423 protein-coding genes, 14 tRNA genes, 1 other RNA gene, 1 pseudogene and 1 riboswitch (1 of these 440 only partly in view) are annotated in these 461373 nt (G+C 52.9%); of the genes and pseudogenes, 204 read left to right on the top strand and 235 right to left on the bottom strand.

Annotated features, from left to right (window positions below; all coding sequences use genetic code 11):
* A protein-coding gene (locus QNN86_RS06150; protein ID WP_279277043.1) for a YcbX family protein crosses the window boundary here: on the top strand, positions 1-611 show its 3' portion. 499 nt of this gene lie to the left of the window's left edge; only the last 611 of its 1110 coding nucleotides appear in the window; its start codon lies off the left edge, out of view; its stop codon occupies positions 609-611.
* Here the strand turns inward: QNN86_RS06150 and zapC are convergent.
* Positions 608-1150 (bottom strand): cell division protein ZapC, encoded by a 543-nt coding sequence (gene zapC, locus QNN86_RS06145; RefSeq protein ID WP_181619026.1) that lies wholly within the window; start codon positions 1148-1150, stop codon positions 608-610. The genes QNN86_RS06150 and zapC overlap by 4 nt on opposite strands.
* Before the next feature lie 165 nt (positions 1151-1315).
* Entirely contained in the window at positions 1316-2326 is a 1011-nt protein-coding gene (gene pyrD, locus QNN86_RS06140) for a quinone-dependent dihydroorotate dehydrogenase (protein ID WP_181619025.1), read from the bottom strand.
* A gap of 243 nt (positions 2327-2569) precedes the next feature.
* Here pyrD and ssuE point away from each other — a divergent pair, with 243 nt between their 5' ends.
* The 5 genes from ssuE to ssuB are packed head-to-tail and all read left to right on the top strand — an operon-like array spanning position 2570 to position 6821.
* Positions 2570-3145 carry an NADPH-dependent FMN reductase gene (gene ssuE, locus QNN86_RS06135; RefSeq protein WP_096757652.1) on the top strand — a complete coding sequence of 192 codons (576 nt, stop codon included), beginning with the start codon at positions 2570-2572 and terminating at the stop codon, positions 3143-3145.
* Positions 3138-4112 carry a sulfonate ABC transporter substrate-binding protein gene (locus QNN86_RS06130; RefSeq protein ID WP_181619023.1) on the top strand — a complete coding sequence of 325 codons (975 nt, stop codon included), beginning with the start codon at positions 3138-3140 and terminating at the stop codon, positions 4110-4112. Before ssuE ends, QNN86_RS06130 begins: the two co-directional genes overlap by 8 nt.
* On the top strand, positions 4109-5254 hold the full coding sequence (ssuD, locus tag QNN86_RS06125) for an FMNH2-dependent alkanesulfonate monooxygenase (protein WP_279277046.1): 1146 nt from the start codon (positions 4109-4111) through the stop codon (positions 5252-5254). The genes QNN86_RS06130 and ssuD overlap by 4 nt, the downstream gene beginning before the upstream one ends.
* Before the next feature lie 11 nt (positions 5255-5265).
* Positions 5266-6057, top strand: a complete 792-nt coding sequence (ssuC, locus tag QNN86_RS06120) for an aliphatic sulfonate ABC transporter permease SsuC (RefSeq protein WP_182270093.1) — start codon at positions 5266-5268, stop codon at positions 6055-6057.
* Positions 6054-6821, top strand: coding sequence for an aliphatic sulfonates ABC transporter ATP-binding protein (gene ssuB, locus QNN86_RS06115; RefSeq protein WP_181619020.1), 768 nt, complete (start codon positions 6054-6056; stop codon positions 6819-6821). The genes ssuC and ssuB overlap by 4 nt, the downstream gene beginning before the upstream one ends.
* Before the next feature lie 104 nt (positions 6822-6925).
* Here the strand turns inward: ssuB and pepN are convergent, their stop codons facing one another.
* Positions 6926-9538: an aminopeptidase N gene (pepN, locus tag QNN86_RS06110; RefSeq protein ID WP_182270094.1), complete on the bottom strand. Its 2613-nt coding sequence runs from the start codon at positions 9536-9538 to the stop codon at positions 6926-6928.
* A 265-nt stretch (positions 9539-9803) separates the two neighbouring features.
* On the opposite strand from pepN, the gene pncB reads away from it, so the two are divergent.
* The 4 genes from pncB to aspC all read left to right on the top strand — a co-directional run bounded on the left by pncB (position 9804) and on the right by aspC (position 15640).
* Complete coding sequence (gene pncB, locus QNN86_RS06105) at positions 9804-11006, top strand: nicotinate phosphoribosyltransferase (protein ID WP_182270095.1); 1203 nt, start codon at positions 9804-9806, stop codon at positions 11004-11006.
* Between the two features lie 167 nt (positions 11007-11173).
* On the top strand, positions 11174-12574 hold the full coding sequence (asnS, locus tag QNN86_RS06100; protein WP_181619018.1) for an asparagine--tRNA ligase: 1401 nt from the start codon (positions 11174-11176) through the stop codon (positions 12572-12574).
* Between the two features lie 615 nt (positions 12575-13189).
* On the top strand, positions 13190-14266 hold the full coding sequence (gene ompF / locus QNN86_RS06095; RefSeq protein WP_414210776.1) for a porin OmpF: 1077 nt from the start codon (positions 13190-13192) through the stop codon (positions 14264-14266).
* A 183-nt stretch (positions 14267-14449) separates the two neighbouring features.
* Positions 14450-15640 carry an aspartate transaminase gene (aspC, locus tag QNN86_RS06090; protein WP_135912320.1) on the top strand — a complete coding sequence of 397 codons (1191 nt, stop codon included), beginning with the start codon at positions 14450-14452 and terminating at the stop codon, positions 15638-15640.
* 78 nt (positions 15641-15718) lie between these two features.
* Here aspC and QNN86_RS06085 read toward each other — a convergent pair whose 3' ends face one another.
* The 7 genes from QNN86_RS06085 to cmoM all read right to left on the bottom strand — a co-directional run bounded on the left by QNN86_RS06085 (position 15719) and on the right by cmoM (position 26381).
* Positions 15719-16366, bottom strand: coding sequence for an MBL fold metallo-hydrolase (locus QNN86_RS06085; RefSeq protein WP_182270096.1), 648 nt, complete (start codon positions 16364-16366; stop codon positions 15719-15721).
* A gap of 27 nt (positions 16367-16393) precedes the next feature.
* On the bottom strand, positions 16394-16942 hold the full coding sequence (locus QNN86_RS06080; RefSeq protein ID WP_096757664.1) for a YcbK family protein: 549 nt from the start codon (positions 16940-16942) through the stop codon (positions 16394-16396).
* 177 nt (positions 16943-17119) lie between these two features.
* Positions 17120-18871, bottom strand: a complete 1752-nt coding sequence (gene ldtD, locus QNN86_RS06075; protein ID WP_181619016.1) for a L,D-transpeptidase — start codon at positions 18869-18871, stop codon at positions 17120-17122.
* Positions 18872-19130: 259 nt separating this feature from the next.
* Positions 19131-23591, bottom strand: a complete 4461-nt coding sequence (gene mukB / locus QNN86_RS06070; protein WP_181619015.1) for a chromosome partition protein MukB — start codon at positions 23589-23591, stop codon at positions 19131-19133.
* Positions 23591-24295, bottom strand: coding sequence for a chromosome partition protein MukE (mukE, locus tag QNN86_RS06065; RefSeq protein WP_096757667.1), 705 nt, complete (start codon positions 24293-24295; stop codon positions 23591-23593). The genes mukB and mukE overlap by 1 nt, the downstream gene beginning before the upstream one ends.
* Positions 24276-25598 carry a chromosome partition protein MukF gene (gene mukF, locus QNN86_RS06060; protein ID WP_096757668.1) on the bottom strand — a complete coding sequence of 441 codons (1323 nt, stop codon included), beginning with the start codon at positions 25596-25598 and terminating at the stop codon, positions 24276-24278. The genes mukE and mukF overlap by 20 nt, the downstream gene beginning before the upstream one ends.
* Positions 25599-25601: 3 nt before the next feature.
* Entirely contained in the window at positions 25602-26381 is a 780-nt protein-coding gene (cmoM, locus tag QNN86_RS06055; RefSeq protein ID WP_096757669.1) for a tRNA uridine 5-oxyacetic acid(34) methyltransferase CmoM, read from the bottom strand.
* Positions 26382-26516: 135 nt separating this feature from the next.
* Here cmoM and elyC point away from each other — a divergent pair, with 135 nt between their 5' ends.
* Positions 26517-27281, top strand: coding sequence for an envelope biogenesis factor ElyC (gene elyC / locus QNN86_RS06050; RefSeq protein WP_182270098.1), 765 nt, complete (start codon positions 26517-26519; stop codon positions 27279-27281).
* Between the two features lie 93 nt (positions 27282-27374).
* Here the strand turns inward: elyC and QNN86_RS06045 are convergent, their stop codons facing one another.
* The 14 genes from QNN86_RS06045 to QNN86_RS05980 all read right to left on the bottom strand — a co-directional run bounded on the left by QNN86_RS06045 (position 27375) and on the right by QNN86_RS05980 (position 43387).
* The gene (locus tag QNN86_RS06045) at positions 27375-28268 is read right to left on the bottom strand and encodes a YcbJ family phosphotransferase (RefSeq protein ID WP_181619013.1); all 894 of its coding nucleotides are present in this window, start codon (positions 28266-28268) and stop codon (positions 27375-27377) included.
* Between the two features lie 177 nt (positions 28269-28445).
* Positions 28446-29192 (bottom strand): 3-deoxy-manno-octulosonate cytidylyltransferase, encoded by a 747-nt coding sequence (gene kdsB / locus QNN86_RS06040; protein WP_117341716.1) that lies wholly within the window; start codon positions 29190-29192, stop codon positions 28446-28448.
* Positions 29189-29371 carry a protein YcaR gene (gene ycaR, locus QNN86_RS06035; protein ID WP_096757674.1) on the bottom strand — a complete coding sequence of 61 codons (183 nt, stop codon included), beginning with the start codon at positions 29369-29371 and terminating at the stop codon, positions 29189-29191. The genes kdsB and ycaR overlap by 4 nt, the downstream gene beginning before the upstream one ends.
* 38 nt (positions 29372-29409) lie before the next feature.
* Positions 29410-30654 carry a DNA glycosylase AlkZ-like family protein gene (locus tag QNN86_RS06030; protein WP_182270099.1) on the bottom strand — a complete coding sequence of 415 codons (1245 nt, stop codon included), beginning with the start codon at positions 30652-30654 and terminating at the stop codon, positions 29410-29412.
* Between the two features lie 41 nt (positions 30655-30695).
* Entirely contained in the window at positions 30696-31673 is a 978-nt protein-coding gene (gene lpxK / locus QNN86_RS06025; protein ID WP_182270100.1) for a tetraacyldisaccharide 4'-kinase, read from the bottom strand.
* On the bottom strand, positions 31670-33418 hold the full coding sequence (msbA, locus tag QNN86_RS06020) for a lipid A ABC transporter ATP-binding protein/permease MsbA (RefSeq protein ID WP_181619010.1): 1749 nt from the start codon (positions 33416-33418) through the stop codon (positions 31670-31672). Before msbA ends, lpxK begins: the two co-directional genes overlap by 4 nt.
* Positions 33419-33454: 36 nt before the next feature.
* Positions 33455-35719 (bottom strand): ComEC family protein, encoded by a 2265-nt coding sequence (locus tag QNN86_RS06015; RefSeq protein WP_279277054.1) that lies wholly within the window; start codon positions 35717-35719, stop codon positions 33455-33457.
* A 206-nt stretch (positions 35720-35925) separates the two neighbouring features.
* The gene (ihfB, locus tag QNN86_RS06010) at positions 35926-36210 is read right to left on the bottom strand and encodes an integration host factor subunit beta (RefSeq protein ID WP_003035780.1); all 285 of its coding nucleotides are present in this window, start codon (positions 36208-36210) and stop codon (positions 35926-35928) included.
* A 283-nt stretch (positions 36211-36493) separates the two neighbouring features.
* On the bottom strand, positions 36494-38167 hold the full coding sequence (rpsA, locus tag QNN86_RS06005; RefSeq protein ID WP_045441262.1) for a 30S ribosomal protein S1: 1674 nt from the start codon (positions 38165-38167) through the stop codon (positions 36494-36496).
* A gap of 113 nt (positions 38168-38280) precedes the next feature.
* Positions 38281-38964 carry a (d)CMP kinase gene (cmk, locus tag QNN86_RS06000; RefSeq protein ID WP_045441261.1) on the bottom strand — a complete coding sequence of 228 codons (684 nt, stop codon included), beginning with the start codon at positions 38962-38964 and terminating at the stop codon, positions 38281-38283.
* A gap of 171 nt (positions 38965-39135) precedes the next feature.
* Complete coding sequence (locus tag QNN86_RS05995; RefSeq protein WP_182270102.1) at positions 39136-39897, bottom strand: M48 family metalloprotease; 762 nt, start codon at positions 39895-39897, stop codon at positions 39136-39138.
* Between the two features lie 140 nt (positions 39898-40037).
* Complete coding sequence (gene aroA / locus QNN86_RS05990; RefSeq protein WP_146717105.1) at positions 40038-41321, bottom strand: 3-phosphoshikimate 1-carboxyvinyltransferase; 1284 nt, start codon at positions 41319-41321, stop codon at positions 40038-40040.
* A gap of 70 nt (positions 41322-41391) precedes the next feature.
* The gene (gene serC / locus QNN86_RS05985) at positions 41392-42480 is read right to left on the bottom strand and encodes a 3-phosphoserine/phosphohydroxythreonine transaminase (protein WP_096757681.1); all 1089 of its coding nucleotides are present in this window, start codon (positions 42478-42480) and stop codon (positions 41392-41394) included.
* Between the two features lie 214 nt (positions 42481-42694).
* On the bottom strand, positions 42695-43387 hold the full coding sequence (locus tag QNN86_RS05980; RefSeq protein ID WP_117341710.1) for a DUF421 domain-containing protein: 693 nt from the start codon (positions 43385-43387) through the stop codon (positions 42695-42697).
* 135 nt (positions 43388-43522) lie between these two features.
* Here QNN86_RS05980 and ycaO point away from each other — a divergent pair, with 135 nt between their 5' ends.
* From ycaO to QNN86_RS05955, 5 genes are all read left to right on the top strand, one after another.
* Positions 43523-45283, top strand: a complete 1761-nt coding sequence (ycaO, locus tag QNN86_RS05975) for a 30S ribosomal protein S12 methylthiotransferase accessory factor YcaO (RefSeq protein ID WP_096757683.1) — start codon at positions 43523-43525, stop codon at positions 45281-45283.
* 405 nt (positions 45284-45688) lie between these two features.
* A complete protein-coding gene (focA, locus tag QNN86_RS05970) occupies positions 45689-46546 on the top strand; it encodes a formate transporter FocA (protein ID WP_181619008.1) in 858 nt (285 codons plus the stop codon).
* A 59-nt stretch (positions 46547-46605) separates the two neighbouring features.
* A complete protein-coding gene (gene pflB, locus QNN86_RS05965) occupies positions 46606-48888 on the top strand; it encodes a formate C-acetyltransferase (protein WP_181619007.1) in 2283 nt (760 codons plus the stop codon).
* 190 nt (positions 48889-49078) lie between these two features.
* Positions 49079-49819: a pyruvate formate lyase 1-activating protein gene (gene pflA, locus QNN86_RS05960; protein WP_096757686.1), complete on the top strand. Its 741-nt coding sequence runs from the start codon at positions 49079-49081 to the stop codon at positions 49817-49819.
* A 97-nt stretch (positions 49820-49916) separates the two neighbouring features.
* Positions 49917-50708 (top strand): hypothetical protein, encoded by a 792-nt coding sequence (locus QNN86_RS05955; RefSeq protein WP_414210775.1) that lies wholly within the window; start codon positions 49917-49919, stop codon positions 50706-50708.
* A gap of 48 nt (positions 50709-50756) precedes the next feature.
* On the opposite strand, the gene QNN86_RS05950 is transcribed toward QNN86_RS05955, so the two are convergent.
* From QNN86_RS05950 to lrp, 10 genes are all read right to left on the bottom strand, one after another.
* Positions 50757-52178, bottom strand: a complete 1422-nt coding sequence (locus QNN86_RS05950) for an APC family permease (RefSeq protein WP_181619006.1) — start codon at positions 52176-52178, stop codon at positions 50757-50759.
* Between the two features lie 214 nt (positions 52179-52392).
* Positions 52393-53541 carry an MFS transporter gene (locus tag QNN86_RS05945; protein WP_414210774.1) on the bottom strand — a complete coding sequence of 383 codons (1149 nt, stop codon included), beginning with the start codon at positions 53539-53541 and terminating at the stop codon, positions 52393-52395.
* A 280-nt stretch (positions 53542-53821) separates the two neighbouring features.
* Positions 53822-54685 (bottom strand): dimethyl sulfoxide reductase anchor subunit family protein, encoded by an 864-nt coding sequence (locus QNN86_RS05940; protein WP_096757689.1) that lies wholly within the window; start codon positions 54683-54685, stop codon positions 53822-53824.
* A gap of 1 nt (position 54686) precedes the next feature.
* On the bottom strand, positions 54687-55304 hold the full coding sequence (gene dmsB, locus QNN86_RS05935; RefSeq protein WP_096757690.1) for a dimethylsulfoxide reductase iron-sulfur subunit DmsB: 618 nt from the start codon (positions 55302-55304) through the stop codon (positions 54687-54689).
* A gap of 10 nt (positions 55305-55314) precedes the next feature.
* Positions 55315-57759: a dimethylsulfoxide reductase subunit A gene (dmsA, locus tag QNN86_RS05930; protein ID WP_414210773.1), complete on the bottom strand. Its 2445-nt coding sequence runs from the start codon at positions 57757-57759 to the stop codon at positions 55315-55317.
* Between the two features lie 235 nt (positions 57760-57994).
* Positions 57995-59287, bottom strand: a complete 1293-nt coding sequence (serS, locus tag QNN86_RS05925) for a serine--tRNA ligase (RefSeq protein ID WP_096757692.1) — start codon at positions 59285-59287, stop codon at positions 57995-57997.
* Positions 59288-59379: 92 nt separating this feature from the next.
* Entirely contained in the window at positions 59380-60723 is a 1344-nt protein-coding gene (gene rarA / locus QNN86_RS05920) for a replication-associated recombination protein RarA (RefSeq protein WP_096757693.1), read from the bottom strand.
* Between the two features lie 10 nt (positions 60724-60733).
* Positions 60734-61345 carry an outer membrane lipoprotein chaperone LolA gene (gene lolA, locus QNN86_RS05915; protein WP_096757694.1) on the bottom strand — a complete coding sequence of 204 codons (612 nt, stop codon included), beginning with the start codon at positions 61343-61345 and terminating at the stop codon, positions 60734-60736.
* A gap of 111 nt (positions 61346-61456) precedes the next feature.
* Positions 61457-65386, bottom strand: a complete 3930-nt coding sequence (locus QNN86_RS05910) for a DNA translocase FtsK (RefSeq protein ID WP_414210772.1) — start codon at positions 65384-65386, stop codon at positions 61457-61459.
* 134 nt (positions 65387-65520) lie between these two features.
* Complete coding sequence (gene lrp / locus QNN86_RS05905) at positions 65521-66015, bottom strand: leucine-responsive transcriptional regulator Lrp (protein WP_000228473.1); 495 nt, start codon at positions 66013-66015, stop codon at positions 65521-65523.
* A gap of 584 nt (positions 66016-66599) precedes the next feature.
* On the opposite strand from lrp, the gene trxB reads away from it, so the two are divergent.
* From trxB to infA, 5 genes are all read left to right on the top strand, one after another.
* Positions 66600-67568: a thioredoxin-disulfide reductase gene (gene trxB, locus QNN86_RS05900; protein ID WP_096757696.1), complete on the top strand. Its 969-nt coding sequence runs from the start codon at positions 66600-66602 to the stop codon at positions 67566-67568.
* 114 nt (positions 67569-67682) lie between these two features.
* Entirely contained in the window at positions 67683-69449 is a 1767-nt protein-coding gene (gene cydD, locus QNN86_RS05895) for a heme ABC transporter permease/ATP-binding protein CydD (RefSeq protein ID WP_414210771.1), read from the top strand.
* On the top strand, positions 69450-71171 hold the full coding sequence (gene cydC / locus QNN86_RS05890; protein WP_414210770.1) for a heme ABC transporter ATP-binding protein/permease CydC: 1722 nt from the start codon (positions 69450-69452) through the stop codon (positions 71169-71171).
* Positions 71172-71214: 43 nt separating this feature from the next.
* Positions 71215-71919 (top strand): leucyl/phenylalanyl-tRNA--protein transferase, encoded by a 705-nt coding sequence (gene aat / locus QNN86_RS05885; protein WP_414210769.1) that lies wholly within the window; start codon positions 71215-71217, stop codon positions 71917-71919.
* Between the two features lie 285 nt (positions 71920-72204).
* Positions 72205-72423 carry a translation initiation factor IF-1 gene (gene infA, locus QNN86_RS05880; RefSeq protein ID WP_002211347.1) on the top strand — a complete coding sequence of 73 codons (219 nt, stop codon included), beginning with the start codon at positions 72205-72207 and terminating at the stop codon, positions 72421-72423.
* Positions 72424-72501: 78 nt separating this feature from the next.
* On the opposite strand, the gene QNN86_RS05875 is transcribed toward infA, so the two are convergent.
* Positions 72502-73413: a LysR family transcriptional regulator gene (locus QNN86_RS05875; RefSeq protein ID WP_117341703.1), complete on the bottom strand. Its 912-nt coding sequence runs from the start codon at positions 73411-73413 to the stop codon at positions 72502-72504.
* Between the two features lie 108 nt (positions 73414-73521).
* Between QNN86_RS05875 and QNN86_RS05870 the strand changes: the two genes are divergently transcribed.
* The 3 genes from QNN86_RS05870 to QNN86_RS05860 all read left to right on the top strand — a co-directional run bounded on the left by QNN86_RS05870 (position 73522) and on the right by QNN86_RS05860 (position 75312).
* The gene (locus QNN86_RS05870) at positions 73522-74382 is read left to right on the top strand and encodes a pirin family protein (RefSeq protein ID WP_414210768.1); all 861 of its coding nucleotides are present in this window, start codon (positions 73522-73524) and stop codon (positions 74380-74382) included.
* Positions 74383-74398: 16 nt separating this feature from the next.
* Positions 74399-75076 carry an isochorismatase family protein gene (locus tag QNN86_RS05865; RefSeq protein WP_137362364.1) on the top strand — a complete coding sequence of 226 codons (678 nt, stop codon included), beginning with the start codon at positions 74399-74401 and terminating at the stop codon, positions 75074-75076.
* A 148-nt stretch (positions 75077-75224) separates the two neighbouring features.
* A tRNA-Ser gene (locus QNN86_RS05860) sits at positions 75225-75312 on the top strand.
* 139 nt (positions 75313-75451) lie between these two features.
* Here the strand turns inward: QNN86_RS05860 and rlmC are convergent.
* The 10 genes from rlmC to QNN86_RS05810 all read right to left on the bottom strand — a co-directional run bounded on the left by rlmC (position 75452) and on the right by QNN86_RS05810 (position 84311).
* Positions 75452-76579, bottom strand: coding sequence for a 23S rRNA (uracil(747)-C(5))-methyltransferase RlmC (gene rlmC / locus QNN86_RS05855; protein ID WP_414210767.1), 1128 nt, complete (start codon positions 76577-76579; stop codon positions 75452-75454).
* 40 nt (positions 76580-76619) lie between these two features.
* Positions 76620-77129, bottom strand: coding sequence for a YbjO family protein (locus QNN86_RS05850; RefSeq protein ID WP_181618999.1), 510 nt, complete (start codon positions 77127-77129; stop codon positions 76620-76622).
* Positions 77130-77165: 36 nt separating this feature from the next.
* The gene (gene potI, locus QNN86_RS05845) at positions 77166-78011 is read right to left on the bottom strand and encodes a putrescine ABC transporter permease PotI (protein WP_137362362.1); all 846 of its coding nucleotides are present in this window, start codon (positions 78009-78011) and stop codon (positions 77166-77168) included.
* Positions 78008-78961 (bottom strand): putrescine ABC transporter permease PotH, encoded by a 954-nt coding sequence (potH, locus tag QNN86_RS05840; RefSeq protein ID WP_096757706.1) that lies wholly within the window; start codon positions 78959-78961, stop codon positions 78008-78010. Before potH ends, potI begins: the two co-directional genes overlap by 4 nt.
* A 9-nt stretch (positions 78962-78970) precedes the next feature.
* Complete coding sequence (gene potG / locus QNN86_RS05835) at positions 78971-80104, bottom strand: putrescine ABC transporter ATP-binding subunit PotG (RefSeq protein ID WP_135912335.1); 1134 nt, start codon at positions 80102-80104, stop codon at positions 78971-78973.
* A 137-nt stretch (positions 80105-80241) separates the two neighbouring features.
* Positions 80242-81354, bottom strand: coding sequence for a spermidine/putrescine ABC transporter substrate-binding protein PotF (gene potF / locus QNN86_RS05830; protein WP_096757708.1), 1113 nt, complete (start codon positions 81352-81354; stop codon positions 80242-80244).
* Between the two features lie 431 nt (positions 81355-81785).
* Positions 81786-82262, bottom strand: coding sequence for a YbjN domain-containing protein (locus tag QNN86_RS05825; protein WP_096757709.1), 477 nt, complete (start codon positions 82260-82262; stop codon positions 81786-81788).
* Positions 82263-82352: 90 nt separating this feature from the next.
* The gene (rimK, locus tag QNN86_RS05820; protein ID WP_096757710.1) at positions 82353-83255 is read right to left on the bottom strand and encodes a 30S ribosomal protein S6--L-glutamate ligase; all 903 of its coding nucleotides are present in this window, start codon (positions 83253-83255) and stop codon (positions 82353-82355) included.
* Between the two features lie 59 nt (positions 83256-83314).
* Entirely contained in the window at positions 83315-84037 is a 723-nt protein-coding gene (nfsA, locus tag QNN86_RS05815; RefSeq protein WP_115258961.1) for a nitroreductase NfsA, read from the bottom strand.
* Positions 84021-84311, bottom strand: a complete 291-nt coding sequence (locus tag QNN86_RS05810; protein ID WP_096757712.1) for a DUF1418 family protein — start codon at positions 84309-84311, stop codon at positions 84021-84023. The genes nfsA and QNN86_RS05810 overlap by 17 nt, the downstream gene beginning before the upstream one ends.
* 172 nt (positions 84312-84483) lie before the next feature.
* Here QNN86_RS05810 and QNN86_RS05805 point away from each other — a divergent pair, with 172 nt between their 5' ends.
* Positions 84484-84747 carry a GrxA family glutaredoxin gene (locus QNN86_RS05805; RefSeq protein ID WP_096757713.1) on the top strand — a complete coding sequence of 88 codons (264 nt, stop codon included), beginning with the start codon at positions 84484-84486 and terminating at the stop codon, positions 84745-84747.
* A 34-nt stretch (positions 84748-84781) separates the two neighbouring features.
* Here the strand turns inward: QNN86_RS05805 and QNN86_RS05800 are convergent, their stop codons facing one another.
* Positions 84782-85162, bottom strand: a complete 381-nt coding sequence (locus QNN86_RS05800; RefSeq protein WP_096759440.1) for an inner membrane protein YbjM — start codon at positions 85160-85162, stop codon at positions 84782-84784.
* A 267-nt stretch (positions 85163-85429) separates the two neighbouring features.
* Between QNN86_RS05800 and QNN86_RS05795 the strand changes: the two genes are divergently transcribed.
* Positions 85430-87115, top strand: a complete 1686-nt coding sequence (locus QNN86_RS05795) for an aspartate:alanine antiporter (RefSeq protein ID WP_096757714.1) — start codon at positions 85430-85432, stop codon at positions 87113-87115.
* 441 nt (positions 87116-87556) lie between these two features.
* Positions 87557-87919: a hypothetical protein gene (locus QNN86_RS05790; RefSeq protein ID WP_414210766.1), complete on the top strand. Its 363-nt coding sequence runs from the start codon at positions 87557-87559 to the stop codon at positions 87917-87919.
* An 83-nt stretch (positions 87920-88002) separates the two neighbouring features.
* Here the strand turns inward: QNN86_RS05790 and QNN86_RS05785 are convergent, their stop codons facing one another.
* The 9 genes from QNN86_RS05785 to QNN86_RS05745 form a co-directional block, all read right to left on the bottom strand.
* Positions 88003-88218 (bottom strand): ogr/Delta-like zinc finger family protein, encoded by a 216-nt coding sequence (locus QNN86_RS05785; RefSeq protein WP_414210765.1) that lies wholly within the window; start codon positions 88216-88218, stop codon positions 88003-88005.
* Between the two features lie 67 nt (positions 88219-88285).
* On the bottom strand, positions 88286-89383 hold the full coding sequence (locus tag QNN86_RS05780; protein ID WP_414210764.1) for a phage late control D family protein: 1098 nt from the start codon (positions 89381-89383) through the stop codon (positions 88286-88288).
* Positions 89380-89865 (bottom strand): phage tail protein, encoded by a 486-nt coding sequence (locus QNN86_RS05775; RefSeq protein ID WP_040234055.1) that lies wholly within the window; start codon positions 89863-89865, stop codon positions 89380-89382. The genes QNN86_RS05780 and QNN86_RS05775 overlap by 4 nt, the downstream gene beginning before the upstream one ends.
* Positions 89862-92657 (bottom strand): phage tail tape measure protein, encoded by a 2796-nt coding sequence (locus tag QNN86_RS05770; protein ID WP_414210763.1) that lies wholly within the window; start codon positions 92655-92657, stop codon positions 89862-89864. Before QNN86_RS05770 ends, QNN86_RS05775 begins: the two co-directional genes overlap by 4 nt.
* A complete protein-coding gene (locus QNN86_RS05765) occupies positions 92650-92769 on the bottom strand; it encodes a GpE family phage tail protein (protein ID WP_071842818.1) in 120 nt (39 codons plus the stop codon). The genes QNN86_RS05770 and QNN86_RS05765 overlap by 8 nt, the downstream gene beginning before the upstream one ends.
* A 14-nt stretch (positions 92770-92783) precedes the next feature.
* On the bottom strand, positions 92784-93086 hold the full coding sequence (locus QNN86_RS05760; protein ID WP_048213289.1) for a phage tail assembly protein: 303 nt from the start codon (positions 93084-93086) through the stop codon (positions 92784-92786).
* A gap of 54 nt (positions 93087-93140) precedes the next feature.
* Positions 93141-93656, bottom strand: coding sequence for a phage major tail tube protein (locus QNN86_RS05755; protein WP_048213290.1), 516 nt, complete (start codon positions 93654-93656; stop codon positions 93141-93143).
* 9 nt (positions 93657-93665) lie between these two features.
* Positions 93666-94838, bottom strand: a complete 1173-nt coding sequence (locus QNN86_RS05750; protein ID WP_101742451.1) for a phage tail sheath protein — start codon at positions 94836-94838, stop codon at positions 93666-93668.
* Positions 94839-94917: 79 nt separating this feature from the next.
* Complete coding sequence (locus tag QNN86_RS05745; RefSeq protein WP_414210762.1) at positions 94918-95493, bottom strand: recombinase family protein; 576 nt, start codon at positions 95491-95493, stop codon at positions 94918-94920.
* 52 nt (positions 95494-95545) lie between these two features.
* On the opposite strand from QNN86_RS05745, the gene QNN86_RS05740 reads away from it, so the two are divergent.
* Together QNN86_RS05740 and QNN86_RS05735 are read left to right on the top strand one after the other, a co-directional pair.
* Positions 95546-96637 carry a putative phage abortive infection protein gene (locus tag QNN86_RS05740; RefSeq protein WP_414210761.1) on the top strand — a complete coding sequence of 364 codons (1092 nt, stop codon included), beginning with the start codon at positions 95546-95548 and terminating at the stop codon, positions 96635-96637.
* 315 nt (positions 96638-96952) lie between these two features.
* Positions 96953-97354, top strand: a complete 402-nt coding sequence (locus QNN86_RS05735; protein ID WP_279278289.1) for a tail fiber assembly protein — start codon at positions 96953-96955, stop codon at positions 97352-97354.
* Here QNN86_RS05735 and QNN86_RS05730 read toward each other — a convergent pair.
* The 6 genes from QNN86_RS05730 to QNN86_RS05705 are packed head-to-tail and all read right to left on the bottom strand — an operon-like array spanning position 97326 to position 101461.
* Positions 97326-97745, bottom strand: a complete 420-nt coding sequence (locus QNN86_RS05730) for a tail fiber assembly protein (RefSeq protein ID WP_323574963.1) — start codon at positions 97743-97745, stop codon at positions 97326-97328. The genes QNN86_RS05735 and QNN86_RS05730 overlap by 29 nt on opposite strands.
* Positions 97746-97747: 2 nt before the next feature.
* Positions 97748-99037 carry a phage tail protein gene (locus QNN86_RS05725; protein WP_414210760.1) on the bottom strand — a complete coding sequence of 430 codons (1290 nt, stop codon included), beginning with the start codon at positions 99035-99037 and terminating at the stop codon, positions 97748-97750.
* Positions 99034-99639: a phage tail protein I gene (locus tag QNN86_RS05720; RefSeq protein ID WP_414210759.1), complete on the bottom strand. Its 606-nt coding sequence runs from the start codon at positions 99637-99639 to the stop codon at positions 99034-99036. Before QNN86_RS05720 ends, QNN86_RS05725 begins: the two co-directional genes overlap by 4 nt.
* Positions 99632-100540: a baseplate assembly protein gene (locus tag QNN86_RS05715; RefSeq protein WP_048213296.1), complete on the bottom strand. Its 909-nt coding sequence runs from the start codon at positions 100538-100540 to the stop codon at positions 99632-99634. Before QNN86_RS05715 ends, QNN86_RS05720 begins: the two co-directional genes overlap by 8 nt.
* Positions 100527-100886, bottom strand: a complete 360-nt coding sequence (locus QNN86_RS05710) for a GPW/gp25 family protein (protein ID WP_048213297.1) — start codon at positions 100884-100886, stop codon at positions 100527-100529. Before QNN86_RS05710 ends, QNN86_RS05715 begins: the two co-directional genes overlap by 14 nt.
* Positions 100883-101461: a phage baseplate assembly protein V gene (locus QNN86_RS05705; RefSeq protein WP_048213502.1), complete on the bottom strand. Its 579-nt coding sequence runs from the start codon at positions 101459-101461 to the stop codon at positions 100883-100885. Before QNN86_RS05705 ends, QNN86_RS05710 begins: the two co-directional genes overlap by 4 nt.
* Before the next feature lie 95 nt (positions 101462-101556).
* Here QNN86_RS05705 and QNN86_RS05700 point away from each other — a divergent pair, with 95 nt between their 5' ends.
* Positions 101557-102087: a hypothetical protein gene (locus tag QNN86_RS05700; RefSeq protein ID WP_048213298.1), complete on the top strand. Its 531-nt coding sequence runs from the start codon at positions 101557-101559 to the stop codon at positions 102085-102087.
* 11 nt (positions 102088-102098) lie between these two features.
* On the opposite strand, the gene QNN86_RS05695 is transcribed toward QNN86_RS05700, so the two are convergent.
* From QNN86_RS05695 to QNN86_RS05640, 12 genes are all read right to left on the bottom strand, one after another.
* The gene (locus tag QNN86_RS05695; RefSeq protein ID WP_048213299.1) at positions 102099-102545 is read right to left on the bottom strand and encodes a phage virion morphogenesis protein; all 447 of its coding nucleotides are present in this window, start codon (positions 102543-102545) and stop codon (positions 102099-102101) included.
* Positions 102538-102969 carry a phage tail protein gene (locus QNN86_RS05690; protein WP_414210758.1) on the bottom strand — a complete coding sequence of 144 codons (432 nt, stop codon included), beginning with the start codon at positions 102967-102969 and terminating at the stop codon, positions 102538-102540. Before QNN86_RS05690 ends, QNN86_RS05695 begins: the two co-directional genes overlap by 8 nt.
* Positions 102932-103180 carry an Rz1-like lysis system protein LysC gene (lysC, locus tag QNN86_RS05685; protein ID WP_231591587.1) on the bottom strand — a complete coding sequence of 83 codons (249 nt, stop codon included), beginning with the start codon at positions 103178-103180 and terminating at the stop codon, positions 102932-102934. Before lysC ends, QNN86_RS05690 begins: the two co-directional genes overlap by 38 nt.
* Positions 103065-103493: an Rz-like lysis system protein LysB gene (lysB, locus tag QNN86_RS05680; protein ID WP_197081320.1), complete on the bottom strand. Its 429-nt coding sequence runs from the start codon at positions 103491-103493 to the stop codon at positions 103065-103067. The genes lysC and lysB overlap by 116 nt, the downstream gene beginning before the upstream one ends.
* Entirely contained in the window at positions 103490-103867 is a 378-nt protein-coding gene (locus QNN86_RS05675; protein ID WP_048213302.1) for a DNZ54_00345 family protein, read from the bottom strand. The genes lysB and QNN86_RS05675 overlap by 4 nt, the downstream gene beginning before the upstream one ends.
* Before the next feature lie 4 nt (positions 103868-103871).
* Complete coding sequence (locus tag QNN86_RS05670; protein WP_414210757.1) at positions 103872-104381, bottom strand: lysozyme; 510 nt, start codon at positions 104379-104381, stop codon at positions 103872-103874.
* A complete protein-coding gene (locus QNN86_RS05665) occupies positions 104362-104577 on the bottom strand; it encodes an HP1 family phage holin (RefSeq protein WP_001397650.1) in 216 nt (71 codons plus the stop codon). The genes QNN86_RS05670 and QNN86_RS05665 overlap by 20 nt, the downstream gene beginning before the upstream one ends.
* A gap of 3 nt (positions 104578-104580) precedes the next feature.
* On the bottom strand, positions 104581-104784 hold the full coding sequence (locus tag QNN86_RS05660; protein ID WP_000868184.1) for a tail protein X: 204 nt from the start codon (positions 104782-104784) through the stop codon (positions 104581-104583).
* Entirely contained in the window at positions 104784-105248 is a 465-nt protein-coding gene (locus tag QNN86_RS05655) for a head completion/stabilization protein (RefSeq protein ID WP_048213305.1), read from the bottom strand. The genes QNN86_RS05660 and QNN86_RS05655 overlap by 1 nt, the downstream gene beginning before the upstream one ends.
* Before the next feature lie 93 nt (positions 105249-105341).
* Positions 105342-105992 (bottom strand): phage terminase small subunit, encoded by a 651-nt coding sequence (gene gpM, locus QNN86_RS05650; protein WP_048213306.1) that lies wholly within the window; start codon positions 105990-105992, stop codon positions 105342-105344.
* Between the two features lie 3 nt (positions 105993-105995).
* Positions 105996-107060 carry a phage major capsid protein, P2 family gene (locus QNN86_RS05645; protein ID WP_414210756.1) on the bottom strand — a complete coding sequence of 355 codons (1065 nt, stop codon included), beginning with the start codon at positions 107058-107060 and terminating at the stop codon, positions 105996-105998.
* A 16-nt stretch (positions 107061-107076) separates the two neighbouring features.
* The gene (locus tag QNN86_RS05640) at positions 107077-107910 is read right to left on the bottom strand and encodes a GPO family capsid scaffolding protein (RefSeq protein ID WP_414210755.1); all 834 of its coding nucleotides are present in this window, start codon (positions 107908-107910) and stop codon (positions 107077-107079) included.
* A 142-nt stretch (positions 107911-108052) separates the two neighbouring features.
* Between QNN86_RS05640 and QNN86_RS05635 the strand changes: the two genes are divergently transcribed.
* Both QNN86_RS05635 and QNN86_RS05630 read left to right on the top strand, forming a co-directional pair.
* Positions 108053-109819 carry a terminase ATPase subunit family protein gene (locus tag QNN86_RS05635; protein WP_414210754.1) on the top strand — a complete coding sequence of 589 codons (1767 nt, stop codon included), beginning with the start codon at positions 108053-108055 and terminating at the stop codon, positions 109817-109819.
* Complete coding sequence (locus tag QNN86_RS05630) at positions 109819-110853, top strand: phage portal protein (protein ID WP_414210753.1); 1035 nt, start codon at positions 109819-109821, stop codon at positions 110851-110853. The genes QNN86_RS05635 and QNN86_RS05630 overlap by 1 nt, the downstream gene beginning before the upstream one ends.
* A 46-nt stretch (positions 110854-110899) precedes the next feature.
* On the opposite strand, the gene QNN86_RS05625 is transcribed toward QNN86_RS05630, so the two are convergent.
* From QNN86_RS05625 to QNN86_RS05595, 7 genes are all read right to left on the bottom strand, one after another.
* Complete coding sequence (locus QNN86_RS05625; RefSeq protein WP_023242840.1) at positions 110900-111805, bottom strand: NotI family restriction endonuclease; 906 nt, start codon at positions 111803-111805, stop codon at positions 110900-110902.
* The gene (locus tag QNN86_RS05620; protein WP_350410150.1) at positions 111780-112982 is read right to left on the bottom strand and encodes a DNA cytosine methyltransferase; all 1203 of its coding nucleotides are present in this window, start codon (positions 112980-112982) and stop codon (positions 111780-111782) included. The genes QNN86_RS05625 and QNN86_RS05620 overlap by 26 nt, the downstream gene beginning before the upstream one ends.
* A gap of 604 nt (positions 112983-113586) precedes the next feature.
* On the bottom strand, positions 113587-115929 hold the full coding sequence (locus tag QNN86_RS05615) for a replication endonuclease (RefSeq protein WP_414210798.1): 2343 nt from the start codon (positions 115927-115929) through the stop codon (positions 113587-113589).
* A 74-nt stretch (positions 115930-116003) separates the two neighbouring features.
* Positions 116004-117014 carry a phosphoadenosine phosphosulfate reductase family protein gene (locus tag QNN86_RS05610; protein WP_414210752.1) on the bottom strand — a complete coding sequence of 337 codons (1011 nt, stop codon included), beginning with the start codon at positions 117012-117014 and terminating at the stop codon, positions 116004-116006.
* Positions 117011-117238, bottom strand: coding sequence for a TraR/DksA family transcriptional regulator (locus QNN86_RS05605; protein WP_414210751.1), 228 nt, complete (start codon positions 117236-117238; stop codon positions 117011-117013). Before QNN86_RS05605 ends, QNN86_RS05610 begins: the two co-directional genes overlap by 4 nt.
* Entirely contained in the window at positions 117238-117474 is a 237-nt protein-coding gene (locus QNN86_RS05600; protein ID WP_414210750.1) for a DUF2732 family protein, read from the bottom strand. Before QNN86_RS05600 ends, QNN86_RS05605 begins: the two co-directional genes overlap by 1 nt.
* A gap of 67 nt (positions 117475-117541) precedes the next feature.
* On the bottom strand, positions 117542-117883 hold the full coding sequence (locus tag QNN86_RS05595) for a DUF5347 domain-containing protein (protein ID WP_414210749.1): 342 nt from the start codon (positions 117881-117883) through the stop codon (positions 117542-117544).
* A gap of 220 nt (positions 117884-118103) precedes the next feature.
* Here QNN86_RS05595 and QNN86_RS05590 point away from each other — a divergent pair, with 220 nt between their 5' ends.
* Complete coding sequence (locus QNN86_RS05590) at positions 118104-118562, top strand: hypothetical protein (protein WP_414210748.1); 459 nt, start codon at positions 118104-118106, stop codon at positions 118560-118562.
* On the opposite strand, the gene QNN86_RS05585 is transcribed toward QNN86_RS05590, so the two are convergent.
* The 3 genes from QNN86_RS05585 to QNN86_RS05575 are packed head-to-tail and all read right to left on the bottom strand — an operon-like array spanning position 118510 to position 119514.
* Positions 118510-118743 carry a phage filamentation protein Fil family protein gene (locus tag QNN86_RS05585; RefSeq protein ID WP_414210747.1) on the bottom strand — a complete coding sequence of 78 codons (234 nt, stop codon included), beginning with the start codon at positions 118741-118743 and terminating at the stop codon, positions 118510-118512. The genes QNN86_RS05590 and QNN86_RS05585 overlap by 53 nt on opposite strands.
* Positions 118744-118750: 7 nt before the next feature.
* Positions 118751-119260, bottom strand: coding sequence for a phage regulatory CII family protein (locus tag QNN86_RS05580; RefSeq protein WP_414210746.1), 510 nt, complete (start codon positions 119258-119260; stop codon positions 118751-118753).
* A 32-nt stretch (positions 119261-119292) separates the two neighbouring features.
* Positions 119293-119514 (bottom strand): regulator, encoded by a 222-nt coding sequence (locus QNN86_RS05575; protein ID WP_414210745.1) that lies wholly within the window; start codon positions 119512-119514, stop codon positions 119293-119295.
* 123 nt (positions 119515-119637) lie between these two features.
* On the opposite strand from QNN86_RS05575, the gene QNN86_RS05570 reads away from it, so the two are divergent.
* The 3 genes from QNN86_RS05570 (at position 119638) to QNN86_RS05560 (ending at position 122843) form a co-directional block, all read left to right on the top strand.
* Entirely contained in the window at positions 119638-120210 is a 573-nt protein-coding gene (locus QNN86_RS05570) for a phage repressor protein CI (protein ID WP_414210744.1), read from the top strand.
* Positions 120211-120226: 16 nt separating this feature from the next.
* Positions 120227-121693 (top strand): hypothetical protein, encoded by a 1467-nt coding sequence (locus QNN86_RS05565; protein WP_414210743.1) that lies wholly within the window; start codon positions 120227-120229, stop codon positions 121691-121693.
* A gap of 85 nt (positions 121694-121778) precedes the next feature.
* Positions 121779-122843 carry a tyrosine-type recombinase/integrase gene (locus tag QNN86_RS05560; RefSeq protein WP_414210742.1) on the top strand — a complete coding sequence of 355 codons (1065 nt, stop codon included), beginning with the start codon at positions 121779-121781 and terminating at the stop codon, positions 122841-122843.
* Here the strand turns inward: QNN86_RS05560 and QNN86_RS05555 are convergent.
* Entirely contained in the window at positions 122797-123204 is a 408-nt protein-coding gene (locus tag QNN86_RS05555) for a hypothetical protein (RefSeq protein WP_414210741.1), read from the bottom strand. The genes QNN86_RS05560 and QNN86_RS05555 overlap by 47 nt on opposite strands.
* Positions 123205-123509: 305 nt before the next feature.
* On the opposite strand from QNN86_RS05555, the gene QNN86_RS05550 reads away from it, so the two are divergent.
* Positions 123510-124307, top strand: coding sequence for an SDR family NAD(P)-dependent oxidoreductase (locus QNN86_RS05550; protein ID WP_182270111.1), 798 nt, complete (start codon positions 123510-123512; stop codon positions 124305-124307).
* A 15-nt stretch (positions 124308-124322) separates the two neighbouring features.
* Here QNN86_RS05550 and QNN86_RS05545 read toward each other — a convergent pair whose 3' ends face one another.
* Positions 124323-124865, bottom strand: a complete 543-nt coding sequence (locus QNN86_RS05545; protein WP_279277064.1) for a TetR/AcrR family transcriptional regulator — start codon at positions 124863-124865, stop codon at positions 124323-124325.
* Between the two features lie 85 nt (positions 124866-124950).
* On the opposite strand from QNN86_RS05545, the gene QNN86_RS05540 reads away from it, so the two are divergent.
* The 3 genes from QNN86_RS05540 (at position 124951) to QNN86_RS05530 (ending at position 127364) form a co-directional block, all read left to right on the top strand.
* Complete coding sequence (locus QNN86_RS05540) at positions 124951-126159, top strand: MFS transporter (RefSeq protein ID WP_279277065.1); 1209 nt, start codon at positions 124951-124953, stop codon at positions 126157-126159.
* Entirely contained in the window at positions 126159-126974 is an 816-nt protein-coding gene (locus QNN86_RS05535; protein ID WP_279277066.1) for a Cof-type HAD-IIB family hydrolase, read from the top strand. The genes QNN86_RS05540 and QNN86_RS05535 overlap by 1 nt, the downstream gene beginning before the upstream one ends.
* A gap of 108 nt (positions 126975-127082) precedes the next feature.
* Complete coding sequence (locus tag QNN86_RS05530) at positions 127083-127364, top strand: hypothetical protein (RefSeq protein ID WP_414210797.1); 282 nt, start codon at positions 127083-127085, stop codon at positions 127362-127364.
* A gap of 28 nt (positions 127365-127392) precedes the next feature.
* On the opposite strand, the gene QNN86_RS05525 is transcribed toward QNN86_RS05530, so the two are convergent.
* A complete protein-coding gene (locus tag QNN86_RS05525; protein ID WP_181618994.1) occupies positions 127393-128625 on the bottom strand; it encodes an MFS transporter in 1233 nt (410 codons plus the stop codon).
* A gap of 298 nt (positions 128626-128923) precedes the next feature.
* Between QNN86_RS05525 and ybjG the strand changes: the two genes are divergently transcribed.
* Positions 128924-129532 (top strand): undecaprenyl-diphosphate phosphatase, encoded by a 609-nt coding sequence (gene ybjG / locus QNN86_RS05520; protein ID WP_181618993.1) that lies wholly within the window; start codon positions 128924-128926, stop codon positions 129530-129532.
* Between the two features lie 66 nt (positions 129533-129598).
* Positions 129599-130357, top strand: coding sequence for a DNA-binding transcriptional repressor DeoR (deoR, locus tag QNN86_RS05515; protein ID WP_181618992.1), 759 nt, complete (start codon positions 129599-129601; stop codon positions 130355-130357).
* Between the two features lie 45 nt (positions 130358-130402).
* On the opposite strand, the gene dacC is transcribed toward deoR, so the two are convergent.
* Complete coding sequence (dacC, locus tag QNN86_RS05510) at positions 130403-131605, bottom strand: serine-type D-Ala-D-Ala carboxypeptidase (RefSeq protein ID WP_115259972.1); 1203 nt, start codon at positions 131603-131605, stop codon at positions 130403-130405.
* A gap of 318 nt (positions 131606-131923) precedes the next feature.
* On the opposite strand from dacC, the gene QNN86_RS05505 reads away from it, so the two are divergent.
* Positions 131924-132550, top strand: coding sequence for a glutathione S-transferase family protein (locus tag QNN86_RS05505; protein WP_117341693.1), 627 nt, complete (start codon positions 131924-131926; stop codon positions 132548-132550).
* Positions 132551-132566: 16 nt separating this feature from the next.
* Here the strand turns inward: QNN86_RS05505 and QNN86_RS05500 are convergent, their stop codons facing one another.
* Both QNN86_RS05500 and bssR read right to left on the bottom strand, forming a co-directional pair.
* On the bottom strand, positions 132567-133679 hold the full coding sequence (locus QNN86_RS05500; RefSeq protein ID WP_414210740.1) for a PQQ-dependent sugar dehydrogenase: 1113 nt from the start codon (positions 133677-133679) through the stop codon (positions 132567-132569).
* A gap of 102 nt (positions 133680-133781) precedes the next feature.
* Positions 133782-134168, bottom strand: a complete 387-nt coding sequence (gene bssR, locus QNN86_RS05495; RefSeq protein WP_096757726.1) for a biofilm formation regulator BssR — start codon at positions 134166-134168, stop codon at positions 133782-133784.
* Positions 134169-134375: 207 nt separating this feature from the next.
* On the opposite strand from bssR, the gene QNN86_RS05490 reads away from it, so the two are divergent.
* Positions 134376-135302, top strand: coding sequence for a LysR family transcriptional regulator (locus QNN86_RS05490; RefSeq protein ID WP_182270117.1), 927 nt, complete (start codon positions 134376-134378; stop codon positions 135300-135302).
* Between the two features lie 32 nt (positions 135303-135334).
* On the opposite strand, the gene glgP is transcribed toward QNN86_RS05490, so the two are convergent.
* Positions 135335-137785, bottom strand: a complete 2451-nt coding sequence (gene glgP, locus QNN86_RS05485; protein ID WP_414210739.1) for a glycogen phosphorylase — start codon at positions 137783-137785, stop codon at positions 135335-135337.
* 460 nt (positions 137786-138245) lie between these two features.
* Here glgP and rimO point away from each other — a divergent pair, with 460 nt between their 5' ends.
* On the top strand, positions 138246-139553 hold the full coding sequence (rimO, locus tag QNN86_RS05480; RefSeq protein ID WP_115258973.1) for a 30S ribosomal protein S12 methylthiotransferase RimO: 1308 nt from the start codon (positions 138246-138248) through the stop codon (positions 139551-139553).
* Positions 139554-139612: 59 nt separating this feature from the next.
* On the opposite strand, the gene gsiD is transcribed toward rimO, so the two are convergent.
* Genes gsiD through iaaA form a run of 5 tightly spaced genes read right to left on the bottom strand, consistent with a single transcriptional unit; the run spans position 139613 to position 145880 of the window.
* Positions 139613-140524 (bottom strand): glutathione ABC transporter permease GsiD, encoded by a 912-nt coding sequence (gene gsiD / locus QNN86_RS05475; protein ID WP_096757731.1) that lies wholly within the window; start codon positions 140522-140524, stop codon positions 139613-139615.
* 2 nt (positions 140525-140526) lie between these two features.
* Positions 140527-141447, bottom strand: a complete 921-nt coding sequence (gene gsiC, locus QNN86_RS05470; RefSeq protein ID WP_196208245.1) for a glutathione ABC transporter permease GsiC — start codon at positions 141445-141447, stop codon at positions 140527-140529.
* 47 nt (positions 141448-141494) lie between these two features.
* Positions 141495-143033, bottom strand: coding sequence for a glutathione ABC transporter substrate-binding protein GsiB (gene gsiB / locus QNN86_RS05465; protein ID WP_414210738.1), 1539 nt, complete (start codon positions 143031-143033; stop codon positions 141495-141497).
* Between the two features lie 23 nt (positions 143034-143056).
* Positions 143057-144928, bottom strand: coding sequence for a glutathione ABC transporter ATP-binding protein GsiA (gene gsiA / locus QNN86_RS05460; protein WP_414210737.1), 1872 nt, complete (start codon positions 144926-144928; stop codon positions 143057-143059).
* Positions 144915-145880, bottom strand: coding sequence for a beta-aspartyl-peptidase (gene iaaA / locus QNN86_RS05455; protein ID WP_096757735.1), 966 nt, complete (start codon positions 145878-145880; stop codon positions 144915-144917). The genes gsiA and iaaA overlap by 14 nt, the downstream gene beginning before the upstream one ends.
* Before the next feature lie 201 nt (positions 145881-146081).
* Here iaaA and moeA point away from each other — a divergent pair, with 201 nt between their 5' ends.
* Both moeA and moeB read left to right on the top strand, forming a co-directional pair.
* Positions 146082-147317 carry a molybdopterin molybdotransferase MoeA gene (moeA, locus tag QNN86_RS05450; RefSeq protein ID WP_181694872.1) on the top strand — a complete coding sequence of 412 codons (1236 nt, stop codon included), beginning with the start codon at positions 146082-146084 and terminating at the stop codon, positions 147315-147317.
* A complete protein-coding gene (moeB, locus tag QNN86_RS05445; RefSeq protein ID WP_096757738.1) occupies positions 147317-148066 on the top strand; it encodes a molybdopterin-synthase adenylyltransferase MoeB in 750 nt (249 codons plus the stop codon). The genes moeA and moeB overlap by 1 nt, the downstream gene beginning before the upstream one ends.
* Before the next feature lie 86 nt (positions 148067-148152).
* Here the strand turns inward: moeB and fsa are convergent, their stop codons facing one another.
* Positions 148153-148815: a fructose-6-phosphate aldolase gene (fsa, locus tag QNN86_RS05440; protein ID WP_117341685.1), complete on the bottom strand. Its 663-nt coding sequence runs from the start codon at positions 148813-148815 to the stop codon at positions 148153-148155.
* Positions 148816-148948: 133 nt separating this feature from the next.
* Here fsa and QNN86_RS05435 point away from each other — a divergent pair, with 133 nt between their 5' ends.
* The 3 genes from QNN86_RS05435 (at position 148949) to QNN86_RS05425 (ending at position 153302) form a co-directional block, all read left to right on the top strand.
* Positions 148949-149848: a glycyl-radical enzyme activating protein gene (locus tag QNN86_RS05435; RefSeq protein ID WP_414210736.1), complete on the top strand. Its 900-nt coding sequence runs from the start codon at positions 148949-148951 to the stop codon at positions 149846-149848.
* A 5-nt stretch (positions 149849-149853) separates the two neighbouring features.
* Positions 149854-152286 carry a formate C-acetyltransferase/glycerol dehydratase family glycyl radical enzyme gene (locus tag QNN86_RS05430; protein ID WP_414210735.1) on the top strand — a complete coding sequence of 811 codons (2433 nt, stop codon included), beginning with the start codon at positions 149854-149856 and terminating at the stop codon, positions 152284-152286.
* Positions 152287-152486: 200 nt separating this feature from the next.
* Positions 152487-153302 carry a Cof-type HAD-IIB family hydrolase gene (locus QNN86_RS05425; RefSeq protein ID WP_414210734.1) on the top strand — a complete coding sequence of 272 codons (816 nt, stop codon included), beginning with the start codon at positions 152487-152489 and terminating at the stop codon, positions 153300-153302.
* 48 nt (positions 153303-153350) lie between these two features.
* Here the strand turns inward: QNN86_RS05425 and QNN86_RS05420 are convergent, their stop codons facing one another.
* Positions 153351-155282: a M48 family metalloprotease gene (locus tag QNN86_RS05420; protein WP_414210733.1), complete on the bottom strand. Its 1932-nt coding sequence runs from the start codon at positions 155280-155282 to the stop codon at positions 153351-153353.
* A gap of 273 nt (positions 155283-155555) precedes the next feature.
* On the opposite strand from QNN86_RS05420, the gene QNN86_RS05415 reads away from it, so the two are divergent.
* Positions 155556-156818: a DUF1479 domain-containing protein gene (locus tag QNN86_RS05415; RefSeq protein ID WP_414210732.1), complete on the top strand. Its 1263-nt coding sequence runs from the start codon at positions 155556-155558 to the stop codon at positions 156816-156818.
* A gap of 83 nt (positions 156819-156901) precedes the next feature.
* On the opposite strand, the gene QNN86_RS05410 is transcribed toward QNN86_RS05415, so the two are convergent.
* Entirely contained in the window at positions 156902-158494 is a 1593-nt protein-coding gene (locus tag QNN86_RS05410; RefSeq protein ID WP_414210731.1) for an ABC-F family ATPase, read from the bottom strand.
* A 225-nt stretch (positions 158495-158719) separates the two neighbouring features.
* Between QNN86_RS05410 and ldtB the strand changes: the two genes are divergently transcribed.
* Positions 158720-159640, top strand: coding sequence for a L,D-transpeptidase (gene ldtB, locus QNN86_RS05405; RefSeq protein WP_181618980.1), 921 nt, complete (start codon positions 158720-158722; stop codon positions 159638-159640).
* A 90-nt stretch (positions 159641-159730) separates the two neighbouring features.
* On the opposite strand, the gene QNN86_RS05400 is transcribed toward ldtB, so the two are convergent.
* A complete protein-coding gene (locus QNN86_RS05400) occupies positions 159731-160840 on the bottom strand; it encodes an anion transporter (protein ID WP_181517388.1) in 1110 nt (369 codons plus the stop codon).
* Entirely contained in the window at positions 160837-161310 is a 474-nt protein-coding gene (gene mntR, locus QNN86_RS05395) for a manganese-binding transcriptional regulator MntR (RefSeq protein ID WP_096757747.1), read from the bottom strand. The genes QNN86_RS05400 and mntR overlap by 4 nt, the downstream gene beginning before the upstream one ends.
* A gap of 186 nt (positions 161311-161496) precedes the next feature.
* Between mntR and mntS the strand changes: the two genes are divergently transcribed.
* Entirely contained in the window at positions 161497-161625 is a 129-nt protein-coding gene (mntS, locus tag QNN86_RS05390; RefSeq protein WP_096757748.1) for a manganase accumulation protein MntS, read from the top strand.
* Between the two features lie 277 nt (positions 161626-161902).
* Positions 161903-163489: a phosphoethanolamine transferase gene (locus tag QNN86_RS05385; protein WP_115258987.1), complete on the top strand. Its 1587-nt coding sequence runs from the start codon at positions 161903-161905 to the stop codon at positions 163487-163489.
* A gap of 64 nt (positions 163490-163553) precedes the next feature.
* Here the strand turns inward: QNN86_RS05385 and ompX are convergent, their stop codons facing one another.
* Positions 163554-164069, bottom strand: coding sequence for an outer membrane protein OmpX (ompX, locus tag QNN86_RS05380; protein ID WP_096757749.1), 516 nt, complete (start codon positions 164067-164069; stop codon positions 163554-163556).
* A 343-nt stretch (positions 164070-164412) separates the two neighbouring features.
* On the opposite strand from ompX, the gene rhtA reads away from it, so the two are divergent.
* The 6 genes from rhtA (at position 164413) to ybiO (ending at position 171088) form a co-directional block, all read left to right on the top strand.
* Positions 164413-165300, top strand: a complete 888-nt coding sequence (gene rhtA / locus QNN86_RS05375) for a threonine/homoserine exporter RhtA (protein WP_135912349.1) — start codon at positions 164413-164415, stop codon at positions 165298-165300.
* Positions 165301-165604: 304 nt separating this feature from the next.
* Entirely contained in the window at positions 165605-166108 is a 504-nt protein-coding gene (gene dps / locus QNN86_RS05370) for a DNA starvation/stationary phase protection protein Dps (RefSeq protein ID WP_096757751.1), read from the top strand.
* A gap of 365 nt (positions 166109-166473) precedes the next feature.
* Positions 166474-167220, top strand: coding sequence for a glutamine ABC transporter substrate-binding protein GlnH (glnH, locus tag QNN86_RS05365; RefSeq protein WP_096757752.1), 747 nt, complete (start codon positions 166474-166476; stop codon positions 167218-167220).
* Positions 167221-167357: 137 nt separating this feature from the next.
* On the top strand, positions 167358-168017 hold the full coding sequence (gene glnP / locus QNN86_RS05360; RefSeq protein WP_096757753.1) for a glutamine ABC transporter permease GlnP: 660 nt from the start codon (positions 167358-167360) through the stop codon (positions 168015-168017).
* On the top strand, positions 168014-168736 hold the full coding sequence (glnQ, locus tag QNN86_RS05355; protein WP_115258988.1) for a glutamine ABC transporter ATP-binding protein GlnQ: 723 nt from the start codon (positions 168014-168016) through the stop codon (positions 168734-168736). Before glnP ends, glnQ begins: the two co-directional genes overlap by 4 nt.
* Positions 168737-168853: 117 nt before the next feature.
* Positions 168854-171088: a mechanosensitive channel protein gene (gene ybiO / locus QNN86_RS05350; RefSeq protein ID WP_414210730.1), complete on the top strand. Its 2235-nt coding sequence runs from the start codon at positions 168854-168856 to the stop codon at positions 171086-171088.
* Here the strand turns inward: ybiO and rlmF are convergent.
* Positions 171085-172011, bottom strand: a complete 927-nt coding sequence (gene rlmF / locus QNN86_RS05345; RefSeq protein ID WP_096757756.1) for a 23S rRNA (adenine(1618)-N(6))-methyltransferase RlmF — start codon at positions 172009-172011, stop codon at positions 171085-171087. The two genes, ybiO and rlmF, sit on opposite strands and share 4 nt — an antisense overlap.
* A 211-nt stretch (positions 172012-172222) precedes the next feature.
* Here rlmF and mcbA point away from each other — a divergent pair, with 211 nt between their 5' ends.
* The 5 genes from mcbA (at position 172223) to ybiJ (ending at position 176682) form a co-directional block, all read left to right on the top strand.
* Entirely contained in the window at positions 172223-172483 is a 261-nt protein-coding gene (mcbA, locus tag QNN86_RS05340) for a DUF1471 family periplasmic protein McbA (RefSeq protein ID WP_182270132.1), read from the top strand.
* Between the two features lie 288 nt (positions 172484-172771).
* Positions 172772-175057 (top strand): catecholate siderophore receptor Fiu, encoded by a 2286-nt coding sequence (locus tag QNN86_RS05335; protein ID WP_414210729.1) that lies wholly within the window; start codon positions 172772-172774, stop codon positions 175055-175057.
* Positions 175058-175099: 42 nt separating this feature from the next.
* Positions 175100-175777, top strand: coding sequence for a PKHD-type hydroxylase YbiX (gene ybiX / locus QNN86_RS05330; protein ID WP_182270134.1), 678 nt, complete (start codon positions 175100-175102; stop codon positions 175775-175777).
* A 77-nt stretch (positions 175778-175854) separates the two neighbouring features.
* A complete protein-coding gene (locus QNN86_RS05325; protein WP_182270135.1) occupies positions 175855-176121 on the top strand; it encodes a DksA/TraR family C4-type zinc finger protein in 267 nt (88 codons plus the stop codon).
* A gap of 300 nt (positions 176122-176421) precedes the next feature.
* Positions 176422-176682 (top strand): DUF1471 family protein YbiJ, encoded by a 261-nt coding sequence (ybiJ, locus tag QNN86_RS05320; RefSeq protein WP_181618969.1) that lies wholly within the window; start codon positions 176422-176424, stop codon positions 176680-176682.
* A 94-nt stretch (positions 176683-176776) separates the two neighbouring features.
* On the opposite strand, the gene QNN86_RS05315 is transcribed toward ybiJ, so the two are convergent.
* The 4 genes from QNN86_RS05315 to rhlE form a co-directional block, all read right to left on the bottom strand.
* The gene (locus QNN86_RS05315) at positions 176777-177862 is read right to left on the bottom strand and encodes a malate/lactate/ureidoglycolate dehydrogenase (protein ID WP_414210728.1); all 1086 of its coding nucleotides are present in this window, start codon (positions 177860-177862) and stop codon (positions 176777-176779) included.
* A 182-nt stretch (positions 177863-178044) separates the two neighbouring features.
* The gene (ybiB, locus tag QNN86_RS05310; protein WP_414210727.1) at positions 178045-179013 is read right to left on the bottom strand and encodes a DNA-binding protein YbiB; all 969 of its coding nucleotides are present in this window, start codon (positions 179011-179013) and stop codon (positions 178045-178047) included.
* A 29-nt stretch (positions 179014-179042) separates the two neighbouring features.
* Positions 179043-181193: an ATP-dependent DNA helicase DinG gene (dinG, locus tag QNN86_RS05305; protein ID WP_414210726.1), complete on the bottom strand. Its 2151-nt coding sequence runs from the start codon at positions 181191-181193 to the stop codon at positions 179043-179045.
* Between the two features lie 95 nt (positions 181194-181288).
* Entirely contained in the window at positions 181289-182635 is a 1347-nt protein-coding gene (rhlE, locus tag QNN86_RS05300) for an ATP-dependent RNA helicase RhlE (RefSeq protein ID WP_096757764.1), read from the bottom strand.
* 229 nt (positions 182636-182864) lie between these two features.
* Between rhlE and cecR the strand changes: the two genes are divergently transcribed.
* Genes cecR through QNN86_RS05275 form a run of 5 tightly spaced genes read left to right on the top strand, consistent with a single transcriptional unit; the run spans position 182865 to position 188506 of the window.
* A complete protein-coding gene (gene cecR / locus QNN86_RS05295) occupies positions 182865-183542 on the top strand; it encodes a transcriptional regulator CecR (protein WP_096757765.1) in 678 nt (225 codons plus the stop codon).
* Positions 183539-184534: a secretion protein HlyD gene (hlyD, locus tag QNN86_RS05290; protein ID WP_096757766.1), complete on the top strand. Its 996-nt coding sequence runs from the start codon at positions 183539-183541 to the stop codon at positions 184532-184534. Before cecR ends, hlyD begins: the two co-directional genes overlap by 4 nt.
* Positions 184527-186263 carry an ATP-binding cassette domain-containing protein gene (locus QNN86_RS05285; RefSeq protein ID WP_414210725.1) on the top strand — a complete coding sequence of 579 codons (1737 nt, stop codon included), beginning with the start codon at positions 184527-184529 and terminating at the stop codon, positions 186261-186263. The genes hlyD and QNN86_RS05285 overlap by 8 nt, the downstream gene beginning before the upstream one ends.
* Positions 186256-187389 carry an ABC transporter permease gene (locus QNN86_RS05280; protein WP_115258998.1) on the top strand — a complete coding sequence of 378 codons (1134 nt, stop codon included), beginning with the start codon at positions 186256-186258 and terminating at the stop codon, positions 187387-187389. Before QNN86_RS05285 ends, QNN86_RS05280 begins: the two co-directional genes overlap by 8 nt.
* 10 nt (positions 187390-187399) lie before the next feature.
* Positions 187400-188506, top strand: coding sequence for an ABC transporter permease (locus QNN86_RS05275; RefSeq protein WP_096757769.1), 1107 nt, complete (start codon positions 187400-187402; stop codon positions 188504-188506).
* On the opposite strand, the gene QNN86_RS05270 is transcribed toward QNN86_RS05275, so the two are convergent.
* Positions 188468-188878: a YbhQ family protein gene (locus tag QNN86_RS05270; RefSeq protein WP_115258999.1), complete on the bottom strand. Its 411-nt coding sequence runs from the start codon at positions 188876-188878 to the stop codon at positions 188468-188470. The two genes, QNN86_RS05275 and QNN86_RS05270, sit on opposite strands and share 39 nt — an antisense overlap.
* A 130-nt stretch (positions 188879-189008) precedes the next feature.
* Between QNN86_RS05270 and QNN86_RS05265 the strand changes: the two genes are divergently transcribed.
* Genes QNN86_RS05265 through QNN86_RS05255 form a run of 3 tightly spaced genes read left to right on the top strand, consistent with a single transcriptional unit; the run spans position 189009 to position 191970 of the window.
* A complete protein-coding gene (locus tag QNN86_RS05265; RefSeq protein WP_182037842.1) occupies positions 189009-189770 on the top strand; it encodes an endonuclease/exonuclease/phosphatase family protein in 762 nt (253 codons plus the stop codon).
* Positions 189767-191008 (top strand): cardiolipin synthase ClsB, encoded by a 1242-nt coding sequence (gene clsB / locus QNN86_RS05260; RefSeq protein WP_414210724.1) that lies wholly within the window; start codon positions 189767-189769, stop codon positions 191006-191008. The genes QNN86_RS05265 and clsB overlap by 4 nt, the downstream gene beginning before the upstream one ends.
* Positions 191008-191970 carry a lysylphosphatidylglycerol synthase domain-containing protein gene (locus tag QNN86_RS05255; protein ID WP_414210723.1) on the top strand — a complete coding sequence of 321 codons (963 nt, stop codon included), beginning with the start codon at positions 191008-191010 and terminating at the stop codon, positions 191968-191970. Before clsB ends, QNN86_RS05255 begins: the two co-directional genes overlap by 1 nt.
* Before the next feature lie 100 nt (positions 191971-192070).
* On the opposite strand, the gene QNN86_RS05250 is transcribed toward QNN86_RS05255, so the two are convergent.
* From QNN86_RS05250 to moaA, 6 genes are all read right to left on the bottom strand, one after another.
* Positions 192071-192775 carry a Bax inhibitor-1 family protein gene (locus QNN86_RS05250; protein WP_137400328.1) on the bottom strand — a complete coding sequence of 235 codons (705 nt, stop codon included), beginning with the start codon at positions 192773-192775 and terminating at the stop codon, positions 192071-192073.
* A gap of 40 nt (positions 192776-192815) precedes the next feature.
* Positions 192816-193268: a molybdopterin synthase catalytic subunit MoaE gene (moaE, locus tag QNN86_RS05245; protein ID WP_279277085.1), complete on the bottom strand. Its 453-nt coding sequence runs from the start codon at positions 193266-193268 to the stop codon at positions 192816-192818.
* A 1-nt stretch (position 193269) separates the two neighbouring features.
* Entirely contained in the window at positions 193270-193515 is a 246-nt protein-coding gene (moaD, locus tag QNN86_RS05240; protein ID WP_181618960.1) for a molybdopterin synthase sulfur carrier subunit, read from the bottom strand.
* Positions 193508-193993 carry a cyclic pyranopterin monophosphate synthase MoaC gene (gene moaC / locus QNN86_RS05235; protein ID WP_096757777.1) on the bottom strand — a complete coding sequence of 162 codons (486 nt, stop codon included), beginning with the start codon at positions 193991-193993 and terminating at the stop codon, positions 193508-193510. The genes moaD and moaC overlap by 8 nt, the downstream gene beginning before the upstream one ends.
* Before the next feature lie 2 nt (positions 193994-193995).
* Positions 193996-194508, bottom strand: a complete 513-nt coding sequence (moaB, locus tag QNN86_RS05230; RefSeq protein ID WP_096757778.1) for a molybdenum cofactor biosynthesis protein B — start codon at positions 194506-194508, stop codon at positions 193996-193998.
* 19 nt (positions 194509-194527) lie between these two features.
* Positions 194528-195517: a GTP 3',8-cyclase MoaA gene (gene moaA, locus QNN86_RS05225; RefSeq protein ID WP_414210722.1), complete on the bottom strand. Its 990-nt coding sequence runs from the start codon at positions 195515-195517 to the stop codon at positions 194528-194530.
* Positions 195505-195650, bottom strand: a riboswitch (molybdenum cofactor riboswitch). It overlaps the preceding gene by 13 nt.
* Before the next feature lie 288 nt (positions 195651-195938).
* Between moaA and yvcK the strand changes: the two genes are divergently transcribed.
* Positions 195939-196847, top strand: a complete 909-nt coding sequence (gene yvcK, locus QNN86_RS05220) for a uridine diphosphate-N-acetylglucosamine-binding protein YvcK (RefSeq protein ID WP_414210721.1) — start codon at positions 195939-195941, stop codon at positions 196845-196847.
* Positions 196848-197006: 159 nt separating this feature from the next.
* Here yvcK and uvrB read toward each other — a convergent pair whose 3' ends face one another.
* The 5 genes from uvrB to bioB form a co-directional block, all read right to left on the bottom strand.
* Positions 197007-199028: an excinuclease ABC subunit UvrB gene (gene uvrB / locus QNN86_RS05215; RefSeq protein ID WP_414210720.1), complete on the bottom strand. Its 2022-nt coding sequence runs from the start codon at positions 199026-199028 to the stop codon at positions 197007-197009.
* A gap of 632 nt (positions 199029-199660) precedes the next feature.
* Positions 199661-200341 carry a dethiobiotin synthase gene (bioD, locus tag QNN86_RS05210; protein WP_115259006.1) on the bottom strand — a complete coding sequence of 227 codons (681 nt, stop codon included), beginning with the start codon at positions 200339-200341 and terminating at the stop codon, positions 199661-199663.
* Positions 200334-201089 (bottom strand): malonyl-ACP O-methyltransferase BioC, encoded by a 756-nt coding sequence (bioC, locus tag QNN86_RS05205; RefSeq protein WP_414210719.1) that lies wholly within the window; start codon positions 201087-201089, stop codon positions 200334-200336. The genes bioD and bioC overlap by 8 nt, the downstream gene beginning before the upstream one ends.
* Entirely contained in the window at positions 201076-202230 is a 1155-nt protein-coding gene (gene bioF, locus QNN86_RS05200; RefSeq protein ID WP_182270141.1) for an 8-amino-7-oxononanoate synthase, read from the bottom strand. The genes bioC and bioF overlap by 14 nt, the downstream gene beginning before the upstream one ends.
* Positions 202227-203267: a biotin synthase BioB gene (gene bioB, locus QNN86_RS05195; RefSeq protein WP_096757785.1), complete on the bottom strand. Its 1041-nt coding sequence runs from the start codon at positions 203265-203267 to the stop codon at positions 202227-202229. The genes bioF and bioB overlap by 4 nt, the downstream gene beginning before the upstream one ends.
* Positions 203268-203343: 76 nt before the next feature.
* Between bioB and bioA the strand changes: the two genes are divergently transcribed.
* Both bioA and QNN86_RS05185 read left to right on the top strand, forming a co-directional pair.
* Positions 203344-204633 (top strand): adenosylmethionine--8-amino-7-oxononanoate transaminase, encoded by a 1290-nt coding sequence (bioA, locus tag QNN86_RS05190; RefSeq protein WP_153880144.1) that lies wholly within the window; start codon positions 203344-203346, stop codon positions 204631-204633.
* A gap of 57 nt (positions 204634-204690) precedes the next feature.
* Complete coding sequence (locus QNN86_RS05185) at positions 204691-205167, top strand: kinase inhibitor (protein ID WP_414210718.1); 477 nt, start codon at positions 204691-204693, stop codon at positions 205165-205167.
* Between the two features lie 92 nt (positions 205168-205259).
* Here QNN86_RS05185 and hutH read toward each other — a convergent pair whose 3' ends face one another.
* The 5 genes from hutH to hutI form a co-directional block, all read right to left on the bottom strand.
* Entirely contained in the window at positions 205260-206780 is a 1521-nt protein-coding gene (gene hutH / locus QNN86_RS05180) for a histidine ammonia-lyase (protein ID WP_414210717.1), read from the bottom strand.
* 1 nt (position 206781) lies between these two features.
* Positions 206782-208467 (bottom strand): urocanate hydratase, encoded by a 1686-nt coding sequence (gene hutU, locus QNN86_RS05175; RefSeq protein ID WP_414210716.1) that lies wholly within the window; start codon positions 208465-208467, stop codon positions 206782-206784.
* 135 nt (positions 208468-208602) lie between these two features.
* A complete protein-coding gene (locus QNN86_RS05170; RefSeq protein WP_096757790.1) occupies positions 208603-209328 on the bottom strand; it encodes a histidine utilization repressor in 726 nt (241 codons plus the stop codon).
* Positions 209329-209393: 65 nt separating this feature from the next.
* Entirely contained in the window at positions 209394-210335 is a 942-nt protein-coding gene (gene hutG / locus QNN86_RS05165; RefSeq protein WP_414210715.1) for a formimidoylglutamase, read from the bottom strand.
* Complete coding sequence (gene hutI / locus QNN86_RS05160; protein WP_414210714.1) at positions 210332-211555, bottom strand: imidazolonepropionase; 1224 nt, start codon at positions 211553-211555, stop codon at positions 210332-210334. The genes hutG and hutI overlap by 4 nt, the downstream gene beginning before the upstream one ends.
* Positions 211556-211778: 223 nt before the next feature.
* Here hutI and QNN86_RS05155 point away from each other — a divergent pair, with 223 nt between their 5' ends.
* Entirely contained in the window at positions 211779-213062 is a 1284-nt protein-coding gene (locus QNN86_RS05155) for a putative acyl-CoA thioester hydrolase (protein WP_414210713.1), read from the top strand.
* A 93-nt stretch (positions 213063-213155) separates the two neighbouring features.
* On the opposite strand, the gene QNN86_RS05150 is transcribed toward QNN86_RS05155, so the two are convergent.
* The 3 genes from QNN86_RS05150 to QNN86_RS05140 form a co-directional block, all read right to left on the bottom strand.
* Positions 213156-215420: a hydratase gene (locus QNN86_RS05150; RefSeq protein ID WP_414210712.1), complete on the bottom strand. Its 2265-nt coding sequence runs from the start codon at positions 215418-215420 to the stop codon at positions 213156-213158.
* Between the two features lie 91 nt (positions 215421-215511).
* A complete protein-coding gene (locus tag QNN86_RS05145; protein WP_117341659.1) occupies positions 215512-216945 on the bottom strand; it encodes an anion permease in 1434 nt (477 codons plus the stop codon).
* An 80-nt stretch (positions 216946-217025) separates the two neighbouring features.
* Positions 217026-218081, bottom strand: a complete 1056-nt coding sequence (locus tag QNN86_RS05140) for a 4-oxalomesaconate tautomerase (protein ID WP_115259016.1) — start codon at positions 218079-218081, stop codon at positions 217026-217028.
* Positions 218082-218260: 179 nt separating this feature from the next.
* Between QNN86_RS05140 and QNN86_RS05135 the strand changes: the two genes are divergently transcribed.
* A complete protein-coding gene (locus tag QNN86_RS05135) occupies positions 218261-219205 on the top strand; it encodes a LysR family transcriptional regulator (RefSeq protein WP_115259017.1) in 945 nt (314 codons plus the stop codon).
* 65 nt (positions 219206-219270) lie between these two features.
* On the opposite strand, the gene pgl is transcribed toward QNN86_RS05135, so the two are convergent.
* Positions 219271-220266, bottom strand: a complete 996-nt coding sequence (gene pgl, locus QNN86_RS05130) for a 6-phosphogluconolactonase (RefSeq protein ID WP_414210711.1) — start codon at positions 220264-220266, stop codon at positions 219271-219273.
* Between the two features lie 166 nt (positions 220267-220432).
* Here pgl and QNN86_RS05125 point away from each other — a divergent pair, with 166 nt between their 5' ends.
* The gene (locus tag QNN86_RS05125) at positions 220433-221251 is read left to right on the top strand and encodes a pyridoxal phosphatase (RefSeq protein WP_279277095.1); all 819 of its coding nucleotides are present in this window, start codon (positions 220433-220435) and stop codon (positions 221249-221251) included.
* Here the strand turns inward: QNN86_RS05125 and modC are convergent, their stop codons facing one another.
* The 4 genes from modC to QNN86_RS05105 all read right to left on the bottom strand — a co-directional run bounded on the left by modC (position 221252) and on the right by QNN86_RS05105 (position 224124).
* A complete protein-coding gene (gene modC / locus QNN86_RS05120) occupies positions 221252-222310 on the bottom strand; it encodes a molybdenum ABC transporter ATP-binding protein ModC (RefSeq protein WP_414210710.1) in 1059 nt (352 codons plus the stop codon).
* A 2-nt stretch (positions 222311-222312) separates the two neighbouring features.
* Complete coding sequence (modB, locus tag QNN86_RS05115; protein ID WP_117341655.1) at positions 222313-223002, bottom strand: molybdate ABC transporter permease subunit; 690 nt, start codon at positions 223000-223002, stop codon at positions 222313-222315.
* Positions 223002-223775 (bottom strand): molybdate ABC transporter substrate-binding protein, encoded by a 774-nt coding sequence (gene modA / locus QNN86_RS05110; RefSeq protein WP_414210709.1) that lies wholly within the window; start codon positions 223773-223775, stop codon positions 223002-223004. The genes modB and modA overlap by 1 nt, the downstream gene beginning before the upstream one ends.
* A 199-nt stretch (positions 223776-223974) precedes the next feature.
* A complete protein-coding gene (locus tag QNN86_RS05105) occupies positions 223975-224124 on the bottom strand; it encodes an AcrZ family multidrug efflux pump-associated protein (protein ID WP_085047482.1) in 150 nt (49 codons plus the stop codon).
* A gap of 129 nt (positions 224125-224253) precedes the next feature.
* On the opposite strand from QNN86_RS05105, the gene modE reads away from it, so the two are divergent.
* The 7 genes from modE to gpmA all read left to right on the top strand — a co-directional run bounded on the left by modE (position 224254) and on the right by gpmA (position 232031).
* Positions 224254-225042: a molybdenum-dependent transcriptional regulator gene (gene modE / locus QNN86_RS05100; RefSeq protein WP_182270153.1), complete on the top strand. Its 789-nt coding sequence runs from the start codon at positions 224254-224256 to the stop codon at positions 225040-225042.
* 67 nt (positions 225043-225109) lie between these two features.
* Complete coding sequence (modF, locus tag QNN86_RS05095) at positions 225110-226582, top strand: molybdate ABC transporter ATP-binding protein ModF (protein WP_182270154.1); 1473 nt, start codon at positions 225110-225112, stop codon at positions 226580-226582.
* A gap of 216 nt (positions 226583-226798) precedes the next feature.
* The gene (gene galE / locus QNN86_RS05090) at positions 226799-227815 is read left to right on the top strand and encodes a UDP-glucose 4-epimerase GalE (RefSeq protein ID WP_181618947.1); all 1017 of its coding nucleotides are present in this window, start codon (positions 226799-226801) and stop codon (positions 227813-227815) included.
* 9 nt (positions 227816-227824) lie between these two features.
* A complete protein-coding gene (gene galT, locus QNN86_RS05085; RefSeq protein ID WP_181618946.1) occupies positions 227825-228871 on the top strand; it encodes a galactose-1-phosphate uridylyltransferase in 1047 nt (348 codons plus the stop codon).
* A 2-nt stretch (positions 228872-228873) separates the two neighbouring features.
* Positions 228874-230022, top strand: coding sequence for a galactokinase (gene galK, locus QNN86_RS05080; protein WP_414210708.1), 1149 nt, complete (start codon positions 228874-228876; stop codon positions 230020-230022).
* On the top strand, positions 230016-231056 hold the full coding sequence (gene galM / locus QNN86_RS05075; RefSeq protein ID WP_182270157.1) for a galactose-1-epimerase: 1041 nt from the start codon (positions 230016-230018) through the stop codon (positions 231054-231056). The genes galK and galM overlap by 7 nt, the downstream gene beginning before the upstream one ends.
* Positions 231057-231278: 222 nt before the next feature.
* A complete protein-coding gene (gpmA, locus tag QNN86_RS05070; RefSeq protein WP_096757810.1) occupies positions 231279-232031 on the top strand; it encodes a 2,3-diphosphoglycerate-dependent phosphoglycerate mutase in 753 nt (250 codons plus the stop codon).
* A gap of 109 nt (positions 232032-232140) precedes the next feature.
* Here the strand turns inward: gpmA and aroG are convergent, their stop codons facing one another.
* Positions 232141-233193 (bottom strand): 3-deoxy-7-phosphoheptulonate synthase AroG, encoded by a 1053-nt coding sequence (gene aroG / locus QNN86_RS05065; RefSeq protein WP_096757811.1) that lies wholly within the window; start codon positions 233191-233193, stop codon positions 232141-232143.
* A gap of 317 nt (positions 233194-233510) precedes the next feature.
* On the opposite strand from aroG, the gene QNN86_RS05060 reads away from it, so the two are divergent.
* Together QNN86_RS05060 and zitB are read left to right on the top strand one after the other, a co-directional pair.
* The gene (locus QNN86_RS05060) at positions 233511-233885 is read left to right on the top strand and encodes a YbgS-like family protein (RefSeq protein WP_181499129.1); all 375 of its coding nucleotides are present in this window, start codon (positions 233511-233513) and stop codon (positions 233883-233885) included.
* 113 nt (positions 233886-233998) lie between these two features.
* Positions 233999-234940: a CDF family zinc transporter ZitB gene (gene zitB / locus QNN86_RS05055; RefSeq protein ID WP_115259031.1), complete on the top strand. Its 942-nt coding sequence runs from the start codon at positions 233999-234001 to the stop codon at positions 234938-234940.
* Here the strand turns inward: zitB and pnuC are convergent.
* From pnuC to cydA, 19 genes are all read right to left on the bottom strand, one after another.
* Positions 234937-235656 (bottom strand): nicotinamide riboside transporter PnuC, encoded by a 720-nt coding sequence (gene pnuC, locus QNN86_RS05050; protein ID WP_096757814.1) that lies wholly within the window; start codon positions 235654-235656, stop codon positions 234937-234939. The two genes, zitB and pnuC, sit on opposite strands and share 4 nt — an antisense overlap.
* A 25-nt stretch (positions 235657-235681) precedes the next feature.
* Positions 235682-236725 (bottom strand): quinolinate synthase NadA, encoded by a 1044-nt coding sequence (gene nadA / locus QNN86_RS05045; RefSeq protein WP_181499451.1) that lies wholly within the window; start codon positions 236723-236725, stop codon positions 235682-235684.
* 290 nt (positions 236726-237015) lie between these two features.
* Positions 237016-237149, bottom strand: a non-coding RNA gene (locus QNN86_RS05040) — RtT sRNA.
* A 22-nt stretch (positions 237150-237171) separates the two neighbouring features.
* Positions 237172-237247 (bottom strand) — tRNA-Lys (locus QNN86_RS05035).
* Positions 237248-237294: 47 nt separating this feature from the next.
* Positions 237295-237370 (bottom strand) — tRNA-Lys (locus QNN86_RS05030).
* A gap of 49 nt (positions 237371-237419) precedes the next feature.
* Positions 237420-237495, bottom strand: a tRNA-Lys gene (locus QNN86_RS05025).
* A gap of 3 nt (positions 237496-237498) precedes the next feature.
* Positions 237499-237574 (bottom strand) — tRNA-Val (locus QNN86_RS05020).
* 35 nt (positions 237575-237609) lie between these two features.
* Positions 237610-237685 (bottom strand) — tRNA-Lys (locus tag QNN86_RS05015).
* A gap of 165 nt (positions 237686-237850) precedes the next feature.
* Positions 237851-238639, bottom strand: a complete 789-nt coding sequence (gene cpoB / locus QNN86_RS05010) for a cell division protein CpoB (RefSeq protein WP_096757816.1) — start codon at positions 238637-238639, stop codon at positions 237851-237853.
* A gap of 9 nt (positions 238640-238648) precedes the next feature.
* The gene (pal, locus tag QNN86_RS05005) at positions 238649-239167 is read right to left on the bottom strand and encodes a peptidoglycan-associated lipoprotein Pal (protein WP_006685431.1); all 519 of its coding nucleotides are present in this window, start codon (positions 239165-239167) and stop codon (positions 238649-238651) included.
* Between the two features lie 34 nt (positions 239168-239201).
* A complete protein-coding gene (tolB, locus tag QNN86_RS05000) occupies positions 239202-240494 on the bottom strand; it encodes a Tol-Pal system beta propeller repeat protein TolB (protein WP_096757817.1) in 1293 nt (430 codons plus the stop codon).
* Positions 240495-240624: 130 nt separating this feature from the next.
* Positions 240625-241893 (bottom strand): cell envelope integrity protein TolA, encoded by a 1269-nt coding sequence (gene tolA / locus QNN86_RS04995; protein ID WP_414210707.1) that lies wholly within the window; start codon positions 241891-241893, stop codon positions 240625-240627.
* Positions 241894-241957: 64 nt separating this feature from the next.
* Entirely contained in the window at positions 241958-242386 is a 429-nt protein-coding gene (gene tolR, locus QNN86_RS04990; RefSeq protein ID WP_005125437.1) for a colicin uptake protein TolR, read from the bottom strand.
* A 3-nt stretch (positions 242387-242389) separates the two neighbouring features.
* A complete protein-coding gene (gene tolQ / locus QNN86_RS04985) occupies positions 242390-243082 on the bottom strand; it encodes a Tol-Pal system protein TolQ (protein WP_096757819.1) in 693 nt (230 codons plus the stop codon).
* Positions 243079-243483, bottom strand: coding sequence for a tol-pal system-associated acyl-CoA thioesterase (gene ybgC, locus QNN86_RS04980; RefSeq protein ID WP_045441116.1), 405 nt, complete (start codon positions 243481-243483; stop codon positions 243079-243081). Before ybgC ends, tolQ begins: the two co-directional genes overlap by 4 nt.
* Positions 243484-243758: 275 nt before the next feature.
* Positions 243759-244052 (bottom strand): cyd operon protein YbgE, encoded by a 294-nt coding sequence (ybgE, locus tag QNN86_RS04975; protein WP_096757820.1) that lies wholly within the window; start codon positions 244050-244052, stop codon positions 243759-243761.
* Complete coding sequence (cydX, locus tag QNN86_RS04970; RefSeq protein ID WP_096757821.1) at positions 244052-244165, bottom strand: cytochrome bd-I oxidase subunit CydX; 114 nt, start codon at positions 244163-244165, stop codon at positions 244052-244054. The genes ybgE and cydX overlap by 1 nt, the downstream gene beginning before the upstream one ends.
* Positions 244166-244179: 14 nt before the next feature.
* Positions 244180-245319 (bottom strand): cytochrome d ubiquinol oxidase subunit II, encoded by a 1140-nt coding sequence (gene cydB, locus QNN86_RS04965; protein ID WP_181618939.1) that lies wholly within the window; start codon positions 245317-245319, stop codon positions 244180-244182.
* 15 nt (positions 245320-245334) lie between these two features.
* Positions 245335-246903 carry a cytochrome ubiquinol oxidase subunit I gene (gene cydA / locus QNN86_RS04960; RefSeq protein WP_096757823.1) on the bottom strand — a complete coding sequence of 523 codons (1569 nt, stop codon included), beginning with the start codon at positions 246901-246903 and terminating at the stop codon, positions 245335-245337.
* A 1225-nt stretch (positions 246904-248128) separates the two neighbouring features.
* Here cydA and glmS point away from each other — a divergent pair.
* The 10 genes from glmS (at position 248129) to cobO (ending at position 259361) form a co-directional block, all read left to right on the top strand.
* The gene (gene glmS, locus QNN86_RS04955) at positions 248129-248578 is read left to right on the top strand and encodes a methylaspartate mutase subunit S (RefSeq protein ID WP_096757824.1); all 450 of its coding nucleotides are present in this window, start codon (positions 248129-248131) and stop codon (positions 248576-248578) included.
* Entirely contained in the window at positions 248578-249966 is a 1389-nt protein-coding gene (gene glmL / locus QNN86_RS04950; protein WP_181618938.1) for a methylaspartate mutase accessory protein GlmL, read from the top strand. The genes glmS and glmL overlap by 1 nt, the downstream gene beginning before the upstream one ends.
* 18 nt (positions 249967-249984) lie before the next feature.
* Positions 249985-251430 (top strand): methylaspartate mutase subunit E, encoded by a 1446-nt coding sequence (locus QNN86_RS04945; protein WP_182270160.1) that lies wholly within the window; start codon positions 249985-249987, stop codon positions 251428-251430.
* Positions 251430-252671: a methylaspartate ammonia-lyase gene (locus QNN86_RS04940; RefSeq protein WP_279277106.1), complete on the top strand. Its 1242-nt coding sequence runs from the start codon at positions 251430-251432 to the stop codon at positions 252669-252671. The genes QNN86_RS04945 and QNN86_RS04940 overlap by 1 nt, the downstream gene beginning before the upstream one ends.
* A 3-nt stretch (positions 252672-252674) precedes the next feature.
* On the top strand, positions 252675-254045 hold the full coding sequence (locus QNN86_RS04935) for an acyclic terpene utilization AtuA family protein (RefSeq protein WP_135322621.1): 1371 nt from the start codon (positions 252675-252677) through the stop codon (positions 254043-254045).
* Positions 254042-254359 (top strand): DUF4387 domain-containing protein, encoded by a 318-nt coding sequence (locus QNN86_RS04930; RefSeq protein ID WP_096757829.1) that lies wholly within the window; start codon positions 254042-254044, stop codon positions 254357-254359. The genes QNN86_RS04935 and QNN86_RS04930 overlap by 4 nt, the downstream gene beginning before the upstream one ends.
* A gap of 168 nt (positions 254360-254527) precedes the next feature.
* The gene (locus tag QNN86_RS04925; RefSeq protein WP_181618935.1) at positions 254528-255832 is read left to right on the top strand and encodes a dicarboxylate/amino acid:cation symporter; all 1305 of its coding nucleotides are present in this window, start codon (positions 254528-254530) and stop codon (positions 255830-255832) included.
* A 153-nt stretch (positions 255833-255985) separates the two neighbouring features.
* Positions 255986-256987 carry a glutaminase A gene (gene glsA, locus QNN86_RS04920; protein ID WP_181618934.1) on the top strand — a complete coding sequence of 334 codons (1002 nt, stop codon included), beginning with the start codon at positions 255986-255988 and terminating at the stop codon, positions 256985-256987.
* A gap of 109 nt (positions 256988-257096) precedes the next feature.
* Entirely contained in the window at positions 257097-258749 is a 1653-nt protein-coding gene (locus tag QNN86_RS04915) for a class I fumarate hydratase (protein WP_181618933.1), read from the top strand.
* A 9-nt stretch (positions 258750-258758) separates the two neighbouring features.
* The gene (cobO, locus tag QNN86_RS04910) at positions 258759-259361 is read left to right on the top strand and encodes a cob(I)yrinic acid a,c-diamide adenosyltransferase (RefSeq protein WP_181618932.1); all 603 of its coding nucleotides are present in this window, start codon (positions 258759-258761) and stop codon (positions 259359-259361) included.
* Between the two features lie 82 nt (positions 259362-259443).
* Here the strand turns inward: cobO and QNN86_RS04905 are convergent, their stop codons facing one another.
* Complete coding sequence (locus QNN86_RS04905; protein WP_115259042.1) at positions 259444-260346, bottom strand: LysR substrate-binding domain-containing protein; 903 nt, start codon at positions 260344-260346, stop codon at positions 259444-259446.
* Between the two features lie 405 nt (positions 260347-260751).
* Between QNN86_RS04905 and cobA the strand changes: the two genes are divergently transcribed.
* Positions 260752-261540 (top strand): uroporphyrinogen-III C-methyltransferase, encoded by a 789-nt coding sequence (cobA, locus tag QNN86_RS04900; protein ID WP_181618931.1) that lies wholly within the window; start codon positions 260752-260754, stop codon positions 261538-261540.
* On the opposite strand, the gene QNN86_RS04895 is transcribed toward cobA, so the two are convergent.
* From QNN86_RS04895 to sdhC, 9 genes are all read right to left on the bottom strand, one after another.
* Complete coding sequence (locus QNN86_RS04895; RefSeq protein ID WP_182270161.1) at positions 261519-262412, bottom strand: PocR ligand-binding domain-containing protein; 894 nt, start codon at positions 262410-262412, stop codon at positions 261519-261521. The genes cobA and QNN86_RS04895 overlap by 22 nt on opposite strands.
* A gap of 226 nt (positions 262413-262638) precedes the next feature.
* Positions 262639-263508, bottom strand: a complete 870-nt coding sequence (sucD, locus tag QNN86_RS04890) for a succinate--CoA ligase subunit alpha (RefSeq protein WP_115259045.1) — start codon at positions 263506-263508, stop codon at positions 262639-262641.
* Positions 263508-264674, bottom strand: a complete 1167-nt coding sequence (gene sucC, locus QNN86_RS04885; RefSeq protein ID WP_096757838.1) for an ADP-forming succinate--CoA ligase subunit beta — start codon at positions 264672-264674, stop codon at positions 263508-263510. The genes sucD and sucC overlap by 1 nt, the downstream gene beginning before the upstream one ends.
* 91 nt (positions 264675-264765) lie before the next feature.
* Entirely contained in the window at positions 264766-265989 is a 1224-nt protein-coding gene (gene odhB, locus QNN86_RS04880) for a 2-oxoglutarate dehydrogenase complex dihydrolipoyllysine-residue succinyltransferase (RefSeq protein ID WP_117342254.1), read from the bottom strand.
* 14 nt (positions 265990-266003) lie between these two features.
* Positions 266004-268805 (bottom strand): 2-oxoglutarate dehydrogenase E1 component, encoded by a 2802-nt coding sequence (sucA, locus tag QNN86_RS04875; protein ID WP_181618929.1) that lies wholly within the window; start codon positions 268803-268805, stop codon positions 266004-266006.
* Between the two features lie 388 nt (positions 268806-269193).
* On the bottom strand, positions 269194-269910 hold the full coding sequence (gene sdhB, locus QNN86_RS04870; protein ID WP_115259048.1) for a succinate dehydrogenase iron-sulfur subunit SdhB: 717 nt from the start codon (positions 269908-269910) through the stop codon (positions 269194-269196).
* Positions 269911-269925: 15 nt separating this feature from the next.
* Entirely contained in the window at positions 269926-271692 is a 1767-nt protein-coding gene (gene sdhA, locus QNN86_RS04865; protein WP_181618928.1) for a succinate dehydrogenase flavoprotein subunit, read from the bottom strand.
* On the bottom strand, positions 271692-272039 hold the full coding sequence (sdhD, locus tag QNN86_RS04860; protein WP_115259050.1) for a succinate dehydrogenase membrane anchor subunit: 348 nt from the start codon (positions 272037-272039) through the stop codon (positions 271692-271694). Before sdhD ends, sdhA begins: the two co-directional genes overlap by 1 nt.
* Positions 272033-272437 carry a succinate dehydrogenase cytochrome b556 subunit gene (gene sdhC, locus QNN86_RS04855; protein ID WP_170975189.1) on the bottom strand — a complete coding sequence of 135 codons (405 nt, stop codon included), beginning with the start codon at positions 272435-272437 and terminating at the stop codon, positions 272033-272035. Before sdhC ends, sdhD begins: the two co-directional genes overlap by 7 nt.
* Before the next feature lie 695 nt (positions 272438-273132).
* Here sdhC and QNN86_RS04850 point away from each other — a divergent pair.
* Together QNN86_RS04850 and QNN86_RS04845 are read left to right on the top strand one after the other, a co-directional pair.
* Positions 273133-274416 carry a citrate synthase gene (locus tag QNN86_RS04850; protein ID WP_115259051.1) on the top strand — a complete coding sequence of 428 codons (1284 nt, stop codon included), beginning with the start codon at positions 273133-273135 and terminating at the stop codon, positions 274414-274416.
* 175 nt (positions 274417-274591) lie between these two features.
* Entirely contained in the window at positions 274592-275641 is a 1050-nt protein-coding gene (locus QNN86_RS04845) for an AbrB family transcriptional regulator (RefSeq protein ID WP_279277110.1), read from the top strand.
* A gap of 9 nt (positions 275642-275650) precedes the next feature.
* On the opposite strand, the gene QNN86_RS04840 is transcribed toward QNN86_RS04845, so the two are convergent.
* The 9 genes from QNN86_RS04840 to ybgI all read right to left on the bottom strand — a co-directional run bounded on the left by QNN86_RS04840 (position 275651) and on the right by ybgI (position 282461).
* Complete coding sequence (locus QNN86_RS04840) at positions 275651-276067, bottom strand: hypothetical protein (RefSeq protein WP_279277111.1); 417 nt, start codon at positions 276065-276067, stop codon at positions 275651-275653.
* Between the two features lie 86 nt (positions 276068-276153).
* The gene (gene nei / locus QNN86_RS04835) at positions 276154-276945 is read right to left on the bottom strand and encodes an endonuclease VIII (RefSeq protein WP_279277112.1); all 792 of its coding nucleotides are present in this window, start codon (positions 276943-276945) and stop codon (positions 276154-276156) included.
* Between the two features lie 14 nt (positions 276946-276959).
* Complete coding sequence (gene pcp, locus QNN86_RS04830) at positions 276960-277604, bottom strand: pyroglutamyl-peptidase I (RefSeq protein ID WP_279277113.1); 645 nt, start codon at positions 277602-277604, stop codon at positions 276960-276962.
* Positions 277605-277613: 9 nt separating this feature from the next.
* Positions 277614-278609, bottom strand: coding sequence for a DUF979 domain-containing protein (locus QNN86_RS04825; protein WP_096757849.1), 996 nt, complete (start codon positions 278607-278609; stop codon positions 277614-277616).
* Complete coding sequence (locus QNN86_RS04820; protein ID WP_279277114.1) at positions 278606-279328, bottom strand: DUF969 domain-containing protein; 723 nt, start codon at positions 279326-279328, stop codon at positions 278606-278608. Before QNN86_RS04820 ends, QNN86_RS04825 begins: the two co-directional genes overlap by 4 nt.
* A 53-nt stretch (positions 279329-279381) precedes the next feature.
* Complete coding sequence (pxpA, locus tag QNN86_RS04815; protein ID WP_182270166.1) at positions 279382-280116, bottom strand: 5-oxoprolinase subunit PxpA; 735 nt, start codon at positions 280114-280116, stop codon at positions 279382-279384.
* On the bottom strand, positions 280106-281038 hold the full coding sequence (gene pxpC / locus QNN86_RS04810; protein WP_182270167.1) for a 5-oxoprolinase subunit PxpC: 933 nt from the start codon (positions 281036-281038) through the stop codon (positions 280106-280108). Before pxpC ends, pxpA begins: the two co-directional genes overlap by 11 nt.
* The gene (pxpB, locus tag QNN86_RS04805) at positions 281032-281688 is read right to left on the bottom strand and encodes a 5-oxoprolinase subunit PxpB (protein ID WP_414210706.1); all 657 of its coding nucleotides are present in this window, start codon (positions 281686-281688) and stop codon (positions 281032-281034) included. The genes pxpC and pxpB overlap by 7 nt, the downstream gene beginning before the upstream one ends.
* Positions 281689-281717: 29 nt before the next feature.
* Positions 281718-282461 carry a radiation resistance protein YbgI gene (ybgI, locus tag QNN86_RS04800; protein WP_096759449.1) on the bottom strand — a complete coding sequence of 248 codons (744 nt, stop codon included), beginning with the start codon at positions 282459-282461 and terminating at the stop codon, positions 281718-281720.
* Positions 282462-282749: 288 nt separating this feature from the next.
* Between ybgI and dtpD the strand changes: the two genes are divergently transcribed.
* Positions 282750-284231 (top strand): dipeptide permease DtpD, encoded by a 1482-nt coding sequence (gene dtpD / locus QNN86_RS04795; protein WP_182270168.1) that lies wholly within the window; start codon positions 282750-282752, stop codon positions 284229-284231.
* Between the two features lie 52 nt (positions 284232-284283).
* On the opposite strand, the pseudogene QNN86_RS04790 reads toward dtpD, so the two are convergent.
* The 4 genes and pseudogenes from QNN86_RS04790 to QNN86_RS04775 form a co-directional block, all read right to left on the bottom strand.
* Positions 284284-284718, bottom strand: a pseudogene (locus QNN86_RS04790) (Rpn family recombination-promoting nuclease/putative transposase); the annotation flags it as partial.
* 40 nt (positions 284719-284758) lie between these two features.
* Entirely contained in the window at positions 284759-286177 is a 1419-nt protein-coding gene (gene phrB, locus QNN86_RS04785) for a deoxyribodipyrimidine photo-lyase (RefSeq protein WP_414210705.1), read from the bottom strand.
* 18 nt (positions 286178-286195) lie between these two features.
* Complete coding sequence (locus tag QNN86_RS04780) at positions 286196-286750, bottom strand: DUF1722 domain-containing protein (protein ID WP_414210704.1); 555 nt, start codon at positions 286748-286750, stop codon at positions 286196-286198.
* Positions 286751-286846: 96 nt separating this feature from the next.
* Complete coding sequence (locus QNN86_RS04775; protein WP_162382539.1) at positions 286847-287053, bottom strand: YbfA family protein; 207 nt, start codon at positions 287051-287053, stop codon at positions 286847-286849.
* Between the two features lie 307 nt (positions 287054-287360).
* On the opposite strand from QNN86_RS04775, the gene kdpF reads away from it, so the two are divergent.
* From kdpF to kdpE, 6 genes are read left to right on the top strand one after another with little or no spacing between them, the layout of a single operon-like run.
* Positions 287361-287450, top strand: a complete 90-nt coding sequence (kdpF, locus tag QNN86_RS04770; protein ID WP_008456132.1) for a K(+)-transporting ATPase subunit F — start codon at positions 287361-287363, stop codon at positions 287448-287450.
* Positions 287450-289129 carry a potassium-transporting ATPase subunit KdpA gene (gene kdpA / locus QNN86_RS04765; protein ID WP_414210703.1) on the top strand — a complete coding sequence of 560 codons (1680 nt, stop codon included), beginning with the start codon at positions 287450-287452 and terminating at the stop codon, positions 289127-289129. The genes kdpF and kdpA overlap by 1 nt, the downstream gene beginning before the upstream one ends.
* A 20-nt stretch (positions 289130-289149) precedes the next feature.
* Entirely contained in the window at positions 289150-291198 is a 2049-nt protein-coding gene (gene kdpB, locus QNN86_RS04760; protein WP_414210702.1) for a potassium-transporting ATPase subunit KdpB, read from the top strand.
* A gap of 8 nt (positions 291199-291206) precedes the next feature.
* Complete coding sequence (gene kdpC, locus QNN86_RS04755; protein WP_181618912.1) at positions 291207-291773, top strand: potassium-transporting ATPase subunit KdpC; 567 nt, start codon at positions 291207-291209, stop codon at positions 291771-291773.
* Between the two features lie 10 nt (positions 291774-291783).
* Positions 291784-294468 (top strand): two-component system sensor histidine kinase KdpD, encoded by a 2685-nt coding sequence (gene kdpD, locus QNN86_RS04750; protein ID WP_414210701.1) that lies wholly within the window; start codon positions 291784-291786, stop codon positions 294466-294468.
* Positions 294465-295142, top strand: coding sequence for a two-component system response regulator KdpE (gene kdpE, locus QNN86_RS04745; RefSeq protein WP_182270176.1), 678 nt, complete (start codon positions 294465-294467; stop codon positions 295140-295142). The genes kdpD and kdpE overlap by 4 nt, the downstream gene beginning before the upstream one ends.
* Positions 295143-295240: 98 nt before the next feature.
* Here the strand turns inward: kdpE and pgm are convergent, their stop codons facing one another.
* Positions 295241-296881 (bottom strand): phosphoglucomutase (alpha-D-glucose-1,6-bisphosphate-dependent), encoded by a 1641-nt coding sequence (gene pgm, locus QNN86_RS04740; RefSeq protein WP_115259072.1) that lies wholly within the window; start codon positions 296879-296881, stop codon positions 295241-295243.
* Between the two features lie 24 nt (positions 296882-296905).
* Positions 296906-297448: a replication initiation negative regulator SeqA gene (gene seqA, locus QNN86_RS04735; protein ID WP_096757864.1), complete on the bottom strand. Its 543-nt coding sequence runs from the start codon at positions 297446-297448 to the stop codon at positions 296906-296908.
* A 195-nt stretch (positions 297449-297643) separates the two neighbouring features.
* Between seqA and ybfF the strand changes: the two genes are divergently transcribed.
* From ybfF to QNN86_RS04680, 11 genes are all read left to right on the top strand, one after another.
* On the top strand, positions 297644-298417 hold the full coding sequence (gene ybfF / locus QNN86_RS04730) for an esterase (RefSeq protein WP_181618909.1): 774 nt from the start codon (positions 297644-297646) through the stop codon (positions 298415-298417).
* A 128-nt stretch (positions 298418-298545) separates the two neighbouring features.
* Positions 298546-298833, top strand: coding sequence for a LexA regulated protein (gene ybfE / locus QNN86_RS04725; protein ID WP_096757867.1), 288 nt, complete (start codon positions 298546-298548; stop codon positions 298831-298833).
* Between the two features lie 280 nt (positions 298834-299113).
* Positions 299114-299644 carry a flavodoxin FldA gene (fldA, locus tag QNN86_RS04720; RefSeq protein ID WP_167456047.1) on the top strand — a complete coding sequence of 177 codons (531 nt, stop codon included), beginning with the start codon at positions 299114-299116 and terminating at the stop codon, positions 299642-299644.
* Positions 299645-299854: 210 nt separating this feature from the next.
* Complete coding sequence (locus tag QNN86_RS04715) at positions 299855-299941, top strand: ryhB-regulated fur leader peptide (protein WP_117342237.1); 87 nt, start codon at positions 299855-299857, stop codon at positions 299939-299941.
* Positions 299934-300386 carry a ferric iron uptake transcriptional regulator gene (gene fur, locus QNN86_RS04710; RefSeq protein ID WP_117342236.1) on the top strand — a complete coding sequence of 151 codons (453 nt, stop codon included), beginning with the start codon at positions 299934-299936 and terminating at the stop codon, positions 300384-300386. Before QNN86_RS04715 ends, fur begins: the two co-directional genes overlap by 8 nt.
* A gap of 275 nt (positions 300387-300661) precedes the next feature.
* Positions 300662-303388, top strand: a complete 2727-nt coding sequence (locus tag QNN86_RS04705; protein ID WP_414210700.1) for a sigma 54-interacting transcriptional regulator — start codon at positions 300662-300664, stop codon at positions 303386-303388.
* Between the two features lie 150 nt (positions 303389-303538).
* Positions 303539-303961, top strand: coding sequence for a PTS sugar transporter subunit IIA (locus QNN86_RS04700; RefSeq protein ID WP_137400293.1), 423 nt, complete (start codon positions 303539-303541; stop codon positions 303959-303961).
* Between the two features lie 14 nt (positions 303962-303975).
* Positions 303976-304707: a BtpA/SgcQ family protein gene (locus QNN86_RS04695; RefSeq protein ID WP_414210699.1), complete on the top strand. Its 732-nt coding sequence runs from the start codon at positions 303976-303978 to the stop codon at positions 304705-304707.
* A complete protein-coding gene (locus tag QNN86_RS04690) occupies positions 304700-305173 on the top strand; it encodes a PTS sugar transporter subunit IIB (RefSeq protein ID WP_414210698.1) in 474 nt (157 codons plus the stop codon). Before QNN86_RS04695 ends, QNN86_RS04690 begins: the two co-directional genes overlap by 8 nt.
* A 10-nt stretch (positions 305174-305183) precedes the next feature.
* The gene (locus tag QNN86_RS04685) at positions 305184-305945 is read left to right on the top strand and encodes a PTS mannose/fructose/sorbose/N-acetylgalactosamine transporter subunit IIC (protein WP_115259084.1); all 762 of its coding nucleotides are present in this window, start codon (positions 305184-305186) and stop codon (positions 305943-305945) included.
* Complete coding sequence (locus QNN86_RS04680) at positions 305929-306747, top strand: PTS system mannose/fructose/sorbose family transporter subunit IID (protein WP_115259085.1); 819 nt, start codon at positions 305929-305931, stop codon at positions 306745-306747. The genes QNN86_RS04685 and QNN86_RS04680 overlap by 17 nt, the downstream gene beginning before the upstream one ends.
* 49 nt (positions 306748-306796) lie before the next feature.
* Here QNN86_RS04680 and chiQ read toward each other — a convergent pair whose 3' ends face one another.
* The 4 genes from chiQ to nagE form a co-directional block, all read right to left on the bottom strand.
* Positions 306797-307129: a ChiQ/YbfN family lipoprotein gene (chiQ, locus tag QNN86_RS04675; protein WP_096757871.1), complete on the bottom strand. Its 333-nt coding sequence runs from the start codon at positions 307127-307129 to the stop codon at positions 306797-306799.
* A gap of 49 nt (positions 307130-307178) precedes the next feature.
* Positions 307179-308585 (bottom strand): chitoporin ChiP, encoded by a 1407-nt coding sequence (gene chiP / locus QNN86_RS04670; protein WP_182270177.1) that lies wholly within the window; start codon positions 308583-308585, stop codon positions 307179-307181.
* A gap of 441 nt (positions 308586-309026) precedes the next feature.
* The gene (gene glnS, locus QNN86_RS04665; RefSeq protein WP_414210697.1) at positions 309027-310694 is read right to left on the bottom strand and encodes a glutamine--tRNA ligase; all 1668 of its coding nucleotides are present in this window, start codon (positions 310692-310694) and stop codon (positions 309027-309029) included.
* A 212-nt stretch (positions 310695-310906) separates the two neighbouring features.
* The gene (nagE, locus tag QNN86_RS04660; RefSeq protein ID WP_182270179.1) at positions 310907-312853 is read right to left on the bottom strand and encodes a PTS N-acetyl glucosamine transporter subunit IIABC; all 1947 of its coding nucleotides are present in this window, start codon (positions 312851-312853) and stop codon (positions 310907-310909) included.
* Between the two features lie 344 nt (positions 312854-313197).
* On the opposite strand from nagE, the gene nagB reads away from it, so the two are divergent.
* From nagB to QNN86_RS04600, 12 genes are all read left to right on the top strand, one after another.
* Positions 313198-313998 carry a glucosamine-6-phosphate deaminase gene (gene nagB / locus QNN86_RS04655; protein ID WP_003022803.1) on the top strand — a complete coding sequence of 267 codons (801 nt, stop codon included), beginning with the start codon at positions 313198-313200 and terminating at the stop codon, positions 313996-313998.
* Positions 313999-314059: 61 nt separating this feature from the next.
* A complete protein-coding gene (nagA, locus tag QNN86_RS04650; protein ID WP_181618906.1) occupies positions 314060-315208 on the top strand; it encodes an N-acetylglucosamine-6-phosphate deacetylase in 1149 nt (382 codons plus the stop codon).
* A gap of 8 nt (positions 315209-315216) precedes the next feature.
* The gene (gene nagC / locus QNN86_RS04645; RefSeq protein ID WP_181618905.1) at positions 315217-316437 is read left to right on the top strand and encodes a DNA-binding transcriptional regulator NagC; all 1221 of its coding nucleotides are present in this window, start codon (positions 315217-315219) and stop codon (positions 316435-316437) included.
* Positions 316438-316540: 103 nt separating this feature from the next.
* Positions 316541-317293, top strand: a complete 753-nt coding sequence (gene nagD / locus QNN86_RS04640; protein ID WP_135322675.1) for a ribonucleotide monophosphatase NagD — start codon at positions 316541-316543, stop codon at positions 317291-317293.
* 253 nt (positions 317294-317546) lie between these two features.
* Positions 317547-319211: an asparagine synthase B gene (gene asnB, locus QNN86_RS04635; RefSeq protein ID WP_096757878.1), complete on the top strand. Its 1665-nt coding sequence runs from the start codon at positions 317547-317549 to the stop codon at positions 319209-319211.
* A gap of 223 nt (positions 319212-319434) precedes the next feature.
* A tRNA-Met gene (locus QNN86_RS04630) sits at positions 319435-319511 on the top strand.
* Positions 319512-319520: 9 nt separating this feature from the next.
* Positions 319521-319605, top strand: a tRNA-Leu gene (locus tag QNN86_RS04625).
* A gap of 23 nt (positions 319606-319628) precedes the next feature.
* A tRNA-Gln gene (locus QNN86_RS04620) sits at positions 319629-319703 on the top strand.
* Between the two features lie 36 nt (positions 319704-319739).
* A tRNA-Gln gene (locus QNN86_RS04615) sits at positions 319740-319814 on the top strand.
* A gap of 21 nt (positions 319815-319835) precedes the next feature.
* Positions 319836-319912: transfer RNA gene (locus QNN86_RS04610), tRNA-Met, on the top strand.
* Positions 319913-319957: 45 nt separating this feature from the next.
* Positions 319958-320032: transfer RNA gene (locus QNN86_RS04605), tRNA-Gln, on the top strand.
* A 36-nt stretch (positions 320033-320068) separates the two neighbouring features.
* A tRNA-Gln gene (locus QNN86_RS04600) sits at positions 320069-320143 on the top strand.
* Positions 320144-320263: 120 nt separating this feature from the next.
* Here QNN86_RS04600 and ubiF read toward each other — a convergent pair.
* Positions 320264-321439, bottom strand: coding sequence for a 3-demethoxyubiquinol 3-hydroxylase (gene ubiF, locus QNN86_RS04595; RefSeq protein ID WP_182270180.1), 1176 nt, complete (start codon positions 321437-321439; stop codon positions 320264-320266).
* A gap of 145 nt (positions 321440-321584) precedes the next feature.
* Here ubiF and miaB point away from each other — a divergent pair, with 145 nt between their 5' ends.
* The 10 genes from miaB to rihA all read left to right on the top strand — a co-directional run bounded on the left by miaB (position 321585) and on the right by rihA (position 331894).
* Positions 321585-323015, top strand: coding sequence for a tRNA (N6-isopentenyl adenosine(37)-C2)-methylthiotransferase MiaB (gene miaB, locus QNN86_RS04590; protein ID WP_096757880.1), 1431 nt, complete (start codon positions 321585-321587; stop codon positions 323013-323015).
* A gap of 154 nt (positions 323016-323169) precedes the next feature.
* On the top strand, positions 323170-324216 hold the full coding sequence (locus QNN86_RS04585; protein ID WP_167456046.1) for a PhoH family protein: 1047 nt from the start codon (positions 323170-323172) through the stop codon (positions 324214-324216).
* Positions 324213-324680, top strand: coding sequence for an rRNA maturation RNase YbeY (ybeY, locus tag QNN86_RS04580; RefSeq protein ID WP_181618903.1), 468 nt, complete (start codon positions 324213-324215; stop codon positions 324678-324680). Before QNN86_RS04585 ends, ybeY begins: the two co-directional genes overlap by 4 nt.
* A 98-nt stretch (positions 324681-324778) precedes the next feature.
* Entirely contained in the window at positions 324779-325657 is an 879-nt protein-coding gene (corC, locus tag QNN86_RS04575; RefSeq protein ID WP_181618902.1) for a CNNM family magnesium/cobalt transport protein CorC, read from the top strand.
* Between the two features lie 24 nt (positions 325658-325681).
* Positions 325682-327220: an apolipoprotein N-acyltransferase gene (gene lnt, locus QNN86_RS04570; RefSeq protein WP_414210696.1), complete on the top strand. Its 1539-nt coding sequence runs from the start codon at positions 325682-325684 to the stop codon at positions 327218-327220.
* A gap of 412 nt (positions 327221-327632) precedes the next feature.
* Positions 327633-328541, top strand: a complete 909-nt coding sequence (gene gltI / locus QNN86_RS04565; protein WP_181618900.1) for a glutamate/aspartate ABC transporter substrate-binding protein GltI — start codon at positions 327633-327635, stop codon at positions 328539-328541.
* 161 nt (positions 328542-328702) lie between these two features.
* A complete protein-coding gene (gene gltJ, locus QNN86_RS04560) occupies positions 328703-329443 on the top strand; it encodes a glutamate/aspartate ABC transporter permease GltJ (protein WP_414210695.1) in 741 nt (246 codons plus the stop codon).
* Positions 329443-330117, top strand: a complete 675-nt coding sequence (gltK, locus tag QNN86_RS04555) for a glutamate/aspartate ABC transporter permease GltK (RefSeq protein WP_096757889.1) — start codon at positions 329443-329445, stop codon at positions 330115-330117. Before gltJ ends, gltK begins: the two co-directional genes overlap by 1 nt.
* The gene (gene gltL, locus QNN86_RS04550; RefSeq protein WP_096757890.1) at positions 330117-330842 is read left to right on the top strand and encodes a glutamate/aspartate ABC transporter ATP-binding protein GltL; all 726 of its coding nucleotides are present in this window, start codon (positions 330117-330119) and stop codon (positions 330840-330842) included. Before gltK ends, gltL begins: the two co-directional genes overlap by 1 nt.
* A gap of 116 nt (positions 330843-330958) precedes the next feature.
* Positions 330959-331894, top strand: a complete 936-nt coding sequence (gene rihA, locus QNN86_RS04545) for a pyrimidine-specific ribonucleoside hydrolase RihA (RefSeq protein ID WP_181618897.1) — start codon at positions 330959-330961, stop codon at positions 331892-331894.
* Between the two features lie 45 nt (positions 331895-331939).
* Here rihA and QNN86_RS04540 read toward each other — a convergent pair whose 3' ends face one another.
* Positions 331940-332422: a zinc ribbon-containing protein gene (locus tag QNN86_RS04540; protein WP_096757892.1), complete on the bottom strand. Its 483-nt coding sequence runs from the start codon at positions 332420-332422 to the stop codon at positions 331940-331942.
* A 235-nt stretch (positions 332423-332657) separates the two neighbouring features.
* On the opposite strand from QNN86_RS04540, the gene leuS reads away from it, so the two are divergent.
* The 4 genes from leuS to nadD are packed head-to-tail and all read left to right on the top strand — an operon-like array spanning position 332658 to position 337522.
* Positions 332658-335240 carry a leucine--tRNA ligase gene (gene leuS, locus QNN86_RS04535; RefSeq protein WP_414210694.1) on the top strand — a complete coding sequence of 861 codons (2583 nt, stop codon included), beginning with the start codon at positions 332658-332660 and terminating at the stop codon, positions 335238-335240.
* A gap of 14 nt (positions 335241-335254) precedes the next feature.
* The gene (gene lptE / locus QNN86_RS04530) at positions 335255-335848 is read left to right on the top strand and encodes an LPS assembly lipoprotein LptE (protein WP_181618895.1); all 594 of its coding nucleotides are present in this window, start codon (positions 335255-335257) and stop codon (positions 335846-335848) included.
* Positions 335848-336879 carry a DNA polymerase III subunit delta gene (gene holA, locus QNN86_RS04525; RefSeq protein ID WP_181618894.1) on the top strand — a complete coding sequence of 344 codons (1032 nt, stop codon included), beginning with the start codon at positions 335848-335850 and terminating at the stop codon, positions 336877-336879. Before lptE ends, holA begins: the two co-directional genes overlap by 1 nt.
* A gap of 1 nt (position 336880) precedes the next feature.
* Positions 336881-337522 (top strand): nicotinate-nucleotide adenylyltransferase, encoded by a 642-nt coding sequence (gene nadD, locus QNN86_RS04520; protein ID WP_115259978.1) that lies wholly within the window; start codon positions 336881-336883, stop codon positions 337520-337522.
* On the opposite strand, the gene cobD is transcribed toward nadD, so the two are convergent.
* The gene (gene cobD / locus QNN86_RS04515; RefSeq protein ID WP_414210693.1) at positions 337497-338591 is read right to left on the bottom strand and encodes a threonine-phosphate decarboxylase CobD; all 1095 of its coding nucleotides are present in this window, start codon (positions 338589-338591) and stop codon (positions 337497-337499) included. The two genes, nadD and cobD, sit on opposite strands and share 26 nt — an antisense overlap.
* A gap of 96 nt (positions 338592-338687) precedes the next feature.
* On the opposite strand from cobD, the gene QNN86_RS04510 reads away from it, so the two are divergent.
* The 10 genes from QNN86_RS04510 (at position 338688) to lipA (ending at position 348145) form a co-directional block, all read left to right on the top strand.
* Positions 338688-339299 carry an adenosylcobalamin/alpha-ribazole phosphatase gene (locus QNN86_RS04510; RefSeq protein WP_414210692.1) on the top strand — a complete coding sequence of 204 codons (612 nt, stop codon included), beginning with the start codon at positions 338688-338690 and terminating at the stop codon, positions 339297-339299.
* Between the two features lie 254 nt (positions 339300-339553).
* On the top strand, positions 339554-339871 hold the full coding sequence (gene rsfS, locus QNN86_RS04505; RefSeq protein ID WP_096757898.1) for a ribosome silencing factor: 318 nt from the start codon (positions 339554-339556) through the stop codon (positions 339869-339871).
* A gap of 3 nt (positions 339872-339874) precedes the next feature.
* A complete protein-coding gene (gene rlmH / locus QNN86_RS04500) occupies positions 339875-340342 on the top strand; it encodes a 23S rRNA (pseudouridine(1915)-N(3))-methyltransferase RlmH (protein ID WP_003022725.1) in 468 nt (155 codons plus the stop codon).
* A 30-nt stretch (positions 340343-340372) separates the two neighbouring features.
* Positions 340373-342274, top strand: a complete 1902-nt coding sequence (gene mrdA / locus QNN86_RS04495; protein ID WP_135912397.1) for a peptidoglycan DD-transpeptidase MrdA — start codon at positions 340373-340375, stop codon at positions 342272-342274.
* A gap of 2 nt (positions 342275-342276) precedes the next feature.
* Positions 342277-343389: a peptidoglycan glycosyltransferase MrdB gene (mrdB, locus tag QNN86_RS04490; protein ID WP_181618891.1), complete on the top strand. Its 1113-nt coding sequence runs from the start codon at positions 342277-342279 to the stop codon at positions 343387-343389.
* 10 nt (positions 343390-343399) lie between these two features.
* Complete coding sequence (rlpA, locus tag QNN86_RS04485) at positions 343400-344491, top strand: endolytic peptidoglycan transglycosylase RlpA (RefSeq protein WP_181618890.1); 1092 nt, start codon at positions 343400-343402, stop codon at positions 344489-344491.
* A 142-nt stretch (positions 344492-344633) separates the two neighbouring features.
* The gene (gene dacA / locus QNN86_RS04480) at positions 344634-345845 is read left to right on the top strand and encodes a D-alanyl-D-alanine carboxypeptidase DacA (RefSeq protein WP_181618889.1); all 1212 of its coding nucleotides are present in this window, start codon (positions 344634-344636) and stop codon (positions 345843-345845) included.
* Positions 345846-345951: 106 nt separating this feature from the next.
* Positions 345952-346215: a DUF493 family protein YbeD gene (gene ybeD, locus QNN86_RS04475; RefSeq protein WP_003022706.1), complete on the top strand. Its 264-nt coding sequence runs from the start codon at positions 345952-345954 to the stop codon at positions 346213-346215.
* Positions 346216-346331: 116 nt separating this feature from the next.
* Entirely contained in the window at positions 346332-346973 is a 642-nt protein-coding gene (gene lipB / locus QNN86_RS04470; protein WP_181618888.1) for a lipoyl(octanoyl) transferase LipB, read from the top strand.
* 206 nt (positions 346974-347179) lie between these two features.
* On the top strand, positions 347180-348145 hold the full coding sequence (lipA, locus tag QNN86_RS04465) for a lipoyl synthase (protein ID WP_049269752.1): 966 nt from the start codon (positions 347180-347182) through the stop codon (positions 348143-348145).
* A gap of 97 nt (positions 348146-348242) precedes the next feature.
* Here the strand turns inward: lipA and tatE are convergent, their stop codons facing one another.
* Positions 348243-348446, bottom strand: a complete 204-nt coding sequence (gene tatE / locus QNN86_RS04460; RefSeq protein ID WP_045441030.1) for a twin-arginine translocase subunit TatE — start codon at positions 348444-348446, stop codon at positions 348243-348245.
* 128 nt (positions 348447-348574) lie between these two features.
* Positions 348575-349363 carry a deaminated glutathione amidase gene (locus QNN86_RS04455; RefSeq protein ID WP_117342217.1) on the bottom strand — a complete coding sequence of 263 codons (789 nt, stop codon included), beginning with the start codon at positions 349361-349363 and terminating at the stop codon, positions 348575-348577.
* A 90-nt stretch (positions 349364-349453) separates the two neighbouring features.
* Between QNN86_RS04455 and crcB the strand changes: the two genes are divergently transcribed.
* Positions 349454-349837, top strand: coding sequence for a fluoride efflux transporter CrcB (crcB, locus tag QNN86_RS04450; RefSeq protein WP_096757905.1), 384 nt, complete (start codon positions 349454-349456; stop codon positions 349835-349837).
* Between the two features lie 52 nt (positions 349838-349889).
* Here crcB and cspE read toward each other — a convergent pair whose 3' ends face one another.
* Complete coding sequence (gene cspE / locus QNN86_RS04445) at positions 349890-350099, bottom strand: transcription antiterminator/RNA stability regulator CspE (protein ID WP_000034826.1); 210 nt, start codon at positions 350097-350099, stop codon at positions 349890-349892.
* Positions 350100-350287: 188 nt separating this feature from the next.
* Complete coding sequence (gene pagP, locus QNN86_RS04440) at positions 350288-350851, bottom strand: lipid IV(A) palmitoyltransferase PagP (protein ID WP_181618887.1); 564 nt, start codon at positions 350849-350851, stop codon at positions 350288-350290.
* Positions 350852-351312: 461 nt separating this feature from the next.
* Between pagP and dcuC the strand changes: the two genes are divergently transcribed.
* Positions 351313-352695, top strand: a complete 1383-nt coding sequence (dcuC, locus tag QNN86_RS04435) for an anaerobic C4-dicarboxylate transporter DcuC (protein WP_137362434.1) — start codon at positions 351313-351315, stop codon at positions 352693-352695.
* 148 nt (positions 352696-352843) lie between these two features.
* Here dcuC and dpiA read toward each other — a convergent pair whose 3' ends face one another.
* Positions 352844-353524, bottom strand: coding sequence for a two-component response regulator DpiA (dpiA, locus tag QNN86_RS04430; protein ID WP_096757908.1), 681 nt, complete (start codon positions 353522-353524; stop codon positions 352844-352846).
* Positions 353493-355154, bottom strand: a complete 1662-nt coding sequence (gene dpiB / locus QNN86_RS04425) for a sensor histidine kinase DpiB (protein WP_115259107.1) — start codon at positions 355152-355154, stop codon at positions 353493-353495. The genes dpiA and dpiB overlap by 32 nt, the downstream gene beginning before the upstream one ends.
* A 386-nt stretch (positions 355155-355540) precedes the next feature.
* Between dpiB and citC the strand changes: the two genes are divergently transcribed.
* The 10 genes from citC to uspG all read left to right on the top strand — a co-directional run bounded on the left by citC (position 355541) and on the right by uspG (position 364377).
* A complete protein-coding gene (citC, locus tag QNN86_RS04420; RefSeq protein WP_182270186.1) occupies positions 355541-356617 on the top strand; it encodes a [citrate (pro-3S)-lyase] ligase in 1077 nt (358 codons plus the stop codon).
* A complete protein-coding gene (citD, locus tag QNN86_RS04415) occupies positions 356614-356910 on the top strand; it encodes a citrate lyase acyl carrier protein (protein ID WP_096757911.1) in 297 nt (98 codons plus the stop codon). Before citC ends, citD begins: the two co-directional genes overlap by 4 nt.
* Positions 356907-357815 (top strand): aldolase/citrate lyase family protein, encoded by a 909-nt coding sequence (locus tag QNN86_RS04410; RefSeq protein WP_414210691.1) that lies wholly within the window; start codon positions 356907-356909, stop codon positions 357813-357815. Before citD ends, QNN86_RS04410 begins: the two co-directional genes overlap by 4 nt.
* Positions 357816-357824: 9 nt before the next feature.
* Positions 357825-359357 (top strand): citrate lyase subunit alpha, encoded by a 1533-nt coding sequence (citF, locus tag QNN86_RS04405; protein ID WP_181618885.1) that lies wholly within the window; start codon positions 357825-357827, stop codon positions 359355-359357.
* A 3-nt stretch (positions 359358-359360) separates the two neighbouring features.
* Complete coding sequence (gene citX / locus QNN86_RS04400; RefSeq protein WP_414210690.1) at positions 359361-359912, top strand: citrate lyase holo-[acyl-carrier protein] synthase; 552 nt, start codon at positions 359361-359363, stop codon at positions 359910-359912.
* A complete protein-coding gene (gene citG, locus QNN86_RS04395; protein ID WP_181618883.1) occupies positions 359884-360789 on the top strand; it encodes a triphosphoribosyl-dephospho-CoA synthase CitG in 906 nt (301 codons plus the stop codon). The genes citX and citG overlap by 29 nt, the downstream gene beginning before the upstream one ends.
* Positions 360790-360812: 23 nt before the next feature.
* The gene (citT, locus tag QNN86_RS04390) at positions 360813-362276 is read left to right on the top strand and encodes a citrate/succinate antiporter CitT (protein ID WP_181618882.1); all 1464 of its coding nucleotides are present in this window, start codon (positions 360813-360815) and stop codon (positions 362274-362276) included.
* A gap of 110 nt (positions 362277-362386) precedes the next feature.
* A complete protein-coding gene (rna, locus tag QNN86_RS04385) occupies positions 362387-363193 on the top strand; it encodes a ribonuclease I (RefSeq protein ID WP_181618881.1) in 807 nt (268 codons plus the stop codon).
* 146 nt (positions 363194-363339) lie between these two features.
* Positions 363340-363750 (top strand): nucleoside diphosphate kinase regulator, encoded by a 411-nt coding sequence (gene rnk, locus QNN86_RS04380; protein WP_003022104.1) that lies wholly within the window; start codon positions 363340-363342, stop codon positions 363748-363750.
* Between the two features lie 198 nt (positions 363751-363948).
* A complete protein-coding gene (gene uspG / locus QNN86_RS04375) occupies positions 363949-364377 on the top strand; it encodes a universal stress protein UspG (RefSeq protein WP_181618880.1) in 429 nt (142 codons plus the stop codon).
* Between the two features lie 126 nt (positions 364378-364503).
* Here the strand turns inward: uspG and ahpF are convergent, their stop codons facing one another.
* Positions 364504-366069: an alkyl hydroperoxide reductase subunit F gene (gene ahpF, locus QNN86_RS04370; RefSeq protein WP_181618879.1), complete on the bottom strand. Its 1566-nt coding sequence runs from the start codon at positions 366067-366069 to the stop codon at positions 364504-364506.
* Between the two features lie 239 nt (positions 366070-366308).
* Positions 366309-366872, bottom strand: a complete 564-nt coding sequence (gene ahpC / locus QNN86_RS04365; protein WP_115259117.1) for an alkyl hydroperoxide reductase subunit C — start codon at positions 366870-366872, stop codon at positions 366309-366311.
* Positions 366873-367243: 371 nt separating this feature from the next.
* Here ahpC and dsbG point away from each other — a divergent pair, with 371 nt between their 5' ends.
* The 4 genes from dsbG to QNN86_RS04345 all read left to right on the top strand — a co-directional run bounded on the left by dsbG (position 367244) and on the right by QNN86_RS04345 (position 371093).
* Positions 367244-367990, top strand: a complete 747-nt coding sequence (gene dsbG, locus QNN86_RS04360; RefSeq protein ID WP_414210689.1) for a thiol:disulfide interchange protein DsbG — start codon at positions 367244-367246, stop codon at positions 367988-367990.
* Positions 367991-368194: 204 nt separating this feature from the next.
* Positions 368195-369100 (top strand): DNA-binding transcriptional repressor CitR, encoded by a 906-nt coding sequence (citR, locus tag QNN86_RS04355; RefSeq protein WP_181618877.1) that lies wholly within the window; start codon positions 368195-368197, stop codon positions 369098-369100.
* 167 nt (positions 369101-369267) lie between these two features.
* Positions 369268-370491, top strand: coding sequence for a phosphoadenosine phosphosulfate reductase (locus tag QNN86_RS04350; RefSeq protein ID WP_414210688.1), 1224 nt, complete (start codon positions 369268-369270; stop codon positions 370489-370491).
* Entirely contained in the window at positions 370476-371093 is a 618-nt protein-coding gene (locus tag QNN86_RS04345; protein WP_181618875.1) for an IbrB-like domain-containing protein, read from the top strand. Before QNN86_RS04350 ends, QNN86_RS04345 begins: the two co-directional genes overlap by 16 nt.
* On the opposite strand, the gene QNN86_RS04340 is transcribed toward QNN86_RS04345, so the two are convergent.
* Positions 371094-372254: a pyridoxal phosphate-dependent aminotransferase gene (locus QNN86_RS04340; RefSeq protein ID WP_279277131.1), complete on the bottom strand. Its 1161-nt coding sequence runs from the start codon at positions 372252-372254 to the stop codon at positions 371094-371096.
* 132 nt (positions 372255-372386) lie between these two features.
* On the opposite strand from QNN86_RS04340, the gene QNN86_RS04335 reads away from it, so the two are divergent.
* Positions 372387-373475, top strand: a complete 1089-nt coding sequence (locus QNN86_RS04335; protein ID WP_181618873.1) for an oxidoreductase — start codon at positions 372387-372389, stop codon at positions 373473-373475.
* Positions 373476-373573: 98 nt separating this feature from the next.
* Here the strand turns inward: QNN86_RS04335 and QNN86_RS04330 are convergent, their stop codons facing one another.
* The 7 genes from QNN86_RS04330 to entC all read right to left on the bottom strand — a co-directional run bounded on the left by QNN86_RS04330 (position 373574) and on the right by entC (position 380961).
* Complete coding sequence (locus tag QNN86_RS04330; protein WP_135322724.1) at positions 373574-373771, bottom strand: YbdD/YjiX family protein; 198 nt, start codon at positions 373769-373771, stop codon at positions 373574-373576.
* Positions 373772-373834: 63 nt separating this feature from the next.
* Positions 373835-375940 (bottom strand): pyruvate/proton symporter CstA, encoded by a 2106-nt coding sequence (cstA, locus tag QNN86_RS04325; RefSeq protein WP_181618872.1) that lies wholly within the window; start codon positions 375938-375940, stop codon positions 373835-373837.
* A gap of 184 nt (positions 375941-376124) precedes the next feature.
* Entirely contained in the window at positions 376125-376538 is a 414-nt protein-coding gene (gene entH, locus QNN86_RS04320) for a proofreading thioesterase EntH (RefSeq protein WP_115259979.1), read from the bottom strand.
* Between the two features lie 2 nt (positions 376539-376540).
* Positions 376541-377296, bottom strand: a complete 756-nt coding sequence (gene entA / locus QNN86_RS04315) for a 2,3-dihydro-2,3-dihydroxybenzoate dehydrogenase EntA (protein ID WP_414210687.1) — start codon at positions 377294-377296, stop codon at positions 376541-376543.
* The gene (locus QNN86_RS04310) at positions 377296-378153 is read right to left on the bottom strand and encodes an isochorismatase (RefSeq protein WP_181618870.1); all 858 of its coding nucleotides are present in this window, start codon (positions 378151-378153) and stop codon (positions 377296-377298) included. Before QNN86_RS04310 ends, entA begins: the two co-directional genes overlap by 1 nt.
* Positions 378154-378165: 12 nt before the next feature.
* Entirely contained in the window at positions 378166-379776 is a 1611-nt protein-coding gene (gene entE / locus QNN86_RS04305; RefSeq protein WP_182270860.1) for a (2,3-dihydroxybenzoyl)adenylate synthase EntE, read from the bottom strand.
* Positions 379777-379785: 9 nt separating this feature from the next.
* A complete protein-coding gene (gene entC / locus QNN86_RS04300; RefSeq protein WP_414210686.1) occupies positions 379786-380961 on the bottom strand; it encodes an isochorismate synthase EntC in 1176 nt (391 codons plus the stop codon).
* 187 nt (positions 380962-381148) lie between these two features.
* Here entC and fepB point away from each other — a divergent pair, with 187 nt between their 5' ends.
* Positions 381149-382105, top strand: coding sequence for a Fe2+-enterobactin ABC transporter substrate-binding protein (gene fepB / locus QNN86_RS04295; RefSeq protein WP_181618867.1), 957 nt, complete (start codon positions 381149-381151; stop codon positions 382103-382105).
* A gap of 27 nt (positions 382106-382132) precedes the next feature.
* Here fepB and entS read toward each other — a convergent pair whose 3' ends face one another.
* A complete protein-coding gene (gene entS, locus QNN86_RS04290; protein ID WP_096757935.1) occupies positions 382133-383371 on the bottom strand; it encodes an enterobactin transporter EntS in 1239 nt (412 codons plus the stop codon).
* A gap of 110 nt (positions 383372-383481) precedes the next feature.
* Between entS and fepD the strand changes: the two genes are divergently transcribed.
* Genes fepD through fepC form a run of 3 tightly spaced genes read left to right on the top strand, consistent with a single transcriptional unit; the run spans position 383482 to position 386272 of the window.
* The gene (gene fepD, locus QNN86_RS04285) at positions 383482-384489 is read left to right on the top strand and encodes a Fe(3+)-siderophore ABC transporter permease (protein ID WP_181618865.1); all 1008 of its coding nucleotides are present in this window, start codon (positions 383482-383484) and stop codon (positions 384487-384489) included.
* Positions 384486-385478, top strand: coding sequence for an iron-enterobactin ABC transporter permease (gene fepG, locus QNN86_RS04280; protein ID WP_181618864.1), 993 nt, complete (start codon positions 384486-384488; stop codon positions 385476-385478). Before fepD ends, fepG begins: the two co-directional genes overlap by 4 nt.
* On the top strand, positions 385475-386272 hold the full coding sequence (fepC, locus tag QNN86_RS04275) for an iron-enterobactin ABC transporter ATP-binding protein (RefSeq protein ID WP_096757937.1): 798 nt from the start codon (positions 385475-385477) through the stop codon (positions 386270-386272). Before fepG ends, fepC begins: the two co-directional genes overlap by 4 nt.
* A gap of 70 nt (positions 386273-386342) precedes the next feature.
* On the opposite strand, the gene entF is transcribed toward fepC, so the two are convergent.
* Genes entF through fes form a run of 3 tightly spaced genes read right to left on the bottom strand, consistent with a single transcriptional unit; the run spans position 386343 to position 391696 of the window.
* On the bottom strand, positions 386343-390233 hold the full coding sequence (gene entF, locus QNN86_RS04270) for an enterobactin non-ribosomal peptide synthetase EntF (RefSeq protein WP_414210685.1): 3891 nt from the start codon (positions 390231-390233) through the stop codon (positions 386343-386345).
* Entirely contained in the window at positions 390230-390448 is a 219-nt protein-coding gene (locus QNN86_RS04265; RefSeq protein WP_096757939.1) for an MbtH family protein, read from the bottom strand. The genes entF and QNN86_RS04265 overlap by 4 nt, the downstream gene beginning before the upstream one ends.
* 30 nt (positions 390449-390478) lie before the next feature.
* Complete coding sequence (gene fes / locus QNN86_RS04260) at positions 390479-391696, bottom strand: enterochelin esterase (RefSeq protein WP_279277138.1); 1218 nt, start codon at positions 391694-391696, stop codon at positions 390479-390481.
* A 252-nt stretch (positions 391697-391948) separates the two neighbouring features.
* Here fes and QNN86_RS04255 point away from each other — a divergent pair, with 252 nt between their 5' ends.
* Positions 391949-394243 carry a TonB-dependent siderophore receptor gene (locus QNN86_RS04255; RefSeq protein WP_181618860.1) on the top strand — a complete coding sequence of 765 codons (2295 nt, stop codon included), beginning with the start codon at positions 391949-391951 and terminating at the stop codon, positions 394241-394243.
* Between the two features lie 49 nt (positions 394244-394292).
* Positions 394293-394946, top strand: a complete 654-nt coding sequence (entD, locus tag QNN86_RS04250; RefSeq protein WP_181618859.1) for an enterobactin synthase subunit EntD — start codon at positions 394293-394295, stop codon at positions 394944-394946.
* On the opposite strand, the gene QNN86_RS04245 is transcribed toward entD, so the two are convergent.
* Entirely contained in the window at positions 394936-396015 is a 1080-nt protein-coding gene (locus QNN86_RS04245) for an alpha/beta hydrolase (RefSeq protein ID WP_181618858.1), read from the bottom strand. The two genes, entD and QNN86_RS04245, sit on opposite strands and share 11 nt — an antisense overlap.
* A gap of 83 nt (positions 396016-396098) precedes the next feature.
* On the bottom strand, positions 396099-396803 hold the full coding sequence (locus tag QNN86_RS04240) for a GNAT family N-acetyltransferase (RefSeq protein ID WP_414210684.1): 705 nt from the start codon (positions 396801-396803) through the stop codon (positions 396099-396101).
* 267 nt (positions 396804-397070) lie between these two features.
* Here QNN86_RS04240 and QNN86_RS04235 point away from each other — a divergent pair, with 267 nt between their 5' ends.
* Both QNN86_RS04235 and QNN86_RS04230 read left to right on the top strand, forming a co-directional pair.
* Positions 397071-398189 (top strand): YbdK family carboxylate-amine ligase, encoded by a 1119-nt coding sequence (locus QNN86_RS04235; protein WP_414210683.1) that lies wholly within the window; start codon positions 397071-397073, stop codon positions 398187-398189.
* Positions 398190-398255: 66 nt separating this feature from the next.
* Positions 398256-398504, top strand: a complete 249-nt coding sequence (locus QNN86_RS04230) for a DUF1158 domain-containing protein (protein ID WP_115259141.1) — start codon at positions 398256-398258, stop codon at positions 398502-398504.
* 21 nt (positions 398505-398525) lie between these two features.
* Here the strand turns inward: QNN86_RS04230 and QNN86_RS04225 are convergent, their stop codons facing one another.
* Together QNN86_RS04225 and QNN86_RS04220 are read right to left on the bottom strand one after the other, a co-directional pair.
* Complete coding sequence (locus QNN86_RS04225; protein WP_045440915.1) at positions 398526-398867, bottom strand: RamA family antibiotic efflux transcriptional regulator; 342 nt, start codon at positions 398865-398867, stop codon at positions 398526-398528.
* Positions 398868-398883: 16 nt separating this feature from the next.
* Positions 398884-399996 (bottom strand): MBL fold metallo-hydrolase, encoded by a 1113-nt coding sequence (locus QNN86_RS04220; protein ID WP_135912413.1) that lies wholly within the window; start codon positions 399994-399996, stop codon positions 398884-398886.
* Positions 399997-400185: 189 nt separating this feature from the next.
* On the opposite strand from QNN86_RS04220, the gene QNN86_RS04215 reads away from it, so the two are divergent.
* The 4 genes from QNN86_RS04215 (at position 400186) to QNN86_RS04200 (ending at position 403217) form a co-directional block, all read left to right on the top strand.
* The gene (locus tag QNN86_RS04215) at positions 400186-400767 is read left to right on the top strand and encodes a TetR/AcrR family transcriptional regulator (RefSeq protein ID WP_096757952.1); all 582 of its coding nucleotides are present in this window, start codon (positions 400186-400188) and stop codon (positions 400765-400767) included.
* Complete coding sequence (locus QNN86_RS04210) at positions 400767-401135, top strand: MmcQ/YjbR family DNA-binding protein (RefSeq protein ID WP_096757953.1); 369 nt, start codon at positions 400767-400769, stop codon at positions 401133-401135. Before QNN86_RS04215 ends, QNN86_RS04210 begins: the two co-directional genes overlap by 1 nt.
* Positions 401136-401254: 119 nt before the next feature.
* Complete coding sequence (gene nfsB, locus QNN86_RS04205) at positions 401255-401908, top strand: oxygen-insensitive NAD(P)H nitroreductase (protein ID WP_181618854.1); 654 nt, start codon at positions 401255-401257, stop codon at positions 401906-401908.
* Positions 401909-401972: 64 nt separating this feature from the next.
* Positions 401973-403217 carry a mechanosensitive ion channel family protein gene (locus tag QNN86_RS04200; RefSeq protein WP_414210682.1) on the top strand — a complete coding sequence of 415 codons (1245 nt, stop codon included), beginning with the start codon at positions 401973-401975 and terminating at the stop codon, positions 403215-403217.
* Between the two features lie 3 nt (positions 403218-403220).
* Here QNN86_RS04200 and QNN86_RS04195 read toward each other — a convergent pair whose 3' ends face one another.
* The 6 genes from QNN86_RS04195 to QNN86_RS04170 all read right to left on the bottom strand — a co-directional run bounded on the left by QNN86_RS04195 (position 403221) and on the right by QNN86_RS04170 (position 410519).
* Positions 403221-404201, bottom strand: coding sequence for a LacI family DNA-binding transcriptional regulator (locus tag QNN86_RS04195; RefSeq protein ID WP_414210681.1), 981 nt, complete (start codon positions 404199-404201; stop codon positions 403221-403223).
* 74 nt (positions 404202-404275) lie between these two features.
* Positions 404276-405427 (bottom strand): Gfo/Idh/MocA family protein, encoded by a 1152-nt coding sequence (locus QNN86_RS04190; RefSeq protein ID WP_414210680.1) that lies wholly within the window; start codon positions 405425-405427, stop codon positions 404276-404278.
* Entirely contained in the window at positions 405424-406452 is a 1029-nt protein-coding gene (locus QNN86_RS04185; RefSeq protein WP_181219144.1) for a sugar phosphate isomerase/epimerase family protein, read from the bottom strand. The genes QNN86_RS04190 and QNN86_RS04185 overlap by 4 nt, the downstream gene beginning before the upstream one ends.
* Before the next feature lie 15 nt (positions 406453-406467).
* Entirely contained in the window at positions 406468-407709 is a 1242-nt protein-coding gene (locus QNN86_RS04180; protein ID WP_115259150.1) for an MFS transporter, read from the bottom strand.
* Positions 407710-407875: 166 nt separating this feature from the next.
* Entirely contained in the window at positions 407876-409270 is a 1395-nt protein-coding gene (gene pheP / locus QNN86_RS04175; protein ID WP_414210679.1) for a phenylalanine transporter, read from the bottom strand.
* A gap of 166 nt (positions 409271-409436) precedes the next feature.
* On the bottom strand, positions 409437-410519 hold the full coding sequence (locus tag QNN86_RS04170) for a YncE family protein (RefSeq protein ID WP_115259151.1): 1083 nt from the start codon (positions 410517-410519) through the stop codon (positions 409437-409439).
* Positions 410520-410819: 300 nt separating this feature from the next.
* Here QNN86_RS04170 and QNN86_RS04165 point away from each other — a divergent pair, with 300 nt between their 5' ends.
* From QNN86_RS04165 to QNN86_RS04155, 3 genes are all read left to right on the top strand, one after another.
* Positions 410820-411995 (top strand): DNA repair protein, encoded by a 1176-nt coding sequence (locus tag QNN86_RS04165; protein ID WP_414210678.1) that lies wholly within the window; start codon positions 410820-410822, stop codon positions 411993-411995.
* Between the two features lie 614 nt (positions 411996-412609).
* A complete protein-coding gene (locus tag QNN86_RS04160; RefSeq protein ID WP_414210677.1) occupies positions 412610-413188 on the top strand; it encodes a helix-turn-helix transcriptional regulator in 579 nt (192 codons plus the stop codon).
* Between the two features lie 196 nt (positions 413189-413384).
* The gene (locus tag QNN86_RS04155; protein ID WP_414210676.1) at positions 413385-422738 is read left to right on the top strand and encodes an autotransporter outer membrane beta-barrel domain-containing protein; all 9354 of its coding nucleotides are present in this window, start codon (positions 413385-413387) and stop codon (positions 422736-422738) included.
* A gap of 135 nt (positions 422739-422873) precedes the next feature.
* Here the strand turns inward: QNN86_RS04155 and QNN86_RS04150 are convergent, their stop codons facing one another.
* The 6 genes from QNN86_RS04150 to rclA form a co-directional block, all read right to left on the bottom strand.
* Complete coding sequence (locus tag QNN86_RS04150; protein WP_414210675.1) at positions 422874-423641, bottom strand: putative bifunctional diguanylate cyclase/phosphodiesterase; 768 nt, start codon at positions 423639-423641, stop codon at positions 422874-422876.
* Between the two features lie 96 nt (positions 423642-423737).
* Positions 423738-424319 carry a helix-turn-helix transcriptional regulator gene (locus QNN86_RS04145; protein WP_181618849.1) on the bottom strand — a complete coding sequence of 194 codons (582 nt, stop codon included), beginning with the start codon at positions 424317-424319 and terminating at the stop codon, positions 423738-423740.
* Positions 424320-424340: 21 nt separating this feature from the next.
* The gene (locus QNN86_RS04140) at positions 424341-425036 is read right to left on the bottom strand and encodes a pilus assembly protein PilZ (protein WP_181618848.1); all 696 of its coding nucleotides are present in this window, start codon (positions 425034-425036) and stop codon (positions 424341-424343) included.
* A gap of 387 nt (positions 425037-425423) precedes the next feature.
* Positions 425424-425984 carry a reactive chlorine resistance membrane protein RclC gene (gene rclC, locus QNN86_RS04135; RefSeq protein ID WP_181618847.1) on the bottom strand — a complete coding sequence of 187 codons (561 nt, stop codon included), beginning with the start codon at positions 425982-425984 and terminating at the stop codon, positions 425424-425426.
* Between the two features lie 11 nt (positions 425985-425995).
* Entirely contained in the window at positions 425996-426232 is a 237-nt protein-coding gene (rclB, locus tag QNN86_RS04130) for a reactive chlorine resistance periplasmic protein RclB (RefSeq protein ID WP_220132994.1), read from the bottom strand.
* A 174-nt stretch (positions 426233-426406) separates the two neighbouring features.
* Positions 426407-427732: a reactive chlorine resistance oxidoreductase RclA gene (gene rclA, locus QNN86_RS04125; RefSeq protein WP_414210674.1), complete on the bottom strand. Its 1326-nt coding sequence runs from the start codon at positions 427730-427732 to the stop codon at positions 426407-426409.
* A gap of 236 nt (positions 427733-427968) precedes the next feature.
* Between rclA and rclR the strand changes: the two genes are divergently transcribed.
* The gene (gene rclR, locus QNN86_RS04120) at positions 427969-428823 is read left to right on the top strand and encodes a reactive chlorine-specific transcriptional regulator RclR (protein ID WP_137400456.1); all 855 of its coding nucleotides are present in this window, start codon (positions 427969-427971) and stop codon (positions 428821-428823) included.
* A 43-nt stretch (positions 428824-428866) separates the two neighbouring features.
* On the opposite strand, the gene QNN86_RS04115 is transcribed toward rclR, so the two are convergent.
* The 4 genes from QNN86_RS04115 to QNN86_RS04100 all read right to left on the bottom strand — a co-directional run bounded on the left by QNN86_RS04115 (position 428867) and on the right by QNN86_RS04100 (position 435166).
* Entirely contained in the window at positions 428867-432010 is a 3144-nt protein-coding gene (locus tag QNN86_RS04115; RefSeq protein WP_117342176.1) for a CusA/CzcA family heavy metal efflux RND transporter, read from the bottom strand.
* Between the two features lie 11 nt (positions 432011-432021).
* Complete coding sequence (locus QNN86_RS04110; RefSeq protein WP_279277146.1) at positions 432022-433323, bottom strand: efflux RND transporter periplasmic adaptor subunit; 1302 nt, start codon at positions 433321-433323, stop codon at positions 432022-432024.
* Between the two features lie 80 nt (positions 433324-433403).
* Positions 433404-433751, bottom strand: a complete 348-nt coding sequence (cusF, locus tag QNN86_RS04105; protein WP_181618841.1) for a cation efflux system protein CusF — start codon at positions 433749-433751, stop codon at positions 433404-433406.
* A 32-nt stretch (positions 433752-433783) separates the two neighbouring features.
* Positions 433784-435166, bottom strand: coding sequence for an efflux transporter outer membrane subunit (locus QNN86_RS04100; RefSeq protein WP_181618840.1), 1383 nt, complete (start codon positions 435164-435166; stop codon positions 433784-433786).
* A gap of 181 nt (positions 435167-435347) precedes the next feature.
* Between QNN86_RS04100 and cusR the strand changes: the two genes are divergently transcribed.
* The 6 genes from cusR to QNN86_RS04070 all read left to right on the top strand — a co-directional run bounded on the left by cusR (position 435348) and on the right by QNN86_RS04070 (position 440003).
* Complete coding sequence (cusR, locus tag QNN86_RS04095; RefSeq protein ID WP_096757976.1) at positions 435348-436031, top strand: copper response regulator transcription factor CusR; 684 nt, start codon at positions 435348-435350, stop codon at positions 436029-436031.
* Positions 436021-437472, top strand: coding sequence for a Cu(+)/Ag(+) sensor histidine kinase (locus QNN86_RS04090; protein ID WP_414210673.1), 1452 nt, complete (start codon positions 436021-436023; stop codon positions 437470-437472). Before cusR ends, QNN86_RS04090 begins: the two co-directional genes overlap by 11 nt.
* A gap of 144 nt (positions 437473-437616) precedes the next feature.
* On the top strand, positions 437617-437943 hold the full coding sequence (locus QNN86_RS04085; RefSeq protein ID WP_181619456.1) for a copper-binding protein: 327 nt from the start codon (positions 437617-437619) through the stop codon (positions 437941-437943).
* Between the two features lie 403 nt (positions 437944-438346).
* A complete protein-coding gene (locus QNN86_RS04080) occupies positions 438347-438853 on the top strand; it encodes a hypothetical protein (RefSeq protein ID WP_117342170.1) in 507 nt (168 codons plus the stop codon).
* A 14-nt stretch (positions 438854-438867) separates the two neighbouring features.
* The gene (locus QNN86_RS04075; RefSeq protein WP_096757980.1) at positions 438868-439119 is read left to right on the top strand and encodes a membrane lipoprotein lipid attachment site-containing protein; all 252 of its coding nucleotides are present in this window, start codon (positions 438868-438870) and stop codon (positions 439117-439119) included.
* 80 nt (positions 439120-439199) lie between these two features.
* Positions 439200-440003, top strand: a complete 804-nt coding sequence (locus tag QNN86_RS04070) for an MBL fold metallo-hydrolase (protein WP_181618838.1) — start codon at positions 439200-439202, stop codon at positions 440001-440003.
* Between the two features lie 78 nt (positions 440004-440081).
* Here the strand turns inward: QNN86_RS04070 and QNN86_RS04065 are convergent, their stop codons facing one another.
* On the bottom strand, positions 440082-442526 hold the full coding sequence (locus QNN86_RS04065; RefSeq protein ID WP_096757982.1) for a trimethylamine-N-oxide reductase 2: 2445 nt from the start codon (positions 442524-442526) through the stop codon (positions 440082-440084).
* Positions 442527-442547: 21 nt separating this feature from the next.
* Positions 442548-443642, bottom strand: a complete 1095-nt coding sequence (locus QNN86_RS04060) for a NapC/NirT family cytochrome c (protein WP_414210672.1) — start codon at positions 443640-443642, stop codon at positions 442548-442550.
* A gap of 445 nt (positions 443643-444087) precedes the next feature.
* Between QNN86_RS04060 and uspF the strand changes: the two genes are divergently transcribed.
* A complete protein-coding gene (gene uspF / locus QNN86_RS04055; RefSeq protein ID WP_414210671.1) occupies positions 444088-444516 on the top strand; it encodes a universal stress protein UspF in 429 nt (142 codons plus the stop codon).
* A gap of 158 nt (positions 444517-444674) precedes the next feature.
* Here uspF and QNN86_RS04050 read toward each other — a convergent pair.
* Positions 444675-444751, bottom strand: a tRNA-Arg gene (locus QNN86_RS04050).
* A gap of 39 nt (positions 444752-444790) precedes the next feature.
* Complete coding sequence (locus tag QNN86_RS04045) at positions 444791-444970, bottom strand: hypothetical protein (protein WP_414210670.1); 180 nt, start codon at positions 444968-444970, stop codon at positions 444791-444793.
* Positions 444971-445007: 37 nt separating this feature from the next.
* Here QNN86_RS04045 and fimW point away from each other — a divergent pair, with 37 nt between their 5' ends.
* The 4 genes from fimW (at position 445008) to fimZ (ending at position 448459) form a co-directional block, all read left to right on the top strand.
* Positions 445008-445601, top strand: a complete 594-nt coding sequence (gene fimW / locus QNN86_RS04040) for a fimbria biosynthesis transcriptional regulator FimW (RefSeq protein ID WP_414210669.1) — start codon at positions 445008-445010, stop codon at positions 445599-445601.
* Positions 445602-445765: 164 nt separating this feature from the next.
* Complete coding sequence (locus tag QNN86_RS04035; RefSeq protein WP_414210668.1) at positions 445766-446491, top strand: EAL domain-containing protein; 726 nt, start codon at positions 445766-445768, stop codon at positions 446489-446491.
* Positions 446492-446513: 22 nt separating this feature from the next.
* Positions 446514-447236 carry a fimbria biosynthesis regulator FimY gene (fimY, locus tag QNN86_RS04030; RefSeq protein ID WP_414210667.1) on the top strand — a complete coding sequence of 241 codons (723 nt, stop codon included), beginning with the start codon at positions 446514-446516 and terminating at the stop codon, positions 447234-447236.
* Between the two features lie 590 nt (positions 447237-447826).
* Positions 447827-448459: a fimbria biosynthesis transcriptional regulator FimZ gene (fimZ, locus tag QNN86_RS04025; RefSeq protein WP_414210666.1), complete on the top strand. Its 633-nt coding sequence runs from the start codon at positions 447827-447829 to the stop codon at positions 448457-448459.
* 37 nt (positions 448460-448496) lie between these two features.
* Here fimZ and sfmF read toward each other — a convergent pair whose 3' ends face one another.
* From sfmF to fimA, 6 genes are all read right to left on the bottom strand, one after another.
* Positions 448497-449015: a fimbria assembly protein gene (gene sfmF, locus QNN86_RS04020; RefSeq protein ID WP_414210665.1), complete on the bottom strand. Its 519-nt coding sequence runs from the start codon at positions 449013-449015 to the stop codon at positions 448497-448499.
* Positions 449016-449025: 10 nt separating this feature from the next.
* Positions 449026-450033 carry a type 1 fimbria D-mannose specific adhesin FimH gene (gene fimH, locus QNN86_RS04015; RefSeq protein ID WP_414210664.1) on the bottom strand — a complete coding sequence of 336 codons (1008 nt, stop codon included), beginning with the start codon at positions 450031-450033 and terminating at the stop codon, positions 449026-449028.
* A gap of 13 nt (positions 450034-450046) precedes the next feature.
* Complete coding sequence (locus QNN86_RS04010; RefSeq protein WP_414210663.1) at positions 450047-452659, bottom strand: fimbrial biogenesis usher protein; 2613 nt, start codon at positions 452657-452659, stop codon at positions 450047-450049.
* 6 nt (positions 452660-452665) lie between these two features.
* On the bottom strand, positions 452666-453358 hold the full coding sequence (gene fimC, locus QNN86_RS04005) for a type 1 fimbria chaperone FimC (RefSeq protein ID WP_117342161.1): 693 nt from the start codon (positions 453356-453358) through the stop codon (positions 452666-452668).
* A 41-nt stretch (positions 453359-453399) separates the two neighbouring features.
* Positions 453400-453918 (bottom strand): type 1 fimbrial protein subunit FimI, encoded by a 519-nt coding sequence (gene fimI / locus QNN86_RS04000; protein WP_242461273.1) that lies wholly within the window; start codon positions 453916-453918, stop codon positions 453400-453402.
* 92 nt (positions 453919-454010) lie between these two features.
* The gene (gene fimA, locus QNN86_RS03995) at positions 454011-454565 is read right to left on the bottom strand and encodes a type 1 fimbrial major subunit FimA (RefSeq protein ID WP_115259167.1); all 555 of its coding nucleotides are present in this window, start codon (positions 454563-454565) and stop codon (positions 454011-454013) included.
* 574 nt (positions 454566-455139) lie between these two features.
* On the opposite strand from fimA, the gene folD reads away from it, so the two are divergent.
* From folD to QNN86_RS03980, 3 genes are all read left to right on the top strand, one after another.
* On the top strand, positions 455140-456006 hold the full coding sequence (gene folD / locus QNN86_RS03990) for a bifunctional methylenetetrahydrofolate dehydrogenase/methenyltetrahydrofolate cyclohydrolase FolD (RefSeq protein WP_414210662.1): 867 nt from the start codon (positions 455140-455142) through the stop codon (positions 456004-456006).
* Position 456007: 1 nt separating this feature from the next.
* The gene (ybcJ, locus tag QNN86_RS03985) at positions 456008-456220 is read left to right on the top strand and encodes a ribosome-associated protein YbcJ (RefSeq protein WP_414210661.1); all 213 of its coding nucleotides are present in this window, start codon (positions 456008-456010) and stop codon (positions 456218-456220) included.
* Between the two features lie 124 nt (positions 456221-456344).
* A complete protein-coding gene (locus tag QNN86_RS03980) occupies positions 456345-456869 on the top strand; it encodes a metal-dependent hydrolase (protein ID WP_182270280.1) in 525 nt (174 codons plus the stop codon).
* 91 nt (positions 456870-456960) lie between these two features.
* On the opposite strand, the gene cysS is transcribed toward QNN86_RS03980, so the two are convergent.
* On the bottom strand, positions 456961-458346 hold the full coding sequence (gene cysS, locus QNN86_RS03975) for a cysteine--tRNA ligase (RefSeq protein ID WP_115259170.1): 1386 nt from the start codon (positions 458344-458346) through the stop codon (positions 456961-456963).
* 172 nt (positions 458347-458518) lie between these two features.
* Here cysS and ppiB point away from each other — a divergent pair, with 172 nt between their 5' ends.
* Positions 458519-459013, top strand: coding sequence for a peptidylprolyl isomerase B (gene ppiB / locus QNN86_RS03970; protein ID WP_115259171.1), 495 nt, complete (start codon positions 458519-458521; stop codon positions 459011-459013).
* 2 nt (positions 459014-459015) lie between these two features.
* On the top strand, positions 459016-459738 hold the full coding sequence (gene lpxH, locus QNN86_RS03965) for a UDP-2,3-diacylglucosamine diphosphatase (RefSeq protein WP_414210660.1): 723 nt from the start codon (positions 459016-459018) through the stop codon (positions 459736-459738).
* 200 nt (positions 459739-459938) lie between these two features.
* On the opposite strand, the gene QNN86_RS03960 is transcribed toward lpxH, so the two are convergent.
* Positions 459939-461373: Ig-like domain-containing protein (locus QNN86_RS03960; RefSeq protein WP_414210659.1), on the bottom strand; the 1435-nt coding region annotated here is incomplete at its 5' end.

Genomic DNA, 461373 nt, shown 5'->3' with positions numbered 1-461373 from the left:
GAATGGAGCAGTTTCGCCCCAATCTGGTGGTCTCGGGGGCTAGCGCCTGGGAGGAAGACACCTGGAAGGTGATTCGCATTGGCGAGGTCATCTTTGATGTAGCAAAACCCTGCAGCCGCTGTATTTTCACCACCGTCAGCCCCGAAAAAGGTCAGAAGCATCCGTCTGGCGAGCCGCTGGCCACGCTGCAAACCTTCCGCAGCGCGGTAGACAACGGCGATGTCGATTTCGGTCAGAATCTGATTGCCCGCAATAGCGGCGTGATCCGCGTTGGCGATGAGGTTGAAATTCTGTCCACCGGGCCCGCCCGAGCTTACGGCACGGTAGCTTCCGATGATACGGTTGCACAACAGCAGCAGCCTGATGCCAGCGTGCTTATCGACTGGCAGGGGCAAACCTTTCGTGGCAACAATCAACAGGTGTTACTGGAACAACTGGAAAACCAGGGGATCCGGGTTCCTTATTCGTGTCGGGCGGGGATTTGCGGATGCTGCCGGATTCGGCTGGTAGAAGGCGAAGTCAGCCCGCTGAAAAAATCAGCGATTGGCGATGACGGGACGATTCTTTGCTGCAGCTGTGTGCCAAAAACAGCGGTCAGGCTGGAGAGTTAAACGGCTTGCTCAAGGCTGAAACTGTCAACAGGGAGTTGCGGTTTCAGTCTGTCATTCATGATTTTAATGGCGTCGCCGAGCTGCATAGTGCGCCCGGCAATAACCACGCCCGGCTGCGCCAACAGACACAGGGCCGCATTTTCACCCGGCTCAACCACCAACAGGTTTACCTGCTCTTCGCTATCACTTAAATACACGCAGGCCGCGTCGCCGACGACAGGTGACCAGCTAACAGTGTGCGCCACAAAGTGCCAGCTTTTTGGCATTTGCGGTTTCAGATAACGAATAGCCACCAGTGCATTGAGTACCAGCTCCGCTTTTTGTTCTTTGGTTAAATCCAGATCACGGCATTTTTCTTCAAAAGAAAAATAAAGCGCGGCATCATCAACGCAAAAACCGGACGGAGAGAATGCATCGGGTGTGAGCATTTTGCGCGCAAAACGCGAACGAAATAACATGCCATTGGCTAAATCGAGCATCATACGATCGTGCTCTTCATCATAATACCAGCGCCAGTTATCGTCGGGTTTAATTCGCATCAGTATCTCTCCATTCCTTAATCATCGTCGTTACGACAGTATCCTTTTGCCGCTTCGTTTATTGCCCTAATAATAAAAGCTCAGAATGTTTAAATAAGCAACAGTAAAGGAATATAAAACAACCAGGGCCAGAAATAAAGCCCTGGTTTGTGATTAAGGTAGTATTCAGATATTGGTGATGATCTCTTTAATCAACGGCGGACCTTTAAAAATAAAGCCGGAATAAATCTGAACCAGGGAAGCCCCTGCGGCTATTTTCTCACGCGCAGCGATGACTGAGTCGATACCGCCAACGCCAATAATCGGTAATTGTCCGTTTAATTCCCGGGACAACATGCGAATAATTTCGGTGCTTTTTAATTGTAACGGTCGACCACTCAGGCCACCCATTTGATCGCAATTTTTCATTCCCTGTACCAGGGAGCGATCGAGCGTGGTGTTGGTGGCAATGACGCCATCAATATTATGACGGACTAAACTGTCAGCTACCTGGATCAGTTCTTCTTCAGAAAGATCCGGGGCGATCTTTACCGCCACCGGAACATATTTATGGTGGATCGCCTGGAGATCGTTTTGCTTATTTTTAATTGCCGTCAGCAAATCATCCAGCGCTTCGCCGTATTGCAGCGTGCGTAACCCTGGCGTATTAGGTGAGGAAATATTAATCGCAATATAGCCAGCATAGGCATAGACTTTTTCCATACAAATCAGATAGTCATCTTTGCCATTCTCTACCGGGGTATCTTTGTTCTTACCAATATTGATCCCCAGAATGCCGTCAAAATGCGATTTCTTAACGTTCTCTACCAGGTTATCAACGCCCAGGTTATTGAAGCCCATGCGGTTGATCAAACCTTCTGCGTCTACCAGACGGAAAAGACGTGGCTTGTCGTTACCCGGTTGCGGTCGTGGTGTTACGGTGCCAATCTCAATCGAGCCAAACCCCATGGCACCGAGTGCATCAATGCACTCCCCGTCTTTATCCAGTCCGGCGGCAAGACCGAGCGGATTCTTAAACGTCAGCCCCATGCAGGTTACCGGTTTTGCCGGTACTTTCTGGCGGACAAGCGCTTCGAGCGGCGTGCCCGTAATGCGACGTAATTGCTGGAATGTCAATTCATGAGCGCGCTCTGGATCGAGCTGAAAAAGGGCTTTACGAACGAAGGGGTAGTACATGAACTCTCCTGGATTCCCGGTGTGCAAACCGGGGGCGTATTATGTGCGATCGCGAACAAAAAGGGAATTGACCTGCGGCAATAAAACGCAAACGTTTTCTTTCCTGCCCTCCTTTTATGCAATTTTCAGCTTTTCTATCCCGCATAAATCATTTCGATAAACAAAATCTCTCTGCCAGACTGCACAAATTGTTATCAATGTTAAATAAAAACGAATAATTGGTTATAAGGAGAGATTGTAAATATGCGTGTTATCACTCTGGCGGGTAGCCCACGCTTCCCCTCTCGCTCCAGCGCCCTACTGGAATATGCGCGAGAAAAACTGCACGGACAGGATGTCGAGGTCTATCACTGGAATCTGCACAATTTTGAGCCCGAGGATCTGATCTATGCGCGCTTCGACAGTCCGGCACTGAAGACGTTTATCGAACAGTTGCAGGATGCAGACGGACTGATTGTCGCCACGCCGGTCTACAAAGCGGCCTATTCCGGCGCATTGAAAACCTTGCTCGACCTGCTCCCCGAACGTGCACTGGAAGGCAAAGTCGTGTTGCCACTGGCCACCGGCGGCACCGTGGCACATTTACTGGCCGTCGATTACGCCCTGAAACCGGTACTCAGCGCACTGAAGGCCCAGGAGATCCTGCACGGCGTTTTCGCCGATGATTCGCAGGTTATTGATTATCAACATAAGCCGCAGTTCACGCCGAACCTGCAATTACGCCTGGACAGTGCACTCGAGACCTTTTGGCAGGCGTTGCAGCGTCGTGATGTCCAATTTGTGCACGTGAACACGCTGCGGGGTGCCGCCCATGCTTAATTTACTCAAACGCCATACGCCGTGGCTGGCGCTGACCGGACTGCTGTCTTTATCCACGCTGGTTGACGCCGCAGAGACCGCGCCAGACGCCCTGCGCATTGGCTATCAGAAAGGCAGCGTCAGCATGGTGCTGGCTAAAAGCCATCAGTTGCTGGAAAAACGCTACCCACAAACAAAAATCTCCTGGGTGGAGTTTCCAGCCGGCCCGCAAATGCTGGAGGCGCTCAATATCGGCAGCATCGATCTGGGCAGCACGGGTGATATCCCACCGATTTTTGCTCAGGCCGCCGGGGCCGATCTGGTCTACGTGGGCGTCGAGCCACCAAAACCACATGCGGAAGTGATTCTGGTCCCGAAAGACAGCTCCATCCACACCGTCGCAGAGCTTAAAGGGCATAAGGTCGCCTTGCAGAAAGGCTCCAGCGCGCACAATCTGCTGTTGAGGGCCCTGCAGCAGGCCGGGTTGAAGTTTACCGATATCCAGGCTACCTGGCTGACGCCCGCCGATGCGCGTGCCGCTTTCCAACAGGGGAATGTGGATGCATGGGCAATTTGGGACCCGTATTACTCCGCCGCCTTGCTGCAAGGTGACGTACGCGTACTCAAAGACGGTACCGACCTCAAACAAACCGGATCGTTTTATCTTGCCGCACGCCCTTATGCCGAGAAAAACAGCGCATTTGTTCTGGGAGTGCTGGACACCTTCAGCCAGGCCGATGCCTTAACGCTCAGCCAACGCCAGCAGAGCATTACCTTATTGGCGAAAACGATGGGGCTGCCAGAGCCAGTCATAGCGTCTTATCTGGACCATCGCCCGCCAACCACCATTACGCCGGTCAGCGCTTCTGTTGCCGCATTACAGCAACAAACTGCCGATCTGTTTTATGACAACCGTTTGGTGCCGAAAAAAATCGATATTCGCCAGCGTATCTGGCACCCCACTCAGCAGGCAGGAACAAAATTATGAGTCTGAACATGTTCTGGTTTTTACCCACGCACGGTGACGGTCATTATCTGGGAACAGAAGAAGGTGCACGCCCGGTCGATCATGGTTATCTGCAACAAATTGCGCAAACGGCCGACCGCCTGGGATTTACCGGGGTACTGATCCCGACAGGCCGCTCCTGTGAAGATGCCTGGCTGGTTGCCGCCTCAATGATCCCGGTCACCCGGCGATTAAAATTTCTGGTCGCGCTGCGCCCCAGCGTGACGTCCCCCACGGTGGCGGCACGCCAGGCGGCAACGCTCGACAGACTGTCTAACGGCCGCGCGCTGTTTAACCTGGTGACGGGCAGCGACCCACAGGAGTTGGCGGGCGATGGCGTATTTCTCGATCACACCGAGCGTTATGAAGCTTCGGCTGAATTCACCCAGGTATGGCGACGCTTGCTACAGGGCGACACCGTGGATTTTAACGGTAAACACGTTCACGTCCGTGGGGCGAAACTCTTTTTCCCACCCATACAGCAACCTCATCCGCCACTGTACTTCGGCGGGTCTTCCGACGTAGCGCAGGAACTGGCCGCTGAGCAGGTGGATCTCTACCTGACCTGGGGTGAGCCGCCCGACCTGGTGAAAGAGAAGATAGAGCAAGTACGGGCAAAAGCAGCGGCGCTTGGGCGTAAGATCCGCTTTGGTATTCGCCTGCACGTGATTGTGCGCGAAACCACCGCAGAGGCATGGCAGGCAGCGGATCGCCTGATTGCCCATCTGGATGATGACACCATTGCCAAAGCCCAGGCCGCTTTCGCCAGAACCGACTCTGTAGGCCAGCACCGAATGGCGGCGCTGCACAACGGCAAGCGCGACCAGCTGGAAATTAGCCCGAATCTGTGGGCCGGCGTTGGGCTGGTACGCGGCGGAGCAGGCACAGCGCTGGTGGGCGATGGTCCGACTGTGGCGGCACGGATTAACGAGTATGCCGCGCTGGGTATCGACAGCTTTGTGTTGTCCGGGTATCCGCACCTGGAAGAGGCGTACAAGGTTGGCGAGCTGCTGTTCCCGCACCTGGATGTGGCGATCCCAGAAATACCGCAGCCTCAACGCCTGCATCAACAAGGTGAAGCCGTGGCGAACGAATTTATTCCGCGTAGCGTCGCGCAACGTTAAGGAGCCCGATGATGGCAACGCCGCAAAATAAGTGGTTATTTCGCCTGGCTCCGTGGTTTTTACCGGTAGGCCTGGTGACGCTCTGGCAGCTGGCATCGTCCATAGGCTGGCTGTCCACCCGCATCCTGCCCTCTCCGGAAGGGGTAGTGGAAGCCTTCTGGACGCTTTCCGTCAGCGGTGAACTTTGGCAGCATCTGGCGATCAGCACCTGGCGGGCGACGATCGGCTTTTGCATCGGCGGATCGATTGGCCTGACGTTGGGGCTGATAAGCGGCCTGTCACGCTGGGGGGAACGATTACTGGACACCTCGGTGCAGATGCTGCGTAACGTACCGCATCTGGCGCTTATCCCTCTGGTCATTTTGTGGTTCGGTATTGATGAATCCGCCAAGATCTTTCTCGTTGCGCTGGGTACGCTGTTCCCGATTTACATCAACACCTGGCACGGGATCCGCAATATCGATCGCGGGCTGGTGGAAATGGCGCGCAGCTATGGGTTATCCGGTCTTTCACTGTTTATCCATGTGATCCTGCCCGGCGCTCTGCCCTCGATCATGGTCGGCGTACGTTTTGCTCTCGGGCTAATGTGGCTGACGCTTATCGTGGCAGAAACAATCTCGGCGAACGCTGGCATCGGCTATCTGGCAATGAATGCCCGCGAGTTTCTGCAAACCGATGTGGTGGTGGTAGCCATCATTCTCTACGCCCTGCTCGGCAAGCTGGCCGATATCAGCGCGCAATTACTGGAACGCAGTTGGCTACGCTGGAACCCTGCTTACCATGCGAAGGAGACCACCGTATGAATACCACCCGTTTAAATCAGGGAATTCCGCTACTGCTTAGCGGCGTAACAAAACGCTACGGCGCCAATACGGTGCTCAATCAGCTAGATTTGGCCGTTCCGGCGGGGCAATTTGTTGCCGTAGTGGGCCGCAGCGGCGGCGGGAAAAGTACCCTGCTGCGTCTGCTGGCCGGTCTGGAATCCCCCACCGCAGGGGAATTACTTGCCGGCAGCGCGCCGCTGGCGGATATTCAGCATGATACGCGAATGATGTTTCAGGACGCACGCCTGCTGCCGTGGAAATCAGTCATTGATAACGTAGGACTGGGCCTTAATGGCCACTGGCAAGATGCAGCCCGGGATGCGCTGACGTCTGTTGGGCTGGAAAATCGGGCGCAGGAATGGCCTGCCGCCCTTTCCGGTGGGCAAAAACAGCGCGTGGCGCTGGCACGGGCACTGATTCATCGTCCCGGATTACTGTTGCTGGATGAACCACTGGGCGCGCTGGACGCGTTAACGCGTCTGGAAATGCAGGATTTGATTGTCTCGCTGTGGCAAAAACAGGGATTTACCGTACTGCTGGTCACCCATGACGTCAGCGAAGCGGTGGCGATGGCCGATCGCGTGTTGCTGATTGAAGAGGGAAAAATCGGTCTGGATTTAACGGTCGATATTCCACGCCCACGGCGACCAGGTTCAGTGCGCCTGGCAGAACTGGAGGCGAAAGTGTTAAATCGGGTGATGCAGCGTGGCGAGGCAGAACAGTCAATCCGACTGCATGGATAAACATCCCGGACGTTGTAGGCCCGGTAAGCGTAAGCGCCACCGGGCATTTTGCCGGATGGCGGCTTTAGCGCCTTCTCCGGCCTACAAAACGACAGGTCAACGTCTCAGGCTAACGCTTTGGTTATCTTCTCGAACAAATCGCCGGACAAATTCTCCAGACCTTTCAGTTGCTCGAGCGCCGCACGCATCTTCGCCTGGCGTTTGGCATCATAACGTTTCAAGCGGATCAGCGGTTCAATCAGACGTGAGGCCACCTGCGGGTTACGGCTGTTCAGCTCGGTCAGCATGTCGACCAGGAACTGATAGCCGCTGCCATCTTCCGCATGGAACGCCGCCGGGTTGCTGCCCGCAAACGCGCCAATCAAAGAACGAATACGGTTCGGATTGCTCATGCTAAAGGAACGATGCTGCAACAGGCTGCGTACCGTTTCCAGCACGTTGTCCGCGGGGCTTGTGGATTGCAGGATAAACCATTTATCCATCACCAGACCGTCATGATGCCACTTGTCGTCATACGCCTGCATCAGCGCATCGCGACACGGCAACTGCGCCGCTACCGCCGCGGACAGGGCCGCCAGCGCATCGGTCATGTTGTTCGCTTCACGGTACTGCTTGCTCACCAGGGTATCTGCCAGTTGCGTTTCGCCGAAAGCCAGGAAACGCAGACAAGCATTACGCAGCGTGCGCTTGCCAATATCAGCGTGCTCAACGCGGTACTCGTCAAGATGGTTGGCGTTATAGATTGCGAGGAATTCATCTGCCAGTTCGGTTGCCAGCGTGCGGGTTAACGCCTCGCGCACCTGGGTGATGGCCACCGGATCGATAATCTCAAACAGCTCGGCAATTTCATTTGCCGAAGGCAGGGTCAGGATCTCTGCTGCCAGCGCCGGATCGATTTTCTCATCCAACAAAATGGCACGGAACGCATCAGCCACGTGCACCGGCAACGACAGCGGTTGCCCTTGCTGATGGCGAGCAACGTTCAGCTTGATATAGGTGGCCAACAGGCTTTGCGCCGCATCCCAACGGGAGAAATCGTTACGCGCGTGACGCATCAGGAACGTTAACTGCTGATCGCTCCATTTATATTCCAGTTTTACCGGTGCAGAGAATTCACACAGCAGTGCAGGAACCGGCTGGAAGTAGACATTATCAAAGACAAAGGTCTGCTCCGCCTGGGTAACGTTGAGCACAGAATTCACCGGATGCCCGCCTTTTTGCAACGGGATCGCTTTGCCTTCGTTGTCGTACAGTTCGATGGCAAAAGGAATATGCAACGGCAGTTTTTCCGCTTGATCCGGCGTGGCCGGCGTGCGTTGGCTAATCGTCAGCGTGTATTGCTCGGTGGCCGGGTTATAGTCATCACGCACGGTCACAATCGGCGTGCCAGACTGACTATACCAGCGGCGGAAATGCGAGAGATCGACGTTAGACGCATCTTCCATCGCCTGCACGAAATCATCACAGGTCGCCGCGCTGCCGTCGTGACGTTCAAAATAGAGCTGCATTCCCTTCTGGAAATTCGCCTCGCCCAGCAAGGTGTGGATCATCCGAATCACTTCTGCGCCCTTTTCGTACACGGTCAGCGTATAGAAGTTGTTCATCTCAATGACACTATCCGGGCGGATAGGATGCGCCATCGGGCTGGCGTCTTCGGCAAACTGCAGGCCGCGCATGGTACGTACGTTACTAATACGGTTAACGGCGCGAGAACCGAGATCGGAGCTAAACTCCTGGTCGCGGAACACGGTTAAGCCTTCTTTCAGGCTCAACTGGAACCAGTCGCGGCAGGTCACGCGGTTGCCGGTCCAGTTGTGGAAGTATTCGTGGCCGATCACGCGCTCAATATCGAGGTAATCTTTGTCGGTGGCGGTATCAGTACGCGCCAGCACGTATTTGGAGTTAAAGATATTCAGACCTTTATTCTCCATCGCGCCCATATTAAAGAAGTCCACCGCGACAATCATGTAGATATCGAGGTCATACTCCAGGCCAAAACGCTCTTCATCCCACTTCATGGAATTTTTCAGCGAAGTCATCGCCCACGGCGCGCGATCCAGGTTACCGCGATCAACGTACAGCTCTAACGCCACTTCACGCCCGGAGCGGGTGGTAAAGGTGTCGCTCAGCACATCGAAATCACCGGCCACCAGGGCAAACAGATAGCATGGTTTCGGGAACGGATCCTGCCACTGTACCCAGTGACGCCCGTTGTCCAGCTCGCCCTGGGCAATGCGGTTACCGTTAGACAGCAGGAACGGATAACGAGTTTTATCGGCGATAATTTTAGTGGTAAACCGTGCCAGCACGTCTGGGCGGTCGAGATACCAGGTAATATGGCGGAAACCTTCTGCTTCGCACTGCGTGCACAGCGCTTCACCGGATTGATACAGACCTTCCAGTGCGGTATTCGCCGCCGGGCTGATTTCATTCACGATATGCAGCGTAAAACGTTCCGGCAGGTGGCTGATGACCAGCGCCCCCTCTTCTTCTTTATACTCTGTCCACGGTTCGTCGTTCACGTGGATTGACACCAGGGTCAGATCCTCGCCATTCAGGCGCAGAGGGGCATCGGACGCACCATGACGGACAGCCTGGCTCACGGCAGTGACCACGGTTTTTTCAGCATCCAGGTCAAAGGTCAAATCAATATCAGTAATCTGGTAATCCGGCGCACGGTAGTCGTGGCGGTATTTGGCTTGTGGCTGTTGTGTCATAAAAAACCTTTAGCATCTATGGTAGTGTCTCGGGTTCAGTCTATTCCTGTTGCGTAAATCGCGCTATGCAGAATGTTCATCTTTTCAGGCACAAACACCCTTTTTGCTACATTTGTATAACACGAGGCACGAATTGCCCTCGACCAGAAAGTCAGCTTATGGTGTGATCGGGGTTCAATAAATCGCTAAACAGGGTATACTCCAGCGGTTTTCTTAGTTGTTTATTGTACTAAACGCTCCCGTGAGAGGATGCTACTGCGCACCTATGACACAATTCGCTTCTCCTGTTCTGCACTCGCTGCTGGATACAGATGCTTATAAGTTGCATATGCAGCAAGCCGTTTTTCACCACTACTATGATGTACAAGTAGCGGCTGAATTTCGTTGCCGTGGCGATGACCTGCTCGGTATTTATGCCGATTCTATTCGCGAGCAGGTGAATGCTATGCAGCACCTGCAACTGCAGGAGGACGAGTACCAGTGGCTCTCCAGCCTGCCTTTCTTTAAAGCTGATTACCTCAGCTGGCTTCGCGATTTCCGCTATAACCCGCAGCAGGTATGCATCACCAACGATAACGGTAAGCTGAATATTCGTTTAACCGGCCCGTGGCGTGAAGTCATCATGTGGGAAGTCCCGCTGCTGGCAGTGATTAGCGAGCTGGTGCACCGCTACCGTTCGCCAGAAGTCGGTGTGCCGCAAGCGCTGGATGAACTGGAAGGCAAACTAGTCGAATTCTCTGCTTTAACGAAAGATGTCGATATGTCCCGCTTCCATCTGATGGATTTTGGTACGCGCCGTCGTTTTTCGCGTGACGTGCAGCAGGCGATTGTTAAACGTCTCCAGCAAGAGCCATGGTTTGTCGGCACCAGTAACTACGATCTCGCCCGCCGCCTGTCATTAACGCCAATGGGGACTCAGGCACACGAATGGTTCCAGGCTCATCAACAAATTAGCCCTGAACTTGCCACCAGTCAGCGCGTCGCACTTGCCGCATGGTTGCACGAGTACCCTAATCAACTCGGCATTGCGCTGACCGATTGCATCACCATGGACGCCTTTTTACGCGATTTCGGCGTTGAGTTTGCGACCCGCTATCAGGGTCTGCGCCATGACTCTGGCGATCCGCTGGAATGGGGTGAAAAAGCCATCGCGCATTACGAGAAATTGGGTATCGATCCACTGAGCAAAACGCTAGTGTTCTCCGATAATCTCGATTTGCAGAAAGCAATCGAACTGTATTGCCACTTCTCTTCTCGCGTGCAGCTGAGTTTTGGGATTGGCACACGCCTGACCTGCAATATTCCTCAGGTCAAGCCGCTGAATATCGTTATCAAGCTGGTCGAATGCAACGGCAAACCGGTGGCGAAGTTATCCGACAGCCCGGGTAAAACCATTTGTCATGATAAAGCGTTTGTCCGTGCGCTGCGCAAAGCCTTCGATCTACCGCATATCAAAAAAGCCAGTTAATCTCTCCAGGGAGTCGTTTCGACTCCCTTTTCGCGTTTATTTCCGAAATCTTTCACTCCAGCTACGAATTCTGCTTGTCTGATTGCAGATGCCAGGTAACATAGGTATCCCCCCCATTTACGGGTGGACATGTTTTTATATATCCGACTATTAACAGAGAGACTATTATGAGCGTAGTGCCTGTAGCCGACGTACTCCAGGGCCGCGTAGCCGTTGACAGCGAAGTCACCGTGCGCGGATGGGTGCGTACCCGCCGAGATTCAAAAGCTGGCATCTCCTTCCTCGCCGTTTATGACGGTTCCTGCTTTGATCCTGTACAGGCCGTCATCAATAATTCTCTGCCCAATTACAATCAAGACGTATTACGTCTGACGACGGGCTGCTCGGTTATCGTAACGGGTAAAGTCGTTGCGTCTCCAGGACAGGGACAGAGCTTTGAAATCCAGGCAACCGACGTTGAAGTAACCGGCTGGGTTGACGATCCTGATACCTACCCAATGGCCGCTAAACGTCACAGCATTGAGTACCTGCGTGAAGTGGCGCATATGCGTCCGCGCACCAACATGATTGGTGCAGTCGCGCGCGTTCGTCATACGCTGGCGCAAGCGCTGCATCGCTTCTTCCACGAGCAGGGTTTCTTCTGGGTATCCACTCCGCTGATCACCGCTTCCGATACCGAAGGCGCCGGTGAAATGTTCCGCGTTTCAACGCTGGATCTGGAAAACCTGCCGCGTAACGATCAGGGTAAAGTCGATTTCGATAAAGACTTCTTTGGTAAAGAAGCGTTCCTGACCGTTTCAGGTCAGCTGAACGGCGAAACCTACGCCTGTGCCCTGTCTAAAATCTACACCTTTGGACCGACCTTCCGTGCCGAGAACTCCAATACCAGTCGCCACCTGGCTGAGTTCTGGATGCTGGAACCGGAAGTTGCGTTTGCCGATCTGAACGATGTTGCAGGTCTGGCTGAAGCCATGCTGAAGTATGCGTTCAAGGCCGTACTGAATGAGCGTGCAGACGACATGAAATTCTTCGCTGAACGTGTCGACAAAGACGCGGTTTCACGCCTGGAGCGTTTCATTGAGGCTGATTTCGCACAGGTGGATTACACCGACGCGGTAAGCATTCTGGAAAACTGCGGTAAAAAATTCGAGAACCCGGTTTACTGGGGCGTGGATCTGTCTTCCGAGCATGAACGTTACCTCGCGGAAGAGCACTTTAAAGCGCCGGTGGTAGTGAAAAACTACCCGAAAGATATCAAAGCGTTTTATATGCGCCTTAACGAAGACGGTAAAACCGTCGCGGCAATGGACGTACTGGCGCCGGGAATTGGCGAGATCATCGGTGGTTCACAGCGTGAAGAACGTCTGGACGTGCTGGATGCCCGCATGCTGGAGATGGGGCTGAACAAAGAAGATTACTGGTGGTATCGCGATCTGCGTCGCTACGGCACCGTTCCGCATTCCGGTTTCGGTCTGGGCTTTGAGCGTCTGATAGCCTACGTCACTGGCGTACAAAACGTTCGTGATGTTATCCCGTTCCCGCGTACACCGCGTAACGCCAGCTTCTGATCCTGAATGATTCTGCCAAAGGCCAGCATTGCTGGCCTTTTTTATATCCGTCGCTCACAAACGATTTTCCGCTTAAGACAGACTCTTCATTCTTACTGAATACAATCTCTTACTCCATTCATCCTGTTACGTAATATTTCCCTGCAACATATACGCACAAAAAATAATCAGCATTTTATTGTGGATTAGCATTTTCTGATTAAATAGACCATTTTTTAACCATTCACATGGCATTCTGGACGGCTAAAAATAGTCAAGTGTAAAAATCGATCTTTCCGGCATCCGCACAGAAAAACACCGTTATGCTAATTAAACATAAGAAAATCATATAAATAGAAATGAAACTGTTGTTTTTTAGCGCGGGGACAGCTGAAGTTTGATATTGTTCACAAAGTTGCATAAAAATAACACTTAGTTACACATTTTTTCTTTTTGAAACTAAATCTTTATATTTGTAGCACTTTGACGGTAGCGAAACGGTTGTTTGAATGGAAAGATGCCTGTCAGACACATAAAGACACCAAACTCTCATCAATAGTTCCGTAAATTTTAATTGACGGAATTTATTGGCGGCAGTGGCAGGTGTCATATAAAAACCGATGAGGGTAATAAATAATGATGAAGCGCAATATTCTGGCACTGGTTATCCCTGCTCTGCTGGTAGCCGGGGCAGCTAACGCTGCAGAAATCTATAATAAAGATGCCAACAAGCTGGATCTGTATGGTAAAGCGGTAGGCCTGCACTATTTTTCCAAGCACAACGGTGATAACGCCTATGCAGCAAACGGCGACCAAACCTATGCTCGTCTTGGTTTCAAAGGGGAAACTCAAATCAATTCCGAACTGACGGGTTACGGTCAGTGGGAATACAACTTTGCCGGTAATAACTCCGAAGGTGGTGACGACGCTCAGGAAGGCAACAAAACCCGTCTGGCATTCGCTGGTTTGAAATATGGCGACCTGGGTTCCTTCGATTATGGTCGTAACTACGGCGTCGTTTACGATGCGCTGGGCTATACCGATATGCTGCCGGAATTCGGTGGTGATACCGCGGCTTCCGACCAGTTCTTCTCTCAGCGTAACGGCGGTCTCGCAACCTACCGTAACTCCAACTTCTTCGGTCTGGTTGAAGGCCTGAACTTCGCCGTACAGTACCTGGGCAAAAACGAGCGTGATGACGTTCGTCGCTCTAACGGCGACGGTGTTGGCGGTTCCGTAAGCTACGAATTCGAAGGCTTTGGTATCGTTGGTGCCTACGGTGCAGCTGACCGTACAGATGCTCAGCAAAACCCGCTTCTGCGCGGTCATGGCGACAAAGCTGAGCAGTGGGCGACCGGTCTGAAATACGACGCCAACAACATCTACCTGGCAGCAAACTACAGCGAAACCCGTAACGCTACCCGTATCAGTAACGGCTACGCTAACAAAACTGAAGACGTGCTGCTGGTTGCTCAGTACCAGTTCGACTTCGGCCTGCGCCCATCCCTCGCCTATACCAAATCTAAAGGTAAGGACATTGAAGGTATCGGTGACGTAGATCTGGTGAACTACTTCGAAGTGGGTGCGACTTACTACTTCAACAAAAACATGTCCACCTATGTTGATTACATCATCAACCAGATCGATTCTGACAACAAACTGGGCGTAGGTTCTGACGACACCGTTGCAGTCGGTATCGTATACCAGTTCTAATAGCAGACCTCTTTGCTAAATGCCTAAAAAACAGGACTTCGGTCCTGTTTTTTTATGACCGCCAGCGGATTCTTGCGTCTTCAAAAAACACTCTATCTTTTCGTCACTAACGGTTGGCATTTTGTAAATCTACCGTTAACCTGATAGCGGACTTCCCTTCTGTAACCACAATGGAACCTCGTCATGTTTGAGAACATTACCGCCGCTCCCGCCGACCCAATTTTGGGCCTGGCTGATTTGTTTCGTGCCGATGACCGCCCAGGGAAAATCAACCTCGGGATCGGTGTATATAAAGATGAGACAGGCAAAACGCCGGTGCTGACCAGCGTGAAAAAAGCCGAGCAATATATACTGGAAAATGAAACCACCAAAAACTACCTTGGCATTGACGGTATTCCGGAGTTTGGTCGCTGCACTCAGGAATTACTGTTTGGTAAAGGTCACGCACTGATTAACGACAAACGCGCACGTACCGCGCAAACCCCTGGTGGTACCGGTGCATTGCGTGTGGCGGCTGATTTCCTGGCAAAAAATACCTCAACGCAGCGCGTATGGGTAAGTAACCCAAGCTGGCCGAACCATAAAAGCGTCTTTAACTCCGCCGGTCTGGAAGTTCGTGAGTACAATTATTACGACGCGGCCAGCCATTCATTAGACTTTGATGCGCTACTGGCAAGCCTCAGTGAAGCACAGGCAGGTGACGTGGTACTGTTCCACGGTTGCTGCCATAACCCTACCGGTATTGACCCTACGCTGGAGCAGTGGCAAACGCTGGCACAGCTGTCGGTAGAAAAAGGCTGGTTACCACTGTTCGACTTCGCTTATCAGGGCTTTGCTCGTGGTCTGGAAGAAGATGCCGAAGGCCTGCGCGCATTCGCCGCGCTGCACAAAGAGCTTATTGTCGCCAGCTCTTACTCCAAGAACTTTGGCCTGTACAATGAGCGCGTGGGTGCCTGTACGCTGATTGCTGCCGATGCCGACACCGTTGACCGTGCGTTCAGCCAGATGAAGTCCGTCATTCGTGCCAACTATTCCAACCCACCGGCCCACGGTGCGTCGGTTGTCGCCACCATTCTGAGCAATGATGCCCTGCGTGCAATCTGGGAGCAGGAACTGACCGACATGCGTCAGCGCATTCAGCGTATGCGTCTGCTGTTTGTGAATACATTGCAGGAGAAAGGGGCAAACCGTGACTTCAGCTTTATCATCAAACAGAACGGCATGTTCTCCTTCAGCGGTCTGACGAAAGAACAGGTTCTGCGTCTGCGTGAGGAGTTTGGCGTTTACGCTGTCGCTTCCGGACGCGTGAACGTAGCGGGTATGACACCTGACAACATGGCGCCGCTGTGCGAAGCGATTGTTGCCGTGCTGTAAGCTCACCTGAAAAGAGAAAGCCCGCATATTCGTGCGGGCTTTTTTTTGCCGTATGGCGAGGCGGCTGACGGACTGGATTTACCAGACCGGCATTTCATCCTGCAGGAACGGATTATGCTGGCGTTCATTCCCCAACGTGGAAAGCGGACCGTGACCAGGAATAAACGTCACATCATCGCCCAAGGGTAATAACTTGCGTTTAATCGAGTCGATCAGCTGGCTGTGATCCCCACGCGGGAAGTCGCTGCGTCCGACTCCACCTTTGAAAATCACATCGCCTGAAATCAGCAGCTTTGACTGTTCATCAAAGAAGACCACGTGCCCCGGCGTGTGGCCCGGACAATGCAACACCTGTAACGTCACGTTGCCAACGCTGATGCGATCGCCTTCGTTTAGCCAGCGATCGGGCGTTAACGGCTCGCAGTCACCCAAGCCAAACATGCGGCTCTGCGAAGGCAGTCCCTGTAGCCAGAACTCATCTTCTTTTTCCGGACCGATAACCGGTACACCATAATGTTGCGCCAGTTCAGACGCCGCGCCCACGTGGTCAAGATGACCATGGGTGAGCAGGATCTGCATAAGCGTCAGACCGCTGGCATCCACTTCCTGTTTGATTTTATCGGCATCGCCGCCGGGATCGACCAACGCGGCAAGACGCGTTTGTTCACACCAGATCAGCGAGCAGTTCTGAGCGAATGCAGTGACCGGAATAATACGATAGTTCATACAGCTCCTGTTTCATTAAGCGACGGCTCACCAGTGCCGTGCAGGCCCGGTGTCAATATGCACAAAGTTACTGCGTGGGTAGTATCCTACACCACCTGCGCGCATAGATAACGCAGCTTTGCGAATATTACTTAATGCAACGCCTTCAATGTGGAAATCCATTGCCTGTCCTTTGGTGTGGTAGCTTTTCTTTGCCACACCGCGACTGCGCGCACGTAATTCGTTGTTGGTATCGACAGAACGATAGCCGGAGATCAGCTGTACGGGTTTACGCGTGCCAAGGAGGCCTTGCAGACGGAAGAGTTGATCGAACAATCCCGGATCGATGGACTTGACTTTATTCGCGCGGAAATCACGGAAAAAGTGGTTAAGTTTTGCTAATTCGTCCTGAATATAGCCCCTGCCATCAAAAAACTCAGCTTTAATTGACTCACCGGTATGCAGGTTATTCAGAGTCAATATACGCGGACGTGGGGTGGAGAGTGTGGCAAACGCAGGCGTGGGCAGGATGGCGGCGCCGAGGGCAACGCCACCAAGCGCCAGCAGTTTGCGGCGATTAGCGTCAAATTTGTCCATGGTATTAAGGTCTACAAGGTCAATGTTATCGTATGTATGCTCTAGCGCACGCGGGAAACCTTACCGGGCTAACTAGTCTGCGTCAAGGCTCCCAACCCCAGGAAATACGGGGCCTGCAGCCATTTCACCCCGTTTCCAACATAACTTACGACAATCATTTTCCTCGAACTGCTTCATTTATCTGATTAATTGTTCCACTTTTGACACAATTTGTGCACTGGATCGCGCAGTAAGATCGTAATTGTAAATATCTGTACGATATTGCGTACGCCCATCGGGTCCAACAAATGCGGTCAGATAGTAAAGATTAACCGGAATATTTTGGCGAATATTCACGTAGCGGGTATCCCCTTGTTTCAGGGCATCCGAGATCCGCGAATCATTCCAGCCCGCATCCTGTAGCAGCATGTTCGCCAGTTCCGAGGCCTTATTCACGCGCACACAACCGGAGCTAAGCGCTCGCGTATCTTTCTGGAACAAATTATGATTCGGCGTATCGTGCAGATAAATAGCGTCTGAACTCGGCATATTGAATTTATACCGTCCCAGCGAGTTACGCGCACCCGGCGCCTGCTGGAAGCGGAACGGCAAATTTGACGGTGTAATCGTCGCCCAGTCCACCTGCCACGGATCGATGGTTTCTTTGCTGTTCCAGCCACGCATCACGGTATACCCGTGACGTTCGAGATAGCCCGGATCGTTCCAAACTTTCGGCAGAATGTCTTTGCGCGCCAGCGTCGGTGGAACGTTCCACGGTGGGTTAACGACGACGTTATTCAGCGCACTACTCATCATCGGCGTTTTACGATCAGGACGTCCCACAATAACCCGTGAAGCCAGCACCTGATTACCGTTTTGATAATAAACCAGCGAGTAAGCCGGAATATTAACCATGATCCCGGTAGACAGATCGCCCGGCAGCAGGCGTAAACGCTGAATATTCAGTGCCAGCACGCCCGCACGCTGCGCTGGCGTCACGTTCAGCCAATCACGTGTTGCAGGACCAATGGCACCATCGGCCCCCAGTCCCTGCCAGGTCTGAAAACGCTTTACTGCCGCAACCAGTTCACTGTCGTAAGCGCCACGTCCTTCCCGGGCGGACGTGCTGACTGTCGCATCCACCATCCCGGTACGCTGCAAAATTTCACGCAGGGCCGGAATGTCATTACTCCATTCACCAGGGCGCAGCGTGGCTGTACTGGTTAACTGCGGCCACGGGCGTGAATCGCCCACCAGCTTCAGCAATGATTCGTGCATCGCCGCGTACTGCGGGTGCTGCGGCGTCAGACTGGCTATAAAGGGGGTTAACTGGCCGTTATCCAATGCCACCTGCCATTGATTAATCACTGAAATGGGTGGCGTAGTCAGCGCGTAAGGCTTGTCGCTGTAGAGCCAGCGATTGCCTTTGACCGGGATATTGGCAATAAAGTGAAGGTAGCCCATCATCGCGTCAGAAAGAACGGCATCCCGCGCCAGGCCCGTTACGCCTGGGTCGGTCAATAAAGCCACCCAATTGGTGAACTGCGGCTGAAAACCGGCAATCGCCACCTCGGCGAGCTGTTGCTGAAAGGCTTTGACCGCATCGCGATTTTCCCACATCGGTTTCATATCGCGGGCAGCGTACAGCAGTGCCAACTGGCTCATGTAAACTGGCGTATAACTTGTTGGAAGTTGAGAACGCAATTCGGTACGGGCATTATCCACAGACGCGCCATCCGGCAGCGCCTGAATACCCGCCATCACGGCTGTGGCGAAAGATTGTCCCTGCGGCTGCGATAACGCCGTTGGCTGTTCACTGACGGCTGCTGAGCTGTCGCCAGGGATCATTTCAGGCTCATCGGCCTGCGCATTGAACAGTGGAGCGAATGTTACGGCCAGGCACACACTGATTGCCAACAGCCGACGACCACACATTTTATTAAGCAACATCCCTTGCCCCCTGTTTTCTTTATCATACTTAAATAGCCAGGCCGTCTGTATTCTCCCGATTATCTCGGGGCGGGCCTGTAAAACGCCAATACGCTCTGAAGTATGACGAGCAAGCCCGGTGACGCGTCGGGCTTATCTTCAGTATATAAACATCAAATCGTTTTTGCCTAACCTAATGTAAAGAAATATAAAGAAATTACACCAGGCATTGAGTCCTTTTCAGAAAAGAAGAAGGCGGCCCTTTAGCCGCCTTCCTGACTTAACTTGCCTGCGATGAGGCATCTTCCGTTCCGGGCAGCGGTTCAGGAAGCTGCGGTGCAAACCCGCGCAGACCCACTACATGAACGTGCTCAGTATTCTGGAAGACCTTACGCACCAGTTTATAGGTGGTGCCTTTCTCCGGGCTGATGTTCTCCGGCGCGGCGATAATAAGCTGCATCTGCAAACGCTCGCACAGTTCAAACAGGGTCGCGATAGAGCGTGCATCCAGTCGTGCGGCCTCATCAAGGAACAGCAGACGACACGGGGAAATATCTTTCCCACGCAGTCTACGTCCTTCATCCTCCCAGCTTTGTACCACCATCACCAGAATCGACATCCCGGTACCGATCGCTTCACCCGTTGACAGCGCACCGGACTCAGCACGCAGCCAGCCGTCTGAACCACGGTTAACTTCAACTTCCATTTCCAGATAGTTGCGGTAGTCCAGCAGCTCTTCACCGATGGTTTGCGGCGTGCGCTGCCCCATGTCAATCTGCGGATTCAGACGCTGATACAGCTTCGCCAGCGCTTCCGAGAAGGTCAGGCGGTTACTATTGAACAGATCCTGGTGCTGTTCGTGCTGCTCGGACAGGACATCCAGCAACGTGGCGTGGGTTTCACGCACGTTAACGTTCAGACGAACGCTGTTAACCTGACCAAAGGAGACGTTTTGCAGACCCTGGTTCAGCATGCGAATACGGTTTTGCTCGCGCTGGATAGTCTTGCGGATGATGTTCGCCACGCTGCGGGAGCTGATTGCCAGCTTCTGCTCACGCGAGGTTAACTCTTCCGTCAGACGGCTCAGCTCAATTTCCATCTGTTCGATGGCTTCCACCGGATCGTCGGTACGGATAATATCCTGACGAATACGCTCACGCAGATGCTGGTAGACCGCCACGAAGAACTGGATTTTGCGTTCCGGACGCTTCGGATCTTCAGACATGCGCAGTACGTCACGCAGGTGTTCGTTGTCCGCCACCGCCAGACGTAGCGCACCCAACGCCTTATCCGACATTGAACGGAGTTCATCCCCGGAAAGATAAGCCAGCTCGCGACGGTGCAGACGACGTTCAACGCCGTTGTCTTTCACCATGCGCATCACGGCGCACCATCCGGCTTTCGCCATGACCACCTGCTCACGCATTTCAAAATAATCACGTTCCAGCTTACGCAGCCTGCGGGTCAGGTTATCCATTTCCGCTTCGCAGAAGGTCAGTGCTTTTTCCAGCTGGTTACGGCGGGCACGGTTGTTGCTGAGCTGGGCGTGCAGCTCATCACGACGGATACGTGCTCGTTCTTCCGCTCCGCTGTCGGCGCGAACGCCAATATCCTGCAGTTCGCGCTGTAAATCGTTGAGCAGCTCTTTTTTGGTGTCATACGAGCTTTTCAGCGACGCCATTACCTGACTGTACTGGCTGAGCTGTGCGGCATGACTGCGCAAGGCGTCACGGGCTCGGGTACGTTCCGCTTCGGCGTGTTCCAGACGCTCACGCAGCTTCTCGTTCAGATCGCTGTTACCGCTGAGCATTTCGGCCGAGTCAGAATAGCTAAAGTGTGCGCGGCGCTGGACGACTTCGGTCAGCGCAAACGCCTGCTGACGCGCGTCACGCTGCATCTGCTGCGAGTACGCGTAATCTTCTTTTAACTGTTCAAACTGCTCGGGGTCATTTTGCAGAACCGAAACCATTGGCTCCAGTTTGGCAAGCTGATTACCATGCTGCTGAACGAAACGCGCGGCCTCCTGGGCTTCATCCAGACGTTCGCGGATTTCGTCCACGCGATCAGCTAAGGTGTCATCGGCCAGTAGATTCAAACGCGGCAACAGGCGGTTAAGGGCTGAGACGCCCTCTTTCGCCTGTTCAAACTGCATGCGTTGCTGCTGGTTATCATTTTCATGATTGGTCAGCGCACGCTCCAGCTCAACGCGGCGGCTGTTCAGTTGGCGAATTTCCGCCTCGGGATCGGACTCAAACGCCACCGACAGATGGCTGCCGATGAAGCGGCTAAACGCCTGGTGCAGACGTTGCGTTTTCTGGACGTCAAACGAGAGCGTAGCGAAGCGTTCGGACAGCCCTTCACGTTCGGCATGCAGCGTTTCGATGCGGCTTTCCCGCGCGGCGCGACCAAAAATCGGTACCGTCGGGAAGCGAGAATAACGCCACTGACGCTCGGCGGTTTTCACCACCACCGCGCCTTCCAGTTCATCTACGCTGAAGACGCTGTCATCAAACGACTGCGGGTCCCCTTCGATGAAATAGAGATCTTCCGGGCAATCCGTCAGTCCAGACAGCTGTTCGGTGACCAGCGACAGATCCGGGACCACGATGGCATGGCGCGACGGGCCATACAGCGCGGAGAAGTACGGGGCATCTTCAAGGCTGACGTCATCGTAGATTTCTGACAGCAGCACGCCACCAAAACGTTCGGCCAGTGCGTTGAGGCGCTGATCTTCTGCGCCCCCCGGCTGACTTAAGCGTTCTATCTCTTCATCTACCGCGTTTTTACGTGCGCCGACTTCATCACGCTCAACAATGGCTTCGCGTTCGCGCTCCAGCAGTTGTTGCAGATATTCGGTGACCTCCTGGCTGGAGGTGAACTCTTCACCGCACTGTTCGCTAAGCTGGTTGAGGCTGTTCTGCGCCGCCAGCCAGACGGGAGCACGCTGCATTAAATGCTGAATGCGGGATTGCAGCTGTTCCTGCTCCTGACGCAGGGTCATACGCTGCTCGCTGGCAGACGATACGCTATCAGACAAGGACGCGATGCGGGCTTCCAGCTCCTGGTGCAGGGCTTCCAGCTCATCGATGTCGAAGTGTTTACCCTGACGCTTACAGAATTCAGCCAGCAAACGCTCGGCCTCCTGCTGTTCGCGCAGACGCTGCTCCAGCTCGCTCAGGCGCATGCGCAGCGGCTGAACCTGCTCCGCCAGATGCCGTTGCTCAACGCCTTCACGCAGCAGCTCACGCGCCACACTCCAGGCTTCACCACGCGCCAGCGGGCCGTTGATTGCAGCCACCAGCTGATAGGCTTGTTCGAACTGGCTGTGCGCGGTTTGCGCCACGCTCATTTTTTGTTCGAGCGTCAGCAGTTTTTCCGTGGCTTCCTGCTCTTTCGCCTGGAAGGTTTCCAGCCATTCTGCTGCGGAGTCTGGTGTCAGATCCGGTAAATGACAGATCTCTTTGGCTCGACTCAGCGCCTGAATTGCCTGAGTGTACTGAATCGCACGCGTTTGCTGGACGTCCAGCGCCTGCTGATAATCGGCAAGCTGGTTTTTCAGCTCATCCACTTCCAGTTCGGCGGCTTCCGCTCGCGCTTCGTTGTCTTCCTGGCGATCGGCGGCTTCCGCCACCACTTCATTTTGTTCTTCGAGACGGATCTGTAACTCTTCGAGATCCGCTTCATAACGTTCAATTTTTTCCTGCTGACGCAGCGCGGTTTGCACCAGATTCAGGTGATCGCTGGCCGCCTGATAATCGGCTTCAAGGTCGCCTTCGGCGCCATTGTGCTCGCCCAGCTCACGCGCCATATCCACGTGCTTATACTGCTCTGCCGCCAGTTGTTTACGCGACGTGTGCAGCTCACGACGATATTCCAGCGCTTTATCCAGGTGAATACGACGCTCGTTGGCATGGCGCATATAGTCCGCCGCCACGTAGTTGGTCGCTTCGCTGATCAGGTGCTTAAACAGGTCGCGGTCTGACTGGGTCACGCGTATCGCTTCCAGCGTCATGCGGTTTTCACGCAGTGCGGCTTCCATATCCTGGAACGCTTTACGCACCCCGCCGTTTTCCGGCAGCAGGTAGTCACGCAGTGAACGGGTTATCGCACTGGAAATCCCGCCGTACAGCGAGGCTTCAATCAGGCGATAGAATTTACTTCGGTCAGAGGCAGAGCGCAGACGACGGGCGATGATGCCCAAATCGAACATCAGCGAGTGATAATCGGTTATTGAGTTGAACTGCTTAAACTGGACGCCTTCCATCTCCTCAAGCTTATCTTTCAGCTCAGCAAGAGACAGGACGCGCGCCTGACGCTCATTCAACGTTTCCGTAACCAGTTCGGTTGGCTGTACCGACATCGGCAGCCCCTGAATGGCGAACGGTTTGATATCCACTTTACGATCGCGCCCGGCAACCTGTTGCAAGCGCACGCCAACCACTACGCGTTGATGACGCGAATTCAGGACGTCGAGCATCGAGTAACAGACACCCGCTTTGAGCTTACCGTGCAGGCCTTTATCGCGCGATCCGCTGGTCGCACCGGCTTCGGTGGTATTGCGGAAATGCAGTAAGGTTAAGTCCGGAATCAGTGCCGTAACAAATGCCGCCATAGTGGTGGATTTACCGGCACCGTTCCCGCCGGACAACGTGGTAACCAGTTCATCCAGGTCAAACGTGCGGGCAAAAAAACCATTCCAGTTGATCAGCGTTAGTGAGCGAAATTTACCGCGTTCAATCATTATTCTTCCTCTCCACTGTCCGGCTGATTCTCTTCTGGCTCATCGTTGAGTTGCAGATTATTTTCGACCGACATCGCCTCACCATCACGAATTAAACGACGCTGCGCTTCGCGCGGATCGTCGCCGCTGCGCACATCCGCGCCAAAGCGGAACACCGATTCCGTAATGCGGAATTTGCTGCTGTCATGGCCCATAAACCACACCATGCCTAAGCGGCGCAGGCGGTTTAATGAAGAACGTACTTTTTCCTGCAGCTTCTGACGGTCAACGTCCGAGCCGGTGGAGCGGTTATTCACCAGCCTGAGCAATTTAGCTTCGTCCGCCAACGTCAGCAGTTCGTCGTACAGTTCTTGCTGGGTAAAAATCCCTTCATTGGCCAGACGTTCCGGGCTGAGATAGAGATAGCAAAGAATTTTACCAACCATCATGTCCAGTTCAGACAATACTGAGCGCGGAATAAGCGTGGTCGAGCGCGGGCGAAGGTAGAAAAACCCTTCCGGCGCGCGGATGAGCTCCACGTTATAGCGGCTGTAAAATTCTTCAAAATATTCCTGAAAGTCCATCAGGAAGGCATGATTATCCAGCTCATCCAGCCCGATATGTCGGCCCGAACGTAATGCGCTGTCCAGCGCCGGAAATAACGGATTCGCCAGCGCCTGCGCCAGCTTAACCGGCATCACTTTTTCAATATTTGTCAATGACATGCGCCTGTACCTTGGCTCCGTAATCATTAATCGGCTGCCATTTGGCTGGCAGTCCGGTGAAATCTGCTTGCGCTACGCCAAGGCGTACCGCCTGATCGATAACAATACGCGCAACGTCGAAGTGACGCGCGCGCGGATATTGCGCCAGATACTCGCGCACTACCAAACCGAGATCCAGTGGCGTTTGTCTGGATTTATAGATAGCCAACTGTTCTTCGATGATCGCTGCCAGCTGTTCACGGATCTCGTTAAATTCTTCATACTCAAGGTCCGGCGGCAGTTCCCCAGTGACCTCTTCATCACGCAACACCATCTCTTCGTCACGCATGTCCAGCAGACGATCGGCATTGGCATAGGTCAACGCCCACGGATCGTCAAAGTAAGTCTGGACAGACTGGCGCAAACGCTGAGCAAAGACGCGGTTTTTATCCATATCAATCGCGGTACGGATGAATTTATGCACGTGGCGATCGTAGCCGATCCACAGATCGATGGATTGCTGACCCCAGCTTATAATACGGTCAAGCTTGCTCTGTAAGTCGAACACCAGACGGTCAACGAAATGCAGATCGTCATGGGTCATGGTGGAGTCCTGAATACGCAGCAGGTTAGCCTGTAGCTTATCCCCCGCTGCTTCCAGCGTGTCCTGCAGTTCACGCAGCGTGCCGGAGGTTTCAGACAGCAGCATTTCGCAGCTGGAAATCGCCGCCCGCCAGTCTTTATTCAGCAATTGGGCAATGTCGTCTTTCACCTGCTGCTGCTGCTCATCCATAATGCGCTGCGTCAGGTCGATGCTGTCGAAGATTTCCGCCACCGAATATTTCAGCGGTGCGTACACATTGCGGTGCCAGTGGAACTCATCGCCGCCTTCTTCGGCCGCATCTGCCGCGCGCTTCAGTTCCCCAGCCACAATTGAGAGCTGCATGGAAAGGCGCAGCGTCGAGAACTCACGCTGGCGGATGTAATAATCGGTGATGCCAATCCCCAATGGCGTCAGACGATAAATGGCGTTTCCTTCCGCCTGCTCGCTGGTAAAGCGGTTCAGCAGACGTTGACGCACCATATCGTTGATCGCGTTGTTGGCGCGCACGCCGATGGTTTCGCTGGTTTGCTCAAACGCATCACTGACATGGCGGAATGCATCCACCAGTTCGCCTTCACTCATCTCACCGTCAAGCCGCTCACCGTTCAGCGTAGCCACAGCCAGCAGAAAAGAAAGTCTGTCTACCGGCAGAGAGATGGAAAAGTCATTTTTTCTGGCCCAGGCAACCAGTTCGGGGACTGTCTGGGAAAATTCACTCATAGGTTATCCTTGCATCTGCGGTTTGCGCGCGGTGACATGAATATAACGCCCAAGGCTGATAAACGGCTCCTGGCGACAATAGCGCGTTTCTATTTCTGTTAAAGCGTCAAAACAGTCATGCTGTTTTTGTTTATCACGCAGATAATCATGAAACACCCTCACGCCCGTTTTACCGGTTATCTCCCAGCCGATCTCCTCCAGCCAGCCATAGACTTGCTGAGGGTCGCGCGGGAAATCGGGAGACAACGTGCGCCGTTTCTTTTTATACATTCCCTGCTGTACATAGCCAAAATTACCGACCAACACATTACGCATCAACAGACCGTTTGCATTGTAGAACATCAGCGATAAAGCACCGCCCGGACGTAACATCGACCACAGTGTTTTTAAGACCGCTTGCGGGTCAGCCACCCATTCCAGCACAGCATGAAACAATATCAGATCAACCTGAGAATCCAAATGCTGCGGAATGTCCTGAGCGGCACAATGTATAAAATGCATGTTGTCGCTCACACCTTGCTCTTCTGCCGCTCGTTGCGCTCGCGCCACCATTTCAGCAGAAAGATCGCACAAGGTGACGTGATGGCCCCGCTGCGCCATCAGAATGGCTGTCTGCCCTTCTCCGCCACCCGCATCAAGCACACGCAACGTTTGGCCCGCGTAGTCGGCAAGCAGCGTGTCCAGATCCTGCCAGAGGATCGTCTGACGAAGCTGACCTTTGGTGGTACCGTAAATGTTACGGGAAAACTTCTCGGCAATATCATCAAAATTGCGATCCCGCATCGCGCGCTCCACATGCTGGCTTAAGGGTGACTAAGTAAAACCGCTATTTTGTCACACCCACGCCGAGAATGAACCTTTCTGGTGTAATATCCCTGCTGATCTTCTGCTGTATGGTTAAAAAAGGAACCAAAAAGGATGCTTTTTACGCTGAAGAAAGTGATTGGCGGTATGATGCTGCCGCTTCCATTGATGCTGCTGGTGATGGGGATAGGGCTGGCGTTAGTGTGGTTTAGTCGCTTTCAGAAAACAGGGAAAGTGTGTATTAGCCTTAGCTGGCTGGCACTTTTGCTGCTCAGCTTGCAGCCCGTCGCCGATAGTCTGCTGAAACCGATTGAAGATACCTATCCCACCTGGCAGGATACGCAGAAAGTCGAGTACGTTGTGGTACTGGGCGGAGGCTATACCTGGAACCCGCAATGGACGCCGAGTTCAAATCTTATCAATAATAGCCTTCCGCGCCTCAATGAAGGTCTGCGTCTGTGGCGAGCCAATCCGGGATCGAAGCTGATCTTCACCGGCGGCGTAGCAAAAACCAACACCGTCAGCGCTGCGGAAGTTGGCGCCCGCGTGGCCCAGTCGCTGGGGGTTCCCCGCAGTGAGATAATTACGCTGGATGAGCCTAAAGATACCGAAGAAGAAGCTGCCGCAGTGAAAAAGGCGATTGGCGACGCGCCGTTCCTGCTGGTGACCTCCGCATCACATTTACCGCGCGCAATGATCTTCTTCCAGCAGGCCGGGCTGCATCCGCTCCCAGCGCCCGCTAATCAGCTGGCAATAGACTCTCCGCTGAACCCGTGGGAGCGCGCCGTTCCGTCTCCCGTCTGGTTGATGCACAGCGATCGCGTCGGCTACGAAACGCTGGGGCGCATATGGCAGTGGCTGAAGGGATCGGAACATTGACAGGAATGTTGCCTGATGGCGACGCTGCCGCGTCTTATCAGGCCTACGTGTTCAGCGCAGATTTGTAGGCCGGATAAGGCATTCGCATGTTCATCAGGCGAGCCAGGGCAACAGTGATTTGGTTGCCAGATCAAAGTTAGACCGACTGAAACGCCCGGTATTGACCAACTGGGCGACTTCATCCCACAACACATACAGCCAGCGTCGCCAAATGAACGACTCCGCCACGGGCGCGCGTTGCAGATATTGCCACAACAGGCTTTCCGCCAGTGCATTATCCATCAGCCGGAACAGCTCAAACTCTCTTGGCGCCCAGAGCATTAATCCCGGCCCGACCATTGCCAGGAGCTGATCGCTGCGAGCATCTTTGAGCATACTGCGCAAACTGAAATTACCGTGGATCAGAACGCAGTTATCATTAAAACCTTCGAACAGGCTGGGCAGACACTCTCGGGTCCGAAACAAAATCCGTTTGTCCTGCATCGTTAACCCGGTATTGCTGAACTGGTTGAGGGTGCTCCACAACACCTCCACACGTTGACGATACCAGGATGGCCAGACATTTTCCTGGGTATTATCCACCTCACCAACACATCCGCGACTGTCCTGGCGATGCCATGACAGCATGCCTTCTACAATCTGATCTTTTAAATGTTCCCAACGCTCGGGTGTTCTGGCGGGTGCTTCCACCGGCACGCCGCGTAAGCGCTCAAGTAGCAGCACGTCCGGGCCAGGATGTTCCTCGTGCGTCAGGACACCATAAATGACCGGCATACGTACCGTACCACTGCGCGCCAGCATGGACGTTTTCCATGCCAGCTGCTGTGCCATACCCGGCGTAGTGAAACTTCTCGCCATCAGCGGCATCGGGTTTCCCTGGCTGTCATACAATGCCCACAGCGCCGTATCCGCTTTTTCATTCACGCATTCTATACGACTGAGTTTTTCACCCAGTAAATGACTGAGTTCGGCACGCAACTGTTCCATTTCAGATGGCCCTCATAAATGCGACTGCTTTCATAATGAGCGTCGTGCAGACGGATGTCACCCGGATGAGATCAATTGATGAACAGAAAAGTGGAAGAAAAGAATCAAGATACGACACTCCTCCCACTAATACTCGCCAGATATCAATCTGTAGTGAGGGGAGTGTGATTAGAAAAACTAACGCATTTCAGCGCGAACGCGCTCGAGATCTTCGGCGGTATCAACACCTGTGCCGGGTACTTCTTTTGCCACAGCAACGTGAATTTTTTCGCCGTACCACAGCACGCGGAGCTGCTCCAGCATTTCAATATGCTCAAGCGGGCTCGGCTGCCAGTTGACATAGCGACGGATAAAACCGGCGCGATAGCCATAAATCCCCAGATGACGCAGGAAGGTATCGCCGACGGTTTCAAGACTTTTGGCAAAACGATCGCGATCCCAGGGAATAGTTGCCCGTGAGAAATAGAGCGCATAACCTTCAGAATCCAGTACCACTTTTACCGCATTAGGATTAAAGGCTTCTTCCGTGGTGTGGATCGGCGCAGCAAGCGTTGCCATACCGACCTGCCGCTGCGCCAGGTTCTCTGCTACCTGGCGAATAATGACCGCCGGGATCATCGGCTCATCACCCTGCACGTTCACAATAACGGTATCGTCGCTAAAACCACATTTCTCGACGACTTCCGCCAGGCGCTCCGTTCCGGACTGGTGATCGGCGCGCGTCATGCACACTTCCCCACCCACCGCTTCGACTGCGCGAGCAACATCTTCATGATCGGTAGCAACAATAATGCGATCGGCACCGGACTCGCGCGCACGCTCCAGAACATGCACGATCATCGGTTTGCCGTTGATATCCAGCAGTGGCTTACCGGGCAGGCGCGTAGACGCATAGCGCGCGGGAATAATGACCACAAAACTCATGATTTACTCTCATCCGCCGTCAGGGCGCGAGCTTCCGTTTCCAGCAACACGGGAATACCGTCTCGCAGTGGGAACGCCAGGTTATCCGGCTTACAAATAAGTTCCTGTTTTTCCTGGTTGTACCAGAGTTTTCCATTGCATACAGGGCAGGCAATAATTTCAAGCAGACGATGATCCATAGTTCCTCCAGATGGACCGGATTGTGAATCCGTAAATATTAACATAATCGTTTAGCGGACTGGGCTATTTCCCAGCCATCACGACAGTCGACAAATAAACCGTCAGGGTAGCGTCCCAGCGTAACGCGTGTCGCCTGTTGCCAGCGCGCAAAATCATCGATGGCCTGGAACACCCCCCTTTGCAGAGTCATTCCCGGTTTTACGCCATCCTGCAACCATAGTGAGATAATCTCCAGCACGCCTGTTTTACGGTGCATTTTAGCATCCATACGGCCCACCAGTTGCCCACGATGCAGCAAAGGCAAAACAAAATAGCCGTACTGCCGTTTCGGCGCGGGCGTATAGCACTCCAGCCGATAGTTAAAATCAAACAACTGCTCCGCGCGTTTACGATCCCAGACCACCGGGTCAAAGGGAGATAACACAGCACTGTGGGTGGCTGTTAATCTGCCCGCCTTTGCCTGTTCAAGCAATGGTAGAAGATCGCTATGGAGCCACATAGGTCCCAACCTTTCGACATCGACAGGGATGATTTTCCGTTGCTCTGCGCGCACATCACGCCAGTTTTTGAGTTCTGGACGCTTCAATCGATAGTAGTCCGCCAGCCACGGTTCACGGAAAATACCGAGGCTGCGCGCGCTGTTGTCCAGCATGACCGTTTCCGCTTGCGTCTGCGAAAGCAAGTCTCGTTCATCATCCCAGTGCGGCATAACCCGATGCGTTACATCATAGACCCGCTGGAAATTACGCCGCTCCACCACCATCACCCTACCGGCGGTGAACAGTCCTTCAAGATGACGTTTCTGCGGCTTCCATTCCCACCACCCGCTGGTTCCCTTGCGCGGATGCTCAAAATCGGCTGAACGCACCGGTCCATTTTGCTGAATGTGATGAAGCAATTGTTCAATCTCATGGACATGCTCTTGCATCCAGGCGGCTTTGTACTTCCAGCCCATATTCTCAGGGGCCAGCATACGATGGCGAATCAGCATAAAGTCGCTGCGCGGTAAGAAGCACGCCTCATGCGCCCAATATTCCATCAATTCGCCGTGCAGTAGCGAGTCATCCAGCCACTGTGGGGAATAGTCGCCCAGACGACTAAACAGCACCAGATAAGGGCTACGCGCGACAATATTAATGGTGTCTATTTGCAGTAAAGACATGCGCGTAATGGTCGCGAGAATATCTGCCGGGGTCGCCCGACGACGTGTTTTTTTCAGCAGGCCCTGTGCTGCCAGGTGAAGATGACGGGCATCCGTCAGAGAAAGGTGCGGCAACGACATGGATAACCTCATCAATCAGTCGCTGCCGCAGCGTGAAACCGTTAACGAGCCAGCGAGGTTAATTTATCAAGTAATACGTCAGGCTGGTCGCCCGACAGATGCGCATCAACAGGGAGGTACCACCAGTTATCCTCGGCAAAGGCACGACATTTCACCGCGTCTTTTTCCGTCATCACCAGCGTTTGTCCGGCAACTAATAATGCACTGACGTCACTGTAGGTCAGAGACTGATGGTCTGCCAATGGGACACATTTCTGTGGTTTAGCCCCGCATGCCGCCAGGGTGGCAAAGAAACGTGGGGGATGACCAATCCCAGCCATAGCAACAATATTGGGTAACAGCGCAACGTTGCAGCGCTCGCCGGTGCGTAAATTAACGGCCAGCCCCGGCTCAAGGCGCATCGGAATCTCTCCCGCCTGCGGGATACCACCGTTGACGATAGCCGCATCCACCGATTTAAGCCGATCCGCTCGCTCCCGCATAGGCCCCGCGGGAAGCCACCAGCCATTGCCAAACCGACGTTCGCCGTCAATCACCACGATTTCAACATCGCGCGCCAGGGCATAATGCTGCAGACCATCGTCCGTGACGATAATCTGCACGTCATGATGAGCAAGAATGGCTTTTACCGCATCGGCTCTTACCGGAGAAACAGCAACCGGCACGCCGGTACGCTGGAAGATCAGTACCGGTTCATCGCCCGCTTCTGCCGTCGTGGTGTCCGCCGTCAGCAACAGCGGGTACGCCTGCGCTTTTCCGCCATAGCCGCGAGAAACTACGCCCACACGAATGCCGCGTTGCTGCAGGTGTTCAACCAACCAAATAACGACGGGTGTTTTACCATTGCCGCCAGCTGTAAGGTTTCCAACTACTACAACCGGCACCGGTGCGCGCCATGCACGTTTAAGCCCAAGCGTATAGCATAAGCGGATCACCCCGCTCACCAGACCATATAGCCAGGAGAGCGGAAGTAACAACCGCCACAGCGGCGATTCACCGGACCAGATGCGCGCGATCATTGACCAAATTGCATTTTGTGTAATTGCGCATACACACCGCGTTGTTCGAGCAGTTCACTATGGGTACCGCGCTCAACAATCAGCCCATCTTCCACAACGACAATCTCGTCCGCCTGTTCGATGGTCGAAAGACGGTGCGCAATGACCAGCGAGGTGCGGTTTTTCTGCAGTTCATCAAGAGCCGCCTGGATAGCGCGTTCGGATTCGGTATCCAGAGCCGACGTCGCTTCATCCAGGATCAGAATCGGGCTGTCGCGCAGCAAGGCACGGGCGATAGCAATACGCTGGCGCTGACCGCCGGAAAGCAGCACGCCGTTCTCGCCGATGACCGTATCCAGACCATCATCCATCTTGTTGATGAAGTCCATGGCGTAGGCCATACGCGCCGCTTCTTCAATTTGCTCGCGACTGTAGATATCCGTACGCGCGTAAGCGATGTTATTGGCTACCGTGTCGTTAAACAGGTGCACGTTCTGCGAGACCAGCGCAACCTGATCGCGCAAGGACGCCAGGGTATATTCACGCAGATCGTGTCCATCCATCAAAATTTGCCCTTCATCGATATCGTAGAAACGCGTAATCAGACTGGCGATGGTGGATTTACCTGACCCTGAACGCCCAACCAGCGCAACGGTTTTTCCCGCCGGAATATTCAGGTTGATGTTACGCAGCGCAGGCACTTCACGACCTGGATAGGTAAAGGTGACGTTACGGAACTCTAAATCACCGGTCGCGCGTTCAATAACGCGTTTACCTTCATCTTTTTCCTGTTCGCTATCCAGAATAGTGAACAAGGTCTGGCACGCCGCCATACCGCGCTGGAACTGCGCGTTGACGTTAGTCAGAGACTTCAGCGGGCGCATCAGAGCGATCATTGAGGAGAAGACCACCGTGATGGTCCCTGCCGTCAGGTTTTCCATGACGCTGGGGAAACTGGCCGCATACAACACGAAAGCCAGCGCCAAAGACGCAATCAGCTGAATGATAGGATCGGAGATAGAAGACGCGGAAACCATCTTCATGCCCTGCAAACGCATCTTGTTACTGACTTTATCAAAACGATTAGATTCGACTTCCTGGCCACCAAAAATTAAAACTTCTTTGTGGCCTTTCAGCATCTGCTCCGCACTGGTCGTCACCTGCCCCATAGTGTTTTGCATATTCTTACTGATGCTGCGAAAACGCTTGGAAACCACACGAATTGCAATCGACACAATAGGCGCCAGCACAATTAGAATTAATGACAGCTGCCAGCTGTAATAAAACATCATGATAAACAGGCCAATAATCGAGGCCCCTTCACGCACTACGGTGATCAGTGCGCCAGAAGACGATGACGCAACCTGCTCTGAATCATAGGTAATACGAGACAGTAACGTACCTGTTGACTGTTTATCAAAAAAAGCGACGGGCATGCCCATCATATGACCAAACAGGCGGCGGCGTATGGTCATTACCACTTTGCCTGACACCCAGGAAATACAGTAGCTGGAGACGTAGCTGGTTAAGCCACGTACTACCATCAGTCCAATGACCACCAGTGGCATCCACATCAGCACCGAGCGATCGGCTTTACCAAAACCATCATCCAGTAATGGTTTAAGGAGCGATAGCATGAAGGTATCGCTGGCCGCGTTCAGGACTAACGCTATACCCGCCACGATCAGACCCGATTTAAAAGGCGCTATGGTCGGCCATAGTCGGCGAAACGTCTGCCACGTAGAGAGATCTTTATCGTTATGCATTCAAAAAACCAGCATTTGTTAGAATAGCCGCATATTCTACCCGTTATCCTCCGGCACGCCAAACCACTGATGATACCAACGAGGTAAAATCTGATCCCGCAAACTGCGTATCCGCCAATTTTCCGGGAAAAAGTCCAGCGTAACCTGCCCCTGATGAGGCGTATCCAGCCATTGGTAACCCTGCTGCTGATAGCGTTGCTTCACTTTCCAGGAAGGCAAACGCCAGGCGTTATAGCGTGAAGCTGAGGCTAACGCCACCTGCCCAGCAACCCGCTGAACAAACGCTAATGACGATGAAGTGTTGCTGCCATGATGCGGTACTTGAATAAAAGTGGACTGCAGATGCTGCCAGTAATGACTTAGCATTTTTTGTTCTGCAGGAGATTCAATATCACCGGTCAGCAGAAAACTGCGCTTGCCGTCGTCAACTCTCACCACACAGGAATGGTTATTCCCCCGATCGTTAGTCCCACGGAGCGGCCAGTGAGCACTGAACGTTAATCCCTGCCATTGCCAGCTCTCGCCGCGAAAACAGGGTAAATGGCCTTTCCATCCTAGCGGGCTTCTCACCCACATTGCTGGCCAGGTTTTCAGTAACGAGTCCATTCCCCCCCGGTGGTCCAGATGTTCATGGCTCAATACGATCCCTTCGGGCGTCAGGTTGTGCCAGCGTAACCAGGGGATAATCAACTGCTGTGCGCTATCACCCCCAGGCCATGCCAGCCCGGTATCGTAGAGGATCGCTTTACCATTACGGGCGATGACTATTGCCAGTCCTTGCCCAACATCCAGCATATACACCTGCCACACTTGCGTTCGCGCAGGTCGCCAGAATGGCAAACTCAACAAAAGCACTGCCGAAATGCAGACCACCGGTAAGGTACGCCATGCATTCAGTCGCCATGCAACGAGCATCGCCCAGGGCGATAACGAAAGCCATTGCCAGCGTTGGTCAATGTTGATCCAACCGTTTGGCAGACTATTGAGCGCCCAGAATAAGAGTGCCAGCGATCGATCGGCCAGATACCAGCACCCGGTCTCGACAACCAGCGGCCCGGTTAAGTGCACGATCATACCCGCGAGTATCAGCGGGACAGAAACAAACGTGACCAACGGTACAGCAAACAAATTGGCCAGAAATGAGGTCAGGCTGATACCGTGAAACAGGGCGATTTGCACTGGCAAAAGCAGGAGCGTGATACCTAACTGGAGATGCGCCAGCTCGAGAAATACGCGTCCCGCACGGGAGAGTGACCATTCGGGCAGTGGAAACCATTGATACCAGAATATCAGTGCAGCAACGGCAAACGCGGACAACCACAGGCTTTGTGAGAGAACAGCAACGGGATCAACCATCACAATTGCGGCCAGACAGCATGTCCAGACAGCCCACCCACTCCACTGCCGCCCGCTCAGTTTAAGCGCCCCCCAGACAATCAATGCAACCACGGTGCGTAATGCGGGAGGCTGTAGCCCTGTTAACCATGCATAAAACGTCGCACAAGCAATTCCGCCCACCAGCGGAACCTGCCAGGCGATCCAGCGGGTTGGCATAAAAAATTGCCCACCGCGAATTAGCCCGGCAGCTAAAAGCGCGGCAAAGGCAATATGTAGCCCGGAAATAGCCATCAAATGCGCCGTTCCGGTGTCGCGCATAATGGTTTTCACCTCTTGCGAAACAGAGAGTCGCTCCCCCATTCCCAGGCCCAGTATCACCTGCTGCCAGGGATAAACGGATAACGTTGTATTCAACGAAGAGAGATAACGGGCACGCAGGCTACACTGTGGCGAAATGACACTTGCCTGCAGGAAACGTCCCGTCAGCGGTTGATGCTGTGCTAACGCATAGCGCTGGCTATCAAATCCCCCTTCATTTAATTGGCCGTGTACCGCGCGAACCTTAAGCGTCATCGCCCATTTCTGACCCGCACAAACCTCACCAGGTAAGTATTGTCCATACAGTACGATCCCCTGCGCCGGAAATATTCGCCTCCCCTGCAGGTGGGTAATCTGTCCATAGTGCGTGGTCATATGGTCAGTGCCGGTTATCTGTACTATGGCCTGCTGAGTGTTAGCGGGGAGCATATTCCCCGCCCAGATAGCGTCTTTCGCCGCCAGTATTCCCCAGAGAAAGAACAACAGCGTTAACCCGGCATAATGCAGATACTTGTGCGGAATAAGACAGAGCACACACGCCAGGCAAAACAGGCCGCTGATGCACAGCATTTCGGGCAGTGAGGGTAATACCGTAAGCGGGAGAATACCGCACAATGCACACGAACTGACCGTTGTTATTTTCACAAAACACCTCCCTGTTACAGGAAGTGTGCAGGACAACGCAGCGGTTGTCTGGCAGCAATTTTTCGTTTTCCGGCGTGTGTTCTGCTGTTATTACGCGAAGGATGTAATGTGCAATTTAACTGAGAGGCGGGTTCCAATATGGGCAAGCAGAAATGAAAAAAGCACCCCTACAGGTGCTTTTCTCGACGTTAAGTTTTGTGAAAAACTTAGCCATAAATATTGGCGCGATCGCGCAGCTCTTTACCCGGTTTAAAGTGCGGAACATATTTTCCTTCCAGATCCACTTTATCGCCAGTCTTCGGATTACGTCCGGTACGTGGTGCGCGGTAATGCAGAGAAAAACTACCGAAACCGCGGATTTCAATACGCTCGCCCTGCGCCAGAGTCGAGGCCATATGTTCCAGCATCTCTTTTACCGCATCTTCAACCGCTTTCGCGGGAATGTGAGGCTGCTGGGTTGCAAGTCTTTCGATCAATTCTGACTTGGTCATGATTCCTCCGGTTCCTTAAAGGCAAAATTAGCTGCTGCATTGATTAAGGGCGGCCGTAGCCGCCCTTTGTCATTGATTACAGGACGAATCCTGTAATCTGTCAAGCTACTCGTCATCCTTTGTGCTGTTAACAGCACAAAGGATTATACCCGCCATACTTCAAGTTGCATGTGCGTTGGCTACGCTCGTTCACCCCAATCACTTACTGAAGTAAGCTCCTGGGGATTCGCTCCCTTGCCGCCTTCCTGCAACTCGAATTATTTAGGGTATAGAGTACTCGATATTACTCGCCTTTAGCTGCTTTGAAAGCTTCAGCCATTGCGTTGTTAGAGAAGTTTGCATCTTCCTGTTTGTTAACAGTTGCGATTGCATCTTTCTCATCAGCTTCGTCTTTAGCACGAACAGACAGGCTGATTGCACGGTTCTTACGATCAACGCCGGTGAATTTAGCTTCAACGTCGTCGCCTACGCTCAGAACCAGAGTTGCATCTTCAACGCGGTCACGTGAAGCTTCAGAAGCGCGCAGGTAACCTTCAACGCCGTCAGCCAGTTCTACGGTTGCGCCTTTAGCGTCAACTGCAGTCACTTTACCGTTTACGATTGCGCCTTTCTTGTTCAGTGCAACCCAGTTGTTGAACGGATCTTCTGCGAGCTGTTTAACGCCCAGAGAGATACGCTCACGTTCTGCGTCAACCTGCAGAACAACTGCTGCGATTTCGTCGCCTTTTTTGTATTCACGAACTGCTTCTTCGCCTGCAACGTTCCAGGAGATGTCAGACAGGTGAACCAGGCCGTCGATGCCGCCGTCCAGGCCGATGAAGATACCGAAGTCAGTGATAGACTTGATTTTACCTTCAACACGGTCGCCCTTGTTGTGGGTTTCCGCGAACTGCTGCCATGGGTTGTTTTTGCACTGCTTCAGACCCAGGGAGATACGACGACGTTCTTCGTCGATATCCAGAACCATAACTTCCACTACGTCGCCAACGTTAACAACTTTGGACGGGTGGATGTTTTTGTTGGTCCAATCCATTTCGGAAACGTGAACCAGGCCTTCAACGCCTTCTTCGATTTCAACGAAGCAGCCGTAGTCGGTCAGGTTGGTCACGCGACCAGTCAGTTTGGTACCTTCCGGATAACGCTTAGCGATAGCTACCCATGGATCTTCGCCCAGCTGTTTCAGGCCCAGAGATACACGAGTACGCTCGCGGTCGAACTTCAGCACTTTAACAGTGATTTCGTCGCCAACGTTTACGATTTCGCTCGGATGCTTAACGCGTTTCCATGCCATGTCGGTGATGTGCAGCAGGCCGTCAACGCCACCCAGATCAACGAATGCACCGTAGTCAGTGAGGTTCTTAACGATACCTTTAACTTCCATGCCTTCCTGCAGGTTTTCCAGCAGCTGATCGCGTTCTGCGCTGTTTTCGGATTCGATAACGGCACGACGGGAAACAACGACGTTGTTACGTTTCTGATCCAGCTTGATTACTTTGAATTCAAGCTCTTTGCCTTCCAGGTGCAGCGTGTCGCGGACCGGACGAACGTCTACCAGGGAACCCGGCAGGAACGCGCGAATACCATTCAGCTCAACAGTGAAGCCACCCTTGACTTTGCCATTGATAACACCAGTAACGGTCGCAGCTTCTTCGTAAGCTTTTTCCAGCGTGATCCAAGCTTCGTGACGTTTAGCTTTTTCACGGGACAGCAGAGTTTCACCGAAGCCGTCTTCTACTGCATCCAGAGCAACGTCAACTTCGTCACCAACCTGGATTTCCAGCTCGCCCTGGGCGTTTTTGAACTGCTCTGCCGGAATGGCAGACTCAGATTTCAGACCGGCGTCAACCAGTACGATATCTTTGTCGATAGCAACAACAACACCACGAACGATGGAACCCGGACGGGTTTCGATTTCTTTTAAGGATTCTTCAAACAGTTGAGCAAAAGATTCAGTCATGTTTAATCTTCAGGTTTCATATTTAACGTCCACCTGGCTCCATGCCGGATGGGGTTGTTTAACATACCCGCTGTCAATCCATTGCAACGGGGGTACTGCAAATTCGGTCGCGCTTAAGCGAGTGCCAGTTTTTGGCGCGCGTATTGTAACGCTTTTTCAATCACTTGCTCAATGCTTAATCGGGTTGAATCCAAAACTAAGGCATCAGCAGCAGGAACTAACGGCGCTACCGCACGGTTTCGATCGCGGTCGTCGCGTTCTTCGATCTCGGCCAAAAGGCGTTCAAAGTTAACACTAAAGCCCTTCTCCTGCAACTGTAGCATACGTCGATGCGCACGTTCTTGCGAGGAAGCGTCCAGAAAAATTTTAACCGGCGCGTCCGGGAAGACTACCGTCCCCATATCGCGTCCGTCGGCGATTAACCCCGGAGCTTCACGGAAGGCGCGTTGGCGACGTAACAGCGCTTCGCGCACACGGGGAAACGCAGCAACCTGAGAGGCGGCGTTTGCCACTTCCTGAGTGCGGATTTCACCACTAACATCTTCACCTTCCAGGATAACTTCCAGATTGCCGTCTGTTGAGATAAAACGCACATCCAGATGTGACGCCAGCGGGACCAGCGCATCTTCAGAGGCGACATCAACATGGTGATGTAACGCCGCAAGCGCCAGTACACGATAAATCGCGCCAGAATCTAACAGATGCCACTGCAATGCTTCCGCCATTGCTTTGCACAAGGTGCCTTTACCTGCACCGCTTGGGCCATCAATGGTAATAACCGGGGCAATTGCCGTCATCTTTTTCTCCTTAAACAGGCATACGTTAACGTAAACGCCGCGCATTATACGCGCCAACGCTAATAATCGTTAACACAGAGTGTAAAAACCCGATTAGTCTGTAACGATATGAGGAAGAATTGCGCAATTATAGCGGGCTGGCGGGAAACCAGCCCGGAAGATGACACTGATTTACTTTTTATCTGCGGCAATACGTTCGCGCATATGCTCAGCACGGTCGGCAGAAGCCGGATGGGAATCCATCAATGATTTGGCATGTCCGGCATCCATGGTGGCGAATTTATCAAACGCAGTCACCAAACCCTGCGTATTGATGCCACGTTTTTTCAGGAGATCGTAAGAGAAATCATCAGAATCAGACTCCTGGCTGCGGGAGAACGATGAATTGATGACGCCTTCCGCCAGATCGCCTAACTGAGACTGTGAAAGCTGAGAAGCGACGCCGCTGGTCGCAGAAATAGCATCACGCGCGGCCAGAGTGGCATACGCGGTCTGCATTGCTTTACGTGAGTGTCCTAAAGAAACATGGCCCAATTCATGACCCAGCACGCCTTCAATTTCATTGTCGGTCATCAGGTCCATCAAGCCCGAATAAACACGTACGCATCCATTCGCCATTGCCCAGGCATTGATATCGCTGGTCATATAAACTTTATAATTTACCGGCGTGCCATCAATACTATTACCCAACGCTTTGGCAATTTTGTTCAGACGCTTGGTGTATTTACTTTTAGAGGTTGCCAGCTGGTTCTCGCTATCCATTTGCTTACATGATTTATCAGACAGCGCTTTGACATCCGCATCGTTAAGCGTCGCGGCTTTATAAGCAGACATACCCGAACTGGCAACAAGATCGCCATTGATCCCATTTTTACAGCCAGCCAGCAGCGTGGCGGAAACCGCCAGCGCCAGGAACAGTGATTTATTCTTCATGCTAATCTTCCGTTGATATTTATAATAAAAACAAATAAATAAAATAGAACATCAACACGTTAGCATTAGTGGTAAGCGTAAAAACAGTACGATTACGGACCATACTTGCGCCAGCCAGATGACTGGCGCAAGTATGAGGGCTAGGCAGGGGTACTAATACGCGCCAGCTGTTCGAAATAATCCGGGAAGGTTTTGGCCGTGCATTTAGGGTCCAGAATAGTGACTGGCGTGTCAGACAGCGCCACCAGCGAGAAACACATCGCCATGCGGTGATCGTTATAGGTCGCAATGTCGGCAAATGTTAACGTAGCGGGTGGCGTGATACGGATAAAATCATGACCCTCTTCCACTTCCGCGCCCACTTTACGCAGCTCCGTCGCCATCGCAAACAAACGGTCGGTCTCTTTGACCCGCCAGTTGTAGATGTTGCGAAGAATCGTGGTGCCTTTCGCAAACAGCGCCGCGGTAGCAATCGTCATCGCCGCATCCGGAATGTGGTTCATATCCATATCAATGGCGTGTAATTCCCCGTGCGTACAGGCAATGAAGTCATCTCCCCACGTCACGGTGGCACCCATTTTTTCCAGCACATCAGCAAAGCGAATATCGCCCTGCATACTGTTGCGGCCAATCCCGGTGACTTTTACCGTACCGCCTTTAATCGCTCCGGCTGCAAGGAAATACGAGGCCGATGACGCATCCCCTTCCACCAGGTATGCGCCAGGGGACTGGTACTGCTGTCCACCTTTGACAACAAAATGTTGGTAGTTCTGGTTCTCAATCTCAACGCCAAAGGTTTTCATCAGGTTTAGCGTAATATCGATGTAAGGTTTTGATACCAGCTCGCCTTTAATTGCGATCGTCGTATCCTGCGGCGCCAGCGGCGCGGTCATCAGCAACGCGGTGAGGAACTGGCTGGACACGCTGCCGTCCACGTCAACCTGGCCACCGATAAAACCACCGCGCAGTCGTAAAGGCGGATAGTTTTCCTGCTCCAGGTAATCTATGTTTGCGCCCCCCTGGCGTAGCGCATCGACCAGATGGCCAATCGGGCGCTCTTTCATACGCGGTTCACCCGTCAGCACAATATCGTTGTGCCCCAGACACAGCGCAGCCGCCAGCGGACGCATCGCGGTGCCGGCGTTGCCAAGAAACAGTTCGACTGCACCTTCGGCCTGTAACGCGCCGCCGTTACCGATAATTTCGCAGCGGGTACGATCGGCGGAAAGGGTATAGCTAATCCCTAACGCATTCAGCGCGTTAAGCATATGGCGGACATCATCACTGTCCAGCAGGTTGGTCAGGACAGTGGTGCCATTTGCTAATGCAGCCAGCAGCAAAGCGCGGTTAGAAACACTTTTAGAACCAGGCAGATTGATGGTGCCATCTACCCGCGCAATGGGTTGTAACGTCAGGGATTCCATGAAACTTAACTCTCAAAAACAGATATAAAAACCCCACAGGCTGGCTGTGGGGATGAAAAATAACAGCAGATTAGCCGCGACGACGCTCGAAATCGATCATGAAATCGGTCAACGCTTTCACGCCTTCAAGCGGCATTGCATTGTAGATAGACGCGCGCATCCCACCGACCACACGATGCCCTTTCAGCGCATGCAGACCAGCAGCAAAAGACTCTTCCAGGAACAGTTTATCCAGTGAGCTGTCAGCCAACTGGAAAGGAACGTTCATGCGCGAGCGGTTAGACTTCGCAACATCGTTACGATAGAAGTCACTGTTATCAATGACGCCGTACAACAGTTCCGCTTTTTGCTGGTTAATTTTGTCCATTGCGCTGACGCCGCCTTGTGCTTTCAGCCACTTAAAGACCAGACCAGAGAGGTACCAGGCAAATGTCGGCGGCGTGTTAAACATCGAGTCATTGTCGTTCAGGACGGTGTAATCGAGGATCGACGGGCAGGACACGTGCGCTTTGCCGAGTAAATCTTCACGTACGATGACGATCGTCAGACCCGCTGGGCCGATGTTTTTCTGCGCGCCGGCGTAGATTACGCCATAGCGGCTAACATCAAGCGGCCCAGACAAGATGGTGGAAGACAGGTCAGCGGTCACCACAACGTTACTGGCAAAATTCGGCGTCTCATCGATTGCAATACCATCAATGGTTTCGTTCGGGCAATAGTGCAGATAAGCCGCATTGTCAGAAAGCTGCCATTCACTCATTGGCGTGACCGCCCGCAGGCCGTCAACGGTGACTTTGGCATCAATCACGTTTGGTGTGCAGTATTTCTTCGCTTCTTTAATGGCGCTGGCTGCCCAATAACCGGCATCGACGTAATCTGCCGTGGTCTTATCGCCTAAAATATTGAGCGGGATCCCAGCGAACTGACCGCGACCACCGCCATGGCAGAACAACACTTTGTAGTTGGAGGGAATGCTGAGGAGATCGCGAAAATCCTGCTCTGCTTCCTCTGCGACCTGGATAAACTCTTTACCACGGTGGCTAATTTCCATCACCGACGTGCCAAGACCATTCCAGTCGCGGAGATCCTGTTGAGCCAGTTTAAGTACGTCCGCCGGTAGCATTGCCGGACCTGAACTAAAATTGAAGACCTGAGTCATTTCCCCTCACCACGTTGTGTTGTTATCCGGTCAACATCCTGTCGTTGGCAATAATTCCTGTGACAGACATTGGGTATATGTTTTTCCTGTGGATATCGGTTTTATCATTCAGCGACACGCGCCGCAATGGGTAATACGGGTCAGGGGAAAAATGTGTCATTCGTCACACAACAGAATCTATCGGATTGACGGCTCAAAACCGATATTTTCGCTGTCAGGTGACCCGTTTTGCCCGACTGGCCTTCGTCCATTCTGGATTTGCACAGCGCGGACATAATTGATGATCCCCAGCGCGCATGTGAATAACCTCACTACAGCGTACGCAGGCATAATCCCCTGCCGCCGGTACCACCTTAAAGCGTTGCGTACAGTGTTTAGGCAGAATGCTGAGACCGGGTTTGACGTCTTCATCGGCAAAGAAATAGACGCTGATTTGCCCATTTGTCTCCAGAATAGCGAGCTTCACCTGCCCTAATTGCTCCACACCGTTCAACCGCAATTCCATAAAAAACTCGAATTCCGTCATATTGGCGTTATTGAGCTTCGACCATGACAGTTCGCCGTCTTCGATGATCACCAGCGGTTTACCCTCCAGCAGATCCTCCAGCTTTTCACTGTGTGCCATCAGCCACATCACTAAGCGATACAGCAGCGCCAGGGTAATGAATACCACCAGCACCGGTAGCAGCGGAACATCGTCATAAAACGCCACATCCCCCGCTGCCGACCCCAGCGTCAGGATAATCAACACTTCAAAAAGCGACATCTGGCGTACACCACGCCGCCCCGTGAGCTTTAAAAACAGAAAAACCAATATAAAGGTATACAAGCTGCGCAGCGCCACCTCACCCAGAAACTCCATGGGCACTTTATCCAGCGCCATACGGTGTAAATCGAATGCTTTCATTTTGTACTCTTAACGTGGGTTATCGTGTGAAAGCATAGTCAACGCTTTTATTTGCGTCACCGCAGTGGCGGCGATAGCGCCATTCATATAAAACCCGTATCATTGCGCGCTTTCCGTACGACAAAAGTGATTTTCATGACGCAAACATTTATTCCCGGCAAAGATGCCGCGCTGGAAGATTCCATCGCCCGCTTCCAGCAAAAATTACTCGACCTTGGTTTCCAGATTGAAGAAGCCTCATGGTTAAACCCCGTTCCTAACGTTTGGTCTGTGCATATTCGCGATAAAGAGTGCGCACTGTGTTTCACCAACGGTAAAGGCGCGACGAAAAAAGCGGCGCTGGCTTCCGCGCTGGGCGAATATTTTGAGCGTCTGTCCACCAACTACTTTTTTGCCGATTTCTGGTTGGGTGAAACTGTCGCTAACGGTCCATTCGTACATTATCCGAACGAAAAATGGTTCCCGTTAACCGAAGAGGATGACGTTCCAGAAGGTTTGTTGGATGCCCGTCTGCGCGCGTTCTACGATCCGGAAAATGAACTGACCGGCAGCATGCTGATCGACCTGCAGTCAGGCAATGAAGAACGCGGTGTTTGCGGTCTGCCGTTTACCCGCCAGTCTGATAACCAAACCGTGTACATTCCGATGAATATCATTGGCAACCTGTACGTTTCCAACGGAATGTCTGCCGGTAACACCCCAAATGAAGCACGCGTTCAGGGGCTGTCTGAAGTCTTTGAACGTTATGTGAAGAACCGCATCATCGCAGAAAGCATCAGTCTGCCGGAAATCCCAGCCGACGTGCTGGCGCGTTACCCGGCAGTGGTCGAGTCCATTGCCAAACTGGAAGCCGAAGGGTTCCCAATTTTCGCCTATGACGGCTCGCTGGGCGGCAAATACCCGGTTATCTGCGTAGTACTGTTTAACCCGGCTAACGGGACCTGCTTTGCGTCATTCGGCGCCCACCCGGACTTCGGCGTGGCACTGGAGCGTACCGTCACCGAACTGTTGCAGGGCCGCGGTCTGAAAGATCTTGATGTCTTTATGCCTCCGACCTTTGATGATGAAGAAGTGGCTGAGCATACCAACCTCGAAACCCACTTCATCGATTCCAGCGGCCTGATCTCCTGGGATTTGTTCAAGCAAGATGCCGATTATCCGTTCGTTGACTGGAATTTCTCCGGCACTACGGAAGAAGAGTTTGCCACCCTGATGGCTATCTTCAAAACCGAAGATAAAGAAGTGTATATCGCTGATTACGAGCATCTGGGCGTGTACGCCTGCCGCATCATCGTTCCGGGGATGTCCGATATCTATCCGGCTGAAGATCTGTGGTTAGCGAACAACGGTATGGGCACACATCTGCGTGAAACCATTCTTTCTCTGCCGGGTAGCGAGTGGGATAAAGAAGACTATCTCAGCCTGCTCGAACAACTGGATGAAGAAGGTTTTGACGACTTTACCCGCGTACGTGAGCTGCTGGGTCTGGCAACAGGCCCAGACAACGGCTGGTCTACGCTGCGTATTGGTGAGCTGAAAGTGATGCTGGCACTGGCCGGCGGTGACCTGGAGCAGGCACTGATTTGGACCGAATGGACAATGGAGTTTAACGCATCGGTCTTTAGCGCCGAACGCGCCAACTACTACCGTTGCCTGCAAACGCTGCTGCTGTTGTCGCAGGAAGACGATCGCCAGCCGCTGCAGTATCTGAACGCTTTTGTCCGTATGTACGGTGCCGATGCGGTTGAAGCGGCGAGTGCGGCATTAAGCGGAGAAGCGCCGTTTTATGGCCTCCAGTCCGTCGACAGCGATCTGCAGGCTTTCCCGGCGCATCAGTCTTTGCTGAAAGCCTATGAAAAACTGCAGCGCGCAAAAGCAGCATACTGGTCAAAATAATGGCAATTAGCCTGCTCTGAGTAGGCTTCAACAATTGACTACGCTATATTACGGGGCGCATTTTGTGCCCCGTTTTTTTTATTTTTGCTTAATCAAAAATAAATGTAAAAACAAGGTTAAAAATTAGTAGTTGATATTAAAAAAAATAGCTTGATAGTGTTGCATTTTATCTCAATTACTCCATTTTAATTAACCGCTCAACGGGAGGTTAAAGAAAAAAATTCAACACAGTTTGTAATTTTTAAAATTTATTTTTATTTGGATAATCAATAAGTTACGCCGTAATCGCATAAAAACCATGCGTCTTGCGGGCCTATAAGCCAGGCGAGATATGATCTATATCAAATTCTCATCTATAATGCTTTGTTAGTATCTCGTCGCCGACTTAATAAAGAGAGAGTTAGTGTGAAAGCTGACAACCCTTTTGATCTTATACTTCCTGCTGCTATGGCCAAAGTTGCCGAAGAAGCAGGCGTCTATAAAGCAACGAAACATCCGCTTAAGACGTTCTATCTGGCAATTACTGCCGGTGTGTTCATTTCAATTGCCTTTGTTTTCTATATCACCGCCACGACCGGTACCGGAACGATGCCTTTCGGCATAGCCAAGTTGATCGGTGGTATCTGTTTTTCCCTGGGACTGATTCTTTGTGTTGTCTGCGGCGCTGACCTCTTTACTTCAACCGTACTGATTGTCGTCGCTAAGGCCAGTGGACGTATTACCTGGGGCCAATTGGCAAAAAACTGGCTCAACGTTTATGTTGGCAACCTGGTGGGTTGCTTGCTCTTTGTGCTACTGATGTGGCTTTCCGGCGAATATATGACCGCTAACGGCGCATGGGGGCTAAACGTCCTGCAAACCGCCGATCACAAAGTGCATCACACCTTTGTTGAAGCCGTCAGCCTCGGTATTCTGGCAAACCTGATGGTGTGCCTGGCCGTATGGATGAGCTACTCAGGCCGTAGCCTGATGGACAAAGCGTTTATCATGGTATTGCCGGTCGCAATGTTTGTTGCCAGCGGTTTTGAGCACAGTATCGCAAACATGTTTATGATCCCTATGGGTATCGTAATACGCGATTTCGCCACACCGGAATTCTGGACCGCTGTCGGTTCTTCTCCGGAGAATTTTTCACACCTGACCGTGATGAATTTCATCACCGATAACCTGATTCCGGTTACGATCGGTAACATTATCGGCGGCGGTTTGTTAGTCGGGTTGACATACTGGGTCATTTACCTACGTGGTAACGATCATCACTAATTTGTTGATGCCCATTACACGTAGTAAATAAAAAATCCACTTAAGAAGGTAGGTGTTACATGTCCGAGCTTAATGAAAAGTTAGCCACAGCCTGGGAAGGTTTTACCAAAGGTGACTGGCAGAATGAAGTAAACGTCCGTGACTTCATTCAGAAAAACTACACTCCGTATGAGGGTGACGAGTCCTTCCTGGCTGGCGCAACTGACGCGACCACCAAGCTGTGGGACAGCGTGATGGAAGGCGTTAAACAGGAAAACCGTACTCACGCGCCTGTTGACTTTGACACCTCCGTTGCTTCTACCATCACTTCTCACGATGCTGGCTACATCAACAAGCAGCTTGAGAAAATCGTTGGTCTGCAGACTGAAGCTCCACTGAAACGTGCGATCATTCCGTTTGGCGGCATTAAAATGGTTGAAGGTTCCTGCAAAGCGTACAATCGCGAACTGGACCCGATGCTGAAAAAAATCTTCACCGAATACCGCAAAACCCACAACCAGGGTGTATTCGATGTTTATACCAAAGACATTCTGAACTGCCGTAAATCCGGTGTTCTGACTGGTCTTCCAGATGCGTATGGCCGTGGCCGTATCATCGGTGACTACCGTCGCGTTGCGCTGTACGGTATCGACTACCTGATGAAAGACAAATACGCTCAGTTCGTCTCTCTGCAGTCCGATCTGGAAAATGGCGTAAACCTGGAAGCAACTATCCGTCTGCGTGAAGAAATTGCTGAACAGCACCGCGCACTGGGTCAGATCAAAGAAATGGCCGCTAAATATGGCTGCGATATCTCTGGTCCGGCGACCAACGCTCAGGAAGCTATCCAGTGGACCTACTTCGGCTACCTGGCCGCTGTTAAGTCTCAGAACGGTGCAGCAATGTCCTTCGGTCGCGTATCCACCTTCCTGGATGCATACATCGAACGTGATATCAAAGCAGGTAAAATCACCGAGCAAGACGCTCAGGAAATGATTGACCACCTGGTGATGAAACTGCGTATGGTTCGTTTCCTGCGTACCCCTGAATATGATGAACTGTTCTCCGGTGACCCGATTTGGGCAACTGAATCTATCGGCGGTATGGGCGTTGACGGCCGTACTCTGGTTACCAAAAACAGCTTCCGCTTCCTGAACACCCTGTACACCATGGGTCCTTCTCCGGAGCCGAACATCACCGTTCTGTGGTCTGAAAAACTGCCTCTGAACTTCAAGAAATTCGCCGCTAAAGTGTCCATCGACACCTCTTCTCTGCAGTATGAGAACGATGACCTGATGCGTCCGGACTTCAACAACGACGATTACGCGATCGCTTGCTGCGTAAGCCCGATGGTTGTTGGTAAACAAATGCAGTTCTTCGGTGCGCGTGCAAACCTGGCGAAAACCATGCTGTACGCAATCAACGGCGGCGTTGATGAAAAACTGAAAATCCAGGTTGGCCCTAAATCTGAACCGATCAAAGGCGATCTGCTGAACTTCGACGAAGTGATGGATCGTATGGATCACTTCATGGACTGGCTGGCTAAACAGTACGTCACCGCGCTGAACGTCATCCACTACATGCACGACAAGTACAGCTACGAAGCCTCTCTGATGGCGCTGCACGACCGTGACGTTGTTCGCACCATGGCGTGTGGTATCGCAGGTCTGTCCGTTGCTGCTGACTCCCTGTCTGCTATCAAATATGCGAAAGTTAAACCGATTCGTGACGAAGACGGTCTGGCTATCGACTTCGCAATCGAAGGCGAATACCCGCAGTTTGGTAACAACGACTCTCGCGTTGATGACATGGCGGTTGACCTGGTAGAACGTTTCATGAAGAAAATTCAGAAACTGACTACTTACCGTAACGCTATCCCGACTCAGTCTGTTCTGACCATCACCTCTAACGTTGTGTATGGTAAGAAAACTGGTAACACCCCAGATGGTCGTCGTGCTGGCGCACCGTTCGGACCGGGTGCTAACCCAATGCACGGCCGTGACCAGAAAGGTGCTGTTGCCTCTCTGACCTCCGTTGCTAAACTGCCGTTTGCTTACGCTAAAGATGGTATCTCTTACACCTTCTCTATCGTTCCAAACGCACTGGGTAAAGACGACGAAGTTCGTAAGACCAACCTGGCAGGCCTGATGGACGGTTACTTCCATCACGAAGCGTCCATCGAAGGTGGTCAGCACCTGAACGTGAACGTCATGAACCGTGAAATGCTGCTGGACGCGATGGAACATCCTGAGAAATATCCTCAGCTGACCATCCGTGTATCAGGTTACGCAGTACGTTTTAACTCCCTGACTAAAGAACAGCAGCAGGATGTTATTACCCGTACTTTCACTCAGACCATGTAATTGGTTTTGACTGAAATCACGCGTTAAATGTCGTACAATAAAGGCTCCACGTAAGTGGGGCCTTTTTAGCAACTAAGTCTCTTTCGTCAGCTATCTATACTTATGGATGACTGCCAAAACAGACTCGACACAGTTAATAACTGTGCACTCACTCTGGCCCCGGATGGGCCACATCTGGAGATACACCGCAATGTCAGTTATTGGTCGCATTCACTCCTTTGAATCCTGTGGCACCGTAGACGGCCCGGGCATCCGTTTTATTACCTTCTTCCAGGGCTGCCTGATGCGCTGCCTGTATTGCCATAACCGTGATACGTGGGACACGCACGGTGGTAAAGAAGTCACCGTCGAAGAATTGATGAAAGAAGTGGTAACCTATCGCCACTTTATGAACGCCTCCGGTGGCGGCGTAACGGCATCCGGCGGTGAGGCTATTCTGCAGGCCGAATTCGTTCGTGACTGGTTCCGCGCCTGTAGAAAAGAAGGTATTCATACCTGTCTCGACACCAACGGTTTTGTCCGCCGCTACGATCCGGTGATTGATGAACTGCTGGAAGTCACCGATCTGGTGATGCTCGACCTCAAACAGATGAACGACGAAATTCACCAGAACCTGGTCGGTGTGTCTAACCATCGTACGCTGGAGTTCGCACGCTATCTGTCTAACAAAGACATCAAGGTGTGGATCCGCTACGTCGTCGTACCAGGCTGGTCTGACGATGACGACTCAGCACACCGTCTGGGCGAGTTTACCCGTGATATGGGCAACGTCGAAAAAATCGAATTACTGCCTTACCATGAGTTGGGTAAACACAAATGGGTGGCGATGGGCGAAGAATATAAGCTGGATGGCGTTAAGCCCCCGAAGAAAGAAACCATGGATCGCGTGAAAGGTATCCTGGAACAGTATGGTCATAAAGTGATGTATTGAGTGTACATCCTTGTAAAACGGCTGCCTAACATGGTGGCCGTTTTGTTATCTGCACTTACCTCTTCGGCAAACGGATCACAACACAGGAAAGGACGTCATGCGGTTATTCATCTCAGGAGTGTTACTGTTGTCTGCCCAGGCCGCGAATGCCGCCAGCAACTGCGATATTAACGCCATCATCCAGCACGCCTGGCCGGATGCCAGGACAACGTCGCAAGGCACCATTACTCAAGATAACCGGGTCATTACCACCCACAGTGATTCACCCCAAAGCGCGATTTGCCGCATCTGGCCAGCGCACCCTGAGCTGACGCTGGCCGCTGTTCCATTAATGACACAGCAGTATAGCGATTACGATAACGTCGGCGATCTGGAGCTTCTGGTGCTCGATTCCACCACGCTCGACGTAAAACAACGATTACGCCTGCCAGAGAGAATGAGCGACGACGCCATTCGCATCACCGGCCTGGCACTTGATACCGCTCGCTGGAAGGTTACGCCTGAACAGACCGCATTCGGCTTGCGTATCTCCCGCACCGGCAGTTCTCGGGTAAACCCATTTAGTGAAACTGCACTTTCGCTGTATGTCATCGACAATAATCAGCTCCGGCCAATACTAAACGGTATCGTGCTGGAAAATAGCAGCGGAGAATGGGATGGCAACTGCGAGGGAACCTTCAGCGACAGTAAACGCAGCCTGGCGCTCGATGCCGGTTCGCAGAATGGGTATGTTGATATTCGGGTAACCGAGAAAAGCGTGGCATCCGCGAGCTATGTTGATGCCAATGAGCAATGCGCAGCGAAAGATAAACCGGGTAAAGCCAACTGGTTACTGCGCTATGACGGTCACCAGTATACCATTCCCGACGAACTTGCCCCGCTGTCCTGAGCCGCCAGAAGGAGATAGCCTGGCTATCTCCTTTTGATTATCGCTCGTTTAGCCCTTTCTTCTCGCCAGCAGCGGGAAAATTAAGCCCAGCCCCACCAGCACAAACGGCGTCGCAATATTCAGCGTCAGTTGGAACGTCCACTCCGGGGTAAAAGCTTCCATTTTTGGAAAAATCCCGGTGACGCAAGCAAATGCAGTGAAGGCAAAACACCATCCTCCGACGGTTAATGCCAGCGTTTTGTTGCGAATAAAGACATATTCTGACTTATATTTCTGCGCCAGCCGAATAACGGCAATAAATGCCACGAACACCCATAAATAACGCAATGGCATAACAACTGAGTTGAGATTCAGCAACCATTTATACAAATTATTCATGTCGCCAATGCCCAGAGTCGGTAACATAATCAGAATCGCGACTAATACTAACGTCAGTATATAACCGTTCACCGGCGTACCGGAGGTATTTGTGCGGCACAAACGTGCAGGGATATACCGACTGTCTGCATCGCCCAGCAAGACTTTAAGCGGTGCATCAATAGAAAATACGAGTGCCGCAATCTGCCCCAGCGTGTTGGCAACCGCATAAATAACCATCAGCGTGTTACCCATCCCGTAATACTCGCCAAGTTTCTGGAAAGCATAATATTGACCATTGGTCATTAAATCATCGGGAATATGCCGGGAGTCAAACATCATCCCCATTGCCAGCGAGCCGAGAATTGCACATACCGCCACCATAATCGCCAGAATCAACATCCCTTTCGGGAATTCTTTGCCTGGATTGCGGGTCTGGTTAACGTAAGGTGAAATTTTTTCCGCACCACCCACCGCGAAGACCAGCATCGAAATCGTCGTGATATAGGTAAAATCAATATGCGGAATGAACGATTCCCAGGTGATGTTGGTGGTAGCGATCTCAACATCCGTAATTGCCGGCGCGGTTACCGCCATCACGACATACAGAATCGACATCACAAACATCGCAATTCCCGCCACGGAACCCACAATTTTCAGTGACTTCATCCCACGGGATGCAACCCACATGAAGAAGACAAACAGCGCCAGCGTCAGCCCCTGTAACGCCACGACGGTGTACTCTTTAATCAGTGACCCATCCCCCTTCAGCGCCCAGCCCAGGGCAATCAGGATAGCCTGCGGTTTCTGCGCCAGGTAAGGAATATGCACCACCCAGTAAGTCCATGCGGCAAGATAAGCCAGCCCCGGCCCCATGGTGTGTTTTATCCAGGTACTGACGCCCCCTTTCCCCTCTTTAAACGTCGAGCCAAGCTGTCCGACAATCAGGGCATAGGGAATAAAATAGAGTGCAAAAATAAAAATCCAGGAGGAGACAACGACTAATCCCTGATTAGCATAGTTGTTAACAACGTTGCCAAACCCCCAAACGGTAATAAACGACATCAAGGCGATGTTGTACCATCGCAATTGTTTTTCCTGTGCACCAGCCATACGCAATCCTTCGTGGGGGCTATTTTAAATATCAATAAATGAGGCGAAGGATTATGCGCGGTAAAACGAGCTGACGGAAATGGCAGAATGTAAAACTATAACCTTCTGCACAGTTTATTTTTCAGCAAAGATGAGGGGGCAATTAAATACGGCGGAACTTCACCAAAGATACATAATTTGTATAAATGGGAGCCACCGTAATCGTCAAATAGCCTCAGATATGGGCCACGGAATTGGGCTTGTGTCCTGTTTTACGCAGCAGCATCAGTAAATAAATAAACGACACGCTGGCGATCATGATAAACAACAGGCTATCTGAGAAGTTCTGCATCAGCATCGCGGTAAATGACGGCCCCAGCAGGCTCCCCACGGTATAGCTTAATAACAATGCCTGGTTCATGGCAACCAGTTGATGATGTTCCACTTTTTCGCAGGCCCAGGCCATTGCCACTGGATAGAGCGTAAAACCGGCCGCACCTAACATGAATAACGCCGGGGCCATTGCCGCCTGATTCAGCATCGCAATGCTACCGAGGATCACCACAAAGACCTGAACGCGTAAAACCAGCAGGCGACCTAATTTATCCGCCAGACGACCAATCGGCCATTGTCCCAGAATACCCGCGCTGACCATCACCGCCATCCAGAAACCAATGCTGGCGTTACTGGCCCCCTGATGATTAAGGTACAGCGGCATTAAGCCATACAACGAGCCCAGCACAATACCGGAGATAATGCAGCCATTTACGCCCAGTCGCGCCTGACGAAGTCTCAACATCGATGCTATCGGCGTCGAATGTTGTTCCTCGCTTTGCTGATTTATAATGCGGGTAAAAAGCAGTGGTAATACGCCTGCCAGAATCGTGCCAGTAACCCACGGCAAAACGCTCATGAGATCTGTCGAGACTTTACTGACTAACAGCTGCCCTAAAAACGTTCCCACGTAATAGACCATCATATAGGCAGCCAGTAAGCGTCCGCGGTTGCGAGAGGTCCCGCTGCACATCAGCGCGCTTTCCACCACCACCCAAATCATGGCACAGCCGACACCAGCGATAAAACGCCAGGTCATCCAGCTCCAGAATCCCACCATCACACCCAGCCCAATGCACCCCACGGCGAAGATAAACGAGGCAATGTAATAGCTGCGGTTGAAGCCAAGATGTCTGATTAAATACCCAGTCAGCAACGTCCCCACCAGATTACCGGTGAAATAAGACGAACTGACCACTCCCACCTGCCAGGTCGGGAGATTTTCATGGGCGAGCCAAAGCGGGACGAGCGTGTTTAACACGGCGATCGCCAGGGTCAGCAGCAGTAGCCCGCACAGCAATAGCATAACGGGTCGGGTATAGGTAGACATGAATAAAAACCGTGAGGAAGTTCAAATTTCATGCGCATCATGCCACTGCCAAAAACATTGTCAATCGGCGCAATCAGGGGCCTGAGGCGCTTTCATGACGATCGATTCGTATTACTGATTCTTAATATGAATGGATAAAAAAGAGGAAAACACATCTGTTTGTTTTAATTGATCTAAAACAAAATTATCGCATTTCGTTCAGTCGAAATATTTCATGGATGTATCGCATTTTTTATTTGCCGAATGGCGCCGTTAGCTGCGCCATTCGGCATTCTTTAGGTCAGCTGGCAACCGCCATGCCCACGGTCATATGCAGACCGTAGAACACACCGCGCCCGATCAGTTCACCGACAAGCAGCAAAATAAACGCCACTGACAGTAACGGTACGGCCGGTTGGTAGCCCTTAACCTGCGGCACAACCCAGCAGCACAGCGCCAAAGCCAGTGCCGCAATACGCCACGCCATCAGCGAGCCGTAGTCCGGTACCAATGCAGATGCCTGCTGAACAGAACTGTGAATAGTCGCCAGTTCAGCGCCCTGCATCACCGCCATGATAGCACTCACCACCAGCGCAAATATGGAAATCGCCGGCAGCAGGCGCATTGCCCAGCCGTCTACTCCAGCCACGCGCAGCAGCAGATAACCTAACAGCGGCCCACCCAAAAACAGCGTCAGGAAGAAGCCCAGCGGCGTCCAGAGGCTGTACCAGGTTGGGATCGTATCAATGGTGTTATACACCCGCACCATCATCCAGACGAAAACCACGCCCAGTACCATAGTGACGATTAGCCACAGAGTACGTAACGCAGACGGCATTTTTTTCAACGTCGCCATCAGCCAGCCGATACCGCCCACCGCGAAGAACAGCGAACCGCTGGCAATTTCGTTACTCAGTGCAGAGGCACCGATGCGGTTAAGGGAGTTAAAAGCACGCATCGGCGATCCCAGGTGCAGCATGGAGGCAATAAAGCCGATGCCCATTAACACCCACAGGCCCAACATACAGGCAACGACGCGCTGCTGTGCGTCGGGACGTAAGCCCCCTTTCATCAATGCCAGCGCCAGAACAATAAAACCGCCAACCACGCACTGCCCGAAGACCGTGAAGATCATCAGCGGCCACTCATGCCATCCACTTCCCATCTTACACCTCCTTCGGATTAGCCAGATAACCCGTGGTATCCCCGGTCGGGCGGCTATTGGCATTAGGTTTGATTACAATGCTGGGTTTGGTGAAATGTGCGCCCGGTAGTGGCGCAACCGCCGCCAGCTCACCATGTTTTTTGCGCAGTTCATCAATCGGACCAAAATCCAGCGCGCGCAATGGACAAGATTCGACGCAAATCGGCTTTTTGCCCTCGGCCACGCGGTCGTGGCAGCCATCACACTTGGTCATATGCCCTTTGGCCGCATTGTACTGTGGCGCGCCGTAAGGACAGGCCATATGGCAATAACGACAGCCAATGCACACATCCTCATCGACGACCACAAAACCGTCTTCACGCTTGTGCATCGCGCCACTCGGACATACCTTGGTACACGCCGGGTCTTCACAATGGTTACACGCAATGGACAGGTAATAGGCAAAGACGTTCTGGTGCCAAACGCCGTTGTCTTCTTGCCAGTCGCCACCGGCATATTCGTAAATACGACGGAAGCTGACATCCGGGGTTAAATCTTTGTAGTCTTTGCAGGCCAGTTCGCAGGTTTTGCAACCGGTGCAACGGCTGGAATCAATAAAAAATCCATACTGGGTTGTCATCGGTTACTCCTTACACCTTTTCAACCTGAACAAGGTTCGTATGTGACGGGTTCCCCTTCGCGAGCGGAGAAGGACGCTGGGTCGTCAGCACGTTGATGCAGCCGCCCTGATCCACACGTTTCATATCCGGGTCATACCAGGCTCCCTCACCTAGCGCTACCACGCCCGGCATCATACGCGGCGTCACTTTCGCCTCGATATGCACCTCGCCACGTTCGTTAAAGATGCGTACCTTGTCGCCGTTGCTAATACCGCGTCGTTGCGCGTCCAACGGGTTGATCCACATTTCCTGGCGGCAGGACGCTTTCAGTACATCCACGTTGCCATAGGTCGAGTGAACGCGAGATTTGTAGTGGAAGCCCGTCAACTGCAGTGGGAATTTATCCGCCAGCGGATCGCTTAAACTTTCAAAGCCCGGGGCGTAAACTGGCAATGGATCGATCACATCGTCTTCAGGCAGTTCCCAGGTAGCCGCAATGTCTGCCAGCGCCTGAGAATAAATTTCAATTTTGCCCGATGGCGTTGTGAGCGGGTTGGCTTGAGGATCCTCACGGAACGCTTTGTACGCCACATGATGCCCTTCTGGATCGCGCTGTTTAAAGATCCCCTGCTTGCGGAACTCTTCAAACGTAGGCAGTTCAGGTATCGCTTTGCGCGACTGTTCATACAAATGACGCATCCACTCTTCCTGAGAACGGCCTTCCGTAAACTGCTGCTCAACACCAAGGCGCTTCGCCAGTTCGCTGGTCATTTGATAGATGGTCTTGCATTCAAAGCGCGGTTTGATAGCCTGATCGGTGAAAATCACATACGACATATTCCCGCAAGAGGCGTCCAGTGCGAAGTCCATTTGTTCAGACGCCGTGCAGTCCGGCAGCAAAATATCCGCATATTTCGCCGAGGACGTCATGTGGCAGTCAATGACGACAATCATCTCGCACTTCTTATCGTCCTGCAGGATTTCATGCGTGCGGTTGATATCAGAGTGCTGGTTAATCAGACAGTTACCAGCATAGTTCCAGATCATCTTAATGGGCACATCAAGCTTATCTTTACCGCGAACGCCGTCCCGCAGTGCCGTCATTTCCGGGCCGCGCTCAATGGCGTCCGTCCACATAAACATCGAGATGCTGGTTTCAACCGGGTTTTCCAGCGTCGGCATACGTTCAAACGGCAGATCGTAAGAGCCTTCACGCGCACCGCTGTTGCCACCATTAATACCGACGTTACCGGTCAGGATAGCCAGCATAGAAATAGCACGGGTGGCAATTTCACCGTTGGCGTGACGCTGTGGTCCCCAACCCTGACTGATGTAGGCAGGTTTGGCACTGCCAATTTCACGTGCCAGCTTAACGATGCGTTCCGCAGGAATACCGGTTATCTGCGCGGCCCATTCCGGGGTCTTCGCGATACCGTCTTTACCCTGACCTAAAATGTAAGCCTTATAGTGGCCATTCTTTGGTGCGCTCGCCGGGAGAGTTTTCTCGTCATACCCCACGCAGTATTTATCGAGAAACGGTTGATCAACCATATTTTCGGTAATCAACACGTACGCCAGGCCATTGACCAGTGCCGCATCGGTGCCCGGGCGAATCGGGATCCATTCATCTTCACGACCCGCCCCAGTGTCCGTGTAGCGCGGATCGATAATAATCATTCGCGCATTGGATTTCTGCCGTGCCTGTTCAAGGTAATACGTCACCCCGCCACCGCTCATGCGGGTTTCCCCAGGGTTATTACCAAACAGAACAACCAGTTTACTGTTTTCGATATCAGACGGGCTGTTACCGTCCGCCCAACCGCCGTAGGTATAGTTCAACCCGGCAGCGATTTGTGCAGAAGAGTAATCCCCGTAGTGGTTCAGGTAACCGCCACAGCAATTCATCAGACGAGCGACCAGTGTTTTACCCGGTGGCCATGAGCGCGTCATGGTTCCGCCCAGCGTACCGGTGCCGTAGTTCAGGTAGATAGACTCGTTGCCGTAGTCTTTGATCAGGCGCTGCATGTTGGTGGCGATGATGTCATAGGCCTCATCCCAACTAATGCGCTCAAACTTACCTTCACCGCGCTTACCCACCCGCTTCATTGGGTATTTTAGCCGATCCGGATTATAGACACGACGGCGCATAGAGCGGCCGCGCAGACAGGCTCTAACCTGGTGCAGTCCGTCATAATTGTCATCGCCGGTGTTGTCGGTTTCAACATATTTGATTTCACCGTCCACCACGTGCATACGCAGCGGACAGCGGCTACCGCAGTTCACCGTACAGGCGCTCCAGATCACTTTCTCATTGATCTGCGCCGGATTAATGGCTTCTGCAGCATTGGCAATACGGGTAAATGGCAGGGTAAACGCGCTGCTGGCCATCGCCAGCCCGCCTATCGCCGTCGTTTTGACCAAACCGCGACGACTCACCTCAGCTGCCAGTACGGCATCGGGGATCTTAGTTTTCATAGTGGCTCACTCTGCTGCTCACAATAAACAAAAACAAACAATCGCTGTATAGATATTTATATATCGAAGCTATCGTTATACAGACTGGTATATAGTGAATTTACGGAAAGACAGAGATAAATACTGACCTTCATTCGAAAGCAGTATTACCACTTATGGGGTAAGGGTTATTGTCCGGCATCAAACGGGCATAAAAAAAGCGCCCGCAGGCGCTTTTTTAGCAGGGAAAGCTAACTTACCCGATGTATTCCAGGCCATTCATATACGGACGGAGTACTTCCGGAACCTGAATGCGACCATCGGCCTGCTGGTAGTTTTCCATTACGGCAACCAGCGTACGGCCAACCGCCAGACCAGAACCGTTCAGCGTATGCACCAAACGGGTCTTCTTGTCGGACTTACTACGGCAACGTGCCTGCATGCGACGCGCCTGGAAATCCCACACGTTGGAGCAGGAAGAGATTTCACGGTAGGTATTTTGCGCCGGGATCCACACTTCCAGATCGTAGGTCTTGCATGCGCCAAAGCCCATGTCACCGGTACACAGAATGATCTTACGGTACGGCAGACCCAGCAGCTGAAGCACTTTCTCAGCATGGCCGGTCATTTCTTCCAGCGCGTCCATCGAATCTTCAGGACGAACGATCTGCACCATCTCAACTTTATCGAACTGGTGCATACGGATCAGACCACGGGTGTCACGACCATAAGAGCCCGCTTCTGAACGGAAGCATGGGGTATGCGCAGTCATTTTGATTGGCAGCGCATCTTCGTCAATGATCTCATCGCGCACCAGGTTGGTCAGCGGAACTTCTGCCGTTGGGATCAGCGCATAGTTGCTGCTGTCGGCTTCTTCGTCCAGCGGACGGGTATGGAACAGATCGCCGGCAAATTTTGGCAACTGACCCGTACCGTACAGCGTGTCATGGTTAACCAGATACGGAACGTAGTTTTCGCTATAGCCATGCTGTTCAGTATGCAGATCCAGCATGAACTGGGACAGCGCACGGTGCATACGCGCAATCTGCCCTTTCATGACCACGAAACGCGAGCCGGTCAGCTTAACAGCGGCGGCAAAATCGAGCCCCGCGTGCATTTCGCCCAGCGTAACGTGATCGCGAACGTCAAAATCAAACTCACGCGGCGTGCCCCAGCGGCTGACTTCGATGTTGTCATTTTCATCTTTACCGACCGGGACTTCGTCCGCTGGCAGGTTAGGAATGGTCAGCGCAATATCGCGAATCTCAGCCTGCAAGGTATCAAGTTCAGCTTTCGCGGCATCCAGCTCTTCGCCCAGTTTGTTCACTTCCAGACGTAAAGACTCGATATCTTCCCCGCGCGCTTTTGCCTGGCCAATGGATTTCGATCGAGAGTTACGCTCTGCCTGCAGATTTTCAGTTTGTACCTGCAGAACTTTACGACGCTCTTCAAGAGCGCGCAGCTTATCTACGTCCAGCTTAAAGCCCCGGCTTGCCAGTTTTTCAGCGACTGCGTCTGGCTCATTACGCAGCAGATTGGGATCGAGCATGCTTATCCTGTGCTTATCGAATTAAAATGGGAGAAAGTGACCACAGCCTGCAGTCACAGGGATACATTGCCAACATTACCGCAACGATCGCGCTAACGGTAGCGTTTTATAGGGCTATTTTGATCCTGTCCGGCAAGCCAGGCGAGCTTTTCGCCAATCTTACCCTCAAGACCTCTGTTTGTTGGGCGATAATAGCGTGTTTGTGCCAGTTCCTGCGGGAAGTACTCTTCGCCGGCAGCATACGCATTCGGCTCGTCGTGCGCGTAGCGATATTCCTGCCCGTAGCCCATTTCCTTCATTAACTTCGTCGGTGCATTTCGCAGATGCACGGGTACGTCGTAATCCGGACGATCGCGCGCATCCGCCAGTGCCGCTTTATAGGCGGTATACACCGCGTTACTCTTCGGCGCACAGGCCAAATAAACGATCGCCTGGGCAATCGCCCGCTCACCTTCCGCGGGCCCTACGCGGGTGAAACAATCCCACGCCGAAATCGCCACCTGCATGGCACGGGGATCGGCATTACCCACATCTTCAGAAGCGATCGCCAGACAGCGGCGTGCAACATACAGTGGATCGCCCCCCGCCGTAATGATACGTGCGTACCAATAGAGTGCCGCATCCGGTGCGCTGCCGCGTACTGACTTGTGTAATGCTGAGATAAGATCGTAAAAACGATCGCCTTTATTATCAAAGCGTGCGCTACGCTCTCCGGCAATCTCAGTCAGCAACGTGGGTTGTAAAACGCGTTTTCCGCTGGCGTCAACTTCCGCCATATCGGCCATCATTTCCAGCGTATTTAATGCCCGACGCGCATCGCCATTTACCAGCTCGGCAATGGCCCGACGTGTTTCATTCGGCAGAACAATGTCCTGGCCGCCGTAACCTCGCGCTTTGTCTGCCATCGCCTGATCCAGCACCTGCTCAATATCGTCGGTAGTGAGCGATTTAAGCAAATAGACGCGCGCACGCGACAGTAATGCCGAGTTCAGTTCAAACGAGGGGTTTTCAGTCGTGGCGCCTATAAACGTAATAGTGCCATCTTCAATATGCGGGAGAAAGGCGTCCTGCTGACTTTTATTAAAGCGGTGGACTTCATCCACGAACAATATCGTGCGCCGACCGGCATTACGGTTTTGACGCGCACGTTCAATCGCTTCACGAATTTCTTTCACACCCGAGGTAACGGCCGAAATGCGTTCAACGTCCGCGTTTGCGTAGCGGGCGATCACTTCAGCAAGCGTGGTTTTACCCGTGCCGGGTGGGCCCCATAAGATCATGGAGTGCAGGTGCCCGGCCTCGATGGCGCGTGGCAAGGGCTTACCTGCAGCCAGCAAATGCTGCTGGCCGATATACTGCGCTAAATTTTCTGGCCGCATACGCGCGGCCAGCGGCTGAAAGGTATTATCAGAAAAATCGAGCGACAGATTACCCACTCACACGCCTCTACTTACGTTGATCGTCTACCGTGACACCCTGCGGAGGGGTAAAGGTGAATTTGGATGGTTCGATTGCGCCATTCTGCTGAGATTTCAGCTGATAGCTACTGCGCTGATCGTCCTGCTCGACGGCGCTAAACTGATGGATAGTGCCGTCGCGTCCCACATTGATGGTGAACTGCTTCAGATTGCCGCTGCTGGTTTTCGGAGTCAACACGAAGTCATCACCGTTTTGCTTGATGTTGTACTGCTGCCAGTCGCTGGACTGGTTGCGCGCAATCAGCATAAACGGCGTATTACCCGTGGCATCTTTCAGCCAGGTTGCCGTGGCCTGTTCGACAAACGGATTAAAGAACCACAGCGTTTTACCGTCGGAGACCAGAATGCTTTCATCAGGCTGTGTCATATGCCAGTTAAACAGGTTCGGACGTTTAACCCACAGGTCGCCCTGACCTTCCTGTACCGCTGCGCCGCTACCATCGGTCACCTTCTGAGTAAAGCTGGCATGGAAGCTACTGACTTTATCCAGACGACTTTTCAGGTCACTGGCGGCGTCAGCCCAGACGCTGCTCACCACAAAGCTCGACAGTAATGCACAGGTGATTGCGATCTTTTTCATCGTTATTCCTCAAAATTCGTCACTCCCGACGGGGAGATCCCTCTGCTATCCATTCCAGGCCAAAAATCAGCATGAGGAAAGTAGAAAATACTGAATTACTTAACTTTGCAATCAATCGAAGGGCGGCGGCGCCAGCACTTCACGATTACCATTATGCCCTTGCTCACTGACAATCCCCTGCGCTTCCATCTGCTCGATGATACGTGCCGCGCGGTTGTAACCGATGCGGAACTGACGCTGGACGCCGGAGATGGAGGCTTTGCGTTTTTGGGTAACAAAATTCACCGCCTGATCAAACAGCGGATCCAGTTCTTCCCCATTGTCAAAACCACCGCCGCCGCCTTCGCTTTCGCTATCAGAAGTGATGCCCTCAACGTATTGCGGACGGCCGCGCGCTTTCCAGTCTTGAACAACGGCATGAACTTCTTCATCACGCACAAAAGCACCGTGAACACGCACCGGAATTGTCGAGTTTGGTGCGGAATAAAGCATATCCCCCATCCCTAACAGGGATTCAGCACCTGACTGATCAAGGATGGTACGCGAATCAATTTTACTCGACACGGTAAAGGCAATACGGGTCGGGATGTTGGCTTTGATAAGCCCGGTAATCACATCAACCGACGGACGCTGGGTCGCCAGCACCAGGTGGATCCCCGCCGCACGCGCTTTTTGCGCCAAACGAGCGATCAGTTCTTCCACTTTTTTACCGACGGTCATCATCAGGTCAGCAAATTCATCGACCAGGACAACGATATAAGGCTCTTTTTTCAGCACCGGATGGGTAACATCCATGCTATCGCCCGGTTTCCAGTACGGGTCCGGGATCGGGCGCCCCATACGATCCGCTTCTGCGATCTTCTCGTTGTAACCCGCCAGATTACGCACGCCCAGCGCTGACATCAGTTTGTAGCGGCGTTCCATTTCATTGACGCTCCAGCGCAAGGCGTTGGCAGCATCCTTCATATCTGTAACCACTTCCGTCAACAGATGCGGAATGCCCTCATAAACCGACAACTCGAGCATTTTGGGGTCGATCATAATGAATCGCACATCTTCCGGCTGTGCCTTATACAGCATGCTGAGGATCATAGCATTGACCCCAACAGACTTACCGGAACCCGTGGTACCCGCCACCAGCAGGTGCGGCATCTTCGCCAAATCAGCCGTAACCGGTTCGCCGGCAATATCTTTACCGAGCACTACGGTCAGCGGAGAAGGATTATCACGGAATTTCGCATTATCCAGCACTTCGCGCAGGTAGACGGTCTGCCGTTTTTTGTTCGGTAATTCCAACCCAACATACGGTTTACCTGGAATAACCTCCACCACACGAACCGCAGCGGTTGACAGTGAACGCGCCAGGTCTCGGGAGAGGTTAGAAATCCGTGCAGCCTTAACACCCGGAGCCAAATTCAGTTCAAAACGGGTTATCACCGGGCCCGGTGAATAGTTCACCACATCAGCCTTAATACGGAAATCTGCTAAGCGCGCTTCCACCAGTCGCGCCATTTGCTCCAGCGCGAAGGTGTCCACCGGCTCAACTTCACTCGGTGGCGGGGTGAGCAGATCCAGCGATGGCAGCAGCGTGGTTGGACGCTGAACAGGACGGCTGTCGCCATTGCGCATCAATAATGGATGGATCAGGCTATCCTGCGGCTGTGGTGTAACAGGCTGTGACGGTTGCTGATAATGCGGCTGCGGTGCAACAGGCTGTGGCGGTTGCTGATAATGCTGCTGCGGTGCAACAGGCTGTGGCAGCTGCTGATAATGCTGCTGCGGTACAGGCTCCGGTTCAGGCATAACGCTTGGGGTAAACAGCGGCTCATGCGGGCCATCATCCACCAGTGCTTTCATCGGCGAGAAGGCAAAGTCATCTAACGAGAACGGATTAGCGCCCGCAGGCTGTTCGCCGGAATAGCGCTGCTGCTGGGAAGAGGCAAACTGACGAGCCAACTCCGCTTCTGCTGCAGACTCTTCGTCCTCAATCTGATGCGTATTGTCCTGATACTCTTCACCATAACGATGCTGCTGCGACTGGGCGAACTGACGCGCCAGCTCATCCTGTTGCATCGCTTCAATTTCATCGTCGGTATAATCCGTATCAAGCTGCTCTTCTCGCGCTTTCTCTTCGGCCATACGTTGCGACGGTAGTTTGATACCATATGAAGCCAGCTCACGACGCGTTGGCACACGGACGCGATTTGGACGCGGCAACTGCGGGCCAATGCCTTCTTTCACCTGTGGACGCGGCGCACCGCTACCCGCCAGACTAAACACAGGTGCAGCAACAGCGGCGGCCCCAGCGCCCATTGCAGCGTTTTTCACCCCAGCCGCCAGCGGCGCGACGGCAGCAACAGATTCAACCGGCGGTATGGATGTGGGTGTTGGCATTGATGGCATTGACGGTTTAATTCGCTCAGGTTCCTGCAGTGGTTCAGGAATGGGCTGATACCAGGCCGCGAGCTGTTCACGCTCACGCGCGCGCTTTTCTTCCACCTCTTCAAAGTAATAGAGTGGCGGACGCGCCGGTTTCGTCTCTTCCACAACCGGTTCAGGCTCGACAACCGGCGGTTGCTCAACCACAGGCTCCTGCACGAAAGCAGGCGGCTGCTGATACACGGGCTGCTGGAATGTGGGTTCCTGCTGGTAAGCCGGTTGCGGGTTATAAACAGGATCCGGTGAAGAAACCGGCTGCTGTACTGGCGGTTGCTGCCAGCTTTGTTCTGGAACAGGCGGCTGCCACTGCGGTTGCATTTGCGGCTGCGGAGCTACCGGCTGTTGGTATTGAGGTTCGACAACGGGCGGCACAGCATATTGCGGCTGAGGCTCAACCGGTGCGGGCTGCTGCCACGGCTCATAAGGCTGTGCCGTCGGTTGAGTATATTGTGCAGGCTGCGAATAACCTTCGTAGGCAGGAGTCACAACCGGCTCAGCCACCTGTGGCGCTGGCGCAGGTTGCCATGCAGCAGTCGGTGCAGGCTGAACAGGAACGCCACCGGAAACCAGCGGTGCTTGCATTAACGGATCGGCTGGCGCACTCCAGGCCTGCGCGGTCGCCGTGGCTGCTGCGGCGGCTGTCACAGGCTCAGTCACCGAGTGACCACTTAACAGCGGATCGAACTCATCATATTCAGGCAGCGTCGCGCGATTACCCGAGAACAGAACATCATTCGGATCGGCGGCTACGCCACGGGCACTATATTCAATTTCATCTTCGTCATCCATCCGTTTACCGGAGAACAGCGCAGCATCGGTATGACGACCAAGCGGATTGGTAAACTTCTCGGCCAGGCGCTTACGACGTGCTAATGCCCCACGAAGAATACGCGCCCGGCGTGATTCATGCGGTTTTCCTTCGGTGATGTCGACGGACTCTTCATCGTCTTCATATTCTTCGTCATCGACCCAGGTATCGTCACGGCGAGTGCGGTTACTGGCAAAGGTCAGGATATTGAGTAACCAGCCGCCCAGTTTTTCCGCAATGCTCACCCATGACCAACCGGTAAACAACGTCAGACCTGCCGCCCAGATGCACAATAGTGTGAGTGTTCCCCCGCTGCTATGCAGCAGAGGTTGTAGCGTGGTACTGAGCAGACTGCCAATCACGCCGCCAGACGCGAAATACCAGATATCATCGGCGTTGATTGCCGCCAGTCCGCAAGAGGTGAGAATGAGCGCCAGAACGCCAATGATGCGCAGCGATACGGCGAAATAGTCAACGTACTCGTCACTGGCCTGATGTCGCCAGGTAAACCAACAGCCCCCAACAATGATCACAGGCAGGGTGTAGGCCATGATGCCAAAAATAAAGAACAGCGTGTCCGCCAGCCATGCTCCGGGTATTCCCCCAAGATTGTGGATAGGCTCGTGCCACGCGGTTTGCGACCAGCTGGGATCCGAAGGGTTAAAGCTGAGTAAGGCAGCCATCAACCAGACGGCAAAAAGGGCAATAAGGATCAGTAGCGCTTCCAGAAGTCGGCGCCCGCTGCTTAACTTCGTCAATGTGACGTCTTTGTCTTCAGTGTATTCCTGGCTCAAAAACGGCTCTCCAGGTTTCAGGCTTTTCCTGCCCGATGCTAAAACGGACAACAGCACCGGGTTGCCCCGGCACTGTTGCTGTATGGATTAACAGGAGTGTAATCAAACTACGTCGATTTTGCACCTGTTCCGTGTTAGCGCGTCTTAATTACCAGACGATTGCTCTGTTTAACTTCTTCCATTACCACGTAAGTACGTGTGTCATTCACGCCAGGCAGACGCAGCAGGGTTTCCCCCAGTAGCTTGCGGTATGCTGACATATCCGGTACGCGTGTTTTCAGCAGGTAGTCGAAATCACCGGAAACCAAATGACACTCTTGAATTTCTTCAAGTTTTTGCACTGCAGTGTTGAACTGCTCAAAGACATCCGGTGCGCCACGATTCAGAGTAATCTCAACAAAAACCAGAAGTGATGCATCCAGATAATGCGGGTTTAACAGCGCCGTATAGCCCTGAATAAATCCCTGTCTTTCTAACCGACGCACACGCTCAAGGCAGGGCGTTGGTGAAAGTCCCACTCGTTTAGAAAGCTCGACGTTAGAAATACGCCCATCCTTTTGCAGCTCATTAAGAATGTTACGATCGATACGGTCGAGATCTTTGCCAGGGCGCTTCTTACTATCTACCATTATTATTGTCTCTCTGTATTCCTTCCCTACTCCTGCCTGACCCTTCTAACATCACTGTTCAGAGTCGCTACCCATCACAATACCCGAAACCCAGAGGGATTTACGGTGTGAAATGTCTGGGTTTATGGTGAGAAGACCGTTGCCTGTCGGCGGCTATCGACATCACGAATGGCATCTGTCCACACCATGCGTAGATTTCGCTAACTCGGTAAACATGGTATCTGGATGCATGATTATGCAGCACACACACGACACAGTTTTTTTCTTCCTTGAATGTTTTCGCAAAACAGCAGGGGATTGTCAAAGCAAAACATCGATTTTTAGTACAACATGCCAGTTATTCATTGGGAGTGATGGAAAATCGTCATTTTATCGCCTTATAACTGCCCGATTTTAAGTAGAAATCGTTATGTCCCGTCATACTTCATGTTACCTGTGCGTTGGTTGACGTCCTTGCCGCCTGTCTGGCCGATCATCGGCTCCCGCTATTGCACAAATTGTTAACAAAATTGCCATACTCTTTTTTTACGCCTGCAAATTCCCTACAATCCAGTTCATTGCCTGCCAACAACTATGGGGATCTCATGGGCACGACCAAACACAGTAAACTTCTTATTCTGGGTTCAGGCCCTGCCGGGTATACCGCTGCGGTCTATGCTGCACGCGCAAACCTGCAACCGGTACTGATTACCGGTATGGAAAAAGGGGGCCAGTTGACCACGACGACGGAAGTCGAAAACTGGCCTGGCGACCCGCATGATCTTACGGGCCCACTGCTGATGGAACGTATGCATGAGCATGCGACAAAATTTGAGACGGAAATCATTTTTGATCACATCAGCAAGGTTGATCTGCAGAACCGTCCGTTCCGTCTGACCGGCGACAGCGGCGAGTACACCTGCGATGCGTTGATTATCGCCACCGGCGCTTCCGCTCGCTACCTTGGCTTACCGTCTGAAGAAGCGTTTAAAGGTCGCGGTGTTTCTGCCTGTGCGACCTGTGACGGATTCTTCTATCGCAACCAGAAGGTGGCGGTTATCGGCGGTGGCAACACGGCTGTAGAAGAAGCGTTGTATCTGGCGAATATTGCCTCTGAAGTACATTTGATTCACCGTCGCGACAGCTTCCGTGCAGAAAAAATCCTTATCAAGCGTCTGATGGATAAAGTCGAAAACGGCAACATCGTGCTGCACACGCACCGCACGCTGGAAGAAGTGACCGGCGATCAAATGGGCGTCACCGGACTGCGTCTGCGTGATACCCAAAACACCGATAACGTCGAGTCTCTGGACGTTGCAGGACTGTTTGTCGCCATTGGTCACAGCCCGAACACCGCGATTTTTGAAGGTCAGCTTGAGCTGGAAAACGGCTACATCAAGGTTCAGTCCGGCATTCACGGTAATGCGACGCAAACCAGCATTCCAGGCGTGTTCGCGGCCGGTGACGTGATGGACCATATTTATCGCCAGGCGATTACCTCTGCAGGTACGGGTTGTATGGCAGCCCTTGATGCAGAGCGTTATCTCGACGGTCTGGCTGACGCCTGCAAATAAGTTTTACAAATCAGTAACAAAAGTAAAAAAGGCGACTATCAGTCGCCTTTATTTTTGCCCCGTTGTAACATTGTCCTGCCTAAAAATTCCTATAACTCACCTGCTAAGCGAGCAATGAATAAAACCCGTCAAAAAGAGCTAACACGCTGGTTAAAACAGCAAAGCGTCATTTCCCAGCGTTGGCTGAATATTTCACGCCTGTTAGGCTTCGTCAGCGGCCTGTTAATTGTCGCTCAGGCCTGGCTCCTGGCACGCATTCTTGATCACATGATCATGGATAATATTCCCCGCGAAGCCCTTCTGCTCCCTTTCATCGTATTAGTACTGATTTTCATCCTGCGTGCATGGGTGGTCTGGCTACGTGAGCGGGTCGGTTTTCATGCGGGACAGCACATCCGTTTTGAAATTCGTCGCCAGGTTCTGGACCGTCTGCAGCAGGCAGGCCCCGCGTGGATCCAGGGTAAACCTGCCGGAAGTTGGGCCACGCTGGTGCTCGAGCAGATTGACGACATGCATGATTACTACGCGCGTTATCTGCCGCAAATGGCGCTTGCCGTCTGCGTCCCCATTTTAATTGTCGCGGCTATTTTCCCGTCTAACTGGATAGCCGCCCTTATCCTGCTGGGAACCGCGCCGTTAATCCCCATGTTTATGGCGATGGTCGGTATGGGCGCTGCCGACGCTAACCGACGTAACTTTCAGGCGCTGGCCCGACTCAGCGGGCATTTCCTCGATCGCTTGCGCGGCATGGAAACGTTAAGAATATTTGGTCGCGGCGAAGCGGAAACAGAAAGCATCCGCGCGGCGTCTCAAGATTTTCGCCAGCGCACCATGGAAGTTCTGCGCCTCGCGTTCCTCTCCTCCGGCGTGCTGGAATTTTTCACCTCGCTGTCCATCGCGCTGGTGGCCGTTTACTTTGGCTTCTCGTACCTCGGCGAGCTCAACTTCGGCCACTATGGCGTTGGTGTTACCTTAGCCTCTGGATTCCTGGCACTGATTCTTGCGCCTGAGTTTTTCCAGCCCTTGCGCGATCTGGGCACGTTTTATCATGCCAAAGCCCAGGCCGTCGGCGCCGCAGACAGCCTGAAAACATTCATGGAAACTCCGCTGGCGCATCCTGAACGTGGCGACATTGAGCTGGCTGTAAAAGAGCCGGTTTCGATTACCGCAGAAGATCTGGTTATCACCTCCCCGGAAGGTAAAGTGCTTGCTGGTCCACTTAACTTCTCGCTGCCAGCCGGTCAGCGCGCGGTACTGGTGGGACGCAGCGGGTCCGGTAAAAGCTCACTGCTTAATGCGCTGTCTGGTTTTCTCTCTTATCAGGGGTCATTGCGAATTAACGGTTTTGAGCTTCGCTCCCTGGCGCCTGATTCCTGGCGTAAACAGCTGTCATGGGTAGGACAGAACCCACAGCTTCCTGCCCCAACGTTGCGCGATAATGTGCTGCTGGCACGTCCAGATGCCAGTGAGCAACAGCTTCAGGCCGCGCTCGACAGCGCCTGGGTGAGTGAGTTTTTACCCCTGCTGCCTCAGGGCGTGGATACCCCGCTCGGCGATCAGGCCGCCCGACTTTCCGTCGGGCAAGCGCAGCGCGTTGCCGTCGCCCGCGCCTTGCTCAATCCGTGTCAGCTACTGCTGCTGGACGAACCCGCCGCCAGCCTCGATGCACACAGCGAGCAGCGCGTCATGCAGGCGCTGAATACGGCATCACGCCGTCAGACCACGCTGATGGTCACACACCAGCTTGAAGACCTTGCCGAGTGGGATGTCATTTGGGTTATGCAGGACGGACAGATCGTCGAGCAAGGCACTTATGCTCAACTGAGCGCAGCCAACGGGGCTTTTGCAACACTGCTGGCTCACCGTCAGGAGGACATCTAAATGCGCGCTTTGCTACCTTATCTGACGCTGTATAAACGTCATAAATGGATGTTAACACTGGGTATTGCTTTGGCGATCATCACGCTGCTAGCCAGTATCGGTTTGCTGACGCTTTCCGGTTGGTTCCTCTCCGCTTCCGCGGTAGTTGGCGTAACCGGGATTTACAGTTTTAACTATATGCTCCCCGCTGCCGGCGTGCGCGGCGCGGCGATCACCCGTACCGCAGGTCGTTATTTCGAGCGACTGGTCAGTCACGACGCGACATTCCGCGTGCTGCAGCACCTGCGTATTTATACATTTAGTAAGCTGCTGCCACTCTCTCCAGCGGGTCTGGCCCGTTATGGTCAGGGCGAACTGCTTAACCGCATCGTTGCGGATGTCGACACGCTTGATCACCTTTATCTGCGCGTCATCTCTCCGCTGGTTGGGGCATTTGTCGTGATTATGGTGGTGACGCTGGGTCTGAGCGTTCTCGATCTCACGCTGGCCATCACCCTTGGCGGCATCATGTTGCTGACCTTGTTTATTTTGCCCCCGCTGTTTTATCAGGCCGGAAAACGTACCGGGCAAAACCTGACGCACCTGCGCGGACAATATCGCCAACAGCTGACATCCTGGCTGCAGGGCCAGGCCGAGCTGACCATTTTTGGCGCAAGTGTTCGCTATCGAGCACAAATGGAAGCCACAGAGTTACAGTGGCACGAAGCTCAGCGTCGCCAGTCCGAATTAACGGCGCTGTCTCAGGCCCTAATGCTGCTGATTGGCGCACTGGCCGTCATCGTGATGCTCTGGATGGCCTCGGGCGGCGTGGGAGGCAATACCCAGCCAGGTGCGCTGATTGCGCTGTTTGTGTTCTGCGCACTGGCCGCATTTGAAGCCTTGGCCCCGGTAACGGGTGCATTTCAGCACCTCGGTCAGGTGATCGCCTCTGCCCTGCGCATTACAGAACTGACGGAACAAAAACCGGAAGTCACTTTCCCCGACGCAGGATCGACAGTTTCTGAGCCGATTACCCTCACGCTGCGTGACGTCTCTTTCAGCTACCCGGGGCAGGCGCAAAATGCGCTGAATACCCTCACCCTGCTGGCAAAACCCGGTGAGCATATTGCAATTCTCGGTCGCACCGGCTGCGGGAAGTCTACCCTGTTACAACTGCTGACCCGCGCCTGGAACCCACAGCACGGTGAAATCCTGTTTAACGACCGTCCGATTTCATCCCTGAGTGAGTCAAGCCTGCGTCAAAGCATCAGCGTCGTGCCGCAACGTGTGCACCTGTTTAGCGCCACATTACGCGACAACCTGCTGCTGGCCGCACCGCAGGCCAGTGATGACGTATTATCCGAAATACTGTGCCGCGTTGGTCTGGAAAAACTGCTGGAAGATGATGGTCTCAACGCCTGGTTAGGTGAAGGGGGTCGTCAGCTTTCCGGCGGCGAACTCCGCCGTCTGGCTATCGCTCGCGCGGTACTCCACGATGCCCCGCTGATGCTGCTGGATGAACCTACCGAAGGACTGGACGCTACCACCGAAAGCCAAATGCTTGAATTGATTAGTGATGTCATGCGAGATAAAACGGTATTGATGGTGACGCATCGCCTGCGCGGGCTGTCACGTTTTGATCAAATAATAGTGATGGACAACGGACACATTATTGAGCAAGGTAATCACGCAGATCTGTTAGCCAGGCAGGGGCGTTATTACCAGTTTAAGCAACGTCTGTAAGCTATTATTGAACGATCGACTCGCGTAGTGGAGTTTCGCTGTCATGCGCCTGGTGCAACTGTCCCGCAATTCTATCGCCTTCCCGTCACCGGAAGGCGCGTTACGCGAACCTAACGGTTTGTTAGCGCTGGGTGGCGATCTCAGCCCTGCCCGTCTGCTTATGGCGTACCAACGCGGTATTTTTCCGTGGTTTTCTCCTGGCGACCCCATTCTTTGGTGGTCGCCCGATCCGCGCGCCATTTTGTGGCCTGAGACATTTCATCTTAGCCGTAGCATGAAGCGTTTTCATAAACACTCACCTTATCGTGTCACGCTAAATTACGCCTTTGGTCAGGTGATTGAAGGTTGTGCCAATGACCGCGAAGAAGGGACCTGGATAACGCGTGATATTGTTGACGCTTACCACCGCCTGCATGAACTGGGGCACGCACATTCCATTGAAGTGTGGCGGCACAATGAATTAGTCGGTGGTATGTACGGCGTTTCGCAAGGCACGCTCTTCTGCGGTGAATCAATGTTCAGTCGTCAGGAAAATGCCTCAAAAACCGCGCTGCTTGTTTTTTGCGCTGAATTTAGCCGGCAAGGCGGGAAGTTAATTGATTGTCAGGTGTTAAATGGACATACCGCATCGCTGGGCGCCATCGAAACGCCGCGTCGGGAGTACCTTGAACACTTGAGCAAACTGCGCCAGCAGAGGCTACCCAGCCATTTTTGGGTACCCAGGACGTTATTTTTACCTCAGGAGTGAATGTTTTCGGCACATTTTTTGTCGGGGTGTTATAATTGCGTCGCAGAGTTGGTTTAGCCCATTACCCCGCCGCCGTTAAGGAACAGTTCGCGTCAGGCAACGCCTATCGTTTATCTCATCGTTCCCTTACACGTTGCGCTTTAAGTGCGGCTTTGCCGTGTGTGGATAGAGTAATGCGCCAAACTTGATTTGCTGTATTTTAATCGCGCAAATCTTTACTTATTAAAAGAACTTCGGCATTATCTTGCCGGTTCAAATTACGGTAGTGATACCCCAGAGGATTAGATGGCCAAAGAAGACAATATTGAAATGCAGGGTACCGTTCTCGATACGTTACCTAATACCATGTTCCGCGTAGAGTTAGAAAACGGTCACGTGGTTACTGCACACATCTCCGGTAAAATGCGTAAAAACTATATCCGCATCCTGACGGGAGACAAAGTGACTGTTGAACTGACCCCGTACGACCTGAGCAAAGGCCGCATTGTCTTCCGTAGTCGCTGATTTTTTTCACGCCAGACTGGCGTCCAGATAATAAAAGGTCGGTATATCCGGCCTTTTTTGTGGGCCAAATTTGAGGCTTTAGTCCTCAATCATGCGTGCATATTCTTCCGTCAGGAAATCCACTAATGCGCGCACCGAGGGCAATAACCCCCTACGCGATGGAAAGACCGCGTGAATAATCTCCCGCCTCGGTTCCCAGCCATCCAGCAATGCCACCAGCTCCCCTGCGGCTAATTGATCCTTGACCATTAACTGCGGGAGTTGCACCACGCCTACCCCGGCAACCGCGGCCTCGCGCAGCGCCAGCATATCTGTGGTGATCATACGCGGCATAAAATGTACTTCCGCGCGGGCCCCCTGTGGGCCAAACAACTCCCAACGATGAACATGTTTCCCCGCCGCCAGACTCAGCCCGGGCCAACGGGTCAGCTCTGCTGGGGCGTGTAATGTCCCCATCTGCTCAACCAATCGCGGACTGGCATACAGCCGGTGCCCCCTGTCAGCAAGCACCCGCATGACCAAATCACTGTCTTCAAGAGGACGAGGTCGGACGCGAATCGCCACATCCAGACCTTCTCCGACGACGTCGACGCGGCGATTCGTGGCTTCAAGCTGTACTGCAACATCCGGATAACGCGCCATGAACCGGGCCAGCATGGGGCCGATATGGACATGCAACAGCGTCACCGGGCACGTCAGTTTAACAATGCCACGTGGCTCAACCTGCAACGCCGCAATGGCATCCTGTGCCGCCTGCGCCTCCACCAACATCGCCTTACAGTGTTCGTAAAAGGTCTGCCCGACCTCCGTGACATTAAACTGCCGGGTTGTTCGCTGAATCAAACGCACCCCCAGTCTCTCCTCCAGTTGCGCAATACGCCGACTGAGTTTGGATTTGGGCTCATCAAGCGCACGGCCTGCCGCTGCGAATCCTCCCTCTTCGACAACATGCACAAACCATGCGAAATCATTGAGATCCAGCTTCGTCATCTTATTGTCCTATGAATGAGACGGTGAGGACTATTTTAGCCACTACTCAGCTCGCTGTCATGGATATAAGCTTATTCACATCAAGATAACGTCACTGAGGAGATACATATGAAACACGTAACAGGCGTCTATACCGCACCTCGCCCACACTGGGTTGGCGATGGATTTCCAGTTCGCTCGATGTTCTCTTACCAGTCTCATGCTGAGCAGCTCAGTCCGTTCCTGCTGCTGGATTACGCGGGTCCGCATACCTTTACACCGGGTAATGAAAAGCGCGGCGTCGGCGAGCACCCGCACCGTGGTTTTGAAACGGTGACCATTGTTTACAGCGGTGAAGTTGAGCATCGCGACTCAACCGGGCGCGGCGGCATTATCGGTCCAGGCGATGTGCAGTGGATGACAGCAGGGGCCGGGATTTTACACGAAGAATTTCATTCGCCGGAATTTACCCGTAAAGGCGGCGAACTCGAAATGGTCCAGCTGTGGGTCAACCTGCCAGCCAAAGACAAAATGACCGTGCCGGGTTATCAGGGCATCAGCAGCGACGTTATTCCCACCGTCGATCTGCCAGATGACGCAGGTACCGTGCGCGTGATTGCAGGCAACTATCAGGACACGAAAGGTCCCGCGCATACCTTCTCGCCGTTAAACGTGTGGGACATGCGTCTGCAAAGCAATCGCCCGGTCACGCTGTCCCAACCGGAAGGATGGAGCACTGCGCTGGTGGTGCTGAAAGGCACGATCACCATCAACGGTGCCACCTCCGCGGGTGAGGCGCAGCTGGTGGTATTAAGCCAGCAGGGTAAAACCCTACATATCGAGGCCAGTAGCGACGCCAGCGTGCTGCTGCTGTCAGGCGAACCGTTAAATGAACCCATTGTCGGTTACGGTCCGTTTGTGATGAACACAAAACAAGAGATCGCCGAAGCCGTACGCGATTTCAACTCCGGCCGTTTTGGCCAAATCTAAAGCGAAGGAGAATACGATGTCCAGTCCTGCAAATTTTAATGGTTCACGCCCGGTTATCGACGTAGATGATGCCGTGATGCTGCTTATCGATCACCAGAGCGGTCTTTTTCAGACCGTCGGTGATATGCCAATGCCCGAACTGCGTGCCCGTGCCGCTGCGCTGGCAAAAATAGCCACCCTGGCGAAGATGCCGGTGATCACCACCGCCTCCGTTCCACAGGGACCCAACGGCCCGTTGATTCCGGAAATCCACGCCAATGCGCCCCATGCTCAGTACGTGGCGCGCAAAGGCGAGATCAACGCCTGGGATAACGAAGACTTTGTTAAAGCCGTCAAAGCAACGGGTCGTAAAACGCTGATTATCGCCGGTACCATTACCAGCGTCTGTATGGCTTTCCCGGCCATCAGCGCGGTAGCGGAAGGGTATAAAGTGTTTGCCGTCATTGATGCTTCCGGTACTTACAGCAAGATGGCGCAGGAAATCACGTTGGCGCGAGTAGTACAGGCAGGCGTGGTGCCAATGGATACCGCAGCCGTTGCGTCTGAAATACAGCGGACCTGGAACCGGGAAGATGCCGCTGAATGGGCGGAAGTGTACACCAAAATCTTCCCGGCCTATCAGTTGCTGATCGAAAGCTACAGCAAGGCTCAGGAAGTTGTCACCAGCGGTGAAAAACTGGACTCTCAGCGCTAAACATATTCTCTGCGCCTGTCCGGGCGCAGAATATGTCTATTGCGTAACCAAACGAGAGTGAAGACGTAAATTCTGCTTGACCGTTTTAGCGCAACTCCCTATAGTAGCGCCCCGTTGCCCCCCAAGCGGTCAGGCAGCAATACAATACGGTGAGGTGTCCGAGTGGCTGAAGGAGCACGCCTGGAAAGTGTGTATACGGCAACGTATCGAGGGTTCGAACCCCTCTCTCACCGCCACATTAGAGAAAGAGCTCGTACGTAAGTACGGGCTTTTTTTTCGTCTGTTGTATTTGCCGGATGCGGTGCAAATATCTTATCCGGCCTACCAGGCAGCACCCCGTAGGCCTGATAAGCAAAGTGCCATCAGGCATGGCAGTTATTGTCGGCTGAGCAGCGTTAACACTTCATAGTGCGCGGTATGCGGGAACATATCGAAAAGTTGGACCCGTTCTATGTGATACCCTGGCAGCTCGCGAATATCCTTCGCCATGCTTTGTGCATTACAGCTGGAGTAGATGATAAATGGCGGTGCCATACGGGAAAGATAATCACACAGGGGTTTACCAATGCCCCGACGCGGCGGGTTCACCAGCACCAGATCCGGAACGTCTTCCTGTGCCGTCGCGAATTGGGTCGAATCGAGCGCTTGAAAGTGCAGATTCTGTAACCCCAACGTCTGCGCAGATTGTTTCGCACAGGCGATCGCCTCTGGTGCGATCTCGATACCCGTCAGTTTCATCTGCGGCGTAGCGCAATGCAGGCCAAAACCGCCAACACCGCAAAACAGATCCCACATATGGTTGACCGAAAGCTGACGCACCCAATCGCGAGCCGTGCCATACAAACGCTCAGCCACTACCGGGTTGGTTTGAAAGAAACTCTGCGGGCGGATCCACAGCGGTACATCATTAAAACGTTCAGCCAGCGCCTGCTGCTCCGTCAGGAAGATTTCTGTCTCCCCTTCCATAATCGCCATATGCACTGGTTGGATATTGACCGTTATCACCTTTAACTGCGGTAACTGCGCCTGCAGCCACGGCAACGCCGCGCGCAGTTGGCTCAGCTTGGCCTCAGAGCGTAAGACAAAACGCAGCATCATACCGCCGTCAAACTGGCTTTCCGTTAACAGCACATATTTCAGTTCGCCCCGCTTACGCGCCACGTTGTAAGGTGTCAGCCCGGCGCGGGCGATAAAGGGTTTTAGCGCAGCAAATACCGGCGCAAATGAGGCAGGATAAAGCGGGCAGTCGCACAAATCTTCAGGTGTACCGTCACGATGCAGCATGCCCAACAGCGGTTTTTCCACGCTACCGCTCACTACCATTTTGGCTTTATTACGAAAAGCGCTCTCCGGGCCAACGACGGGCGCGCACCACTCCCCAACCGAAGAGTCGGCAAGCAGAGTCTGGAGATCGGCCATTTTTGCACGGAGTTGATCGCCAACGGGCTGTGTTATCCACTGACAGGAACGACAGCGATCGGCGTCATAAAGAGCGCACTGCATAAGAAAACCTTCAAATTAACTGGGGCGAAGATTATACACATTATTGCAGACGGAAGAACCGTCGACTGGATGCCGGAACAAACAGCAACAACAGCACCAGCATATCCGGTAATTTCTGCATCACCAGAGTGCGAAAAATTTCACGCTTCGATTCACCCGCAATACTGAACAGCTCGGGATAACCGTAACCCAACGATGCCGCCCACAAATAACCGGAGGCCACCACCTGGGTAAACAGATAAATCCAGCGCGCCCAGTTACGCCCTTTTACCAATGAAAAGGCACAGTAGATTTCGATAAACACCAGCACCAGGCTGCTTAAAAACACCAGCGTTAAATTCCAGGTCTGCACGCTACGCTGGATAAATGCCATTGTCCCGCTCACACCCAACGTATTGAAAATCATCAACAGATCGAGGCCGCGGATCATAATAATAGCGAGCGCCGCCACCTGCACTAAAGCAGGAACGTTTAAGCGAGCATGTGATGCGGATGATTTCTTAAAAAATCCCAACGCGTCGTCTTCCGTGAAAACGGTGCAGCGCCACATGCTGCACCGAGTAGAGGTTGGCAGATTTTAGTTTTTTCAGCCGCGTCTTGCACGCTGGATATCGCGCAACCGCTGCTTTTCTGTCCGGGCCATCAGGTACCACGCGATAAATCCGATAATTCCTACCACGCCAAGAATCAGCGTCGCCAGCGCGTTAATTTCCGGATTAACCCCCATACGTACGCTGGAGAACACCAGCATCGGCAACGTCGTCGCCCCAGGACCGGAAACAAAGCTGGCGATCACCAGATCGTCAAGCGACAGGGTGAAAGCCAACAGCCAGCCGGAAATCACCGCCGGCATTATCATCGGCAGCGTGATGACAAAAAAGACCTTCAGCGGCGTGGCGCCAAGATCCATCGCCGCTTCTTCGATGGAGTGATCCAGTTCGCGCAAACGCGAGGAGATAACAACCGCCACATACGCCGTACAGAAAGTGACGTGCGCCAGCCAGATGGTTAACATCCCGCGATCTGCCGGCCAGCCAATGGCATGCGCCATCGCGACAAACAGCAACAACAGCGACAGGCCAGTGATGACATCCGGCATAACCAGCGGCGCGGTTATCATAAAGGCAAAACCATTCGAACCCCGGAAACGACCAAAGCGCACCAGCACCACCGCAGCAATTGTGCCGAGGATCGACGCCATCGTCGCCGCACAGGCAGCAATGGTCAAACTCATCCCGACAGCGCTTATCATTGCAGTATCGTGGAGCAATTCACCGTACCAGCGCGTTGACCACCCTGCCCAGACCGTCACCAGTTTGGAGCTGTTAAACGAATAGATAACCAGCATCAGCATCGGCGCGTACAGGAAAGTGAACCCGACGACCAGGATAAAAATACGCCACGGTGAGCGAACGACGGGTAAATTATTCATCCGTGTTCCCCCACACTTTTTTGCTGATATTTATGGAACCACATGATCGGCACAATCAATAACAGCAGCATAATAATGGCCACAGCCGACGCCACCGGCCAGTCACGGTTATTGAAAAACTCCTGCCACAACACACGGCCAATCATAATGCTGTCCGGCCCGCCCAGCAGTTCAGGGATCACAAACTCCCCGACCGCCGGGATAAACACCAGCATTGAGCCTGCGATGATCCCGCCTTTGGTCAACGGCACGATCACGCTAAAGAACGTTTTCAGCGGTCGGGCCCCAAGATCCAGCGCCGCTTCCACCAGCGAATAGTCGATACGTGTCAACGCGGTGTAGATCGGCAGTACCATAAACGGCAAATATGCATAAACAATCCCGATATAGACCGCCAGATTGGTGTGCAGGATCGTCAGCGGCTGATCGATAACCCCCAGCCACATCAGAAAATTATTCAGGATCCCGTTATTTTTCAGGATCCCCATCCAGGCATATACGCGAATCAAAAACGAGGTCCAGGAAGGCAGGATCACCAGCAACAGCAGAATATTCCGCGTTGACGGTTTGCTGTGTGCCACAGCCCATGCCAGTGGATATCCCAGTAGCAAACAGCAGATCGTCGAAATCCCCGCCACCTGCAACGACTGCAGGTAAGCATCAACATACAGCGGGTCAGCCGTCAGTTGCAGGAAGTTGCCAACATTGAGCGTGATGGAGAGCTGGTCGTCTGCCCATGAGATGAGGTCAGAATACGGGGGTATCGCCCGCGCCATCTCAGAAAAAGAGATCTTAAAAACGATTAAAAATGGCAGCAAAAACAGCAGAATCAGCCAGATATACGGCAGCGCAATCACCACCTTGCGCCCATGCCTCATCTGCATCCGCGACATAAACAGCGTGAAACGGCTCGCGTTGTCCACGCGCGCCGGAGGTTCAAGTGTCCGCATTTTCACTCCTTAAACCGTCAACACTACGCAACTGTCCGCATCCCAACACAAACGCACCTCATCGCCCCAGGTCGGTAGCCCCTTACGGTAGCGATGTTCGTTTTGTAGCTGAGCACTCAACATCTGGCCGCTTTTTAAACGTACGTGGTACACCGACAAATCACCGAGATAGGCAATGTGAACCACTTCCCCCACCGCAAAGTTATAGCCATCCGCCGGTGGAGTCTCACAGAGCATAATTTTTTCCGGACGCAGCGCGACGTACACCGGGACGTTATCAACGATGGAGGCATCAGCATCGACTTTCAGCGGATGGACCAGCCCCGGAGAGTCAATGATCAGGCCGTCTTCCTGACGCGCTTTCAGTAGCCCCTCGAACACGTTTACCGAGCCAATAAATTCCGCGCTATAGCGGGTGGTCGGGTGCTCGTAAATCTCTTCAGGTTCGCCGATTTGCACGAACTTGCCGCGATTCATGATCGCAATACGCCCCGCCATCGTCATGGCTTCTTCCTGATCGTGCGTTACCATCACACAGGTCGCACCCACACGTTCGAGGATATCGACCACTTCCAGCTGCATGCGGTCACGGAGCTTTTTATCCAGCGCCCCCATCGGTTCGTCCAGCAGCAGCAGTTTAGGACGTTTTGCCAGGCTGCGCGCCAGCGCCACACGCTGTCGCTGACCGCCGGAAAGCTGATGCGGTTTGCGTTTGGCAAATTCCTGCATATGCACCAGGCCCAGCATCTCGTTGACGCGGCTGGTAATTTCAGCTTTCGGCAACTTGTCCTGCTTCAGGCCAAAGGCAATGTTCTGCTCCACCGTCATATGTGGGAACAGCGCGTAGGACTGAAACATCATATTAATCGGGCGCAGATACGGCGGGACGTGTGCTAAATCGACACCATCGAGCATAATTTGCCCGGTGGTCGGCAGTTCAAAGCCCGCCAGCATGCGCAGCAGGGTTGATTTGCCGCAGCCGGAGGCCCCTAGCAGGGCAAATATTTCGCCTTTGTAGATAGTCAGGTTGACGTCATCGACGGCGTGCTGGCCATCGAAAGACTTGGTCAGATTACGAATTTCAAGCAGCGGGGTTAGCGCTTTACGGGTTTTCGCCTGTGGGCGGGGGGTCGCATCATTCACGTGAGTGCTCTCCGGCATAAAACAAAGAAACAGTGCAAATAACGCACCAGCATGGTGCGTATTGCCGGGTTATGAGTGTTCAGGGTTCGGGTGTCCCGGCGGACTTACGCGCCGCCGGGTCATCTCCCTGACGCGGGTTATTTCCCGCTTTTCACCTTGGTCCAGGCACGGGTACGGACACGATCGATCTTCGGATCCTGTACTTTCAGAGTGAACAACTTGGCTCGCACATCGGCCGGCGGGTAAATCCCCGGATTGTCACGAACTTCAGGGCTGACCAACGCCGTCGCCTCTTTGTTCGCGTTGGCGTAGAACACGTGGTCGGAAATATGGGCAATCACATCCGGGCGCAGCAGATAGTTGAGGAACTGATACGCTTCGTCTTTATTTTTAGCATCCGCAGGCATGGCGAAAACATCGAAGAACGCCATCGCCCCTTCTTTTGGAATTGAGAAGGAAATATTGACGCCATTTTTCGCTTCTTTCGCGCGATTAGCGGCCTGCCATACGTCCCCTGCCCAACCAATTGCCACGCAGCTATCACCGTTTGCCAGATCGTTAATGTATTGAGAAGAGTGGAAATAACGAATATTCGGACGCAGCTTCAACAGCAGATCGGTTGCCGGTCCGGTGTAATCGTCCGCTTTGGTACTGTTGGGGTCTTTACCCAAGTAATTCAGCACGGTGGCAAACACTTCTTCGGGGGCATCAAGGAACGAGACGCCGCAGCTTTTGAGTTTTTCCAAATTTTCCGGCTTCAGGATCAGATCCCAACTGTCGACCGGCGCATCCGCGCCCAGCACCGCCTTCACTTTATCCACGTTGTAGCCAATACCGGTGGTTGCCCACATATACGGCATCGCAAACTTGTTGTCTGGATCGTGTTTCGCCACCAGCTTCAGCAATTCGGGATCGAGGTTTTTCCAGTCTGGCAGTTTACTTTTATCCAGCGGTTGGAAAACACCCGCAGTAAGCTGACGCTCAAGGAAGCTGGCGGAAGGAACGACAAGGTCAAAGCCAGTGCTACCCGCCATGAGCTTACCTTCCAGTACTTCATTGGAGTCGAACACATCATAAACCACTTTAATGCCGGTCTCTTTTTCAAAATTAGCCACCGTGTCGGGGGCGATATAATCAGACCAGTTATAAATATGCAGCGTTTTTTGTTCAGCAGCGAGCGTGCCGGCAGAGAGGGATATCAGAGCACCCGCAACCAGGCCTGATAACCATTTTTTATTTAAGGCGGTCATAATCTCTTTCCTTCTGAAAGTTCGTTAACAAACGAACAAAAAATTCACACTCTATGATATGCAAGAAACGTGCATATTCTTTCATTCAGCACAAATAAGAAAAGAGGCTTCCCCTGTGCCGCTATGGCTCGCTGATAATCGCGGAATCATTCAACATGCATTGCGGTCGCATGCAGCCCATAAAGGGTTCATTGAAGGATGACGTTTATAAGCCTCGCCAGAATAACTTTAGCCAGGATTCGAGGATATAGCCCAGTTAAAAAAACGTCTTTTATCAATTTTTTATGCAGGATTTATCTATGACATAAGGCAGAAGGCGTGGAAGTTAGGTGAATAATTCTTTAATAAAAGGTTAAATGCAGAATAAAAATAGGGTAATACGCAACCGCTCTGGCAGCGGCTGCGCTTTTGGCATCATTGCTCAGGAAATATTAATGGAGGAAATGGGTCTCAGTACCGCTGTTTTGCACATCTTCTTCAGCGTTAAATAACAGTTGATGCGCCCCGGCCTCAAGGATCACCATGGATATCTGCTCTTCGCTCTGGCGAACAAAACATTCGAACTGCTCAAACGTGACGCCCGGCACAACGTATAAAGACTGGCAAACCACCAGCTTTGGCAGATTATCATCCTGCATGTCCAGAAAGGCTTTCACCGTCAGCGAACTGGCATTAATGGATGACAGATCGGCGGCCAACGGCAGCAACGCCGATGGCCTGACTTCCGCCATCGCAGAGAACAGAATGACGTTATCCACCAAATCAATTTTCGCATCAAAGATGCCGTCAAAGTTTTGCATATGAGGTAAATGCAGCGCCTGACAGGTATCGCATTCAAAAAAACTCATGCCCAGGTCGTCGAGCCATTGACGCAACGTATCCAGAGTGGGAACGACCAGTGATGTCATAATAATGTGCGACCTCTTTCGATGAAAAAATTACCGGCACAGCTTACGCAAAAAGACCGCGTCATACCACGATCGCCATCGATATTGCGTTCAGCCGCCGATTTTAAGACAAAATTCCGGAGTTGCATGACGTTCGATCCACTGGATCATCCGTCCGGCAATATCAACCCCCGTGGTTTTCTCCACGCCTTCAAGCCCCGGAGAAGCGTTAACTTCCATGACCAGCGGCCCGCGGTCTGCGCGCAAAATATCAACGCCAGCCACATCCAGGCCCATGGTTCGGGCGGCTTTTATCGCGATGTCCCTTTCACGCGTCGTAATATTGGCAATACTGGCCACGCCACCGCGATGGAGATTAGAACGAAAATCGCCCTCTTTAGCCCGACGCTCAATCGCGGCCACCACCTCGTCCCCTACGACAAAACAGCGAATATCCCGCCCTTTGGCCTCTTTAATATATTCCTGCACCAGGATATGTGCGTTCAGCCCTCGAAATGCATCCACGACGCTCTCCGCGGCCTGACGCGTTTCGGCCAGCACCACACCGATACCCTGCGTGCCTTCTACCAGTTTCACCACCAACGGTGCGCCGCCGACCATATCAATCATGTCGCTGGTATCGTCCGGTGAGTGCGCGATTCCGGTAATCGGGAGATCGATTCCCTGACGTGCCAGCAGTTGCAATGAGCGCAGCTTATCGCGCGCACGGGTGATCGCCACCGACTCATTCAATGGATAACTCCCTAACATCTCGAACTGGCGCAACGCCGCCGTACCGTAAAAGGTAATCGCCGAGCCGATTCGTGGGATGACCGCATCAAAATGAGGGAGCTGGCGGCCCTTGTAATGAATCGAAGACGCCGCCGGACTAATGTTCATATAACAGGAAAGGGGATCGATAATTTCAACCAGGTGACCGCGCTGCATCGCCGCTTCACGCAGGCGCTTACAAGAATAGAGCGTTCCGTCCCGGGACAAAATGGCAATTTTCACCCTGCACCTCTCTGAAAGACCTGCTGAAAGCCGGCGTATCATACACCGGGTTAAAATCTTTAGCGCGTAGCCCATCCCTGTTTGTGCAAATATTCCAGAATAAAGGGGCGATTTTCTTTGATGATGGTGCGGCGAATATGATCGCTCCAGGTATCACGACGCGTGTTGCTGCCACGGGTCAGATAATACTGCGCAAGCTGTTCATCATAGTGAGCCAGGGCGTCCTTATCGAGCGGCTGGTATTGATTTTCATGCACCACAATGGCCGCAGGCAGCCGTGGCTTGATATCGGGATTATCTGCAGGCCAACCGAGACACAGACCAAACAGCGGCAGAACATGCTGCGGCAGTTTCAGTAACTCAGTTACCGACGCAATATTGTTGCGCAGTCCGCCAATATATACACCGCCAAGCCCCAGCGACTCTGCAGCCGTCAGCGCATTTTGCGCCATCATCGCCGTATCAACCACGCCAAGCAGCAGTTGTTCTGCCAGTCCCAGCTGTGCGTCAGGGCAAATCTGTAAATGACGGTTAAAATCGGCGCAGAACACCCAGAATTCGGCAGCCTTCGCCACGTGCGGCTGCCCACCCGACAGCGTCACCAGCGACTCTCGCAGGGCCTTATCCGTCACCCGAATAATCGTGCTGCACTGTAAAAAACTGGAGCTCGAGGTGCCTTGCGCGGCAGCTATAATCGCCTCGCGCTGCGCATCCGAAATCGACGCCTCGGTGAAATGGCGAATAGAACGGTGGCTGCGAAGTAAATCAATGGTTGGAGTCATCTCTTTTTTCTCTGGCTGAACGGGAAGATACGCTGGATGTTCGCGACATCAGCTGCGGCGCCAACAGTTGCGCAATGCGCCACATTAAAAACACAGCGGCGGGAAGCATCAACAAAACCCCCAGAAAAATCATCACCACACAGGCCAATGGACTGTTAAGCGGCGCGGGTAAGGTGAGGTAATCGTTAAGCGACAATAGCGCCAGCGCTAACGACACCATACCGATCGTTTCCAGAATCAATATGCTTTTAGGTAACACACCCACAGTGCGCATACGTGGCCTCCCGGCGAAGTGGCTCGTAGTATAAAACGTTCCGAGTTCTCATGTTTAACAGATATAGCGTAGATGTATCAAAGCAACAGGCCGAACCTACTTTCCATCCGACATAAATCGCGGCATCATACAGTCATTCGCCATCTGGCCTGATAAGTTCGAGGAGAGTGAGATGTTTGCTGTTATTTTTGGTCGCCCAGGGTGCCCGTATTGCGTGCGCGCAAAAGAATTGGCAGAAAAATTAAGCAATGAGCATGAAGATTTTAACTTCCGCTACATTGATATTCATGCCGAAGGGATCTCAAAAGCCGATCTGGAAAAGACGGTTGGTAAGCCGGTAGAGACCGTACCGCAGATTTTTGTCGATCAGAAACACATCGGCGGCTGCACGGATTTCGAAGCATGGGCAAAAGAGAATGTGAATCTGTTCGCCTGATTGCCGTCTCTACGCCCTCCACTGGAGGGCGTAATCAGTGTTTTTTCCGCTGCTGATGCTGATTAAACAGGCTGCTGATAAACAGAAAACACAATGCGCCAAGCGCGCACCAAAACACCGCACTAAACAACCATGCCAGCTCTTGCCACAGCGAACGCGTAGGCATAAACACAAATCGCATCAATAACAAACAACACGGTGCCGCCAGCATTGCACCGAGAAGAGGTCTAAGCACCTCACGACGATGGGAAAAAAAGCTGGCCGCTGCTCCTGGCAATATAAAAAACAACAACCCAACCTCAGGATGCCCAGCCGCCTTAAATGCTCCTTTCACGTTCAGCGTCAATGAAAGACACACCACAATAAAAAGCACAAAGCAGCAGATCGCACCCGCCCAACCTTGTCTATGTTTCAATCGTTCCTCCTGACACTCTCTATCGAACACTCTTTTCGCCCAAAGGCGTCCAGTCAGATAAAGTCGTTCGGCATTCCATGCCAAAAACACACTCACACGATTCTTATAGCCGTTGAAACGTAATGAGATTAAACTAGCCGCATATATTGTCATGCTGCTTTATTCGGGGCTGTGTACGATGCTGTCGCCCCTTAATTTCTGGCAAAAACATTAGCGTAAATTGCCATTTCTTTCAATAGCTTACTAGTAAACAAGAAGTTAGCCTCCGTGAATATAAACGTCGCAGATTTGTTAAATGGGAATTACATCCTGTTATTATTTGTGGTCCTGGCGCTGGGACTGTGTCTGGGGAAATTACGCCTGGGTACAGTCCAACTCGGTAATTCCATTGGCGTTTTAGTAGTCTCCCTATTATTAGGCCAGCAGCACTTTAGTATTAACACTGATGCTTTAAATCTCGGCTTTATGCTGTTTATTTTTTGCGTCGGCGTCGAAGCTGGTCCCAACTTTTTTTCGATTTTTTTTCGCGATGGGAAAAATTACCTAATGCTTGCTCTGGTCATGGTCGGCAGCGCAATGCTGATCGCCCTGGGACTGGGTAGGCTATTTGGCTGGGACATCGGCCTGACTGCCGGCATGCTGGCGGGGTCAATGACCTCCACGCCGGTGCTGGTCGGCGCGGGTGACACATTGCGCCATTCAGGGATGACAGGAACACAGCTGTCAACGGCTCTTGATAACCTGAGCCTCGGTTACGCACTGACTTATCTGATCGGACTGGTCAGCCTGATTGTCGGCGCACGCTACCTGCCAAAACTGCAGCATCAGGATTTGCAAACCAGCGCCCAACAAATCGCCCGTGAACGTGGCCTCGACACCGACGCCAACCGTAAGGTCTATCTGCCTGTGATCCGCGCCTATCGTGTCGGTCCGGAACTGGTTGCCTGGGCTGATGGTAAAAATCTGCGTGAGCTGGGTATCTATCGCCAGACCGGTTGTTATATCGAGCGTATCCGTCGCAACGGCATTCTGGCTAACCCGGACGGCGACGCAGTACTGCAGATGGGCGATGAAATTGCCTTAGTGGGCTACCCGGATGCACATGCCCGCCTCGACCCCAGCTTCCGTAACGGCAAAGAGGTGTTCGATCGCGACCTGCTCGATATGCGCATCGTCACCGAAGAGATTGTGGTGAAAAACCACAATGCCGTCGGTCGTCGTCTGGCGCAGTTAAAACTGACCGATCACGGCTGCTTCCTTAACCGCGTGATCCGTAGCCAGATTGAAATGCCGATTGATGACAACGTCGTGCTCAATAAAGGTGATGTGTTGCAGGTCAGCGGCGATGCCCGCCGCGTAAAGACCATTGCAGACCGTATCGGCTTTATTTCAATTCACAGCCAGGTCACCGACCTGCTGGCCTTCTGCGCTTTCTTTATCATCGGCCTGATGATTGGGATGATCACCTTCCAGTTCAGTAATTTCAGCTTTGGCATCGGAAACGCAGCTGGCCTGCTGTTTGCCGGTATTATGCTTGGCTTCCTGCGCGCCAACCACCCGACGTTTGGCTACATCCCACAGGGTGCGCTGAACATGGTGAAAGAGTTTGGCCTGATGGTCTTTATGGCGGGCGTCGGCTTAAGCGCAGGCAGCGGTATTGGCAACGGCCTCGGCGCAGTCGGCGGACAAATGCTAATAGCGGGCCTGATTGTCAGCCTGGTGCCGGTGGTTATCTGTTTCCTGTTCGGCGCTTACGTATTGCGCATGAACCGCGCCCTGCTGTTTGGCGCCATGATGGGCGCACGAACCTGTGCACCGGCGATGGAAATCATCAGCGACACCGCGCGCAGCAACATCCCTGCTTTAGGTTATGCAGGCACCTATGCTATTGCCAACGTCTTACTGACGCTGGCGGGGACACTGATCGTCATCGTCTGGCCTGGCCTCGGTTAAAAATTTACCCATTTATGAAATTTTTTTGCAGATAAGCAGAACTTTTCTTCAAGGTGTCAGTCATAACTATTGCCACTGCTTTTCTTTGATGTCCCCAATTTGTGGAGCCCATCAACCCCGCCGTTTTGGTTCAAGGTTGATGGGTTTTTTGTTGCCTGAAATTCATGCCTTTTCTAATCAGTTGCTTACGAAGCACCTTAAAGCCAGATGGCGACAAAATGGCGGCAAAAATTTAGGTATTTCTATCTATCCGAAGTAAGACAGCCCCTCTACATCCCTAAGATTGCTCACCACCTTTGACCAATCGGTTGAGATCCCCTCATTTACCGACTCATCTTAAAGGCAAGTACCAGTTCTAGCAGTGTCAATAGGCTGTTACTCATGATAATTTTTATTGGATAGCATAAGTACGCTTTTAAACGTTTTTATCTGGAAGATGTTATGACAACAAAAAATTTTATGGCCGCTGATGGGCAAACCTATCAGATCAATCTTGATGATGAGTGCATTGAAGTACGGTTAGATGGAGAAAGGATGGGCAGCATTAGTTTAACCTTGGTTGAAATGGATAGATATTCACGGGATTATTACTACATCACTAATCTTGACCTCGCCAAATGCAAAGGATTAGGGATAGGAAGAGCATGCTTACAGTTTCATCGTGAAGAGATAGGCGAAGCGATTTACGCTGCAGATGAGTACGGACAAAAGATGGATGATGGAAGCCACCTTATTGATGATGGAATTCCTTTCATTGCTAAGATGCGTGAAGAAGGAATAGTTGTTAAAAGTTCTGAAGATTGACTAATTACGGTCTATACATATTGAAGTTTTTATGACCTAGCCTACCAATTTGGGCTAGGCATAAGGTCGATGTCACAGCATTTTTAGTATGAAAATTGTTCCTGCCCTCCCTTTGGATGAGGTGGTGCTGCGCTGATTTTTTGCGGGCGGCACACTGACCGAACAAAAGTCTCATGCGTTACGAACGTATGCCCGCACTCAATATTGGTGCACTGGTTGTATCGTTCTTTGGTCTCACTGGAAACCTGAAAGCTACTGCGTGTATGCGCAGCCTGCCCGCACATAGGACAATTCATCATAATAATCAGCCCTCATTATTAACCAGTTCGCAATAATGATACATTATTGTTCGCAATTTGGAACTAATCATTCCATTGCGAACTCATCAATCTTTACTTCAAGCTCCATGCTGGTCGTAAATCCATTATCCGGGCTGACAGAATGCGTCAGGGTGGTAATGGTCCATTCTGCATCATCGATCGGCTGCTTAAACCCCGTCACCTTCACCGGCATTTCCGTATAGAGATCAGCCCGTCCCTCAGCGAGCTGCAGGGAAAATGAAGCAACCCCACGCTGCAGACGTTCCCACTGCATTTTTGCTGCGCGCTCTGCATTGCTCCGGTTGGCGTAGGTACGATTAAGAACCAGCACGTTTTCATCCGTACCGACGAGGTAATCTCCCTGTTTCTCCTCCGCCGTTTTTGTCGTTGTAGTTTTCCGCTTCCGCTTTACCTTTACCGCTTCTTTTTTTACCGGTTCCCGCGTATGCAGCCAGCTGGCAATAACGCCGGTATAGGCGCCACGATCAGCCAGGGTGAAGCGGTGGCCATCGCCATCTTTACGGGTAATCGTGATAACCGGCAGCGCTTTACCACTGGCAGTTTTGCCCTGGCCCTGCCGGAGAAAAAGCAGATTGCCATCCTTCACAGATGCAATGGCGCCATACTGCCGCGCCAGCCGCATCAGAAAACTGGCGTCGCTCTCGTTTGTCTGGTCGATGTGATCGATCGCTTTGTCGGTCAGGTCTTTACCCAGCGCCATTTTCAGGTTGTGGCGCCCGGCTATCTCCTTAACGACTTCCCCCACGGTTGTCTGGTGCCATGACTTTTCACGCCGGGTATTCAGGGTTTCCCGGAAGTCAGCGCTGCGGGCACGGATGGTCAGACGGTCAGGCGCGCCGCTGTGCTCAATCTCATCAACGGTATAGCCGCCCTTTGGAAACAATGGCTGCCCTTTCCAGCCCAGTGCTACCGTTATCACCGCCCCACGGCGCGGCAGCACAATCAGGCCGTCCGCGTCGTCCAGCTCCAGATCAAGCTGGTCAGCCTCAAATCCCCGGTTATCGGTCAGGGTCAGGCTCATAAGGCGCTTATCCAGCACCGTTGTAATATCCTTCCCCTCAATCGTGACGCTGAATGCAGGCGTTTTTCTGCCGGTATTCAGCAGCGCTGAATCTAAATTCATGACAGCAGCCCTCCCACTGTTCCGCTGATACTGCCAATCGCTGACGTTGCCGAATCCTGCAGGATGCCTAGTTGATCGCTCAGGCTGCCAAACATTTCAGACAGTGATTCATCCACCCTTTTCAGCGACAATGAAAACTCAATCCGGCGCGGCATCCCATCACGGAAAAACTCTGCTTTCGTCTGGTTCAGCCCCTCAATCACGTACATGCCATAAATCGTGCCACTGCCCTCGATCAGGGGCCACGCCTTGCCCAGCTCCGCCATCTGTTCCAGCGCCAGCATGGACAGCCTGCCGCCGGTAATTTCTGGCAACAGCACCCCGGATAGCGTCAGCGTGTCATTATCCGGCCCCAGAAATTGCGTGGTGGCGCGGCGGTTTACGCGGCTGTTTGTCGCATGGCGCCAGCTGCGCTGATACTGCAGCTCCTGATAAGGGACCGTGCGCAGCTCGAAAACAAATAATCCCAGCACCATCATCATGAGTCATAGCCCCCCTGATCGCTGTAGTTACTCCGGGCCTTCGCCCTGATCCGGCGGTCCCGCTCATCGAGTTGGCGCGCCACCTCTCGCGCAATATCCTGCGCATTCTGTCCTGGCTGTGCCTGGATAATGATCTGCGTCGGCGCGTCCACATGGAAAACCGGCTGCGCGCTGGCGGCCTGGCCCATCATCGTTGCGCCAGATTTTACCGGCAGGCTAAACGGATGTAGCGGTGGAGCATCGACCGGCGCCACAGCGGCCCCCATCATTCCTGCAACCACCGAGGCCAGCGCCGCTGTGCGTCGCCTGCTGGTTACGTTTACCGGGCCGTTTACAATCTCCGGCCCGTTCTCCCCCACAATGCCAAACTGCCCGCGAGGGATGTTTCCGCCGGTATCATACATCCCCGCGTAAGCCGGGAACCCGCCGGGCGGTAACATCACACTGCCGTTACCGCTTACCGTGGCTGGCGTCTGATTTGGCAACCTGGCGCTGGCGGCCTCCTTATTGACCAGGCCCAGCTTTTCCAGCAACCAGACCACGCCTGATTTCAGAGACTCCAGCGGATGCAGCGCCATGTTCAGCCCTTCCGCCAGCATTTCACCGAACAAACGCACCATTGATGCCGCACTCTGCAGCTCTGCCGCCGTCGATTTGACCGGCGTCAGCAAATTAGTAAACCAGCCCCACAACTCCCGGACCTTATCCCCTACCCATTGAAAAATGGGCATTAACGGGGAAAAAGCTGACAGGATAGGCGCTGCCGCCGCTTTGAACCCCTCTACTACTCCGCCCAGAAAGGCGCTGATAGGTTGCCAGTATTTCCAGACCACCAGTGCCCCCCCAGCCAGCGCAGCTACAACAAGACCGATCGGACTCAGCAACGCCCCAAGCAAACTCCCCACGGTGAACAGCGCCACACGGAGTAACGCCAGCGGACCAGAAGCCAGTAAACGCAGCACCCCGCCCGTGCGTGTCGCTGCAGCTGCGGTGGAAGGTAAAACCTTAACCGACAGCATCGACAGCGCGAACCGGATCACCGCAATCGGCCCCAGCACAGCAGCCACCGCCACCGCCAGCGTACCCAGCCCGACTGTGATCGCCGCCGTCGCCGCTGCCACTTTCATCAGCGTGCCAGCCAGCACGGGATTCTGCTCAACCCAGCGCCGAAGCGCCCCGGTCACGCCTTTAACCATGCTCATGATATCCATCAGCGGCTGGCGCAGCGTTTCCCCCAGGCTACTGAAAGCGTTCTGCGCGCCCGTCTTAACCAGCAACCACTGCGCAGACAATGAATCCTTGTTGATGTCGGATTCTTTCTGCATGGAGCCATTAGCATCGCTGCCTGCAGTGAGTTTCAGCTGGCGCTGCAGCTCCGGCAGGTTGTTTGCCAGTTTTGCGGCATCATCGCCAAACTCTTTGCCAAAAATCATCGTCATTGCAGACAGGCGCTTATCCTGCGGCAGCTTGTTGACCTTCTCCAGTACGCGCTGAATAGTGCCCATGGCATCCGTGGTCATCTGCTTTTCAATCTCTTCTGGATTGAGTTTCAGCAGGTCCATACCTTCAAAAAAGCGTTTGCTTTGCATGGTGGCAATGGAAAGTTCACGCACCATGGCATTTGAAGCACTGGCGGCAATTTCAGGTGCCGCGCCCAGAGAAAGGAAGGTTGAACCCAGCGCCGCCGCTTTGCGGAAGTCGAGGCGGTCAGCCACGCCGCCCATGCGCTGCAGGACGTTGATAATATCCCCGCCCTTTGACATGGCATTATCGTCCAGGTAGTTCAGCGCATCGCCCAGCTGCTCAATATTGCGCGTCGGTACTTTATACAGCTGCGCAATTTTCCCTAACCCCTCCGCCAGCTCATCTGCAGGCAGTTCAAAAGCGGTTGCTGCTTTCGCTGCAGTTGAGGCAAAGGCCAGTAAATCGCGCTTCTGGTCCTCAAAGGGATCATCCTGATTGGTCACGCCCATGCGGGCGCCCCCCTCAACCAGTGCCGCGTAGTCAATCGCGCCGTTCTCCATCGGCAGCTGCTCACTGGCAGCTTTGATGGCATCCTGCATGTCATAAAACTGTTTTGTACGGTTGCCGTTATCGTCCCGCAGCCCGTTTACCTGCTTTGCCACGCCTTTCATGGCATCTTCCATGCTGGCGTAGCTTTTCACTGCAGCCATAACCGGCGCACCCATTGCCAGCCCCGCTGCCGTGGTGGTGGCCCCGGCTCCGGCAATGCGATCCCGAACCTCCAGACGGCGCGAATACTGATCACGAACCGCATTCATTCTCGCCTGCTGTTCACCCAGGCGTTTCAGGGATTTTTGCTGTCGCTCCAGTGCCAGTCGGGTTTCATCGGCGTTCTGCCGTAACTCACGCTGTGCGCTGCTCAGTTTCTTTGTATCAAGCCCTGCCTCATTCAGCGCAAGGCGCTGACGCTGCACTGACTGACGCAGCCCGTTATATTTTCCCTGTAAATCGGTGACGCGATTTTTAGCCTGCTCAAGCAGCCTAACCTGTGCAGCCGTCGGGCGGTTGGTCGCAGTAAACTGCATGGCGAGTTTTGCCGCTTCTTCGCGGGCGGCTTTAAGGCTGTTACCTGTGACTGCCAGCTGCGCGCTGGCCTTACGGAAGCCATCAATTCTGCCCGCCTGAGAATCTAACTCTTTCAGCCGGGCACGGCTTTGCTGAATAGCGGCAGCCAGCTCTTTTGAGCTGGCCTGCGCGGATCGAAATGGACGGGTGAGCTTGTCAACCGCATTCAGAATCACCTGCAGACGCAGGTTATTGTCACTCATCGCTGGCCCCGCTTCTCTGAATCGCTTTATACCGCCATTCCAGCACTTCGGTCAGCGGCATAACGTCAGTGACAGAGGGCGGCCAGTGAAAAATGGTGGCAATATCTGCCACCAAATCATCTACCGTCAGGCTGTCGGTAAACCGGCAAGTACCGACTTCTTCAACAAAAAAGTGACCACCTCTACCGACAGCGAGGTGAGATCGGCGGGGTCCAGTTCTGCCATTTCCTGTGCGGTCAGCGTCGGAGTGGAGATACGCGGGATCACTGTCATCATAGCCCCCACGTCCATATCCATAATGGCCTGCAGGCGGGTGCCGCGCAGCGCACCGGACTGAGGCTTACGCAGCACAATTTCGGTGATTTGGGTTTTACCGCGCATGATGGGCGTATCCAGTTGCACGGTTTTTTCAGTCAGCTTGTCGCTCATGTTCGTTTCCTGTTAATCAGATACTGGCGCGGATCACCGCGCCGTTAAGTTAAATCAGAGGCCAAGGGCGTTACGGTGTGCTTCCATCAGGTCCACGCCGTCAACAATTTCAATCATGTTGACCAGATCAACCTCATAGAGCACCTCACCGTTAATGGTCAGCTTCGCGTAGCTGTTGGTGCTGCTGACCTTGGTGCTGCTGCTCTCGCCGGTTTTCCACTCGCCGGAATCCACTTCTTTATGACGCCCGCGCACAACCAGCTCAATGGCCTGCACTTCGCCGGTATCGTCACGCTGAATAGAGCCGGTGAAACGCAGCTGGATGCCGTCAACGGTTGCCTTGCCCATCTGCTTGAATAACAACAGTTCGGTGCCGCCGATTGAAAATTCCGTGTCCAGTGCGCCGTCATCCAGCCCCATATCCACATCCACCGCGCCCGGCATACCGCCGCCGCGATACTTCTCAAACTTGCGGGTGAATTTCGGCAGAGTCAGGGACTCAACGATCCCCTGCCAGTTGTTCCCGTCGTTGAACAGGTTCAGGTGTTTTAACTTGCGTGGTAATGCCATGTATCCCCCTTATGCACTGACACGGCTGGCAAAATCGACCAGGTAGCGATCGGTGATGCGCTGGCGCAGCATCAGATTTTCAAGCGGCGGCACAGGCGTGTAGTCGTAGTCGATGGTGAGCTTCCCGGCTTTCAGGGAGTCTTTATCGTTCACTGACTCATCCAGCCAGCAGTCAGCCCCGATGAGGTATCCCTGATTCACCAGGCTGCGTAATTTGGCGCGAATACCTTCGATAATGTCGCGGGCCAGTGACGGATTCAGTGGCTTATCCACCGCCCACATATGCCCCTCTGCAATCGTGTCAGCCAGCACCTGCGCCGTGCGGGTGTAGTTCTCAAACGCAAACAATGGATCGTCACTGAGGCAGCGGGAACCCCAGAAGCGGAATCCGTCTTTGCAGATCAGCGTGGTGACGTCATTCTGGTTCAGCAGTCCAGCCTCCGTTGCCGGGTCCTGCAGATCCCAGAACACATCAGCGGAAATACCGGTGACGCCATTCACCCCCACGTTGGACAGGGTTTTGTGCCATCCGGTCTGTTCGTCGATTTTGGCGCGCAAACCGAGCGCACGTGCAGAGGCGTAAGCCGTCGCATCGGCTTTTAGCACGGTGTCAAAGTTGATGAAATCAGGCCAGATCAGCATCCCTTCTCGCTGGCTGAAATTGTCCCGGTAAGCAATGGCTTCCTCCACCGTCTTACAGCCATAGGCAGACAGGTAGGCAAACCCGCGCAGGCTTTGCGCAATACTCATCAGCTCAGTGGCTACCGCCTTCGTGTCATGCCCCGGCACACCGAGAATACGCGGCTTAACTTTCAGCTGCGACTGCGAAGAAAGCAGCGCTTTCATCCCCGTTTTTTTACCGTCGGAAGTGACGCCACCGATAATATTGGAGGTGGTTTCCGCTTCGGTTTCGCCCTGCGCCACGCGCACAACAACCGTCACGGGTTTTGACTGGTCAGCAATCGCATCCAGCGAACGGGCCAGCGTGCCGGACTCGCCTGCTTTACCGCTGGCCTCCAGCACATCCGTCAGCAGAACCGGTTTATTGAGAGGGAATACGGACGCATCAGCATCATCGCCGGTGCAGACCATGCCCACGATGGCGGTGCTCACCGTGGTAATGGATCGGGTGCCGTCGTTGACTTCAACAACTCGCACCCCGTGGTGGTAATCCTGAGCCATAAGGCATTATCTCCGGTTGACATGGATGCCTTATGTTCTGGTTGATACGCACGCGGCGCACGCGTTTATCCCTGTGCCATCACTGACACAATAAAGGGTTTTCAGCCTGGCTGGCTGGAAATTTCTTATACAGCGTGGAAATACCCACATCGAAAAGCAGAGCTACGCACTGACGTGTTTCACCTGCAGCCAGTAGCCGCCCTGCCTGCGCCCATTGTTCCGGCGACAACTTTGGACGGCGCCCGCCGATTCTCCCTTGCGCCCTTGCTGCAGCCAATCCCGCACGGGTTCTTTCCACAATCAGTTCACGTTCCATTTCAGCCAGGGCGCCCATGATGTGGAAAAAAAAGCGCCCCATGGGTGTCGAGGTATCAATGCTATCCGTCAAACTGCGGAAATTAACAGCCCGCTGCCGCAACTCCTCAACGAGAACCACCAGATGCCGCATACTGCGCCCAAGTCGATCAAGCTTCCAGACAACCAGCGTGTCCCCCGGCGACAGGGTTTTAAGCAGCTTTTTTAACCCTGGACGATCTGACGTTTTACCGCTCATTTTATCTTCAAAAATCAGCTCACATCCTGCGCACTCAAGCGCGTTTCGCTGCAATGCAGTGTTTTGGTCATTTGTTGATACCCTTACATAACCAATGAGCATATAATCATTACCTTAAAATCAACAACCTTAACTCTCTATAGTTGAAAGTAAAATGCTAAAACCAATAAAAAATCGAAGCCATGAACTGTGGAAGGAAATAAAAGGAAGGAGTTTTTCTTTATTTGAATCATTTAAGAACAAAGCTTCAGATCTTCGAGATGCAATTGTAATTAGCGAACCTTTTTATCTTATCACAGAGTTTTTTTCCTTTATTATTCAAACCCTAATCAAGGGAAAAAACATCATTCTTTTTTGCATTCTTTACATGACAATACTTGGGCCGGTTTGTTATGTAGGGTATGTTGCATGGCAGTCTTTATTCAATGGTAGCGATAAAAAAACTTTTACATCAACAAAGATTAGTGAACTTGGTACGTTTGGGGATTTTTTTGGTGGTATATCCAATCCTGTCATCGGTGCTGTGGGATTTATAGTTTTAACTATTACAATCAGCATGCAAATAAAACAAAATAGAGAAACAATCAAACAAAACTTCGAGTCATCTTTTTTTAATTTATTAAATTTGCAAAATAATATTATTGAGAACTTAAATTTTGAAGGAGCTACAGCAAGAGCTAGCTTCACAGAGTTTCTTAAGAAAAATGAAAACGTATTATACCCTAAGCATATATACAAGCTAAAGATGACAATAAAGGAAAGCAAGGCTAAAGTCTTTTATACAGATTACAATGTCAATCACAATGGAATTTTTGGTCATTATTTTAGAAATCTTTACAGAATATTAAAGATGATTCATGATTCTAATTATTCAGAAGAAGAAAAGAAAAGACATGCTCGTATCTTGCGAGCACAGTTATCTATGGATGAATTAGTAATTCTTTTCCTAAATTGTTTACCAGGAGTTTGTGACGATGGAGCATTTTCAGATTTGTTGATTCAATATCAAATCCTTGAGCATTTAAGTGTTAAAAAACTCCCCGACTCTCAAGATTACCAGCGCAGGTTCATTGGTTTGGAATTTATAATTGGTGGAAAAGTACGAGTTAGTTATAAAGAAGTAGGTAATTACTTTAAAAAAAGCTCTCATTATTACTACAGCCGGGTACATTCAGGTGCTTTCGGACGTAATTCCTCTCCGGACTTGGCCGTACTTAAAAATAAATTAATTATATTCGATCGTTAAGAGCCTCATAAACGTTGGTCTGCGAGAAAGCGTTTCTGAGTCTGGTTTTTTCCAGCTAGGGGATTTTCAATTTGTATGGGGGCGAGGTTCTACAGGTAGTAACGGTATAGGCAATGTTCAGTTTCCACATGCTTTTGTTGGCACTCCATATCTGGTTGCACCTTCAGATATTTCTTCAGGTCCTGAAGGGGTGAATGCTGTCGGGTGGGATTTATCAAATAGCACGGCAGCGGGGGCCAGAATTTTTTCTGCAGACTCTAAATCTTTGGGTATCGCTACCACCTTTTCTTATATCGCAATCGGTAAGGGGGCTGTATGAAGTATTGTGCGTTGAATAACGGATTTTATGGTGATAACACTCCCGATGACAAAATCCCGGGGAGTTTTGTGCATATCAGCGACGACGAAGGCCAGCGAATTTTAGACAGCCAAATTAATGGTCGGATTCAGCCCGATGATAATGGTTTTCCTGTTCTGGCGCCGTACCCTGAATTAACTAAAGATGAGCGGCAGGAACGCGCCGAGCAGCAGCGACAGGTACTAAAATCAATTGCTGATACTGAAATATCCTGGCGACAGTACGCTGTTGAAAGGGGCAAAGCGACGGAAGAAGAAGCCGCCGCTTTGATTGTATGGCAGGATTACAGGCTCGATTTGATGCGGGTTGATACCGTAAAACCTGACTGGCCTACACCTCCGGGGGGACAGGCCAGTTAACATGCCCAGGGTCGGTTGTCACATCAACCACCCTAACCTCTTTTTTATAAGCCATCCACGCCGATAGTTTAGCTTTGTTGGCGTCGCTGATTTCACCCAGCATCAACTCTGTCCGCCAGTCGAGCATTACAGCATCAGCATGGGCCAGTAGCTTCTTCTGTTCGTTTTCTGCTATCCGGATGAACTCTTCATGGCTCGGGGGAGGAATATCCAACCATGTAGGATTACCGTCTTTATCAGCCCCCAGAGTTTTACCTTTTGGTGCTACACCCGTGTAAATTGCCATTGTTTCATCATCAACATCAACGCCGTTTTCAGGCCATGAGCCAGCGCTGATATATACATCTTTCAGAGCTTCCGGATAGAAAGATCCTTTATAAAATTTATTCATTCTTAATACCCCAGCGCGATAAAACAACAATCTTCCGTACCCTCACTGGATGGCGCCCAGTTCTGAACGCTGATGTGCGTTCTGCTCGCAATACGCACGTTCATCGCGGCATTGTAGCCAGATGTTCCACGGTTTCCGGTCGCAAATAAGCCTGCATAGGGAAAAGCAAATGGTAAGGCATATCCAGCATCAGCTCCCTTTTGTGTTGCCACTGTTCCCCACTGCAACATAAGTTTCACTGGGTTTCCTGTCGTCGCAATGCTTGGAATGTAGATATAGCCATTACCTGACATCATTGACCTGAAACTGTCTAAATCCAGTAACTTCGAGGCATTATCCCCTCCAACATCTCGTGTTGCAGCGGTCCCTAACCGGAGCGCATTTCGGAAGGCTGATATATCAGAAATATCAGAACCATTAGCCGATTTCTGCATAGCTCCGGAGGCTTTATTTATCGTTTCTCCCAGACCAAGGTTTTTGAGAAACACTGAAACATCAGCAATGTCTTTTCCATTGGCTGCCTTGTCCATCTTTCCGGCAAGCGCATTTGTCATGGTGGCGGCAAAATTAGGATCGTTTCCCAACGCCGCCGCCAGTTCGTTAAGCGTATCGAGTGCAGCTGGAGAGGATGCCACCAGTGCAGCAATTGCCGCCTGCACAAAAGCCGTGTTAGCAAGTTGCGTGGAATTATTGCCTGCCGCTGCCGTCGGTGCTTTTGGCATGCCAGTGAATGTTGGACTGGCTTTTGGCGCATATTGCGTATGTGGATCTGCAGCAGCAAGATGTTTTGCCATCAGGTCATCCACATACACCTTAAGCTCCAGCACCTTGTCATCCACATATTTGCGGGTTGCCAGAACCACTGCAGGGTCAATTTTCAGGGTGATGTTATCGGTGCTGCTGGTAATCAGTACCATACGCACGGTCTGCGTGCGTCCGCTTCCCTCCGCTAGCTTGGGCTTGTAGCTCTCCGGGCAGTTTCCCACGGCAATCAGCGCGCCGGTTTCATCAAACAGGCCGACTTCACGGATCCACCACCCGCCCTCATTTTCCGGGATTACCTGCTCAGCAATAATCTGGCTGCTGTTCTGCGGGTCGATATACAGCATATTCAGCGCTGCGCGGCGCTCCTCAGCAACTAATGCGGTCTGTTGCGCGTTGGGTGTGGGCAGCACACCACCACCGCTACCCACCGCCATATGGGTAATTTTAAGCGGGACACCGAGCGCGGCGGCGCTTGCCAGTTTCGCCGCGCCGATATCCGTCAGCAGGGTGTAAAATTTTGCGCTCATGGGTTCACTCTCATCGTGTCAATAACATGGACCGCCCCGCCCTCATAAGCGGTGCCGCCGGAAATAATGGTTTCGTTGATATACGGGTAGATCGTGATTTCTTCGCCGGTGTAGGTGGCTGCACCCACAAAATACGGGCCGCCTGTCTGCAGATTGATGGACATACCGACCAGATGACGGCTGCACGGTTTGGCGTCACCGATCAGGCGCTCCAGCTCCAGATAGGTTTCTTCTGTTATGCCCTGCTCCTGCACGCCAATATCCAGACGGAACGTCCCCGGCGTTTCGCCGGTCTGCCACCACTCAATGATGCGGATCAGGAAACCGAACGGCTCCACCACACGCCGCACGGCGCTGGTTGTCCCCTTGTGCTGATGGATATAAAACGCGTCCTGCACAACGCGGCGCTTGACGCTTTCTGTCCAGCTTTCATCCCAGCGGTCAACAGAAAACGCCCAGGCCAGATAAGGCAGGAACCTGATCGGGCAGGTTGCCGGATTCCATAAATCACGCAGCGAAACCTGCAGATCGGAAATCCCGCTGCAGGTCTGCGCCAGTCGGCGTTCAAGCGGCGACGAACCCGGCGGCAACAGACTACTCATCCGTACCCCCGTTGGTGACGCTCCACTCTGTGCAGGACGCTGCCTGCGTCTTATCCAGCACCACATCATCCAGCGGGGACGCCAGCTCCACACGCTGGACGCCCTCTACGTGCAACGCGGCATAAATGGCGCTGCGGCGGATATCACGTCCCAGCCGCGTCTGACTGGCGATGTATCTCTGCAGGCTGGCTTTTGCTTCTGCCATCACCGGCTCAGCCTCCGGCCCCGGATAAAGGAAGATCGTCGCATCCACGCTGTACGGAATAATTTCAGCGCTGCGCACCGTCAGGCGGTCTGCCACCGGGCGAACCTTTTCACTGTTAAGCGCCAGCTCAACCACCGCCAGCAGGTCAGCCCCTGCCGTACCGTCACCCTCACGACTCAGCACGGTAAGTACCACCTCTGCCGGTGCCGGACTGGTTGCGCTGGCATCAGCCACGCGCCCGTCGGCGCTTCTGGCGTGGAACTCATAGGCTCCCGTCGGCCCTGCAACGGACAGCCCCTCAAATGCTGCAGGAATGCGCTGGCGTAATGCTTCATCACTTTCCATCACTGCGGCGACTGGCGGCACCGCGTCATTATCGGCAGGGACTACCGTCAGGCGCCTCACGTTGCAGTTACCTGCCAGTTGCTCAAGGTCATTTCCCATGGAATAGGCCACCATGACCGCCTGGGCAGCCTCATTAATACGCTGGCGCAGCAGGATTTCGCGGTAAGTATTTTCCTGCAGCAGTTTGGTGACAGGTTCTGACTCCAGCGCTAACGTGCGCATAACGGCCTCCTGTTCATCAGCCGGATGGAGGGCCACAAAGGCGGCCTTGCGTTCTGCCAGCAATGTTTCAAAGTCCGGCACGTCCACAATCTGCGGCGGCGGTAGTTGGGAAAGATCAATGACTGGCATTGTCTGCTCCTGTTGGTACGGAAAGGGAAACTGGCGCGCCGTTATTGCGGTGTCCTGTAAGCTCAACCACCATAGAACCATCAAAATTGCCGTTGATGGTGATGGAATCCAGCGTAAGACGCGGCTCCCAACGACTCAGCGCCACATAGACAGCAGACATAACCTGCAGGCGCAGCGCCGGGTTCTGCGGCTGGTCAATCAGGGCAGACAGCAGGGAACCATATTCCCGGCGGGCAAGACGGCTGCCCTGCGGCGTCATCAGAATATCCCGCACCGACTGGCGCAGATGGTCTGTATCTGCAATGGCCTGCCCGTCATTCCTGCTCATACCGATATACAACGTCATACTGGACCTCCCGTGTTAGCGCCGCCTTTCAGAACGCCAGTATGCTCATGGTCATCAACTACGATCCCGTTAGAACTCATTGCGCCGCCGCCCTGGGTGACGCCGCCATTGATCACCACCTTGCTGTTAATGCGCGTGGTGTCAGCCTCCACCACAAACTCACCGGTTTTGTAGGTGACACTGTCTGATGCCTCGATCACCATGGATTTGATGCCCCTGACATGCCACCGTCCGGTGGCGGGTTCATACTCAAACCATCCCCCGTCCGGGTACTCCGTCACGCAGCCGTCCACGGAATCCGACGGTGGCGGAAACTGATTGGAGTAGATGGCGGGCAGCACAAAAGCGGTTTCCAGATTGCCGCCCATGCTCAGCACCACCACCTGCTCATCCGGCGACGGACACCACCATGTACGGGCACCACCGGCACGCAGCGTCAGCCAGTTAATCCAGTTGGTTTCAAGTTCGCCTACTTTCACCCGGCACAGCCATTTCTTCCGATCCACTTCGGTCACGATGCCGGTGCGGATCAGATTGGTGATAAGGCGCATGATTTCTGTGAGTTGTGCATTCATGGAGTTAGGTTGCACGTACATTGAATCTATGGCATCAATACCTCCTTGTGTGGTGGATAACACAAATACAATTCTAATCGGAGAAGGGAAAAAGCATGAGCCATCCTATTGATTATTACGCCATAGAAGAGCATGCAAGGATAATTGAACAATTATGCTGCTCATCAGAGGTTTATTTACAGCGTATACAGTCTACCCAGAAGGAATATGATGGCGTCATGGTAACTGAATTTGAAATAGAGGAGTTATCGTACAACGGTTGGTTGGAGTATAGTATTAGCAATAATCTCATTAACCTTTGTACTAAATTACGAATTCTTCAAGACTCTAGTAAACATGAATGGGACCCAGATTACTCACCCGAGATAGAAGCATTCGAAGAATATAAAAATATATTTTTTGTTATTGATGGCCATGTTAAAGGCTCCATACGCGAGTGTTGCAATAAAGTTATTCACGCACTAAATTTCGAACTAACAAAAAAAACCTCCAAAAATGGAGTAAAGTATTGGGACGGTTCTATTATTGTTTCAGGAATTCAAAACAAAAAGAACTGGAAAATAAAAATCAACCTTTTTCTTTTTTGTCAAAGCGTAAAGCTCTATTTAAGATTATTAAGTGCGTAACCGTCCTAACTTTACATTAACAAATAACTCAAAAGTAAATCCCTTATGTCACTTTTAATATGGTCATTTAAACCTAGTAATCTTCGAGATGAATACTTAATTAGCATCCCCTTACGGCTGGCGCGATCACGCAGACCGTAGTGGTGAACACGGGCAATGCGCTGCACCTTGCCCTCAAACTGCACGCTGGCAGAGTCGGCACTGGCTGCAGTTTTCAGATATTTTGTGGTGCGAAGCTTTGCAAACATCTGGCGTTTGATGCGTCCCTTCTTGTTACGGGCTGTCACCCGGCGCGGCTCATAGCCGCTGCCGTCAGGATTACGCTGCATCCTGATGTTCTGCTGCTGCGTCCGGCGTAGCTGTTGCGCCAGTTGCCGCATCATACGGCTGCGTGCTGCAGGCTCCAGATTTGCCAGCAATGCCGTTAGCCAGTCATCCACCCTCTGCAGTTCATCCACGTTTCACCGTCCACATTTCTTCGGATTCGTCCGGCTCCGGCACCGCTTCAACGCTTGACACGCTGCCATCAGTGCTGACCAGTACACGCTCCGTCAGTTGCAGATTCAGGCTGATATCGCACACATCATTGCGCAGAATATCCACTTCAAAGGTGAACAGTTTTTCGCGCAGCTCCGGGTTGTTGATGGCGTCCGGCTGATTTTCGCTGAGCCATAGCAACACGGGAGCCATCAGCAGATTCTGGTCACCACTGAAATCCTCGATCACCACGTTCAGGGTGTAGCGGTATTCCCATGACATGGAGCTGGCACCGGTTGCCACCAGTGAGCCGTTATCAACGAAAAGGTGCAACTTGTCCGGGTTAGATCGGACATAAGCAACCGCTTTATTCAGGGCGCTGCGTAAGGACTGCGGTTTGTTCACTGTCTCGCTCCTGACACGCAATAATCGTGTCCACTTTGTCAGCACAGACCGCCCAGGCGGCCTCGGTTTCATCCAGCGCTGCATTCAGATCACCGTTACTGCGCGGCGCTGACCTTTCCAGGCGGCACTGCGTCACTCTGGGACAACCACTCACGGTAAGCTGCACCTCCGGCGAGGACCGGACGTTCGCGCAGCCTGATAATGTCAGCAGGCAAAGGAGCGTCAGCCCAGCGGCGCAAATCCTCGTTTTCACGTTTCAGTTCCTCGATCCGGTGATGACGGCTGCGCAGTAGTGCGGTGGTCTGTTCCGCTGCCGCATAAAGCCGCATCTGCTCCCGGCTGTTGGTTTCGGTCAGAATGGACAGGCCGATCAGCTGGCTGTTTTTCTTCGTTAGTTCCTGCGTTTTGCTTTTCAGCGACGCGCCCTGCATTTCGATGGTGTGGCTGGCATTGTTTAGCCGCCACGACTGCCAGCCCAGCGCCATAAGTGCCAGCGCCAGCACTATCGCCAGCGCACGCATCAGGCCTCCATCGGCTCATGAAGCTGCGCGCGGGCAATCTGATACAAAACCAGCGTCAACAAGTAAAACACCAGGGTGATCACCCATCCAGAAAACGCCAGGCACAGAACAATAAGCAGCCTGATTACCCATGTACGCACGGGTTTTACGGGGTGCGCCCTGAATTTCAGCAATGCCGCCCTGACCTCATCGCGCGCCCGATCTCCGGCGAACCACCCGACAGCGCACAGCGCAGCAAGCAGCCAGGCGAGGAAGCATGACACCCAGACAGACGCACCAACCAGAACCGGCGCACCGCTGCGCGGATAGAGCAGGCTGATAACCAACAGCGCAGCCCATGCCAACTGGAAAAAAACGCTCATGACTTTCTTTTTCATTCCGTTATGCCCCTTTTAAGCACCAGGCCATTTCCCGCGCGCGGCGGTTGTCCAGCCCCTGATTAAACACACCTTTGACATATACCCAGCGCGGCAGTTGATAGCAGGCATCCGCCCAGCGCCGCTGGTTCAGCAACTTAACCAGCGTGGAGCTGCAGGCGTTGCCGGTGCCCACGTTGAAAGCAAACGACACCACCGCGTCATAGACCTTTTGCGGCACAGGCTGCACCACACATTTTTCCAGCGCCCGCTCCACGCGCAGCACGTTGGTGATAAGTCCCTGCGCCGCCTGCCGCTCCGTGATGGTTTTCCCCGGCACCACACCGGAAGTATTGCCGATCCCGTCAGTCCACACGCCCGCACTGCACTGATACGGCTGCAGGCGGCATCCCTCGTAATCGGCAATCAGTTTCAGCCCCTCGACGGAGGTATGAAGCGACTGGAAACCGTGCAGCGTGGCGGCGATAGCCAGCACAGCCCCGACAAGGCAGCGCTTAACGATTGAAGGATTCATATTCCCCCCGCGAAATTTTGCCATCGCGCAGCAACCTGAAAGACTGGTGTTTGTAGTACCAGTTGATAGCCAGCATCAGCACACCAATCAGCACGCCGCCAACCGTTGATGCATCCTTGAGCGACAGATCACCCAGCCATGCCAGCAGCACGGCGATGCAGTAAGTAATAAAGGCGCTGATTCGTTCAAGCGTCATAATTCAGTCCCATAGCTGGACGGTCTGCGCCGTGGTTGACGCCGTAATGTCCGGCAGTTCCACCTGCAGCCCGTGCGGTAAAAATGGGCCGTACTCTGCCAGCCCCGGATTTGCCTGCAGAACCTGCTCAGTGACACCCTGCGTGCGCCCGTAATGACGCCAGCAAAGCGCGTCCACCGTGTCATACTGATGCGCACGCACTTTCATCAGATAAGCTCCACCGTACAGTGCGGTGCATCCTGCACCCGGCTGATAGCCCAGCGGGCATCACGCCACAAATCACCGCTGGCCTCCGCCAGTTCCTCCCCCCGTTTCACACCTGACGCCGTGGCGTCATAGTCCTGATAACGCTCATTGAGTACGGCACGCGTCCAGCAAAAAACGGCGTTATGGTAGTGCTGGATACGCTCGCTTTTACCGTCCAGCATGTCCGCCGGAACCTCAGCCAGTGCCCGGTAGCCCAGCAACTGCTGGCGGTTGCGGAAGTCGTACAGCTCAGCGTTAACCTCAGAAATAGCCATCAGCACAACCTGCTTTAAACGCGGCTGCGTCACCGTGCCGTCAGTTCGCATCACACTGCGAAATTCCGACAGGTCCACATCAGGCCAGAACGGCGTATTTTTGATGACCTCCGCCTGTTCCGGTGCCTGTTCGGGCGCAACAAACTTCATGCGGCTTTCTCCTGAATAAGTGGGCGGTGGACGGAATTTTGATATGGCAGTGCCTTTCGCCATCCCGTGCCGCCCGTGCGCGGGGCACGTTCTTTAGCGGCTGTCATTGCGCAGTCTGCGCTCCAGCTGCTGCTTTTCTTTTTTCACACCGCAGCGGGGATCAAGCTGCAGCGCATGGGTAAGGTGATTCAGGGCAGACGCCGGGTTGCTTTCGCTCAGTACAGCGCCTATGGCTTTATGCAGGCGCGCCCGCGACTGGTCCGGCATATCCAGATCGGTTGTCAGGTCCAGCGTCTGCAGAAGCAAATCGGCATCAAAACCGGCAGCGGCAAGCAGAGCGCTTTGCGCCGCGTCTGCCATTTCTTCTGCCAGCACGGTCTGCACGTTACGGTTGCCCAGCGGCATCACCCAGCCATGGCTCAGCGCATGACGCCCGATTTCCAGCGCACCGGCATAATCACCGGCGTCGATACGCCACAACATCACGTACATCAGCACGTCATCCTGCTGCGCACCTCCGGCAGCCAGTACGCCCTCTGCCCAGGCAGAATATTTCGGCAGCAGCTCCACCTTGATTTCCGCCTTTTTCACCGTGGACTGGATGCCTTTAAGCCTGCGGCGATCTTCTGCCAGTTGCAGCAGCATCAGGTCATAACCCGACGCATGGCGAACACTGCCGCCCTCACGGGCGGCCTGTTCTGCCTGAATGCGCAGGCGGTGCTGCCGTGCGGGACTCAGGCTCATGCGTTATTCCCCACCTTCAGGTGCGGCAGGCACGCTGAAATCACCAATTTCGATGTTTTCCACCAGTGCCGCGCAGCGGTAGTCCTCGACCACATACGCCTCGTTGACGGATTCAAAGTTTTCAATCCGGTCACGTTTCGGGTTGTCGATAACAGAACGGCGACGGGTATCTTCCTGCCAGTAGATCGACAGGTTATCCAGACGGGTGATCAGCAGGGCATTCGCCGGGAAGAAAGGCGCGCGCACAGCCTGCAGGCCGCCCATGCGTTTCTGGCTGATGATCAGATCGGCGGCGATTTTCTCGCTGTTGTCCTGCTCTTTGTTAACCAACGGGAAATACTTGTCAGACAGCAGTTCACGTCCGCAGACAACAACCAGCTCGTCATCATCCTGATACTCCACATCGATCAGCTCGTTGACGGTATCCATCACCACCGCGTCAAGATTTACATACTTACCACCCGGACCTACTTTTACCGGTTCTGCAGTAGTGGTGCCGTCTTCTGCGGTTTTGCTGCCCATGACGTGATCCGGCGCGTCTTCGCGGATTTTCTGCAGCCAGCCTTTATTGACGTCCTGCAGCAGCGGGTTTTCAGCACGGTTGGAGGTTTTGGCGCGCTTCACGCCGTTAAAGCCGATCATGATGCGGTCCAGCGCCTGACGCTTGACGATGGCGTTGCGGATACGCACCTGGAAATCCTGAAACTTGGCCCACAGGTCAAGTTTTGCGTAGGTCAGCACCGTATCAAAGTTGGTCTGCTCGCATTTGTATTCCACGTCTTCCATCAGCGTCGGATCGGTAGGCTCGCGCTCTTTGGTGGTGGTATCGGTGGTTCCGGCAATGGTGCTGCCAACGCCCAATCCCAGCAACTGCCCTGACTGCTCAGTGACCGGCATGATGTTAATCAGCGTCAGGAAAGCGGCGGACTGCTGGATCTGGTCTTCCAGCGTCTGCTGAACGGACGGCTCCACGGTGAACTTGCTGGACAGTTCTTCAACCTCCACACCGTTCAGGCGCGCCAGTTGCTGCAGGTAAGCGTTAAAGGCAAAGCGGGTTTTCTTTTTCATCGGGTTTTATGCTCCATCAGCAATTGGTCAGGGTGCCTGCCGGTGCGTCACCGCCCGGCGCGCGCTGGCGGTAATCCTTACGGCTGTCTTCACGGCTCAGCTGCTGCTGTAACTCGGCAAAGGCGGCCTGCTGTTCCTGCAGGGAGGACTCCAGCTCAGAAAGGCGCTGGTCCTGATTGGACAGGGATTTGTCAGTGCGCTCGCTCAGGTTCTGCTGCTCGGTGGCGACCAGTTCCACGGCTTTATGCACGTCAGAGAAACGCGCCTCGTCGGTCTGCTCTTTTTTGGTGAACAGCGCGGTTACGCGGGCAAAGAGGGACGGCTTTTCGTCCTGGGCTTCTTCCAGTTCGATCTGCGTTTCTTCGGCAGCGGTAAACAGGTTTTCAGGGTTCTGCTTACGGTTCGCCAGCGGGTTATGTGCTGCGCTGGCGCTGAATGCCAGCATTTCGGTGCCGAGACTTGCCGGATCGTCAGTTGCCGCCAGCCCCACAAGGTAGGCTTTACCGGTGTCAGCAAACTTCGGGCTGACCTCCATGGAGGTAAACAGCTTCTGACCTTTTTTTACCAGTGCCACCAGGGAGTCCGTCGGTTCAACATCGGCGTAAAGAGCCATCTTGCCCGCCAGCGGACCGTCCTGGATTTCTTCTGCAACCAGCGCCGTCACTTTGCCGTAACGGTTGAAGGCACTGTCCGGGGAATAAGACTTGATATGCTCCAGGTTGATCAGCGCGGTATAGACCGTCGGGTTGTAGCTGGCCGCCATCTGTTCCAGCCATTCACGCTGGATCTCGCGTCCGTCGGTAGTGGCACCTTCCACCCCGATACGGAAACGCTTTGCTTTCACTGTCATGAGCCGTGCTCCGTTAGAAATAACTTACTGGAGCCTTATGTTTGCGGTGATGGGGGGAGTGAGACAACGCGCTGTATTTGTACGGTAAACCACACAAACCGCAGCCGGGGAAAGCCGCCATCCAAGGCCGTATGTTTGGGCCATGAACACGATACTGACCCCCGCAGACCTCGATCCCCGTCGGCAGGCCATGCTGCTGTACTTTCAGGGATACCGCGTAGCCCGCATTGCTGAAATGCTGGGCGAGAAAGTAGCAACCGTTCACAGCTGGAAGAAGCGCGACAAGTGGGGCGACTATGGGCCGCTGGATCAGATGCAGCTCACCACCGCCGCACGTTACTGCCAGCTCATCATGAAGGAGCAGAAAGAAGGGAAAGACTTCAAGGAAATTGACCTGCTGGCGCGCCAGTCAGAGCGTCACGCCCGTATCGGCAAATTTAACGACGGCGGGAACGAAGCAGATTTAAACCCGAAAGTAGCCAACCGTAACAAAGGTCCGCGCAGGCAGCCGGAAAAGAACGTTTTCACCGACGAACAGATCGAAAAGCTGGAAGAAGTCTTCCACGCCTCTATGTTCGACTATCAGCGTCACTGGTTTGAAGCCGGGAAAACAAACCGCATCCGCAATCTGCTCAAATCGCGCCAGATTGGCGCCACGTTTTATTTTGCCCGTGAAGCATTGATTGACGCCCTGCTAACCGGACGCAACCAGATTTTCCTTTCTGCCAGTAAGGCACAGGCGCACGTTTTTAAGCAGTACATCATCGACTTTGCCAAAGAAGTTGAGGTGGAGCTGAAAGGCGATCCCATGGTGCTACCCAATGGCGCAGCCTTGTACTTTCTCGGCACCAACGCCCGTACGGCGCAGAGCTACCACGGCAATCTGTACCTTGATGAATATTTCTGGATACCGAAATTCCAGGAACTGCGCAAAGTGGCCTCCGGAATGGCCATTCACAAAAAATGGCGCCAGACCTACTTTTCCACGCCGTCCAGCCTGACCCACAGCGCCTACCCATTCTGGTCTGGTGCGCTGTTCAACCGGGGCCGTGCCAAAGCGGACAAGGTAGATATTGACCTGACTCACGCCAGTCTGGCCCCCGGCCTGCTTTGCCCGGATGGGCAGTACCGGCAGATCGTCACCGTGGAAGACGCAGTACGCGGCGGCTGTAACCTGTTCGACATTGACCAGCTGCGCATGGAGTACAGCCCGGACGAATACCAGAACCTGCTGATGTGCGAATTTATCGACGATCTGGCGTCCGTATTTCCGCTCAGCGAGCTGCAGGCGTGCATGGTGGACAGCTGGGAGGTCTGGACTGATTTTCACGCACTGGCGCTGCGCCCGTTTGGCTGGCGCGAAGTGTGGATCGGCTATGACCCGGCGAAAGGCACACAGAACGGCGACAGCGCAGGGTGCGTGGTGATGGCGCCACCCACCGTTCCGGGCGGCAAGTTCCGCATTCTTGAGCGCCATCAGTGGCGCGGGATGGACTTCCGTGCCCAGGCGGACGCTATCAAAAAACTGACGCAGCAGTACAACGTGACCTATATCGGCATCGACTCCACCGGCGTCGGTCATGGTGTTTATGAGAACGTGAAGGCGTTCTTTCCTGCCGTCCGCGAGTTTGTCTACAACCCTAATGTCAAAAACGCCCTGGTGCTCAAGGCATACGACATTATCAGCCACCGCCGTCTGGAGTTTGACGCCGGACACACCGACATCGCGCAGTCCTTTATGGCTATCCGCCGCGCCACCACCGCCAGCGGAAACCGCCCCACCTATGAAGCCAGCCGCAGCGAAGAAGCCAGCCACGCCGATTTGGCCTGGGCGACGATGCACGCATTGTTTAACGAACCGCTGCAGGGCGAATCCGCCAATACCAGCAATATTGTGGAGATTTTTTGATGAGTGAACTCGAAGCCTTAACCAGCACAACGCCAACAGAAGATACGGCGCCTAAAAACGCAGGCGTAACTGCCGAGGCTTTCAGCTTTGGTGATCCAATCCCGGTGCTGGACCGCCGCGAGCTGCTGGACTATGTGGAATGCGTGCAGATGGACCGCTGGTATGAGCCGCCAGTCAGCTTTGACGGACTGGCCCGCACCTATCGCGCCGCCGTGCATCACAGCTCACCAATTGCGGTGAAGCGCAACATCCTGACCAGCACGTTTATCCCGCACCCGTTACTGAGCCAGCAGGCATTCAGCCGCTTTGTGCAGGACTATCTGGTATTCGGTAACGCCTATCTGGAGAAGCGCACCAACCGGCTGGGCGGTATTCTATCGCTGGAGCCATCACTGGCGAAATACACACGACGCGGGATCGATCTCGACACTTACTGGTTTGTGCAATACGGCATGACCACGCAGCCCTACGAGTTCACCAAAGGCAGCATCTTCCATCTGATGGAGCCGGACCTGAACCAGGAGATTTACGGCCTGCCAGAATACCTATCCGCCATCCCTTCCGCCCTTCTGAATGAATCCGCAACACTGTTCCGCCGGAAGTACTACATCAACGGCAGCCATGCAGGCTTTATCATGTACATGACCGACGCCGCGCAGAACCAGGAGGACGTAAACAACATCCGCCAGGCCATGAAAAGCGCCAAAGGTCCGGGTAACTTCCGCAACCTGTTTATGTACTCACCTAACGGGAAAAAGGATGGTATCCAGATAATTCCGTTGTCAGAAGTGGCTGCTAAGGATGAGTTTCTGAACATCAAGAATGTGAGCCGTGATGACATGATGGCAGCACACCGCGTGCCGCCACAGATGATGGGCATTATGCCGAGCAATGTTGGGGGATTTGGGGATGTAGAGAAGGCAAGTATGGTTTTCGTGAGAAACGAGCTAATGCCCCTTCAGAAAAGATTAGGAGAACTTAATTCTTGGTTAGGCGAGGAAGTTATAAATTTTCACCCATATAGTTTTAGTTAATGAAAAGGCCGAATTCTATCGGCCTAGATATTTAAAAAACAAACACCTAAAGAACTCCTAAGGCTCTCTTTATTACAGCATCCAGGTCCTCACCACTTGGCAAATTTGGACCCGTTGTAAAACGTTTAGAAAACTCATCAAGATCGAATATTATTCTTCTATTTTGCACTAACGTTCTTTGTTGACCATTTGGTACATTCGCACCAAGCCCATAGGTATAGACTGTGATTGTTTTATTATTTTGACAATCTAAAAGTGGGATATCACTCCCGATAACATCTTCAAATTTTTTATAGACGATATCTGGAAGTATAAAATACAAACCTTTTTTTACATAATTTGAACGAGAATAAACAACGCCCTTTCTAATGATTTGCGGAATTAATCTTTTATGAACATTAGCCCAGTTCAAACCGTGTTGAGAGGTAGGTAATTCATTTCTATCATCTGTAGGCTTGATATTTTTATAGGCATGCCAAGCATCACGGTAATTACCTGTAATATCAATGCTTTGTATTTCTATCCCTACATACTCTTTTATTTGGCCATCTGTCATTCTAACCAAAACCCAATCCATTGATAGTGCTCTACCGACTTGAACTTCTTTCCCTGAGTTTTTACCAAGAGCAATTATACAATCTTTATGATTAGCCCTTTGCTCAATAAATTGGCCATAAGTCAGGAAAGGAATATCAACCCCGAATGCATCATGACTGACCTTTAGCAGAGTTTCATAATTATTCGCATATAATCTATTTGGGCAAATAATAACATCCCCATAGGGAGATGTTACGCTACATGTACCATATATTATGGTTTGGTCATGATTTATCTTTACACATTCCTTGTTCAGAAAAGGGCAAGCTCCCAAAGCCCATAAAGATCTTACTTCAGGAGTAAGATCTACTGGGCTATATCCGAATATTTCAACCAAATCTCTTCTGTTGCTCATGTCCGTATCCAATCATATTAATGATTTCTTCCCCAATCGCTTTAGCCATTAATGGTGGCACAGCATTACCAACTTGCTCATATTGCTGGGTAAGATTACCTTTGAAAATATAATAGTCAGGGAAGGACTGAATGCGAGCCGCTTCCCTAACAGAAATTACGCGATCTTGAGTTGGGTGGAAAAAACTACCCCAATGTGGATCACATTTCGTGAGAATAGTTGAGCATAACCCATCAGGGTGTAAGCGTCCGTAGCGTTTAGTATGGTCGCTTCTTCTCGCTCTCTTCAAACCTGCAGGCAATAAGTCATAAGGAATATCTCTCCAACTTCCACCTTGCGGGATATGTTTCAAACGTTCTAGATTAATAGATCCAAGATTAGCGGCAACGTGATTCATGGCTAGTTCTGATTTCCCACGTAGAACCTTTTGATAATTGCTAGCAGGCTCAGATGCATAACCAAGCCCGTTATTATTCTTACCGCCAATAATCATTGGCAAATCTGATATTGCATCCCAAACAGTTGTATGAGGTTTCAATTCATTTGAAAACAATGGCGAAACTGGGAGACAAAGTTCTTTAGCGCCAGCGAAATTAGCGACCGCCTTCGCATTATATTTAGGCTCAGGGAAGTTGATTTTTTTATTTTTTCCATATATAGCGATGAAAACAGTTCTGAATCTCATTTGCGGAACGCCATAATGACCAGCAAACAAAATACGATGTTCTACGCTATAACCTAATGATTCCAGTTCTTTGTAGATTTGCTCAACAACAGTGCCCTTCCCCAATGAAACAATACCAGGGACATTTTCGATTAAAATTGCCTTAGGTTTTAACGCCGCAGCTATCCTAAGAAAATCCTTAAATAAATGATTTCGTTCATCATCTAAGGATCTAATAGGTGCGTTGATTGAAAACCCTTGGCACGGTGGACCTCCTGCCAATAAATCTAATTCCCCTGGTTTTAATGATAATTGCTTCATCAAATTGCTTTCGGCAATTGCTCTTACATCATCAACCACAACCTCAGTATGAGGATGATTAAATGCATAAGTCTCCGCATGAGCCGGAACTAACTCATTTGCAAGAATAGGCTGAAAACCAGCCATATCTAAACCACAGGTAAGGCCACCTGCCCCAGCGAATAAATCCAAAGAAATCAATTTACTATTCATATATGGCCTATTAATCACACTTGCTCTTGGGCATTTAAGTAACGCATGATACCCACCATCGTCTGCGAAATCTATCAACCTTACCGAGCATACTTAGCGCGCGCTCGTATCCCCGCCACGCCTGCCCGCTTTGTGTAGTGGTTTTCATGCAGGTGCATGACGGGCCGGAAAGCGCACCAGTTCTGGCGACCACGACCCGTTGCGATCCTTTTTGGATCATGCGAATCCATGCACCATAGACATGCACTGCGTTATCAAGTCGTCGTATGCTGTATGGGAGGGAGATTCCCACGGTGCAAAATCACTAATGCGTGCTTTCATCTTGCCTTACTCCGTACTCGTTTAGCCTGGTAACCAGATCACTCGTCAACTCCGACAGCCAGGAGATCGCCACCTCCTTGTCGTCATCGCTACAATCTGAGCTGGCGACCAGCCTGGCCATAAGTTCTATCCGTTGCAGTGCAAGTGACTCCATGAACAAATCGTTCACAACTCCCTCCCAATATTACTGTTTATATATACAGTACATCATATGTATTTAAAGCTGAAATAGTTTTTTACTCAGCTAACCCTTTGATTAATAGATAGCCTCATTCCAGCCCTCTTAGTACCACTGCCGCCATTTATCATCTTCCTGCAGGCGCTGATTTCGGTAGAACAAACGCAGCCCGGCCCCTGACGGGATACTGCCGCCACGCAGAAGCAGATCCACCTCGGTATTACTCGCATCAAATCCCCTAGACCTCAGTTCAGCATCAAGCTGCTGGCGCTGATGATTGCTAATCTGCTGTTTGTACCCTTTCCGCCGCTTAGGTTTTACCAGTCTCAACCTGGCTGTCAGCTCCCGGCGTTCCTTCTGGCTCATGCCGTGGAGGTAATCGTGCAGTTCCTTCTCATTCATGGTTTTAATATCGGGCAGATCCCCCCCTGATTGGTGCAAATTTTCAACAGGGGGACAGTTATTGCCACGAGTCCAAGGGGCGCAAGCGCCCTGGTCGGCTGTCGCCTCCTGAACGTCAACTGCCTTGCGAACCATTTTCCACTTCACCGCGTGCGTGCAAATCTTGCCCTCTGCAATCGGGGACCAGATGCCATAAATACGGATACCATGATCGCCGTAGGCGCTCGGCTCGTCGTTAAGTTCGTAGGCAGTTCTGACAAGGTGATGCTTACGTGGAACCAGCACACCACCCTGTTTCATGATGTATGTAGCAAAGCAGCCCGCATCAGCAGCAGCCAGTACCGCATCCAGACGCGGGTTATCCAGCACCGGCGCGCCCGCTTTGCGTTCGCCCTGCACTCTCGCCGCCTGACCAGCCAACAAACGCAGCTCGCGGTAAGCTTGGCGCCCCGGAATACCGAAGAAACGGAACTGCTGGACACGATGGAGTGACGCCCAGGCACTGACATGCTCGGCGCTGTCGCGCAGTGATCTGCCGGTTTCTTTGCTGATTTCTTTAGCCAGTCCGCGCCCGTCAATATTCTTGCTGATGTATTTGGCGATATAGCTGGTCGGCGTGCCCTTACGTGGGTTGATTAGCTCGGACTTGAAGCGCGGCCCCGTATTGTTGCCCAGCTCCTCGCGGTCTTCACGGATGGCAAACTTACGCAGTAACGCGGTAATGGATCGACGGTCTTTTTTGCGCATGAAGCACAGCAGGTGCCAGTGCACGGTGCCGTCATGGTGCGGTTCTGCAACGCGGACGCCATACCAGCGCAGCCCAGCTTTGTGCATTGCCTTGCGGAAAGCGGCGAACGTATCAACTAGGTAATCACTGCTCTGGCGGACAGTGGCGCTGGTCCACTTCGGATTTGGCCTGCCGTTGTTAAGGGTTGCGTGGAAGCGTGATGGGCAAGTAATGGTATAGAACAGGGCGCAGTCTCGGCGCATTTCCGCGATTAGCTCCAGTCCTTTCACACAAGCCATCATTTCATTACGGCGGTGTGCCGGGTTGCTGTTGCTGGCGTTCACCACGTCTTCCATATCCAGCGTGTCGCCGTCTGCATTAACCAGTTCGTGAGACTGGAAAAACTCCAGCGATTTGCGCCGCTGCTCGCGTTTGTGGATCACGGCTTCATAGCTGACATACGGCGATGCTTTCTTATTGACCAGGCAGACTGCGCGCAGTTGTTCCTCCCGCCATTCGCAGCGCATCTGCCACAGCTTGCGATACCACCAGTCCGCGCACAGCATGCGTGCAAGCGAGGGCGGGATAAGCTCATAAGGTACGGGTTTACGGCGGCGTTTCTTGCGGCTAAGTTTCTCAAATGCAGGTGGTATAACCTCAAGTCGCAGAGTTTCTGCAGCGACTTTTTCCCATGTCTGCCGGATTTCTTCCAGTTTTACATCATCGCTAGCAGACAGATCACCCCAGCCCGCATCAAGACACATGCTCATGTGTGCCGCAACCAGCGTGGAAAGACGTTTGACCTGCTCCAGACTCATTTCAGGCAGAACCAGTAGCCCCTCCAGTCCCTCATGGCTCGCTATGAACCGGAATGAGGCAGACACCTGACTATCACGCACGCGCTCCAGCCGTTCAATACACGGTCTGATAGTTTCGCGCAAGTAGCGGGAATACGCTTTCGGGCGCCCTAGGCTATGGAAGTATTTAATCCGCTCCAGCAAAGGTTTGCTGATATGGGAGGGCATAGCGCTTACATCTGCCAGGATAACCAAATCAGGGTTAACGCGTTGCTGCTCGCGGGCCATTTTGGCATGGCTAATCAGCCGATCCTGTTCCATTTCGCGCTGGACAGGATCACGGGATTCATTGAAGAAATAACGTTCCCAGACCTCATCACTCAGCGCCTCACGGCGTAGTTGCTCTTGCTCGTTATCCGCAGCGTACAGAGTGATCAGGTTTGAAAGCGCAGACTCCGGCGCAACTTCCGCCAGGTCCAGATACGGATTAACCGCTTTTTTGGGTAAATTCCACGAATAAATCCCAGCAGCATTCTCAACGCTACCGGGAGTTTCAGTTGCAAATGTGTCGGCGAGGCGGCCTGCACTGATATCCGTCACTCGCAGACTCCGGCATAAACACTGCTGCACACCGCCTTATCGTTCATTCCAGCCAGCAGATCGAACTGCGCACCACCGCGAGTGGTTAAAGCCCAGTCGCGGTAAGACTCAATGCCATAAGCATCAACGGTGATGACTTCAATCCGTTTTTCAGCCCGGCGCGGGTCATGTGTGGACGGAAAGAATGTTGAATTGCCACGGCGCGAACATTCCGCAACCATCCTTTCCCATTCAGCCACTCGACGGATTTCTTCGGGCCAACGCTGGAAAATCTCTGCAAGCTCGGACTTACGGGCATGAATACATGGCATACAACCGACACGGCTGCAGCCCTGCAGATAAAGTGGGTTAGGTTTGATGCCATGGCGTCTGGCAAGGGCGAACACATCTTCATGCAGCCAGTTGAGGATCGGACGATAAACATGAAGGCCCGGTGTATCGTCAGCGTCTTCCTCCCACTCCGGCAGCAAAGCACGCGCCGGTGATTCTTGTCCCCGGACGCCCTGCCAGCTAATTACTTCGTCGTATTCGTCCAGAGCCGGGACGATCACCTGCGTTCGCACCGGCTCATGTTTCAGCTCAAACGTGCAAAAACGGACCTTTGTTGAAGGAAAACGGCCTTTCCACATGCACAAATCAAGAAACGGATTGCCGTTTGGTTTAAGTATTTCCAGTGCCCGATGGATACGTTCTGCGGCCTCATCCGGCGACATACCGCATTCCTGAACCAGAGAAACGGGCCACTTTTCCGCAATGAATTTACGTTTCCCTTCTATCTGGCGCGTGAAATCAGCTTTTACGCGGATAACCTTGCCCAGTTTTGATTCCAGATAACCCAGATACTCCATCGTCTGCGGATGCTCATGGCCCGTATCAGCAAAGACAGAAATATGTGGAACATCGTTTTCAATGGCCCTTAGCCACTGCGCAAGACTATCTTTGCCACCTGAAATACTGATGGTGTTAATGGAATTAGCGGCGAAGCAACGCGGATCGATGCTGTTCATACAGCACGACCGCTATAGTGTTTGCCTTTCAGCTCTGCGATTTCCTGGCAGGTGACACAGCACTGCACACCCGGAATAGCACGGTGGCGTTCTGGCGGGATCGGTGCATCACAATCAATGCAGAGAACACGAGAAACGCCCGGCGCTCTGTTGCGGGTGGTGTGGATGTGGCGCTGGCGTTCTTCTTCAACGCGCTGTTGTACGAGGTCCATTGAATCAGCCATCAGTGCCAGTCCCCCCAAGATTCCGCTTCATAACGCGCCACTTCACGACGCAGTAATTCCGCTGCCTCTACTCCATTCATACCCTCCTGCAGAATGTGGATCGCCAGTGCCTCCATGCGGATTGAAACGGCAAAGGCGCAGCTTTTCCGTTCATCCAGACGAGCATCGTTAAACAGCTGGAACAGACCAGCATCATCTGCTCCAGTTTTGGCGATACGGATTTCAATATTTCGCATAGTTGTTTCTCCTGAATTTGGGCAATAAGAAGCCCGGCGGGTTTACGCCATTAATTTCTGTTGTGGATTAATTCGGCATGGTTAGCCGTTTTGGAAATAAGCTCACCACTGCACGAAAATGATTCATTGCTTTAATCAGTTCCCGCTTTTCGTCAGTAGTTAGATCACTAATATTGGCGCTATGACGTTCTGCCGGAATTTTTGCCATATAAAATATGGCTGCCAGTGCCCTCTCATTTTGTTTATTGTTAACATCCCTTTGGTTGCGCATATCTTCAATGAACCTTTCAAGCTCCGACTCAATATCCAGGCCAAACACTTTTGCGCGTAATTCCGCAATATGGTTCAGTCCGTCAAGACGTTTGCCGGGGCTTAATGGAACTGTCGCCGCCGGGCCATCAATAGCCATTGCCCCCTCCTATCTCGTCGTACATATAACTATTTGAAGTTGTGCCGGGGATTTTTTCACACGCCCGGCGCGTGCCTTGGTGGTAGACTATTTGCGCCAACAATCATCTACCCCACGAAGGAGAAACCTGATGTCAGACTCTGACAACTTCCATGTATTGCCTCGTCCTGCCCCTGCACCTAAGCCAGAACCGGGGCAAGATAAAAAATAGGAATCCGGCATGACTAAACAAAGCTCCGAATATTTCCAGTTGCATTACTGCTATTACCTTGAGCTTATGACAGCGACGTTTCATGGTAGAGCTGACAAATTGATGACTGCTATCCAGATTATTAGCGGTACTGCAGTATTTGCCGATACAGGATTGGAATGGTTGTTCGCTTTGCCCGTTGTTGTAATCGCAACAATTCAACTTGTGTGGCAACCCGCAATTATTTCCGAGCGTGCTACCGTACAAAGCCGCCAGTACGGGGAATTGCTTTATGCTGGGGATGAACTGACCCCGGAACTGATTGCACAAAAATTGAAAACGCTGCATCACTCTGATTCCGCACCTTTCGGTTCTTTGTTAAATCCAGCCTACAAAAGAGCTGCTGTTGCATGTGGTCTGCCTGATGACACTAAGCTCAGCTTCCAGGAAAAGCTTTTCGCCTGGTTTGCAGGATGCCTGCCACGTTAAAACTTAGACGTTGTAGCAATCTCTTTTTACCTACTCCCCGGATAGCCTGCTGCCGGGGAGATAATTCAATACACGGATGCCACTTTTTCCCATCAGGTAAGTGAATCCAGCCATGACCACAGTGCATTGCCGGGCTTTGCCTCACCAACAGTGATGCAAATGAAGGTTCTTTCGTCAGCATAACCACCTCAGATCAAACCGAACGAAGCGCCTAGACCCGTCACGGTATCTACCGCACTTGCCATCGCCGGATTTGCCTGTAGACGTGCCTGCAATGAAACTGCGGTCAGTGCCATCAGACGCGTGACTGAATTAATGCTGCTGATTACATCGCGACGGCCTGCGGTAGTTTTCACTTCACCAGAGACAGCACCAGCGGCAACACGACCTATTTCTGCCGTAGCGCTCATGACGTAATGCGGCAATTTCTCTTTTGCAACTTCGTTTATCGGAACACATGGCAGGCAGTGGATCTGCGCTAGAAACCCATCAACCAGTGTTGAGTCTTCGGTGAGATCGGTCAGCAACCAGATATCAGGTGCGGTGAGCAGATGTGGTTGCTCAGGGTTTAGCTTATTGCGCAGGGTTTGAACATTCATACCTGCACGTTCTGCCAGCTTCGCCATATTGTGGCGCAAAGCAAAGGTCCGGCAGGCTTCATGGAAATGCGGATGTTTTGAAACTCGATAGTCAAACATAGTCAGCGACTCCGATGTATCTCAAAATGGAACTAGCTAATAGCGACATTGCAATCAGAAAGCGCATCAACAGTCAGCGCGAGGATGTTAATCATCACCTTCTCGCGTTTCTTGTCCTTACGCAGACGGTGACGCGGCAAACGGCCATCAGCGAGCATGTCATTTATGGTGTCTACGGGCAGCCCTGTTAGCTCGCTATAGCGTTCAATTGTGACGTGCGGCGTGTTCAGGGTGATTGAAATGTTAGGGGTCATGATGCAACATCTCCTTTTGGCTTGTGGTGAGCCGGGATTAGAAGTGATTTACTCACGTTTCGAGATGAATTTAGACTCACGAAACGTGAGTGTCAAGGCATTTACTCACATTTCGGGATTTTTATGGATTTACGCAAAGGTGGAAAGGCAGCTATTGACCGCATGTTGGAAGCATACGGATATACAACGAAGCAGGCGTTGTGTGATCAATTGGGTATCAGTAGTAGTACTTTGGCAAACCGTTACTTGCGAGATACATTTCCAGCTGATTACGTAATTCAGTGTGCGTTAGAGACAGGTGTCGCCCTGGAATGGTTAGTTACCGGTGAGGGTTCAAAAATACCAGGTGCTTCGTCGTCTAAACATCTAGATGAGCTACCCGCTTATACGTTAAGCAACGGTATCCTTGTTAAAGACGGCACTATTTCTTTTGACTACAAATTATTACCAGTAGATTCTGGAAACATTCATGTAATCAAAGATGCAAATATAATTCATTTCGTTGATTATTCTGAAAGTAATTTAGTTGATGGTTTTTGGTTAATATCTATTGACGATAATCTGTCGTTTAGGAAGATTTATCGCTTACCTGCAGGACAACTAAAAGTTGAGAATAACCTCACAAGTTTTATAAGTAATTTAAATGATATCTCAATAAAAGGTCGAGTCATATCAACACTCGAACCTCAAATTTAATAGAAGGGTCATCCGCATGAATCTTGGATGGGAAGACTTAGAAAATATCCAATCAAACCATTGGCAATTAAAAGAAAGTGATCGTATTTTAAACAACTTTCACTCTTTCGAAATTTATCGAGACGACAAACTTAGTTTAAAATTAAAAATAACATACAAACTTATTAATCAACATTTTTCAGATGATTACTTTTATAAAGAACCAGAGAGAAGAGCTGGTGAGGTGTACGTAACTGATGGTTTTCTTAACTTAGAAAATATTTTCGATGAAAATGTCATTTTAGAAATCACTGGCATAACATTGATTAATAAAAATATCGTACACAATGAGCATGAAATCGTTGCTACAATTACGTGTGCAATAAACAACCTAAAAAGATCAAATAATTCAGAAAATGATTTAGGAAAGGAAAAATTCACAATTGACTGGATTACAAACCTGGATATTGGGAATTATCATTGGAGTTCAAGTGTTAGCGAAAAAAGTGAGAAAAAAACAACTAGAGATTTTAAGTCGGTAAACAACACCATTTCATTCACTGAGAATCGAGATAATTTTTCGAGCAGTTCAAACTGCTGCAACATTCGGATTAATAATTTGGATGTTTTTTTTGGAAGAACTGACTGTCCAAAAATTGATAAAAAATACAACCCTGGATTCATTCTTTATAGTGAAAAATGTAACAGCGAACTGAGAAAAAAAATAAGAAACGCACTATCATTTATATTGGGTTGCAAATTAATTCATATTTCAAGTGTTTTAAAAGATGAAAATTATAATTCTCTTGAATACGAAATTCATACACAATCGGCAATAAATGATCTTTATCATTCATCTTATAGCCTTCCTCCTTTACCGCTACATCCTGCAGATGCAAAATATTTAATCCTTGGAGAAAACGAAATTGGATTAATGGTTCAGAAGATTGTAACTTCTTATGATGATTATGATTTTTCACATTTTTCATGGCTCTATTGGCATGCCGTAGCTTCTCCTCTACACCTCAAGGGTGTTGGATTTGGAGCCAGCTTAGAATTCATCCAACGTAAATATATAGAAAACAATGCCACTGACTTCAACCAAAAACTTATTAGCACAGATTTATGGAAGCCCCTTTATAAATCGTTAAGTACAATCCTAGATGATTCCATCGGCTTATCTAAGGATGAAAAAAGATTACTTTCAAATAAGCTATCAAGTTTGAATCAAACTCCACACTCAATTTTAACAAGTAGATTTTATGAACTACTAAACCTTTCTTTAGGAGATTTAGAATTGATAAGTTTCAAACAACGTAATAACTCCGCTCACGGAAACAAATCTGATGAGGACGGAATAATCCCGTTGGTTCGTGAAGTGAAAATTTTGAGGATATTATGCAATCGTATAATATTGAGAATCTACAACCTTTCCGACTATTATAATGACTTCTATAGCTTAGGTTTTCAAACACGACATCTGAGTGATTCAATCCCCAAATAAAAGTGATGTTTGATTTCTGATTTTTAAACATTGAAACTGGATATATATACAGTTAAGTTTAGTCCTCAGACATGAGGGCTTTTTTATGGCAGTACGAAAACTCGACACCGGAAAATGGATTTGTGAATGCTACCCTGCTGGGCGCAATGGGCGGCGTGTGCGTAAGCAGTTCGGCACTAAAGGCGAAGCACTGGCTTTTGAACGCCACACTATGGAAGAAACGGAGGCGAAACCCTGGCTGGGTGAATCAGTAGACCGTCGAACTCTGAAAGACGTCGTTGAACTCTGGTTCAAACTGCACGGCAAATCCCTGACTGCTGGCGAGCATGTTTACGACAAGTTGGTCCTGATGGTCGATGCACTCGGAAATCCACTAGCTACAGATCTCAGCTCAAAGTTGTTTGCGCATTACCGCGATAAACGACTGACGGGTGAAATCTACTTTAGCGAGAAGTGGAGGAATGGAGCCAGCCCGGTAACCATCAATCTGGAGCAAAGCTATCTGAGCGGAGTATTTAGCGAGTTGTCTCGGCTTGGCGAATGGACAGCACCGAACCCGCTAGAGAACATGCGCAAGTTCACCATTGCCGAAAAGGAAATGGCCTGGCTTACACATGAACAAATCACAGAACTTCTGTACGACTGCGAGCGCCAAAGCCCCCTGCTCGCTCTAGTCGTTAAAATATGTCTGAGTACAGGAGCACGCTGGCGCGAAGCTGTGAACCTGACACGATCTCAGGTCACAAAGTATCGAATTACGTTTGTTAGAACTAAGGGCAAAAAAAACCGCAGCATTCCGATCAGCGAAGAGTTGTATGAGGAAATTATTGCCCTGGATGGCTTCAAATTCTTTACTGACTGCTACTTCCAGTTTTCAGCTGTGATGGACAGGACTTCCATTATCCTTCCTCGTGGGCAACTTACTCACGTTCTGCGCCACACGTTTGCGGCACACTTTATGATGTCTGGTGGCAACATTCTTGCTTTGCAGAAAATCCTGGGCCATCACGACATAAAAATGACTATGCGCTATGCTCACTTGGCACCTGACCATCTTGAAACAGCGTTACGCTTTAACCCTTTAGCAACCTTGGGTACGCAAATCATTTGCCAGGGTAATACAACGTCACCAGCAAAATCGCCACATTGATGTACTGTGCCAACTTGTAAATGAGCCGATCAATTCTTTCCGTGAGAGTGTTTCCCTTGTATGTCTGGATATTCCAACCACCCCGCCCTAATGTAACTGTCAGTGCGACGTATGCAGACCCTGCTTTAACGCAATTAATAAATGTCGACTCTATCCTCCATTCGTACCAAACGCCAGCCATGACAACAACGAAAAACACAAGATTGGTCGCTGCAGCCGAATGGAGTTTTTTCCGTAACTCTTGAGACGAATCACTAAAATTAGGATTGCCGTACTCATCAGGGAGAAATTTCTTAACGTAGCAATCAAAACCCTTGATAGGGCCAAACAGCAATAACATAGAGGCTATCAACAGCTTCATGATTTATCCGGGGTAAACTAATCATCGCTGCGAAGTATAAACATTCGCTTAGAGTCAGAAATAAGCAATGAATGCCTAGTGGCGACAAAGTGGCGGCAGCGGTTGGCAATACCCCGTAATCGTCACTTCTCACCACCAAACTAACTTATTGATTATCTTACAAGTCATTGTTTTTACTAACCCGTTTACATAAATGGGTTTTTTGTTGCCTGAAATTTGCCGCCCTTCCTGGCCCTTCGACCAATTTGCATCATGCCGGTTATGGCACATACTTTTACACGGTGCTTTTGGTGATGGGGTGCGCAATGTTACTTGCAGGCAAAGTCGCGGTGATCTTCGGGGGTAGCGGTGCAATAGGGTGCGCGGTTGCGCAGGTGATGGCACGCGAAGGGGCACATGTGTTCCTGGGTGCACGCAACCAGCAAAAGCTCGACCAGGCAGCGAGCCGCATTCGCGCGTCGGGTGGCTCGGCCGACACCTTTATCATCGATGTGCTCGACGAGCAGTCGACAGCTGAGCAAGTTATGCACCTTGTTCAGAACACCGGGGGGATTGACGTGGTGGTCAACGCCACCGGCTTTATGCACGATCAGGGTAAACAAATTGACGCATTATCCCTGGCGGAGTTTATGCGCGGCATCATCCCTTTTCTCACCGCACAATTCACTATCTCTAAAGCAGTCTCGCCACATATGGGCGGTGAGCGAGCAGGAACGATTATCACCGTTGTTGCCCCGGCGGCGTCCATGGCGATGCAGGGGCATCTGGGCCACATCGTTGGCTGCGCGGGAATCGAGGCGTTTATTAAAGCGCTCGCCAGCGAGCTTGGCCCACGGAATATCCGCGTCCTCGGCGTGCGATCGCATGCCATTGTTGATGCGGTGCAAGCAGGGTCTTATACCGGGGAAATATTCGCCGCAAAAGCGCAGTCAATGGGGTTAACCGTCGAACAATGGCTTGGCGGCGCCGCGCAAAGTACGATGCTTAAGCGTCTGCCAACGCTGGCACAAATCGCCGAGGTCACCACGTTTCTGGCATCAAACCACGCCAGTGCGATGACCGCGACGGTAGTAAATGTCACCGGGGGCGCAACCGTCAGTTGATAAGCTGTGTCAGTACTACGACAGCCCGGCGATGCGCTCAACCATCACCAGGATATCGTCTCGCTGCAGCGGTTTTTTATCGGTCACAAAATGCAGCGTCATGCCTTCAATAAAGGCATCCAGCGCACGGGCCGTGGCGGGGTCAAACCACTGCTCTAAGGTTTGTTGACTGCGTTGCATCCAGTTTTGCATCACCGTTTTCAAAGCCGGTTTACGGCTGGCGAACGCGTACAACTGGTACATAATCTCCATGTTATCCGGCGTGGTGACCTGCGAACTGTAAATCATCTCAGTAATGGCATGACAGGCCTGTGGCGCATCCATCACGTCCATAAAAAATGCCTGATATTGCAGCGACATAGTTTCGGTAAAATGACCGAATGCCTCCATCAGAAGCTCATCGATTCCCGAAAAATAATAGGTCATTGAACCCAACGGCACCTGCGCAATCGTTGCAATCTTACGATGCGTAACTGCATGAATACCATAAGTTATTACCGCTTCCAGAGTAGCCTGAACTATTTTTTCCCGCCGTTGTGGATCGTTCGCGCGTCGCACTGCATTTCCTCTTCTTACATTTGTGTACAAATGTACACAACCTTGCTAATGTTGTCTCCTTTCCTCATTTCTTTGGCTCGAATTCATGACTGGCATCTCATCACGCAAAGCCTTAAGACGCCGAACCTGGGCGCTTTTTATGTTTTTCTTTTTACCAGGATTATTAATGGCCTCCTGGGCAACGCGTACCCCAGCCATCAGAGATATCCTCTCCGTTTCTACCGCTGAAATGGGGGCAGTATTATTTGGACTCTCTATTGGTTCGATGAGTGGCATTCTTTGTTCGGCCTGGCTGGTGAAACGATTTGGCACGCGGAAAGTGATCCGCACCACCATGTCATGCGCGGTCATTGGGATGGCGATCCTTAGCGTAGCGCTATGGCTGCATTCCGCCTGGCTATTTGCGTTTGGGCTGGGGGTTTTTGGTGCCAGCTTTGGTGCCGCAGAAGTTGCCATTAACGTCGAAGGCGCGGCGGTTGAGCGTGAGATGAACAAAACCGTGCTGCCGATGATGCATGGCTTTTATAGCCTCGGCACCCTGGCTGGCGCAGGCGTCGGGATGGTGCTCACCGCCTTTAGCGTTCCCGCCAATGCGCATATTCTGCTGGCGGCACTGGTGGCTATTGCGCCAATATTTATCGCCATCAAAGCGATTCCTGACGGCACCGGTAAAAATGCCGCTGACGGTTCTCACTCAGCCGAAAAAGGGCTGCCCTTTTACCGCGATATCCAGCTGCTGCTCATCGGCGTCGTAGTACTGGCGATGGCATTTGCCGAGGGTTCCGCCAATGACTGGCTTCCGCTGCTGATGGTAGACGGACACGGATTTAGCCCGACCTCTGGCTCGCTGATTTATGCCGGGTTTACGCTGGGCATGACCGTCGGACGGTTTACCGGCGGCTGGTTTATCGATCGCTACAGCCGCGTTGCGGTCGTACGTGCCAGTGCGTTAATGGGCGCGCTGGGTATTAGCCTGATTATCTTTGTCGACAGTTCGTGGGTCGCAGGCGTGTCGGTTATCCTGTGGGGACTCGGCGCGTCGCTGGGCTTCCCGTTGACTATTTCAGCCGCCAGCGATACCGGCCCCGATGCACCAACCCGCGTGAGCGTTGTAGCAACCACCGGCTATCTGGCCTTTCTGGTCGGGCCGCCGCTGCTCGGCTATCTGGGTGAACACTATGGCCTACGTAGCGCCATGCTGGTGGTGCTGGCACTGGTGCTGGTCGCGGCCATCGTCGCGAAGGCGGTCGCCAAACCAGACGTTAAAAATACCCCTGTGACGGAGAACAGCTAATGGCTATTAAGTTAATTGCAGTCGACATGGACGGCACCTTTTTAAGTGACCAAAAGACCTACAACCGTGAACGGTTTATGGCGCAGTATCGTCAAATGCAAGCTCAGGGGATCCGCTTTGTGGTCGCCAGCGGCAATCAGTACTACCAACTGATCTCCTTTTTCCCTGAACTGGTCGATGAGATCTCCTTTGTGGCGGAAAACGGTGGTTGGGTGGTCAGTGAAGGGGAAGATGTGTTTAACGGCGAGCTGGCACAAGAGGATTTTCAGACCATCGTGGAACATCTGCTGACCCGAGCGGACATCGACATTATTGCCTGCGGAAAAAATAGCGCCTACACCCTGAAACAGTACAGCGATGAACACAAATCCGTCTCCGCCATGTACTATCACCGTCTTGAGTTTGTTGATAATTTTGACAATATCAACGACGTGTTCTTCAAATTTGGGCTGAATATTTCCGACAATCGCATCCCACAGGTCCAGGCGGATCTCCACGACGCGATTGGCGACATGATGGTTCCGGTACATACCGGTTACGGCAGCATCGATTTAATTATTCCAGGCGTACATAAAGCAAACGGTCTGCGTTTGCTGCAACAACGCTGGAATATTCGCGATGAGGAAGTGGTGGCGTTTGGCGATGGCGGCAATGATATTGAGATGCTTCGTCAAGCGGGGTTCAGTTTTGCTATGGCCAACGCCCATGAGCCAGTTATCCAGGCGGCGAAATATCGCACAGGGTCGAACAACGAAGAGGGCGTGCTGGATATTATCGACCGGGTGCTAAAAAACGAAGCGCCCTTTACGCAGTAACGCCTCAGCACGGACGGCAACAAAATGCAGGTACGATCTCTTCATAATCCGCATCACATTAACCCGCTGGATAATTATCTCCAGTAACTATTTTCAGGTGATCTGATGATGAAGAAGAATGTACTGATGGCGGCATTATTGCTGGGGTTTGCGGGAACTGCGCTGGCACAAAGCGTCACTGTTGATGTACCAAGCGGTTATAAAGTTGTCGTGGTTCCTTCTTCCGTGAGCGTGCCGCAGGCGGTCAGCGTGACTACCGCGCCACAGACGGTTTATGTTGCTCCGGCCCCTGCACCGGCGCCTGTTTATCGTGCACATCCTTATGCACGGCATGTCGCCAGCGTAGGCGAAGGGATGGTTATTGAGCATCAGATTGACGATCACCACTAAGTTTGCGTCAGGCCCGGGCAGCCGGGCTTTAGCCTTCCCGTGAATCCCCTACCTGCTTATCTTTCAGGAAGATAAACATCAGCGCCAGCCACAGCACGCCGCTGGCCAGATTAAACAGGCTGAACAGACCGTTGCCACCAAGCAAATAAGCATGTTTGCTCAGCTCAATACCGACGGTAAAAATCAGCATTTGCAGCATGCCCATCGCAGCGGAAACTGTTCCTTTGCTCATGTCGCTGGCAAACAGCGTCAGGCGTACCAGTCCGGCATTTGCCACGCCAATCCCAAACGCATAAACACTCAGCCCTGCCGTCATCCACAAATAGGCATGGGAAGAGACTACCGTGGCTGCCGCGGCGATAATCAGCCCCACGGCGATTGGCCAGCCGCCCATAATAATCAGCGACCGTACCGTGCGTCGTGCGGTCAGGCGCGCCAGCACGAGGTTACCGGCGATCAGCGCACCAAAAATCGGCACCTGTAGCAGACCATATTCATAGCTGCTCAGCTGTTCACCGCTAATAATGATAATCGGGGATTGCGCAATCCACGCCAGCAACGGCAGACTGACAAAGCCCAACGCCAGGGCACCGGCGACAAAACGCACGTTCTTCAGCACCAGCTTGTAGTCTTTGCCCAGCTCTTTAATCGACAACGTTTCACCCAGTCGGGTCGCGGTTTCAGGCATCGCGCGCTGCAGGCCAACAAAGGCGATGGCGGCCAGTACCGCAAACAGCACAAACATTCCTTCCCACGGCAGCACGTGCACCCAGGCTGCGCCGACCAGCGGGCCCAGCAACGGGGCAATCAGCGCCACGTTCGCCATCAGGGCGGTAATTTTAATGCATACCGCCTCTTCAAAGGATTCCTGAATCGCGGCATAGCCCACCGCGCCAATAAAGCACAGGCTAATGCCCTGCAAAAAGCGCAGGAAAGTGAATTGTTCAATGTTCTGCGCAAACAGCGTCGCAAGGCAGGTAACAATGAACCACACCACACCGGTTAACATCACCGGCCGACGACCAATACGATCCGACAGCGGTCCTAATAGCCACTGCAAAAACATGCCGCCTGCCAGGTACGCAGTCATGGAGGTGGGGACCCAGTCTAATCCGGCCTGATATTGCTCCACCACCGCCAACATACCGGGCTGGATCATATCGTTGCCGATATACGTAGAGAATTCGTAAAGCACCAGACAGAGAGGGAAAAGTAATGCCTGACGCCCCAGTCGGGCGCCTGAAGATAAACGGTTGTGCATGAAGTCTCTTAACCAATGAAAAAACGCGCAAAGTGTAATAAATGCGCCGGACTGGTGATAGTGAATTATGTGATTTGGCCGCAAAATGCGCACATTTTTACACTCAGTTTCACAATGCACTTTTGCTTTAAGGTTAATTTAAGTTGAAGCCGTTATCATGCTCTATATCCGTCATTAATTATCTTAAAAAGAGTCATTTAGCTGACAAATAAGACAACGCCGCTTTTTATCCCGTGAAAGCAATCTTATGCTCTGCCTGATGGGACTCTTTTTAACTACTGTCGTGAATCTGGATGTTATGCTGGAAAATCTGAACAACTCGCTATTTTATCTGATCAACGCCACGCCGGACTCTGCGCAATGGGCGATCGCATTTGCCATCTTTATTGCTAAAGATCTGATCAGCATCGTGCCGCTGTTAGCTGTAATTCTGTGGCTTTGGGGCCCGCGTGACCACGTGACGGCTCAGCGCAAACTGGTGATCAAAATGGCGCTGGCGCTGATCGTCGGCCTGACTATTTCATGGCTAATGGGGCATTTGTTTCCACACGATCGCCCGTTCGTGAACCACATCGGCTACAACTTCCTGCACCATGCGCCTGATGACTCTTTCCCGAGCGATCACGGCACGGTCATTTTTACCTTTGCGCTGGCCTTTTTGTTCTGGCATCGCCTGTGGTCTGGCGCCCTGTTTATGACGATTGCCGTGGCGATCGCCTGGTCACGCGTGTACCTCGGCGTACACTGGCCGCTGGATATGCTGGGAGGATTACTGGCAGGGCTTATCGGCTGTCTGAGCGCTCAGATGATCTGGCAACGGTTCGGCACCACGCTGTATTCCGCGTTGCAGGCCTGCTATCGCACCTGCTTCGCCCTGCCGATCCGTAAAGGCTGGGTGCGTGACTAATCCACGGTAAAAAGAGTAGTATTAAGTTCGCGATATGAAACGCTTATTCTACTCACCAGGGGAACTATGGAAACACGACGCGACGAGCGTATTGGTCAATTGCTGCAGGCGCTGAAACGCAGCGATAAATTACACCTTAAAGAAGCCGCGACGCTACTTGGCGTATCTGAGATGACCATCCGTCGCGACCTGAATAATAACAATGCCCCGGTCGTGTTGCTGGGAGGCTATATTGTTCTGGAACCCCGTAGCGCCAGCCACTACTTAATCAGCGACCAAAAGTCCCGGCTGGTGGATGAGAAACGACGTGCGGCCCAACAAGCTGCGAGCCTCGTTCAGGCGCATCAGACGATCTTTTTTGACTGTGGCACCACCACGCCGTGGATCATTGAAGCTATCGATAACGATCTGCCTTTCACCGCGATTTGCTACTCGCTGAATACCTTTCTGGTACTCCAGGAAAAACCGCTGTGTCGCGTCATCCTATGTGGCGGTGAATTCCACGCCAGCAACGCTATTTTCAAACCACTCGATTTCCAGGAAACGCTGAACAACCTGTGCCCGGATATCGCGTTTTATTCTGCGGCTGGCGTACACATTGACAAAGGTGCAACCTGTTTTAACCTGGAAGAACTACCGGTGAAGCATTGGGCGATGTCGATGGCGCAGTATCACGTATTAGTGGTGGATCACAGCAAGTTTGGCAAGGTGCGTCCCGCACGGATGGGGGAGCTAAAACGCTTTGACAGCATCATCAGCGATACCCGCCCTGACGATGAGTTTGTTGATTACGCAAAAGCGCAGCACATTAAACTGGTGTACTGAAATGACATTGCCGGACGCACAAACGCTGTCCGGCAATCACGCTGATTAAGAGAACCAGCCACCAAACCACTGGTGGAATTTCATCATCACAAAATCCCACATCCGGCTAAAGAATCCGCCCTCTTCAACGGCCTCCATCACCATCAACGGACGCTGCTCAATAGATTTCCCGTTCAGTTGGAAGTCGATAGTCCCCACAACCTGGCCTTTCTTCAGTGGCGCGGTTAATTGCGGTTCGGTCAGTGTAAAGCTGGCTTTCAGATTTTTAAGCTGACCGCGCGGAATAGTCACCGAACCGGCTTCGCCTGCGCCCAGATTCACTTCACTCTTATCGCCGAACCAGACGCGCTGGGTCACAAAGGTGGCATCCGGTTTAATCGGCGTGACCGTTTCAAAGAAGCGGAAGCCCCACGTCAGCAGCTTCTCTGACTCATTGAATCGAATACGGTCGGTTTTCGCTCCCAGCACTACCGAGATCAGGCGCATATCGCCCTGGGTGGCGGAAGCCACCAGGTTATAACCCGCGCCCGTCGTGGTGCCCGTTTTCATCCCGTCCACGTTCAGGTTGGTGCTCCACAGCAGGCGGTTGCGGTTCGGTTGGCGAATTTTATTAAAGGTAAACTCTTTTTCTTTATGAATGGCGTACTCTTCCGGCACATCGTGGATGAGTGCTTTACCGAGCAAGGCCATGTCGCGCGCGGTACTGAACTGCCCCGGCGCATCCAAACCATGCACCGTCTGGAAGGTGGTATTCGTCAGTCCCAGCTTTTGCGCATAGCCGTTCATCAAACCAATAAAGGATTCCTGGCTGCCAGCCACGTAATCTGCCAGCGCGATACATGCATCATTACCCGACTGAATAATAATGCCTTTGTTCAGATCGGAGACCGCTACCTGATCGCCGGGTTTCAGGAACATCACTGAAGACCCACGCAGAGCCGGGTTGCCCGTCGCCCAGGCATCTTTTCCTACGGTAACCATGTCGTTCAGGTTAATTTTCCCGGCCTTCAGCGCCTGGCCAACCACATAGCTGGTCATGATCTTGGTCAGACTGGCTGGATCCAATTTCTCATCAGCATTGCCCTCCGCCAGCACCTTGCCGCTGGCGTAATCCATTAAGATCCACGCGCGCGCATCCACGCTCGGCGGCGCGGTGGGTTGCTCTACCGCCTGTGCGGTCGGTGCCAAAAGGAATAACAGCGCTGAACCTGCGGCGAAACTGCGAAGGGAAGAGAAGTATTGCGTCATAAATGCCACCCGAGTATCCATTCCAAAAAACCACGTCATAACACACCATGTTTACACAAACTGCATCGGCCAAACCCGCGCAGAAGCGGCCTGATGGATGACGTGTAAAATAAGTGCGGTGAGTAATAACGCACTAACGAGCTTAAAGAAACCGTAAGTTGGTAAAGTTTTTAAAGTTTATGCAATAACACTGCGCTGCGCCGCTTTCATCACGATTTTTTTACGTGTTGTTGCGTAAATATTAGGTTTACCCCACCATGTAACGGGTTTAATACCGAATGCAGCCATCAAGCTGCTCAATGATTACGCGGGGTTACTATGATTACACTGTGGGGTCGCAATAACTCGACCAACGTGAAAAAAGTGTTGTGGACGCTCGAAGAACTGGAACTGCCGTATAACCAAATACTGGCGGGCGGGCAGCACGGTATCAACCGAGATGCTGACTACCTGGCGATGAATCCAAACGGTCTGGTCCCCCTGCTACGCGATGATGAAACCGACGTTTTACTGTGGGAATCCAATACCATCGTCCGCTATCTGGCCGCCCAATACGGGCAAAAACGGCTGTGGATCGATGCCCCGGCAAAACGTGCAGAAGGCGAAAAATGGATGGACTGGGCTAACCAGACGCTAAGCCCTGCTCATCGGGTCATCTTATTTGGTCTGGTCAGAACACCGGCAGAACAACGCGACCAGGCGGCCATTGACGCAGGCGCGAAGGTTTGCGACAACCTGTTTGCCATGCTCGACAACGCGCTGGCCGACCAACAGTGGTTCTCCGGGGACGAGTTTGGTACCGGCGATATCGCCATCGCCCCGTTTATCTACAACCTGTTTAACGTTGGCCTGAGCTGGACCGAACGTCCTCACCTTGAGCGTTGGTACCAGCAGCTTACCGAACGTCCAGCGTTCCAAAAAGCGGTGATGATCCCGGTCAGCTGATGCTGTAGCGCTGCGGCTACCGGGGGCTCACCTTCAGTAGTTGCCCGTCGGACTCGTCGGTTAACACATACAAATAACCGTCTGGTCCGACACGCACATCGCGGATCCGCTGTCCTCTTTCGCGTAAAATACGCCCGTCCTCAGTAACCTGATTCCCGTTAACGCTTAAAACGATCACATCCTGGTCTTTTAACGCGCCAATAAACACCTTCTGCCGCCACTGCGCAAAGGTATCGCTATTGTAAAAAGCCATCCCGCTGACCGCCGGCGACTTTTCCCAGTAGAAAACAGGCTGTTCCGTACCCTCAACAATTCCACCTTTAGCCTCAGGTATTTTTAAACCGCTGTAGTTCATCCCCCAGGTCGCTAACGGCCAGCCGTAGTTTTTGCCTTTCTCGGGGATATTAATTTCGTCGCCACCGCGCGGGCCATGTTCGTTGAGCCACAGCGTGTCACTCCAGGGATTCATCGCCATCCCCTGTGGATTACGGATGCCATAGGACCAAATCTCAGTTCGAGCACCGGCCTGGTTCACAAATGGATTATCCGGCGGAATGCTGCCCTCATCGGTCAGTCGCACCACCTTACCCTGCAGCTTGTCCAGATCCTGAGCGGTAGCGCGCTGGTTATTTTCACCCAGACCAATAAACAGGTGGCCTTTGCCGTCAAACACCATGCGGCCACCAAAATGGTTACCGGTTGAAAGTTTTGGCATCTGGCGAAAAACCGTCTGGAACGCCTGCAGATGTTTGAGATCGTCGCTCAGTCGTCCATAGCCGACCGCCGTACCCGCTTTCCCTTCATGGTCGGCCTCAGCAAAGCTGAGCCACACCCGCCGGGAACGCTCGAAATCCGGAGCCAGCACCACATCGAGCAACCCGCCCTGACCGTGCGCCCAGACCTTTGGTACCCCGGTTAGCGGATCGGAAAGCCCTTCCCCCGCCTGCCATAGTCGCAACTGTCCCCCCCGCAGCGTGAGTAATATGCCGCGGTTGTCCGGTAAAAAGGCCAGTGACCAGGGGTGATCAAGTTTGGTTTGCAGCACCTCAACCTTCAGCGCAGACGGTTCGGCACTGGCGTGAGGGGCAAACAGTAACAGTGGGGCCGCACAGAGAAAGAGTCGCCGCATAACACCTCCTTAATGGCTCTGCATAAAGCGTAGCCAGCCAGGAGTAATATCCCGCATCTTTTACACAATCTTAACGAAAAGGGGGAGCGTCCTCCCCCGGGGTCAGACGTGTTCCAGCGTTGAGTACATTTGCAAACACTGGATACTCAGCGTCAGCGTTGTCAGGCAGTTTTCCAGTTTCTCTGCGTTAACGGCGATAAAGGTCGGACAATCGTGATGTCCGCTCATCAGACAAACAGCCGCGGCGGCTAACGCCCCTTCAGCACGGCGCAGGGCATTCCACTCTTCCTGGTCAAGATGCATACCGTGGAGCTGTGATTGGTCATCATGCAGTTCGCGATTCAGTGCAAAAAAATTATCACGCAGACGATCGCTCTCACTCACTGACATATAGCCTTTCGCTTTCCTCAACAACAGATAAGCGGCGAGATCGATACGGGCGTTTATCAACTTGTTGAGAAGATCGGTTCTCAGTCTGTCAACGACCATACTTTGTTCCTCCTCTTTCCAACCATGGTGCAACTTAATAGTATGGTCGTTTTTTGAACAAATTGATGCTCCACGTCAATAAACCCTAATTGATTAACATTATTTACAATGTTACAACGCACAGAGAAACCGTCTGTTTCTGACGTAGCGATAATTTTTTGCTATACCTGATGGGGTTACTGTCGCGACACGGATGATGAGGGGTCTATGTCAAAAGCAAATGATGCCGAGAAGATACGCACGCTATCAAAGATAGACCTGAATCTGCTCACCATTTTCTGTTTAATTTATAGCGTAGGGAGCATTACCCGCGTCGCCGATATGCTGAATATTTCTCCCTCGGCTGTCAGTCAGTCGTTAAAAAAACTGCGCGAACTGATGGGAGATAATCTTTTTGTCCGCAGCGGCAATGCGTTATTACCAACCGTCTATTCCGACGAGCTTTACGACAATGCAATGCCGATTATTGATAAACTGTCGCTGCTAATGCCACATACTTCCCCAGCATCTAGAAAAAGGCTCACGCTGTATACGGAATCGTTTATTTCACCGATTGTTATTCCCGACGTCACGGAAAAAATAATCAGCAATAACGCGGATATCAGTCTCCTGCATCTTACCGCTGATTTAAATGAGCAGAGTATTATCGAACTGCTCACGATGCGGCAGGCTGATGTTGTTTTTTCTACCTTTTCCGTGGAATCAGGCAGTATTTCCTGTCAAAAAATATGTGATATGCGGCTGGTACTGGCAGCGTCACAAAATAATACGTTGTATGGTCATTCGATCAGTGAGGAAATGTTCAGAAGTGCCAATCTGGTAGGCTACAACACTAAAAACGAGAAAATAATTTATCACCGCAGCATCGTGGATAAAAAATTCAGAACCGGGGATCGCTGCCTGCTAACCTCTTCTTTTACCGCGATCCTCACGATTGTCGCGAATACCCAATGTTTAGGGGTGATCCCGGAAAAAGTCTTCGCCACGCATGCGCCACTTTATGGCCTGAAAAAAATCAATACGCCGTTCCCGTTACCGCAATTCAGTATTTTTGCCTCATCGCGCAAAGAAACCAATACCCATAAGCTCCTGGCGCCAATTCTCGCCGATTTACAAGCATCCTCCCTGTTCTGAAAACCAGGGAGAACACCCGTTGTGATTAAGGGTTAGACATGGATCCGGGTAATACGCCAAATATTATTGGCGTATTCCTGTACCGTTCTGTCCGACGAGAAGTACCCCATATTGGCAATATTATGCAGCGTTTTCGTCGTCCACTCACGGGGAGTGCGATACAACTCATCCACAGAGTCCTGGCAATCAACATAGCGGCGATAATCCGCTAACACCTGATAATGGTCACCAAAGTTGATCAATGAATCGAGGATGTTGCGATACCGCCCAGGCTCCTGTGGACTAAACAGGCCGGTGCCAATTTGCGTCAGTGCCTGATGCAGTTCGGCATCATTCTCAAAAATCGTTCTTGGGTTATAGCCGTCACGTCGTAAGGCGTCGACTTCCTGCGCCGTATTACCAAAGATAAAGACGTTATCTTCGCCGACATATTCCTGCATTTCAATATTCGCCCCGTCCAGCGTGCCAATGGTCAACGCACCATTTAAGCCAAACTTCATATTGCTGGTACCGGAAGCCTCGGTCCCTGCCAGTGAAATTTGCTCGGAAAGGTCAGCCGCCGGAATAATTAGCTGCGCCAGGCTGACGCTGTAATCCGGGATAAACACCACCTTCAGCTTGCCGCCGATTTGTGGATCGTTATTCACCCGCTGTGCCACGTCATTTATTAAGCGAATAATCTGTTTCGCCATGTGGTACGACGAAGCAGCCTTACCGGCAAAGATATTCACACGAGGAACCCAGTTTTCATTCGGTGCAGCTTTAATACGGTTGTAGCGTGTAATCACGTGGAGTACGTTCAATAATTGACGCTTGTACTCGTGGATACGCTTCACCTGTACATCAAACAGGGCCGCAGGATCCACCACCACCCCGTACTGGGTGGCAATATGGTGCGCCAGCCGCTGTTTATTTTTGTGTTTCGCGCGATGCACCGCGTCGTTCACGCTTGGATAATCAATATACTGTTTCAGATCAGCCAACTGCGTCAGGTTAGTGCGCCAGTTCTGACCGATATTCTCATCCAGTACGTTTGCCAGCGGCGGGTTCGCCAATGCCAGCCAGCGACGGGCCGTCACGCCATTCGTGACATTAGTAAACCGCATCGGGAAGATACGCGCAAAATCAGCAAACAGTGATTCCGTCATCAATTTTGAATGTAATGCCGACACGCCGTTCACTTTATGACTGACCACGACGGCCAGCCAGGCCATCCGCACCACCCGGCCATGCGATTCATCAATTAACGAGACCCGTTTAAGCAGCTCACTGTCATCATGATATTTATCCGCCACGGATTTCAGGAAGCGATCGTTAATTTCAAAAATAATTTGCAAATGGCGCGGCAGGATCCGGCTCAGCATCTCTACCGGCCATGTTTCCAGCGCTTCACTCATCAAAGTGTGGTTGGTATAGGAGAAAATCTGACAAGTCACGTCAAACGCATCATCCCATGCAAATTGATGATTATCGATTAACAGACGCATCAATTCCGGGATCGCCAGAACCGGGTGGGTATCATTAAGGTGAATCGCGATTTTATCAGCCAGATTATGATACGTTTTGTGCAGCTGATAATGCCGGCTCAATATGTCCTGAATGGTCGCTGAGGCCAAAAAATAAGCCTGGCGTAGGCGCAGCTCGCGACCTGCGTCGGTGGAGTCATCCGGGTACAGCACCCGCGAGATCTTTTCAAAATGGTATTTGTTTTCCACTTCAACGGTAAAATCATCATTCAGATTTACTTTGCCTGAATTGACTTCACTATTAACCTGCACATTCCACAAGCGCAATGTATTGGTGCTGTCGGTGTTATAACCTGGGACAATCTGGTCATGCGCTACGGCCAGAATATCCTCGGTCTCAATCCAGCGGACTTTGCTGCCTTCCTGCTGAACACGACCGCCAAAGCGCACTTTATAGTGGGTATTATGACGCTTAAATTCCCACGGATTTCCGTATTCTAGCCAGTAGTCCAGCGACTCCTTCTGCACCCCATTAACGATATTTTGTTTGAACATACCGTAGTTGTAGCGGATACCGTAACCGCATCCCGGTAAACCCAACGTGGCCAGCGAGTCAAGGAAACAGGCCGCCAGACGTCCGAGACCACCATTGCCAAGCCCTGGATCGTTTTCTTCGTCAATCAGCTCTTCCAGATCCAGTCCCATGGCTTCGAGCGCGCTGTTCACTTCGTCATAAATCCCCAGAGACAGCAGCGCATTCGACAATGTACGCCCAATCAAAAACTCCATCGACAGGTAATAAACCTGACGGGCATCCTGAGAGAATTGCGCCCGGTTTGAACGATGCCAGCGTTCGACCATGCGATCGCGCACGGCATATAGCGTAGCGTTTAACCATTCACGTTTAGTGGCAATGGCCGGATCTTTACCAATGGTAAATAAGAGTTTATTGGCAATATCATCCCTGAGTTTATCAACATCAATTTCGGCGGCTGTAGGAAGTGGGGAAATATACATATCAGCGTGACCTCGTAGAATCGGACAGGGGCAGAAAAATAAAGCACAAATAAATTTATGAGCGTTGATTCTTTTGCGGGCTCACTTCATGACGAGTAATAGAATGAAGTTCATTCATTAATAATCGCCAGCTTAAACCAGTGGCGAGCGAAATATAATATAAGCTCACACCATTAGCATAAAGGGTTCTCGCCATTTTAAGTTTTGACTGCAAAGCAATATCTTTCAAATTTAACCTCATGAATAACGCTCGACATATTAAATTTAGAAGACTTCTTCTCTATAGCCAAGAAGTGACACTTAAAGCCGGAATTAGACTCTCTAAATACCTTGCTCCTGCCGATAAGCCAATTACCGGTACTCCCCATTTAGAGCATCCGACTTATGAACATCAAAGATAGATGTCACGCGATGGCATCTGTATAATCCCCCGATTACGAGCAATGTACAGTATAAGAAAATGGCAAAAATTGGTTTTATTTCACTAGGTTGTCCGAAAAACCTCGTTGATTCTGAGCGCATCCTGACTGAACTTCGTACCGAAGGTTATGACGTGGTGCCGAATTACGACGACGCGGATATGGTTATCGTTAACACCTGCGGCTTTATCGACAGTGCGGTACAAGAATCACTGGAAGTGATTGGCGAAGCGCTGAACGAGAACGGCAAGGTGATTGTCACCGGCTGTCTGGGCGCGAAAGTCGATCAGATCCGTGAAGTTCACCCGAAGGTGCTGGAAATCACCGGACCGCACAGTTACGAGCAGGTTCTGGAACACGTTCACCATTACGTGCCAAAACCAAAACATAACCCGTTCCAGAGCCTGGTTCCTGAGCAGGGCGTCAAGCTGACGCCGCGTCATTACGCCTATCTGAAGATCTCTGAAGGGTGCAATCACCGCTGCACGTTCTGCATCATTCCGTCCATGCGCGGCGATTTGGTCAGCCGTCCCATCGGCGAGGTACTCAGCGAAGCCAAGCGTCTGGTTGATGCGGGCGTCAAAGAGATTCTGGTTATCTCCCAGGATACCTCCGCTTACGGCGTGGATGTGAAGCACCGCACCGGCTTCCATAACGGTGAGCCAGTGAAAACCAGCATGGTTGATCTGTGTGAGCAGCTGTCGAAACTGGGTATCTGGACTCGTCTGCACTACGTCTATCCTTACCCGCACGTCGATGATGTCATCCCGCTGATGGCAGAAGGCAAAATCCTGCCATATCTGGACATCCCGCTGCAGCATGCCAGCCCGCGTATTCTCAAGCTGATGAAGCGCCCTGGTTCGGTAGACCGCCAGTTAGCGCGGATTAAGCAGTGGCGTGAAATCTGCCCTGAACTGACCCTGCGTTCAACGTTCATCGTCGGCTTCCCGGGTGAAACCGAAGAAGACTTCCAGATGCTGCTCGATTTCCTGAAAGAAGCGCGTCTGGATCGCGTCGGCTGCTTTAAATACAGCCCGGTAGAAGGTGCGGGGGCCAATGCGCTGCCGGATCAAATCCCGGAAGAGGTGAAAGAAGAACGCTGGAACCGCTTTATGCAATTGCAGCAGCAGATCTCTGCTGAACGCTTGCAGGAGAAAGTCGGCCGAGAAATTCTGGTCATCGTCGATGAAGTTGACGAAGAAGGCGCGATTGGTCGCAGCATGGCTGACGCCCCGGAAATCGACGGCGCGGTGTATATGAATGGCGAAACCAACGTGAAGCCTGGCGATATCATCCGCGTGAAAGTCGAAAACGCAGACGAATACGATCTGTGGGGCAGCCGCGTTTAACGCATCGTCACCCAACAGTAGGCCGGATAAGGCATTTACGCCGTCATCCGGCCTACTGTTTATCCTTTAATCTTCGGGTCCAGCGCGTCGCGCAGGCCATCACCCAATAAGTTAAACGCCAGCACCGTCAGGAATATTGCCACCGCCGGGAATATCGCCACGTGTGGAGCAATCACCATATCCGCCCGCGCTTCGTTGAGCATCGCGCCCCACTCCGGCGTCGGTGGCTGAGCACCCAATCCCAGGAACGACAAACTCGCGGCGGAGATGATCGACGTCCCGATGCGCATGGTAAAAAAGACCACGATCGACGACACCGTCCCCGGCAAAATATGGTTGAAGATAATGGTCGTATCGCTGGCGCCAATGCTGCGCGCCGACTCAATAAACGTTTGCTGTTTAAGCACCAACGTATTCCCACGCACCAGTCGCGCAAAGGCTGGAATGGAGAAGATGGCGACGGCAATAATGACGTTAGCAATGCCGCTGCCGAGCACCGCCACCACCGCTATCGCCAGCAGAATACCCGGAAAAGCGAATAGCACATCGCAGATACGCATAATCAGCCGATCCCACCAGCCTTCGTAATAACCTGCCAGCAGACCCAACACCGTACCTATGGCCGCGCCAATAAATACGGCAAACACCCCTGCCGCCAGCGAAATTTGCGCGCCAACCAGCACGCGGCTAAAAATATCCCGCCCCAGCGAATCGACGCCAAACCAGTGCAACATCGACGGCCCATCATTGAGGCGGTCATAGTCGAAGTAATTCTCGGCATCAAACGGCGTCAACCAACGGGCAAATATCGCCACCAGGATCAAGGCCAGCACGAATAACCCGGCGATCATCGCCACACGCTGGCGACGAAAACGACGCCAGAACTCGTGCCACGGCGTGCGGATCTGTTCAGGCTTAACGAGCGGCATTGCATTTAAAATCGCCTGTCGGCGCCAGTTAAAAAATCGCATCCTTACTTGTACCTGATAGCCGGATTAATGGCGGCATAGAGCACATCCACCACTAAGTTAATAAGAATAAACTCCAGAGAAAATAACAGCACCTCGGCCTGAATCACCGGGTAGTCTCGCATTTCAACCGAGTCCACCAACAATCGTCCGAGCCCTGGCCAGTTAAAGACTTTCTCAACCACAATGGAGCCACCAAGCAAAAAGCCAAACTGCAGCCCCATCATCGTGACGACCGGGATCATCGCGTTACGCAAACCGTGTTTTAACACCACCCAGGTTTCACTCACCCCTTTTGCCCGCGCGGTGCGCATGTAATCTTCGCTGAGCACATCGACAAACGAGGCGCGGGTAAAACGCGCCAATACCGCTGCCACCGCAGCGCCCAGCGTGATAGAGGGCAGGATATAATGCTGCCAGGAATCCGCGCCCACGGTGGGTAACCAGCCGAGCTCCACGGAAAAAATCTGCATTAACAGCATGCCGAGGGCAAACGCCGGGAAGGAGATCCCGGTGACCGCAAGGGTCATACTCAACCTGTCCGGCCAGCGATTTCGCCATACGGCGGCGATGATCCCCGCCGTCATGCCGAACAGGACCGCCCACGTCATGCTGGCAATCGTCAACCACAATGAGGGCATAAAGCGGCTGGCAATCTCTTCAGCAACCGGGCGACGCGACACCATCGAGGTGCCAAAATCACCTTGCAACACGTTCGTCATGTAATGCCAGAACTGAATATGCAGCGGCTGATCCAGACCTAACTGCTGACGCACCAGTTCAATAACCTCGGCATCGGCTTCCGGTCCGGCAATCAACCGGGCCGGGTCGCCGGGCAAAAAATGAACAAATAAGAACACCAGCACCGCGACGATCAGTAGCGTTGGAATCAACCCCAGCAGGCGTTTGAAAACATAATTAAGCATCAGACTCCCTTCGGCGGCCCCCTGTGTTCAGGGGCCGAATGAATAGCTTATTGCAAATCCGCATCGTCAAAACTAAATCCGGTATCCGGCATAATCCAGAATCCCGTCAACCTGGTACTGTGCGCAGAGATCAGTTTTTCCACCACCAGCGGGATCCACGGCGACTCTTGCCAGATGATATCCTGCGCATCTTTGTACAATCGCGCTTTTTCGCTCGGATCGTTCGTTTGCAGCGCCGCGACTAAATCGCTGTCCACCTGCTTGTTACTGTAAAATGCCGTATTAAACAACGTTGGCGGCCAGTTTTGCGAAGCAAACAGCGGTGATAATGCCCAGTCAGCTTCGCCCGTCGACGCCGACCAGCCGGTGTAGAACATCCGTACCCCGCTCTCTTTCTGCGCCTTACCTTCAACTTCTGCCGCCCGCTGTCCGGCATCCATCGCCGTCACCTGCGCCTTCACGCCGACCTGCGCTAACTGCTGCTGGGTAAATTGCAGCACTTTCTGCGCGGTGCTGTGATTATGCGATGACCACAGCGTGGTGGTAAAGCCGTTGGGATAACCCGCTTCTTTCAGCAACTCACGCGCTTTCGCCGGATCGTAAGGCCACGGCGTATAGCTTTGCGCGTAGGCTATCGCGGGCGGCAGCACGCCGGTCGCCGGTGTGGCGTAACCGGCAAATGCCACTTTTACCAACGCCTGGCGGTTGATAGCATAGTTCAGCGCCTCACGCACCTTCGGATTATCAAACGGTTTTTGCGTCACGTTCATGCTGATATAACGCTGCATGATTGACGGGCTGGCAACCAGCTCCAGGTTTTTGTTCTTCGCCAGTAATGCAGCCTGCTCGTAAGGGATCGGGAAGGCAAATTGCGCCTCGCCGGTCTGCAACATCGCCGCACGGGTGTTATTGTCGGTCACCGGACGCCAGGTAATCGTATCCAGCTTCGGCAGGCCCTGCTGCCAGTAACCAGCGAACTTTTTCACCTTCACAAAATCGGTCTGATTCCAGGTTTCAAGCTGATAAGGCCCGGTCCCCACAGGATGGAAGCCGATATCTTTTCCGTATTTCTTCAGCGCCGCCGGCGATATCATTGCCGTTGCCGGGTGCGCCAGGATATTAATAAACGCCGAGAACGGCTGTTTCAGCGTGATCTTCACCGTCGTTGGATCAACAGCCTCGGTGTTAGCGATATTTTTATACAGGTTATAGCGTTTAAGATGATTTTCCGGATTGCTGGCTCGCTCAAGGTTAGCTTTCACCGCCTCTGCATTGAAATCGGTGCCATCCTGAAACTTCACCCCCTGCCGCAGCTTGACGGTATACGTTAAGCCGTCATCGGAAACGGTATAGCTTTCCGCCAGTACATTTTTCAGCTTCATCTCTTTATCAAGGCCGAACAGTCCCTGATAAAACGACTTCGCCACCGCCTGCGACAGCGTGTCATTCGCGTCATAGGGGTCGAGCGTAGTAAAATTAGATCCTACCGCCACCACCACGTCTTTAGCCGACCAGGCAGGGGACGCAGCCAGTGCAGAGGCAACCCCCAGCGCAACCAGCCATTTACGAGCAACAATTTGTCTCATGTTATTCTCCTGAACCCTGCCTGTTATAGACGCGAAAGCGCATTTTCCACCTGCGGACGCGCAACATAATGCCCCGGCCCCACTAACTGAAGTGCCACCGGGGAAATCTCTTCTCCGCGCTTGCGGATATTGCTGGGGATATCATCCGACAGCAGCACCCGCTGCGGCCGCTGATGAGAGGGATCGGCAACCGGAACCGCCGCCATTAATTTGCGGGTATACGGATGCTGCGGATTTTCAAACACCGCCCGACGGGGACCAATCTCGACAATCTGCCCCAGGTACATCACCGCCACACGGTGGCTGATACGTTCGACCACCGCCATATCGTGAGAAATAAACAGGTAGGCGATGCCCATTTCCCGCTGGAGATCGAGCAACAAATTAATAATCTGCCCACGAATCGAGACATCCAGCGCCGAAACTGATTCATCGGCAATGATCACTTTTGGATTGAGCGCCAGCGCCCGGGCAATACAGATACGCTGACGTTGGCCACCGGAAAACTCGTGCGGATAGCGCCAGGCGTGTTCAGGGAGTAGCCCCACCCGCTCCAGCAGCCAGGCGACCCGTTTTGCCGCGGCGTCCCCTTGCAGTAGACCGTGCACCCGCAGCGGCTCGAGAATGGAATAACCTACCGTCTGACGCGGGTCGAGCGACGCATAGGGATCCTGGAAAATAAACTGAATATCCCGACGGAGCGGCTGAAGCTTGCTGCTGGCCAGCGTGTCTATCCGCTGACCGTTAAAGGTAATCTCCCCGTGCTGAGACTCCACGAGTCGCAACAACGCCCGTCCGGTAGTAGATTTACCACAGCCGGACTCCCCGACCAGCGAGAGCGTTTCGCCTGGCCACAGATCAAAACTGACGTTTTCCACCGCATGCACCTCGCGGGTCACGCGATTGAGAATGCCGCTGCGCAGCGGGAAACGCGTCACCAGATTACGCACCTGCAGGATCGGCTCGCCCGCCACCACCGTGTCCTGTTCAGTCTGCGGTTCACGGTGGTCGGGGTCCTGCAGCGAAATCAACGGGAAACGGCGCGGCAGTTCATGTCCGCTCATTGCCCCGAGCTGCGGCACAGCAGCCAGCAGCGCTTTAGTATAGGGATGTTGCGGGGCGTGAAAAATCTGTTCCACGCTGCCCGTTTCTACAGCTTCGCCCTGATACATCACCAGGACGCGGTCGGCAATATCGGCAACCACGCCCATATCGTGGGTGATAAAAATCACCCCCATAGCCATGTCCTGCTGTAATACTTTAATCAGCTGCAGGATCTGCGCCTGAATGGTGACATCCAGCGCGGTGGTCGGCTCATCGGCAATCAATACCGCCGGACGGCACGACAGCGCCATCGCAATCATGACCCGCTGGCGCATACCGCCAGAAAGCTGATGCGGAAAGCGCGATAAAATGGCCCTCGACTCCGGTATCCGCACCTGGTCGAGCATCCGTTTGGCCTCTTCCATCGCCGCCTCACGGCTAGCCCCCTGATGCAAACGAATCGACTCGGCTATTTGCTCGCCGACGGTGAACACCGGATTGAGCGACGTCATCGGCTCCTGGAAGATCATCGCGATATCCGCCCCACGCACATGGCGCATCTGCGACGCGCTCTGTTCGCCCAGTTCAATCACCTGCCGGTTGCGTCGCCGAAGCAACATCTCATCGCAGCTCACCTCTCCGCCCGCCTGTTCAATCAGGCGCATCAGTGACAGCGCGGTGACCGACTTTCCTGAACCGGACTCGCCAACAATCGCCAGCGTTTCCCCACGCTTGAGGCGAAATGACAAATTGCGTACCGCACTGACCCGCTTCTGCTCCTGCGCAAACGCAATGTTCAGATTGCTAACCGCCAGTACATCGTTGGCGTCAAGCTCATCACTGTGTGGCAACGGTATCTCCTTTCTCCCGGTAAATACCGGTGGTTGGCGTATCGCCAGCGTATCCCCAGGCACGGTACATGCCTTCACTGTTAAACGGTAAGGCCACGTTACCTTCATGATCGACGGCAATAAGCCCGCCGCTACCGCCGAGCGCCGGTAATTTTTCCATGACTACGCGTTCGCAGGCCTCTGACAAGCTCAGCCCGCCATAATCCATCAGCGCGGCAATGTCATATGCTGCCAGCGCGCGTATAAACACTTCCCCGGTTCCGGTACACGAGACCGCCACGCTGGCATTATTGGCATAACAACCGGCACCCACTAACGGGCTATCCCCGACGCGCCCCGGCAGTTTGTTGGTCATGCCACCGGTCGAGGTCGCCGCCGCCAGATTACCGTACTTATCCAGCGCCACCGCGCCAACGGTGCCCATTTTGCTGCCCTCATCCAGCGGCGTACCGCCGTGATCGAGCACCGTTTCCCCCGCTGTACGTGCGGCCAGTAGCTGAGCATACCGCTCTGGCGTCGAGAAAATATCCGCACTCACGCGATCCATGCCCTGCGCATGGGCAAAATTCTCTGCCCCTTCGCCTATCATCATAACGTGCGGGCTTTTTTCCAGCACCAGACGGGCCGCGAGGATCGGGTTACGCAGGTGGCTGACGCCTGCGACGGCGCCCGCCTGCAGCGTATTTCCGTCCATCACGCAGGCATCCAGCTCATGGGTTTCATCACGGGTAAATACGGCGCCGATTCCGGCATTAAACAGAGGACACTCTTCCAGTAAGCGTACGGCTTCAGTCACCACATCCAGCGCGGTTTGGCCCGCCTCCAGCATTCGTTGCCCTACTTCAACGATATCTGACAATGCCTGTATATAACGCAATTCCTGCTCCTGACTCAGCTGCGCGCGGGTGATTGCGCCAGCGCCGCCGTGAATTGCAATGACTGCTTTGCCCATTTTTATCGTCCATTTAGGTGGCAGGAAACGTGGTTATAAATAGCAGAATTTCGGTGAGTTATTGATTCGATTTTCGAATATAGAAAGATGCAGACGTCATGTAAAGATAAAGGCCTGTACCTAAGACTGAGGTGGCATACTGTCTGCGTCTGTTTTCTGACATAATGATCGGATTCGATTTTGCCTCGCAGGAGTCTTCTCATGGAATTTACCGCCGGACTGATGCCGCTCGAAACGGCACTTTCACAAATGCTGTCGTCGATTACCCCACTCACCGCCGTTGAAACACTGCCGCTGGTGGATTGCTTTGGTCGCGTGCTGGCAACCGACGTCGTCTCACCGATTGATGTGCCGGGATTCGATAACTCGGCAATGGACGGTTACGCGGTGCGTTTAGCGGATTTGCAATCCGGTCTGCCGCTTGCTGTCGCAGGTAAAGCCTTTGCCGGTCAGCCTTTTCATGGGGAATGGCCTGCGGGAACCTGCATCCGCATTATGACCGGCGCACCGGTGCCCGCCGGCTGCGAAGCCGTGGTGATGCAGGAACAAACAGAACAAACTGATGACGGTATTCGTTTTACCGCAGAAGTTCGCGCCGGACAAAATATTCGTCTGTGCGGTGAAGATATTGCTCACGGCGCGGTGGTGTTTGCCGCAGGGACGCGTCTGACAACCGCTGAGCTCCCGGTGCTGGCCTCGCTCGGTATTGCCGATGTGCAGGTTGTGCGTAAAGTGCGCGTGGCGCTATTTTCTACCGGTGATGAGCTACAGCTGCCAGGCCAACCGCTGGGTGACGGCCAGATTTATGACACCAACCGCCTGGCCGTACACCTGATGCTGCAACAGCTGGGCTGTGAGGTCATCAACTTAGGTATTATCCGCGACGATCCTCACGCCCTGCGCGCGGCGTTTATCGAAGCCGACAGTCAGGCCGATGTGGTGATAAGCTCCGGCGGTGTATCGGTCGGGGAAGCGGACTACACCAAAACCATTCTCGAAGAACTCGGCGAAATTGCCTTCTGGAAACTGGCGATTAAGCCGGGTAAACCGTTCGCGTTCGGTAAACTGAGCAACAGCTGGTTTTGTGGCCTGCCAGGTAATCCAGTCTCTGCAGCCCTCACCTTCTATCAGCTGGTGCAACCGCTGCTGGCAAAACTGAGCGGAAATACCGCCAGCGGATTACCCCCACGCCAGCGCGTACGGACCGCATCACGCCTGAAGAAAACGCCTGGCCGTCTGGATTTCCAGCGCGGCGTATTGCAGCGTACGGCTGACGGCGAACTGGAGGTCACTACCACCGGTCATCAGGGCTCGCATATTTTTAGCTCCTTTAGCCTTGGCAACTGCTTTATCGTTCTGGAACGCGATCGCGGCAACGTTGAAGCCGGAGAGTGGGTAGACGTCGAGCCATTTAACGCGCTGTTTGGAGGCCTGTAATGGCAGAACTCAGCGACCAGGAGATGCTGCGTTATAACCGGCAAATCATCCTGCGCGGCTTCGACTTTGACGGTCAGGAAGCGTTAAAAGAAGCGCGGGTGCTGGTCGTAGGACTCGGAGGACTTGGCTGCGCCGCAACTCAGTATCTGGCGGGCGCAGGCATCGGGCATTTAACCCTGCTCGACTTTGATACCGTGTCGGTTTCCAATCTTCAGCGCCAGACGTTGCATAGCGACGCGACCGTCGGGCAGCCAAAAGTGGAATCGGCACGCGATGCGCTGGCGCGTATTAATCCACATATCACCCTCACACCGGTGAATGCGCTGCTTGACGATGCTGCGATGCATGCGTTGGTTGTAGAGCATGACCTGGTGCTGGATTGCACCGATAACGTCGCCGTGCGCAATCAGCTGAATGCCGCCTGCTTTACGGCAAAAGTGCCACTGGTGTCCGGTGCGGCCATTCGTATGGAAGGACAAATCACCGTCTTTACGTATCAGGAGGGTGAAGCCTGCTACCGCTGTTTGAGCCGCCTGTTCGGTGAAAACGCCTTAACCTGCGTGGAGGCCGGCGTGATGTCACCGCTGATTGGCGTGATCGGGTCGCTGCAAGCGATGGAAGCCATCAAGTTACTGGCAAACTTCGGTAAACCGGCAAGCGGTAAAATCGTGATGTACGATGCGATGACCTGCCAGTTCCGGGAGATGAAGCTGATGCGCAACCCGGGGTGTGAGGTTTGTAGTCGGTAAAAAAGTCGGGTGGCAGCTTCGCCTTACCCGACCTACAACGGCTCGAACGTAGGCCGGGTAAGCGTTAGCGCCACCCGGCAACAGCATCAGATCGACGTACGTCCAAATGCGCTCTGCCAGTCGTGCGCAAATTTCGCCATGGCGGCATCCACGGCCGGGGAGCTAATCAGCTGTTGCGCCACATCCAGCGGCAGCGTAATGGCTTCACAGCCAGCTAACAGGCAGTCCAGCGCCTGACGCGGGGTTTTAAAACTGGCAGCCAGTACTTTGGCGTGCGGCGCGTGCATTTTCAGTAAGTTCTGTAAATCGACTACCGTCTGAATACCATCCCCGCCCTGCGCATCCACGCGGTTAACATACGGCGCAATGTATTCGGCCCCTGCCAGCGCAGCTAACAGCCCCTGTGCTGCACTGTAAACCGCGGTGCCCAGCGTTGGGATCCCCTCTTTCTTCAGCAGCTTAATCGCTGCCAGCCCTTCTGCGGTCACCGGTACCTTCACCACGATATCGGGAATCATTGCCCGCAGTTTATGCGCGTCGCTGACCATGCCCTCAGCGGTCGTTGCCATCACCTGAGCAAACAAACGCCCCTGCCCGCCAATCGCGTCATGCAGTTCCGGGAGTAACACCTCCAGCGCCTTTCTACCTGCCGCCACAATACTCGGGTTTGTGGTGACACCTGCCAGCGGAAAAATACGCGCCAGGGTTTTCACCGCATCCACATCAGACGTATCTAAATAGAGTTCCATAACCGTTCCTCAAAACTGATCGTTAGCATGAATCAACGGTAGCACGACGAAACCGCGCGGTTAGTTGACTCACGTCAATATAACTTTCATTCGAAAGTAATTTAATCTTTATACGAAAGAAGAGAGGCCGCTTATGATTTTCAATATCCAGCGCTATTCCACCCACGATGGTCCCGGTATCCGCACGGTAGTCTTCCTTAAGGGATGCTCTCTGGGTTGTCGCTGGTGCCAGAACCCGGAAAGTCGTGCCCGTACGCAGGATCTGCTGTATGACGCGCGTCTGTGTCTGGAGGGCTGCGACCTGTGTGCTCAGGCTGCGCCTGACGTCATTCAGCGCGCCCTGAACGGCCTGCTTATTCATCGTGAAAAATTGACCGATAAGTCGCTCACCGCGCTCACCCACTGCTGCCCGACCCAGGCGCTTACCGTCTGCGGTGAAGTCAAAAGCGTAGAGGAGATAATGTCCACCGTGCTGCGCGATAAACCCTTCTACGATCGCAGCGGTGGTGGGGTAACGCTCTCCGGCGGTGAGCCGTTTATGCAGCCGGAGCTGGCCGCGGCGTTGTTCAAAGCCAGCCATGAGGCGGGTATTCATACTGCGGTCGAAACCTGCCTGCACGTACCGTGGAAGTACATTGAACCTTCATTAGCGTACATCGATCTGTTTCTTGCCGATTTAAAACACGTCGCCAATGCGCCGTTTAAGCAGTGGACTGATGGCAACGCTGCTCGCGTGCTGGAGAATCTGAAAAAACTGGCCGCTACCGGAAAAAAAATGATTATTCGCGTGCCGCTGATTCAGGGCTTCAATGCCAACGAAGAAGCCATTAAAGCCATTACCGATTTTACTGCCGATGAACTTCACGTCGGTGAGATTCATTTTTTGCCCTACCACACCTTGGGCATCAATAAATACCACTTACTCAGCCAACCCTACAACGCCCCGGACAAACCGCTGGATGCGCCTGCACTGCTCGACTTTGCCCAGCAGTATGCCAGCCATAAAGGTTTAACCGCGACCCTACGAGGATAACCGCCATGACCACACTGAAACTGGATACACTCAGCGACCGCATCAACGCACACAAAACAGCCCTGATCCACATTGTGAAGCCGCCGGTGTGTACCGAGCGCGCCCAGCACTATACCGAGATGTATCAGCAGCATCTGGACAAACCGATCCCGGTACGCCGCGCGCTGGCGCTGGCGCATCATCTGGCGGAACGGACTATCTGGATCAAACATGACGAGTTGATTATCGGTAATCAGGCAAGCGAAGTCCGCGCCGCGCCAATCTTCCCGGAATACACCGTATCGTGGATTGAAAAAGAGATCGACGATTTGGCCGACCGACCAGGAGCCGGCTTTGCGGTCAGCGAAGAGAACAAGCGCGTACTGCATGAAATCTGCCCGTGGTGGCGCGGTCAGACCGTACAGGATCGCTGCTACGGCATGTTTACCGACGAACAAAAAGGCCTGCTGGAAACCGGCATCATCAAAGCCGAAGGCAACATGACTTCCGGCGATGCGCACCTGGCGGTGAACTTCCCGCTGCTGCTGGAAAAAGGCCTTGATGGTCTGCGTCATAAAGTCGACGAACGCCGCTCGCGCATAAACCTGACTTGCCTGGACGATCTTCATGGCGATCAGTTCCTGAAAGCCATTGATATCGTGCTGGATGCCGTCAGTCTGCATATCGAACGTTTCGCCAGCCTGGCACGCAAAATGGCAGCAACTGAAACCCGTGAAAGCCGTCGCGATGAGCTGCTGGCAATGGCAGAAAACTGCGATGTCATCGCCCACGAACCGCCAAAAACTTTCTGGCAGGCACTGCAGCTGTGCTATTTCATCCAGCTTATCCTGCAAATCGAATCGAACGGTCACTCAGTATCATTTGGCCGCATGGACCAGTATCTCTACCCGTTCTATCGTCGCGACGTGGAGCTGAATCAGACGCTGGACCGCGAGCACGCCATTGAGCTGCTGCACAGCTGCTGGCTGAAGCTGCTGGAAGTGAACAAAATCCGCTCCGGCTCCCACTCGAAAGCATCCGCGGGCAGCCCGCTGTATCAAAACGTCACTATCGGTGGTCAGAATCTGGTCAACGGCCAGCCAATGGACGCGGTCAATCCGCTCTCTTATGCCATTCTGGAATCCTGTGGCCGCCTGCGTTCAACCCAGCCGAACCTCAGCGTGCGTTATCACGCCGGAATGAGTAACGATTTCCTTGATGCCTGCGTGCAGGTCATCCGCTGCGGATTCGGCATGCCGGCGTTTAACAACGACGAAATTGTTATCCCGGAATTTATTAAGCTGGGTATTGAACCGCAGGATGCCTACGACTACGCGGCAATTGGCTGCATCGAAACCGCCGTGGGCGGCAGATGGGGCTACCGCTGCACCGGCATGAGCTTTATTAACTTTGCCCGCGTGATGCTGGCCGCGCTGGAAGGCGGTCGCGATGCTACCAGCGGCAACGTCTTCCTGCCGCAGGAAAAAGCGCTCTCGGCGGGTAACTTCAACAATTTCGACGAGGTAATGACTGCCTGGGATTCGCAGATCCGCTACTACACGCGTAAATCCATCGAGATTGAGTATGTGGTCGATACCATGCTGGAAGAAAACGTCCACGACATCCTGTGCTCAGCGCTGGTGGATGATTGCATTGAGCGGGCGAAGAGCATTAAACAGGGCGGCGCAAAATATGATTGGGTATCCGGTTTGCAGGTCGGGATCGCTAACCTTGGCAACAGTCTGGCTGCCGTGAAAAAGCTGGTCTTCGATCAGGGTGTTATCGGTCAGCAACAGCTGGCGGCGGCCCTGGCGGATGACTTTGCAGGCCTCACGCATGAACAGTTACGCCAGCGTCTGATCAACGGCGCACCGAAGTACGGTAACGATGATGACAGCGTCGATACCCTGCTGGCCCGTGCTTACCAGACCTATATCGACGAACTGAAGCAATATCATAACCCGCGTTACGGTCGCGGTCCGATCGGCGGTAACTATTACGCCGGAACCTCCTCCATCTCGGCAAACGTACCGTTTGGCGCGGCAACCATGGCAACACCGGATGGCCGTAAAGCGCATACCCCGCTGGCAGAAGGCGCCAGCCCGGCCTCCGGTACTGACCACCTCGGCCCAACGGCGGTGATTGGTTCGGTGGGCAAACTGCCAACCGGCGCGATCCTCGGCGGGGTGCTGTTAAACCAGAAGCTGAATCCGGCTACACTGGAAAATGAATCCGATAAGCAAAAGTTAATGATCCTGCTGCGTACCTTCTTTGAAGAGCACAAAGGCTGGCATATTCAGTACAACATCGTCTCTCGTGAAACGCTGCTGGAAGCGAAAAAACACCCGGATCAGTACCGTGACCTGGTGGTGCGTGTTGCTGGCTACTCAGCCTTCTTTACTGCCCTGTCTCCGGATGCACAGGACGATATCATCGCCCGAACAGAGCATATGCTGTAATTTCCCGTAGGCCGGATAAGACGTTTTTGCGTCGCTATCCGGCAGCGATACCGCCTCAATGCCGGATGGCGCTGACGCTTATCCGGCCTACAACTGTGCTGTAATAGACGACGGGAAAACTTTCATTCGAAATTAAATTTGTGCTACAGGTCACATTGTTATTAGAATGTTTCTGGTTGCAGTGAAAGCCAGGAGCATATATGACCATCAACGTTATCGTCACCGACATGGACGGCACTTTTCTCGACGATGCCAAGCAGTACGATCGCCAGCGATTTATGGCGCAGTATCAGCAATTGAAAAAACGAGATATTGAATTTGTCGTGGCCAGCGGCAACCAGTATTACCAGTTGATCTCCTTTTTCCCTGAACTCAAAGACGAAATCTCTTTTGTCGCCGAGAACGGCGCGCTGGTGTATGAACACGGCAAACAACTTTTTCACGGCGAGCTTACCCGCCACGAATCTCGTATTGTCATCGGCGAGTTATTGAAGGATAAGCAGCTGAATTTTGTCGCCTGCGGACTGCAAAGCGCCTACATCAGCGAAAATGCCCCGGAGGCGTTTGTGGCGCTGATGTCAAAACACTACCATCGCCTGAAACCGGTTAAGGACTTTCAGGACATCGATGATGTGCTGTTCAAGTTCTCACTGAATTTACCTGATGGGCAAATCCCGTTGGTTATTGACCATTTGCATACAGCCCTCGACGGTATCATGAAGCCGGTGACCAGCGGGTTTGGCTTTATCGATCTGATAATCCCAGGTTTACATAAAGCCAACGGTATCAGCCGCCTGCTTAAACGCTGGAACCTGTCACCGCAGAATGTAGTTGCCATTGGTGATAGTGGCAACGATGCGGAAATGCTGAAAATGGCACACTATTCCTTTGCCATGGCTAATGCCGCCGACAGCATTAAAGCAATTGCCCGCTACCAGACCGATGACAACAATCATCAGGGTGCACTGAACGTGATTCAGGCCGTACTCGACAACACCTCACCGTTTAACGTCTGACAATAAACCGGAGTTCAGGCTCCGGTTTCTACACTGCACCCCAGCCCATCAGAAATCCTCCAGCTCAGCGCGAGCGTGGGCAGAAACAATGTATTGCCCGATAAGCGTCAGCAGCGCTTGCGCATCCAGCTTAACCTTTCCATTTTCCTGCTGGCGTAACACATCGCCGGCCACCACGATTGCAACCGCATGTTTTCGCGGGTTAAAGCGAATAACCTGCATAAACCGTTTGGTGGTGAGATTCGGTTGATAATCATCGTCCATGAAGAATTCAATCGTCATCGAACTGGAAATAATCGTCAGGTTATAGTCGGCAATATTATTTAGCGGTAGCGGCTGAGGCAACCACGGGCTGGCGATCGCGTCCTGCGTCAGCACCAGCAGCGGCTGTCGCGTTCGTCGTAAGGTGATAATGCCCAACAGCCCAAAGGCAATTCCGCCGAAGGGGATCAACCAGCACCAGACGCTAACCGTCTTGAACACAACCAGAGCCACGCCCCCCAGCAGCAGAAAAAGACCTGCCGCCATCATGTACCACGCCGGTTTCGCACTCATCCATAGCGCCACCGAATCTGTTGCCTGTTGAGCTTCAGCTTCAAGAGCCTGACGATAATTCTCCCGTTGTGAGGTAACGTTTGCCGACATCATGCGTGAAAGCGATGTACACAGGGCATCTGCGTCGGGGAATAACCGGAGAAAAAAAGGGTTGTCACCCTCTACAACCGGGCGCGCTGCCCGCGCCAGAAGCTCGTCATCCAGTGCCACCCCCAGCGATGCAATGCGATCGCGCGTCGTCGGATGACTGTCCATCAGATGCGCAATTTCATTATTGATACTATTATGCAGCGCAAACTGCCCGCCCCCCTGCAGTTCAGCAACCAGGTAGGCAAGCCAGTTCGCGCTGGCTACACGCCCACGAAAAATCGCGGCAAAAAATTGAGATACCGGTGCTTCCAGCGCCGATATACGCAGTAACGCCGACGCGAATGCCGCAGGAGAAGACACCTTTGCACCTGTCTCATCGGCCGCATACTCCCGGAGCCGACTCCAGTCACTGACCGTTTCATGGAAGGTCTGCAAAAACCATAACCCCATATCCAGCGACGGGCGCAGTACGATGCGATCAAGCCACGAAAATCCCTGCGAGCTGTTCGCCATCTGCTCAAGACTGTTTTGCATCCCGGCATACAGAGGAACAAAACGCAGGCTGTACTGCGTATCCTCGCCGGTAAAATGTCCCAGCTCATGACCAATCACCGCAGCCGCTTCCGCTTCATCCAGCAATGCCATATACGTTAACGGCAAGTAGAGCGTATTACCCGTTAGCCGCTTGCCCTCTTCAATTTGAACGGCATTGGCGGTGGCAAAGAAGCCGTCAAAAAATCCAACCACGATATTATCGGGCACCGTCAGTTCCGCGCGCCGGGTGATATCACCTATCCATTGCCATAGCGCCGGGTTATTCGCGGCGGTGACATTCACCCCGCAAATCTCCGTATCGTCGGGTTGAAAGAGAGCAAAACATCGTCTGATCGAGGACAAGCTTTTGAATAACATCCAGACAATAGCGCCGATAGCCATCAGGATAATCGCCGCAAGTTTGAAACCACCCTCCCCACCGATATGAGATGCAATCCAGATAATCTCTGACAACGCCAGGGCAATAACCGCCAGACCACAAGTGACAATCTCTGCGGCCATCATAAAGGGCAACAGGCGACGGCAACGCGTAAATGTGCGAATCAGGGTGCTCTGGGAATGGCGCGAAGCGCGGGCGCTGGTTGTACATAGCCCTACAGCCGCCCCCACAATAAGTAAAGCTGCACCGGCAAGCGTTATCGCCAGTAGGGCCAGCATCAGCCGCAGCACCGCCTCTGCGTTGCCGTCAATAACATAGCCGGCCCGCCAGCACTGCCATAGCGCATAAATCAGGATGCCAGTCGGAACGGCAAAGAGATGAAGTGTTCCTTTTCTTTCCATTGAACAATGTCCTTGTATTCGACCTGGAGCATCCACGTGGTTCTGGTCTTTGAATTGGCGGGATACCGTTGAGGAGAGAAGTATAGATAGCCCAACTTATTACAGGTAAACGTTTTTATCCGCCCCAGCCAAATTCAGAATTTTTCAGGCAAAACGATCGCAGCCCTTCGTCGCAACACCTCACAAACTTTAAACTTGCATTAACTAATTTTTAACTTATATTATCATTTGCAATCAAATTTAGTTTCGAATGAAAGTTCATGCGAGGTAGTTATGGCTCTTACTTTTACCAGCGACACGTTGCCTGCCGATCACAAAGCGGCAATCCGTCAGATGAAGCGGGAACTGCGGGCGCAGCTTGGCGACGTCCAGCAGATCTTCAGTCAGCTTAGCAAGACCATCGCCACCCGCGTGGCGGAGATCAACGCGCTTAAAGCACAGAGTGACGCTGTCTGGCCGGTACTGTCATACGCCGATATTCAGGCGGGCACCGTCACCGCAGAGCAGCGCGAAATGATTAAACGTCGTGGGTGTGCGGTCATTAAAGGTCATTTCCCTCGTGAACGGGCGCTGGGTTGGGATAGCTCAATGCTCGATTATCTCGACCGCAACCGCTTTGACGAAGTCTACAAAGGGCCGGGAGACAACTTCTTTGGCACCCTGAGCGCATCACGTCCTGAAATCTACCCGATTTACTGGTCGCAGGCACAAATGCAGGCCCGCCAGAGTGAAGAGATGGCTAGCGTGCAGTCGTTTCTCAATCGTCTATGGACCTTTGAAAACGAAGGTAAACAGTGGTTTAACCCGGATGTTAGCGTCATCTATCCTGACCGTATTCGCCGCCGTCCGCCGGGAACCACCTCTAAAGGGCTGGGCGCACATACGGATTCCGGCGCGCTGGAGCGCTGGCTGCTCCCGGCGTATCAGCGCGTTTTTGCCTCAGTCTTTAACGGTAATGTAGCTGATTACGATCCGTGGCAGGCGGCGCATCGCACCGACGTCGAAGAGTATACGGTCGAGAACACTACCAAATGTTCCGTGTTCCGCACCTTCCAGGGCTGGACGGCACTTTCCGATATGCTGCCGGGCCAGGGGTTGCTGCATGTAGTCCCCATTCCTGAAGCGATGGCCTATGTGTTGTTACGTCCGCTGCTTGACGATGTTCCGGAAGATGAACTGTGCGGCGTCGCCCCCGGAAGAGTACTGCCGGTTTCAGCGCAATGGCATCCGCTGTTGATTGAAGCGTTAACCAGCATTCCGCAACTTGAGGCAGGGGATTCCGTGTGGTGGCATTGCGATGTGATCCACGCCGTTGCGCCGGTGGAGAATCAACAAGGCTGGGGTAACGTGATGTACATCCCCGCCGCACCAATGTGCGAAAAAAATCTCGCCTATGCGCACAAGGTAAAGGCCGCGCTGGAAAAAGGTGCCTCGCCGGGGGATTTCCCGCGTGAAGACTATGAAACAAACTGGGAAGGACGCTTTACGCTGGAGGATTTGAATATCCACGGTAAGCGCGCGCTGGGGATTATTTAATTTGTAACTTACACCATTTTTCCTAAGTATTTCGCGTTACAGGTGCAGCCAACACACCTGTAACACGAAAGACGACGGAAAAATTATTCGACGCCTTTACTACGCAGGTAATCTTCGTAGTTACCGGTGAAGTCGATCACGCGCTCCGGTGTAATCTCGATCACGCGGGTAGCCAGCGAGCTGACGAATTCGCGGTCGTGAGAAACGAAGATCAGCGTGCCCTGATACATTTCCAGCGCCATGTTCAGCGATTCGATCGATTCCATATCCAGGTGGTTGGTCGGTTCGTCCATCACCAGAATATTCGGTTTCTGCATCATCAGCTTACCGAACAGCATGCGTCCTTTTTCACCACCGGACAGCACTTTAGCAGGCTTTTTAATATCGTCCTGGCTGAACAGCAGACGCCCCAGGAAACTGCGAACAACCTGCTCGTCGTCGCCTTCTTGTTTCCACTGACTCATCCATTCGAAAACGGTCAAATCGTTTTCGAACTCATATTCGTGATCCTGCGCGTAGTAGCCGATTTGCGCATTCTCAGACCACTTAACGGTGCCATTATCCGGCGCCATGTCGCCGACCAGAGTTTTCAGCATGGTCGATTTACCCACGCCGTTCGCCCCGAGGATGGCAACCTTCTCGCCTACTTCCAGCAGCAGATTGAAGTTTTTAAACAGCGGGCCGTTATCAAAACCTTTGGTCAACGCTTCGACTTCCAGCGCGTTACGGAACAGTTTCTTATCCTGTTCGAAACGGATGAACGGGTTCTGACGGCTGGAGGCTTTCACTTCGTCGAGCTTGATTTTATCAATCTGACGCGCACGAGAAGTCGCCTGACGAGATTTCGAGGCGTTGGCACTAAAGCGGCTGACGAAGGATTGCAGATCGGCAATTTGCGCCTTTTTCTTGGCATTATCGGATAACAGACGTTCACGCGCCTGGGTTGCTGCCGTCATGTATTCATCATAGTTGCCCGGATAAACACGCAGCTCGCCGTAGTCCAGATCCGCCATGTGCGTACAGACCATGTTCAGGAAGTGACGGTCGTGCGAGATGATGATCATGGTGCTGTCACGCTCGTTCAGCGTCTGCTCCAGCCAACGAATGGTATCGATATCCAGGTTGTTGGTCGGTTCATCGAGCAGCAGGATGTCCGGATTAGAGAACAGCGCCTGCGCCAGCAGCACACGCAGCTTCCAGCCGGGTGCCACTTCGCTCATCGGGCCGTAATGTTGTTCTACCGGAATACCGACGCCCAGCAGCAGTTCACCGGCGCGAGATTCCGCCGAATAGCCGTCCATCTCGCCGTATTTCACTTCAAGATCGGCAACTTTGTAGCCGTCTTCTTCGCTCATTTCCGGCAGCGCGTAGATACGGTCACGTTCCTGCTTCACTTCCCACAGTTCAGCGTGACCCATAATAACGGTGTCCAGAACGGTGAACTCTTCAAAAGCGAACTGATCCTGACGCAGCTTACCGATGCGTTCGTTCGGATCGAGGGAAACGTTACCCAGCGTCGGTTCGAGATCGCCGCCGAGAATTTTCATAAAAGTGGATTTACCGCTACCGTTGGCGCCAATCAGGCCGTAACGGTTGCCGCCGCCAAATTTGACGGAAATATTTTCAAACAGCGGCTTACTGCCGAACTGCATGGTGACGTTGCTGGAAACTAACACTGGCGTATCCTGAAAGAAGAAATATGTGACGAACCGCTTATTATGCCATAAATCTGGAATAAGATCGCGCCTCTCGTGCGTGAGGGCTAAAGTGCAACCAAAAGGAAAAAAATGTGATTTAGTACACATCCGAATTCCTTGTTGCTTAGAATGCACATATAATGCGTGCCCAACACTACATAAATCTCAACCCACTAGCCTGCCAGGCTTCAGAATCTCGCAAAAATGAATATGAAATTGACAACGCTTTTCGCGGCGGCGCTCGCAGTAGTTGGTTTTTGTAATACTGCTTCAGCCGTCACGTACCCGCTGCCTACCGACGGTAGCCGTTTGATTGGCCAGAACCAGGTCATCACCATTCCGGAAGGCAACACCCAACCGCTGGAGTATTATGCGGCTGAATACCAGATGGGTCTGTCCAACATGCTGGAAGCCAACCCGGGCGTGGATACCTTCCTGCCGAAGGGCGGCACCGTGCTGAACATTCCTCAGCAGCTGATCCTGCCGGATACCGTGCATGAAGGTATTGTGATTAACAGCGCTGAAATGCGTCTGTACTACTACCCGAAAGGCACCAACACGGTTATCGTTTTACCGATTGGTATCGGCCAGTTAGGCAAAGATACGCCGATCAACTGGACCACCAAAGTTGAGCGTAAAAAAGCGGGCCCGACCTGGACGCCAACCGCCAAGATGCATGCAGAATACCGCGCAGCGGGTGAACCCCTGCCAGCCGTTGTTCCGGCAGGTCCGGATAACCCGATGGGTCTGTACGCACTGTATATCGGCCGCTTGTATGCCATCCACGGGACCAACGCCAACTTCGGCGTCGGCTTACGTGTCAGCCACGGCTGCGTGCGCCTGCGTAATGAAGACATCAAGTTCCTGTTCGAAAACGTTCCGGTCGGCACGCGCGTCCAGTTTATCGATGAACCGGTAAAAGCGACGACCGAGCCAGACGGCAGTCGCTATATTGAGGTGCATAACCCACTGTCTACTACCGAAGAACAGTTCGAAGGCGGGGAAATCGTACCGATTACGCTGACCAAGAGCATTAAGAGCATCACCGCTCAGCCGGATGTCGACCAGGCCGTCGTTGAGCAGGCAGTCCAGAACCGTTCTGGTATGCCGGTTCGTCTGAACTAAGCATCAAAAAATGCCGGATGGCGGCTGTCGCCTTATCCGGCCTACAGATTAAGTAGGCCCGATAAGCGCTAGCGCCATCGGGCATAATGCTCACATCATCTGCAGCAAACCATATCCCACCAGCGCCGCCCAGATCAGCATCGGCACCGAATACCAATGAAAACGCCACCAGATCCGTCGATCGTTTGCCATGCGTAAGGCAATAAGGTTCGCCAGCGATCCCGGTAACAGTCCAAAACCACCAATATTGACCGCCCAAGCCAGCAATACCGTTGGCGGGACGTAGTTCAGCAGCAAAATAGTGCTGGGCACATTACTGATAAATTGCGACAGGCCGATTGCCGTCAACCATAGACCGGGTTGCGAAAGCGTACCAACGTGGCCCGAAATGCCCCCGAGTACAGGTAACTGTGTCAACAGATGCACATCGATAAACATCGCCATAAACACCAGCAGCAGCGTCCAGTCCACACTTAAGATCACACGGCGAGCCAGCACCATAAAGCCCGCAGCGACAATCCCTAGCCCCCAAAGCTCAAGCTTGAGTTCCAGCGCCGTTAAAAAGACCAGATACAATGCCAGGCAACTCCACACCAGTCGGGGTTGCCAGTCAGGTGCAGACGTGCCGGTATGATAGTGCAACGTTTTACGCGGAAAACTAAACCAGCACAGCGCCACCAGCGTTAGCATCATCGCACCGGCGAGCGGCGCCATTTGCCAGGTAAACGCGGTAAATGACAGCCCGGATCGCCCCCACATCAGGATGTTCTGCGGATTACCGATCGGCGTCAGCAGCGATCCAGCGTTGACCGCCAGTGCCTCAAAAATAATCAGACGATTCACCGGGATCGCGCACAGTTTTTTCAGGGTGATGGTGAGCGGAACCACAATAAACAGGGCAACATCGTTGGTCAGAAACGTCGACAGTAACGCCGCCGCCAGCACCATAAATATCGCCAGCTGACGTTCTGTTTTAAAGCGGCGGGTCATCTTGCGGCCTAGCACATCAAAATAACCGCTTAGCTCCACACCTTTGGTCAGAAGCATCAGCCCTGCGAGCGTAATAATCGTGTGCCAGTCAATGGCCCCCGGCCAGTTCCGGGGCGCAAACGGCGCGAACAGACTCAGTACACACCCGGTAATAATGAGTAGCTGGAAAAAACGATCGCGCTGCAATGCGCGTAATAAAGGAAAACTCATTCAGAGTCGGTGCCTTGCTGTTGGGTAAACCGGCTAAACGCCTCCAGCGTTTCCTTGCTCACGTGGTGTTCCATCCCTTCCGCATCGCGGCGGGCGATTTCCGGGCTGATGCCTAACATTAGCAAGAAATTTTCGACGATCTGATGACGCTCGCGACTCTCCTGCGCCAACTTCTCGCCTTCTGCGGTTAAGAACACCCCGCGCCATGGGATCATTTCAATCAACCCCACAGAAGCAAGACGCTTGAGCATCTTAGCAACGGTGGGCTGGGAAACGCCAAGCCGGGCGGCCATATCCACCTGACGCGCTTCTCCCACCTCAATAATGAGATCGGAAATCAGCTCCACGTAATCATCGATCAGTTCACGTCGGTGTGCCTCCCTGACCTGACGAAACCCTTCAACATGTTCCTCAACATTCACCAATTGCGTCACTTTTTTTGTTGTTGGCATACCTGCGCGACGACTCATTCTGCTTCCTCGTTCCTGTGACGCGTTAACAGCATCTGATTAGAGAGCGGCCATTGTAAACCAGAGTTGCTTGGGCACAAAAATTTAACGTTTTAGCAATAGCTATATAATATAGCCTGTGCTATATCTGTATATAATAAAGACATCCCTCAAGGACTGATGGGAATGTGAAGTCAGGAGGTTCATATGAATGAATTCAAGAGGTGTATGCGCGTGTTTAGTCACTCTCCCTTTAAAGTACGGTTAATGCTGATCGCGATGCTGTGCGACATGATCAACGGCAAACCGGAGCAGGATAAACCTTCCGGAAAATAATGCGGCGTCGCGGTACGCCGCTTCTTTTTCCTGCCGTCTCCTCGATACGGTGGTCAGTTTGTCTCCCAATAACCCTTCTTTTTGTCCGTTTTGCCATCCCCTTCGCAAAACATTTTCTTTGTAGTAGTTGACCTTCTCCCGTACACACTCTATCTTTTCGCAGCCCTGCGTATATTGCGGCTCGCAGATGCGGACCTCATCCCTCTTCTCGCTCTCTCAGGCAGGCAATGACCCTTTGCGCCAGGGTAAGCACATGGCGTTTTTGCAACAGTGGCATATGAATTTAACCCTCAAAGATTCGCTTATTGCTCGTAGCCGGGTGCTAAGCCCGTGGACTGGCTTTTATTTCTTACAGTCTCTGCTGATCAACCTCGCACTGGGCTACCCGCTTAGCCTGCTTTATAGCGTCGCCTTTACCTGCATACTGCTGCTGTTGTGGCAATATGCACCGCGTACGCAAAAAACGCTGATCGGCATTTGTTCACTGATTGCAGCAATGTATTTTCCATTTGGTCAGGCTTACGGCTCGCCCAACTTCAATACCCTGCTGGCGCTGCACTCGACCAACATGGAAGAGTCCACCGAAATCCTGACCATCTTCCCCTGGTACAACTACCTGGTTGGCGTGTTTATCTTTGCCCTCGGCGTGCTCGCTGTACGGCGTAAAAAAGTCGCGACGCAACGCCGCTGGAACAAATTCGACAGTCTGTGTTTGCTGGTCAGCATCGTGGCGTTTTTTGTGACGCCGGTGCAAAACCTCGCCTGGGGCGGCGTCTTCAAATTAAAAGATACCGGCTATCCGGTGTTTCGCTTTGCCAAGGACGTTATCGTCAATAATTACGAGGTTCTTGATGAACAAGACCGCATGGCAAAGCTGGCGAGCGTTAAAGACACCTGGACTGTGACGGCGGTGAAACCTAAGTACCACACCTATGTCGTGGTGATTGGTGAAAGCGCCCGTCGTGATGCGCTAGGCGCATTCGGCGGCCACTGGGACAACACACCGTTTGCCAGCAGCGTTAACGGCTATATTTTTGCAGATTACATCGCGGCCAGCGGATCAACGCAGAAGTCACTTGGCTTAACGCTGAATCGGGTGGTCGATGATAAGCCGCAGTTCCAGGATAACTTTGTCACCCTCGCCAACCGAGCCGGATTCCAGACGTGGTGGTTCTCTAACCAGGGACAGATCGGTGAATACGATACGGCAATCGCCAGTATCGCCAAACGCGCTGACGAAGTTCATTTCCTGAAAAACGGTGACTTCGAAGCCGATAAGAACACCCGCGATGAAGCGCTGTTGAAGATGACTGCTCAGGTGTTAGAAACGGAGCGAACTCAACCCCAGCTCATCGTGCTGCACTTGATGGGTTCGCATCCGCAGGCCTGCGATCGTACCCAGGGAAAATACGAGACCTTCGTTCAGTCGAGAGAGACATCGTGTTATCTGTACACCATGAAGCAGACCGACGACCTGCTGCGCCAGCTCTACGATCAGCTGCGTAACAGCGGCGACAGCTTCTCGATGGTTTACTTCTCCGATCATGGGCTCGCCTTTAAAGAACGCGGTAAAGAAGTGCAGTATTTGGCACACGACGATCAGTTCCAGCAGAATTTCCAGGTGCCGTTTATGGTGATATCCAGCGACGATAAAGCACACCGAGTAATTAAAGCCCGTCGTTCCGCGAATGACTTCCTGAGCTTTTTCTCACAGTGGACCGGGATCAGCGCGAAAGAAATTACCAACCGCTACCGCTTTATCTCGGAGAAAAAAGCCGGACCGGTGTATATCACCAACTTTAAATTACAGAAGGTGGACTACAACCATCTTGGTACCGATATCTTCGAGACCAAATCACGCTAACCGTGCAAATCACAGACAAAAAAAATCCGCCCCTCGAGGCGGATTTTTCATATCACCGAAGTGATTAGAAGCGGTAACCCACGCCAGCAATCCAGGTGCCAACGTCAACGCTACGAATACGGCTCTGCTCGTAAGAGAAGTCCAGAGCAACGTTTTCGATCGGGTTGAACTGCAGGCCCGCACCGTAAGAGAAACCGTAGTCGCTGGTGCTGTGGTTGTCAGCAGGAGATGCTGCGTTCTGGAATTTACCGTAGCCAACACCAACAACGCCGTAGATGCTTGCCCAGTCGTTCAGACGGTAAGCAGGACCTGCAGTGATGCCGTAGTATTGGGTTTTGTTGTAGTCGCCAGAAGCATCGGTACGATCTTTTTCAGTGTAAGTGAAAGAACCGATTACGCCCAGCGGGTTGTTGTCCTGCTCGTAGCGATACTTCAGGTTAAAACCGTTCATTTTATTCGCAGCGCCCTGAGCATCGCTCTGAGCATAACCACCGGTCACGGTAGAAGTAGACGCAACAGCGGAACCTGCGGAGAAAGCCAGAACAGCGGCCAGTGCTGAAAGACATGCAATTTTTTTCATAACCACCTCAAATGTGCTTCAAGTAAATCTTAAGTTTTAAATATACCAAAAATTGATGGGAAACTCTTTGCGATTAGCGATGTCTAACGGGGGTTTTCATGTAACAGAACATTTCAAACACCCACTATCTCTTTCAATTTACATCACTTTTATAACGAATAATGCCATTATTGCGCGCACAATACGGCACATTCATCCGGAAAATTCCTAATCACGCAGATTATTAATCCATCACTTTCAGGCCATTGTACGGATCTGTGCAGTTTTTTTTTCAACGAATACTCAACCACCTGCGTGTATTTCCAGTACACTCGCTCTTTTACTTAAATTGACAGGAGAAAGGATGCTGGGGTCGTCACGTAAAACGCCAGTCTGGTTACCTATTTTGGTTCTGCTGATTGCAATGTCCTCTATACAAAGCGGAGCATCACTGGCGAAGTCGCTATTCCCTGTTGTCGGCGCACCAGGCGTTACCGCGCTACGTCTGGCACTGGGAACGCTAATCCTCATCGCATTCTTTAAACCCTGGCGGTTACGCTTTGCCAAAGAGCAGCGTCTTCCTCTGCTGTTTTATGGTCTGTCGCTGGGTGGGATGAACTATCTCTTCTACCTGTCGATTCAGACCGTCCCGCTCGGTATTGCCGTGGCGCTGGAGTTCACCGGACCGCTGGCAGTCGCGCTGTTCTCTTCCCGACGCCCAGTGGATTTCATTTGGGTCGCACTGGCCGTACTCGGGCTCTGGTTCCTGCTGCCGTTGGGTCAGGACGTGTCGCACGTTGACTTAACCGGTGCCGCGTTGGCGCTGGGCGCAGGTGCCTGCTGGGCAGTCTATATTCTTACCGGCCAGCGTGCTGGTGAAGAGCATGGCCCGGCAACCGTGGCGGTAGGGTCGCTGATTGCAGCGATCATTTTCGTGCCGCTGGGCGCTATTCAGGCCGGAGATGCGCTGTGGCACTGGTCGATTCTGCCATTGGGCTTAGCGGTCGCCATCCTCTCTACGGCGCTGCCCTATTCGCTGGAAATGATCGCCTTAACGCGCCTGCCTACGCGCACTTTTGGCACGCTGATGAGCATGGAGCCTGCGCTGGCGGCTGTTTCCGGCATGATCTTCCTCGGAGAAACGCTGACGATGGTACAAATGCTGGCGCTGGGAGCCATTATTGCCGCGTCAATGGGCTCTACGCTCACCATCCGTAAAGAGCCGCAAATTAAGCAACTTGACGTGAATTAACCTGCCGTTATTCTGCATGGTTTGCATAATCATGCAGAATAGCCTTTTGTTTATCTCAGTGATTATTATTCTTATACCGCCATTGTTTCTCAATTCCTATTTCCTACGAATATAAACATCCAGAAAAAATAGCTGACAACAGATTACAATTGCACTTATGCATATGATCCAATTGAATATTTATATTTCCCATCCTGTTCGCTATTAAAGTGATAGGTAAGGCCAGAAAATTAAAACTAATTTTAGGTCTATACTTACTCTCGTTGAATGACCTGGAACATAGATATCAAGAGGATATGAGATTATGAGTACCGCAAAACTGGTAAAAACAAAAGCATCCCCCCTTCTTTATACCCGTAACGATGTATCCGACAGTGATAAGAAAGCGACCGTGGAGCTGTTGAATCAGCAGGTGATCCAGTTCATCGACCTGTCACTCATCACCAAACAAGCGCACTGGAACATGCGCGGCGCTAATTTTATTGCCGTACATGAAATGCTGGATGGCTTTCGTACCGCGTTAACCGACCACCTCGACACCATGGCCGAGCGCGCCGTGCAGTTAGGTGGCGTAGCGCTGGGGACAACGCAGGTTATTAACAGCAAAACGTCGCTGAAAAGTTACCCGCTGGATATTCACAGCGTGCAGGATCACTTAAAAGAGCTGGCTGAACGCTATGCCGTGGTCGCTAACAGCGTGCGTAAAGCTATTAGTGAAGCCAAAGATGAAGATACCGCCGATATTTTCACCGCTGCGTCGCGCGATCTCGACAAATTCTTGTGGTTTATCGAAGCCAACATCGAATAACGGTCATGATAAGAAATTCCTATATAACCCTCGCCCCGGCGGGGGTTTTGCACTTTTTTAGTGCATAACATTGATCGATTATCACTGTAAAGTAAAATATTTGTAATAATCACCTCACACAATCGTTAACGAAAGATTGTTTTATCAACAATTTTTACGCTAAATAGTCATATCGTTTGTGCCGCCCCCTTCACGCACCAAATGAGTGCCCCGAAACGGTGCAGGCTGCCCGCTTTGCCCTACTTATTGTGCAGCAAAACGTAACACCTTCTTGTTAAAACAATAAGTTGCAAAATTGGCACGATTATTTCATTAAGACATATGTTCTCGCAGGGGATCGCCCCGTGGATATAAAAGGAAATCCTATGAAGTCTGTATTAAAAGTTTCACTGGCTGCACTTACCCTGGCTTTTGCGGTGTCTTCTCATGCCGCGGATAAGAAACTCGTTGTCGCAACTGACACCGCTTTTGTTCCGTTTGAATTCAAGCAGGGTGACAAATACGTCGGTTTTGATGTGGATCTGTGGGCTGCCGTGGCCAAAGAGCTGAAGCTGGATTATGAACTGAAACCGATGGATTTCAGCGGCATCATCCCTGCGCTGCAAACCAAAAATATCGATTTGGCGCTGGCAGGTATTACCATCACCGAAGAACGTAAAAAAGCGATCGACTTCTCTGACGGCTACTACAAAAGCGGCCTGTTAGTGATGGTTAAAGCTAACAATAACGACGTGAAAAGCGTGAAAGATCTGGATGGCAAAGTGGTTGCGGTTAAAGGCGGAACCGGTTCTGTCGATTACGCGAAAGCAAACATCAAAACCAAAGATCTGCGTCAGTTCCCGAACATCGATAACGCGTATATGGAACTGGGCACTAACCGCGCAGATGCCGTCCTGCACGACACACCAAACATTCTTTACTTCATCAAAACTGCGGGCAACGGCCAGTTCAAAGCCGTAGGCGATTCTCTGGAAGCCCAACAGTACGGTATTGCCTTCCCGAAAGGCAGCGACGAACTGCGTGAGAAAGTGAACGGCGCGCTGAAAACGCTGAAAGAGAACGGCACATACAACGAAATCTACAAAAAATGGTTCGGTACTGAACCTAAATAATAACTCGCGATGTTGCCCGGTAGCGCGAAGCTTACCGGGCCTACACCAGCAGATTTGAGACCTGTAGGCCGGATAAGCCTGGCGCATCCGGCAAAACAGGCATTTGAATATTTACACCACGGTAACAGGAACGACATATGCAGTTTGACTGGAGTGCCATTTGGCCCGCCATTCCGCTCTTGATTGAAGGCGCCAAAATGACCCTGTGGATTTCGGTCCTCGGTCTGGCTGGCGGCCTGGTCATCGGGCTGGCAGCAGGTTTTGCACGTACCTTCGGCGGTTGGATAGCCAACCACGTTGCGCTGGTATTTATCGAAGTCATCCGCGGCACCCCCATTGTTGTGCAGGTGATGTTTATTTACTTCGCCCTGCCGATGGCGTTTAACGACTTACGCATTGATCCTTTCAGCGCCGCCGTCGTCACCATCATGATTAACTCCGGTGCCTACATCGCGGAAATCACCCGTGGCGCAGTGCTCTCAATTCATAAAGGTTTCAGCGAAGCCGGGCTGGCGCTGGGTCTCTCACGCACAGAGACTATTCGTCACGTTATTTTACCGCTCGCGCTGCGTCGCATGCTGCCACCGCTGGGTAACCAGTGGATCATCAGCATTAAAGATACCTCACTGTTTATTGTCATTGGCGTCGCTGAACTGACCCGTCAGGGTCAGGAAATCATTGCCGGTAACTTCCGCGCACTGGAAATCTGGAGCGCCGTTGCGGTGTTCTATCTGATTATTACGCTGGTGCTGAGCTTCGTTCTGCGTCGTCTGGAAAGAAGGATGAAAATCCTGTGATTGAATTTAAAAACGTCTCTAAGCATTTTGGTCCTACCCAGGTGCTGCATAACATCGATCTGAATATTGGTCAGGGCGAAGTGGTGGTGATTATCGGGCCTTCCGGCTCCGGTAAGTCGACCCTGCTGCGCTGCATTAACAAGCTGGAAGAGATAACCTCCGGCGAACTGATTGTCGATGGTCTGAAGGTCAACGATCCGAAGGTCGACGAGCGGTTAATTCGCCAGGAAGCCGGGATGGTATTCCAGCAGTTCTATCTGTTCCCACACCTGACCGCGCTGGAAAATGTTATGTTTGGGCCGCTGCGCGTGCGCGGGGCGAAGAAAGATCAGGCTGAGAAACAGGCCAAAGAGTTACTGGCTAAAGTGGGCCTCGCCGAGCGTGCGCATCACTACCCTTCTGAGCTTTCAGGCGGCCAGCAACAGCGTGTGGCGATCGCCCGTGCGCTGGCGGTGAAGCCAAAAATGATGCTGTTTGATGAGCCGACCTCAGCCCTTGACCCGGAACTGCGTCACGAAGTGCTGAAAGTCATGCAGGATCTGGCGGAAGAAGGTATGACGATGGTGATTGTGACCCACGAAATCGGCTTTGCCGAAAAAGTGGCCTCACGCCTGATCTTCATTGATAAGGGCCGTATTGCCGAAGACGGTAATCCGCAAACCTTAATTGAAAATCCGCCCAGCCAGCGTCTGCAGGAATTTTTACAGCACGTTTCCTGATGCTGACACCTCCCTTCTCCCCGAAGGGAGGTTCACCCCAGAATGTTCTGATTTCATCCCCCTCCCGTCCTGACATCTATACTTATCCTTTTGCGTTTGTTTCTCATGGGAGGAGTCATGCGGTGGATCTTATTCATCTGTTTTTTTCTACTGAGCGTCCCGGTTCAGGCGGTCACGATACCCGGGGTAACGTCCACCGCCTCTGCCAGCCCGCCAGGTGAACCCGCTGCAGAGCCAGACGTTGAGCAAAAGAAGGCCGCCTACGGAGCCCTGGCGGACGTGCTGGAGAATGACGCCTCGCGCCAGGAGTTGATAGGCCAGCTACGTAAAGTGGCAGCAACGCCACCGCCTGACCCGGTCCCCACTATCGTTCCCCCCACGCTGACGGAAGAAAAAACGGTACTCGAGAACGTGACCGATGTCAGCCGCCACTACGGCGAAGCCCTCTCCAGCCGATTTGCCCAGCTTTATCGCAACATTACCGACGCGCCGCACAAAACCTTTAATCCGCAATCGTTCACCAATGCCCTGACTCACTTTTTTATGCTGGCGGTATCCGTGTTCGGGTTTTACTGGCTGGTACGCTTATGTGCGTTGCCGCTGTATCGCAAAATGGGGCAATGGGCGCGGCAAAAAAATCGTGACCGCAGCAACTGGCTACAGCTTCCCGCCATGATTATTGGCGCGTTCATCATCGATTTATTGCTGCTGGCCCTGACGCTGTTTGTTGGGCAGATCTTAAGCGATCGCATGAACGCCGGCAGTCGCACTATCGCTTTCCAGCAAAGTTTGTTTCTTAATGCCTTCGCGTTGATTGAGTTCTTTAAGGCCATTTTACGCCTGATATTTTGCCCGACAGTAGCCGAGCTGCGTCCGTTCAACATTCAGACTGCAAGCGCACGCTACTGGAATCGTCGCCTGAGCTCACTCAGCAGCCTGATTGGCTACGGGCTGATCGTGGTGGTGCCCATCGTCTCGAATCAGGTCAATGTACAGGTTGGCGCCATGGCTAACGTCATCATCATGCTGTGCATTACGCTGTGGGCGCTGTATCTGATCTTCAGGAACAAGAAAGAGATCACCGAGCATTTGCAGAGTCTGGCAGAAAGGTCGCTGGCTTTTTTCAGCCTGTTTATCCGCGCCTTTGCGCTGGTTTGGCACTGGCTGGCCAGCGCCTATTTCATCGTGCTGTTTTTCTTTTCTCTGTTTGATCCGGGCAACAGCCTGAAATTTATGATGGGGGCAACGCTACGCAGCCTGGTGATTATTGGCATCGCCGCCTTTGTTTCCGGTATGTTTTCCCGCTGGATAGCCAAAACCATCACGCTTTCACCGCACACCCAGCGCAGTTATCCGGAATTGCAAAAACGCCTGAATGGTTGGCTGTCGACGGCGTTAAGCATCGCGCGGATCCTGACGGTCTGTGTCGCGGTAATGCTGCTGCTCAACGCCTGGGGGCTGTTCGACTTCTGGAACTGGCTGCATTACGGCGCGGGAGAAAAAACGGTGGATATTCTAATCCGTATCGCGCTGATTTTATTCTTCTCCGCTATCGGCTGGACCCTGCTTGCCAGCCTGATTGAAAACCGCCTGACCTCGGATATCCACGGTCGGCCCCTGCCCAGCGCGCGCACCCGTACGCTGCTGACGCTGTTTCGCAATGCGCTGGCGGTGATTATCAGCACCATCACTATCATGATCGTACTGTCGGAAATTGGGGTCAATATTGCCCCGTTACTGGCAGGCGCGGGCGCGCTGGGGCTGGCTATCTCCTTCGGCTCGCAGACACTGGTAAAAGATATTATTACCGGGATCTTTATCCAGTTTGAAAATGGCATGAACACCGGTGATTTGGTCACCATCGGTCCGCTAACCGGCACGGTTGAGCGCATGTCGATTCGCTCAGTCGGTGTGCGCCAGGACACCGGGGCGTACCATATTATCCCGTGGTCATCGATAACCACCTTCGCCAACTTTGTACGGGGTATTGGATCGGTCGTCGCCAATTACGACGTGGACCGCCATGAGGATGCCGATAAAGCCAATCAGGCGTTGAAGGATGCCGTTACGGCGGTGATGGAGCGTGAAGATATTCGCGGATTCATTATTGGCGAGCCGTCATTCGCAGGCATTGTCGGGTTAACTAATACGGCGTTTACGCTGCGGGTGTCATTCACCACCTTACCGCTGAAGCAGTGGGCGGTACGCTTTGCGCTCGACAGTCAGGTGAAAAAATACTTTGATTTGGCCAACGTGCGCGCGCCGGTACAGACCTACCAAGTTTTGCCCGCACCGGTGAATGGCCCCACGGCAGCAGCCGATCCGCTGCCGCCGACAGAACCGACGATTTAGCGCTGACGCGCCATAAAACGGCGACGCTGATCGTTATCCATAAAGGTCCAGGCAATAAAGCGGCTGTGCTTTTGCCCCTGGGCCATCTCTTTTTTGACCACTTTCACCGCACCCACATCCGTCAGGGCGTGGTACAGCGGTGGCAGATTTTCACCGCGTGAAACCAGCGTGGTGAACCACATCACCTGGCGACCAAAGGCCTGGCTTTCGGCGATCATTTTTTTGATAAACGCCACTTCGCCACCTTCACACCAGAGCTCCTCCTGTTTCCCACCAAAGTTCAGCGCATCGTCTTTGTCCTGTCCCAGGTTACGACGTTTACGCTCACTTCCGGCGCGGGCAGAAGCCGCTGAATCATGGAACGGCGGATTGCACAGTGTCGCTTCGAACTGTTCATTCTTATGAATAATTCCGTTGAAGATAGACGACAAATCTTTCTGACGGCGCAGACGAATAGCACGGGTTAACCCCGGATTGCCGTTAACGATCGCCAGTGCGCTGCTCAATGCTTCCTGGCTGGTCTCACTGCCGGTAAACCGCCAGCCATATTCGTGCACGCCAATCAGCGGATAAATACAGTTTGCCCCAACGCCGACGTCCAGCACGCTCGCATTCGCCGGGATAGTTCCCGTCGTTTCGCCCAATAGATCGGCCAGATGATGAATGTAATCCGCCCGACCCGGTACCGGTGGGCACAGGTAACCTTGCGGAATATCCCAATTAGCCACCGCATAGTAATGCGCCAGCAGGGCTTTATTCAGCGCCTTCACAGCCAATGGGTTAGCAAAATCAACGCTCTGCTCGCCGCCTGGCGTAATGGTGAGGAATTGCGTCAATTCGGGCGTAACCTGGCATAACGTGGCAAGATCGTAACGGCCATTGTGGCGGTTGCGTGGGTGTAATCCCGGTTTCTGGGGGGGCATAACATTCTCCTATTAACAGCGGCGTAAGATACCCGCATAACGCCACGCGGTAAACACGCACGGCACGGAAAATCGATAATTCGTGCCGGATTTCCACAAAACGAATCGTTCAAAAAACACTCAGTTGTCCATCGATTTTTTGCGGTAAACGTCCGGCAATGACGTCCTAAACTTATCAGGCACTACCCGTTGTTTCTCAGAGGATATCATTATGAAGAAATGCCTCACACTCCTTGCCGCTACCGTACTCACCGGCATGACATTTGCGTCTTTTGCTGCACCGCCTAACACCAGTCCTGCCACCGGCCCGCTACAGGCTTCCGGAACCGTGTCGGCTACCGGCGCGTCAAGCCTGACCGATCTTGAAGACAAGCTGGCGGAAAAAGCGAAAGAGCAAGGCGCAAAAGGCTTTGTGGTGAATACTGCTGGCGGTAAAAATCAGATGTACGGCACCGCAACCATCTACAAGTAACCTCCCTCAGCCTAACTGCATTCGTCCTGAATGCAGTTTTCTTTTCTGCTCTCTGCACTCCCTGCGCAATTTGTAACCATCATGTTGGAATTTTGAATCCAATGTAAATAAATGTATTTATTTTTGAATTAATGAATGCTAAAAAGTCGCACTGATTAATAATGCTTATCAAAATCATTATCAATTACACATTTCATTACGGCGAGACCTGCAGGCGTAACATCCAAAGAGATGTCCCTTCGCACGAGTGAAACCTTCTACTCAAAAAATAATAAGCTACTCATTAACATGGATAAAAATCGCAACCTGCCGTCCAGTAGTTTCCATTCACTCACCTTTTTTGCCGGTCTGTGCATCGGCCTGTCTCCGGTCGCTCAGGCAGTCGCCGCAGGCGATCAGGATAAGAAACAAGAAGATACGCTGGTCGTAGAAGCCGCCAAACCGTCGCTGTACGCCCCCACCCACTCTGCCGATCCGAAATTCTCCCGTCCTGTTGCTGATACGACGCGCACCATGACGGTGATTTCTGAGCAGGTCATTAAGGATCAAGGGGCAACAAATCTGACCGATGCGCTAAAGAACGTGCCGGGCGTAGGCGCATTTTTCGCCGGTGAAAACGGCAACTCCACCACCGGTGACGCGATTTATATGCGTGGGGCCGATACCTCGAACAGCATTTACATCGACGGCGTTCGCGATATTGGCAGCGTGACGCGCGATACCTTCAATACCGAACAAGTTGAAGTGATTAAAGGTCCTTCCGGTACCGATTATGGCCGCAGCGCGCCGACCGGCTCCATCAACATGATCAGCAAGCAACCGCGCACTGACTCCGGCATTGATGCCTCTGCCAGCGTCGGCAGCGCCTGGTTCCGCCGCGGTACGCTGGACATCAATCAGGCCATTGGCGAGACCACCGCCGCACGATTAAACCTGATGGGCGAAAAGACGCACGATGCCGGACGCGATAACGTTAAAAATGAACGTTACGGCGTGGCCCCGTCCATCGCCTTTGGTTTAGGCACCGAAAATCGTCTGTATCTGAACTACTTGCACGTCACCCAGCACAACACGCCGGACGGCGGTGTTCCCACCATCGGCCTGCCGGGGTACTCTGCACCTTCTGCGGGGACTTCTGCCCTGAATCATTCAGGGAAAGTGGATACGCATAATTTCTATGGCACCGATTCGGATTACGACGACTCGACGACCGATACCGCGACGATGCGCTTTGAGCATGATCTGAGCGACAGCACCACCGTGCGCAATACCACGCGCTGGTCACGAGTCAAACAAGATTACCTGATGACGGCGGTGATGGGCGGCGCGTCAAATATCACGCAGCCAACCAGCAGCGTAGACACCTGGACCTGGTCGCGTCTGGCCAATACCAAAGATGTCAGCAACAAAATCCTCACCAACCAGACCAACCTGACCTCTAAATTTTATACCGGTTCCATTGGCCATGACATCAGTACCGGCGTCGAGTTTACGCGCGAAACGCAGACCAACTACGGCGTGGTGCCAATCACGCCGCCGCCGGTAAATATTTACCATCCCAACAGCAACATCAGCGTGGGTGGATTAAACCGTAACAGTGCCAACGCCAACGGCCAGACCGACACCTTCGGCATTTATGCATTCGATACCCTGCAAATTACCCGTGAGTTTGAGCTGAACGGCGGTATTCGTCTGGATAACTACCGCACCGAATATGACAGCGCCACCGCATGCGGTGCATCCGGGCGCGGTGCTGTCGCTTGCCCGGCAGGCGTAGCTAAAGGATCGCCGGTCACCACCGTTGACACCGCTAAGTCCGGTAATCTGGTGAACTGGAAAGCGGGTGCGCTTTATCATCTGACAGATAACGGCAACATTTACATTAACTATGCGGTCTCTCAGCAACCGCCGGGTGGCAGCAATTTTGCCCTCGCCCAGAGCGGTACCGGCAACAGCGCCAACCGTACCGATTTTAAACCGCAAAAAGCAAAGACCAGCGAAATTGGCACCAAATGGGAAGTACTGGACAAGCGCCTGCTGTTAACCGCCGCAATTTTCCGCACCGACATTGAGAACGAGGTCGAGCAGAATGACGACGGTACCTATTCCCAGTATGGGGAGAAACGCGTTGAAGGGTACGAACTGTCGGTTGCCGGCAACATCACCCCGGCATGGCAGGTGATTGGCGGATACACTCAGCAGCGGGCCACGGTCCATAACGGTAAAGACGTCGCTCAGGATGGTTCATCCTCCCTGCCGTATACCCCGGAACATGCGTTCACCCTGTGGAGTCAGTATCAGGCCACGGATGATATTTCCGTTGGCGCAGGCGCACGCTACGTGGGCAGTATGCATCGCGGTGCGGACGGCGCGGTGGGCACGCCATCCTTTACTGAAAGCTACTGGGTCGCGGATGCCAAACTGGGATATCGTGTAAACCGCAATCTCGATTTCCAGCTTAACGTCTATAACCTGTTTGACACCGATTATGTCTCCTCAATCAACAAAAGCGGATACCGTTACCATCCGGGTGAGCCGAGAACCTTCCTGCTCACCGCCAATATGCATTTCTGATTTATCGCGTGGGGCGTAAGCCCCACTTCAGGAGAAACACTGATGATGTACCACATTCCTGGCGTCTTATCGCCGCAGGACGTTGCCTGGTTTCGCGAACAGTTGGATTCAGCCGAGTGGATAGATGGCCGCGCCACCACCGGCGCTCAGGGCGCTCAGGTCAAAAATAACCAGCAGATTGATACGCAGAGCGAGCGCTATGTTGCGTTACATAAAGAGGTGCTGGCCGCCGTGAACAGCAGCGCGCTGTTCTTTGCTGCAGCATTGCCAAAAACAATCTCCGCGCCGTTGTTCAATCGTTATCAAAACGCAGAGACCTACGGCTTTCACGTTGATGGCGCGGTGCGTAGTCACCCGGAAAGCGGCTGGATGCGTACCGACCTTTCCGCCACATTATTCTTAAGTGACCCCGACAGCTATGAGGGGGGAGAGTTGCGGGTCAATGACACTTACGGTCAGCATGCGGTCAAACTCCCGGCTGGCGACCTGGTGCTCTACCCTTCCAGCAGTCTGCATTGCGTTACACCGGTGACGCGCGGCGTTCGTATAGCGTCGTTTATGTGGGTGCAGTCAATGGTCCGTGACGATAAAAAACGCGCCATGCTCTTTGAACTGGATAAGAACATCCAGTCCCTGAAAACTAATCACGGAGAAAGCGCTGAGATCCTGTCACTGCTCAATCTCTACCATAATCTGCTGCGCGAATGGTCTGAAATCTGACTGCGCGCTTGTGCATTCGTTTTTCGCCCATATCATTCACTATAATTATTATACAAACTGACTGTACGGAGGAGGCTATGGCATCCGGATGGGCAAATGACGACGCGGTGAACGAACAGATCAACAATACTATTGAAGATGCTGTCGCCCGCGCCCGTGGCGAACTCCCCACGGGAGAAAGCCGGTATGAATGCGAGGAATGTGGCAATCCTATCCCTCAGGCCCGGCGCGAGGCGGTTCCAGGGGTACGTTTGTGCATTACCTGCCAACAGGATAAAGATTCACATAACGCCGCATACTCAGGATATAATCGCAGAGGTTCGAAAGACAGCCAGCTACGTTGACCCTTCTTTACCAAAAGTTTCAGCGCATACGATTTCCTTTACGAGCACGGTTTTTCGCGACGGGTGTAGCAAAATGTGCCGTTGTCGCTGGCTCTGTAAAGCGCAATGACAAGAACTGTAAATCCGTCTTCCGAATTTATTAATATTCAATAAGTTATTTGTCATTCAATTTTTTTGATTGATGTCGTCAATTCTATTCGATTTTCTCTCACCTAAAAAAACGTGATACTTCTCACATCGACAAAACAACGTCTACCGAACAAAACACTGACTAACAGAATAACCTGCGAGAGATTAATCATGAAAAATATCAAATATGCTGTTGCTGCCATCGCCCTGTCTACCCTGTCATTTGGCGTTTTCGCTGCCGAGCCTGTGACCTCTACTCAGGCACAAAGCATGAATAAAGTGGGCGTGGTATCCGCTGATGGCGCCAGCACGCTGGATGGCCTGGAAGCCAAACTGGCTGAAAAAGCGGCCGCTGCGGGTGCAAGTGGCTACAGCATTACGTCCGCTGTCGGCAAAGACAAAATGAGCGGCACTGCGGTTATCTACAAATAACCGACGAATTACCTGCACGACCCAATGCTCCAACCCTCATTGACCCTGTTTGTTACCCTTTGTTTGCCCGTCCACTGGACGGGCTTTTTTTTGCTTACTGTTCCAACCGATGACGGAATTCTTGCAACACCGTCTCCGGCATCCCCACGAACTTCGCTGCCTCACAAATTGCCTGCCAGCTTCCTGCATCCAGCGGGATGCCCTGCACCAGTCGCGCCTCACGCGTATTCACTTCCCACTCACCCGGTAGCAGAATCGGGGCGTCCTCGCCATGCGGCGACGCTTTGACCCATTTCGCAAATGCGTCGACCTGATGGTCACAATCCGGCGCGCCAAATAATTCCGGGTTTAGAATGATCGTCGTCATGCAGTTAATGATGGCGTCAGCGCTGTCCTGCAAACTGTCTTCGTGCGTAGTTTTCCCCCCGGAAAGCGCACCGCCCAGAATTTCGCACATTGCCGCCAGCGCATAGCCTTTATGCTGAGCGAAGGTAAGCAGCGAGCCCAGCGGAGATACCTGCATCACGGCGGGATCGGTAGTCGGAACGCCGTCAGCATCAATCAGACATCCTGGCGCCACTGGCTCACCCTTATGCCACGCGACGCGCGTTTTGCCAAAGGCAATGGCGCTGGTCGCATAGTCCAGCAGCAGGGGGAAATCATTCTTACGCGGAAACACGGCGCAGAAAGGGTTAGTGCCAAACCGGCTGTCACGCCCCTGAAAAGGCGCAACCATCGGGATGCCGACCACATTCACAAAGTGAACGGAGACAAAGCCTGCGGCTGCACATTGCTCTGCCCAATAGCCAATGCGTCCGATATGATGGGAATTGTGTAGCGCCACCGCGGCAATACCGAACTGACGGGCTTTCTCGATTCCCAGCGTGATAGCTTCATGTGCCGCAACCTGACCAAACGCACTGTCGCCGTCAAGCGTTACCACCGCCCCCGCGTCTTTCACCACTTTCGCGTGGCGGTTTAGCTGCAAATGTCTCTGCGAAAAGGAACGAACATAGCTTGGGATCATGCCAATGCCGTGAGAATCGTGCCCGGCAAGGTTCGCGGCGATCAGATGATCGGCAACTAAGCGCGCTTCCTGCTCTTCGCTGCCCATCTGACGAAAAACGGCCTGAATAAAGGCGTGCAGCGTAGGCGCATGAAAGCGGTGTCCACTGTTCATGGTTATCTCCTGTTATGTTGCGTGTTTGTTGTGTTTCTTATTTTTCAACAAACTATGCTGCGCCACGACGCTCAGGAGGTCAATAAACGTGCAGAAATTTCATATTGCAGAAATAGCAGGAATAGCAGAAAAGGCGGGAACGGGCGGACCTGTATATCAGGCCCGCCGGGGAGATGAGTACATCAGAAGCACTGGTCGACGCGGGTAAACCCTTCAGCTAACGTCGCGACTTCGCCGGTTGCCACCAGGCAGCAGGCCATCTGTATTTTCAACGAGGCCGGTACCGGCTCGCTGCCGGCCAGACACCGCTCAATCCAGCGTGCCGTTGTTTCCGGATCTTTTGCTACCGGCAGCGGCACCGGCTCGTCAGGCATTTCGCTTTGCCTGTCCTGCAGCACGCGCACACCGGAATGATCTATCAGGCTTATCTGCGGACAACGCTGGGGATTGGCGTACACTTCCCCTTCCGTGCCGTGCATCAGCAGGCCACGCCCGCCGATATCACCAAAGAATTTCGCTACCCGCGACACGTATTCCGGGTGCGACACGCTGGCAAGACGCAACGCAGCATCTTCTGCAAACGGCGTGGCTAATTTCGCCAGCGTATGCGCACTGTTGCGCACCCCCATGCGCCAGCGCATCGCCAGCTGTTTCTCCAGCGGCGGGCACAGCGCGCTCACTGGGATAAACACCGGCTCATGTCCCTCAAGTTTCGCCTGTGCCTGTCCGGCATGCAGGGTGGGTGCAATGCCCAGCAGTTCAAAAATAGTTTCCGTCAGCACGCGGGTCGGATCTTCGCTCACCCCGTGCACCACGACCGGAAACCCGAGCTTATGCAGCAAAATAGCCAGCAGCGGCGTCAGGTTAGCCTGCTTGCGCGCACCGTTGTAGCTGGGAATAACAACAGGCATCGGTTTGGCAACGGGCGGCGTCAGGCGAAGGGTATGGTTTTGCATCGCCTCATAAAAGCCCAGCATTTCCGCCTCGCCTTCTCCTTTAATGCGCAGCGCAATCAGTACGCCGCCCATCTCAAGGTCAGGCACGTCGCCGTTTAACATGTGGGTATACAGTCCGCGAGCGGTATCCTGGTCCAGGTCACGCGCGTGATTTTTACCTCGCCCAATCTCTTTAATGATTTTGCGGTAATCCATCGATAACTCCTTGCCTGTTGCTCGCATCGTTAACGCCGACGGCGGCGTGTAGGTTTCGCTTTTTCTTTTGGTTTTACTATAACGTCTGGCACACCAGGTTGCTCTATCGGAAATATGGGTAACGCATTCAGTAAACGCTGACCATAGTTTTTGGTCAATAAACGCTTGTCGTAAATCACCACTTCGCCCCAGCAACCGTGACTACGAATGAGTCGCCCAACCTGCTGGATCAAATTGAACGATGCCGCAGGTAAACTCTGCACCTCAAAGGGATAGCGATTCAGGCTTTTCAGCCATTCACCCTCAGTCACCACCACCGGGCTGTCGATGGGGGGAAACGCAATTTTGTGAATATGTACCTGGGTCAACAGGTCGCCTTTCAAATCGAGGCCTTCGGCAAAAGACTGCAGCCCAACCAGCACGCTACGCTCGCCGTTTTCCACCCGCTTGCGGTGCAGTTCCACCAGTCGATAACGCGGCTGATCGCCCTGCACCAGCAACAGCAAACGCAGATCGGTCACGTGCTCCAGAAAACGCTGCATCGCCCGACCGCTGGCAAAAAGCACCAGCATGCCCTGATGTTTTTTACTTTCCACCTGTTCGCGGAAATAAGCCGCCATTTCGGCAATATGCTGCTCTTCGTTCTCCATCAACGGTTCGTAACGCATCTGCGGAATGACAATTTTGCCTTGCTCGACATGATTAAACGGCGAGTCCAGCGCCACAAAGCGGTCTCCCGCCTTTTCTGTCAGACCGCTCATCTCCTGCAGGCGCGAGAAACTGTTGAGCGAGCGTAAGGTGGCAGAGGTGACGATAATATGCGGCACGCTGCGCCACAGCAGACGTTCAAGCTGATCGCTGACGCGGATCCCCACGCAGTGAAACCAAGCATGCATCTGTCCGTCACGCACGTCGCGCGTTACCCATTTGGTCACCGGCGCGCCTGATGACTGCGCCAGTGAAGCCAGCCGCCACAGTTTACTTTGCGCTTCAAACATACCCAGCGCCCGGTTCATCTGCAAAATAACCCGATGCAGACGAACGATATCGTGGCTGCCGGTTTTTTCGCTGAGATCGTTGAGGAACAGTTCCGCCAGACCGCGTAGCATCTCGGTGAGCTTCGCCAGACGCTGACAAATCTCCATCACTTCCGCAGGCAGCTCACCCATTGCAAAGCGGTGTTCAGCTTCCTGCGTGGCGGGCAGGTACAGATTGAGGATGTTGTTTAGTGAGGCGATCAGCTCATACAGCTCTTCACAGTGGGCGTTCAGGCGCTCTGGATTAGCCAGCGGCGGCGTGGTTTTCGGGCGAAACTGCTCCAGGCAGGTCGCCACGAGTTTGCTGAATAAATCCAGCTGCAGCCGATACCAGGGCGCGGTAATCTCGGCGCTCATTTCCAGCGCATCGCGCGCGACGTCCGGCAGATGGTGGCCTTCATCAAGCACCAGCAGCAAATTTTTCGGTTCCGGTAACACCGCTTCGCTCTCCATGGCCGCCATCACTAACGCGTGGTTTGCCACCACCACTTCGGCTTCCTGGATCTCACGGCGGGCAACAAAAAATGGGCATTCACGGTAGTAATGACAGTTACGGTTCAGACAGCTGGCTTTATCAGTGCTCAGACGCTGCCAGAGCCCGTCATCAATGGCGATATCGGTGTGATCGCGCAACCCATCCCATTTGTAAGTGTCGAGGTCGCCTTTGAGCCTGGCGCAACGTTTTTGTTCTTCCTGGTTGTTGGGCGTCAGATCATCGTCGAGAAACGCCAGCAAATCCTGCTGATTGGGTTCGGTACTGGCCAAGGCCGCTAAATTACGCGGGCAGACATAGCGCCCTCGCCCAAACGCGGCGGTAAATCGCAGATCAGGGATAATTTTGCGCAGCAGCGGCAGGTCTTTACTGTAGATCTGATCCTGCAACGCGACGTTGGCGGTACTGACCACCAGCGTTTTTTGTTCTTCACGGGCAATGGCAATCCCCGGAATTAAATAGGACAGCGTTTTCCCGACGCCGGTCGGCGCTTCGATAGCCAGATGCCGCCCGTCTTCCCCAGCCAGCGTTTTCGCGACATCAGCAATCATCTGCCGCTGCGGTGCACGGGGGATAAAGTCGGGGATCTGTTCCTGAAGCGCCTTATACCAGGCGGCAATTTGCGCTTTCAACGCTGCGGTTAATGCCATGAGAAAACCTGAAATACTGTATAAACAGCCACTATTGTGGCACTTTCTGATACGCGTCGCAAAAAAAAAGCCCGGCTATTCGGCCGGGCTCGCAATTACTGTGCAGAAGACGGTCTGCGAGGACGACGCGGTGGACGCGGTTTGTCGCCTGCCGGTTTGCCTTCACTGTTACGCGGTTTCGCTTTTGGCGCACCACCGTCCTGGCGACGCGGCTGCTGACCACGGCCTGCTCCACCTTGCCCACGACCACCGCCGCCGCCACGCTGCTGGCGTCCGTTCTGGATTGGCTCGGCTTTAATCGACGGGTCCGGCGCATAGCCATCAACCGCAATACGCGGGATCTCTTTTTTCAGCAGTTTTTCGATGTCATGCAGCAGCTTGTGCTCATCAACACACACCAGAGACAGCGCTTCACCGGTAGCCGCAGCACGACCGGTACGTCCGATGCGGTGAACATAGTCTTCCGGGACGTTTGGCAGCTCATAGTTCACCACGTGCGGCAGCTCTTCAATGTCGAGCCCGCGAGCCGCGATGTCGGTCGCCACCAGCACGCGAATATCGCCGGATTTAAAATCGGCCAGCGCACGCGTACGCGCACCCTGAGATTTATTACCGTGGATCGCCGCGCTGCGAATACCGTCTTTATTCAGCTGTTCTGCCAGGTGGTTGGCACCATGTTTGGTACGGGTAAAGACCAGCACCTGCTGCCAGTTACCCTGGCCAATCATCTGTGACAGCAATTCACGTTTACGTTTTTTATCCACAAAGTGAACGAGCTGGCTGACCTGCTCAGAGGCGGTATTACGACGCGCGACTTCAATTTCCAGCGGGTTATGCAGCAGTTTTTCTGCCAGCGACTTAATGTCGTCAGAAAACGTTGCGGAGAACAGCAGGTTTTGACGTTTAGCGGGCAGTTTAGCCAGTACGCGACGAATATCATGGATAAAGCCCATATCCAGCATACGGTCCGCTTCATCCAGTACCAGGATCTCAACCTGATCCAGTTTCACCGCGTTTTGATGTTCCAGATCGAGCAAACGGCCCGGCGTTGCCACCAGCACATCTACGCCACTGCGCAGTTTCATCATCTGCGGGTTAATGCTTACGCCGCCGAAAACCACCAGCGAGCGAACGTTCAGATACTTGCTGTAATCGCGGACGTTTTCGCCAATTTGTGCCGCCAGCTCGCGGGTTGGCGTCAGGATCAGCGCACGCACCGGACGACGGCTTTTGCCATGCGGCTGATGGGTAATGAGGTGTTGTAACAGCGGCAGGGTAAAACCTGCCGTTTTCCCCGTGCCGGTCTGGGCGCTGGCCATCAGATCACGGCCTTCCAGCACGGCGGGGATTGCCTGCTGCTGAATAGGGGTAGGTTCACGGTAACCCTGCTCGGCAACGGCGCGCAAGATTTCAGGATCTAAACCAAGGGAATCAAAAGACATAACTACTCCGAACCGCCCTGACCGTTACCGGTGTCGTTTTCAGGACGATACTCGCAAAAGAGATGACAAAAACCACAATGTCATGAAGGGGCGGAGTGTAGCAGTTTTTGTGATGTACCGCATAAATTATCCCGCCAGCCGCGAAAAACAAAATAAACCACCAGACTAGACAAGTGCAGAAATCAGTCATAATCTTAATCAATCGATTGATTAATAATTTAGACATGCCATGAATACACCCACCATGACAACTAAAGGTGAACAGGCAAAGAACCAGCTGATTGCCGCCGCGCTCGCACAGTTTGGTGAGTACGGACTGCATGCCACTACGCGCGATATTGCCGCTCAGGCCGGACAAAACATCGCCGCAATTACCTACTATTTTGGTTCAAAAGAGGATTTATATCTCGCCTGCGCCCAGTGGATCGCGGATTTTATCGGTTCACAGTTTCGCCCTCATGCTGAAGAAGCCGAGCGTCTGTTTACCCAACCCGAGCCGGACCGGGCCGCCATGCGCGAACTGATCCTGCGTGCCTGCAAAAACATGATCATGCTGTTAACCCAGGATGACACGGTGAACCTGAGCAAATTTATTTCGCGCGAACAGCTCTCCCCCACTGCAGCCTATCAGTTGGTGCATGACCAGGTGATCAACCCGCTGCATAGCCACCTGACCCGCTTAATTGCCGCTTATACGGGTCGCGATGCCAATGACACCCAAATGATCCTGCATACCCACGCCATATTGGGTGAAGTGCTGGCCTTCCGTTTGGGTAAAGAAACTATTCTGTTGCGCACGGGTTGGTCACAATTTGATGCGGATAAAACCGCGCTAATTGAACACACGATCACCTGTCACATCGATCTTATTCTGCAAGGTTTAACGCAAAGGAGTCTGGAGTCATGAAAAAACCTGTCGTTCTCGGGCTGGTTATCGCGGCCCTCGTTGCCGTGATTGCTGGTGGAACGTGGTGGTATCAAAGCCAACAAGATAACGGCCTGACCCTGTACGGCAACGTCGATATCCGCAGCGTCAATTTAAGTTTTCGCGTAGGCGGCAGGCTGGCCTCGCTGGCGGTTGACGAAGGTGATGCGATTACTGCCGGTCAGGTACTGGGCGAACTGGACCACGCCCCCTACGAAAACGCGCTGATGCAGGCGAAGGCTAACGTTGCCGCCGCGCAGGCGCAATACGACCTGATGCTGGCAGGATATCGCGAAGAAGAGATCGCGCAAACCGCGGCGGCCGTGAAGCAGGCGCAGGCAGCGTATGACTACGCGCAGAACTTTTATAATCGCCAGCTCGGATTATGGAAAAGCCGCACTATCTCGGCCAACGATCTGGAAAACGCCCGTTCTTCACGCGACCAGGCACTGGCAACGCTGAAATCCGCGCAGGATAAACTCAGTCAATACCGCAGCGGTAACCGCCCGCAGGATATCGCCCAGGCGAAAGCGACGCTCGAACAGGCTCAGGCGCAGCTGGCGCAGGCTGAACTCGATTTGCATGACACCACGCTGACCTCCCCGTCTGACGGCACACTGCTTACCCGTGCGGTCGAGCCCGGCAGTATGCTGAACGCGGGCGGCACGGTGCTGACGCTGTCGCTTACCCGGCCGGTGTGGGTCCGCGCCTATGTGGACGAACGCAATCTGAGCCAGGCGCAGCCAGGACGTGAAATTCTGCTTTATACCGATGGCCGCCCGGATAAACCGTACCACGGCAAAATCGGCTTTGTGTCGCCAACAGCAGAGTTTACACCGAAAACGGTAGAGACCCCGGACCTGCGTACCGACCTGGTCTACCGCCTGCGTATTGTCGTGACCGATGCCGACGATGCGCTGCGTCAGGGAATGCCGGTGACGGTGAAGTTCGGTGACGAGGCGCGGCATGAATGACGCAGTCATTACCCTCAACGGGCTGGTTAAGCGCTTTGCCGGGATGGAAAAACCGGCGGTCGCCCCGCTCGACTGCACGATTCACGCAGGTTATGTCACCGGTCTGGTCGGTCCCGACGGTGCAGGGAAAACCACGCTGATGCGGATGCTGGCGGGCCTGTTGAAGCCGGACGGCGGCAGCGCGACGGTGATTGGCTTTGACCCCATCATCAACGACAGCGCCCTGCATGCGGTGCTGGGCTATATGCCACAGAAATTCGGCCTGTATGAAGATTTGACCGTCATGGAGAACCTCAATCTCTATGCCGATTTACGCAGCGTTACCGGTGAAGCGCGGGAGAAAACCTTTGCCCGTCTGCTGGAGTTTACCTCGCTGGGGCCGTTTACCGGACGTCTGGCGGGGAAACTCTCCGGCGGTATGAAGCAGAAACTGGGCCTTGCCTGTACGCTGGTCGGCGAACCCAAAGTGCTGCTGCTGGATGAGCCCGGCGTGGGCGTAGACCCAATATCCCGCCGCGAATTGTGGCAAATGGTGCATGAACTGGCCGGGGATGGCATGTTGATCCTCTGGAGCACCTCGTATCTGGACGAGGCCGAGCAGTGCCGCGATGTGCTGCTGATGAACGAAGGTGAATTGCTCTATCAAGGCGATCCGACTCAGCTGACGCAAACCATGGCCGGGCGCAGTTTTTTAATGAGCAGCCCGCAGGAAAATAACCGCAAACTGCTACAACGCGCGCTCAAGTTACCGCAGGTCAGCGACGGCATGATTCAGGGGAAATCCGTGCGCCTGATCCTGAAAAAAGCGGCCACGGCGGACGATATTCGCAAAGCTGAAGGCATGCCGGAAATCACCATCACCAGTACAGCGCCGCGCTTTGAAGATGCGTTCATCGATTTACTCGGCGGCGCGGGAACCTCTGAATCGCCGCTGGGCGCTATCCTGCACACCGTAGAAGGTACCGCCGGTGAAACGGTGATTGAAGCCAAAGCGCTGACCAAAAAATTCGGTGATTTTGCCGCCACCGACCATGTGGACTTTGCCGTCCAACGCGGTGAGATTTTTGGCCTGTTAGGCCCCAACGGGGCGGGTAAATCGACCACGTTTAAAATGATGTGCGGCCTGCTGGTTCCCACCTCAGGTAAAGCGCTGGTGCTGGACATGGACCTGAAGGTCAGTTCCGGAAAAGCACGCCAGCATCTGGGTTATATGGCGCAGAAATTCTCCCTGTACGGTAACCTGACGGTGGAGCAGAATCTGCGCTTTTTCTCCGGCGTCTACGGCCTGCGCGGACGCGCACAGAAAGAAAAAATCGATCGTATGAGCGAGGCGTTCGGCCTGAAGAGCATAGCCTCTCATGCCACCGACGAACTGCCGCTAGGCTTTAAGCAGCGTCTGGCGCTGGCCTGTTCGCTGATGCATGAACCCGACATCCTGTTCCTCGATGAACCGACCTCCGGGGTTGACCCCCTCACCCGTCGCGAGTTCTGGCTGCATATCAACAGCATGGTAGAGAAAGGCGTGACGGTGATGGTCACGACCCACTTTATGGACGAGGCGGAATATTGCGACCGTATCGGGCTGGTGTACCGCGGTAAGCTAATCGCCAGCGGCACGCCGGACGACCTGAAAGCGCAGGCGGCCGATAACAACACGCCGGACCCGACTATGGAGCAGGCGTTTATCACGCTTATCAATGACTGGGATAAGGAGCACGCACATGAGTAATCACGCGCTTTCATGGCGACGCGTGCGCGCGCTGTGCATTAAAGAAACGCGGCAGATCGTGCGCGATCCCAGTAGCTGGCTGATTGCCGTGGTGATCCCATTACTGTTGCTGTTTATCTTCGGCTACGGGATTAACCTCGATTCCAGCAAGCTGCGGGTGGGGATTTTGCTCGAGCAACAGAGCGAAGAGGCGCTGGATTTTACCCATACCATGACCGGCTCGCCGTATATTGACGCCACCATCAGCGACAACCGCCAGGAGTTAGTTGAGAAAATGCAGGCCGGGCGTATTCGCGGACTGGTGGTGATCCCGGTGGATTTTGCCCAGCAGATGGCGCGGCCAAACGATATTGCGCCTATTCAGGTGATCACCGATGGCAGCGAACCGAACACGGCCAACTTTGTGCAAGGCTATGTAGAAGGCATCTGGCAGATTTGGCAAAAGCAGCGGGCAGAAGACCGCGGCGAATCGTTTGAACCGCTGATCGACGTGCAGACCCGCTACTGGTTCAACCCGGCGGCGATCAGCCAGCATTTTATTATTCCAGGAGCGGTGACCATTATTATGACGGTCATCGGCGCGATCCTGACCTCATTAGTGGTCGCACGTGAATGGGAGCGCGGTACCATGGAAGCGCTGCTGTCGACCGAAGTCACCCGCGTCGAATTGCTGCTGTGTAAACTGATCCCCTATTATTTTCTCGGCATGCTGGCGATGCTGCTGTGTATGCTGGTGTCGGTGTTTATTCTTGGCGTGCCCTATCGCGGTTCTCTGCTGATTCTGTTTTTTATCACCAGCCTGTTTCTGCTCAGTACGCTTGGCATGGGATTACTGATCTCCACCATCACCCGCAACCAGTTTAATGCCGCGCAGGTGGCGCTCAACGCCGCTTTCCTGCCATCTATTATGCTGTCGGGCTTTATCTTCCAGATAGACAGCATGCCCGCCATTATTCGCGCGGTGACGTATATCATTCCCGCACGTTATTTCGTCAGCACCCTGCAAAGCCTGTTTCTGGCGGGAAATATTCCGGTAGTGTTGATCATCAACGTGCTGTTTTTAATCGCTTCGGCGGTGATGTTTATTGGTCTGACGTGGCTTAAAACCAAACGTCGGCTGGATTGAGGGGACGGCCATGTTTCATCGTTTATGGACATTAATTCGCAAAGAGCTGCAGTCGCTGTTACGCGAGCCGCAGACGCGGGCGATCCTGATTTTACCGGTGCTGATTCAGGTGATCCTGTTTCCGTTTGCAGCCACGTTAGAAGTGACCAACGCCACTATCGCCATCTATAACGAAGACAACGGCAAGCATTCAGTGGAATTAACACAGCGCTTTGCCCGCGCCAGCGCCTTTACCCATATCCTGCTGCTGAAAAGCCCGCAGGAGATCCAACCGACCATCGACACGCAAAAAGCCCTGTTGCTGGTGCGCTTCCCGGCCGACTTTTCGCGTAATCTGGATACCTTCCAACAAGCACCTATGCAGCTGATCCTTGACGGGCGCAACTCAAACAGCGCGCAGATCGCAGCGAATTATCTGCAACAGATCGTTAAGGAATACCAGCAGGAGTTGATGGACGGCAAAGCGAAGCCGAACAACAGCGAACTGGTGGTGCGTAACTGGTATAACCCGAATCTGGATTACAAATGGTTTGTCGTTCCGTCGCTGATCGCCATGATCACCACCATCGGTGTGATGATAGTCACCTCGCTGTCGGTAGCCCGTGAACGTGAGCAGGGCACGCTGGATCAGCTGCTGGTCTCTCCGCTCACCACCTGGCAAATTTTCATTGGCAAAGCGGTGCCTGCGCTGATCGTGGCTACCTTTCAGGCTACTATCGTGCTGGCTATTGGCATCTGGGCCTATCACATTCCGTTTGCCGGTTCGCTGGGCTTGTTTTACTTCACGATGGTGATTTACGGGTTGTCGTTGGTGGGCTTTGGTCTGCTGATTTCATCGCTGTGTTCAACCCAGCAGCAGGCGTTTATCGGCGTGTTCGTCTTTATGATGCCGGCAATTTTACTGTCAGGATACGTTTCTCCGGTCGAAAACATGCCGGTCTGGCTGCAGAATCTGACGTGGATAAACCCAATCCGCCACTTTACGGACATTACGAAACAGATTTACCTGAAGGATGCGAGCCTGAAGATTGTCTGGGGAAGTTTGTGGCCGCTGTTGGTGATAGCGGCCACAACCGGATCAGCGGCGTATGCGATGTTTAGACGCAAAGTGATGTAGTTTTTTGTCTTTCGCCAGCAGTGAAATCACCGCGGGTCCGGCAAGGATCGCCAGTCCCGCTAACGCCAGTAAGACGTTGTTTTGCAGCACGCGGGACAGCAGCCACAGCACGATCATCGCCGCACCGAAATACCACGTGGTGGTCAGCTCTTCCAGTACGTCGGCGACATCACGCCAGCGCTGTTCATGATGACGCTGTAGCGCCAGCATTAATAAAACCGTGACGCCATAAACGACGCATAATCCCAGGCCGACGCGCACCAGCGTGCCGCTCATCCAGCCCATTACCAGCAATGCCACTACCAGTAAATGCAACACAATCTGCCAGCAACTAAGACCTGTTGCGACACGAACACGTTGTTGCCACCTCATGGCTTTTCTCCTGAAGGATCTTTAACTAATTGTTCAGAGTACCGGACTTTACGGAAAATTCCGTAACACCGCATCCTTTTGTGACGCCGACTACACTATTTAAAGGAAAAATGACGCCGACAGGAGAATCATGAGCGGACAAACAGTTCGATTTTCATTCAATGTGCTCACAATTAATACTCACAAAGGTTTTACCGCCTTTAATAAGCGATTTATTTTGCCTGAGCTACGCGATGCCGTCAGAACGGTCGGTGCGGACATTGTGTGCCTGCAGGAAGTGATGGGTGCGCACGAGGTTCACCCTCTGCACGTGGAAAACTGGCCAGATACCACGCACTATGAATTTCTCGCAGATACCATGTGGAGCGACTTCGCCTACGGACGCAATGCCGTGTATCCGCAGGGGCATCACGGTAACGCGGTGCTGTCGCGCTATCCCATTGAACATTATGAGAATCGTGATGTATCCGTCGGCAGCAGTGAAAAGCGCGGTGTGCTTTACTGCCGCATCGTGCCGCCGATGCTCCCTCACCCCATCCATGTGATGTGTGTACATCTTGGTTTGCGTGAAGCCCACCGCCAGGCGCAATTGACCATGCTGGCGGATTGGGTCAATGCCCTGCCTGAAACGGAACCCGTGGTGGTGGCCGGGGATTTCAACGACTGGCGGCAAAAGGCCAATCATCCTTTGAAAACGCAGGCCGGTCTTGACGAGATTTTTACCCGCGCCCACGGACGCCCGGCGCGTACCTTTCCGGTACGTTTGCCGTTGCTGCGCCTCGACAGGATCTATGTGAAAAACGCCAATACCAGTATTCCGACGGCGCTGGCGCTACGTCACTGGCGACATTTGTCCGACCATGCCCCCCTGAGCGCGGAGATTCATTTATGAAATATGGCTGGCGTGAAGGCAATCAAATTCAGCTGCTGGAAAACGGCGACCAGTACTACCCCGCCGTATTTAAGGCCATTGAACAGGCGCAGCAAAAAATCATCCTTGAGACTTTTATCTGGTTTGAAGATGCGGTCGGGAAACAATTGCATGCGGCACTGCTCGGTGCGGCACAGCGTGGTGTCAAAGCCGAAGTGCTGCTCGACGGCTACGGGTCACCGGATCTCAGCGAGGAGTTTGTCAGCGAACTCACCACCGCGGGCGTGGTTTTCCGCTATTACGACCCACGCCCGCGGTTGTTCGGTATGCGGACCAACCTTTTTCGCCGCATGCACCGCAAAATTGTGGTGATTGACGACCGTGTCGCGTTCGTCGGCGGGATTAACTATTCCGCCGAGCATATGTCCGATTACGGCCCGGAGGCCAAGCAGGATTACGCCGTGCGCATTGAAGGTCCCATCGTGGCAGACATCCTGATCTTCGTGCTGGAAAACCTGCCGGGGCAAAGCGCCGTGCGCCGCTGGTGGCGACGTCATCATCGGGCAATCGAAAATCGTCAGCCCGGCGAGGCGCAGGCGCTGTTTGTCTGGCGCGATAACGAAGAGCATCGTGATGATATTGAACGCCATTATTTGAAAATGCTCACCCAGGCCAAACGCGAAGTGATCATTGCCAATGCCTATTTTTTCCCCGGCTATCGGCTGCTGCATGCGTTACGCAAGGCGGCGCGACGCGGCGTGCGAGTCAAACTGATTGTACAGGGTGAACCGGACATGCCGATTGTGAAAGTGGGCGCTCGCCTGCTGTACAACTATCTGGTGAAAGGCGGCGTCCAGGTGTATGAATATCGCCGCAGGCCCCTGCACGGCAAGGTCGCGCTAATGGACGATCACTGGGCGACGGTAGGCTCCAGCAACCTCGACCCGCTCAGCCTGTCGCTGAATCTGGAGGCCAACATCATTATCCATGATCGCGCATTTAACCAGGTCCTGCGGGACAATCTGCATCCCATTATTGCCGAGGATTGCCAGCAGGTAGATGAATCGATGCTGCCCAGACGCACCTGGTGGAACCTGACCAAGAGCGTGCTGGCGTTCCACTTTTTACGCCACTTTCCGGCGCTGGTCGGCTGGCTACCGGCGCACACGCCGCACCTTACCGAAGTCGCGCCTCCCGCGCAGCCGACTCTGGAAACGCAGGACCGCATTCAGGCTGAAGATGCAGGAGGGAAACCCTGATGGCGAAAGCATCTCCCCGCTGGCGGTTAGCAAAAAAGATCCTCACCTGGCTGTTTTTTATCGCGGTGATCGTACTGCTGGTGGTGTATGCCAGCAAGGTCAACTGGGAAGAGGTCTGGTCGGTTATCCGGGATTACAACCGCCTCGCCCTGCTCAGCGCCATTGGTCTGGTCATCGTCAGCTATCTGCTGTACGGCTGTTATGACCTGCTCGGACGCTATTATTGCGGACACAAGCTGGCAAAACGTCAGGTGATGCTGGTGTCGTTTATCTGCTACGCCTTCAACCTGACGTTAAGCACCTGGGTGGGCGGCATTGGCATGCGCTATCGACTCTATTCCCGCCTCGGATTACCGGGCAGCACGATCACGCGCATTTTCTCACTCAGCATTACCACCAACTGGCTGGGCTATATTCTGCTGGGCGGGTTTATTTTTACCTTCGGCGTCGTGCAATTGCCCGCACACTGGTACATCGATGAGGGCACGCTGCGCATTCTGGGTATCGTGCTGCTGCTGATTATTGCCGTTTATCTGTGGTGTTGCGCCTTCGCTAAACATCGTCATATCACGATTAAAGGGCAAAAACTGGTGCTGCCGTCGTGGAAATTCGCGCTGGCGCAGATGGCCATCTCCGGGGCAAACTGGATGGTGATGGGGGCGATTATCTGGCTGCTATTAGGTCAGGATATCCATTATTTCTTTGTGCTGGGCGTGCTGCTGGTCAGCAGTATCGCCGGGGTTATTGTGCACATTCCGGCGGGTATCGGCGTGCTGGAAGCGGTATTTATGGCGTTGCTGGCCGGGGAGAATACCTCGCAGGGCACCATCATCGCCGCCCTGCTCGCCTATCGTGTGCTGTATTATTTTATCCCGCTGCTGCTGGCGTTGATGTGCTATTTGTTGCTGGAGAGTCGGGCGAAAAAACTGCGGGCAAAAAACGAGAAGGCGATGGCGAAATAACCGTGAAGGTTATTGCCGGATGCGGCGTAACGCCTTATCCGGCCTACTTTCGACGCAACACGGTAGGCCGGATGAGCGCAGCGCCATCCGGCAACAGAAATTAACGACGATTGCCGAAGATACGTAGCAGCATCAGGAACAGGTTGATAAAGTCCAGATACAGCGTTAACGCCCCGAGGATCGCGTATTTACGCAGGTTGGAACTGTCGCGCAGATCGATTTGCTCGCCGATGTTTTTCAACTTCTGCGTGTCATAGGCGGTCAGGCCGACAAACACAATCACCCCAATGTAGGTCACCGCCCACATCAGCGCTTCGCTCTTCAGCCAGAAGTTAACCAGCGAAGCCAGCACGATACCAATCAGCGCCATAAACAGCATGTTGCCGAAGCCGCTGAGATCGCGTTTGGTGGTGTAGCCGTACAAACTCATGATACCGAACATCCCGCCGGTGACCACAAAGGTGCTGGCGATAGACGAGTAGGTATAGACGATAAAGATGCTCGACAGCGTCAGCCCGGTTAATGCCGAATAGAGCATAAACAGCGTGGTGGCCATGCCAGCGCTGAGTCTTTGCACCATGCCGGAAAGGACAAACACCAGCGCCAGTTGGGCGATGATCAGCCCAAAGAAGGTGATTTTGCTGGAAAAGACAAACATCATCACCGCAGGGGTGTTCGCCGCATACCAGGCAATAAACGCCGTCAGTAACAGCCCGCAGGTCATCCACCCGTAGACCTGAGCCATATAGGTTTGCAGACCAGAACGGGCCTGCACAATAGAATCGGTTCGTGGGAATCGGTCCATGACAATCTCCTGAGTCAGTAGTATCTAAACCAATTGTACTCTACCAGCGTTTTGCTGCTTGCTTATCGCTGTCGCGGGCGTCAACCCAACGGTCGCCTTCCGGCGTGGCCTCGCGTTTCCAGAACGGCGCGCGGGTCTTCAGATAGTCCATAATGAACTGTCCGGCGTCAAAGGCACTGCTGCGATGCGCGCTGGTCACGCCAACGAAGACTATCTCATCTCCCGGCCACAGCTCACCAATACGATGGATAACCGTCACGCGACCTAACGGCCAGCGCGTACGCGCCTCATCGACGATTTCCGCCAGCGCTTTTTCGGTCATGCCGGGGTAATGCTCCAGCGTCAGCGCCTGCACGCTGTCCCCCAGATTGTGATTACGCACTTTACCGGTGAAGGTGACGACCGCGCCGTCTTCATCGCGCTCTGCCAGCCAGGGATATTCTTCCCCAACGCTAAACGGCGCAGGCCCAACAACAATTCGCGTTTCAGCCATCTCAGCCTCCGGTTACCGGTGGGAAGAAGGCCACTTCATCACCTGCGTTGAGGGAATGGTCGAAGCTCACCAGTGTCTGGTTGACAGCCGCCAGCAGCTTGCCATCTTCTAAAGCCAGCGCCCAACGATCGCTTTGCGCAGCCAGATGCTGGCGCAAGGCTTCCACCGTGGGAAAATCTGCCGCGACCTCTAACGTATCTGCGTTCACCAGTTCTCGCACCTGGGCAAAGAAAAGCACCTTAATCATCTGCATCCACCTTAAAATCACCCGACTTGCCGCCGCTTTTCGCCAGCAGGCGTACCGGACCAATCACCATATCCTTTTGAACCGCTTTGCACATGTCGTAGATGGTCAGCGCCGCCACCGATGCTGCGGTTAACGCTTCCATTTCGACGCCGGTTTTCCCGGTCAGTCGGCACAGCGATTCAATGCGCACACGGTTGTGTTCCGGCTCGGCGCGCAGATTAACTTCAACCTTGCTGAGCATCAGCGGGTGACATAGCGGGATAAGATCCCAGGTACGCTTGGCGGCCTGGATACCGGCAATACGTGCCGTCGCGAAAACATCGCCTTTATGGTGGCTGCCGTCGATAATCATCGCCAGGGTTTCGCTACGCATAGTGACGAAGGCTTCGGCGCGCGCTTCACGTACGGTTTCGGCTTTGGCGGAAACATCCACCATGTGCGCTTCGCCAGCGGCGTTAATATGAGTCAGTTGCGACATACTTATTTCTTCAAATGGGGGTGGAAGTTACAAGGACGCGTACGGGCATCGAGCTGCGGCGCAATGATATTTTCCCAGGCGGTGCGACATGCTTTGGTCGACCCCGGCATAGCGAAAATCAGCGTTTTATTGGCCACTCCGGCAATCGCACGTGATTGCAACGTCGCGGTGCCAATCTCTTCAAAGGAGAGCATGCGGAACACTTCGCCAAACCCTTCGACTTCACGGTCGAACAGCGGCAGCAGCGCTTCTGGTGCCTGGTCGCCTTCGGTCAAACCGGTACCGCCGGTAATCAGCACCACTTGCACATCGTCACTGGCAATCCAGGCGGAAACCTGGGCGCGGATGGCATAGCGGTTCTCTTTAACAATCGCTTTGTCAACAATCTGATGACCCGCCTCCAGCGCACTATCGCGCAGATAATGGCCGGAGGTATCGTCCTCTTCGCCACGACGGCTGGAAACGGTAAGAATAGCAATGCGTGTCGGGATAAATTCAGCGCTTACCTGACTCATGAAAAACTCCTTTTAGCGATCAGCCGCCAATGTAAGATAAGTTTTGCGTAATACCGGTATTGTTCTGATGCAGGAAGTGGGTTTGCTTTTTCTCCAGCAGCGCGGCTGAAATACGATCTTCCAGCGCAGGCTGCTGAGCGTCATCTTCCAGCAAATCGCGCAGGCTGACCCCGCCTTCACCGAATAAGCACAGATGCAGTTTGCCGACAGAAGAGACGCGCAGACGGTTGCAGGTGGCGCAGAAGTCTTTCTCATACGGCATGATCAGACCGATTTCACCCGCATAATCGGGATGACAGAAAACCTGCGCCGGACCGTCGCTGCGCTGGCGTAGCTGATGGATCCAGCCGCGACGCAGCAGTTCATCGCGCAGTACCTGGCCGGAGATATGGTGTTTACGGAAGAGAGAACTGCCTTCGCCGGTTTCCATCAGCTCAATAAAGCGTAATTGAATCGGACGTGGCTGGATCCAGGCGAGAAAGGTGTCCAGTTGATGGTGGTTTACATCGCGCATCAGCACGGTGTTCACTTTGACTTTCTCAAAACCGGCATCAAAGGCGGCATCAATGCCCGCCATCACCTGTTGAAATTTATCCTGCCCGGTAATGGCATGAAACTGACGGGCGTCAAGGCTGTCGACGCTGACGTTCAGCGCTGTGAGCCCCGCCTCACGCCAGGTGGCGGCATCCCGTGCCAGACGATAACCGTTGGTGGTCACCGCTATCTGGCGGATGGCGTCATTTTCTCGCACGGCGGCGATGATGTCGGTAAAGTCGCGACGCAATGACGGTTCGCCCCCGGTCAGACGCACTTTTTCCGTTCCCAGACTGGCGAACGCACGCGTGACACGACGAATTTCATCCACGGTCAAAAAACCGTTATTGGTGACCCCGCCGGGCTTGTAGCCATCCGGCAGGCAGTAGGTGCAACGAAAGTTACACACATCGGTAATCGACAAACGTAAGTAGTAAAACTTACGTGCGAAAGCATCGGTAAGTTGAGAGCCCATGTACACCTTTCCAAATACGGGAGGCGGAGTCATTTCTTCCTGCGCCCTGGTGACAATCTGATGTAAGCCTTGTCACGGCCAAAGCACCGTATCATTTGACCCAGGTGCAGAGGCTAGAGTGTTTATACTCGTCATACGTCGAGTACATGTTGGTTATGCCGATACTAGCGTGTAAATAGCAGTTTTGCCATGTACACTTTCGCTATATAATCCTATACATAGCGACATGATCGTGCAATTTCGCTACAGAATAAGCAAAAATCACGGTTTTGCATTGATATACATCATCTTGCTATCAGGTGGATATCGTCAGAAAGGAGTAGAACGCCTATATTTATTTTCATACAACCCCGCCAGGTAATTGCTGAAAACCCGTAATTTACGCTACTGTAACGGCGATCAATTGATATCAGGAATAACTATGCGCACTCGCACGCTGGCGGATTTGGATCGCGTTGTCGCTCTCGGCGGAGGGCATGGATTGGGACGCGTCCTCTCTTCACTTTCGCCTTTAGGTTCACGCCTGACGGGCATTGTCACCACCACCGATAACGGCGGCTCTACCGGTCGAATTCGCCGTTCCGAGGGAGGTATTGCCTGGGGAGATATGCGTAACTGTCTGAACCAGTTAATTACCCAACCCAGCGTCGCATCCGCGATGTTTGAGTATCGTTTTGGCGGTAATGGTGAACTTTCCGGACATAACCTCGGAAATCTGATGTTAAAGGCGTTAGATCACCTCAGCGTGCGGCCTCTGGAAGCGATCAATTTAATTCGCAGCCTGTTGAAAGTGGATGCGCATTTAATTCCAATGTCTGAGCTACCGGTCGATTTAATGGCTATCGACGATCAGGGACATGAGGTTTACGGCGAGGTGAATATCGATCAGCTCACTATCCCGCCTCAGGAACTGATGCTGTCGCCAAAGGTGCCTACCACGCGCGAAGCGGTAGAGGCTATCGCTGAAGCCGATTTGATTCTGATTGGGCCGGGCAGTTTTTACACCAGCCTGATGCCTATCCTGCTGCTCGACGAACTGGCGCAGGCCTTACGTCGCACACCGGCTCCGATGGTCTACATCGGCAATCTGGGGCGTGAATTAAGCCTCCCTGCCGCCAGTCTGACGCTTAACGATAAGCTGACTATCATCGAACAATATGTCGGGAAAAAAGTGATTGATGCGGTGGTTGTCGGGCCAAAAGTCGATGCTTCAGCCGTGAGTGACCGCATCGTGATTCAGGACGTGCTGGAAGCCAGCGATATTCCGTATCGCCACGACCGTCGGCTGTTGCACGACGCGCTGGAAAAAGCGGTGCAAGCGTTAGGCTAGGTGGAATTGCCTGATGGCGCTACGCTTATCAGGCCTACCAAAGCGTTCTGTTCCGCCATCCGGCACCAAACACTGCCTGATGTGCTGCGCTTATCAGGCCTACCAACGCGCTCTATCCCGTAGGCCGGATAAGGGATTTATCCCGCATCCGGCACCCACTTACGATGCCGCGATAAACAGCTCGCGCAGCTGGTGCAGCTGATCGCGGATTTGAGCAGCTTCTTCAAACTCCAGGTTCTGCGCGTGCTTCATCATCTGCCCTTCCAGTTCATGGATTTTCTGCTGCAGCGCCTTCGGCGTCATATCCAATTCAACCACCTCGGACTTCGCGCCGGAACGCGACTTGCCTCGGCCCTTGGCTTTGGTCTTGGCAATATTTTGCCCCAGCGCCAGAATGTCGACCACCTTCTTGTTCAGCCCCTGCGGCGTAATACCGTGCTCTTCGTTGTACTGCTGCTGCTTCTCACGACGCCGTTCGGTTTCGCCGATCGCCTTCGCCATTGATGCAGTAATTTTATCGCCGTAGAGGATCGCTTTGCCGTTGATGTTACGTGCCGCACGGCCGATGGTCTGGATCAGCGATCGTTCAGAACGCAGGAACCCTTCTTTGTCGGCGTCGAGAATCGCTACCAGAGAGACCTCAGGCATGTCCAGACCTTCTCGTAACAGGTTGATACCCACCAGCACGTCAAACTCGCCCAGACGCAGGTCACGAATGATTTCCATACGTTCCACGGTGTCGATGTCCGAGTGCAGATAGCGCACCCGCTCGCCGTGCTCTTCGAGGTATTCCGTGAGGTCTTCCGCCATCCGTTTGGTCAGCGTCGTCACCAGTACACGTTCGTTGATCGCCGCGCGGATACGAATTTCAGACAGCAGGTCATCGACCTGTGTTGCCACCGGGCGCACTTCAATCACCGGATCCAGCAGGCCGGTCGGTCGTACCACCTGATCGACCACGTCATCGCCGGATTTCTCCAGCTCATAGTTGCCCGGCGTGGCGGAAACATAGATGGTTTGCGGGGCCAGCGCCTCAAACTCTTCAAACTTCAGCGGGCGGTTATCCAGTGCCGATGGCAGACGAAAACCGTACTCGACCAGCGTCTCTTTTCGCGCCCGGTCGCCGCGATACATGCCACCAATTTGCGGGATGGTAACGTGCGATTCATCGACCACCAGCAGGCCATCGGCAGGCAGGTAGTCAAACAGCGTCGGCGGCGGTTCGCCAGGCCCGCGCCCGGAGAGATAGCGGGAATAGTTTTCAATGCCCGAACAGTAGCCCAGTTCGTTCATCATCTCCAGATCGAACTGCGTACGCTGGCTTAAGCGCTGTTCTTCCAGCAACTTGTTGTTCGCCAGCAGGTTTTTACGCCGCTCGGCAAGCTCGACCTTAATGTCTTCCATCGCCTGCACAATGCGTTCGCGTGGCGTAACGTAGTGCGTTTTAGGGTAGACGGTAAAGCGTGGAATGCTGGATTCAACCTGCCCGGTCAGCGGGTCAAACAGCGACAGGCGCTCCACTTCTTCATCAAACAGCTCCACGCGCAGCGCAATGTCGTCAGATTCTGCCGGGAAGATGTCTATCACTTCACCGCGCACACGGAACGTCCCGCGCTGAAATGCCTGATCGTTGCGGGTATATTGCAGCTCCGCCAGCCGCCGCAAAATGGCGCGCTGGTCGATGATCATCCCGACCGTCAGGTGCAGCATCATTTTCAGATACAGATCCGGGTCGCCCAGACCATAGATCGCGGAAACCGAGGCCACCACAATGACATCCCGACGCTCCAGCAGCGCCTTGGTCGCCGACAGTCGCATTTGCTCGATGTGTTCGTTGACCGACGCATCTTTCTCGATGAATGTATCAGAACTCGGTACGTACGCTTCCGGCTGGTAATAGTCGTAGTAGGAGACAAAATACTCTACCGCGTTATCCGGGAAGAATTCTTTCATCTCGCCATAAAGCTGGGCCGCCAGCGTCTTGTTGGGTGCCAGCACCATGGTTGGCCGCTGGAGGTCCGCAATGACGTTGGCGATGGTGAACGTTTTCCCCGACCCCGTTACGCCCAGCAGCGTCTGATGCGCCAGACCATCCTCCAGCCCTTCTTCCAGGCGACGAATCGCCTCAGGCTGATCGCCAGAGGGTTTAAAAGCGGAATTCAGTTTGAACGGTTTACTCATGAGCAGCTACCTGAAGCAATGGGCGGGCAGGTGTCTAATTTTACTCGCAGCAGTAGATTTTGCCAGTAAAATATACTGGATGAAAAAACAGTAACACACCACAATATTTCTGTTACGCCCCCTTAACCCCCATCACGGCGGGCTAAAATTTCACCGCAGGCAAGATAAAACACCAGCAAAAATGTGTTATCCCCAGACCTATGACTTTTTTAACATTTGTCAAGCCAGGAGATGAAAGTTTTATGGCAACGGATGACACTTCAGCGACAGCCATTGCTTTTATCTAACAATCTGTATTTGAATAACTATTTTCTCAAGCCGTCTTTCGCAGCAATTTAGTCGCAGGCCGCGTCTTCTCTCGCTTACATAGTGTTTTCTAACTCTAATGCACAAGGTTATCCACAGGAATAGTGGATAACTGTCTCCAGCCCGTGCTGACTGCCGCCTGGCAGAAACGTATCGATGTCCTTTTTTGGTCGAATAAAAAAAAATTATCGCTAAATTTTGATATTTATCAGCTAACGAAGCGGGCTGGAGCAGTCGAGATCCTGCTCGCATTTTCATCATTTTTTTGCCTGCCCAGGGCGTTAACACGGGCAGGCCACAGCAGCCTATCCGCACCAGAATGGCGCCTAAGGCAGCGTGCTCAGATCGATATAGCGTCCGGTCTCTGCCCGCTCCGGCGTCGCTGACAGCCACGGGATCTCGCCCAGCAGCGGTGCCGCAAGTGTGCGCCTCAGCGTCGCCATGTATTCAGCGTGACGCTTCCCTGGCGGGGTTACGTCATTGGCAACCCAGCCGACCAGCGTCAGCCCGGCCTGGCGTATCGCCTGCGCGGTCAGGAGGGCATGATTGATACAGCCGAGCTTCACGCCCACCACCAGAATCACCGGCAATTGTTCCGTTTGCACCCAGTCGGCAAAGCTCAGCGTCGGCGAAAGCGGGGTCAACCATCCCCCGGCCCCTTCTACCAGCACCCAGTCGGCCTGTTTCTCCAGGGCGCGTAAACCGGCAGACATCACCGGGGCCTGAATCGGTCGCCCTTCATCGGCGCTGATAATATGCGGTGACGTGGGTTCGGCGAAGGTATACGGATTGATGGCCGCATAGTCCACTGCCAACGTACTGTTCCGCTGCAACGCCAGGGCATCGCTGTTGCGCAGGCCGTCTGCCGTCATTTCACTGCCCGACGCCACCGGCTTGTAGCCCACGGTCCGGTAGCCCAACTGTCCTGCCGCCTGTAACAATGCACAGCTGGCGATGGTTTTACCGACCTCGGTGTCCGTCCCGGTGACAAAATACGTTTTAGTCACGTTGAATCACTCCCCAAAAAAGATGGTACGTCAGCGGGTATTTCCCCTGCTGCTGGGGCCAGGCTAACTGTAACTGTTGCAGCTGTGAGCGGGTCAGCACGCGCTGTTCGCGACCTTCATGCAAATGCGTCGCACCAATGCCTTTGAGCGAACGCATGGCGCTCAGCGCATCGTCAAACCACAGCGTGACGGCCTGCATCTGATACTCAACCTCCCAGCCGTGCAGCGCGTTTTCCAGCTGTTCGACGGGTAAAAAACGGTTGGCGTGCGCCCGGTTATCCACCGCCTGCCACGCCTGACGCAGTTCCGGCATCGAGCCATGCGCCAGGGTGCTGAAGGCCACCGTCCCGCCGGGGCGCACGACCCGGTAGAGTTCGCCTAATGCGTGGCGTAAATCGCCGCACCATTGCACGGCCAGATTGCTCCAGGCCAGGTCAAACGTCGCGGTATCTTGCGGAATGGCCTCAATATCAGCCAGCAGATAATGGTGCGCCGCATCGTGCCGCTGGGCTTGCGCTAGCATAGGCGCAGACAAATCCAGGGCGCTGACCTCGCTCCCCTGCTCTCGCCAGTAGCGACTCATACGACCTGGCCCGCAGCCTGCATCCAGCACGCGGGCGTACTGCCGCCCCGTCAGTCGCGCCAGTAACGCATCGGCGCTTTGACGCTGTAATTCAGCGTGTTGTTCGTAGTGGGAGGCAGCGCGTCCGAACGCGGCGGCAATGGCCTGCTTATCAACCTGCGTCATGCAGCACCTCCAGCAAGCGGTCGATATCCTGAGCTTCATGCGCCTGAGTCAGCGTCAGTCGCAGTCTGGCAGTACCAACCGGCACGGTAGGTGGCCGGATTGCCGTCACCCAGCAACCCCGATCGCGTAACGTCTGCGCCAGCTGCAACGCTTTTTGGTTATCGCCGACGATCAGTGGCTGAATGGCGCTGTCTGACTGTGCCAGCAGCAAATCAGGGTTCGTCATACCGGCACGAAAACGCTGGATAAGCATCGCCAGCTTTTCCCGCCGCTCGTCGCCTTCGCGACTGCGGATCACCGCCAGCGCGGCGCGCAACGCCTGAGCCTGCGCCGGGGGCATACTGGTGCTATAAATCAGATGGCGAGCAAACTGCAGCAGATAATCGGCCACGCTGTCAGAGCAGAGAATGGCCGCCCCGCTGACGCCAAAGCCTTTGCCGAAGGTCACCACCAGCAGCTCGGGCTTGACCTGCTGCTGCCAGCACGAGCCGCGTCCTTCCTCACCGGTGACGCCAATACCGTGGGCATCATCCACCAGCAGCCACGCCTCCTGGCGCTGCGCCTCGGCGTGGATTTGCGCCAACGGCGCGCTGTCGCCGTCCATGCTGAATACACCTTCGGTGACCACCAGCTGTTGCCCCGGACAGGGAGCCGCCAGCAGACGAGCTAAATGCTGAGTGTCGTTATGGGTAAAGCGGCGCAGCATGGCCGGGCTCAGACTGGCGGCCTCCAGCAGCGAAGCGTGGCTGAGTCGGTCTGCAACAATGCGATCCTGTTTACCCATCAGCGCGGCAATCACCGCCTGATTGGCGGCAAACCCGGAGGTAAACAGCAGCGCGCGTGAATAGCCCAGCCATTGTGCCAGTTCGTCTTCCAGCGCCTGATGCGCTATGGAATAACCGCTGACATGCCCTGAGCCGCCGCTGCCGACTCCAAATCGGTCGGCCCCTTGCTGCCACGCACAGACGATCTGCGGATGGTGGCTTAGCCCAAGGTAATCGTTACTGGAAAAATTCAGATATTGACGACCATCTGCCTGCAACCAACGCCCGGCGCCCTGCGTCACCGCATGACGACGGCGCAGAGCATCGGCAGAACGACGCGCCGCCAGCGCATCGTCAATTTTTTGCTGCCAGGTCATACAGTTGCCGCGTTGTAGTAATCGTCAGTGTCTGGAGTGCGCAGGGCCTGTTCCAGACGCTGCTGTTGTTCGTTATCGCCCGCCAGCACCGCCGTTTGCTGGGGATTCAGGCCCAGTTTGCGGAACAGCAGCAGGTCTTTATCTTCGTTCGGGTTCGGCGTGGTCAGCAGTTTACAGCCGTAGAAAATCGAGTTAGCCCCGGCCATAAAGCACATGGCCTGGGTCTGTTCGTTCATTTGTTCGCGTCCTGCAGACAGACGGACATACGAGGTCGGCATCATGATGCGCGCCACGGCGATGGTGCGGATAAAATCAAACGCATCCACATCGTCATTATCCGCCAGCGGCGTGCCCTTCACCTTCACCAGCATATTGATGGGGACGCTTTCCGGCGGAGTGGGCAGGTTTGCCAGCTGCAGCAGCAACCCGGCGCGGTCAGTGACCGTTTCGCCTAAGCCGACAATGCCGCCAGAGCAGACTTTAATCCCGGCTTCACGCACTTTATCCAGCGTATCCAGGCGTTCCTGATATGAACGGGTAGTGATGATATTGCCGTAAAACTCCGGCGAGGTGTCAAGGTTGTGGTTGTAGTAGTCGAGACCCGCGCTGGCCAGACGCTGCGCCTGCGTTTCGTCCAGCGTACCCAGCGTCATACAGGCTTCCAGCCCCAGTTCTTTCACGCCCTGCACCATTTGTTCCAGGTAAGGCATATCGCGCTCGTGTGGATTCTTCCACGCAGCGCCCATGCAGAAACGCGTTGAACCGGCTTGTTTGGCCTTACGCGCAGAGTCCAGTACCTGCTCAACTTCCATTAAACGCTCGGTTTCCAGACCGGTTTTATAGCGGGAACTTTGTGGGCAATATTTGCAGTCTTCCGGACAAGCGCCGGTTTTTATCGACAACAACGTACTGACCTGTACCTGCTGCGGGTCAAAGTGCTGACGGTGGATCTGTTGCGCTTCAAACAGCAGATCCAGCAGTGGTTTTTCAAATAATTCGGTAACTTGCGACATTGTCCAGCGAGAAGAATGAGCCATATTGGTGTTCGTTTCATTTTGAGTTTCGTGTAGACTCGTAAACCTAAATCTTTTTAATTTGGTTTACAAGTCGATTATGACAACGGACGATCTTGCCTTTGACCAACGCCATATCTGGCACCCTTACACCTCGATGACCTCCCCACTGCCGGTGTATCCGGTAGCGCGCGCTGAAGGTTGTGAACTGATTTTAGCCAGCGGCGAGAGACTGATTGACGGGATGTCGTCCTGGTGGGCGGCGATCCACGGTTACAATCACCCGCAGCTGAACGCCGCGATGAAAACGCAAATCGACGCCATGTCACACGTGATGTTTGGCGGCATTACCCATGCCCCGGCCATTGCACTGTGCCGCCAGCTGGTTGCCATGACGCCAGAACCACTGGAATGCGTTTTCCTCGCGGACTCAGGCTCCGTTGCCGTGGAAGTAGCGATGAAAATGGCGCTGCAGTACTGGCAGGCAAAAGGCGAATCTCGCCAGCGTTTCCTGACGTTCCGTAACGGGTATCACGGTGACACCTTCGGGGCGATGTCGGTCTGCGATCCTGACAACTCAATGCACAGTCTGTGGAAAGGGTATCTGCCGGAAAACCTGTTCGCCCCAGCCCCGCAAAGCCGGATGGGCGGCGAGTGGGATGAGCTGGATATGGTGCCCTTTGCCCGTCTGATGGCGGCCCATCGCCACGAGATTGCGGCAGTGATCCTGGAGCCTGTCGTTCAGGGTGCAGGCGGCATGCGCATGTACCATCCCGAGTGGTTAAAGCGCATCCGTAAGATGTGCGATCGCGAAGGTATTCTGCTGATTGCCGACGAAATCGCCACCGGCTTTGGCCGCACCGGTAAGCTATTTGCCTGTGAACACGCCGACATTACGCCGGATATTTTATGTCTCGGCAAAGCGTTAACCGGCGGGACAATGACCCTTTCTGCCACCCTGACCACTCGCCAGGTGGCGGAAACCATCAGTAACGGCGAAGCGGGCTGCTTTATGCACGGTCCGACGTTTATGGGCAATCCGCTGGCCTGTGCCGTCGCCTCCGCCAGTTTGTCTCTGCTGGAGTCGGGCGAGTGGCGCTCACAGGTGGCTGCAATCGAAGCGCAACTGCGCCGCGAACTGGCACCAGCGGCGGATTCGGCGTATGTCGCCGACGTGCGCGTTCTCGGTGCCATCGGCGTGATAGAAACCACCCACCCGGTGAAAATGGCGGCGTTGCAGAAGTTCTTTGTCGATCAGGGCGTATGGGTCAGACCGTTTGGCAAGCTTATCTACCTGATGCCACCGTATATTATCCAGCCCGAACAACTGCGTCGTCTGACCCAGGCGGTGAACGACGCCGTGCGCAATGCAACATTTTTTAGCGATTAATCGGCGGTAAACTGTGCGTTTTCTGGCTACACTTTTTGGCTAACGAGAGGAGTCGGCATGAAACTTATCAGTAACGATCTGCGCGACGGGGACAAACTTCCGCATCGCCACGTTTTAAACGGCATGGGGTATGACGGGGACAATATTTCCCCGCATCTGGTGTGGGACGATGTGCCCGCCGGGACCAAAAGTTTTGTCGTGACCTGTTACGATCCTGATGCACCAACCGGCTCCGGCTGGTGGCACTGGGTGGTGGTTAACCTACCTGCAGATACCCGGGTTCTGCCGCAAGGGTACGGCTCCGGATTGGTTGCGTTGCCGGAGGGCGTGCTGCAAACGCGCACGGACTTTGGTAAAGCTGGCTACGGCGGCGCGGCACCGCCAAAAGGGGAAACGCATCGCTATATCTTTACGGTTCACGCGCTGGATGTGGAGCGTCTTGATGTCGATGAGGGCGCCAGCGGCGCGATGGTCGGATTTAACGTCCATTTCCATTCGCTCGCCAGCGCGTCAATTACCGCGATGTTCAGTTAAGCGTAGTGCCGGATGTCGGCTTCGCCTCATCCGGCCTACCAGGCAGACCGTAGGCCTGATAAGACGCATCAGCGTCGCCATCAGGCAATTTGCTACAGAAATTCAGGCAACAATTTCAACAGCGTTCCTTGCGCTAACAGCTCGGTCGCACACTCGATATCCGGAGCGAAAAAACGGTCCTGGGTATAATGTGAAACCTGTTCGCGCAAGGCCTGACGCGCCTGTTCCAGCAGCGGGCTTGAGGTCAGTCCTTCACGTAAATCGATCCCCTGACAGGCCGCCAGCCACTCCACGGCTATCACACCGCGCGTATTTGCCGCCATCTCCCACAGTCGGCGACCAGCCGCAGGTGCCATGGAAACATGATCTTCCTGGTTGGCCGACGTGGGCAGGCTGTCTACGCTGTGCGGGTGTGCCAGCGCTTTGTTTTCACTGGCCAGCGCGGCGGCAGTGACCTGCGCAATCATAAAGCCAGAGTTAACCCCACCATTTTTGACCAGGAATGGCGGCAACTGCGACATGTGTTTATCCATCATCAGCGCAATACGCCGCTCTGATAGCGCACCAATTTCCGCGATCGCCAGCGCCAGATTATCCGCCGCCATCGCCACCGGCTCGGCATGGAAGTTACCGCCGGAAATCACATCCCCTTCTTCGGCAAACACCAGCGGGTTGTCCGACACAGCGTTGGCTTCAACTAACAGTACGTCCATCACCTGGCGCATTTGCGTCAGGCACGCGCCCATCACCTGCGGCTGACAGCGCAGGGAATACGGATCCTGCACTTTTTCACAGTTATGATGGGATTGCGACAGCGCACTGGCGTCGGTCAGCACATGACGATACAACATAGCGGCGTCAATCTGCCCGCGCTGTCCGCGCGCGGCATGAATGCGAGGGTCAAACGGACGACGTGAGCCCAGCACCGCTTCGGTCGTCAGCGCGCCGCACACCGTCGCTGAAGCAAACAGCTCCAGGGCTTCAATCAACCCACGCAGAGCAAAGGCGGTGGACGCCTGAGTCCCGTTCAGCAGCGCCAGCCCCTCTTTTGCCTCCAGCGTAATCGGCTCCAGTCCGGCTTTTTTCAGTGCCTGCGTCGCCGGGAGCCATTCCCCCTGCCAGCGTGCTTTCCCCTCACCTAGCAAAGTCAGCGACATGTGCGCCAGCGGGGCCAGATCGCCCGATGCGCCGACAGAACCTTTCGCTGGGATCAGCGGGTAAACTTCGGCGTTCACCAGCGCAATTAACGCTTCAATCACGCTCAGGCGAATACCGGAGAAACCGCGCGCCAGGCTGTTGATTTTCAGCACCATGATCAGACGCACCATGGCATCATCCAGCGCGTTGCCAACGCCAGCAGCATGTGAAAGCACCAGTGAGCGCTGAAGATTTTGCAGATCTTCCGTGGCGATACGGGTCTGGGCCAGCAGGCCAAATCCTGTATTGATGCCGTAGGCCGTTCGCCCTTCGGCAACAATATTATTCACGCAGGCCACGCTGGCGTTGATGGCATCAACCGCGCTGGGGTCCAGACTCAGTTGTACCGGCTGCTGCCAGATTTCCCGTAGCTGCGTAAAACTCAGATGACCTGGTGTTAACGTAAGCTTAGTCATTTCAGTCTTTCCCCTGCGTCCCGGCAATCATCGGTAAATTCAATCCTTGTTCAACGGCACATTCCACCGCGATGTCATACCCGGCGTCTGCGTGACGCATGACGCCCGTAGCCGGATCGTTATGCAGAACCCGGGCAATACGCGCGGCGGCTTCATCGGTGCCGTCACACACAATCACCATCCCCGCATGTTGCGAGAAGCCCATGCCGACCCCGCCGCCGTGGTGCAGCGACACCCAGGTTGCCCCGCTGGCGGTATTGAGCAGCGCGTTAAGCAAAGGCCAGTCGGACACGGCGTCAGAACCGTCGCGCATGGCTTCGGTTTCACGGTTTGGGCTGGCAACAGAGCCAGAGTCCAGATGGTCACGTCCAATGACGATAGGCGCGGAGACTTCACCGCTGCGCACCATTTCGTTAAACGCTAGCCCCAGTTTTTGCCGCCACTCCAGCCCAACCCAGCAAATACGCGCCGGCAAGCCCTGGAAGTTAATCCGCTCACGCGCCATATCCAGCCAGTGATGCAGGTGTTTATCGTCGGCAACAATTTCTTTTACTTTGGCATCGGTCTTATAAATATCCTGCGGATCGCCGGAAAGCGCCACCCAGCGGAACGGGCCAATGCCGCGACAGAACAGTGGACGAATATAGGCGGGTACAAAGCCGGGGAAATCAAAGGCGTTTTCTACGCCCATCTCTTTGGCCATCTGGCGAATGTTATTACCGTAATCAAACGTCGGTACGCCCATTTTGCTAAAGTCCAGCATCGCCTGTACGTGTGTGGCCATGGAACGTTTCGCCGCCTGCACCGTACCCTGCGGATCGGATACCGCTTTTGCCTGGTACTCTTCCCAGCTCCAGCCGGACGGCAGATAACCGTGTAGCGGATCGTGGGCGCTGGTCTGATCGGTAACCATATCCGGGCGCACGCCGCGTTTAACCAGTTCCGGCACAACGTCGGCCGCGTTCGCACACAGCGCAATAGAAACGGCTTTACCTTCACGGGTATATTTGTCGATACGCGCCAGCGCGTCGTCAAGCGATGTCGCCTGCTCATCCACGTAGCGGGTACGCAGACGGAAATCGATGCGGCTTTGCTGACATTCAATGTTCAGCGAACAGGCGCCCGCCAGCGTCGCGGCTAACGGTTGCGCCCCGCCCATGCCGCCAAGACCGGCAGTCAGTACCCAGCGTCCGCTCAGGCTACCCTGATAATGCTGACGTCCAGCTTCAACGAAGGTTTCGTACGTCCCCTGCACGATGCCCTGACTGCCGATATAAATCCAGCTCCCGGCGGTCATCTGACCGTACATCGCCAGCCCTTTCGCATCCAGTTCGTTGAAGTGTTCCCAGGTTGCCCAGTGCGGGACGAGGTTGGAGTTGGCGATCAGCACGCGCGGCGCGTTGTCGTGAGTTTTGAACACGCCGACCGGTTTGCCCGACTGGACCAGCAGCGTTTCATCGGCCTCCAGTTTGGTCAGCGCCTTGACGATGGCGTCATAGCATTCCCAGTCACGCGCGGCGCGACCGATCCCGCCGTACACCACCAGCTCATGGGGATTTTCCGCCACATCAGGATCGAGATTGTTCATTAACATGCGCAGCGGCGCTTCGGTCAGCCAGCTTTTGGCCGTTAAGGTGGTGCCGCGTGGGGCACGAATATCCTGCTGACGATACTTGCTGTGAGACATGACGGAAACTCCTCGCGAACGTTCGGATAGATAAATAATATATACTTGTCTATACAAGTTGCCGCAAGGGTGGTTTTAACAATTAAGATACATTTTTATTATATTGCGTCAGCAATCACGGTTTTCATGTCGGGCTCAGGACATGAAGCGCCCTTGCAGACGATAGCGGGAACCCGGAAAAAGCAAACGAGCATGAGAGACAATGGATGACGCGGACCAGGTCTTGCGACGGATCAGCAGGCAGGGATCGTGTTCTTTAATGTTCAGCAGCGCGCACTCTTCCGCGCTGGCGCGAACCGCTTCGACAATATGCTCGCCTTCGGTCAACGGGGCGATCAGCGACAGATAGGCGTGCGGCGTGGTCTGACTGTAATCCTGTGTCAGGTACTCCGGCACAATCTCCGCATTGACGCAGCGATCTTCAATTTGTACAGGTAGGGAGTTTTCAAAGTGCACCATGATCGAGTGATAAATAAAGGTACCTTCTTTAACGTTCAGCGCCGTGGCCTGCTGCGCGTTCGCTCGTGTGCTTTCCAGCTTCAGCACCTCGCACCGATGCTGATGCTGGCGGGCGATAATTTCATCGGCAATGCTGCGAATTTCAAACAACGCGGACTGACCTTTCGGCTCGGCGACAAACGTACCGACGCCCTGCAAACGCACCAGCAGCCCCTCGTCAGTAAGCTCACGCAGCGCCCGATTAATAGTCATACGGCTAAAACCATACTGCGCGACCAACTCCGCTTCCGACGGGATGCGATCGTGAGGTTGCCAGATACCGCTGGCAATCTTTTCACTGATCTCCTGTTTTACCTTTTCGTAAAAAGGTGCCGGGGCAGAACGGGAGTGGGATGGGAGCATGCGTTAGCCTTCCTTACGCTGAAAAATGAGAGTAGAAAAATGGCGGCGTAACGCTATTCGACACGTCAGTGCCACCAGTGTGCGATTTGCCAGCCAAGACGCGCCGCAACGCGCGCCGCGTTGCCATCATCGTCAAAACGGGGATTAAATTCAACCATGTCTACCGCCTGCAGCTTACCGCAGCGGCACAGGGGCTCAATCAGCCTCAGCAGCGTCGACAACGGCACGCCCAGCGCGGCGGGTGCGGACACAGCGGGCATTTCCCAGACCGGTAGAACGTCGAGGTCGATGGTCAGATAGATGACGTCTACGCTGGAAATAAACTGCGCCATCTGTGCCTGCGCGTTTTGACAGTGCAGATCCTCCACCACTGTAACCCCAAGCCGCTGCGCTTCATCCCACAGCGCCTGGGTGTTAGCCGCCCGGTTAACACCAAAGCAGGCGTAATGAAATTCACGCTGCTGGGCGTCGCAAAGCTGCGCCAACTGGCGAAACGGCGTACCGGAGGTGGCCCGATCGGCATGGCGTAAGTCGAGGTGGGCATCGAGATTGACGATGCCCACGGTTAAGCGTGGGAACGCATCCAGCACACCTGCACCGTGGGCAAAGGCGGTTTCGTGCCCGCCCCCCAGCACGAAAGTGCGCATCTCAGCCTGCTGACAACGCTGTACCGCATGGCGTAACGCCTGCTGCGCCCCTTCGAGATCGGGGGCTTGCGCCACAATGTTGCCCAGATCCACCAGCCGGTCATGGCCTTGGTGGCTGGCTAAATTCGCCAGCGCTTTACGCAGTGCATCAGGTGCGCCAGCCGCCCCCGTGCGTCCCTGATTACGCTTTACGCCTTCATCGCAGGCGAATCCCAGCAGCGCTATCTGTTCACGATAGTTTTCCGGGCTAAACGCTGCACTGAGCGTGATGGTCTGAAACAGGCGCAGCGCGTTGGGTGACTCAGCGCGATCATCGCGACCTTGCCAAAGCGCGGGAGATGCGGGATGCCAGTGACTCATGATGGTTGTCCTCGGAATACGCGTTGATACAGCGGGTTGCGGCCAGGTTCATACAGGATCTCAACCGGAAGGTGGGCGTCCCACACCACAAAGTCCGCCACGAACCCGGCCTTCAATTGCCCATGGGTCGCCTGACGACCAAGGGCTTGCGCCGCATGACGGGTGACGCCTGCCCATGCCTCTTCCGGCGTAAGACCAAACTGCACGCAGGCCATGTTCATCGCCCAGTGCAGGCTGATAAACGGACTGGTGCCGGGGTTGAAGTCCGTCGCCACCGCCATAGGTACCTGGTATTGGCGTAACAGCTCTACCGGGGGACGCTGCTGCTCTTTGAGGAAATAAAAAGCGCCGGGCAACAACACCCCGACCGTACCGCTTTGGCTCATCGCCGCCACGCCTGCTTCATCAAGATATTCAATATGATCGGCCGATAATCCGTGATAGCGACTTACCAACTGCGCGCCACCGAGCAACGACAGCTGTTCAACGTGGCCCTTAACCGGAATGCCCAACGCCTGAGCGGCCTGAAATACCCGTTCACTTTGCGCCAGGCTAAACCCAACGCTTTCACAAAACAGGTCGACAGTCTCAAACAGTCCCTGTTCCCACAGCTGCGGCAAAATGGTCTCGCACACCAGCGTAATATAGCCGTCAGGATCGTCACGGTATTCCGCCGGTGTCGCGTGCGCGGCCAGCAGCGTGGGGCTAATTTCAAGGGTATTTTCCGCCGCCAGCGCAGAGACCACGCGCAAAATTTTCTCTTCTGTCGCCAAATCCAGACCATAGCCTGATTTCACTTCCAGCAACGTGACGCCTTCTTTTATCAGCCGTTCCATGCGCGCGCGCGCCACGGCAAGGAGCTGATCGTCAGATGCGCGGCGGGTCGCCGACACGGTGGCGTTTATGCCCCCCCCCTGGGCGCTGATTTGCTGGTAAGACACACCATTCAGCCGCTGCTCCCACTCGCCTGCACGATTTCCGCCAAAAACCAGATGCGTGTGGCAATCAATCAAACCTGGCGTAACCAGCCGACCCTGCATATCAAAGGTATTGTCATGTGTGCGGTATAACGAGGATTCAGGCACGATAGCGCGAATCTTGCCCTGTCGAATAATCAGCGCGTGACCGTCCACCAGCCCATACGGGGTATTACGTTCAGGATCCATGGTCGCCAGGCGGACATTACGCCAGATGGCATCATCAGGGAAAAATTGCTGCATTCCACTCACCACTTGTCATAGGTTGTATAGACATTTATTGAGATCCTGCGGATGTTGTCAACCTGAAGGGCGATAATTGTTATTTAATTGTGATATCAGGACGTTCTGCATCCGACATTGCTGCTATAAAAAACAACTTTTTACCTTTTCGCCTTTCCGTTTCGCTCAACTTAGTATAAAAAAGCAGGCTTCAATGGATAAATTTCAAAGCCCGGAGCAACCTGTGAACATTTCATCAGTTTCCCGTCTGGCGCTGGTAATGGCTTTTGGCGTGACGCTGACCGCCTGTAGCGCAACCTCGCCCGATCAAATTCCTTCCGACCAGACCGCGCCAGGCACCTCCTCGCGCCCGATTCTGTCGGCCAATGAAGCCAGCAATTTTGTCGCGGCTCATTATTTTTCTGCACTGACGCCAAACACCGCGCCGTGGTCCCCTTCTGCGATTTCTCTGCCCGCACAGCCTGATTTTGTTGTCGGCCCGGCAGGGACTCAGGGCGTCACCCACACCACCATTCAGGCGGCGGTGGATGCAGCAATCATTAAACGCACCAACAAGCGTCAATATATTGCGATCATGCCGGGTGAATATCAGGGCACGGTTTATATCCCGGCAGCAACGGGCAGCCTGACGCTGTACGGCATGGGCGAAAAACCGCTTGATGTGAAAATTGGCCAGGCAATTGACGGAGAGATGAGCACCGCTGACTGGCGTCGTACGGTCAACCCAGGCGGCAAATATATGCCGGGTAAACCTGCGTGGTATATGTTTGATAATTGCCAGAGCAAGCACGGTACCAACATTGGCGTACTGTGTTCTGCGGTCGTATGGTCACAAAACAACGGTCTGCAGTTACAGAACCTGACCATCGAAAACAACCTCGGCGACAGCGTGGATGCAGGTAACCATCCGGCCGTTGCTCTGCGTACCGATGGCGATAAAGTACAGATCAACAACGTCAACATTCTGGGTCGTCAGAACACCTTCTTCGTAACCAACAGCGGTGTACAAAACCGTCTGGAAAACGATCGTCAACCGCGTACGCTGGTGACAAACAGCTACATTGAAGGCGATGTGGATATTGTTTCTGGTCGCGGCGCGGTGGTATTCGAAAACACCGATTTCCGCGTCGTCAATTCTCGCACCCAGCAGGAAGCCTACGTGTTCGCACCTGCCACGCTGTCGAACATTTATTACGGTTTCCTTGCCGTCAACAGCCGCTTTACGGCTGCCGGTGATGGCGTGGCGCAGTTAGGCCGCTCACTGGATGTCGATGCTAACACCAACGGTCAGGTGGTGATCCGCGACAGCGTGATCAACGAAGGCTTTAACATGGCGAAGCCATGGGGTGACAGCGTAATCGGTAAGCATCCGTTTACCGGCAACACCGGTGCGGAAGACGACAAAGGTGAAATCCAGCGTAACCTGAACGACACCAACTTTAACCGCATGTGGGAATACAACAACCGCGGTGTGGGTAGCAAAGTGGTTGCCGAGCCGAAGCAGTAAACGTCATTCTCTTATGTAGGCCCGGTAAGCGCATGCGCCACCGGGCAATGTGCCGGATGGCGACGAAAACCGCCATCCGGCCTACAGTAAGCCTTACATCAAACGCGCTTTATTCGCGTTAATCAAACTTCCTGCCTTGATGATTTCACGCTCTTCCGCCGTCAGACTTTCCATATACAGGCTAATTTCACTGACCGACCCATTCTCATACAGTACGTATGCGGTAATCTCGCGACTGCATGCGTCCAGCGCGCGACGAATACCGGGAATGTAAATATAATCACCCACCTCGAAAGACGGCTTCCCGATCATTTGCAGCGGCAGCATTCCCCAGTTGATGACGTTGGAACGGTAACGCTTGGTGGCATATTCCTCGGTGATATTCGCCAGCCCACCAATCACGCGCTGGCAGCTTGCCGCTTGCTCACGCGCGGAACCATCTCCCGGTTTGACGGCATAAATCATGCTGCCAATCCCCGTTTCCAGTGGCACAACATCTTCCTGACCGGCAATCTGACGAATACGGTCGAAGATAGGTGACAATGCGCTGTTTACACCACCAGCCCGTCGCTGTTTTTCCAGCTCAGCAGTAGCTTTACTCCTCCCCACATAACCGGGATCCCGCCGTGAAAGCGTAAATTCCGCCAACCCTAAAGGATTTGAGCGATAGGACGACGTCTCCCCGGATGGAATCAGCTCGTCGGTCGTCGTCACTTCATCAAGAATTTTCGAGGCGACCTTCAACAAAATATTGTCAGTCAGTGCGCCAAGCTCCGGCCAGTCTTTAATATTGGGACCATAGATTAACGCCTGCTGCGTGGCACCTTTCACAAAGCCCTGATACACACGACTTTTATAAGGCGCAGGGTCAAATGCATAGGCCGGAATTTCGTCCCAACAGTCCAGGTCGGTTGCCGGGGTCAGGAATCCGCCGTTTACCGCCGTTGCGGCTATGGAACGCGCGTCCATCAGCGCCACGGCTGACATTTGCCCGTTGCCCGGCTTCGAGCCTTCGCGGTTAGGGAAATTACGTGTGGTATGGCGAATGCTCAGCCCGTTATTGACTGGTGTGTCACCCGCGCCGAAGCAAGGGCCACAGAACGCAGTTCGGATAATGGCGCCCGCGCCCATCAAATCCGCCACCACGCCTTTCTTCGCTAAGTCCATAAACACCGGCTGTGATGAGGGGTAGACCGCCAGCGAGAAGGTGTCGCTACCGCAGGATTGACCGCGTAGCGCACTGGCTGCGGCAATCACGTTTTCGTAGTTGCCGCCCGAGCACCCGGCAATGATCCCCTGCTGTACTTTTAAACGCCCATTCTCAACTTTGTCGAGCAGTGAGAGGCTGGCTTTCCCTTGCGCGATACGCGCAGATTCAATTTCGATCCCGCGAAGAATATCGGTGAGATTCTCATTGAGGGTGTCAATTTCATAGACGTTGCTGGGGTGGAAAGGCAGCGCGATCATTGGCTTGATGGCGCTCAGATCAACATAAATACAGCCATCGTAATACGCCATCGGCTGCGGGTTCAGCAGGCGATAGTCTTGCTCACGGCCATGTAGCGCCAGCCAACTGCGGGTTTCGTCATCCGTTTGCCAGACGGAGCTCAGACAGGTGGTTTCTGTCGTCATCACATCAACGCTGTTGCGAAAATCCGTGGAGAGCTGCGCAATACCCGGACCGACAAACTCCATCACTTTATTTTTGACGTAGCCGTTTTTAAACACCGCGCCGATAATAGCTAGCGCGACATCCTGCGGCCCCACGCCAGGTGCCGGTTTTCCGGTCAGATAGACCGCAACAACGTCAGGATAATCAACATCCCAGGTATCGTTTAACAGTTGCTTGACCAGCTCGCCGCCACCTTCACCGACTGCCATTGTGCCCAGTGCGCCATAGCGCGTATGGCTGTCTGAGCCGAGGATCATTTTTCCGCCGCCGGCCATCATCTCACGCATATATTGATGGATCACCGCAATATGTGGAGGCACAAAAATGCCCCCATAGCGTTGCGCCGCGGACAGCCCGAACAGATGATCGTCACCGTTAATGGTCCCGCCTACCGCACATAATGCGTTATGGCAGTTGGTCAACACGTAAGGCAACGGGAAACGCTCCATGCCTGAGGCTTTCGCTGTCTGAATAATGCCGACAAAGGTAATATCGTGTGACGCTAATGAGTCAAACTTAATTTTAAGCTTGTTCATATCTCCCGACGTATTGTGTGCCGACAGAATCGACCAGGCGATAGTCCCTTTTTTCGCGTGATCTTTTTCGATATGCCCGGAACAATGTTCCTCGGTTAACAGTTCATTGTTTTCGGAGAGAAAGACGCCTTTCTCATATAATTTAATCATCACATACTCCATGGTACAACGCCCGCACAAATACCGTGCACAAAGGCATTGTTAATCAATAAATTTAATAGGCTGAAGATTGACGTGTTATTTACAACATATTCCAGTCAATCAACATGCTCCACCACCATACGCCCAGGGTGATATGCACAATAAAAGTTAAGAATGTCAGCATGCCGCCAACCAGCCACCACGATTTAATGTCGTTATAGCCCACACCGAAAATAACCGGACCCGCCGCGCCGCCATAATGGGTTACCATTCCGCCATATGAGTTAGAGAAGAGTAATGCCAGAGCCGTTAACATCAGTGGTGCACCAGAGACATTCGCTAACATGGCAAAGACGGGCATCATCGCCACAATATAAGCGCTACCGGAAGCGAAGAAATAGCGGACAATAATACTCAGGAACAAAATAACGAAGAAGGCTACATTGCTATGATTGTCAAAAGAGAGGTTATTTTTGAACAGTTCAGCTAACCAGTCAAAAAACTTCACTTTCGATAATAAAGAACTCAGGCCAATAATTCCGCCGTACCAAATTAAGGTATTCCAGCCCCCTTTATTTTTTACCACATCATCCCAGGTCACTACGCCCAAGAGGAGCATCGCGCCCATCACTACAATGGCCACCGTTGATTCATCAACGCCGAGGCTTTTACTGAAGATCCACCCTAATAGTGCAAGAACAAAAATGCCCAACAGCATTTTTTCTCGCCCTTTCATCGGCCCCAGTTCCTGGAGCCCGGCTTTGGCGATGGTTTTGTTATCCACTTTGGTAATTTCAGGCGGATACATAAAGTAGATAACTAACGGAGTCAGGAGCAACATCACAATACCAGGTAAACTCGCCGCCAGCGCCCATCCGCCCCAACTTAACTGCAGGTGACAGATATCGTTAATCATTTTCAATGCCAGGATGTTGCCTGCCATGGCGGTAAAAAACATATAGCTGGTGGTTTTGGTGACCATATAGACCGTCATCATCAGGTAGTGGCCAACACGGCGTGGGCTTCTGTCTGGTTCAGACCCCAATGCCACCGCCACGCTATTGATGATTGGCAGCACAATCCCTCCCGCTCGCGCGGTATTCGATGGCGTTGCCGGCGCCAGAACCAGGTCCAGAAATACCGTGACGTAGCCCAGCCCCAGCGTGGTGTTACCTATTTTGCCGATCAGAATATAGGCGATGCGCTTGCCCAGCCCCGTGGTCACAAAAGCGGCACTTAGCGTAAATGCAGAGAAAACCAGCCACGTGGTGCCTGACGCATAACCGCTGAGAACGCTGCTGGTTTTTAGTACGCCGTGACCTAAATTACCGACCACGACCATTGATGCCGCGACGGCAATCAGCAACACGACCGGCTCAGGAAAAGGTTTGATCACCAACCCGACAATAGCGGCAAGATAAATACCGAAAAGAACCCAGGCCAGTTCCGTTAATCCTGCTGGCGCAGGAATAATGCCAATAATACAGGGGATCGCCAATATAACGATTAGCTTCCATAATGATTTCACATTCATGTGGTATTCCTGATTTATACGTACAGGCAATCTCGCGAAATAAATCCAGTATCCGCGATGCATAACCGTTTTAATTAACGTTATGCGGGAAGGTAAACCTCACCAGAAAATATTTTCCGGGCGGTGCGAATCACCGAGGCACGAATAGCCGTAGCATCATCACTTTCATTACTCAAATAAATATCCAGTGAGCCACCGGGGTGTTCAATGCTGATATTTCCATACCCTACCCCCGGTGCTACCTGCTGAGTTACCGTCCCAGCAATCACGCAACTGCTGGCAATGGCAATAGCGCCAGTGATCGCCAGCGCTTTATGGCAAGCGTGAGGCATAAAATAGCGCACAGTAATTGCACCACTCTGCTGCGGCGCTGAAATAAGGATAGGTTTAGGAATGACCATATTGGAAACATCCCCTAACCCCATAGCCAGCCCTGCCTGACAGCGAATAGATTCCATGCGTGCTAATAATTCTGAGTCAGCATCCAGTTCTTCCGGTGATTCATAACCGGTTTTGCCCAGATATTCAGCGGGAATAATCACCACCGGTGTCGCCATATCTATACAGGTCACCGGAACGGTATCAAAATAATCACGATGGTTCCCCGTTGGGAAAATACGTCCTGTTTTGGATCCCGCAGCATTCAGGAACGTGAGTGCCACAGGCGCTGACGTACCCGGTACGCCGTCTATTTTTACCGGGCCTTCATATTCAACAACACCTTGCGGCGTCTGCACATCGGCTTCAATAAATGTATTGGTGTTTATATTGCGAATCCGTACGCGCGTCGTCGGCGCTGTGGCGGCAATCAGCCCATTTTCGATGGCGAATCCCCCGACGGCGGAAAGCATATTGCCGCAGTTTGGCGTGGTATCGACACGTTGTTCATGCACCAAAACCTGAGCAAATAAATAATCAATATCTGCCTGTGGGTCGGTTGAACGGCTGATAATCGCCACTTTACTGGTTAGCGGATTACCCCCACCAATACCGTCGATTTCCAGCGCATTCCCGGAACCCATAATTTTAATCAATACATCATCACGCTGCGTTTTCTCTTGTGGTAGATGTTCTGCTAATAAAAATGCGCCTCTGGAGGTTCCTCCACGCATCATAACGCAAGGTATTTTTTTCACGCCAATGTCCTCAACTATATTATTCATATTAAAGACAGGATTACATGCGTGAAATACGCTGGCTAATGACTTTGTTGTCGTGATTAGTGACTTTTTTTTATTAATTCAAGATTAACAATGGCAGGTAAACTGGTCGCTCTATCAGGACAGAACGTCCCTTAACCTTGTCTGGAGTCGGAATGAAACATGAATTATCGAGCATGAAAGCATTTGTCACGCTGGCAGAGTCCAATTCTTTTAACAATGCGGCTAAGTTACTTAATATTACGCAACCTGCATTAACACGTAGAATAAAGAAAATGGAAGAGTATTTACACACTCAACTATTTGAGAGAACAACCCGCAAAGTCACATTAACAAAAGCAGGCCAGTTGTTATTACCAGAAGCGCGTGAATTAATTAGAACCCTAGATGAAACAATCTTTAATATCAGCAAAATGAATACACATTATCACGGGATGGTAACGTTATCCTGTATCCCTACCGCCGTTTTCTATTTTTTACCGTTGGCGATCGGCAAATTTAATGAGCTATATCCCAATATTAAGGTGCGAATTATTGAACAAGGTACGAATAATTGTATGGAATCCGTACTTTGCAACGAGGCTGATTTTGGCATAAACATGAACAACATCACAAATTCTTCCATTGAATTCACCCCGCTGGTTAACGAACCCTTTGTTCTGGCATGTCGGCGCGATCATCCGCTCGCCCATAAACAGCTGGTCGAATGGCAAGAACTGGTGAATTGCAAATTAATAGGCGTGCGTTCGTCGAGCGGTAACCGATTGCTGATTGAGCAACACCTGGCAGATAAACCGTGGAAGCTGGATTGGTTTTACGAGGTTCGCCATTTATCCACCTCGCTTGGCCTGGTGGAGGCTGGGCTGGGGGTTTCCGCGTTGCCAGGGTTGGCCATGCCGCACACGTCGCATCCAACTCTGATCGGCATCCCGCTGGTTGAGCCCGTGATTAGGCGCACGTTAGGCGTTATTCGGCGTAAAGATGCGGTGCTCTCTCCTCCCGCTGAACGCTTTTTTTCTCTGCTGTTAAATCTGTGGGCCGAAGAGAAGGACAACTTGTGGCGACCGATTTCCGATCTCCAGGGGAAACAGAGTGCCTGATGGCGGCTAATGCCTTATCAGGCCTACGAAGCGTGTGCTTATCGTAGGCCATTTGGCATAAAGTCTTAGTATTCGTTGATCACGACCCACATCGGGCCTTGTCCAACCGCATAGCGACCTTTCTCGGTCAGCAGTCCCTGCTCACCCGCAATGTCATACACCGCAATGTGGTGCGATTTCTGCCCGGCGGCAATCAGGTATTTTCCGCGGCTGTCGATATTAAAACCACGCGGCTGGGTTTCGGTAGGCTGGAAGCCCTCTTTCGTCAGCACGCTTCCGTCTTCTGAGACGCTGAAGACCGTAATCAGACTGGCGGTACGGTCACAGGCATACAGGTGACGACCATCAGGCGTGATGTGAATATCTGCCGCCCAGCGGGTGTCGGAGAAATCAGCTGGCATCATATCCAGCGTCTGTACACACTCAATTTCTCCGTGCGGATCGTTCAGTTCCCAGACGTCAACAGAGCTGTTCAGCTCGTTGACGCAATAGGCGTACTGATGATTCGGATGGAACGCCATGTGACGTGGCCCCGCGCCTTCTACCGTCGTCACTTCCGCCGGATCCTGTGCGATCAGCTTGCCATCATCACTGAGGCCAAATAGACAGATACGATCCTGCTTCAGTGCGGGAACCCACAGCGTGCGGTTATCCGGAGAGATATTGGCCGAGTGGCACCCGTCCATACCTTCCACTACATCCACCAGCTCAACCGGCAGGCCATCCTCCAGACGCGTGACGCTCACATTGCCCGCGTTGTACGATCCGACAAACACAAAACGCCCCTGATGATCGGTCGAAATATGCGTCGGGCTGCCCGGCAGCGCAGATTCTGCAGCAAAGGTCAGCGCACCGTCATCCGGCGCAATGCGGTAGGCCAGCACGCGAAACTCGGGACGCACGCCAACATACAGATAGCGCTTATCCGGGCTGACGACCATCGGCTGCACCTGACCCGGTACATCAACCACCTGTGTCAGCGTCAGTGAACCGTCGTGATTCAGGCTCCAGACGTGGATTTGCTGACTCTCAGGGCTGGCGGTATAAACGGTTTGCTTCATGAATGCTCCTTTTACTTTTTGGCAAGTGACTGCAATTGCCTGACACACGCCTAAGGTAGACGCTTTTAACGGTGAATGCTTAATTAAGACTCAGAATTTTGTCCGGTTGCCGACTCGGTGTACCATGCCCAAAGACACAATTCTCAACCTTAATCTGGAATAACTGATGACCACTCGCGTGATTGCCCTGGATTTAGACGGTACGTTGCTGACCCCGAAAAAAACCTTACTGCACTCTTCTCTCGAAGCGCTCTCGCGCGCCAGAGAAGCCGGCTACCAACTTATCATTGTCACGGGTCGCCATCACGTTGCTATTCATCCTTTTTATCAGGCACTGGCGCTGGATACACCTGCAATTTGCTGTAATGGCACTTACTTGTATGATTATCAGGCAAAAAAGGTTCTGCAATCCGATCCCCTTCCCGTAGATCAGGCGCTGCAACTGATCGATCTGCTGGAGGCACATCAGATCCACGGTCTGATGTATGTCGACGACGCCATGCTGTATGAGCGCCCGACCGGACATGTGGTGCGTACCGCAAACTGGGCGCAAACCCTTCCACCGGAGCAGCGCCCGACCTTCACCCAGGTTCCTTCACTGGCGCAGGCCGCACATGATGTTAACGCCGTGTGGAAATTTGCCCTGACCGACGAAGACATTCCTAAGTTGCAGCAGTTTGGCAAGCACGTTGAGCAACAGCTGGGGCTGGAGTGCGAATGGTCATGGCACGATCAGGTCGACGTGGCCCGCAAAGGCAACAGCAAAGGAAAACGCCTGACCCAGTGGATTGAAGCACAGGGCGGGTCAATGGAGAATGTCATCGCCTTTGGCGACAACTTTAATGATATCAGCATGCTGGAAGCCGCAGGCACCGGCGTGGCGATGGGTAACGCAGACGACGCAGTCAAGGCCCGCGCCAATATTGTGATTGGCGACAACACCACCGACAGCATCGCCAAATTTATCTATTCTCACCTGCTGTAATCAGGCGGTTATCGACACGCTCTTAATTTGCGCGTACAACCACAGGCCAGGTTTGATACCCAGTTCATCCCTGGCCCACGGGCTGATCCTCGCCCACAGAGTTTTACCGCCGACCTCAAGCTGCACTTCCACCTGCCCGTTATCGTCATAGCACTGGGCAACCTTGGCGCGCAGTATGTTACGAATACTGGTCTGCTGCGGCGGTTGTAATACCAGTGAAACATCCGACGCCTGAATACGAATGCGCAGCGCAGTTTGCAGCGGTTTATCCAGCTTATTGACCCACAGATGCTGATCGCCCAGCGCCAGCGCGGTCATCGCATAATGCGGGTGATGCTCCAGTACGTTAACTTTCAGTATGCTACTCTGCTGCTCTTTCGGTAGCCAGGGGTGCATCACGCTACTCCCCCAGACATCCTCCAGCGAGCCAAATGCTTTGACCTGACCGTTCTCCAGCACCATCACTTTATCGGCCAGATGCAAAATCTCATCCAGCGAATGGCTGACATACAGCATCGGGATGTTGATTTCGCGCGCCAGGCGTTGCAGGTAGGGTAGCAGTTCACGCTTACGCGGAATATCCAGTGACGCCAGCGGCTCGTCAAGCAGCAGCAACTCAGGCGCGGTCAGCAGCGCCCGACCAATGGCCACGCGCTGTTTTTCACCGCCGGAAAGGCTACCAGGCAGGCGCTCGAGTAGCGGTTCAATCCCTAACAACGTCACCAGCTTATCAAACTGCCCGGCCATGCTTTTCGCCATGCCGTAGCGCAGGTTACCGCGCACTTTATAATGCGGGAACAGGCGCGCATCCTGAAAAACGTAGCCGACCCGGCGTTTTTCAGGGGTTAAACAGATGCCATTTTCTACATCGTTCAACACCCGACCGTTGAGCACAATGCGCCCGGACTGCGGCTTCGTCAGTCCGCTAATGGCGTTAATCAGCGAGGTTTTGCCCGCCCCGGACACGCCAAAAATCGCGGTAATGCCAGTGGCGGGTAACGTTTCGTTGAGCGTCAGACAGTGCGAGCCTAACGTCTGGGTGAAATTCAGTTCCAGCATGATTATCGCCCCGTCCGTTCGCGGCTGATGCGCGCCAGCCACTCAGAAATCAGTAGCGAAATTAACGCCAGCACAATAGAAATCATGCAAAGTCTCGCCGCCGCGCTTTCACCGCCAGGAGTCTGGATCAGGGTGTACATCGCCGAAGGGATAGTGCGGGTTTCGCCAGGAATATTGGAAACGAAGGTGATCGTCGCGCCGAACTCGCCGAGCGAGCGGGCAAATGCCAGCACCGTGCCGACAATAATGCCCGGTAGCATCAGCGGCAAGGTGATGGTCAGGAATACGCGCCAGCGACCGGCCCCCAGCGTACGGGCGGCCTGTTCCAGCTTGACGTCCACGCCTTCAAGCGCCAGACGGATGGCCCTCACCATCAGCGGGAAAGACATCACCGCCGCCGCCAGCACCGCGCCGCGCCAGCTGAAGGCAAACGTAATACCAAACCAGTCGTACAGCCGCTCGCCGATAAATCCGCGTCGCCCCATGGCCACTAACAGCAGATAACCGACCACCACCGGTGGCAGTACCAGTGGCAAGTGCAGCACGCTGTCGAGCAGAGCTTTACCTGGAAACGTGCAGCGCACCAGCAGCCAGGCAAAGAAGATCCCAAACGGCAGGCTGAACAGCACGGCCAGGGAAGAAACTTTCAGGCTCAGTATAACGGCCTGCCATTCAGGATCGCTGAGTATCATTACTTGGTCGTAAATCCATAACGTTTAAAGATATCAGCAGCCTGCGGTCCCTTCAGGTAATCATAGAACGCGCTGACCGTGGCGTTGGAATGCCCATCAACAATCGCGACTGGGTATTCGACTTTTTTGTGTGAATCTTCCGGGAAAGTGGCTATCACTTTGACGCCTTTGCTGGCGACAGCATCGGAACCGTAAACAATCCCCAGCGGGGCTTCGTTACGCTCGACCAGCGCCAGTGCGCCGCGTACGTCTTCAGCAGGCGCCAGTTTCGGTGCAAGGGTATCCCATGCACCCAGTTTTTGCAGCGCTTCTTTGGCGTAAATGCCCGCCGGAACATGTTCCGGATCGCCGACCGCCAGACGCCCGCCGTTCAACAGGCTGGTCCAGTTGGTTTTACTGTCGATGGCAAAGTCTTTTTGCTCACTGGCTTTCGGTGCCACAACCACCAGGCTGTTTCCGAGCAGCGTTTTGCGCGTTGCAGTATCAATAGATTTTTTGTCTACCGCGTAATCCATCCATTTCTGATCGGCAGAAATAAACAGATCGGCGGGCGCACCGGCTTCAATCTGGCGCGCCAGCGTAGAAGAAGAGGCAAAAGAGGAGACAACATCAACGTTCTTCTCTTTTTTATACTGTGCCGCAATGTCCTGCATCGCGTTAGTCAGCGACGCCGCGGCGAACACTGTGATTTTGCTTTCATCCGCCAGTGCATGTCCGGCGACAGTTAGAGAAAGTGTTGCCCCTGCAAACAAGCGTAACCATGTACGTGCCATCTGTAACTCCTTTGAGTTTCGTTATGTACGCGCAAATATAACGAGTAATTCAGGGTTTTCCTAGTGGTTATTGATACCCATCAGAGATTACATAGAGAAATTATCGGCAGGAAAAGCAGGATCTTGAGAAGCTATAGGCACAGAAAACGGAATGGAAGGTGAAAAAGATAAACGCCCGACTGAGCGGGCGTTTGGGGAATCAATGGTTCTGCTTGGACTGATCTTTCTGACCGATACCGGAGAAAATGTTGAACACTTCACCCAGTCCGTAAATCAGCCCCAGAATGATGGCCATCACCACAGGAACCATGATTACGGCGAATACCAGACTTTTCAATAACTCTAACATGATCAACTCCAGATGTAGTCCTTAGCTGTATTTTAACCACATAACACAGAAATGCACTCCCCTTTTGTGCGGTCGGCTTTGCGCGCGCGCGGTTTTCCGTCACAATATCCTTTTTGCCAGGAGCTTGATATGCAGGCCGAAATCCTTCTTACGCTGAAACTTCAGCAAAAGCTGTTTGCCGATCCCCGCCGCATTTCGCTGCTTAAGCACATTGCGCTTTCCGGCTCTATTAGTCAGGGCGCTAAGGATGCGGGCATCAGTTATAAAAGCGCCTGGGATGCCATCAATGAGATGAACCAGCTTAGTGAGCAAACGCTGGTAGAGCGCGCCACCGGCGGCAAGGGCGGCGGCGGCGCGGTGTTAACACGCTACGGCCAACGCTTGATCCAGCTGTACGATTTACTGGCGCAAATCCAACAAAAAGCTTTTGATGTATTGAGCGATGACGATGCGCTGCCGCTCAATAGCCTGCTGGCGGCCATCTCCCGTTTTTCACTGCAAACCAGCGCCCGTAACCAGTGGTTTGGCACCATTACCGCACGCGACCACTCTCAGGTTCAGCAACATGTCGATGTCCTGCTGGCTGATGGCGAAACGCGGCTGAAAGTCGCGCTGACGGCGCAAAGCGGCGAAAGGCTGGGACTGGATGAAGGTAAAGAAGTGCTGGTCCTGCTGAAGGCACCATGGGTGGGGATCACCCAGGACGACGCCATCGCCCAGGCGGCCGATAACCAACTACAGGGAACCATCAGCCATATTGAGCGTAGCGCCGAACAGTGCGAAGTGTTAATGGCGCTGCCCGATGGCCAGACGCTATGCGCCACGGTTCCGTCTGAAGACGCCGCGACACTGCAAGAAGGTGCTAACGTCACCGCGTATTTCAACGCCGACAGAGTGATTATCGCGACGTTGTGTTGAGTCGATTGACATCGGCTCGCAGAACACGTATCCCTGTTGTTTATTGCTGCAAAACATGGGATATAAAATGTCATCGTTGCAAATTTCGCAAGGCACGTTTCGTCTGAGCGACACAAAAACGCTTCAGTTGAATACGTTGACGTTGAGCGCGGGGGATAGCTGGGCGTTTGTCGGTTCTAACGGCAGTGGGAAATCCGCGTTAGCGCGTGCGCTGGCGGGGGAGTTGCCGCCGTTAAAAGGCGAGCGCCGCTGTCAGTTCACGCGCATCACCCGACTCTCCTTTGAGCAGTTGCAGCAACTGGTCAGCGACGAATGGCAGCGTAATAACACCGATCTCCTCAGCCCCGGCGAAGACGACACCGGACGCACGACGGCAGAAATTATTCAGGATGAAATCAAAAATCCAGCGCGATGCAAAGCGCTGGCGCAGCAGTTTGGCATTGCGCATCTGCTCGACAGGCGTTTCAAATACCTCTCTACCGGCGAAACACGTAAAACCCTGCTTTGTCAGGCGCTGATGTCGGAACCGGAATTGCTGATCCTGGATGAACCGTTTGACGGGCTGGACGTTGCGTCACGTCATCAGTTAGCGGATTTGCTCGCCACGCTGCATCAGGCAGGTATTACGCTGGTGCTGGTCCTCAACCGCTTTGATGAAATACCCGAGTTCGTGCAGTTTGCTGGCGTACTTGCCGATTGCACGCTGACTGAAACCGGCGAGAAAGCCGGTTTACTGCAACAGGCACTGATAGCCCAGCTTGCGCATAGCGAGCAGCTGACCGGGATTACTTTACCCGAACCCGATGAGCCCTCCGTACGCCACATACTGCCTGAAAACGAGCCACGTATTGTGCTCAACGATGGCGTAGTCTCGTATAACGATCGCCCTATCCTTCATCATCTGAGCTGGCAGGTTAATACGGGCGAGCACTGGCAAATTGTCGGCCCAAACGGCGCGGGGAAATCCACCCTGCTCAGTTTAATCACTGGCGATCATCCGCAGGGTTACAGCAACGACCTGACCCTGTTTGGCCGCCGCCGGGGCAGCGGTGAAACTATCTGGGATATTAAAAAACATATTGGTTATGTCAGCAGCAGCCTGCATCTGGAATACCGTGTCAGTACCACGGTACGCAACGTGATCCTCTCCGGTTATTTTGATTCAATTGGCATCTATCAGGCGGTTTCTGACCGACAGCGCAAGCTGGTACAGCAGTGGTTAGACATTCTGGGTATCGATAAAAGAACCGCCGATGCGCCGTTTCACAGCCTTTCCTGGGGCCAGCAGCGGCTGGCGCTGATTGTTCGCGCGCTGGTTAAGCACCCTACGCTGTTAATCCTCGACGAACCCTTGCAAGGTCTGGATCCGCTCAATCGCCAACTGATTCGTCGGTTTGTGGATGTGCTGATCGGTGAAGGTGAAACTCAACTACTGTTCGTCTCTCACCACGCCGAAGATGCGCCAGCCTGCATTACCCATCGACTGGAGTTTGTACCTGAGGACGATATTTACGGTTATCGACAAACCTCTCTGCGTTAATTTTCATGCCAGGGCGTTGAACACGCCCTTTTTTGTGCATTTTTTCAGATAAACGCTGAAATAATAACCTAACATAATGATTTAAAATAAAATAAACAATGAAAGCGAGTGAAAATACCACTGTGTAAACGATTCCACTAATTTATTCCATGTCACACTTTTCGCATCTTTGTTATGCTAGGATTATTGCATACCATAGGCTTAACGGAGCGAATTATGAGAGTATTGGTTACAGGTGGTAGCGGTTACATTGGAAGCCACACGTGCGTACAGTTGCTGAAAAATGGTCACGACGTGGTGATCCTTGATAACCTCTGCAACAGTAAGCGCAGCGTACTGCCCGTTATCGAGCGTTTAGGCGCAAAGCATCCGACCTTTATTGAAGGGGATATCCGCAACGAAGCGCTGATCACCGAAATTCTCCACGATCACGCCATTGATACGGTCATTCACTTTGCCGGTCTGAAGGCCGTGGGTGAGTCTGTAGCCAAACCACTGGAATACTACGACAACAACGTCAACGGTACCCTGCGTCTGGTAAACGCGATGCGCGCCGCCAACGTCAAGAACTTCATCTTCAGCTCCTCCGCCACAGTCTACGGCGATCAGCCGCAAATTCCTTACGTCGAAAGCTTCCCCACCGGCACACCACAAAGTCCGTACGGCAAAAGTAAGCTGATGGTCGAGCAGATCCTGACCGATCTGCAAAAAGCACAACCTGAGTGGAGCATCGCCCTGCTGCGCTACTTCAACCCGGTTGGCGCACATCCGTCAGGCGATATGGGCGAAGATCCGCAGGGCATTCCCAACAACCTGATGCCTTACATTGCTCAAGTTGCCGTTGGCCGCCGCGAGTCGCTTGCCGTATTTGGCAACGACTACCCAACCGAAGACGGTACCGGCGTTCGCGATTACATCCACGTGATGGATCTCGCCGACGGCCACGTTGTCGCCATGGAAAAACTGGCGGGTAAACAAGGTGTGCATATTTATAACCTCGGCGCGGGCGTCGGCAGCAGCGTACTGGACGTGGTCAACGCCTTCAGCAAAGCCTGTGGTAAACCGATTAACTACCATTTTGCACCGCGCCGTGACGGCGATCTTCCCGCCTACTGGGCAGATGCCAGCAAAGCCGATCGCGAATTAAACTGGCGCGTAACCCGCACGCTGGACGAAATGGCACAAGACACCTGGCACTGGCAGTCACGCCATCCGCAGGGATATTCGGATTAAGGACACGTCATGACACAATTCAATCCTGTCGATCATCCACACCGCCGTTTTAACCCGCTTACCGGGCAGTGGATCCTCGTCTCACCACATCGCGCCAAACGCCCCTGGCAAGGGGCGCAGGAAACGCCGTCTAAACAGGTTTTACCCGCGCACGATCCAGACTGCTTCCTGTGTGCAGGTAACACGCGCGTAACCGGCGACAAAAACCCGGATTACACCGGCACCTACGTCTTTACCAATGATTTTGCCGCGCTAATGTCCGACACCCCGGACGCACCGGACAGTCACGATCCGTTGATGCGCTGTCAGAGCGCACGTGGAACCAGCCGTGTCATTTGCTTCTCACCCGATCACAGCAAAACGCTGCCGGAACTCAGCGTGCCTGCGCTGACGGAGATTGTGAAAACGTGGCAGGAACAGACCGCAGATTTAGGTAAAACCTATCCCTGGGTACAGGTGTTTGAAAATAAAGGCGCGGCGATGGGCTGTTCGAACCCACATCCGCACGGTCAGATTTGGGCCAACAGCTTCCTGCCCAACGAAGCCGAGCGCGAAGACCGCCTGATGCGCGAGTACTACGCCGAGCAGAAATCGCCAATGCTGGTTGACTACGTTAACCGCGAAGTGGCAGACGGCAGCCGCACGGTGGTAGAAACCGAGCACTGGCTGGCGGTCGTGCCGTACTGGGCGGCATGGCCGTTCGAAACGCTGCTACTGCCTAAAGCACATGTGCTGCGCATTACCGATTTGACCGACGCGCAGCGTGCCGACCTGGCGCTGGCGCTGAAGAAACTGACCAGCCGTTACGACAATCTGTTCCAGTGCTCTTTCCCTTATTCCATGGGCTGGCACGGCGCACCGTTTAATGGCGAAGAGAATCAGCACTGGCAGTTGCACGCGCATTTTTATCCGCCCCTGCTGCGTTCCGCGACCGTGCGTAAATTTATGGTCGGTTATGAAATGCTGGCGGAAACCCAGCGCGACCTGACGGCAGAACAAGCGGCTGAGCGCCTGCGCGCGGTCAGCGACATCCACTTTCGCGAGTCCGGAGAATAACAATGAGTCTGAAAGATAAAACCCAAACCCTGTTCGCTGAGAAATTCGGCTACCCTGCTACTCACGTCATTCAGGCTCCGGGCCGCGTTAACCTGATTGGCGAACATACTGACTATAACGATGGCTTCGTTCTGCCTTGCGCCATCGACTACCAAACCGTGATCAGCTGTGCGACGCGTGACGATCGCATCGTGCGCGTGATTGCCGCCGACTACGAGAATCAGGTTGATGAGTTCTCTCTCGACGCGCCGATTATCGCCCATGACAGCCAGCAGTGGTCGAACTATGTCCGCGGCGTGGTAAAACACCTGCAAAAGCGTAATAGCGCCTTTGGCGGTGCCGATCTGGTGATCAGCGGCAATGTACCGCAGGGCGCTGGCTTAAGCTCCTCAGCGTCGCTGGAAGTGGCGGTCGGCACCGTGTTCCAGCAGCTTTATCACCTGCCGCTCGACGGCGCGCAGATTGCCCTGAACGGTCAGGAAGCCGAAAACCAGTTCGTCGGTTGCAACTGCGGCATCATGGATCAGCTGATTTCCGCGCTGGGCAAGAAAGATCATGCGCTACTGATCGACTGCCGTACGCTGGGTACCAAAGCGGTCTCCATGCCTGAAGGCGTCGCCGTGGTGATCATTAACAGTAACTTTAAGCGTACGCTGGTCGGCAGTGAGTACAACACCCGTCGCGAGCAGTGCGAAACCGGCGCGCGCTTCTTCCAGCAGCCCGCGCTGCGTGATGTCAGCCTTGAGGCATTCAACGCCGTCGCCCATGAGTTGGACCCGATCGTCGCCAAACGCGTCCGCCACGTGATCACCGAAAATGCCCGCACCGTGGAAGCTGCTGATGCCCTGGCAAAAGGTGACCTGCTGCGCATGGGCCAGTTGATGGCGGAATCTCACGCCTCCATGCGCGATGACTTTGAAATTACCGTGCCGCAAATTGATAGCCTGGTGGAGATCGTCAAAGCGACTATCGGCTCCCAGGGCGGCGTGCGCATGACCGGCGGCGGCTTCGGCGGCTGCATTGTGGCGCTGATCCCTGAAGCGTTGGTTCCTGCGGTACAGCAGGCTGTCGCTGCGCAGTACGAAGCGAAAACAGGTATCAAAGAAACCTTCTATGTGTGTAAACCTTCACAAGGAGCCGGACAGTGCTAAACGAAATTCCCGTCATGGCCCCCGATGGCCAGCCGTTTCGTCTGCTGACCCTGCGTAATGACGCAGGGATGGTGGTCAACCTGATGGACTGGGGCGCAACGCTGTTGTCGGCCCGCATTCCTCTGAGCGATGGTAGCGTGCGTGAAGCATTGCTCGGCTGCGCCAGCCCGGAGCAATATCCTGATCAAGCTGCGTTTCTGGGGGCATCGATTGGCCGCTACGCGAACCGTATCGCCAACAGCCGTTACACCTTCGCTGGTGAAACCGTTGAATTACTGCCAAGCCAGGGTGAAAACCAGCTGCACGGCGGGCCGGACGGTTTCGATAAACGTCGCTGGCAAATAGTCAATCAAAATGATCGTCAGGTGCTGTTCGCACTGACCTCTGACGATGGCGACCAGGGTTTCCCTGGCCACCTTTGCGCGACAGCGCAGTATCGCCTGACCGACGACAATCGCATTTCAATCACCTATCGCGCGACGGTCGATAAGCCCTGCCCGGTGAATCTGACCAACCACGTTTATTTCAACCTCGACGGTGATAAAACCGATGTCCGCCAGCATAAGCTGCAGATCCTCGCCGACACGTATCTGCCGGTTGATGCGATGGGTATCCCACACGAGGGCCTAAAGCCGGTGGCGGGCACTTCTTTTGACTTCCGTACGCCAAAAGTTATCGCCAGCGAATTTCTGACCGATGACGATCAGCGCCACGTACAAGGTTACGATCACGCTTTCCTGCTACAGGCACAAGGTGATGTCCGTAAGCCGGTCGCGCTGCTGTGGTCGCAGGATGAAAAATTGCAGATGGAGGTCTACACCTCGGCCCCGGCTTTGCAGTTCTACTCCGGGAATTTCCTCGGCGGCACGCCGTCCCGTGGCCCAGAGGCGTACGCCGACTGGCAAGGTCTGGCGCTAGAAAGCGAGTTTCTGCCGGACAGCCCAAACCATCCGGAATGGCCACAGCCAGACTGTTTCCTGCATCCGGGCGAAGAATACGCCAGCGTAACGGAATACCGGTTTATTCCGGCCTGACGATTGACCATGACGAGTCCAGTATCGGGCTCGTCGTTTATTGCCCTCCCCCAACCTGCTCAAAACCTCATCACCAAAAGACAAAATCGCAACCTTGAGTTCACAAGAACCTTACACTGCGCGGCTATTTTCGCTATGGTTATGCGTAAGCATTGCCGCTGACGCATTACGGCAATATAATGAGAATTATTATCATTCAATGTGATTTATAGGAGTCAATGTATGGCTGTAACTAAGCTGGTACTGGTACGTCACGGTGAAAGTCAGTGGAACAACGAAAACCGCTTTACCGGTTGGTACGATGTTGATCTGTCCGAGAAAGGCGTAGGCGAAGCAAAAGCGGCAGGCAAACTGCTGCGAGAGGAAGGTTACAGCTTCGATTTTGCTTACACGTCTGTGCTAAAACGTGCCATCCACACCCTTTGGAACGTACTGGATGAACTGGATCAAGCGTGGCTTCCGGTTGAAAAATCCTGGAAGCTGAACGAACGTCATTACGGCGCGCTGCAGGGGCTGAACAAAGCCGAAACCGCTGAAAAATACGGTGACGAGCAGGTTAAACAATGGCGTCGTGGCTTCGCGGTCACCCCACCGGAGCTGACCAAAGATGACGAGCGCTATCCGGGGCACGATCCGCGTTATGCTCAACTCACTGACAAAGAGCTACCGGTTACCGAAAGCCTGGCGCTGACTATCGAGCGCGTTATCCCTTACTGGAACGAAACCATTCTGCCGCGCATGAAAAGCGGTGAGCGCGTGATTATCGCCGCTCACGGTAACTCCCTGCGTGCGCTGGTGAAATACCTGGATAACATGGGCGAAGATGAAATTCTGGAACTGAACATTCCGACCGGCGTACCGCTGGTGTATGAGTTCGACGAAAACTTCAAGCCGATCAAACGTTACTATCTGGGTAATGCTGACGAGATCGCTGCAAAAGCGGCCGCCGTTGCCAACCAGGGTAAAGCGAAGTAATTTTTCATCCCGGTTCAAACGAAAAAAGCGTGGAATGCTCCACGCTTTTTTATTGCCGGATGGCAGCGTTGCCTTATCCGGCCTACCGAGCGTAGCCCGGATAAGTTTTTTACCCGCGACGCGCTTTTACCGCTTCTGCCAGCTGACGCAGTACCGCATCAGTATCTTCCCAGCCAATGCAGGCATCGGTAATGCTCTTGCCGTAAGTCAGCGGCTCGCCGCTATCCGGATTCTGATTACCTTCCACCAGATGGCTTTCGATCATTACGCCAATAATCGCTTTCTCACCGCCGGCTACCTGCCCACAAACGTCTGTAGCCACATCCATCTGCTTTTTAAACTGCTTGCTGGAGTTGGCATGGCTAAAGTCGATCATCACCTGCGCAGACAAACCAGCTTTAACCAGCCCTTCTTTCACGTCTGCAACGTGCTGAGCACTGTAGTTCGGCTCTTTACCACCGCGCAGAATGATATGGCAGTCGCCATTACCGCTGGTATTCACAATGGCTGAATGACCCCATTTAGTCACCGACAGGAAACAGTGCGGCGCGCCAGCGGCGTTGATTGCATCGATCGCCACTTTGATGGTGCCATCGGTACCGTTTTTAAAACCAACCGGGCAGGAAAGACCGGATGCCAGCTCACGGTGAACCTGGGACTCAGTCGTACGTGCGCCAATAGCCCCCCAGCTCATCAGATCGGCCAGATACTGTGGGGTAATCATATCAAGGAATTCACCCGCCGCAGGCAAGCCGCTGTCGTTAATATCCAGCAGCAGCTTACGCGCAATGCGCAGGCCATCGTTGATCTGGAAGCTGTTATCCATATGCGGATCGTTGATCAGCCCCTTCCAGCCGACGGTGGTACGCGGCTTTTCAAAATAGACGCGCATGACGATTTCAAGCTCGTCTTTAAGCTCATCACGCAGCGCCAGCAGGCGAGCGGCATAGTCTTTGGCGGCTGCCGGATCATGAATCGAGCACGGCCCGATCACCACCAGTAAGCGATCGTCGCTGCCTTTCAGAATTTTATGAATCGCTTTGCGGGCGTGAGCAACCGTGTTTGCGGCATTTTCAGTAGCAGGGAATTTTTCCAGCAGTGCGACCGGGGGAAGTAACTCGTTGATCTCTTTAATGCGTAAATCGTCGTTCTGATAATTCATGATTATTCCAGCGTTGCCATACTTATATAAATGAATGCAATCCCTCCAATCTATATCTTCAGTTCTAAAGTGTAAACGGGGTTTTACACTTTGGACGGATTAATCCTGGAATAGGCCAAAAAAACGCAATAAAGTAGCGATAAACGAGATCCAAACTACAATTTATAACTGCAACAGCTTATTTTTTTATTAATTTCAATATTCTATGCTGGTTTTAATTTTCATACTGAAATAGTTAACTACCTTCTGAGGATTTAACTGGCACATGCACTGTTGGAAGAGGTTATCCGACATATCGACCATAACAGGAGCATATTATGCAAATGACAAAGCTGGCCTCACTCTTTCTTACCGCCACTCTTGGCCTCGCCAGCGGCGCGGCGTTGGCTGCAGACGCAAACACGCAGTCAAATAACGGTCAGGCGAACTCTTCGGCGGATGCCGGTCAAATCGCACCGGACGCACGTGAGAACGTGGCGCCGAATAATGTCGACAACAACAACGTTAATTCGGGTGGCACCATGCTGCATCCGAACGGTTCATCAATGAATCATGAAGGGATGACCAAAGACGAGATGCACAAAAACTCAATGTGCAAAGACGGTCGTTGTCCGGATATCAACAAGAAGGTAGAGACCGGAAACGGTATCAACAATGACGTAGACACCAAAACCGACGGCACCACCCAGTAAAGCTAAAAATATGGCTAATAACGGGAGAGCAAAAGCTCTCCTTTTTAATTTTGTCAGCCCAAACCCGGTATGATGTCATACAGTAATCATGAGAATAACAAAGGGATGACATTATGGCGCACTCACATACCCCCACTTCCCCTGACCTGCCCAAAGATAATAACGCCCGTCGACTGCTGTTCGCCTTCTGCATTACGGCGGGATTTATGTTCGTGGAGGTGGTCGGCGGGATCCTGTCAGGCTCGCTGGCGCTGCTGGCGGACGCCGGTCATATGCTGACAGATGCAGCCGCGCTGCTTTTTGCCCTGCTGGCTGTCAGGTTTGCTCGCCGACCGCCGACCATCCGACACACGTTCGGCTGGCTGAGGCTCACGACGCTGGCCGCGTTTGTGAACGCTATCGCGCTAGTGGTGATCACCATTTTAATCGTCTGGGAGGCGATAGAGCGCTTCTATACCCCACGACCGGTAGCTGGCGGCATGATGATGGTGATTGCCGTGGCAGGTTTACTGGCTAACGTTCTTGCCTTTTGGGTGCTGCATCGCGGGAGCGAGGAGAAGAACCTCAATGTTCGCGCCGCGGCCTTGCACGTAATGGGCGATTTACTGGGGTCGGTTGGCGCGATCATCGCGGCGTTGATCATCATCTGGACTGGCTGGACGCCAGCGGATCCGATCCTGTCGATTCTGGTTTCCGTGCTGGTACTGCGTAGCGCCTGGCGGTTATTGAAAGATAGCGTGAACGAATTACTCGAAGGCGCACCGCTGTCACTGGATATTCCCGCGCTACAGCGCCACCTCAGCCGGGATATTCCTGAAGTTCGCAACGTGCACCATGTGCACGTCTGGATGGTGGGTGAGAAACCGGTGATGACGCTACATGTGCAGGTGGTTCCCCCGCACGATCACGACGCATTGCTGGAACGCATTCAACATTTCCTGACGCATCATTATCAGATTGAACACGCAACGATCCAGATGGAATATCAGCCATGCAACGGACCGGACTGCCACCTGTATCAGGGACTGTCCGGCCATTCACATCACCATCACTAATGGGAGAGCGCGCGTGAGCCACGTTCGCGCGCGCTGTTCATCCACATCCTGCTGCCGTTAAGCGCAATAACGGTGAGGATCATGTATTCCAGCGACATCGCATACACGCCTTGTAGGGCGAAGATCACCACGCTGATGACGTTAATGATCACCCACAGCAGCCAGTTTTCGACGTATTTCCGCGTCATCAGGATCATCGCCGCAATCGACAGCACCATCATGCAGGAATCCCAGAACGGGAATGCATCGGGTTGCAACTCAGGTGCGGCAACCTGTAATCCCAGCCCTTGCATAATGTTCACGGCCATACGGGTCAGAAACGCGAAGACCGGATCGATAAATACCGTCATCAGACCAATCGCCACCACGCAAGCCGCCAGCCAACTTAGCGCTTTCGGCAGCGGCAGCCAGCGAATTTTCAGCTCAGCCTCATGTTGGCTGGTTTGTCGGGACCAGGCATACCAGCCGTAGATATTGGCGGCAAAAAAGAACACCTGTAATAACAGGCTGGCGTAGAGCTGGATCTGAAAGAAGATGATCGCAAACAGCGTGACGTTTATCAGACCAAAGACGTAGTTGCTGATTTTCTCAAGGCTTGCCAGACCAATACACAGTAAACCAGCAACGGTACCTACCGCCTCAATCCATGACAGATCATATCCGCCCGCGCCGATCGGGATATGAACCAAAATATTCTGCGTGCTAAAAAAATCCATCTTTTCCCCCAGAGCAATAATTTATTTAAGCTCGTAGTGTAGCCGCAAATTCCAGCATGCGGTTTAACGGCAATAGTGCCCCTTCTCGCAGCGCGTCATCAACCTGTATCTCATGGGCTGCCCCACCTTGCTCAAGGCCCTCTGCAATCGCTTTGAGGCCGTTCATCGCCATCCACGGGCAATGCGCACAGCTGCGACAGGTTGCCCCTTCGCCGGCAGTCGGGGCTTCAAGCAACTCTTTGTCCGGCACAGCCTGCTGCATTTTGTAAAAAATACCCCGGTCAGTCGCCACGATAAGCTGCTTATGCGGTAACGTTTTTGCCGCGTTGATGAGCTGACTCGTCGACCCCACGGCATCGGCCATATCAACGATTGATTGAGGCGATTCAGGGTGTACCAGCACGGCTGCGTCGGGATATAACCCTTTCATGCGGGTTAATGCCTGCGTTTTGAATTCGTCATGGACGATACAGGCCCCTTGCCAACAAAGAACATCGGCTCCGGTCTGTTTTTGCACGTAGTTGCCCAGATGCTTGTCCGGAGCCCAGATGATTTTTTCACCTAAACTATCCAGGTGCTCAATAAGTTCAACCGCAATGCTGGATGTCACCACCCAGTCCGCACGCGCTTTCACTGCCGCCGACGTGTTGGCATACACCACCACGGTGCGGTCCGGATGCGCATCGCAAAATGTACTGAATGCGTCGATTGGACAGCCCAGGTCTAAGGAACATTCCGCCTGCAGCGTTGGCATCAGAATGGTCTTTTCCGGGCTGAGGATTTTAGCCGTTTCGCCCATAAATCGGACCCCAGCCACCAGCAGCGTAGAGGCCGAATGCTTTGAGCCAAACCGCGCCATCTCCAGCGAGTCAGAAATGCATCCACCGGTTTCCTCAGCCAGCTGTTGGATCTCCGGGTCGGTATAATAGTGCGCCACCATCACAGCATCGCGCTCTTTTAGCAGGCGTTTGATTTTCTCGCGATAAAATTGTTTTTCATCTTCGCTCAGCGGCAGCGGCTTAGGCGGAAACGGATAAATTGCGGCTTCAGGGTCAAACATCACGCTCATCATGCTTTCTCGTTTTACTGGCTTAACGAAACAACCGAGTAAAAGCGTGACGTACGCCATAATCGGTTAGATTTGTTTTATATGCTAAACAAGATAGCGGATTGGCGTAAAAAAGTCACAATAATTGCGTTGGACAATGCCGGATGGCGACTGGCGTCTTATCCGGCCTACAGGTACGGTGTCGATTTGTAGCTTCGTAGATCTGATAAGCGCGGCACCATCAGGAAAGTAGGTTCGAATCTTATAAATCGCAGATAGTAAAAAGGCGCCTTTAGGGCGCCTTTTTACACTGGTGGGGCGTGCAGGATGACTCGCTTCGCTCGCCCTCCGGGCCGTCGCCGTAAACGGCTCCGTTGTCTCACTGCGTGAGACCCGAACCTGCTGCAGGTTCGAATCTTTGAATTCCGTGCATAGCAAAAAGGCGCCTTTAGTGCGCCTTTTTACACTGGTGGGGCGTGCAGGATTCGAACCTGCGACCAATTGATTAAAAGTCAACTGCTCTACCAACTGAGCTAACGCCCCCATATGGGGTTTACTGCTTTACTCTTTTCAGGAACCCACCGCGGTATTGGTGGGGCGTGCAGGATTCGAACCTGCGACCAATTGATTAAAAGTCAACTGCTCTACCAACTGAGCTAACGCCCCATACGGGTGTTGCCTGAAATATTTTTTACTCGGAACCACCAAAAATAATTGGTGGGGCGTGCAGGATTCGAACCTGCGACCAATTGATTAAAAGTCAACTGCTCTACCAACTGAGCTAACGCCCCGAGTGGTGGGTGATGACGGGATCGAACCGCCGACCCCCTCCTTGTAAGGGAGGTGCTCTCCCAGCTGAGCTAATCACCCGATACTACGCTGGATACTGCTTACTGCTAAGTTAGTGGTGGGGCGTGCAGGATTCGAACCTGCGACCAATTGATTAAAAGTCAACTGCTCTACCAACTGAGCTAACGCCCCACTTTTTTTGCCGCTTTCGGGCTGTTTGATATCCCTTGGCAACGGCGGCATATATTACTGATTTCAGATTTTAGCGCAACAAAAATTTCGATGTAAATAACTCAACTGCTTAGGAATCACACGACGCGACCAGAAATAACACGATTTCTGGTCGCATGGTGCACATTACATCGCGCCAAGGCGTTTTTGCGCTTGTTTCGCGCCATCAGTACCAGGGTATTTAGTGATAACCTGTTGATAAACCGCTTTGGCTTTTTCTTTATCACCTTTGTCCTGCATGATGACGCCAACTTTGTACATCGCGTCTGCAGCCTTCGGTGATTTCGGGAAGTTTTTAACTACCGATGCAAAATAGAACGCCGCATCATCTTTTTTACCCTTGTTGTAATTCAACTGTCCCAGCCAGTAATTCGCGTTCGGCAGGTAGGTGGAATCAGGGTAATTTTTGATGAAGTTCTGAAATGCTTCAATCGCGTCATCCTGGCGGGATTTATCCTGCACCAGCGCAATTGCCGCATTGTAATCGGTATTCGCATCGCCAGAGCTTGCTGGAACGCCTGACGTCGCTGCTGCGCCTGCACCCGACGCAGGGGCCGCAGCCCCGCTCTGGTCGCCCGCTGCTGGCTGCGCCGCTGGCGTACCACCGCTGCTAAGACTGTCCATCTGCGTCAAAATCTGCTTCTGGCGCTCAACAACCTGATTCAGTTGATACTGACTTTCCTGAATTTGACCACGCAGGGAATCAATATCGGACTGGTTATCGGAGAGTTGTTGCTGGAGTTGGGTTAAAAGCTGACTGTGAGCGTTAGAAATACGCTCGAGTTGAGTGACACGGTCTTCGACCGAGCCTGAGCCGACACTACTGATTGGCGCCTGTGCAAAAGCGGCCCAAGGGGCCGCTATGCCAACCAGTAACGACAGACTCAACAGGTGATGCCTGAAGTTACTGCTCATGCAATTCTCTTAGTAAACCAGTACGGCACGACGGTTTTTGGAGTAAGCCGCTTCGTCATGACCCAGTACTGCAGGTTTTTCTTTACCGTAAGAAACGATGGAGATCTGGTCAGCAGAAACGCCTTTACCCTGCAGGTACATCTTAACGGCGTTCGCACGACGCTCACCCAGGGAAATGTTGTACTCAGGAGTACCACGTTCGTCCGCATGACCTTCTACGGTGACTTTGTAAGACGGGTTGCTACGCAGGAAGTTAGCGTGCGCATCCAGCATTGCAGCGAAGTCAGAACGGATATCGTACTTGTCCAGATCAAAGTAAACGATGTTGTTCTGCTGCAGCTGTTGCATCTGCAGACGCGCTTGCTCTTCGGAGGACATGTTGCCGCTGCCGTTTGCATCCATACCAGTGCCGGCACCCAGCATGCCTTCGCTGCCGTCATTGCTGGCGTTCTTGTTAGAAGAACATGCCGCAATAGCCATAACAGGCAGAGCAATCATCAGCCCTTTCAGCACTTTGTTCAGTTGCATTTCAATGATTCCTTTATTAATCAATTATTTATTATCACAGATACGGCGACCAGGCAGGGAATTTAACCTGACCATCGGTTGCCGGAAGACGCGCCTTGAAACGCCCATCTGTAGAAACCAAATTCAGCACGGATCCCATCCCCTGAGAAGAGCTGTAGATTACCATAGTGCCGTTAGGTGCCAGACTTGGCGTTTCATCCAGGAACGTTGACGACAGAACTTGTACGCCACCCGCTACCAGATCTTGTTTGGCAATGTGCTGCTGCCCACTGTTTGAGCTTACCATTACCATAAATTTACCGTCGCTGCTGACATCCGCATCCTGGTTTTGCGAACCTTCCCAGGTTATGCGCTGCGGAGCACCGCCGTTGACATTAACTTTGTATACCTGCGGACGCCCGGCCTGGTCAGACGTGAAGGCCAGGTTTTGGCTGTCCGGGAACCAGGTTGGTTCCGTGTTGTTGCTGCGACCATCAGTGACCTGACGGATTTGGCCAGAGCCAATGTCCATCACATACAGATTCAGACTACCGGTTTTAGACAGGGCAAATGCCAGTTTGCTGCCATCCGGAGAGAATGCTGGCGCACCGTTGTGACGCGGGAACGATGCAACCTGACGCACAGCGCCGTTAGACAGCGTCTGGATAACCAGTGCAGAACGACCGCTTTCAAAGGTTACGTAGGCCAGTTTAGACCCGTCCGGAGACCATGCCGGAGACATCAACGGCTGCGGAGAGCGGTGAACCACAAACTGGTTGTAGCCATCGTAGTCAGACACGCGTAATTCATACGGGAACTGGCCACCGTTAGTCTGAACAACGTACGCGATACGGGTACGGAATGCGCCCTTAATACCGGTCAGTTTTTCAAACACTTCGTCACTGGCAGTATGGCCCGCGTAACGCAGCCACTGCTTGTTCACTTTGTAGGTGTTCTGTGCCAGTACGGTACCCGGCGCACCGCCGGTATCCACCAGCTGATAAGCCACGCTGTAGGAACCGTCCGGATTCGGCGTAACCTTACCGACTACTACGGCATCAATACCCAGCGCAGACCATGCCGCAGGCTGAACTTCAGCCGCAGTGCCCGGCTGCTGAGGCAGACGAGACCGGTCTAATGGGTTGAATTTACCGCTGTTACGCAGGTCAGCGCCCACGATACCACCGATATCTTCAGGTGCAGCACCCGGCCCTGCCCACTGGAACGGGACAACACCAATCGGGCGCGCCGAGTCCACCCCTTGGGTGATCTCGATACGTACTTCTGCATGCAGCACCGCTGCCCACAGCATCAGAAAACCAAATGCTACTCGTAATGCCTGCTTCATCATATCTCCCTTATCTGGACCAAAAGCCCACGATAATTTAGCAGAATGTTAACAAACTCAAATACACAAAACTACCAGAACTCTGTCTCAACCTTAGACTGTTTTCGTCCGAAAATACGGAAAAACAGGTTTAAGGTTTAAAGTCCAGCGGTGCGTTTTTAAAGACTTCATATACTGCCTGGCTCGGTGGCTTAGGAATCTTAGCCTGTCGAGCTGCCGCAAGTGCAGCCTGACAGAGCGCAGGATCGCCGCCTTCCGACTGAATACTCAGTAACATCCCGTCAGGAGCCAGTTTTATACGCAACGAACAGGTTTTACCTGCATAGGATGATGCGTCGTAAAACTTACTCTCGATAGCCGTTTTAATCTGCCCGGCGTAGTTACTGATCTCAGCGCCTGATGCACCATTATTTTTAGTATTACCACTCCCCGCCGGAGCAGCGTTACTACCTTTCGCGCCACCACCTGATTTCGGTGCATTCTTACCGGAGCTTAAATCACCTAACAGATCGTCAACGCCAGAGGCTGCCGCGGCTTTCTCCGCTGCAGCTTTTTTGGCAGCAGCGGCTTTATCAGCGGCAGCTTTCTTGTCTGCGGCGGCCTTTTCTGCGGCAGCGGCTTTCTTGTCTGCTGCCGCTTTTTCGGCTGCTGCTTTCTTATCAGCAGCGGCTTTTTCAGCGGCGGCAGCTTTCGCGGCTGCAGCTTTCTCTGCAGCTGCAGCGGCCTTCTCTGCTGCTGCCTTCTCGGCAGCAGCTTGCTTAGCGGCTTCTGCTTGTGCTTTTTTCGCTGCATCTGCAGCAGCCTTGGCGGCTTGCGCCTCGGCAACTTTCTTCGCATCAGCGGCGGCTTTTGCTGCGGCGTCAGCCTCTGCTTTTTTCGCCGCGTCAGCAGCGGCTTTCTTCGCAGAATCTGCAGCTTGTTTCGCCTGAGCGTCCGCCTTGGCTTTGGCGTCTGCAGCCGCTTTCGCCGCCGCTTCTTCAGCCTGCTTCTGTTGCTCCTGCGCTTTCGCGGCCGCAGCTTCAGCCTGTTTTTGCTGTTCCGTCTGTTCGCGCACTTTTTCCTGCGCGGCTAAACGTTCTTTCTCTAACTGCTTCAGTCGTTCCTGCTCGGCCGCCTGCTTCTCACGAAGTTCCTCGGCCTGCTGCTGCGCCTGCTTTTCACGCTGTTCTTCTGCGCGTTTCGCACTTGCCTGCTGCTGCTGCTGCCTGTCGTACTGTTGAACAACGGCACCAGGATCGACCATGACGGCGTCAATAGACGAACCGCCACCGCCGCCTGAAGCATCAATGTGCTCATCGAACGAACTCCAGATCAATGCCGCAAATAAAATGACATGCAGCACCGCTGAAATAATTATCGCCCGTTTGAGCTTGTCGTTTTGTTCGGTTGCCTTTGACACTCTGGGTTCCCAAAAAACTGTTCGCCTGTTACGCGCTATCTTTCAAGCCAGGAATACGCAGACATCAGATTGGCTGCGTCATCAAGCCAACCGATTTCACGCCTGCGCTGTGTAACAGATTCAGCGCTTTAATTATTTCATCATAAGGCACGTCTTTCGCACCACCGATTAAGAAGACCGTTTTCGGATTGGTCTGCAGGCGGCTTTTCGCTTCCGCGATAACCTGCTCCGGCGGCAGTTGATCCATTCTGTCTTTCTCAACCACCACGCTGTACTGCCCAACACCGGAAACTTCAATAATGACCGGTGGTTCGTCGTTACTGCTGACGGCCTGCGATTCGGTCGCATCCGGCAGATCGACTTCCACGCTCTGGGTAATGATCGGCGCCGTTGCCATAAAGATCAGCAGCAGCACCAGCAGTACATCGAGCAGCGGTACAATATTGATTTCGGACTTAAGTTCGCGACGACCTCGTCCACGCGTTCTGGCCATGGTTTACCCCTTGTTGCTCTCGCTAACGGTAAACGCCTGGCGGTGCAGAATCGCGGTGAACTCTTCCATGAAGTTGTCGTAATTCAGTTCCAGCTTATTCACACGCTGATTCAGTCGGTTGTACGCCATAACCGCCGGGATTGCCGCAAACAGACCGATTGCGGTGGCAATCAGTGCTTCTGCGATACCCGGAGCAACCATTTGCAGGGTTGCCTGTTTTACCGCACCTAGGGCGATAAACGCATGCATGATCCCCCAAACGGTACCGAACAGACCGATATACGGACTGATGGAACCGACGGTGCCGAGGAACGGAATATGCGTTTCCAGTGTTTCCAGCTCACGGTTCATGGAGATACGCATCGCACGGGATGCCCCCTCAACCACCGCTTCCGGTGCATGGCTATTAGCCCGATGCAGTCGCGCAAATTCTTTGAATCCGCTGTAGAAAATTTGTTCAGAACCCGTCAGATTATCACGACGCCCCTGACTTTCCTGATACAGGCGCGATAATTCGATGCCGGACCAAAACTTGTCTTCAAACGCTTCTGCTTCACGTGAAGCCGCATTCAGTATACGGGTCCGCTGGATAATAATGGCCCAGGATGCGATTGAGAAACCAATCAAAATCAACATGATAAGTTTAACCAGAAGGCTTGCCTTCAGGAACAAATCAAGGATATTCATGTCAGTCACTGCTTAAACTCCGCGACAATAGACTTGGGAAGCGCACGAGGCTTCATCTTGAGTGGATCAACGCAAACAATCAGAACTTCGGCTTCATTCAGCACGGTGTTCTCTGCGTTGACAATGCGTTGCGTGAAAACCAATGAGGTGCCACGCATTGACGTAATTTCGGTTTGGACTTCGAGCATGTCGTCGAGCCTGGCTGGCGCAAAATATTCCAGGGTCATCTTGCGCACCACAAAGGCTACACGTTCGGCCAGCAGTACTTGCTGACTAAAGTGATGATGACGCAGCATCTCTGTGCGTGCTCGTTCATAAAAAGCGACGTAACTGGCGTGGTAAACCACCCCACCGGCGTCGGTGTCTTCATAATAGACACGAACCGGCCATCGAAAAATATACTTATTCATTCTTACTGCCTCTTTGTTGGCTTCGCCCACTCACACCGGTTACTTACTTTTGTAAGCGCCAGGTGACTCGCGTTCTTGCCGCCGCGATGCTTCAAGAATGTCGTTTGTATATCGCGTTGTATTCACTTTACATCCCGGTAATGCAACAAAAGTTAGAGCTTTTAACCGGTGCTACTATACGCGCGGGAATGATGCTTTGGAATGGGGGAAAGTAAACGGAGAGTAAAAAATTATGGGCTTATGCAAGCCCATAAATATTTAAGGATGTTTCTTATTCAAAAGAAGAAGAAAATCAGACCAACCACCAGCACGATGTCGGCTATCAGCGGGCAGAAGATGCCCTGCCAGTGCACCGCGCGAGGACGAAACCCGACGCCATGGATAATGCCGGCGCAGACCGCCCACATCAGCAGAAGGCCATGCCAGATTTCAAGCTCGCTGGTTTTTGCTGCGAAGCGTGAGGGATCCCAAAAAATACATCCTGCCAACACTAACGCCATGACTAAAGAAAGCGCCCGCAAGGGGCGCTTATCCATCGCGTTATATAACATCGCGATAACGTTGGTCATTAGCTTTCTTCTGGCCCTGCTTTGCCTGCTTCGACATGCTCAAGCGCCAGCGCTGTGATTATCCCAAATGCACAGGCAAGAAGCGTTCCCAAAATCCATGCGAAATACCACATTTTTAGCTCCTTACTTAGTACAGAGAGTGGGTGTTGTTTTCAATATCTTCTTTGGTGATACGACCGAACATTTTCCAGTAACACCAGCTGGTGTAGAGCAGAATGATCGGTACAAACACCGCCGCAACCCAGGTCATCAGGTTCAATGTTCTCTGGCTGGAGGTAGCATCCCACATGGTCAGGCTGGCATTCATCATGGTGCTGGATGGCATCACAAATGGGAACATTGCGATACCCGCAGTCAGGATGATGCAGGCCAACGTCAGTGAAGAGAAGACGAACGCCCAGGCCCCTTTCTCCATACGAGACGTCAGGATGGTCAGCAGCGGCAGGGCTACACCCAGAGCCGGAACCAGCCACAGGATAGGTGCATTGTTAAAGTTCACCATCCATGCGCCCGCAACTCGCGCGACTTCTTTGGTCATCGGGTTAGAGGCAGCGTGGTGATCCAGTGCAGAGGTCACAACATAACCGTCAATACCGTACATAACCCAGACACCGCCCAGCGCGAAGCACACCAGCGTCACCAGTGCAGCAACCTGAGAGGTGGCGCGTGCACGCAGGTGCAGTTCACCTACGGTACGCATCTGCAGATAGGTCGCCCCCTGAGTGATGATCATGCCCACGCTTACCACACCGGCCAGCAGACCAAACGGATTCAGCAACTGGAAGAAGTTACCGGTGTAGTACAAACGCATGTACTCATCCATATGGAACGGAACCCCTTGCAGCAGGTTACCGAACGCCACACCAATGACCAGCGGCGGTACGAAGCTACCAATGAAGATGCCCCAGTCCCACATGTTGCGCCAGCGCATGTCTTCAATCTTAGAGCGGTAATCAAAACCGACCGGACGGAAGAACAAGGACGCCAGTACCAGAATCATCGCTACATAGAAGCCGGAGAACGCAGCGGCATACACCATCGGCCAGGCAGCAAATAATGCGCCGCCCGCGGTGATGAGCCAAACCTGGTTACCGTCCCAGTGTGGGGCGATGGAGTTAATCATAATTCGACGCTCGGTATCATTACGACCGAGGAAACGGGTGAGCATGCCCACCCCCATGTCGAAACCATCAGTGACTGCAAAACCAATCAGCAGAATGCCAACCAGCAGCCACCAGATAAAACGCAATACTTCATAATCGATCATTTGACGACTCCTGTCTTAGCGTGCCGGCTGAGAAGTCACAGTGGACTGCTCGTAGTGATAACGACCGGTTTTCAGGCTGCTCGGGCCAAGGCGTGCGAACTTGAACATCAGGTACAGTTCAGCCACCAGGAACAGGGTATACAGGCCGCAAATCAACAGCATCGAGAAGATCAGATCGCCCGCAGTCAGCGACGAGTTCGCCACGGCTGTCGGTAGCACTTCACCTATCGCCCACGGTTGACGCCCGTACTCTGCAACAAACCAACCGGACTCAATGGCAATCCATGGCAGCGGAAGCGCATACAGCGCAGTACGCAGCAGCCATTTTTTCTCACCGATACGGTTACGAATCACGGTCCAGAAGGAAACCGCGATGATAGCCAGCATCAGAATGCCGCACGCCACCATGATACGGAACGCAAAGTACAGCGGAGCGACACGAGGAATAGAATCTTTCGTTGCCTGCTGAATTTGCGCTTCGGTCGCGTCGGTCACTTTGTCGGTATAGCGTTTCAGCAGCAGACCATATCCCAGATCTTTCTTCATGCTGTTGAACTGGTCACGAACGGCCTGATCGGTGGAACCCGCACGCAGTTCTTCCAGCAGCTGATACGCTTTCATCCCGTTACGGATACGCTCTTCGTGCTGCACCATCAGGTCTTTCAGACCAATGACCGGTGTATCAACAGAGCGGGTAGCAATGATGCCCAGCGCGTAAGGGATTTGAATCGCAAAATGGTTTTCCTGCGCATCCTGGTCCGGAATACCGAACAGCGTAAAGGATGCCGGTGCAGGCTGTGTTTCCCACTCTGCTTCAATCGCGGCAAGTTTGGTTTTCTGCACGTCGCCCATTTCGTAACCGGACTCATCACCCAGAACGATAACAGACAGAATGGCAGCCATACCGAAGCTGGCAGCGATAGCAAAAGAACGCTTAGCAAATGCGAAGTCACGACCGCGCAGCATATAGTAAGAGCTGATACCCAGAACGAACATCGCGCCGCAGACATAACCAGACGCTACAGTGTGAACAAATTTCACCTGTGCAACCGGGTTAAGCACCAGTTCAGAGAAGCTCAGCATCTCCATGCGCATGGTTTCGAAGTTGAAATCCGCTGCAATTGGGTTTTGCATCCAGCCGTTCGCCACGAGGATCCACAGCGCAGACAGGTTAGAACCCAATGCCACCAACCAGGTGACACACATATGCTGGACTTTACTCAGACGGTCCCAGCCGAAGAAGAACAGACCTACAAAGGTGGATTCGAGGAAGAAGGCCATCAAACCTTCGATCGCCAGCGGCGCACCGAAAATATCCCCGACATAGTGGGAATAGTAAGACCAGTTAGTCCCGAACTGGAACTCCATGGTCAGACCGGTAGCCACACCCAGAGCGAAGTTGATACCAAACAACTTGCCCCAGAACTTGGTCATATCTTTATAAATCTGTTTGCCGGAAAGGACGTAGACCGTTTCCATGATGGCCAACAAAAACGCCATACCCAGCGTTAGTGGCACAAAAAGGAAGTGGTACATCGCGGTCAAGGCAAACTGTAAGCGCGACAGTTCGACTATATCTAACATCATGACTCCTTGCTCATCGCATGAAGACTCCGAGAGTGAACCCCGTTAGAAAGGGTCACACGCATGCCCCAATACAAATTTATTTGCGTCCTTCCACCGTCGCCCTTTCTACTCATTTGAAGAAAGGACAATGATGAAAAGTTACAAACATGTTAATAAAACACTCAAATTGATCCCGCAATTATATTACGCCGTAAAATCCTTACAATAAACAGGTTTTTATCGAGACAAATTTGCATTTTTCGATAGTGATCAATTTATAGCTAATTTACCACTTTCAGACCAATTTGATCTGCAGCAATTTAACCTCTTTCATGTGCATTTACCAAGTTTTAAACATTGATTTAAATCAATTTCCAACTTTAATGTTAATGATGTTCATGATGAGGGTGATTAGTGAATTTCATGTTAATTTCTTGTTTTACAATGGCTAAGCGGCGTTATCATAAATGATAGGTTATTAATTAAAATCTACACGATCTTTTAATCTATTGAGACGCCAAAAGTCTGAGGGGTAGATAAAGAGTCACTCTTGCTGGGTAGCTCACAGATTTTTTTTAGCAAGCCATATATCCGCTATTTTAAACAAATAATTCATTTTAATTTTACTTATAATTAACACCGAAATGTAACTATCTCAATCAGAAGTGAAATGCGCTGCATTCAGTGACTCAGCGAAGCGGGATCACCGCCGTACGCCGAAACCCAAACATCATCGCCCAAAACATCACTATAAGTTATAGGTCATTCCTCCCCTTTGCTTATGCGGCAAAGATTAAATATGTTCGGAACAATCCATTATCATTTTTATCTTAAATTTAACAAAAATAATTTCTGCCATATAAGATATATAAATAAAAAAACGTTATGTCGTTCACAAGTTATTTAGTGAACTTACCTTTTTATATTATTAAAAATTGCACATTAAAACCCCGCACAACAAAATAAGATTTTGATCACAAAGATGGCAAGTTATTTATTAGTGAATTTACTAACAAAATGACAATACGACAAAAACAACAACACAACTCATTGATTTAACGCAGATTTACTAAAACGCAATTATAACAATCATTTTAATCAGGATATTTTGAAAATAGATCAATTGCTTCCTTTTCAGCTTCCACAGAAACTCCGACTCTATTAAGAGGTTGTCACAATCCATGCTCTAAATATTAAAAAATAATTTTTACTTATTGACCATCAGCCCTACAGAGGATTCCCCATGAAGAAATCTACACTTGTTATTGGCGTTATCGGTGCTGACTGCCATGCAGTAGGCAATAAAGTTCTGGATCGCGTTTTTACCTCCCACGATTTTCACGTAATCAACCTCGGGGTGATGGTGAGTCAGGATGAATATATTGATGCCGCGATTGAAACAGGCGCGGATGCCATCGTGGTGTCATCTATCTATGGCCACGGTGATATCGACTGCCTCGGCTTGCGTGAGCGCTGCATCGAACGTGGCCTCGGCGATATTCTGCTGTATGTCGGCGGCAACCTGGTTGTGGGCAAACATGACTTTGCCGACGTCGAAGTGAAGTTTAAAGAAATGGGCTTTAACCGCGTCTTTGCACCAAGCCACGACCTGGAAGATGTTTGCGCGCTTATCACCAATGACATTCACCAACACAATGGCCTCGAGCAGCGTTGCCTGGAAGAGGCTATCTGATGCAAACAGTTTCTGTCGATATCGGCTCGACATGGACCAAGGCAGCCCTCTTCGCACATGAAGGGGAAGAATTAACGCTGATAAACCATGTCCTGACCCCAACCACCACACATCATCTGGCAGACGGTTTTTTTGCCAGCCTGAATCAGGTGCTAAATGTTGCCGATGCTCGCCCGTTACTGAAAAGCGGTGAAGTGCAGTTGAAATACTCCTCGTCAGCCAAAGGTGGACTCGCCGTTGCAGCAATGGGGCTGGTGCCTTCCATTACGCTGGAATCGGCCAAAGTGACCGCCCATTCGGCTGGCGCAAAAATCGCGCAATATTATTCGTACAAACTTAACCGCCATGACATTCAGGAGCTGGAATCATCACCACCAGACATCCTGTTGTTTACCGGTGGCACGGATGGCGGTGAAGAAAGCTACGGTCTGGCTAATGCGCGTGCGCTGGCCGAGTCAAAGCTTGACTGCGCCATTATCTACGCCGGTAACCGCGACATTCAGGACGATGTGCAAACTCTCCTGGGACATAAAGATCTGACCACGGTAGATAACATCCTGCCCGATCTCGACCACCCTAATCCGTTTGCTGCTCGTCAGGCCATTTGCGATGTGTTTTTGTCCCGCATCGTCAAAGGCAAAGGCCTGGACGTTATTGTTGGTGAAACCGGCGAAGAGCCGATGCCCACGCCGTGGACGGTGTATGAACTGGTAAAAGCGATTAGCGATTACGACAGCGCATGGAAGGAATTCATGCTGATCGACATGGGCGGCGCCACCACGGATGTCTATTCCGCCAGCGCGAATACCCTCTCCCCTGACACCGTCCTGCACGGCGTCCCAGAACCTTTCGTCAAACGAACCGTTGAAGGCGATTTGGGGATGCGCGTTTCCGCCGTTGTCGTCGGAGAAAGCACGCAGGATATGGTGAAAGTTATCTTTGCCCAACAGCCACAGCGCGAAGAGGCGTTTTATCGCTATCTGCGCCATCTGGTTGGGCAACCGGATTACCTGCCACTCAGCGAGGAAGAGAAATATTTCGACACCCTGCTGGCAGGTTTGTGCGTGGGCTATGCCACTGAGCGCCACGCGGGCACTAAAAAGCAGGTTTGCACCTGCGTAGGTAACGTGGATTTACAGATGGGTCGCGATCTCACCACCGTACGCAAAGTTGTCGGTTCAGGGGGATGGCTCTCGCGCGCCAGCCAGTTTGATATTCATAACTGGCTCAAATATCGGGAGTTGGACGACCAGGGTAAAAGAATTCTGTTACCGAATCAGTTTGAGTATTACCGCGATTCACATGGCCTGCTCCCTCTACTGGCAAACGTCGCCAGGCTGTACCCGCAAGCCGCTGCTCGCACCAGCATTCAGTGTTTAACCCTATAAAACTTAAGGCAGCTACGAATGGAACTTCGAAATAAAAAACTGACCCATGACGAATTTATGACCGAAAGGCTGCAGGTGTTACAAACCTGGGAAACCGGCAAAGACGTTGAGAACTTCGAAGATGGCGTGAAGTACCAGCAAACAATTCCAGATCATAAGCGCTTCTCCCTCGCGCTGTTAAAAGCCGATCAGGAAGGTAAAACCCTGAGCCAGCCGCGTGCAGGCGTTGCATTAATGGATGAGCACATTGCACTGCTCAAAACATTGCAGCAAGAGTGCGACCTGCTGCCCAGCACCATCGATGCCTATACCCGTCTGAACCGTTATGAAGAAGCCGCCGTCGGGATCCAGAAATCCATCGAAGCGGGTACGTCCAAGCTGAATGGTTTACCGGTCGTCAACCACGGGGTTGCTGCCTGCCGCCGGATGACGGAATCGCTGGAAAAACCTATCCAGGTTCGCCACGGTACGCCAGATGCGCGCTTGCTGGCAGAAATTGCCATGTCCAGTGGTTTTACCAGCTACGAAGGTGGCGGCATCTCCTACAACATCCCTTACGCCAAGCGTGTCACCCTGGAAAAATCCATCCGTGACTGGCAGTACTGCGACCGTCTGATGGGCCTGTACGAAGAAAACGGGATCCGCATTAACCGTGAACCGTTTGGTCCATTGACCGGCACCCTGATCCCGCCATTCATGTCTCACTCGGTGGCGATTATCGAAGGTCTGCTGGCGCTGGAACAGGGCGTGAAGTCGATTACTGTGGGCTACGGCCAGGTCGGTAGCCTGACGCAGGACATCGCTGCGATTCAAGCGCTGCGTGAACTGTCACACGAATACTTCCAGAACTACGGCTTCGACGACTATGAGCTGAGCACCGTATTCCATCAGTGGATGGGCGGATTCCCGGAAGACGAAGCGAAAGCTTTCTCCGTCATCGCCTGGGGTGCCGCAGTAGCTGGCATGTCTGGCGCAACGAAAGTGATCACCAAGAGCCCGCATGAAGCGTTTGGTATCCCGACTGCGGCAGCAAACGCCCAGGGCCTCAAAGCGTCACGTCAGATGCTGAACATGGTTAGCGACCAGAAATTCCCGCAGTGTGCAGCCGTGGAGCAGGAAGTTGATCTGATTAAGAGCGAAGTCCGCGCAGTGCTGAAGAAAGTCTTCGAACTGGGTAACGGCGACATTGCACGCGGTACCGTGCTGGCCTTTGAAGCTGGCGTACTGGACGTGCCTTTCGCACCAGCAGCCTGTAACGCTGGCAAAATCCTGCCGGTTCGCGATAACTCAGGCGCCATCCGTATTCTTGAAGCTGGCTCCGTACCGTTGCCGAAAGATATTCTCGCCCTGCACCACGACTACGTCGCAGAGCGCGCCCACTTTGAAGGCCGTAAGCCTTCTTTCCAGATGGTCATTGATGACATCAACGCCGTATCCCACAGTAAATTAATAGGAAGACCATAATGAAAATTAAACAGGCCCTTTTCACAGCTGGCTACTCCTCATTTTATTTTGACGACCAGCAGGCCATTAAAGACGGCGCAGGTCACGATGGGTTCATCTACACCGGCGCGCCGGTAACGCCTGGTTTTACCTCTGTTCGTCAGGCGGGTGAATGCGTTTCGGTTCAGTTGATTCTGGAAAACGGCGCGGTAGCGGTCGGTGATTGCGCAGCCGTGCAGTATTCCGGTGCGGGCGGTCGTGACCCGCTGTTCCTGGCAGAGAACTTCATTCCGTTCCTCAACGATCACATCAAGCCGCTGCTGGAAGGCCGCGATGTCGATGCGTTCCTGCCGAACGCCCGTTTCTTCGATCAACTGCGTATTGATGGTCATCTGTTACATACCGCAGTACGTTACGGTCTGTCTCAGGCGCTGCTGGATGCCGCTGCACTGGCCACCGGTCGTCTGAAAACAGAGGTCGTTTGTGATGAATGGCAGCTGCCGTGCGTCCCGGAAGCGATTCCTTTATTCGGCCAGAGCGGCGACGACCGTTATATCGCCGTCGACAAAATGATCCTTAAGGGCGTGGACGTCCTGCCGCACGCGCTGATCAACAACGTCGAAGAGAAACTGGGCTTTAAAGGCGAAAAACTGCGTGAGTATGTGCGCTGGTTGTCTAACCGTATCTTAAGCCTGCGCACCAGCGAGCGTTACCACCCAACGCTGCATATTGATGTGTACGGCACCATCGGTCTGATTTTCGATATGGATCCGGTTCGCTGCGCCGAATACATCGCCAGCCTGGAAGTTGAAGCACAGGGTCTGCCGCTGTACATCGAAGGCCCGGTTGATGCTGGTAACAAGCCGGATCAGATCCGCATGCTGACCGCCATCACCAAAGAACTAACCCGTCTGGGTTCCGGCGTGAAAATCGTTGCTGATGAATGGTGTAACACCTATCAGGATATCGTCGACTTCACCGATGCCGGAAGCTGCCATATGGTGCAGATCAAAACCCCGGATCTCGGCGGCATTCACAACATCGTTGATGCGGTGCTGTACTGCAACAAACACGCAATGGAAGCCTATCAGGGCGGTACCTGTAACGAAACCGAGATCAGTGCTCGCACCTGCGTACACGTCGCGCTGGCCGCGCGTCCAATGCGCATGTTGATCAAACCGGGTATGGGTTTCGATGAAGGTCTCAACATCGTGTTTAACGAAATGAACCGCACCATCGCGCTGTTGCAGACTAAGGATTAAGAAATGGCACGCACATTTAAGATCTTATCGCCTACGGCTATCCTGGGTTATGGCTTCCCGGAAGAAAGTTTTCGTAAAGCCATGGAAGAGTCACCGGATCTTATTGCTGTTGACGCGGGTTCCTCCGATCCTGGCCCCCACTACCTGGGGGCAGGTAAACCGTTTACCGACAGGGCCGGCGTAAAACGCGATCTGCGCTATATGATCGTGGCGGGCGTTAAGAACAACATCCCGGTGGTCATCGGTACCGCCGGTGGTTCTGGTGCCGCTCCGCATCTGGAGTGGTGTCGCCAGATTATTCATGAGATTGCGCAGGAAGAAAAACTGTCCTTCTCAATGGCGCTGATCCCGTCAGATGTCGACAAAGAAGTCGTTCATCAGGCGCTGGATAACGGCAAGATCACCGCCCTGGATTTCGTCCCTGAACTGACTCACGAGGCGATTGAAGAGAGCACCTACATCGTCGCGCAGATGGGCGTCGAGCCTTTCCAGCGTGCGCTGGAAGCCGGTGCGCAGGTGGTACTGGGCGGACGAGCCTACGATCCGGCCTGCTTCGCCGCCCTGCCGATTATGCAGGGTTTTGATGAAGGTCTGGCGCTTCACTGCGGTAAGATCCTTGAGTGTGCTGCTATTGCCGCCACCCCGGGCTCCGGCTCAGATTGTGCGATGGGGATCATTGACGACAACGGCTTTACGCTGAAAGCGTTCAATCCAAAGCGTAAGTTCACTGAAACTTCCGCCGCAGCGCACACCCTGTATGAGAAGTCCGATCCGTACTTCCTGCCGGGACCAGGCGGCGTGCTGAACCTGAAAGCATGTACCTTCACCGCGGTAAACGACGGCGAAGTGTATGTCAGCGGCTCACGTCATGAAGAGACGCCGTATGCGCTGAAGCTGGAAGGGGCACGTCAGGTTGGCTTCCGTTGCCTGACCATCGCCGGGACACGCGACCCGATTATGATTGCCGGAATTGACACCATTCTTGAAGAGGTACAGGCAAGCGTAGCACGTAACCTCTCGCTGAATGATGACAGTATCCGCATGACGTTCCACCTGTACGGGAAGAACGGTGTGATGGGCAATCATGAGCCGATTAAAACCGCCGGTCACGAACTGGGGATTTTACTGGACGTGGTCGCACCGACGCAGGATATCGCCAACAGCGTCTGCTCGCTGGTGCGCTCTACCCTGCTGCACTACGGCTATGAAAATCGCATTGCGACTGCGGGCAACCTCGCTTTCCCGTTCTCGCCATCTGATATTCAGAGTGGCCCGGTGTATGAGTTCTCAATCTATCACCTGATTGAAGCCAGCGATGCACTGCGTTTTGATTTTCACATTGAACAGGTCACGCCAGAAGGAGTTCAGGCATGAAACACTCAATTTGTTCACTGGCGCAGGTCATCCGTTCCAAAAATGCCGGACCGTACGAACTGGTTTTAGATATTTTATTTAAAACCAAAGAAGACTATCTGCGGGTAAAAGCCTGCGAGCAATTAACACCGCAGCTTATTGCTGGTTTATATAACGTGGAGCCTGACTTTATTCATAACATTGTCTGGTTTGACCCAGCGAATGCGGTAAAGATCGTCATGCCTCGCGATATTATTTCCGGCAACGTCGGTGACAATGATGTTTATGGCGCGCAGCAACACGCGCCATTATTAAGTATTGAGTTCGATTTGTAATAAAAAACAAAATAACAACCATTGGAGCACAGAATTCAGCGGTATCACAGTGCTTCGAAGTATTCATGCGGTTGGTCACAACAGGCGTGCGCCTGAGCTGCTGTCCCGGCTCAGGCACACGCCACCCTACACAATTTTCATTACCAGCCTTTATCCGATGGAGTACACATGAAGAAAATTAGTTTAACGAAGATGATCATATTAGGTCTGATACTCGGCATGATTGCCGGGGTGGCCATAAATAATATGGCCGCGGCTGAAACGGCAAAATCTTATGCAGCGGATATTTCTATTTTCACCACTATATTCTTACGTATGGTGAAAATGATTATCGCGCCATTGGTTATCTCCACGCTGGTTGTTGGTATTGCCAAAATGGGCGATGCCAAAACGCTGGGACGTATATTTTCTAAAACCTTTTTCCTGTTTATTTGCGCCTCTCTGGTGTCAATTGCGCTGGGTCTGGTTATCGTTAACATCTTCCAGCCGGGTGCGGGCATCAACTTTGTTCCGCATGACGTCGGTGCTGTCGCAGCCGTTAAGTCAGAACCGTTCACGCTGAAAGTATTTATCTCGCACGCGGTACCGACCAGTATCGTTGACGCGATGGCACGAAACGAAATCCTGCAGATCGTGGTGTTCTCTATTTTCCTCGGTTGCAGCCTGGCCGCCATTGGCGAAAAAGCCGATCCTATCGTGAAGGTACTGGATTCACTGGTCCACGTGATGCTGAAGCTGACTGGCTACGTCATGCTGTTCGCACCGCTGACCGTTTTTGCCGCGATTTCAGGTCTGATTGCCGAACGTGGTCTGGGTGTGATGGTGAGCGCCGGGATCTTCATGGGCGAGTTCTACCTGACGCTGGGTATGCTGTGGGCTATCCTGATTGGCCTGTCGACCATGATTGTCGGCCCATGCATCAGCCGTCTGACTAAATCCATTCTTGAACCGGCGCTGCTGGCCTTTACCACCTCCAGTTCTGAAGCCGCCTTCCCGGGCACGCTGGACAAACTGGAGAAGTTTGGCGTCTCGTCCAAAATTGCCAGTTTCGTACTGCCTATCGGTTACTCGTTTAACCTGGTCGGCTCCATGGCCTACTGCTCCTTTGCCACCGTCTTTATTGCCCAGGCGTGCAACATCGAACTGAGCATGGGCGAGCAAATCACCATGTTGTTGATCCTGATGCTGACCTCTAAAGGGATGGCGGGTGTACCGCGTGCATCCATGGTCGTTATCGCCGCTACGCTGAACCAGTTCAACATTCCGGAAGCCGGTCTGATCCTGCTGATGGGCGTCGATCCGTTCCTCGATATGGGTCGTTCTGCCACTAACGTAATGAGTAATGCCATGGGTGCTGCCATCGTGAGCCGTTGGGAAGGTGAACACTTCGGCTCAGGTTGTCGTGGTAAAGCGCCAGTGAAAACCCCGGAACAGGATCGTCCGGTTACTGAAACGGAAGTTGCTTTGTCTTAACTGTTCGATAACTGCGATCTTTAGGCCGGGTAAGGCGTTTACGCCGCTATCCGATAAGAGAGCCACACCTGATGGCGACGCGAAGCGTCTTACCAGGTCGATAAGGTTTTTCCGGTCTACGGATCTTTTTTCACAACACACCAGGAATACACAATGAATAAAACACTTCTCGGCGTCAGTCTCTTTTCTTTCAGCGTCTTGTTTAGCGCCACCACGTTCGCGCAAACCACGCCGGATTACGCCAATCTGATCGAGCAAGCACACCAGAAATTTAAAAGTAACAATGACGGAAAAGTCGCCGACTATATCCCCGCTCTGGCGACCTATAGCCCGAAAAATTTTGCCATCACTATTGCCACCGTTGATGGCAAAATCTACCAGGTTGGCGATGTCAACAAACCCTTCCCGATGGAATCCCTGAGTAAAGTCTTCACCATGGCGCTGGCCATGGAGCAGCACGGCCCGCAGGTGGTTCTGGATAAGCTCGGCGCTAATGCCACCGGCATGCCATTCAACTCAGGCTTAGCCGTTGAACTGACCAAAGGCGCACCGGAAAACCCGCTGGTTAACGCTGGCGCAATGAGTACCGTTAGCCTGATTGAAGCCAAAGACAAAACCGATCGCTGGAACAAAATCCTCGATAACCTGAACGTCTGGGCAGATGCCAAACTGACCGTTAATGAACCGGTGTTCAAATCTGAAATGGACACCAACCAGCACAACCAGGCGCTGGCAAAGCTGATGGAGTCCTACAACAGCTTCTATGGCAACACCGACGAAGCCGTTGAAATTTATACCCGTCAATGCTCGGTGGATATCACCGTTGAGCAACTGGCCAAAATGGGTGCCGTCCTCGCCAACAAAGGAAAGTCTCCGTTTAACGGCAAGCAGTTGCTGAACGAAAAGTATGTGCCGCAAGTATTGGCTGAAATGGCGATTGCCGGATTGTACGACGGCAGTGGCAAGTGGCTGTATACCGTCGGCCTGCCGGCGAAAAGCGGCGTCGGCGGCGGAATGGTTGCTGTCGTCCCAGGTGAATATGCAATAGCTGTTTATTCTCCGCCATTGGATGAAGCCGGTAACAGCGTTCGTGCCCAGAAAACTATCGAATATGTCGCTGAAGCGACTAAAGCCAACGTCTTTTTAGCGAAATAACCCCGTGCCGGATGGCGCTTTGCTTATCCGGCCAACATCAATGCGTTAATCGTAGGCCGGATAAGCAAAGCGCCATCCGGCAAACAACACGAAGAGGTGAGAAGTAAAAATGTCTAAACCATTTGTCTGGCAGGAACTCTTTGTTCAGAGTAAAGATAATACAGAATATGAATTACTCACTAACCAATACGTTACGGTAACTGAGTTAGACGGAGAGGAAGTGATCAAGGTGGCGCCTGAGGCGTTAACCTTGTTGGCACAGCAGGCATTTTATGAAGCGTCCTTTTTCCTGCGCGCCGGACATTTGAAGCAGGTCGCCAGCATTTTGCACGACCCGCAGGCCAGCAGTAACGATAAATATGTCGCACTCCAGCTGCTGCGCAATGCGGAAGTTTCCGCCAAAGGCGTCCTGCCCAACTGCCAGGATACCGGCACTGCAACTATTGTTGCCAGCAAAGGACAGCAGGTCTGGACCGGCGGCGATGACGCGGAAGCATTAAGCAAAGGCGTGTATACCACCTTCACGGAAAACAACCTGCGCTATTCGCAAAATGCCCCGTTGGATATGTACACCGAGGTCAATACCCAAACGAACCTGCCCGCGCAAATCGACATCAGTGCAACCCCGGGTAACGAATACCGCTTCCTGTTCGTCAATAAAGGCGGCGGCTCGGCCAACAAAGCGGCGCTGTATCAAGAAACTAAATCCATTCTGCAGCCGGATAAACTTACCGCCTTCCTGATCGAGAAAATGAAATCACTGGGCACCGCTGCCTGCCCGCCGTATCACATTGCGTTCGTTGTGGGCGGACTCTCCGCCGATCAATCGCTGAAAGTGGCGAAGCTGGCCTCAACAAAATATTACGATAACCTGCCAACCAGCGGCAACGAACTGGGTCAGGCGTTCCGCGATACCGCACTGGAGACAGCGTTGCTCAATGCCAGCCGCGAGTTTGGTATAGGCGCACAGTTTGGCGGTAAATACTTCGCGCACGACATTCGCGTCATTCGCCTGCCGCGCCACGGTGGCTCCTGCCCTATCGCTATGGCCCTCTCCTGCTCTGCTGACCGCAACATTAAAGCCAAAATTAACAAGCACGGTATCTGGCTGGAAAAACTTGAACATAATCCGGGCAAATTTATTCCCGATTCTCAGCGCGTAGAAAACAGCGGTCAGACCGTACAGTTGGATCTGGATCGTCCGCTGCGCGAGATCATGCAGGATCTGTCCGCGCTGCCGATTGGTACCCGACTGTCACTCAGCGGCCCGATTGTCGTTGCCCGCGATATCGCGCATGCCAGGATCAAAGAACGTCTGGATAACGGCGAACCGATGCCGGAATACATGAAAAATCACATTGTTTATTATGCCGGTCCCGCCAAAACGCCTAACAATCTGGCCTGCGGCTCAATGGGTCCTACTACCGGCGGGCGTATGGACGGTTACGTCGATGCTTTCCAGGCGGCGGGCGGCAGTTTGATCATGTTGTCAAAAGGCAATCGCAGCAAGCAGGTGACCGATGCCTGCCAGAAGCATGGCGGATTTAACCTCGGCAGCATTGGCGGCGCAGCGGCTCTGCTGGCCCAGCAGTATGTGAAAAGCCTGCATTGTCTTGAGTATCCGGAACTGGGTATGGAAGCGGTGTGGATGATGGAAGTGAAAAATATGCCCGCCTTTGTATTAGTGGATGATAAAGGCAACAACTTCTTTAGTCAGTTTGAGCAGCAGCATCGCTGCACAACCTGCCCTGCAGGACATTAAGGAGCAACAATGGAAGCGCGAGCCAATGACGACAGGCACCGCCAGCGTCAGCAGAAACTGAAAGAGCAAGTTGATACCCGCGTGGCGGCGGCAACAGAGAAGAAAGGGATTTTGATTGTCTTCACCGGCAACGGTAAAGGAAAATCCACCGCCGCCTTTGGTACAGCAACGCGCGCGGTCGGCCATGGAAAAACCGTTGGCGTCGCGCAGTTTATTAAAGGCCAGTGGGATAATGGCGAATACAACACGCTACATCCGCTCGGCGTTGAATTCCATATTATGGGCACCGGCTTTACCTGGGAAACCCAGAACAAGGAAGCGGATATTGCGGCAGCAACGGTGGTCTGGCAGGAAAGTAAGCGCATGCTCGCCGATGCGCAGTACGATCTGGTGGTGCTGGATGAATTGACGTATATGTTGGCATACCACTATCTGGATACGCAGGAGGTGATCGGCGCTATCGAGAATCGTCCTGCCGGACAGAGCGTAATCGTCACAGGCCGTGGATGCCACACGCTTTTACTGGAACTTGCCGATACGGTCAGTGAGATGCGCCCGGTCAAGCACGCGTTTGATAGCGGTATTCAGGCGCAGGTTGGCATCGACTGGTAGCGGCTCTTTTGCCGGATGGCGATGCTAACGCGTCTTATCCGGCCTACCGATCGGTGTAGGCCAGATAAGACGCACACCGCCATCAGGCAGCCGATACCACTGACTTGCTGAGTAACCAGTTACGAAATGTCTGTAAATGCGGAGATTCCGCCTTCTCTTCACGCCACGTCATAATGAATCGGTTACCGGTACGCATCGGGACATCGCAGGGAATGACCATATCACCGCAGTCCAGATCGTGCTGAATAGCAAATCGCGGTAACAACGCAACGCCCAGATTCGAGCGTACCGCCGCAATCAGCATCGAGAGCAAATCAAAGCGCGGACCTTTATTGACTAACGGACTGCTGACATCAGACAAGGCAAACCACTCCTGCCAGCCTTTGATACGCGTGCTTTGGTGCAGCAGAGGAAACTCATTCAGCAGATCATTAACAGCCAATTTGCGATCGGCTTCCGTCAGCAAACATCTGCTGCATACTGGTAAAATTTCCTCTTCGAAAAGGTACTCCACCCCAGACCATGGCGAGTAAAAATCCTCCCGCATGATTGCCGCATCGTATTCGCGATTGAGAAAATCGCCGATATTCGCCAAAGAGTGAATATTCACGATAATATCAGGGTTAAGTTTATTGAACTCACGTAAGTTAGGTATCAGCCAGTGCGTGCTAAACGTAGGATTAACCGCCAACTCAATAACCTGTACGGTCGGCTGCCAGGTCATTATGGTGGTGGTGTCACGTTCCAGTTTGTTAAGCGTTTCCTTGACGATAGTTAAATAATGCTTACCTGCCGCATTTAAAAAAATACGCTTTTTGGCATGATTAAATAGCGCTGTATTTAGAAAATCCTCCAGCGCATTCACCTGGCGAAACACAGCACTTTGTGTCAACGCAAGCTCTTCTGCTGCCCGGGTATAACTTTCGTGACGCGCAACCACTTCAAAAGTTACCAGCAACTCCGTCTTCGGTATTTTTCCTCTCATAACCTCTTCCATATGCAGCGTACAAAAAACGTTTAATTTATAAAATAAATTTCAATACACCCAGATAAACATCGAGAGTTATATTTTATTTTGTCCATTGATGTCATTGATCCAATCCATGATTTACTCACACTGAGGCGGATAAATATTAACCAATAATACGCAAGCCGGGCAGTAAACACAATTTAAATAAGGTTAAACTTGGGCAAATAGTGCTTATAAGTTCTTAATAATTTTTCAAATGATCTTGTTTATTGCAGAAAAAACTATGCGAGTTTAATCAATATTATTGCTGCGATATTTTAGGATAATTTAGTGTTATAACCACCCGGCAAACGACTGCTTTTAATCATTCCTTGATGTGGTTTCTGCCATTCTAATGTTAGACGTGATAAAGGACACAATGTGAAAACTTTCGGAAAGGTCTGGCTCGTTGGCGCCGGTCCCGGTGATATATCGTTACTCACCCTCAAAGCAATGATGTGCATTAAGCAAGCCGATGTCATTATTTACGACAGGCTGGTCAATCCTAAAATTTTGGAATGGGCGGCACCTGATTGCCAGCTCATCAATGTCGGCAAAAATCCGGGCTTTCATTGTGTACCGCAGAATGAAATCAACGCGCTGCTGGTCCAGTACGCTGAAACCCATCACCATATCGTGCGCTTAAAAGGCGGCGATCCTTACGTGTTTGGCCGGGGGGCTGAAGAAGTTGAGGATCTCGTGGAAATCGGCATACCTTTTGAAGTCGTACCCGGCATCAGTTCCACTATTGGCGGCCTGACCTGCGCCGGTATTCCGGTCACGCATCGCGATTATGCTTCTGGATTTCACGTGGTCACCGGTCATACGCGTGAAGGAAATCAGCAGCAGGACTGGCGTCAACTGGCCAAACTCAACGGTACTCTGGTTATCGTGATGGGGATCGCCAATCTGGCGTTTATTTGTGAAGAGTTGCTCATGGGGGGAAAATCTGCCGACACCCCCGCCGCTATTATCATGTCCGCTACGCGGGAGAATCAGCGCCGACTGACTTGTACGTTGGGGTCATTACTGAACAAAGCGCAGGAAGCGAACATCGTGCCACCCGCGCTGATCGTTATCGGTGAGGTTGTGACCCTAAGCGACAGACTGTCTTTTATCCCTGAAGCGCTCGCGCTACCGGAAAGCCTCTACTGCGAAAGTCTCGCGTGACGAAAAGACTGGGGTGACGTTTGATGCGCCGCCCGGAAAACACGGCAAAAGTAACTGGTTTGCGCGTACTGAAGTTTCCGGGCAATGCTGTCTATTGAATGCACAGGATCATGCAATAATTCGCCCGCTTTTTGCATTTTCTTCTGATTCACCCATGTTTTAAAATTCACTCCCTGACGTTTCTTAAAGAAGCGGCTAAAATAGTTAGCACTCAAACATACATGCGCTGCCACGGATTCAAGAGATAGCTCACTATATAAATTCTCATCAATATAACGTAGCGCTTCCATGAGTTTCTTTTCATGCCGGGAAAGCTCAGTAAAATAAATCTGCGGGGTACTTACCTTAGGGGTATTAACCATTTCATCTACCGTATTCTTTCGTTCATAATTATTAACAATAAAGTTCAGTAAGTTTGCCGACGCGGTCAATATATTATTATCCACAACAATCACGCGATCCCATGCAGCCTTTATTTCAGGGTCGCTCATCCATTGTGATTGCTCATCTATAACTATCGTTTTATATTCCTGATATTTGGCTCGTACTTGGCCACAGATAATAAAACCGCAAAGATTCCCTTCATTAATGAGTGGCATTGAGAAGAGGCTTAATCCTGCATAACAGCAGAGTATTCTTGGTTTTAGCTGTTTTAACCCTTCAAAAGCGCAATACTTATCACACTTTTGACAACTCGCTCGGTACTGTTCATTGGTACGCATGAGTGTACAGAATGCGTTAAAATTATGGCAATCCGATATCACCTTGCCTGTAACATCAATCACTACCGTCGCTAATCCTGTCGCTCTGGCAAAAACATCGGCGATGGAGAAAAAACACTGTAAGTCGTCATCCTTAATTTTCAGCGGCACGCCATCCTCCGGCAATGTTGATATTAAAGCCGGTAATATGCAGAATTTAGTCTAAAGAAAGAATGATGCTGACCGCAAAAAATAATCTCATTTGTGAAGATGATTGTGATCAAATTTCAAGATAGTGGATTGCAGAAAATAAAAAAGGCCATCATCAGATGGCCAACCATGTCGAAACGGGAACAGCCCTTGACCATATTGATAGTCAGGGCTGTTTTTTTACTTATTACTTAATTACGGTCTTCAGCGCTTCGCCGATATCAGCCAGGCTGCGTACGGTTTTCACACCAGCGGCTTCCAGTGCAGCGAACTTCTCATCCGCCGTCCCTTTACCACCAGAGATAATCGCGCCCGCATGGCCCATACGTTTGCCTTTCGGCGCGGTCACGCCAGCGATGTAGCCGACAACCGGTTTGGTCACATGATCTTTAATGTAGGCTGCGGCTTCTTCTTCCGCGCTGCCGCCGATCTCACCGATCATGACAATCGCTTCGGTTTGCGGATCTTCCTGGAACAGCTTCAGAATGTCGATAAAGTTAGAACCTGGGATCGGATCCCCACCGATGCCCACACAGGTGGACTGGCCGAAACCATAGTCAGTGGTCTGCTTAACCGCTTCATAGGTCAGCGTACCGGAACGGGAAACGATGCCCACTTTGCCCGGTTTGTGAATGTGACCCGGCATGATACCGATTTTGCATTCGCCCGGGGTGATAACGCCTGGGCAGTTCGGGCCAATCATACGCACGCCTGCTTCATCCAGCGCCACTTTCACGGTCAGCATATCCAGCGTCGGAATACCTTCGGTGATGGTGATGATCAGTTTGATGCCCGCGTTGACAGCTTCCAGAATGGAGTCTTTGCAGAACGGTGCCGGAACGTAGATAACTGATGCCGTCGCGCCGGTCGCTTCTACCGCTTCACGTACGGTGTTGAACACCGGCAGACCCAGATGGGTGGTGCCGCCTTTGCCCGGCGTAACGCCGCCGACCATTTGTGTACCGTAAGCAATCGCTTGTTCTGAGTGGAATGTCCCCTGGCTGCCGGTGAAGCCCTGGCAGATTACCTTGGTATCTTTATTAATTAAAACGGACATTATTTCCCCTCCACTGCGGCAACAACCTGCTGAGCTGCATCCGTCAGACTTTTCGCTGCAATAATATTCAGGCCGCTGTCAGCCAATTTTTTCGCGCCGAGTTCGGCATTGTTGCCTTCCAGACGGACAACAACAGGTACGTTAACGCCCACTTCCGCTACCGCGCCGATGATACCGTCAGCAATCAGGTCGCAACGTACGATACCGCCGAAGATGTTAACCAGAACAGCTTTAACATTGTCGTCAGAAAGGATGATTTTGAACGCTTCGGTCACGCGCTCTTTGGTCGCGCCGCCGCCAACGTCGAGGAAGTTAGCCGGTTCGCCGCCGTGCAGCTTAACGATGTCCATGGTGCCCATCGCCAGGCCCGCGCCGTTAACCATGCAACCGATGTTGCCATCCAGCGCAACGTAGTTCAGCTCCCACTGTGCTGCCTGCGCTTCACGCGGATCTTCCTGAGACTGGTCGCGCATTTCGCGCAGGTCAGCCTGGCGGAACAGTGCGTTGCCGTCAGCGCCCAGTTTGCCGTCGAGGCAAATCAGGTCGCCCTGCTTGGTGACAACCAACGGGTTGATTTCGATCAGCGCCAGGTCACGCTCAAGGAAGATGGTCGCCAGACCCATAAAGATTTTGGTGAACTGCTGAACCTGTTTACCTTCCAGACCGAGTTTGAATGCCAGCTCACGTCCCTGATACGGCATTGGGCCCGCCAGCGGATCCAGTGCGACTTTGTGGATCAGGTGCGGGGTTTCTTCCGCGACTTTTTCGATTTCCACGCCGCCTTCGGTAGAGGCCATAAAGACCACGCGACGGGAGCTACGGTCAACCACAGCGCCGAGGTAAAGTTCTTTACCAATATCGGTCGCAGCTTCAACCAGAATCTGATTTACCGGTTGGCCATTGGCGTCCGTCTGGTAAGTGACCAGACGTTTACCCAGCCAGTGTTCAGCAAAAGCGCGAATGTCTTCTTTGCTGTTAACGACCTTCACACCGCCCGCTTTACCGCGGCCACCAGCGTGAACCTGACATTTTACTACCCATGGACCTGCGCCGATTTTAGAGGCAGCTTCTTCGGCTTCACGCGGAGTAGTACAGGCATAACCCACCGGTGCCGGTAAGCCATAGCGGGCAAAAAGTTGTTTTGCCTGATATTCATGTAAGTTCATGTGTTCTGTCCATCCTTCAGGTAATCGTTATCTTATAACCCGTAGGCCTGATAAAGCCGCAGACCTACGGGGCAGGTGATACTCTTTATAGTTACACGTCTAACAGCAGACGCGTTGGATCTTCCAGCAACTCTTTAATGGTCACCAGGAAGCCCACTGACTCACGACCATCGATCAGACGGTGGTCATAAGACAGCGCCAGATACATCATCGGCAGGATTTCAACCTTGCCGTCTACCGCCATCGGCCTGTCTTTGATGGCATGCATACCCAGGATGGCGCTCTGCGGCGGGTTGATGATCGGCGTAGACATCAAGGAACCGAACACACCACCGTTAGTGATAGTGAAGTTCCCGCCCGTCAGATCCTCGACCGTCAACTTGCCGTCGCGACCTTTCACTGCCAGTTCTTTGATATTTTTCTCGATGTCAGCCATACCCAGCAGGTCAACATTGCGCAGAACCGGAGTCACCAGGCCGCGCGGCGTAGAGACCGCCATGCTGACATCAAAGTAGTTGTGATACACCACGTCATCGCCATCGATAGAGGCGTTGACTTCCGGGAAGCGTTTCAGCGCTTCAACCACGGCTTTCACGTAGAACGACATAAAGCCCAGACGGATACCGTGACGTTTTTCAAACGCATCACCGTACTGCTTACGCAGATCCATGATTGGCTTCATGTTGACTTCGTTGAAGGTCGTCAGCATCGCGGTGGAGTTTTTCGCTTCCAGCAGACGCTCGGCCACGCGTTTACGCAGACGGGTCATCGGAACACGTTTCTCACCCCGCGCACCCAGTGCAGGTTGAGCGGCAGGTGCGGCTGCCGGTGCTTTGGCTTCCGCTTTCGCTGCCGGAGCTTTAGCCAGATGTTTTTCAACATCTTCACGAGTGATGCGGCCGCCGACGCCGGTACCATTAATGGCGCTGGCTTCGAGGTTATGCTCACCCAGCAGGCGACGAATCGCCGGGCTCAGGGCATCGTTATTCTGCTCGGAGAGCGAGGCCTGCTGGCGCTGCGCCGGAGTAGAATCTTTTTCTTCAGACTTGGCGCTGGTCTCTTTCCCGGCGCTGTTACCTTCACGCAGGCGACCGAGGATCTGGCGAGACGTGACGGTTGTCCCTTCATCTTCCAGAACCGCATCAAGAATACCGTCCGCTGATGCCGGTACTTCCAGTACCACTTTGTCAGTTTCGATTTCTACCAGCACTTCATCGCGCTTAACGCTATCGCCCGGTTTTTTATGCCAGGTCGCTACGGTTGCGTCAGCCACAGATTCAGGCAGGTCGGGAACAAGAATATCTACGCTACTCATTATTTATCCTTTATTTAATCGACGTTCAGCGCGTCATTTACCAGATCTTGTTGCTGCTTCTGGTGAACGGACATATATCCTACTGCCGGTGAGGCAGAGGCCGGGCGACCTGCGTAACGCAGAGCAGACCCAAATGGAATCACTTCACGGAAATGATGCTGGCTGCAGTACCATGCGCCCTGGTTGAGCGGCTCTTCCTGGCACCAGACAAAATCATGTACGTGAGCGTACTGTTTCAACACGTCCTGCATCGCTTTATGCGGGAACGGATAAAGCTGTTCGATGCGCACAATGGCAACATCTTTCTGACCATTCTTGCGGCGTTGCTCCAGCAGGTCGTAATAAACCTTACCAGAACACATTACAACGCGCTTCACGCCTTTCGGATCCAGTTCATCAATCTCGCCAATGGCTGGCAGGAACGCACCGTTAGCCAGTTCGTCCAGCGTGGACACCGCCAGCGGATGACGCAGCAATGACTTCGGTGACATCACCACCAGTGGACGGCGCATACCGCGCAGCGCCTGACGACGCAGCATGTGGTACACCTGAGCCGGGGTAGACGGGACGCAAACCTGCATGTTCTGCTCGGCGCAAAGTTGCAGATAACGTTCCAGACGCGCGGAGGAGTGCTCCGGACCCTGACCTTCATAGCCGTGCGGCAGCAGCATCACCAGACCACACATGCGGCCCCATTTCTGCTCGCCAGAGGAGATGAACTGGTCGATAACCACCTGTGCGCCGTTGGCGAAGTCGCCAAACTGTGCTTCCCAGATGGTCAGCGTGCGCGGCTCAGCCGTGGCATAGCCGTATTCAAATGCCAGTACCGCTTCTTCAGACAGCACGGAGTCCCATACGCGGAACGTGCCCTGACCGTTATGCACATGCTGCAACGGCGTGTAAGTTGAACCGTTCGCCTGGTTGTGGATCACCGCGTGGCGGTGGAAGAAGGTCCCGCGACCGGAGTCTTCACCCGACAAACGCACCGGAATGCCTTCGTCTACCAGCGTGGCATAGGCCAGATTCTCAGCACCACCCCAGTCGAACAGCTTCTCGCCTGCGGCCATCGCCTGACGGTCACCGTAAATCTTGGCGACGCGCGACTGCATTTCAACCGCTTCAGGTACGGTACTGATGCGTTTTGCCAGTTCCTGCAAACGCTTCATTTCAACCTTGCTTGGGTAGTTTTCGTCCCATTCGTGGTTGAGGTACGGTGACCAGGTGAAGGAGTGCATATTCATTGGACGCCACTCTTTCACCACGCATTCACCCGCATCCAACGCATCGCGATACAGGTTGACCATTTCGGTCGCGTCTTCCAGCGTAACAACTTTATCGGTTTCCAGTTTGTCAGCGTAGATTTTGCGCGGCGTCGGGTGCTTTTTAATTTTCTGATACATCAGCGGCTGGGTTGCGCTCGGCTCGTCGGCTTCGTTATGGCCGTGACGGCGGTAGCACACCAGATCAATGAACACATCGCGTTTAAAGGTATTACGGAAATCCAGCGCCAGACGCGTCACGAAAGCAACCGCTTCCGGGTCATCCGCATTGACGTGGAAAATCGGCGCCATCACCATCTTACCAATGTCGGTGCAGTACGGCGTGGAACGCGCATCCAGTGGGTTAGAGGTGGTGAATCCGACCTGGTTGTTGATAACGATACGAACGGTGCCGCCGACTTCGTAGCCGCGCGCTTTGGACATGTTCAGGGTTTCCTGAACCACGCCCTGCCCGGTTACCGCTGCGTCACCGTGAATAGTGATCGGCAGCACTTTATTGCTGCTCGGCTCATCCAGTCTGTCCAGACGCGCACGAACGGAACCGATAACCACCGGGCTGACGATTTCCAGGTGCGACGGGTTAAACGCCAGCGCCAGGTGAACCAGACCGCCTTCGGTTTCGATATCCGATGAGAAGCCCATATGGTACTTCACGTCGCCGGTGCCGAGGTGTTCTTTATGTTTGCCCGCAAATTCGTCGAACAGCTCTTGTGGGCGTTTGCCCAGCACGTTCACCAGCACGTTCAAACGACCGCGGTGTGCCATGCCCAGAACCACTTCACGCGTGCCGCTGTTGCCGGCATGGCGGATCATCTCTTTGAGCATTGGAATTAACGCATCACCACCTTCCAGCGAGAAGCGTTTTGCGCCCGGGAACTTGGCCCCCAGGTAGCGCTCCAGACCTTCTGCTGCAGTCAGTTCACTGAGGAAACGTTTTTTCTCTTCACCGCTGAACGCCGCGCGACCGGATTCGATACGCTGTTGAAGCCAGCGTTTCTCTTCGGTGCTGGTGATATGCATGTACTCGGCGCCAATCGGGCCGCAGTAGGTTTGCTTCAGTGCTTCCAGTAACTCGCCCAGCTTCATCGTATCTTTGCCACCGGCAAAAGAACCGACGTTAAAGCTTTCCTGAAGATCGGCTTCGGTCAGATCGTGGAAAGACGGATCCAGATCGGCCACGTTTTCTTGCTGCCACAGTCCCAGCGGATCGAGATTCGCATGCTGATGGCCGCGGAAACGGTATGCGTTGATGAGCTGCAGGACTTTAACCTGCTTCACATTGGCATCAGGGTCGGAAATAGAAGAAGAGTGACGTGGGGTGGCCAACGCCTGACGACGGAAATAATCACGCGTTTTTGAATGGAGTTGATCCGGTTTGACTCCGGTACCAGGTAACTGCTGGAACGTCGAACGCCAGTTAGCATCTACCGAGTCAGGGTCGGTTAAGAAGTCTTCATAGAGCTGTTCTATCCAACTTTGGTTCGAACCAGAGAGGTAAGAAGAGTCCAACCAGGCTTTCAAAGCGCTGTTCTGCATCGTGATCCCTTAAGCATCTTTTCTGCTTATTTAATACTCTAAATAGTTCACGTTTCAGGAAGGCGGCAAGCTTGCGAATCCCCGGGAGCTTACATCCAGTAAGTGACCGGAGTGAGCAAGTGCAGCCAACGCACATGCAACGTGAACTATGACGAGTATTTTCGCCGTGGATACTACCACGCATACGCGTATGCGTGCCGGGGTTCACTTGCGAGCTCTTTTGTCATATTGGCTCGCGAAGGAACCTTTAAAAACTGTCAGAGATAAGAGGCAGTTTTTAGAGGTTTCCTACACTTACTATCGCCTGATGGCGCTTCTCTTATCAGGCCTACGGGATTGTACCTGTAGGCCTGATAAGACGTTTACGTCGCCATCCGGCAACAACGACTTATGCACTACGCTTCAGCAGCATCGACTTAATATGGCCGATGGCGCGCGTCGGGTTCAGCCCCTTAGGACATACACTGACGCAGTTCATGATGCTATGGCAGCGGAATACGCTGAAAGCGTCACTTAAACCTTCCAGGCGGCTGTCGGTCTCGGTGTCGCGACTGTCAATCAGGAAGCGATACGCAGCCAGCAGACCCGCCGGGCCAACAAACTTGTCCGGATTCCACCAGAATGACGGGCAGGACGTTGAGCAGCATGCACATAAAATACATTCATACAGCCCATCGAGCTTCTCACGCTGCTCAGGCATTTGTAAATGCTCACGAGCCGGTGGATTTTTCCCATTATTCAACAAGTAAGGCTTAATCTTCTCATACTGTGCGTAGAATTGCCCCATGTCTACCACCAAATCGCGCACCACCGGTAAACCCGGCAACGGGCGGATGACAATTTTTTTGCCCGGCTGATTCAGCGCAGAAATAGGTGTGATACAGGCCAGACCATTTTTGCCGTTCATGTTCAGACCGTCGGAGCCACAAACGCCTTCACGGCAAGAGCGACGGAACGACAGTGACGGGTCTTTTTCTTTCAGCTGCATCAGTGCATCGAGCAGCATCATGTCGCGACCTTCTTCCGCTTCCAGGGTGTAATCCTGCATATGCGGAGCATCGTCTACGTCCGGGTTATAACGATAAACTGAAAACTCGAGTTTCATTGTCCTGTCTCCGCATTAATAAGTACGAATCTTCGGCGGGAATGCCGGGCGCAGTTTCGGTTCCATGTTGACCTGACGTCGTGTCATGGATTCCGATTCTGGCAGGTACAGGGAATGGCACAGCCAGTTTTCATCGTCACGTTCCGGGAAGTCGAAGCGACTATGTGCGCCACGGCTTTCAGTACGGAAGTTTGCAGACACCGCCGTGGCGTAAGCAGTTTCCATCAGGTTATCCAACTCCAGACACTCAACGCGCTGGGTGTTGAATTCGCTGGAGGTATCATCCAGACGGGCGTTTTTCAGACGCTCGCGAATCGCTTTCAGCTCTTCCAGACCTTTCGCCATCGCGTCACCTTCACGGAATACCGAGAAGTTATGCTGCATACATTCCTGCAGCGCTTTGCGGATGACCACCGGATCTTCGCCGTCACGGTTACCGTTCCAGCGGTTCAATCGTTCCAGAGAAGCATCAATCTCATCTTCTGTGGCATCGCGAAGGTCGCCCTGCTCGGCAATAGATTCCTGCAGATGCAGACCCACCGCACGACCGAACACCACCAGATCCAGCAGCGAGTTGCCGCCCAGACGGTTAGCGCCGTGGACCGATACGCAGGCGATTTCGCCCACCGCAAACAGCCCAGGGATCACCACGTCTTCGCCCTGCTCGTTCACGGTCAGCGCCTGACCGGTTACCTTGGTCGGCACGCCGCCCATCATGTAGTGGCAAGTTGGGATAACCGGAATAGGTTCTTTCACCGGGTCAACGTGGGCAAAGGTACGGGAGAGTTCAAGGATGCCCGGCAGACGGGACTCGAGAACCTCTTTACCCAGATGGTCGAGTTTCAGCTTGGCGTGTGGGCCCCATGGACCGTCACAGCCACGACCTTCGCGGATTTCGATCATGATGGAACGCGCCACCACGTCACGACCCGCCAGGTCTTTCGCATTCGGCGCATAACGCTCCATAAAGCGCTCACCGTGTTTGTTCAGCAGGTAACCGCCTTCACCACGGCAGCCTTCGGTGACCAGAACCCCTGCCCCGGCGATACCGGTTGGGTGGAACTGCCACATTTCCATATCCTGCACCGGTACACCGGCACGGATTGCCATACCTACACCGTCACCGGTGTTGATGTGCGCGTTAGTGGTGGACTGGTAAATACGGCCAGCACCACCGGTCGCCAGCACGGTGGCACGGGCTTTGAAGTAAACCACTTCACCGGTTTCGATACACAGCGCGGTACACCCGACCACTGCGCCATCGGCGTTTTTCACCAGATCCAGCGCGTACCACTCAGAGAAAATAGTGGTGTGGTTTTTCAGGTTCTGCTGATACAGCGTGTGCAACAGCGCATGACCAGTACGGTCAGCGGCCGCTGCGGTACGTGCCGCCTGCTCGCCGCCGAAGTTTTTCGACTGGCCACCAAACGGACGTTGATAGATGGTGCCATCGTCGAGACGCGAGAACGGCAGGCCCATATGGTCCAGCTCCAGAATCGCTTCCGGACCGGTCTTACACATATATTCAATCGCGTCCTGGTCACCGATATAGTCCGACCCTTTGACGGTGTCGTACATGTGCCATTCCCAGTTATCTTCATGGGTATTACCGAGCGCCACGGTGATGCCACCCTGTGCAGACACGGTATGGGAACGGGTCGGGAACACTTTGGAGAGCAGCGCACAGGTCTGGCCGCTCTGGGAAATTTGCAGCGCCGCGCGCATACCTGCGCCACCGGCACCAATCACAACAGCATCAAATTCTCTGACTGGCAGTTTCATTACACACCCCACACCACAACGAATCCATAAATGACGTAAACCACCAGTGCAACGACAATTGCCAGTTGCAGAATCAGGCGCACGGCCAGTGGTTTAACGTAGTCGGTCAACACCTGCCACATGCCAATCCAGGCATGAATCAAGATAGAAAACAGTGCCAGCAGGGTGAAGACTTTGGTGAATGCCGATGAGAAGAAACCGGTCCAGATTTCCCAGGTCAGCGTGCCACTGGTGGCGAAGAAGCCGACCATATAGATGATGTATAACGTCAGAACGATAGCGGTAGCACGGACCAGAATGAAGTCATGTACGCCGTTGCGTCCTAATGCGGAGGCGTTGCTTACCATACGAGGACTCCTGCGAGAAGTGAAAGCACGACAATGATTACAAAAGAAATTTTGGCGGAACGCGTCCCTGCTTCGAGGGTTTCTTCGATGTAGCCAAAATCCATCAACAGATGGCGAATGCCCATGACGGCGTGGTAGGCCAGCGCGATCAGAATTCCCCACAGAATTAACTCCACAAAGACGTTATTCATAATGGAAGATGCCGCGAGGAAACCTTCAGGGGAGGAAAGGCTGGTACCCAATAACCACAGCAGTATCCCGACCGCCACGAAGGTGATCACTCCAGATACGCGATGGAGAATGGACGCTATCGCCGTGATTGGGAACCGAATCGTTTGCAGATCCAGATTGACAGGTCTTTGTTTTTTCACATTTCTTATCATGAATAACGCCCACATGCTGTTCTTATTATTCCCTTTGGACTTCGGGTACAGAAGATGAAGACTCCTGCGCCTGAAAGACGACGGGGTTTCCTTCCTCCGGTCTGCGTGCGGGTCAGACAGCGTCCTTACTATAACTACGCGTCATATAAAACACTGCTTCCAGTTGCTAAAACGACACGTTACAACGCTGGTTGGCTCGGGATTGCAGGGTATTCCGGAGACCTGGCGGCAGTATAGGACGTTCACAAAATCATTACAATTAACCTACATATAGTTTGTCTGGTTTTATCCCGAACAGTGACATAGGTCACGATAACAACATTATTTTAATTTTTAATCATCTGATTTGACAATCATTAAACAAACTTGTTACAAACAACACCAGAAAAAGCATATAATGCGTAAAAGTTATGGGGTCACTCTTTCACCGATGAGTAAGTTATGTAACAGTGTGGAAAGGTTGACCAATGAATTCAGGACAGTTATTAGTGTAGACAGGTTTAATAATTCGGATTGCTAAGTTGTTGATTTGTTACTAATTCACCATGAGTTAACTGATTTACCTGCAAGCGCCCATTGCTCTGTACCCTGGTTTTCTCCTCTTTCGCAGAGCGGCGAGCCGAATAACAAAGTGGTAACGGTTGATTGATGTATCGAAAGCAAGTCTGACTTCTGCAGTCTTAAGCAATAAGGCGCTAAGGAGACCGTAAATGGCTGATACTAAAGCAAAACTCACTCTAAACGGTGATACTGCTATCGAACTGGATGTGCTAAAAGGCACGCTCGGTCAGGACGTTATTGATATTCGTAGTCTTGGCTCAAAAGGCATGTTTACTTTTGACCCAGGTTTCACCTCTACCGCATCCTGCGAATCCAAAATTACGTTCATCGACGGTGACGAAGGTATTTTGCTGCATCGCGGCTTCCCGATTGACCAGTTGGCGACCGAGTCCAACTATCTGGAAGTGTGTTATATCCTGCTGTACGGTGAAAAACCGACGCAGGAAGAGTACGACGAGTTCAAAACCACGGTCACTCGCCATACCATGATCCACGAGCAGATCACCCGTCTGTTCCACGGTTTCCGCCGCGACTCCCACCCGATGGCCGTGATGTGCGGTGTCACCGGGGCGCTGGCTGCGTTCTACCACGATTCGCTGGATGTGAATAATCCGCGTCACCGTGAAATTGCCGCCTTCCGTCTGCTGTCCAAAATGCCGACTATGGCCGCGATGTGCTACAAATACTCCATCGGCCAGCCGTTTGTTTACCCGCGCAATGACCTGTCTTACGCCGGTAACTTCCTGAACATGATGTTCTCCACGCCGTGCGAAAAATATGAAGTGAATCCGATCCTGGAACGCGCAATGGACCGTATTCTGATCCTGCACGCCGACCACGAACAGAACGCCTCAACCTCTACCGTACGTACCGCGGGCTCTTCTGGCGCTAACCCGTTTGCCTGTATCGCTGCCGGTATTGCTTCCCTGTGGGGACCGGCACACGGCGGCGCAAACGAAGCCGCACTGAAGATGCTGGAAGAAATCAGCTCAGTTAAACACATTCCTGAATTTGTGCGCCGCGCGAAAGACAAAAATGACTCTTTCCGCCTGATGGGCTTTGGTCACCGTGTTTACAAAAACTATGACCCGCGCGCTACCGTGATGCGTGAAACCTGCCATGAAGTGCTGAAAGAACTGGGCACTAAAGATGATCTGCTGGAAGTGGCGATGGAGCTTGAGCACATCGCGCTGAACGACCCGTACTTCATCGAGAAGAAACTGTACCCGAACGTCGACTTCTACTCCGGTATCATTCTGAAAGCGATGGGCATTCCGTCTTCCATGTTCACCGTAATCTTTGCCATGGCGCGTACCGTTGGCTGGATTGCTCACTGGAACGAAATGCACACCGACGGCATGAAAATCGCCCGTCCTCGTCAGCTGTACACCGGCTACGACAAACGCGATTTTAAAGCTGATATTAAGCGTTAATTCTCTGCCTGACAGCACTATCGATTATCCGGCCTACGCTTTTTTTCCGTAGGCCGGATTTAATCCACATCTTGCTATGCCCGGCACATTCTTTCTCTTTCTTGACTCCCGTTGTTTTCATCCTGCTTTCTCTATGATTTACTGAGTGTTACTTAATGATACTCAGGAGCATGGGATGCCTGTTTTGCAGTGGGCCGCATTGTTTGTGCAGTCATTACTTCTTTCCCTGCTCTTGCTGTTTATCCATCTCCCGGGCCCATTGCTGCTCGGTTCGATGATCGTCGGTATCATTTTTAGTATGCGCGGGATCTCCCTGCACCCTCCCCGCTGTACCTTTCTTGCCGCTCAGGCCATTCTCGGCTGCATGATTGCGCAAAACCTCACCGGCTCCATTTTTACAACGCTGGCGGCACACTGGCCGGTGGTGATTGCCATCCTGCTGGCGACCCTTATCTCCAGCACCGCAATAGGCTGGCTGTTGGTTCGCTACAGTAAGCTGCCGGGCAATACCGGCGCGTGGGGATCTTCACCCGGCGGTGCGGCGGCAATGGTTGCGATGGCCCAGGAATATGGCGCCGATATCCGTCTGGTGGCGTTTATGCAGTATCTGCGCGTGCTATTGGTGGTTGGCGCTGCGGCACTGGTCACCCGACTGGTAATGGGCGATCGGGCGCAAGCGGTCAGCGAGCAAATGGTCTGGTTTCCGCCGCTGAGCAGCAATTTGTTCAGCACCCTGTTGCTGGCCGTGGTGGCTGGTACTGCCGGACGCTTACTGCGTATACCTTCAGGCGTGATGCTGCTGCCGATGCTGGCTGGCGCGCTGCTGAACGCAGGCGGCGTGATGGTGATTGAACTGCCGGAATGGCTGCTGGCGATAGCCTATATGGCCATCGGTTGGCAAATTGGTCTCGGTTTTGACAAGCAGATCTTTTTTATGGCGCTGCGCCCGTTGCCGCAGATCCTGTTGTCCATTTTTTCACTGATGGCGATTTGCGCCGCTATGGCCTGGGGACTGGCGCATTACATGCAGATAGATTTTCTCACTGCCTATCTGGCGACCAGCCCAGGCGGAGTGGACTCCGTCGCGGTAATTGCCGCAGGTAGCCACGCCGATATGGCGCTGATCATGGCGATGCAAACCCTGCGACTGTTCAGCATTTTGCTCACCGGGCCGGCCATCGCCCGCTTTATCTCGGCACATGCGCTGAGAAAACCGCCGTCTTAACGCGGGGCGTTAATCCGGGTGCCCAATCTCCGTCACGGTCGTTCCGGATTTATCCACGGTAAACATAAACTCGGTCATACCACCCGGAAAATTCTGCGTAATATGCAGATTGTTTTTGCCTTTCCAGACATATTCCACGAGATCCGTATCCCCAAGATTTTCTATTTTACGATCCTTACCTGGGGTCAACGTGGGTGTCAGGTTTTGACGGTCCGACCGTGCTTTTCTCAGTGCCTGATACGTTTCTTCCAGCGTCATGGCCGGATAAAAACAACGAGTCTGGGCTCCGTGTTCATAAATATAATCCATATCCCGCGGCCCGGACTCACATTGAGGGGCTACCGATTCAGCAGCACTGGCCGACGCGGCAAAGAAACCGGCTGTTGCGATAAGTAAGGCGTTACAAAAAAAACGATTAACATCCATATTCCACTCCTGCTCATCACCTTGAGAGATTCAGGTGATCTTATTCGACATATCCCTCTGCATCACCGGGACCGCGTCATGTTATGTTATTTCTGACAACCCGGACACCAGTAAAATGGTCTTGACGACAGCATCGTTTTTTCAATAATCCCGCCGCATCGCTCGCAGGCTTCACCGTCGCGGTGAAAGACTTTAAAGCGAAACAGCGCCCCGTGATGCTTATTCTCATCAGCCAGTCCACGAGTGTTATAGGATAAACGCGGAATATCGAGCAGCGCCTGTGCCAGCATATTAAGCTGTTGATCGCTCAGCTGCGACGCTTTATGTTGCCCCGTCAGCCCAACCTGCCAGAGAATTTCGACCCGCAGATAGTTACCCAATCCGGCAAGAAACGCCTGATCCAGCAGCAGGCCAGAAAACTGCCGGTTGCGAAAGCGCGGTGACAGCAGACGTGCCTTAACCTCATCAACCGTTAAACGCAGATCCAGGACGTCCGGCCCCACTCGCTGCAGAAAGGGGTGAGTGGTGAGCTGTTCTGGCGTCAGCATTTCGATATCCGACGCGCTATAGAGCAGGATAGTTTTATCGGCGGTTTGCAGCCTGACGCGCAGCACCCGGGTAGTCTCCGGGATATTCCCCGTGTCCACTACCCGCCAGACGCCGTACAGTTGATTATGGCTATATAACGTCAGACCATTGGAAAAATGGGTGAGTAAGGCTTTACCCCGCGTTTCGAGCTGGGTAATACGCTGCCCAATCAGTTGAGATTGATACGGTTTTAACTGCTCAAAGGCAAACCAGACATCCGTCAACGGTTTGCCTTTGACTGCCGCCTCCAGGGTATCCGCCGCGCGGCGGATCTCCGGGCCTTCAGGCATAATACTGTCCTTTGTTAATGTGTTGCACCGCCCGTCACGGCGATATCGCGCTCCACCTGTAACGCCGTGACGATGGCGATTTCCAGCGCACGACGCACCGTATCACTCGCCATACTTGGCGCACCAGGATGCTGTGCGGCCTGCTGTGGCAGATACGGGATATGAATAAACCCGCCCTTCACTGCCGGTGTGTCGCGTAGTTTGTGCAGCAGGCCATACATCACGTGGTTACAAACGAAGGTACCTGCGGTTTGCGAAACCGAGGCCGGAATACCGGCGCTGCGCATGGCCGTCACCATGGCTTTGATCGGCAGTGTGCTGAACCACGCCGCCGGGCCATCGGCCACAATCGGTTCATCTACCGGTTGCTGGCCACGGTTATCCGCAATACGCGCATCGTCCACGTTGATAGCAACGCGCTCTACGGTGATGTCCGTACGACCTCCGGCCTGACCAACCGCCAGCACCAGCGACGGTGACAGCGCGTCAATCGCACTATTGAGCACTGCCAGAGATTCACCAAATACGCACGGCAGCTGGCGCGCCACGACGCGGCATCCCGCGATGATAGCATTGTCGAGCCCCGAGACCACTTCCCAGGAAGGGTTAACTGACTCGCCACCAAAGGGTTCAAATCCGGTGATTAATACCGTTTTCATCCTTCCTCCTTACAGGAACATCAGGAAATACATCAGGAACACGTTCACCAGCAACAGCAGGATGCCGGTCGGCACCTGCGCTTTAATCACCGCGTTTTTATCCGGCAGCTCCAGCAGCGCCGCCGGCACGATGTTAAAGTTTGCCGCCATTGGCGTCATCAACGTGCCGCAATAACCCGAGAACATGCCAATTGCCGCCATCACCGCCGGATTGCCGCCGTGCTGCAAGACGAGGATTGGAATCCCAATCCCGGCGGTCACAATCGGGAAGGCGGCAAACGCGTTACCCATAATCATGGTCAGCAACGCCATACCGATGGTATACACCGCCACAGCAATAAAGCGGCTGTCCACCGCCAGATATTCCTGCGTCAGATACGAAATGCCGCTGCCGACGCCCGCCGCCGTAAACAGCAGTCCGAGCGTGGCAAGAATTTGCGGCAGAATGAACGCCCAGCCGATGGAGTCCAGCAGACGACGCGCTTCCTGAATCGGCTGATGTGCCCGCTCATGGGTCATTTTAACCGCCATTGCCAGACCAATCAGCGAACCGGCGGTCATTGAAAACAGCGTCACCAGCGTGGCGTGATTCCCCGGTCCAAACAGCGCATTCTGTAAACCCGGAATATGATTGAACATCAGCACGCCGACAACAGTGACCACCGGGATCGCCAGCGCCGGGAAAAACAGCCGGTTGCCCAGTCGACTGGCGCTTTCTTCACGCTGTTGTTGTGTACGTTGATGGTAGCTGCCGAGCTTCACGCCGCCAAAACCGGCGATTAGCGCCAGTACGACCACCGCGATACCCACCGCGATATGCACCGTACGTTTATCGCCAAACAGTGAATAGGTCCAGTCACCCAGCAAAAACAGTAGACCGTACACGCCCCAGAACAGACCGGTGGTTAAACGCCGGGGGTTCGCTTTGTCCTGCCAGGACATCACGGCCACAATCAACAAGACCGCACCCGCCAGCCAGTAGAGATAGCTTTGCTGAAAATTCATTTCGCTTCTCCTTTCGCTGCGGCATTCGCTTTCGCGACTTCTCGTTGCAGATAGTTATCCAGCCGCCACAAGCGCGCGCCGTGGATCAGGAAGGCACAAATCGCCGTTGGGATCCCCCACAAGGCAATGTGCAGCGGCTCGGTCTGGATCCCGCCGGACTCCAGCATAAAGTTGTGCATGAAGATGATTGCCCCGAAGGCCACAAAGATATCTTCGCCGAAAAACAGCCCAACGTTATCGGTCGCCGCCGACATCGCGCGCAGGCGATAGCGTACAGAGCCTGGCAGTTCACCGTGATTTTTCTCAGCGGCCCCTTCTGCCATCGGCGCCAGTAGCGGACGCACCATTTGCGGATGGCCACCCAGACTGGTTAATCCCAGCGCGGCGGTCGCTTCACGAATAAACAGATAGACAATCAGCAAACGGCCGCTGGTGGCGCTACGGATTTTCGCGATCCACGCCTGGGCGCGTTCTTTCAGGCCATGGCGCTCCAGCAGGCCGATGACCGCCAGTGGAATCAATAAGATAAACGGCAGGTTGCGGGTGTTGAGAAAACCTTCACCCAGTTTTTCGAGGATAGTGGCGATCGGCATATGCGCCGCCAACCCGGTGACGATCCCGGCAATGATAACCACCAATACCGGGTTAAAACGTAAAAGAAATCCGACCACGATGACGGCGATCCCCGTCAATGGCCAGAGAGAAATAGCCTCTCCCATAATTAAATCCCTTATGTTGTTGTGTTGTATATTATTGTTTTGTATAAAAAATATTATGCGATAATTTCAATATTGCATGCATTAAACGCGCTGCGCAAACGGCGGGCAAAAGCGAGTGCGTGCTCACCATCACCATGAATACAGACCGTCTGTGCCGTGACGTTGGCCCATTCTCCGGTTTGGCTTTTTACTCTCCCGGACTGCACCATTTGTAAGGTTTGCGCCAACGCCTGCTCTTCGTCTTCAATCAGCGCCCCCGGCTGACTACGCGGAACCAGACTGCCATCCGCCTGATAGCCGCGATCGGCAAACACCTCCTGACGCGTCTGCAGACCATAATGCTCGCCGGCCCGAATCAGTTCGCTACCCGCCAGCCCCACCAGCACCAGCGACGGATCGCAGGCATGCACCGCCCTGGCGATGGCATCCGCCAACTGTGGATCCCTGGCGGCCTGGTTGTACAACATGCCGTGCGGTTTGACGTGGCGCATCACGCCACCTTCCGCCCGGGTTATCGCCGCCAGCGCACCGATTTGATACAGCGTCTGGGCGTAAACCGTGTCGACGGGCAGGGTCATGGCGCTACGGCCGAAGTTTTCCCGATCCGGGAAACTTGGGTGCGCCCCCACTGCCACGCCGTTTTTTAGCGCCTCACGCACGCTTGCCAGCATGGTTTGCGCATCGCCGGCGTGAAATCCGCAGGCAATGTTGGCAGAAGACACCAGTTGCAGCAGCGCGGCGTCATTTGCGCAGCCTTCACCGAGGTCTGCATTCAGATCAATTTTCATCGTTAAGTCGCCATGTTAATTGTTCCAGATAACGCTGCTGGTCGTGACGCGCCTTTAGCGCTTCCTCCAGCGAGCACTGAACAAAATGAATTGGCTGGCCGAGGGGAATTTGTGCCAGATGGTACATATCCGCCTCAATAATACAGGCGATACGCGGATAACCGCCCGTGGTCTGGGCGTCGTTCATCAGCACGATCGGCTGGCCGTTATGCGGCACCTGCACCACGCCGGGAAGCAGACCATGTGACAACAGTTCACGATCGGTAGTGCGCGTTAACGGCTGTCCCTGCAGGCGATACCCCATGCGGTTACTCTGCGGGCTGAGCTGCCACGGTGAACGCCAGAATGACGCCTGCGAAGCTTCATCAAACTCATGATACTCAGGTCCGGGCAACGCACGAATGCGGTTGCCCCACATCAGCTGTTTTACCCCCTGCGGTCCGCTGAACCGTCGAGTGGAAACGCCCACCGCCAGCCTGTCGCCGTCGCGTAACAGACGCCCTTCCAGACCGCCGATGCCGACTTTCAGGTCGGTACTGCTTGAGCCCATTACATTGGGGACATCAATGCCGCCCGCCACTGCCAGATAACTGCGCATGCCATGTTGCGGACGTTTTAGCGTCAGACGTTGTCCTGCTTTCACCGGCAGTCGCCATCCGCTCCACACCGGGTTACCGTCTAAATGCGCATCACACCCCGCGCCGGTCAAGGCAAACCAGCTATCTGCGTCAAACTCCACCACCAACTGACCGAGCGTTATCTCCAGCGCGGCGGCATTTGCATCGTTGCCCACCAGCAGGTTGGCAACGTTCAATGCGGGCTTATCCAGCGCCCCACAGTGGCTGATTCCTGACTGGCGAAAACCATGACGACCGCCGTCCTGGACGGAGGTGTACATACCGGCACGAATGATAGTTAACATACTCCCTCCTTCTGCGGTACAAAGCGCACGGTATCTCCTGGTCGTAACAGGATGGGTTCATCCCGGCGGGGATCAAACAACTTAATGGCGGTATGCCCTATCAACTGCCATCCTCCCGGCGTGGTGAGCGGGTAGATACCGGTTTGTGAACCGCCGATACCGACCGAACCTGCTGGAACAATCAGACGCGGTTCCGCACGTCGCGGGGTATGCAGTTGTTCCGGTAAGCTCCCGAGATAGGGGAACCCTGGCTGAAAGCCTAAAAACCAGACCACATAGTCAACAGAAGCATGCAATTCAACGACCTGCTTTTCGCTTAATCCACTGTGTTGTGCGACATCGGCCAGATCCGGTCCCTGCTTTCCGCCGTAGGTCACCGGAATTTCAATAAAGCGCGACTCCGGCTCCAGTGCTTCACTCTCCTCCCACCAGCGTTGCAGCCGTTCAATGGCATCCAGCGCCAGGGTTTGCGGATTACGCAGCGTCACCGTGATATTGTTCATACCCGGGATCACTTCAAGCACATTCGGGGCATCAACCAGGCGCTGAGCCAAACCCCAAATGCGTTTCTGGGTCGCCAGCGTAATGGGGGGTTCCAGTTCCAGAACCACCGCAGTTTCACCTAACAGATAACAACGCGCTCGCTGCACTTTCGTCCCTCTTTTTACAACCTGATTCATTAGGCGGGGTTAGGAATATCGATAAACGATACATCCAGCTCGGTATTTTCATTCAGCCATTCACTTAACGCCCGGATACCGCCGCGTTCGGTGGCATGGTGTCCGGCGGCATAGAAATGCAGCCCCTGCTCACGGGCTGAGTGAATAGTTTGCTCTGAGACTTCGCCGGTAATAAATGCATCAACACCAAAACGGGCCGCGCTATCAATGAAGCTCTGCCCTCCCCCGGTGCACCAGGCAACGCGCTGAATTTTTTCCGGCCCGCTATCGCCACACCACAATGGTTTACGTCCTAAACGCGCCTCAATCCACGAGGCAAATTCCAGCCCCGGCACCGGCATGGCAAGTTCACCCCACGGTACCAACGGCTCGATTTCACCCATCACGGTAATGCCCAACAGCGCCGCCAGCTGTGCGTTGTTACCCAGCTCCGGGTGAGCATCCAACGGCAGGTGCCAGCCATACAGGTTGATGTCATTTTCCAGCAGCGTTTTCAGACGATGGCGCTTCATGCCACGAATTACCGGAGATTCGCCTTTCCAGAAGTAACCGTGATGAACGATGACCGCATCAGCGCCCAGGCGCACAGCCTCATCCAGCAAGGCCTGGCTTGCTGTCACGCCGGTCACGATTTTATGCACCGTCTCTTTGCCCTCAACCTGCAAACCATTCGGCGCATAGTCGCTAATCGCGGCGCTGTTCAGTTTGTCGTTGATCAGTTGTTCCAGCTCGGTGTTTTTCATCATCGCCCTCGTTGTCATAATTTCTGCCTGTCCAATCAGCAATACTGCTTATGTAAAATAGCGTCCCCGCCTCCATTCGTCGATAACCATTTCACTGACACATCAAGAAACACTCACTCGCCGTTTGAACGTAAATTGCTTACCACTACGTGATTTTATTCATGTATATTTATGCAATCAGACAGCATATTGCAAAAATAATCAGATCTGTATCAAAGTTATAACTTCAAGGAAACACGCTCACGCAGTACGTTCATCCTGGCGTGAGGCATTTACTTCGAGAATAGAATGAATAAACACGCATCTCAGCCACGCGCAATTTATTACGTCGTCGCGCTGCAAATTTGGGAATACTTCAGTTTTTACGGCATGCGCGCCCTGCTGATCCTGTATCTCACCAACCAACTCAAGTACAACGATACTCATGCGTATGCGTTGTTCAGCGCTTACTGTTCGCTGGTGTATGTCACGCCTATTCTTGGCGGATACCTGGCGGATAAGGTCCTTGGTAACCGTATGGCGGTGATGATTGGCGCATTGTTAATGGCGGTTGGGCACCTGGTACTGGGTGCCAGTGAAATAGCGCCAGCGTTCCTATATTTATCTTTGGCGATCATTGTCTGCGGCTACGGTCTGTTTAAATCCAACATTAGCTGCCTGCTGGGTGAGCTGTATCACACCGACGATCCGCGCCGAGATGGCGGGTTCTCACTGCTCTACGCCGCCGGAAATATCGGTTCGATTATCGCTCCCATTGCCTGTGGCTATGTGCAGGAAGAATACAGCTGGGCGATGGGCTTCGCGCTGGCCGCAATTGGTATGCTGGCAGGACTGGTGATTTTCTTGTGCGGAAACCGGCATTTCGCCCACACTACCGGCGTCAACAAAGCGGTCTTGTGTGCCAGAACGTTTGTTCTGCCAAACTGGGCCTGGCTGTTAGTGCTGCTGGTCGCCGCCCCGCTACTGATTACCGTTCTATTCTGGAAAGAGTGGTCCGTGTATGCGCTGATCGTCGCCACCGTCATTGGTCTGGCCGTTCTGGTCAAAATTTACCGTCAGGCGCAAACGCAAAAGCAGCGCAAGGAACTGGGACTTATCGTCACGCTGACGTTCTTCAGCCTGCTGTTCTGGGCCTTTGCGCAGCAGGGCGGCAGCTCCATCAGCCTGTATATCGACCGCTTTGTGAATCGCGATATTCTGGGATATTCCATTCCTACCGCCATGTTCCAGTCGGTTAACGCCTTTGCCGTGATGCTGTGCGGCATCGTGCTGGCCTGGGTAGTCAAAGAAAGCGTCAGTGGTAATCGTACCGTGCGCATCTGGGGAAAATTTGCCCTCGGCCTAGGGTTGATGAGCGCCGGATTCTGTATTCTGACCTTAAGCGCCCGCTGGTCCGCCGCTTACGGCCACTCCTCGATGCCGCTGATGGTGTTGGGGCTGGCGGTAATGGGATTTGCCGAACTGTTTATCGACCCGGTCGCCATGTCGCAGATTACGCGCATTGAGATCCCTGGCGTCACCGGCGTGTTAACCGGAATCTATATGCTGCTGTCCGGCGCTATTGCCAACTATCTGGCGGGGGTGATTGCCGACCAGACGTCACAAGGCGCGTTTGATGCCTCCGGGGCCATCAACTATTCCATCAACGCGTATATTGACGTCTTTAGCGAAATTACCTGGGGTGCGTTGGCCTGCGTGGCGCTGGTGCTGCTGATTTGGCTGTACCAGTCACTTAAATTTAAAAAACGCGCGCTGGCGCTAGAGTCCTGAGTTAACAGGCCCGATGATGTCATATGAGTCGGGCCTGTTTTTTATCAGACGGTTACGCATTATTCGCTGCCAAATCCTCTTCAGCCAAACCGGTAATCAGTAATACCATTTCGCGATCTATTCCTTGTGCCAGCATGGTTAGCGCAATACGCAACGCGGCTTCTTGCTTACCTTGCTGTAGTCCTTGTTGCAGCCCTTCCTGTACTCCATCTAACCGTAACCGCTCCGCAATAGTCATCAGCCTCTCCTTGTGTTGGGGGATCCGTTGCGTCATCTCTTGCATAAATTCAGTGAAACGAGATTCATCGCCGGATTGCAGAATGTAATTAAACATCGCCTGTAGCTGCGTGTCATTAGTGCAACCTGTTAGTAGCAGTGTGCTCAGTTGCTCTACCAGCCCCATCAAATCCCGCTGACGGATATGCTTTTGCATCAGTTCCAGCAACGCCATTCGCCTGTGAGCCATGATGTCGTCATCTGGCACAACCATGCTACCGGAAGGCAGTACGCAGAAATCGACCGCACGCTCACCCCTTGCGTGCCGCCTCGTAGGCCGCCAGCGTCGCTAGCCTGGCCTGCTTATGATCAATAATCGGACGGGGATAACTGAGGGTAACCTGCGCTTTTTCCGCCCACGTCCACGGATCGTGGATCGCTTTACCAGGTACGTCGTGCAACTCGGGAACCCACCGGCGGATAAACTCACCGTCGCGGTCGAACTTTTCCCCCTGAGTGGTGGGATTAAAAATGCGGAAATACGGTGCCGCGTCGGTTCCTGTAGACGCAGCCCACTGCCAGCCACCATTATTGGCCGCCAGGTCGCCGTCGATCAGTTGCGACATGAAATACTGCTCGCCTTTACGCCAGTCAATCAACAGATCTTTCACCAGGAAGCTGGCGGCGATCATGCGTAAACGGTTATGCATCCAGCCGGTAGCGTTAAGCTGGCGCATCGCGGCATCAACAATGGGGTATCCCGTATTTCCCGTCTGCCACGCCTGAAGATGCGCCGCGTTGTTCTGCCATTGCACACGGTCAGTCCAGCGAATAAACGGTTGATGTCGGCACAGCGCCGGATGGTAAGTCATTAAATGACGGTAAAATTCGCGCCAGATAAGTTCATTTAGCCAGACGCTCCCGGCACCGCCCTCTAGCGCCTTCGGCTGTTCGGCTAACAGACGGTTCAGGCATTGACGCGGCGATAGCCCGCCCGTAGCCAGACTCGCAGACAAGCGACTGGTGCCTTCAATGGCCGGGTAATCACGCTGTTGCTCATAGTCGCTCGCGGCCTGCTGACAAAACTGGCGTAACTGCGCGATAGCCCGTTTTTCTTGCGCCGGGAAAAGTGCTGCATCAAAATCTTGCTGCGGATAATTCAGCGTGAGTGGCGTTAACGGCGCGTTGAGCGCCCCACTCTCCCGCACCATTGGCGCGCTAACACATTCCGGAATGCCGTCTTTAATTCGCTTCAGCCAGGCATTTTTAAACGGCGTAAAGACTTTATACATTTCATGATTGCCGGTCATAACCGCGCCCGGGGGTAAGATCACACTGTCGTCAAAGCCTTCGCACACGACGTCAGGCAACTGCTTCTCGACCCTTGCATCACGCTGCCGTTCGTTGATTTCATACTGATAGTTATAAAACAGTCGGCTGACGTCATGCTGTGCGCAAACACGTTTTACTGTCTCCACGCTGGCAGCAAAATCGGCAACTTCATGAAACAGCAGCGGGATCCCTTTTTCTGCCAACGCCGCATGTAGCGCATTCAACTGCACGCTGATAAACGCCGCCTGACGCGCAGACATATCATGCGCCGCCCATTGTTCTGGGGTGGAGATATATAGCGCCAACACCCGGGCTGAACGATCCCGACACGCCGCCGCAAGAGCAAGATTGTCATGCAGGCGCAAATCACGCCGAAACCAGACCAGATGCGTGGTCATAAAACTCCCGCAGATAAATTAATTTTTGCCGCGCAAATCCAGAATTGCCGGCCAGAGTTCAAAATAACGTTGCCCGGACAGCCAGGTGTTCGGGTGCTCGGCCATATAGTGTTTGATGAGCATTAACGGTGCAAGCAGTGGCTGCGCTTCACGTCGATAGCTATAGATTATCGAGGTCAGTTCCTGACGTTGATGCAGATCGAGTTGATTGCGGAAATAACCCTGAACGTGCATCAGGACATTGGTGTGATTACGTCGGGTTGCATTATTGAACAGCAAATGCGTCAGTCGTAAGCGGTACTCATTAAAAAACGCATCGAGACTTTGCCATTCGTGGATGGCGGCAACGAAGGGGCCAAGTTCACGATACTCTGGCTGGGAGTGCGCCAGCAGGATCAGTTTGTAGCGGGTGTGATAGTCAATCAAGGCCCCGCGCGTTAGCCCGCGCTGTCGAAGCTTATACAGTTCATGCAGCGCATAAATACGCACCAGAGTACTGTCGTCGAACGGCGGTTTCTCACTCGCTGCTGTCGCCTGACACGTGCGGATACCCACAGGAATTCTTTTGCTCATCACGACTCCTTTTCCGTTATTCGGGTAAGTGTAGACGTCAGCGCATAAAAAAACCGCCACATTGCTGTTGGCGGTTTTTTTAGCAATTACGATGACTTAATAGAAATCGCAGGTGGCTTTTTCAGCCTGATCCATCCACACCGGTTTATCACTGGTTTTCGACCAGACGCGGTGCAGGTAGCTGTAAAAACGGGCGCGATCTTTCCAGAACAGCATCACCGGCAGCGCCAGCACGCCCGCCACGACGGCGAAAGTACGGCGTAATAAGACAATGTGCGCTGGATATTCTTTATAGAGTTCCATACTTTTCTCCCCTCAATCTGTTCGGTGAATAGCACCGGAAAATAAATTTGGTTAACTGATGAAAATAATACCGCCTTGTGTGTAATTTTGCTACTCATCCGACCACTTATTTTTGTCTATTGATGCTCCGTTTAGCCTGAAGCTGTAATTAGGTTACATAAAAGTTAAATTAATACTAATCATTAGTTAAATAACGGTCTTTGCCATTTTTATACTTTTTTTACACCCCACCCGCCAATTTTTGCGAAATCTTTGCAACCAAAAACCTACGCTCTGGTTATCACATTGATGTCACTGGAGGTGCACCGTGAGTGCAGGCGTGATAACTGGCATTGTGCTGGTTTTTTTATTACTCGGTTATCTGGTGTATGCCCTGATTAAGGCGGAGGCGTTCTGATGGCGGCACAAGGATTTTTACTCATCGCCAGTTTCTTACTGGTGTTATTTGTCATCGCCAGACCGCTGGGTGCCGTGCTGGCACGACTCATCACCAACATCCCCCTTCCGGGCGTAACCGGTGTTGAGCGTATTCTCTGGCGCGGGTTAGGCGTTTCACAACATGAGATGAACTGGAAACAGTACCTGCTGGCGATCCTGATGCTCAATATCCTGGGTCTGCTGGTGCTGTTTTCCCTGCTGATGGCGCAAAACTTGTTACCACTGAATCCTCAGCAGCTACCGGGGCTGTCATGGCATCTTGCGCTGAATACCGCCGTGAGTTTTGTCACCAATACCAACTGGCAGTCTTACAGTGGCGAAACCACTTTAAGCTACTTTAGCCAGATGGCTGGCTTAACCGTGCAGAATTTTCTGTCTGCGGCGACCGGTATTGCGGTGATTTTTGCCCTAATCCGCGCCTTTACGCGCCAGAATATGAATACCCTGGGCAATGCGTGGGTGGATCTGGTGCGCATTACGCTGTGGATCCTGCTCCCTCTTTCTCTGCTTATTGCCCTGTTCTTTATTCAGCAAGGCGCACTGCAAAACCTGCTGCCCTATCAGTCATTCACCACCCTTGAAGGCGTCAAGCAGCTGTTACCAATGGGACCGGTTGCCTCGCAGGAGGCCATTAAAATGCTCGGTACCAACGGCGGCGGCTTCTTTAATGCTAACTCATCGCATCCGTTTGAAAACCCAACCGCCTTGACCAATATGGTGCAGATGTTGGCTGTCTTTTGCATTCCTGCCGCCCTGTGCTTTGCCTTTGGCGATGTCGTGGGCGATCGCCGTCAGGGACGCACCTTACTGTGGGCCATGTCGCTGATTTTTGTCATCTGCGTGGCGATTGTGATGTGGGCGGAAGTTCAAGGAAACCCACATCTGCTGGCATTTGGCGCAGACAGCAGTCTCAATATGGAAGGGAAAGAGAGCCGCTTTGGCGTACTGGTCAGCAGTCTGTTCGCGGTCGTCACAACGGCGGCCTCCTGTGGGGCGGTCATCGCGATGCACGACTCCTTCACCGCACTGGGCGGGATGGTACCGATGTGGTTGATGCAGATTGGCGAAGTGGTGTTCGGCGGCGTGGGCTCCGGTTTATACGGCATGCTGCTGTTCGTCCTGCTGGCAGTGTTTATCGCCGGACTGATGATCGGGCGCACGCCGGAATATCTGGGTAAGAAAATCGACGTGCGCGAAATGAAAATGACCGCGCTGGCGATTCTGGTCACTCCTGCGCTGGTGTTGATCGGCACAGCGATAGCCATGATGAGCGACGCGGGTCGTAGCGCCATGCTCAACCCCGGCCCGCATGGTTTCAGCGAAGTACTGTACGCCGTGTCGTCTGCCGCCAACAACAACGGCAGCGCCTTTGCCGGGTTAAGCGCCAACAATCCTTACTGGAACTGCCTGCTGGCGTTGTGCATGTTCTTTGGCCGCTTCGGGGTCATTATTCCGGTGATGGCAATTGCCGGTTCGCTGGTGGGTAAAAAGAGCCAACCGGCAAGTCAGGGGACGCTCCCCACCCACGGCCCACTGTTTGTCGGGTTGTTGATCGGTACGGTGTTACTGGTTGGCGCCCTCACCTTTATTCCTGCACTGGCGCTTGGCCCGGTCGCAGAATACCTCTCTTTACGTTGAGCGATGCGGAGCACATTGTTATGAGTCGCAAACAACTGGCACTGTTCGAACCGTCTCTGGTCGCACAGGCGCTGATGGACGCCGTTAAAAAGTTAAGCCCACATACCCAGTGGCGCAACCCGGTAATGTTTATCGTCTGGCTGGGCAGCCTGCTGACAACCTTGTTAACCGTCGCCATGGCAACCGGGCACATGACAGGGAACGCCCTGTTTACCGGTGCGATAAGCCTCTGGCTGTGGGTCACCGTCCTGTTCGCCAACTTTGCCGAAGCGCTGGCGGAAGGACGCAGTAAAGCCCAGGCCAACAGCCTGAAAGGGGTTAAAAAAACGGCGTTTGCCCGCAAATTGCGTGAACCGAAATACGGGGCCGGGATGGATCATGTTCCCGCAGAGGAACTACGCAAAGGCGATATCGTACTGGTGGAAGCAGGCGATATTATTCCCTGCGACGGCGAGGTGATTGAAGGCGGCGCATCGGTGGACGAAAGCGCCATTACCGGGGAATCTGCGCCGGTTATCCGTGAGTCCGGCGGTGATTTTGCTTCCGTAACCGGCGGGACCCGCATTCTTTCCGACTGGCTGGTTATCGAATGCAGCGTGAACCCCGGTGAAACCTTCCTCGACCGGATGATCGCCATGGTTGAAGGCGCCCAGCGGCGTAAGACGCCCAACGAAATCGCGCTGACAATCCTGCTGATAGCCCTGACCATCGTCTTTTTACTGGCAACCGCCACCCTGTGGCCGTTCTCGGCCTGGGGCGGCAGTGCAGTTAGCGTCACGGTGCTGGTTGCCCTGCTGGTGTGCCTGATCCCGACAACTATTGGTGGGCTACTCTCGGCGATTGGCGTGGCCGGTATGAGCCGAATGCTCGGCGCGAACGTGATCGCCACCAGCGGGCGGGCGGTCGAAGCAGCAGGTGACGTCGACGTACTGTTGCTGGATAAAACCGGCACCATTACGCTGGGTAACCGTCAGGCATCAGATTTTATTCCCGCCCACGGTGTCGACGAAAAAACGCTGGCCGACGCGGCGCAGCTTTCATCACTGGCGGATGAAACGCCGGAAGGTCGCAGCATCGTGATTCTGGCAAAACAGCGCTTTAATCTGCGCATACGCGATGTGCAATCGCTGCACGCCACGTTTGTGCCGTTCACCGCGCAAAGCCGGATGAGCGGCATTAACATCGACGACCGCATGATCCGTAAAGGCTCGGTTGACGCCATTCGTCGTCACGTCGAGGCCAACGGCGGGCACTTTCCAGCCGACGTGGAGCAGAAAGTGGAAAGCGTTGCCCGCCTTGGCGCGACGCCGCTGGTCGTTGCCGAAGGTGCGCGAGTGCTGGGCGTGATTGCCCTGAAAGATATCGTTAAAGGCGGGATCAAAGAACGTTTTGCCCAACTGCGCAAAATGGGCATCAAAACGGTGATGATCACCGGCGATAACCGCCTGACCGCCGCGGCGATCGCGGCAGAAGCCGGGGTAGATGACTTTTTAGCCGAAGCCACACCGGAAGCCAAACTGGCGCTGATTCGTCAGTACCAGGCGGAAGGCCGTCTGGTGGCAATGACCGGTGACGGCACGAACGACGCCCCCGCACTGGCGCAGGCAGACGTTGCGGTCGCCATGAACTCCGGGACCCAGGCGGCTAAAGAAGCGGGCAACATGGTGGACCTTGATTCTAACCCCACCAAGCTTATCGAAGTGGTCCACATTGGCAAACAGATGCTGATGACGCGCGGTTCACTGACCACCTTCAGTATTGCCAACGACGTCGCCAAATATTTTGCCATTATTCCGGCGGCGTTTGCCGCCACCTATCCGCAGCTCAACGCGCTTAACGTGATGCGTCTGCATTCGCCGGATTCGGCAATCCTCAGCGCGGTTATCTTCAATGCGCTGGTGATTGTCTTTCTGATCCCACTGGCACTGAAAGGGGTGAGCTACAAACCGTTGTCCGCCTCCGCCATGTTACGTCGCAATCTGTGGGTTTACGGCCTGGGTGGTCTGGTCGTGCCGTTTATTGGCATTAAAGTGATTGATTTACTGCTGACCCTGTTGGGTCTGGTGTGAGGTTTAAGATGAATGGATTACGTCCTGCATTATCGACATTACTTTTCCTGATGCTTATTACCGGCGGGGTTTACCCGCTGCTGACCACCGCGTTGGGACAATGGTGGTTTCCCCATCAGGCCAACGGTTCACTCATCCGTGAAGGTCAGACGATCCGCGGTTCTGAACGCATCGGGCAACACTTTACCGCCGCCGGATATTTTCAGGGACGCCCGTCAGCAACGGCGGAAATACCCTATAATCCAATGGGTTCGGGTGGCAGTAATCTGGCCGCCAGCAACCCGGAGCTGGATAAGCAACTGCAAAAGCGGATTGCCGCGCTGCGTGCCGCCAACCCGCAGGCCAGCCCTGTCGTTCCTGTGGAGTTAGTAACCGCATCCGCCAGCGGGCTGGATAATAACCTGACGCCAGAGGCCGTTGCCTGGCAGATTCCACGCGTGGCGCAAGCGCGCAACCTCAGCGTTGAAGAGGTTACGCAGTTGGTTGCACAATACACGCAAAAGCCGCTGGTCAGTTTTATCGGTCAACCGGTGGTGAACCTGGTGGAACTTAATTTAGCGCTGGATAAGCACTGAGACAAAGGACATGCATAGCGAACCCTTACGCCCCGATCCGGACCGTTTACTGGAACAAACGACCGCCCCGCATCGTGGAAAACTGAAAATTTTCTTCGGTGCCTGTGCCGGCGTGGGTAAAACGTGGGCCATGCTAGCGGAGGCCCAGCGGCTGCGGGCGCAAGGCCTGGATGTGTTGATCGGTGTGGTGGAAACCCACGGACGCAAAGAGACCGCCGCGCTGCTGGACGGTCTGGCCGTGCTGCCGTTAAAACGTCAGACTCACCGCGGGCGACGCATCAGCGAGTTCGATCTTGATGCGGCTCTCGCCCGCCGCCCGGCGCTGATATTGATGGACGAACTGGCGCACAGCAATGTGCCAGGCTCACGCCATCCTCGTCGCTGGCAGGACATTGAAGAGCTGCTGGAAGCGGGCATTGATGTTTTTACCACCGTAAACGTGCAGCATCTGGAAAGCCTGAACGACGTGGTCAGCGGCGTGACCGGTATTCAGGTGCGTGAAACCGTCCCCGATCCCTTTTTCGATGCCGCTGACGATGTGGTGCTGGTCGATCTGCCGCCTGACGACTTACGCCAGCGCCTCAACGAAGGCAAGGTGTATATCGCCGGTCAGGCTGAACGGGCAATCGAACATTTCTTTCGCAAAGGTAATTTAATCGCCCTGCGCGAACTGGCCCTGCGCCGTACCGCCGATCGGGTAGACGATCAAATGCGCGCCTGGCGAGGACGACCGGGAGAGGAAAAAGTCTGGCACACCCGTGACGCGATTTTGCTGTGTATTGGACACAATACCGGCAGTGAAAAGCTGGTACGCGCCGCCGCACGTCTGGCTGCTCGCCTTGGCAGCGTGTGGCACGCGGTGTATGTCGAAACCCCGGCGCTGCATCAGCTCCCGGAAAAACAGCGCCGTGCGATCTTAAGCGCGCTACGGCTGGCACAGGAACTGGGTGCGGAAACCGCCACCCTTTCCGATCCCGCCGAAGACAAGGCGGTGATTCGTTACGCCCGGGAGCATAACCTGGGAAAAATTGTGCTGGGACGGCCAACCACGCGCCGCTGGTGGCGCAGCGACTCCTTTGCCGACAAGCTGGCTCATCGTGCCCCGGATCTCGATCTGATGATTGTCGCGTTGGACGAGCCTCCACCACGCGCAGCAGCCCAAACCATGGATACTCGCACTTTTAAGGATAAATGGCGGGTACAAATTCAGGGCTGTCTGGTGGCCGCCGCGCTGTGCGCCTTCATTACGCTGATTGCCATGCAATGGCTGGTTGCCTTTGACGCCGCCAATCTGGTGATGCTCTATCTGTTAGGCGTGGTGGTTATCGCCCTGTTTTATGGTCGTTGGCCCTCGGTAGTGGCGACCATGATCAACGTCGCCAGCTTCGATCTGTTCTTTATTGCGCCACGTGGGACGCTTGCCGTCTCAGACGTCCAGTATCTGCTCACTTTTACGGTAATGTTAACGGTCGGACTGGTTATCGGGAATCTGACCGCGGGCGTGCGTTATCAGGCTCGGGTCGCGCGTTATCGGGAGCAGCGAACGCGTCATCTGTACGAGATGTCCAAAGCGCTGGCCGTGGGACGTAGCCAGAAAGATATCGCCACCACCAGCGAACAGTTTATCGCCTCCACCTTTCAGGCCCGCAGCCAGGTGTTATTGCCAGATGGGCACGGAAAGCTGGCACCGCTGACGCAGCAGCAGGGTATGACGCCGTGGGATGACGCCATTGCCCAATGGAGTTTTGATAAAGGGCAGCCAGCAGGCGCAGGCACCGATACCCTCCCCGGCGTGCCATATCAGATCTTGCCGCTGAAAAGTGCTGACAAAACGCACGGGCTACTGGTTGTGGAGCCGGGGAATCTGCGTCAGCTGATGATCCCGGAACAGCAGCGTCTGCTGGAAACCTTTACCTTGCTGGTTGCCAGCGCACTCGAGCGTCTGACGCTGACCGCCAGCGAAGAACTGGCGCGCCTTGCCAGCGAGCGAGAAAGCATCCGCAATGCCCTGCTGGCAGCACTCTCTCATGATTTACGCACGCCGCTCACGGTGCTGTTTGGCCAGGCGGAGATTTTAACGCTGGACCTCGCCAGCGAAGGCTCCCCTCACGCCCGTCAGGCTAGCGAAATTCGCCAGCACGTGCTCAATACCACCCGGCTGGTCAATAATTTGCTGGATATGGCGCGGATCCAGTCTGGCGGCTTTAATCTTAAGAAGGAGTGGTTAACACTTGAGGAAGTCGTGGGCAGCGCCCTGCAAATGCTGGAACCTGGCTTAGCCGCGCCGATTAACCTGTCGCTTCCGGCGCCGCTGACGTTGATTCACGTTGACGGTCCACTGTTTGAACGGGTGCTGATTAACCTGCTGGAAAACGCCATCAAATACGCGGGTCCGCAGGCGCAAATCGGCATTGATGCACAGGTCGAAGGTGAGCATCTGCTGCTGGATGTATGGGATGATGGCCCCGGTATTCCGGCGGGCCAGGAGCTCGCAATTTTCGACAAATTCTCCCGGGGAAACAAAGAATCCTCTGTACCGGGCGTAGGGCTGGGACTGGCTATTTGTCAGGCGATTGTGAACGTACACGGCGGGACGATTACCGCCCACAATCGACCGCAGGGTGGCGCAGGCTTCCGTGTTACACTCCCGCAGGAAGCGCCCCCTGAACTTGAAGATTTTCATGAGGATATGTGACAAACGTACTGATTGTTGAAGATGAACAGGCCATTCGCCGCTTTCTGCGCACCGCGCTGGAAGCCGATGGCCTGCGCGTTTACGAAGCAGAAACGCTGCAACGTGGCCTGCTGGAAGCGGCCACGCGAAAACCCGATCTCATCATTCTCGATCTCGGCCTGCCGGACGGTGACGGCATCGATTTTATTCGCGACCTGCGACAATGGAGTGCCATCCCGGTGATTGTGCTTTCTGCCCGCAGTGAGGAGAGCGACAAAATCGCCGCGCTGGACGCCGGTGCCGATGACTATCTCAGCAAACCGTTTGGTATTGGCGAGCTGCAGGCGCGTTTACGCGTGGCCTTACGCCGCCACGCAACCGGGCAAACGCCCGAACCGGTGGTTCAATTCTCAAACATTAAAGTGGATATTGCCGCGCGGCTGGTACACAGTGGTGAAGAGGAAATACATCTGACGCCGATTGAGTTTCGCCTGCTGGCTATCCTGCTGAACAACGCGGGTAAAGTGCTCACCCAACGCCAGTTGTTAAACCAGGTATGGGGACCCAATGCCGTCGAACACAGCCACTACCTGCGAATCTATATGGGGCATTTGCGCCAGAAACTGGAGCTGGACCCGGCCCGTCCACGTCACTTTATTACCGAAACAGGGATCGGCTATCGATTTATGCCGTGAACAGATGCTGAATAAAAAAGCCGGATCAGCATATAAGCTATCCGGCTTTTATAATTCATGCCGGATGGCGACGCGAGCATCATCATCCGGTCTAGGCCTTACGCGTTTTTCAGCACTTCGCTAACAATCTCAACCGCTTCTTTCTCAATCTGCTGGCGATGCTCAGCGCCGAGGAAGCTTTCACAGTAAATCTTGTAGGCGTCCTCGGTGCCGGACGGGCGTGCGGCAAACCAGCCGTTGTCGGTCATCACCTTCAGACCGCCAATGGAGGCACCGTTACCTGGTGCAGCGGTCAGACGTGCAGTGATCGGGTCACCGGCAAGCGTACTGGCGCTAACCATTTCCGGAGACAGTTTAGACAGCGCTGCTTTCTGCGCAGACGTCGCGGGAGCCTGTAAACGGTTGTAGCTTGGCGCACCAAAGCGCGCGGCCAGTTCATTATAGTGTTCCTGCGGATTTTTACCGGTAACCGCGGTAATTTCCGCCGCCAGCAGGCACATGATGATCCCGTCTTTGTCCGTCGACCATGGCGTACCGTCGAAACGCAGGAATGACGCGCCCGCGCTCTCTTCACCGCCAAAGCCAAAGCTGCCGTCAAACAGACCGTCAACGAACCATTTAAAGCCAACCGGCACTTCCACCAGCTTGCGACCCAGGTCATTCACCACGCGGTCAATCATCGCGGAGGACACCAGCGTTTTACCGACAGCAACCTCTTTGCCCCACTGCGGACGATGCTGGAACAGATAGTTGATTGCCACCGCCAGATAATGGTTAGGGTTCATCAACCCTGCCGGAGTAACAATGCCGTGACGGTCGTAGTCCGGATCGTTGGCAAACGCCAGATCGAACTTATCACGCAGCGCCAACAGACCCGCCATGGCACACTCAGAGGAGCAGTCCATACGGATGGCGCCATCTTTGTCGAGATGCATAAAGCGGAAGGTCTGATCAACCTGATCGTTAACGATGGTCAGATTCAGTTTGTAGTGCTCAGCAATACGCTTCCAGTATTCGATACCGGAGCCACCCAGCGGATCAACACCCAGCGTCAGGCCCGCTTTCTGGATCGCGGCCATATCGACGATGTCTGCCAATCCTTCAACGAACGGTTGCACCAGATCCTGTTCTTTCACGTGACCCGACGCCAGCGCCGCATCCAGTGAAATACGTTTCACGCCGTTAAGGCCATCGGCCAGTAGTGCATTGGCCCTGTCTTCCACCACTTTAGTGACGTTAGTATCTGCCGGACCACCGTTTGGCGGGTTGTATTTAATCCCGCCATCTTCCGGCGGGTTATGGGACGGTGTGATCACAATACCGTCAGCCAACGGGCCGCCTTTTTTGTTGTGGACCAGGATAGCGTTAGACACGGCGGGCGTTGGCGTATAGCCGTTATTTTCCTGCACGATGACATCAACACCGTTTGCCGCCAGCACTTCCAGTACAGAGATAAATGCCGGTTCAGACAGCGCGTGAGTGTCCTTGCCCACATAACAAGGGCCAGTAATTCCGTTTTTCGCACGTTCTTCAGCAATCGCTTGAGCGATAGCCAGAATATGCGGTTCGTTAAAACTGTGACGACCTGCACTGCCGCGATGCCCGGACGTACCGAACTTAACGGCGTGCTCTGCATTCCCTGCTTCTGGTTTCAGTACATAGTACTGTGCCGTCAGTTGGGCGACGTTAATCAAATCACTCTGTTGTGCAGGTTGACCTGCACGATTGTGGATTGCCATTGCCTGGTCCTTCTAATGCAAGGATTAAATTGTTCCGCAAACCTTTTCAATCAATTCCGCAGGGAATTGCATTGACTGCATGATGTGTTCAACCATGCTGCATTTACGGCCGGTATTCGTGTTGGTGATCACCCAATACGGCGTGCCTGGCACGTGTTTCGGCTTGGTTTGATTACCATTTTTCAGCAGCGTCTGTTCATCCGCTGCAAAATAGACGCGCGTGCGACCATGCAACGATTCTGTTGCCTCGGCAAACGCGTGTTGATCCAGTGAATAGAGTGTAGACAGCACCAGCATAAAGCGATTCACTGCTTTTTTCTGTTCCGCATATTCATCGGAAAGCAGCAGTTCACGCATGGCGCGCACTTTGTCTTTTACAGGGTTAACCGGCTTGGCTTCCACGACAGGTTGCACGGCGCGGACGTCTTTCACCACCGGCGTGGCAGGCTGTGATGCAGCGGAAAACTTCAACATACGCCGTAAAATGTCGGATGCGCTCTCGCCGATATGCTTGGTATGGCTGGCAATATAGCTATAGAGTTCATCATCAACTTCAATCGTTTTCATCTTAATCCAGTGCGGTGTTTAGCTGAATACAAGTTGTTGGGACTGTACACGCGTAGTGTAAAGGCAAATCCCAACAGCGGATAGCGTCAAGCCCGATGGCCGGAAAAACTCGGAGTAACCGTAGTTGTTGCAGCCGTGTGGCAGAATGGTCAACATGATACCCTAACCCGCTAGCGTGAAAAAAAGAACTTTGCCATGAAATTGAATATCCGAGCGCAATCTGCACAAAACCTGCACAATAATTCTCCCATCGTCCTGGTGCACGGGCTGTTTGGCAGCCTGGACAATCTGGGCATACTGGCCCGCTCTCTGGTTGTCGATCACAATATCATCCAGGTTGATATGCGAAATCATGGCCTCTCACCCCGTTCTGGGGAGATGAACTACCCGGCGATGGCGCAAGATCTGCTGGATACGTTGGATGCCCAAGAGATAGAAAAAGCCACCTTTATTGGCCATTCAATGGGGGGCAAAGCCGTGATGGCGCTAACCGCCCTGGCACCGGAACGTATTGATAAGCTGGTGGCTATCGATATTGCCCCGGTTGATTACCAAGTCCGCCGTCACGATGAGATATTTGCGGCGATTAATGCGGTGACGGATGCAGAAGCCGCGTCGCGCCAGCAGGCGGCTAGCGTGATGCGCCAACATCTTAAAGAAGAAGGCGTGATCCAGTTTCTGCTGAAATCATTTATAGACGGTGAATGGCGCTTTAACGTCCCGGTATTGTGGGATCAGTATCCGCATATTGTCGGCTGGGAAACCATTCCGGCCTGGGATCACCCGGCGCTGTTCATCCCTGGGGGGAACTCACCGTACGTTACTGAAGCGTATCGAGCCCCATTGCTGGCGCAATTTCCCCAGGCACGGGCACATGTTATTGCCGGCGCGGGCCATTGGGTGCATGCAGAAAAACCCGAAGCCGTGCTGCGCGCCATCCGTCGTTATCTGACAGAACAGGCTAACTGATTAAAAACTCAGCGTCCGCGCGCGATTACGTGCGTGGGCGTTGGCGCGCCTCCCCTGCTGATGTATGATGGCGCGCTATCCATCCGGGCAGACGCCTGGCTGATTGTTTCCCCGAAGTCACCAAGATCATGGCCAAAGAACAAACGGACCGTACGACATTAGATCTGTTCGCGCAGGAGCGTCGCCCGGGACGACCCAAAACCAATCCGCTTTCGCGTGATGAACAGTTACGTATTAACAAACGTAATCAGCTTAAACGCGACAAAGTTCGTGGGCTTAAGCGTGTCGAACTGAAACTGAACGCCGACGCCGTTGACGCGCTGAATGAGCTGGCTGATGCGCGTAATATGAGCCGCAGCGAACTCATTGAAGAGATGCTGATGATCCAACTCGCCACATTGCGTGGTCAGGCATAGTCTGAAATTCTGCTCTATACCCTAAATAATTCGAGTTGCATCAAGGCGGCGACGCAGCGAATCTCCAGGAGTGTACATAAGTACGTGACTGGGGTGAGCGAGGAAAGCCAACGCACATGCAGCTTGAAGTATGACGGGTATAAATCATAAATCGTGTAGCACAGAGTGCAGTCCAGCGTGTTTGCTGTTTCCGCATGCCTGACTGTTCTGCTATGATTGCCCTTATCCGTGGGCAATGCGCCACCACCATTTCAATAAGTTTCAAGAGGTTATTTTACTCATGGCAATCACTGGCATCTTTTTCGGCAGCGACACCGGTAATACCGAAAACATCGCAAAAATGATTCAAAAACAGCTTGGTAAAGACGTTGCCGATGTACATGACATTGCAAAAAGCAGCAAAGAAGACCTGGAAGGGTATGACATTCTGCTGCTCGGCATCCCGACCTGGTACTACGGCGAAGCGCAGTGTGACTGGGACGACTTCTTCCCGACCCTCGAAGACATTGATTTTAACGGTAAACTGGTTGCTTTGTTTGGCTGTGGCGATCAGGAAGATTACGCAGAATATTTCTGCGATGCGTTAGGCACGATTCGCGACATCATCGAACCGCGCGGCGCAACCATCGTCGGTCACTGGCCAACGGCGGGTTACCACTTTGAAGCATCCAAAGGTTTGGCTGACGACGACCACTTTGTCGGCCTGGCTATCGATGAAGATCGCCAGCCTGAACTGACCGCAGAACGCGTTGAAAAATGGGTTAAGCAGATTTCAGCAGAACTGCATCTCGACGAAATCATTAACGCCTAATTTCGTGCGGCGCAGATCTTCATCTGTGCCGCATCAATAGATAAAACCAATCAAAATAATTGCTACAAATTTGTAACTTTCTCGCCTGACCCTGTACAATGGCTGGATGCCAATCGGGTATTGCACAGTGTGTTTGTTGGCGATACCACGTTTTGATTAACAATATTTGCCAGAGGCTTGCAGTTTTCATTTAGGCGTGGCAGTTCTATAATGATACGCATTATCTCAAGTGCATTTTCTGTCACTTCTTTTAATGAAGTGAACCGTTTAGCTACAGGACAGATTCCGCATGACTGACAACAATACCGCATTAAAGAAGGCTGGCCTGAAAGTAACGCTTCCTCGTTTAAAAATTCTGGAAGTTCTTCAGGGACCGGATAACCATCACGTCAGTGCGGAAGACTTATACAAACGCCTGATCGACATGGGTGAAGAAATTGGTTTAGCGACCGTGTATCGCGTGTTGAACCAGTTTGATGATGCCGGTATCGTGACCCGCCATAACTTCGAAGGTGGCAAATCCGTCTTCGAACTGACCCAGCAACATCACCACGATCACCTGATCTGCCTCGACTGTGGCAAAGTGGTCGAATTCAGCGATGACTCTATCGAAGCGCGCCAGCGTGAGATTGCCACTAAGCACGGTATTCGCTTAACCAACCACAGTTTGTATCTTTACGGTCACTGCGCTGAAGGCGATTGCCGCGAAGATGAACATGCACACGACGGTGTCGCAAAATAATCGTTAAATTACGTCAGTCCCCTGCTCCACATTGAGTCGGGGATTAACGTATCAGTAAAAATTAAGTACGAAATAGTCACAATTCCCCCCCGCTGACCGCCGAAAATCCGCAAAATGTGTTAACCTCCCCCCGCAGTTCGAGCAAATAAAACGCGCAGAAAACAGGGTGATCCAGCGTTCTAAAATGCGCCATGATGACCCGCAACATACTATTTTTAATACTTTTTATATGTACTGGATGTCAGAACCAGCATGGAACAGTCAAGAGGCTCGCGGTGTTAAAAGAAGAGATCTTTGCATTTTTAGCAGAAGAGACCCGTCATTTTTCTTTTGACTCACTGGACGACTTTCATACCGCCCAGACGATGGCAGAACATTTCAATGTGAAGCGTAATACCATCAGCCACTATCTGAACCAGCTCATTGACGACAATCGGGTCATAAAACTAAACACTCGCCCCGTCTATTTTCTGCACAAAGCCGTCTTCGAAGAACATTTCTTTCGCGTCAACCAGTCTGTATTCTCAGGCGTTGCGGAGTTAAAAAATCAGCAATATCAACAAAAAGACTCGTTTGCCGGATTGATCGGCTCGCAAGGCAGTTTAGTCCCCGTTATTGAAAAACTGAATACCGCCATCTGTTATCCACCACACGGTCTGTCGGTCATGCTGTATGGCCCGACGGGCAGCGGTAAGAGTATGCTGGCACAGTTATCCTGGCAGCGAGCGGTAGAGAAGAAAATTCTGCCCGCTAGCGCGCCATTTATTGCATTCAATTGTGCGCAATATGCCAACAATCCTGAATTACTTTCGAGTCACCTCTTTGGCTATATCAAAGGCGCATTTACGGGGGCGGATAAAACCAGAGAAGGACTTCTGCAAAAAGCCGATGGAGGGGTGCTATTTCTCGATGAGATCCACCGCTTAAATCCTGAGAGTCAGGAAAAATTATTCACCTTCATGGATACCGGGCGTTTTCGTCGCATGGGTGAAAGCGAAAAAGAAATCAGCGCTCAGGTCAGATTAATTTTTGCCACAACGGTCTCCCCCAAAGAGTATTTTCTGGAGACGTTCATTCGCCGTATTCCACTGAATATTGCCATTCCTTCGCTGGAAGATCGCGGTGAAGCAGAAAAAACACGGTTTATTTATGCCTTTTTCCTGCATGAGTCAAAATTACTCAACCGCAATATCACGCTGTCCCCGCAAGTACTGAATGTCTTAAAACAGCATGTCTATAGCGGGAACATTGGTGAATTAAAAAATACCATTACCTGTCTGAGCGCCGCGCGGTTTGCAAAATCGCAGGCAGACCAGAACCTCTCTTTGCACTTAGACGATCTGCCAGAGAGTTTTATGGCGCATCGCGCGCAGCTAAAACATTCCGTCTCCGGAACCGCCGTAGTATTTACACCCACAATGACGCTGCAGCAGCTGGTACTTCCTGCGGTGCCGTTGAATCATTTTATCAATGATTTCTGGCATAAGATCTGCGATCTTTTTCAGCAAAACAGTGAGAATATACTGCTACCGCAGGTATCTCGTGAAATCGATACTTTGTTTGATAAGATAATATTCAATCCAACGGCAAAACACGATCATCCAGCTATTTATTCACATCTCAACACCATCCAGGACATTGTTCAACAGATAGAAAGTAAACATTCTGTTCAATTTAACGGGAACCGACTGTACGGTTTAGCCTGGTACTTATTTACCAAAAATAAGCAGGGTAAGGACGGCATCCTGGCGCAGAAAAAAACGCTAAAAAATTTGCATCAGTATATTTGCCATCACCTGGTAGAAGAGCACCTGATTGCCGGAATGTTATCGACGCAGATCGCACAGCAATTTGATCTCACCTTTACGCTGGCAGATGAGATTTTCTTCACGCTGTATTTGAAAAGTATGAAGATGGTCGCCGTTTCGCCGCGAACCAAAGCCGTGATTCTGGCACATGGCTACGCAACGGCCAGCAGTATCGCCAATGTCGTGAACCGCATGTTGGGTGAAACCCTTTTTGCCTCCTTTGATATGCCTATCGACACGGCTATCAAAGATATCGCCAGCAATATACTGCAGTACATTAATGATAATGACATGTCCAATGGGCTGGTCATTCTGGTAGATATGGGATCATTAACGGATATTTACTCTGAGTTCAATAAAAGCATCCATTTCCCGGTCGCCATTATTAATAATGTCTCCACGGCAATGGCGCTACACGTCGGTGAGTTATTATTAGATAATGCCCCGCTGGAAAGCATTGTTGAGAACGTCACCTCTTACCAAAAGAATGACAGTAAAATCATCTATTCAGAGCAGGTCAAACGTCCAGTAATCATTACCAGCTGCTATACCGGTATGGGTACGGCGCAGCGAATACAGACATTGCTGGAAGATAGCATTCCGAAAGAAGCAGGGGTGGATGTTATCGCCTATGACCACCAGCTACTGCTGTCAGAGTCCTCTCGCCAGTCACTATCTCAGTTCTATGACATTATTGCTGTTGTCGGAACAGCGAACCCTAATATCCCCTTTATTCCCTATATTTCATTAGATGACCTGATCAGCGGCCGGGGCGACGTGCGCCTGGAGACGGTTTTTCAGGGAATTGCTGATGCCGACATGATTCAGACCATCAACGACAGGTTAGTACATAACTTTTCGCTCAAGCGGGTCATCGCTCAGTTGACGATTCTGGATACCGGAAAAATCCTTGAGCACCTTGATATCTGTATCAGTACTCTCGAAAGATTACTCAAAAAACGCTTAGCCAATGAGACTAAGATTAACCTGTATGTCCATGTCAGCTGCATGCTGGAACGTTTGATTCGCCAGATCCCTCTTGAGAACTACCCGGCACAGCAGACGCTTAGTCAGAGTGATAAAGAAACGCTGTGCATGATCCAGGATGCCTTTAGTGTCATAGAAGATACCTATAGTGTCACCATTCCGTTCAGCGAAATCGGCTATATCTACGATATCGTAAAATCAAATTAATCCTTTAAAATCATACTAATAGATTAATGCCCCCCTCTCATCTCCTTACCGCTTTGACATTAGCTGGCATGATTCCTGCTATCTCAATTCAGTCTCATCATTTATGGCGACGCCTGTAGTGTCGTCACTCATTGTGGAGCAGGAAGCGGTATGCGCAAGTTTTTGTTCGCCAGTCATGGCAGATTTGCTGATGGAATCAGGGATTCACTGGAAATGGTTGTGGGTAAAAATGAAGATATTTCCACGCTGTGTGCCTACACCGAGGATGTGCCTGATATCAAACTCAGCGTACAAAAATTCATGAGCACATTGGGCAGCCAAGATGAAGCCATTGTGATCACCGATATCTCTAAGGGAAGCGTGACTAACGAGTTTATTACTCACCTTGACGATCCACGCCTGCATTTAATCACCGGGCTCAATTTACCGTTACTGATTGCATTGATTCTGGAAAACCCCGATACCGACGACACCCAGGCGCTGATTAGAACCGCCGTTCTGGAGTCCAAAGAAACCATCCAGTACTGCAATGATGTGTTATTCAACAGCCCCCCTAAATCAGATGATTTTTAATGTCAGGAGCGAACATGAAAAATAAAGTTGAAGCGTTATTCGGTGACAATAAATTCATTCTTGCCATGCTACATTTGAAAGGCGAAAACGACCATGAGGTCCTCGAAAATGCAAAAAAAGAGATCGCTATCTATCAACAGAATGGTGCAGATGCGGTAATTGTTGAAAACTATTTTGGCACCCCGGAACAGGTTGAAAGCGTACTGCATTATCTCGACAGCACTCAACCCGGTATTATCTACGGTGTAAACCTGTTAGACGACGATAAAAAAGGGTTCGAGCTTGCCAAAAAATATCACGCCAGCTTTATTCAGTTAGATTCTGTAGCCGGACATTTGACGCCAGAAGAAGACCTGACCTTTGCCCAATTTATCGCAGATAACCGTCGCGATGCGTCTTTTGCCGTCTTCGGTGGTGTGCGTTTCAAATACCAGCCCTACAATTCCGGGCGTAGTCTGCAGGAAGACCTGACGCTGGGAATGCAACGTTGTGACGCTATTGTCGTCACCGGTGATGCCACCGGACAGGAAACAGATGAAGTTAAAATCCGCGAATTCAGGGCCATCATTGGTGACTTTCCATTAATTATTGGTGCCGGGATCACCCTCGACAATTGTCAGCATCAGTTGACCATGGGTTCAGGTGCAGTGGTAGGAAGTTATTTCAAAGATACCTATAAAGACACCGGCGATGTCTGTGCCGAGCACGTTTCACAGCTAATGCAAAAGGTTAAACAAAATGATTAAATTATTACGTGTAGACCATCGCTTATTACATGGCCAGGTAGCTTTTGCCTGGACTGCGGCGCTGCAGGCCGATTGCATTCTCATTGCCAATGACGACATCATTAATGATGAACTAAAAATGACGGCCATGCGTCTGGCGCGTCCAAATAACGTTAAGCTGGTCATTAAAAATATCCCAGACTCGATCAAAGCCTTACAAAGCGGCGCGACAGAAAAATATAACCTCTTTATTGTTGTTGCATCGATTAATGATGCACACGCGTTGGCAATGGAATACGAAAAAATTGTCAGTATCAATCTGGGTGGGATTAAATCTGCACCGGGCACGCGTCAAATATCAAAAGCCATATTTATTACCGACCACGACGTTACACAATTAAAAGAACTGGATAACAAAGGTGTCGAACTTGAAATCAGGCAAGTACCGAACGATACCCGACTGAAAGCTATCGCCTTACTGGGATGAGGTAGTGGATATGAGCTTACTAATGCAATCCTTTTTATTGGGTGGTTTATCCTGTGTCGGTTACCTGGACTCCATCTTCGGTACCGCCATGCTCCGACGTCCGATAGTAATGGGGCCGTTGGTGGGGCTAATTATGGGCGATCTCACCAATGGCATCATTATTGGTTCTGCCATTGAACTTGTGCTGTTAGGCGCATTCCAGATTGGCGCATCTAACCCCCCTGATGTGACGTCTGGCGGTATTTTAGGCACTGCCTTTGCCATTGCCTCTGGGCAAAACGTGGCCACTGCCGTAGCTCTTGCGGTACCTATTGCTACGTTGGTATTGGTATTACAAAACGCCGTGTATATCTTTGTCTTGCCGATATTTTGCCGTCGCGCAGACAAACATGCGTTAAATGCCAATATCAGCGGCGTGGTCCGCATGCATATTTACTCTACCCTCGCCTGTTCCGTGCCGTTTGCGATTCTGGTTGGTTTTGCTTTTTATGTTGGGACGCCGGTGGTTAATGCCATTCTCGAATCGATCCCCAAAGATATTATGACGGGAATGACTATCGCCACGGGCATCTTACCGGCGCTCGGTTTTGCCATGCTGGCGAGAATGATCATCAACAAAAAAGTATTCCCCTATTTCTTCTTTGGTTTTCTACTGGCGGCCTATTTAAAACTACCGCTGGTCGGGATCGCCCTGTTTGGCCTGTTCCTCGCAATCGTACTCGTTAATAACGAAGCAAAAAAACAAGAGGTCATCGATGACAACGAATTCTGATGTCAAAATTACCAAACGCGATCTCTGGAGCGTCTATTTCCGCTCATTGACCATGGAATCATCGTGGAACTATGAGCGTATGATGCATATGGGTTATACCTTTTCGATGGTGCCCATTATCCGTAAAACGTGTAAGACCGACCAGGAAATCTCCGACGCGCTGGTCCGGCATTTGGAGTTTTTTAATACCACGCCTCATCTGTCGACGCTGCCGCTGGGGATCACGTCAGCCATGGAAGAGCGCCGCATGCTCGACGATGACTTCGACGCCAGCTCAATCAACGCCGTGAAGGCATCACTGATGGGTCCATTAGCGGGTATTGGTGATTCATTCTTCTGGGGAACGCTGCGTATTATCGCCGCCGGGTTGGGGATTTCATTAGCATCATCCGGCAATATTCTGGGACCGCTACTGTTCCTGCTGGTATTTAACATTCCCCACTACTTTATCCGCTACTTCTGTTTGATGGGCGGTTACCGACTGGGTGCTGATTTCTTCAAAAAAATGGAGGAGTCGGGAATGATGCAGAAAATCACCTACGGAGCGGCAATATTGGGGCTGATGGTCATAGGAGGAATGACCGCCACCATGGTCTCATTGAACGTTCCCTTTGTGATTGGTGAAGGTGCTTATGCCGTGCCGTTACAAAAGATTTTAAACGATATTATGCCGTGTCTGTTACCGATGGGGGCATTTGGCGTAATGTATTATCTGTTAGGGAAGAACATCCAAATTTCCCGCATTCTTATTGGCATCGTTGTTGTATCAATACTGGGTGCCTATTTGAATATTCTGGGTTAACAAAAACAGCAACGGGCGGAGACTATCCGCCCGTTTTTTACCTGTCATTTTACTGCGCTGTGTTCTTGCTGCGGATTTCCTGCCAAACCTTGTCGCAATCGGCCGAAACGGCCTGATCGTTGCCCGTACGCGTCGCCTGGATACACTGCTGATAATCCAGTACGCGAACACTTTCTTCATTGGCAAACTGCTGGTGCTGCTTTTCTTTCTTCAGCACGTTTAACACGCTTTGGCAGGCCTCGATTTTCTCTGGCGATCCCTGTGCGGTGTTGATGCAGGCGCTGTAGGCTTCTTTCAAACGGCTGTCTTCTTTTGGCGCCGGAGATTGTGCACAGGCCACCAGCCCAGATGCCATGACGGCGATGAGTATCAGTTTTTTCATAGAACAGTCCTCAACGTTGCGGCAGGCACCTGGCCTGCCGCGGTTGGCATTAGAAGATGGTGAATGGTGCAATCACGATGAACTTCACGTCGCGCTCATCCTGGAAGATGTTGCCGTAACCACCGCCCCAGCTCGGGATGTTTGAATGGTTGTCGTATTCGGTGAAGTGCAGTTTAAACATGGTGCCTTTCGCGCGACCATCCTGCAGGGTGTAGACCGCATCCAGGCTGTAAGACGACTCTTCGATGGTACGGTTTTTGTCGTAGTACGCATCCGGGTTAGTTTGCCAGGTCGATGGTTTCGCGTCCCACGCGTAAACATAGGAGGCACCCACAGCCCAGCCAGGCAGGTTCCAGTTTTTCAGGTCATACATTGCGCCAAAGAAGACCGCCTTTTCGCCGTTGGCGTTGAAGTCAGAACGGTTATCCCACCACACGTCCAGACGACCGTTTGAAGAGGCATAGGTTGGCGTCATACGCTGCAGGAAATAGCCCTGCTGTCCGTCCGCTTTCACCCAGGTACCTTCCAGACGCAAATCAACCACTTCTGCCACTTTGTAGCCAAAGGTCAGCGCCTGCAGCCAGGCGGTACCGTCATAAATGTTGTTAACGGTACGGTCATCAACCTTATCTCGCGCGCCGTAGAACTGATAACTGGTGGTGAACGGATTTCCGCCTAAATCAAATTTGTAACTGGCTTTCGCGAAGTATTGATCGACATAGCCTTCGGACTGACCAAATGCTGCTTCCAGCAACAGGTTGTTTTTGAAGTCATATTTCGCACCGACCGAATGAAGGTAATCCACCTTGGTCTTTTTATCAGCCTGATAGAATTTATCGACTTCGGTGTGCCACGGTGCTTTATATTCGTTAGCCCACATGTAGGAGAAGCTCAGCGCACCGGCATCACCATAGTCAAAGTTGGCCCCGGCTTCAGCGCCCTGATAGGTACCCGGCATAAAGCTCCAGTGCGGAGCCAGCAACGTCTGCCCGGTGGGTTGAATATAACCGGCGCGCGCCCAGGTTGGGCCGTATTTAAATTTAGCTGCTGCTTTATAAAGGCTAATCCCGCTCTTATCGCCGGAGTAATCTTCGTCATAGCCTTTATTTTTTTTCGAGAATGCAATTTCGTTTGGATGTCCGCTGTCACCGTTTTCCGCCATTTCTATCGCGGTAAAGGCTGCCACATCAAGACCGAACATATCGGCTACGTAGCCGGACTGGAAATCAAGGTTGGCGTTCCAGGTAGCGTGAGAAAGGTTGGTTTTGTATTTGTCACCGTCAGTGACATCTTTACGGTCACGTTCACGCTGCCAGTAATAGATGCCGCCGGTCAGGGTGGAATCATCAAAAAAACCTTCAGCCTGAGCCTGGGGAACGACAACTAAACCTGACATTGCTGTGATACCGGCGATAGCCAGCGCCAGCGTACTACGTTTGCCACTAAACGTACGCATATGTTAATCCTCTTTGACATAAAAATGCTGCCGACAAAAACGGACAGCGAAAAAACAAAAAGTAAAAAAAGTAAAAAGTAGCGCTGAGAAAACCTCATTGACTACAATGAATAGACTATTTTTCGCGACGCGAATTATCAATCTATTTTTGTAACCAGTATGTAAGAACATGAGCAACCGCACATATTTGATTGCTTTCTGTTACATTTTCATATGCAGATATAAAAACGTTGAAAAATGAAAAAATGCTTGTTTTCCATATGGATGAAAACGGTTACAGTCCGAATCATCCTCGGACATAAGGTTTTGATGGGTAATTAATTAATTCTCAGGATACGACGGAATAATAATTAATTCGCTCTGCAAACAGAGTCAGTAATGCAGGATGTCGAGATAAAAAAAACGCCGCAGAGCGCGGCGTTTGACAGGGGGTGTTGCAGCTTACTCGCCCGCTTTCGCCCACGTATCACGCAGACCCACGGTACGGTTAAACACCAGCTTATCCGCCGTTGCATAGCGGCTATCGAGGCAGAAGTACCCTTCACGTTCAAACTGGAAGGCTTTACCCGCAACGGCAGCCTGCAGCGATGGCTCGCCATAGCCCTGTTTGATAACCAGTGAATCCGGGTTAATAACGGACAGGAAGTCATCCGCCGCCCCTGGGTTCGGCACGCTGAACAGACGATCGTACATACGGATTTCAATTGGCAGTGCATGTGCCGCACTGACCCAATGAATAACGCCTTTGACTTTACGCCCATCGGCCGGATCTTTGCTCAGCGTGTCAGCGTCATAGGTGCAGAAAATAGTGGTGATAATGCCTTCTGCGTCTTTCTCAACACGCTCGGCTTTAACAACATACGCATTGCGCAGACGCACTTCTTTGCCCATCACCAGACGCTTGTACTGCTTGTTGGCTTCTTCGCGGAAATCGGCCCTGTCGATCCAAATTTCACCGCTGAACGGCACTTCGCGGCTGCCCATTTCCGGTTTATTCGGATGGTTCGGCATAGTAACCAGTTCGCTTTCACCCTGCGGGTAGTTTTCGATAACCAGTTTCACCGGATCGATAACGGCCATGGCACGCGGTGCGTTTTCGTTGAGATCTTCACGAATACAGGATTCCAGAGAGGCAATCTCAATGGTGTTATCCTGTTTGGTCACGCCAATGCGTTTACAGAATTCACGGATAGCGGCGGCAGTATAGCCACGACGACGCAGGCCAGAGATGGTCGGCATACGCGGGTCGTCCCAGCCTTCAACGTGCTTGTCGGTGACCAGCAGGTTTAGCTTACGCTTGGACATCACGGTATATTCCAGGTTCAGGCGCGAGAATTCGTACTGGCGCGGGTGAACCGGAATGGTGATGTTGTCCAGTACCCAATCGTACAGACGACGGTTGTCCTGGAACTCCAGCGTACACAGTGAATGCGTAATACCTTCCAGCGCATCGCTGATGCAGTGGGTAAAGTCGTACATCGGGTAGATGCACCACTTGTTGCCGGTCTGATGGTGTTCAGCGAACTTAATACGGTACAGCACCGGATCGCGCATGACGATAAACGGCGAGGCCATATCGATCTTCGCACGCAGGCAGGCTTTCCCTTCTTCAAAACCACCGGTACGCATTTTTTCGAACAGCGCGAGGTTTTCTTCAACGCTACGATCGCGGTATGGGCTGTTTTTGCCAGGCTGAGTCAGGGTGCCACGGTATTCGCGGATCTCGTCAGCTGACAGTTCGTCGACGTACGCCAGACCTTTGTTGATAAGCTCTACCGCATAGGTATGCAGCTGGTCGAAGTAATCCGACGAGTAGCGAATATCGCCAGTCCAGTGGAAACCTAACCATTCAACGTCATTTTTGATGGATTCAACGTACTCGATGTCTTCTTTGACCGGGTTCGTATCATCAAAACGCAGGTTGCACTGGCCCTGGTAATCTTGCGCAATACCAAAGTTCAGACAGATGGATTTCGCGTGGCCAATATGCAGATAGCCATTTGGCTCCGGCGGAAAACGGGTATGGATAGTGGTGTGCTTACCACTGGCCAGATCTTCATCGATGATCTGACGAATAAAGTTACTCGGGCGGGCTTCAGCCTCACTCATCGTGGATTCCTCAAAGCGTAAACAACGTATAACGGCGTATGATCTTATAAGCAGGACTGACTGACAACCTTTAGTTACGCAAAATACGTATCAGACAGTCATTATGCGGGCATTTGCTGCAAAAAAAAGCGGCGGAGATTGCTCCCCGCCGCTGGTGACGCATTTCATGTTGCCGGATGGTAGCGCTTACGCCTTCTCCGGCCTACGCGCCATTACTTACTTTTAATCTCGTACAGTGGCGTTTGACCGGCAACCACATGGCCTTCGGCTTTAATCACCAGGCCACCGAAATCATCGCTGTTGCTGCAAACTACCGGGCTAATCATCGAACGTGCATTGGCGTTCAGGTACTCCAGATCCATTTCCAGGATTGGCTGACCTGCTTTGACTTCTGCACCTTCTTCCACCAGACGCGTAAAGCCTTTACCTTCCAGCGCCACGGTATCGATACCCATGTGGACCACGATTTCCGCGCCTTTCAGCGTTTCCAGGCAGAACGCATGGTTGGTATTGAAGATTTTCACAATGGTACCCGCTGCCGGAGAAACCACGATTTTATCCGTTGGTTTCACCGCCACACCGTCGCCGACCGCTTTGCTGGCGAAGGCTTCATCAGGCACCTGCTCCAGCGCAACCACGTCACCGGTAATCGGAGAAACCAGCTCTTCAACGGTGACAGCATTCGCCACAGCCTGCGGTTTTGCAACCGGGGCTGCTGCAGGCGCGCTGTCAGCAGACGCTGCGGCAACTGGACCACGTGCGACAACTTTCTTCATTTCGTCGCCGATGGATTCTGCTTTCGCACCCACGATGACCTGGATAGTTTGCTTGTTCAGCTTAACCACACCAGACGCCCCCAGGCGTTTACACATTGCATCGTTTACTTTCGCGGAATCGACAACAGTCAGACGCAGACGCGTGATGCAAGCGTCAATGGCTTTCAGGTTATCGGTACCGCCAACCGCTGCAATGTAGCTGGTAGCCAGTTGAGCCAGACCTTCTTCGGTGTTGCTGTTTGCTTCGTCAGTAACAATTTCATCGTCTTTATCTTCGCGGCCCGGCGTTTTCAGGTTAAACATACGAATAACCGCGCTGAACAACACAAAGTAGATGACGAAGAACACCAGACCCATCGCAACCAGCATCCAGACGTTCTTACTTGCAGCCGGCAGGTTGTACATCAACACGTAGTCGATAGCGCCTGCGGAGAAGGAGAAGCCTGCGTGGATCCCCAGCAATGTCGCTACGAACAGGCTGATACCCGTTAACAGTGCGTGCAGGAGATACAGTAATGGTGCCAGGAACATGAACAGGAATTCCAGCGGCTCGGTCACACCGGTCAGGAACGCGGTGATTGCCACGGACAGCAGCATACCGCCAACCATCGGACGACGCGCTTTCGGAGCGGCGAAGTACATCGCCAGCGCCGCACCCGGCAGACCAAACATCATGATCGGGAAGAAGCCGGACATGAACATACCTGCAGTGCCGTCACCCGCGTAGAAGCGGTTGATGTCACCGTGGAAGACCGCACCTGCCGCGTTGGTGAATTCACCAATCTGGAACCAGGCAATGGTGTTCAGAACCTGATGCAGACCGGTTGGGATCAGCAGACGGTTGATGAAACCAAAAATACCAGAACCCAGCGCGCCAGCACCTACGATCCACTCACCACCCGCATGGATGGCGTTCTGCACCGGCGGCCACACGTAGCCGAAGATAGCCGCCAACACCAGACAGAAGAAGCCAGTGGCAATCGGCACGAAGCGTTTACCGCCGAAGAAGCTCAGGAAGTCAGGCAGTTTGATGCCAGACCAGCGGTTATACACCGCACCACCGACCAGACCGGTAATGATACCTGCCAGCACACCCATGTTGATCGCCGGGTTAATGGTAACCATTGCTTTGGTCAATATGAAATAACCAACTGCACCTGCCAATGCTGCCGCACCCGCACTGTCTTTAGACCAGCTGGATGCCACACCGATGGCAAATATTAACGCGAGGTTATCAAAGATAGCCCCACCTGCTTGCGCGATGAAGGCGACGTTAAGCAAATCTGGTTGTCCAAATCGCAGCAACAGTGCCGCGACAGGCAGCACAGCGATGGGGAGCTGTAATGCCCTACCCAGTCGCTGGAAAAAACCTAAAATATTCATTTTATTCCCCCTACGAGACCCCGATTAGGCTCCTTTGAAGCCATATTTTTATTGTGCGACCAATTCTGACAGCAAGATATTCTGGAACAGCGATATTAACCATTCATCTACATTCAGAGTGTGTGGAAAATTAATTCGTATCGCAAATTAAAAGCATGTTTTTTGTGATTACAGTCACCAAATATCGTTATTAACCTTCCCTTATACTGGCTAACTACGAAAACTTATTTTATCATTAAAAAAATCGAAACGGATTGATCCTGACCGATGCAAAACTAGGTTACGCTTAATACTACACAGCGACTCAATCCGCCAACTGCTTACATTGACTACTGAGGTGAAGAATGAGACTGATCCCCCTGAATACCGCTGAACAAGTCGGCAAATGGGCTGCTCGCCATATCGTTAACCGTATCAACGCGTTCAAACCAACGGCAGATCGTCCGTTCGTTCTGGGCCTGCCGACTGGCGGCACCCCACTGACAGCCTATAAAGCATTAGTCGAAATGCACAAAGCGGGCCAGGTTAGCTTCAAACATGTTGTCACATTTAATATGGACGAGTATGTTGGCCTGCCGAAAGAGCATCCAGAAAGCTACCACAGCTTCATGCATCGTAACTTCTTTGATCATGTTGATATTCCGGCAGAAAACATCAACCTCCTCAATGGTAATGCGCCAGATATCGACGCAGAATGCCGTCAGTATGAAGAAAAAATCCGTTCTTACGGTAAAATCCACCTGTTTATGGGGGGCGTAGGCAACGACGGGCATATCGCCTTTAACGAACCGGCATCTTCTTTAGCCTCTCGTACGCGTATAAAAACGCTGACCCACGACACGCGCGTGGCGAACTCTCGCTTCTTTGACGGTGACGTCAGCCAGGTGCCGAAATATGCACTGACCGTAGGCGTGGGCACGCTGCTTGATGCCGAAGAAGTGATGATTCTGGTGCTGGGCCACCAGAAAGCGCAGGCACTGCAGGCTGCCGTTGAAGGAAACGTCAACCATATGTGGACCATCAGCTGCCTGCAGCTGCATCCAAAAGCCGTTGTGGTTTGCGATGAACCTTCCACAATGGAACTGAAAGTGAAGACGCTGAAATACTTTAACGAGTTAGAAGCCGAAAATATTAAAGGTCTGTAATGCTGTTTACGCCCAGCCGAAAGCGTTGCAGGGCGGCATTTTTTTGAAATCGGGGGTCGGAATGTATGCTTTAACCCAGGGCCGGATCTTTACCGGTCACGAAATTCTTGATGACCATGCGATTGTCGTCGCTGATGGCCTGATAGCCAGCGTTTGCCCACTGGCTGAATTACCGCCGGAGATTGAACAACGCTCATTGAATGGGGCCATTCTTTCCCCCGGTTTTATTGATGTGCAGTTAAACGGCTGCGGCGGCGTACAGTTCAACGATACGGCAGAAGCCGTTACCGTTGAAACACTTGAAATCATGCAGAAAGCCAACGAGAAATCGGGCTGTACTAACTACCTGCCTACGCTTATCACCACCAGCGATGAGCTGATGAAACAAGGCGTTCGCGTGATGCGCGAATATCTGGCAAAACATCCGAATCAGGCATTAGGACTTCACCTTGAAGGCCCATGGCTGAATCTGGTGAAAAAAGGCACCCATAACCCGAGTTTTGTTCGTCAGCCTGACGCTGCGCTGGTCGACTTCCTGTGCGATAATGCGGATGTGATCACCAAAGTCACGCTGGCACCCGAAATGGTCCCTGCCGACGTGATCACCCGACTGGTTAATGCCGGTATTGTCGTTTCAGCGGGTCACTCTAACGCGACGGTAAAAGAAGCCAAAATCGGTTTCCGCGCGGGCATTACCTTTGCAACGCACCTGTTCAACGCCATGCCTTACATTACGGGCCGCGAACCGGGACTGGCTGGCGCCATCCTTGATGAAGCCGATATTTATTGCGGTATCATCGCCGATGGTCTGCATGTCGACTACGTTAACATCCGTAACGCTAAACGCCTGAAAGGTGACAAGCTGTGCCTGGTAACCGACGCGACTGCGCCGGCGGGTGCAAATATTGAACAGTTCATTTTCGCCGGTAAAACAATATACTACCGCAATGGACTGTGTGTGGATGAGAACGGTACCCTGAGTGGCTCGTCATTAACCATGATTGAAGGTGTACGTAATCTGGTTGAACATTGCGGCATTGCGCTGGATGAAGTGCTGCGTATGGCAACGCTCTACCCTGCCCGCGCCATCGGCGTGGAAAAGCAACTCGGCAGTATCGCCCCTGGCAACGTCGCCAACCTGACCGCGTTCACACACGACTTTAAAATTATCAAGACCATCGTTAATGGCAACGAGGTCGTTACAGAGTAAGAGAAAGAATGACACCAGGCGGACAAGCTCAAATAGGTAATGTTGATCTCGTAAAACAGCTTAACAGCGCGGCAGTTTATCGCCTGATTGACCAGCATGGGCCAATCTCGCGAATTCAGATAGCCGAACAGAGCCAGCTTGCTCCCGCCAGCGTAACCAAAATTACGCGCCAGCTTATTGAACGCGGGCTGATCAAAGAAGTGGATCAGCAGGCCTCCACCGGGGGCCGCCGCGCTATCTCTATCGTCACTGAAACACGCAATTTCCACGCCATTGGCGTGCGTCTGGGTCGTCACGACACTACGCTAACGCTGTATGATATGAGCAGCAAAGTCGTTGCTGAAGAGCACTACCCTCTACCTGAGCGCACCCAGGAAACGCTGGAACATGCGCTACTCAATACCATTGCCACCTTTATTGACAGCTGCCAGCGGAAAATCCGTGAGCTGGTTGCTATTTCCGTTATTCTGCCAGGCCTGGTTGACCCCGAGAGCGGCGTCATTCGCTATATGCCGCATATTCAGGTTGAAAACTGGGGGCTGGTCGAGGCGCTGGAAAAACGGTTCCAGGTGACCTGCTTTGTTGGTCACGATATCCGTAGTCTGGCACTTGCCGAGCACTATTTCGGGGCAAGTCAGGACTGCGAAGACTCCATTCTGGTGCGAGTGCATCGCGGAACCGGTGCCGGGATCATCTCCAATGGCCGCATTTTTATTGGCCGTAACGGCAACGTTGGCGAGATTGGCCATATTCAGGTAGAGCCGTTGGGCGAGCGCTGCCACTGCGGCAACTTTGGTTGTCTGGAAACTATCGCGGCCAACGCGTCCATCGAGCATCGCGTGCAAAACTTACTCAAGCAAGGTTATCCAAGTCGGCTAACGCTGGATGATTGCAGTATCAAATCGATCTGTAAGGCTGCCAACAAAGGCGATAACCTGGCGTCAGAAGTGATTGAGCACGTGGGTCGCCACCTGGGTAAAACCATCGCTATCGCCATTAACCTGTTTAACCCGCAAAAAATCGTTATTGCCGGTGAAATTACTGAGGCAGATAAAGTCCTGCTGCCGGCAATAGAAAGCTGCATTAACGCCCAGGCACTGAAGGCGTTTCGCCACAATTTGCCCGTGGTGCGCTCCACGCTGGACCACCGTTCCGCCATTGGCGCATTTGCGCTGGTAAAACGCGCGATGCTCAACGGTATATTGCTGCAACGTTTGCTGGAAAGCTAATACACGTCATCCTTCAAGCTGCCTCTGTGTCGCTGGGGCAACTCGAATGATTGAGTGTATTTTGTGTATAGTAATGCCTTCTTTTTTTGATGTCGGATTGTCCATGGCCATTAAGAATGTAATTTGTGATATCGACGGCGTGCTGATGCACGACAATGTTGCCGTACCGGGTGCGGCAGAATTTTTGACCGGCGTGCTGGAGAAAGGATTGCCGTTGGTCCTGCTGACTAACTACCCTTCACAGACCGGACAGGATCTGGCGAACCGCTTTGCCACCGCAGGTGTCAATGTTCCTGACAGCGTTTTTTATACCTCCGCCATGGCTACCGCCGATTTCCTGCGTCGCCAGGAAGGAAAAAAAGCCTATGTTGTCGGTGAAGGCGCGCTGATCCATGAATTGTACAAAGCGGGTTTTACCATTACCGACGTTAATCCTGATTTTGTGATCGTCGGTGAGACACGCTCCTACAACTGGGACATGATGCACAAAGCGGCATACTTTGTGGCCAATGGGGCACGTTTTATCGCCACTAATCCGGATACGCACGGCCGCGGTTTTTATCCTGCCTGCGGTGCGCTGTGCGCCGGTATAGAGAAGATCTCGGGCCGTAAACCTTTTTATGTGGGGAAACCCAGCCCGTGGATTATCCGCGCGGCGCTCAACAAAATGCAGGCACACTCGGAAGAGACCGTCATCGTTGGCGACAACCTGCGTACCGATATTCTGGCAGGCTTCCAGGCCGGTCTCGAAACCATCCTGGTGCTGTCTGGCGTCTCCACGCTTGACGATATCGACAGCATGCCGTTCCGACCAAGCTGGATCTACCCGTCCGTTGCCGAGATAGATGTCATTTAAGCAACTCTGTGCCGGATAACCCGACGAACACGTTAACCGGCACATCAAACCACCCTATTTAATAAAATCGCCATTTTTCTGATAATTCATCAATAAATACGCTTATTACATACTCTTTTTTCACTATTCAATAATCATCATTGAGTTTTTTATTTTTACCCCACCAAACTCCTTGCACCCCCTGCGGCTTTACGGCATTTTCTTTATTAAGCAAACATAAAAAGCATCACGCAACGGGTTAACGGAGAAGGTTATGTGTTCTATTTTTGGCGTATTTGATATTAAAACCGACGCAGTTGAGCTGCGTAAAAAAGCCCTCGAGCTGTCTCGTCTGATGCGCCACCGCGGCCCGGACTGGTCGGGTATTTACGCCAGTGATAACGCGATCCTGGCACATGAACGTCTGTCCATTGTCGACGTTAACGCCGGTGCTCAACCGCTATACAACGTGAAAAAGACGCATATCCTGGCGGTAAACGGCGAGATTTATAACCATCAGGCGTTACGTGCTGAATACGGCGATCGCTATCAGTTCCAGACCGGTTCCGACTGCGAAGTTATCCTTGCGCTGTATCAGGAAAAAGGACCTGAATTCCTTGACGACCTGCAGGGCATGTTCGCCTTCGCACTGTACGACAGCGAACAGGATGCGTATCTGATTGGCCGCGATCACATCGGGATCATCCCTTTGTACATGGGCCATGACGAACACGGCAACCTGTACGTGGCGTCTGAAATGAAAGCGCTGGTTCCTGTTTGCCGCACCATTAAAGAATTCCCGGCCGGTAGCTACCTGTGGAGCAAAGACGGGGAAATCCGCCAGTACTATCAGCGCGACTGGTTCGAATACGACGCCGTAAAAGACAATGTGACGGATAAAGATGAACTACGTCAGGCGCTGGAAGACGCGGTTAAAAGCCACCTGATGTCAGATGTGCCTTATGGTGTGCTGCTGTCAGGTGGCCTGGACTCCTCCGTGATTTCCGCTATCACCAAAAAATACGCGGCGCGCCGTGTTGAAGATCAAGAGCGCAGTGAAGCCTGGTGGCCGCAGCTGCACTCCTTCGCCGTGGGTCTGAAAGGCGCACCGGATCTGAAAGCCGCTCAGGAAGTCGCCAACCATCTGGGCACCGTACACCACGAGATCCATTTCACCGTACAGGAAGGCCTGGATGCCATCCGCGATGTGATTTATCACATTGAAACCTATGATGTCACCACCATCCGCGCCTCCACGCCGATGTACTTAATGTCACGTAAAATTAAAGCGATGGGCATTAAAATGGTGCTGTCGGGCGAAGGGTCCGATGAAGTATTTGGCGGCTATCTTTATTTTCACAAAGCACCGGACGCAAAAGAGCTGCACGAAGAAACGGTACGTAAACTGCAGGCGCTGCATATGTTCGACTGTGCCCGAGCCAACAAAGCCATGTCGGCCTGGGGCGTTGAAGCCCGCGTACCGTTCCTCGACAAGAAATTCCTCGATGTCGCGATGCGCATCAACCCACAGGATAAAATGTGCGGTAACGGAAAGATGGAAAAACATGTCCTGCGTGAATGTTTTGAATCCTACCTGCCTGCCAGCATTGCATGGCGTCAGAAGGAGCAGTTCTCTGACGGCGTCGGTTATAGCTGGATTGACACGCTGAAAGAAGTGGCGGCAGAGCACGTTTCCGATCAACAACTGGAAACCGCCAGCTTCCGCTTCCCGTACAACACACCATCGTCTAAAGAAGCGTATTTGTACCGTGAGATTTTTGAAGAGCTGTTCCCGGTAGCCAGCGCCGCCGAGTGTGTGCCGGGTGGCCCGTCCGTCGCCTGTTCTTCTGCCAAAGCCATCGAATGGGACGAAGCGTTCAAAACCATGAACGATCCATCAGGCCGTGCGGTTGGCGTGCACCAGTCGGCTTATAAGTAAGCCCATCATCCACTAAGAGCCCTGAGGGGCTCTTTTTTTATGTCGGTTTTACGTGCGGAAAAACAATTAATAACGAATAATTGCCGAATATTGCGTCACGCTGTTCGCAACCTAACCAAACAGTCACATTCCAGCTATTTTCAATGAAAAAGGGGTTGACGCTTCAAGGCTCAATACGCATAATGCGCCCCGCAACGCCGATAAGGTAACGCGAAAAAAAGATGGCTACGTAGCTCAGCTGGTTAGAGCACATCACTCATAATGATGGGGTCACAGGTTCGAATCCCGTCGTAGCCACCATCTTTTTTTGCGGGAGTGGCGAAATTGGTAGACGCACCAGATTTAGGTTCTGGCGCCGCAAGGTGTGCGAGTTCAAGTCTCGCCTCCCGCACCATTCACCCGTAAGCGTTGCACGGATGGGGTATCGCCAAGCGGTAAGGCACCGGTTTTTGATACCGGCATTCCCTGGTTCGAATCCAGGTACCCCAGCCACTTTTCTTCGATATAGCGGTTCACCGCAACGGTCATTGGGGTATCGCCAAGCGGTAAGGCACCGGTTTTTGATACCGGCATTCCCTGGTTCGAATCCAGGTACCCCAGCCATCGAAGAATAAGATAGTATTTGGCTACGTAGCTCAGCTGGTTAGAGCACATCACTCATAATGATGGGGTCACAGGTTCGAATCCCGTCGTAGCCACCATATTAAGGACGTATCGATTTAATTCGGTAAATCCAAAAAAATTGTTGGGGTATCGCCAAGCGGTAAGGCTCTGGTTTCTGATACCAGCATTCCGAGGTTCGAATCCTCGTACCCCAGCCAATTTCAAAAAGTCGTCCACTTTGTGGGTGCACCCGTTGGGGTATCGCCAAGCGGTAAGGCTCTGGTTTCTGATACCAGCATTCCGAGGTTCGAATCCTCGTACCCCAGCCATATTAAAAAAGCTCGCTTCGGCGAGCTTTTTGCTTTTCTAACGCCGGGTGACGGCAAGCCTTAGCCGGCCTACATGATTCGTAGGCCTGATAAGCGCAGCGCCATCAGGCACCACTCGAGCTACAATCCTAACGCATACTTCAGCGCCTGCCGTTTCAGCACGCCTGCGCGCTCTGCAGCCATTAACCCGATATTACGCATGATACGCAGCGGCTGCAGGTTGTTGCTAAATCCGGCGTAGAACAGGTCCATGCCACTTTGCATGATGAAGTTATCGGTCATTCGACGCGTTTGGTAGCGCTTCAGTACCCGCTGACTGGCCCACTGCTCACCATAGCTACGAGCACTCACCAGCACATCAATCAGCGCATCAACATCACGGTATCCCAGATTCACCCCCTGCCCGGCAAGCGGATGAATGGTGTGCGCGGCATCGCCCACCAGCGCCAGCCCTGGCTGTACATACTGCAACGCGTGGCGGCGAGTGAGTGGAAACGCCCCTGAGGCAACAGGCGTAACGTCACCCAGACGTGAAGGGAAATATTTTGCTATCTCCGCCCGGAGCTGTGCCATATCAAGGCTCTGCAACTGGCGGATGCGGGCCGGAGAGTCATACCACACCAGCGAAGCCCAGTTATCGAATAGCGGTAGAAACGCTCGTGGTCCGTCAGGGGTAAACTGCTGCCAGGTGCTGTCTCCCGGTGAATTCTCGCATTGCACGGTAATCAGCATGCACGATTGCGCGTACTGCCAGGCATGGATGCCAATTCCGGCCATTTGACGCACCTGAGAATTCGCGCCATCGGCGCCAATCACCAGTTTTGCCGTTATCTTTTCACCGCCGGTCAGTTCAAGCTCATGGCGATCGTTATGTTGATGCAGAGAAATCAGTGATGCCGGCACGCGCAGGGTCACGTTGGGATGCGCCTCCAGCGCCTGCCACAACGCCTGCTGCAGGACGTTGTTTTCGACCATATAGCCCAGCAATGGGAGTTTTAGCTCTGTCGCATCAAACACCACATGGGCATTCTCCCACTCCCAGGTTTCCAGACGACGATATGGATGAGTGCGCATGCCCTGCACCGCATCCCAGACACCCAACCCTTTCAGCAACGATGCAGACGCGGAGCTAATGGCTGAAATACGGATATCGGGCTGACTGTCAGCCACAAACGGCACGGGCGCGGCGTGCTCTATTACCGTCACCCTGAACCCATGCTGCGCCAGTCCCAGCGCCAGCGCGCCGCCGACCATCCCCCCGCCGACAATGGCAATTTCCGTTGGTTGATTTGTCATGGTCAATCATCCTGTTACATGTATTGTGTAAGTTTACAGGATTTTTTACCCCTTGAGGCTGACATCCGTCATACTGGTCACAACCGCGCCAACGCAGTACACTATGCGCCCTGCATTTCAGCCACAATTTCGCAAGAGCAAGTCGATGACTAAAAAACTCCATATTAAAACCTGGGGCTGTCAGATGAACGAATACGATTCATCGAAGATGGCCGATCTGCTGGATGCCACTCACGGGTATCAACTGACCGACGTGGCGGAAGAAGCGGATGTGCTGCTGCTGAATACCTGCTCAATTCGCGAGAAGGCTCAGGAAAAAGTTTTCCATCAGTTAGGTCGCTGGAAACTCTTAAAAGAGAAAAACCCGAATCTGATTATCGGCGTGGGCGGCTGTGTCGCCTCCCAAGAAGGCGACCATATTCGTCAACGTGCACACTACGTCGACATTATTTTTGGGCCACAAACCCTGCACCGCCTGCCGGAAATGATCAACAAAGTGCGCGGTAGCACCAGCCGTAGTCCGGTGGTGGATATCAGTTTTCCGGAAATCGAAAAGTTCGACCGCCTGCCGGAACCGCGTGCTGAAGGTCCAAGCGCGTTTGTGTCCATCATGGAAGGCTGTAACAAATACTGCACTTACTGCGTGGTGCCCTACACCCGCGGTGAAGAAGTCAGCCGTCCAGCGGACGATATCCTGCTTGAAATTGCCCAACTTGCGGCGCAGGGCGTACGTGAAGTCAACCTGCTGGGACAAAACGTTAACGCCTGGCGAGGTGAGAACTACGACGGCACGACCGGCTCATTCGCAGATTTACTGCGTCTGGTAGCGGCGATCGACGGCATTGACCGTATCCGCTTCACCACCAGTCATCCAATTGAGTTCACCGACGATATCGTTGAAGTCTATCGCGACACCCCGGAGCTGGTAAGCTTCCTGCACCTGCCGGTACAGAGTGGCTCAGATCGCGTACTAAACCTGATGGGACGTACCCATACCGCGTTGGAATACAAGGCGATCATCCGCAAACTGCGCGCTGCACGCCCGGATATTCAGATTAGCTCCGACTTCATCGTGGGCTTCCCTGGCGAAACCACACAAGATTTCGAGCAGACCATGAAGCTGATTGCCGACGTTAACTTCGACATGAGCTACAGCTTTATCTTCTCAGCTCGTCCTGGCACGCCTGCCGCCGATATGGTTGACGACGTCCCGGAAGAAGAGAAAAAGCAACGTCTGTATATCCTGCAGGATCGCATCAACCAGCAGGCCATGGCCTGGAGCCGCCGTATGCTCGGCACCACCCAGCGCATTCTGGTCGAAGGTACCTCGCGTAAGAGCGTGATGGAGCTGTCTGGTCGTACCGAAAATAACCGTGTGGTGAATTTTGAAGGCACCCCGGATATGGTCGGTAAATTTGTGGATGTGGAAATTACCGACGTCTGGACCAACTCCCTGCGCGGTAAAGTGGTTCGCACCGAAGACGAAATGGGCCTGCGCATCGCAGAAAGCCCGGAGTCGGTCATTGCGCGTACCCGCAAAGAAAACGATCTGGGTGTAGGCATTTATCAGCCGTAATCTTTATGGCCCGTCTACTCTGACGGGCCTTGTAATCTCTTCCACCGTCCCCATTTTCATTGCAGTGCTTGCGCCTTTCCCCTGTGGCGTGAATAATTTCCCTGAATGCCGGTAAATGTTCAACGTCCGGCGATATCTGCATAAGAGGAACGATTTGAACATAGACACCCGCGAAATTACCCTTGAGCCCGCAGACAATGCCCGTCTGTTGAGCCTGTGCGGTCCTTTTGATGACAACATCAAACAGCTGGAACGTCGCCTTGGTATCGAAATTAACCGCCGCGACAACCACTTTAAGCTGACCGGTCGCCCGATTTGCGTTACCGCTGCGGCAGATATTTTACACAGCCTGTACGTCGATACCGCGCCAATGCGCGGCAAGACGCAGGACATCGAGCCGGAACAAATTCACCTGGCAATCAAAGAAGCGCGTGTCCTTGAGCAGAGCGCAGACAGCGTGCCGGAGTTTGGCAAAGCGGTGAATATCAAAACCAAGCGTGGCGTGATCAAACCGCGTACGCCGAATCAGGCGCAATACATCGCCAATATTCTCGACCACGACATCACCTTCGGCGTCGGTCCTGCAGGGACGGGTAAAACCTACCTGGCGGTAGCCGCCGCGGTCGATGCGCTCGAGCGTCAGGAAATTCGCCGTATTCTGCTGACCCGTCCGGCGGTTGAAGCCGGTGAAAAACTGGGCTTCCTGCCGGGCGATCTCAGCCAGAAAGTCGATCCTTATTTACGTCCGCTGTATGACGCGCTGTTCGAAATGCTCGGCTTTGAGAAGGTGGAGAAGCTTATCGAGCGTAACGTCATTGAAGTCGCACCGCTGGCTTATATGCGCGGTCGTACGCTGAACGATGCGTTCATTATCCTTGATGAGAGCCAGAACACGACTATCGAACAGATGAAAATGTTCCTGACCCGTATTGGCTTCAACTCCAAAGCGGTGATCACCGGCGACATCACCCAAATTGACCTGCCGCGCAGCACCAAATCCGGTCTGCGTCATGCCATCGAAGTGTTGGCTGAGGTCGATGAGATTAGCTTTAATTTCTTCCATAGCGAAGACGTGGTGCGCCATCCGGTGGTTGCCCGTATCGTGACGGCGTATGAAGCCTGGGAAGAAGCAGAACAAAAACGTAAAGCCGAACAGGCAGCGGAACGCAAGCGTGAAGCCCAGGAACAGGAACAAAAATGAGTCAGGTTATTCTCGATTTACAGCTGGCATGTGAAGATAACGCCGGTTTACCGGATGAGCGCCAGTTTCAGACATGGCTGGATGCGGTGATCCCACAGTTTCAGGAAGAGTCAGAGGTCACCATTCGGCTGGTCGATGACGCTGAAAGCCACGAACTGAACCTGACTTATCGCGGGAAAGACAAGTCAACCAACGTGCTGTCCTTCCCGTTTGAGGCCCCACCGGGCATCGAACTGCCGCTGCTGGGCGATTTGATCATCTGTCGTCAAGTGGTCGAAAAAGAAGCGCAGGAGCAAGGTAAGCCTCTTGAAGCCCACTGGGCACACATGGTGGTACACGGTAGTCTGCATCTCTTAGGCTACGACCATATCGAAGACGACGAAGCGGAAGAAATGGAATCCCTCGAAACAGAGATTATGCTTGCTCTGGGCTATGAGGATCCGTACATTGCCGAGAAGGAATAACCTGCTGCCGGTCAAGCCGGTGACAGGTCACGACGCCGGGCACTGAGTTTACGTGCCTTGAGCAATCTATTAACTAACATGAGAACCCATACGACGCCATGAGCGACGACAATTCACACAGTAGTGACACCTTACACAGCAAAAAGGGATTCTTTTCCCTGTTACTGAGCCAACTTTTCCACGGTGAACCAAAAAACCGCGACGAACTGTTGGAGCTGATCCGTGATTCCGGGCAAAACGACCTTATCGATGAAGATACGCGCGATATGCTCGAAGGGGTGATGGACATTGCGGACCAACGTGTTCGCGACATCATGATCCCCCGTTCCCAGATGATCACCCTGAAACGCAACCAGACTCTGGACGAATGCCTTGATGTCATCATCGAGTCCGCCCACTCGCGTTTCCCGGTGATCAGCGAAGACAAAGATCACATTGAAGGGATTCTGATGGCGAAAGACTTGCTGCCGTTTATGCGTAGCGATGCCGAAGCCTTCAGCATGGAAAAAGTGTTACGCCAGGCGGTTGTCGTACCTGAGAGCAAGCGTGTTGACCGCATGCTGAAAGAGTTCCGCTCTCAGCGGTACCATATGGCTATCGTTATCGACGAGTTCGGCGGTGTCTCGGGTCTGGTGACCATTGAGGACATTCTTGAACTGATCGTCGGTGAAATCGAAGATGAATACGACGAAGAAGACGATATCGATTTCCGTCAGCTTAGTCGCCACACCTGGACCATTCGTGCGCTGGCGCCGATCGAAGACTTCAATGAAGCCTTCGGCACCCACTTTAGCGACGAAGAAGTCGATACCATTGGCGGTTTGGTGATGCAGGCCTTTGGTCATCTGCCCGCACGTGGAGAGACTATCGACATTGATGGCTACCAGTTCAAAGTTGCCATGGCCGACAGCCGTCGTATTATTCAGGTTCATGTCAGAATTCCGGACGACTCACCCCAGCCAAAACTGGACGAATAAACCCGAAACTGGATCAAAGACTACATGGCATTTGCCCCCTTAATTGAACGCCAGCGCATTCGCCTGCTGCTGGCGTTATTATTCGGTGCCTGCGGGACGCTGGCGTTCTCTCCGTATGACATCTGGCCTGCGGCGATTTTTTCGCTGATGGGTCTGCAGGCCTTAACTCTCAACCGTCGCCCGCTCCAGTCTGCCGCTATTGGCTATCTCTGGGGAATGGGTCTTTTTGGCTCCGGCATCAACTGGGTCTATGTCAGCATTGCGCAATTTGGCGGTATGCCAGGCCCGGTTAACGTATTCCTTGTGGTATTGCTTGCGGCATACCTCTCGCTGTACACAGGTTTGTTTGCGGGCGTTCTGTCGCGCCTGTGGCCAAAAACCAGCTGGCTGCGGGTGGCGATTGCTGCCCCGGTAGTCTGGCAGATAACCGAATTCCTGCGCGGCTGGGTGCTGACCGGCTTCCCATGGCTACAGTTTGGCTACAGCCAGATTGACGGCCCGCTGAAAGGCCTGGCGCCGGTAATGGGCGTCGAGGCGATTAACTTCCTGCTGATGATGGTCAGCGGCCTGCTGGCGCTGGCGTTAGTCACACGTAACTGGCGTCCTCTGGTTGCTGCCGTGGTATTGTTCGCTCTGCCCTTCCCGCTGCGTTACATCCAGTGGTATACGCTGGAGCCAGAAAAAACAACCCAAGTTTCGATGGTGCAAGGTGACATTCCGCAGTCGCTGAAGTGGGATGAAGGTCAGCTCATCAACACGTTGAAGATTTACCTTGATGCCACGCAGCCTGAAATGGGCAAATCACAGCTAATCATCTGGCCAGAGTCCGCTATTCCTGATCTGGAGATCAATCAGCAGCGTTTCCTCGGCATGATGGATGACCTGTTAAAATCCAAAAACAGCACGCTGATTACCGGGATTGTTGACGCACGGCTGAACAAGCAAAACCGTTACGATACCTACAACACCATCATCACGCTGGGTAAAGACAGTCCGTACAGCTATGACTCCAGCAATCGTTACAACAAAAATCACCTTGTCCCGTTTGGTGAGTTTGTGCCGCTGGAATCGATTCTACGCCCGCTGGCGCCGTTCTTTGACTTACCCATGTCATCCTTCAGCCGAGGGCCGTATGTGCAGCCACAGCTGCAGGCTCACGGCTTTAAGCTGACGGCGGCAATCTGCTACGAAATTATTCTTGGCGAACAGGTACGGGATAACTTCCGCCCGGATACTGACTACTTGCTGACCATCTCCAATGATGCCTGGTTTGGTAAATCCATCGGTCCATGGCAGCACTTCCAGATGGCACGCATGCGGTCACTGGAGTTGGCGCGTCCGCTGTTGCGTAGCACTAATAATGGCATCACGGCGGTGATTGGCCCGCAAGGTGAAGTGCAGGCCATGATCCCGCAGTTTACCCGACAGGTACTGACCACCAGCGTTACCCCGACAACGGGTCTCACGCCGTATGCGCGTACCGGAAACTGGCCGTTATGGCTGATTACCGCGCTGTTTGGCTTTGGCGCGCTGGTTATGAGTCTGCGCCAGCGTCGCAGATAAAACAGTGCACCATCAAATGTAGGCCGGATAAGGCGGTACGCCGCCATCCGGCCATCACGCCCCACCACGCCTGATGGCACTTTGCTTATCAGGTCTACAAGCCCCCTCTTCTCTCTCATTCTGGCACGTCTATTGCTTTGTTCTACAAGGCAAACGCTGTTTTGGCTGAATGTGCAACCTGGTCGCACCAAAGTTGAGCGCAGGTAGCACCTGAAAAGTGCAACAGGATATTTTTGCCCCCAAATGGTGCGGCGCACTTCGCAAAAATAAACAATAACACAGCAAATTCTTTACATTCATCCAAACTAAATGTTAACAAACATATACAAGACTGCACTTTTAAGTAGCAAACAATAACAACATCACAATGGGTATCAATGCGTCCCTGGCGCAGACGATAAAGGAGTTGGATATGCAATTACGTAAGCTCGCCACTGCCATGCTGGTCATAGGAATGTCTGCCGGTCTGGCGCACGCGGAAGATGCCGCCCCTGCGGCAGGCAGCACCCTGGACAAGATCGCTAAAAATGGCGTGATTGTCGTCGGACACCGTGAATCTTCGGTCCCGTTTTCCTACTACGATAATCAGCAGAAAGTGGTCGGTTATTCACAGGATTACTCCAACGCCATCGTTGAGGCCGTGAAGAAAAAGCTGAACAAACCTGACCTGCAGGTGAAGCTGATTCCGATTACCTCTCAGAACCGTATCCCGCTGCTGCAAAACGGCACCTTCGATTTTGAGTGTGGCTCCACCACCAACAACGTTGAGCGCCAGAAGCAAGCGGCATTCTCTGACACCATTTTCGTTGTCGGCACCCGCCTGCTGGCGAAAAAAGGCGGCGACATTAAAGATTTCGCTGACCTGAAAGGCAAAGCGGTGGTTGTGACTTCCGGTACCACCTCGGAAGTGCTGCTGCATAAGCTCAACGAAGAACAAAAAATGGATATGCGCATCATCAGCGCCAAAGACCACGGTGACTCTTTCCGCACCCTGGAAAGCGGTCGCGCTGTTGCCTTTATGATGGATGATGCCCTGCTGGCTGGCGAACGCGCGAAAGCGAAGAAGCCGGACAACTGGGAAATCGTCGGCAAGCCGCAATCTCAGGAAGCCTACGGCTGCATGCTGCGTAAAGACGACGTGGCGTTCAAAAAGCTGATGGATGACACCATTGCGCAGGCACAAACTTCAGGTGAAGCGGAGAAGTGGTTTGATAAGTGGTTTAAAAACCCTATTCCACCGAAGAACCTGAACATGAATTTCGAACTGTCGAGCGAAATGAAAGCCCTGTTCAAAGAGCCAAATGATAAAGCACTTAACTAACTAAAATAAATGGGGCGAGTTCACCTTGCCCTCTCGATTGTTTTCAGCACGGACAGACTATAAGCCTGATGGTCGTTCCCCATCAGGCTCGAAAACCGCAAAACGCTGAATAACAATCTTCGAGGGTAGCGCTGCTACCCTTTTTTTTCTGGAGTAGATTTATGTCTATAGACTGGAACTGGGGAATTTTTTTACAACAAGCCCCGTTCGGCAACACCACCTATCTCGGCTGGCTCTGGAGTGGTTTCCAGGTCACCGTCGCGCTTTCAATCACCGCCTGGATTATTGCTTTCCTGATAGGTTCCCTATTCGGCATCTTACGCACCGTTCCCAACCGTTTCCTTTCCGGGATAGGCACGTTGTATGTTGAACTGTTTCGTAACGTTCCGCTGATCGTCCAGTTTTTTACCTGGTATCTGGTTATCCCCGAACTGCTGCCGGAAAACATAGGTATGTGGTTCAAGGCTGAGTTGGATCCCAATATCCAGTTCTTCCTCTCCTCAATGCTCTGCCTGGGGCTGTTTACCGCCGCCCGCGTTTGTGAGCAGGTGCGCGCCGCGATTCAGTCCCTGCCTCGCGGACAAAAAAACGCCGCGCTGGCGATGGGGCTGACGCTACCGCAGGCTTATCGCTATGTTCTGCTGCCTAACGCCTACCGCGTTATCGTGCCGCCGATGACATCAGAAATGATGAACCTGGTGAAAAACTCCGCTATCGCCTCGACCATCGGTCTGGTTGATATGGCGGCACAGGCAGGAAAGCTGCTGGATTACTCTGCTCACGCCTGGGAGTCGTTTACGGCTATCACCCTTGCCTACGTCTTGATTAACGCCTTTATTATGCTGGTGATGAATCTGGTTGAACGTAAAACTCGCCTGCCTGGCAATTTGGGAGGCAAATAATGTACGAATTTGACTGGAGTTCCATTGTCCCCTCCCTGCCGTATCTGCTGGATGGGCTGATGATCACGCTGAAAATTACCGTTACGGCGGTCATTATTGGCATCGTTTGGGGAACTATCCTTGCGGTAATGCGTCTGTCCAGCTTCGCGCCCATTGCCTGGTTTGCGAAGATCTACGTGAACGTATTCCGCTCTATTCCGCTGGTCATGGTGCTGCTGTGGTTCTATCTGATTGTGCCAGGGTTCTTACAAAACGTATTAGGCCTGTCACCAAAAACTGATATTCGTCTGATCTCAGCGATGGTGGCGTTTTCGATGTTTGAAGCGGCGTACTACTCAGAAATTATCCGTGCCGGGATCCAGAGTATTTCTCGTGGACAGTCCAGCGCCGCGTTGGCGTTAGGAATGACCCACTGGCAGTCGATGAAGCTCATTATTCTGCCGCAGGCATTTCGCGCGATGGTGCCATTGCTGCTGACTCAGGGCATCGTCCTGTTTCAGGATACCTCACTGGTCTACGTATTAAGTCTGGCAGATTTCTTCCGTACCGCCTCCACTATTGGCGAGCGTGACGGCACACAGGTCGAGATGATCCTGTTCGCTGGCGCCGTCTATTTTGTATTCAGTCTGAGCGCATCGTTGTTGGTCAGCTATTTGAAGAAAAGGACAGTTTAATGATTACCCTGAAAAATGTTTCTAAATGGTATGGTCACTTTCAGGTGCTGACCGACTGCTCCACGGAAGTTAAAAAAGGTGAAGTAGTGGTGGTTTGCGGTCCGTCAGGCTCCGGTAAATCGACGCTGATCAAAACGGTAAACGGCCTGGAGCCAGTGCAGCAGGGTGTGATCACCGTTGACGGTACCGTCGTGAATGACAAAAAAACCGATCTGGCCAAACTGCGTTCTCGCGTGGGCATGGTCTTCCAGCACTTTGAACTGTTCCCACATTTGTCGATCATCGAAAACCTGACCCTGGCCCAGGTGAAAGTACTTAAACGCGATAAAAAGCCCGCTCGCGACAAAGCACAAAAGCTGCTTGAGCGCGTAGGACTGTCGGCCCATGCCGATAAGTTTCCGGCCCAGCTTTCTGGTGGACAGCAGCAGCGCGTGGCCATTGCCCGGGCGCTGTGTATGGATCCTATCGCCATGTTGTTTGATGAACCCACCTCAGCGCTCGATCCAGAAATGATCAACGAGGTGCTGGACGTCATGGTCGAACTGGCTCATGAAGGGATGACCATGATGGTGGTCACCCACGAAATGGGCTTCGCTCGGAAAGTGGCGAACCGGGTAATCTTTATGGATGAGGGTAAGATTGTGGAAGACTCGCCGAAAGAAGAGTTCTTTGCCAATCCAAAATCAGACCGCGCCAAAGACTTCCTCGCCAAAATCCTGCATTAATCTTTCCGGCGCGCACATCAGAGTGCGCGCCAACTCACGCTTTCTTTCTTCGCTTCTCGAATCACATACAGCCCGGCGTTAACCTTGTCACAAAGTCCCACTCACAAGGAGCAACAATGGCACTTCCGATCCTGTTTGATTGCGATCCAGGTCATGACGACGCTATCGCAATTGTTCTCGCCCTCGCCTCACCTGAACTGGATGTTAAAGCGATAACCTCTTCTGCTGGCAACCAAACGCCCGATAAAACCTTGCGTAATGTGCTGCGTATGTTAACGCTGCTCAACCGCCCGGATATCCCCGTTGCCGGTGGCGCGACAAAACCCCTGATGCGCGAGTTGATTATTGCCGATAACGTCCACGGTGAGAGCGGTCTGGACGGCCCGGCACTGCCGGAACCGGCTTTCGCCCCGCAAAACTGTACCGCCGTAGAGTTGATGGCGAAAACCCTGCGCGAAAGCCACGAACTGGTCACTATTGTGTCTACCGGACCACAAACTAACGTGGCGCTGCTGTTGAACAGCCATCCCGAACTGCATGAAAAAATCGCCCGTATCGTAATTATGGGCGGTGCGATGGGACTCGGAAACTGGACGCCGGCCGCAGAATTCAATATTTATGTTGATCCCGAAGCGGCAGAGATGGTGTTTCAGTCAGGTATTCCGGTGGTGATGGCCGGACTGGACGTCACACATAAAGCGCAAATTCATCGTGAAGATACCGAGCGATTGCGCGCGATTGGCAATCCGGTGGCGACCATTGTCGCTGAGCTACTGGATTTCTTCCTCGAATATCACAAAGACGAGAAATGGGGATTCATTGGCGCACCGCTGCACGATCCGTGCACCATTGCCTGGTTACTAAAGCCCGAACTGTTTACCACCGTTGAACGCTGGGTCGGCGTAGAGACGCAGGGAAAATACACGCAAGGCATGACCGTAGTGGATTACTATTTCCTCAGCGGAAATAAACCCAACGCCACGGTTATGGTGGACGTGGATCGCGAAGGGTTTGTCGATCTGCTGGCTGAGCGCCTGAAGTTTTACGCGTAGTGAGTAGGCCGGATAAGACGCTTTGCGTCGCATCCGGCACAAAAATCACGGTTCGAACGGCCTGCGCTGGAACTGATCGTGACCACACTTCGGGCATAGCGGCAGCACGTCTGGCGTGTAAACGGCTAAATGGAAGTGGCATTTCTCACAGACCAGATTCCCCAACCCGACCACCTCACCACTGTGATAAACCCCGTGATGACTCAGGTCCTGGAATACTTCGCGCCATTCAAGCTGGGTTTTATCGGTAATATCCGCCAGCTCCTGCCAGATACTCTCTTTGATGACCCGCATAAAGACACTGTCAGTCTCCTCATCGAGACTCTCCTCATAACTGAGCGCGAACTCTTCAAGATCGCGTCTGACGGCCCGGGTAAGTTCTTCCACTTCGGTTCGCGTTAACTCCCCGGTCTGCATAACTCGCTGACGTGCCTGGTCCACCAGCGCATCGATATCGCGTTCACCATTGCGCAGACGTTCACTCAGTGACGTCACCAGTTCACGGTAATATTGAGCAACCTTGTTCATCGCTTCGCCTCCTGGGTCGTTAACTGTCTATAATAATAGACGTTATTTACACTACGCTTTGCAAGACTGTCCACAGAGTAGGTAAATTCGTGCAATATTTATCCTTGCGGGAATTCAATGCTGAATGCGCGAAAGGCTGTTTTGACGCGGACGTTTGGGCTATGCTATGCGGATCTGAAACACCACATCTAAAGCTACGTTTGTAGCTGTATTGAAAACAGGACCACTGGCTGCCATGCAAGAGCAATACCGCCCGGAAGAGATAGAATCCAAAGTACAGCTTCACTGGGATGAGAAGCGCACATTTGAAGTTACCGAAGACGAGAGCAAAGAGAAGTATTACTGCCTGTCTATGCTTCCCTATCCTTCTGGTCGACTACACATGGGCCACGTACGTAACTACACCATCGGTGACGTGATCGCCCGCTATCAGCGCATGCTGGGCAAAAACGTCCTGCAACCCATTGGCTGGGATGCGTTCGGTCTGCCTGCTGAAGGCGCAGCGGTGAAAAACAACACCGCGCCTGCTCCGTGGACGTACGACAACATCGCTTACATGAAGAACCAGCTCAAAATGCTGGGCTTCGGCTATGACTGGAGCCGTGAGTTGGCGACCTGCACCCCGGAATATTACCGTTGGGAGCAAAAGTTCTTCACTGAACTGTACAAAAAAGGTCTGGTGTACAAGAAAACCTCTGCGGTTAACTGGTGCCCTAATGACCAGACAGTACTGGCGAACGAACAGGTTATCGACGGCTGCTGCTGGCGCTGTGATACCAAAGTTGAGCGGAAAGAGATCCCGCAGTGGTTTATCAAAATCACCGCATACGCTGACGAACTGCTGCGTGACCTGGATCGCCTGGATCACTGGCCTGACACCGTAAAAACGATGCAGCGCAACTGGATTGGCCGCTCTGAAGGCGTGGAAATCACCTTTGATGTCAACGGCTATGACAACACGCTGACCGTGTACACCACCCGCCCTGACACCTTTATGGGGGCCACTTACCTGGCGGTTGCCGCAGGTCACCCGCTGGCGCAGAGAGCCGCGGCGAATAACCCAGAGCTGGCTGCATTCATCGACGAATGCCGCAACACCAAGGTTGCCGAAGCTGAAATGGCGACCATGGAGAAGAAAGGCGTCGACACTGGCTTTAAAGCGATTCATCCGCTGACCGGTGAAGAGATCCCTGTTTGGGCTGCAAACTTCGTGCTGATGGAATACGGTACAGGTGCCGTGATGGCCGTGCCGGGTCACGATCAGCGCGACTACGAGTTCGCCACCAAATATGGCCTGAGCATCAAGCCAGTTATCCTGGAAGCGGACGGTTCAGAACCGGATCTGTCTGAGAAGGCACTGACCGAGAAAGGCGTGCTGTTTAACTCTGGTGAGTTTAACGGTCTCGATTTCGAAGCGGCTTTCAACGCCATTGCCGACAAACTGGTCGAAAAAGGTGTGGGTGAGCGTAAAGTTAACTACCGTCTGCGTGACTGGGGCGTTTCCCGTCAGCGTTACTGGGGCGCACCAATCCCAATGGTCACGCTGGAAGATGGCACCGTGTTGCCAACCCCAGAAGAAAATCTGCCGGTTATTCTGCCGGAAGATGTCGTCATGGACGGTATCACCAGCCCGATTAAAGCCGACCCAGAGTGGGCAAAAACCACCGTTAACGGCATGCCTGCCCTGCGTGAAACCGACACCTTTGATACCTTTATGGAATCATCCTGGTACTATGCGCGTTATACCTGCCCGCAGTATCAGGAGGGCATGCTGGACTCTAAGGCTGCCAACTACTGGCTGCCGGTGGATATCTACATTGGCGGTATCGAACACGCCATCATGCACCTGCTCTATTTCCGTTTCTTCCATAAGCTGATGCGTGACGCGGGCATGGTAAACTCTGACGAACCAGCTAAACAGCTGCTGTGTCAGGGCATGGTGCTGGCGGATGCCTTCTACTACGTCGGTGCCAACGGCGAGCGTAACTGGGTTTCTCCGGTTGATGCTATCGTTGAGCGCGATGAAAAAGGCCGTATCGTGAAGGCGCAGGACGCCGAAGGTCATGAACTGGTCTATACCGGCATGAGCAAGATGTCCAAGTCAAAAAACAACGGTATCGACCCGCAGGTGATGGTTGAGCGTTACGGCGCAGACACCGTGCGTCTGTTCATGATGTTCGCCTCTCCGGCTGATATGACGCTTGAATGGCAGGAATCCGGTGTTGAAGGAGCTAACCGCTTCCTGAAACGTGTCTGGAAACTGGTTTACGAACACACCAGCAAAGGTGATGTTGCGGCCCTGAACGTTGACGCATTGAGCGACGATCAGAAAACGCTACGTCGCGATGTTCACAAAACTATTGCGAAAGTGACCGATGATATCGGCCGTCGTCAGACCTTTAACACCGCGATTGCGGCAGTTATGGAACTGATGAACAAGCTGGCGAAAGCACCGCAGGAAGACGAGCAGGACAGAGCCCTGATGCAGGAAGCGTTGCTGGCCGTTGTGCGTATGCTCAACCCGTTCACCCCGCACGTATGCTTCACCTTGTGGCAGGCGCTGAAGGGCGAAGGCGATATCGACAACGCACCGTGGCCGGTTGCTGACGACAGCGCAATGGTCGAAGACTCAACGCTGGTTGTGGTGCAGGTGAACGGTAAAGTACGTGGCAAAATCACCGTTCCGGTCAACGCCACCGAAGAGCAAGTTCGTGAGCGTGCTGGCCAGGAGCATCTGGTGGCAAAATATCTTGATGGCGTTACCGTACGTAAAGTGATTTATGTACCGGGTAAACTCCTCAATCTGGTCGTTGGCTAAGCGCGGGAGGAAGCGTGCGACATCTGACAACACTGTTGTTATCCCTGGTGGTGCTGGTCACCGCTGGGTGTGGATGGCATCTGCGCAGCACTACGCAGGTACCGCCCACAATGAAAACTATGATCCTGAACTCTGGCGATCCGAACGGCCCGTTAAGCCGCGCGGTACGCAACCAGTTACGTCTGAACGACATCGAACTGCTCGAAAGCGGTTCAATGCGTAAAGACGTTCCGTCCCTGCGTCTGGGCGCAGTCAGCATTTCTCAGGATACGGCGTCTGTATTCCAGAATGGTCAAACGGCTGAATACCAGATGGTGATGTCGGTCAGTGCCACCGTCCTGATTCCAGGTCATGACATTTACCCAATCAACGCCAAGGTCTATCGTTCGTTCTTTGACAACTCACAGGCTGCACTGGCGAAGGATAACGAGCAGGAAATGATCATCAAAGAGATGTATGACAAAGCGGCCGAACAGCTGATTCGTAAGCTGCCAAGCGTACACATTGCCGATACTCAGTCATCCAGTGATGACGTACAGCCTGCTGAGAAAGATACAGCTGCGCCAACGTCTTCTCCGGCGCGTGTTTCCACCACGCTGGGTAACTGATGCTCAAGTTGTACCCTGAACAACTCCGCGCACAGCTCAAAGAAGGGCTGCGCGCGGCGTACTTATTACTGGGCAACGATCCCCTCTTGTTGCAGGAAAGCCAGGACGCCGTCCGTCTGGCAGCCGCTGCGCAAGGGTTCGAAGAACACCACACGTTCACCCTCGACACCAGCACTGACTGGGGGGCTATTTTTTCCCTCTGCCAGGCCATGAGCCTGTTTGCCAGCCGGCAGACATTACTTCTACAACTGCCTGAAAACGGCCCTAATGCCGCCATTAACGAACAACTCGCCACGCTGGTTACCCTGCTGCATGACGATCTGCTGCTGATTGTTCGCGGCAACAAGCTGACCAAAGCACAGGAAAACGCCGCGTGGTATACCAGTCTGGCGAGCCATGCTGTTCAGGTGAGCTGCCAGACGCCAGAGCAGGCGCAGCTCCCTCGCTGGGTTGCCGCCAGAGCGAAACAAAGCAACCTGCAACTGGACGAAGCCGCCAATCAGCTATTATGTTATTGCTATGAAGGTAACCTGTTAGCCCTGGCGCAGGCGCTGGAGCGGTTATCATTGCTGTGGCCTGATGGAAAACTCACGTTGCCTCGTGTGGAGCAAGCGGTTAACGATGCGGCGCACTTTACCCCCTTCCATTGGGTCGATGCGCTGTTGATGGGCAAAAGTAAACGCGCGCTACATATCCTGCAGCAACTGCGCCTTGAAGGCAGTGAGCCGGTTATTCTGCTGCGCACTGTACAGCGTGAATTACTGTTACTGGTCAACCTGAAAAGGCAATCAGCCCACACACCATTACGCGCCTTGTTTGATAAGCATCGGGTATGGCAAAACCGCCGCGGCATGATGGGTGATGCGCTAAACCGGCTGTCATCTGAGCAATTACGCCAGGCGGTACAGTTGTTAACGCGCACGGAAATTACGCTTAAACAAGATTATGGTCAGTCAGTATGGGCCGAGCTTGAGGGACTTTCTCTTCTGCTCTGCCATAAATCACTGGCAGATGTTTTTATTGATGGTTGATATGAAATCATTACAGGCTTTGTTCGGTGGCACCTTTGATCCGGTGCATTATGGTCATCTTAAACCCGTGGAAATTCTGGCTAATCTGATTGGCCTGTCACGGGTGATTATCATGCCTAATAATGTGCCGCCGCATCGTGCGCAACCCGAAGCCTCCAGCGCACAGCGTAAACAGATGCTTGAGCTGGCAATTGCTGACAAGCCTTTGTTTATCCTGGATGAACGTGAGCTAAAACGAGATACGGCTTCTTACACCGCCCAAACTCTCAAGGAGTGGCGCGAGGAACAAGGGCCACTCGCGCCGCTGGCGTTTATTATTGGTCAGGACTCACTGCTCACCTTTCCTTCCTGGCACGATTCCGACACCATTCTGGACAATACCCATCTCATCGTCTGCCGACGACCGGGGTATCCGCTGGAGATGGCGCAGGCGCAGCACCAGCAGTGGCTCGAACGTCATCTGACTCATTCGCCAGATGACCTGCACCAGCTTCCTGCCGGGAAAATTTACCTGGCAGAAACCCCCTGGTTCAATATCTCCGCTACCCTTATCCGCGAACGACTGGAACACGGTGAGCCGTGTGACGATTTAATGCCGGACTCCGTGCTGGACTATATCAATCAACAAGGGTTGTACCGCTAAGCGCGTAGCGTAATGCCACCAGCAGGCGGTTGTTCTCTTCAGCGCCACGGACAGCCACCCGGTAGTAACGCGCATCCAGCCCCGGATAGTTAGCGCAACTGCGGATCAACACATGCTGTTCCAGCAATGATTTTTGCAAATCTAAACCCGGTCTTTCGCAGCGTAACAGGCGATAATTTGCCCGTCCGGGATACACCGTCAGGCCAGGCAGATTTTGCAGTTGTTGATCGAATCGGTTCCCCTCATGCGCCAGCCATTCCCATGTCGCCTGCTGATAGACTCTATCGTGGAGAATCATTTCGCCCGCCAGTGCGGCAAAGGCATTGATTGACCAGGGCATTTGCCGGCTGCGCAGGTGTGCTACCGCCTGCTCGTTGCTGTTAACCAGATATCCCAGGCGCAGGCCGGGTATCGCATAAAATTTGGTGAGTGAACGCAAAACCCAGATGTGCGGATTCTCTTGCAACAGCGGAATAAACCCCTGTTCCCCGGTGATAAAATCGATAAACGCTTCATCGAGGATCAATGCGATCCCGAGCTGTTTACAACGCCGTGCTATCTCCTGCAACAGGTGATGTTCGGGCAACAGCCCGGTGGGATTGTTAGGTGTACACAGGAACAGGCAATCCAGCTCCGGGGTGAGTACATCGAGAATCTCTCCGGTCAGCTGCCAACCGTCCTCTTCGCGCAGCGCAAACTCGTGTATTGCGCATTCGCCCCATTGCAGTGCCCGGCGATATTCCGCAAATCCGGGAATGACGATCATCGCATGACGCGGCTTAAGACCATCAACCAACGTAAAAATCGACTCCGTCTCCCCGTTACCGGCGAGGATCCACGACGCAGGAATATGATGGTGCTCCGCCAGCGTGGCATGCAAGTGGGCGTAATCCACGTCCGGATAGCACTCTGCACGGTCCAAATTGTCGATTAGTGCGCGTTTTAAGCTTGCTGGCATACCCAGCGGGTTAATATTCGCGCTAAAATCCAGCAATTGCTCAGGCGGGATACCCAACAATGCGGCGGCTTCCCGGGTGTTACCGCCATGCGCGCTCTTCAATAAAGACATCGTGCCGCTCCAGTTTAAAAAGGGTATTTTATTGAAAAATCTCTGCGCAATCAGGGCAAACATCATGTTTTATGCGAATAGCCTCACGAGGGAAAAATGAGACTCTGGTTAGTACGTCATGGAGAAACCGACGCCAACGTTGCCGGGCTATACAGCGGTCATGCTCCTACATCGCTCACTCAGCGGGGAATAACCCAAGCTGAAACACTGGCCGCACTGTTACACAACGTTCCTTTCGACCACGTCCTCTGCAGCGAGCTTGAACGCGCGCGCCATACCTCGCAGTTGGTCTTAGCGGGGCGCGGCGTTCCACTGCGGATCATGCCCGAGCTTAATGAAATGTTCTTTGGCGACTGGGAAATGCGCCACCATCGCGATCTGGCGCGTGAGGACGCAGAAAACTATGCGCTGTGGTGTAACGACTGGCAGAATGCGACCCCCACCAACGGCGAAGGTTTTCAGGCATTTTCACAGCGAGTTGAGCGCTTCATTGCCCAACTTGCTGATTATAAAAATTCGCAGAACCTTCTGGTGGTCAGCCATCAGGGCGTACTCAGCGTGCTGATCGCCCGGCTCATGTCAATGCCCGCGGCATCAATGTGGCATTTCCGCGTTGAACAAGGGTGCTGGAGCGCAATTGATTTTTGCGACGATTTTGCGGTGCTGAAAGTGTTAAACAGCCGGGCCATATGGCGCGAGGGGGAGTGAATACGCGGTTTTTTCTGTCGAAGGGGCTCGCGCCCATTGACACCCCATGACAGGCTGCTATTCTCCGCAGCCTGACTTTTCCCGCCTTTCAGAGCTTTGCAGAAATTGTTTTACAAAAATGGCGATGCATTCTGTTGCGTGGGGTGGGATGATAGCGCACCTCAAAAGCGCTTTCGGAGACATTTGTCCCGATATCGCCTCTGGTTCAGGTATACTAACAAGCCTTTTTAACTCTTTTCACCCAGGGGGAACACTTGCAGGGTAAAGCACTTCAGGATTTTGTAATCGACAAAATTGATGACCTTAAAGGTCAAGACATCATCGCCTTAGACGTTCAGGGCAAATCCAGCATCACTGACTGCATGATTATCTGCACCGGCACATCCAGCCGCCATGTCATGTCTATCGCTGACCACGTTGTTCAGGAATCTCGCGCCGCTGGCCTGCTGCCGCTTGGCGTTGAAGGTGAGAACGTGGCCGACTGGATCGTCGTTGATCTCGGCGAGGTGATTGTCCACGTTTTACAGGAAGAAAGCCGTCGCCTGTATGAACTGGAAAAACTCTGGAGTTAATGCGTGAAGCTGCAACTTGTCGCTGTGGGTACGAAAATGCCTGACTGGGTGCAAACCGGTTTTACGGAGTATCTCCGTCGGTTTCCAAAAGACATGCCTTTTGAGCTTATCGAGATCCCGGCAGGAAAACGCGGCAAGAACGCGGATATTAAACGCATACTCGATAAAGAGGGTGAACAGATGCTGGCTGCCGCTGGCAAAAATCGCATCGTCACCCTTGATATCCCAGGAAAACCCTGGGACACGCCGCAACTGGCAACCGAGCTGGAACGCTGGAAACTGGATGGTCGTGACGTCAGTCTGCTGATTGGCGGACCGGAAGGATTGTCTCCAGCCTGTAAGGCTGCCGCGGAGCAAAGCTGGTCACTCTCTGCATTAACCCTTCCCCACCCTCTTGTTCGGGTTCTGGTGGCAGAGAGTCTGTACAGAGCGTGGAGCATTACCACCAACCACCCTTATCACCGTGAGTGATCATTGAGTCTTGAGTAGATTAAGCAGCGGATGAAACTACAGAATTCTTTTCGCGACTATACGGCTGAGTCCGCGCTGTTTGTGCGTCGGGCGCTGGTTGCTTTTTTGGGGATTTTGCTGCTCACTGGCGTGCTGATCGCCAACCTGTATAACCTGCAAATCGTTCGTTTCACCGATTATCAGACCCGTTCAAACGAAAACCGCATCAAACTGGTGCCGATCGCCCCCAGTCGCGGCATCATTTATGACCGTAACGGCATCCCCCTGGCCCTCAACCGCACCATTTACCAGATAGAAATGATGCCTGAGAAGGTCGATAACGTTCAGCAAACGCTGGATGCGCTGCGGGAAGTGGTTGATCTCAATGACGACGATATTGCCGCCTTTAAAAAAGAACGCGCACGTTCCCACCGCTTTACGTCCATTCCGGTGAAAACCAATCTGACGGAAGTGCAGGTTGCACGCTTTGCCGTCAATCAATATCGTTTTCCCGGTGTGGAAGTCAAAGGCTATAAGCGCCGTTACTATCCCTACGGCTCTGCGCTAACTCACGTCATTGGTTACGTCTCAAAAATTAACGATAAAGACGTTGAACGCCTGGACAAAGACGGCAAGCTCGCCAACTACGCCGCTACCCACGATATCGGCAAGCTGGGTATTGAACGTTATTACGAAGACGTTCTGCATGGTCAGACCGGTTACGAAGAAGTTGAAGTCAACAACCGTGGTCGCGTGATTCGCCAATTGAAAGAAGTGGCGCCTCAGGCCGGGCACGATATCTATTTAACGCTGGATTTAAAGCTCCAGCAGTATATTGAAACCCTGCTGGCCGGCAGTCGTGCCGCCGTGGTGGTCACTGACCCGCGTACCGGCGGCGTGCTGGCGCTGGTTTCTATGCCCAGCTACGATCCCAACCTGTTTGTGGACGGTATCTCCAGCAAAGATTATGCAGGGTTACTCAATGACCCCAATACCCCACTGGTTAACCGCGCGACGCAAGGTGTTTACCCCCCGGCATCGACCGTTAAACCTTATGTGGCGGTATCCGCGTTAAGCGCGGGCGTGATTACCCGGAATACCGGGCTGTTCGATCCAGGCTGGTGGCAGTTGCCCGGCTCAGAAAAACGTTACCGCGACTGGAAAAAGTGGGGGCATGGTCATCTGAACATCACCCGCTCACTGGAGGAATCTGCGGATACGTTTTTCTACCAAATCGCCTATGATATGGGGATAGACCGTCTTTCAGAGTGGATGAGTAAATTCGGCTATGGCCATTATACGGGGATTGATCTGGCCGAAGAGCGAGCCGGTAATATGCCAACGCGTGAATGGAAGCAAAAACGGTTTAAAAAGCCATGGTACCAGGGTGATACTATTCCGGTGGGCATCGGTCAGGGGTACTGGACAGCAACCCCTATTCAGATGAGCAAATCGCTGATGATTCTTATCAACGACGGCGTGGTAAAAGTCCCGCATCTGCTGATGAGCACCACGGAAAACGGCAAGCAGGTGCCATGGGTTCAGCCGCATGAGCCGCCGGTGGGTGACATTCATTCCGGTTACTGGGAAATTGCCAAAGACGGTATGTACGGTGTTGCAAACCGTCCTAACGGTACCGCGCATAAATATTTTGCCGGTGCACCGTATAAAATTGCGGCAAAATCCGGTACCGCTCAGGTCTTCGGTCTGAAAGCCAATGAAACCTATAATGCGCATAAAATTGCCGAACGTTTACGCGACCATAAGCTGATGATCGCATTTGCGCCCTACGATAAACCCGAGGTCTCTGTCGCGATTATTCTCGAAAACGGCGGGGCCGGTGCGCCTGTAGGTACCATCATGCGCCAGATCCTTGACCATATTATGTTGGGCGACAACAACACCAATCTGCCTGCGGAAAACCCGGTGGCTGCCGCAGCTGAGGACCAATAATCGTGACGGATAATCCGAACAAAAAAACGTTCTGGGATAAAATTCACATCGATCCCACGATGTTGCTTATTTTGCTGGCACTGCTGGTTTACAGCTCGCTGGTTATCTGGAGTGCCAGCGGCCAGGATATTGGCATGATGGAGCGTAAGGTCGGCCAAATAGCCATGGGTCTGGTCATCATGGTGGTGATGGCGCAGATCCCTCCCAGGGTCTACGAAGGCTGGGCCCCCTATCTCTATATTGTCTGTATTATTCTGCTGGTAGCGGTAGATGCCTTTGGGGCCATTTCTAAAGGCGCACAGCGCTGGCTGGACCTCGGCATTGTGCGTTTTCAGCCGTCTGAAATTGCTAAAATTGCAGTCCCGCTGATGGTAGCACGCTTTATCAACCGTGATGTCTGTCCGCCGTCGCTGAAGAATACCGCTATCGCGCTGGTGTTGATTTTCATGCCGACGCTGCTGGTCGCCGCGCAACCTGACCTCGGGACCTCTATCCTTGTTGCCCTTTCCGGCCTGTTTGTGCTTTTCCTGTCGGGCTTAAGCTGGCGCTTAATCGGCGTGGCTGTGGTTCTGGTAGCCGCGTTTATCCCGATACTGTGGTTCTTCTTGATGCATGATTACCAGCGTCAGCGCGTGATGATGCTTCTCGACCCTGAAACCGACCCACTGGGCGCGGGATATCACATTATTCAGTCTAAAATTGCTATTGGTTCCGGCGGTCTGAGCGGCAAAGGCTGGCTGCACGGTACGCAGTCACAGCTTGAATTTTTACCTGAACGCCACACCGACTTTATCTTTGCGGTGTTAGCCGAAGAGCTTGGGCTCGTGGGGATCTTAATTCTGCTGGCGCTGTACATTTTGCTGATTATGCGCGGGCTATGGATTGCCGCCCACGCGCAAACCACCTTTGGTCGCGTCATGGCCGGGGGTTTAATGTTGATATTATTCGTTTATGTCTTCGTAAATATTGGTATGGTGAGCGGTATTCTGCCCGTAGTAGGGGTTCCACTCCCGCTGGTCAGTTACGGAGGCTCTGCACTGATCGTGCTGATGGCCGGGTTCGGGATTGTGATGTCGATCCACACCCATAGAAAAATGTTGTCGAAAAGCGTGTAAGGGGTACGCAATGCGTAAGCAGTGGCTTGGAATCTGCATCGCAGCAGGAATGCTCGCGGCGTGTTCGAATGATGATGGTCAGCAACAAGGTGCTGTCGCGCCGCAGCCAGCGGTGTGTAATGGTCCTATTGTTGAAATCAGCGGAGCCGATCCGCGTTTTGAACCCCTGAACCCAACGGCTAATCAGGATTACCAGCGTGATGGTAAAAGCTATAAAATAGTTCAGGACCCTTCTCGCTTTAGCCAGGCCGGATTGGCCGCAATCTATGATGCGGAACCCGGCAGCAATTTAACCGCATCAGGTGAGGCATTTGATCCGATGCAGCTCACCGCTGCGCATCCGACATTACCGGTTCCCAGCTACGCCAGAATTACCAACCTGGCAAACGGCAGGATGATCGTCGTACGGATTAACGATCGTGGTCCTTATGGCAACGATCGCGTGATTTCACTTTCACGTGCCGCGGCCGATCGTCTGAACACCTCGAACAACACCAAAGTGCGCATTGATCCGATCATCGTTGCACAGGATGGTTCGTTGTCAGGCCCCGGTATGGCGTGTACGACGGTCGCAAAACAGACTTACGCCCTGCCGTCTCGTCCTGATTTAAGCGGGGGTAACACTATGCCTTCCGCGCCGGACTCAGGTCAGCCGCAAGGCGATATTCGTCCTATCAGTAATTCAACGCTGAAAAGCGATGACGCTACCGGTGCGCCAGTTAACAGCAATGGTTTCCTCGGGGCGCCAACTACGCTCGCGGCAGGCGTGCTCGAAGGTAGCGAACCCACACCGGCTCCACAGCCCGTAACAACAGCGCCTGCAACAGTGTCAGCACCGGTATCTGCTCCGGCCGCTGCTACACCCGCTGCTGCAACCAATGGCCGTTATGTCGTTCAGGTGGGTGCCGTCAGCGAGCAGGCTCGTGCGCAACAGTACCAAAAACGACTGAGCCAGCAGTTTGGCGTGCCGGGCCGCGTGGTACAAAACGGTGCCGTATGGCGTATCCAGATGGGGCCGTTCGCCAGCAAAGCAGAAGCCAGTACATTGCAGCAGCGCCTGCAATCCGAAGCGCAATTACAGTCCTTCATCACCGGCGTGTAGTAACGTAAAGCAGGCACCCGATTTGTCAATTTCTGTCAATGACATTAACAAAGTCATGTGGAAAGTCGGATGCCTGTAAGTTACGCATTTGCTATAGTAGGGCACTTTTTTTACTTTCATCACGGACGTCGTAGTTCAGACCATGAAGACCACTTTTTCCGCTCGTTTCGTGCAGCGCATGGCGCTCACCGCGGCTCTCTGCGCAGCCTCTCTCTCTGCTGCCCATGCCGATGACCTGAATATTAAAACCATGATCCCGGGCGTTCCGCAGATCGACGCGGAGTCCTATATCCTGATTGATTACAATTCAGGCAAGGTTCTGGCCGAACAGAATGCGGACACTCGCCGCGACCCCGCCAGCCTGACCAAAATGATGACCAGCTATGTCATCGGTCAGGCCATGAAAGCCGGGAAATTTAAAGAAACCGATCTGGTCACCGTGGGCAATGACGCGTGGGCTACCGGTAACCCGGTGTTTAAAGGTTCATCGCTGATGTTCCTGAAACCGGGAATGCAGGTTCCCGTTTCACAATTGATCCGTGGTATTAACCTGCAATCCGGCAACGACGCTTGCGTGGCAATGGCTGACTTTGCTGCCGGTAGTCAGGATGCTTTCGTCGGCCTGATGAACAGCTATGTTAATGCGCTGGGACTGAAAAACACCCACTTCCAGACCGTCCACGGTCTGGATGCTGAAGGTCAGTACAGCTCAGCACGTGACATGGCGTTGATTGGTCAGGCGCTGATTCGCGACGTGCCTAACGAATACTCTATCTACCGAGAAAAAGAGTTCACTTTCAACGGCATTCGTCAGTTAAACCGTAACGGCCTGCTGTGGGATAACAGCCTGAATGTTGACGGGATTAAAACCGGTCACACCGATAAAGCGGGCTATAACCTGGTGGCATCCGCAACCGAAGGTCAGATGCGTCTGATCTCTGCCGTCATGGGCGGTCGTACCTATAAAGGTCGTGAAACCGAAAGCAAAAAGCTGCTGACCTGGGGCTTCCGTTTCTTTGAAACCGTGAACCCACTGAAGGTCGGCAAAGAATTTGCCTCTGAACCGGCCTGGTTTGGTAATACCGATCGTGCCTCGTTAGGTGTTGATAAAGATGTCTACCTGACCATTCCGCGCGGCCGTATGAAAGATCTGAAAGCGAGCTATGTGCTGAACACCACTGAACTGCACGCGCCGCTGCAGAAAAACCAGGTTGTCGGCACCATCAATTTCCAGCTTGATGGCAAAACCATTGAACAGCGCCCGCTGGTGGTCCTGCAGGAAATCCCTGAAGGCAACTTCTTTGGTAAAATCATTGATTACATTAAATTAATGTTTCATCACTGGTTTGGCTAAAAATTGAGCACTTGAAAGTGTGATTTACGTCCCCATATACTAGGTATCCAGATAACTCCCACTCAGCGTGGGAGTTATTATTTTTTGATGTAACGCCGGAGCTGACATGAAAACCAAACTTAACGAACTGCTTGAATTCCCTACTCCATTTACTTACAAAGTAATGGGGCAGGCGTTGCCGGAGTTGGTTGATCAGGTGGTTGAAGTGGTACAGCGCCATGCGCCAGGTGATTACTCTCCAACAGTAAAACCGAGCAGCAAAGGCAACTACCACTCGGTCTCTATCACCATCACTGCTACGCACATTGAGCAGGTTGAAACCCTGTACGAAGAATTAGGCAACATCGACATCGTACGTATGGTGCTGTAACAGCCTGTCGGTTACCCGTTGCATTCTGCTCGGGTAACCTCTCTCTCCTTCCCCTGTGATATACTTTCCCCTCTTTATATTCTCTACTCGATGTGAGTATCTACGGAGATACCGTTTTGTATCAGGATAAAATTCTTGTCCGCCAGCTCGGTCTTCAGCCTTACGAGCCCGTCTCTCAGGCCATGCACGAATTCACCGATACCCGCGATGAAAACAGTCATGATGAAATCTGGCTGGTAGAGCATTATCCGGTATTTACCCAGGGACAGGCAGGCAAAGCAGAACACGTCCTGGTACCGGGTGATATCCCTGTTATTCAGAGCGATCGTGGTGGTCAGGTGACGTATCACGGCCCTGGCCAGCAGGTAATGTACGTCCTGTTGAATCTCAAACGCCGTAAACTGGGCGTTCGCGAGCTGGTCACGCTGCTGGAGCAAACGGTGGTAAACACGCTTGCTGAAATGGGTATCGATGCACACCCGCGGGCCGATGCGCCAGGCGTTTACGTCGGTGAAAAGAAAATCTGTTCGTTGGGGTTACGGATTCGTAGAGGATGTTCATTCCATGGCTTAGCGCTTAACGTGGATATGGATTTGTCGCCTTTCCTGCGCATCAACCCTTGCGGCTACGCCGGAATGGAGATGGCGAAAGTTTCACAGTGGGACAGTCATGCCACCACCGAAAGCGTTCGCCCTCGTTTACTGGCAAACATATTAGCGCTGCTCGGCAACCCACCGCATGAGTACGTCGCAGACTGAAAAACGGGGCAGATGTTGCCGCAGCAAATGTTGTGGCAAATGGCACAAAACAACAACTATTTTACATTTTGCCAGCCTGTCAGGCTGCTTTCTGGCCCGTTTCAATGATATACTGCGTATCACTAATTCAAAAATAGTTGATAAATACAACATTCCCTTGAATTGAAACGCTTTCCTTCGTTATTCGCAACTGGAACACGCAAGCTATGAGTAAACCCATTGTGATGGAACGCGGTGTTAAATACCGCGATGCCGATAAGATGGCTCTTATCCCGGTAAAAAATGTGGCAACAGAGCGCGAAGCCCTGCTGCGTAAACCGGAATGGATGAAAATAAAACTGCCAGCGGACTCCACTCGCATCCAGGGTATCAAAGCAGCAATGCGCAAAAATGGCCTGCACTCTGTCTGCGAAGAAGCGTCCTGCCCTAACCTGGCGGAATGTTTCAATCACGGCACCGCAACCTTTATGATCCTCGGCGCGATTTGTACCCGCCGCTGCCCATTCTGTGACGTTGCCCATGGACGTCCGGTTGCTCCGGATGCCAACGAACCGTTAAAACTGGCTCAAACCATTGCAGACATGGCGCTGCGCTATGTCGTCATCACCTCCGTCGATCGCGACGATCTGCGCGATGGCGGTGCTCAGCACTTTGCGGACTGCATCACGGCTATCCGTGAGAAAAGCCCGTCGATTAAAATCGAAACGCTGGTACCTGACTTCCGTGGTCGTATGGATCGCGCGCTGGATATCCTCACCGCGACGCCGCCAGACGTGTTTAACCACAACCTTGAAAACGTACCGCGTATTTACCGCAATGTACGTCCGGGTGCAGATTACAACTGGTCGCTGAAGCTTCTGGAGCGTTTCAAGGAAGCCCATCCGGAGATCCCAACCAAATCAGGTCTGATGGTGGGTCTGGGCGAAACCAACGCAGAAATCATTGAGGTCATGCGTGACCTGCGTCGTCATGGCGTCACCATGCTGACGCTGGGGCAGTATTTACAGCCAAGCCGTCACCATCTGCCGGTTCAGCGCTATGTTAGCCCGGATGAGTTCGATGAAATGAAAGCGGAAGCTATGGCAATGGGCTTTACCCATGCAGCTTGCGGTCCATTTGTACGTTCTTCATATCATGCAGACATGCAGGCAAAAGGGCTGGAAGTGAAGTGATCGCGTAATACTCACTTACATTTCAGCAATAAAAAAACCGGCAAATTGCCGGTTTTTTTCATGCAGAGTTTGCAGTATGAGCATCATGCTCCTGGCATCACTCTTTATGAGAAAGCTTCTCAGCCTGAACGCTACCATCAGCATCTTTCTTCGCATCGGCATTTTCATCGTTCATCGCTTTCTTGAAGCCTTTAATTGCCGTTCCCAGGTCTCCACCCAGAGTACGTAACTTCTTGGTACCAAACAGCAGAACGACCAGTGCGGCAACCACCAGCAGTTTGGTAATACTAATCTCACCCATAGATACCTTCTTCACTTAAACCAGGCTGCATAAAGCGCCATATTAACCTGAGAATTTTAACGGCCTTTCGACGCGGGCACACAATAGCAATCTGTAACAAGGTGAATCAAGTCTTGTTTAAAAAAACGTCATAATAATTGCGGTGGCGCAAAGCGTCGGTTGCGTAACACCGGAAGTTGCGCCCTGACCTGTCGCACTCGCTCGGCAGAAACCTCAGTAACAATCAGCGCGGGTGTTTCTGCGGCAGCGGCAATCGTCACGCCAAACGGATCGATTATCCGGCTTTGACCAATATTCTTATTGCCACACTCACCGGCAGCAATCAGATAGCAGGTCGCATCCAACGCTCTGGCCGCCAGCAGCGTAGCCCAGTGATGTTCTTTTAGTGCGCCGCGTACCCAGGCCGCAGGGAGTACCAGAATATCGGCCCCCTGCAAAGCATGTGCTAATGCCAGCTCAGGGAAGCGTAAATCGTAACAGGTCATCAAACCTACTTTAAGACCTTCCACGTCCAACAGCGGCGGTACGACATCGCCTGCATCAACATTACGCGACTCCTGAATCGAAAAAGCATCATAGAGATGTAATTTGGCGTAATGAGCCACAACCTGGCCTCTTCGTAGCGCCACCAGCATGTTAAACGCCCGTCCCGGCAGCGAGGGGACATGAATCGTCAGGATCGTTGTCATCTCATTCTGCACGCTTTCTCGCAGTAATCGCGTCAGAAATCCCCCTTCCAGCCATTGAGCAGACTTCACTGACAGGTCAGGGTCAAGATCGTCACGGGCCAGCAACGCTTCGGGTAAGACCAACAATGAGACGCCCTCACCTGCGGCCTGGGACATCAATGATACGCACGTTTCGGCATTTTTCTCCCATGAGGGACCCACGGCGAATTGCCCTGCAGCAACGAACATACTCCCTCCTGAAAAAACGGTTAGGCTCGCCAATAATGATTATTCAGCGTTACACTCACACTATATACAATCAAATAGCAGGATTATGCAGTGTCACAACTCCTTTTAGCGGTTTTTATTGGCGGTGGTACAGGTAGCGTAGCCAGATGGCTGTTGAGTATGCGATTTAACCCCCTTCATCAAGCGATTCCCTTCGGCACGCTGGCTGCAAACTTAATTGGGGCGTTTATCATTGGTATGGGGCTGGCGTGGTTCAATCGCATGACCCATATTGACCCTATGTGGAAGGTATTGATTACGACAGGCTTTTGCGGCGGGCTGACCACCTTCTCAACATTCTCAGCAGAGGTGGTGTTTTTACTGCAAGACGGACGTTTTGGCTGGGCAATGGTGAACGTACTGATCAATCTGTTGGGGTCTTTTGCGATGACCGCCCTGGCGTTCTGGCTGGTTTCCGCTTCTTCGGCACACTGAAGATAAAAAAAACCCGCAATTAAGCGGGTTTTGAATTCTTGCTGTCGTATGCTTACAGAGCGGTTACGTTTGCAGCAGAAGGGCCTTTGGCACCGTTAGTGATTTCGAACTCTACACGCTGACCTTCAGCCAGAGTTTTAAAACCATTGGTCTGGATTGCAGAGAAGTGTACGAACACATCTTTGCTGCCATCTTCCGGAGTAATGAAACCGAATCCTTTGGACTCATTAAACCACTTAACGTTACCTTTAATCTTAGACATCAAAATTACCTTTACATGAAAAATAGACACAAATGCTGTGTCGGGTATCAGTACAACAATTGTGGTGGACTTTGTCCAGTCGAACTTTGCCAAAAAGTGATAAATGTCGCGTTATTTTTGCAGTAACGTTTGTAACCAATTGTTTTTTAATGGTTTATACTTAGCTATATAACAATACACATCGTTCATCAAAACTGGAAACGCATCCAGGCAAAATAGACATTCCCGTTATTATACGTACCGGGTATGTAGGTCATCTGAAATGTTGCCGGACCATAACCTATCGATGCCAGTGGCAGTATCACCGGCACAGGAATGTAGTTCCAGTTATCACGCGCGGTGAAACCGGCGGTAAAGCCCAGACCAGTATGGAAGTTATCATCGGCCAGCGGGCGCCAGGTTTTTTCCCAGCCATATCCTCCGATGGGTTCCCACTTATTGTAGGAATCCTTAAAGGCCATAATATACAGCCCGTGCCAGTTGCCTTTATCATCCCAACGGGACTGACCAAATCCCGCTCCCCAGGGGCGTTCATTGTAACGATCTGTTTTATCTTTATCGTAGGCAAATCGCGCATGCCAGGTAATGGCGGGCACGTACAGGTCATAATGCTCCGGCTGCTGCCAGGTTTCGCTGACATTATCTTTGAAGGTATCAAACCAACCTTTATCTTCAGCGGTGGCCTGTGGAATAACAGCCAACTGAATAAAAACAAATGAAATAAACAGGAAATAGCGCTTCGCGAGAATCACAACGTAATTACCATTCTGGGGTTCTGCATTAATTGTAGCAAAGCCATCCTTAATGTTAACTTAACGAAAATGCTTAGGGTTAAAAATCAGAATATTCCCTTCGTATGCGCGTAGTTTATTTCCCTTATATTTCCTGAGCCTTATCTGAAACGGTCATGACTCTATTAATATCAATAAATTGTTCATTTTGCATGCAAAAGTTAAATAAATTAACAATTAGAAAACAAAACAAGATCAATTCAATGTCAAATCCCACACAACCACAGACGACTTCACACTTTTTGATTGCCGCATTCCCGGTTCATCCGCTATGTTGAAAAAATGGCTCAGCCATTGGTTTAATCCGTATTTTTATTGATTTCAATCAGCGAGGGTTATCCGTTTATTAGGCACATTCTCTCACCGTTTTATGCTTTTTTTAGTTTTTTTACTTTCTGGGCGTCAATGTGACAGGGGAAATAATGTTGACATTTATAGAACTCCTTATCGGAGTTATGGTTATTGTGGGTGTAGCGCGCTACATCATTAAAGGTTATTCCGCGACCGGCGTACTGTTTGTCGGTGGCTTGGTTTTACTGATTATCAGCGCCCTGATGGGTCATAAAGTTTTGCCCGGTAGTGCCGAAAGCACGGGCTACACAGCAACAGACATCGTTGAATACATTAAAATTTTGCTGATGAGCCGCGGTGGCGATCTCGGCATGATGATCATGATGCTGTGTGGTTTTGCCGCCTACATGACGCATATTGGTGCAAACGATATGGTGGTTAAACTGGCTTCCAAACCACTGCAATATATCAACTCACCCTATGTGTTAATGATTGCCGCCTACTTTGTCGCCTGCCTGATGTCACTGGCGGTCTCTTCAGCGACGGGGCTGGGCGTACTGCTGATGGCAACCCTCTTTCCGGTCATGGTTAACGTGGGTATCAGCCGTGGTGCTGCGGCGGCCATTTGCGCCTCACCTGCCGCAATTATTCTATCCCCCACTTCGGGTGATGTGGTTCTCGCCGCCAAAGCCGCAGAAATGCCGTTGATCGACTTCGCATTTAAAACCACGCTGCCGATTTCCATTGCCGCCATTATCGGCATGGCGATTGCCCACTTTTTCTGGCAGCGCTATCTGGACAAAAAAGAGAACGTTTCTCACGAAATGTTAGACGTGGCCGAAATCACCACCACCGCGCCATCGTTTTACGCCATCCTGCCGTTTACTCCGATTGTCGGGGTTCTCATTTTTGATGGTAAGTGGGGACCGCAACTGCACATCATTACCATTCTGGTGCTGTGCATGCTTATTGCCGCAGTGTTGGAGTTTGTCCGCGGGTTCAATACCCAGAAGGTTTTCTCAGGTCTGGAAGTGGCCTACCGCGGCATGGCTGATGCCTTTGCTAACGTGGTAATGCTGTTAGTTGCCGCCGGAGTTTTCGCCCAGGGTCTGAGCACTATCGGCTTTATTCAGAGCCTGATCTCGATCGCCACCTCGTTTGGCTCCGCAAGCATTATTCTGATGCTGGTGCTGGTTATTCTGACCATGCTGGCAGCAATGACCACCGGCTCCGGTAATGCCCCGTTCTATGCCTTCGTTGAGATGATCCCAAAACTGGCGCACTCTTCAGGCATTAACCCCGCTTACCTCTCCATCCCGATGCTGCAAGCGTCGAACCTGGGGCGTACGATCTCCCCGGTCTCTGGTGTGGTCGTTGCCGTTGCGGGTATGGCGAAGATTTCACCGTTTGAAGTGGTCAAGCGCACGTCTGTGCCGGTGATGGTCGGGCTACTGATTGTCATTATCGCCACGGAAGTGATGGTGCCCGCTACAACTGCCGTAATGGGTGGCTAACGCTACCCGCCAATAACTGAGTTGATACACAAAATCATTTCAGCTGCATCGAGGCGGCAAGTGGAGACATCCCCAGGAGCATAGATAACTATGTGACTGGGGTTTCTGCACGCAGCCAACAAAGAGGCAGCTTAAAGGATGACGTGTATTAGCCGCCGTGGTAGATACGTTGCGGTCTACCTACCTTCCCGTGGATAATCTCCGCAATAATCAAATGCCGGCTGGCACAGTACTCCAGATAACGCCTGGAGGTTGTGCGGCTGATGGTCAACGCCTGTGCAATGGTCTCCGCGGTATGGTGTACCGTCGGATCAGCGAATAATTTCAGCACCGCATTCAGCGTTAGCGCATCAATACCCGTAGGCAAATCCCCTTTTGGTTCACCCCGCGCATAAGCGTTAAACATTTCATCAATCTGCTTTTGACTGGCACTGTCGTTACCCGCCAGCATGCGTCTGCGCTGCTGATAGCGCGTTAGCGTCTGCCCCAGTCGCTCGTAGGCAATCGGTTTGACCAGATAATCAAACGCCCCGCCGCGCACCGCCTCTGACACCGTATCCATGTCACTGGCAGCCGTAGTAAACACCACGCCGCCAGGGTAGCGTGCCTGAGTCAACTCATGTAGAAGGGTAATGCCCTTACCGTCCGGTAAATAGTTATCGAGAAGAATCAGACCGGGCTTAAAACGCGCGATCATCATCCGCGCCTGCTCCAGGTTCCCCGCCAACCAGATCTGGCTGAAACCGGGTATATGGCGGATATATTCAGCATGCATCTCCGCCAGCAGCGTTTCATCCTCAACGATCAATAGCGTTAATGGTTCCGTCATCGTTTTTTTTCACTTTCGGAAGAAATAGAGAAAATAAAGTGCCGCAGGGGGTGTTATCTTCAAGCGTAATAACCCCATCACAGCGCCTCACATAACTTGCAATCAGATACAAACCGATGCCATGTTCACCTGGTTCATCGGTACGGGTGCTCACACCCTGTTCAAATATTTTTTCACGTAACGCTTCCGGTACGCCGCACCCTTGGTCGGCAACTTCAATGATGACCTCATCCCCTTCATCACTCAGAAACAGTTCAACAACCTTATTCCCTTGCTGGGTACGTAAACTGGCCTCAAATGCATTATCAAGCAGATTGCCAACAATTGCTGCAAACTCTGTGCTATCCAGCCCTTCGGGAAGTTGATGAAGTTGACTTCCGGGAACAATCGTCATTTTGAGCCCCAATTCCCGCGCACGCTGGACTTTACCAAACAGCAGACCGGCAACCTGGCGATCGGCAAAGGCACCGCGCAGGTCATCAATCAGCTGCTGCTGGGCTTGGGATTCCCCCTGCACCATCTCAAGCACGCGATCGTATTCTTTCATTTGCAGCAGGCCATTAATGGTCGACATCCAGTTCAGATGTTCATGACGCAGTGTTCTCAGGCTCTCAACATATTGTTTGATTTGTGTCAGCTGGGCATTGAGGGTGGCTATTTCATCTTTGCTACGAAAACTGATAATCGCCCCGAGTAATTCATCGCCGGAACGAATAGCCTCACGGTTGGCGATAACGCTTAGCCCGTTAAAATTCACCATCGCATCCTGACGTTGCTCCGCAATCTGCTGCGTAAAAAAGTCCGACGGATTAACGACCTCATCAATGGGTTTCCCCAACCACTGCCGCCCTGGCGACGGTAGCCCCAGCATTTTTCGCGCACTGCGATTGATAGCAGTTATGCACCCGTCCAGGTCAACGGCAATCAAGCCTTCGTATACCGAGCTAAATAACGCATCCTGTTGGCGCACCACGCGGGCAATTTGTTTGGGCTCCATTCCCAGCATCTGGCGGCGAATATGGGCGGCAAAAAACCAGGAGAGTAGCATCAGTAGCAACAGCAGCAGAAGAAACACACCCGCCATCGGCAGTAAAAAATCCGATCGCCAACTGTCGATTTTACTGATCAGATAACCTATCGAAACCACGCCAATAATCTTACCATCATCATCAAAAATGGGCGTTTTAGCGCGCATTGCCAACCCAATAGATCCCGTCCCGGTAATAAAGTAGCTTTCCCCATTTGCCAACGCACCGGGCTTGGTGAACTGCATTGGGTAGCCAATTTTTTGCGGATTCGGATGGTAGAGACGAATAGAGTTCTCATCACCGATCACCACATAATCGAAATCAGTCCCGCTCTGAAGCTTGTCGGCAATGGTCGCCAGACGCGTGTAATCGCGATGCTTCACCGCGGTGATGATACTGTCGTTAGAGGCGATGATTTTCGCCTGGTTCATTGCCATATCACGGACGTGCGTTGTCAAGTAGTCTTCAAAACTGGCGGTGAAGTATTTCGCCAGCGCGGCGATGATAAAAATGGAAACGACCAGGATCAGCAGGAAAATACGCAATGGAAACGCCAGTCTGCGGAAAAAAGAAAACCGTGTTTTATTTTTATGTTGTGACATAATTTTTCCTCAACGACGTTAACCGCAACTTATTTTTTGTATTTGTAATGAAAATGTTTTATTTACACGTCACGGCATAAAATAGGATCGTTACAGATTCCCCACCTTAAATCAATTAAACAAATTAAAACCACACGCTATTTCAGAGTTAAATTAATTAAAAAACTTAAAACCATTAAACACATAAAAACCTTCTAACGTATTGTGAAATAAATCAAAATTTACCTCTAAAATACCCCTTACGATGTATGCGGTAGGGAAAAAAAGAAATACTCCGTAATAAAAAAACCTTCCCTTCATTTGCAAACAAAACGTTATCAGGTTGCTAAGCCTGGCAACAAAACCTAAAAGCCAGTAACAAATATACCATCAGGACACTTTTTACTATGTTCGGTAATAATATATTCTCGCACGTGAAGCGCTCAGAAAATAAAAAGATGGCGACTATCGCTCAATTTCTGAAAGAGAATGATTTGAGCGTGGATACGACCGTTGAAATATTTATCACCGTCACCCGTGATGACCGCCTGATTGCCTGCGGCGGTATTGCCGGAAATATCATTAAATGCGTGGCTATCAGCGAAACCGTGCGCGGCGAAGGCTTGGCCCTGACGCTCGCCACTGAGCTGATCAATCTCGCGTATGAGCGTCACTGTACGCACCTCTTCATCTATACCAAAACCGAATACGAAGCGCTGTTTAAGCAGTGTGGCTTCTCTACGCTGACCAGCGTACCGGGCATTATGGTGCTGATGGAAAACAGCACCACGCGTCTGAAGCGTTACGCCGAATCGCTGACAAAACAGCGTCGCGAAGGGAAAAAAATTGGCTGTATCGTCATGAACGCCAACCCTTTTACCAACGGCCATCGTTTTCTGATCCAACAGGCAGCGGCACAGTGCGACTGGCTGCATCTGTTTCTGGTAAAAGAAGACACCTCACGCTTTCCGTATGAAGACCGTCTGGATCTGGTGCTGAAGGGAACAAAAGATATTCCACATTTAACCGTGCATCGCGGTTCGGAATACATCATTTCTCGCGCTACGTTCCCGTGCTACTTCATTAAAGAGCAGAGCGTCATTAACCACTGCTACACCGAAATAGACCTAAAAATCTTCCGCCAGTATCTGGCCCCGGCACTTGGCGTCACGCACCGCTTCGTCGGTACCGAACCGTATTGCACCGTCACCTCCCAGTACAACAACGACATGCGCTACTGGCTGGAGACCCCAACGCTCCCCGCCCCACCGATTGAACTGGTGGAAATTGAGCGGCTGTGCTTCCAGGAAATGCCGATTTCCGCCTCCTGGGTACGCAAGCTGCTGGTAAAAAAAGATCTCACGGCTATCGCCCCTCTGGTTCCTGAAGCCACGTTGCACTACCTGCAAAACATGCTTGAGAGAACCTCGCCAGGCGCGGTAGTCCGCCAAAATACCCCCGCATTAGCAACAGGTGAAAAATGAAAATAAAGCAGGCAGCCGTCGCAGGCACTCTCGAGTCTGGTGATGTGATGATTCGCATCGCCCCGCTCGATACGCAGGATATCGACCTGCAGGTTAACAGTAGCGTTGAAAAACAATTTGGTGATGCCATTCGCACCACCATCCTCGACGTTCTGTCCCGCTACAACGTACGCGGCGTGCAATTAAATGTTGATGATAAAGGCGCACTGGACTGCATTTTACGTGCGCGACTGGAAGCATTACTGGCCCGCGCCAGCGGCATTCCGGCACTGCCTTGGGAGGATTGCCAGTGATTTCTGAATCTTTGCAACAACGTAAATCCCGCACACGCCGTAGCATGTTGTTCGTACCGGGCGCCAATGCCGCAATGATCAGCAACTCGTTTATCTACCCGGCAGATGCGCTAATGTTCGACCTGGAAGACTCCGTCGCCCTGCGCGAGAAAGATACCGCACGTCGTCTGGTGTACCACGCGCTGCAGCACCCGCTGTATCACGACGTTGAAACCATCGTGCGCGTAAACGCCCTTGACTCTGAATGGGGTATCAACGACCTCGAGGCGGTGGTGCGCGGTGGCGCGGACATCGTGCGTTTACCTAAAACCGATACTGCGCAAGATGTTATCGACATCGAAAGCGAAATTCTGCGGATCGAAAATGCCTGCGGTCGTGAACTCGGCAGCACCGGTCTGCTGGCCGCTATTGAATCACCGCTGGGCATCACCCGCGCCGTTGAAATCGCTCACGCCTCTGAACGTCTAATCGGTATTGCACTGGGCGCGGAAGATTACGTGCGTAACCTGCGCACCGAACGTTCGCCGGAAGGCACCGAACTGCTGTTTGCCCGCTGCTCTATTTTGCAGGCGGCACGCTCTGCGGGCATTCAGGCATTTGACACCGTGTATTCCGATGCCAATAACGAAGCCGGTTTCCTGCATGAAGCCGCACACATCAAGCAGTTGGGTTTTGACGGTAAATCGCTCATCAACCCGCGCCAGATCGACCTCCTGCACAACCTGTATGCGCCAACGCGCAAAGAACTGGCGCACGCCCGTCTGGTTGTAGAAGCCGCTGAAGCCGCCGCTCGCGAAGGCCGTGGCGTTGTCTCCCTGAACGGCAAGATGGTCGACAGCCCGGTTATCGAGCGCGCCCTTCTGGTTATCTCCCGTGCAGAACTTTCCGGCATTCGCGAAGAATAAGGCAAAAAAATGACGCAGAAAATCGAACAGTCTCAACGACAGGATCGCGTGGCGACCTGGAGCCGTCATGCTGAAAGCGACCTTTCCGCTTTCCACAGCAGCGCAAAAGTCGCGTTACAGGCGCAGAAACCCCGCGACAAAAAACTGTGCGCTAACCTGGAAGACGCTATTCGCCGTTCAGGTTTACAGGATGGAATGACCATCTCTTTCCACCACGCTTTCCGCGGTGGCGACCTGACGATTAACCTGGTGATGGACGCCATTGCCGCCATGGGCTTTAAAAACCTGACGCTGGCCTCCAGCTCCCTGAGCGACTGTCACGCTCCGCTGGTTGAACACATTCGTCAGGGCGTCGTCAGCCGCATTTATACTTCCGGTCTGCGTGGCCCGCTGGCAGAAGAGATTTCCCGCGGCCTGCTGGCTGAACCCGTACAGGTTCACTCTCACGGTGGTCGCGTACACCTGGTGCAAAGCGGTGAGTTAAGCATTGACGTCGCCTTCCTCGGCGTACCGTCTTGCGACCAATTTGGTAATGCTAACGGCTACACCGGTAAAGCCTGCTGCGGCTCACTCGGCTACGCCCGCGTCGATGCCGATAACGCCAAACAGGTGGTACTGCTGACTGAACAACTGCTGAGCTACCCGCATAACCCGGCCAGTATCACCCAGGATCAGGTGGATCTGATCGTGCAGATCGAGCAGGTCGGTGATGCCGACAAGATCGGCGCCGATGCAACCCGTATGACCACCAACCCGCGTGAACTGCTGATTGCCCGCAGTGCGGCAGAGGTGATTGCAAACTCCGGCTACTTTAACGAAGGCTTCTCATTGCAGACCGGTACCGGTGGCGCTTCGCTGGCCGTGACCCGCTTCCTGGAAGACAAAATGCGCAGCCGCGACATTCGCGCCGACTTCGCACTGGGCGGCATCACCGCCACCATCGTTGACCTGCATGAAAAAGGCTTAATCCGCAAACTGCTGGACGTACAGAGTTTCGACAGCGCTGCTGCGAAATCCCTGGCCCGCAACCCGAACCACATTGAGATCAGTGCCAACCAGTACGCTAACTGGGGCTCAAAAGGCGCATCGGTTGACCGTCTGGATGTCGTGGTGCTGAGCGCGCTGGAAGTGGATACCCACTTCAACGTCAACGTACTGACCGGCTCCGACGGCGTACTGCGCGGCGCATCCGGTGGCCACTGCGATACTGCCGTCGGTGCTGCGCTGTCGATCATCGTCGCCCCATTAGTTCGCGGCCGCATCCCAACGCTGGTTGATAACGTCCTGACCTGCGTCACCCCAGGCTCCAGCGTTGACATTCTGGTCACTGACCACGGTATCGCCGTCAACCCTGCACGTCCTGAACTGGCTGAACGTCTGCAGGAAGCAGGGATGAAAGTGGTCTCCATCGACTGGCTGCGCGAGCGTGCACAGCAGCTTACCGGCCAGCCACGCGCCATAGAATTCACCGACCGTGTGATTGCCGTTGTGCGTTACCGCGACGGTTCGGTGATTGACGTTGTGCATCAGGTGAAGGAATAAACCATGCACCTGCTCCTTGAACATGCCACCTGCCACGCGGTTTCTATTCCCGAACTGCTCGCCAGCCGCGATGAGAGACAAGCACGGCAGCATGCCTGGCTCACCTGCCACTGCGCGCCACTGGTCTCTTTTACCGTGGTCGCGCCGGGCCCGATTAAAGACAGCGAATTAACGCGTCGCATTTTTAATCACGGCATGACCGCCCTGCTCACGCTGGCGGAAAAATCAGGCTGGATGGTCAGGGAGCAATCCGCGCGGGTTTCTGCCAGCGGGCCGGAAGGTCTGTTGTCTATTGAGGCCCCGGCGCATGACCTCAAACTCGCCACCATTGAGCTTGAGCATTCACATCCGCTGGGACGGTTATGGGACCTCGATGTCCTGACCCCGGAAGGGGAAATTCTGTCCCGCCGTCATTTCGCGCTCCCTGCCCGCCGCTGCCTGCTGTGCGAGCAAAGCGCTGCCGACTGCGCGCGGGGTAAAACCCACGCGCTTTCCGACTTACTTATTCGCATGGAGGAACTGCTGCATGATGCCGATTCCCGCAACATCGACTGACTCAACAGTCCTCCCTCAGGATCTGCCCGAAGCCTACGCGACGCTCGCGTGGCGCGCCATGCTGACGGAAGTCAACCTGTCGCCAAAACCCGGTCTGGTGGATCGTATTAACAGCGGCGCACACAAAGACATGGCGCTGGACGACTTCCACCGCAGCGCTGAGGCAATTCAAGTCTGGCTGCCGCGCTTTGTCGAATACGGCGCCTTCAGTGCGCAACTGGCGCCTGAAGATGTGCTGAAAGGACTGCGCCCGGTGGGGATGGCCTGCGAGGCCGAGATGTTTCGCGCCACTGCCGGGGTGAACACCCATAAAGGCAGTATCTTTTCATTGGGACTGTTGTGTGCCGCCATTGGTCGCCTGCACCAGCTTCACCAGACCGTCACACCTGAAACCCTTTGCTCTACGGTGGCAACCTTTTGCCGCGGCCTGACCGAGCGCGAACTGCGCCAGAACAATCAACAACTCACGGCTGGCCAACGTCTGTATCAACAACTGGGATTAACCGGTGCTCGCGGCGAAGCAGAAGCAGGCTATCCGTTAGTGATCCACCACGCTTTACCGCACTACCGCATGTTGCTGGCTCAGGGTCGCGATCCTGAACTGGCATTGCTCGACACCTTACTGCTGCTGATGTCTATCAACGGCGATACCAACGTGGCTTCCCGCGGTGGCGCTAAGGGGTTGCGCTGGCTACAGCAGCAATCCGCCACATTATTGCAGCAAGGGGGAATTCGTACCCCCGCCGATCTCGATTACCTGCGCCAGTTCGACCAACAGTGTATTGAACGCAACCTCAGCCCTGGAGGCTGCGCCGATCTGCTGATCGTTACCTGGTTCTTAGCTCAGATTTCGCAAGTTCATCATTATCACCATTAAAGATCCTTTCCGGAGAATCATTCATGTCTTTATCAAAAGATAGTATATGGAAGTTACTGGCCCCGCTGGTCGTCATGGGTGTCATGTTTCTTATCCCCGTCCCTGATGGAATGCCCCCTCAGGCCTGGCACTACTTTGCCGTGTTTGTGGCCATGATCGTCGGTATGATCCTCGAGCCAATCCCGGCAACAGCGATCAGTTTTATCGCCGTGACTATTTGTGTTATCGGCAGCAACTACCTGCTGTTTGATGCCAAAGAACTGGCTGATCCCACCTTTCACGCCGGCAAGCAGGCGCTGAAATGGGGTCTGGCGGGCTTCTCCAGCACCACCGTGTGGCTGGTGTTCGGTGCGTTTATTTTCGCACTGGGTTACGAAGTCACCGGTCTGGGTCGTCGTATCGCACTGTTCCTGGTGAAATTCATGGGGAAACGTACCCTGACACTGGGCTATGCGATTGTGATTATCGACATCCTGCTGGCGCCGTTTACACCGTCTAACACCGCGCGTACCGGTGGTACCGTATTCCCGGTTATCAAGAACCTGCCACCGCTGTTTAAATCATTCCCGAACGATCCGTCAGCTCGCCGTATCGGCGGTTATCTGATGTGGATGATGGTGATCAGTACCAGCCTGAGCTCCTCCATGTTCGTTACCGGCGCTGCGCCAAACGTACTGGGTCTGGAATTCGTTAACAAAATTGCCGGTATTCAAATCAGCTGGCTGCAATGGTTCCTCAGCTTCCTGCCGGTCGGTATTATTTTGCTGATCGTTGCACCGTGGTTGTCCTACGTTCTGTACAAACCCGAAGTCACCCACAGTGCCGAAGTTGCCGCATGGGCCGGTGACGAACTGAAAACCATGGGTAAACTAACCCGTAAAGAGATGACCCTGATCGGTCTGGTGCTGCTGAGCCTGGGCCTGTGGGTATTCGGCGGCAAGGTGATTGATGCCACCGCGGTCGGTCTGCTGGCAGTTTCTCTGATGCTGGCGCTGCACGTGGTTCCGTGGAAAGACATTACCCGCTATAACAGCGCATGGAACACCCTGGTCAACCTCGCGACGCTGGTGGTAATGGCCAACGGCTTAACCCGTTCTGGTTTCATCGACTGGTTTGCCAACACCATGAGCTCGCACCTGGAAGGCTTCTCGCCTAACGCGACCGTTATTGTGCTGGTGCTGGTGTTCTACTTTGCCCACTACCTCTTCGCCAGCTTGTCTGCGCATACCGCGACCATGCTGCCGGTGATTCTGGCGGTCGGTAAAGGGATCCCAGGCGTGCCAATGGAGCATCTGTGTATTCTGCTGGTGCTGTCCATCGGTATCATGGGCTGTCTGACGCCGTATGCCACCGGCCCTGGCGTGATCATTTACGGCTGTGGTTATGTGAAATCCAAAGACTACTGGCGTTTGGGTGCTATCTTCGGTGTCATCTACATCTCAATGCTTCTGCTGGTCGGCTGGCCAATTCTGGCAATGTGGAGCTAATCGTACTTCTTAGTCCGTAACGAAAACGATGCCGGTCAGCTAAACCTGAGCGGCATTTTTTATGATTTAATAGATGACATTCAGAAATTATATAAGTATCCGAATTCATCATGACATCGACATGGCGTTATTGCTCTTTGCTGGCGACGCTTCTGCTGCCAGTTTCTGCGGCCCAGGCCGAACCACTTCAGGCAAAACAGTACGGCGATTTTGACCGCTATGTGCTGGCGCTCTCCTGGCAAACAGGTTTTTGTCAGAGCCAACACGAACGTAATCGTCAGGAACCCGACGAATGCCGCCTGCAAAAAGAAACCGCAAATAAAGCAGATTTCCTGACCGTTCACGGTCTGTGGCCTGGCCTGCCAAAATCGATTGCCGCCCGCGGCGTGGATAATCGTCGGTGGATGCGCTTTGGCTGCGCAACGCGCCCCATTCCAAACCTGCCGGAAGCCCGCACCAGTCGCAAATGCGCCGCGCCAGAAACCGGTCTGTCGCTGGAAAGCGCCGCCAAACTGAGTGCAGTGATGCCCGGTGCCGGCGGAAAGTCCTGCCTCGAACGCTATGAATACGCCAAGCACGGGGCCTGCTTTGGTTTCGACCCTGACGCATACTTCGGCACCATGGTGCGCATGAATGGCGAGATAAAAAACACCGAACTCGGTAAATTTATCGCCGCTAATTACGGAAAAATGGTCAATCGCAACGCGTTTGACGCCGCGGTCGCGAAAACCTGGGGTAAGGAGAGCGTGAAGGCAGTGAAATTAAGTTGTCATGGAAATCCGGCCTACCTGACCGAAATCCAGTTTACGCTCAAGGCAGCCAGCATCAACGACCCGCTTTCCGCAGCCTCGTTCCTGCCGCAAGCGCACCCTGGAAACTGCGGTAAGCAGTTTATCCTCGATAAAGTCGGTTATTGATTCCCTGAATGTGAACTAAATCACTTCAAACCTGGGGTAAGTCTCAGTATCATCATAAAAGCTAAACCCTTGCCGCCTGACGGTGAGGGTTTTCTTTTGGGATTATTTACCTGCGCACCCGCAGTATCGACGACATGGAGTAATAAATGTCCAGACCAACTATCATCATTAACGACCTCGATGCTGAGCGCATTGACCGCCTGTTGGAGCAACCTGCGTTTGCGGGTTTACCGATTGCTGACGCCTTAAACGCCGAGCTGGATCGCGCCCAAATGTGTTCTCCAGAAACCATGCCGCACGATGTCGTCACCATGAACAGCCGCGTGAAATTCCGCAATCTGAGCGATGGTGAAGTCCGAGTGCGTACCCTGGTGTATCCGGCCACGATGACCGACAGCAGTACTCAACTGTCGGTGATGGCCCCGGTAGGTGCTGCCCTTCTGGGTCTGCGCGTTGGCGACACGATCCACTGGGAACTGCCAGGTGGTACATCAACCCATCTTGAAGTCATCGAACTTGAGTACCAGCCTGAAGCTGCGGGCGACTACCTGCGCTAACTCTGTTATAGCAAAGCTACTCGCTTTATCTTACAGGGGATGCTTACGCATCCTCTTTCCGATGAAATCCCCGCCCCTCATTGACATTATTGCTGCTTTCCCTTTCCCGCTCGCAAAACATAAATCTGTGTCGTGACTGACAGAATCATTTTTAATACTATGCTGTTATGTGTTCATGTAATGACAAGGAGAATGTTTATGTACAACACAATCATAATGCCTGTTGATGTATTCGAAATGGAACTGAGCGACAAGGCTGTTCGCCATGCAGAATTTCTGGCACAGGAAAATGGGATTATCCATCTTCTGCATGTGCTTCCTGGCTCCGCCAGCCTGAGCCTGCATCGTTTTGCTGCTGACGTTCGCCGTTTTGAGGAACATCTGCAGCACGAAGCGGAAACCCGCCTGCAAACGATGGTCGGTCACTTCAGTATTAATCCTTCTCGCATCAAACAGCACGTTCGCTTTGGTAGCGTACGTGATGTAGTCAACGAGTTGGGCGAAGAGCTGAACGCCGATGTGGTGGTCATTGGATCGCGCAACCCATCAATCAGCACCCATCTGCTGGGTTCTAACGCCTCCAGCGTAGTCCGCCACGCCACCCTGCCGGTGCTGGTCGTTCGTTAAAAAAAGGGGCTACCTTTCGGTAGCCCCTTTTTATTCCGCATCGATGTTATTTCATCGAATCGGTAAGCCTGAAACGCGTTTGCGACCTCAGGCATTTTCCTTCTTTTGCAGGTGAGTCTTACTTTCTTATTGTACGGTGGAGCGAATCAGGTAATCAAAGGCGCTCAGTGACGCTTTTGCACCTTCGCCGGTAGCTATGATTATCTGTTTGTACGGCACGGTGGTACAGTCACCCGCAGCGAAAACCCCTTTCACGCTGGTTTCACATTTGGCATCAATAATGATTTCGCCCATGCGATTACGCTCAACGGCACCTTCCAGCCAGTTGGTGTTTGGCAGCAGGCCAATCTGCACAAAAATACCCGCCAGTTCCACATTGTGGACGTCGCCGCTGACGCGATCGCGGTATTCCAGACCGGTCACTTTACTACCGTCGCCCTTCACTTCAGTAGTTTGCGCATTCAGAATGATGTCGACGTTTTTCAGGCTGCGCAGTTTATTTTGCAGCACCTGATCGGCCTTCATTTCCGGAGCAAACTCGAGCAGCGTCACATGTTCAACGATACCCGCCAGATCGATAGCCGCTTCAACACCTGAGTTACCGCCGCCAATCACCGCCACGCGCTTACCTTTAAACAGCGGACCATCACAGTGCGGGCAATAGGTTACGCCTTTGGTCCGATACTTGTCTTCGCCCGGCACGTTCATGTTGCGCCATTTGGCACCGGTGGCAATAATAATGCTGCGTGCTTTTAGCACCGCGCCGGAGGCCGTTTCAATCTGATGCAAGCCCCCTTCCTGCGCAGCAGGAACCAGCTTGCTGGCGCTCTGGCTATCAATCACATCAACATCATAATCATCAACGTGTGCTTTCAGCGCACCTGCCAGTTTCTGACCTTCGGTTTTCGGTACCGAAATATAGTTTTCGATATCAACGGTATCCAGCACCTGACCGCCAAAACGTTCACCCATCAGGCCGGTACGAATACCTTTACGTGCGGAATACACTGCCGCCGCCGCCCCTGCAGGCCCCGAACCGACGATCAGCACATCATAGGCATCACGTTTATTCAGCTCTTCTGCCGCGCGCTTCTCAGCACCGGTATCGACTTTAGCGACGATTTCCGTCAGCGTCATACGCCCCTGACCAAACTCTTTGCCGTTCATATACACGGCCGGAACACCCATCACGTTGCGATCGGTAATCTCATTCTGGAAAGTACCGCCATCAATCGCCGTATGCTTGATACGCGGATTCAGCACCGACATCAGGTTCAGCGCCTGCACCACGTCCGGGCAGTTGTGGCAGGACAGTGAATAATAGGTTTCAAACTCAATATCGCTGTCGAGGTCGCGGATCTGCTCCAGCAGAGACTGTGCTTCTTTTGACGGATGACCGCCGGTCCACAGCAGCGCCAGAACCAGCGACGTAAACTCGTGACCCAGAGGTGACCCGGCAAAACGCGGCCCCTGATGAGAGCCCGGATTGGTGATCAGGAATGATGGCTTACGTACTGCCAGCGTGTTGTCTTCTTTAAAGGTCACTTTATCTGACAGTTCAGCAATTTCAGCCAGCAGTTCCTTGATTTCTGCCGATTTCGCGCTGTCATCCAGCGTAGCAATCAGCTCAACAGGTTTGGTCAGTTTCTCAAGGTAAGCCCTGAGCTGGGTTTTCATATTTGTGTCGAGCATTGTTCTTCCCTCTCTGAAAACATCATCATGCAAGCGGCCTCGTTCAGGCAGTCTGAATACGTTTGCATCATGGTGTTGGAATAAAACGGGCGCGACGCACCCGCTTAAGGATTAATTCGCAAGAATTTCGTGTTACAGGCAGGCGGCAAGCTTATGAATCCCCGGGAGCTTACATAAGTAAGTGACCGGGGTGATTAAGCGTAGCCAACGCACCTGTAGCGCGAAAGGCGTAGCGAATTTTAGATTTTACCGACCAGGTCCAGAGATGGAGCCAGAGTGGCTTCACCCTCTTTCCACTTCGCCGGGCACACTTCGCCAGGGTGAGAAGCAACATACTGCGCGGCTTTGATTTTACGCAGCAGGTCAGATGCATCACGGCCGATACCTTCAGCGGTAACTTCGATCGCCTGGATGATACCCTGCGGGTCAACAACGAACGTTGCGCGGTCAGCCAGACCTTCATCTTCACGCATGTTGTCGAAGTTACGGGTCAGGGCGCCAGTTGGGTCACCGATCATTGCATATTTGATTTTGGCGATGGTATCAGAGCTGCTGTGCCAGGCTTTGTGCGTAAAGTGGGTATCGGTAGAGACAGAGTAAACGTCTACGCCCAGCTTCTGCAGTTCTTCGTAATGGTCAGCCACATCACCCAGTTCAGTCGGGCATACAAACGTAAAATCAGCCGGGTAGAAGAAGAAGACACTCCAACGACCTTCGATATCTTTCTCGGTAACTTCAATGAATTCACCGTTTTTGAACGCCTGGTTTTTGAAAGGTTTAATTTTGGTATTAATCAAAGACATCTGTACTTCCTCCGTGTTTTCGTTGAGGGATAAGTTAACGAAAATCTTTCATCAGGGCTAATGCGTTTCCTTTATCAAATCAATAAGCGTTAACTAACAACCGACTCAACAAAATGTTGTGAAACCGTAGCAAAAAGTAAAAAGGCCCCCTTTGCAGGGAGCCCATTACCCGAGTTACCCGCAGATAACGTCAGTGCCAGCGGACTGGCTAAGTGTTGCGCTCTACATTACCTTAACAAAGGTTGTAACAGCGATTGGGATTACATCACCCCACTCAAGAAAGGGCAATCGACAGACCGTCGGTCTTACCTATGGCTGTGATAGGTTTTGCAATTAAGCCCCCTTTCCTTTTGATTTTATAAGGAAAATCAATGTTTAAACGTACATTACTCTTCGCTTTGCTCCCTGCCGTCGTGCACGCCGAAGAACTCCCTGCCCCGGTAAAAGCCATCGAAAAACAGGGCATTACCATCCTCAAGCCGTTTGACGCGCCAGGTGGAATAAAAGGTTACCTGGGAAAATACCAGGATATGGGAGTGACTATCTATGTCACGCCTGACGGGAAACATGCCATTTCCGGCTACATGTATAATGAAAAAGGCGAAAACCTCAGTAATGCATTGATAGAAAAAGAAATCTATGCACCTGCAGGCCGTGAAATGTGGCAGCGCATGGAAAAAGCGTCGTGGATTCTGGACGGGAAAAAAGACGCGCCGGTTATTGTCTATGTTTTCGCCGATCCCTTCTGCCCGTATTGCAAACAATTTTGGCAACAGGCACGTCCATGGGTTGATTCAGGAAAAGTACAACTCCGGACATTGTTGGTCGGCGTAATCAAGCCCGAGAGTCCGGCAACCGCCGCAGCAATTCTGGCCGACAAAGATCCGGCTAAAACATGGCATGACTATGAGGCCTCTGCCGGTAAACTCACGCTGAAAATGCCAGAGACGCCACCTTCCGAGCAAATGAAGGCGTTGAATATCAACCAAAAATTGATGGACGACCTGGGGGCTAACGTCACCCCGGCAATCTACTACATGAGCAAAGACAATACATTACAACAGGCCGTCGGGCTGCCGGATAAGGAAAAACTGGCCGTTATAATGGGTAACAACTAAAACTAACATCATGAGTGATTGTTATCGTTCTCATTTCGATCACTCATGACACATTTTTCGTTCGTCAAATTAACACTGACTGTGATACGTTAGTTTAAGTTAATTATGTATTAAGCTCATAAACCATGCTTAGATGACATAAATTGCAATTAAAACATTTCAAAATTAAATATTTACACATTGAATAATAATGAGAATACACATATGGCTAACCTCTATGATCTCAAGAAATTTGACCTTAACCTGTTGGTTATTTTTGAGTGTATTTATCAACATTTGAGCATCAGTAAGGCCGCCGAAACGCTGTTTATCACGCCGTCAGCGGTGAGCCAGTCATTGCAAAGACTGCGCTCACAGTTTAATGACCCTCTGTTTATCCGCTCCGGGAAAGGGATCACGCCTACGGTAACCGGGGTTAACCTACATCGTCATCTTGAGCAAAATCTTAACCATCTGGAACAAACGATAAATATCATGCATAGTTCCAGCCTGAAAAAGAAATTTATCATTTACTGTCCACAACTTGTCACCGGTTATAATATAAATGAATTAATTCATTATCTCAGAGAAGATTCATCTGTCGAAATTGAGCATCATGATATATTAATGTCAGCAGAAACGGCTGAAAACATATTGGCCTACCGCAAAGCAGATCTTGTCGTTACTGTTGTACCTGTGCGCAATCGTTCCATTATCAGCACCCCGTTCAAAACTATTGAGAGCGTATTGGTTTGCAGTAGCAACCATCCTAGAATAAATGATTCAAGTACGCATCAACAAATACAGGAAGAACAGTTTACTTTGTTTCTCTCTGAAGAGCAGGGTATAAAAGAGTTTCAGTCAAAAACCAACCAGTTTTTGGTCAATCGCAACATTGGTTTTAGCAGTGACTCCCTCATTTCAATTACTAACGTTATTTCTAACACGGATATTATCGGTATTATCCCCAGGGTAATCTTTGAGCTCTACGCACCTATTTTTAATTTAAAAGAGATCGATATCGGTATTACCCCCCCCTCAGTTGAGCTTTTTTTAATGTATAATCGCGCATCCCTCAACAACAGCGTTTTTGCTGAATTTATAAAAAAAATCACACCAAAAAGTGAATAAATCAACATTATTGATTTTTTTGAATACATTACATTTACTATATGAATTAAAACAACACATACATCAAGTAAATATATTTAAAAAAGTTGCATGACACGTAAATTAGCATATCTTATTGCAACCATTTATTATGTATAAAAATAATAAATTTACGACCAGAGCTTGATATGTCTGTTTATAAAATACCGCTAAGTAAAAATGTACTTGAAGCCGCTCAGGAGCGCATTACGTGGACGCTGGAAACGCTGCCGCGCATTTGTGTTTCATTATCAGGTGGCAAAGATTCAGGGGTGATGTTGCATCTGACGGCCACACTGGCCCGTCAGAAGCATAAAAAAATTCACGTATTATTTATCGACTGGGAGGCCCAGTTTTCCTGCACTATCGAGTATGTGCAGGCATTGCGCGAACATTACTCCGACGTTATTGAACGGTTTTATTGGGTCGCCTTGCCGTTAACCACGCAAAATTCACTCTCGCAATTTCAGCCGGAATGGCAGTGCTGGGAGCCGAATACGCAATGGGTTCGCCAACCGCCAGCAGATGCCATTACCGATCCCGAGTTCTTCCATTTCTATCAGACCGGAATGACCTTTGAACAATTCGTTCGCGAGTTCGCTGACTGGTTTTCAGAAAAGCGGCCGGCCGCAATGCTGGTCGGGATCCGTGCCGACGAGTCATATAATCGCTTTGTCGCGATTGCCAATTCACATAAGCAGCGGTTTGCCGATGATAAACCCTGGACCACCGCCGCGCCCGGAGGCCATACCTGGTATATTTATCCCATCTATGACTGGAAAACGGCCGATATCTGGACCTGGTTTGCAAAAACAAAGCAGCCGTGTAATCCCTTGTATAACCTGATGTACCAGGCCGGGGTTCCTACGCGCTATATGCGTATTTGCGAACCCTTCGGCCCGGAACAGCGTCAGGGGCTCTGGTTGTATCACGTTATTGAACCCGAACGCTGGGCTGCCATGTGTGCCCGCGTGAGCGGCGTTAAAAGCGGGGGAATTTATGCCGGTCATGACAACCATTTTTACGGACACCGGAAAATATTAAAACCTGAACATTTAAGCTGGCAAGAGTATGCCATGCTGCTATTAAACAGCATGCCAGAACAAACTGCAGAGCATTATCGCAACAAAATCGCCGTTTATATTCAGTGGTATAAGAAAAAAGGGATGAGCGATATTCCGCAAACTCAGGACGGTGATATTGGGTCTAAAGATATCCCCTCATGGCGGCGAATCTGCAAAGTCCTGCTGAATAATGATTACTGGTGTCGGGCGCTTTCTTTTAGTCCAACAAAGTCAAAAAGCTACCAACGCTATAACGAACGCATGAAAACAAAACGTCAGGAATGGGGGATTTTATGCAACAGCGATTAACCCAAGAACTCCTTAATTTTCTTTCCGGGTTGTCAGAAAAAGAGAAAATTGAGGCTATAAATGAATTCAGAATAGCCATCCACAGCGTCAGTCCTTTTCGCGAAGAGCCGGTAGATTGTGTGTTATGGGTCGAAGGTAATCATATTACGCCTAACGACTACAACCCTAATAACGTGGCACCGCCGGAGAAAAGACTGCTGCTGAAATCCATCGAGGCAGATGGATTTACCCAACCTATCGTTGTGGTTCACTCAACGGAAGAAGAATATGAAATCATTGATGGTTTTCATCGACATGAATTAGGCAAAAGCAAACCCTCGCTGAGATCCCGACTAAAAGGTTATTTACCCATCACCTGCTTGCAGCGTGAACGCCATGAACGCATGGCGGCAACGATTCGTCACAACCGTGCTCGCGGACGGCATCAAATCCACGCCATGTCTGAAATTGTCCGTGAATTATCACTCCTCGGCTGGAGTGAAGAAAAAATCGGTAAAGACCTCGGGATGGACAGTGATGAGGTATTACGTCTCAAGCAAATCAACGGTCTGCAAGAATTGTTTGCCGACCGCCGATTTTCTAAAGCCTGGACGGTGAAGTAACTACAGCGTAACCAGACGTTCAGCCGCCGCCAACAGCGTCGACTCCTGCTTGGCAAAACACAGGCGAATCAGCTTGTGCGGGAAGGGATCGGCGCAGAACACCGACAGCGGGATTGCCGCCACGCCCACTTCAGTGGTCAGCCACTGACAAAACGCCACATCATCGAGATCCGAGACGGCACTGTAATCGATCAGCAAAAAATACGTCCCTTCGCCGGGCAAAATGTCCAAACGACTGTCACGGAGCGCGTTCACCAGCACATCACGTTTTCGCTGATAAAACGCGGGCAGGTCGCGGTAATGCGTTGGATCGGCCCGCAGCATATCCGCCAGTGCCAACTGCGCTGGCGTATTGACCGAGAAGGTCAAATACTGGTGTACCTTACGTAATTCGACGCTGATCGCTTTTGGCGCCACACAGTACCCGACTTTCCAGCCGGTCATATGATACGTTTTGCCGAAAGATGAAACGGCAACAGCGCGTTCCCGTAGCTGCGGATGCGCCAGCACGCTGGCATGCCCTTGCGCGGCAAAGCAGATGTGTTCATAGACTTCGTCACTGATGACAAAAATCTCGCGCTCTTTAATCACCTGCCATAATGCTTCAAAATCAGCGTGATGCCAGACGGTAGCAGAGGGGTTATGCGGCGTATTGAGGATCACTAGACGGGTGCGGTCGCTAAGTAACGCGGCAAATTCCTGCCAGTCCACACCAAATGACGGCGGTTGCAGCGCAATACGTTTCACCACGCCGCCGGATAATGCCACCGCAGGCGCATAGCTGTCATAGCTCGGGTCAAAACAAATCACCTCATCGCCGGGTCGCACTAAGGCCGTAATCGCCGAATACAATGCTTCCGTCGCTCCCGCCGTCACCGTAACCTCACTGTCAGCATCCGGTTTATAGCTGTATAACTCGGCGGTTTTGTCGGCGATGGCTTCACGCAGCGACGGCACACCCGTCATAGGTGCATATTGGTTCGCCCCTTGCGCTACATGGTACGCCAGGCGTTCTTGCAGATAGTGTGGGCCGTCAAAATCCGGGAATCCCTGCGACAGGTTAATCGCCTGATGTTCCTGCGCCAGGGCGCTCATTTGCGAGAATATGGTAGTGCCTAAATTGGGGAGTTTGCTTTGCACAATCAGCGAGTTATTACTCATTATTGTTATCCTGACGTGTGATGTTGTGGTTGAAGCCACTATAACACGATGTTAGTATTTGGCAATCAAGACGTTTAGACGTCCATATAAAAATAACCTGCGTGGACAGGACAGCCAAAAGGACAACACAACATGAGTCAGAGCGAAATTCGCGTCGTCGTCGGCCCGGCCAATTACTTTTCCCATACCGGCAGCCTGTCCAGACTGCATGATTTCTTCACCGACGACATACTGTCGCGCGCCGTCTGGGTGTATGGCGAGCGTGCTATCGCCGCTGCCCGTCCCTATCTGCCTGACGCATTTAATTATGACGGGGCAAAGCACCTGTTATTTACCGGTCATTGCAGCGAAACAGACGTTCAGCAACTGGCAGAAGATGCCGGTGATCACCGCAGCGTGGTGATTGGCGTGGGCGGCGGCGCATTACTCGACACCGCCAAAGCGCTGGCCCGTCGTCTCGATTTGCCTTTCGTGGCGATCCCCACCATTGCCGCGACCTGCGCGGCCTGGACGCCGCTCTCGGTGTGGTACAACGATGCCGGTCAGGCGCTGCATTTTGAAATTTTCAACGATGCCAACTTTCTGGTGCTGGTGGAGCCGCAGATAATCCTCAATGCGCCAGAGGAATACTTACTGGCGGGCATCGGCGACACGCTGGCGAAGTGGTACGAAGCGGTCGTGCTGGCGCCGCAGCCCGAAACGTTGCCGTTGACCGTGCGTCTGGGGATCAACGGCGCGCTGGCCATTCGCGACGTGCTGCTGGAAAGCAGCGAACAGGCGCTGGCTGATAAAAAGCAGGGGAAACTCAGTCAGGCGTTTTGTGATGTGGTGGATGCCATCATTGCCGGCGGCGGCATGGTGGGCGGTCTGGGTGAGCGTTACACCCGCGTGGCGGCGGCACATTCAGTGCATAACGGCCTGACGGTGCTTCCACAAACAGAGAAGTTTTTACACGGTACCAAAGTGGCCTACGGCATCCTGGTGCAAAGTGCGCTGCTGGGGCAAGACGATGTGCTGGCTCAACTCACCTCAGCCTACCAGCGTTTCAATTTGCCCACCCGGCTGGCCCAGTTAGACGTGGATATCAATAACCGTGCTGAGATCGATAAGGTGATTGCGCACACGCTGCGCCCGGTGGAATCCATTCACGCACTGCCGGTCACGTTAACGCCAGAAACCCTGCGCGCGGCGTTTGAGAAGGTGGAGTCGTTTACGGTGTGAGTGTGATGTGGGTTGCCTGATGGCGGCTGCGCCTTATCAGGCCTACGCCAATGCGGTGTTGTAGGCCGGATAAGCGCCAGCGCCATCCGGCAAAAAAATCAACAACACTTCGCTCCGCCTTTGCCCCCATAGCGCGCATCCTGACGCTCACGGAAGAATTCTTCGTAGGTCATTGGCGTCTGGTCCGGGTGGGTGATGCGCATATGCTCAACATAGTTGTCGTAATCCGGCACGCCAATCATCAGGCGGGCGGTTTGCCCTAAATACTTCCCGGCTTTTGCGAGTGTTTCAAACATAGTCATTCCCTGCTGTACAAACGCCCTCCCCGCTACGGAGAGGGCTTGTGGGTTAAGAGAATCTTAGTGCGCGCCTTTCGCCTGCGCCACGATCTCTTCGACATTCTCCGGCATCGGCTCGTACGGCGTTTCTTTCGACGTCGGTTTGTCCTCTTTCAGCGCGGCCAGCGCCGTTTTAATGGCGAACAGACCCAGGACCACCACTACCACCATAAAGAAGATGGTCAGTCCGGCATCCAGACGGTTGTTAAACACCAGTTGCGAAAGCTGCGACTGGGTGTATTGCGCCGGAATGTTACCGCTGTCGATCATCGCCTGGAACTTGTTGGCGATCGCCAGGAAGCCGATTTTGGTATCCGGGCTAAACGCTTTCTGCCAGCCCGCTGTCAGGGTACAAATCAGCAGCCAGGCGGTTGGCACCAGCGCCACCCATGCGTAGCGCTGACGTTTCATCTTGAACAGTACCACCGCACACAGCATCAGCGCCATGCCAGCCAGCATCTGGTTGGCGATACCAAACAGCGGCCACAGGGTATTGATACCGCCTAATGGATCCACCACGCCCTGGTGCAGGAAGTAACCCCAGGCCAGCACGCACAGCGCCGTTGCCAACAGGTTCGCAGGCAGTGAATCAGTACGCTTCAGGCCTGGTGACACCACGCCCAACAGATCCTGCAACATAAAGCGTGCAGCACGCGTACCGGCATCGACCGCGGTCAGAATAAACAGGGCTTCGAACAGAATAGCGAAGTGATACCAGAACGACACATCCATCATGCCGCCCAGCGCACCGTGCAGAATGTACGCCATCCCTACCGCCAGCGTAGGCGCCCCGCCCGCACGAGAAATAATGGATTGCTCGCCCACTTCGTTAGCGATTTGATGCAGGGTATCCGGGGTAATGGCAAAGCCCCAGCTACTGACCACCTGCGCCGCAGAAGCGACCACATCCACCGTGCCCGCAGGTGCCAGCACCGCCATTGGGCTGTTCATCGCAAAGTACACGCCCGGATCGATGATACACGCAGAGACCAGCGCCATGATGGCGACAAAGGACTCCATCAGCATCCCGCCGTAGCCGATAAAACAAGCCTGCCCTTCATTCGCCAGCATCTTCGGCGTGGTGCCGGATGCAATCAGCGCGTGGAAGCCAGAAACCGCCCCGCAGGCAATGGTTATAAACAGGAATGGGAACAGGTTGCCCGTCCACACCGGACCGGTACCGTCAACGAATTTGGTCAGCGCAGGCATGGTCAGCGTTGGACGCATGATCAGAATGCCCACCGCCAGGCCGACAATGGTACCAATCTTCAGGAAGGTAGACAGGTAGTCACGCGGTGCCAGCAGCAGCCACACCGGCAGCACGGCGGCCACGAAGCCATAACCCACCAGCATCCAGGTCAGCTGTACGCCGGTAAAGTCAAAGTACGGTGCCCAGGTTGGGCTTTCAGCCACCCAGCCGCCGGAAATAATGGCAAACACCAGGAACACCAGGCCGATAATCGACACTTCGCCAATGCGACCCGGACGCAGGTAGCGCAGGTAAATACCCATAAAGATCGCCAGCGGGATAGTGAACGCTACGGTGTAGGTTCCCCACGGGCTGTGGGTCAGTGCTTTCACGACGATCATCGCCAGCACCGCGAGGATAATCACCATGATCATAAAACAGGCCACCAGCGCAATCACACCCGCCGTCGGGCCCATCTCTTCTTTCACCAGTTCGCCCAGGGAACGGCCATCGCGACGGGTGGAGACAAACAGCACCATAAAGTCCTGCACCGCGCCCGCCAGCACCACCCCGGCCAGTAGCCAGATCATGCCCGGCAGGTAGCCCATTTGCGCTGCCAGCACCGGTCCGACTAACGGACCCGCTCCGGCAATCGCCGCAAAGTGGTGACCAAACAATACTTTTTTATCGGTAGGAACGTAATCCAGGCCGTCGTTATGCCGCACGGCTGGCGTCATACGCGTCGGGTCCAGTGCCAGCACATTTTTCGCGATGTACAGGCCATAAAAACGGTAGGCAATAAGATAGACACAGACCGACGCCACCACAATCCACAGCGCGTTGATCTGTTCACCACGGTTTAACGCAATATATCCCAGGGCAAATGCTCCGATAACGGAGAGCAATGTCCAGAGAAGGTATTTCCCTGATTTATTCATGGTTGTTGTCCGTTTGCGTGATCCAGAAAGATGTTACATTTTGTTTCTATAACACCTTTCCTGAATTTAACAACCTGACAACTACATAAACCCGAGACTCTACTGACTATTTACATTGCATTGTTAACTAGATCACTTCATTTACCTGTTAAGCCTGCAATTTCATTTTACGATGTCGGCAATGTCACCCCATCACCGCCGTGCCTAAGCGACAGGTACAGCAGCGCCGTCCTTGCTCATCAAAAATCACGATCTCCCAGCTTTGGTTCTGCCGCCCGAGATGTAGCGGCTGACAAACGCCGCGCACTTTTCCCTGCGATACCGCACGATGGTGGGTAGCATTGAGTTCCGTACCAACCACACATTGTCCATCGCGGGTCATCATGTAGCCGGCCATCGATCCCAGCGTTTCCGCCAGTGCCGCCGACGCGCCACCGTGTAGCAGACCAAACGGCTGATGGGTACGATGGTCCACCGGCATTTCAGCTTCCAACACGTCATCGCCCAGCCGGGTATAGACCACGCCTAAATGCGCCACCAACGTGTTCTGGCTGGTGGCATTGAGTTCATCGAGCGTGAGGTGTCGTTTCCAGATCATCATTACGCTCCCAGCGTCGAGCCGCCGTCCACCACGATATCCTGCAAGGTGATATGGCTGGCCAGATCGGAGGCGAGGAATAAGACAGTGTTGGCGATTTCCTGCGGACGAGCAATCTTACCCAACGGAATGCCAAGCTTAAACTGCTCGCCAAACCCGCGAATACGCTGCTGTTCGGCGTCGTCACTGACCCACAGCGTACGTTGCATATCGGTGTCGGTCGACCCCGGCGAAACTACATTACAGCGCACGCCACTCGTAGCCAGTTCCAGACCGACGGTCAATGCCAGGCTTTTAAGCGCGGCTTTTGACGCGCCGTAAGCGCTCATACCGATGCGTGGCGTATGTGCCGCATCCGATGCAACGGTGACTATCGCCCCGCCCTGCTGGCGGCGAAACTGCGCCATGGTGTGCTGAAACAGATTGAACGCGCCGCCCACATTGACGGCGAAGGTCTGCTGCCAGTCCTCAACGCTCAGCGCGTCGGTTGGCCCCATACGTAAAATCCCGGCGGCGTTGACCAGCACATCCAGCCGCCCGGTGTTCGCCAGCAAGCGCTCGCACACCTGCGCCACCTGCGGTGCATCCTCCACATTCATTACCTCGGTGGCAAACGGATAAGCTTCACCGTCAAACGCCAGATCGAAGCCAGTCACCCGCGCACCCGCGTCAACAAACGCCAGCGCCGTGGTGTAACCAATGCCTTTTCCTGCGCCGGTAACCCAGACGGTTTTGCCTGTGAAATCAAACCCAACCATTACTTCACCTCGCGGGAAAGCAGTTTCCACCAGGCGTCAATGGTCGGATTTTTCGCCAGCATCACGAAGTCGATATCGCCATGCACTTTACGCCAGCGGGCAGCCAGCGCCATCATCCGTACCGAATCCAGACCGTAGTCGATCAGATTTTCGTCATCCAGCGGCTCATCGGATTCATCCAGCAACGGCAGAATAACGCTGCGTAGCGCCTCTTTACTGGCAGGCACCGGCGTTGGCAAGAGTTCCTGCGTCATCACCACCCGCCCAGAGCGTCCGGCAACATATTTCAGCGACATCAGGTGTTCATCGCGGCTAAAGTCAGCCAACGCATCGGCCACCATAAACGGCTTAATGTCGCGCATGAACGCGTCGGTTGCGGTGGTCATACAGCCAATATGCGCGTAGACGCCGGTAATAATCAGCTGATTACGCCCAGTTTCTTTCAGCATCTGTTCCAGCGGGGAGCGATGAAACGCGCTGTAGCGCCATTTCACCAGGATTGTATCCGCTTCGTCCGGGGCCAGCGCGTCGACAATCTTCTGCTGTTCCGGCGAGCGCGTCAGCCCCGGTCCCCACATATCGTTCAACAGGGCACGGTCTTCATCGCTTTGATCTTTCGGCTGGGCAGTGTAATAGACCGGAATGTTATGCGCTTTGCAGTACTGGCGCAGCGCGGCGATATTGGCCACTACCTGCTCCATCATCGGGCAGTTATCGCCCCAAAAACCGATAAAATAGTCCTGCATGTCGTGGATCAGCAGCGCAGCACGCTCGGGTTCAAACGCCCAGTCAACTTTATTGTCGGGAACATCAAGCGCGGTGGGCAGCGCATAAGCCTGCAGTTTAGGAATTGCCATCTCTTTTCTCCTTCAGGCCAGTGAACGTGATGCCAGCCACTGACGTAATTGTTTTTTATCCACTTTCCCGACCGGGGTCAGCGGCAGCGACGCCACGCACTCGACGCGGTCCGGTAATTTGAACTCCGCCACGCCCTGCTCACGCAGGAAACGACGCACCTGAACTGCGCGCAGTGGTTCTTTCACCACCAGACAAGCGCAGCTTTTCTCGCCCATCAACTCATCGTCCACGCTGACCAGCGCCGCATGAACCACCGCCGGGTGGCGCAGTAACAGGTTTTCTATCTCTTCGGCGGCGATCTTCTCCCCGCCCCGGTTGATCTGATCCTTCTCGCGCCCTTGTACGGTGATGTAGCCATCTTGATCGATGGCGATCAGGTCACCTGAGCAGTAGAACCCGTTGGCATCAAAAGCGCTGGCGTTGTGTTCAGGGCTGTTGAAATAGCCGCGGAAGGTGTACGGCCCGCGCGTCATTAGCCGTCCGGTCTCACCCTGCGGCAAAGGATTACCGTCAGCATCGGCCACCCAAACCTCGTCATCCGGGCACATCGGGCGTCCCTGGGTATTGATGATGCGCTCAGGACTGTCGTCCAGGTGGGTGTAGTTCACCAGCCCTTCCGCCATACCGAATACCTGCTGTAACTGACAGCCGATCTCTGCCGGAATACGGGCGGCAAGCGAAGCAGAAAGCCGTGCCCCACCGACCTGCAACAGTTTCAGCGATGCCAGTTGCGCATGACTGCCCCATTCTGCAATCGCCTGCAGCCACAGGCTTACCGCCGGGGGAACCAGCGCCGTGACGTTAACCTGATGCTTCTCAATCAGCGGGAAGCACAGCGTGGCGCTCGGGTCCGTCGCCAGCACCACGGTTCCACCGGCAAGGAACACGCCCAACGCGCCAGGTGAGCTCATGGCGTAGTTATGCGCGGCCGGGATTGCGCACAGGTAGCGCGTTTCTTCGGTGAAATGGCAAATCTCGTTGCTGCGCCGCACGCTGTAGTAGTAATCGTTATGGGTACGCGGGATCAGCTTCGGAGTGCCGGTGGTGCCACCGGAAAGCTGGAAATAGGCCACTTCATCAGCAGGCGATGGCGTGGCGGTAAAATCGTGAGCAGGCTGGCTTATCGCATGTTGCAGGTTGTGTTCACCCTCGTCATTGAGCAGCAGCACCACGCGTAGCGAGCTGTGTTCACTTACAAATGCGTTCAGGAAGTCATCCGCAGCAAACAGCGCATGTGCGCGGTCAGCAATCAGCAGCGCCGGTTTGATTTGCGTCGCGTAGGCGTTGAGCTCAGTGCGTTGATGGCTGTACAACCCAAAAACGGGAGCCACGCCCAGCTTGAGCAGCGCAAAGAAGGTGATATACAGCTCCGCCACGTTGCCCAACTGCACCAGCGCGGTTTCACCGGGTTTAATGCCCTGACGACGCAGGCTGCTGGCAAGATTGTCCGCTGCCTGGTTAAGCTGGCGGTAGCTCAGATGCCGCGCTCCATCAATCACCGCCGTATGGTCACTGTCGGCATGACGGGTCAGAATGTCGGTCAGCGGCAGATCCTGCCAGTAGCCTTTTTCACGGTAACGGCGGGCAAATTCTTCCGGCCAACGGGTAAAAGGAATACGCATCATCACTCCTTAATGCAGTCCAAAAACATTCAACATGGTCGAAAGCTTGGCGCCCGTTTCGCGCCATTCGGCAACCGGGGAAGAGGCTGGCACAATGCCGGCACCGGCGAAGAAACGCACCTGATTACGCAACAGCTTCGCGCAGCGAATCGTCACCACCCACTCGCCGTTGCCCTGCGCATCACACCAGCCGACAATGCCGCCAAACAGTTCGCGCTCGAACGGCTCCAGCTCGGCAATCAGTTTCTGCGCAACATGATGTGGAAAACCGCTCAGCGCGGGCGTCGGGTGCAGCAGGCAGGCCAGCGTCAGGGCGTTTTCTTGCGCGTTAGCTTGACCTTCAAATGGCGTACCGAGATGCCAGAGCGTGGGCGTGGTGACCAGTTGAGGAGAAGACGGCAGTTGCAGTTCACGACTGCGATCGCGCAGTACCGTTTTCATAGCCTGCGTCACGAGATCGTGTTCATGGCGGTCTTTCTCAGAGGCCAGCAGGCGGATCCCGGCTTCTCTGTCCAGCACGTCATCCGGCTGGCGTCGCGCAGAGCCAGCCAACGGCAGCGAGCTAAAATGGTTACCGTCTTTACGTAACAGCAACTCCGGACTGGCGCCGATCAATACGCCGCCATCTTCGATCGGCACATGGAAGTTATAACTTGCCGGATTTTGCGCCACCAGACGCTCCAGCAGCGCACCGCTGTCAATGTTGGCGTCGGCGGTGATATCGATCAGCCGCGACAACACCACTTTGTCCACTTCCGGGGTGGCGGTCCGGGCCGCCGCCTGGGCGACCATGTGTTCAAATACGTCCTGTTCAGGAATCGCTTTACGTTCCACGACGCTCAGCGACTGATGCGCGGTAAAGTAGCGCGACGATTGTTGCTTCGCCGTGCGGGAGAAGCTCTGCCAGGACCGGGGGATAAACAGCGACGATGGCTGGCGGGTATCAAAGGGGATGGCCCCAACCATTATGGGATTAGCGATACCCTGCGATTTGGCATCGGCAAACAGGGCGTGCATTTTTTGCTGGAACGGGCTGTCCGGTGAATCCCCATCAACTGCCGGTTCCGCATAGCGGGCAAAGCATCCTGACGTCGTAAAGCTACGGTACGGCGACATAAAGAAAAAACTGTCGGGAGCGAGTGTTGCCATAGTCTGCGGTATTTCCTCGGCCAGTGACGTATCCATATCATCCTCCAAAAATGATAAAGGTTTTAATAATGATTATCATTTATATTTTCGGTCGCTAACCTAAAAGCAAAGCGCCGGTATGTCAACTCTTGCCGTCACACAATGTGCGACTTAGGCTTGCATCCCTGCTCGCTAACAATGAAAATGAGAAGCATTAACTACATTGATAACAGGAAACTTATTCGTGCGACTCCCTGCGTTTTACCGAACGGCGCTCTTATTGGTTGGGCTGTCTCTTTCAGGAATTTCTTTAAGCCATGCGGCTGACTGGCCGCGTCAGGTCACCGACAGCCGTGGGACTCATACACTGGAACAGAAGCCACAGCGCATTGTCTCCACCAGCGTGACGCTGACCGGGTCGCTGCTGGCCATTGATGCGCCGATTATCGCCAGCGGGGCCACCACGCCGAATAACCGCATCGGCGACGCACAGGGTTTTTTACGCCAGTGGAGCGAGGTGGCAAAAGCCCGCAAGCTGAGCCGTCTGTATATTGGCGAACCGAGCGCCGAGGCCGTTGCCGCACAAATGCCGGACCTGATTCTGATCAGCGCCACCGGCGGTGATTCTGCCCTCGCCCTGTACGATCAGCTGTCCACCATTGCCCCCACGCTTATTATTAATTACGACGACAAAAGCTGGCAGTCGTTGCTGGCGCAGTTAGGTGAGATCACCGGGCATGAACAACAGGCGGCGGCACGCATTGCCGAGTTTGATAAGCAGCTGCAGGTGGTTAAGCAGCGCATTACCCTGCCGCCACAGCCGGTCAGCGCGCTGGTGTACACCGCCGCCGCGCACAGCGCCAACCTGTGGACGCCAGAGTCTGCGCAGGGCCAGCTGATGGAGCAGCTCGGTTTCACGCTGGCACCGCTGCCTGCCGGACTGCATACCAGCCAGAGTCAGGGCAAACGTCACGACATTGTGCAGCTTGGCGGTGAGAATCTGGCAACCGGACTGAACGGCGAGGCGCTGTTCCTGTTTGCAGGCGACAGCAAAGATGCCGACGCCATTTACGCGAACCCGCTGTTGGCACACCTGCCAGCCGTGCAGAATAAACGCGTCTACGCACTGGGCACTGAAACCTTCCGTCTGGATTACTACAGCGCCACGCTGCTGCTGCAACGCCTCTCCGCGCTGTTTTAATCTTTAGTGCCGGATGAGGTTTACGCCTTATCCGGCATTCACCGGCATCTGCCGAAAACGACGGACCTCACTCAACAGCAACAGCAGCAACAGACCAACGATTGCCAGGCCGAATCCACTGACGCTTGCCGACGCGACCGGAGTCATCATCGCACCCAAACCACCTAACAGCGCTGCGCCGATGGCATCACCGGTGACGTTCTGTGCGGTCCACAAACCGTTAATGCGCCCGAGCATCGCTTCCGGCGTCTGCGTCTGTAACAGGGTGTACTGCAACAGAGAACTCACCGCGCTCAGCCAGCCGAACAGCGCCAGGCAGACAACGCCTAATTGCCAGACAGGCATCAGCCCAAACAGGCCAATCGCGAGGAAGGACGCCACGGTCGACGTCAGCATAATCAAACCAGGACGCACGCTGTGCGCCAGTTGCCCACTGGTCAATGCGCCGATGGCGGCACCCAGCGGGATCGCCGCATACAGCAGACCAATCTGGGCGCTCGACATCTGCCAGCTCATCGCCAGCGCCGGGTAAAGTACGCGCACAGCGCTGGCCATGGTCAGCAGGCCGCCCAACAGCGCAATGCCGCCAATCAGCGGACTGGCAAGCAGGAAACGAAATGCTGCCAGCAGGGATTTCAATGGGTGTTCACGTGGCTGGGGCGGCGGCGGTAACGCAGGAAGGCTCAACAACGGCAGTAAGGTAATAAAAGTGCCTGCCGCCGCCAGACCATAGTTCCAGGCCACGCCGCCGGTGGCGAGCAGTACCCCACCTACCATCGGCGATATCACCGATCCCAGGCGCACCGTCAGCATGGTGATGGCCCCCGCCTGCATCAGGTTCTCACGCCCAACCAGCGCCGGCGTTGCCGCCAGCAGCGCCGTAACGCCCAATGAAGCAAAAAAGCCGTCCCATAAACCGAGGATATAAATTGCCAGCAGCGACGGTTCCGGGAGCAGCGCGTTCAGACACAGACCAATAAAGCCAATGCCGCAGGTGCCACGCGCCAGCAGGATCACTTTTTTACGCTCATAGCGGTCGGCCAGCACGCCGCCGATCATCAAGCCAATAAACATCGCGCTGCCGGTGAGCGTTACCGACAAACCAACCTGCCAGGTCGACTGGGTCATCATCTGGATCTGTACCGGCACCGCCACGCCGAGTAGTCCCAGAGAGACGATGGAAATAAAACGGGCAAGGAAAACGGCGCGAAATGCAGGGTGGGTCTTTAGCAGGCTGAGATTGAGCAGCCAGGATTGTCGATTCATTACAGAGCCTTACCAGGTACTTTTTCAATATCCATTCAATGGCTGCACATGCTAACATACCCAAATAAGATCGATAACGATAATTACTATCATTATCAAGGATAGTTGATATGTCATGCTCTGTTTCCGCGACACGCGCCTTTGCCGTGCCCGGACTGTTGTTATTACTTGTTGTCACCACGGTATTAAGTCTGGTTATTGGCGCCAGGTCGCTCCCTGCCTCCGTGGTGCTGGATGCGCTCACCGGCAGTTGTCATAGCGCTGATTGCATCATCGTGCTGGACGCGCGGCTCCCGCGCACGCTGGCAGGACTACTCGCAGGCGGCGCGCTGGGACTGGCGGGTGCCTTGATGCAAACGCTGACCCGGAATCCGCTGGCCGACCCCGGTATTCTTGGCGTCAATTCTGGTGCCAGCTTCGCCATTGTGCTGGGGGCCTCGCTGTTCGGTTTCTCCTCCCCGCAAGAGCAACTGCTGATGGCCTTTTCCGGGGCGCTAGCCGCGTCGCTGATTGTCGCCTTTACCGGCAGCCAGGGGGGTGGACAGCTCAGCCCGGTTCGCCTGACGTTGGCTGGCGTGGCGCTGGGGGCAGTACTGGAGGGATTATCCAGCGGCATCGCCCTGCTCAACCCTGACGTCTACGATCAACTGCGTTTCTGGCAGGCCGGTTCGCTGGACATTCGCAGTCTGCAAACCTTGAAAGTGGTCCTGATCCCGGTACTGATCGCCGGAGCCGTAGCCCTGTTCCTCAGCCGTGGCCTGAACAGTCTGAGCCTGGGCACGGATACCGCCACCGCGCTGGGCAGTAAAGTCGCCCGTACGCAGTTTATCGGTCTGCTGGTAATCACCGTCCTGTGCGGAAGCGCGACCGCGATTGTCGGCCCTATCGCCTTTATCGGCCTGATGATGCCGCATATGGCGCGCTGGCTGGTGGGAGCCGATCACCGCTGGTCGCTGCCCGTCACCTTACTGGCAACGCCTTCCCTGCTGTTAATTGCCGATATTATCGGTCGCCTGATTGTGCCCGGTGAGCTGCGCGTATCGGTGGTCAGTGCGTTTATCGGCGCGCCAGTGCTTATTTTTCTGGTACGCCGTAAGCAGCGTGGAGGTGGCGCATGATGCACCTTTCTCGTCGACTGATGATCAGTTGCCTGCTGCTGGTTGTGGGCTGTATCGCCGTCGGATTATGGAGCCTGCGTAGCGGCGTTGTGACGCTGGAAACGCAGCAGATCATTGCTGCCCTGCTGGGCGATGCACCGCGCAACATTACGCTGGTGGTGACGGAATGGCGTTTACCGCGCGTACTGATGGCACTACTGATTGGCGCGGCGCTGGGCGTCAGTGGCGCAATATTCCAGTCACTGATGCGTAACCCGCTGGGCAGCCCGGACGTGATGGGCTTCAATACCGGCGCCTGGAGCGGCGTGCTGGTGGCGATGGTGCTGTTTGGCCAGCATCTTACCGCCATTGCGCTGGCGGCCATGCTCGGCGGGGTCCTGACCTCGCTGGTCGTCTGGGCGCTGGCCTGGCGCAACGGTATAGAAACGTTCCGCCTGATTATCATCGGCATCGGCATTCGCGCCATGCTGGTGGCGTTTAACACCTGGCTGCTGCTGAAAGCCTCCTTAGAAACCGCGCTGACGGCCGGTCTATGGAACGCCGGATCGCTCAACGGTCTGACCTGGGCGAAAACCTGGCCATCCGCGCCGCTGATTATTGTGATGCTGGTGTGCGCCACGCTACTGGTACGCCGCCTGCGCTTGCTGGAAATGGGCGATGACAGCGCCTGTGCGCTGGGCGTCAGCGTCGAACGTTCGCGTTTAATGATGATGCTGGTGGCGGTAGTACTGACCGCAGCCGCCACCGCGCTGGCGGGGCCTATCTCGTTTATTGCCCTTGTCGCACCGCATATTGCCCGTCGCCTTAGCGGCACTGCACGCTGGGGATTAACCCAGTCAGCGCTGTGCGGCGCGCTGTTACTGCTGATGGCCGATTTATGCGCCCAGCAGCTATTTTTGCCTTATCAGCTTCCGGTCGGCGTTGTCACCGTAAGCCTCGGCGGTATTTATCTTATCGTCTTGTTAATTCAGGAGTCCCGCAAAAAATGACCGAATCAGTAGCCCGTTTGCGTGGCGACCAGTTAACGCTAGGGTATGGCAAGTTTACCGTGGCAGAAAACCTCGACGTGTCGATCCCCGACGGTCACTTCACCGCCATTATTGGCCCCAACGGCTGCGGGAAATCAACGCTGCTACGCACATTGAGCCGTCTGATGACGCCAGCGCACGGCAAGGTGTGGCTGGATGGTGAACATATTCAACATTACGCCAGTAAAGAGGTGGCGCGCCGCATTGGCCTGCTGGCGCAAAACGCCACTACGCCGGGCGATATTACCGTACAAGAGCTTGTCGCCAGAGGCCGTTATCCGCATCAGCCGCTGTTCACCCGCTGGCGTAAAGAAGATGAAGACGCGGTGATGAACGCCATGAAAGCTACCGGGATCACCCACCTGGCAGCACAAAGCGTAGATACGCTTTCCGGCGGACAGCGCCAGCGAGCGTGGATCGCCATGGTGCTGGCGCAGGAAACGTCAATCATGCTGCTTGACGAGCCGACCACCTGGCTGGATATCAGCCATCAAATAGATCTGCTGGAACTGCTCAGCGAGTTAAACCGCGAGAAGGGCTATACGCTGGCCGCCGTGCTGCACGATCTGAACCAGGCCTGCCGTTATGCCACGCATTTAATCGCGCTTCGTGAAGGGAAGATTATTGCCGAGGGTGCGCCGAAGGAAATTGTTACGCCGCAGCTTATCGAAAAGATCTACGGACTGCGCTGCATGATTATTGACGATCCGGTGGCCGGAACGCCACTGGTGGTGCCTCTCGGGCGTACAAAGTAAAATGCAAGGTAAGCCACCCATGGCGGCGTGGCTTACCCGATTAAGGTTTAACGTCCTTGCTTGCTAATATCTAGCGAATATTGTTAAGCAATTCACACATGATCGGCCCAATCTTCTCAAACGCCGACGGCGAAATAATATCAACATGCGCGCAGTCCTGACGGTAGATATCCAGACTGGCTATCCACGGCGACCAGCTGTGTTCAGGGCTGACACCCGGCGGTAAGGTACGTTCAGCGACAAACAGCGTGGCGTGACCGTCAAATGGCACGCTGTGCGCGGTGGTTAACAGACGCACCGCATCGGCATAGTTACCTTCAATGGTGCTAAACAGCGTGTCAGACGCATTGCCCTGCTGCGCCGCCAGAAACGCCTCGCGTTCGCGATCGATTTCCGCCAATACGGCAGGATCCAACCCATTGGCCTCTTTTTCCTGCCAGTTTTGCGTTTCCGGCGGCCAGGTATCCAGCAATCCCAGGAATGCAACCTTCTCTCCCCTGGACTGCAAGCGTGCCGCAATACCCTGCGCCAGCGTGCCGCCCAGCGAATAGCCCAGTAAATAGTAGGGGCCGCGAGGCTGCTGCGCCAGCAACGTTTTAAGATGGTATTCACAGACCTCATCGAGATTAGCTGCCGTCTGCATCGGCCCATTGGGCCGTGGCGACTGAATGCCAGTAATCGACCACTCAGGGCTCAAATAGCGTGATAACACGCTAAACTGCCAGGCAAAGCCGGACGCCGGATGGAAGCAGAACAGCGTTGGGCCATGGCTGGTGCGCAGCGGTAGCAACGCTTCAAACCCCAGTTGCTGTGACTGTGCGTCATCGTTGCTGTCCAACAGCGTACTGAGTTGTTCAACGGTGGAGGCGACCATCACCTGCCCGGGTGTCACCTGACGTTCAAATACGCGGCTCAACTGCGCCGCCAGCTTCATCGCCAGCAACGAATGACCTCCCAGCGCAAAGAAGTCCGCCGCCACATCATTAACCTCACAGCCCAGCAGCGCGGAAAAGGCCCCGGCAATGGTGGTCTCCGTGCCCGGGCATGGCGCGCGTCCTGCCGTGCGCGGCGTCAACTGCGGCATCGGTAAGGCTTTACGATCCAGCTTACCGTTGGCGCTGAGCGGTAACTCCGCCAGCTGCAATAACACGGTCGGCACCATATGCGCAGGCAGCGTTTCACGCAGTCTCGCCTGTAGTGCGGGAATATCCAGCGGCAACCCCGAGTGCGACACCAGATACCCTACCAGCTGGCGCGCATCGCCGCCGGTAGCTACCGCCTGATTGAATACGCAGGCATGGGCCACGGCATGCTCGACATCCGGTAGCGTCTGCATCACCCGATCAATCTCGCCCAGTTCAATACGCTGCCCGCGGATTTTTAGCTGGTCATCGCTTCTCCCGAGGTACTCCACCGCGCCATTATCCAACCAGCGCGCCACGTCCCCGGTACGGTACATACGTTCACCAGGTACAAACGGATCGGCAATAAAACGGCTTGCCGTCAGGTCCGGTCGGCCAAGATATCCCTGTGCTAGTTGGATCCCTGTCAGGTACAGATCGCCCGTCACGCCGACGGGTACCGGGCGCATCATGGCATCAAGGATCCGCAGGCCAGTATTCCAGACCGGATAGCCAATCGGCACGCTGTTGCCGGTCACGGCGGCAAGCGCATCTCCGCATGCCGGATACCAGCTGACATCCACCGCCGCTTCGGTCGGGCCGTACAAATTGTGCAGCGGTGCGTAGGTCAGTTGTTCCCACTCGCGGCATAGTTCTGCTGGCAGGGCTTCGCCGCTGCAGAACACCTGCTTCAGCGTGGCGCAGCTTTCCCGCGCCGTCTCCGGCGTCAGCGAGGCGACAAACGCCGCCAGCATCGACGGCACAAAGTGCGTGGTGGTCACGCCATATTGCGCAAAGAACCGCTGCATCGCCAGCGGGTCACGGTGCGCCTCAGGCTCCGCCATCACCAGCTTTGCGCCCGCAATAAACGGCCAGAAAAATTCCCACACCGAGACATCAAAACTGCACGGCGTTTTTTGCGCCACCACATCATCGGCGGTCAGCGGATAGTGATTTTGCATCCACAGCAGGCGGTTAACGATGGCGGTTTGCCCCACCATCACTCCCTTTGGTCTGCCGGTCGATCCCGAGGTAAAGATGATGTAGGCGGTATGCTCTGGACGCGACACCGCACGCGGCGAGATATCCTCGCGAGACAGCGGCGCGTTATAGCACACACTGTCCAGCCCAGGAATATCGCGAAAGCGGGACAACTGTTCCTCGGTGGTGACCAACAGCGACGGGCGCGCGTCTTCCAGCATCATCCGCAGACGATCGTCCGGGTAGCCGGTATCCAGCGGCAGCCAGGCAGCCCCCGCCTCCACAATGCCGTGCAGTGCGAGCGTCAGGAACACAGAGCGTGGTAAGGCCACGGCAACGCTGTCCCCTGGCCGCACGCCGCGTTCACGCAGCACCTGCGCCAGTGCAACAACCTGCTCACGCATTTCGCGGTAGCTGAACTGATAGCGAGCATCGGCCAGCGCCGGCGCATCCGGTGTTTTCGCGGCCTGTTCCGCCACCAGCGCGCTGAGCGTGGTGAACGGAATATCAACGGCCGTATTGTTGATTTTCGCCAGCTGTTCTTGCTCTGACGGCAACAGCATTTCAGCATCACCGCAGCGCAGCGCCGGGTTTTCAGCGAACTGGCCCATCAGCGCGGTTAAACGCGACGCATGTTGCGCCAGCGTCGCCTCATCATAACGCTGCTTATTGGCGAGGATCTCAATGCTCAGACCGCCGTTTTCATCCGGGAACAGCGCCAGTTCAAGATCGTTAACCGGTCCGGTCGCCAGCGTATGGGTTTGTGCCTGGATGCCGGGAAGATCCAACTGGTAGTCAAAGATTTTCACATTCAGTACCGGACCAAACAGCGCCTCTTCACCGGCCGCTCGCCCGCCGTCGCGCACAATTTGCTCCGCATCATAACGCTGATGACGACGCATCTTCTTGAGCTGCCCGGCCAGTCGTTTTGCCAGTTCAGGTAGGCTTTCCGCGGCATCAAGATGCACACCGACTGGCAGCACATTCAACACCGGCCCGGTTGCCGTTAGCGCTGCCGATCCCATGCGGCGCATGAAAATAAACCCGGCGGCATAATCCATCCGGCTGCATAAACGCCCCAACCATAGTGCCACCAGCGCCAGCGCTAAATCCGCACGCTGAATGTCAGGCATGCGCGCGGCAAGCTGGCGGAATACGCCGTCGGGGGCGGTCAACTGCATGCGAATAATATCCGCGCTGGTCGCCCGGCCCGGCAGGGGTTTGCCCGACAGCGAAGCCGGTGGCGGCAACTGATCTCGCTGCCCGGCCCAGAATGCGCCGTCACGTTGATACGCCTCGCTGTGGCGATACTGCTGATACTCTTCCACCACCTCGGCAAAGGGGGTAAAAGGTGATTCCGGCGTCGGTTCGCCGTGCTGCCATGCGCGGTAAATTGCGGCTATCTGGCGGGTAATCGCCGGAAAACTGAAGCCATCCACCAGCAAATGATGATAGCGCTGATACCAGTACCAACGGTTATCTGCCACTTGAATAAGTTGATGGCAGACCAGGGGTTTTGCGCCATCGGCACGAATGTCTTGTTGCACGTCAGCCTGCATCAACGCCCGTGCGGCGTCGTGCGGACTGGCCATGTCACGGACATCGATAATCTCGGGCTCAGCAAAAGTGAGAGCGGGATCAACCCACTGCCAAACCTCGCCGTTGTCTTCGCTAAACCGCATACGCAGGGTATCAGCATGCCCCAGACCGACGACAACCGCCTTCGCCAGCAGCGGCGCGTTCAGCTCCCCGGTTAATTCCACGTAGTGCGCGACGCTCCATGCTGAAGGCAAGATGGAGAGTTTTTCCGCCATCCAGATCCCCGGCTGGGCCGCGACTAACGGTAAGCGCTGAGTCATTCGGCCTCCTGTACATCGGCATAATTTGCAGGTGTTAGCGTGGTCCAGTTTTCCGCCAGCCATTGCTGACAGGCTTCCTGGGATTGCGGTTCGCATGCGATGGCCCAACCAGCAGGAAGCGAGCACTGCTGCGGCCAAAGGCTAAACTGACGTTGGGGATTTTGCAGAATGTAAAACTGACCCTGCGGGTTATCGAAAGGGTTACTGAATTCCATACTCAACTCCTGTCGTGGAACATCGTCCGGTTAAATCGTGTCGGTGAGCGGCTGCCAGAGCGTCATCAGCCCGTGCATTAAGCCGCCGCGCCAGCAAAGCGCGTCGTGTCCACCTTCAACCTGACGCCAGAAAATAGACCGTGGTGCATGTGGTAACTGTGCGAAGAGCGCCTGATTGGCGCAAAAAATAATCGGTTCACGAATTCCGGCCTCCAGAACAATACGCAGCCCCTGCGCACTCAACGTTCCTGCCCTCAGTTGTTCAATCACCATCCCATCCTGATGAGCACCGCGATGCGGCCACCAGTAAGAACCGGACTGGCTGAGCACGCAGCCAAAACGTTCTGGCCAGTTCAGACCGGCATACAGCGAGGATAAGCCCCCAAAGCTTTGCCCGGCGACGACCGTGCGCTGCGGATCGTCACTGAACGCGGCAGTCGCTTTCACCAGCGGCAGTAACTCCTGCTGCACCGCCAGCCAGAAATCGGCATTGCACGGCAGCTCGCGGCTGCGATGAGATGTATCGATGGCATCGATCAGGAGATAAACGGCAGGGGGGAGCAGATGTCGCTGGGTCAGTGAGGTCAGCGCGGGCCAGACCGGCATGCTGTGCGCCCAAAACTGTCCGTCCAGCAGGACCGCCAGCGGACGTTCCCCGGGATTCGCCTCGCCGGTGGTAAACACCCACACACGGCGCGTATTGCCCAACCTCTCGCTGTGCCATTGCAAGCAAAGCGCTGGTGAATCCGGAGGTTGGGGACTGTCCCAGCCAGGCTGAACGGGGGCGTCGGGCATTTCCAGCGCTGAGACCGCATGACCGCGCCCGCCTTGCCAGCTCTGAGGATTTAGGGGATCGGCGATGGCCTGCGGCAGCAACTGTCGCCAGCCTTCGCGTAGTAACGTTCTGTCCGGGGTGTCGCCAGCGTTCAACGTGGCAAAAATGTCGTCTCGTGTCGAAGGGATGAAACAGTAACTGCCGCGCCAGCGGGCGTTCAGGGTAATGCTCCAGCACCAAACATCTGTACCGTCAATACGTTGCATCGACTGGGGAACGGCATTTTGATGGTGGTCGGTCACGCCGGTAATGTAGACCCACACGCGGCGAATTGTGGAGTATTTTTCCGTTCCCTGCGGGTCACGCCACCAGAACGTGACGCGGTAATCTCCGCTGTCTTCACGCACCCATTCCGGGCCATTTTTTGACTGCCACCACGCCTCGCTTCCCATCATTAACGCCGTCACCGTCATAACCCCATGTTTATTGTGCAATTTTAAATCTAATGGTGAAATATATTGATAATATTATTGATAACTATTTGCATTTGCAATAGCGTATTGTCGCGCTGTGGGAAGCGCGTACAGTTTTTCACCACTCATAAACCGACCTGACGCTGCGAACTTTTTCTGGAACGGATGGTTTTCGCAGGAGCGGGCGACATCAGGCCAAATGCCCCACAACGGCACATTGGTTCACGTGGCTAAAAGAAAGCAGGACATACAATGAACAACAAGATTCATTCACTGGCCTTATTGGTCAATTTAGGGATTTACGGGATAGCGCTGCCAGCGATGGCAGAAGATAAAACCGATAGCACCGCCGTCTCGCATGAAGATACCATCGTCGTTACCGCCGCCCAGCAGAACCTGCAGGCGCCTGGTGTTTCCACCATCACCGCTGATGAAATCCGTAAGAATCCTCCTGCGCGCGATGTGGCGGAAATCATCCGTACCATGCCTGGCGTTAACCTGACCGGTAACTCAACCAGCGGCCAGCGCGGCAACAACCGTCAGATTGATATTCGCGGCATGGGGCCAGAAAACACCCTGATTCTGATCGACGGCAAGCCAGTCACCAGCCGCAACTCCGTACGTCAGGGCTGGCGCGGCGAGCGTGATACCCGTGGCGATACCGCCTGGGTTGCACCTGAAATGATTGAGCGCATTGAAGTGCTGCGTGGTCCTGCTGCGGCGCGTTACGGCAACGGCGCTGCAGGTGGTGTAGTGAATATCATCACCAAAAAAGGCAGCAACGAATGGCATGGTTCCTGGAATACCTATTTCAACGCCCCGGAACACAAAGAAGAAGGTTCCACCAAACGCACCAACTTTAGTTTGAATGGCCCACTGGGCGGGGATTTCAGCTTCCGTCTGAACGGTAATCTTGATAAAACGCAGGCTGACGCCTGGGACATCAACGAGGGTCATCAATCTGCACGTACGGGGTCATACGCCGATACCATGCCCGCGGGTCGTGAAGGGGTAAAAAACAAAGACATCAACGGCCTGCTGCGTTGGGATTTTGCGCCAATGCAATCGTTGGAATTTGAAGCGGGTTACAGCCGTCAGGGCAATCTGTACGCTGGCGATACCCAGAATACTAACAACGATAACAAAACCAGTGGGCTGGTAAAAAAATACTACGGTAAAGAAACCAACCGTATGTACCGCCAGAACTATGCGCTGACATGGAACGGCGGCTGGGACAACGGCATTACCACCAGCAACTGGGCGCAATACGAACACACCCGTAACTCTCGTTTGGGTGAAGGCCTGGCAGGCGGTCTTGAGGGGCTGTTTAACAGTAATCAATTTACCGACACTGACCTGGCAGATGTCACCCTGCACAGCGAAATCAGCATTCCATTCGATCTGTGGGTTAATCAGAACCTGACGCTTGGTACCGAGTGGAACCAGCAGCGTATGAAAGATATGACGTCCAATACCCAGACCTTTATGGGCGGAAACATACCCGGCGCCAGCAGCACCGATCGCAGCCCCTATTCAGACGCAGAGATCTTCTCCCTATTTGCTGAAAACAACATGGAGCTGACCGACAGCACCATGCTAACGCCGGGCCTGCGTTTCGATCACCACAGTATCGTGGGCGATAACTGGAGTCCGTCGCTGAACCTGTCTCAGGGTCTGGGCGACGACTTTACCCTGAAAATGGGCATCGCGCGGGCCTATAAAGCGCCGAGCCTGTACCAGACTAACCCGAATTATATTTTGTACAGCAAAGGCCAGGGGTGCTATGCCACCGGTTCTGCCAGCGGTATTGGCTGCTACATGATGGGTAACGATGACCTGAAAGCCGAAACCAGTATCAACAAAGAGATTGGTCTGGAGTTCAAACGTGACGGCTGGCTGGCGGGCGTTACCTGGTTCCGCAACGATTACCGTAACAAGATCGAGGCAGGAACTGTACCGCAAAGCAGAACATCAATTACCCAGAAAAACCCGACTACGGGTAAAACAACAACAACCTACACCGATATTTATCAGTGGGAAAACGTGCCTAAAGCAGTGGTAGAAGGCCTGGAAGGGACGTTGAACGTGCCGGTGAGCGAGACCGTCAACTGGACCAACAACATCACCTACATGCTGCAGAGTAAGAATAAAGAGACCGGCGAGCGCCTGTCGATTATTCCTGAGTATACACTGAACTCCACGCTGAGCTGGCAGGCACGCGAGGATCTGTCCTTGCAGTCCACCTTCACCTGGTATGGAAAACAGCAGCCGAAGAAATACGATTATCAGGGTAAACCGGTCACCGGCAGTTCAGCTCAGGAAGTCAGCCCGTACAGCATTGTCGGTCTGAGCGCGACCTGGGATGTGACCAAAACCGTCAGCCTGACCGGCGGTGTGGATAACGTCTTTGACAAACGTCTGTGGCGCGAAGGGAATGCCCAAACCACCAGCGATATCAAAACTGGCGACTATATGGCGGGCGCAGGCGCGTACACCTATAACGAACCGGGCCGTACGTGGTATATGAGCGTTAATACGCACTTCTGATAACGTTTTACCCTCTCCTCCATTGAGGAGAGGGTATTCGTGAGCCATCATGCACACAATCCACACCCCACTGTCCTTCGCCAGCCATACGCTGCATCTCGTCGAATTTGCCCCCGACAGCCTGCATGAACACGATCTGCTGTGGCTTCCTCATTACGCCCAGCTCGCAGCCTGCGGGCGTAAACGACAAGCTGAGCATTTAGCGGGGCGTATTGCCGCCGTCCATGCGCTGCGCGAATATGGCAGTAAAACCGTACCCGGCATCGGCGAGCGCCGCCAACCGCTGTGGCCACCAGGTCTGTTTGGCAGCATCAGCCATAGCGCTTCGACCGCGTTGGCGGTTGTCTCGCCGCATCCCATTGGGCTAGACATTGACGCTATTTTTACACCCGACACCGCTGCCGAACTGGCTGATAGTATTATCGACAACCATGAACAACAGGTTTTGCAAGGTTGCCTGGTCCCCTTTCCGCTCGCCTTAACCCTGGCGTTCTCCGCCAAAGAGAGCGTATATAAAGCGTTCAGTGCGCAAACTCGCGGACTGCCGGGCTTTGCCAGCGCCAAAATCATCGCCCTCACCACCAATCACTTAATGGTGCGAATAATGCCGTCATTTTCGTCAAACCTCGGCGGATTGAACGTCAACGTGCGCTGGGTCTCTCGCGATAACAGCGTCATTACCCTATGTGACGCTACTTTTTAACAAACTCACCAATCGCCTGATACGTGGCCTGCGCTTCCTGCGGGACTTTATCTTCCAGCATCAGATAGGCATGGATCATCCCCGGAAAGTGAACGTGCTGTACGGGAATGCCCTCAGCTTGCAGTTTGGCAACAAAGGCAAAATCCTCATCGCGCAACGGATCCAGCCCGCCGCTAAAGAGTAGTGTGGCCGGAAAATCTTTACGCAATGGAAAATAGAGCGGTGATGCCAGTTTACGATCTTCATCGTTCTGGAAATACTGCTGGAAGTACCAGCGTATCTTGCTTTCATCGAGCAGTTTCCCTGTGCCGTTTTCCTTCACGGATGGCCAGCCTGGCGTGTAATCCAGACTCGGGTAGATCAGTACCAGCCGATTAATCAGCCCCGGCTGATGACGGGAAAGCGACGCGGCGAGCGTTGCGCTGAAAGCACCGCCACCGCTGTCACCGACCAGGGTCAGTTGACCCTGATAGGGTATGTGCTGACGCTCGAGCAATGAATAGACATTTTCGACCACGGCTTTAGCATCAGAGAGACCTGCCGGATACGGGTTTTCCGGTGACCGCCGATAGTCGACCGACACCACCGTATTGCCGGTTGCCGTCGCCAGATGCCGGGCCACGGGATCGTAGACCTCCACTGACCCACTCAGGTGTCCGCCACCGTGAATAAACACCAGCACCGCTGGCGAACCGGCTAATGACGGACGATAAATACGTACCGGGATGCGACGTTCCCCGGTATCCACTTCATCATTGATGACCGCCGCCATGGGGTCGGAAGTGGTGACGTTGGCTTTGGTCAGCGCCGCTAATCCTGCTCGCGAACTGAGTGTGTCGTAAACCGGTTTGTCCGTCGCGGGTTGGGCGGCGAGAAATTCCGCCAGAGGCGCTGGCGGGGCTTGCGTCAGCGGGCCGTGTTCCTGTTGCCAGCGTTGCTGATAGCGCTGTTGCTGCTCCTGCAACGCGTCGGCGCTGACTGCCGCGCTGAAAAGATTCGCCGCCATGGCGACTACGGCGGGTTGAACTAAGGCCTTGCCGGATAACCCGAATCGGCTACCTGATTTCATGGTACGTTCTCCGTTGAACCGTTTCGCGAAAGAGTATAGCCGTTGCTAATAATCTGTCTGAACGGTTATGGCGGATGACGGCGTTATCCCTGCCGACACGCAGCCAGCGACTGACGCTGCTGACCCTGCGCATCAAAGTTTTCCGCGGCCAGCCAGCGTTGTAAAACGGCATCACGTTGTGGCCATTCACCGTCAATCATCGATAGCCAGTCGCTGTCGCGGTTACGGCCCTTGCGCACAATTTTCTGGCGGAAACGCCCTTCAAAGACAAAACCTAAGCGTTCTGCCGCCCGTCGCGACGCATCGTTCAGCGAGTCACATTTCCACTCCACACGACGATACCCGAGGGCAAATGCCTGACGCAGCAGCAGCCAGACGGTTTCCGTCCCCAGCACCGTATTTTTCATCCGCGGCGACCAGGTTACATGACCAATTTCGACCGAGCCGTTCTCGCGGTCCATCGCCATAAAGCACACCAGCCCGACGGCGCGCCCCGAGCGCAAATCGATAACCGCGTAGGGAACCAACCCGGCGTCAGTAGATTTTCCTTTTACCCAGTGGGCCGCTACCGCAACGCTCGTCGGCCGCTCGCTGGCAAGCCAGGTCCAGTCACGTTCGTCCGGCGCTTGCGCATAGGCGTCAAATAAATCGGCGGCATGGCGGTCTGCATCCAGCACCTCAAGACGGCAATAACGACCTTCCAGTACAACCCGAGGTAGCACTGACGCCCCATTCCAGTCCGGCAGGACATCGCCTACCGTCTGTCCATACTGATTAATTTCCGGCACTGCTCACCCCCGTTGTGAAAGCAAAAAACAGTTATAGCACCTGTCATTTTGCGTTCAAAGCGCAGGATGTGGATTTCCCTGATCGTACGGAAAACCGTCAGTCCTTCTATACTCTAAGGATTTCGAGTTGCAGGAAGGCGACAAGACTGCAAGTTCCTGGGAGCTTACTAAAGTAAGTGACCAGGATGAGCAGGCGCTGTCAACGCACCTGCGGCTCGAAAGACGACGAGTAAATACTGATTAAAAATCAACGCTCAAGGGAACGCTATGTCACTACCCGACTTTCACGTCTCCGAACCGTTTACATTGGGCATTGAGCTGGAAATGCAGGTGGTTAATCCGCCAGGCTATGACCTGAGCCAGGACTCTTCCCGACTGATTGACACCGTAAAACCGCAGCTCACCGCCGGAGAAGTGAAGCACGATATCACCGAAAGCATGCTGGAGATGGCAACCGGCGTCTGTCGTAACATAGATCAGGCAGCAGCAGAGTTTTCCGCCATGCAACAGATAATCCTGCAGACCGCGACGGAGTATCACCTCGACATCTGCGGCGGCGGCACGCACCCGTTTCAGACATGGCGGCGTCAGGAGGTGTGCGATGACGAGCGCTACCGGCGCAACCTGGAGAACTTTGGTTATCTCATCCAGCAGGCAACGGTGTTTGGCCAGCATGTCCACATAGGCTGTACCCACGGCGACGACGCCATTTACCTGCTGCACGGCCTGTCACGCTTTGTACCGCATTTTATTGCGCTCTCTGCCGCCTCACCGTATATGCAAGAAGCCGATACGCGATTTGCCTGCGCTCGACTCAATATCTTCTCAGGATTTCCCGATAACGGTCCGATGCCGTGGGTTAACAACTGGCAGGAATTTGAGGGATTATTTCGCCGACTGGCCTACACCAGCCTCGTTGACAGCATTAAGGATTTGCACTGGGACATCCGCCCCAGTCCGCACTTTGGCACGGTAGAAGTTCGCGTAATGGATACCCCGCTCACCCTCGAGCATGCGATCAACATGGCCGGACTCATTCAGGCTACGGCCCATTGGTTGTTGAAAGAGCGTCCCTTCAAACATCAGGAGCGTGATTACCTGCTGTATAAATTTAACCGTTTTCAGGCTTGCCGCTTTGGACTGGAGGGGATCGTTACCGACGTGCATACCGGCACTCATCACCGCCTGGCGGATGACACGCTTCGATTGCTGGAGCTTGTCGCCCCCTCGGCGGATAAAGTGGGTGCCGTCAGTGCCATTGACGCCTTACGCCAGCAGGTAAAAAATGGGCACAACGAAGCGCAGCGCATGCGTGATTTCGTGGCCGATGGCGGATCGCTCAGCGGACTGGTGAAAAAACATTGTGAGATCTGGGCGGGGCGTTAAGCAAGGGGTTTGCGTTAGCACAGGAGATCCCGGACAATGGTCTTTTAACTCAAGTTTAACAATGTTATGAAACACCCGCTTGAATCACTGATGACCGCCGCCGGGATCCTGCTGTTGGCCTTTCTGTCCTGCCTGCTGCTGCCCGCGCCTTCGCTTGGCCTGGTGCTGGCGCAAAAACTCGTCGCCACTTTACATTTGATGGATCTTAACCAGTTTTATACGTTGCTATTTTGTTTGTGGTTTTTACTGCTTGGGGTGATTGAGTATTTTATTCTGCGCTTTATCTGGCGACGCTGGTTCTCGCTGGCAGATTAACCCCGCGAGAACCCTATGTCTTTAATGCGTACGGCTGTGATTTTCTTTGCGGTACGCGCCGGGTGGCTGGCTGAACGTACGGGTGAAGATACGCGTAAAGGTCTGCTGCGAATCGAAGCCGTACTTCAGGCAGATATCGTACACTTTCTGGTCGGTATCACGTAAATCACGCGCCGCCAGCAGCAGCTTACGCTCGCGAATGTAGCGCCCAAGGCTCTCGCCTTTATACTGCATAAACAGACGCTGCAGATGCCATTTTGAATATCCCGCGTGGCGGGCAATATCATCAATGCGCAATGGTTGATTCAAATTATCATCAATCCATTCGACAATCGTCTCGATAACTTGTGCAGAAATCGTCATCGTTATCTCCCTTTTTTCATTGAGCCGCTGGCTGCCACCAGGCCGTGAACGGTTGGTCCGGTTCGGACAGTACTACCGGCTCACCCAGCATCGGCGTCAGCAGACGGTAATCTTTGAGACGGCTGGCCAGCGCCAGACGCTTGTAGGGATCGTCCCAGCTATGTTTCGCCAGTACAAAACGACCGGCATGACCGGGCACAACGGCTTTGGCATGGAGATCGGCGGATGCCTGCGCGGTCTCTTCCGGCATCATATGAATGAACTTCCAGTCCTGGTCATATTGACCGTTCTCCATAATCGCCACATCGACCGTGCCGAACTGTTCGCCAATCGCTTTAAAATGCGGCCCGTAGCCGGAGTCTCCACTGTAATAAATATTTTGCTCTGGCGTTTCCAACATAAAGCTGGCCCACAGGGTCTGGTTACGCTTGATACCGCGCCCTGAAAAATGCCGCGCCGGCAGGACATGCACAATCAGTGAGTCCGTCACCCTGACGGACTGATTCCAGTCTCGTTCTTCAATTATCTCGCTGCTCATTCCCCAGTACCGCAGATGCGACCCGACGCCAAGCGGCGTAATCACCCGCTTAATCTTCGGCATCAACGCCTTGATGGTGGCAAGATCCAGATGGTCATAGTGGTCGTGCGAGATGATAAGCAGATCGATTTCGGGCATGTTTTGAGCCGTCCACGGATACTCCCCGGCAAAGGCTTTATTCAGAAATGAAAACGGCGCAGCGTAGTTGCTCAATACCGGGTCGATCAGAATGCGTTGACCCGCCAGCTGCAAATACCACGAGGAATGACCCAGCCAGACGAGAGTATCCTGCTGCGGTGACAGACGCGCGAGTTCGGTTGCCACCAGCGGCAATGGTTGCGCAGGGCGGGCATTTTCGCGCTTCGCGACCAGAAATTCCCACCAGGCTGCCAGCATGCTTTTGTTGCCGGTGTAACCCAGCGTGGGCACCTGATTATGAAACTGTCCGTCACGGTAGTGTGGTGACTGTTCAACCTCACTCAGTTGTGCCCCTTGCGGCGCCTGACCGAATCCGGCATTGAGTACAAACGGTAAACTTGCAGCTGCAGCAATGAGCATAATAACAACCACACAAACTGTGAGACGCCTCATATCCTGACCTTAAACGCGCCCCTTCCCGCTGGTTTGCGCGACTGACTCTTGATTATGAGTGAGTAAGCACTCATTATAGAAATCGCAAGTTCGCCGTCAAGATGATTTTCAATCTTTGACATTCACCGTTGCGGTGCTGCGAAGGCCGTGATTCAATCGTGTTTTTAACAGGCTTAAGGGTAAAGTGTAGTGGCTCGTCCGAAGAGTGAAGATAAAAAATTGGCATTACTGGAAGCAGCAACCACAGCATTTGCGCAGTCCGGCATTGCGGCCTCTACCGCCGTCATTGCCCGCAATGCAGGCGTTGCTGAGGGAACTTTGTTTCGCTATTTCGCAACAAAAGATGACCTTATCAACGAACTTTACCTCCATTTAAAGCACGATATGTGCCAGTCAATGATGGTCAATCTGGACCGTTCAGTGACCGATGCCAAAACCATGATTCACTTCATCTGGAATAGCTACATTAGCTGGGGCCTGCATCACACCGCCGGACATCGCGCCATCCGTCAGCTTGCCGTCAGCGAGAAAATCACCAAAGAAACCGAGCAACGGGCTGAGGATATGTTCCCCGAACTGCGTGATTTTTGTCATCGCTCGGTGCGCCCGGAGTTTATGTCCGACGAGTATCGCGCCTTTGGTGACGCGTTTTTTCTGTCACTGGCTGAAACCACAATGGAATTTGCTACCCGCACCCCTGCCCGCGCCGATGAATACATTGCCATGGGGTTTGAAACCATGTGGCGCGCCCTCACCCGCGAGGAAAAATAATGGACGGTCAGACATTACATGCGTGCGCAAAACGCCTTGCGCTTGAACTGCCGTTTACCGAACACTGCTGGCCGTTTGGCCCGGAATACGACGTCTTTAAGGTCGGCGGCAAGATTTTTATGCTGGTCTCAGAGCATCACGGACGCCCGCTGGTCAACCTGAAGTCAGACCCGCAAAAGTCGCTACTCAATCAGCAGATCTACCCCAGTATTGAACCCGGTTATCACATGAATAAAAAACACTGGATTTCAGTTTATCCCGGTGACGATATTACCGAGTCCTTACTGGCAGACCTGGTGAACGACTCGTGGCATCGGGTGGTGGACGGCCTACCTAAGCGGGAACAAAAACGCCTGCGTCCCGTCTGATTTATCGCTAACCCCGATAAGTGTTTATGCCTTTTTCTGTCTTATCTTTTTGCCGCTTTCCCTGTACCCTGCTGAAACAAAACGCACCCGCAGGGTAAGAAAAACGACCAGGAGTTTTTATGGATATTGTTTCTGTCGCCTTAAAACGCTACTCCACCAAAGCATTCGATCCGACCAAAAAACTGACCGCTGAGCAGGCAGAAAAATTAAAAACGCTGCTGCAGTTCAGTCCGTCCAGCACCAACTCGCAGCCGTGGCATTTTATCGTGGCCAGCACTGACGAAGGCAAAGCGCGCGTAGCCAAAGCCGCTGCCGGCGGTTTTGTGTTCAACGAACGTAAAATCCTTGATGCGTCCCACGTCGTGGTGTTCTGCGCCAAAACAGCGATGGACGATGCATGGCTGGAACGTGTGGTGGATCAAGAAGAAGTCGACGGTCGTTTCGCCACGCCGGAAGCCAAAGCAGCTAACCATAAAGGTCGTACATTCTTTGCCGATCTACACCGCAAAGATCTCAAGGATGACGCGCACTGGATGGCAAAACAGGTGTACCTGAACGTCGGTAACTTCCTGCTAGGTGTGGCCGCTATGGGCCTCGATGCGGTACCTATCGAAGGCTTTGATGCCGCGGTTCTCGATGCAGAATTTGGTCTGAAAGAAAAAGGTTTCACCAGCGTGGTTATCGTCCCGGTGGGCCATCACAGCGTAGAAGACTTCAACGCCGCGCTGCCAAAATCACGTCTGCCGCAGGAAACTACCCTGACGGAAGTCTGATCCTCACATTTGCATAACCTCCACACAGCGGTCATCATAGACCGCTGTTTATTAAGGAGACGTTATGCAGGAATTGATATCTCAGGTAGAAGACCTCGGCATTGAAATGAATCACACCACTTCGCTGGTGATGATTTTTGGCATTATTTTTATCACCGCCATTATTGTTCACGTTATTTTGCACTGGGTGGTACTACGCGCATTTGAAAAACGCGCCAACGCCAGCTCCCGCCTGTGGCTGCAAATCATCACGCAGAACAAGCTATTTCACCGCCTGGCGTTTACGCTGCAAGGTATCATCGTCAATATACAGGCCGCGCTCTGGCTACAAAAAGGCAGCGAAGCTGCAGAGATATTAGTCACCTGCGCCCAGCTGTGGATCATGATGTACGCCCTGCTGTCGGTCTTTTCTCTGCTCGACGTTATTCTTAATCTGTCGCAAAAACTCCCCGCCGCCTCGCAGTTGCCGCTGAAAGGCATCTTTCAGGGCATCAAGTTAATCGGCGCGATCCTCGTCGGCATTCTGATGATTTCGCTGCTAATTGGTCAGTCACCCGCCATCCTGATAAGCGGTCTGGGTGCCATGGCGGCGGTCTTAATGCTGGTGTTTAAAGACCCGATCCTCGGCCTGGTAGCCGGAATACAGCTTTCGGCCAACGATATGCTCAAACTGGGCGACTGGCTGGAAATGCCGAAATACGGCGCAGATGGTGCGGTGATCGATATTGGTTTAACCACCGTCAAAGTACGCAACTGGGATAATACCATCACCACCATTCCCACCTGGTCGCTGGTTTCTGACTCGTTTAAAAACTGGAGCGGCATGTCAGCGTCCGGCGGTCGGCGAATTAAGCGCAGTATCAGCATCGATGCCACCAGCATTCGTTTTCTCGATGAAGATGAGCGCCAGCGATTGCATAAAGCGCATCTGCTGAAACCGTATTTGACCACGCGCCTTCAGGAAATTAACGAGTGGAACCAGCAATTAGATGCGCCTGAATCCGTCTTGAATCATCGCCGGATGACCAATATCGGGACGTTTCGCGCCTACCTGAACGAATATTTACGTCACCATCCGCGCATTCGCAAAGATATGACGTTAATGGTGCGCCAGTTAGCTCCGGACGACCACGGGTTGCCGATTGAGATTTATGCTTTTACTAATACGGTGGTGTGGCTGGAATATGAAAGTATTCAGGCTGACATCTTCGACCATATTTTTGCTGTGGTCGAAGAGTTCGGATTACGTATTCATCAGTCGCCGACCGGGAATGATATTCGCGCCCTGTCAGGAGAGTTTCAGCGTTAATCTTTAGCTACTGGCGCGCGCAATATAGCGCCAGTCCATCATCACCCTTTCTGTTGGGGCATCGGGGTTATCGATTTTATTCAGTAATAACCCCACCGCCTTGCGGCCAATATCACGCGAAGGTTGCTCAATAGTTGAAAGCTGTGGGGAAACCATTTCGGCCAATTCCGTACCGTCAAAGCCCACCACGGCGATATCCTGCGGGATCTGTAATCCGGCGTTGCTAATAGCACGCATCGCACCGGCAGCCAGCGTGTCCGATACCGCAAACACCGCGTCGGGTTTCACCTCGGCCGCCAGCAGATTTTCCATCGCCTCGATCCCGGCGCTGGAACTTAACTCACGGGCGTACTCCACCGCCTGATACTCCAGCGATAACGCATGCAGCGCCGCCTTGTAGCCGCGTTCACGCAAACGGGCGTATTTGTAGCTCAGGTCATGGTTGATCAGCGCAATACGCCGATAGCCCTTATCGACCAGATGCGATATCACCGACTGCGCGGCGTCTACATCGTTAATGCCCACACAAGAAACCGCGCCTTTATCGGCATATTCCGCGCACTGCACCCACGGAGCGTCGCCAATCAGAGTGGTCAGTTCTGGTAATTTTGAGAAGGCATCCATGGTGATGATGCCATCAACAATTTTACCTGACAGCAGCTTCAGCGCTGACTTTGAACGCGCTGTATCCGAACCGGAATTACACAGCAGAATGCGATAGCCATTTTTCTCCGCCTCCTCCTCAATACCTTTCACCACCTCGGCACAAAACGGGTTGGCAATGTTGGAGACCATTACGAGGATCATCGAGCTTCGTGCTGTGCGCAGTTGACGAGCCAGCAGGTTGGGCTGGTAATTACTTTCCTTAATAGCCTTCAGCACACGTTCACGGTTTTTGGCCTTGACGGACTCACTGTTATTCAGCACACGTGATACCGTCGCTACCGATACACCGGCAAGCTGGGCGATTTTTTGAATAGACATAACGACGACACATCCTGCGTTTACGCTTTGTGCTGAGGCTACCATAAAATCACCGCCCGGCGAACCGGACCGGTTTAACGCTGTACCGACACCCAGCGCTGCTGTTGATGGCTTTTTATAATCGCATCAATGATGTACATCACATCTTCGCCATCCTTGAACGAGGCAAAACGTCGGGCCTGTGGCGCGGGCATTTGGCCTGTCTGTACGGCCTGATAGAACTGCAGCATCATATTTTTAAACGCATCCGGCCAGCCCTCAATATGCCCACCGGGGAAATGCGCGCTGGCGGCGACATCGGTATTCATTAGCCCCGGATCGTCCGTCAGGATCTGGTTCGCCTGCTGGCGGTGGCCCACCCACAGTTGCTGCGGCGTTTCCTGATCCCAACTCAACGCGCACTGGCTGCCGCTAATCTCAAAGCTCAGGTGGTTTTTGCGCCCGGCGCTAACCTGCGAGACGCTAAAGCAGCCTTTGCTTCCGTCGTCAAACCGCACCAGCACCGACCCGCGGTCTTCGGTGCTCACCGGTTTATCCTCCAACTGCCGACCAACCGTCTGCGAATTAAACGTCGCGCCACCGGCCACGTCCGCTTTCCGCGTGGGCCAGACGATCGCGAGATCGGCCATCACCTCAACAATGCGTTTACCGGTGACAAACTGCACCGTGTCGCACCAGTGCGAGCCAATATCGGCCACCGCTCGCGAGCCGCCGCCCAACGCCGCATCAACCCGCCAGTTGTAGTCGGTCTCCAGCAGCATCCAGTCCTGTAAATAGCTGCCCTGCACGGCAAACAGACGTCCAACGCTGCCATTGCGTACCATGCTGGCCGCCTGCTGCACCATCGCAAACTGGCGATAGACAAAACTCACGCCGTGCACGACCCCCGCCTGCTCCGCCAGCGTCACCAGTTCATGGGCCTCTTCGGGGGTCATGCACAGCGGTTTTTCAGAAAATACGTGCAGTCCAGCACGCAGTATCTGCCGGTTGATGTCGGCATGCAGATGATTCGGCGTACAGTTGTGGACCACCTGTAGCCCCGGGTGCGCCAACAGCGCTTCCACACTGCCATATGCATGAGGCACCTGTAGCACACTGGCCCGCGCCTGAGCCACCGCCAGCGAACTGTCGCAGAGCGCCACTACCTGCACATTCCCCAGCCGACGCAGCGCCTCAATATGCGCAGGCCCAATAAACCCGCTGCCAATAATGCCAACCTGGATCATTTGCGTACCTCATCGCCTGCGGCGAAATCATCAAATGCGTGGGATGAAACCGGAATAATATGCCGCTGAATAAACTCACGGCCTTCGCGGGCGCCGGTTTCTGCGTCTTTCAGGCAGCATTCCCACTCCAGTACCGCCCAGCCGGGATAATCATATTGTGTGAGCTTGCTGAAAATCGTTTTGAAATCAACCTGCCCGTCGCCTAATGAGCGGAAGCGTCCAGCGCGGTCGATCCACGGCTGGTAACCGCCGTAGACGCCGCTGCGGCTGCTGGCTCGATACTCCGCATCCTTGACATGAAACGCTTTTATGCGCGAGTGATAGGCGTCGATAAATCCGAGATAGTCCATCTGCTGCAACAGCAGATGGCTGGGATCGTAGAGCATATTGCAGCGCGGATGATTATCCACCAGCGCAAGAAAACGCTCGAACGTGATGCCATCGTGCAGATCTTCGCCGGGATGAATTTCAAAACAGACATCAACCCCCTGCTCATCAAAACCGTCGAGAATCGGCCGCCAACGGTCAGCCAGTTCCTGAAATGCCTCGGCAAAACGCTGCGCATTATGCGGCGGCCAGGGGTAAAAATAGGGCCACGCCAGCGATCCGGAAAACGTGGCGTGCGCCGTCAACCCCAGTTTTTGCGAGGCTGCCGCAGCCTGGTGTAACGTCTGCGTCGCCCACGCCTGTCGGGCCTGAGGATTACCGCGTACCGCCTGCGGCGCAAAACCATCAAAAGCGTCATCGTAGGTGGGATGAACGGCAACCAGTTGGCCTTCGAGATGGGTGGATAATTCGCTGATCGTCAGTCCGTGCTGCGCCAGCATTCCACGAATATCATCGCAGTAAGTCTGGCTAACAGCGGCCTGTTCAACATCAAACAGCGACGCATGATTACACGGCATCTGTATGGCTTTGTAGCCCAGACCCGCGGCCCACTGCGCCAGCCCGTCCAGGGTATTGAACGGGGATTGCCCGCCGATAAACTGCGCCAGAAAAATCCCCGGTCCCTTAATGGTTCTCATAACCCCTCCTGAATATTACGCCTGCTCTTTCTCGTCATACTTAAAAGAGAAAAGGAAAATCACGGCAATCACCGCCGCTGCAACCGCCGGGATCCACCAGAACGGGATCCATGACTCAGGTACTGCCTGACCCGCCACCAGACGGTTATACAGCGCACCGGAAATTTGCGAGCCCAGCAGCATGCCGATCCCGTAGGTAAACATTACGATCATGCTTTGCGCCTGGCCTTTCACCTTTTCCCCGGCAATACGGTCGGTGTAGATAAAGCCGACCACAAAGAAGAAGTCGTAACACACCCCGTGCAGCAAAATACCGAGATACAGCAGGATGCGCCCTTCTTCGCTGATGCCCAGCGCAAAGAAGGCGTAACGCACAAACCAGGCACACATACCGATCAGCAGCATGTATTTCACGCCCAGCCGTCTGAACAGGAATGGGATCACCAGCATGAAGAAGATTTCGGACATCTGACCGAACGACATCGCAGTACTGACATCCCCAACGCCCGCATCCGCCAGAAACGATGCGGTGTACGCGTAGTAGGTCCCCAGTGGTACCGAGATTAACGTGGCGCAGAGTGAGAAGACGAAGAAGTGACGGGTTTTGAGTAAGGCGAAAGCATCGGCGCAAAAAAGATCGCGGACTTTTACCGGCAACCCTTTCGCGGGCGCAGGCGTGTTTGGCAGCGTCAGGCTGTAGAGCGCCAGAATCACAGAGATAACCGCCGCCAGCGTAAAGATGCCAGTGGTATCAGAAATACCGGTCACGCCGATAAAGATCCCCGCAACAATCCAGCCTATGGTGCCAAATACCCGCACTACCGGGAAGGTTTTGTCTTTATCCGACAGGCTGTGAAACGCGATATTATTGGTCAGCGCCAGCGTCGGCATGTAGCACAGCGTGTAGCCAAACAGCAGGCCAATCAGCAGCGCACCGTTTTGCGCTACCAGCGCCTGCGGCACAAACCACAGGATCGCCGCCCCGGCGAGGTGCATCACCGCCATCACTTTCTGCGAGGCAAAAAAGCGATCCACCAGCATGCCTAAGACAAATGGCGACAAGATTGAGGCTATCGGCCCGGCGGAAAACGCATCACCAATCAACAGTGACATGTTGTGCTGGCTCATCACCAGCCCCAGCGTGACGGACCAACTTCCCCAGATAAAGAACTGTAAGAACATCATCAGCGACAGCCGCGGCACCAGCAGCCGGTACTGTACGCTCTGTTTTCCACTACTCTCGGTTGTCGACACCATTTTTTGCCCCACCCTTTAAAAAAGTAATCGATTACAAATAGGTTCAAATGAAAAGTAATCGATTACAAAATAAAGATCCTGTCAGTAAGAACAGAACTGGGAGATCAATCACGATAAAGTTCAGGGAGTGACCGATCTCATCGCAAAGGATGAGATCGGTAAGGGATTAGCGGGCTTTACGGCGCAGCAGTTTGAAGGCCACAAACAGGAACAGGATCCACGCCGGTAGCAGCATCGCCGACAGGCGCATCTCATCCATGGTGCACATCAGCACCAGAATCATGCCGAGGAACGCAATACACAGGTAGTTTCCGGCCGGGTACAGCAGCGCTTTAAACTGAGTGTCACGCCCTTTGCGACGCATTGCCGCGCGAAAGCGCAGGTGCGCCAGGCAAATCATGATCCAGTTCAACAGCAGCGTCGCCACGACCAGCGCCATCAGCAGGCTGAAGGCCTTTTGCGGCAGCGCGTAGTTGATCAGCACCACCAGCGAGGTGATCGCCCCGGAAAGCACCAGAGAGTTAACCGGTACGCCGCGACGGCTGACGCGGGTCAAGAACTTCGGCGCATTGCCCTGCACGGAGAGGCCAAACAGCATGCGGCTGTTGGAGTACACGCCGCTGTTATACACCGACAGAGAAGCCACCAGAATAACGAAGTTCAGCGCGGAAGCCACCACGTTGCTGTCAAGATTATGGAAAATCATCACAAACGGGCTGCTGTTTGATTTCACTTCAACCCACGGATATAGCGCCAGCAGCACCACCAGTGAACCGATGTAAAACAGCAGAATACGATACACCACCTGGTTTACCGCTTTCGGAATACTTTTTTGCGGATCCTGCGCTTCTGCCGCAGTAATACCGATCAGTTCCAGCCCACCAAAGGAGAACATGATCACCGCCAGCGAGAGGATCAGCCCGTTCCAGCCGGTGGCAAAAAAGCCGTTATAGCGCCAGAGGTTATCGATACTTGCCTGTTCGCCACCGTGACCAGACAACAACATCCAGACGCCGAAGCCAATCATGCCAATAATCGCCAGCACTTTGATCAGTGCAAACCAAAACTCGGTTTCGCCATACAGTCGCACGTTGACCAGGTTGATGGCATTGATGATCACGAAGAATACGGCGGCCCAAATCCAGGTAGGCACATCGGGAAGCCAGTATTGCATGTAGATCCCAGCCGCCGTCAGTTCAGCCATGCCGACCAACACAAACATCACCCAGTAGTTCCAGCCAGACAGAAAACCGGCAAACGGTCCCCAGTATTTATAGGCAAAGTGGGCAAACGATCCGGAAACGGGTTCTTCAACCACCATTTCGCCCAGTTGGCGCATGATCAGAAACGCGATGATCCCGGCTACGCCATAGCCCAACAGCACCGCCGGTCCTGCCATTTGAATCGCCGGGCCAATGCCCAGAAACAGACCCGTACCAATTGCGCCGCCCAGCGCAATTAACTGAATATGGCGGTTTTGCAACCCCCGCTGAAGCGTCGGCTCACTCGTTGACGCGGCATCGGACACGCTGGTGTCGGATGCAGATGACGCGTTTTTCACGCCCTACCCCTGTGTCGTTTATATTGAAGGGGCTTCTTTTAACATTTCAACCTGGTTGTCGCAAGGCGCAATCGTTTGGATACGCCGGGCATCCTTGCCCAACGCACCGAGGCGCAGGAAAAAAGTCACAAATCAACGGGCGTTAGCGGAAGCCAACGCGTTGTTGTTATTTATTCAGATCAATACGCACCACGTTATCGGGTGCATCCGTGGAGTGGTCTTTATTGAATTTCTGCTTCACAGTGACAAACAGCGTTTGCCCATCCGCAGAGAGCAGCAGGCTATTCGGGTTCGGCGGCAGATCCCAGCTTTTCTTCACGCTGTAGTCGGTTGCATTCAGGCTAAGTAGTTTCCCGGCATCGCGCTGGGTAATATAGATTTCGTTGCGCTTTGCATTGAATTTCACCGCCAACGAATCGCCAACATCGAGTTGCTTGAGCAATTTACCGGTGTGGATATCCAGCACCAGAGTCGTTTTCGCTTGCGAGTTATCGGTGACAAACAAACGGCCCGTTTGCGCGTCTTCTGCCATATTCAGCAACAGCGCAGGTTTCTCACCCAGCGGCTTCCAGCGTTTCTCTATACGCTGATTACGCGGGTTGATCACCAGGATTTCGCCACCGCCATTGGCGGCATAAATACGCTGAGTGACGTCAGAGTAATGCAGACCGGTCATCCATTTACCGGTGTTTTTGATACGGGTTTTCAGCTTCAGGGTTTCGGCATCCACCACCCAAATTACCGCCGGGTCAGCCACCGCGCCAATATAGAGCAGGCCATTATGCAGCAGCACCTGGCGCGCACCGTACGGGAAACCTTCGGCATTACGTTCCGGGAACAGTACACGATTTTTCACTTTACCATCGGCGGTATTCAGGGCGCTCAGGCCGCCGTCCAGTGAGTTAGTAACGTACACCGTTTTACCGTCTGGCGAGAGCGCCATACCAAAGTTTTTCATATCGGTATGGCTTAGACCGAGCGTCTTGAGCGTTTTCGGATCCAGTTTGTAAACCACCCCGCCCTGGACATCTTTAAATCCTTCCGCACTGGCAACATACAGTGCATCGCCCGCCGGACTCAGCGCCATTTCATACAGACCATCAGCCAACGCACGCTGCTGGACATCAGTAGCAGCTGGCGTCACCGCTTTTTCCTGTACCGCCGTACGACTGGCTGGCGTTGAATGTGCGGCACAGCCACTTAGCGCTGCGGCAATCAGCAATGCCAGAGCGGATGTTGTTTTTTTCATTGCGGGGATCCTTACCAGAGTGTACGGAAATGGTTAATAACAAAAGAGAATGAGAACTATACGCATTATCTTTATTGAATCAAGAATAATTAGATCGTGAATAAAAAAGATGAAACGAAGGTTTGAAGAGTGCGACTGACGCGCGCTACCTCCGCTTTCTTATAATTACCGTGAATTATTCTGGACGAAAAGGCACCGCAGGCCACAAAATGCACCTTACTGTTTTTTCAACATTTTTAAACGCGTTCCCCAGGTCAGGTTCCTGTCACGCGCTTTAAGCCACGCCGGGCAGCGACCGTCATGAATAAGATCATTAAACGTCTTGAAATCATCAAAAGTGCCATCGAACTGGAAGATGATGAGATCATTTTCCAGCAACTGGTGCATTTGAAAAATGACACGTTGACGGACGTACTCAAAACGATCGTTCAGGCGCTTGAAGCACGACGCTTCAGCGATGCCCTGCATGAAATCACCGGCTGGCTGCAATCACAGCGAGCAGTATCAACGTGGCAAGATCCCGGCATCGCTGCCAGCAAACTTGAGCTAAAAGCACTTGAAACACAGTTGCGCGACTTAATTGATAAACGCAATGCACGCATTCAAATCCTTGATGACTTCAACGACTTGTATCATCAGCACCTTGGGCCACTGATGAGTCGTATTCTCGAGTTGCGTAAACATCTGGCCGCCAGTGCGCAACGTAAGCAGGAAGCTGAGCGCAAACGCCGGGAAAAAGATTATCAGTCCTGTCAGCACTTTATTTCTCAGGCGGTCGATCAACTGGCGCAGCTCAAACAGCAGTGGATGAGCCAGCGTTCAGACTCGCGCGAATCAGTGGAAACCCGGCAGCGCATTCAGCAGCAAACGGAGCTTATCACCGCCCTGCTGGCGGAAATTCGCGAATTGGAAAACGACTTTTCCCGCCAGGATGACAGCGCCACCCGCCAGGCGCAGGAAGAAGCCCGTCACGAATATGATGAATATCAGGAGCAACAGCAGGACGCTCAGCATCGTTATAACCGCGAACGGACACTTTCTCATGATGAGCGCAATGAACTAAAACGCCTGTGGCGGCAGGCAAGTCGCCTGTGCCACCCGGACGTGGTTGCGGATGACCTGAAAGATAAAGCGCACCAGATGATGGTACAGTTGAATCAGGCGCGACAAAATGCCGATCTGGCCGCCGTTCGTACGCTACTTACCCAGTTGCAAAACGGTCTCGAACCGATGATGGCAAGCGACCGCCTTAACGATCTGCAACATTTACGCCGCAAGATACAGCAGCTCAGAGAGCAAATTAGCAGCTTGCTCAATGAAATTAGCGAACTGGAAGCTGAGAACGCCTGGCGCCTCGCCGCCTCTGTGACAGATAAGGAAGCCTACTTTGCCGACCAACAACGGGCGTTAACCGAGATTCGCAATACGCTGGAAGATCAGGTACGCCAGGTCGAGCAAGAACTGCTGGCCGGATAAGCCGGCAACGTACAAAAAACAAGCGAACCGCAATTCTTTCGTGTGATTTTCAAATTAAGCACAAAAAGACAATTTTAGAATTAAATCCTTTAAATTTATAAAATCAAAGCACATAACACCATAAAATAAAATGAAGACGTAAATAAATTTGAATATGGCAATATTTTCATCCCTCCCCTATACACCCTCCGCGCCAGCCTGGTTTAAGTTAAGAATTATCTTACAGCGTTCTCATTGTGCTAAAAATGAGCCCTATCCAACTGAATTACGCTCTTTTTTGGCGACCTTCTTAGCCACACCCATCAGAATCCCCTGTGTATTTAGGGTTATCCAGTCCGCAATTTTCTCGATTCATAAGCGAAATCTATCAATCAACTGCCCAGAGGTGATTTAAACGATTTATCTTAAATTTTAACAAAGTGTAATATCAACATTAAGAATAGTTAAAGATTTTAATAAATACAGAAAGTATCTGTTGAAACCAAAATTAATAAGGATACGTTCAAAACACAGAACGGAATATTCGTTTTAATTAACATTTCACGCATCGCGAGGAACTCTTTTCAATAAAAAAAAGAGGCGATTGCTTGCATCAAAATTTCAAGGAGATCGTTATGTCTAAAGCTATATTTTTGGGTGACTCACTTTACCCGTGGCTTGGCATGCGAGAAATTTTACGTGGTTCAGCATTATTTACGGATATCACGTACCACTCCTCTCAGACGCTTTCTGCCGTCAACATACATTCTCATAAATTGGATTGCATCATTATTAGTCCTGGCAATTCTGATTTTTTAAAATATGCCAGAGTTATCCGCAACATGGCCTTACGCCCTGCGACGATGATTATCGTTCTGGCCGATGAAGCCACTTTTTCACTTTTTCAAACCGTTTGCGGGATGAACATGCATTTTCTCGATCAAGACGACTCTCTTGATCAACTTTTGCACGCATTCACCTCTATCACTCAAATAAAAAAATCACGCACTATCAAAGCAGTACATAACAAAATAACCGCAAACGAATTTAACGTCATGATGATGTTGGCCCGCGGTTGGACGCTGACTCAAATCGCCGGCGCATCGCAAAAAAGTGAAAAAACCATTGGGGCGTACAAAAGCAACATTGCCAGAAAGCTTGGCAAAACCAATACCCGGCTCAAGTACACCATCTCGCACTATAGCCAGCCGTAACTGACTTATTTAAGGACGACCATAACGATTATTTTTTAAAAGGGACTCACTTTCAGTTCGTCTTTTATTCCGCGAAACCCGGAAGGTATCCCCATTTTTAAAAATCGACCTGCCAGGTAGCACTCCCGCGTGCCAACCATAGCCAACAACTCAACGTAATAACGCATGCAATATAAAATGCAGATAAGGGTTATATATGAATAAAGTTTACAGCATTATTTGGAACGCGGTACTCGGTATCTGGGTTGTCGTTTCTGAATTAACCAAAGGCAAGAAAAAAAGCAGTTCGCGTAAAACTGTCGCGGTACTGGCGGCCAGTGCATTAAGCGGTGCTTCAATGCTGGCATCTGCGGCACCGATTATCGATACAGGTGAGCACAATATTTATACTGACTATCAGAGAGGTATTTCAGCTGAGGTAAATGAGGGAATTCATAATTATGGCTTCTTATATGAAGATAACTCTACCGGTCAGGCGCTCAACATCAGCGGCGCAATCCCAACGATTGCCCCAGGTCAAAGCGGCGTTGTGGAGTCAACCACCATCAGAGAGCTGCTGCAAGACGGAAAAATCACCCTAAAAGCCACCAGCCCCGATCAGAATGTCAAAACGATCTCCACCGTGGAGCAACTGGCAGAATACCTGACTCATACTCAATCGGCGAAACCTTCGCAGAGCACGGACTTTGATGTTTTTGATCCGGCGCTTCCGGGAGAACCCGAGCCGATTAAAGTCTTTGATACCAGCGCATTAGCCGGGTTTATCACCGAATCACAAATCGGTGATGCGGTGTTGAACACTTATGATCCACAGCAAACGCAAGTCTATAAGCAATTTGGTATCGCTCTGGCGACAAACGGAGGCATCGCCAATCTGAATATTGGCAACGACACGCTTTACGTACGTGACAAGGCCAATACCATCGAATTGCTGGCCAAGGACTCCTCACTGCTGCAAGCGCAGGGCGCCAACAGCAAGGTGAACTGGCAGTCCGATAACTACATAAAATTCAACGCTGCCCCGGTTGTACCAACGGAAACATTTAACGGTTCACAAACCACCTCCGTATTTGGCACTGATGTAACGCTAATGGCTTACGGTTATAACGATGCCGGTGAGGTTATCGAAACAGGTACCAAAACGATCTCGATTACAACGGCCGCTGAGCTGGCTGAGTTCAATAGCTGGCTATTAGGCGAAAGTGATGACGCCGCACAAAAACCGGATGGACAAAAAGTCAGCCAGATCCAGCTGTGGCTGGATGCCGAAAATAGCCAAATAACGACGGTATCCGCTGCGCAAGCGAAGTATGCCGAGTTGATTGAAAACGTGCTTAGTTCCGGTAAAAAATCTGACGTTATCTCCTGGGATTATGACGTCTGGACCGACGGCCTGTCGCATACGAATAACACTACCGCCGGGCGTGGTGAGCTGCACGCCATCTATGCCAACGGCGCTGGGACTACCGGCACCCTGAACCAAGGTGCGATGATCGCCGTTGACGGCAGCATTAATGGCGTAATGAAAGCCATTGACGGTGGGGTTATCACTAACCTCGGCGAACTGAACGCATTGCGTTCCTCCGGCGGGCAAAGTCTGGCCATCGGCATGCTGGCGAAAGACGCCACTGCTACCAACCACGGCACCATCAACTCCGGGTTGTTTATTGATAAAGACGGCAATCAAAAGGTCAGCAGCTACGGCGCATTTGGCATGCAGGGGCAAGGCGCCAGCACCATTACCAACAACGGCACCATCAACCAGGCCATCACCACCGATAACTTCGGTACCGCCTCTGCCGCCGATCCCTGGAGTAAAGATGATCCTGATACCTCGCTGACGCTGGCCATTGGCATGCAACTGTCCAACACTGCACAGGGCGTGAATAACGGCGTTATCAATATCGTCGACGGGAGCAAAAACAGCGCATCCTTTGGTAAAGGCACCGCCTTTGGCGTAGAAGTCGCCGACAACGCGACCTTTACCAACGCGCAGAATGCCTCTATTTATCTTGGCCGCGACGCCAATGACCTGTCCCTGGATGCCACCCTGCCAGGCGGCTCCAGCCCAAGCGCCGGGATCATGACCAAAAGTGCCAGCGAGGTCATCAATAAGGGGCTCATCACGCTGGGCGTCGGCATACGCAACGCTGCGGGGATCTTGATCGGCAACGCGACAGGCAACGTGCTGAATACCGGCAATATTGTGGTCAATGGCGATGGTCGTGGAGGGAATATCAAGAACTACGGCATCACTGTTCGTGACAGTGGCGCTGAAAGTGGTCAGATCATTCGCAATGACGGCAAGATCAACGTCAATGGCACCAACAACGTCGGCATTCACGTCAGCGCGACGAAAAAAAATGCCCTGGTGACCACCAGCGACTCAGGCTCTATTGTGGTAGACGGTACCGGCGGTGTGGGTAACCGTAACTACGCTATCTGGGCTGAGGGTGGCGTTAATGGTCAGGCGACGGTCAACGTCGATTCCGCTATCACACTTAACAAAGCCGGGAACATCGGCGTGCACGTGCGTGATAACGCCATCGCGAATGTCGACACCCTGAGCAGTCCACTATTCAACAGCACCAACCAGATTGGTTATTACCTGTATGGCAAAGGGGCTACCGCCAACATTGGTCAGGCGGTGATGAATGACAACGGTCAGGCTAACACCACTATTTTTCGTATCGCTAATGGTGCAAAACTTGCAGGTAATACGACCAACCCGAAAGATAATTCGAGTTCCAATCTCGACCTGACCTTAAGCGGCAAAAACTCCGTCGGCGTCCTCGCCACCGGCGCAGGCAGTAGTGTAGACACCGGCGAAGCCACGTTTAGCGTGAAAGGCTCCGATTCCGCAGCCCTGCTGATTGAAGGCGGCGCAACAGGTAACATCAGCGATAAAACCACCATCAATTTAACCGGTGAAAGAACCATTGCCGGGATTGTTGACGGTCAGGCGCATCAGTTGAATGGCGACGACGAGCAAGGTAACCCGACTGAAACTACCCTCACCTCAAACGCGAAGATCACCTCTGAAACTGGCGGTAACGAGGTTATTGCCTATGTGGCAAGAAATCTCGGCAATCTGACCCTTGGTGCCAACGCCATTATCGATCTAGCCAGCACCGACAGCATCGGTGTTGATGTACAGCAAGGCGGGCGTTTCACCAACAATTCCGACAATGCCCTGCATGTCAGTAACGGTATCGGTGTTCGGGCTTCGGGAGCCAGTGCGCAGATTAATAAACTGGGCCAAATCCTGGTCGATGATGGTACTGCCGGTGTTCTACTGACTGAAGGTGCCAGTTTACTGATTAATGGCATTTCCGGTGACAGTATTACCACCAACGGTTCCGCTGACGGTATTCGCCTCGCCGATAAAGCCGGTGCGCTGTCCGCGCAAAGCGTGATGATCCGCGCCGATGGAACTGGCGCAGGCATTCAAAACGATGCCAACAACAACAATATCCTGCTGCGCAACGTGACCATTGACTCCAACGATGGCGCGGGGATCCGCACCAGCGTGGCGCTCACCATGACCGATCGTGACAGCGAGGGAAATATCCTCAACGTTCACGGGAAAGGTACCGGCTTCGCCTTTGAACAACGTAATGGCGGCGAAACATCGGGCGACCTGAGCATAGGCAAAGGCTATACCATTGAGGTCCTTAAGGCTGAAGGCAGCGGTATTCGCGCGAATACCGATGGCGCGCTCACCACCAATGCCGATATCAATGTACGTGACGGCGCAGGCGGCTCGGCGATCATCGCGAAGAACGTCCGTGCCGTCAGCAATAGCGGCAAAATTATCTCTGCCAGCACCAGCGCACCGGTGATTGATGCCAGCGGTGACAGCAATAAAAAAATCACCAACACCGGCACCCTGCAGGCCATCAACGACACGGCTGTAGCCATTCAGTCTGGTAAAGGCAATGACGCCATTGATATCAGCGGCGGTGTGACCAGCGGCGTGATCAACACCGGTGAAGGTAAGGACACCTTTAACTGGCAAAATGGCACCTTTGCGGGCGAGGTGAATTTCGCCGGCACCGGCGGCAACAATACGGCCGATATCGGCGATGTGATGCTGGATAAAACGCGCCATATCATTACCGCTGCGGGTACGGGCAACGCCCTCACCTTCACCAACACCCACGGCGACAGTGCGAAAATTGGCAGCCTGAACAGCGATAACCAGACCACCGGCACCAACATTGGCACCGGCTGGGACTCACTGACCATTACCGGTTCAAACGCGGATGTCCGCGTCGTCGAAAGACTGGAACTGGCAAGCAATACCATTAGTGTAAGCAATGGCGCAACGCTACGCACCGGCGACCACGTCGAGTCCACCAGCACCGCCGCGACCATTGGCAATTATGACGTGGAAACCCAGGGCACCAGCAGCAGGGTTATCTTTGACGCCCATGGTGATACGTCAGCCGCGCAAATTTACAACGGTGTCATTAGCGGTGACGGGAAATTTGAACGTGCGGCAGGTGGGACCACGATCTTCACCAACAACAACAGCTACACCGGTTCTACCACCATTGATCAAACGGGGACGCTGCAGTTAGGTTCCGGCGGCGATACCGGCGAAGTCAGCGCCGTATCAAACATCCTCGACAACGGCGTACTGGCGATTAATCGCGCCAATAATGTGCTGCTCGGCGGCGTGATTTCGGGTATCGGCGCGTTGCAGCAAATCGGCGGTGGCATTACGCGCCTGGCGGGCAATAACACCTATACCGGTGACACCACCGTCACCCACGGTACGCTGCTGGTAAACGGTAATCAGAGTGCGGCTACGGGCGCAACCACCGTCAGCGGCATGTCCACGCTTGGCGGTAACGGTATTATCGGCGGCAACGTGCTGATGAACGACGCCTCGACCCTCAGCGCGGGTGACGGTGGTGCGGGAACGTTAACCATTAACGGCGGCCTGCAACTGGGCAGCAAAACCACCTCCGCCTTCGAGCTGGGTCAGGCTTATACCCCGGGTGGCGCGCTGAATGACCTGATTACTGTCAGCGGCAACCTGCAACTGGACGGGACGCTGGACGTCACCACATCTCAGGGCGGCAATTTTGGACCGGGTGTATACCGTATTTATGACTACGGCGGCACGCTGGATAACCGGACATTAGAGCTGGGCACGGTGCCGGACAGTCAGGATAAGAACAACATTTTTGTCCAGACCTCTATCGACAAACAGGTCAACCTGGTCAACGCCAACGGCGTCACGCTGCAATTCTGGGACGGCGCAACCGTCAACCAAAGTCACGGTAAATCGGGCATTGAAGGCGACAGCAAGATTGACGGCGGCGATGGCAAATGGATGGCGATTGGCGATCAGGGCGACAACAACTGGACAACGGCCACCGGCGAGGGCAACGCACCGTGGGCGCAGAAATCCTTCGCCGTGTTTACCACCAAAGGCGGTACCGTCACCGTGGATGACGCCAAAGGTGACGTCAATTTCTCCGGAGCACAGTTTGACGCCGACGGCTATGTCGTGAAAGGTGATGCGCTCAACGCTTATGCCACCACCGAAACGGCCACACATGCGGGTCAAACGCCGGGCACCGGTGAACTGCTGCTGCGCGTCGGGGCCGGTGGTGCGGGACAAAACTATACCGCGACCATTGAATCTATCCTTCGCGAGGCCAGCGCCCGCGATCGGCTGACGCTGGTGAAAACCGACCTCGGCCGTCTGATCCTCAGCGGTGATAACGAATATCGCGGCGGTACGCGCATTGACGGCGGCACCTTGCAAATCTCCGCCGACAGCAACCTCGGCCAGAGTGGCACGGATTTGGTCATCAATAACGCCTCCACGCTGCAACTGGGCGCTGATTTGACCAGCAACCGTACCATCGAGCTGGGCGCCAATGCTAACGCGGCGGTATTTGATCTCAATTCGCACCATTTCACCCCAACCGGCGATATTACCGGAGATGGCAAGCTGAAAGTGACCAGTAGCTCAAGCGATGCGGGCAGCACCTTAACGCTTGACCGCGCCAACAGCTACCAAGGGGAAACCGAAATTGCCGGGACCGGGAATAGCCATAATGTGACGGTTAACGTCAGCAAAACCGGAGCGTTCGGCAGCAATGAAAGCAGCACTGTTAACGTCAATAACGGCGCAACGCTGAACATCAATGGTGCAGACACCAGCCTGACATCGCTGACCATGAACATCGCCGACAGTCTGTTAACGCTGGCCGATACCGTCACTGCCGCCAGCGCCAACCTGAATCTGACAGGTAAAGCGAAAGCAGTATTACGCGATAAAGCCACCGCCGCTAACGCGACGGTCAACGTAGCGAAAGACAGCACCCTGGCGCTGGAAGACAACGCCAGCGGCGGCAATGCCACGGTAAACAACAGCGGCCTGATGACCGCGGCTGATAACGCAATGGCGGAAAATACGGTGGTCAAAAACCTGGCGGACGGCCTGGTGGATGTCAGCGCAGTCAACAGCGCCACCTCCATCGGTTCACTGTCCGGTGCGGGTAATGTCGAGCTGGGTAACAAGCAACTGTCGCTGGGTAATCTAAATCTGGCTGACACTATCAGCGGCGTTATCAGCGGCAACGACGGCAGCCTGGTGAAAATCGGCGACGGTACGCTGACCCTGACCGGCGACAACACCTGGACCGGCATCACGGATGTTGACCAGGGCGTGCTGCTGGTCAACGGTAATCAGTCTGCCGCAACCGGCCAGGTCACGGTGAAAACCGGCGCTACGCTCGGCGGTAACGGCATTATCGGCGGCGCGGTGGATGTGCAGGATAACGGTCACATTACCGCCGGTGCGGCCATCAACAGCGTCGGTAAACTGACCACCGGTTCGCTGACGCTGAGCGATAACGCGCAGCTGGATTATCAGTTTGGCCAAGCCTATACCCCGGGCGGAGCCTTTAACGACCTGATTGATGTCAATGGCGATTTGACGCTCGACGGCAAGCTCAACATCGAGACCTCACCAAACGGCAGCTTTGACGTTGGGGTTTATCGCGTGATCAACTATACCGGCACATTGACCAACAACGTGATGGATATAGCTAACGCGCCGGAAGCCGCGGACAGCCTGTATGTGCAAACCTCGGTTAAAAATCAGGTAAACCTGGTCAACCATGCCGGGCTGACGCTGCGCTTCTGGGACGGTACCGGCGGTGAGAATGGCGAGCTGAAAAACAACGGCGTGATTAACGGTGGCGACGGGATCTGGCAATCAAGCCAGGGGAATGACAACTGGACCACCGATGAATCCACGCCAGAAGGCGCGCTGAACGCGCCATTTACCGATGCCGCGTTTGCCGTCTTCCAGGGCGAGGCAGGCAATGTGATGGTCGATAACAGCAAAGGCGACGTCATCATCAGCGGCGCACAGTTCGCCACCGACGGCTATCGCGTCGGCGGAGAGGCTATCACCACCGATACCGCCAATACGCTGATCCGCGTTGGCGATGGTACGGTAGACGGCGTTAACTACACCGCCACCATTGACAGCGTGATCCGCGGCACAGGCGGTCTGAATAAAGGCGATCTTGGTACGCTGATCCTCACGGGCGACAATACCTACAGCGGTGGCACCACTATCACTTCAGGTACGCTTCAGGTCGCGGGGGATACCCACCTCGGTGCGCCAGAGACTGGCATCACCTTTAATGGCGGTACGCTGAAATATGGCGACGCGTTCGATACCGCACGTCAGGTAACGCTGGAATCCGGCGGCGGGACGTTCGACACCAACGGACATGATGTCTCTCTACTGACCGAAGTCGAAGGTCATGGCCAGTTGATCAAAACCGGTAAAGGTTCACTAACCCTGACGCTGGATAACACCTACACCGGCGGTACCACCATCAACCAGGGCGTATTACAACTCGGCACCGGCGGCGATATCGGCAGCATTCAAGGAGATATCGTTGATAACGGCGTGCTCAACGTCAATCGCGCTGATACCCTGGCACTAACCGGTGATATCAGCGGCAAAGGTCAACTGCACCAGACCGGCAACGGCACCACCGAGTTGCAGGGTAAAAACAGCTACAGCGGCGCAACGCTGATTACCCACGGCGTGCTGCAAGCGGGTGATACCAACACCCTGAGCGCGGCGTCGCACCACTATGTGGTTGCGGGCACTACGCTTAACACCCAAGGCTACAACCAGACGGTAGGCGGACTGAGTAACGGTGGCGATGTGTCGCTTATCGGTCAGCAAATTGGTACAACCTTAACCGTCAAAGGAGACTACAGCGGCGAGAAAGGCACCATCAACATGGCAGCCACGCAGAATGGCCGCGGCGCGGGTATTGCCGATCGCCTGATTATCGATGGCGGTAAAGCCAGCGGGAAAACGTTGCTTGATGTTGACGGCTCCGGCCTCGGCGCGCCTACCGTGGGTGACGGCATCGAAGTGGTCACCGCGCTGAATGGCGCCACCACCACCGCTCAGACCTCGCGAGACGCCTTCCATCTCGCCGCTGAACGCATGGCTGCGGGTGCATTTGAGTACCAACTGCATGCCGGTAACGCGCAAGGTCAGGGTGAAAACTGGTATTTGAGAAGCGAATACCGTCCGGAAACCATGCTGTACTCCGGCCTCGCCAGCGTGGTTCGCCAGGGTGACATCAGCCTGCTGGGTAACATGCACCAGCGTATGGGTGACGAGGTGAAACCGGGTATTGATGAAGATAACCGCGCGTGGGCCAGAATGATTGGTTACTCCGGCAAAACCAAGCTGGACGATGCGACAGGGACACAAACCAGCTCACATACCATGGGCATCCAGGTCGGTGTCGATATGTACGCCAATGAAAGCTGGAAAGCCGGGATGTATGCCAGCGTGCTCGACATCGACAGCAATGTTAAAGGCACCAAAACCGGCAGCGATGGCAAAGGCGGTAATATCGATGACAACGCGTTTTACGTTGGCGGTTATGCCACCTGGTTCTCGGATGACGGAATGTATGTCGACAACGTCCTGCAGTACGGTAACCATAAATCCCGTCTGTCGGCATCCGGGAATAACGGCTCGTACACGGTGAAAGGCAATACGCTGACAGCCTCAACGGAAGTGGGCAAGTCATTCCGTTTAGGCGCCAGCGCCTGGAGTCTGGAGCCGCAGGCTCAGTTGATCTACCAATACAGCGATTTTGATAACGGTCGGCTTGATGGCGTGACCCAAACGAAAGTGAAAATGGATACCGCTGATTCGTTTACCGCGCGTCTGGGTGTGCGTCTGGTTGCAGACTATGATACCAACCACGGCAAATTCCAGCCTTATGGCCGGGTGAACGTCTGGCAGGGTCTGGGTTCAAAAGACAAGACGCAGTTTAGCAACGCGGTGGCCACCACTACGCTGGAATCGTCACAGCAGTACTCCAGCACCGAAGTGGCAGCCGGCCTGAGCTGGTCTATTGACAGGAACCTACAGGTCTACGGTGAACTGGGTACACAATTTAGCAATGGCAGCAGTAAGTCGCAGGTTGAAGCCCCGGTCAATGCATCGATTGGCTTTAAAAGATCGTTTTAATCTGACCTAAACGTAACCCGCCCCCTGTTTTTACGGGGGGCTTTTTTATGCGTGAGAGAATCAAACACCGGCAGGCCGGATACGGCACGTGCGCTGCCATGCGGAAAAAGACGTTACAGCCCAGGGAGAGAGTGATTAACGGTTAAATGGCGTTAACAGTGCGGGAATGTCTTCGGCCATCACCGGAGGCGAGATGAAAAAACCCTGAATTTTATCGCAGCCAATCAGCGTCAAACGTTCTAACTGGGCATGGGTTTCTACCCCTTCCGCCAGCACTTCAATGCCAAAATTGTGCGCTAATGAAATAATACCCTCAACGATCTTTGCCGATCGGGTATCGGGCTCGATGCCTGCAACAAATTCTTTATCAATCTTTAAGGTATCAAACGGATACTTCAGCAGATAATTAAGGTTCGCGTGCCCGGTACCAAAATCATCAAGCGCCAGCTTCACCCCAATCGCCTTCAGTTCTGTCATATTTTTAGCGGCTATCTGGCTGTCGCACAGCGGCGACGTTTCCGTGATCTCTATTTGGCATCGATGAGCAGGCAGTCCACTGGCGGCGAGATTTTGTCTGACACGTTGTGGGAGCAGTGGATCGCAGAATTCAAGGGCAGAAATATTAACAGAGAGAGAAAGAGGATCTGGCCAGGAGGCGGCAATATCCCATGGAGGGTTGCTTACCATCTCCTCTATGGAAAATATATTGCCGCTATTTTCCAGCACCGTAATAAAAACATCAGGGGAGATCATACCCATCTGTGGGCTATTCCAACGCATTAACGCTTCAAACCCACTAATAGTGTGGGTTTGTAAGTTAAAAATAGGTTGATAAACCATATAAAGCTGACTGGTATTGAATGCTTTTTCAAGCGCCGTTAGCACATCACTGGAATCTAACACACCCCTCCCCCCCCATCACCACAACAAAAACCAGTCGAAATCACTCCCAAATTGTATCTACTTTTACGTATTTCACATCAGAAAAGAATATTCAGATCAGGGTAAAAAAGACAAGCTATGGGTAAACCTAATAATTAATTTATTTAAATCAGAGGTATTGGCCAGCCCCAGTTTCGTAACGACCCGCATCTTGTGCGCTTGAATCGTTTTATAATTCAAACTGACTAATTCAGAAATTTCTCTGGCAGTATAACCACTTACCAACAGATTGAGGATCTGCTGCTCTCTTTCCGTGAGTCTTTTCTGCGACCGATACAGCCGGGGATTCCATTTCCCGACCGCCAGCGTAGCCAGTTGTGCAAAATCACGCAGTGATGACTTTTCCGTCAGGACAATGGTTTTTTCCACATATAATAACTCAACACATAATTTCGCAACCAAACTGTCAGCAACAATAACAATAACGTTATTATAAAATTTAAATCGGTTTTTATTCAAAAACTGCACAATTGCAGAACACGGTTGTTCATTGTTAATGATATTAAAAACCATTGTTTGATGTTGGCACAATGATGATTGCTGCAACATGTCCTCAAACGGGAATGTTTTGATAGGGACATGTTTACTTGTCAGATAGGCGAACATACCGCTGCCCACAAAATTATCAGTGCCACACATCAACATCCTGTTCACCGCTCCTTATAAACTTCGAATCTTGTTGCTCATTAAAAATTTGATGATTATTTTCTCGACTTCCGCCTCTTCACGACGGTGCTTAAAATCAAACTCGCACGATATCTGGTAGCAGGAGTACAACTCATTATCATCATCAAACTCATTGATCATGACGACATCAATCACTTTGAGATCAAGCAGTAAACTGCCAAATACATCAAAATCCAGGCTGGCACCTTTAATAACCGCATCTTTATAAAGGAATCGTGCATTCACATCCCTGGCGATTAATGCACAGCCGCCCTGAGAAATATTTTTAATCTTCAGTGAGTAATTTTCGCCGTTTTTGTAACGACCAGAACAGAAAAAATCATAGCCCTTGAGGAAGGAGAAACGCTGATTCTGTCGCTGTTGCGCAAAGAAAATCATATCCGGGATAAGGTACGACAACCCTGATTGCGCATCACCCGAGGACGCCTGTTCGTATCTGGCGCTAAATTTAACAATCCCGCTATCACTGTGCAGGATGAAGTATTGGACCTTTTCAGGAACGATGTCTTTGTGCGGGGAAAGCACAAAGTGCTCGAAATCAATTTTTTCTAACTGTGTGATAACGCTGTTGTTTTCACATAAGACTTCCAGTTTAGTCTTCTTGTGCAACTCTTCACGCAGGATCGCTATGATTTCAAACTTGTTGTCCTTTGCTAATCCAAAGCTCATTCTCAAACCCTTATTTCCATATTTAAGATATGTTCCGGTCTTGTTCGCAGACAAAAACACGAAATCAGCATCCACTCCTGGCGCTTAATTACCTTAGTGGATTCCATGTCAAACTGTTGATAAAAAATTAAGTTTTTAACTATCTTTAATGCTTTATTGATATGTAAAAACGTTTGATACGGGTTAATTCTAGCTGAAGTGATGTCTAAAACCACACGAAGTTGCGCAACAAGCATAACAAAAAAGAATAAAAAGACGCTTTAAGCTGGGGTTTGGGGATAACGAATTTAGCTTATGGCAAAAAAAAGCCAGCATCATGCTGGCTCCGGTAATTACCGTATTAAACTCTAGTGGCATACTATCTTACAGAGGGTACAACGTGAGAAATCAGTACTGCTGCTTAACAATGCTCCGGGCTGAATCCGCAATAATCATTACGGCACCCGCCAGCATTAACGTATCTTTTAACACTAGCCGCCCGGCCCCCGATAAATACGGAAACCCGTGGTGCAGATCGCCCAGCGGCATAACCCATGCTTCCGGCGTGGTGATTAAAAAAGACAGAGTGACAATCGGTGTGGCGAATGCCAGAACCCCGCCAATTAATCCCAACCAACGACTGAGCGGATTTGCCAGCACCAACAAGGCAATAATAATCTCAACCACGCCCAGTCCATTAGAGAAGCTGTAGGTATTATTCGCGGTTTGCCATTCCCGCTCCTGTGGTTTAAATTCGCCTTCATGCGTCAAATGCTGCTTATACTCTTGCGGATTTTCATAAAAGAACGACATTACCGGGCTATTGGCTACAAATGGCGTAATACTGTCGGCTTCGTAAGGCACAAATTTTAATAAACCAATCCAGATAAACACAATGGCGATGCTCAGACGAATCAGGGTTAACCCGACGCGATCGGCCCTGCCCAGTAAGCGAAGATACTTTTCCATTGAGATTGCCCTTATTTGTACAGAATCGCCGTGGCGTGGGAGCTACTGTCAATTCTCATGGACGTGATTTTCCACGACGATGCCTGTTTTTCCTGTGCCAGCTTCGCAATCTCATCCTCGACAACAGAGGGTGTGGCAGAGATTGCAGATACGCTAACACGGGCTATTTCGATTGGCGATTGCGCCAGCGCGGAAAACGTCACCGGAGCAGACAATAACGAGGTCATCAGTAAAGTTGCTTTCAACATATTCATTTTTCTTTCCATTAACGGGTTATTTCAGTCGCAACAGAATAAATCAATCCGCTTTATTTCCTGCCATCCATTACGCCAAAATAACTGTTCATACGTATTATTTAAATATTGTGCCGCACACAAAAAAAGCCCCACACGGGTGGGGCAAAGTTTCAGACATAATTATTATTATTTAACTAAAGAGAAAAGATCGTTTAATGATTCACTCATGCTGGGATGCGTAAATATTTGATCACGTAATACGGTATACGGTAACCCGGCATCCATTACGGTTTTAATAATATTAATCATTTCATGTGAATCCACACACAATAGCGAGACGCCTAATATCCGTTGGCTATTCACATCAACCACGGCTTTGAGCATACCGCGCGTATCATCCATCACCCGAGCCCGCGGGATCGCCGCAACGGGTAACATCACGACCTGAACCTCCGCCCCGCTGGCTCGGGCCTGCTCTTCTGTTATCCCGACACGAGAAAGCGGCGGTGTCATAAACACAGAATACGGCACATTCGGGCGATCGCCGGTGTTGCGCAACCCTTCTCCCAATAAACCGTCGCGAACAATGCGGAAGTCATCGAGGGAGATATAGGTAAATTGTAGGCCGCCAGTAACATCGCCCATGGCCCAGATATTATCTGCCGAAGTGCGCAGATATTTATTCACGATAATCCCGCCGCGCTCGTTAACGTCCACGCCGGCATTTTTCAGCTGCAGTGTTTCCGTTGCCGGTTTACGCCCTGAAGCAATCAGCAACGCGTCCACCAAATGCGTCTCTTCGGGCATCTGTACCTGTACCGCGCCGTCCTGGGGCGACACCGAGCGTACATTGGCGTTAAGGATCAACTCCACACCTTTATCGCGCAAGATTTGGGCAATCGCATCGGCAACATCCCGATCTTCACGCGGTAAAAATAACGGTGCGGCTTCGAAAATAGTGACCTTGCTTCCAAAGTTGGCAAACATCGAGGCGAACTCGACGCCAATGTATCCACCGCCCAAAATTCCCAGCCGTTGCGGGCGCTGCGTCAGATTCAACAATCCGGTGCTATCAAACACGCCCGGCGTGCTGGTTAACCCTTTAATATCAGGCATCGTCGACTGCGCACCAGTATTAATAAAAATCTTCTCACCGTGAAGTTCACGCGTGCCGCTCGACTGGACGACGCGTACAGTATGGTTGTCCACAAACTCGGCGCGCCCTTCAATCACATCAACATTGTCCAGATCGGCAAGGTTATGGAAGTTTTTATCACGCAGGAAACTTACAACCTCTGTTTTGCGCTGCATTGCGGCGGCAAAGTCATGCTGCAACTCTGCATCATGTACCAGCGTTTTAGTGGGTATACAGCCGATATTGATACATGTCCCGCCATACATGGTGTTGGACTGCTCAATAATCGCCACCTTCCAGTCTGCTTTTGCCAGCGTCGCCGCCAGCGTTTTACCTGCTTTGCCAAAACCAATAATGATCGCCTGATACTGATTCATACTGCCTCTTTGCAAAATCACTGTTCATTTGTTAACCCGAAGTATAAGGACTGACGAACATAAACAGCGTATCCATAACGCGCTTATTTATGTCAAATCGTCTAAAGTGAACCATGCAAATTTTTGAAAGCACAAACCATATTACCAACTAACCATTTGATGGTATTAATTTAATATAAAATTATAGCGATAATGGCGATATCTCCCTAAGGGTATAAAATTGTTCAGGAGTCTTGATGGACGCGCTTAGCCGATTATTAACGCTTAATGACCCGCAGGGGTCTATTGATAAAAACTGCTTGTTGAGCAGAGACTGGCAGTTGCCACATGCGGCGGGAGAGCTGTCGGTTATTCGCTGGCATACGGTAACTCAGGGTGCGGCTCAGCTTGATCTCCCGGACGGCTCGTCCTACACGCTGCATCCTGGCGCAGTGGTTATGCTGGCACAAAACTCCGCCCACCGGCTGTGCCAGTCAGGCGAGGAACAAACGCATCTCGTCTGCGGAAGCCTACGGTTGCAGGCATCTTCACGCTATTTTTTAACCGCACTGCCGGAATTGCTCATTCTGGCCCCCGAGGAAAATAGCCCTGTTGGTCAGTGGCTGAGAGCCATGATTGAACTGCTGCAACGGGAATCAATGAGCACGCTGCCAGGTTCTGAGGTGGTATGCAGCCAGCAATGCGCCACGTTGTTTACCCTTGCTGTACGCGAGTGGCTGACACGGGTCGCACCGGGTAAAAACATGTTGAATCTGCTGCTGCATCCCAAACTGGGGGTTATCGCTAACCTGATGCTGGAGTTGCCCGCTCATCCGTGGACTGTCGAAGAGCTGGCGCAGCGCGCGCATATGTCGCGGGCCAGCTTCGCGCAACTGTTTCGTGAAGTCTCAAACTCCACGCCGCTCGCGGTCTTAACCACATTGCGTCTGCAATTCGCCGCCCAGATGTTAGCGCGTGATTCACGGCCGTTGATCGTGATTGCTGAGGCGGTGGGCTATGCCAGCGAATCATCGTTTCACAAAGTCTTTCTGCGTGAATACGGCTGCACGCCGGGTGAGTACAGAAAGCGGGTCAAGGCGCTGGAAAAATAGCGTTGCGCCGTATTACGTTCTCCGGCGCAACGCTATTCAGGCGTTATTTCTGCGAACGATGGCGGTGCAGCCACATCAGCTTATACGCAGCCGGAATGATAAACAGCGACAGCAGCGGCGCGGTGATCATACCGCCAATCATCGGGGCGGCGATCCGACTCATCACCTCCGACCCGGCCCCGGTGCCCCATAAAATCGGCAGCAGGCCGGCAATAATCACCGCCACGGTCATCGCTTTGGGGCGCACGCGAAGCACCGCCCCGTGATACAGCGCCTCATCCAGCTTAGCCACCGTAAAGGTCTGCGGATTTTCCAGCGCGGGCTCCGCCTCAATGGCGTGACGCAAATACATCAACATCACCACGCCAAACTCGGCGGCAACACCTGCCAGCGCAATGAATCCGGTGCCGGTCGCCACCGACATATGGAACCCCATCCAGTAGAGGAACCAGATCCCACCCACCAGTGCGAACGGCACGCTGGTGATAATCAGCAACGCTTCACCAAAACGACGGAACGCCAGATACAGCAGCACGAAGATGATCATCAGCGTCATCGGCACCATCAGTTTGAGCTTATGGCTGGCGCGTTCAAGCAGCTCAAACTGGCCCGAAAACGCCACACTGGTCCCCGGTTTTAGCTGGACGTTTTCGGCAATCGCTTTTTTCAGATCGTTTACCACCGAGACCATGTCACGATCGCGGGCATCGATGTAGATCCAACTGGTCGGGCGTGCGTTCTCGGTTTTCAACATCGACGGGCCTGAAACAACCTTCACATCCGCCACATCCGCCAGCGTGATTTGTTGCTTCATGGGCGTCAGGACCGGCAATTGTCGTAACGCTTCCGGACTGTCGCGATAGCTTTGCGGGTAGCGAAGATTGATCGGATAGCGGGCAATCCCTTCCACCGTTTCGCCCACCATCGCGCCGCCGACCGCCGAGGTAATGAACAGCTGTACATCACCTACGGTCATGCCATAACGCGCGGCCTTTTCACGTTGAATATCGACGCTGAGATAGCGCCCGCCTTCCAGACGTTCCGCCAGCGCAGACGCGACGCCCGGCACGGTCCTCGCCACCTCTTCGATTTGCTCTGCCGTGGCGTCAATGTCCGCCAGCACGGTACCCGAGACCTTAATCCCGATTGGACTTTTGATCCCGGTAGACAGCATGTCGATGCGGTTACGAATCGGCGGTACCCACAGGTTTGCCAGGCCCGGCAGCCGGACCGTTTTATCCAGTTCCTCGATGATTTTGTCCATCGTCATCCCCGGACGCCACTGATCCTGCGGTTTCAACTGGATGGTGGTTTCAACCATTTCCAGCGGCGCGGAATCGGTGGCGGTTTCGGCCTTACCGGTTTTACCAAATACCCGTGCCACTTCCGGCACGGTCATGATCAGCTTGTCGGTTTTTTGCAGCATATCCGCCGCCTGCGCCGCCGAGATCCCCGGCAGGGTCGAGGGCATATACAGCAGGTCACCTTCGTTGATCTGCGGTAAGAACTCGCCGCCGACTTTATTGAGCGGGAAAATAACCGTCAGGATCGACAACACCGCCACCAGCAGGGTGGTCTTCGGCCAGTGCAGCACCTTCAGCAACAGCGGATGATAAATGCGGATCAGAAAACGGTTAAGCGGGTTACTGCTTTCCGCCGGGATCGTGCCGCGGATCCAGAATCCCATCAGGATTGGGATCACCACAATCGCCAGCAATGCGGCCCCAGCCATGGCATAGGTTTTGGTGAACGCCAGCGGGCCAAACAGTCGCCCTTCCTGCCCCTCAAGGGTGAAAATAGGGATAAACGACAGGGTAATAATCAGCAAACTGATGAATAGCGCCGGTCCCACTTCCACCGAGGCGTTGGTGATCACCTGCCAGCGCGTGGCGTTATCCAGCTTTTCTCCCGGATGCTGATGCGCCCACTCTTCCAGCCGCTTATGCGCGTTCTCAATCATCACAATCGCGGCATCAACCATCGCCCCTACAGCAATGGCGATGCCGCCAAGCGACATAATGTTGGCGTTCAGTCCCTGGAAATGCATCACAATAAACGCAATACACAGCCCCAGCGGCAGGGAAATAATGGCGACCAGCGCCGAGCGGATATGCCACAGGAACAGCGCACACACCAGCGCCACAACGATAAACTCTTCCAGCAACTTGTAGCTCAGGTTATCAATCGCGCGGTCGATAAGCTGACTGCGATCGTATGTTGTAACTACCTCAACGCCTTCCGGCAGGCTGCTTTTCAGCGTCTCAAGTTTGGCTTTGACGGCGGAGATTACGTCACGTGCATTTTTACCCGAGCGCAGGATCACCACGCCGCCAGCCACTTCGCCTTCACCATTCAGTTCGGCGATGCCACGGCGCATTTCCGGTCCAATTTGCACGCGGGCAACATCGCGCAGGTAAACCGGCACACCGTCAGCCCCAGATTTCAGCACAATAGTATTGAAGTCATCGAGGGTTTGCAGATACCCGCTGGCACGCACCATGTATTCCGCTTCCGCCATCTCCACGGATGAGCCACCCGCCTCCTGGTTAGACGCATCCAGCGCCGATTTCACCTCAGCCAGGCTGATACCGTATTGCGTCAGCTTCATCGGGTCGATAACCACCTGGTACTCTTTGACCACGCCGCCTACCGACGCTACTTCTGCGACATTGGGAATCGTTTTCAACTCGTACTTTAAAAACCAGTCCTGCAGAGAACGCAGCTCGGCCAAATCGTGTTTGCCGCTGCGGTCCACCAGCGCATATTCAAAGATCCAGCCGACGCCGGTGGCATCCGGCCCCATTTCCGCACTGACGCCTGCGGGCAGTTTCCCCTGTACCTGGTTGAGATATTCCAGTACGCGGGAGCGTGCCCAATAAGGATCAGTGCCATCTTCAAAAATGACATACACGTAAGAGTCACCAAACTGCGAGAAACCGCGCACTGTTTTCGCACCGGGCACCGACAGCATGGTGGTGGTCAGAGGATAAGTGACCTGATTCTCAACGATTTGTGGCGCCTGTCCCGGATAGCTGGTTTTAATAATCACCTGCACATCTGAGAGATCCGGCAGTGCATCTACTGGGGTGTTGATAATGGTCCATGTTCCCCAAATACTGAGGAACAACGCCCCCATCATCACCAGAAAACGGTTAGCCACTGAGCGGCGAATAATCCATTCAATCATGTGTTATATCCTCAGTGTGAATGGGTCGCCGGGGTCGGCATTGCGGGCATAGCCGCGGCGTCTGGCGTCCCACTCTTCCGGGCGCGCATGCGGTCCAACGCCCCGGCGATATTCGCCTCGGAATCAATCAGGAACAGGCCGCTGGAGACCACCTTCTCACCTTCCGCCAGACCGGAGCGGATAGCCGTTAGCCCCTGAGATTCATGGAATACGGCAACCTGCTTCGGCACAAAGCGTCCGTCGTTATCCACGGTGATCACCCGCTGCTCGCTGCCCGTATCAATCAGCGCTTTGGACGGGATCAGCAGCATCGGCTCACTTTGTGTTTTCAGCTTGAGGTAAGCATTCATCCCCGGCTTGAGTGCCTCATCAGGGTTTTCGACCTGCAAACGTAACTGGAGGGTACGCGTCGTGGCATCCACGCTCGGCAAAATACTCCACTTGCTGATGGTGAATGTTTTATCCGGCCAGGCGGGTACGGTAATCGCAAACTGCGAGGCGTCTTTAATCAGCCAGGCGATAGACTCCGGGACCGATGCGCTGACCCACACCGGATCCATGCCCTGAATTTTTGCTACCACGTTATCTTTCGAAATGTTCATGCCGGTGCGCAAATCAAAGGCGGTTATCACCCCATCGATGGGCGCGCGCAGGGTGAAGCGGGTTTGAATTTTCCGCGTCGATTTTAAGCGCTGGATGTCCTGTTCGGGCATCCCGGCCAGACGCAATCTTTCGAGAATACCGTCGACTTGAGTGGCGGTACCGCCGGTCTCGCGCAGCAGCAGATATTCGCTCTGCGCTTCAACCCAGTCGGGGATGGTCAGATCAATCAGCGGCGCGCCTTGCTTAATTTTATCGCCGACAGTCAGCGGATACACTTTTTCGATAAATCCCGCTGAGCGGGCCTGCACAATCACAAACTGATATTCGTTATAGCTAACGTTGGCCGGGAACGTTTGTGCATACTGCAGCGGTCCACGACGTACGGCCTCGGTTTTTAGCCCCAGATTTTGGGTTTGCGTCGGATCGATTCGCACCCCTGCGGCGGCGTCGCTCGCGGTCTCTTCATCGGCATATTTCGGGATCAGATCCATATCCATAAACGGCGATTTACCCGGCTTATCAAAACGGGTATTCGGATACATCGGGTCATACCAGAACAGGACTTTACGCGCTTCTTTTTGCGCATCGGGGCCACTGTCGGTCGGGACGTTTGCTGATGACAAATAAGGATAGATACCGACGGCAATAACCCCACCGACAATCATGCTGGCAAGAATAAGCGCGGTATTTTTAATATTTAAAGACGCCATAGTGATTTCCATTGCGCGAGTGTCTCACCCGCGTTCCGAGAAAGCGGATGAGAATAAAAGAGACCTGCGAACTGCGTTATTTATTGACTGACGTGAATTTCACGTAATACAGAAAGATTTCCCTGTTGAACAAAGGTAAAGGAAACCTTATCGCCGGGCTTAATATCGTCAGACTTCGTTTCCGGGACCAGCGTAAATCGCATGGTCATCGCAGGCCAGTTCACCGCCGGAATAGGTTCGTGCTTGATGGTGATTTTCTTGCTCGCCATATCAATAGACTCAATCACGCCCGTGGCGCTGATAACTTGCTCTTGCTGGGCAGCGGGCTGCATATTCATCATCTCGCCATGCTGATGCTCATTGGCCTGAGCGTTAAACATGACCACAGACAACAACGTAAACAAAGCGGCTTTAGCGGTAGTTTTCATGTCATATACTCCTGAGAATTTATAATTAAATATCATTCAACCCAGCCGCCGCCTAAGGCAGCAAACAGCCTAATTTCATTAACCTGCTGGGCATAATTAAGATCGAGCAGTGATTGCCGGGTGGCAAATAAAGAACGCTCTGCGTCCAGTACTTCGATATAACTCACCGCACCATGTTGATAGAGCGCTCTGGCGCGTTGCAGCGTGATTTGCAAAGAGTCCAGATAGCGCTGCTGAGCGGTAATTTGATCTGTCAGGCTTTGGCGCAACACCAGCGCATCCGCCACTTCTTTAAACGCGTTCTGGATTTTTTGTTCGTAATTCACCACCGACTGCTGCTGACGAATTTCGGCCAAATCGAGGTTTGACTGATTACGTCCGGCGTTAAAAATCGGAATATCGATTTTGGGTACGAAATTCCACATGCCGCTGGCGGCATTAAATAAGCTGGAGAGGTCACTGCTGCTACCCGATAGCGAACTGGTGAGGGTGATGGACGGGAAAAAGGCCGCCCGTGCAGCACCGATATTGGCATTTGCCGCCATTAATGCATGCTCGGCTTCTAAAATATCCGGTCGCTGAAGCAGTATTTGCGACGGCAGCGACGGCGGCAGCGTCACCGCATTGATATCACCGTGGCTGCGCGCCCGGTCATCCGGTAATTTCCCGTAGGTGCCAAGCAACAGTTGCAGCGCATTATTCGCCTGCGCCAGTTCGCCTTTACGTTTGGCGATATCGGCGCGCGTGCTTTCAATTACGCCCCGCGCCTGTTCCAGCGCCAGCACGTTGGTGCTACCGGTTAACAGTTGTTTCTCAACAAAAGCGTATGAACGCTGATAGTTTTGCAGCGTCTCTTCGGCAATTTTCAGCTGCGCGTAAGCCAGTCGCTGGTTGAAATAACTTTGCGAGACGTTGGAAATTAATAAGATATGCACCGCCCGACGCGCTTCTTCACTGGCGAAGAAATTCTGTCGTTCGGCTTCACTCATATTTTTCAGGCGACCGAAGAAATCCAAATCGAAACTGAGATTCAGCCCGGCCTCAAATTCTTTCTGCGTGCTGGTTTCGCCTTTAAATTTGCCGCTATAGGTACCGCTGGAGCCAGCATTAAGCTGCGGATAGCGGTCTGCGTCCGTCACCCCATATTGTGCTCGCGCTTCCTGAACCTTGAGGGTGGCCATGCGCAGATCACGGTTATTCAGCAACGCCTCGCCAATCAGCGCTTTCACCTGATCATCAACGAAAAAGGTGCGCCAGCCCGTATCCTGGTATCCCTGTGGTGCCTGAACCAGCGCATTCTGGCTCAACGAAAATTGCTGCGGTATCGGCATTGCCGGACGCTGATACTCCGGCGCCAGCGAACAACCGGCCAGAATAAAAACAACGCTGAGAGTAAGAAGCTTAAATTTGCACATAGTTCTTTTCGTCCAAACCGGACTTGAATGTGAATTTATTACCGTGCACCTTACCGAATCGACTCTGTTTAAGCGGTGACAGGAAAATGACAAAGCTGTCATTTTCCCAATAACTCATTGCTATCCGATCCCGCTTCTCTAGAATTGAAACCCGCACAGCCAGTGGGTGAAGGAGAATGTGATGAAGATTTTGGTCGTCGAAGATGAGAAAAAAACCGGCGAATACCTGACGAAGGGCCTGACGGAAGCCGGTTTTGTTGTCGATTTGGCGGATAACGGCCTGAACGGGTATCACCTGGCCATGACCGGCGATTATGACCTGATCATCCTCGACATCATGCTGCCTGACGTGAACGGTTGGGATATCGTGCGTATGTTGCGCAGCGCTAACAAAGGCATGCCGATTCTTCTCCTCACCGCGCTGGGCACGATTGAACACCGGGTCAAAGGCCTGGAACTGGGGGCGGATGATTATCTGGTGAAACCCTTCGCCTTTGCCGAACTGCTGGCTCGGGTCAGAACGCTGCTGCGCCGTGGCGCGGCAGTGATTGTCGAAAGTCAGTTTCAGGTTGCGGATTTAATGGTTGATCTGGTCAGCCGAAAAGTCACCCGCAGTGGCACCCGCATTACCCTTACCAGCAAAGAATTTACGCTGCTCGAGTTTTTCCTGCGCCATCAAGGGGAAGTATTACCCCGCTCGCTGATTGCCTCACAGGTCTGGGACATGAATTTTGACAGCGACACCAATGCGATTGACGTCGCCGTGAAGCGCCTGCGTGCCAAAATTGATAATGACTTTGAACCGAAGCTGATTCAGACCGTACGCGGTGTGGGATATATGCTTGAGGTACCGGATGGCTATTAAACGCCTGCAGCGCCCTTTTTCGCTGGCCACGCGACTGACCTTTTTTATCAGCCTGGCAACCATCGCTTCGTTTTTCGCCTTCGCCTGGATAATGATCCACTCGGTAAAAGTCCATTTTGCCGAGCAGGATATCAACGATTTAAGAGAGATCAGCACCACGCTGGAACGGATCCTTAATCAACCCAACGAACCGGAATCCCGGCGGCTGGAAATCTTAAAAAACGTGGTTTCCGGTTACTCTAACGTTATTATTTCACTGGAAGATGCTAACCAAAAAGCCATTTTCCATTCACCTGGTGCGCCGGATCTGCGTCAGTTTATTGCCCATGCGAAACCGGATAAAAACGCCGGTAATAATAATGTCTTTTTAATCTCCGGCCCCACGCTACGCACACAGAATCACGATCACGGGCAAAACACGCCCTCCAACTGGCGCATGATTCGTTTGCCGGTAGGCCAGTTAGCAGACGGTAAACCGGCCTGGACGCTGTATATGGCGTTATCGATAGACTTTCATCTGCACTATATTAACGATCTGAAAAACAAGCTGATTATGACGGCATCGCTGATCAGCATGATGATTATTTTCATCGTATTGTTCGCCGTCTATAAAGGTCATGAACCGATCCGTAACGTCAGCCGCCGTATCCAGAATATTACCTCCAAGAATCTCGATGTCCGCCTCGATCCCCAGGCCGTACCGATAGAGCTGGAGCAGCTGGTTGGGTCGTTTAACCATATGATCGAACGCATCGAGGATGTGTTTAAACGCCAGTCTAATTTCTCAGCGGATATTGCCCATGAGATCCGCACCCCCATCACCAATCTGGTCACCCAAACGGAAATTGCGCTCAGCCAGCCTCGTAGCCAGAAAGAGCTGGAAGATGTGCTCTATTCCAATCTTGAAGAGTTTGGCCGAATGTCGAAGATGGTGAGCGACATGCTGTTCCTGGCACAGGCGGACAATAATCAATTGATCCCGGAAAAGACGGCACTCAACCTGGCGGATGAGGTCGGTAAGGTGTTTGACTTTTTCGAGGCATGGGCAGAAGAGCGTGAAGTCAGTTTACGCTTTGAGGGCCGCGCATGCTGGGTGTCTGGCGATCCGTTAATGCTGCGCAGAGCCCTGAGCAATTTGCTGTCGAACGCCATGCGTTACACTCCCAAGGGCCAGTCGGTGACCGTACGGGTAAAAGAGGCGGACGAACAGGTGCACATCATTGTCGAGAATCCCGGCACGCCCATCGCCGCGGAGCATCTACCGCGACTGTTCGACCGTTTCTATCGCGTGGACCCGTCACGACAGCGTAAAGGTGAAGGGAGCGGCATTGGCCTGGCGATTGTGAAATCAATTGTCGCGGCCCATCAGGGAACGGTGGCGGTCAGCTCTGACACCCGCGCCACCCGCTTTATTCTGACGCTGCCAAAACACGCAAATTAACCCTGCTGGGTGGCACGAATGTGCCATCCGCTGACCTGCTGGCATCTTTATTGATTATCTGACGTAACCGTCATAATTCTGTCACCTCGCTGAGCGCGCCTGCTTATTATCATTTCTTCCGTAAACCCATACTGGAGAAATATGATGAACAAGATGTCTTCTTTTTTTGCTATTGCATTTTTTATCTCAGCTGGCGTGAATGCCGCAGAAAGTGTTGATACCCATCAACAGGCGGCGATGGCCCATGAAATGATGAATAATAGCGATGCCCCTGCTCATCAGCAAATGGCGCAGGCGCATCGGGCACAAATGCATAATAGTCCGTCCACAAAAACTGTTGCGCCGTCATTTTCACAAATGGATGAGCATGAAAAAGCGATGGTCGTGCATGAGTCAATGAATAATGGTCATGCGTTTTCACATCAGCAACAGGCTGAAAAACATCGCCAACAGATCCCCGCGCAGGGATAACTCATGTACTATTCTGGATACGCCGGCCATTCAGGCGCTAAAAAAACTTGAAGATATTGTAAAACAAAGTATTACCAGTACTGACTGAGTCACGCATGCAGGCTTACTGCTCAATAAGCCTGCACCTTCTCATTTCCCCCGTCATTCTCTCGCCCCATGATTAATGTCAATATTAATATTCTATTAAATCAAGCAGACAAATAAATAGATTGTATAGAATAAGTAAATCACTCACATATTATGTTGCATATCCCCCTGATTTTACGCCTTCAATAAATATAAATTAGGAATCCCCCTGGTATGCACCGTTAATATTTAATGGGAAACTTTCTCCGTCATAAACATGACAGCAATAAAATCAATATTCCTATAAATAAATTTAATGATGATAGTGAGTAACAGAATGAATAAACGTCTGCTGGCCATCTTTGTTCTGGGTCTGACAACCGCGACAACTGCATGCGCCATTACCCCGGCGATGCAGAAAAAATATGAACGCTCAGGCTGTACACAAATGAGTGAACTCAACGGTTGCGATGTGAATAAATCCTATGAGTGGAACCGCGATCACGGGTTTATCGACAATGCGGAAAACCATCATCAGCGCCATCATCGTCATGATGAAGACCGCCAGAATAGCGGTAATCAGGATAATCATGACCAGGCCGGTATCGACGGTAAGTTCACCGGTAATTACGTGGCTAAATTTGAAAACGGTCAACGCAGCGTTGATATTCACGTAGAAGATTCCGGCGTTTACATCAACGGCAATGAAGTACGCGATGTGAATACCTATAAAGATACGATGACCTTCCGCGTGGGGTATGCCACTTACACCCTGAAAGCGAACGGCCGCGGAAGCTGGAACGATAGCGACGCCGGTAACGCTGGCAAGATTGTGCGTGAATAACGGATGACACCACAATGAAAAAACTGATATCTGCACTGGTAATCATGGCCAGCCTGGCAGGCTGTGCTGAGCATCCGTACCTGTCTGCCGCAGCCGCAGGTGTAGGCGCTGCAGCGGTTGCCACGGCGATTGCTAACCACAAGAATCGTGAATCCAAACGCGATAAAGAGCATAAACGCCAAGAGCAGGAAGACAGAGAAAACCAGCACGCCTGGCGACATCACCACCGCCATGACGACGACAACGACCAGTACTATCGCCGCTGAGTAGCCCCGAAGAGCGCTGAGATCACAGCGCTCTTACCTTCTGTGCGTTACAGTATGATGCTTTAACGCCGGAGTCTGGTATGGCTTTAACCCTTACGGTATTGCTTGAAAACACGCGCGCTGCCGGTGCTGACAAATCATTGCAGGCAGCCCCTGGGTTAAGCCTGCTCGTCCAGGATGAAACAACCTCTGTTTTGTTTGATACCGGGCCGGATGACAGCTTTAAGCTGAATGCCGCGAGAATGGGCGTTGACCTGTCTCAACTTACCGCCGTGGTACTCTCGCACGGGCATTACGATCACTGCGGCGGCGTGCCGTGGCTGGCGGATAATACGCACGTCATCTGCCATCCGCACATTGCCTGCGAGCGTTATTCTGCAATCACCGTTGCCGGATATAGCCAAAAAATCAAAAAATTATCACGCGAGAATGATTACTCTCGCCTGCATATGACCTATACCCGCGAGCCATTCCCGATTAGCGAGCGCTTTCTGTGGTCCGGAGAAATAAACGTGCCGACGCCACAGGCTTACGGCGTTATTCAGGAGCAAACACCCCAACCGGATTACATCACCGACGAAGGCGTATTGATTTATCAGTCTGAGCGTGGACTGATCATTATTACCGGCTGCGGGCATCGAGGAATAGAGAACATCGTCCGCCATTGTCAAAACATTACGGGTACCACCAGGATCTACGCCCTGATCGGCGGCTTTCATTTACGCGCGGCGTCGCCGCAAAAATTGTGGAAAACGCGTCGGTTTCTCCGTCAACAAAAGCCCGAAAAGTTGCTCGGCTGTCATTGCACCGGTTCGTGGGGACGTTTTTGGCTGCCCGGAACAGACGCGCCAGCAACGGGAGATGTGATTGTTCTGGCTGAGTAAAAACGGCATACCCAATAAGGAAAACGGAAGCCTCGCGGCTCCCGTCTTATCTTCGTAGCAGGAGTGAGTTAACTATCACTACATCGTAACGATAGCGGGCTCATCAAATACGGTCAGTTTTGGCGCTTCGCCGGTATATTTTTCTGCATACACCAGACTGGTATTGCCTGCACAGCCATTCGCCAGTCTTGAGGTTGGAATATCTGCCGTCAATACGTTGGCGCCGCCGTTTTTACAGATACCGTTTTCAATATCTGGCCAGGCCCCTTCATGAATACAGATGATCCCAGGTTTAATTCCATCGCTGACGTGCGCCCCAACCAGCACCTGTCCACGACCATTCCAGACGCGTACCAAATCCCCTTCGACGATACCTCTGGCTTTTGCATCGTCCGGGTGAATAGTCACCGGTTCGCGATTAGCAATCGCGTACTCTTTACGCAGCGCAGCGTAGTTCAGCTGGCTATGCAGACGATGCGCCGGATGCGCCGTCAGCAACTGCAGCTGATCCTTATCCGCAGAACCTTTCCACTCATCCGGTTCAATCCATGACGCATGCGGCGGACAGTCTTTGTATTTATAGCCCTCAATCGTTTTCGAGTAGATTTCAATCTTACCGCTCGGCGTACCGAGCGCGTTCATCACCGGATCGCTGCGGAAATCGGCGTAGCGCACATATTTGTTGTTCTTCTCATTTTCCCGCATTTCTATCAGTTTATTCTGCTGCCAGAATGCGTTGAACTGCGGCATAGCCACACGCTGGGCGCGGGCGGCTTTTTGCGCAACGTCGTAGAATTGCTTCAGCCACGCCATTTCGTCTTTGCCTTCGCTATAGACTGCTTTTCCGCCAGGCTTGAGCATTTCGGCCAGATCAGCAAATACGTCAAAGTCATTCCGCGCTTCAAATTGCGGCTCAATGACCTGCTTCATCGGCACCAGGTGCTGATTACTGTAATCGCCGGTCATGGTCAGATCGTTACGCTCAAACGAGGTGGTGATCGGCAGGACAATATCGGCATGTTTGGCTGCGGCCGTCCAGTAGCACTCCGAGATAACAACCAGTTCGGGCTTCTGCCAGGCTTTAATTAAGCGGTTGGTATCCTGATGATGGGTAAAGTTAGCGCCACCCGCCCACCAAATCATTTTGATCTCCGGGAAGGTCTGCTCTTTACCATTATGCTGATATTTTCCGCCCGGATTCTCCAGCGCTTCGACGATGCGCGCTACAGGCAGGTTCGTCACGGCATCAGAAACCGCCCAGTCATTTCCTGCTGACGAGCCGCCCTCAATTTTGGCCGAAATCGCCGGTAATACCCCGCCGGTGCGCGTCGGGTTTCCACCGTTGGAGTAGTGATAAGAGAAACCAAAACCACCGCCTTCGGTACCAATTTGCCCGAGCATTGCCGCCAGCGTCACCAGCATCCAGTGTTTTTGCTCACCGTATTGCTGACGTTGGATCCCCCACCCTGCCATCAGCATGGTTTTGTTGCTGGAGAAAATGTCTGCCAGTTTCTCCAGCTGTTCCGCAGGTACGCCACACACACCTGATGCCCATGCGGCAGTTTTCTCAATACTGTCACTCTTGCCCAGCAGGTACTCTTCAAACTGCGGATATCCGGTGGTGTATTTTTCCAGGAACGCTTTGTCGTGGAGATTTTTCTTCACCAGCGTATGGGCAATGCCGAGCATCATCGCAACGTCAGTGCCCATGTTAGGCGCGATCCAGGTGGCATTATCCCCAAAGAATTCAATCGTTTCAGAACGCATCGGATCGATTGCGATGACGCTTTTCCCTGATTTCTTCAGCAGATTAAAATATTCGATACCTTGTTCGTCCGTACTGCTCCAGGCAATTTTTAATGTATTCAGCGGGTTCATACCCCACAGCACTACGACCTGGCTGTGTTCCAGCACCATAGGCCAGGTGGTTTGCTGTTCGTAGACTTCAACCGATCCCACAACGTAGGGCATGATGACCTGCGCGGCCCCGGTGGAATAATCCCCGGTATGCCCGGCATATCCACCCGCCATGCTCATATAACGTTGCAGCAACGTTTGTGCTTTATGCAAAACCCCGCTGGAGCGCCAACCGTAAGAGCCAGCAAATACCGCGGCTGGACCGTAACTGCTGCGGATCCGGCTATGCTGTTCATGAATCAGTTTTAGCGCCTGCTCCCAACTCACCCGCACAAAAGGATCGCTGCCGCGTTTGCCGTCCGCTTTACCCGGATTTTCCAGATAGCTTTTGCGCACCATCGGATATTTTACGCGGATATTGGTGTGCACCTGGTCCGGCGCAGTTTGTTGTAATGAATTCGGTACTGTTTTCGGTAATGCACCTTTTGAAGAAACAACCTTGCCGTCTTTTACTTCCACATACACAGCTCCCCAACGTGCGGCCGTCAGGATTGCCCCGCCATTTTGGCCTTCCGCCCAGGCTGGCATCGGGATCACCGAAGAAATCGCCATAGTCCCGGTTGCCGCGCCAGCCGTCTTGATAAAGTCACGTCTTGTGAGTTTCATGATTTCTCCTGGTGTTATCGCTTACTTGTTCATGTCTTTCGCGTTGTACTGGAAGTAACGGCTCAGGATATCCAGTTCGTTTTCACTGATATTGGTGCGCGCGCCCATCCCTTTTGCCACTGAAGGCCAGGCGTTGAGCGTAAAGTGATTAGCAGGAATCGGTGCATGGCAACCTGCGCAATACACATTGTCGAGCTTGCGGGCGTAATCCCACATCGGTTCACGACTGGCGAGCGCGGAGCCACTCCATTCTCCTTGCAGAGCCACGTCCCGCCACGTATTGCCGTAGTCATCCTTTTTCCAGTCGGAGAGAACCTTGAGCGATTGCTGTCCTTTTTCACTGAGGCTTGCAAGGATCAAACGCTGCCCAGCCGCGTAGTAAATAACCTGTTCACTTCCCTGCATCTGGCTGCCGCGGATCTCCACCAGCCGTGAATTTTCCATTGATTTCAGTACCTGCATTTGGGTCGCCGGATAAACCGTTCCCAGATCCCCGAGCGGGGTATTACTGACGGCATAAAGTTTTTCTGCCGTTGCAGGCGTGGAGGCAGACTGTGCTTCGAGCCCTTTTAGGGCACTGTCATCCATTTTTATTTCAGGAGGGAAATGAGCGACGCCTTTGTGGCAATCAATACAGGTTTGTTTTTCCGCAATCCCCATTTTGTGCATTTTCTGCGCATCGGCGCTTTGTGCAGCAAGATCCATCGCATCCATACTGTGGCAACTGCGACAAGTCGCCGAGTCGCTGGCTTTCAGTTGCGCCCACACGGTTTGCGCCATTTCCAGGCGATGTCCTTCAAACTTTTCTGGGGTATCAATTTTCTTAGTAACGAACTGATGATAAACATCTTTTGTTGCCCGGAGTTTGGCAACCAGGAAATCAAGTCCACCTTGTGGAATATGACAATCCGCACATTCAGCGCGAATACCTTTCTTATTTTGAAAATGGACCGAACCGGTATATTCCTCATAAGGCGCTTGCATCGTATGGCATGACAGACAAAATTCAGTACTCGACGTTTTATGTAATGTCCATTGCCCAGCCAAAACGATCACAGCCCCCAGAACAATGCACAGCAGCATTGTCCATAGAATAGTTTTATTTATTTTTCTCATTTTTCATTCCCACAGGCAACCTACCCTTTAATAGGTAGACAGTAATTACACTGGCTGGGTTACTTATTGATATTCATCAAGGCCAGAAGGAAATGAGAATCAGCAGATAGGCAAGTTTGAAGGCGATCGCATATTTATTACAACAGAGGTTTTTCTTTAAAATTCAACATAAAAACAGAACAATAAACCTGGCGATAAGTTTAATAACCCATTATTAAATAAAATATCAGTGTAAAAAGTGGAAGACCCAGTCCAGGGGCATCTATCCCCCCCAAAAAACACTACGTTATATAAATAAATACATAATGGAAAGGAAAAAAATGAATCTCTTTCACCAGGTATGAGATCGGGAGATAAGCACCTATTCTTGATCTGGCTGCTTATTATACAGGTTATCAATTCGCTACACTCAGGATGGCGGTATAACAAACAAGAGGTGGTGAATATGTATCGTTCTATTCTGGTGCCGATTGATATCTCTGAAACCGATGTAACGCGTCAGGTGATCCCACAGGTCGAGGCGCACGCAAAAACCGCAAAGGTCCATTTTTTAGCCGTTATCCCTACTGTCCCATTCTACGCATCACTGGGACTGGCCTACTCCAATGAATTCCCGGACAGAAGTGGCATTCAAGCTAAGGCCACCGAAAAGCTGCAAGAGATTGTTAAACAATTCAACATTCCAGCCGGCAGGACGGAACTGCACGTCGTTTACGGCCCGCCTAAAGATCAGATCTTAAAGTTAGCGGAAGAGGTAGATGCAGAACTCGTCATCATCGGTTCGCATAAGCCGGGTTTTAGCACTTATCTGCTGGGCTCAACGGCCTCCGCTGTGGTGCGCCACGCAAAATGCCCGGTGCTTGTAGTGCGGTGACATGCCGACAAAAGACCATACATACGGGAGCGAATCAGCTCCCGTTCTTATTCGTTTCGGATTTCCAGAGTCTCGCAGAAAAAGTCAAATACGGAGCGAATGGCGGTTTGTTGCAATGGCGAATACGACAGGGATGATTAGAGAGGAATGCTGTAAAATGGTACGCCCTGTAGGATTCGAACCTACGACCTACGGCTTAGAAGGCCGTTGCTCTATCCAACTGAGCTAAGGGCGCATTGCGAAGTGAAAACTTCATGCGGATGAAACGCGTGAATTATACGGTCAGCGCCTGCTGAGTCAATGCCTTTTGTTCTGGTTGCTTGCGAAGTGTACGAATGGTGGTTTTTTCTGTTCGTCCACGGGTATCCAGGAAATCACCTGGTAACAACTGAGGCGCCGTAAAGCCCGGTTTAAGGTTAAATGTATTTAGAAAATTAATGATTTTGCTTAACATTCTCCTACACCCTTCCCTGCGGTTTAGGATCCCTTCAATGTTAAGTATCGCCATCAAAGACGAAAATAGTCACTTCGAACATGGTCTGAAAATCATCATTACTCGTCTGACGAATCAGTGGCGTCAGGAGATTTGCTTCTTGCCTGTCGACGATATCGATCGTGCAGACATCGCCTTTTTATCGCTGGATGAAGAGTGGCTCAGCGCGGGCTGTTACGAAATTCCCCGCCACACCCGTCACCAACATCGGGTCATTATTTGCAGCAAATGCGATAAAGATAAGCTGATGTTCAGGCCCTGCCTGTACATGCTACCGCTGATTTATCGCGAAGATGATGTCGAAGAGATCGGCAAAAAAATGGTACTCATTTTGCAAAAACGCGCACTCCGTTCCAGCGTCCCTGCCACCATCTGTCACTACTGCACCACCCGCAACTTTTCCATTGCAGAGCGTCAGTTTTTAATGTTCCTCGCCAGCGGATATACCTCCGCCGAAACCGCACAGCGTCTTGCACTCAGTGAGGTAGAAGCGAAGGTAACGCGTCGGAGTATTATGAGAAAACTGCAGGTGAAAAATGAACAACAATTCTTAAGATACATCAGGGTTAACCTGAGTTTTCTACAAAATTGAACCGTTTCTTATGCGCTGGAAACTTTATGAGAAATGTCTCATGTGCAATTAAGTATATGCGCCTACTGCCCCCATTTCTATGCTGCCACAATAATGCCTATGTGTTATTTCCGGGGTAAAAATAAAACACTCTCGGTAATATTTGCTCCGCGTGGGAGAATATCATGATACCGAGCCTGCTATTGTTCAATGATAAATATAAGTACGCACATCCTTCAATAAAAAAAGATGCTAGCGTTCTACTTTCAACTCTGAAATTAGAACCCATTGTCGAGTTATCGACTTCACACCGATACGGTTTTGAAGTCCTGACCCACCTCCCGCGAAAAATGAATAGCGAGAACTATTTTCGCCAACTTTCTTTCGCACAACAACAAAGCCTGTTTTATCGCCAAATAGCCAACATCGTACATTATCAGCCCGGCTACGTTTATTCACTGAACCTGCCGATGAAGGCCTTTCTGAACTGGACGTCATTTCATTGGCGTGATGTTACGTATCCACCTAACCTTGTCATCGAAATACAGGACCCTGCTACATTCCTTTTGCTCAATGTTACTCAACGCCATGTGGCGTATAACGCTATGCAGCATGTTGAAGCGTCAGGCACCCCTATCTGGATGGATGACGTCAATGAAGAATTACTCATCGCATTCATTGAGGCTAATTGGCACCTGTCAGGCATTAAACTGGATAAAAATACCTTTTGGACTCTGAGTAAAAAACCCAGCAGGCTCCAGCAGATCATTAAGAAAGGACAAGCAATCGCAAATCAGGTGATTGTCGAAGGGATTGAAACCCAAACTCACAAGGAAATTGCCCAGCGAGCCGGCGCAAAATTGGGGCAGGGGTATTTATGGCCCGCCATTTATCCAGGGCAGGAGAAATAAAACGGAAAGGAAAACAGGAAGGATGCGCAGTGTACTACGTAGGGAACGACATCGCCGTTTACAAAACACTCACTGTACCCATCAATATCATCACTGTGCGCCGCAGGTATTTGACCGGCTTGAGTATCTGGCACAAAAAATCAATTATACATTACCGGGAGACACTGTATCTCAGGCAATTATCACCACTGATTACTATCTCGCATTTACACTGAACCGCTATTTATTTTCAGGTACCCGTACGGCTGTTTTCCAGAATTTTGAGTCGGCGCTCGACAGTCTGCAATCCCCCGAATCCAGTCAGTTAGTGATTGATATGGAAGGATTGCCATTCTCGTATTTCGAGACGATCCAACAGTTACGCCTGCTGGTTAAACAGCGTAATGACATACAGATTTTTTTATTACTCAACGATAATGACGAAAGTCTGGGTAAATTTATTGCCATGACCGGTCCTTTTTATGTTCTCCCCCGCCGTCAGCGCCTTGCAGACATACGTCACGCTTTATTATCGCCAAATCTAAATAATATTCATTCTTCGCGTTTAAAACTGGCTGACTGGGAGATGGTTTCATTACTATTGCAAGGTGAATCCTTAAAAAAGATTGCCCAGTTACAGAACCGGCCTTACCACCGCATTATCTATCGTCTGAATCAACTGATTACGTACCTCGGATTGCCACACCGTCAACGTTTTTTGCATCTGATACACCGTCTCGACGTTACCTCTCATCATTTAATTTAACACCATAACCCTATGTGAAATAAGATTTTTTAAGAAATTACTTATTTACCGCTGAGAAACTCCATGTATTTTTTACATAATTTTAATATTTACAACTCGTCCTGGTATTATGCCTACCACGTGGACCGTACTTAACCCTACTAACTCTGTGCATTATGTCATAATGGCCGCCGACGACCGCCTTAACAAAACCTAAACAATCAGCCTGTTGTATTGTTTTTAGTATTTTAAAAAAACTTTCAATCTGCCATAATTAAAACAACAGGAAAATAATACTAACAATCGCAAACATACCGGGATCTTTCAGGATATCGTAACAGCCATTAAGAAGTTACTTACCGCAAGACTTTTCCGAATGAGTAGAGTAGGTATAATCCCTACTGTTTAATGATTAATTGTAAATTTTTCCTGGTGTGAAATGGATATTCCACACACTCATTGTTCTTACCAAGAACGGCTGAATAAACAAGGATGAAGTCTTATTTATTCGGTTCTTCTCGCAGAACAACCCTTGGCTATTTGACAATATTAATAACGCCTGATGTTTTATCAAAATCGCAAGATACACGAACAGTTTGAGGCATACAACAATGAAACCAGCATCCGTTATCATTATGGACGAACACCCTATTGTCAGAATGTCGATAGAAGTGCTGCTCGAAAAAAATAGTAATATCGAAGTGGTACTGAAAACTGACGACAGTCGTACAGCAATTGATCACCTACGCACCTATCCTGTCGATCTCGTCATTCTGGACATTGAACTGCCTGGTGCCGATGGATTTACCCTACTCAAGAGAATTAAATCACTGCAGGAAAAGACGCGGGTTCTGTTTCTGTCCTCAAAATCAGAATCTTTTTACGCCGGACGCGCTATCCGGGCAGGTGCAAATGGTTTTGTCAGTAAACGCAAGGACCTGAATGATATCTACAATGCGGTGAAAATGATCTTATCCGGTTATTCTTTTTTCCCGTCAGATACGCTTAACTTTATTAATAACATTAATATAAGTAAAGGAGAGCTGAATGACATGCCGCTTTCCAATCGCGAGGTCACGGTGCTACGTTATCTGGCAAATGGGTTATCCAATAAAGAAATTGCAGAGCAGCTATTACTCAGCAATAAAACGATCAGTGCGCACAAAGCCAATATCTACTCTAAACTTGGTTTGCATACCATTGTCGAGCTGATCGATTACGCGAAAATGCATGAATTAATGTAACCCCACTCCCGACGAGATGACGTTCGGGAGTGAGTGGTCAGTTATAGTTGATCATAAACGTCGCATCAGCCCTGGCAAGTCCGGGCTGGACCCCATCCGCTAAGGCAATATAGTTGGCGAAAAAGGTCAGTGTGGCATTGCCATTTTCGTCAATACTCACCGTCTGGCTCGCCTGTTCGAGCGGCAACCGTGTACGATCGCTGTCATGCAGTTCAATCGCCACCTTTTGCGCCATCGCCGTATTATCCAGCGCCAGTAGCGTGGTACCCGCTGCCGGCGTACCGGAAAAGGTGATTGACGCCGACCCAGGCGGGCAGCCTTCCAGCTTTAGCGAAAAAGGAACCGGTTGGGTGGTATCACCACTGGTTTTTAACTGCTTTGTCGGCCAGGTACCGAGGTCCACGTATTTATTGCTGTCGCTGGCAATCACGGCACAGGTAAAGTCCACTACATTACCGCGCAACTCAATATTGATCTCGCCCAACGACGTATCCGCCCGACTTAGCGAGGTAAACGACAGCACGGCAGCAACCACCAACAGTATGCGAATGACCATTGCGCGCCTCTTAGTCATAATCTACTCGCAGATATCCACGGGCAGTAAATGGCCCTTCCGCCGGTTTATTGCCCGTCACACTAACCGGCCACGCCCGGATACTGACGCTCGCTGCGGCGTTATCATCCAGGCGAAACGGAATGGTGCTGGACAGGTTGTTAGGCGTTAGCGGTACGCCGCTGCTGTCGGCAACAATAAAGCCTAAATCGGCGTTGTCCGACACCATCATTTGCCCCGAAGATTTTTCAGCCTCCACGCGCATGGTCAGGTAGGCCTGCGCGGCAACATTGGTACATTTTATGGCCATCGTTTTAGTCTGCGGATTAACGCCTTCTGGCCGATTTCCAGCCCCAGCTTTGCTAAACAACGACGCCCCGATATCACCAAAATCAAACTCGACAACCTGTCCGGCATTCACTTCGCAGTTTTGCGGCACCTCGACCTTGCCGCTGTAGCTGATGGTGTATACCGGCACACTCAAGGCATCGCCGATGCTGGTCGTGACATAGACCCTGAACATCGTTTGGCGGGGGATTGGTACCATGTTAATAAATGAGCGGATCACTTTTAATTTGAATACCAGCTTTGAATCCATTACGCCGAAGGGCTTCTGTTTGGGCACATTCGGGTGGGTCCCCATACGAATATCGTTACGTGGAGGATAAAACAGCCCGGCATAGCTGTCGGTGATACTCATAGCCCCCAACAGGTAATCATTCAGCTTCAAATACTGAAAGCCCCCTTCCATACTTTGCACCGGGAGTTCCGTCACGTAGCTGCGGTAGGTGTAATTTACCGTCGTCCCCGCAGGACAGGTCGCATTAACCCCAACCCAGCCGGACTTTTCCGGCAACGTCACGACCTGACCGGGGCGGTTATTACTGCTGTTAAAGACGTTCGACAGATCGTAAAACACATCCGTCGGCGTGCCGTTCGAATTCTGGCAGACCGTGGCCCATGACGAATTTGCCAGCAGCAGTAAAGCGCTCCCGAGTAACCAACCAGTTTGTCGTTTCATCGTATTATTCCTTTCATGCCGACGGGCGTTCGCAGGTCACATTGGTGAGCGTTACCGCCTGTTTCAGGCTCTCCTCAGGCAAGGCATAGTGCGCCGTACAGCGCGCGTTCGCGCCTTCGCCCCACTGGATCAGCAACTCACCTTTTAGCGGCAAACCGCTCAGGTAGATTTGTCCATCGTCTCCCACCATGCTGGTTACGCCGCTGGCGGTTTCACGCACAATGGAGCCAAACGGCACCGGTTTACCCGCCTGTTGCGTCGTAATTAACGCGCGCACGCCGATACGTGTATCAAACGCCGCTCTTACCAGCGCCCCCTGTGTCGGTACTACGCTGCTGACGTTATTTTCCACATCGGTATGGTTGTTCATTGAATTGGTATCCAGCGCCACACGGTTATAGCGATAGACGGTGGCGTACGGCATGACCGCGTAACCACGCCAGTCGGTCTGCACCCCGGTCTGGTTCTCTATCCTTACTCCCTGGGCGCCTGGTGCTTTGATCAGCACATTGGTATCGCCCAGCGGCTGGCTCAGGGTGATTCCGTCCGCATGCCCAATCACGCCGCCGGAGAGCTGCCAGTTATAGTCATGCTGGTCGCGGTCGTAGTTGTATCCCATACCCAGCGTGCCATAGGTCGCCTGCCAGTTTGCGCTGGCGCTACCGCTGTAACCGTTGGTGCTGCTGTGCCCCTGGTTTACGCTGTAGCTCAGGTTGCGCCCGTCAAGCAACGTCCCGCCAATCCCGCTCTGCCAGCTGTTTTGTCCGTTGCTATTGCGGTTAGCGTTGAAGGTGGCATAGGTGCGATCGAGCGCGTTATCGCGCGTGTAGCGTCGCCCGGTCAACAGGCTAAACGGCACCGACATATTGAAGGCCAGAATCCTGTCGGTGTCGGCAATCCCTACCGATTCGTTCCACGACCAGGAGAGCGAATAGCTAATCCCCTGCCAGCCGCTGGCGTAGCCGAGCTGATACCAGGTGTTGGTATCGGACGTATTCCAGTAAGTTTGCTGACTGCCTGAGACATACAGCGATCCGTAATCTCCGAGATTCTGCGAGATGTTGATCTGAAAACGGCCTTTTTTGCTGTAGCTCAGATTGTGATAGCTCTGGACCACCGGCACTTTATGGCGATTGCCTTCGCTGTCGTATTCGTACTCGTAACCTTCCATATTGCGATACGCCACGTCGTCGAGGGTATAAAACCCCCGGGTCGAATAGCGATATCCCAGTAACTGGAAGTTGGTGCCGACATTATTCAGTGATTTTGCGTACAGAAAACGCAGCGATTGCCCCTGGTGGGTGCTGTCATCCGCCAGTTGGCTGCGCGCATGGGTTAAATCGACGGAGACCGCGCCCCAGTCGCCGAGGTTGCGCCCGGTACCGAACACCAGCGCGCGGTAACGAGAGGCCAACTGCGTGCCGCCATAGGCCGTATAGCCTTCAGGTAGCCCGGCGATTAACGTGCCCTGGACAAAAAACGGTGATGACTGCTGGCTGTTACCGCTGCGGAAATCCCCGGCCACCAGGTCGTATTTCAGTCGCCCTTCGCGCTGTAACAGTGGAACCGTGGAGTACGGGACGGTATAGCGCTGCTGGCTGCCATCTTTTTCATCTACCGTCACCTCCAGGTCACCGCTGGACGACGTCGGGTTGAGATCGGTAATCGAGAACGCCCCAGGCGACACATAGCTTTGGTATATAACATAACCGTTCTGGCGAATGGTCAGTTTCGCCGCCGTACGGGCAATGCCGCGAACCGTTGGCGCGTACCCCTGCAAGCTATCCGGATACATGCTGTCTGACGAGTAGAGCCGCGCCCCGCGAAACCCGACGCTGTCAAAGACGTCGTTACCGGTGTTGCTGTCGCCCATCACCAGCTCACCTTTCAGCGGGATAATGGCGCGCTGAAGCCAGGTACCGATGTTTTTCCAGCTCTGCGAGTGATATCCGTCGCCTTTGGAATAGCTCCAGGCGCCGTTGTTTCTCAGCCGCCAGGGGCCATAGTTCAGGCCGCTCAACATGCTTAAGAAATAGCTGTCAGAATCGCTGCCACGACTGCCGGTAAAGCTGTAGTTCACCAGCGCAGCCGGGATCCCTTCATCCCATTCCTCAGGCGGAATATATCCCCGCGCGCTATTCAGCATACTGGCCTGCGGCAAGCTGATATTCAGGCGTAGCGTAGAGAAATCGAAGGCGATTTCGCTGCCGGGGATAGCCTCGGGCAAATTAATACAGGTATTGTTCGGGTCCTGACTGAGCGCCGGAAACGCCGCCGTATTGACCCCCAGGCGCTTAACCCAATCGAGACCAAAACATGGCGTCAGCCCACCAGATTTCTCGCCGGTACTCGCCTTACTGGTGGCAAAATGAACATCCTGGGTGGCAATAAATTCATCATTACGCCAGATATCCACGCGGTAGACGCCCTCAGGCTGGTGATTCCCTTTTTCAAAACGCGACAAATCCGCCACGGACGCCGTATCCGCAGATAAAAATGCCGGGTTAAAATAGCTTTCCCCGTGGCCTGACAGCGGAAATAAGGCAGCCAGTGTGGACAACGCCACGCCCGCCAGCGGTGGCGTAATCCCCGGTAACCGGCCAGGTAAGTACGTTGTCTTATTCATCGTTTATCAACGCACGCTAACCGTTTTGGCAGGTGTCACTGCGCCGTAGTCATTAACCGTCTGGAACGTCACGCTGCCCTGAACGCCCGCAGGCAGCGGGATCTGCGCCGCGTTCTTCGGTGCTACCATGACGTTATCAACCTTCGTTTTTCCCACATTGAGGTTAACCAGCGTGACGTAATACGCTGACGGATTCGTAATTTTCAGCTGTGTGCCGGAACGGGAAAATTGCAACATGCCGGGCGCGTCTTCCGGTACCTGTGGCAGGTTATTTGGGCGGACAAAGAGTTTAATACGCGACAAAATCGCCAGTTGCAGAACGTTTTTACCCTCAAGGCTGTCTTTATTGACTGACGGGATCGCCTTCACGTTCATCCAGAACAGCGATTCGCGGTCTGTAGGCAGTGGCTGACCGGCATAGATAATGCGCAGCGTATTTTCACTTTTGGGCTCGCTGACAAACAGTGGAGGCGTCACCACAAAGGCTTTTTCTTTAACGCCTGCGCTATTCTCAATCCATGAATTAACCAGGAAACGTTCTTTAGTATCGCTATTGCTAATAGCCAGCGATGTTTGTTTAGCCTCGGCGGGATAAATAACGCGGGTAGCACCTAATGCAATTCCCCCAGCAGCCTGAGCACTGCAGGAAACAAATAAGGTGAGGAAAATAATAAAACCTGATTTAAGATAATTAAACATGGCTACAAATACCTTTGGTGTGATTATCGTTGGTAAATAAATCAGGGATAGACCAACGTAAACCACACGTCTGAACGAAGCGTTCCTGGCGTTATCTTTTCCGAGACAGCCCGATAGCGCGCGGTGAAGTGAAACGTCATTTCCTGCGTTAAAATTGGGGCGTAATGACGCGGCAGCGCATTCGGAATAATTTGTCGTTGCCCCTCATCAAATAATGCCAGGCCAATACCCGAGGCCGCAGACGCCTCACCGCTGGCCAGAAAGACCTGCGGATCTTCTGCAGGCGTGACGCCGGCAAACGCAATCCCAACATGGTCATAAACGTCGGCACTGCAGGACGTTAAGCGCAGTGAAAACGGTACGCTGGTCGAGGCAAAGCTTCCCGGTTCGCCAAATGCGTTGGTGCGATACTGCCCCATCTGTACCCGCAAGTTCTGGCTATCGGTGGCCACCGTACAGGCCCCATTGACCAGTTGCCCACGCAGGTGAAGGCGACCGCTTTCCAGTATTACCGTGTGTGCAAGCGCAGGCATTACGCACAGCATTCCCGCCAGCGTCATGCCGTTGAAAATCAGTTGCCACATCCTTCGTCATCCCCGGATATTGCCTCATCCATTGAGGCTGTCGTCTTCCTTGCGCCAATCAGAACGGCTTATTCGTACTTCATGATGAAGGTGGCGTCGGCGTTTGCCTGGCCTGGCGTGGCGCTTGCAGCGGTCGCTTTATAACGTGCGGAGAAACGCAGGGTGTTGGTGCCTTCTACCAGCGCCTGGGCAGTAGAGAAGGTGGCACCATCTGGCTTCAGCGCGGTAGACGCGTTGTCCAGAATTTCGATGCCTACACCGCCAGCGGTGGTGGTGTTATTCCCTGAAGATACCGCCAGCAGAGCTGAGTTGGAGGCATCCGCCTGACCCGAAAACGCCACAGCTGCCGTCGCGGCAACCGCAGGATCGCAGTCGTTCAGCACGATGGAGAACGGAATCTGTGCCGTGGTATCGCCGATGGCTGCAAAGCTGGCGGTACGATATTGCCCTAATGTCACCACCTGATCGGCTGACTGTGTGCTTACCGCACAAGCTGCATTGACCAGTTCACCTTCAAAATGAACGGTACCGCCGCTCACGCTGACCGGATCGGCTGCGACTGCGGCCCCTGCAACTAACATCAGGCTGGCAATAACAGAAGTATTTATTAATTTACGTTTCATGGATTTCCCTTGAATTACACACATCCGGTTCCGGTATCCTGCCGGCTCCGTTTGAATCATTATCGACATAAAATGTCAGGCAAATTATCTCTGCATCCTGTAAAGATATATATCGAAAGAGAATTAATGATGCTTGACCCCAACTCTCCTGAGTGCGAGATTCACTAATTAATCTTTACGAATATGACAATTCGTCACAGGGATAAATTAAACATTTCAATTAATGAAAAATACCTGCAAATCCTTGTAATGGCCCTGGCTAATTCTTATTGGGATCTAAGAAATGTCTGGGTAAATATTACTTAAACACCACCACAATGGTACCTAACAGACTGGTTTACGACGCATTACCCATGAAAACAGAAGGGTGATGAGTTGTTTCAATAACGTTAAAATTAATTAGCGTACTCAGTAATTATTCCTGTCTTTACGATATTGACACCTCACCCGTTCGCACAGCGAGACGTTCCTAATCTCACCTAAAAATGCAAACGAAAACTGACAGCACGCCGCGCTTCTGACAAAATAGTGACATCCCCTTCGATTTAACGTAACAGACGGAATCCTCTCTCTGATGGCAGCAAAGATTATTGACGGTAAAACGATTGCGCAGCAGGTACGCTCTGAGGTGGCTCAAAAAGTTCAGGCGCGTTTAGCGGCTGGATTACGCGCCCCAGGCCTGGCTGTTGTGCTGGTAGGTAGCAACCCGGCTTCGCAAATTTACGTAGCAAGTAAACGCAAAGCCTGCGACGAAGTGGGGTTCGTCTCCCGCTCCTATGACCTGCCTGAAACCACCAGCGAGGCGGAACTTCTTGAGCTCATTGATGCGCTCAATGCGGATGCCGCCATCGACGGTATTCTGGTCCAACTGCCGTTACCGGCGGGGATCGACAACGTTAAGGTGCTGGAACGTATTGCGCCGGATAAAGACGTCGACGGATTCCACCCATATAACGTCGGCCGCCTGTGCCAGCGTGCGCCACGCCTGCGTCCGTGTACGCCACGCGGCATCGTGACCCTGCTTGAGCGTTACAACATCGATACCTACGGCCTGAATGCCGTGGTGATTGGCGCCTCAAACATTGTCGGTCGTCCGATGAGCATGGAGTTGCTGCTGGCGGGCTGTACCACCACGGTAACCCACCGCTTTACCAAAGATCTGCGTCGCCATGTAGAGCATGCTGACCTGCTGATTGTCGCCGTCGGCAAACCGGGTTTTATTCCCGGTGAATGGATCAAAGAAGGTGCGATTGTGATTGATGTCGGCATCAACCGTCTGGAGAATGGCAAGGTTGTTGGCGATGTGGTCTTTGAAGATGCCGCTGTGCGCGCCGGGTATATTACGCCGGTGCCGGGTGGCGTTGGCCCGATGACGGTCGCCACACTTATCGAAAACACGCTGCAGGCGTGTGTTGAATATCATGATGTAAAGGACGTTTAAGATGGCCACATTTTCACTGGGTAAGCACCCACACGTTGAACTCTGCGATCTGCTGAAGCTGGAAGGCTGGAGCGAAAGCGGTGCCCAGGCAAAAATTGCCATTGGCGATGGGTTAGTGAAGGTCGATGGTGTAGTAGAAACACGTAAACGCTGCAAAATCGTTGCCGGACAGACCGTGAGCTTTGAAGGTCAAAGCATTAACGTCGTGGCATGATCCCAGGGCCGGATGGCGGTTCGCGCCGCATCCGGCCCGTTTCTCCTCATTTTCAGATAATTAACTTCACCGTCGCTTCACACCAGGCTGTTAGCATGTCGTTTTCTTATACGAAGCGACCATCATGCCAACCATCGTTACTCACGCAGCCGTACCTCTTTGTTTAGGATTGGGTCTGGGGCTCAAAGTCATTCCCCCACGCTTACTGTTTGCCGGGGTTGTGCTGGCCATGCTGCCGGATGCCGACGTCCTGTCGTTTAAGTTCGGCATTGCCTACGGCAACGTGTTCGGTCACCGCGGATTTACCCACTCGCTGCTGTTCGCCTTCGCGGTGCCGCTACTGTGTATCATGATGGGCCGACGCTGGTTTCAAGCTGGGCTGATTCGCTGCTGGTTGTTTTTGACGGTGTCGTTGCTGTCACACAGCCTGCTGGATTCGGTGACCACCGGGGGAAAAGGTGTTGGCTGGCTGTGGCCATGGTCAGATGAGCGCTTCTTTGCGCCGTGGCAGGTGATTAAGGTCGCGCCATTCGCGCTGTCGCGCTACGCCACGCCGTATGGGCATCAGGTTATTCTTTCGGAGCTAATGTGGGTATGGCTGCCGGGAGCCGTCATGATGGGCGTGCTGTGGTGGTACAGACGTCACTAATAGTGCCTGATGGCGCTACGCTTATCAGGCCTACCGATCATTCCATCGTAGGCCGGATAAGGCGTTAGCCGCCATCCGGCAATTGAGAGAATTACTTACGACGCCAGGTGGTACCTTGCGGACCATCTTCCAGCACAATGCCCATCTCGTTCAGACGGTCACGTGCCGCATCGGCCGCCGCCCAGTCTTTCGCTTTACGGGCATCTAAACGCTGCTGGATAAGCGCTTCAATCTCAGCGACCTCACCGTCATCCGCCTGCGCACCGCTTTGCAGGAACGCTTCCGGATCCTGCTCGAGCAGGCCCAGCACGCCGGACAGCTTGCGCAGATGCGCGGCCATGGCGTTAGCCGCAGCCATATCTTCACCCTTCAGACGGTTGACCTCACGCGCCATATCAAACAGCACCGAGTAGGCTTCCGGCGTATTGAAGTCATCGTTCATGGCTTCAATGAAACGCGCTTCAAAGGCATCGCCACCGGCTGGCGCCACGGATTTGTCAGTACCGCGCAGCGCGGTGTACAGACGTTCCAGCGCGGAACGCGCCTGCTTCAGGTTCTCTTCGCTGTAGTTCAGCTGGCTACGATAGTGGCCGGACATCAGGAAGTAGCGAATGGTTTCGGCGTCGTAGTATTTCAGCACGTCGCGCACGGTAAAGAAGTTGCCCAGTGATTTGGACATTTTCTCACGATCAACCATCACCATTCCGGAGTGCATCCAGTAGTTAACGTATTCGCCGTCGTGCGCACAGGTAGACTGGGCAATTTCGTTTTCATGGTGCGGGAACATCAGGTCAGAGCCGCCGCCGTGAATATCAAAATGGTTGCCCAGCTGTTTGCAGTTCATCGCCGAGCACTCAATGTGCCAGCCCGGACGCCCCGCGCCCCACGGTGACGGCCAGCTCGGCTCCCCCTCTTTGGACATCTTCCACAGCACGAAGTCCATCGGGTTACGCTTCACATCCACCACATCCACGCGGGCACCGGCCTGCAGTTGATCCAGATCCTGGCGCGACAACTGACCGTAGTGCGGATCGGTCGGCACGTCGAACATGACATCACCGTTATCGGCAACGTAAGCGTGGCCTTTGGCGATCAGCTGTTCGGTGATTTCAATAATTTCCGCAATATGATGCGTCGCACGCGGTTCGAGATCCGGGCGCAGAATATTCAGCGCGTCAAAATCGTTGTGCATTTCCGCGATCATCCGGTCGACCAACGCCACGAAGCTTTCGCCATTTTCATTAGCGCGCTTAATGATTTTGTCATCGATATCGGTAATGTTGCGCACGTACTTCAGCTTGTAACCGAGGAAGCGCAGGTAGCGCGCGACCACGTCAAAAGAGACGAAGGTACGTCCGTGACCAATATGACAGAGATCGTAAACGGTGATACCACACACGTACATGCCGACTTCCCCGGCATGAATGGGTTTGAATTCCTCTTTTTGGCGCGTCAGTGTATTAAAGATTTTTAACATCGAAGATTCCGTGTAGACGTGTGTGGATAACAAAGCCCTATAATACCTATAAATTGGCCCCGAAGCAGCACACTTTGCAAGGTGATCGAATCTTGCGGTTATGCTATAACACACCCCTAACTCTGACCCTGACCAGGGTCGAAGCACCACTCTATCGGAACAGGATGCAAAAATGGTTACTTTCCACACTAATCACGGCGATATCGTAATCAAAACATTTGATGATAAAGCGCCTGAAACAGTTAAAAACTTCCTGGACTACTGCCGCGAAGGTTTCTATAACAACACCATTTTCCACCGTGTGATTAATGGTTTCATGATTCAGGGCGGCGGTTTTGAGCCTGGCATGAAGCAAAAAGAAACCAAAGAGGCTATCAAAAACGAAGCCAACAACGGTCTGAAAAACACCCGTGGTACGCTGGCGATGGCCCGTACTCAGGCTCCGCACTCCGCAACGGCGCAGTTCTTCATTAACGTTGCCGACAACGACTTCCTGAACTTCTCCGGCGAAAGCATGCAGGGCTGGGGTTACTGTGTATTTGCTGAAGTGGTTGAAGGTATGGACGTGGTTGATAAAATCAAAAACGTTTCTACCGGTCGCAGCGGCATGCACCAGGACGTACCGAAAGAAGACGTTATTATCGAAAACGTGACCGTCAGCGAGTAATCGTGGCGACACTGTTTATTGCAGATCTTCACCTCTGCACGGAAGAACCGGCGATTACCGCCGGTTTTCTGCGTTTTTTAGCCGGTGAAGCACGAACAGCCGATGCGCTGTATATACTTGGCGATCTGTTCGAAGCCTGGATAGGCGACGATGACCCCACTCCGCTGCACCATGAAATCGCCGTCGCAATAAAATCGCTGGCTGATTCCGGCGTCCCCTGCTTCTTCATTCACGGCAACCGTGATTTTCTGCTCGGCAAGCGTTTTGCCCGCGAGAGCGGCATGACCTTGTTACCCGAGGAAAAAGTGCTCGACCTGTATGGCCGCAAGGTGCTGATCATGCATGGCGACACGCTGTGTACCGATGATGCCGGTTATCAGGCATTTCGCGCTAAAGTGCATCAGCCCTGGCTACAAACACTGTTTCTTGCTCTGCCGTTGTTTGTTCGCCAACGCATTGCCGCAAAGATGCGCGCCAACAGCAAAGCCGCCAACAGCAGCAAATCGCTGGAAATTATGGATGTGAATCCGCAGGCCGTGGTTACCGAGATGGAAAAACACCAGGTCCAGTGGTTAATTCACGGGCATACCCATCGCCCGGCGGTGCATGAACTGACAGCCAATAGACAACCTGCGTTCCGCGTAGTATTAGGTGCGTGGCACAGCGAGGGTTCAATGGTTAAGGTCACGCCCGACGACGTTGAGCTGATCGCGTTTGCATTTTAAATACATCACACAATCTGGCTCCGGTTAGCAAAATGTTCGCTCACTGTCGCAACAACTCAGTACCTCATCCTCATCTCGCCACCGTTTTACCACGAAGACGCTAATTGTCAGACTTTAGCCGTTTGGCCAAACAGAACTGACTACACCTCCCCACATAACGTAGGGAGGTGTGATGGTTACGTCGTCAGTTCCCTGTATATTTAGAAATCCTCAATGCACAGGAAACGTGATTTAGCAGATATTCCTGCCCCCCCGGAATAGACTCCGTTAATAAGATAACGTACCCACAGATAGGGGGCTGCATTATTAGTCGTTTTTATCCAAAAACGTACGCTATCGGTATAAATATGAGACGGAATTACAGATTGCTCATATTTAGACTTAGTACCCCAGAAATCACTAAAACCATCTCTCGCATCTGCCGGGAGTCTCATGTTCAGTGAAGCACATGCTTCCAGGGCATCGGGATAGAATACCTCATTGTCATAAACCGAAATCCATCTATCAAGTTTGAAGGTATGGCGAATAATGCCAAACGTTTTCCCATTCTTAGGTGTGGCCGTCACAGTGACCTCCCTGGCCTGATGGCTTGCTATCGTCGTTTTTAGCATCACCACGCCGCTCCCATCAACCGTTGCCCAATCCGCATTGGTACGCCAGTTATAATCCGTGCGATCGCCGCCCCCCTGTAAGTCCAGGACAAACTGAGCACCGTAGAAACCCTCTTTGGGGTGATTCAAGCCCATATTTGTATCTCTGCTATGGAGTCCCCTCACATTACGAAAAACTGGCATAACATCATAATTTGTTGTAACAATATCTGACGCCCAGCCATTGAGTCTAAATGATGCCTGTAGATCTTCACCTTTAACGCTCGCCGTTATCGTGAATGAGTAAGAACCATTACTATTCATCTCCAGTTTATTTATTACGGTATCTGAACCAGGCGTTTTGAATGTTGCATCACTTAAAACGCTCTCAGGGTCCATCCTGACCACATTTCGATTTCCATCTCGTAGAATTAGGGTGAATATCATCTCTTGATTCACCAAATAACCATTAGCGTTGCGGGTTAATGTTGACGTTGAGGCAACAGGTTCTCCGGCAACAATGCTATAAGGCAGCGACGTCACGCCAGTGTCCCAGTCGCTAAGCTGAAGCTTTGCGGTAGCACTACTCGTCACCTTCACGGCGGTGAACGTCGCGATATATTTCCCACGCCCTTCGTCCTGCCAGCTACTTCCCTCTTTTATGGTTGCATTGTTTACGTCAACGGTACTCGAACTCAGCTTATCCACTTGATTAATAACAGCATTTCCATGCTCATCATTAAGTGTTACGGTCACAACAACATCATCACCAGAGGTATAGGTATCCTTATCCACAGCCACTTCTGACCTCGAGAACGCCGCCTCTCCAACAACAAATGCCGTCTCCTTGCTGGCGGCATTATTGCCTACCGTTGCCGTCACGATAATTTTCCCGGCCACGGTGCTGGTCAGCGTGGTGCTGGCCCTGCCGTCATCGCCCGTGGTCACCACCGCAGGCGCAAACGTGGCTCCTGTATTATCGGCCGTGAACGTCACCTCTGCCTTTGCCACCGGATTGCCCTGCGCATCCGTCACCAGCGCCACT

The sequence above is a fragment of the Citrobacter sp. C348 genome (assembly GCF_047467975.1).
Taxonomy (GTDB): domain Bacteria; phylum Pseudomonadota; class Gammaproteobacteria; order Enterobacterales; family Enterobacteriaceae; genus Citrobacter; species Citrobacter gillenii.
The sequence above is the reverse complement of the archived record's forward strand: the minus strand, read 5'-3'. Positions and strand labels throughout refer to the sequence as shown.

Coding starts and splice junctions, on each gene's coding strand:
- zapC (WP_181619026.1), bottom strand. CDS start 1,150: ATGCGAATTAAACCCGACGATAACTGGCGCTGGTATTATGATGAAGAG.
- pyrD (WP_181619025.1), bottom strand. CDS start 2,326: ATGTACTACCCCTTCGTTCGTAAAGCCCTTTTTCAGCTCGATCCAGAG.
- ssuE (WP_096757652.1), top strand. CDS start 2,570: ATGCGTGTTATCACTCTGGCGGGTAGCCCACGCTTCCCCTCTCGCTCC.
- QNN86_RS06130 (WP_181619023.1), top strand. CDS start 3,138: ATGCTTAATTTACTCAAACGCCATACGCCGTGGCTGGCGCTGACCGGA.
- ssuD (WP_279277046.1), top strand. CDS start 4,109: ATGAGTCTGAACATGTTCTGGTTTTTACCCACGCACGGTGACGGTCAT.
- ssuC (WP_182270093.1), top strand. CDS start 5,266: ATGGCAACGCCGCAAAATAAGTGGTTATTTCGCCTGGCTCCGTGGTTT.
- ssuB (WP_181619020.1), top strand. CDS start 6,054: ATGAATACCACCCGTTTAAATCAGGGAATTCCGCTACTGCTTAGCGGC.
- pepN (WP_182270094.1), bottom strand. CDS start 9,538: ATGACACAACAGCCACAAGCCAAATACCGCCACGACTACCGTGCGCCG.
- pncB (WP_182270095.1), top strand. CDS start 9,804: ATGACACAATTCGCTTCTCCTGTTCTGCACTCGCTGCTGGATACAGAT.
- asnS (WP_181619018.1), top strand. CDS start 11,174: ATGAGCGTAGTGCCTGTAGCCGACGTACTCCAGGGCCGCGTAGCCGTT.
- ompF (WP_414210776.1), top strand. CDS start 13,190: ATGATGAAGCGCAATATTCTGGCACTGGTTATCCCTGCTCTGCTGGTA.
- aspC (WP_135912320.1), top strand. CDS start 14,450: ATGTTTGAGAACATTACCGCCGCTCCCGCCGACCCAATTTTGGGCCTG.
- QNN86_RS06085 (WP_182270096.1), bottom strand. CDS start 16,366: ATGAACTATCGTATTATTCCGGTCACTGCATTCGCTCAGAACTGCTCG.
- QNN86_RS06080 (WP_096757664.1), bottom strand. CDS start 16,942: ATGGACAAATTTGACGCTAATCGCCGCAAACTGCTGGCGCTTGGTGGC.
- ldtD (WP_181619016.1), bottom strand. CDS start 18,871: ATGTTGCTTAATAAAATGTGTGGTCGTCGGCTGTTGGCAATCAGTGTG.
- mukB (WP_181619015.1), bottom strand. CDS start 23,591: ATGATTGAACGCGGTAAATTTCGCTCACTAACGCTGATCAACTGGAAT.
- mukE (WP_096757667.1), bottom strand. CDS start 24,295: ATGTCATTGACAAATATTGAAAAAGTGATGCCGGTTAAGCTGGCGCAG.
- mukF (WP_096757668.1), bottom strand. CDS start 25,598: ATGAGTGAATTTTCCCAGACAGTCCCCGAACTGGTTGCCTGGGCCAGA.
- cmoM (WP_096757669.1), bottom strand. CDS start 26,381: ATGCGGGATCGCAATTTTGATGATATTGCCGAGAAGTTTTCCCGTAAC.
- elyC (WP_182270098.1), top strand. CDS start 26,517: ATGCTTTTTACGCTGAAGAAAGTGATTGGCGGTATGATGCTGCCGCTT.
- QNN86_RS06045 (WP_181619013.1), bottom strand. CDS start 28,268: ATGGAACAGTTGCGTGCCGAACTCAGTCATTTACTGGGTGAAAAACTC.
- kdsB (WP_117341716.1), bottom strand. CDS start 29,192: ATGAGTTTTGTGGTCATTATTCCCGCGCGCTATGCGTCTACGCGCCTG.
- ycaR (WP_096757674.1), bottom strand. CDS start 29,371: ATGGATCATCGTCTGCTTGAAATTATTGCCTGCCCTGTATGCAATGGA.
- QNN86_RS06030 (WP_182270099.1), bottom strand. CDS start 30,654: ATGTCGTTGCCGCACCTTTCTCTGACGGATGCCCGTCATCTTCACCTG.
- lpxK (WP_182270100.1), bottom strand. CDS start 31,673: ATGATCGCGCGCATCTGGTCCGGTGAATCGCCGCTGTGGCGGTTGTTA.
- msbA (WP_181619010.1), bottom strand. CDS start 33,418: ATGCATAACGATAAAGATCTCTCTACGTGGCAGACGTTTCGCCGACTA.
- ihfB (WP_003035780.1), bottom strand. CDS start 36,210: ATGACCAAGTCAGAATTGATCGAAAGACTTGCAACCCAGCAGCCTCAC.
- rpsA (WP_045441262.1), bottom strand. CDS start 38,167: ATGACTGAATCTTTTGCTCAACTGTTTGAAGAATCCTTAAAAGAAATC.
- cmk (WP_045441261.1), bottom strand. CDS start 38,964: ATGACGGCAATTGCCCCGGTTATTACCATTGATGGCCCAAGCGGTGCA.
- QNN86_RS05995 (WP_182270102.1), bottom strand. CDS start 39,897: ATGAAGAATAAATCACTGTTCCTGGCGCTGGCGGTTTCCGCCACGCTG.
- aroA (WP_146717105.1), bottom strand. CDS start 41,321: ATGGAATCCCTGACGTTACAACCCATTGCGCGGGTAGATGGCACCATC.
- serC (WP_096757681.1), bottom strand. CDS start 42,480: ATGACTCAGGTCTTCAATTTTAGTTCAGGTCCGGCAATGCTACCGGCG.
- QNN86_RS05980 (WP_117341710.1), bottom strand. CDS start 43,387: ATGAAAGCATTCGATTTACACCGTATGGCGCTGGATAAAGTGCCCATG.
- ycaO (WP_096757683.1), top strand. CDS start 43,523: ATGACGCAAACATTTATTCCCGGCAAAGATGCCGCGCTGGAAGATTCC.
- pflB (WP_181619007.1), top strand. CDS start 46,606: ATGTCCGAGCTTAATGAAAAGTTAGCCACAGCCTGGGAAGGTTTTACC.
- pflA (WP_096757686.1), top strand. CDS start 49,079: ATGTCAGTTATTGGTCGCATTCACTCCTTTGAATCCTGTGGCACCGTA.
- QNN86_RS05955 (WP_414210775.1), top strand. CDS start 49,917: ATGCGGTTATTCATCTCAGGAGTGTTACTGTTGTCTGCCCAGGCCGCG.
- QNN86_RS05950 (WP_181619006.1), bottom strand. CDS start 52,178: ATGGCTGGTGCACAGGAAAAACAATTGCGATGGTACAACATCGCCTTG.
- QNN86_RS05945 (WP_414210774.1), bottom strand. CDS start 53,541: ATGTCTACCTATACCCGACCCGTTATGCTATTGCTGTGCGGGCTACTG.
- QNN86_RS05940 (WP_096757689.1), bottom strand. CDS start 54,685: ATGGGAAGTGGATGGCATGAGTGGCCGCTGATGATCTTCACGGTCTTC.
- dmsB (WP_096757690.1), bottom strand. CDS start 55,304: ATGACAACCCAGTATGGATTTTTTATTGATTCCAGCCGTTGCACCGGT.
- dmsA (WP_414210773.1), bottom strand. CDS start 57,759: ATGAAAACTAAGATCCCCGATGCCGTACTGGCAGCTGAGGTGAGTCGT.
- serS (WP_096757692.1), bottom strand. CDS start 59,287: ATGCTCGATCCCAATCTGCTGCGTAATGAGCCAGACGCAGTCGCTGAA.
- lolA (WP_096757694.1), bottom strand. CDS start 61,345: ATGAAAAAGATCGCAATCACCTGTGCATTACTGTCGAGCTTTGTGGTG.
- lrp (WP_000228473.1), bottom strand. CDS start 66,015: ATGGTAGATAGTAAGAAGCGCCCTGGCAAAGATCTCGACCGTATCGAT.
- trxB (WP_096757696.1), top strand. CDS start 66,600: ATGGGCACGACCAAACACAGTAAACTTCTTATTCTGGGTTCAGGCCCT.
- cydD (WP_414210771.1), top strand. CDS start 67,683: ATGAATAAAACCCGTCAAAAAGAGCTAACACGCTGGTTAAAACAGCAA.
- cydC (WP_414210770.1), top strand. CDS start 69,450: ATGCGCGCTTTGCTACCTTATCTGACGCTGTATAAACGTCATAAATGG.
- aat (WP_414210769.1), top strand. CDS start 71,215: ATGCGCCTGGTGCAACTGTCCCGCAATTCTATCGCCTTCCCGTCACCG.
- infA (WP_002211347.1), top strand. CDS start 72,205: ATGGCCAAAGAAGACAATATTGAAATGCAGGGTACCGTTCTCGATACG.
- QNN86_RS05875 (WP_117341703.1), bottom strand. CDS start 73,413: ATGACGAAGCTGGATCTCAATGATTTCGCATGGTTTGTGCATGTTGTC.
- QNN86_RS05870 (WP_414210768.1), top strand. CDS start 73,522: ATGAAACACGTAACAGGCGTCTATACCGCACCTCGCCCACACTGGGTT.
- QNN86_RS05865 (WP_137362364.1), top strand. CDS start 74,399: ATGTCCAGTCCTGCAAATTTTAATGGTTCACGCCCGGTTATCGACGTA.
- rlmC (WP_414210767.1), bottom strand. CDS start 76,579: ATGCAGTGCGCTCTTTATGACGCCGATCGCTGTCGTTCCTGTCAGTGG.
- QNN86_RS05850 (WP_181618999.1), bottom strand. CDS start 77,129: ATGTGGCGCTGCACCGTTTTCACGGAAGACGACGCGTTGGGATTTTTT.
- potI (WP_137362362.1), bottom strand. CDS start 78,011: ATGAATAATTTACCCGTCGTTCGCTCACCGTGGCGTATTTTTATCCTG.
- potH (WP_096757706.1), bottom strand. CDS start 78,961: ATGCGGACACTTGAACCTCCGGCGCGCGTGGACAACGCGAGCCGTTTC.
- potF (WP_096757708.1), bottom strand. CDS start 81,354: ATGACCGCCTTAAATAAAAAATGGTTATCAGGCCTGGTTGCGGGTGCT.
- QNN86_RS05825 (WP_096757709.1), bottom strand. CDS start 82,262: ATGACATCACTGGTCGTTCCCACTCTGGATACGTTGCGTCAATGGCTC.
- nfsA (WP_115258961.1), bottom strand. CDS start 84,037: ATGACTCCAACCATTGATTTACTTCGCAGCCACCGTTCTATTCGCCAT.
- QNN86_RS05810 (WP_096757712.1), bottom strand. CDS start 84,311: ATGCGCACTGTGGGTGTGTTACCTAAAAGCATATTGATTCTGGAAACG.
- QNN86_RS05805 (WP_096757713.1), top strand. CDS start 84,484: ATGTTTGCTGTTATTTTTGGTCGCCCAGGGTGCCCGTATTGCGTGCGC.
- QNN86_RS05790 (WP_414210766.1), top strand. CDS start 87,557: ATGACAACAAAAAATTTTATGGCCGCTGATGGGCAAACCTATCAGATC.
- QNN86_RS05785 (WP_414210765.1), bottom strand. CDS start 88,218: ATGATGAATTGTCCTATGTGCGGGCAGGCTGCGCATACACGCAGTAGC.
- QNN86_RS05780 (WP_414210764.1), bottom strand. CDS start 89,383: ATGAATTTAGATTCAGCGCTGCTGAATACCGGCAGAAAAACGCCTGCA.
- QNN86_RS05775 (WP_040234055.1), bottom strand. CDS start 89,865: ATGATGATGGTGCTGGGATTATTTGTTTTCGAGCTGCGCACGGTCCCT.
- QNN86_RS05770 (WP_414210763.1), bottom strand. CDS start 92,657: ATGAGTGACAATAACCTGCGTCTGCAGGTGATTCTGAATGCGGTTGAC.
- QNN86_RS05760 (WP_048213289.1), bottom strand. CDS start 93,086: ATGAGCGACAAGCTGACTGAAAAAACCGTGCAACTGGATACGCCCATC.
- QNN86_RS05755 (WP_048213290.1), bottom strand. CDS start 93,656: ATGGCATTACCACGCAAGTTAAAACACCTGAACCTGTTCAACGACGGG.
- QNN86_RS05750 (WP_101742451.1), bottom strand. CDS start 94,838: ATGGCTCAGGATTACCACCACGGGGTGCGAGTTGTTGAAGTCAACGAC.
- QNN86_RS05745 (WP_414210762.1), bottom strand. CDS start 95,493: ATGCTCATTGGTTATGTAAGGGTATCAACAAATGACCAAAACACTGCA.
- QNN86_RS05740 (WP_414210761.1), top strand. CDS start 95,546: ATGCTAAAACCAATAAAAAATCGAAGCCATGAACTGTGGAAGGAAATA.
- QNN86_RS05735 (WP_279278289.1), top strand. CDS start 96,953: ATGAAGTATTGTGCGTTGAATAACGGATTTTATGGTGATAACACTCCC.
- QNN86_RS05730 (WP_323574963.1), bottom strand. CDS start 97,745: ATGAATAAATTTTATAAAGGATCTTTCTATCCGGAAGCTCTGAAAGAT.
- QNN86_RS05725 (WP_414210760.1), bottom strand. CDS start 99,037: ATGAGCGCAAAATTTTACACCCTGCTGACGGATATCGGCGCGGCGAAA.
- QNN86_RS05720 (WP_414210759.1), bottom strand. CDS start 99,639: ATGAGTAGTCTGTTGCCGCCGGGTTCGTCGCCGCTTGAACGCCGACTG.
- QNN86_RS05715 (WP_048213296.1), bottom strand. CDS start 100,540: ATGCCAGTCATTGATCTTTCCCAACTACCGCCGCCGCAGATTGTGGAC.
- QNN86_RS05710 (WP_048213297.1), bottom strand. CDS start 100,886: ATGACGTTGTATATCGGTATGAGCAGGAATGACGGGCAGGCCATTGCA.
- QNN86_RS05705 (WP_048213502.1), bottom strand. CDS start 101,461: ATGAATGCACAACTCACAGAAATCATGCGCCTTATCACCAATCTGATC.
- QNN86_RS05700 (WP_048213298.1), top strand. CDS start 101,557: ATGAGCCATCCTATTGATTATTACGCCATAGAAGAGCATGCAAGGATA.
- QNN86_RS05675 (WP_048213302.1), bottom strand. CDS start 103,867: ATGAAAAAGAAAGTCATGAGCGTTTTTTTCCAGTTGGCATGGGCTGCG.
- QNN86_RS05670 (WP_414210757.1), bottom strand. CDS start 104,381: ATGAATCCTTCAATCGTTAAGCGCTGCCTTGTCGGGGCTGTGCTGGCT.
- QNN86_RS05665 (WP_001397650.1), bottom strand. CDS start 104,577: ATGACGCTTGAACGAATCAGCGCCTTTATTACTTACTGCATCGCCGTG.
- QNN86_RS05660 (WP_000868184.1), bottom strand. CDS start 104,784: ATGAAAGTGCGTGCGCATCAGTATGACACGGTGGACGCGCTTTGCTGG.
- QNN86_RS05655 (WP_048213305.1), bottom strand. CDS start 105,248: ATGAAGTTTGTTGCGCCCGAACAGGCACCGGAACAGGCGGAGGTCATC.
- gpM (WP_048213306.1), bottom strand. CDS start 105,992: ATGAGCCTGAGTCCCGCACGGCAGCACCGCCTGCGCATTCAGGCAGAA.
- QNN86_RS05645 (WP_414210756.1), bottom strand. CDS start 107,060: ATGAAAAAGAAAACCCGCTTTGCCTTTAACGCTTACCTGCAGCAACTG.
- QNN86_RS05640 (WP_414210755.1), bottom strand. CDS start 107,910: ATGACAGTGAAAGCAAAGCGTTTCCGTATCGGGGTGGAAGGTGCCACT.
- QNN86_RS05635 (WP_414210754.1), top strand. CDS start 108,053: ATGAACACGATACTGACCCCCGCAGACCTCGATCCCCGTCGGCAGGCC.
- QNN86_RS05630 (WP_414210753.1), top strand. CDS start 109,819: ATGAGTGAACTCGAAGCCTTAACCAGCACAACGCCAACAGAAGATACG.
- QNN86_RS05625 (WP_023242840.1), bottom strand. CDS start 111,805: ATGAGCAACAGAAGAGATTTGGTTGAAATATTCGGATATAGCCCAGTA.
- QNN86_RS05620 (WP_350410150.1), bottom strand. CDS start 112,982: ATGAATAGTAAATTGATTTCTTTGGATTTATTCGCTGGGGCAGGTGGC.
- QNN86_RS05610 (WP_414210752.1), bottom strand. CDS start 117,014: ATGAACAGCATCGATCCGCGTTGCTTCGCCGCTAATTCCATTAACACC.
- QNN86_RS05605 (WP_414210751.1), bottom strand. CDS start 117,238: ATGGCTGATTCAATGGACCTCGTACAACAGCGCGTTGAAGAAGAACGC.
- QNN86_RS05600 (WP_414210750.1), bottom strand. CDS start 117,474: ATGCGAAATATTGAAATCCGTATCGCCAAAACTGGAGCAGATGATGCT.
- QNN86_RS05595 (WP_414210749.1), bottom strand. CDS start 117,883: ATGGCTATTGATGGCCCGGCGGCGACAGTTCCATTAAGCCCCGGCAAA.
- QNN86_RS05590 (WP_414210748.1), top strand. CDS start 118,104: ATGACTAAACAAAGCTCCGAATATTTCCAGTTGCATTACTGCTATTAC.
- QNN86_RS05585 (WP_414210747.1), bottom strand. CDS start 118,743: ATGCTGACGAAAGAACCTTCATTTGCATCACTGTTGGTGAGGCAAAGC.
- QNN86_RS05580 (WP_414210746.1), bottom strand. CDS start 119,260: ATGTTTGACTATCGAGTTTCAAAACATCCGCATTTCCATGAAGCCTGC.
- QNN86_RS05575 (WP_414210745.1), bottom strand. CDS start 119,514: ATGACCCCTAACATTTCAATCACCCTGAACACGCCGCACGTCACAATT.
- QNN86_RS05570 (WP_414210744.1), top strand. CDS start 119,638: ATGGATTTACGCAAAGGTGGAAAGGCAGCTATTGACCGCATGTTGGAA.
- QNN86_RS05565 (WP_414210743.1), top strand. CDS start 120,227: ATGAATCTTGGATGGGAAGACTTAGAAAATATCCAATCAAACCATTGG.
- QNN86_RS05560 (WP_414210742.1), top strand. CDS start 121,779: ATGGCAGTACGAAAACTCGACACCGGAAAATGGATTTGTGAATGCTAC.
- QNN86_RS05555 (WP_414210741.1), bottom strand. CDS start 123,204: ATGAAGCTGTTGATAGCCTCTATGTTATTGCTGTTTGGCCCTATCAAG.
- QNN86_RS05550 (WP_182270111.1), top strand. CDS start 123,510: ATGTTACTTGCAGGCAAAGTCGCGGTGATCTTCGGGGGTAGCGGTGCA.
- QNN86_RS05540 (WP_279277065.1), top strand. CDS start 124,951: ATGACTGGCATCTCATCACGCAAAGCCTTAAGACGCCGAACCTGGGCG.
- QNN86_RS05535 (WP_279277066.1), top strand. CDS start 126,159: ATGGCTATTAAGTTAATTGCAGTCGACATGGACGGCACCTTTTTAAGT.
- QNN86_RS05530 (WP_414210797.1), top strand. CDS start 127,083: ATGAAGAAGAATGTACTGATGGCGGCATTATTGCTGGGGTTTGCGGGA.
- QNN86_RS05525 (WP_181618994.1), bottom strand. CDS start 128,625: ATGCACAACCGTTTATCTTCAGGCGCCCGACTGGGGCGTCAGGCATTA.
- ybjG (WP_181618993.1), top strand. CDS start 128,924: ATGCTGGAAAATCTGAACAACTCGCTATTTTATCTGATCAACGCCACG.
- deoR (WP_181618992.1), top strand. CDS start 129,599: ATGGAAACACGACGCGACGAGCGTATTGGTCAATTGCTGCAGGCGCTG.
- dacC (WP_115259972.1), bottom strand. CDS start 131,605: ATGACGCAATACTTCTCTTCCCTTCGCAGTTTCGCCGCAGGTTCAGCG.
- QNN86_RS05505 (WP_117341693.1), top strand. CDS start 131,924: ATGATTACACTGTGGGGTCGCAATAACTCGACCAACGTGAAAAAAGTG.
- QNN86_RS05500 (WP_414210740.1), bottom strand. CDS start 133,679: ATGCGGCGACTCTTTCTCTGTGCGGCCCCACTGTTACTGTTTGCCCCT.
- bssR (WP_096757726.1), bottom strand. CDS start 134,168: ATGGTCGTTGACAGACTGAGAACCGATCTTCTCAACAAGTTGATAAAC.
- QNN86_RS05490 (WP_182270117.1), top strand. CDS start 134,376: ATGTCAAAAGCAAATGATGCCGAGAAGATACGCACGCTATCAAAGATA.
- glgP (WP_414210739.1), bottom strand. CDS start 137,785: ATGTATATTTCCCCACTTCCTACAGCCGCCGAAATTGATGTTGATAAA.
- rimO (WP_115258973.1), top strand. CDS start 138,246: ATGGCAAAAATTGGTTTTATTTCACTAGGTTGTCCGAAAAACCTCGTT.
- gsiD (WP_096757731.1), bottom strand. CDS start 140,524: ATGCGATTTTTTAACTGGCGCCGACAGGCGATTTTAAATGCAATGCCG.
- gsiC (WP_196208245.1), bottom strand. CDS start 141,447: ATGCTTAATTATGTTTTCAAACGCCTGCTGGGGTTGATTCCAACGCTA.
- gsiB (WP_414210738.1), bottom strand. CDS start 143,033: ATGAGACAAATTGTTGCTCGTAAATGGCTGGTTGCGCTGGGGGTTGCC.
- iaaA (WP_096757735.1), bottom strand. CDS start 145,880: ATGGGCAAAGCAGTCATTGCAATTCACGGCGGCGCTGGCGCAATCACC.
- moeA (WP_181694872.1), top strand. CDS start 146,082: ATGGAATTTACCGCCGGACTGATGCCGCTCGAAACGGCACTTTCACAA.
- moeB (WP_096757738.1), top strand. CDS start 147,317: ATGGCAGAACTCAGCGACCAGGAGATGCTGCGTTATAACCGGCAAATC.
- fsa (WP_117341685.1), bottom strand. CDS start 148,815: ATGGAACTCTATTTAGATACGTCTGATGTGGATGCGGTGAAAACCCTG.
- QNN86_RS05435 (WP_414210736.1), top strand. CDS start 148,949: ATGATTTTCAATATCCAGCGCTATTCCACCCACGATGGTCCCGGTATC.
- QNN86_RS05430 (WP_414210735.1), top strand. CDS start 149,854: ATGACCACACTGAAACTGGATACACTCAGCGACCGCATCAACGCACAC.
- QNN86_RS05425 (WP_414210734.1), top strand. CDS start 152,487: ATGACCATCAACGTTATCGTCACCGACATGGACGGCACTTTTCTCGAC.
- QNN86_RS05420 (WP_414210733.1), bottom strand. CDS start 155,282: ATGGAAAGAAAAGGAACACTTCATCTCTTTGCCGTTCCGACTGGCATC.
- QNN86_RS05415 (WP_414210732.1), top strand. CDS start 155,556: ATGGCTCTTACTTTTACCAGCGACACGTTGCCTGCCGATCACAAAGCG.
- ldtB (WP_181618980.1), top strand. CDS start 158,720: ATGAATATGAAATTGACAACGCTTTTCGCGGCGGCGCTCGCAGTAGTT.
- QNN86_RS05400 (WP_181517388.1), bottom strand. CDS start 160,840: ATGAGTTTTCCTTTATTACGCGCATTGCAGCGCGATCGTTTTTTCCAG.
- mntR (WP_096757747.1), bottom strand. CDS start 161,310: ATGAGTCGTCGCGCAGGTATGCCAACAACAAAAAAAGTGACGCAATTG.
- mntS (WP_096757748.1), top strand. CDS start 161,497: ATGAATGAATTCAAGAGGTGTATGCGCGTGTTTAGTCACTCTCCCTTT.
- QNN86_RS05385 (WP_115258987.1), top strand. CDS start 161,903: ATGAATTTAACCCTCAAAGATTCGCTTATTGCTCGTAGCCGGGTGCTA.
- ompX (WP_096757749.1), bottom strand. CDS start 164,069: ATGAAAAAAATTGCATGTCTTTCAGCACTGGCCGCTGTTCTGGCTTTC.
- rhtA (WP_135912349.1), top strand. CDS start 164,413: ATGCTGGGGTCGTCACGTAAAACGCCAGTCTGGTTACCTATTTTGGTT.
- dps (WP_096757751.1), top strand. CDS start 165,605: ATGAGTACCGCAAAACTGGTAAAAACAAAAGCATCCCCCCTTCTTTAT.
- glnH (WP_096757752.1), top strand. CDS start 166,474: ATGAAGTCTGTATTAAAAGTTTCACTGGCTGCACTTACCCTGGCTTTT.
- glnP (WP_096757753.1), top strand. CDS start 167,358: ATGCAGTTTGACTGGAGTGCCATTTGGCCCGCCATTCCGCTCTTGATT.
- ybiO (WP_414210730.1), top strand. CDS start 168,854: ATGCGGTGGATCTTATTCATCTGTTTTTTTCTACTGAGCGTCCCGGTT.
- rlmF (WP_096757756.1), bottom strand. CDS start 172,011: ATGCCCCCCCAGAAACCGGGATTACACCCACGCAACCGCCACAATGGC.
- mcbA (WP_182270132.1), top strand. CDS start 172,223: ATGAAGAAATGCCTCACACTCCTTGCCGCTACCGTACTCACCGGCATG.
- QNN86_RS05335 (WP_414210729.1), top strand. CDS start 172,772: ATGGATAAAAATCGCAACCTGCCGTCCAGTAGTTTCCATTCACTCACC.
- ybiX (WP_182270134.1), top strand. CDS start 175,100: ATGATGTACCACATTCCTGGCGTCTTATCGCCGCAGGACGTTGCCTGG.
- QNN86_RS05325 (WP_182270135.1), top strand. CDS start 175,855: ATGGCATCCGGATGGGCAAATGACGACGCGGTGAACGAACAGATCAAC.
- ybiJ (WP_181618969.1), top strand. CDS start 176,422: ATGAAAAATATCAAATATGCTGTTGCTGCCATCGCCCTGTCTACCCTG.
- QNN86_RS05315 (WP_414210728.1), bottom strand. CDS start 177,862: ATGAACAGTGGACACCGCTTTCATGCGCCTACGCTGCACGCCTTTATT.
- ybiB (WP_414210727.1), bottom strand. CDS start 179,013: ATGGATTACCGCAAAATCATTAAAGAGATTGGGCGAGGTAAAAATCAC.
- dinG (WP_414210726.1), bottom strand. CDS start 181,193: ATGGCATTAACCGCAGCGTTGAAAGCGCAAATTGCCGCCTGGTATAAG.
- rhlE (WP_096757764.1), bottom strand. CDS start 182,635: ATGTCTTTTGATTCCCTTGGTTTAGATCCTGAAATCTTGCGCGCCGTT.
- cecR (WP_096757765.1), top strand. CDS start 182,865: ATGAATACACCCACCATGACAACTAAAGGTGAACAGGCAAAGAACCAG.
- hlyD (WP_096757766.1), top strand. CDS start 183,539: ATGAAAAAACCTGTCGTTCTCGGGCTGGTTATCGCGGCCCTCGTTGCC.
- QNN86_RS05285 (WP_414210725.1), top strand. CDS start 184,527: ATGAATGACGCAGTCATTACCCTCAACGGGCTGGTTAAGCGCTTTGCC.
- QNN86_RS05280 (WP_115258998.1), top strand. CDS start 186,256: ATGAGTAATCACGCGCTTTCATGGCGACGCGTGCGCGCGCTGTGCATT.
- QNN86_RS05275 (WP_096757769.1), top strand. CDS start 187,400: ATGTTTCATCGTTTATGGACATTAATTCGCAAAGAGCTGCAGTCGCTG.
- QNN86_RS05270 (WP_115258999.1), bottom strand. CDS start 188,878: ATGAGGTGGCAACAACGTGTTCGTGTCGCAACAGGTCTTAGTTGCTGG.
- QNN86_RS05265 (WP_182037842.1), top strand. CDS start 189,009: ATGAGCGGACAAACAGTTCGATTTTCATTCAATGTGCTCACAATTAAT.
- clsB (WP_414210724.1), top strand. CDS start 189,767: ATGAAATATGGCTGGCGTGAAGGCAATCAAATTCAGCTGCTGGAAAAC.
- QNN86_RS05255 (WP_414210723.1), top strand. CDS start 191,008: ATGGCGAAAGCATCTCCCCGCTGGCGGTTAGCAAAAAAGATCCTCACC.
- QNN86_RS05250 (WP_137400328.1), bottom strand. CDS start 192,775: ATGGACCGATTCCCACGAACCGATTCTATTGTGCAGGCCCGTTCTGGT.
- moaE (WP_279277085.1), bottom strand. CDS start 193,268: ATGGCTGAAACGCGAATTGTTGTTGGGCCTGCGCCGTTTAGCGTTGGG.
- moaD (WP_181618960.1), bottom strand. CDS start 193,515: ATGATTAAGGTGCTTTTCTTTGCCCAGGTGCGAGAACTGGTGAACGCA.
- moaC (WP_096757777.1), bottom strand. CDS start 193,993: ATGTCGCAACTGACTCATATTAACGCCGCTGGCGAAGCGCACATGGTG.
- moaB (WP_096757778.1), bottom strand. CDS start 194,508: ATGAGTCAGGTAAGCGCTGAATTTATCCCGACACGCATTGCTATTCTT.
- moaA (WP_414210722.1), bottom strand. CDS start 195,517: ATGGGCTCTCAACTTACCGATGCTTTCGCACGTAAGTTTTACTACTTA.
- yvcK (WP_414210721.1), top strand. CDS start 195,939: ATGCGCACTCGCACGCTGGCGGATTTGGATCGCGTTGTCGCTCTCGGC.
- uvrB (WP_414210720.1), bottom strand. CDS start 199,028: ATGAGTAAACCGTTCAAACTGAATTCCGCTTTTAAACCCTCTGGCGAT.
- bioC (WP_414210719.1), bottom strand. CDS start 201,089: ATGACGCAGGTTGATAAGCAGGCCATTGCCGCCGCGTTCGGACGCGCT.
- bioF (WP_182270141.1), bottom strand. CDS start 202,230: ATGACCTGGCAGCAAAAAATTGACGATGCGCTGGCGGCGCGTCGTTCT.
- bioB (WP_096757785.1), bottom strand. CDS start 203,267: ATGGCTCATTCTTCTCGCTGGACAATGTCGCAAGTTACCGAATTATTT.
- bioA (WP_153880144.1), top strand. CDS start 203,344: ATGACAACGGACGATCTTGCCTTTGACCAACGCCATATCTGGCACCCT.
- QNN86_RS05185 (WP_414210718.1), top strand. CDS start 204,691: ATGAAACTTATCAGTAACGATCTGCGCGACGGGGACAAACTTCCGCAT.
- hutH (WP_414210717.1), bottom strand. CDS start 206,780: ATGACTAAGCTTACGTTAACACCAGGTCATCTGAGTTTTACGCAGCTA.
- hutU (WP_414210716.1), bottom strand. CDS start 208,467: ATGTCTCACAGCAAGTATCGTCAGCAGGATATTCGTGCCCCACGCGGC.
- QNN86_RS05170 (WP_096757790.1), bottom strand. CDS start 209,328: ATGCTCCCATCCCACTCCCGTTCTGCCCCGGCACCTTTTTACGAAAAG.
- hutG (WP_414210715.1), bottom strand. CDS start 210,335: ATGAGTCACTGGCATCCCGCATCTCCCGCGCTTTGGCAAGGTCGCGAT.
- hutI (WP_414210714.1), bottom strand. CDS start 211,555: ATGCAGCAATTTTTCCCTGATGATGCCATCTGGCGTAATGTCCGCCTG.
- QNN86_RS05150 (WP_414210712.1), bottom strand. CDS start 215,420: ATGATTAAATTATATGAGAAAGGCGTCTTTCTCTCCGAAAACAATGAA.
- QNN86_RS05145 (WP_117341659.1), bottom strand. CDS start 216,945: ATGAATGTGAAATCATTATGGAAGCTAATCGTTATATTGGCGATCCCC.
- QNN86_RS05135 (WP_115259017.1), top strand. CDS start 218,261: ATGAAACATGAATTATCGAGCATGAAAGCATTTGTCACGCTGGCAGAG.
- pgl (WP_414210711.1), bottom strand. CDS start 220,266: ATGAAGCAAACCGTTTATACCGCCAGCCCTGAGAGTCAGCAAATCCAC.
- QNN86_RS05125 (WP_279277095.1), top strand. CDS start 220,433: ATGACCACTCGCGTGATTGCCCTGGATTTAGACGGTACGTTGCTGACC.
- modC (WP_414210710.1), bottom strand. CDS start 222,310: ATGCTGGAACTGAATTTCACCCAGACGTTAGGCTCGCACTGTCTGACG.
- modB (WP_117341655.1), bottom strand. CDS start 223,002: ATGATACTCAGCGATCCTGAATGGCAGGCCGTTATACTGAGCCTGAAA.
- modA (WP_414210709.1), bottom strand. CDS start 223,775: ATGGCACGTACATGGTTACGCTTGTTTGCAGGGGCAACACTTTCTCTA.
- QNN86_RS05105 (WP_085047482.1), bottom strand. CDS start 224,124: ATGTTAGAGTTATTGAAAAGTCTGGTATTCGCCGTAATCATGGTTCCT.
- modE (WP_182270153.1), top strand. CDS start 224,254: ATGCAGGCCGAAATCCTTCTTACGCTGAAACTTCAGCAAAAGCTGTTT.
- modF (WP_182270154.1), top strand. CDS start 225,110: ATGTCATCGTTGCAAATTTCGCAAGGCACGTTTCGTCTGAGCGACACA.
- galE (WP_181618947.1), top strand. CDS start 226,799: ATGAGAGTATTGGTTACAGGTGGTAGCGGTTACATTGGAAGCCACACG.
- galT (WP_181618946.1), top strand. CDS start 227,825: ATGACACAATTCAATCCTGTCGATCATCCACACCGCCGTTTTAACCCG.
- galK (WP_414210708.1), top strand. CDS start 228,874: ATGAGTCTGAAAGATAAAACCCAAACCCTGTTCGCTGAGAAATTCGGC.
- gpmA (WP_096757810.1), top strand. CDS start 231,279: ATGGCTGTAACTAAGCTGGTACTGGTACGTCACGGTGAAAGTCAGTGG.
- aroG (WP_096757811.1), bottom strand. CDS start 233,193: ATGAATTATCAGAACGACGATTTACGCATTAAAGAGATCAACGAGTTA.
- QNN86_RS05060 (WP_181499129.1), top strand. CDS start 233,511: ATGCAAATGACAAAGCTGGCCTCACTCTTTCTTACCGCCACTCTTGGC.
- zitB (WP_115259031.1), top strand. CDS start 233,999: ATGGCGCACTCACATACCCCCACTTCCCCTGACCTGCCCAAAGATAAT.
- pnuC (WP_096757814.1), bottom strand. CDS start 235,656: ATGGATTTTTTTAGCACGCAGAATATTTTGGTTCATATCCCGATCGGC.
- nadA (WP_181499451.1), bottom strand. CDS start 236,725: ATGAGCGTGATGTTTGACCCTGAAGCCGCAATTTATCCGTTTCCGCCT.
- cpoB (WP_096757816.1), bottom strand. CDS start 238,639: ATGAGCAGTAACTTCAGGCATCACCTGTTGAGTCTGTCGTTACTGGTT.
- pal (WP_006685431.1), bottom strand. CDS start 239,167: ATGCAACTGAACAAAGTGCTGAAAGGGCTGATGATTGCTCTGCCTGTT.
- tolB (WP_096757817.1), bottom strand. CDS start 240,494: ATGAAGCAGGCATTACGAGTAGCATTTGGTTTTCTGATGCTGTGGGCA.
- tolR (WP_005125437.1), bottom strand. CDS start 242,386: ATGGCCAGAACGCGTGGACGAGGTCGTCGCGAACTTAAGTCCGAAATC.
- ybgC (WP_045441116.1), bottom strand. CDS start 243,483: ATGAATAAGTATATTTTTCGATGGCCGGTTCGTGTCTATTATGAAGAC.
- ybgE (WP_096757820.1), bottom strand. CDS start 244,052: ATGACCAACGTTATCGCGATGTTATATAACGCGATGGATAAGCGCCCC.
- cydX (WP_096757821.1), bottom strand. CDS start 244,165: ATGTGGTATTTCGCATGGATTTTGGGAACGCTTCTTGCCTGTGCATTT.
- cydB (WP_181618939.1), bottom strand. CDS start 245,319: ATGATCGATTATGAAGTATTGCGTTTTATCTGGTGGCTGCTGGTTGGC.
- cydA (WP_096757823.1), bottom strand. CDS start 246,903: ATGTTAGATATAGTCGAACTGTCGCGCTTACAGTTTGCCTTGACCGCG.
- glmS (WP_096757824.1), top strand. CDS start 248,129: ATGAAGAAATCTACACTTGTTATTGGCGTTATCGGTGCTGACTGCCAT.
- glmL (WP_181618938.1), top strand. CDS start 248,578: ATGCAAACAGTTTCTGTCGATATCGGCTCGACATGGACCAAGGCAGCC.
- QNN86_RS04945 (WP_182270160.1), top strand. CDS start 249,985: ATGGAACTTCGAAATAAAAAACTGACCCATGACGAATTTATGACCGAA.
- QNN86_RS04940 (WP_279277106.1), top strand. CDS start 251,430: ATGAAAATTAAACAGGCCCTTTTCACAGCTGGCTACTCCTCATTTTAT.
- QNN86_RS04935 (WP_135322621.1), top strand. CDS start 252,675: ATGGCACGCACATTTAAGATCTTATCGCCTACGGCTATCCTGGGTTAT.
- QNN86_RS04930 (WP_096757829.1), top strand. CDS start 254,042: ATGAAACACTCAATTTGTTCACTGGCGCAGGTCATCCGTTCCAAAAAT.
- QNN86_RS04925 (WP_181618935.1), top strand. CDS start 254,528: ATGAAGAAAATTAGTTTAACGAAGATGATCATATTAGGTCTGATACTC.
- glsA (WP_181618934.1), top strand. CDS start 255,986: ATGAATAAAACACTTCTCGGCGTCAGTCTCTTTTCTTTCAGCGTCTTG.
- QNN86_RS04915 (WP_181618933.1), top strand. CDS start 257,097: ATGTCTAAACCATTTGTCTGGCAGGAACTCTTTGTTCAGAGTAAAGAT.
- cobO (WP_181618932.1), top strand. CDS start 258,759: ATGGAAGCGCGAGCCAATGACGACAGGCACCGCCAGCGTCAGCAGAAA.
- QNN86_RS04905 (WP_115259042.1), bottom strand. CDS start 260,346: ATGAGAGGAAAAATACCGAAGACGGAGTTGCTGGTAACTTTTGAAGTG.
- sucD (WP_115259045.1), bottom strand. CDS start 263,508: ATGTCCGTTTTAATTAATAAAGATACCAAGGTAATCTGCCAGGGCTTC.
- sucC (WP_096757838.1), bottom strand. CDS start 264,674: ATGAACTTACATGAATATCAGGCAAAACAACTTTTTGCCCGCTATGGC.
- odhB (WP_117342254.1), bottom strand. CDS start 265,989: ATGAGTAGCGTAGATATTCTTGTTCCCGACCTGCCTGAATCTGTGGCT.
- sucA (WP_181618929.1), bottom strand. CDS start 268,805: ATGCAGAACAGCGCTTTGAAAGCCTGGTTGGACTCTTCTTACCTCTCT.
- sdhB (WP_115259048.1), bottom strand. CDS start 269,910: ATGAAACTCGAGTTTTCAGTTTATCGTTATAACCCGGACGTAGACGAT.
- sdhA (WP_181618928.1), bottom strand. CDS start 271,692: ATGAAACTGCCAGTCAGAGAATTTGATGCTGTTGTGATTGGTGCCGGT.
- sdhD (WP_115259050.1), bottom strand. CDS start 272,039: ATGGTAAGCAACGCCTCCGCATTAGGACGCAACGGCGTACATGACTTC.
- sdhC (WP_170975189.1), bottom strand. CDS start 272,437: ATGTGGGCGTTATTCATGATAAGAAATGTGAAAAAACAAAGACCTGTC.
- QNN86_RS04850 (WP_115259051.1), top strand. CDS start 273,133: ATGGCTGATACTAAAGCAAAACTCACTCTAAACGGTGATACTGCTATC.
- QNN86_RS04845 (WP_279277110.1), top strand. CDS start 274,592: ATGCCTGTTTTGCAGTGGGCCGCATTGTTTGTGCAGTCATTACTTCTT.
- QNN86_RS04840 (WP_279277111.1), bottom strand. CDS start 276,067: ATGGATGTTAATCGTTTTTTTTGTAACGCCTTACTTATCGCAACAGCC.
- nei (WP_279277112.1), bottom strand. CDS start 276,945: ATGCCTGAAGGCCCGGAGATCCGCCGCGCGGCGGATACCCTGGAGGCG.
- pcp (WP_279277113.1), bottom strand. CDS start 277,604: ATGAAAACGGTATTAATCACCGGATTTGAACCCTTTGGTGGCGAGTCA.
- QNN86_RS04825 (WP_096757849.1), bottom strand. CDS start 278,609: ATGAATTTTCAGCAAAGCTATCTCTACTGGCTGGCGGGTGCGGTCTTG.
- QNN86_RS04820 (WP_279277114.1), bottom strand. CDS start 279,328: ATGGGAGAGGCTATTTCTCTCTGGCCATTGACGGGGATCGCCGTCATC.
- pxpA (WP_182270166.1), bottom strand. CDS start 280,116: ATGAAAATTGATCTGAATGCAGACCTCGGTGAAGGCTGCGCAAATGAC.
- pxpC (WP_182270167.1), bottom strand. CDS start 281,038: ATGTTAACTATCATTCGTGCCGGTATGTACACCTCCGTCCAGGACGGC.
- ybgI (WP_096759449.1), bottom strand. CDS start 282,461: ATGAAAAACACCGAGCTGGAACAACTGATCAACGACAAACTGAACAGC.
- dtpD (WP_182270168.1), top strand. CDS start 282,750: ATGAATAAACACGCATCTCAGCCACGCGCAATTTATTACGTCGTCGCG.
- phrB (WP_414210705.1), bottom strand. CDS start 286,177: ATGACCACGCATCTGGTCTGGTTTCGGCGTGATTTGCGCCTGCATGAC.
- QNN86_RS04780 (WP_414210704.1), bottom strand. CDS start 286,750: ATGAGCAAAAGAATTCCTGTGGGTATCCGCACGTGTCAGGCGACAGCA.
- QNN86_RS04775 (WP_162382539.1), bottom strand. CDS start 287,053: ATGGAACTCTATAAAGAATATCCAGCGCACATTGTCTTATTACGCCGT.
- kdpA (WP_414210703.1), top strand. CDS start 287,450: ATGGCGGCACAAGGATTTTTACTCATCGCCAGTTTCTTACTGGTGTTA.
- kdpB (WP_414210702.1), top strand. CDS start 289,150: ATGAGTCGCAAACAACTGGCACTGTTCGAACCGTCTCTGGTCGCACAG.
- kdpC (WP_181618912.1), top strand. CDS start 291,207: ATGAATGGATTACGTCCTGCATTATCGACATTACTTTTCCTGATGCTT.
- kdpD (WP_414210701.1), top strand. CDS start 291,784: ATGCATAGCGAACCCTTACGCCCCGATCCGGACCGTTTACTGGAACAA.
- pgm (WP_115259072.1), bottom strand. CDS start 296,881: ATGGCAATCCACAATCGTGCAGGTCAACCTGCACAACAGAGTGATTTG.
- seqA (WP_096757864.1), bottom strand. CDS start 297,448: ATGAAAACGATTGAAGTTGATGATGAACTCTATAGCTATATTGCCAGC.
- ybfF (WP_181618909.1), top strand. CDS start 297,644: ATGAAATTGAATATCCGAGCGCAATCTGCACAAAACCTGCACAATAAT.
- ybfE (WP_096757867.1), top strand. CDS start 298,546: ATGGCCAAAGAACAAACGGACCGTACGACATTAGATCTGTTCGCGCAG.
- fldA (WP_167456047.1), top strand. CDS start 299,114: ATGGCAATCACTGGCATCTTTTTCGGCAGCGACACCGGTAATACCGAA.
- QNN86_RS04715 (WP_117342237.1), top strand. CDS start 299,855: ATGATACGCATTATCTCAAGTGCATTTTCTGTCACTTCTTTTAATGAA.
- fur (WP_117342236.1), top strand. CDS start 299,934: ATGACTGACAACAATACCGCATTAAAGAAGGCTGGCCTGAAAGTAACG.
- QNN86_RS04700 (WP_137400293.1), top strand. CDS start 303,539: ATGCGCAAGTTTTTGTTCGCCAGTCATGGCAGATTTGCTGATGGAATC.
- QNN86_RS04695 (WP_414210699.1), top strand. CDS start 303,976: ATGAAAAATAAAGTTGAAGCGTTATTCGGTGACAATAAATTCATTCTT.
- QNN86_RS04690 (WP_414210698.1), top strand. CDS start 304,700: ATGATTAAATTATTACGTGTAGACCATCGCTTATTACATGGCCAGGTA.
- QNN86_RS04685 (WP_115259084.1), top strand. CDS start 305,184: ATGAGCTTACTAATGCAATCCTTTTTATTGGGTGGTTTATCCTGTGTC.
- QNN86_RS04680 (WP_115259085.1), top strand. CDS start 305,929: ATGACAACGAATTCTGATGTCAAAATTACCAAACGCGATCTCTGGAGC.
- chiQ (WP_096757871.1), bottom strand. CDS start 307,129: ATGAAAAAACTGATACTCATCGCCGTCATGGCATCTGGGCTGGTGGCC.
- chiP (WP_182270177.1), bottom strand. CDS start 308,585: ATGCGTACGTTTAGTGGCAAACGTAGTACGCTGGCGCTGGCTATCGCC.
- glnS (WP_414210697.1), bottom strand. CDS start 310,694: ATGAGTGAGGCTGAAGCCCGCCCGAGTAACTTTATTCGTCAGATCATC.
- nagE (WP_182270179.1), bottom strand. CDS start 312,853: ATGAATATTTTAGGTTTTTTCCAGCGACTGGGTAGGGCATTACAGCTC.
- nagB (WP_003022803.1), top strand. CDS start 313,198: ATGAGACTGATCCCCCTGAATACCGCTGAACAAGTCGGCAAATGGGCT.
- nagA (WP_181618906.1), top strand. CDS start 314,060: ATGTATGCTTTAACCCAGGGCCGGATCTTTACCGGTCACGAAATTCTT.
- nagC (WP_181618905.1), top strand. CDS start 315,217: ATGACACCAGGCGGACAAGCTCAAATAGGTAATGTTGATCTCGTAAAA.
- nagD (WP_135322675.1), top strand. CDS start 316,541: ATGGCCATTAAGAATGTAATTTGTGATATCGACGGCGTGCTGATGCAC.
- asnB (WP_096757878.1), top strand. CDS start 317,547: ATGTGTTCTATTTTTGGCGTATTTGATATTAAAACCGACGCAGTTGAG.
- ubiF (WP_182270180.1), bottom strand. CDS start 321,439: ATGACAAATCAACCAACGGAAATTGCCATTGTCGGCGGGGGGATGGTC.
- miaB (WP_096757880.1), top strand. CDS start 321,585: ATGACTAAAAAACTCCATATTAAAACCTGGGGCTGTCAGATGAACGAA.
- ybeY (WP_181618903.1), top strand. CDS start 324,213: ATGAGTCAGGTTATTCTCGATTTACAGCTGGCATGTGAAGATAACGCC.
- corC (WP_181618902.1), top strand. CDS start 324,779: ATGAGCGACGACAATTCACACAGTAGTGACACCTTACACAGCAAAAAG.
- lnt (WP_414210696.1), top strand. CDS start 325,682: ATGGCATTTGCCCCCTTAATTGAACGCCAGCGCATTCGCCTGCTGCTG.
- gltI (WP_181618900.1), top strand. CDS start 327,633: ATGCAATTACGTAAGCTCGCCACTGCCATGCTGGTCATAGGAATGTCT.
- gltJ (WP_414210695.1), top strand. CDS start 328,703: ATGTCTATAGACTGGAACTGGGGAATTTTTTTACAACAAGCCCCGTTC.
- gltK (WP_096757889.1), top strand. CDS start 329,443: ATGTACGAATTTGACTGGAGTTCCATTGTCCCCTCCCTGCCGTATCTG.
- gltL (WP_096757890.1), top strand. CDS start 330,117: ATGATTACCCTGAAAAATGTTTCTAAATGGTATGGTCACTTTCAGGTG.
- rihA (WP_181618897.1), top strand. CDS start 330,959: ATGGCACTTCCGATCCTGTTTGATTGCGATCCAGGTCATGACGACGCT.
- QNN86_RS04540 (WP_096757892.1), bottom strand. CDS start 332,422: ATGAACAAGGTTGCTCAATATTACCGTGAACTGGTGACGTCACTGAGT.
- leuS (WP_414210694.1), top strand. CDS start 332,658: ATGCAAGAGCAATACCGCCCGGAAGAGATAGAATCCAAAGTACAGCTT.
- holA (WP_181618894.1), top strand. CDS start 335,848: ATGCTCAAGTTGTACCCTGAACAACTCCGCGCACAGCTCAAAGAAGGG.
- nadD (WP_115259978.1), top strand. CDS start 336,881: ATGAAATCATTACAGGCTTTGTTCGGTGGCACCTTTGATCCGGTGCAT.
- cobD (WP_414210693.1), bottom strand. CDS start 338,591: ATGTCTTTATTGAAGAGCGCGCATGGCGGTAACACCCGGGAAGCCGCC.
- QNN86_RS04510 (WP_414210692.1), top strand. CDS start 338,688: ATGAGACTCTGGTTAGTACGTCATGGAGAAACCGACGCCAACGTTGCC.
- mrdA (WP_135912397.1), top strand. CDS start 340,373: ATGAAACTACAGAATTCTTTTCGCGACTATACGGCTGAGTCCGCGCTG.
- rlpA (WP_181618890.1), top strand. CDS start 343,400: ATGCGTAAGCAGTGGCTTGGAATCTGCATCGCAGCAGGAATGCTCGCG.
- dacA (WP_181618889.1), top strand. CDS start 344,634: ATGAAGACCACTTTTTCCGCTCGTTTCGTGCAGCGCATGGCGCTCACC.
- ybeD (WP_003022706.1), top strand. CDS start 345,952: ATGAAAACCAAACTTAACGAACTGCTTGAATTCCCTACTCCATTTACT.
- lipA (WP_049269752.1), top strand. CDS start 347,180: ATGAGTAAACCCATTGTGATGGAACGCGGTGTTAAATACCGCGATGCC.
- tatE (WP_045441030.1), bottom strand. CDS start 348,446: ATGGGTGAGATTAGTATTACCAAACTGCTGGTGGTTGCCGCACTGGTC.
- QNN86_RS04455 (WP_117342217.1), bottom strand. CDS start 349,363: ATGTTCGTTGCTGCAGGGCAATTCGCCGTGGGTCCCTCATGGGAGAAA.
- cspE (WP_000034826.1), bottom strand. CDS start 350,099: ATGTCTAAGATTAAAGGTAACGTTAAGTGGTTTAATGAGTCCAAAGGA.
- dcuC (WP_137362434.1), top strand. CDS start 351,313: ATGTTGACATTTATAGAACTCCTTATCGGAGTTATGGTTATTGTGGGT.
- dpiA (WP_096757908.1), bottom strand. CDS start 353,524: ATGACGGAACCATTAACGCTATTGATCGTTGAGGATGAAACGCTGCTG.
- dpiB (WP_115259107.1), bottom strand. CDS start 355,154: ATGTCACAACATAAAAATAAAACACGGTTTTCTTTTTTCCGCAGACTG.
- citC (WP_182270186.1), top strand. CDS start 355,541: ATGTTCGGTAATAATATATTCTCGCACGTGAAGCGCTCAGAAAATAAA.
- citD (WP_096757911.1), top strand. CDS start 356,614: ATGAAAATAAAGCAGGCAGCCGTCGCAGGCACTCTCGAGTCTGGTGAT.
- citF (WP_181618885.1), top strand. CDS start 357,825: ATGACGCAGAAAATCGAACAGTCTCAACGACAGGATCGCGTGGCGACC.
- citX (WP_414210690.1), top strand. CDS start 359,361: ATGCACCTGCTCCTTGAACATGCCACCTGCCACGCGGTTTCTATTCCC.
- citG (WP_181618883.1), top strand. CDS start 359,884: ATGATGCCGATTCCCGCAACATCGACTGACTCAACAGTCCTCCCTCAG.
- citT (WP_181618882.1), top strand. CDS start 360,813: ATGTCTTTATCAAAAGATAGTATATGGAAGTTACTGGCCCCGCTGGTC.
- rna (WP_181618881.1), top strand. CDS start 362,387: ATGACATCGACATGGCGTTATTGCTCTTTGCTGGCGACGCTTCTGCTG.
- rnk (WP_003022104.1), top strand. CDS start 363,340: ATGTCCAGACCAACTATCATCATTAACGACCTCGATGCTGAGCGCATT.
- uspG (WP_181618880.1), top strand. CDS start 363,949: ATGTACAACACAATCATAATGCCTGTTGATGTATTCGAAATGGAACTG.
- ahpF (WP_181618879.1), bottom strand. CDS start 366,069: ATGCTCGACACAAATATGAAAACCCAGCTCAGGGCTTACCTTGAGAAA.
- ahpC (WP_115259117.1), bottom strand. CDS start 366,872: ATGTCTTTGATTAATACCAAAATTAAACCTTTCAAAAACCAGGCGTTC.
- dsbG (WP_414210689.1), top strand. CDS start 367,244: ATGTTTAAACGTACATTACTCTTCGCTTTGCTCCCTGCCGTCGTGCAC.
- citR (WP_181618877.1), top strand. CDS start 368,195: ATGGCTAACCTCTATGATCTCAAGAAATTTGACCTTAACCTGTTGGTT.
- QNN86_RS04350 (WP_414210688.1), top strand. CDS start 369,268: ATGTCTGTTTATAAAATACCGCTAAGTAAAAATGTACTTGAAGCCGCT.
- QNN86_RS04345 (WP_181618875.1), top strand. CDS start 370,476: ATGCAACAGCGATTAACCCAAGAACTCCTTAATTTTCTTTCCGGGTTG.
- QNN86_RS04340 (WP_279277131.1), bottom strand. CDS start 372,254: ATGAGTAATAACTCGCTGATTGTGCAAAGCAAACTCCCCAATTTAGGC.
- QNN86_RS04335 (WP_181618873.1), top strand. CDS start 372,387: ATGAGTCAGAGCGAAATTCGCGTCGTCGTCGGCCCGGCCAATTACTTT.
- QNN86_RS04330 (WP_135322724.1), bottom strand. CDS start 373,771: ATGTTTGAAACACTCGCAAAAGCCGGGAAGTATTTAGGGCAAACCGCC.
- cstA (WP_181618872.1), bottom strand. CDS start 375,940: ATGAATAAATCAGGGAAATACCTTCTCTGGACATTGCTCTCCGTTATC.
- entH (WP_115259979.1), bottom strand. CDS start 376,538: ATGATCTGGAAACGACACCTCACGCTCGATGAACTCAATGCCACCAGC.
- entA (WP_414210687.1), bottom strand. CDS start 377,296: ATGGTTGGGTTTGATTTCACAGGCAAAACCGTCTGGGTTACCGGCGCA.
- QNN86_RS04310 (WP_181618870.1), bottom strand. CDS start 378,153: ATGGCAATTCCTAAACTGCAGGCTTATGCGCTGCCCACCGCGCTTGAT.
- entE (WP_182270860.1), bottom strand. CDS start 379,776: ATGCGTATTCCTTTTACCCGTTGGCCGGAAGAATTTGCCCGCCGTTAC.
- entC (WP_414210686.1), bottom strand. CDS start 380,961: ATGGATACGTCACTGGCCGAGGAAATACCGCAGACTATGGCAACACTC.
- entS (WP_096757935.1), bottom strand. CDS start 383,371: ATGAATCGACAATCCTGGCTGCTCAATCTCAGCCTGCTAAAGACCCAC.
- fepD (WP_181618865.1), top strand. CDS start 383,482: ATGTCATGCTCTGTTTCCGCGACACGCGCCTTTGCCGTGCCCGGACTG.
- fepG (WP_181618864.1), top strand. CDS start 384,486: ATGATGCACCTTTCTCGTCGACTGATGATCAGTTGCCTGCTGCTGGTT.
- fepC (WP_096757937.1), top strand. CDS start 385,475: ATGACCGAATCAGTAGCCCGTTTGCGTGGCGACCAGTTAACGCTAGGG.
- entF (WP_414210685.1), bottom strand. CDS start 390,233: ATGACTCAGCGCTTACCGTTAGTCGCGGCCCAGCCGGGGATCTGGATG.
- QNN86_RS04265 (WP_096757939.1), bottom strand. CDS start 390,448: ATGGAATTCAGTAACCCTTTCGATAACCCGCAGGGTCAGTTTTACATT.
- fes (WP_279277138.1), bottom strand. CDS start 391,696: ATGACGGTGACGGCGTTAATGATGGGAAGCGAGGCGTGGTGGCAGTCA.
- QNN86_RS04255 (WP_181618860.1), top strand. CDS start 391,949: ATGAACAACAAGATTCATTCACTGGCCTTATTGGTCAATTTAGGGATT.
- entD (WP_181618859.1), top strand. CDS start 394,293: ATGCACACAATCCACACCCCACTGTCCTTCGCCAGCCATACGCTGCAT.
- QNN86_RS04245 (WP_181618858.1), bottom strand. CDS start 396,015: ATGAAATCAGGTAGCCGATTCGGGTTATCCGGCAAGGCCTTAGTTCAA.
- QNN86_RS04235 (WP_414210683.1), top strand. CDS start 397,071: ATGTCACTACCCGACTTTCACGTCTCCGAACCGTTTACATTGGGCATT.
- QNN86_RS04230 (WP_115259141.1), top strand. CDS start 398,256: ATGAAACACCCGCTTGAATCACTGATGACCGCCGCCGGGATCCTGCTG.
- QNN86_RS04225 (WP_045440915.1), bottom strand. CDS start 398,867: ATGACGATTTCTGCACAAGTTATCGAGACGATTGTCGAATGGATTGAT.
- QNN86_RS04220 (WP_135912413.1), bottom strand. CDS start 399,996: ATGAGGCGTCTCACAGTTTGTGTGGTTGTTATTATGCTCATTGCTGCA.
- QNN86_RS04210 (WP_096757953.1), top strand. CDS start 400,767: ATGGACGGTCAGACATTACATGCGTGCGCAAAACGCCTTGCGCTTGAA.
- nfsB (WP_181618854.1), top strand. CDS start 401,255: ATGGATATTGTTTCTGTCGCCTTAAAACGCTACTCCACCAAAGCATTC.
- QNN86_RS04200 (WP_414210682.1), top strand. CDS start 401,973: ATGCAGGAATTGATATCTCAGGTAGAAGACCTCGGCATTGAAATGAAT.
- QNN86_RS04195 (WP_414210681.1), bottom strand. CDS start 404,201: ATGTCTATTCAAAAAATCGCCCAGCTTGCCGGTGTATCGGTAGCGACG.
- QNN86_RS04190 (WP_414210680.1), bottom strand. CDS start 405,427: ATGATCCAGGTTGGCATTATTGGCAGCGGGTTTATTGGGCCTGCGCAT.
- QNN86_RS04185 (WP_181219144.1), bottom strand. CDS start 406,452: ATGAGAACCATTAAGGGACCGGGGATTTTTCTGGCGCAGTTTATCGGC.
- QNN86_RS04180 (WP_115259150.1), bottom strand. CDS start 407,709: ATGGTGTCGACAACCGAGAGTAGTGGAAAACAGAGCGTACAGTACCGG.
- QNN86_RS04170 (WP_115259151.1), bottom strand. CDS start 410,519: ATGAAAAAAACAACATCCGCTCTGGCATTGCTGATTGCCGCAGCGCTA.
- QNN86_RS04165 (WP_414210678.1), top strand. CDS start 410,820: ATGAATAAGATCATTAAACGTCTTGAAATCATCAAAAGTGCCATCGAA.
- QNN86_RS04160 (WP_414210677.1), top strand. CDS start 412,610: ATGTCTAAAGCTATATTTTTGGGTGACTCACTTTACCCGTGGCTTGGC.
- QNN86_RS04155 (WP_414210676.1), top strand. CDS start 413,385: ATGAATAAAGTTTACAGCATTATTTGGAACGCGGTACTCGGTATCTGG.
- QNN86_RS04145 (WP_181618849.1), bottom strand. CDS start 424,319: ATGTGTGGCACTGATAATTTTGTGGGCAGCGGTATGTTCGCCTATCTG.
- QNN86_RS04140 (WP_181618848.1), bottom strand. CDS start 425,036: ATGAGCTTTGGATTAGCAAAGGACAACAAGTTTGAAATCATAGCGATC.
- rclC (WP_181618847.1), bottom strand. CDS start 425,984: ATGGAAAAGTATCTTCGCTTACTGGGCAGGGCCGATCGCGTCGGGTTA.
- rclB (WP_220132994.1), bottom strand. CDS start 426,232: ATGTTGAAAGCAACTTTACTGATGACCTCGTTATTGTCTGCTCCGGTG.
- rclA (WP_414210674.1), bottom strand. CDS start 427,732: ATGAATCAGTATCAGGCGATCATTATTGGTTTTGGCAAAGCAGGTAAA.
- rclR (WP_137400456.1), top strand. CDS start 427,969: ATGGACGCGCTTAGCCGATTATTAACGCTTAATGACCCGCAGGGGTCT.
- QNN86_RS04115 (WP_117342176.1), bottom strand. CDS start 432,010: ATGATTGAATGGATTATTCGCCGCTCAGTGGCTAACCGTTTTCTGGTG.
- QNN86_RS04110 (WP_279277146.1), bottom strand. CDS start 433,323: ATGGCGTCTTTAAATATTAAAAATACCGCGCTTATTCTTGCCAGCATG.
- cusF (WP_181618841.1), bottom strand. CDS start 433,751: ATGAAAACTACCGCTAAAGCCGCTTTGTTTACGTTGTTGTCTGTGGTC.
- QNN86_RS04100 (WP_181618840.1), bottom strand. CDS start 435,166: ATGTGCAAATTTAAGCTTCTTACTCTCAGCGTTGTTTTTATTCTGGCC.
- cusR (WP_096757976.1), top strand. CDS start 435,348: ATGAAGATTTTGGTCGTCGAAGATGAGAAAAAAACCGGCGAATACCTG.
- QNN86_RS04090 (WP_414210673.1), top strand. CDS start 436,021: ATGGCTATTAAACGCCTGCAGCGCCCTTTTTCGCTGGCCACGCGACTG.
- QNN86_RS04085 (WP_181619456.1), top strand. CDS start 437,617: ATGAACAAGATGTCTTCTTTTTTTGCTATTGCATTTTTTATCTCAGCT.
- QNN86_RS04080 (WP_117342170.1), top strand. CDS start 438,347: ATGAATAAACGTCTGCTGGCCATCTTTGTTCTGGGTCTGACAACCGCG.
- QNN86_RS04075 (WP_096757980.1), top strand. CDS start 438,868: ATGAAAAAACTGATATCTGCACTGGTAATCATGGCCAGCCTGGCAGGC.
- QNN86_RS04070 (WP_181618838.1), top strand. CDS start 439,200: ATGGCTTTAACCCTTACGGTATTGCTTGAAAACACGCGCGCTGCCGGT.
- QNN86_RS04065 (WP_096757982.1), bottom strand. CDS start 442,526: ATGAAACTCACAAGACGTGACTTTATCAAGACGGCTGGCGCGGCAACC.
- QNN86_RS04060 (WP_414210672.1), bottom strand. CDS start 443,642: ATGAGAAAAATAAATAAAACTATTCTATGGACAATGCTGCTGTGCATT.
- uspF (WP_414210671.1), top strand. CDS start 444,088: ATGTATCGTTCTATTCTGGTGCCGATTGATATCTCTGAAACCGATGTA.
- QNN86_RS04045 (WP_414210670.1), bottom strand. CDS start 444,970: ATGTTAAGCAAAATCATTAATTTTCTAAATACATTTAACCTTAAACCG.
- fimW (WP_414210669.1), top strand. CDS start 445,008: ATGTTAAGTATCGCCATCAAAGACGAAAATAGTCACTTCGAACATGGT.
- QNN86_RS04035 (WP_414210668.1), top strand. CDS start 445,766: ATGATACCGAGCCTGCTATTGTTCAATGATAAATATAAGTACGCACAT.
- fimY (WP_414210667.1), top strand. CDS start 446,514: ATGCGCAGTGTACTACGTAGGGAACGACATCGCCGTTTACAAAACACT.
- fimZ (WP_414210666.1), top strand. CDS start 447,827: ATGAAACCAGCATCCGTTATCATTATGGACGAACACCCTATTGTCAGA.
- sfmF (WP_414210665.1), bottom strand. CDS start 449,015: ATGGTCATTCGCATACTGTTGGTGGTTGCTGCCGTGCTGTCGTTTACC.
- fimH (WP_414210664.1), bottom strand. CDS start 450,033: ATGAAACGACAAACTGGTTGGTTACTCGGGAGCGCTTTACTGCTGCTG.
- QNN86_RS04010 (WP_414210663.1), bottom strand. CDS start 452,659: ATGAATAAGACAACGTACTTACCTGGCCGGTTACCGGGGATTACGCCA.
- fimC (WP_117342161.1), bottom strand. CDS start 453,358: ATGTTTAATTATCTTAAATCAGGTTTTATTATTTTCCTCACCTTATTT.
- fimI (WP_242461273.1), bottom strand. CDS start 453,918: ATGACGCTGGCGGGAATGCTGTGCGTAATGCCTGCGCTTGCACACACG.
- fimA (WP_115259167.1), bottom strand. CDS start 454,565: ATGAAACGTAAATTAATAAATACTTCTGTTATTGCCAGCCTGATGTTA.
- folD (WP_414210662.1), top strand. CDS start 455,140: ATGGCAGCAAAGATTATTGACGGTAAAACGATTGCGCAGCAGGTACGC.
- ybcJ (WP_414210661.1), top strand. CDS start 456,008: ATGGCCACATTTTCACTGGGTAAGCACCCACACGTTGAACTCTGCGAT.
- QNN86_RS03980 (WP_182270280.1), top strand. CDS start 456,345: ATGCCAACCATCGTTACTCACGCAGCCGTACCTCTTTGTTTAGGATTG.
- cysS (WP_115259170.1), bottom strand. CDS start 458,346: ATGTTAAAAATCTTTAATACACTGACGCGCCAAAAAGAGGAATTCAAA.
- ppiB (WP_115259171.1), top strand. CDS start 458,519: ATGGTTACTTTCCACACTAATCACGGCGATATCGTAATCAAAACATTT.